General features: G+C 45.8%; 385 protein-coding genes, 6 tRNA genes, 3 rRNA genes, 1 other RNA gene and 10 pseudogenes (2 of these 405 running past the window's edge). 254 read left to right on the top strand and 151 right to left on the bottom strand.

Annotated features, from left to right (window positions below; all coding sequences use genetic code 11):
- On the top strand, positions 1 to 33 hold the final stretch of the coding sequence (gene tpx / locus HUX74_RS14720; protein ID WP_005831317.1) for a thiol peroxidase. 468 nt of this gene lie to the left of the window's left edge; the window shows 33 of its 501 coding nt (coding positions 469-501); its start codon lies beyond the left edge, outside the window; its stop codon occupies positions 31 to 33.
- Between the two features lie 90 nt (positions 34 to 123).
- Here tpx and HUX74_RS14715 read toward each other — a convergent pair whose 3' ends face one another.
- The 4 genes from HUX74_RS14715 to HUX74_RS14700 all read right to left on the bottom strand — a co-directional run bounded on the left by HUX74_RS14715 (position 124) and on the right by HUX74_RS14700 (position 4843).
- Entirely contained in the window at positions 124 to 762 is a 639-nt protein-coding gene (locus HUX74_RS14715) for a DedA family protein (RefSeq protein ID WP_174646928.1), read from the bottom strand.
- A 28-nt stretch (positions 763 to 790) separates the two neighbouring features.
- Positions 791 to 2203 (bottom strand): tetratricopeptide repeat protein, encoded by a 1413-nt coding sequence (locus HUX74_RS14710; RefSeq protein WP_117965856.1) that lies wholly within the window; start codon positions 2201 to 2203, stop codon positions 791 to 793.
- Positions 2204 to 2207: 4 nt separating this feature from the next.
- Positions 2208 to 3947 (bottom strand): glutamine--tRNA ligase/YqeY domain fusion protein, encoded by a 1740-nt coding sequence (locus tag HUX74_RS14705; RefSeq protein WP_174646927.1) that lies wholly within the window; start codon positions 3945 to 3947, stop codon positions 2208 to 2210.
- Positions 3948 to 4021: 74 nt separating this feature from the next.
- The gene (locus HUX74_RS14700) at positions 4022 to 4843 is read right to left on the bottom strand and encodes a PstS family phosphate ABC transporter substrate-binding protein (RefSeq protein WP_138346037.1); all 822 of its coding nucleotides are present in this window, start codon (positions 4841 to 4843) and stop codon (positions 4022 to 4024) included.
- Positions 4844 to 5034: 191 nt separating this feature from the next.
- Here HUX74_RS14700 and pstC point away from each other — a divergent pair, with 191 nt between their 5' ends.
- From pstC to HUX74_RS14670, 6 genes are all read left to right on the top strand, one after another.
- Positions 5035 to 6219, top strand: coding sequence for a phosphate ABC transporter permease subunit PstC (pstC, locus tag HUX74_RS14695; RefSeq protein ID WP_174646926.1), 1185 nt, complete (start codon positions 5035 to 5037; stop codon positions 6217 to 6219).
- A 12-nt stretch (positions 6220 to 6231) separates the two neighbouring features.
- The gene (pstA, locus tag HUX74_RS14690) at positions 6232 to 7092 is read left to right on the top strand and encodes a phosphate ABC transporter permease PstA (protein WP_117965847.1); all 861 of its coding nucleotides are present in this window, start codon (positions 6232 to 6234) and stop codon (positions 7090 to 7092) included.
- A gap of 17 nt (positions 7093 to 7109) precedes the next feature.
- On the top strand, positions 7110 to 7865 hold the full coding sequence (gene pstB, locus HUX74_RS14685; protein WP_055288615.1) for a phosphate ABC transporter ATP-binding protein PstB: 756 nt from the start codon (positions 7110 to 7112) through the stop codon (positions 7863 to 7865).
- A gap of 60 nt (positions 7866 to 7925) precedes the next feature.
- Positions 7926 to 8621, top strand: a complete 696-nt coding sequence (phoU, locus tag HUX74_RS14680) for a phosphate signaling complex protein PhoU (RefSeq protein ID WP_005831301.1) — start codon at positions 7926 to 7928, stop codon at positions 8619 to 8621.
- 352 nt (positions 8622 to 8973) lie between these two features.
- Positions 8974 to 9576, top strand: coding sequence for a riboflavin synthase (locus HUX74_RS14675; protein WP_138346035.1), 603 nt, complete (start codon positions 8974 to 8976; stop codon positions 9574 to 9576).
- A 12-nt stretch (positions 9577 to 9588) separates the two neighbouring features.
- Positions 9589 to 10128: a nitroreductase family protein gene (locus HUX74_RS14670; protein WP_174646925.1), complete on the top strand. Its 540-nt coding sequence runs from the start codon at positions 9589 to 9591 to the stop codon at positions 10126 to 10128.
- Between the two features lie 73 nt (positions 10129 to 10201).
- Here HUX74_RS14670 and HUX74_RS14665 read toward each other — a convergent pair whose 3' ends face one another.
- A complete protein-coding gene (locus HUX74_RS14665; RefSeq protein WP_117965840.1) occupies positions 10202 to 11521 on the bottom strand; it encodes a YihY/virulence factor BrkB family protein in 1320 nt (439 codons plus the stop codon).
- 347 nt (positions 11522 to 11868) lie between these two features.
- Between HUX74_RS14665 and HUX74_RS14660 the strand changes: the two genes are divergently transcribed.
- From HUX74_RS14660 to mobV (HUX74_RS14640), 5 genes are all read left to right on the top strand, one after another.
- Positions 11869 to 13089: a site-specific integrase gene (locus tag HUX74_RS14660; protein WP_174646924.1), complete on the top strand. Its 1221-nt coding sequence runs from the start codon at positions 11869 to 11871 to the stop codon at positions 13087 to 13089.
- 12 nt (positions 13090 to 13101) lie between these two features.
- Entirely contained in the window at positions 13102 to 13485 is a 384-nt protein-coding gene (locus HUX74_RS14655) for a hypothetical protein (protein WP_174646923.1), read from the top strand.
- A 277-nt stretch (positions 13486 to 13762) separates the two neighbouring features.
- Positions 13763 to 15004, top strand: a complete 1242-nt coding sequence (locus HUX74_RS14650; RefSeq protein WP_174646922.1) for a primase-helicase family protein — start codon at positions 13763 to 13765, stop codon at positions 15002 to 15004.
- 251 nt (positions 15005 to 15255) lie between these two features.
- Positions 15256 to 16227: a toprim domain-containing protein gene (locus HUX74_RS14645; RefSeq protein WP_174646921.1), complete on the top strand. Its 972-nt coding sequence runs from the start codon at positions 15256 to 15258 to the stop codon at positions 16225 to 16227.
- A gap of 265 nt (positions 16228 to 16492) precedes the next feature.
- Entirely contained in the window at positions 16493 to 17800 is a 1308-nt protein-coding gene (gene mobV / locus HUX74_RS14640; protein ID WP_174646920.1) for a MobV family relaxase, read from the top strand.
- A 429-nt stretch (positions 17801 to 18229) separates the two neighbouring features.
- Here mobV (HUX74_RS14640) and HUX74_RS14635 read toward each other — a convergent pair whose 3' ends face one another.
- The 3 genes from HUX74_RS14635 to HUX74_RS14625 all read right to left on the bottom strand — a co-directional run bounded on the left by HUX74_RS14635 (position 18230) and on the right by HUX74_RS14625 (position 20149).
- A complete protein-coding gene (locus tag HUX74_RS14635; protein WP_117981617.1) occupies positions 18230 to 18796 on the bottom strand; it encodes a hypothetical protein in 567 nt (188 codons plus the stop codon).
- Positions 18796 to 19131, bottom strand: coding sequence for an STAS-like domain-containing protein (locus tag HUX74_RS14630; protein WP_117981618.1), 336 nt, complete (start codon positions 19129 to 19131; stop codon positions 18796 to 18798). The genes HUX74_RS14635 and HUX74_RS14630 overlap by 1 nt, the downstream gene beginning before the upstream one ends.
- Positions 19132 to 19222: 91 nt before the next feature.
- Positions 19223 to 20149: an STAS domain-containing protein gene (locus HUX74_RS14625; RefSeq protein WP_147338186.1), complete on the bottom strand. Its 927-nt coding sequence runs from the start codon at positions 20147 to 20149 to the stop codon at positions 19223 to 19225.
- A gap of 306 nt (positions 20150 to 20455) precedes the next feature.
- Between HUX74_RS14625 and HUX74_RS14620 the strand changes: the two genes are divergently transcribed.
- From HUX74_RS14620 to HUX74_RS14595, 6 genes are all read left to right on the top strand, one after another.
- Entirely contained in the window at positions 20456 to 20662 is a 207-nt protein-coding gene (locus HUX74_RS14620) for a helix-turn-helix domain-containing protein (RefSeq protein ID WP_117981620.1), read from the top strand.
- A 67-nt stretch (positions 20663 to 20729) separates the two neighbouring features.
- The gene (locus tag HUX74_RS14615; RefSeq protein ID WP_117981621.1) at positions 20730 to 23435 is read left to right on the top strand and encodes a DEAD/DEAH box helicase family protein; all 2706 of its coding nucleotides are present in this window, start codon (positions 20730 to 20732) and stop codon (positions 23433 to 23435) included.
- A gap of 2 nt (positions 23436 to 23437) precedes the next feature.
- A complete protein-coding gene (locus HUX74_RS14610; RefSeq protein ID WP_117981622.1) occupies positions 23438 to 24094 on the top strand; it encodes a hypothetical protein in 657 nt (218 codons plus the stop codon).
- A 4-nt stretch (positions 24095 to 24098) separates the two neighbouring features.
- On the top strand, positions 24099 to 25532 hold the full coding sequence (locus tag HUX74_RS14605; protein WP_117981633.1) for a class I SAM-dependent DNA methyltransferase: 1434 nt from the start codon (positions 24099 to 24101) through the stop codon (positions 25530 to 25532).
- 4 nt (positions 25533 to 25536) lie between these two features.
- Complete coding sequence (locus HUX74_RS14600; protein WP_117981634.1) at positions 25537 to 26688, top strand: YhcG family protein; 1152 nt, start codon at positions 25537 to 25539, stop codon at positions 26686 to 26688.
- 5 nt (positions 26689 to 26693) lie between these two features.
- Positions 26694 to 28097, top strand: coding sequence for a restriction endonuclease subunit S (locus HUX74_RS14595; protein ID WP_174646919.1), 1404 nt, complete (start codon positions 26694 to 26696; stop codon positions 28095 to 28097).
- Positions 28098 to 28123: 26 nt separating this feature from the next.
- On the opposite strand, the gene HUX74_RS14590 is transcribed toward HUX74_RS14595, so the two are convergent.
- Complete coding sequence (locus tag HUX74_RS14590; RefSeq protein WP_117981635.1) at positions 28124 to 28927, bottom strand: tyrosine-type recombinase/integrase; 804 nt, start codon at positions 28925 to 28927, stop codon at positions 28124 to 28126.
- A gap of 64 nt (positions 28928 to 28991) precedes the next feature.
- Here HUX74_RS14590 and HUX74_RS14585 point away from each other — a divergent pair, with 64 nt between their 5' ends.
- Positions 28992 to 29459, top strand: a complete 468-nt coding sequence (locus HUX74_RS14585; protein WP_117981624.1) for a restriction endonuclease subunit S — start codon at positions 28992 to 28994, stop codon at positions 29457 to 29459.
- Here HUX74_RS14585 and HUX74_RS14580 read toward each other — a convergent pair.
- The 8 genes from HUX74_RS14580 to HUX74_RS14545 form a co-directional block, all read right to left on the bottom strand.
- Entirely contained in the window at positions 29454 to 30743 is a 1290-nt protein-coding gene (locus HUX74_RS14580; RefSeq protein ID WP_254592871.1) for a restriction endonuclease subunit S, read from the bottom strand. The two genes, HUX74_RS14585 and HUX74_RS14580, sit on opposite strands and share 6 nt — an antisense overlap.
- Complete coding sequence (mobV, locus tag HUX74_RS14575) at positions 30740 to 32113, bottom strand: MobV family relaxase (RefSeq protein ID WP_117981625.1); 1374 nt, start codon at positions 32111 to 32113, stop codon at positions 30740 to 30742. Before mobV (HUX74_RS14575) ends, HUX74_RS14580 begins: the two co-directional genes overlap by 4 nt.
- 201 nt (positions 32114 to 32314) lie before the next feature.
- A complete protein-coding gene (locus HUX74_RS14570; protein WP_117981626.1) occupies positions 32315 to 33385 on the bottom strand; it encodes a DUF6371 domain-containing protein in 1071 nt (356 codons plus the stop codon).
- Positions 33386 to 33519: 134 nt separating this feature from the next.
- Complete coding sequence (locus HUX74_RS14565) at positions 33520 to 34935, bottom strand: YfjI family protein (protein WP_117981627.1); 1416 nt, start codon at positions 34933 to 34935, stop codon at positions 33520 to 33522.
- Positions 34928 to 35281, bottom strand: coding sequence for a helix-turn-helix domain-containing protein (locus HUX74_RS14560; protein WP_004328966.1), 354 nt, complete (start codon positions 35279 to 35281; stop codon positions 34928 to 34930). Before HUX74_RS14560 ends, HUX74_RS14565 begins: the two co-directional genes overlap by 8 nt.
- Before the next feature lie 215 nt (positions 35282 to 35496).
- Positions 35497 to 36645 carry a DUF6043 family protein gene (locus HUX74_RS14555; protein WP_117981628.1) on the bottom strand — a complete coding sequence of 383 codons (1149 nt, stop codon included), beginning with the start codon at positions 36643 to 36645 and terminating at the stop codon, positions 35497 to 35499.
- A 55-nt stretch (positions 36646 to 36700) separates the two neighbouring features.
- On the bottom strand, positions 36701 to 38032 hold the full coding sequence (locus tag HUX74_RS14550) for a tyrosine-type recombinase/integrase (RefSeq protein ID WP_021993843.1): 1332 nt from the start codon (positions 38030 to 38032) through the stop codon (positions 36701 to 36703).
- A gap of 13 nt (positions 38033 to 38045) precedes the next feature.
- Positions 38046 to 39344 (bottom strand): site-specific integrase, encoded by a 1299-nt coding sequence (locus HUX74_RS14545; protein WP_117981629.1) that lies wholly within the window; start codon positions 39342 to 39344, stop codon positions 38046 to 38048.
- Positions 39345 to 39626: 282 nt separating this feature from the next.
- Between HUX74_RS14545 and HUX74_RS14540 the strand changes: the two genes are divergently transcribed.
- From HUX74_RS14540 to HUX74_RS14525, 4 genes are all read left to right on the top strand, one after another.
- Positions 39627 to 40205 carry a hypothetical protein gene (locus tag HUX74_RS14540; protein WP_174646918.1) on the top strand — a complete coding sequence of 193 codons (579 nt, stop codon included), beginning with the start codon at positions 39627 to 39629 and terminating at the stop codon, positions 40203 to 40205.
- A gap of 25 nt (positions 40206 to 40230) precedes the next feature.
- Positions 40231 to 40890: a hypothetical protein gene (locus HUX74_RS14535; protein WP_117693812.1), complete on the top strand. Its 660-nt coding sequence runs from the start codon at positions 40231 to 40233 to the stop codon at positions 40888 to 40890.
- 14 nt (positions 40891 to 40904) lie between these two features.
- Positions 40905 to 43520, top strand: coding sequence for a UvrD-helicase domain-containing protein (locus HUX74_RS14530; RefSeq protein WP_174646917.1), 2616 nt, complete (start codon positions 40905 to 40907; stop codon positions 43518 to 43520).
- A gap of 312 nt (positions 43521 to 43832) precedes the next feature.
- Positions 43833 to 44573 (top strand): hypothetical protein, encoded by a 741-nt coding sequence (locus tag HUX74_RS14525; protein ID WP_226791193.1) that lies wholly within the window; start codon positions 43833 to 43835, stop codon positions 44571 to 44573.
- A gap of 14 nt (positions 44574 to 44587) precedes the next feature.
- On the opposite strand, the gene rnpB is transcribed toward HUX74_RS14525, so the two are convergent.
- Positions 44588 to 44989: RNase P RNA component class A (gene rnpB, locus HUX74_RS14520), an RNA gene on the bottom strand.
- Between the two features lie 202 nt (positions 44990 to 45191).
- Here rnpB and HUX74_RS14515 point away from each other — a divergent pair.
- The 10 genes and pseudogenes from HUX74_RS14515 to HUX74_RS21065 form a co-directional block, all read left to right on the top strand.
- Positions 45192 to 46397: an NlpC/P60 family protein gene (locus tag HUX74_RS14515; protein WP_138346031.1), complete on the top strand. Its 1206-nt coding sequence runs from the start codon at positions 45192 to 45194 to the stop codon at positions 46395 to 46397.
- Between the two features lie 128 nt (positions 46398 to 46525).
- Entirely contained in the window at positions 46526 to 47698 is a 1173-nt protein-coding gene (locus HUX74_RS14510; protein ID WP_131225303.1) for a dipeptide epimerase, read from the top strand.
- Complete coding sequence (locus HUX74_RS14505; RefSeq protein ID WP_174646916.1) at positions 47695 to 49029, top strand: transglutaminase family protein; 1335 nt, start codon at positions 47695 to 47697, stop codon at positions 49027 to 49029. Before HUX74_RS14510 ends, HUX74_RS14505 begins: the two co-directional genes overlap by 4 nt.
- Positions 49030 to 49314: 285 nt before the next feature.
- Entirely contained in the window at positions 49315 to 50844 is a 1530-nt protein-coding gene (locus HUX74_RS14500; RefSeq protein WP_035458138.1) for a Do family serine endopeptidase, read from the top strand.
- A 192-nt stretch (positions 50845 to 51036) separates the two neighbouring features.
- A complete protein-coding gene (locus HUX74_RS14495; RefSeq protein WP_002561589.1) occupies positions 51037 to 51897 on the top strand; it encodes an RNA polymerase sigma factor RpoD/SigA in 861 nt (286 codons plus the stop codon).
- A gap of 120 nt (positions 51898 to 52017) precedes the next feature.
- Positions 52018 to 52416 (top strand): hypothetical protein, encoded by a 399-nt coding sequence (locus HUX74_RS14490; RefSeq protein ID WP_117601278.1) that lies wholly within the window; start codon positions 52018 to 52020, stop codon positions 52414 to 52416.
- 10 nt (positions 52417 to 52426) lie between these two features.
- Positions 52427 to 53641 (top strand): clostripain-related cysteine peptidase, encoded by a 1215-nt coding sequence (locus tag HUX74_RS14485; protein WP_117601277.1) that lies wholly within the window; start codon positions 52427 to 52429, stop codon positions 53639 to 53641.
- A gap of 179 nt (positions 53642 to 53820) precedes the next feature.
- Positions 53821 to 56301: an FAD-dependent oxidoreductase gene (locus HUX74_RS14480; protein ID WP_174646915.1), complete on the top strand. Its 2481-nt coding sequence runs from the start codon at positions 53821 to 53823 to the stop codon at positions 56299 to 56301.
- Between the two features lie 11 nt (positions 56302 to 56312).
- The gene (locus HUX74_RS14475) at positions 56313 to 56669 is read left to right on the top strand and encodes a MarR family transcriptional regulator (protein ID WP_117965820.1); all 357 of its coding nucleotides are present in this window, start codon (positions 56313 to 56315) and stop codon (positions 56667 to 56669) included.
- 280 nt (positions 56670 to 56949) lie between these two features.
- A pseudogene (locus tag HUX74_RS21065) lies at positions 56950 to 57132 on the top strand (hypothetical protein); the annotation flags it as partial.
- A gap of 26 nt (positions 57133 to 57158) precedes the next feature.
- Here the strand turns inward: HUX74_RS21065 and rlmH are convergent.
- Positions 57159 to 57632, bottom strand: a complete 474-nt coding sequence (gene rlmH, locus HUX74_RS14470; RefSeq protein ID WP_117601274.1) for a 23S rRNA (pseudouridine(1915)-N(3))-methyltransferase RlmH — start codon at positions 57630 to 57632, stop codon at positions 57159 to 57161.
- Between the two features lie 94 nt (positions 57633 to 57726).
- Between rlmH and HUX74_RS14465 the strand changes: the two genes are divergently transcribed.
- From HUX74_RS14465 to HUX74_RS14425, 9 genes are all read left to right on the top strand, one after another.
- Complete coding sequence (locus tag HUX74_RS14465) at positions 57727 to 58119, top strand: DUF4783 domain-containing protein (protein ID WP_005832276.1); 393 nt, start codon at positions 57727 to 57729, stop codon at positions 58117 to 58119.
- Positions 58112 to 58960, top strand: a complete 849-nt coding sequence (nadC, locus tag HUX74_RS14460) for a carboxylating nicotinate-nucleotide diphosphorylase (protein WP_005832274.1) — start codon at positions 58112 to 58114, stop codon at positions 58958 to 58960. Before HUX74_RS14465 ends, nadC begins: the two co-directional genes overlap by 8 nt.
- Before the next feature lie 226 nt (positions 58961 to 59186).
- Positions 59187 to 59897 carry a hypothetical protein gene (locus tag HUX74_RS14455; protein WP_005831218.1) on the top strand — a complete coding sequence of 237 codons (711 nt, stop codon included), beginning with the start codon at positions 59187 to 59189 and terminating at the stop codon, positions 59895 to 59897.
- A gap of 6 nt (positions 59898 to 59903) precedes the next feature.
- Positions 59904 to 60608, top strand: a complete 705-nt coding sequence (locus HUX74_RS14450; protein ID WP_174646914.1) for a hypothetical protein — start codon at positions 59904 to 59906, stop codon at positions 60606 to 60608.
- 50 nt (positions 60609 to 60658) lie between these two features.
- Positions 60659 to 61267: an RNA polymerase sigma factor gene (locus HUX74_RS14445; RefSeq protein ID WP_057089514.1), complete on the top strand. Its 609-nt coding sequence runs from the start codon at positions 60659 to 60661 to the stop codon at positions 61265 to 61267.
- Positions 61254 to 62354: an outer membrane beta-barrel protein gene (locus HUX74_RS14440; protein ID WP_174646913.1), complete on the top strand. Its 1101-nt coding sequence runs from the start codon at positions 61254 to 61256 to the stop codon at positions 62352 to 62354. Before HUX74_RS14445 ends, HUX74_RS14440 begins: the two co-directional genes overlap by 14 nt.
- A gap of 19 nt (positions 62355 to 62373) precedes the next feature.
- Positions 62374 to 62931 carry a DUF4943 family protein gene (locus HUX74_RS14435; protein ID WP_117601267.1) on the top strand — a complete coding sequence of 186 codons (558 nt, stop codon included), beginning with the start codon at positions 62374 to 62376 and terminating at the stop codon, positions 62929 to 62931.
- 55 nt (positions 62932 to 62986) lie between these two features.
- Positions 62987 to 63649, top strand: coding sequence for a DUF4858 domain-containing protein (locus HUX74_RS14430; protein WP_117601266.1), 663 nt, complete (start codon positions 62987 to 62989; stop codon positions 63647 to 63649).
- A 78-nt stretch (positions 63650 to 63727) separates the two neighbouring features.
- A complete protein-coding gene (locus tag HUX74_RS14425) occupies positions 63728 to 64678 on the top strand; it encodes a nitronate monooxygenase family protein (RefSeq protein ID WP_044468020.1) in 951 nt (316 codons plus the stop codon).
- A gap of 92 nt (positions 64679 to 64770) precedes the next feature.
- Here the strand turns inward: HUX74_RS14425 and gadC are convergent, their stop codons facing one another.
- The 4 genes from gadC to HUX74_RS14405 form a co-directional block, all read right to left on the bottom strand.
- A complete protein-coding gene (gene gadC / locus HUX74_RS14420; protein ID WP_005832260.1) occupies positions 64771 to 66357 on the bottom strand; it encodes a putative glutamine/gamma-aminobutyrate antiporter GadC in 1587 nt (528 codons plus the stop codon).
- Between the two features lie 103 nt (positions 66358 to 66460).
- Positions 66461 to 67204, bottom strand: a complete 744-nt coding sequence (locus tag HUX74_RS14415; RefSeq protein ID WP_117601288.1) for a potassium channel family protein — start codon at positions 67202 to 67204, stop codon at positions 66461 to 66463.
- Between the two features lie 107 nt (positions 67205 to 67311).
- Positions 67312 to 68277: a glutaminase A gene (gene glsA / locus HUX74_RS14410; RefSeq protein ID WP_138346018.1), complete on the bottom strand. Its 966-nt coding sequence runs from the start codon at positions 68275 to 68277 to the stop codon at positions 67312 to 67314.
- Positions 68278 to 68285: 8 nt separating this feature from the next.
- Positions 68286 to 69722 (bottom strand): glutamate decarboxylase, encoded by a 1437-nt coding sequence (locus tag HUX74_RS14405; protein WP_117965802.1) that lies wholly within the window; start codon positions 69720 to 69722, stop codon positions 68286 to 68288.
- 202 nt (positions 69723 to 69924) lie between these two features.
- Here HUX74_RS14405 and HUX74_RS14400 point away from each other — a divergent pair, with 202 nt between their 5' ends.
- Positions 69925 to 71148, top strand: coding sequence for an MFS transporter (locus HUX74_RS14400; RefSeq protein ID WP_138346016.1), 1224 nt, complete (start codon positions 69925 to 69927; stop codon positions 71146 to 71148).
- Between the two features lie 65 nt (positions 71149 to 71213).
- Here HUX74_RS14400 and ald read toward each other — a convergent pair whose 3' ends face one another.
- A complete protein-coding gene (gene ald / locus HUX74_RS14395) occupies positions 71214 to 72317 on the bottom strand; it encodes an alanine dehydrogenase (RefSeq protein WP_117965796.1) in 1104 nt (367 codons plus the stop codon).
- A 198-nt stretch (positions 72318 to 72515) separates the two neighbouring features.
- Between ald and HUX74_RS14390 the strand changes: the two genes are divergently transcribed.
- The 3 genes from HUX74_RS14390 to HUX74_RS14380 all read left to right on the top strand — a co-directional run bounded on the left by HUX74_RS14390 (position 72516) and on the right by HUX74_RS14380 (position 77687).
- Positions 72516 to 74183, top strand: coding sequence for a M23 family metallopeptidase (locus HUX74_RS14390; protein ID WP_226791191.1), 1668 nt, complete (start codon positions 72516 to 72518; stop codon positions 74181 to 74183).
- A gap of 36 nt (positions 74184 to 74219) precedes the next feature.
- A complete protein-coding gene (locus tag HUX74_RS14385) occupies positions 74220 to 75863 on the top strand; it encodes a C69 family dipeptidase (RefSeq protein ID WP_117965790.1) in 1644 nt (547 codons plus the stop codon).
- A gap of 81 nt (positions 75864 to 75944) precedes the next feature.
- On the top strand, positions 75945 to 77687 hold the full coding sequence (locus tag HUX74_RS14380) for a phospho-sugar mutase (RefSeq protein WP_138346014.1): 1743 nt from the start codon (positions 75945 to 75947) through the stop codon (positions 77685 to 77687).
- A gap of 289 nt (positions 77688 to 77976) precedes the next feature.
- Here the strand turns inward: HUX74_RS14380 and nudC are convergent, their stop codons facing one another.
- Together nudC and HUX74_RS14370 are read right to left on the bottom strand one after the other, a co-directional pair.
- Complete coding sequence (nudC, locus tag HUX74_RS14375; RefSeq protein ID WP_117601257.1) at positions 77977 to 78783, bottom strand: NAD(+) diphosphatase; 807 nt, start codon at positions 78781 to 78783, stop codon at positions 77977 to 77979.
- Between the two features lie 114 nt (positions 78784 to 78897).
- On the bottom strand, positions 78898 to 79536 hold the full coding sequence (locus HUX74_RS14370; RefSeq protein WP_117601256.1) for an HU family DNA-binding protein: 639 nt from the start codon (positions 79534 to 79536) through the stop codon (positions 78898 to 78900).
- Between the two features lie 529 nt (positions 79537 to 80065).
- Between HUX74_RS14370 and HUX74_RS14365 the strand changes: the two genes are divergently transcribed.
- Positions 80066 to 81619 carry an AAA family ATPase gene (locus HUX74_RS14365; protein WP_174646912.1) on the top strand — a complete coding sequence of 518 codons (1554 nt, stop codon included), beginning with the start codon at positions 80066 to 80068 and terminating at the stop codon, positions 81617 to 81619.
- 27 nt (positions 81620 to 81646) lie between these two features.
- A complete protein-coding gene (locus HUX74_RS14360; RefSeq protein ID WP_174646911.1) occupies positions 81647 to 83092 on the top strand; it encodes a hypothetical protein in 1446 nt (481 codons plus the stop codon).
- Here HUX74_RS14360 and HUX74_RS14355 read toward each other — a convergent pair.
- The 6 genes from HUX74_RS14355 to cdd form a co-directional block, all read right to left on the bottom strand.
- Positions 83089 to 84960, bottom strand: a complete 1872-nt coding sequence (locus tag HUX74_RS14355) for a TonB-dependent receptor (protein WP_370540413.1) — start codon at positions 84958 to 84960, stop codon at positions 83089 to 83091. The genes HUX74_RS14360 and HUX74_RS14355 overlap by 4 nt on opposite strands.
- A gap of 153 nt (positions 84961 to 85113) precedes the next feature.
- The gene (locus HUX74_RS14350; RefSeq protein WP_117601253.1) at positions 85114 to 86514 is read right to left on the bottom strand and encodes an aldo/keto reductase; all 1401 of its coding nucleotides are present in this window, start codon (positions 86512 to 86514) and stop codon (positions 85114 to 85116) included.
- Positions 86515 to 86562: 48 nt separating this feature from the next.
- Entirely contained in the window at positions 86563 to 88059 is a 1497-nt protein-coding gene (locus tag HUX74_RS14345; protein ID WP_174646910.1) for a 4Fe-4S binding protein, read from the bottom strand.
- Between the two features lie 20 nt (positions 88060 to 88079).
- Positions 88080 to 88619 (bottom strand): flavodoxin family protein, encoded by a 540-nt coding sequence (locus HUX74_RS14340; protein ID WP_087333058.1) that lies wholly within the window; start codon positions 88617 to 88619, stop codon positions 88080 to 88082.
- A 105-nt stretch (positions 88620 to 88724) separates the two neighbouring features.
- Positions 88725 to 90362: an ABC-F family ATP-binding cassette domain-containing protein gene (locus tag HUX74_RS14335; RefSeq protein ID WP_087333059.1), complete on the bottom strand. Its 1638-nt coding sequence runs from the start codon at positions 90360 to 90362 to the stop codon at positions 88725 to 88727.
- Between the two features lie 357 nt (positions 90363 to 90719).
- A complete protein-coding gene (gene cdd, locus HUX74_RS14330) occupies positions 90720 to 91202 on the bottom strand; it encodes a cytidine deaminase (RefSeq protein ID WP_005831168.1) in 483 nt (160 codons plus the stop codon).
- A 101-nt stretch (positions 91203 to 91303) separates the two neighbouring features.
- On the opposite strand from cdd, the gene HUX74_RS14325 reads away from it, so the two are divergent.
- The 13 genes from HUX74_RS14325 (at position 91304) to HUX74_RS14265 (ending at position 108276) form a co-directional block, all read left to right on the top strand.
- On the top strand, positions 91304 to 92227 hold the full coding sequence (locus tag HUX74_RS14325; protein ID WP_174646909.1) for a glucosaminidase domain-containing protein: 924 nt from the start codon (positions 91304 to 91306) through the stop codon (positions 92225 to 92227).
- A gap of 143 nt (positions 92228 to 92370) precedes the next feature.
- Positions 92371 to 93618: an efflux RND transporter periplasmic adaptor subunit gene (locus HUX74_RS14320; protein ID WP_117601250.1), complete on the top strand. Its 1248-nt coding sequence runs from the start codon at positions 92371 to 92373 to the stop codon at positions 93616 to 93618.
- Positions 93619 to 93879: 261 nt separating this feature from the next.
- Positions 93880 to 94545: an ABC transporter ATP-binding protein gene (locus HUX74_RS14315; RefSeq protein WP_117601249.1), complete on the top strand. Its 666-nt coding sequence runs from the start codon at positions 93880 to 93882 to the stop codon at positions 94543 to 94545.
- Between the two features lie 50 nt (positions 94546 to 94595).
- Entirely contained in the window at positions 94596 to 95870 is a 1275-nt protein-coding gene (locus HUX74_RS14310) for an ABC transporter permease (protein WP_117601248.1), read from the top strand.
- A gap of 13 nt (positions 95871 to 95883) precedes the next feature.
- Positions 95884 to 97146, top strand: a complete 1263-nt coding sequence (locus tag HUX74_RS14305; RefSeq protein ID WP_174646908.1) for an FtsX-like permease family protein — start codon at positions 95884 to 95886, stop codon at positions 97144 to 97146.
- A 144-nt stretch (positions 97147 to 97290) separates the two neighbouring features.
- On the top strand, positions 97291 to 97905 hold the full coding sequence (locus HUX74_RS14300; RefSeq protein ID WP_117601246.1) for a GIN domain-containing protein: 615 nt from the start codon (positions 97291 to 97293) through the stop codon (positions 97903 to 97905).
- A 1-nt stretch (position 97906) separates the two neighbouring features.
- Positions 97907 to 99202 (top strand): ABC transporter permease, encoded by a 1296-nt coding sequence (locus HUX74_RS14295; protein ID WP_117601245.1) that lies wholly within the window; start codon positions 97907 to 97909, stop codon positions 99200 to 99202.
- Positions 99203 to 99235: 33 nt separating this feature from the next.
- Positions 99236 to 100474 (top strand): ABC transporter permease, encoded by a 1239-nt coding sequence (locus HUX74_RS14290; RefSeq protein ID WP_119962129.1) that lies wholly within the window; start codon positions 99236 to 99238, stop codon positions 100472 to 100474.
- Positions 100475 to 100499: 25 nt separating this feature from the next.
- The gene (locus tag HUX74_RS14285; protein ID WP_119962128.1) at positions 100500 to 101780 is read left to right on the top strand and encodes an ABC transporter permease; all 1281 of its coding nucleotides are present in this window, start codon (positions 100500 to 100502) and stop codon (positions 101778 to 101780) included.
- 3 nt (positions 101781 to 101783) lie between these two features.
- Positions 101784 to 103052: an ABC transporter permease gene (locus HUX74_RS14280; protein WP_117601242.1), complete on the top strand. Its 1269-nt coding sequence runs from the start codon at positions 101784 to 101786 to the stop codon at positions 103050 to 103052.
- Positions 103053 to 103058: 6 nt separating this feature from the next.
- Positions 103059 to 104291 (top strand): ABC transporter permease, encoded by a 1233-nt coding sequence (locus HUX74_RS14275; RefSeq protein ID WP_117601241.1) that lies wholly within the window; start codon positions 103059 to 103061, stop codon positions 104289 to 104291.
- 39 nt (positions 104292 to 104330) lie between these two features.
- Positions 104331 to 105578, top strand: a complete 1248-nt coding sequence (locus HUX74_RS14270) for an ABC transporter permease (RefSeq protein ID WP_117601240.1) — start codon at positions 104331 to 104333, stop codon at positions 105576 to 105578.
- A gap of 94 nt (positions 105579 to 105672) precedes the next feature.
- The gene (locus HUX74_RS14265; protein WP_174646907.1) at positions 105673 to 108276 is read left to right on the top strand and encodes a PAS domain-containing sensor histidine kinase; all 2604 of its coding nucleotides are present in this window, start codon (positions 105673 to 105675) and stop codon (positions 108274 to 108276) included.
- Here HUX74_RS14265 and HUX74_RS14260 read toward each other — a convergent pair whose 3' ends face one another.
- A complete protein-coding gene (locus tag HUX74_RS14260; protein WP_117601238.1) occupies positions 108277 to 109512 on the bottom strand; it encodes a fucose isomerase in 1236 nt (411 codons plus the stop codon).
- A 261-nt stretch (positions 109513 to 109773) separates the two neighbouring features.
- Between HUX74_RS14260 and HUX74_RS14255 the strand changes: the two genes are divergently transcribed.
- Together HUX74_RS14255 and HUX74_RS14250 are read left to right on the top strand one after the other, a co-directional pair.
- Positions 109774 to 110973 carry a pyridoxal phosphate-dependent aminotransferase gene (locus HUX74_RS14255; RefSeq protein WP_117601237.1) on the top strand — a complete coding sequence of 400 codons (1200 nt, stop codon included), beginning with the start codon at positions 109774 to 109776 and terminating at the stop codon, positions 110971 to 110973.
- Between the two features lie 99 nt (positions 110974 to 111072).
- Positions 111073 to 112317: an ABC transporter permease gene (locus HUX74_RS14250; RefSeq protein ID WP_005837409.1), complete on the top strand. Its 1245-nt coding sequence runs from the start codon at positions 111073 to 111075 to the stop codon at positions 112315 to 112317.
- A 5-nt stretch (positions 112318 to 112322) separates the two neighbouring features.
- Here the strand turns inward: HUX74_RS14250 and HUX74_RS14245 are convergent, their stop codons facing one another.
- From HUX74_RS14245 to HUX74_RS14215, 7 genes are read right to left on the bottom strand one after another with little or no spacing between them, the layout of a single operon-like run.
- A complete protein-coding gene (locus HUX74_RS14245) occupies positions 112323 to 113495 on the bottom strand; it encodes a glycosyltransferase (protein WP_174646906.1) in 1173 nt (390 codons plus the stop codon).
- Between the two features lie 29 nt (positions 113496 to 113524).
- Positions 113525 to 114172 (bottom strand): dethiobiotin synthase, encoded by a 648-nt coding sequence (gene bioD, locus HUX74_RS14240; RefSeq protein ID WP_174646905.1) that lies wholly within the window; start codon positions 114170 to 114172, stop codon positions 113525 to 113527.
- Complete coding sequence (gene bioC, locus HUX74_RS14235) at positions 114172 to 114948, bottom strand: malonyl-ACP O-methyltransferase BioC (RefSeq protein WP_174646904.1); 777 nt, start codon at positions 114946 to 114948, stop codon at positions 114172 to 114174. The genes bioD and bioC overlap by 1 nt, the downstream gene beginning before the upstream one ends.
- Positions 114933 to 115622 carry a pimeloyl-ACP methyl esterase BioG family protein gene (locus HUX74_RS14230; protein WP_174646903.1) on the bottom strand — a complete coding sequence of 230 codons (690 nt, stop codon included), beginning with the start codon at positions 115620 to 115622 and terminating at the stop codon, positions 114933 to 114935. The genes bioC and HUX74_RS14230 overlap by 16 nt, the downstream gene beginning before the upstream one ends.
- Positions 115623 to 115628: 6 nt before the next feature.
- Positions 115629 to 116819 (bottom strand): 8-amino-7-oxononanoate synthase, encoded by a 1191-nt coding sequence (locus HUX74_RS14225; protein WP_174646902.1) that lies wholly within the window; start codon positions 116817 to 116819, stop codon positions 115629 to 115631.
- A 34-nt stretch (positions 116820 to 116853) separates the two neighbouring features.
- Positions 116854 to 119088, bottom strand: a complete 2235-nt coding sequence (gene bioA, locus HUX74_RS14220; RefSeq protein WP_174646901.1) for an adenosylmethionine--8-amino-7-oxononanoate transaminase — start codon at positions 119086 to 119088, stop codon at positions 116854 to 116856.
- The gene (locus HUX74_RS14215) at positions 119085 to 119564 is read right to left on the bottom strand and encodes a hypothetical protein (protein ID WP_117601230.1); all 480 of its coding nucleotides are present in this window, start codon (positions 119562 to 119564) and stop codon (positions 119085 to 119087) included. The genes bioA and HUX74_RS14215 overlap by 4 nt, the downstream gene beginning before the upstream one ends.
- A 480-nt stretch (positions 119565 to 120044) precedes the next feature.
- Between HUX74_RS14215 and HUX74_RS14210 the strand changes: the two genes are divergently transcribed.
- From HUX74_RS14210 to HUX74_RS14110, 21 genes and pseudogenes are all read left to right on the top strand, one after another.
- On the top strand, positions 120045 to 120476 hold the full coding sequence (locus HUX74_RS14210; protein ID WP_174646900.1) for a hypothetical protein: 432 nt from the start codon (positions 120045 to 120047) through the stop codon (positions 120474 to 120476).
- Positions 120477 to 120795: 319 nt separating this feature from the next.
- Positions 120796 to 121098 carry a DUF4248 domain-containing protein gene (locus tag HUX74_RS14205; RefSeq protein WP_005831107.1) on the top strand — a complete coding sequence of 101 codons (303 nt, stop codon included), beginning with the start codon at positions 120796 to 120798 and terminating at the stop codon, positions 121096 to 121098.
- 187 nt (positions 121099 to 121285) lie between these two features.
- Positions 121286 to 121942 (top strand): annotated as a pseudogene (locus HUX74_RS14200) (hypothetical protein).
- A complete protein-coding gene (gene dnaB, locus HUX74_RS14195) occupies positions 121932 to 123311 on the top strand; it encodes a replicative DNA helicase (protein WP_117601285.1) in 1380 nt (459 codons plus the stop codon). The pseudogene HUX74_RS14200 and the gene dnaB (HUX74_RS14195) overlap by 11 nt, the downstream one beginning before the upstream one ends.
- A gap of 252 nt (positions 123312 to 123563) precedes the next feature.
- Positions 123564 to 124076, top strand: coding sequence for an HU family DNA-binding protein (locus HUX74_RS14190; protein ID WP_005837397.1), 513 nt, complete (start codon positions 123564 to 123566; stop codon positions 124074 to 124076).
- A gap of 156 nt (positions 124077 to 124232) precedes the next feature.
- A complete protein-coding gene (locus HUX74_RS14185; protein ID WP_005837396.1) occupies positions 124233 to 124334 on the top strand; it encodes a smalltalk protein in 102 nt (33 codons plus the stop codon).
- Between the two features lie 46 nt (positions 124335 to 124380).
- The gene (locus tag HUX74_RS14180) at positions 124381 to 124854 is read left to right on the top strand and encodes an N-acetylmuramoyl-L-alanine amidase (RefSeq protein WP_035448724.1); all 474 of its coding nucleotides are present in this window, start codon (positions 124381 to 124383) and stop codon (positions 124852 to 124854) included.
- A gap of 718 nt (positions 124855 to 125572) precedes the next feature.
- Positions 125573 to 127099, top strand: a 16S ribosomal RNA gene (locus tag HUX74_RS14175).
- Between the two features lie 135 nt (positions 127100 to 127234).
- Positions 127235 to 127308 (top strand) — tRNA-Ile (locus HUX74_RS14170).
- Positions 127309 to 127364: 56 nt separating this feature from the next.
- Positions 127365 to 127438, top strand: a tRNA-Ala gene (locus HUX74_RS14165).
- A gap of 122 nt (positions 127439 to 127560) precedes the next feature.
- A 23S ribosomal RNA gene (locus HUX74_RS14160) occupies positions 127561 to 130438 on the top strand.
- Positions 130439 to 130511: 73 nt separating this feature from the next.
- A 5S ribosomal RNA gene (rrf, locus tag HUX74_RS14155) occupies positions 130512 to 130622 on the top strand.
- Together the 16S, 23S and 5S rRNA genes with 2 tRNA genes alongside form the textbook arrangement of a ribosomal RNA operon.
- Before the next feature lie 312 nt (positions 130623 to 130934).
- Positions 130935 to 131525: a hypothetical protein gene (locus HUX74_RS14150; RefSeq protein WP_117601385.1), complete on the top strand. Its 591-nt coding sequence runs from the start codon at positions 130935 to 130937 to the stop codon at positions 131523 to 131525.
- 16 nt (positions 131526 to 131541) lie between these two features.
- Complete coding sequence (locus HUX74_RS14145) at positions 131542 to 132381, top strand: DUF2764 domain-containing protein (RefSeq protein ID WP_138345988.1); 840 nt, start codon at positions 131542 to 131544, stop codon at positions 132379 to 132381.
- Positions 132382 to 132400: 19 nt separating this feature from the next.
- Positions 132401 to 134155 (top strand): V-type ATP synthase subunit A, encoded by a 1755-nt coding sequence (locus HUX74_RS14140; RefSeq protein ID WP_117601383.1) that lies wholly within the window; start codon positions 132401 to 132403, stop codon positions 134153 to 134155.
- A gap of 140 nt (positions 134156 to 134295) precedes the next feature.
- The gene (locus tag HUX74_RS14135; RefSeq protein ID WP_005827389.1) at positions 134296 to 135621 is read left to right on the top strand and encodes a V-type ATP synthase subunit B; all 1326 of its coding nucleotides are present in this window, start codon (positions 134296 to 134298) and stop codon (positions 135619 to 135621) included.
- A gap of 120 nt (positions 135622 to 135741) precedes the next feature.
- Positions 135742 to 136347, top strand: coding sequence for a V-type ATP synthase subunit D (locus HUX74_RS14130; protein WP_117601382.1), 606 nt, complete (start codon positions 135742 to 135744; stop codon positions 136345 to 136347).
- Positions 136344 to 138170, top strand: a complete 1827-nt coding sequence (locus HUX74_RS14125) for a V-type ATP synthase subunit I (protein WP_174646899.1) — start codon at positions 136344 to 136346, stop codon at positions 138168 to 138170. Before HUX74_RS14130 ends, HUX74_RS14125 begins: the two co-directional genes overlap by 4 nt.
- Positions 138171 to 138203: 33 nt before the next feature.
- Positions 138204 to 138623 carry an ATPase gene (locus HUX74_RS14120; protein ID WP_005827396.1) on the top strand — a complete coding sequence of 140 codons (420 nt, stop codon included), beginning with the start codon at positions 138204 to 138206 and terminating at the stop codon, positions 138621 to 138623.
- A 295-nt stretch (positions 138624 to 138918) separates the two neighbouring features.
- Entirely contained in the window at positions 138919 to 140580 is a 1662-nt protein-coding gene (locus tag HUX74_RS14115) for a glycogen/starch synthase (protein WP_117601379.1), read from the top strand.
- Between the two features lie 30 nt (positions 140581 to 140610).
- Positions 140611 to 143175: a glycosyltransferase family 1 protein gene (locus tag HUX74_RS14110; protein ID WP_117601378.1), complete on the top strand. Its 2565-nt coding sequence runs from the start codon at positions 140611 to 140613 to the stop codon at positions 143173 to 143175.
- 125 nt (positions 143176 to 143300) lie between these two features.
- On the opposite strand, the gene fldA is transcribed toward HUX74_RS14110, so the two are convergent.
- On the bottom strand, positions 143301 to 143807 hold the full coding sequence (gene fldA / locus HUX74_RS14105) for a flavodoxin FldA (RefSeq protein WP_119961500.1): 507 nt from the start codon (positions 143805 to 143807) through the stop codon (positions 143301 to 143303).
- A 243-nt stretch (positions 143808 to 144050) separates the two neighbouring features.
- Between fldA and HUX74_RS14100 the strand changes: the two genes are divergently transcribed.
- Together HUX74_RS14100 and gpmA are read left to right on the top strand one after the other, a co-directional pair.
- Positions 144051 to 144347, top strand: a complete 297-nt coding sequence (locus HUX74_RS14100) for a molecular chaperone DnaJ (RefSeq protein ID WP_174646898.1) — start codon at positions 144051 to 144053, stop codon at positions 144345 to 144347.
- A gap of 36 nt (positions 144348 to 144383) precedes the next feature.
- A complete protein-coding gene (gpmA, locus tag HUX74_RS14095; protein WP_174646897.1) occupies positions 144384 to 145130 on the top strand; it encodes a 2,3-diphosphoglycerate-dependent phosphoglycerate mutase in 747 nt (248 codons plus the stop codon).
- A gap of 28 nt (positions 145131 to 145158) precedes the next feature.
- Here the strand turns inward: gpmA and HUX74_RS14090 are convergent, their stop codons facing one another.
- Complete coding sequence (locus HUX74_RS14090; protein ID WP_117601375.1) at positions 145159 to 145881, bottom strand: DUF6064 family protein; 723 nt, start codon at positions 145879 to 145881, stop codon at positions 145159 to 145161.
- Positions 145882 to 145994: 113 nt separating this feature from the next.
- On the opposite strand from HUX74_RS14090, the gene HUX74_RS14085 reads away from it, so the two are divergent.
- Positions 145995 to 147341, top strand: coding sequence for a threonine/serine exporter ThrE family protein (locus tag HUX74_RS14085; protein WP_174646896.1), 1347 nt, complete (start codon positions 145995 to 145997; stop codon positions 147339 to 147341).
- Between the two features lie 50 nt (positions 147342 to 147391).
- Here the strand turns inward: HUX74_RS14085 and nrdG are convergent, their stop codons facing one another.
- Both nrdG and HUX74_RS14075 read right to left on the bottom strand, forming a co-directional pair.
- Positions 147392 to 147898 carry an anaerobic ribonucleoside-triphosphate reductase activating protein gene (nrdG, locus tag HUX74_RS14080; RefSeq protein ID WP_117601373.1) on the bottom strand — a complete coding sequence of 169 codons (507 nt, stop codon included), beginning with the start codon at positions 147896 to 147898 and terminating at the stop codon, positions 147392 to 147394.
- A 123-nt stretch (positions 147899 to 148021) separates the two neighbouring features.
- A complete protein-coding gene (locus HUX74_RS14075; protein WP_098032254.1) occupies positions 148022 to 150229 on the bottom strand; it encodes an anaerobic ribonucleoside triphosphate reductase in 2208 nt (735 codons plus the stop codon).
- A gap of 419 nt (positions 150230 to 150648) precedes the next feature.
- On the opposite strand from HUX74_RS14075, the gene HUX74_RS14070 reads away from it, so the two are divergent.
- Positions 150649 to 151620 (top strand): cobalamin biosynthesis protein, encoded by a 972-nt coding sequence (locus HUX74_RS14070; protein WP_117964508.1) that lies wholly within the window; start codon positions 150649 to 150651, stop codon positions 151618 to 151620.
- Between the two features lie 154 nt (positions 151621 to 151774).
- Here the strand turns inward: HUX74_RS14070 and HUX74_RS14065 are convergent, their stop codons facing one another.
- The 5 genes and pseudogenes from HUX74_RS14065 to HUX74_RS14045 form a co-directional block, all read right to left on the bottom strand.
- Positions 151775 to 152872: a TlpA disulfide reductase family protein gene (locus HUX74_RS14065; RefSeq protein ID WP_174646895.1), complete on the bottom strand. Its 1098-nt coding sequence runs from the start codon at positions 152870 to 152872 to the stop codon at positions 151775 to 151777.
- A 123-nt stretch (positions 152873 to 152995) separates the two neighbouring features.
- Positions 152996 to 153544 carry a 30S ribosomal protein S16 gene (locus tag HUX74_RS14060; RefSeq protein ID WP_117601370.1) on the bottom strand — a complete coding sequence of 183 codons (549 nt, stop codon included), beginning with the start codon at positions 153542 to 153544 and terminating at the stop codon, positions 152996 to 152998.
- Between the two features lie 174 nt (positions 153545 to 153718).
- Positions 153719 to 155029 carry a Na+/H+ antiporter NhaC family protein gene (locus tag HUX74_RS14055; protein WP_174646894.1) on the bottom strand — a complete coding sequence of 437 codons (1311 nt, stop codon included), beginning with the start codon at positions 155027 to 155029 and terminating at the stop codon, positions 153719 to 153721.
- 176 nt (positions 155030 to 155205) lie between these two features.
- Positions 155206 to 156716: pseudogene (locus tag HUX74_RS14050) on the bottom strand (UxaA family hydrolase).
- A 114-nt stretch (positions 156717 to 156830) separates the two neighbouring features.
- Positions 156831 to 157886 (bottom strand): LacI family DNA-binding transcriptional regulator, encoded by a 1056-nt coding sequence (locus HUX74_RS14045; protein WP_117601367.1) that lies wholly within the window; start codon positions 157884 to 157886, stop codon positions 156831 to 156833.
- A 271-nt stretch (positions 157887 to 158157) separates the two neighbouring features.
- Here HUX74_RS14045 and HUX74_RS14040 point away from each other — a divergent pair, with 271 nt between their 5' ends.
- The 11 genes from HUX74_RS14040 (at position 158158) to HUX74_RS13990 (ending at position 170611) form a co-directional block, all read left to right on the top strand.
- A complete protein-coding gene (locus tag HUX74_RS14040; protein WP_117601366.1) occupies positions 158158 to 159183 on the top strand; it encodes a sugar kinase in 1026 nt (341 codons plus the stop codon).
- A 50-nt stretch (positions 159184 to 159233) separates the two neighbouring features.
- A complete protein-coding gene (locus HUX74_RS14035; RefSeq protein ID WP_025832259.1) occupies positions 159234 to 159596 on the top strand; it encodes a four helix bundle protein in 363 nt (120 codons plus the stop codon).
- Between the two features lie 60 nt (positions 159597 to 159656).
- The gene (locus HUX74_RS14030) at positions 159657 to 160325 is read left to right on the top strand and encodes a bifunctional 4-hydroxy-2-oxoglutarate aldolase/2-dehydro-3-deoxy-phosphogluconate aldolase (RefSeq protein ID WP_022401191.1); all 669 of its coding nucleotides are present in this window, start codon (positions 159657 to 159659) and stop codon (positions 160323 to 160325) included.
- A gap of 637 nt (positions 160326 to 160962) precedes the next feature.
- Positions 160963 to 162132 (top strand): glycosyltransferase family 2 protein, encoded by a 1170-nt coding sequence (locus tag HUX74_RS14025; RefSeq protein WP_119961502.1) that lies wholly within the window; start codon positions 160963 to 160965, stop codon positions 162130 to 162132.
- Positions 162133 to 162169: 37 nt separating this feature from the next.
- Complete coding sequence (locus tag HUX74_RS14020) at positions 162170 to 164071, top strand: asparagine synthase C-terminal domain-containing protein (protein ID WP_174646893.1); 1902 nt, start codon at positions 162170 to 162172, stop codon at positions 164069 to 164071.
- Positions 164072 to 164087: 16 nt separating this feature from the next.
- Complete coding sequence (locus HUX74_RS14015) at positions 164088 to 165122, top strand: glycosyltransferase family 2 protein (protein WP_254592869.1); 1035 nt, start codon at positions 164088 to 164090, stop codon at positions 165120 to 165122.
- Positions 165123 to 165128: 6 nt separating this feature from the next.
- Positions 165129 to 166157 (top strand): glycosyltransferase family 2 protein, encoded by a 1029-nt coding sequence (locus HUX74_RS14010; protein ID WP_174646891.1) that lies wholly within the window; start codon positions 165129 to 165131, stop codon positions 166155 to 166157.
- A gap of 33 nt (positions 166158 to 166190) precedes the next feature.
- Entirely contained in the window at positions 166191 to 167237 is a 1047-nt protein-coding gene (locus HUX74_RS14005) for a glycosyltransferase family 2 protein (RefSeq protein ID WP_117601360.1), read from the top strand.
- A 26-nt stretch (positions 167238 to 167263) separates the two neighbouring features.
- The gene (locus tag HUX74_RS14000) at positions 167264 to 168169 is read left to right on the top strand and encodes a glycosyltransferase (protein ID WP_117964516.1); all 906 of its coding nucleotides are present in this window, start codon (positions 167264 to 167266) and stop codon (positions 168167 to 168169) included.
- Positions 168163 to 169692, top strand: a complete 1530-nt coding sequence (locus tag HUX74_RS13995) for a lipopolysaccharide biosynthesis protein (RefSeq protein ID WP_117964517.1) — start codon at positions 168163 to 168165, stop codon at positions 169690 to 169692. The genes HUX74_RS14000 and HUX74_RS13995 overlap by 7 nt, the downstream gene beginning before the upstream one ends.
- A gap of 145 nt (positions 169693 to 169837) precedes the next feature.
- A complete protein-coding gene (locus HUX74_RS13990) occupies positions 169838 to 170611 on the top strand; it encodes a glycosyltransferase family 32 protein (protein WP_174646890.1) in 774 nt (257 codons plus the stop codon).
- A gap of 149 nt (positions 170612 to 170760) precedes the next feature.
- Here the strand turns inward: HUX74_RS13990 and HUX74_RS13985 are convergent.
- Positions 170761 to 170946: pseudogene (locus tag HUX74_RS13985) on the bottom strand (N-acetylmuramoyl-L-alanine amidase); the annotation flags it as partial.
- Between the two features lie 871 nt (positions 170947 to 171817).
- Between HUX74_RS13985 and HUX74_RS13980 the strand changes: the two are divergent.
- Positions 171818 to 172744: a hypothetical protein gene (locus tag HUX74_RS13980; RefSeq protein ID WP_117601355.1), complete on the top strand. Its 927-nt coding sequence runs from the start codon at positions 171818 to 171820 to the stop codon at positions 172742 to 172744.
- A gap of 416 nt (positions 172745 to 173160) precedes the next feature.
- Here HUX74_RS13980 and HUX74_RS13975 read toward each other — a convergent pair whose 3' ends face one another.
- Complete coding sequence (locus tag HUX74_RS13975) at positions 173161 to 174447, bottom strand: hypothetical protein (protein WP_226791187.1); 1287 nt, start codon at positions 174445 to 174447, stop codon at positions 173161 to 173163.
- A gap of 380 nt (positions 174448 to 174827) precedes the next feature.
- Between HUX74_RS13975 and HUX74_RS13970 the strand changes: the two genes are divergently transcribed.
- Positions 174828 to 175841, top strand: a complete 1014-nt coding sequence (locus tag HUX74_RS13970) for an acyltransferase family protein (RefSeq protein WP_171030453.1) — start codon at positions 174828 to 174830, stop codon at positions 175839 to 175841.
- Here the strand turns inward: HUX74_RS13970 and HUX74_RS13965 are convergent.
- The 18 genes from HUX74_RS13965 to trpB all read right to left on the bottom strand — a co-directional run bounded on the left by HUX74_RS13965 (position 175821) and on the right by trpB (position 196913).
- Positions 175821 to 176774 (bottom strand): phosphoribosyltransferase, encoded by a 954-nt coding sequence (locus tag HUX74_RS13965; RefSeq protein WP_117964519.1) that lies wholly within the window; start codon positions 176772 to 176774, stop codon positions 175821 to 175823. The two genes, HUX74_RS13970 and HUX74_RS13965, sit on opposite strands and share 21 nt — an antisense overlap.
- On the bottom strand, positions 176771 to 177973 hold the full coding sequence (locus tag HUX74_RS13960; protein ID WP_174646889.1) for a glycosyltransferase: 1203 nt from the start codon (positions 177971 to 177973) through the stop codon (positions 176771 to 176773). Before HUX74_RS13960 ends, HUX74_RS13965 begins: the two co-directional genes overlap by 4 nt.
- Positions 177974 to 177985: 12 nt before the next feature.
- Positions 177986 to 179107: a glycosyltransferase family 1 protein gene (locus HUX74_RS13955; RefSeq protein ID WP_174646888.1), complete on the bottom strand. Its 1122-nt coding sequence runs from the start codon at positions 179105 to 179107 to the stop codon at positions 177986 to 177988.
- Positions 179104 to 180309, bottom strand: coding sequence for a glycosyltransferase family 2 protein (locus tag HUX74_RS13950; protein WP_174646887.1), 1206 nt, complete (start codon positions 180307 to 180309; stop codon positions 179104 to 179106). Before HUX74_RS13950 ends, HUX74_RS13955 begins: the two co-directional genes overlap by 4 nt.
- A 23-nt stretch (positions 180310 to 180332) precedes the next feature.
- A complete protein-coding gene (locus HUX74_RS13945; RefSeq protein ID WP_117601350.1) occupies positions 180333 to 181790 on the bottom strand; it encodes an O-antigen ligase in 1458 nt (485 codons plus the stop codon).
- Positions 181791 to 183950 carry a hypothetical protein gene (locus HUX74_RS13940; protein WP_174646886.1) on the bottom strand — a complete coding sequence of 720 codons (2160 nt, stop codon included), beginning with the start codon at positions 183948 to 183950 and terminating at the stop codon, positions 181791 to 181793.
- Between the two features lie 7 nt (positions 183951 to 183957).
- On the bottom strand, positions 183958 to 184806 hold the full coding sequence (locus HUX74_RS13935; protein WP_119961505.1) for a TolC family protein: 849 nt from the start codon (positions 184804 to 184806) through the stop codon (positions 183958 to 183960).
- Positions 184807 to 184827: 21 nt separating this feature from the next.
- Complete coding sequence (locus HUX74_RS20955; protein WP_131226401.1) at positions 184828 to 185994, bottom strand: sugar transferase; 1167 nt, start codon at positions 185992 to 185994, stop codon at positions 184828 to 184830.
- An 18-nt stretch (positions 185995 to 186012) separates the two neighbouring features.
- The gene (locus HUX74_RS13925; protein ID WP_119961506.1) at positions 186013 to 186372 is read right to left on the bottom strand and encodes a PleD family two-component system response regulator; all 360 of its coding nucleotides are present in this window, start codon (positions 186370 to 186372) and stop codon (positions 186013 to 186015) included.
- 25 nt (positions 186373 to 186397) lie between these two features.
- The gene (locus HUX74_RS13920) at positions 186398 to 188680 is read right to left on the bottom strand and encodes an LruC domain-containing protein (protein ID WP_174646885.1); all 2283 of its coding nucleotides are present in this window, start codon (positions 188678 to 188680) and stop codon (positions 186398 to 186400) included.
- A gap of 177 nt (positions 188681 to 188857) precedes the next feature.
- Positions 188858 to 189901 carry an asparaginase gene (ansA, locus tag HUX74_RS13915; protein ID WP_087333088.1) on the bottom strand — a complete coding sequence of 348 codons (1044 nt, stop codon included), beginning with the start codon at positions 189899 to 189901 and terminating at the stop codon, positions 188858 to 188860.
- 64 nt (positions 189902 to 189965) lie between these two features.
- The gene (trpA, locus tag HUX74_RS13910; protein ID WP_131225275.1) at positions 189966 to 190748 is read right to left on the bottom strand and encodes a tryptophan synthase subunit alpha; all 783 of its coding nucleotides are present in this window, start codon (positions 190746 to 190748) and stop codon (positions 189966 to 189968) included.
- A gap of 156 nt (positions 190749 to 190904) precedes the next feature.
- Positions 190905 to 191528 carry a phosphoribosylanthranilate isomerase gene (locus HUX74_RS13905; protein ID WP_174646884.1) on the bottom strand — a complete coding sequence of 208 codons (624 nt, stop codon included), beginning with the start codon at positions 191526 to 191528 and terminating at the stop codon, positions 190905 to 190907.
- 96 nt (positions 191529 to 191624) lie between these two features.
- Positions 191625 to 192452, bottom strand: a complete 828-nt coding sequence (gene trpC / locus HUX74_RS13900; RefSeq protein WP_174646883.1) for an indole-3-glycerol phosphate synthase TrpC — start codon at positions 192450 to 192452, stop codon at positions 191625 to 191627.
- A 4-nt stretch (positions 192453 to 192456) separates the two neighbouring features.
- The gene (trpD, locus tag HUX74_RS13895) at positions 192457 to 193452 is read right to left on the bottom strand and encodes an anthranilate phosphoribosyltransferase (protein ID WP_005837316.1); all 996 of its coding nucleotides are present in this window, start codon (positions 193450 to 193452) and stop codon (positions 192457 to 192459) included.
- A gap of 49 nt (positions 193453 to 193501) precedes the next feature.
- Positions 193502 to 194128, bottom strand: coding sequence for an aminodeoxychorismate/anthranilate synthase component II (locus HUX74_RS13890; RefSeq protein ID WP_174646882.1), 627 nt, complete (start codon positions 194126 to 194128; stop codon positions 193502 to 193504).
- 146 nt (positions 194129 to 194274) lie between these two features.
- The gene (locus HUX74_RS13885; RefSeq protein ID WP_119961512.1) at positions 194275 to 195675 is read right to left on the bottom strand and encodes an anthranilate synthase component I family protein; all 1401 of its coding nucleotides are present in this window, start codon (positions 195673 to 195675) and stop codon (positions 194275 to 194277) included.
- Positions 195676 to 195734: 59 nt separating this feature from the next.
- Positions 195735 to 196913: a tryptophan synthase subunit beta gene (gene trpB, locus HUX74_RS13880; RefSeq protein WP_174647333.1), complete on the bottom strand. Its 1179-nt coding sequence runs from the start codon at positions 196911 to 196913 to the stop codon at positions 195735 to 195737.
- Positions 196914 to 197541: 628 nt separating this feature from the next.
- On the opposite strand from trpB, the gene HUX74_RS13875 reads away from it, so the two are divergent.
- Positions 197542 to 198126 carry an HdeD family acid-resistance protein gene (locus HUX74_RS13875; protein ID WP_174646881.1) on the top strand — a complete coding sequence of 195 codons (585 nt, stop codon included), beginning with the start codon at positions 197542 to 197544 and terminating at the stop codon, positions 198124 to 198126.
- Between the two features lie 109 nt (positions 198127 to 198235).
- Here HUX74_RS13875 and HUX74_RS13870 read toward each other — a convergent pair whose 3' ends face one another.
- The 10 genes and pseudogenes from HUX74_RS13870 to HUX74_RS13825 all read right to left on the bottom strand — a co-directional run bounded on the left by HUX74_RS13870 (position 198236) and on the right by HUX74_RS13825 (position 208019).
- Positions 198236 to 199534, bottom strand: a complete 1299-nt coding sequence (locus HUX74_RS13870; RefSeq protein WP_174646880.1) for a S28 family serine protease — start codon at positions 199532 to 199534, stop codon at positions 198236 to 198238.
- Positions 199535 to 199707: 173 nt separating this feature from the next.
- The gene (locus HUX74_RS13865; RefSeq protein ID WP_174646879.1) at positions 199708 to 201897 is read right to left on the bottom strand and encodes a glutamine synthetase III; all 2190 of its coding nucleotides are present in this window, start codon (positions 201895 to 201897) and stop codon (positions 199708 to 199710) included.
- Positions 201898 to 201944: 47 nt separating this feature from the next.
- A pseudogene (locus HUX74_RS13860) lies at positions 201945 to 202271 on the bottom strand (hypothetical protein); the annotation flags it as partial.
- Positions 202272 to 202283: 12 nt separating this feature from the next.
- Positions 202284 to 203009, bottom strand: a complete 726-nt coding sequence (locus tag HUX74_RS13855) for a hypothetical protein (RefSeq protein ID WP_174646878.1) — start codon at positions 203007 to 203009, stop codon at positions 202284 to 202286.
- 85 nt (positions 203010 to 203094) lie between these two features.
- A complete protein-coding gene (locus HUX74_RS13850) occupies positions 203095 to 204327 on the bottom strand; it encodes an LL-diaminopimelate aminotransferase (RefSeq protein WP_174646877.1) in 1233 nt (410 codons plus the stop codon).
- A 45-nt stretch (positions 204328 to 204372) separates the two neighbouring features.
- The gene (gene dapF / locus HUX74_RS13845) at positions 204373 to 205224 is read right to left on the bottom strand and encodes a diaminopimelate epimerase (RefSeq protein WP_174646876.1); all 852 of its coding nucleotides are present in this window, start codon (positions 205222 to 205224) and stop codon (positions 204373 to 204375) included.
- Positions 205225 to 205563: 339 nt separating this feature from the next.
- Positions 205564 to 206328 carry a glycerophosphodiester phosphodiesterase family protein gene (locus tag HUX74_RS13840; protein WP_119961517.1) on the bottom strand — a complete coding sequence of 255 codons (765 nt, stop codon included), beginning with the start codon at positions 206326 to 206328 and terminating at the stop codon, positions 205564 to 205566.
- Positions 206329 to 206387: 59 nt separating this feature from the next.
- Positions 206388 to 207089, bottom strand: coding sequence for a Lin1244/Lin1753 domain-containing protein (locus HUX74_RS13835; RefSeq protein ID WP_174646875.1), 702 nt, complete (start codon positions 207087 to 207089; stop codon positions 206388 to 206390).
- A 24-nt stretch (positions 207090 to 207113) separates the two neighbouring features.
- Positions 207114 to 207479, bottom strand: coding sequence for an SH3 beta-barrel fold-containing protein (locus tag HUX74_RS13830; RefSeq protein ID WP_044468832.1), 366 nt, complete (start codon positions 207477 to 207479; stop codon positions 207114 to 207116).
- A 180-nt stretch (positions 207480 to 207659) separates the two neighbouring features.
- Positions 207660 to 208019, bottom strand: a complete 360-nt coding sequence (locus HUX74_RS13825; RefSeq protein ID WP_044468833.1) for a hypothetical protein — start codon at positions 208017 to 208019, stop codon at positions 207660 to 207662.
- A 621-nt stretch (positions 208020 to 208640) separates the two neighbouring features.
- Between HUX74_RS13825 and HUX74_RS13820 the strand changes: the two genes are divergently transcribed.
- The 4 genes and pseudogenes from HUX74_RS13820 to HUX74_RS21060 all read left to right on the top strand — a co-directional run.
- Complete coding sequence (locus HUX74_RS13820; protein ID WP_174646874.1) at positions 208641 to 209171, top strand: UpxY family transcription antiterminator; 531 nt, start codon at positions 208641 to 208643, stop codon at positions 209169 to 209171.
- A gap of 70 nt (positions 209172 to 209241) precedes the next feature.
- On the top strand, positions 209242 to 209727 hold the full coding sequence (locus HUX74_RS13815; RefSeq protein ID WP_005827574.1) for a UpxZ family transcription anti-terminator antagonist: 486 nt from the start codon (positions 209242 to 209244) through the stop codon (positions 209725 to 209727).
- Between the two features lie 73 nt (positions 209728 to 209800).
- Positions 209801 to 211357 carry an ATP-binding protein gene (locus HUX74_RS13810; protein ID WP_117719892.1) on the top strand — a complete coding sequence of 519 codons (1557 nt, stop codon included), beginning with the start codon at positions 209801 to 209803 and terminating at the stop codon, positions 211355 to 211357.
- A 253-nt stretch (positions 211358 to 211610) separates the two neighbouring features.
- A pseudogene (locus HUX74_RS21060) lies at positions 211611 to 212102 on the top strand (IS66 family transposase); the annotation flags it as partial.
- Positions 212103 to 212447: 345 nt separating this feature from the next.
- Here the strand turns inward: HUX74_RS21060 and HUX74_RS21055 are convergent.
- Positions 212448 to 212696 (bottom strand): hypothetical protein, encoded by a 249-nt coding sequence (locus HUX74_RS21055; protein WP_174646872.1) that lies wholly within the window; start codon positions 212694 to 212696, stop codon positions 212448 to 212450.
- 112 nt (positions 212697 to 212808) lie between these two features.
- Between HUX74_RS21055 and tnpB the strand changes: the two genes are divergently transcribed.
- The 19 genes and pseudogenes from tnpB to HUX74_RS13715 all read left to right on the top strand — a co-directional run bounded on the left by tnpB (position 212809) and on the right by HUX74_RS13715 (position 231346).
- Positions 212809 to 213120, top strand: coding sequence for an IS66 family insertion sequence element accessory protein TnpB (tnpB, locus tag HUX74_RS13795; RefSeq protein WP_174646871.1), 312 nt, complete (start codon positions 212809 to 212811; stop codon positions 213118 to 213120).
- A gap of 327 nt (positions 213121 to 213447) precedes the next feature.
- Positions 213448 to 214221 carry an acyltransferase family protein gene (locus HUX74_RS21050; protein WP_371808715.1) on the top strand — a complete coding sequence of 258 codons (774 nt, stop codon included), beginning with the start codon at positions 213448 to 213450 and terminating at the stop codon, positions 214219 to 214221.
- A 239-nt stretch (positions 214222 to 214460) separates the two neighbouring features.
- Complete coding sequence (locus HUX74_RS13790; protein ID WP_174646870.1) at positions 214461 to 216383, top strand: HAD-IA family hydrolase; 1923 nt, start codon at positions 214461 to 214463, stop codon at positions 216381 to 216383.
- Positions 216384 to 216396: 13 nt separating this feature from the next.
- Entirely contained in the window at positions 216397 to 217812 is a 1416-nt protein-coding gene (wzx, locus tag HUX74_RS13785) for an O-unit flippase-like protein (RefSeq protein WP_174646869.1), read from the top strand.
- Between the two features lie 178 nt (positions 217813 to 217990).
- The gene (locus tag HUX74_RS13780; RefSeq protein ID WP_174646868.1) at positions 217991 to 219184 is read left to right on the top strand and encodes a glycosyltransferase family 4 protein; all 1194 of its coding nucleotides are present in this window, start codon (positions 217991 to 217993) and stop codon (positions 219182 to 219184) included.
- Positions 219181 to 220290, top strand: a complete 1110-nt coding sequence (locus tag HUX74_RS13775; RefSeq protein WP_119979360.1) for an EpsG family protein — start codon at positions 219181 to 219183, stop codon at positions 220288 to 220290. The genes HUX74_RS13780 and HUX74_RS13775 overlap by 4 nt, the downstream gene beginning before the upstream one ends.
- A 5-nt stretch (positions 220291 to 220295) precedes the next feature.
- The gene (locus HUX74_RS13770; protein ID WP_174646867.1) at positions 220296 to 221273 is read left to right on the top strand and encodes a glycosyltransferase; all 978 of its coding nucleotides are present in this window, start codon (positions 220296 to 220298) and stop codon (positions 221271 to 221273) included.
- Positions 221270 to 221992, top strand: a complete 723-nt coding sequence (locus HUX74_RS13765) for a glycosyltransferase (RefSeq protein ID WP_119979356.1) — start codon at positions 221270 to 221272, stop codon at positions 221990 to 221992. The genes HUX74_RS13770 and HUX74_RS13765 overlap by 4 nt, the downstream gene beginning before the upstream one ends.
- A gap of 801 nt (positions 221993 to 222793) precedes the next feature.
- Entirely contained in the window at positions 222794 to 223936 is a 1143-nt protein-coding gene (locus tag HUX74_RS13760) for a glycosyltransferase family 4 protein (protein WP_174646866.1), read from the top strand.
- The gene (locus HUX74_RS13755) at positions 223923 to 224183 is read left to right on the top strand and encodes a hypothetical protein (protein WP_174646865.1); all 261 of its coding nucleotides are present in this window, start codon (positions 223923 to 223925) and stop codon (positions 224181 to 224183) included. Before HUX74_RS13760 ends, HUX74_RS13755 begins: the two co-directional genes overlap by 14 nt.
- A 271-nt stretch (positions 224184 to 224454) precedes the next feature.
- Complete coding sequence (locus HUX74_RS13750) at positions 224455 to 225075, top strand: sugar transferase (protein WP_174646864.1); 621 nt, start codon at positions 224455 to 224457, stop codon at positions 225073 to 225075.
- Positions 225076 to 225094: 19 nt separating this feature from the next.
- Entirely contained in the window at positions 225095 to 226168 is a 1074-nt protein-coding gene (locus HUX74_RS13745) for a hypothetical protein (protein WP_119979348.1), read from the top strand.
- A complete protein-coding gene (locus HUX74_RS13740) occupies positions 226168 to 226569 on the top strand; it encodes an acyltransferase family protein (protein WP_174646863.1) in 402 nt (133 codons plus the stop codon). Before HUX74_RS13745 ends, HUX74_RS13740 begins: the two co-directional genes overlap by 1 nt.
- 25 nt (positions 226570 to 226594) lie before the next feature.
- Positions 226595 to 227656, top strand: a pseudogene (locus HUX74_RS13735) (IS5 family transposase).
- Positions 227657 to 227828: 172 nt separating this feature from the next.
- Positions 227829 to 228455: a hypothetical protein gene (locus HUX74_RS13730; RefSeq protein ID WP_174646862.1), complete on the top strand. Its 627-nt coding sequence runs from the start codon at positions 227829 to 227831 to the stop codon at positions 228453 to 228455.
- 82 nt (positions 228456 to 228537) lie between these two features.
- Positions 228538 to 229821, top strand: a complete 1284-nt coding sequence (locus HUX74_RS13725) for a DegT/DnrJ/EryC1/StrS aminotransferase family protein (RefSeq protein ID WP_174646861.1) — start codon at positions 228538 to 228540, stop codon at positions 229819 to 229821.
- Positions 229822 to 230182: 361 nt separating this feature from the next.
- A pseudogene (locus tag HUX74_RS20775) lies at positions 230183 to 230549 on the top strand (KilA-N domain-containing protein); the annotation flags it as partial.
- 160 nt (positions 230550 to 230709) lie between these two features.
- A complete protein-coding gene (locus HUX74_RS13720) occupies positions 230710 to 231213 on the top strand; it encodes an HU family DNA-binding protein (RefSeq protein WP_174646860.1) in 504 nt (167 codons plus the stop codon).
- Between the two features lie 40 nt (positions 231214 to 231253).
- A complete protein-coding gene (locus tag HUX74_RS13715; RefSeq protein WP_005837261.1) occupies positions 231254 to 231346 on the top strand; it encodes a smalltalk protein in 93 nt (30 codons plus the stop codon).
- 68 nt (positions 231347 to 231414) lie between these two features.
- Here HUX74_RS13715 and asnB read toward each other — a convergent pair whose 3' ends face one another.
- The 3 genes from asnB to gltB are packed head-to-tail and all read right to left on the bottom strand — an operon-like array spanning position 231415 to position 239128.
- A complete protein-coding gene (asnB, locus tag HUX74_RS13710; protein WP_174646859.1) occupies positions 231415 to 233142 on the bottom strand; it encodes an asparagine synthase B in 1728 nt (575 codons plus the stop codon).
- Positions 233143 to 233183: 41 nt separating this feature from the next.
- A complete protein-coding gene (locus tag HUX74_RS13705; protein WP_174646858.1) occupies positions 233184 to 234542 on the bottom strand; it encodes a glutamate synthase subunit beta in 1359 nt (452 codons plus the stop codon).
- Between the two features lie 32 nt (positions 234543 to 234574).
- Positions 234575 to 239128 (bottom strand): glutamate synthase large subunit, encoded by a 4554-nt coding sequence (gltB, locus tag HUX74_RS13700; protein ID WP_174647332.1) that lies wholly within the window; start codon positions 239126 to 239128, stop codon positions 234575 to 234577.
- A 375-nt stretch (positions 239129 to 239503) separates the two neighbouring features.
- Here gltB and HUX74_RS13695 point away from each other — a divergent pair, with 375 nt between their 5' ends.
- The 5 genes from HUX74_RS13695 to carB all read left to right on the top strand — a co-directional run bounded on the left by HUX74_RS13695 (position 239504) and on the right by carB (position 249226).
- Entirely contained in the window at positions 239504 to 240565 is a 1062-nt protein-coding gene (locus HUX74_RS13695; protein ID WP_174646857.1) for an IS5-like element IS1169 family transposase, read from the top strand.
- A 247-nt stretch (positions 240566 to 240812) separates the two neighbouring features.
- A complete protein-coding gene (gene glmS / locus HUX74_RS13690) occupies positions 240813 to 242657 on the top strand; it encodes a glutamine--fructose-6-phosphate transaminase (isomerizing) (RefSeq protein ID WP_174646856.1) in 1845 nt (614 codons plus the stop codon).
- A 146-nt stretch (positions 242658 to 242803) separates the two neighbouring features.
- Positions 242804 to 244687, top strand: coding sequence for an amidophosphoribosyltransferase (locus tag HUX74_RS13685; RefSeq protein ID WP_174646855.1), 1884 nt, complete (start codon positions 242804 to 242806; stop codon positions 244685 to 244687).
- 8 nt (positions 244688 to 244695) lie between these two features.
- Positions 244696 to 245772: a glutamine-hydrolyzing carbamoyl-phosphate synthase small subunit gene (carA, locus tag HUX74_RS13680; RefSeq protein ID WP_055288633.1), complete on the top strand. Its 1077-nt coding sequence runs from the start codon at positions 244696 to 244698 to the stop codon at positions 245770 to 245772.
- A gap of 217 nt (positions 245773 to 245989) precedes the next feature.
- The gene (carB, locus tag HUX74_RS13675; protein ID WP_174646854.1) at positions 245990 to 249226 is read left to right on the top strand and encodes a carbamoyl-phosphate synthase (glutamine-hydrolyzing) large subunit; all 3237 of its coding nucleotides are present in this window, start codon (positions 245990 to 245992) and stop codon (positions 249224 to 249226) included.
- 80 nt (positions 249227 to 249306) lie between these two features.
- Here carB and HUX74_RS13670 read toward each other — a convergent pair whose 3' ends face one another.
- Together HUX74_RS13670 and HUX74_RS13665 are read right to left on the bottom strand one after the other, a co-directional pair.
- Positions 249307 to 252435 (bottom strand): efflux RND transporter permease subunit, encoded by a 3129-nt coding sequence (locus HUX74_RS13670; RefSeq protein ID WP_174646853.1) that lies wholly within the window; start codon positions 252433 to 252435, stop codon positions 249307 to 249309.
- 20 nt (positions 252436 to 252455) lie between these two features.
- Complete coding sequence (locus tag HUX74_RS13665; protein WP_174646852.1) at positions 252456 to 253526, bottom strand: efflux RND transporter periplasmic adaptor subunit; 1071 nt, start codon at positions 253524 to 253526, stop codon at positions 252456 to 252458.
- Between the two features lie 167 nt (positions 253527 to 253693).
- Between HUX74_RS13665 and HUX74_RS13660 the strand changes: the two genes are divergently transcribed.
- Positions 253694 to 254239, top strand: coding sequence for a methylated-DNA--[protein]-cysteine S-methyltransferase (locus HUX74_RS13660; RefSeq protein ID WP_174646851.1), 546 nt, complete (start codon positions 253694 to 253696; stop codon positions 254237 to 254239).
- A 2-nt stretch (positions 254240 to 254241) separates the two neighbouring features.
- On the opposite strand, the gene HUX74_RS13655 is transcribed toward HUX74_RS13660, so the two are convergent.
- Entirely contained in the window at positions 254242 to 255135 is an 894-nt protein-coding gene (locus HUX74_RS13655) for an AraC family transcriptional regulator (protein ID WP_174646850.1), read from the bottom strand.
- A 191-nt stretch (positions 255136 to 255326) separates the two neighbouring features.
- Here HUX74_RS13655 and HUX74_RS13650 point away from each other — a divergent pair, with 191 nt between their 5' ends.
- From HUX74_RS13650 to HUX74_RS13625, 6 genes are all read left to right on the top strand, one after another.
- Entirely contained in the window at positions 255327 to 256589 is a 1263-nt protein-coding gene (locus HUX74_RS13650; protein WP_174646849.1) for a TolC family protein, read from the top strand.
- A 34-nt stretch (positions 256590 to 256623) separates the two neighbouring features.
- The gene (locus HUX74_RS13645) at positions 256624 to 257514 is read left to right on the top strand and encodes an HlyD family secretion protein (protein ID WP_117600895.1); all 891 of its coding nucleotides are present in this window, start codon (positions 256624 to 256626) and stop codon (positions 257512 to 257514) included.
- Positions 257492 to 258949: an ATP-binding cassette domain-containing protein gene (locus HUX74_RS13640; protein ID WP_129643801.1), complete on the top strand. Its 1458-nt coding sequence runs from the start codon at positions 257492 to 257494 to the stop codon at positions 258947 to 258949. Before HUX74_RS13645 ends, HUX74_RS13640 begins: the two co-directional genes overlap by 23 nt.
- Before the next feature lie 47 nt (positions 258950 to 258996).
- Complete coding sequence (locus HUX74_RS13635; RefSeq protein WP_119961534.1) at positions 258997 to 260100, top strand: ABC transporter permease; 1104 nt, start codon at positions 258997 to 258999, stop codon at positions 260098 to 260100.
- A 112-nt stretch (positions 260101 to 260212) separates the two neighbouring features.
- The gene (locus HUX74_RS13630) at positions 260213 to 261328 is read left to right on the top strand and encodes an ABC transporter permease (protein ID WP_117600893.1); all 1116 of its coding nucleotides are present in this window, start codon (positions 260213 to 260215) and stop codon (positions 261326 to 261328) included.
- 301 nt (positions 261329 to 261629) lie between these two features.
- A complete protein-coding gene (locus HUX74_RS13625) occupies positions 261630 to 262766 on the top strand; it encodes an acyltransferase (RefSeq protein WP_117600892.1) in 1137 nt (378 codons plus the stop codon).
- Positions 262767 to 262846: 80 nt separating this feature from the next.
- On the opposite strand, the gene HUX74_RS13620 is transcribed toward HUX74_RS13625, so the two are convergent.
- Both HUX74_RS13620 and HUX74_RS13615 read right to left on the bottom strand, forming a co-directional pair.
- Positions 262847 to 263290: an Hsp20/alpha crystallin family protein gene (locus tag HUX74_RS13620; RefSeq protein WP_171030452.1), complete on the bottom strand. Its 444-nt coding sequence runs from the start codon at positions 263288 to 263290 to the stop codon at positions 262847 to 262849.
- Positions 263291 to 263536: 246 nt separating this feature from the next.
- Complete coding sequence (locus tag HUX74_RS13615; protein ID WP_174646848.1) at positions 263537 to 264016, bottom strand: hypothetical protein; 480 nt, start codon at positions 264014 to 264016, stop codon at positions 263537 to 263539.
- 46 nt (positions 264017 to 264062) lie between these two features.
- Here HUX74_RS13615 and HUX74_RS13610 point away from each other — a divergent pair, with 46 nt between their 5' ends.
- On the top strand, positions 264063 to 266093 hold the full coding sequence (locus HUX74_RS13610; protein ID WP_229097397.1) for a recombinase family protein: 2031 nt from the start codon (positions 264063 to 264065) through the stop codon (positions 266091 to 266093).
- Between the two features lie 97 nt (positions 266094 to 266190).
- Here the strand turns inward: HUX74_RS13610 and HUX74_RS13605 are convergent, their stop codons facing one another.
- Positions 266191 to 267570 carry a hypothetical protein gene (locus HUX74_RS13605; RefSeq protein ID WP_062694921.1) on the bottom strand — a complete coding sequence of 460 codons (1380 nt, stop codon included), beginning with the start codon at positions 267568 to 267570 and terminating at the stop codon, positions 266191 to 266193.
- A 361-nt stretch (positions 267571 to 267931) separates the two neighbouring features.
- On the bottom strand, positions 267932 to 268174 hold the full coding sequence (locus HUX74_RS13600; protein ID WP_009127284.1) for a hypothetical protein: 243 nt from the start codon (positions 268172 to 268174) through the stop codon (positions 267932 to 267934).
- Positions 268175 to 268316: 142 nt separating this feature from the next.
- Between HUX74_RS13600 and HUX74_RS13595 the strand changes: the two genes are divergently transcribed.
- Positions 268317 to 268622: a hypothetical protein gene (locus HUX74_RS13595; RefSeq protein WP_009127285.1), complete on the top strand. Its 306-nt coding sequence runs from the start codon at positions 268317 to 268319 to the stop codon at positions 268620 to 268622.
- Between the two features lie 123 nt (positions 268623 to 268745).
- Positions 268746 to 269333 carry a tyrosine-type recombinase/integrase gene (locus tag HUX74_RS13590; protein WP_004312697.1) on the top strand — a complete coding sequence of 196 codons (588 nt, stop codon included), beginning with the start codon at positions 268746 to 268748 and terminating at the stop codon, positions 269331 to 269333.
- Between the two features lie 11 nt (positions 269334 to 269344).
- On the opposite strand, the gene HUX74_RS13585 is transcribed toward HUX74_RS13590, so the two are convergent.
- The gene (locus HUX74_RS13585; protein WP_062694925.1) at positions 269345 to 271303 is read right to left on the bottom strand and encodes a patatin-like phospholipase family protein; all 1959 of its coding nucleotides are present in this window, start codon (positions 271301 to 271303) and stop codon (positions 269345 to 269347) included.
- Between the two features lie 73 nt (positions 271304 to 271376).
- Positions 271377 to 271850 (bottom strand): hypothetical protein, encoded by a 474-nt coding sequence (locus HUX74_RS13580; RefSeq protein ID WP_009127287.1) that lies wholly within the window; start codon positions 271848 to 271850, stop codon positions 271377 to 271379.
- Positions 271851 to 271972: 122 nt separating this feature from the next.
- On the opposite strand from HUX74_RS13580, the gene HUX74_RS13575 reads away from it, so the two are divergent.
- The gene (locus tag HUX74_RS13575; RefSeq protein WP_009127288.1) at positions 271973 to 272206 is read left to right on the top strand and encodes a helix-turn-helix domain-containing protein; all 234 of its coding nucleotides are present in this window, start codon (positions 271973 to 271975) and stop codon (positions 272204 to 272206) included.
- 188 nt (positions 272207 to 272394) lie between these two features.
- Positions 272395 to 274914 (top strand): DEAD/DEAH box helicase family protein, encoded by a 2520-nt coding sequence (locus HUX74_RS13570; RefSeq protein WP_070750002.1) that lies wholly within the window; start codon positions 272395 to 272397, stop codon positions 274912 to 274914.
- 482 nt (positions 274915 to 275396) lie between these two features.
- Here the strand turns inward: HUX74_RS13570 and HUX74_RS13565 are convergent, their stop codons facing one another.
- The 7 genes from HUX74_RS13565 to HUX74_RS13535 form a co-directional block, all read right to left on the bottom strand.
- Positions 275397 to 276698 carry a GNAT family N-acetyltransferase gene (locus HUX74_RS13565; protein WP_174646846.1) on the bottom strand — a complete coding sequence of 434 codons (1302 nt, stop codon included), beginning with the start codon at positions 276696 to 276698 and terminating at the stop codon, positions 275397 to 275399.
- Between the two features lie 421 nt (positions 276699 to 277119).
- Entirely contained in the window at positions 277120 to 278787 is a 1668-nt protein-coding gene (locus HUX74_RS13560) for a long-chain fatty acid--CoA ligase (protein WP_174646845.1), read from the bottom strand.
- Between the two features lie 115 nt (positions 278788 to 278902).
- Positions 278903 to 280354 (bottom strand): potassium/proton antiporter, encoded by a 1452-nt coding sequence (locus HUX74_RS13555; RefSeq protein ID WP_035448593.1) that lies wholly within the window; start codon positions 280352 to 280354, stop codon positions 278903 to 278905.
- Positions 280355 to 280448: 94 nt separating this feature from the next.
- Positions 280449 to 281756 carry a PAS domain-containing sensor histidine kinase gene (locus HUX74_RS13550; protein ID WP_174646844.1) on the bottom strand — a complete coding sequence of 436 codons (1308 nt, stop codon included), beginning with the start codon at positions 281754 to 281756 and terminating at the stop codon, positions 280449 to 280451.
- Positions 281746 to 283116 carry a sigma-54 dependent transcriptional regulator gene (locus HUX74_RS13545; protein WP_016273810.1) on the bottom strand — a complete coding sequence of 457 codons (1371 nt, stop codon included), beginning with the start codon at positions 283114 to 283116 and terminating at the stop codon, positions 281746 to 281748. Before HUX74_RS13545 ends, HUX74_RS13550 begins: the two co-directional genes overlap by 11 nt.
- A 244-nt stretch (positions 283117 to 283360) precedes the next feature.
- Positions 283361 to 284098, bottom strand: coding sequence for a hypothetical protein (locus HUX74_RS13540; RefSeq protein WP_174646843.1), 738 nt, complete (start codon positions 284096 to 284098; stop codon positions 283361 to 283363).
- Positions 284073 to 284879, bottom strand: coding sequence for a metallophosphoesterase (locus HUX74_RS13535; protein WP_174646842.1), 807 nt, complete (start codon positions 284877 to 284879; stop codon positions 284073 to 284075). The genes HUX74_RS13540 and HUX74_RS13535 overlap by 26 nt, the downstream gene beginning before the upstream one ends.
- Before the next feature lie 284 nt (positions 284880 to 285163).
- On the opposite strand from HUX74_RS13535, the gene HUX74_RS13530 reads away from it, so the two are divergent.
- From HUX74_RS13530 to HUX74_RS13515, 4 genes are read left to right on the top strand one after another with little or no spacing between them, the layout of a single operon-like run.
- Positions 285164 to 287479: an ABC transporter permease gene (locus HUX74_RS13530; protein WP_131225260.1), complete on the top strand. Its 2316-nt coding sequence runs from the start codon at positions 285164 to 285166 to the stop codon at positions 287477 to 287479.
- Between the two features lie 24 nt (positions 287480 to 287503).
- Positions 287504 to 288187 (top strand): ABC transporter ATP-binding protein, encoded by a 684-nt coding sequence (locus HUX74_RS13525; RefSeq protein ID WP_174646841.1) that lies wholly within the window; start codon positions 287504 to 287506, stop codon positions 288185 to 288187.
- A gap of 21 nt (positions 288188 to 288208) precedes the next feature.
- Positions 288209 to 290512, top strand: a complete 2304-nt coding sequence (locus HUX74_RS13520) for an ABC transporter permease (RefSeq protein WP_174646840.1) — start codon at positions 288209 to 288211, stop codon at positions 290510 to 290512.
- Between the two features lie 22 nt (positions 290513 to 290534).
- Positions 290535 to 292838 carry an ABC transporter permease gene (locus tag HUX74_RS13515; RefSeq protein WP_174647331.1) on the top strand — a complete coding sequence of 768 codons (2304 nt, stop codon included), beginning with the start codon at positions 290535 to 290537 and terminating at the stop codon, positions 292836 to 292838.
- A gap of 86 nt (positions 292839 to 292924) precedes the next feature.
- Here HUX74_RS13515 and HUX74_RS13510 read toward each other — a convergent pair whose 3' ends face one another.
- Positions 292925 to 294271, bottom strand: a complete 1347-nt coding sequence (locus tag HUX74_RS13510; protein ID WP_174646839.1) for an MATE family efflux transporter — start codon at positions 294269 to 294271, stop codon at positions 292925 to 292927.
- 118 nt (positions 294272 to 294389) lie between these two features.
- Between HUX74_RS13510 and HUX74_RS13505 the strand changes: the two genes are divergently transcribed.
- The 3 genes from HUX74_RS13505 to HUX74_RS13495 all read left to right on the top strand — a co-directional run bounded on the left by HUX74_RS13505 (position 294390) and on the right by HUX74_RS13495 (position 296886).
- Positions 294390 to 295037 (top strand): HAD family phosphatase, encoded by a 648-nt coding sequence (locus HUX74_RS13505; protein WP_174646838.1) that lies wholly within the window; start codon positions 294390 to 294392, stop codon positions 295035 to 295037.
- Between the two features lie 69 nt (positions 295038 to 295106).
- Complete coding sequence (panB, locus tag HUX74_RS13500; RefSeq protein ID WP_025832138.1) at positions 295107 to 295928, top strand: 3-methyl-2-oxobutanoate hydroxymethyltransferase; 822 nt, start codon at positions 295107 to 295109, stop codon at positions 295926 to 295928.
- Positions 295909 to 296886 carry an MFS transporter gene (locus HUX74_RS13495; RefSeq protein ID WP_174646837.1) on the top strand — a complete coding sequence of 326 codons (978 nt, stop codon included), beginning with the start codon at positions 295909 to 295911 and terminating at the stop codon, positions 296884 to 296886. The genes panB and HUX74_RS13495 overlap by 20 nt, the downstream gene beginning before the upstream one ends.
- Here HUX74_RS13495 and HUX74_RS13490 read toward each other — a convergent pair.
- Positions 296862 to 297233: a diacylglycerol kinase family protein gene (locus HUX74_RS13490; RefSeq protein ID WP_117600877.1), complete on the bottom strand. Its 372-nt coding sequence runs from the start codon at positions 297231 to 297233 to the stop codon at positions 296862 to 296864. The genes HUX74_RS13495 and HUX74_RS13490 overlap by 25 nt on opposite strands.
- Positions 297234 to 297249: 16 nt before the next feature.
- Positions 297250 to 299469, bottom strand: coding sequence for a bifunctional (p)ppGpp synthetase/guanosine-3',5'-bis(diphosphate) 3'-pyrophosphohydrolase (locus tag HUX74_RS13485; RefSeq protein WP_117600876.1), 2220 nt, complete (start codon positions 299467 to 299469; stop codon positions 297250 to 297252).
- Between the two features lie 105 nt (positions 299470 to 299574).
- Between HUX74_RS13485 and HUX74_RS13480 the strand changes: the two genes are divergently transcribed.
- On the top strand, positions 299575 to 301092 hold the full coding sequence (locus HUX74_RS13480; protein ID WP_117600875.1) for a DUF4301 family protein: 1518 nt from the start codon (positions 299575 to 299577) through the stop codon (positions 301090 to 301092).
- A 139-nt stretch (positions 301093 to 301231) separates the two neighbouring features.
- A complete protein-coding gene (purT, locus tag HUX74_RS13475) occupies positions 301232 to 302398 on the top strand; it encodes a formate-dependent phosphoribosylglycinamide formyltransferase (protein ID WP_057089426.1) in 1167 nt (388 codons plus the stop codon).
- A 69-nt stretch (positions 302399 to 302467) separates the two neighbouring features.
- Here purT and HUX74_RS13470 read toward each other — a convergent pair whose 3' ends face one another.
- The gene (locus HUX74_RS13470) at positions 302468 to 302962 is read right to left on the bottom strand and encodes a PepSY-like domain-containing protein (protein WP_174646836.1); all 495 of its coding nucleotides are present in this window, start codon (positions 302960 to 302962) and stop codon (positions 302468 to 302470) included.
- A gap of 83 nt (positions 302963 to 303045) precedes the next feature.
- Positions 303046 to 303879: a 4-(cytidine 5'-diphospho)-2-C-methyl-D-erythritol kinase gene (ispE, locus tag HUX74_RS13465; RefSeq protein WP_016273799.1), complete on the bottom strand. Its 834-nt coding sequence runs from the start codon at positions 303877 to 303879 to the stop codon at positions 303046 to 303048.
- A gap of 297 nt (positions 303880 to 304176) precedes the next feature.
- Here ispE and dnaB (HUX74_RS13460) point away from each other — a divergent pair, with 297 nt between their 5' ends.
- Positions 304177 to 305748, top strand: coding sequence for a replicative DNA helicase (gene dnaB / locus HUX74_RS13460; RefSeq protein WP_008664493.1), 1572 nt, complete (start codon positions 304177 to 304179; stop codon positions 305746 to 305748).
- Between the two features lie 157 nt (positions 305749 to 305905).
- Here dnaB (HUX74_RS13460) and HUX74_RS13455 read toward each other — a convergent pair whose 3' ends face one another.
- Positions 305906 to 310378 (bottom strand): translocation/assembly module TamB domain-containing protein, encoded by a 4473-nt coding sequence (locus HUX74_RS13455; RefSeq protein WP_174646835.1) that lies wholly within the window; start codon positions 310376 to 310378, stop codon positions 305906 to 305908.
- A gap of 204 nt (positions 310379 to 310582) precedes the next feature.
- Between HUX74_RS13455 and tsaD the strand changes: the two genes are divergently transcribed.
- The 19 genes from tsaD to HUX74_RS13360 all read left to right on the top strand — a co-directional run bounded on the left by tsaD (position 310583) and on the right by HUX74_RS13360 (position 327578).
- Positions 310583 to 311605, top strand: coding sequence for a tRNA (adenosine(37)-N6)-threonylcarbamoyltransferase complex transferase subunit TsaD (gene tsaD, locus HUX74_RS13450; RefSeq protein ID WP_174646834.1), 1023 nt, complete (start codon positions 310583 to 310585; stop codon positions 311603 to 311605).
- Positions 311606 to 311620: 15 nt separating this feature from the next.
- Positions 311621 to 312088 carry a CinA family protein gene (locus HUX74_RS13445; protein WP_117600870.1) on the top strand — a complete coding sequence of 156 codons (468 nt, stop codon included), beginning with the start codon at positions 311621 to 311623 and terminating at the stop codon, positions 312086 to 312088.
- A gap of 121 nt (positions 312089 to 312209) precedes the next feature.
- Positions 312210 to 312470, top strand: a complete 261-nt coding sequence (rpmB, locus tag HUX74_RS13440) for a 50S ribosomal protein L28 (protein ID WP_004291052.1) — start codon at positions 312210 to 312212, stop codon at positions 312468 to 312470.
- 20 nt (positions 312471 to 312490) lie between these two features.
- Complete coding sequence (gene rpmG, locus HUX74_RS13435; protein ID WP_002560155.1) at positions 312491 to 312679, top strand: 50S ribosomal protein L33; 189 nt, start codon at positions 312491 to 312493, stop codon at positions 312677 to 312679.
- Positions 312680 to 312693: 14 nt separating this feature from the next.
- Positions 312694 to 312852: a DUF4295 domain-containing protein gene (locus HUX74_RS13430; RefSeq protein WP_005827735.1), complete on the top strand. Its 159-nt coding sequence runs from the start codon at positions 312694 to 312696 to the stop codon at positions 312850 to 312852.
- A 250-nt stretch (positions 312853 to 313102) separates the two neighbouring features.
- Positions 313103 to 314062, top strand: a complete 960-nt coding sequence (ftsY, locus tag HUX74_RS13425) for a signal recognition particle-docking protein FtsY (RefSeq protein WP_005827738.1) — start codon at positions 313103 to 313105, stop codon at positions 314060 to 314062.
- Positions 314059 to 315357: a 30S ribosomal protein S12 methylthiotransferase RimO gene (rimO, locus tag HUX74_RS13420; RefSeq protein WP_117964557.1), complete on the top strand. Its 1299-nt coding sequence runs from the start codon at positions 314059 to 314061 to the stop codon at positions 315355 to 315357. The genes ftsY and rimO overlap by 4 nt, the downstream gene beginning before the upstream one ends.
- Before the next feature lie 78 nt (positions 315358 to 315435).
- Positions 315436 to 315708, top strand: a complete 273-nt coding sequence (locus tag HUX74_RS13415; protein WP_117600868.1) for an HU family DNA-binding protein — start codon at positions 315436 to 315438, stop codon at positions 315706 to 315708.
- 27 nt (positions 315709 to 315735) lie between these two features.
- Positions 315736 to 316917, top strand: coding sequence for an HU family DNA-binding protein (locus HUX74_RS13410; RefSeq protein ID WP_174646833.1), 1182 nt, complete (start codon positions 315736 to 315738; stop codon positions 316915 to 316917).
- A 194-nt stretch (positions 316918 to 317111) separates the two neighbouring features.
- Entirely contained in the window at positions 317112 to 318107 is a 996-nt protein-coding gene (locus HUX74_RS13405) for a MoxR family ATPase (RefSeq protein ID WP_057256497.1), read from the top strand.
- Positions 318108 to 318275: 168 nt separating this feature from the next.
- A complete protein-coding gene (locus HUX74_RS13400; protein ID WP_005827747.1) occupies positions 318276 to 319145 on the top strand; it encodes a DUF58 domain-containing protein in 870 nt (289 codons plus the stop codon).
- Between the two features lie 7 nt (positions 319146 to 319152).
- Positions 319153 to 320232, top strand: a complete 1080-nt coding sequence (locus tag HUX74_RS13395) for a hypothetical protein (RefSeq protein ID WP_174646832.1) — start codon at positions 319153 to 319155, stop codon at positions 320230 to 320232.
- A 95-nt stretch (positions 320233 to 320327) separates the two neighbouring features.
- Positions 320328 to 321311, top strand: a complete 984-nt coding sequence (locus HUX74_RS13390) for a VWA domain-containing protein (protein ID WP_174646831.1) — start codon at positions 320328 to 320330, stop codon at positions 321309 to 321311.
- 79 nt (positions 321312 to 321390) lie between these two features.
- The gene (locus tag HUX74_RS13385) at positions 321391 to 322419 is read left to right on the top strand and encodes a VWA domain-containing protein (RefSeq protein ID WP_005827751.1); all 1029 of its coding nucleotides are present in this window, start codon (positions 321391 to 321393) and stop codon (positions 322417 to 322419) included.
- Complete coding sequence (locus HUX74_RS13380) at positions 322416 to 323117, top strand: tetratricopeptide repeat protein (RefSeq protein ID WP_174646830.1); 702 nt, start codon at positions 322416 to 322418, stop codon at positions 323115 to 323117. Before HUX74_RS13385 ends, HUX74_RS13380 begins: the two co-directional genes overlap by 4 nt.
- A gap of 21 nt (positions 323118 to 323138) precedes the next feature.
- Entirely contained in the window at positions 323139 to 324983 is a 1845-nt protein-coding gene (locus HUX74_RS13375) for a BatD family protein (protein ID WP_174646829.1), read from the top strand.
- A 10-nt stretch (positions 324984 to 324993) separates the two neighbouring features.
- Complete coding sequence (locus HUX74_RS13370; protein ID WP_005827754.1) at positions 324994 to 325839, top strand: tetratricopeptide repeat protein; 846 nt, start codon at positions 324994 to 324996, stop codon at positions 325837 to 325839.
- Between the two features lie 249 nt (positions 325840 to 326088).
- Positions 326089 to 326364, top strand: coding sequence for a DNA-binding protein (locus tag HUX74_RS13365; protein WP_085929906.1), 276 nt, complete (start codon positions 326089 to 326091; stop codon positions 326362 to 326364).
- Between the two features lie 80 nt (positions 326365 to 326444).
- On the top strand, positions 326445 to 327578 hold the full coding sequence (locus HUX74_RS13360; protein ID WP_174646828.1) for a universal stress protein: 1134 nt from the start codon (positions 326445 to 326447) through the stop codon (positions 327576 to 327578).
- A 186-nt stretch (positions 327579 to 327764) separates the two neighbouring features.
- Here the strand turns inward: HUX74_RS13360 and HUX74_RS13355 are convergent, their stop codons facing one another.
- Both HUX74_RS13355 and gyrA read right to left on the bottom strand, forming a co-directional pair.
- Positions 327765 to 329006, bottom strand: coding sequence for a M48 family metallopeptidase (locus HUX74_RS13355; protein ID WP_117964559.1), 1242 nt, complete (start codon positions 329004 to 329006; stop codon positions 327765 to 327767).
- Positions 329007 to 329036: 30 nt separating this feature from the next.
- Positions 329037 to 331565, bottom strand: coding sequence for a DNA gyrase subunit A (gene gyrA / locus HUX74_RS13350; RefSeq protein WP_117964560.1), 2529 nt, complete (start codon positions 331563 to 331565; stop codon positions 329037 to 329039).
- 301 nt (positions 331566 to 331866) lie between these two features.
- On the opposite strand from gyrA, the gene HUX74_RS13345 reads away from it, so the two are divergent.
- The 5 genes from HUX74_RS13345 to HUX74_RS13325 all read left to right on the top strand — a co-directional run bounded on the left by HUX74_RS13345 (position 331867) and on the right by HUX74_RS13325 (position 339280).
- Complete coding sequence (locus tag HUX74_RS13345) at positions 331867 to 334395, top strand: ATP-dependent Clp protease ATP-binding subunit (protein WP_138345458.1); 2529 nt, start codon at positions 331867 to 331869, stop codon at positions 334393 to 334395.
- A gap of 111 nt (positions 334396 to 334506) precedes the next feature.
- Entirely contained in the window at positions 334507 to 336555 is a 2049-nt protein-coding gene (gene htpG, locus HUX74_RS13340; protein WP_138345456.1) for a molecular chaperone HtpG, read from the top strand.
- 180 nt (positions 336556 to 336735) lie between these two features.
- Positions 336736 to 339033, top strand: a complete 2298-nt coding sequence (locus HUX74_RS13335; RefSeq protein WP_174646827.1) for a patatin-like phospholipase family protein — start codon at positions 336736 to 336738, stop codon at positions 339031 to 339033.
- Positions 339034 to 339108: 75 nt separating this feature from the next.
- Positions 339109 to 339182 (top strand) — tRNA-Arg (locus tag HUX74_RS13330).
- Positions 339183 to 339206: 24 nt separating this feature from the next.
- A tRNA-Arg gene (locus HUX74_RS13325) sits at positions 339207 to 339280 on the top strand.
- Positions 339281 to 339774: 494 nt separating this feature from the next.
- Here HUX74_RS13325 and dapA read toward each other — a convergent pair.
- Both dapA and ligA read right to left on the bottom strand, forming a co-directional pair.
- Positions 339775 to 340668, bottom strand: a complete 894-nt coding sequence (gene dapA, locus HUX74_RS13320; RefSeq protein ID WP_087332404.1) for a 4-hydroxy-tetrahydrodipicolinate synthase — start codon at positions 340666 to 340668, stop codon at positions 339775 to 339777.
- 103 nt (positions 340669 to 340771) lie between these two features.
- Positions 340772 to 342769, bottom strand: a complete 1998-nt coding sequence (gene ligA, locus HUX74_RS13315; protein ID WP_174646826.1) for an NAD-dependent DNA ligase LigA — start codon at positions 342767 to 342769, stop codon at positions 340772 to 340774.
- Between the two features lie 89 nt (positions 342770 to 342858).
- On the opposite strand from ligA, the gene trmD reads away from it, so the two are divergent.
- On the top strand, positions 342859 to 343536 hold the full coding sequence (trmD, locus tag HUX74_RS13310; RefSeq protein WP_005837186.1) for a tRNA (guanosine(37)-N1)-methyltransferase TrmD: 678 nt from the start codon (positions 342859 to 342861) through the stop codon (positions 343534 to 343536).
- A 93-nt stretch (positions 343537 to 343629) separates the two neighbouring features.
- Here the strand turns inward: trmD and HUX74_RS13305 are convergent, their stop codons facing one another.
- From HUX74_RS13305 to HUX74_RS13285, 5 genes are all read right to left on the bottom strand, one after another.
- Positions 343630 to 344541 (bottom strand): dihydroorotate dehydrogenase, encoded by a 912-nt coding sequence (locus HUX74_RS13305; RefSeq protein ID WP_117601667.1) that lies wholly within the window; start codon positions 344539 to 344541, stop codon positions 343630 to 343632.
- A complete protein-coding gene (locus tag HUX74_RS13300; RefSeq protein ID WP_117601666.1) occupies positions 344529 to 345305 on the bottom strand; it encodes a dihydroorotate dehydrogenase electron transfer subunit in 777 nt (258 codons plus the stop codon). The genes HUX74_RS13305 and HUX74_RS13300 overlap by 13 nt, the downstream gene beginning before the upstream one ends.
- A 117-nt stretch (positions 345306 to 345422) precedes the next feature.
- Positions 345423 to 345884 (bottom strand): helix-turn-helix domain-containing protein, encoded by a 462-nt coding sequence (locus HUX74_RS13295; RefSeq protein ID WP_117601665.1) that lies wholly within the window; start codon positions 345882 to 345884, stop codon positions 345423 to 345425.
- 910 nt (positions 345885 to 346794) lie between these two features.
- Positions 346795 to 347814, bottom strand: a complete 1020-nt coding sequence (gene holA / locus HUX74_RS13290) for a DNA polymerase III subunit delta (RefSeq protein ID WP_117601664.1) — start codon at positions 347812 to 347814, stop codon at positions 346795 to 346797.
- Between the two features lie 39 nt (positions 347815 to 347853).
- Positions 347854 to 348630 carry an AMP nucleosidase gene (locus HUX74_RS13285; RefSeq protein ID WP_174646825.1) on the bottom strand — a complete coding sequence of 259 codons (777 nt, stop codon included), beginning with the start codon at positions 348628 to 348630 and terminating at the stop codon, positions 347854 to 347856.
- 64 nt (positions 348631 to 348694) lie between these two features.
- Between HUX74_RS13285 and HUX74_RS13280 the strand changes: the two genes are divergently transcribed.
- Positions 348695 to 349144, top strand: coding sequence for a type I restriction enzyme HsdR N-terminal domain-containing protein (locus tag HUX74_RS13280; protein ID WP_117601662.1), 450 nt, complete (start codon positions 348695 to 348697; stop codon positions 349142 to 349144).
- A gap of 30 nt (positions 349145 to 349174) precedes the next feature.
- Here the strand turns inward: HUX74_RS13280 and HUX74_RS13275 are convergent, their stop codons facing one another.
- From HUX74_RS13275 to HUX74_RS13230, 10 genes are all read right to left on the bottom strand, one after another.
- Positions 349175 to 350065, bottom strand: a complete 891-nt coding sequence (locus HUX74_RS13275) for a CblA family class A beta-lactamase (protein ID WP_117964564.1) — start codon at positions 350063 to 350065, stop codon at positions 349175 to 349177.
- Between the two features lie 137 nt (positions 350066 to 350202).
- On the bottom strand, positions 350203 to 353316 hold the full coding sequence (locus HUX74_RS13270; RefSeq protein ID WP_174646824.1) for an efflux RND transporter permease subunit: 3114 nt from the start codon (positions 353314 to 353316) through the stop codon (positions 350203 to 350205).
- 25 nt (positions 353317 to 353341) lie between these two features.
- A complete protein-coding gene (locus tag HUX74_RS13265; protein ID WP_117964566.1) occupies positions 353342 to 354445 on the bottom strand; it encodes an efflux RND transporter periplasmic adaptor subunit in 1104 nt (367 codons plus the stop codon).
- A gap of 25 nt (positions 354446 to 354470) precedes the next feature.
- Entirely contained in the window at positions 354471 to 355904 is a 1434-nt protein-coding gene (locus HUX74_RS13260) for an efflux transporter outer membrane subunit (protein WP_117964567.1), read from the bottom strand.
- A 94-nt stretch (positions 355905 to 355998) separates the two neighbouring features.
- Positions 355999 to 356781, bottom strand: coding sequence for a porin family protein (locus HUX74_RS13255; protein ID WP_138345446.1), 783 nt, complete (start codon positions 356779 to 356781; stop codon positions 355999 to 356001).
- A gap of 25 nt (positions 356782 to 356806) precedes the next feature.
- The gene (locus HUX74_RS13250; RefSeq protein ID WP_138345444.1) at positions 356807 to 357961 is read right to left on the bottom strand and encodes a PCMD domain-containing protein; all 1155 of its coding nucleotides are present in this window, start codon (positions 357959 to 357961) and stop codon (positions 356807 to 356809) included.
- A 145-nt stretch (positions 357962 to 358106) separates the two neighbouring features.
- A complete protein-coding gene (locus tag HUX74_RS13245) occupies positions 358107 to 358946 on the bottom strand; it encodes a zinc ribbon domain-containing protein (RefSeq protein WP_025836049.1) in 840 nt (279 codons plus the stop codon).
- Between the two features lie 5 nt (positions 358947 to 358951).
- Complete coding sequence (locus HUX74_RS13240; RefSeq protein WP_138345441.1) at positions 358952 to 360046, bottom strand: Nif3-like dinuclear metal center hexameric protein; 1095 nt, start codon at positions 360044 to 360046, stop codon at positions 358952 to 358954.
- Between the two features lie 123 nt (positions 360047 to 360169).
- Positions 360170 to 360979 carry an ABC transporter permease gene (locus tag HUX74_RS13235; protein ID WP_174646823.1) on the bottom strand — a complete coding sequence of 270 codons (810 nt, stop codon included), beginning with the start codon at positions 360977 to 360979 and terminating at the stop codon, positions 360170 to 360172.
- Positions 360980 to 360990: 11 nt separating this feature from the next.
- A complete protein-coding gene (locus tag HUX74_RS13230) occupies positions 360991 to 361614 on the bottom strand; it encodes an ATP-binding cassette domain-containing protein (RefSeq protein ID WP_174646822.1) in 624 nt (207 codons plus the stop codon).
- Positions 361615 to 361706: 92 nt separating this feature from the next.
- Between HUX74_RS13230 and HUX74_RS13225 the strand changes: the two genes are divergently transcribed.
- From HUX74_RS13225 to HUX74_RS13215, 3 genes are all read left to right on the top strand, one after another.
- Positions 361707 to 362243, top strand: a complete 537-nt coding sequence (locus HUX74_RS13225; protein ID WP_174646821.1) for a ferredoxin domain-containing protein — start codon at positions 361707 to 361709, stop codon at positions 362241 to 362243.
- 138 nt (positions 362244 to 362381) lie between these two features.
- Positions 362382 to 363497, top strand: a complete 1116-nt coding sequence (locus HUX74_RS13220; protein WP_117599715.1) for an agmatine deiminase family protein — start codon at positions 362382 to 362384, stop codon at positions 363495 to 363497.
- 38 nt (positions 363498 to 363535) lie between these two features.
- Positions 363536 to 364423, top strand: coding sequence for a carbon-nitrogen hydrolase (locus HUX74_RS13215; protein WP_117599714.1), 888 nt, complete (start codon positions 363536 to 363538; stop codon positions 364421 to 364423).
- A 26-nt stretch (positions 364424 to 364449) separates the two neighbouring features.
- Here the strand turns inward: HUX74_RS13215 and HUX74_RS13210 are convergent, their stop codons facing one another.
- The 3 genes from HUX74_RS13210 to HUX74_RS13200 all read right to left on the bottom strand — a co-directional run bounded on the left by HUX74_RS13210 (position 364450) and on the right by HUX74_RS13200 (position 367785).
- Positions 364450 to 364830, bottom strand: coding sequence for a GtrA family protein (locus HUX74_RS13210; protein ID WP_005827823.1), 381 nt, complete (start codon positions 364828 to 364830; stop codon positions 364450 to 364452).
- Between the two features lie 21 nt (positions 364831 to 364851).
- Complete coding sequence (aspS, locus tag HUX74_RS13205) at positions 364852 to 366609, bottom strand: aspartate--tRNA ligase (RefSeq protein WP_117599713.1); 1758 nt, start codon at positions 366607 to 366609, stop codon at positions 364852 to 364854.
- Between the two features lie 132 nt (positions 366610 to 366741).
- On the bottom strand, positions 366742 to 367785 hold the full coding sequence (locus tag HUX74_RS13200; protein WP_117599712.1) for a diacylglycerol kinase family protein: 1044 nt from the start codon (positions 367783 to 367785) through the stop codon (positions 366742 to 366744).
- Positions 367786 to 367993: 208 nt separating this feature from the next.
- Between HUX74_RS13200 and HUX74_RS13195 the strand changes: the two genes are divergently transcribed.
- From HUX74_RS13195 to HUX74_RS13185, 3 genes are all read left to right on the top strand, one after another.
- On the top strand, positions 367994 to 369181 hold the full coding sequence (locus HUX74_RS13195) for an aminotransferase class I/II-fold pyridoxal phosphate-dependent enzyme (RefSeq protein ID WP_022402410.1): 1188 nt from the start codon (positions 367994 to 367996) through the stop codon (positions 369179 to 369181).
- Positions 369182 to 369280: 99 nt separating this feature from the next.
- The gene (locus HUX74_RS13190; RefSeq protein ID WP_022402411.1) at positions 369281 to 370087 is read left to right on the top strand and encodes a M48 family metallopeptidase; all 807 of its coding nucleotides are present in this window, start codon (positions 369281 to 369283) and stop codon (positions 370085 to 370087) included.
- Between the two features lie 345 nt (positions 370088 to 370432).
- Complete coding sequence (locus HUX74_RS13185; RefSeq protein WP_117599711.1) at positions 370433 to 371119, top strand: hypothetical protein; 687 nt, start codon at positions 370433 to 370435, stop codon at positions 371117 to 371119.
- Here HUX74_RS13185 and HUX74_RS13180 read toward each other — a convergent pair.
- From HUX74_RS13180 to HUX74_RS13155, 6 genes are all read right to left on the bottom strand, one after another.
- Positions 371090 to 373432 carry an ABC transporter permease gene (locus HUX74_RS13180; RefSeq protein WP_174646820.1) on the bottom strand — a complete coding sequence of 781 codons (2343 nt, stop codon included), beginning with the start codon at positions 373430 to 373432 and terminating at the stop codon, positions 371090 to 371092. The genes HUX74_RS13185 and HUX74_RS13180 overlap by 30 nt on opposite strands.
- 150 nt (positions 373433 to 373582) lie before the next feature.
- Positions 373583 to 374257: an ABC transporter ATP-binding protein gene (locus HUX74_RS13175; protein ID WP_174646819.1), complete on the bottom strand. Its 675-nt coding sequence runs from the start codon at positions 374255 to 374257 to the stop codon at positions 373583 to 373585.
- Positions 374258 to 374294: 37 nt separating this feature from the next.
- Complete coding sequence (locus tag HUX74_RS13170; RefSeq protein WP_174646818.1) at positions 374295 to 376694, bottom strand: ABC transporter permease; 2400 nt, start codon at positions 376692 to 376694, stop codon at positions 374295 to 374297.
- 19 nt (positions 376695 to 376713) lie between these two features.
- Positions 376714 to 377079 (bottom strand): ABC transporter permease, encoded by a 366-nt coding sequence (locus tag HUX74_RS13165; RefSeq protein ID WP_117599707.1) that lies wholly within the window; start codon positions 377077 to 377079, stop codon positions 376714 to 376716.
- An 11-nt stretch (positions 377080 to 377090) separates the two neighbouring features.
- A complete protein-coding gene (locus HUX74_RS13160; protein ID WP_174646817.1) occupies positions 377091 to 378341 on the bottom strand; it encodes an efflux RND transporter periplasmic adaptor subunit in 1251 nt (416 codons plus the stop codon).
- A gap of 169 nt (positions 378342 to 378510) precedes the next feature.
- Positions 378511 to 379998: a TolC family protein gene (locus tag HUX74_RS13155; protein ID WP_174646816.1), complete on the bottom strand. Its 1488-nt coding sequence runs from the start codon at positions 379996 to 379998 to the stop codon at positions 378511 to 378513.
- Between the two features lie 218 nt (positions 379999 to 380216).
- Here HUX74_RS13155 and HUX74_RS13150 point away from each other — a divergent pair, with 218 nt between their 5' ends.
- Entirely contained in the window at positions 380217 to 381590 is a 1374-nt protein-coding gene (locus tag HUX74_RS13150; RefSeq protein WP_138345462.1) for a sigma-54 dependent transcriptional regulator, read from the top strand.
- A complete protein-coding gene (locus HUX74_RS13145) occupies positions 381587 to 382552 on the top strand; it encodes a PAS domain-containing sensor histidine kinase (protein WP_117599703.1) in 966 nt (321 codons plus the stop codon). The genes HUX74_RS13150 and HUX74_RS13145 overlap by 4 nt, the downstream gene beginning before the upstream one ends.
- Positions 382553 to 382708: 156 nt before the next feature.
- Here HUX74_RS13145 and HUX74_RS13140 read toward each other — a convergent pair whose 3' ends face one another.
- The 3 genes from HUX74_RS13140 to HUX74_RS20925 all read right to left on the bottom strand — a co-directional run bounded on the left by HUX74_RS13140 (position 382709) and on the right by HUX74_RS20925 (position 383832).
- Entirely contained in the window at positions 382709 to 383008 is a 300-nt protein-coding gene (locus HUX74_RS13140) for a hypothetical protein (RefSeq protein ID WP_117599702.1), read from the bottom strand.
- Positions 383008 to 383364 (bottom strand): helix-turn-helix domain-containing protein, encoded by a 357-nt coding sequence (locus HUX74_RS13135; protein WP_230391780.1) that lies wholly within the window; start codon positions 383362 to 383364, stop codon positions 383008 to 383010. The genes HUX74_RS13140 and HUX74_RS13135 overlap by 1 nt, the downstream gene beginning before the upstream one ends.
- Positions 383365 to 383709: 345 nt before the next feature.
- Positions 383710 to 383832, bottom strand: coding sequence for a hypothetical protein (locus tag HUX74_RS20925; protein ID WP_255425192.1), 123 nt, complete (start codon positions 383830 to 383832; stop codon positions 383710 to 383712).
- 90 nt (positions 383833 to 383922) lie between these two features.
- On the opposite strand from HUX74_RS20925, the gene HUX74_RS13130 reads away from it, so the two are divergent.
- The 33 genes from HUX74_RS13130 (at position 383923) to HUX74_RS12970 (ending at position 410699) form a co-directional block, all read left to right on the top strand.
- Complete coding sequence (locus HUX74_RS13130) at positions 383923 to 384486, top strand: response regulator transcription factor (RefSeq protein ID WP_119961559.1); 564 nt, start codon at positions 383923 to 383925, stop codon at positions 384484 to 384486.
- Between the two features lie 179 nt (positions 384487 to 384665).
- Positions 384666 to 384965 carry a hypothetical protein gene (locus HUX74_RS13125; protein WP_119961560.1) on the top strand — a complete coding sequence of 100 codons (300 nt, stop codon included), beginning with the start codon at positions 384666 to 384668 and terminating at the stop codon, positions 384963 to 384965.
- A gap of 12 nt (positions 384966 to 384977) precedes the next feature.
- Complete coding sequence (locus HUX74_RS13120) at positions 384978 to 385322, top strand: hypothetical protein (RefSeq protein WP_119961561.1); 345 nt, start codon at positions 384978 to 384980, stop codon at positions 385320 to 385322.
- Between the two features lie 189 nt (positions 385323 to 385511).
- Positions 385512 to 385853: a hypothetical protein gene (locus HUX74_RS13115; RefSeq protein ID WP_131225245.1), complete on the top strand. Its 342-nt coding sequence runs from the start codon at positions 385512 to 385514 to the stop codon at positions 385851 to 385853.
- A 5-nt stretch (positions 385854 to 385858) separates the two neighbouring features.
- The gene (locus HUX74_RS13110) at positions 385859 to 386092 is read left to right on the top strand and encodes a hypothetical protein (protein ID WP_131225244.1); all 234 of its coding nucleotides are present in this window, start codon (positions 385859 to 385861) and stop codon (positions 386090 to 386092) included.
- A 25-nt stretch (positions 386093 to 386117) separates the two neighbouring features.
- Complete coding sequence (locus tag HUX74_RS13105) at positions 386118 to 386477, top strand: hypothetical protein (RefSeq protein WP_174646815.1); 360 nt, start codon at positions 386118 to 386120, stop codon at positions 386475 to 386477.
- A 47-nt stretch (positions 386478 to 386524) separates the two neighbouring features.
- Complete coding sequence (locus tag HUX74_RS13100) at positions 386525 to 386797, top strand: hypothetical protein (RefSeq protein ID WP_119957877.1); 273 nt, start codon at positions 386525 to 386527, stop codon at positions 386795 to 386797.
- Positions 386769 to 387158 (top strand): hypothetical protein, encoded by a 390-nt coding sequence (locus HUX74_RS13095; RefSeq protein ID WP_044467546.1) that lies wholly within the window; start codon positions 386769 to 386771, stop codon positions 387156 to 387158. The genes HUX74_RS13100 and HUX74_RS13095 overlap by 29 nt, the downstream gene beginning before the upstream one ends.
- Positions 387155 to 391213, top strand: a complete 4059-nt coding sequence (gene dnaG, locus HUX74_RS13090; protein ID WP_174646814.1) for a DNA primase — start codon at positions 387155 to 387157, stop codon at positions 391211 to 391213. The genes HUX74_RS13095 and dnaG overlap by 4 nt, the downstream gene beginning before the upstream one ends.
- A gap of 29 nt (positions 391214 to 391242) precedes the next feature.
- Entirely contained in the window at positions 391243 to 391815 is a 573-nt protein-coding gene (locus HUX74_RS13085; protein WP_174646813.1) for a phage antirepressor N-terminal domain-containing protein, read from the top strand.
- 37 nt (positions 391816 to 391852) lie between these two features.
- Positions 391853 to 392380: a phage antirepressor N-terminal domain-containing protein gene (locus HUX74_RS13080; protein WP_131225240.1), complete on the top strand. Its 528-nt coding sequence runs from the start codon at positions 391853 to 391855 to the stop codon at positions 392378 to 392380.
- A 253-nt stretch (positions 392381 to 392633) separates the two neighbouring features.
- Positions 392634 to 393014 (top strand): hypothetical protein, encoded by a 381-nt coding sequence (locus HUX74_RS13075; RefSeq protein WP_174646812.1) that lies wholly within the window; start codon positions 392634 to 392636, stop codon positions 393012 to 393014.
- Between the two features lie 568 nt (positions 393015 to 393582).
- A complete protein-coding gene (locus tag HUX74_RS13070; RefSeq protein ID WP_119957919.1) occupies positions 393583 to 394071 on the top strand; it encodes a hypothetical protein in 489 nt (162 codons plus the stop codon).
- Between the two features lie 95 nt (positions 394072 to 394166).
- A complete protein-coding gene (locus HUX74_RS13065) occupies positions 394167 to 394511 on the top strand; it encodes a hypothetical protein (protein WP_117652841.1) in 345 nt (114 codons plus the stop codon).
- A 51-nt stretch (positions 394512 to 394562) separates the two neighbouring features.
- Positions 394563 to 395534 (top strand): S49 family peptidase, encoded by a 972-nt coding sequence (locus HUX74_RS13060; RefSeq protein ID WP_174646811.1) that lies wholly within the window; start codon positions 394563 to 394565, stop codon positions 395532 to 395534.
- Between the two features lie 17 nt (positions 395535 to 395551).
- Entirely contained in the window at positions 395552 to 397582 is a 2031-nt protein-coding gene (locus tag HUX74_RS13055) for a hypothetical protein (RefSeq protein WP_174646810.1), read from the top strand.
- A gap of 93 nt (positions 397583 to 397675) precedes the next feature.
- Positions 397676 to 398677 (top strand): hypothetical protein, encoded by a 1002-nt coding sequence (locus tag HUX74_RS13050; RefSeq protein ID WP_131225236.1) that lies wholly within the window; start codon positions 397676 to 397678, stop codon positions 398675 to 398677.
- 77 nt (positions 398678 to 398754) lie between these two features.
- A complete protein-coding gene (locus tag HUX74_RS13045) occupies positions 398755 to 399381 on the top strand; it encodes a hypothetical protein (RefSeq protein ID WP_174646809.1) in 627 nt (208 codons plus the stop codon).
- A gap of 41 nt (positions 399382 to 399422) precedes the next feature.
- Positions 399423 to 399797 carry a hypothetical protein gene (locus HUX74_RS13040; RefSeq protein ID WP_151882866.1) on the top strand — a complete coding sequence of 125 codons (375 nt, stop codon included), beginning with the start codon at positions 399423 to 399425 and terminating at the stop codon, positions 399795 to 399797.
- 1 nt (position 399798) lies between these two features.
- Positions 399799 to 401109, top strand: coding sequence for a site-specific DNA-methyltransferase (locus tag HUX74_RS13035; RefSeq protein ID WP_174646808.1), 1311 nt, complete (start codon positions 399799 to 399801; stop codon positions 401107 to 401109).
- The gene (locus HUX74_RS13030) at positions 401106 to 401456 is read left to right on the top strand and encodes a hypothetical protein (RefSeq protein WP_117652836.1); all 351 of its coding nucleotides are present in this window, start codon (positions 401106 to 401108) and stop codon (positions 401454 to 401456) included. The genes HUX74_RS13035 and HUX74_RS13030 overlap by 4 nt, the downstream gene beginning before the upstream one ends.
- Complete coding sequence (locus HUX74_RS13025; protein ID WP_131225233.1) at positions 401453 to 402094, top strand: hypothetical protein; 642 nt, start codon at positions 401453 to 401455, stop codon at positions 402092 to 402094. Before HUX74_RS13030 ends, HUX74_RS13025 begins: the two co-directional genes overlap by 4 nt.
- Position 402095: 1 nt before the next feature.
- Complete coding sequence (locus tag HUX74_RS13020; protein ID WP_131225231.1) at positions 402096 to 403850, top strand: hypothetical protein; 1755 nt, start codon at positions 402096 to 402098, stop codon at positions 403848 to 403850.
- A gap of 252 nt (positions 403851 to 404102) precedes the next feature.
- A complete protein-coding gene (locus HUX74_RS13015; RefSeq protein ID WP_174647330.1) occupies positions 404103 to 404414 on the top strand; it encodes a hypothetical protein in 312 nt (103 codons plus the stop codon).
- Positions 404411 to 405883 carry a hypothetical protein gene (locus HUX74_RS13010; RefSeq protein ID WP_174646807.1) on the top strand — a complete coding sequence of 491 codons (1473 nt, stop codon included), beginning with the start codon at positions 404411 to 404413 and terminating at the stop codon, positions 405881 to 405883. The genes HUX74_RS13015 and HUX74_RS13010 overlap by 4 nt, the downstream gene beginning before the upstream one ends.
- The gene (locus tag HUX74_RS13005) at positions 405880 to 406737 is read left to right on the top strand and encodes a hypothetical protein (protein ID WP_174646806.1); all 858 of its coding nucleotides are present in this window, start codon (positions 405880 to 405882) and stop codon (positions 406735 to 406737) included. Before HUX74_RS13010 ends, HUX74_RS13005 begins: the two co-directional genes overlap by 4 nt.
- A complete protein-coding gene (locus HUX74_RS13000) occupies positions 406731 to 407699 on the top strand; it encodes a hypothetical protein (RefSeq protein WP_119993420.1) in 969 nt (322 codons plus the stop codon). The genes HUX74_RS13005 and HUX74_RS13000 overlap by 7 nt, the downstream gene beginning before the upstream one ends.
- Complete coding sequence (locus HUX74_RS12995) at positions 407696 to 408256, top strand: hypothetical protein (RefSeq protein ID WP_174646805.1); 561 nt, start codon at positions 407696 to 407698, stop codon at positions 408254 to 408256. Before HUX74_RS13000 ends, HUX74_RS12995 begins: the two co-directional genes overlap by 4 nt.
- A gap of 254 nt (positions 408257 to 408510) precedes the next feature.
- Positions 408511 to 409446 carry an amidoligase family protein gene (locus tag HUX74_RS12990; protein ID WP_119961581.1) on the top strand — a complete coding sequence of 312 codons (936 nt, stop codon included), beginning with the start codon at positions 408511 to 408513 and terminating at the stop codon, positions 409444 to 409446.
- 1 nt (position 409447) lies between these two features.
- Positions 409448 to 409681, top strand: a complete 234-nt coding sequence (locus HUX74_RS12985) for a hypothetical protein (RefSeq protein WP_174646804.1) — start codon at positions 409448 to 409450, stop codon at positions 409679 to 409681.
- Positions 409682 to 409815: 134 nt separating this feature from the next.
- Positions 409816 to 409986, top strand: a complete 171-nt coding sequence (locus HUX74_RS12980) for a hypothetical protein (protein WP_174646803.1) — start codon at positions 409816 to 409818, stop codon at positions 409984 to 409986.
- Between the two features lie 74 nt (positions 409987 to 410060).
- The gene (locus HUX74_RS12975; RefSeq protein ID WP_174646802.1) at positions 410061 to 410489 is read left to right on the top strand and encodes a DUF5053 domain-containing protein; all 429 of its coding nucleotides are present in this window, start codon (positions 410061 to 410063) and stop codon (positions 410487 to 410489) included.
- A 21-nt stretch (positions 410490 to 410510) separates the two neighbouring features.
- Positions 410511 to 410699: a hypothetical protein gene (locus tag HUX74_RS12970; RefSeq protein WP_174646801.1), complete on the top strand. Its 189-nt coding sequence runs from the start codon at positions 410511 to 410513 to the stop codon at positions 410697 to 410699.
- A 102-nt stretch (positions 410700 to 410801) separates the two neighbouring features.
- Here HUX74_RS12970 and HUX74_RS12965 read toward each other — a convergent pair whose 3' ends face one another.
- The gene (locus tag HUX74_RS12965) at positions 410802 to 411218 is read right to left on the bottom strand and encodes a DUF5053 domain-containing protein (protein WP_174646800.1); all 417 of its coding nucleotides are present in this window, start codon (positions 411216 to 411218) and stop codon (positions 410802 to 410804) included.
- A gap of 44 nt (positions 411219 to 411262) precedes the next feature.
- Positions 411263 to 411460, bottom strand: a complete 198-nt coding sequence (locus HUX74_RS12960; protein ID WP_117599675.1) for a hypothetical protein — start codon at positions 411458 to 411460, stop codon at positions 411263 to 411265.
- Positions 411461 to 411637: 177 nt separating this feature from the next.
- On the opposite strand from HUX74_RS12960, the gene HUX74_RS12955 reads away from it, so the two are divergent.
- Positions 411638 to 412099, top strand: coding sequence for a hypothetical protein (locus HUX74_RS12955; RefSeq protein WP_174646799.1), 462 nt, complete (start codon positions 411638 to 411640; stop codon positions 412097 to 412099).
- 125 nt (positions 412100 to 412224) lie between these two features.
- Here HUX74_RS12955 and HUX74_RS12950 read toward each other — a convergent pair whose 3' ends face one another.
- Complete coding sequence (locus tag HUX74_RS12950; RefSeq protein ID WP_174646798.1) at positions 412225 to 412392, bottom strand: hypothetical protein; 168 nt, start codon at positions 412390 to 412392, stop codon at positions 412225 to 412227.
- Positions 412393 to 412715: 323 nt separating this feature from the next.
- Here HUX74_RS12950 and HUX74_RS12945 point away from each other — a divergent pair, with 323 nt between their 5' ends.
- The 14 genes from HUX74_RS12945 to HUX74_RS12875 all read left to right on the top strand — a co-directional run bounded on the left by HUX74_RS12945 (position 412716) and on the right by HUX74_RS12875 (position 427365).
- Positions 412716 to 412913 (top strand): hypothetical protein, encoded by a 198-nt coding sequence (locus tag HUX74_RS12945; RefSeq protein WP_151882860.1) that lies wholly within the window; start codon positions 412716 to 412718, stop codon positions 412911 to 412913.
- On the top strand, positions 412910 to 413173 hold the full coding sequence (locus tag HUX74_RS12940) for a hypothetical protein (protein ID WP_151882859.1): 264 nt from the start codon (positions 412910 to 412912) through the stop codon (positions 413171 to 413173). Before HUX74_RS12945 ends, HUX74_RS12940 begins: the two co-directional genes overlap by 4 nt.
- On the top strand, positions 413170 to 413382 hold the full coding sequence (locus tag HUX74_RS12935) for a hypothetical protein (protein ID WP_174646797.1): 213 nt from the start codon (positions 413170 to 413172) through the stop codon (positions 413380 to 413382). Before HUX74_RS12940 ends, HUX74_RS12935 begins: the two co-directional genes overlap by 4 nt.
- Positions 413372 to 413644 (top strand): 5-formyltetrahydrofolate cyclo-ligase, encoded by a 273-nt coding sequence (locus HUX74_RS12930; protein ID WP_117652824.1) that lies wholly within the window; start codon positions 413372 to 413374, stop codon positions 413642 to 413644. Before HUX74_RS12935 ends, HUX74_RS12930 begins: the two co-directional genes overlap by 11 nt.
- A gap of 112 nt (positions 413645 to 413756) precedes the next feature.
- The gene (locus tag HUX74_RS12925) at positions 413757 to 414176 is read left to right on the top strand and encodes a hypothetical protein (protein WP_119993412.1); all 420 of its coding nucleotides are present in this window, start codon (positions 413757 to 413759) and stop codon (positions 414174 to 414176) included.
- A gap of 4 nt (positions 414177 to 414180) precedes the next feature.
- The gene (locus tag HUX74_RS12920) at positions 414181 to 417675 is read left to right on the top strand and encodes a hypothetical protein (protein ID WP_174646796.1); all 3495 of its coding nucleotides are present in this window, start codon (positions 414181 to 414183) and stop codon (positions 417673 to 417675) included.
- Between the two features lie 9 nt (positions 417676 to 417684).
- Complete coding sequence (locus HUX74_RS12915; RefSeq protein ID WP_174646795.1) at positions 417685 to 419727, top strand: hypothetical protein; 2043 nt, start codon at positions 417685 to 417687, stop codon at positions 419725 to 419727.
- Between the two features lie 73 nt (positions 419728 to 419800).
- On the top strand, positions 419801 to 421099 hold the full coding sequence (locus HUX74_RS12910; RefSeq protein WP_174646794.1) for a hypothetical protein: 1299 nt from the start codon (positions 419801 to 419803) through the stop codon (positions 421097 to 421099).
- A 69-nt stretch (positions 421100 to 421168) separates the two neighbouring features.
- Positions 421169 to 425002, top strand: coding sequence for a hypothetical protein (locus HUX74_RS12900; RefSeq protein ID WP_254592867.1), 3834 nt, complete (start codon positions 421169 to 421171; stop codon positions 425000 to 425002).
- A 12-nt stretch (positions 425003 to 425014) separates the two neighbouring features.
- Entirely contained in the window at positions 425015 to 425458 is a 444-nt protein-coding gene (locus tag HUX74_RS12895) for a hypothetical protein (RefSeq protein WP_174646793.1), read from the top strand.
- An 88-nt stretch (positions 425459 to 425546) separates the two neighbouring features.
- Entirely contained in the window at positions 425547 to 425978 is a 432-nt protein-coding gene (locus HUX74_RS12890) for a hypothetical protein (protein ID WP_174646760.1), read from the top strand.
- Positions 425979 to 426031: 53 nt separating this feature from the next.
- Entirely contained in the window at positions 426032 to 426397 is a 366-nt protein-coding gene (locus HUX74_RS12885) for a pyocin knob domain-containing protein (RefSeq protein WP_174646792.1), read from the top strand.
- A gap of 65 nt (positions 426398 to 426462) precedes the next feature.
- Positions 426463 to 426870, top strand: coding sequence for a hypothetical protein (locus HUX74_RS12880; RefSeq protein ID WP_174646791.1), 408 nt, complete (start codon positions 426463 to 426465; stop codon positions 426868 to 426870).
- Between the two features lie 87 nt (positions 426871 to 426957).
- Positions 426958 to 427365 carry a hypothetical protein gene (locus HUX74_RS12875; RefSeq protein WP_174646790.1) on the top strand — a complete coding sequence of 136 codons (408 nt, stop codon included), beginning with the start codon at positions 426958 to 426960 and terminating at the stop codon, positions 427363 to 427365.
- A 724-nt stretch (positions 427366 to 428089) separates the two neighbouring features.
- On the opposite strand, the gene HUX74_RS12870 is transcribed toward HUX74_RS12875, so the two are convergent.
- Positions 428090 to 428452 carry a hypothetical protein gene (locus tag HUX74_RS12870; protein WP_174646789.1) on the bottom strand — a complete coding sequence of 121 codons (363 nt, stop codon included), beginning with the start codon at positions 428450 to 428452 and terminating at the stop codon, positions 428090 to 428092.
- Between the two features lie 102 nt (positions 428453 to 428554).
- On the opposite strand from HUX74_RS12870, the gene HUX74_RS12865 reads away from it, so the two are divergent.
- From HUX74_RS12865 to HUX74_RS12840, 6 genes are all read left to right on the top strand, one after another.
- A complete protein-coding gene (locus HUX74_RS12865) occupies positions 428555 to 429154 on the top strand; it encodes a recombinase family protein (RefSeq protein ID WP_131226398.1) in 600 nt (199 codons plus the stop codon).
- A 146-nt stretch (positions 429155 to 429300) separates the two neighbouring features.
- A complete protein-coding gene (locus tag HUX74_RS12860; RefSeq protein ID WP_119958097.1) occupies positions 429301 to 429642 on the top strand; it encodes a hypothetical protein in 342 nt (113 codons plus the stop codon).
- A gap of 22 nt (positions 429643 to 429664) precedes the next feature.
- The gene (locus tag HUX74_RS12855; RefSeq protein ID WP_174646788.1) at positions 429665 to 430189 is read left to right on the top strand and encodes a glycoside hydrolase family 108 protein; all 525 of its coding nucleotides are present in this window, start codon (positions 429665 to 429667) and stop codon (positions 430187 to 430189) included.
- Complete coding sequence (locus HUX74_RS12850) at positions 430186 to 430644, top strand: DUF6808 domain-containing protein (RefSeq protein WP_174646787.1); 459 nt, start codon at positions 430186 to 430188, stop codon at positions 430642 to 430644. The genes HUX74_RS12855 and HUX74_RS12850 overlap by 4 nt, the downstream gene beginning before the upstream one ends.
- A gap of 195 nt (positions 430645 to 430839) precedes the next feature.
- Positions 430840 to 431337 (top strand): hypothetical protein, encoded by a 498-nt coding sequence (locus tag HUX74_RS12845; protein WP_061411836.1) that lies wholly within the window; start codon positions 430840 to 430842, stop codon positions 431335 to 431337.
- A 115-nt stretch (positions 431338 to 431452) separates the two neighbouring features.
- Entirely contained in the window at positions 431453 to 431680 is a 228-nt protein-coding gene (locus HUX74_RS12840) for a hypothetical protein (protein WP_119958100.1), read from the top strand.
- Between the two features lie 49 nt (positions 431681 to 431729).
- Here HUX74_RS12840 and HUX74_RS12835 read toward each other — a convergent pair whose 3' ends face one another.
- The 3 genes from HUX74_RS12835 to HUX74_RS12825 all read right to left on the bottom strand — a co-directional run bounded on the left by HUX74_RS12835 (position 431730) and on the right by HUX74_RS12825 (position 433936).
- The gene (locus HUX74_RS12835; RefSeq protein ID WP_174646786.1) at positions 431730 to 432938 is read right to left on the bottom strand and encodes a site-specific integrase; all 1209 of its coding nucleotides are present in this window, start codon (positions 432936 to 432938) and stop codon (positions 431730 to 431732) included.
- A 129-nt stretch (positions 432939 to 433067) separates the two neighbouring features.
- Positions 433068 to 433142, bottom strand: a tRNA-Pro gene (locus tag HUX74_RS12830).
- A gap of 86 nt (positions 433143 to 433228) precedes the next feature.
- Positions 433229 to 433936, bottom strand: a complete 708-nt coding sequence (locus tag HUX74_RS12825) for a tRNA1(Val) (adenine(37)-N6)-methyltransferase (protein WP_117964583.1) — start codon at positions 433934 to 433936, stop codon at positions 433229 to 433231.
- Positions 433937 to 434106: 170 nt separating this feature from the next.
- Here HUX74_RS12825 and lon point away from each other — a divergent pair, with 170 nt between their 5' ends.
- The 3 genes from lon to HUX74_RS12810 are packed head-to-tail and all read left to right on the top strand — an operon-like array spanning position 434107 to position 438847.
- The gene (gene lon, locus HUX74_RS12820) at positions 434107 to 436587 is read left to right on the top strand and encodes an endopeptidase La (protein ID WP_174646785.1); all 2481 of its coding nucleotides are present in this window, start codon (positions 434107 to 434109) and stop codon (positions 436585 to 436587) included.
- Positions 436584 to 437714 (top strand): tRNA guanosine(34) transglycosylase Tgt, encoded by a 1131-nt coding sequence (tgt, locus tag HUX74_RS12815; protein ID WP_005825470.1) that lies wholly within the window; start codon positions 436584 to 436586, stop codon positions 437712 to 437714. Before lon ends, tgt begins: the two co-directional genes overlap by 4 nt.
- Positions 437711 to 438847 carry an LptF/LptG family permease gene (locus tag HUX74_RS12810; RefSeq protein WP_117964622.1) on the top strand — a complete coding sequence of 379 codons (1137 nt, stop codon included), beginning with the start codon at positions 437711 to 437713 and terminating at the stop codon, positions 438845 to 438847. The genes tgt and HUX74_RS12810 overlap by 4 nt, the downstream gene beginning before the upstream one ends.
- Before the next feature lie 273 nt (positions 438848 to 439120).
- Here the strand turns inward: HUX74_RS12810 and HUX74_RS12805 are convergent, their stop codons facing one another.
- Complete coding sequence (locus HUX74_RS12805; RefSeq protein WP_117599651.1) at positions 439121 to 439621, bottom strand: thioredoxin-like domain-containing protein; 501 nt, start codon at positions 439619 to 439621, stop codon at positions 439121 to 439123.
- 276 nt (positions 439622 to 439897) lie between these two features.
- Here HUX74_RS12805 and serB point away from each other — a divergent pair, with 276 nt between their 5' ends.
- Both serB and HUX74_RS12795 read left to right on the top strand, forming a co-directional pair.
- Complete coding sequence (gene serB, locus HUX74_RS12800) at positions 439898 to 441127, top strand: phosphoserine phosphatase SerB (protein WP_117599649.1); 1230 nt, start codon at positions 439898 to 439900, stop codon at positions 441125 to 441127.
- Positions 441128 to 441255: 128 nt separating this feature from the next.
- Positions 441256 to 442542, top strand: coding sequence for a DEAD/DEAH box helicase (locus HUX74_RS12795; RefSeq protein ID WP_117964586.1), 1287 nt, complete (start codon positions 441256 to 441258; stop codon positions 442540 to 442542).
- A gap of 41 nt (positions 442543 to 442583) precedes the next feature.
- Here HUX74_RS12795 and HUX74_RS12790 read toward each other — a convergent pair whose 3' ends face one another.
- Genes HUX74_RS12790 through HUX74_RS12775 form a run of 4 tightly spaced genes read right to left on the bottom strand, consistent with a single transcriptional unit; the run spans position 442584 to position 446710 of the window.
- Entirely contained in the window at positions 442584 to 443384 is an 801-nt protein-coding gene (locus HUX74_RS12790) for a DUF4738 domain-containing protein (protein WP_117964587.1), read from the bottom strand.
- A 37-nt stretch (positions 443385 to 443421) separates the two neighbouring features.
- Complete coding sequence (locus tag HUX74_RS12785) at positions 443422 to 444735, bottom strand: UDP-glucose/GDP-mannose dehydrogenase family protein (protein ID WP_117964588.1); 1314 nt, start codon at positions 444733 to 444735, stop codon at positions 443422 to 443424.
- Positions 444736 to 444738: 3 nt separating this feature from the next.
- Positions 444739 to 445287: a dTDP-4-dehydrorhamnose 3,5-epimerase gene (gene rfbC, locus HUX74_RS12780; RefSeq protein WP_174646784.1), complete on the bottom strand. Its 549-nt coding sequence runs from the start codon at positions 445285 to 445287 to the stop codon at positions 444739 to 444741.
- Positions 445288 to 445291: 4 nt separating this feature from the next.
- Positions 445292 to 446710 carry a capsule assembly Wzi family protein gene (locus HUX74_RS12775; RefSeq protein ID WP_117964590.1) on the bottom strand — a complete coding sequence of 473 codons (1419 nt, stop codon included), beginning with the start codon at positions 446708 to 446710 and terminating at the stop codon, positions 445292 to 445294.
- Between the two features lie 232 nt (positions 446711 to 446942).
- On the opposite strand from HUX74_RS12775, the gene HUX74_RS12770 reads away from it, so the two are divergent.
- Entirely contained in the window at positions 446943 to 448097 is a 1155-nt protein-coding gene (locus HUX74_RS12770) for an SPOR domain-containing protein (protein WP_119962315.1), read from the top strand.
- Positions 448098 to 448147: 50 nt separating this feature from the next.
- Positions 448148 to 448681 (top strand): FHA domain-containing protein, encoded by a 534-nt coding sequence (locus HUX74_RS12765; RefSeq protein ID WP_119962316.1) that lies wholly within the window; start codon positions 448148 to 448150, stop codon positions 448679 to 448681.
- 108 nt (positions 448682 to 448789) lie between these two features.
- Here the strand turns inward: HUX74_RS12765 and HUX74_RS12760 are convergent.
- Positions 448790 to 450237 (bottom strand): annotated as a pseudogene (locus HUX74_RS12760) (tagaturonate reductase).
- A 39-nt stretch (positions 450238 to 450276) separates the two neighbouring features.
- Positions 450277 to 451338 (bottom strand): LacI family DNA-binding transcriptional regulator, encoded by a 1062-nt coding sequence (locus tag HUX74_RS12755; protein ID WP_174646783.1) that lies wholly within the window; start codon positions 451336 to 451338, stop codon positions 450277 to 450279.
- A 233-nt stretch (positions 451339 to 451571) separates the two neighbouring features.
- On the opposite strand from HUX74_RS12755, the gene uxaC reads away from it, so the two are divergent.
- Positions 451572 to 452978, top strand: a complete 1407-nt coding sequence (uxaC, locus tag HUX74_RS12750) for a glucuronate isomerase (RefSeq protein WP_117599642.1) — start codon at positions 451572 to 451574, stop codon at positions 452976 to 452978.
- A 42-nt stretch (positions 452979 to 453020) separates the two neighbouring features.
- On the opposite strand, the gene HUX74_RS12745 is transcribed toward uxaC, so the two are convergent.
- Entirely contained in the window at positions 453021 to 453710 is a 690-nt protein-coding gene (locus HUX74_RS12745; protein ID WP_117599641.1) for an HAD family hydrolase, read from the bottom strand.
- 208 nt (positions 453711 to 453918) lie between these two features.
- On the opposite strand from HUX74_RS12745, the gene HUX74_RS12740 reads away from it, so the two are divergent.
- From HUX74_RS12740 to HUX74_RS12715, 6 genes and pseudogenes are all read left to right on the top strand, one after another.
- Positions 453919 to 455301, top strand: coding sequence for an MFS transporter (locus HUX74_RS12740; RefSeq protein ID WP_005825496.1), 1383 nt, complete (start codon positions 453919 to 453921; stop codon positions 455299 to 455301).
- An 82-nt stretch (positions 455302 to 455383) separates the two neighbouring features.
- The gene (locus HUX74_RS12735; protein ID WP_025835841.1) at positions 455384 to 456187 is read left to right on the top strand and encodes an MBL fold metallo-hydrolase; all 804 of its coding nucleotides are present in this window, start codon (positions 455384 to 455386) and stop codon (positions 456185 to 456187) included.
- Positions 456188 to 456280: 93 nt separating this feature from the next.
- A tRNA-Lys gene (locus HUX74_RS12730) sits at positions 456281 to 456353 on the top strand.
- Between the two features lie 320 nt (positions 456354 to 456673).
- Positions 456674 to 457231 (top strand): NAD(P)H-dependent oxidoreductase, encoded by a 558-nt coding sequence (locus HUX74_RS12725; RefSeq protein ID WP_117964602.1) that lies wholly within the window; start codon positions 456674 to 456676, stop codon positions 457229 to 457231.
- 138 nt (positions 457232 to 457369) lie between these two features.
- Positions 457370 to 459625, top strand: coding sequence for a bifunctional alpha,alpha-trehalose-phosphate synthase (UDP-forming)/trehalose-phosphatase (locus HUX74_RS12720; protein WP_174646782.1), 2256 nt, complete (start codon positions 457370 to 457372; stop codon positions 459623 to 459625).
- Between the two features lie 5 nt (positions 459626 to 459630).
- Positions 459631 to 461373, top strand: a pseudogene (locus HUX74_RS12715) (glycoside hydrolase family 15 protein) (it continues 48 nt past the right edge of the window).

The raw sequence follows: 461373 nt of genomic DNA, 5'->3' as shown, positions 1-461373 counted from the left end.
GACTATGATAAAGCTATTGCAGCCGTAAAGTAGAAAGTTTGGGTTTGGGCTAAGCAATAAAAAGCGGTGGACAGAATTTATCATGCTGTCCACCGCTTTTTTATTATCATGCCGTTTTCTTTTTTATTTCTTCTTCATTCCTTTATAGATGAAGAATGCCACGATGAGTACACCGATGCCGATAAATACATAACCTATCTCATGGCTGTATTCCGTTACTTTGGCAAGCAGCTGTTCCTCGTTCTCGATGCCGGGTACTGTGGACAAGTAATATCCGATGAAAGCCAAGATGGAATTCCAAAGGCTCGCACCCAAGGTAGTGTACAGCAAGAAAGTTCCCAGTTTCATGCGTGCCAGACCGGCAGGGATGGATATCAACTGGCGAACAGCAGGTATCAGGCGGCCGACAAAGGTTGATACGGCTCCATGCTTGTCAAAATATTCTTCCGCATGCTGCACTTTGGCTTCGTCGATGAGGCACATGTGCCCGAAACGGCTGTTGGCAAACTTGTAAATGATGGGGCGTCCCAGCCATTTTGCCAGATAGTAGTTTATCAAGGCTCCGATATTTGCCCCTATGGTTGCAAACAATACCACCAGATATATATTCATGTTGTCATTGTTGGCGGCTTTCCAAGCGGCAGGAGGGACTACAACTTCCGAAGGGAAGGGAATAAACGAACTTTCAATGGCCATCAATAAAGTGATGGTCCAGTAATTGAGGTGGTCGAGACACCATTGGATAAAGGCTACTGATTCCATTTGCTAGATTAGTGGTATATAATTACTGTTATTGTAATGCATTGAAAATATTCTTCATTACTAGGGCCAGCTCTTCCTGATTATCTTCTTGTAGTATCTGTTGCAATTTGTCCAGCTCTTCCAGCCTGAACGGATGTTCGCACAGCTGGTTGTACTTCATGAAGTTCTCTTTGTCTTTGAGCAGCATATACAGAGAGGTCAGCCTTTCGTTGATACCTTCAAAGTCCGGTTCCATCTCTTTGACATGTTCAAAGGCCAGCTTGGCATAGCTTAGTTGTCCTATCTCCATGCTACACATGCCTATTTCGTGCCAGGTATCCGCATAGGGGGCATACTCTAAGGCTTTGGCCCATTTTTTCACACCTTTCTCATACTCACCTTCTTCCATGTAGATGCGTCCCTCAATCAGGTACGGGTCTATCTCTTCGGGTGACAGGTCGTATGCTTTTTTACAATATTGGTGGGCTTTGCGCTTCTTTCCCATCTTGTGCAGGCATAGGGCCGCATTGGCATAAAGGGAGGGCAAGGCGAAGTCATGGCTGTCTTCGGCTGTTATGGCTTTTTCCAGATAGTCGTATCCTTCTTTCCACTCTCCTTTGGAGGCTTTGTTCAGGCCGATGAAGGTGTTGATGAAACCGTGGGAGACAAGATGGAATTTTTCGGCCTGCAGGTAGTTCTCCATGGCACTTTCCTCATTTCCCAATTGGAAGAAGGAATGTCCTTTCATCAGGTAGGCATCGGCAAACTCGTCATCGGCCACCGTGGCATAGTCGCATGCTTCGATTGCTTTGTCGAACATCTGCTGGTCAAAGTAGCAACGGGCCAGTCCAAACCAGTAAGGAGCTGAATACGGATTCTTGTCAATCAGCTTATTGAAGAAGAAGGTGGCTTTTTCAAACAGTCCCTGGGCGTAGTAACAATCGCCAGTGACGGCAAGGTAGGCTTCTTCTTCGGCATATTTTTCGAGTCCGCGCGTCAGCCATGTCAATGCTTTTTCCGGGAATCCCATGTCTATGTACATATAGGATACATCGACGATGTTGGCTAGGTCGTCCTTATCGTCTATACTATCGAGTATCGCTTCCGCTTCTTCTTCTTTGCCTTCGCCCAACAGTAGGTTGGCTTTCAGCACTTTCACTTCGGAAGATTCTTCGGCAATCCGTTCCAATATATCCTTGGCTTGCTCTTTATGCTGGGTGTCGAGGAACAAGTATGCCTGTTCCACCAGCAGGGCTGTATTATTCGGATGTATTCCCAAGCCATACTCTACGACCTCGGTAGCCATGGCATATTTATGATGCACGGCATACCAGTCTGCGAGGTCGGCTAAGTCGTCTGCGTCCAGATAGATGGTTCTGTTCTCTGCTTTGGCAGCTTCATATTGTTCTGCCATTTCTTGCAGTTCTTTGTCTCTTCCGGACAGCAGGTTTTTTTTACTCATATTCTTATTTATTGATTTTACCCCAAACGTCTTTCAGACCTACAGTACGGTTGAATACCATTTTTTCTGGCGTAGAATCTTTGTCAACATTAAAATAACCGATACGTTGGAACTGCAGGTAGGAGAGGGGCTGCATGCCGGCAGCGTACTTCTCGATGTAGCAGCAGGGCAGCACATTCAGGGAGTCGGGGTTGATCATTTCTTTCATGGCTGTCAGTGCGTCGCAGTTCTTCGCTTCGCGGATGGCGGCAAGCTCGTCGCGCGGGTTTTCCACTTTCCACAGACGGTCGTAGAGGCGCACTTCTGCTTCGAGGCAGTGGGCACAACTTACCCAATGGATGGTGCCTTTCACCTTACGGTTGGCTCCGGGTAGACCGCTCTTGGTATCGGGGTCGTATTCGCAATATACTTCGGTGATTTCACCGGCGTCGTTCTTCTTGCAGCCGGTGCACTTCACGATGTACGCGTTCTTCAGACGTACCTCTTGTCCCGGTGTCATGCGGAAATATTTCTTCGGAGCATCTTCCATGAAGTCGTCGCGCTCCATCCAAAGTTCGCGGCTGAATTCGATGACGTGGTTGCTTTCTTCGGGATGTTCGGGGTTGTTGACGGCTTCCATCTCTTCCACTTGTCCTTCGGGATAGTTGGTGATGATGAGCTTCACGGGGTTCAATACGGCGGATACGCGGGTGGCGCGGTCGTTCAGGTCCTCGCGCACGGCGCTTTCCAGCAGGGCGAATTCATTAAGGGCGTCGTATGTGGTATAGCCAATCTTGTCGATGAACTTATGGATGGACTCCGGAGAGTAACCGCGACGGCGAAAACCGCAGATGGTCGGCATACGGGGGTCGTCCCAACCGTTTACCAAGCCTTCCTTGACCAGCATCAGCAGGTTGCGCTTGCTCATCAGCGTATAGCTGAGGTTCAGTTTGTTGAACTCATACTGATGGGGGCGGTTATCGTCGAGGTCTTTGCCTTCCTTCACCCAGTCCACGAAGAGGTCGTAGAGCGGACGGTGGGGCACAAACTCCAGTGTGCAGAGCGAGTGTGTCACGCCTTCGAAGAAGTCGCTTTGTCCGTGGGCGAAGTCGTACATCGGATAAGCCTTCCAAGTGGTACCCGTGCGATGGTGCGGATGCTTCACTACACGGTAGATGATGGGGTCGCGGAAGTGCATGTTGGGGCTTGCCATGTCTATCTTGGCACGGAGCACCATGGCACCTTCCTCAATCTCGCCGCTGTTCATCTTCTGGAATAAATCCAGTGTCTCTTCAATGGGACGGTTGCGGTAAGGGCTTTCCACACCGGGCTGGGTGGGGGTGCCTTTCTGGGCGGCAATCTGCTCGGAAGTCTGTTCGTCGATGTATGCCTTGCCCTCTTTGATGAGGCGGATAGCGAAGTCCCACAATTGCTGGAAATAGTCGGAAGCGTAATATTCGTTACCCCATTTGTAGCCCAGCCATTGGATGTCTTCCTTAATGGCCTCTACGTATTCCACATCTTCTTTGGTGGGATTGGTGTCATCGAAACGCAGGTTGCAGACACCGCCGTGTGCGGCGGCAATACCGAAATCAAGGCAGATGGCCTTGGCGTGTCCGATGTGGAGGTAACCGTTCGGTTCGGGCGGGAAGCGTGTCTGTACTTTTCCCCCGTTTTTACCCTCTTTCAAATCGTTTTCTACTATTTGCTCAATGAAGTTCAAGCTCTTTTTTTCGCTTGTTTCTTCGCTCTTTATTTCTGCCATAATGTTACTATTTTCGTATCGTGGGGACAAAGATAGGGTAAAAAAATGAAGAATGAAGAATGAAGAATGAAGATTTATTCTTTATGTACCGGGATATATCCGCTCTCTTTGATGATTTTCTGTCCTGCGGCAGACAAGATGAAATCGAGCAGAGGGGCTACGACCGAGGCGTTTTTCCGGTTATAATAATAGTATAGCGGGCGCACTATCGGATAAGTCTTATTGGTGGCATTCTCCAGTGTGGGAGCGGCATAATGCTGCCCGTCGTATGAAACGGCGAGTGTCTTGATACGCGGCGATACATAGGCTAGGCCCACATATCCGATGGCACCGCGTGTCTGGCTGACGGATTGGATAATGGCTCCAGTGGCAGGCATGGAGAGACTGCTGCTCATGTAGTTCTTGTTTTTCAGTACGCTTTCCTTGAAAAACTCGTAGGTACCGGAGGAAGTTTCGCGGGAGTAGACTACGATTTTGCGGTCGTCTCCACCCACTTGTTGCCAGTTGGTGATTTTGCCCCGGAAGATGTCTTCCAGTTGCTGCCGGGTCAGTTGTTTCACCGGGTTGGAGGGGTGAACCACTACGGCAAGGGCGTCGTAGGCGATGGGAACTTCTGCCAAGTCTTCTCCGGCAGCTTTGACTTTCATCTTTTCGCTGAACTTGATGGCGCGTGAAGCCATGGCGATGTCCGTGGTTTGGTCCAGCAGGGCTGAAATACCGACACCTGTTCCACCACCGGTCACGGTGACGCGGGCAGACGGGTTTAGGGTCATAAAGCGTTCGGCGGTCTGCTGCGCTATGGGGAGCACGGTGTCGCTGCCTTTGATGCGTTGCGCCTGCATGCCGGTGGTGGCAGCTGCCAGGGCGAGGAGTAGGAGTAATTTTCTTGTCTTCATAAAACACATGGTGCAAATTGGGTAAACACATGATGCAAATTAAGGTAATGGATATTACAAATGTGTTACATGGAATGTGCTTTGGGCCGTTGTAACAGTTTTGTAACACCTTTGAAATATTTCTTTCAAACGTTAGTCACACTGCCTTAACATCCGGCCCGTTCCTTTGCATACAGAAATCAATAGGCAACATGAAAAAGATTTTTGAGAAGATTGTAGAAGGTATACTGGCTTGTAGCGGCTTTGTGACGAGCCTTACCATCGTACTTATCGTCGTGTTCCTCTTTTCCGAAGCGCTAGGCTTGTTCAGCAGCAAGGTGATAGAAGAAGGGTATGTATTGGCTTTGAATAAGGAGAATCGGGTGGGCGAACTGACTCCGGCACAGATAAAGGATGTCTTTGATGAAGAGCTGACAAACTGGAACGAAGTGGGAGGGGAGGACCTTCCTATCCGCCTTTTCCGTTTGGAGGACATCACACAGTATTATACGGAAGAGCAGTTGGGCGCTTCCTATGAAAATGCAGGTGCTTGCATTACGGAGCTGGTGGAGCGTACGCCCGCTATTATAGCCTTTGTACCGCAGCAGTTCATCGTTCGTCCGGACTCAGTGCATTTGCTGAAAGACAACACCATTTCGGTGAAGGACGTCTTTGCCGGTGCCGAATGGTTTCCCACGGCAACACCTGCTGCACAGTTCGGCTTTTTGCCGCTCATTACGGGGACGTTGTGGGTCAGTCTGTTTGCCATCCTTTTTGCACTGCCGTTTGGTCTGTCGGTGGCAATCTATATGTCGGAGGTAGCCAATTCCCGGGTAAGGAATCTGCTGAAACCTATCATTGAGTTGCTGAGTGGCATACCGTCGGTGGTTTACGGCTTTTTCGGTTTGATTGTCATTGTGCCTTTTTTGCAGCAGGTCTTCGACTTGCCGGTCGGCGAGAGTGGGCTGGCGGGCAGTATTGTGCTTGCCATTATGGCACTGCCCACCATCATTACGGTGACGGAAGATGCGATGAGAAACTGCCCTCGTGCCATGCGCGAAGCCAGTCTGGCACTGGGAGCGTCGCAATGGCAGACTATATATAAGGTGGTGATTCCTTACTCCATTTCGGGCATCACCTCCGGAGTGGTGTTGGGCATCGGCCGTGCGGTGGGCGAGACGATGGCTGTGCTGATGGTGACGGGCAATGCTGCCGTCATTCCCCATACCATTCTGGAGCCGTTGCGTACTATTCCGGCTACGATTGCCGCGGAGCTGGGCGAGGCACCTGCCGGCGGACCTCACTACGAAGCATTGTTCCTACTGGGTGTCGTGCTGTTCTTCATCAGTTTATTGATAAATTTCACGGTGGAAGCAGTTTCGCCAAGACGAAAATAAAAGAAGGTAGATATGGTCAATAGAAAGCATCTTTCGCAAAACGTGGCATTCGGCTTGTTCCGTCTGTTGAGTCTGAGTGTGGTGGGAATTCTTTTTGCTATCCTCGGTTTCATTATATATAAAGGTATAGGAGTCATCGATTGGGAGTTCCTCACTACGGCTCCTGCCAACGGTATGACTGCCGGCGGAATCCTTCCTGCCATTGTAGGTACGTTCTGCTTGATGGTGGGCAGTGCCTTGTTTGCTTTTCCGGTGGGAGTGATGAGTGGCATTTATATGAATGAGTATGTGCCGAAAGGCTGGGTGGTACGTTTCATACGGATGATGACGAACAATTTGAGCGGCATCCCTTCCATCGTGTTCGGTCTGTTTGGCATGGCTCTGTTCGTCAACTATATGGATTTTGGAGACAGCATCCTGGCAGGTTCGTTGACACTGGGCCTGCTGAGTCTGCCTTTGGTTATCCGCACCACGGAAGAAGCGCTGAAAGCCATTCCCGACAGCATGCGTGAGGGAAGCCGCGCGTTGGGAGCTACCAGGCTTCAGACCATCTGGCATGTCATCCTGCCGATGGGGATGCCCAATATCATCACCGGACTGATTCTGGCGTTGGGGCGTGTTTCGGGCGAGACGGCACCCATCCTTTTCACTTGTGCCGCCTACTTCTTGCCACAGCTGCCTGCAAGTATCTTCGACCAGTGCATGGCGCTTCCTTATCACCTCTACGTCATCTCTACCAGCGGCACCGATATGGAAGCGCAGCTTCCTATTGCCTACGGCACGGCACTGGTGCTGATACTCATTATCCTCCTGGTGAACCTGCTGGCGAACGCCCTGCGGAAATACTTTGAGAAGAAGATTAAGACGAATTGAAAACATATACAATAGGTATGAAGAACAAGATAGAAACCCGTGACGTGAACTTCTGGTATGGCGATTTCCATGCCCTGAAAGGCATCAGCATGGACATTGAGGAGAAGTCTGTGATAGCCTTCATCGGTCCCTCGGGCTGTGGAAAGTCTACCTTCCTGCGCCTGCTAAACCGCATGAATGATTTGATTCCCGACACCCGTCTGACCGGCGAGATACGCATTGACGGACAAGACATCTATGGAAAAGGAGTGCAAGTGGATGAACTCCGCAAGAACGTGGGCATGGTGTTCCAGCGCCCCAATCCTTTCCCAAAAAGCATCTTCGAGAACGTTGCCTACGGACTCCGTGTAAATGGCATCACCGATAACGCTTTCATCCGTCAGCGGGTGGAAGAAACCCTGAAAGGCGCCGCCCTTTGGGACGAGGTGAAGGACAAGCTGAAAGTCTCCGCCTACGCCCTCTCCGGCGGTCAGCAGCAACGTCTCTGCATAGCCCGTGCCATGGCGGTGTCTCCTTCGGTCCTGCTGATGGACGAGCCGGCATCCGCCCTCGACCCCATCTCCACTGCCAAGGTGGAAGAGCTTATCCACGAGTTGAAGAAGCAGTACACCATCGTCATCGTTACCCACAACATGCAGCAGGCAGCGCGTGTCAGTGATAATACGGCTTTCTTCTATATGGGGCGGATGGTGGAGTTTGGAGATACCCGGAAGATATTTACGAATCCCGACAAGGTGGAAACGCAGAACTACATCACGGGACGCTTCGGGTAGCGGATTGTTCCATACAAGCAAAAATAAGTTGTACAAAAGTAATCTTAAAATAGAAACATTATGGTGAAGTTTATCGAATCTGAACTCGTCTTGCTGAAAAAGGAAATAGACGAAATGTGGACCCTGGTATATAATCAGCTCGACCGTGCAGGTGATGCCGTGCTTACGCTGGACCGGGAGCTGGCTCAGCAGGTATTGGTGCGCGAACGTCGCGTCAATGCTTTCGAACTGAAAATAGACAGCGACGTGGAGGACATCATTGCCCTTTACAACCCCGTTGCCATCGACCTGCGCTTTGTGCTTGCCATGCTCAAAATCAATACGAACCTGGAGCGTCTGGGCGACTTTGCAGAAGGCATCGCCCGCTTTGCCCTCAACTGCCATGAACCGGCATTGGATACTGAGCTGGTCAAGCAACTCCGCCTTGAAGAGATGATAGCCCAGGTGCTCTCCATGCTCGAGCTTGCCAAGCAGGCACTTCAGGAGGAGAGCCAGGAATTGGCTACCGCTGTGTTTGCCAAGGACAATATGCTGGACGAAATCAATGCGGAGGCCACTGCCATTCTTGCCGACTACATCAGCCGGCATCCGGAGAGTGCACTCTCTTGTCTGAATCTGGTGAGCGTGTTCCGCAAATTGGAGCGTTCCGGCGACCACATCACGAATATTGCCGAAGAAATAGTGTTCTTTATCGACGCAAAAGTGTTAAAACATAGCGGGCAGACAGATGAACACTACTTAAATGATAAGAAATAAACAAAATTTTAGGATAATTTCAGTGTTTCATGGAAAATAGCCTTATATTTGTCCATTGAAAACGATTGCAGGTGTAGAAAAGTGCTTTGAAATGATAATAAACTTAAATGTTTTTTTCAAAAAGATGTTATAAGACATGTTTTTTAATTTGGTTAGTATCACGAAAAGCGCCTATATTTGCATCGTTATCCTGAAAACAATCTTTTTACCTTAAAAAAAAACTAATACCTATTGAAAACTGAAAAAGGAGGCTTTGTGAAAAGCTTCCTTTTTTTGTACCTATACGAAGGGCTTTTTGTATCTTTGCGCATATTAATAATAAATCATGTATAATCTAAAAGTATATAGAACCATGTTTTCCGGAATAGTAGAAGAATGTGCCACATTGGTGGCGATGGTCAAAGACCAGGAGAATGTACATTTTACTTTCAAGTGTTCATTCGTCAGTGAATTAAAAATAGACCAGAGTGTGTCTCACAACGGTGTTTGCTTGACGGTAGTCAGCTTGACAGATGATACCTATACCGTGACGGCCATGAAGGAAACGCTGGACCGTTCCAATCTTGGCTTGTTGCAGGTGGGAGATGAAGTGAATGTGGAGCGTAGTATGATGATGAACGGCCGGCTGGATGGCCATATCGTTCAAGGACATGTGGACCAGACTGCCACTTGCATCGATATAAAGGATGCGGAAGGAAGCTATTACTTTACTTTCCGGTATGCTTTTGACAAGGAGATGGCAAAGCGCGGCTACATTACGGTAGACAAAGGCTCGGTAACGGTTAACGGTGTCAGCCTGACCGTGTGTAATCCCACCGACGATACTTTCCAGGTAGCCATCATTCCTTACACCTTCGAGCATACCAATTTCCATGCTTTCAAAGTGAGCAGTGTGGTGAATTTGGAGTTCGATATCATTGGTAAGTACATCAGTCGCATGATACAATATAAATAAGGTAACGGCGCTATGAACGATTTCCTGGAATTAGTGGCATCCCGTCAGAGTGACCGTGCCTATGATATGACTCGTGCCGTGGAGCCTGAGAAGCTGGAGCGGATATTGGCAGCGGCTTGTCTGGCTCCGTCCGCCTGCAATGCACAACCGTGGAAGTTCGTGGTAGTTACGGAACCGGAGCTGTCTGCCAAGGTGGGCAAGGCTGCTGCAGGATTGGGGATGAACAAGTTTGCCAAGGATGCTCCCGTTCATATTCTGGTGGTGGAGGAGTCCATGAATGCCACTTCCTTTCTGGGGGCAAAAATCAAGGGTAAGTATTTCCCATTGATTGATATTGGTATCGCTGCCGCACATATCACGTTGGCGGCAGAAAATGAAGGGCTGGGTTCCTGCATTTTGGGCTGGTTTGATGAGAAGGAGATAAAGAAACTTGTCGGTATCCCGGCCGGTAAACGCCTTTTGCTAGATATTACGATTGGCTATCCGGTGAAGGAAAAACGGAAGAAATCGCGGAAGCCAAAAGAGAAGACAGTATCTTATAATAAGTATTAGCAGAAGAACACAGAGGTGCAGGGATTAAACCAATAGACGAAAAAAATCTCTGTGCCTCCGTGTTTAAACCAAACTACAAATCCTTTAGCAGCACCTTGCTTGCATTCTTGTAGTATTCCTCCCGTGCCTTCAGCAATGCTCCCCATTGGCTGTTAAATTCATTTTCCTTATCAATTTTGAAGTCTTCTGAGCCGTGTGTGTCCAGCTTGTCCAGCAGGAGGGCCACATTCATCTTGTTGATGTCCATGGAAGGCTGGTAAGCGATGTCTTCACTTTTTTCATCGGTCACCACTTCATGCAGGAGGTTGATTTCTTGCAATTCATAAAGGGTTTCGTGTGTCAGCCGGATGGGAATCTGGCACTCTTCGGATATCTCCTCGGCTGTATAGGGTTGGGCGTCTTGTTCAAAACGCTTGGCTATGAGGGACATTATCAGGATGGAGATAAAGTCGCGGTAGCGACGGCTGATGTTGCGCGCATCCTTGTCGAAGCTGAAGTTCCGGATATTCTGTCCGGCGTAGGTCAATTCGGCACCGAACAGGCAGATAGTCCAAGATACCTGCAACCATAGCAGAAACATCGGGAGGGCGGCGAAACTACCATAGATGGCATTGTAACGGGAAACCCACAACTGGCTGCTGATGTAGAGGAACTGGAATGCCTGATGTGCCGTACCTGCCAGAATACCGGATATGAGTGCGTGTTTTAGTTTGACTTTTGTATTCGGCATAAAGACGTACAGTACTGTAAACATGAACCAGGTCAGTACGAAGGGGATGAGGCGTACCATAAACTTGCCGACGGGTGCCAGTAGGGTAAAGTCTTCGAGGTTCTTCACCATCGTACTCATGAAGATGGAAAGACCACCGGACACTACCAGCAGAATGGGCATCAACAGAAGCATGGAGAAGTAATCCGTTATTTTGCGGTACATGCTGCGCGCCTTTTTTACCTGCCAGATGCGGTTGAAGGTGACTTCCATATTATTGATTAGGTTCAGGACTGTCCACAGCAACATAATCAACCCGATGCCGATGAATATTCCACTTTTGGTTTGTGAGAGATATGAGTTTACGAACTGTAGAATAACCTCTGTGGTTTCTGTAGGACCTCCGAACCCGTTGATAACCTGACTTTCCATCAGATTGTCGAATCCGAAACCGCGTGCGATGGCAAACAATATAGCGAGAATCGGTACAATGGCAAGCAAGGTGCTGTAAGTCAGTGCCGAGGCTTTGTTTACTATCCGGTCTTTGGTGAAGCGGTTGACACAAAGGTAGATGGTCTTGATGATATTGTATACGGAAAAAGTGGTTCGCGTAACTTCATCTTCTGTAATACGCCAGATGTCGTAAGTAAGAAACTTCCAGAAGGCTGCAATACGTCTATTCATAAAATGTCAATTAGCGTAAGTTCAAAGAGTTATCTTTAACGGATTCTCAATGATCTCTGTTTATATGAAGTGCAAAATTAGACAAAATCTCTGGAATAACCTCGAAAAACGGGAGAAATGACGCTAAATGACTTAATATCAGAGTAGTTACGGTGTCAAATGATGACAAACCGAAAAATCGGAAAACGCAAAGAAGAGCGGATTTAAGAAGAAGAATGGTTTGCAAATCATTACCCGTGAAAGAGTAAGATTTAACATATGGGAGATGCTATTGCACCGTTTGTCACCGATTTGCGTATCAAGGTCTAACTCGTTGATATTTAACTTTGCAAACAAAAAAAACGAGTATGGCAAGAAGTACATTCAAAGTGCTGTTCTACGTGAACGGCAGCAAGGAGAAAGACGGTATTGTCCCCATCATGGGACGAGTGACAATCAACGGTACTGTGGCGCAGTTCAGTTGCAAGCAGACCATCCCGAAAACCCTTTGGGATGCGAAAGGCAACCGAGCCAAAGGCAAGAGTGCCGAAGCGCGGAACATCAATCTGGCATTGGACAACATCAAGGCGCAAATCATCAAGCACTATCAGCGCATATCCGACCGAGAGGCATACGTAACGGCTGAAATGGTGCGCAATGCCTACCAAGGGGTAGGAAGCGAGTATGAGACACTGATAAAGGCTTTTGACAAGGATTGCGCCAACTTCCTGAAACGTGTCGGCAAAGACCGCAGCATCGGCACATACAAGATAATGGTGAGGGCAAGGAACTATGTCGCAGCCTTTATCAAGTCATTCTACAGACGGACGGACATGTCCATGCTGGAACTTACGCCCGACTTCATCAAGGAGTTTGCGGCTTATCTTACGGCTGAACGGGGACTGAAAAACGCCACCATCTGGCTGAACTGCATGTGGCTGAAAGGCGTGGTCATGCGTGCGCACTCTAACGGACTGATACCGAGAAATCCGTTTGCGCAGTTCCATATCAGCCCGAATGTTAAGGAACGGGAATATCTGACAGAGGACGAAATCAAAAGAATCATGGCGCACGAGTTTGACAACCCCACCCTCGCATTGGTGCGGGATCTGTTTATTTTCGCCTGTTTCACCGCCTTGTCTTTCGTGGATATGAAAGAACTCACAACGGATGAAATAGTGGAGGTGAACGGTGAGAAATGGATATTGTCGAAACGGCACAAGACAAATGTCCCGTTCCAAGTGAAGCTGCTGGATATTCCCTTGCAGATAATCGAACGGTACAAGTATCTGTCGGAAGACAAGCTGGTTTTCGGGAAAATCAACTATTGGACGATGTGCAAACAGCTGAAAAAGGTAATGGCGGAATGCGGAATAGAGAAGCAAATCTCCTACCATTGCGCTCGTCATACATTTGGAACACTGGCTCTTAGCAAGGGGATGCCCATTGAAAGCGTGAGCCGTGTTCTGGGACACACGAACATTGTCACGACTCAAATCTATGCGAAGATAACCACGCAGAAACTTGACAATGACCTGACGATGTTCGGCAACAAGCTGAACGCATCGTTCGGAAGTGTAACCCCATAACCAAGCATAGCCATGAAACGAAGCATCATAACAACGGACGGTAACGGCAACATCATCATGCCGACCGACATTAGCGCAACCGCCATGAGCGAATGGGAACTTTGCGACCTGTTCGGAGTAACCGCCCCGACATTCCGTGCAGGGCTGAAGGCTCTTTGCAAGAGCGGAGTTTTAAGGGAATACGGGATAAGGCGAAGCATACGGGTATCCGATAATTGCTGTATGGAGGTTTACAACCTTGAAGCGATAGTTACCCTCGCTTTCCATATCGGCACATTCGGAGCGGAACGGGTACGCAATGCCGTTCTTGAAAGACTGTACCTGCGAAAAGAGAAAACAAGCATCTTCTTCTCGCTGAATACCAACGGTATATCCAAATCCGAATACTTCTCGTAGCTGAATGCCTAACATAATTCACTCGGTAAGTCAGTAATTCATTAAGTCAGTACGACAGAACGACAGACGCTCTGATTTTTTCTCCCGAAAAGCGTAATCCGACATTCGCTTTTCGGGAGTTTTTCCGTTTGCACAACCCGTTTCCTGTCCCAAACCATTGAAAGTTTTTGTTTCGGGGGCTATTTGTCACCATTCTGCTGTGTTTTGCATAACAACCTATCCGATAATTGATTATATTTTTGTAGCTGGTAATTTTCAAACTTAAAACCATTTGATTATGTCAGCTATCGAACAACAGGACAGCCACAGACCGCCATCGGATGGCGGCATGGCAAAGGAAGAATTTATCCGTGTCGGAACAACGCTCTACAAGATTGTGGAGCAACCGAGACTGAACGGAGGGTATGTGAAGAAACGCATCGCATGGAACAACGAGACCCTGCGACAGGATTACGGCAAGGATTACATCGGCAGCGTTCCCAAATATGACGGCTTCTGCACCGTACCCGAACACATCGGCTACCGTTCCGTGGTAGGCAAGTTCCTTAACCTCTACGAACCGATAGACCATGTACCCCGACAAGGGGATTTCCCCTCTATCCGTTCATTGCTGCATCACATCTTCGGGGAACAATACGAGTTGGGGATGGACTATCTGCAACTGCTCTACCTGCAACCGATTCAGAAGTTGCCTATCCTGCTGTTGGTGTCGGAAGAACGCAACACGGGCAAAAGCACCTTCCTGAACTTTCTGAAAGCCCTTTTTCAGAACAATGTGACTTTCAACACCAACGAGGATTTCCGCAGCCGGTTCAATTCCGACTGGGCTGGCAAGTTGCTTATCGTGGTGGATGAGGTGCTACTCAACCGCAGGGAGGATAGCGAGCGGTTGAAGAACCTCAGCACCACACTTTCCTATAAGGTGGAAGCCAAAGGCAAAGACCGTGACGAGATTGCGTTCTTCGCCAAATTCGTGCTGTGTTCCAACAACGAGTATCTACCCGTAATCATAGACGCAGGGGAAACACGCTATTGGGTGCGCAAGATAGACCGCTTGCAGTCCGATGATACCGACTTCCTGCAAAAGCTGAAAGCGGAGATACCCGCTTTTCTTCATTTTCTGCAACACAGACAGCTATCCACCAATAAGGAAAGCCGGATGTGGTTCAACCCCACATTGCTGCATACAGAAGCCTTGCAGAAGATTATCCGCAGCAACCGTAACCGGTTGGAGATAGAGATGCACGAACTTGTCCTTGACATCATGGACAGTGTCGGCACGGATACATTCTCTTTCTGTTACAGTGACATTCTTCTTTTGCTGGTACACTCACAGGTAAAGGTGGAGAAACACCAAGTCCGAAAAGTGTTGCAGGAATGTTGGAAACTGACTCCTGCGCCAAACGGACTGACTTATACCACCTACCTGTTTAACTGCAATCGGGAGTGTCGGTATGAGCCGATAAGGAGAGTGGGACGCTTCTACACCGTCACAAGGGAGCAACTTGAATCCTTGTAACATTATCATTTTTCTGTTGAATTGTTGAATATGGGTATAAATACACTGACAATAAACGATATACATTCTCAACAAAATCTCAACAAGCCAAAAGAGAAGTTGAGAGACCACCGACACCCGTTTGTGAATTTCTCTTTTGGTGAGTGGTTTGTTGAGAAGATGTTGAGAGGTTACGAGGCTGTATATAAATATATTACATTGACAATTCATCAAATCAACAAATTTTCATCAACTTCAAAACCGTATGTAATATGACAATCCAAGATGTAAAGCAAATCAAACTGGCAGACTATCTGCAAAGTCTGGGCTATACGCCTGTAAAGCAACAAGGCAAGAACCTGTGGTATAAATCACCGCTACGGGAAGAAACGGACGCATCGTTCAAGGTAAACACTGAGCTTGAAAAATGGTATGACTTCGGCATCGGCAAAGGCGGAAACATCCTCGCATTGGCAGCGGAACTTTACTATTCGGAAGATGTAGCCTATCTGCTGAAACGCATAGAGGAGCGGACAGCATACATCCGCCCTGCATCGTTCTCTTTTGGCAGACAGCATTCCGACAATCAGCCTTATCAGGGATTAAGGGTTGGTGAGTTGTCCTCTCCTGCACTTATTGCCTATCTGCAAGAAAGGGGAATAAACATCGGACTTGCCAAAAGAGAATGCAGGGAGCTTCGGTTTATGAATGCCGACAAACCCTATTTTGCCATCGGCTTTCCGAACATGGCAGGAGGATATGAAGTGCGCAACAGATACTTCAAGGGATGTGTCGCCCCGAAAGACATCACCCATATCCGACAGCAGGACGGACAACGATGTATGTGTTACCTGTTCGAGGGGTTCATGGATTACCTCTCATTCCTTACCATCCGAGTAAGAAACAATCCGCAACACCCGCGATTGGACACACAGGACTATGTCATACTGAACTCCGTTTCCAATCTTGCGAAAGCGGAAAGCTTATTGGAAACCTACACCCAAATCGGCTGTTTCCTTGACAACGACACGGCTGGACGGAGCACCTGCAAGAAGCTGAAAGAGAAGTTCGGGGAACGGATGCTTGACAAGTCAATGTACTATCGTGATTATAAGGACTTAAACGACTATCTGTGCGGTAAGCCCTTGTCCCAATCGGCAGAGCCGATAAAGGAGAAGAAGCAAGTCCAATCCGAAAGGCGGATGATGCAGCCACCGAAAAAGAAAGGGGGATTTCATCTGTAATATGCACGTCCGCTCTCCCAAGGTATTTAGACAGAAATACCATAGCTCAATAGGGCGTTTTCTTCACGCATTACTCCGTAACGCTAAAAACGCCCTATTGAGCCAAAGGGAAATCCCTTTGGAAACCCTGTGCAAACGAGAGCAGAAGCCAAACTCGTTTGGATTATGCCGAGTGCAGTAAGGGTTCATTTGCATAATAAACCCTGTGAGCCGATGCCACAGGCAGAGAGAAGAAACATAACGATAACCGCAAAATAGAAATAAAATGGGATATTTTTCATTGGACATTAAGAAAGCAAAGGGTACATCGGACACCACGCAGTCCGACCATATAGAGAGAAAGATAATACCTAAAAATGCAGACCCGACAAGAACACATCTGAACAGGGTGCTTGTCGAATACCCTGATGGCGTTCACGGCAGGGATGAAGCGATTGCCCACAGGCTGAACACGGCAGGCATCAGACGGAAAATCACACACGACCAAGTCCGTGTCGTTCGGGTGGTCTTGTCGGGTACGCACGAGGACATGATGAACATACAGGAAAAAGGAGAACTCGATGAATGGTGCAGCGACAGCATCCAATGGCTGCAAGCCACATTCGGCAAAGACAATGTGGTTGCCGCACATCTGCACATGGACGAGAAGACTCCGCACATCCACGCAGCCGTTGTTCCCGTCGTGACGGGTGAAAGGCGCAAAGCCAAGAAAGAACAGGCTGATGGCAAGCGCAAGTACCGCAAGAAAACAAATTCCGTCCGTTTGTGTGCCGACGACCTGTTCAACCGCCAGACCTTGGTCGCCTACCACGACAATTACGCAAGGGTGATGGCGAAATACGGATTGCAGCGTGGGGTACGGGGTTCGGAAGCACGGCACACCACCACCATGCAGTATTATAGAGACTTGAAAAAGAAGAATGAAGTCCTCGAAACTGAAACCAGACTGTTGCAAGAGAAGAAGACCGAAGCGCAGGAGGAACTAAAGCAGATGAAAGCGGAAATCCGTACCGACAAGCTCAAAAGCGCAGCCGCCGATACGGCAACCGCCCTTGCAAGCAGTGTGGGTTCTCTTTTCGGAAGTGGAAAGATGAAATCGTTGGAACGCAGGAACGAGGACTTGCAAGACCGCATCCTTGAACTTGAAGACGAAGCCCGACAACGGGAACGGCAACAAGCCAAGCAGATACAGGAGATAAGAAACGCTTACGAGCAACAGCACCGCAAGCTGTCGGAGTTTGTGGATTTTGTCAGACGCTACTTTCCGTATGTGGAGAAGCTGATGCCCGTGATAAGTTTCCTGCGTGAACGTTTGGGTTTTAATGACGGGATAATCAGAAGACTGTGCGAGTTCAAGGAGGTCGGGATAAAAGGTGAACTCTATTCTTCCGAGTTTAACCGAAGTTTTGATACCCGACATTCCGTCTGCTCCATCAGACAGGATGAAAACGGTAAATTCGATTTCAAGATAGACGGGGTTTCTCACGTGAACTGGTTCAGAAAGAAGATGAATGAGTTCAGAGAAGCCATCGGAATACCGAAGCCAAGACAGAATAGAAGTATGAAACTGTAAATCAAAAAAATCCGTGATAGTAGAATGGTATATCACGGATTTTTCATACTTTTGTATTGGATTGAGGCAACTCTTTCCAAGACATACGAAAAAGAAGAAGCGGTATGCTTATCTTGTAGAACGGAAACCTGAGAAATTTCTGAATTGTGTACAAGGGTAGCATAGTGGTTCTCACGCTATAGCGTGGGCTGCTATTACTACATCTGTACACAGGGTTTTCTCAGGACCTCCGAACTAAGACGTAGCATTGCAGTGCCACGCTTGAACCGAAGTATGTTTTTTATCAATCTGATATACAGTTATAATCTATTATTTTCTTGTATATTTGATACCCAATAGTTCCCAGACGTATATTTGTTGAGAAGGACTACTAAAATTATATAGTAACAGAATACTGCTATTTCGAGGATAGTAATACATAGAATAAGTTTATGCTGATTTTGTTAATCTATGTATAACTAACCTAATGTCAGATATTGTTTTTCTAACTTTTGTTTCATGCTCTTTCAAAAATTGTTGGGATATTACAAAATTCGCTTCTTGCATGTCACCATCTGTAAGCCATTTCCAATATGACGTTGCTAAATTTTGTATTGAATTTTTATCGTTTAGAAATTTAGGAAAAGATTCTTTGATTTCTTCTAGTATCATATCAGAAATGACATCTCCTCTGTGAAATGTCATTCTAATATCGGTTTTTGCATCGTCTAGGGATATTTCACCTTTACTAAGCTGTTCTAAAATAGACATATTCCTACTATATACATCGCAAAGTTCCATTAAATCTTTGGATATTATATCGCGAGCCACATTCCTTTTATTTAGCGAATTACCTAAATATACAACAGCAATTGTTAATGCAGTTGTAATAATGAGCATTAACGCATCAATAATATTTATCTCATAGTTTATACATCCTCTAATAAAGGATAAAATTACTAGAGTTACAACTATTCCTATTGCAGCTCCACTAGCATATTTAAGTAGTTCTTTCATTACCTGTCTCTTTTGGTTGGATGTTCTATTTCCGTTATGATACGTTTTTTTCTAATTTCACTTTCATTAGAAATAAAATCAATTGTAGAAAGAACAACTTCACTTCCCATTTCTAGAGAAAGTTTACCAAAAGCCCCTGATACAAATGAAGATGGATATCCCCACACTCCATCCAAATTAATTATGAGTTTTACTTTATTTCTTACTGCTTCTTCAAATTTGGGTTTTAACAATACCTCAAAAAACTCTTCGCCAGAATGTGGTCCGTCTTTACGATATCGAGCTCCTGGAGAGTCAGAGAAATCAGCCTTTATGTCTATGATAATATCTTCCATATTACTTTTTCTATGTTCAACAATCAAACCAAATTAAATACAAAGATACCACATTTAATGGTCTAAACCGTTATTATGTTTATTAAAAATACTATATGTCTTTGTTTGTTGTATCTCCGTTTGTTAATTCCCAAAACAGCATAGTACCAGAAAAGTTGTGTTCGAGAGCTTCTGCTGTCTTATCTTTTAAGTTTATTTTCACATCATTGCTTATTATATAGGCTCGTGCAAAATATTGAGAATTGCTATTGACAGCTATTTGTGGAATCCCCTTTCCTCTAATTTTATTGTCTACTTTTTCTCGTGATTTAATTTTGCCGTCAAGAAGATCGGGCACTAAATCAGTATTATTTTCCAAGCCTATAACTCTCTTGATTTTTTTAAATACCTGTACAGGGATACTATCAAATATACCAACACCTAAATCTATAAATGTATACATCGTGTGCCCATTAGGGGCGTTATAAGTATATAACCACCATTTGAATTGATTTGCATTTGAATTATTGCTTGCGTGATTATTGGTATTTGACATTGCTTCTATTAGCATTTCATATAGATCTGGGAAAGGTTTATTACTTCCAAACACATGTTTTGTTCCTAGTATACATGCGTTTTTTGCTATATCTGATTGCACTTGATAATTGCTTTCTTGATGGAACAAATTAGTATCACTTTTGTGTGCAGATTTTAAAACCTTTGTTGCTTTTACATGATTATAAAAGCCAGACTCTGTAAATAATTTAAGAAGTTCTGGATCTGTAGGTGCATTTCCCCTAATGCGTCCTCTTTTTCCTAAAAACGACTCATCATTAGCACATGCGGCAAGTAATGCTATTGCATCTGAAGATAAAGCTGTTATATGTGACAAATCACATTGAACCTTTTCCTTATTATGCAATAACGATTTGCATTTTATGAAATATTCTAGAATTTCATTTGTATTATCTATGAATGAAAAGTTTTTAGGAACCTCTAGTTCTACATAAGCTTTACGTTCCCATTTCAGTTGTTCCACAAGTCCTCTTCGTCTATTTTCAAGACGATGCCTACGGCGCAACTTGTAACTTTTGCTTTGACGCTTCATTGTGCGCCTCATTCGTTTGAGTTGATAACGCCGTCTTTTAATCTCTTTTTTGGTTTTATAATTCACGAAATTACAATTTAACGATAATGTTATAATTTATTAAACGCTGTTCTATAAGTGCATTATTTTACCATATCCACTTTGGGGCATTTAGTTATTTATACTACAAAAGTATAAAAATAATCCGGACCATTGAATATAATTCACTATATTTGCATTATAAAATTGCATCTAAGAATGAAACTAAATAAGATAAAGGCAGTTTTGTCGGACAAAGGCATTTCTCAGACGTGGTTGGCAAAAAAACTGGATAAGAGTTTTAGTATGGTTAATGCCTATGCTTGCAACAGAATCCAACCTAACTTGGAGACACTGCAACAAATAGCAGAGATTCTTCAAGTTGACTTAAAAGATCTGATAACAGATAAGGATGAACGAGAATGATATTCTGTGGGCATGTGTTATCTTTTTGGCGTATAACTTCTGATAATGCAGAAATATAGGAACGACTATGACTCCGGAAGAAAAAGCTAGGCAAAAGATAGATCTGTGGTTTGCCGAAGCAGGTTGGAAGGTAATCAATAGAGAAGATTATGAACCGACTTGCACGGCTGTCGCAATAAGGGAAGGGTTGCTAAAAGGTAATCTTGAGGCAGATTATTTCCTTTTCATTAACGGAAAGGCTATTGGTGTGCTTGAAGCTAAAAGAGAAGAAATAGATCCTTTTTCCAACAATGTTTGCGAACAGGCTGTATTATATGCTAAAAGTGTTCCCCATATCTATCAGGCATATCAGAAGCCATTGCCGTTTATCTTTACTTCAAATGGCAAAGAACTGTTTTTCTGTGATTTTCGCGAACAAAAGCAAAGTTTTAAACAGATAATGGCTATCCCTACTCCTTATGAGTTGGTCAAGCAGTTAGGAATAAGTGATTATTTCGCAGGACTTCCCTCTTTGCAGAAAAAAGGATTACGTGATTGTCAGTATGAGGCAGTTACTGAACTGGAAAAAAGTTTCAGGAGTGGGCAGAATCGCGCCTTGATGGTTTTGGCTACAGGTGCAGGTAAAACATATACAGCATGTCTTGCTGCATATCGTCTTCTTTCATATACTCCAATGAGAAGAGTGTTATTTCTTGTGGACAGAAATAACCTCGGGAAACAGGCAGAGGGAGAATTTGGTACTTTTCGGCTAACAGAAAATGGAGATGCATTCAATACAATATTTACAGTGAATCGTCTTCGTTCCTCTTCTATACCATCTGATAGTAATGTCGTTATTTCAACAATACAGCGTCTTTTTTCTTTTCTGAGAGGAGATACTATTGAGGATAATGACAATGATGATGATAATGAGCCTACAGAAGAAGTTGTATTACCTCCTAATCCCAATTTACCACATGATTATTTTGATTTGATTATCATAGATGAGTGTCACCGCTCCATTTATGGGAATTGGCGTAAGGTATTGGAATATTTTGATACAGCCAGGCTTGTTGGATTGACAGCTACACCAATTCCTGAAACAATGGCATTCTTTAACAATAATCGCATAGTCAACTACACATTGGAGAAAAGTATCGTTGATGGTGTAAATGTAGATTGCCGTGTATATCGAATCAAAACTCAGGTTACAGAAAATGGCGGCGCTATATTAGAAGGAGAAAAAATCAAAGAAGAAACGCGATATACCGGAGATGTAAAAACCATTTCCAATAAAGAAACGAAGACATATACCAATAAAGAACTAAACAGAAGTGTCATTAACCCTGCGCAAATAAAACTTATTCTCTCCACTTATCGCGATGTCGTCTATACCGAGTTGTTCAATGATCCACAACGAGAAGCAAATTTTGACTATCTGCCAAAGACTTTGATCTTTGCTCTAAATGAGACTCATGCCAGCAATATCGTACAGATAGCTAAAGAGGTATTTGGACATACAGATGACCGTTTCGTGCAAAAAATAACTTATTCCGCGGGCGATAGTAATGAATTGATACGTCAGTTCCGGAATGATAAGGATTTCAGAATTGCCGTAACTTGCACATTGGTAGCAACTGGTACAGATGTTAAGCCTCTTGAAGTATTGATTTTCATGCGTGATGTAGAATCTTTACCGCTCTATATACAGATGAAAGGACGTGGTGTACGCACAATTGGAGATGAGCAGTTACGGAATGTTACCCCAAATGCGTTTAGTAAAGATTGTTTCTATTTGATAGATGCCGTAGGTGTTACTGAACACGAGAAAACAATACCTACGATAACTGATGAGCTGACTACAAAGATTATTACTCTTAAAGAGCTGTTGGAACAGATTACCCATGGTTACCTTCCTGACGAGCATCTGAAACGTCTTGCTGCAACACTTTCCAGAATATACAACAAAGCTGACAATTCACAGCGAACTGAGTTCATACGTTTAGCAAATGACGACATGAAAGAACTTGCTTCAAGGATTTACGAAGCATTTGAAAACAATATTCTGCCGCCATTCATAAGTACTAAAGAGCCTAATAACGAACGGAAAGGTTTAGTAGCTCCGCTTGCAAATCATGCAGATGCGCGTCGATATCTGCTTATTCTTGCTGCCGGGTTTGTCAACACACTAATGCCTGGTGAAGACACGCTTATATCTAAAGGTTTTTCAATAGAAGAAGCTAAAAGTACCACAGAAGCCTTTGAAGATTTTTGCAAAGAACATAGTGATGAAATAGAAGCTCTACGTATAATTTATAATAATGAAGGTGAGCCAATTACCTATTCAATGCTAAAAGATTTGGAAAACAAACTCAAGATGGCTAACAATCATTTTACTTCCAAGCAATTATGGAACTCATATGCCATTTTGAATCCAAATAGCGTTCGACGTTCTTCTACAAAAGAGGAGAGCGATGCTTTGACTAATATCATACAGCTTGTACGTTTTGCTTTACGCCAGATTGAGCGGTTAGATAGTGTTGTTTCCACTTCTAAACAGTATTTCAATCTATGGTTAGGACAAAACCAGCGCGAAATAACAGATAAACAACGTGAAGTTATCAGTCGTATTGTAGATTATATTGCTTCCAACGGAGCTTGTACAATCAAAGAGATTCGTGAAGATGATGCAACTCAGGCAGCACAGATGATCCGTGCCTTTGGCAATATGCAGAAAGCTAACGAAGCTTTACAGTCTCTATATACATTTGTAGTTTTAAGAAAAGCAGCATAATAATGACAACCATACAAATAATAGATAGGATAAGATTAAATCGAACTGGTTTGCAAACAAAAGATGCTGATGGGCGATGGGTCAATGTACATAAGCAACAAGGGGATTTAGATGGCGCATGTTCTATTTATTCCCTTGTGATGGCAATGCTATGCCAAGGGATGATTGAAGAGCAAGATATTCAACTATATAAATTCCCCGATAGGCGTACTCCTAAAGGCAAATTCTTATACTATTTTTTCTATGAACAAGGTTTTATTCAAAATGGTTATAACTATACAGCATTAGCACGTGAAATCAATGAACAGCCATTTGAAATTAGGGCAATACACAAAAGGCCAAGATCTAATGATGATAGGATTGAATTGATAAGGCAATTCGTAAGCCAGAATACTCCAGTTATAATCTCGACAGAATTCAATGATGGTGCACATGCTTTATTGGCTATAGGAATAGAAAGCGATGAAAATGACATCATAACTAAAATTTTCTGTCTTGACCCTGGAGCTACATCTCCAAAAGTATCCCCGTGGAATTGTTTTATTGATGTGTCAAAAGAAGGCAAATCGCAATATCCATTCTATTATGTAACTGAAATAAATACTTATAAAGTCACATTAGATGACATGCTTATAATAGAGCATAAAAATTTTGATTAAAATTATGGCAGCAAATAATACAACAGAGCAATCGCTCACCAAAAAAGTTTGGAATCTGGCAACAACCCTTGCCGGACAAGGTATCGGCTTTACTGACTATATCACACAGCTTACCTATCTTTTATTTTTGAAGATGGATGCTGAGAATGTAGAAATGTTTGGAGAAGAATCAGCAATACCATCTGGTTATCAATGGAGTGATTTAATATCTCTTGACGGTCTGGATTTAGTAAAGCAATACGAAGATACTCTGAAACAGCTGAGTGAACAGGAAAACCTTATCGGTACAATTTATACAAAAGCACAAAACAAGATTGACAAGCCAGTCTATTTAAAAAAAGTCATTACCATGATTGATGAGGAACAATGGCTGATCATGGATGGAGACGTGAAAGGTGCTATCTACGAAAGCATCCTTGAGAAGAATGGACAGGACAAGAAAAGTGGTGCCGGTCAGTATTTTACTCCACGCCCGCTCATCAAAGCAATGGTAGATTGCATAGCTCCACAAATTGGAGAAACAGTTTGTGACCCGGCCTGCGGCACCGGAGGTTTTCTCTTGACTGCATATGATTACATGAAAGAACAGTCTGCCAGTAAGGAAAAACGTGATTTCTTGCGTAACAAGGCACTGCATGGTGTAGATAACACACCATTGGTCGTAACGCTTGCTTCCATGAACCTATATTTGCATGGTGTGGGAACAGACCGAAGTCCGATTGTTTGTGAGGATTCATTGGAGAAGGAACCATCCACCCTTGTAGATGTAATACTTGCCAATCCTCCTTTCGGCACCAGACCGGCAGGTTCTGTGGATATTAACCGTCCGGATTTCTATGTAGAAACGAAGAACAATCAGTTGAACTTTCTTCAACACATGATGCTGATGCTCAAAACCGGAGGTCGTGCAGCCGTAGTATTACCAGACAATGTCCTTTTTGAAGGTGGTGCTGGAGAAACAATTCGCAAGAAGTTACTCTCAGACTTCAACTTACACACGATACTTCGTTTGCCTACAGGTATTTTCTATGCACAAGGTGTAAAAGCAAATGTATTGTTCTTTTCCAAAGGTCAACCAACAAAAGAGATTTGGTTCTATGATTATCGTACTGACATCAAACATACGCTTGCTACTAATAAATTAGAGAGACATCATTTGGATGATTTTGTCACATGCTATAATGCAGGAAACTTAAAAGGACGCAAAGAGATATATGATGCAGACAATAATCCTCAAGGGCGTTGGCGTAAATATCCTGTAGATGATATTCTCACTCGTGACAAGACAAGCCTTGATATAACCTGGATAAAACAAGGAGGAGAGTCTGATGACCGCTCCTTGGCAGAATTGATGGCTGACATAAAAGAGAAAAGTAAAACTATTAGCTCAGCAGTTGCAGAACTTGAGAAGCTGCTTGCAAACATAAATGAAGATTAAGCATATGAAGAATAATGACATCGCAAAATCAATAGAACAACAATTCGGAGAAATCATAGATATTATTCTCCAACATAAAAGTAATGCTTCAAGAGCCGTCAATGAAGAGTTGCTACTCACAGCATGGCATGTAGGTGGATATGTATCTGCTAAACTGAAGAGCGAAGAATGGGGAAGTAAGGTTGTTTCTCAATTGTCCGAATACATACGTTCGCAATATCCCGACATCAAAGGATATAGCAAAAGAAGCATATACAATATGGTAATGTTTTATGATGAGTATTCATCAGAAACGTTCATAGCAACAATAAGCCAATATTTGAATACTGAATTTGTGCAGCCAAAAACTGCACAAATTGAAGCAAGAAATCATACACAGGGAACCACTGTAATTGTGCAACCGTTGGCTGCACAATTTGTCCAGCCAGCAATTGGACAAATGCCTAAAATATTGGAGTTAACGACCTTGACTAATCATATAGAAATATTATGCCGATGTAAAAGCAACGAAGAACGGTTGTTTTATATACTCTATGCCAATAAAGAGCATTTAGTAAAACGAGAGCTCCAACGTTGCATTTCTAACCAAACTTATGCAGGATTATTAGGAAGCAAGGACAATATGTCAAAAGGATTACTGGAAAGATATCCTAATGCGCCAGTCATGTTCAAAGACACCCTGTTCGTAGATTTTCTCAACCTGCCGAAAAAGCATAGCGAATCAAAATTAAGAAACGGTTTAGTAGAACACATGAAACAGTTTATTCTTGAACTGGGAAAAGACTTTATATTCATGGATCAGGAATATCGCCTTAATATTGGTGCATCTACATTCAAGGCTGATTTACTGTTCTTTCATCGCGGCTTACAGGCATTGGTCGCTGTAGAATTAAAAAAGACAAAGTTTCATCCTCGCGACCTCGGACAGTTGGAGTTTTATCTGGAAGCACTCGACCGGGATGTAAAACGCTCCAACGAAAATCCGTCTATCGGTATTATTCTTTGCCCTGAAGCAGACCGGGTAGTAGTAGAGTACGCTATGAGCCGGAGCATGAGTCCTACGATGATTGCTGAATACAAACGCATACTCATTCCACAAGAACGCATGCAGCAGCAACTGAATGAGTTCTGCAATCTATTCTTAAACAAAGACTAACCCAAATGGATACAAAAAAATTACGTCAAAAAATATTAGACCTCGCCATTCGCGGTAAACTTGTTCCTCAAGATCCGAATGACGAACCGGCATCCGTATTACTTGAACGCATCAAAGCAGAGAAAGAACGTCTAATAAAAGAGGGGAAAATAAAGCGTAGTAAGAAAACAAATAATGCTTCTGATACTCCCCATTATGAGAACGTTCCGTTTGAGGTACCAAAGGGATGGGTATGGACAACATTGGGAAGTATTAGCAACTATGGAACAAGTATAAACGTTCAAGTTGGAGACATTGATAGTAATGAATGGATCTTAGAACTTGAAGATATAGAAAAAGATACGGCAAAGATAATTCAACATCTTAGCAAAAAAGAACGATTTCTAAATGGAACTCGCCATAAATTCCAAAAAGGGGATATTCTTTATTCAAAACTACGTACATATCTCAATAAAGTATTGGTTGCTTCTAATGGTGGATTTTGTTCAACGGAAATAATGCCTTTTGGAACTTATGGTGTATTATCAAATGAATATATATGCCATGTGTTGCGTTCTAATCATTTTCTTGATTATACATTACGATGCGGATACGGTGTAAAAATGCCGAGACTTAGTACAAACGATGCTTGTAAAGGAATGATACCACTTCCTCCTCTTGCAGAACAACAACGCATTGTAACCGAAATAGAAAAATGGTTTTCTCTGATTGACCAAATAGAGCAAGGGAAAGATGATTTGCACAGTATTGTCAAGCAAACTAAAAGCAAAATCCTCGATCTCGCCATTCACGGGGAACTCGTGCCGCAAGATCCGAACGACGAACCAGCCATTGAGTTATTGAAACGCATAAATCCTAGCTTCACACCTTGTGATAACGGGCATTATCCCGTTGGTTGGATTGATGTAATTCTAGGAGATATATTCTATCATAATACGGGAAAGGCTCTTAACTCATCAAACAAAGAAGGTGTATTGAGAAACTATCTTACAACATCCAATGTGTATTGGAATCAGTTTGACTTGTCTCTTGTTAAACAAATGCCTTTTAGGGATAATGAGTTAGAAAAATGTACTGTTCAAAAGGGTGACTTACTTGTATGTGAAGGCGGAGATGTTGGCCGTTCTGCAATATGGAATTTTGATTACAATATCTGCATTCAGAATCACATTCATAGATTGCGTCCTAAAGGAGATTTGAATGTCTCATTTTATTATTATGTTTTACGGTTCTTGAAAAAACATAATCGGATAGGAGGTAAAGGCATTGGATTGCTAGGGTTGTCGTCCAATGAATTGCATAAAATAGGAATGCCATTACCGCCACGAAAAGAACAAGATAGAATAGTGTTAAAGATTGAAGAGCTGTTTTCCGTTCTTGATAACATTCAAAATGCCTTAGAAGCGTGATAAGATGCGCTTCTAAGGCTACGTTATTACCAATTTACTACCTTATCGACAATTTTCTGCTGTTCGCTGGCGGTGCGGCGCAGGTAGATGCGAGTGGTTTCTATGCTTTCATGTCCCATAAGGTCGGCCAATAAAGCAAGGTCGTTGAAACGGTCAAGGAAATTCTTGGCGAAACGGTGACGAAAAGAATGAGGATAAACAACATCACGGTTCAATCCATATTTATCGGCAAAATGCTTTAACTGTTGGGCAATACCGCGTGTCGTTATGCGCTGCCCAAAACGGTTGAGAAAGAGATAGCCGCTCGTGATACCTTTTCTTTTCAGCCATAATGAAGCTTCACTCCGCAAGTTTTTGGGAATGTATAAACGGCGCACTTTGCCACCTTTGCTGTAAAGGTCGAGATAACCCAGTTTCACGTGTTCAACCTTTATGTGCAACAACTCGCTTACCCGTGCACCTGTCGCCGCCATGAACCATACTACGAAATACCAATCCTCGTAACCGTCAGCCTTCAACTGAGCTTTCAGAAACTTGTAATCGGCATCGCTGATGACATTCTCTAAGAAGTTCTTTTGTTGCACTTTGACAAACTTCACTTTCAGCCTGTCGTGCTTGGTAAACTCCAGATACTTGTTGATGCCTTGCAAACGGAGATTGACGGTCTGCGGTTTGAAGTTTTCCACCAGATAGCCCTTATAGGTCAACAGGTTTTTCTTGTTCACTTCTCCATAGTGACTGAGAAAGTAGTTCACCGTCCACACATACGATGCTACGGTGTTCTTTGCCAAATTCGTTTTGGCAAGATAGTCTTTGAATCTTGTTATCATATACATTTATTTTTGATGAATACGATAACAATATAAAGCGCAACCTAACGGGCATTATCCGCAGTTGCCTGACGGGTGGTGCAAATGCCGATTAGAGGACATAGTTGAATACGAACAACCACAAGCCTATATAGTCAATTCAACTGATTATGACGACAGATATTTAACCCCTGTTTTAACGGCAGGGAAGTCTTTTGTAATAGGATATACCAACGAAACAGAAGGCATTTATCAGAATACGCCCTGTATCATTTTTGATGACTTCACCACAGATTCTAAACTCGTTGATTTTCCATTCAAGGTGAAATCATCTGCTATGAAAATCTTAAAAGTAGCAGATGATATAGAAATTGAATATGTTGCTATGTTTATGAACATAACACGGCTCATTGGTGACACTCATAAGCGTTATTGGATTTCAGAATACTCTAAACTTTGCATACCAATACCACCAAAAGAAGAACAAAAGCGTATAATCAATGCAGCAAACGCAATGTTTGAAAAACTTGATGCAATAATTGAGAGTTTATAAATTCTCCATTATTGCATCCAATTTACTATGCATTGAATTTATCACAGTTACAATTCTTACTTGTTCATCATAAGGTGGTACGGGTACTTCTATTGCCTTAAATAGCTTCTTATCCAGATGAGGTATTGCCGAACCTACTTTGTTTTCACGCAATGCTTTACGATGCAGGTTTATAACGTGTAAGATGTACTCTGCAAGCATATTTTCATTGATATGTAGTTGCTTGAATGTGCTGCCTTGATAACCTTCAATCGGCGTTCTGAACACTTCACCAGAGTTTTCTCCATCAACCAAAATCAATAGGCTATTGGCTGCTACATATCGCCCATTTGTCAGTGTCTTAAAGTCACGTTCTCCTCTTAGATATTTTACATCAAGATTTGGCATTCCCTTACCGTCAAGTTTCTCTCCATCCGTCAAAGAACATAGCATTTGCATGGGAACTATTGTCCAACTATCAGGCAACTGCGGATAATGCCCGTTATCACAAGGTGTGAAGCTAGGATTTATGCGTTTCAATAACTCAATGGCTGGTTCGTCGTTCGGATCTTGCGGCACGAGTTCCCCGTGAATGGCGAGATCGAGGATTTTGCTTTTAGTTTGCTTGACAATACTGTGCAAATCATCTTTCCCTTGCTCTATTTGGTCAATCAGAGAAAACCATTTTTCTATTTCGGTTACAATGCGTTGTTGTTCTGCAAGAGGAGGAAGTGGAAATGATAAATCCGACAAAACTCCGATATATAATTCTTTTTGATTGGTACTTCCCGCAAGATTATCTTCCAAGTACTCTTGTATAAGTTTAGATGAGATATAAGCAAAAACAAATTCAGATTTAATCTCGCTAGCTGTCCTTATAACAGAAACATGAGAATCAGGCACAACAAAAGGATAATGTTTCAAATAACTTTCGTGAAAAAGTCGAGTTCGCCCAACTGTCCCTGTTCCTGTTGAATTAACAAGCACATCTCCGGTTTTTAGTTTGTATTCCTCACTCCATTTACAAATTGTAGATGGATCTAAGAAACGTGCTTGTTCTAAAGATATACCACCTTCTTTTAGATTACATTTTTGAGCAAATACAGGATAAGTTTTATCTGAATCTGAATACTTTGGTGATTTACCTCTAGATAAGAATAAACATATTTCTCCAAGAGTTGTCCACGCCCAATTATCTGGCACCTCAAACGGAACGTTCTCATAATGGGGAGTATGTACAGATAATTCTGTTAAAGAGTGTGTTAAAACTATTACCATAACACACTTCGAATGAGCTATCATCATCTTCTATGCTTATTTTTCTGTTCACCCCACGGAAGGTCAGACGATGAGCCACCAGATCCAGTTCCAATGTGAACCTCCGCCGGTCCTCCGGCGGCAAGGGTAAAAGCTGTACCCAATAGCTCAGTCTGTTTTCCATTTACCTGCTCCTGCGGATCGAATACAGCATTGACAAACTCCTCGTCCGTGATCTGGCCGTTGAAATGTCTTTGGGCCACATCATAGTCTATCTGGAATTTGATGTTATCAAAAAGTTCATCACCGACCCGTGTCCAGATGTGAAGCGACGGATTCCGATAGTTTGAGACATTGACACGTACAAGCTCGGCACCGGACGAGAGGCTGTAACGCTGGGGATTGGCCTTGCGGTCGAGCAAACTTATCTGTTTCCTCTGTCTATCTATGATTGCATCCTTCTCCTTGAATTGCCGTTCTGCTGCTTCCGCCTGATGAATGGCCTTGTCTATTTCTTTTTGATAGCCGTTTCGTAACTTTCCGATTTCTGATTTATGTTGTTCCTGCAACCGTGCCTTTTCTGCCTGAAGTTCCTTAATCTGTTTATTGAGTTCGGCAATCAGTCCATCTTTGTCAGCCAGTTCCTTTTTCGCCTTGGAAAGGTCCCCCTTGCCGAACCACGCGAGGATGGTGTTCCTGCCTTCTTGCGCCTTCTCCACATCGGCCTGTAACTTGGCTATATCCTCTTCATATTGTATTACCTGCTGCCTGTAATATTCCGAGTTCGCCTGATGCTTGGCGGTAGATCCGACAATCCCACGCTGCAACCCGAACGGTTTCATGGCCTTAGCATAGTTGTTCTGGTATTCATGTAATTTGGTACGACGCATCACATCGTCTGCCGACAGGCGGGGTCCGGACTTCGTTTCATATTTCTTTTCGCCTTCCCGCTTCCTGCGGATACGCTCACCGGTTACAATGGGTACGACTGTGGCGTGCAGGTGTGGGGTCTTCTCGTCCATATGCAGCACGCAGGACACAAGGTTGTCATCACCAAAGGTTTCCTTTAGCCATTTGAGATTGGCATCGATCCAACTGTCCAGTTTGCCGCCATTGGTAATTTCCATCATCTGCTCATGCGTTCCGGTCAGCATTACACGTATTGCCTTTGTCTGGTTCTTGCTGACTTTGCGGCGCAGCCCGGCAGTCTCGATACGGTGCTGTATCGCCTCGGTGCGATTGGACACGCCATCGGGAAATCTGACCAACTCACGGTTGAGATGTGTCCGGTCCGCATCGGCATTAACCGGCACATAAATCTTTCCCTTGGCATCCTTTCTTTCTATATGGCATGACATTCCACTGTCATTGCCGCTGCCACGCTGCAGGTGGCAGACAGCGTATTGTGTATTACTCATATCTGTTCGTTATTTTATTGTTATTCTTGTTGTAAAATCCCGTCAGACTGCCGGAGGCATACCCGCGAGCCTGAGGAGTGCCCCGGCTTATGGGCTTTTTGACTGCCGGACGCGAAGCGGAGACGGTGAAAATGCCCTAATAAGCTACGGGATTTTACAACCCCATTTTCACGGGACAGCAAGCTGTCCATTGCTCCTCTTTCATTCCGTTTTTTCTGCATCCACCAGTTCGAGTCCGAAGGTGTCGATGAAGGTCTGCAACGCTGGATTGCGTTGTATCATCCTCGCGAGAATCATCTGTGGCGTATCCTCCATCAGCAGAAAGTCGGCGATGTCTAGTCCCCGACTACGCTGTTCATCGGTCGCCATCTTTTCCAGCAGGTCGGAACAGGTGACACGCCTGCAGATAGTCTCCAGCATCGGCAGCCGTTGCCGCCATTCTTCGGTTGCCTTGAGATCTGGGAAAAGAATCACTTCGCGTTCTTTCAACACCTGCATGGCCTCACTGTTGAAACAGCCGTGCATTCCCCCGGTGGCAAGCCATACAAAATCAGGGATGAACATGGCGGCAACCAGTGCCGTCTTCTCGCTTTCGACAATGGCTACAGGCTTGGCTGACATGGCAGCGGAAGTGTCCGAAAGCAGATGCTCACCGAACAGGCACTGCTTCATGTGGAAGTCCGGCACTTTTCTTACAGAATGGACCCAGTTGACTTGATTGAAAGGTTCTTTAATCCGGTGCCCGGTTACGGCATCGTAGCCCATAATCTTGCCTGCACGCACGTTACCCCTGACATCTATCTGCCAAAACACGGTCGAACCGTTCCACATCCTTGACGTGCCGACTTTGTAAACATGGAACAACCTGCCGGCTTCCTCCTTTCCCGCCACTTTGGTGAAGTAACGGTACAAAGGGTTGATGCCGTACCCGCGCATGGATTGCTCCACCCAATCATAGGGAAGATAAGAAATCTCCGGTTCTTGTTCTGTTGGCGGTTGTTTGGTAGCATACCTTACTGCCGTAAATGCTCTGCTGTTCATTTTATGGCCAGCCGATGTTTCCCTTGCTGACGGATTGTCCCGGAAGTATTCTTTCGGGGAATAGTGATAGCCACAACTGTTGATGTGGTCACATTTACCCACGTACCCTGGGAAAGAAATCTCTCCCACCTCGTCGATATAACGGGTAAAGCAGGACTTCCTTCCGCACCCCGGACAGACGGTCTTGCTGCCCGGTTTGTATTTCTGTAGATGGAATCTATATTCGTTCATAATGTTGTCGGTTATGTGTTTCTGCAAATGAATACCACCATTTGCAGTTTGCAGTTCTTGCAGTCCTGCAGGAATTTCCCCTTTTCAGTCCTCGAAACTGCAAAACTGCAAAGACTGCAGGCTGCAACAAGAGATCATCCGTTGCAGTTTCGTGGGGATGATTCATTATTGCTTTCATTGGATTTGTCAGATTTATCATACATGATTTTCTCGTAATGCCCGGCTTTTGATTTCCGGAGAAGCCTGCTGCGGCATAACTCCTTCAGGTAATTCATGACAGTTCGCTCACTGACGCACTGCCGTTCCTTTCCAACGGTTATTGCTGTTTTTGTATCAAAGGTATCAGGTAACATCGACAGTAACATCTTTGGAGGATCTTCACAGGTGTCATTCGCCACGAAAGAACGGATACGCATGTATGATTCCTCAAAATAGTCGTTCAGCCGTATGGCGGCTTTCACCGATGATACATCTATAAACTGCAGGTGACTTTCACCGGACGCGTGGCGCAAAACCTGAATTATCAATGCCAGACGGGCTACATGGGCCGGATGTTTCATTTCCCGGCTGTCCACCTCGGCATCATCCTCTATCCGGTTGATACGCTCCACCTTCCTGTTCCACCAGGAGAAGAAGTATTCCCTGGCCTCCCTGTCCATGGACAGCACGTGGGGTATTTTTTCTTCCGCTTCGGTGTCATAGTCCAACGCAAGGACCTTGTTCAATATATTCTCCCAACGGACTGCAGCGAGGGATGTCCTTTCCCCATCGTCGTCCCGGTTTTTCCAGGATGAAAGCTTGGGGGATTTGGGCATCACGAACAGGATACGGTCAAGCAGCCCGTTTTCCTCGAAACCTTTTTTCAGAAGCTCGTGTACACGCTTAGTTTGCGTGGTTCCGATGATGTTTATGCATGGATGCTCGATGTGTACAGGAACAGGGGAGTTTACCCTGGTAACATCCAAAGCCCCGCCACTCCATGCAGTCAGAAGCTGTTCTATGAGCTGCCCGTTCGTGTAACGGTTGGCGGAATTGAACATGCCCATGATCTCGTCCACCAGAATGACCACGCTTCTCGGGTTATTGTGGTGGGTCAGTAAAAGCGACTCGGGAGTGAAATCCGAGACTACAGTGCGTTTCAGGACAGGTTTCTTCCCGTTTTCTCCCGCGGCTTTCCATGCCTCCATTTCTGTCTCGTACACCTTGAAAAGGGCATAGTCACGTTTTCGGATCGGGCGATATGCGGCCTCCAGCGGTGGGGTCTTGCCCAGTCCGGGTCTGCCTACCAGAATGACGTACAACGCTCCGCTGCTCTGCCAGTCTCCTTTGATGCGGATACGGTATGCGCCTCCCAGGGCCGCGGATACAGCCGACAACATGGCCGTAGCGATAAACTCGATCTTGTAGTTCTCGTATGTGGCCATATCGAGTATGACAGACTGCACGGCCTGGGGCAGGACCTCCAGCGGGAATCCCGTTCTTTCAATATCCTCCGCCTCCATGCGGATTCTGTTACACAGTTCTAGCCTGCCGGTTGCCATATCACACATTTTTTCTCTTGCAATAGGATGTTACACTCTCGGACTTGTTGCCTGTCTGTACCCGGCGTACATCAGATTTGGCATACATGTTCTTGTTACCGACCTTGACCGGTACGAGATAGCCTCGTTTCGCCCACAGGTTGAGCGTGCCCTCGCACACGTTCAGCAACTCACGGACCTGTTTTGTATTGAGATAAGTCTCCTCCGCTTCACGCAGTATCGCGGCTCTCTGTTCTTCCTGTTGCGCCATGATGGTACGCTGCACGATGGATTCAGCGAACATTTTAAGGTCAGCGGGAGTAACTTCCAGTTTCACGTTCGCTCCTTGCTCGACCAGACTCTCTATGGTAATCATAAATATCAGTTTTGAAGTTTGTGATGACCATCTTCAAAAGTTCCCTGGTGCCCCGCTTCCGATGGCTTATAAAAGAGAAGCACCGCCAGCCCTCGGGAAAGGATTGACGGTGCAAATGTATGTGTAAATTAAAAGTGGTTGATATATAATGATTTGTCTTAAATTGTCATGACAATATAAGTCCGTGTGACAACGTGAAAAGGTTATAATTAGCCTTATTTCTCTGCAATGGCCATCGTGCCTGTACCTGGGATATTACTGATAGCCTGTGCCAATTTCTGGAACAGTTCCCGGTTCTCGTCACTCTCTATCAGGGGTGCCATCTGGTCTTTGCCGTCCTTGATCACATGTTTTGCCGTTCTCAGGAACCCGACCGACTGCCGTATGGCGCTCTCGCTTTTCAATGACGGCAAATCCGTGAACTGCAATGTCAGCCCCATGCTGTACTCCTTGGCTGTATGCATACCGGCAACCAGACCGAGCTCCTTCAATACATAGAACGGTAATGCCTGATGAATGGCACTTGTATTGACGGAAATAAAGTCGCGGATATGATGTAATACAACTTTCTTGTTCTCGTGATCAAGATAATCGGCGAGTGGCCGTTCCTGGATTTTTTTCTTTCCGGCCACGCGTTGTACAACAGGCCCCCTGACGCTGTCTTCGGTCCGGGTTGTAATCGTATCCCTGCTTTCTTCATCGGTTTCCATGTCAGCCGTGATGGCCTGCAAGGCCCATTCGCCGACATGGCCTTTTTCAATGGCGTTGTTCATGGCAAAATACCTGTCCCAGTCTGCCCGGGTTCGGAAACCGTTCTTGATGGATACGTTTATTATCTGCTTGACTACAAGGGAACAGCCCAGCCTGTCAGCATTGTCAGCTTTCGGATTCTTCATCTGTTTCTCTATCATGGAAACCATCGCTTCGAAGCTCTTTCCATAATACAGCCAGCTCAACACGAGCGGTGCCGAAAGGGTGACACCCGGCTTGGAAGATTTGCCGCTAAAAAAGGACTTTATCCTGCCCCATAATGTGACCGGTGGAATGTTGTCGGGCAGAGGATTGTTTTCCTCCCTCTGTTTCGTGTACAGCTCCACGATCTGCCCGGGTACCGCGTTCTCCGCGAACTGCATGTTTATATTTGCAAGGCCATCCGTGCTGTCATCGTTCCAGGACAATTCCCATTCCCGCCTGATACTGGGAAGTTGCCTGAATATGGCTTTGCAGATGGCAAGATACTGCCTCTCGTCACCGTTTGTCATCAGGCGCGAGAAGCGGTTGTATTCTTCACGGTGCGTGTTCTTCCACTGGAGAATATCCTCCTTGAATTGTTCGTATGTCAACTTCTGCTCGTCCATATTCATATTGCATTATCGGTGGATATAAAAGGATAAAAGGATAGATGGAAAATAGAAACGGTCAATCCAGAAGGTTTACCAGCTCCTTCTTCATTTCATCGTCTATCTTACGGTACCGGGCAAAGGCACGGCTACCCTCAGAGTGCCCGGACATGGAGGCAATCAGGTTCGGGTCCTTGACCTGCTTGTACAGGTTCCCGATGAAAGTCTTCCTCGCCGTGTGGGTGGTGGCCACCTCGTACAATGGTCTTGCCACATCCTCGCGCGTCTTCGGGTCGAGCACCCTGACCATACGGTCGATTCCCACGTATTTGAGAATCTCCTTTATTTTCTTGTTGTAGCCGAAATGCGAGAATCTCGGAAGCAGCGCTTCTTCCAGGTCTTTGTACCTTTCCAGTATATCCAAGGCCTTTTGGTTAAGCGGGACCCGTACCGTGCCCGCATGTTCCAGCTTGGTCTTTTGGGGAATGTACTCCACGCAACCGTCCACGATATTCGCCTTGGTCAGCCGGTTCAAGTCACTGACACGGCAACCGATCAGGCACTGGAACATGAAGATGTCACGATAGACCGGATAGTTGGCACCCATGCCGTTTAAGTCGGCATAGTACACCTTGTCCCGTTCTTCAAGCGTCAGGTAGAACGGGTCACCGTACATGGGCTGCGCGATCTGGTACTGGTCGAAAGGATTATTTCGTGTAAGGCCACGTTTGATGCACCATTTGATGACGGTGCGAATGCGGTACAGGCTTCCTGACATGCTGTTCTCGGAACGTACCTGCTCGACATTGCGGCGGACCTCGTTCTGGTAAAACACGGGATACATGTCAACATACTTGTGCTCCTCCTGCAACCAGAATTTGAAATCTCTTATGTCATCTGCCGTGATGGAGTCAATGCAAAGATGGAAGCCCCTCTGGTGCATGACCTCATGGCGGAAACGCTCGTAACGGAGTACCTTGTTGAGATTGTCAAGATGATGTTTCCGGCTCTCGAACGCGAGCGGGGTCTCGTCAACATATTTTTGTATCTGGTATGACAACAGGTATTCCTCTACCTTGTTGCCGCCCCTTGCATTGATGTTGGGGTGATGGTATTCTTCTATCAGCCCCTTGAGCCAGTTCCCGTCAACTCCACGGCTGTATTCCCTGGTGATCAGGTGGGTGATTTGCTGGATATCCCTGTCGAAAGCGTTCTTCTTCTCTTCCGAGACAAGAGCCACACGTGGTTTGTAGCCTTGCCTCTCCGGACTCCAATGGTTCGGGTTGATGGACAGCTCGCTCGCGGCCTTTATGTCCACACCACCGATATCCCGGACACGGAAATAGACCCGGGCAAGATCTGTCACGTTGTTTTTCGCCGATGTCTTTCTGATAAATGCTGTTACTTTCATGTATATATCCTCCTTAGTTTATCATTTCAACAAGTTTTCGTTTCATGTCATCATCTATCGTCCGGTAACGCCGGAAGGCCCTGCTGCCTTCCACGTGGCCTGACATGGAGGCTATCAGGTTGGGGTCCGGAACCTGCCGGTACAGGTTACCTACAAAGGTCTTGCGTGCCGTGTGGCTGCTGGCCACCTCGTACAAGGGCTTCTGTACGGTGTTGTAGCCGTGCGTGTCAAGAATAGTGACCATGCGGTCAATGCCACAATGTTTCAGCAGTTCCCGTATACCCAGATTGTAAGTGTTGATGGGCTTGAAGGGAAGCAGCTTGCCGGTATTCCCGCTATAGCGTTCCAGTATTCTGACTGCCTTTTCATGCAATGGGACCCTGATGGTTTTCGCCTGACACTTCTTGGTCTTTTGAGGCATATACTCCAGAAAACCGTCCTTGATGTTCTCCTTGGTCATCCTGTAGAGATCACCGACACGGCAACCGACATAGCAGTGGAACACGAAAATGTCCCGGATGACAGCCAGTTTCGGGCAGTCGCTCAGGTCCGCGTCGTACAGGACATTCCTCTCTTCCGATGTGAGGTAGAACGGGTCGCCGTAGGTCGGCTCCTTGCATCCATAGACAGCATAGACTTCGTTGTCGGAATACTTCATTCTCTTGCACCAGTGCAGGAACGTGCAGAAAAGGTTCATGATATTGATGACGGTCGTGTTGGAGAGAGGCTTGGGCTTGTGGTTGATGAGCATACGGGGAATATAAAAGTCAGGATACTCCTGGCGGAGCAAGTACTCGTTGGCGACGTACTCCCTGAAGTCGTTCATCTGCCCCAGGGTGACAGTTTCAACGAAAAGAGTGAAGTCTGTATCGCTCAATAATTCACGCCGGTACTCGTGATACCTGGTCATCGTTCGCTCGAAGCGGACGATGTGCTCCTTGGTTCTTTCCGCACCGTCATATTTTTCCAGGTACTCGTGGATGCGGTGGAGCAGGTTCGGGTGATCACGCTCAAAAGCCCGCGTGGGATGCAGGACATCCTCGATGACCTGTTTCATCCATTTGCCGTCAGCCTTCTCCGAGAAGGTCTTTTCCGCTCTCTCGATGATGGCGGCGATCTGTTCGGGCACCCGCTTCTGTTCAATGGCCGTCACGGCAGTCGTTCGCCTGTAACATAAGGTATCGGCATCCCAATACTTGTCATGGACCACGATGGGTGAAACCACTTTGATATCCACGTTCTTCTCCCGTACCCGGAAGCAGATGTTTGAAGTGGTCGCGGAACATTTTTTCAGATAGACGGAAATTTTCATTTGCTATACCTTTTTGATTACATGGCAAAGGTAAATAAATTCCCGAATATGTTCCCATATATCCCGAGGAAACTTGCAACGAATTAAGACAAATTAAAAAGTCATTCCCGAATATGATACCACATAAAGTATTGAATATTAGATGTTATATTTGCACTTATTTAGCTCTTTTTTTCATTTTCGTCTTTATTCGACTTCTCGAATATCAGATATTGCAGTTCCACGCTTTCTTCGTTGGTTGGATTATGTTAGTAATAAACGATTTAAATAATACAACAGATTATGAGAAAACTTATTGTATCGTTCGTATTTATGGTAATTACTTTGACATCGTATGCTCAAAGCAGTTCGGAACATCTTACGTTTAAAGGAATTCCCATTGAGGGAAGTATGACTGAATTCTGTCAAAAGTTAAAAAGCAAAGGATTTACATCTATTGGCAGTGAAAACAATCTTGCTTTGTTTATGGGAGATTTTACTGGTCGTAATGCTACTATAGGCGTAACAGCCACTGATGATGGTAAAAGTGTGTTTGCTGTAGCCGTATTATTTGACCCAAGTGGTGAATGGAATACACTTGTTAATACTTACGATTATTATAAGGATTTATATACTCGCAAATATGGTAACCCAACTATTTCAAAAGAAAAGAATCCTGCTCACTCAGATTCTAATACCGCTTTAATGGCAGAAGTCCATCAAGGGACAGTTGTGTGGGGCAGTGCATGGGAAGTAACAGGTGGAGATATAGACTTATCAATAGAAAAGACTTCTGGTGTCTATGAGGGTATGGTCGTAATTCGTTATCGTGATACTCAAAATGTAGAAACAAAAATCCAAAAGGATTTAGAGGATATTTAATTTTCAATAAACGGAACTATTGATTATGAGAAAACTTATTGCATTACTTGTTTTTATGGTTATCGCTGCTACATCATATGCTCAAATATATAAGGTGTATAAGACTCAGAACTACCATAATCAACTTCGTTTAAATACGATGACAGGTGAAGTTCAACAAATTCAAGATGATGGTCAGTCTTGGGAAATTTGTAGTGCAAGAGAAATTTTAGGAGATAGAGAAGGTAGATTTCGCCTTTATGAGACACAGAATATGTGGACTTTCATAATGCTTGATACATATACAGGTAAGAATTGGCAAGTTCAGTTTAGTGTCAAGGGGGAAGACTATATGTTTGCTGCACCTATCAATATGTTTTCTCTTGCATATCCTGAAAAATCTTCAAATTGGACTAATAGATTCCAGATGTTTGCTACTCAAAATATGTGGACATTTATATTGTTAGACTCATATAATGGGCGACTATGGCAAGTTCAATATAGTACACAAGATTTAGACAACCTATTTTGTATTCCTATCAATAAAAACGAATTAGTAGAAAATAACGAAAGGTGTGTATTCTCTATTCAGCCACTAACAAGTATGTATCAATACTATCTTATAAACGATAACACAGGCGATATGTGGAAATTTCAGTGGAGTACCAAAGGGGATGATTATAGATGGATTGAAAGATTCAGATAAATATTACTTCTAATATGCAGCCATTGTTTATTATGATGATTTGTATAATTGCGATTTCGGTTATCGTGATGGCAATGGTACGAATACGCCTAAAAAAACAAGTCAATGTACTTTCAGAAAAGTTCAGTCAGATATCTTCATATAGCGAGAAATCAAACTATAAGCAAGCAAAAGATAGATTATCTACTCTCAATGAGAAAGAGTTTATAGATATTCCTACCGACTTGAACAATGGCTTTTATGGCAAGATAATCTCTGCAACGCAAGAACAAGATTTTATAAATCATTACAAATCACATTTTCAAGAGGCATATTCTCTTTTGAAGAAACTTGAAGCCTTTAAAATCACTCCATCTGAAACCATTTCCAAATTCATCAATGATTTTGGAGCCATCAATAAACTTGTAAAACAGCATAATGAGGGCGTTATTACATTTTTGCTTGACACTCATAAAGATTTTTTCGACCATTGTCTAAAATATCCATTGGACATGCAACAAAGACGTTCAATCGTTTCAGAGGAAGATAATTGCTTGGTCGTTAGTAGTGCAGGTAGCGGAAAGACCTCTTCTATTGTGGGAAAAGTCAAATACTTGACGGAAGTAAAAGGCATTGCACCTCATAAAATATTACTAATCAGTTACACGAACAAAGCAGCAGCTGAACTTACTGAAAGAATGGCTACTAACGGCTTGAAAGGTTATACTTTTCATAAATTAGCCATTGATATTATTGGAAGAGCAACAGGCACAAAACCATCTATTTGCGATAATACTGATTCTTTATTCGTAGATATTTATCACACTTTATTAGGGAATAAGGATTTTAAGAATAGTATAGTAGAATATTTTATTGATTATCAATCCAATGAAGCAGATTGGGAACAATGCAAGAATGAAAGGCGAGAAAAGTTATCGGAACAAAAAAATGTTCAGTTAAAAGCAATGTTTCCCGATATGGATGGTCGAACCATATATGTGAGAAGTGAGCAAGAGCAAAAGATATGCTTTGTCTTGTCATCACTTGGAGTAAGATTCAGATATGAAGAGGCATACGAGCATCAATTAGCAGATGAAATGCACTCTCAATATCGCCCCGATTTTTCCATATATTTCGAGCAAAATGGAGTAACCAAACGAATCTATCTGGAGCATTTCGGGATTGATGAACATGGTCTTGTTCCAGCTTGGTTTGCAAAGGATAAAAATATAACATACGAAGAAGCCAATCAAAAATATAATGATGGTATAACTTGGAAGAAAGCTGCTCATGAGAAATTTGGCACTCAACTTTTAGTAACATCAAGTGCTGATTTCCATTATTCTGATATTAGAGATAAACTCCGTAAACTATTAGATGATGCAGGTGTACCAATTCAAGAGAAAACGGATGAAGAGTTATATGATTTAGTTTTACCCAAAGGAAGTAAGCAGGAAAAGGCATTTATACGACTCGTTGTTACTTTTGTGACATTAGTGAAATCAAGTTGTAAATCAGTTGAGAAGGTTCTTAAACAAGCAAAGAATGCTGGGGATGAACGGAGTGCTTTTATTATCAAGAATATATTCCAGCCTGTATATGAATGCTATATAAGCGCATTAAGAGATAATAACCAAATTGATTTTACTGATGCGATTCTTCAAGCCACAGAAATATGTCATGTTTCACGTCCTGTTGAGTATGATTATATCATCGTGGACGAGTTTCAAGACATATCTGTTGACCGTTATAACTTTTTGAAAGTGTTGCGTGAGGGAAATCCACCTGCGAAGTTGTATTGCGTAGGCGATGACTGGCAGTCCATATATCGTTTTTCGGGAAGTGATATGGCTCTTTTCAATCAATTTTCCGAATACTTTGGAGCAACAGAAATAAATAAGATTGAAACCACATACAGATTTGGAGAACCTTTGGTTTCGTTGTCCTCTCACTTCATACAACGCAATAAATCCCAAATTCAGAAAGATATACACTCGTTCAGTACTGAAATGAAAACAGAATTGGAGTTTCATTCTTATGACAGACGTGATTATTGCAATACGATAGGGAAACTTGTAGCTTCTATTCCATCAGATAAATCAATATTTTTGTTGGGACGTTATTCCTTTGACGATTATTATCTCTCTTTTATGTACCAATCCATCAAAGAGGGCAATAGGTTCTTTTATATGATAGGAGGACGAAAAATCGAGTTTTTAACTGTACATAAATCGAAAGGGCTTGAAGCAGATTACGTAATACTCTTGCAATGTAATAAAGATACCTATGGCTTTCCTTCTCTTGTGAGTGACGACCCAGTGCTTAACTATGTACTAACTAAAAGCGACCAATTTCCATATGGAGAAGAACGTAGATTGTTTTATGTGGCAATAACGAGGGCAAAGATGAAAACTCTTGTGCTATACGATAAGCGTTTCCCTTCTGTATTTGTGGATGAATTCTTGCACCCCGAAAAGGTGTCAGAAGAAAGCTATGTAAAGCACCCTAACGCCAATAAAAGATGGACAAGAAGTGCAGACCAATTTTTATTGAAACTGCACAATGAAGGTAAGAGTGTCAAATATATTGCAAACAAAATGGGTAGAAGTCAAACTTCGATTGTAATGCGATTAAACAAACTAAACAAATAGTCGAACTTTTTCTTTGATGTACCTTGTGTGCATCGGACTATTCTATTATTTTTGTACACAGAAACGAGTTACTTGAAAGCAATTCAAGGCAGAACGCAGCATACGGCACAGTTGCCAAGTCATTACCTCAAAATCGGGTAATTCTTCCAAAGTCCTTTGTATAAGGCACAAACGAAAGTTTTCCAGAATTATATAAAATTTCTGGAATAAACGAATAAAAAGGTAGAAATGGAGTGGAGGTTTTGTTTAAGAATATTCTTTTTATGTATTTTGCGGGAAAGAAAGTTTATTAGAGATAAAAAGACTGAAAATATGCGCAAAAAGAGAATTCTGGTAGTTTTGTTGGCTGTATTGTTAGCATGGGTGGGGAGTAATTTAGTTATAGGAGCCCTACTTATGAATGATTATCCCGAAAAGATATGGCTGCATCGATGTAATTCGATAGAAAAACTTTATGAGCAAGGTGACGAGTATCCTAACGTGGAAGTTGATGTCGTTTTTCGGAAAAACCGGAAGTTTGATGTGACGCATGATGTGGATACAAGTTTTAATCTGGTTCTGGAGCCTTATTTCTCTTATATGAATGAGACTGATGGTAAAATTTGGTTGGATATTAAGAACTTGAAGGCAGGCAACAAGACGGAAATACTCGCTGAATTGAATAAGTTGGTTGAAACTTATCGTATGGAGAAAGATGAGTTGATTATTGAAAGTTCCAATTGGGAAGCATTGAGGCTTTTTACAGAAAACGGATATTATACATCTTATTATGTAGCTTTTGATAAACCTAATGATTTGAGCGATAGGGAACTGGATGCTTGCATTGCTGAATTGCAGAAGATTGTTGATGGAGGTGCTGTTCGTGCATTGTCTTTTCCGGGCTGGTGGTATTCTGTCATAAAAGAGGAACTGAACCGTCCCATTGACTTGCTGACTTGGAGACACCGGACTACCCAACTTGCATTGTTGGCTTCACATAAGGGACGGCAGATGTTGAAAGACCCCCAACTGAAGGTCATACTGATTAAAGATAAAGGGGATTATCACAGATAGGAGAAAAGAAATAAAAAAGCAGTCGGTCTGTAAGCCGGGTTCTGTTCTTCTGTTCCTGAAAAAGTCTAATTAGGAATTATCCATTCTTCATTAAAAGAAGTGTCTGTCATTTATCTGAGCCGCATGTCACCATACAAGCTTTAGCGGTCTACCCTCCGACATGGAGCGAGCAACTCTCATAACGTCGGTTTACATGACCTTACAACTCCCAAGACGCACAGCCCTTGTGTCGCCACAAGACTGGTAGGCTCTTACCCCACCTTCTCACCCTTACCATAGCCCGAGGGCGACGGCGGTTATTTTCTTCTACGTTACTCTACCCTCACGGACAGCTTTCTGTTAGGAAGTGGGACGCTCTGTGTTGCCCGGACTTTCCTCATACGCACGAAGGCGCAAGCGACAGACCGACCAACTGCTTTTATAGGGGTACAAAGATACGGAATATTAATGAAGAATGAAGAATGAAGGATGAAGAATTTGTTGTGCAGTGTGCGGATGCAGTACGGATGAATCCTTCATTCTTCATTCTTTACCCTTAATTATCTTAAAAACATGTATCTATTTCGGAATAAATTCGTAGCTTTGCTATTAGTAATAACCCCCAAATCCTTTTGACCAATGAAAAAGTTATCCTCTCTTTTTCCTTTATTTCTGTTAATCCCGCTTTTTGCTGTCGCTTCGGAAGTGGGTGACCGTACCATCCCTGCAGAGGTGGCGCAACTCGCTGACAGTTTGAAACAAAAGTTTGCACCGGACAAGCGCGTAGCTTTGTTCGATGTAGATTACTCTTTCTCCGGAAAGAATGTGATGTTGCGTGGTGTCACCACTTCGGCAGAAGCAAAGACGGCTTTGCTGGATGGTTTGGCAAAGAAAGGATATGCGGTGATGGATTGTCTGCAAGTGCTTCCGGATGAGACCGGACTTGAAGGCAAGACGTATGGCATTGTCAATGTGTCTGTGTGCAATCTTCGGGTAGACCCGGATTTCTCTTCAGAAATGATGACGCAAGGCTTGATGGGGATGCCGGTGCGGGTGTTGCAGCGCGACGGCTGGTACCGTATCCAGACACCGGACAACTACATTGCATGGGTACACCGGGTAGGCATACATCCCGTCACGCGGGAAGAGCTGACCGCTTGGAACAATGCGGAGAAAATAGTGGTGACTTCGCATTACGGCTTTGTCTACTCACAGCCCAGCCAGGTATCGCAGACCGTCTCTGATGTTGCTGCCGGAAACCGCCTGAAGTGGGAGGGGACAAAAGGTGCCTTTTATAAGGTGGCTTATCCCGACGGCCGCCAGGGATATATCTCCAAATCCATCTCTATGCCTGAAAAAAAATGGCGGGCAGCCTTGAAGCAGGACGCAGCCAGCATTATAGCTACGGCGCATAGCATGATGGGCATCCCTTATCTTTGGGCTGGCACTTCCTCCAAAGGGGTGGATTGTAGCGGCTTCATGCGCACCGTTCTTTTCATGCACGACATCATCATTCCGCGGGATGCTTCCCAGCAGGCATACGTGGGCAAGCATATCGATATCGTTCCTGATTTCAGTAACCTCCAGCCGGGCGATTTGATTTTCTTCGGGCGTAAGGCGACGCCGGAACGCAAGGAACGTGTGGTACATGTCGGCATGTATATCGGCAACAAGCGTTTCATCCATTCGCAAGGCGATGTGCGCGTCAATAGCTTCAGCCCCGACGACGAGCTGTTCGATGAATACAATCTCGGTAGACTGTTGTTCGCTACGCGCGTGTTACCTTATATAAATAAGGAGGCGTCGCTCAATACAACGGAAACGAATCCATTTTATTCAATGTAATAATGTGCTAATGTGCCAATATGCCAATGACCTCGGCGTGACGGTGCAAACATGACGTAGTATATATAGTGCAGCCCATTGGCATATTAGTACATTAGCATATTGGCACATTTAATACACACACAATTATGTCAAACAGAAGAGATTTCCTGAAAACCGCCGCTTTTGCCGCACTCGGCTCAGGCATGGCAATCAATCATGTATTTGCCGGAGGAAATGACGCTCCTTCCTTGTTCAACGTGAACAGTAGGGCAGGTGTAACCCCAAAAATGAAACTGCGTTTCTTCCCCTATGAACTGAAATTGCGCCATGTCTTTACAGTGGCCACCTACTCGCGTACTACCACTCCCGACGTTCAGGTCGAGATAGAATATGATGGCATTATCGGTTATGGTGAAGCCTCCATGCCCCCGTACCTGCAACACGAACTAGGTACGATGGACAGTGTATTAGCTTTTTTGAAGAAGGTGCAGGATGTCATCGGCCAATTCTCAGACCCCTTTCAGCTGGAAGATATACTGGCTTATATAGACAGCCTCTCGGCAGGGGATTCCGCTGCTAAAACTGCTGTGGACATCGCCTTGCACGACCTTGTGGGCAAACTGTTGCAAGCCCCTTGGTATAAGATATGGGGGTTGGACAAGGAGAAGACTCCCTTTACAACTTTCACCATCGGTATTGATACGGCCGACGTGGTGCGTGAAAAGACGAAAGAGTGTGCCGACCGGTTCAATATCCTTAAAGTAAAGCTGGGGCGGGAGAACGACAAAGAAATGATAGAGACCATCCGTTCGGTGACGGACCTTCCGATTGCCATTGATGCCAACCAGGGCTGGAAAGACAAACATCATGCGCTCGATATGATACATTGGCTGCACGAAAAAGGAATTGTCATGATAGAGCAACCGATGCCCAAGGAACAATTGGACGATATCGCATGGGTCGCTCAGCAAAGCCCGTTACCCATATTTGCCGATGAGTCCATCCAGCGTCTGAAGGATGTGGCAGGCTTGAAGGGCGCCTTTACGGGCATCAACATCAAGCTGATGAAGTGTACCGGCATGCGCGAAGCCTGGAAGATGGTGACTTTGGCACGTGCATTGGACATGAAAGTGATGGTAGGCTGTATGACCGAGACCTCTTGTGCCATTACCGCTGCCTCCCAATTCTCTCCGGCAGTGGACTTTGCTGACTTGGACGGTAGTCTGTTGATTGCGAATGACCGTTTCAAGGGTATGGAGGTTGTGAAAGGTAAGATAACGTTGCCCGAATTGCCGGGTATTGGAGTGGTGAAGTTATGAGAAAGCTATTGTATACCGTCGCTCTGTTTGTGATGGCTTCTGCATGCAGCACGAAGCCCGAGAGCAAGCCCTACAATTGGGAGGACGACCTGCACCAACGTCTGCTTACGGACTTCTGTATGACGGAATCCCAGGTGAAGGACTATATCCGCAAGTATATTCCCGACGTGACCGATGAGCAGATGCGCCAGTGGGAAGCCTCCAAAGCTTTGGAGTGCATGATGCTGGATGGAGAGAAACGCTATTTCCGCAATGCCGGACCTAATCTGTTTCGTGTGGACTCCACTTGCTATGACATCAAGATAGCCAAGGAAGGTACTTCGCCGAGTGGCAGCGAGAAAGTGAATATGGAGAACCTGCCCGAAATCATTTCTGCTGTGAAGAAGGAGGGCAAGGCCATTGTTGAGCCGAAGCGCATGCGCGTCACCTACACGTTGACCGTGGATACCAATGCCGTACCTGCCGGGAAAATCATCCGTTGCTGGTTGCCCTATCCCCGTCAGGACCAGGCCCGGCAGCAGGATGTCAAGTTCATTTCGGCCAGTGAACCGCAATACACCTTTTCGTCGCCCGAGTGCCGTCACAGTACATTGTACATGGAGAAACGTGCTGTCGAAGGCGAACCTACCGTATTCTCCGAAACCTTTGAGTTTACCGCCAACGGCGAATGGCATAATCTGAAGCCGGAAGACGTGCAGCCCTATGATACGACGACCGCTCTTTATAAGGAATATACTGCCGAGCGTGAGAAGCATATCGTCTTTTCCCCGCGCTTGCGCGAACTTGCTGCCAAATTGACAGCCGGTGAAACCAACCCCTACTTGAAAGCCAAACGTATCTTCCGTTGGGTGAATGACAACTTCCCGTGGGCTTCTGCACGCGAATATTCCACCATTGAGAATATCCCGGAATATGTGTTGGACAACCGTCACGGAGACTGTGGCCAAGTCAGCCTGCTGTTCATTACGCTTTGCCGCATCAGTGGAATTCCCGCACATTTCCAGAGCGGCTTCATGATGCATCCCCGTGCATGGAATCTGCACGATTGGGCAGAAGTCTACTTCGAGGGTGTGGGTTGGGTGCCTGTCGACCAGTCATTCGGCATTCCTGCCTTTGCCCGCAATGCCGACGAAGAATATTTCTTCCTGGGTGGTATAGACTCTTGGCGCATGATTGTGAACACTGATTACGGCATGCCGCTACAGCCCGAAAAGCAGTATCCCCGCAGCGAGACCGTCGACTTCCAGCGTGGCGAGGTGGAGTGGGAGGGAGGTAACCTCTACTTCCCGCAGTGGGACTACCACATGGACATTGATTACTTGAATTATTAAGGTACTATCTGCCCTCTAAAAACAGATGCATCATCCGTTTCGGCCGCAACGGGTGATGCGTCTTTTTATGCTCTATCTGTCAGTTCTTTAACAGTCAGCAATCGTACATAAATGCTAATTTGTCAGTCTTTGCCGTTAACCGCTGTTAAGCCCTAAATATCCTCTGTTAAAAGAGAACAAAAAAGAGTGACAAGCGGAATAACTGAACGTTTTTTGTCGTTATTTTAACGTCGTAATGTTAAACGAAACTTGAATATTAACAATTTAAAGAATAGGAAGAATAGTATGAAACAGACAACAAAAAACATCCTTGGAGTTGCGGCTATCGTGCTCTTGAGCTCTGGAGTGGCTGGATTGACCACTTATAAGATGCTGAATAAGGAAAAGCCTGCCGCATTCAGCGAGTTGTTCCAACAGAACCCGAATAATCTGCTGCCGGCAGCTTTCCATGCAACGGATGCCCAGCCTGTGGATTTGACACAAGCAGCGGAGAGTTCGCTCCATGCTGTAGTGCATATACGTGCCACTCAGTTGAGTAAGACTCAGACGGTGCAAGAACAACCGGATATTTTTGACTTCTTCTTTGGAGACGGTCGTGGACGCCAGCGCCAGATACAGACCCAGCCGCGTGTAGGTTTCGGTTCGGGTGTCATCATCTCCAAAGACGGATATATTGTGACGAACAATCACGTGGTGGAAGGTGCTGATGAAATCACCGTGAAACTGAATGACGACCGTGAGCTGAAAGGACGCATCATCGGTACTGACCCCAGCACGGACTTGGCATTGATTAAGATTGAAGGGGATGACTTCCCGACAATTCCGGTTGGTGACTCCGACCAGTTGAAGGTGGGAGAATGGGTATTGGCAGTAGGTAATCCGTTCAACCTGAACTCTACCGTAACAGCTGGTATCGTCAGTGCAAAAGCCCGTTCCATTGGCTCTTCTGCCTCCAATGGACAAGCTGCAAACATCCAGTCTTTCATTCAGACGGATGCTGCCATCAACCAAGGTAATAGTGGTGGTGCGTTGGTGAATGCCAAAGGCGAGCTGGTTGGTATCAATGCCATGCTTTACTCACCCACGGGTGCTTATTCCGGCTATGGTTTTGCCATCCCTACCAGCATTATGACAAAGGTGGTAGCCGACTTGAAACAGTTTGGTACCGTGCAGCGCGCGCTCCTTGGCATCAAGGGTAGTGATTTGAGCACAGACCTGCAGATGGACGAACGCTGGACTGAAGAGCTGAAGAAGAAGGCCGACGAACTTGGTGTGAAAGAGGGTATCTATGTGGCCGAAGTTGTTGAAGGTGGTTCCGCTGCCGGCGTCTTGAAGGAAAACGATGTAATCATAGCATTGAACGGCAAGAAGATTCACAAGTTCTCGGATTTGCAGGAAATGCTGGCAAAACACCGTCCGGGCGACAAAGTGAAGGTAACGGTGGTTCGTGACAAGAAGGAAAAGGAATTCGAAATCACGCTGAAGAATGAGCAAGGCACTACGAAGGTAGTGAAGGATGCCGGAATGGAAATCTTGGGTGCAGCCTTCAAGCCCGTATCTTCCGAGCTGAAGAAGCAGTTGAACCTGGGGTACGGTCTGGAAGTTACCGGGGTTACCAATGGTAAGATGGCCGATGCAGGTATCCGCAAGGGCTTCATCATTCTGAAAGCCAATGGAGTGCCGATGAAGACGGTAGACGATTTGGAAAAGGCGATGAAAGAGGCAAGAAAGTCTCCTGAGCAAGGTTTGTTCATCACCGGTATGTTCCCGTCAGGAAAACGTGCAATGTATGCCGTTGATTTGACTCAAGAATAAAAAATAAGGATAGTTAGGTAAGAAGATTGTAATATTAGCTAACAATAGCGAAAAGGGGGTGTCGGTACAATACATACCGGCATCCTTTTTGTTATATAGGATAAGATATAAATAAGGTGAAAAAGTTAGGATGAGATTATTGTAACAAAATAATTTGTCGTACCTTTGCAACCCAAATCTGTATTAGTAAGAATGAGACAACTTAAAATTACAAAAAGTATCACTAACAGAGAGAGCGCTTCTCTTGACAAGTATTTGCAGGAAATCGGTCGCGAAGACCTCATTACTGTTGAAGAGGAAGTGGAGCTCGCTCAGCGCATCCGCAAGGGTGACCGTGTTGCACTGGAGAAATTGACACGTGCCAATCTGCGTTTCGTTGTATCTGTGGCCAAGCAGTACCAAAACCAAGGTTTGAGTTTGCCCGACTTGATTAACGAGGGTAATTTAGGACTGATCAAGGCTGCCGAAAAATTCGATGAAACACGTGGTTTCAAGTTCATCAGTTATGCAGTATGGTGGATACGTCAGTCCATTCTGCAGGCTTTGGCAGAGCAGTCGCGTATTGTACGTCTTCCGTTGAACCAGGTGGGTTCGCTGAATAAAATCAGCAAGGCCTTTTCCAAGTTCGAGCAGGAAAACGAACGTCGTCCGTCTCCCGAAGAGCTTGCCGATGAACTGGAAATCCCTGTTGACAAAATCTCTGATACGCTGAAGGTGTCAGGCCGTCATATCTCGGTAGACGCACCTTTCGTAGAGGGAGAGGACAACAGCTTGCTCGATGTGTTGGTCAACGATGACTCCCCTATGGCTGACCGCTCTTTGGTGAACGAGTCTCTTGCGAGGGAAATTGATAGAGCTCTTTCTACGTTAACCGATAGGGAAAAAGAAATCATACAGATGTTTTTCGGTATCGGACAGCAGGAAATGACATTAGAGGAAATCGGCGACAAATTCGGCTTGACCCGTGAGCGTGTGCGTCAGATTAAGGAAAAAGCAATCAGAAGATTAAGACAAAGTAATCGTAGTAAATTGCTCAAATCTTATTTGGGATAAATAAGAAATATCAGTTTCCGACAAATAGAAGGAATTAAAAACCGTACGTCTTTAGTAGGCGTGCGGTTTTTTTTATATCTTTGCCCCATTGATAATTCATAACTTATAACTCATAACTCAATGAAATACGTTCGTATACTTTGTGCCGTAGCTTTGGTTTTTGCGTTGTGTTCGGCTTTTACAATGAAAGATAAGGAAAAGGCTGTATATGCTTTTGGGGTGGCGGCTTCTTTCAATGACTCCATCGTATATTATACAGACATCCAGGTATTGGACAGCGTAGAGCTGGATAAGAATGGATTCTTGCCCAAGCGTGATTTATACACTTACCAGCTTAAGAACTATCTGGAGTACAATCTGAAGAAACCTGATTATACTTGCATGATTTATTTCGCTGAAAACAAGAAAAAGTTGGAAAAAGAGGCTGTAAAGGTAAAAGGCAAGTATAAAAAGAGTAAGAATATGGTTTTGCAGGTGGTGAAGCCTGAGGCTTTCACGTTTACAAAACCGCAGGAATAAGATTTCAAGTATGAAAACACAACTATATCTTCTTTTTTTCTTTGTTTTCCCCTTGTTCATGTCGGCGTGCCGTGGTGACGACCCGATACCTGATCCTCCGGTTGATGGGAAACGTACTGTGCTGGTATATATGGCAGCGGATAATAGTATAAATCCATTGGCTAGCTTTACGGATGGGGATTTGGAGGAATTGAAAGCTGGGATGGCTTCAATTGATAATACATCTGATATGCATTTATTGGTGTATATAGATACGGGATCTCCTCGTTTGATTGAAATTGAAAATAAAGGTGGTACTGTTGTTGAAACAATAGTCAAAGAATATGAAGATAGAAATTCGTGTGGAGTCGCTGAGACGCAGGAGGTATTCAATGATGTGTTTGGGAATTCTTTATATAAAGCGGAAAGTTATGGTTTGATTTATTGGTCGCATGGGGAAGGATGGATACCTACTCCATTGCCTTCTACTCGCTGGATAGGAAATGATAAGACTGGAGGAGGACATTATATGAATATTGAGGACTTGAAGTCAGTATTACAGAAGGCTCCTCATTTTGATTTTATTATGTTTGATGCTTGCTTTATGCAGTCGGTGGAAGTCGCGTATGAGTTGCGTGATTATTGCGATTACTATATTGGTTTCCCTGCTGAGAATCCAGGTCCTGGTGCTGCCTATGATAGAATGTTTCCATTTATATTTCAGAAAGGTGCAGCGGTAGAAATGGCTATTGGGACTTTTGCTGCTTATGATGAAATTTATACTGGAAAAATAGGGAGTAATAGCAATTGGACGATGGGCACTGCTATAGATGTGCTGAAATCTTCTGAGCTTGAGAACTTAGCTGCTGCTACAGCAAATGTTTTGTCGGGAGTGACAGCAGATAGAGAAGTTCTTCGGTCATCGGTCTTTAATTATGATCAGCGTAAAGTAGGATCGTCTTATTATGTAGGCTATTATGATTTCGTAGAAATGATGGAAAAACTCGTTGTGGATGAAGTTGCCTTGGATGAATGGAAGCAAGCATATGATGCAGCTTCTGTCTGTTGGAAAAAAACGCCAATGATTTATTCGATGTCTGTTGGTATGTTCTCCATAAAACGGGCAAATGGGGTTAGCCATTATATACCTTCCACTGCCACTTCTTCTGCTGCCCAAGCTGCTAATGCTGCTTATCGTTCTACTTCATGGTATAGTGCTGCCGGTCTTGCCCGACTTGGTTGGTAGCTTATAGAAAATTTGTATACAGAACGGATTATTATAGGTGTAACAACTTGTAATAATCCGTTTTTTTATGTCCGTTCTCATTAAAAATAAGTCTCTTAATGATATTTTCCTCTGGAAATTATGTTTTATCGAAAATAACTCTTTTCTTTGCATCGTCAAACTTAAAAAAACAAAGAATTATGAAATATGTAATCATTGGCGGTGTAGCGGGTGGAGCCACGGCAGCCGCCCGACTGAGAAGAGTGGACGAAATGGCTGACATCCTTTTGTTGGAGAAAGGCCCTTACATCTCGTATGCTAATTGTGGTTTACCTTATTATATAGGCGGAGTGATAGCAGAGCGTGAGAAGCTGCTGGTACAGACACCCGAATCTTTCAGCAAGCGCTTCCGCATTGATGTGCGTGTGCAGAATGAAGTAATCGCCATCCATCCCAAAAACAAGACTGTTACCATACGCAACGCGGAAGGCAAGGAGTACGACGAAAGCTATGACAAACTTTTGCTTTCTCCCGGTGCCAACCCCGTGAAGCCCCCCTTGGAAGGCATCAATTCCGAAGGCATCTTCACGTTGCGCAATGTAGAAGATACCGACCATATCAAGGCTTATATCTCAGACAAGCAGGTGAAGCGCGCCGTGGTGGTAGGTGCCGGTTTCATCGGATTGGAGATGGCAGAGAACCTGCATCATGCAGGTGTCCATGTGTCCGTAGTCGAAATGGGTAATCAGGTAATGGCGCCTATCGATTTCTCCATGGCGGCACCCATCCATCAGCATTTGTTACAGAAAGGCGTCTCCCTCTATCTGGAAGAAGGCGTGACCCATTTCAAGCGTACGGACAACGGAATCACTGTATTCCTGAAAAGCGGAAAGACCATTCCTGCCGATATGGTGTTGCTCTCCATCGGTGTGCGTCCTGCCACTGTATTGGCGCAACAAGCCGGCTTGAAGTTGGGCGAGATGGGCGGTATCTGGGTAGACGAACACTTGGAGACTTCCGAAAAAGACATCTATGCCGTGGGCGATGCCATCGAATATCCTCATCCGCTGACCGGAAAGCCGTGGCTCAATTACCTGGCAAACCCTGCCAACCGCCAGGGACGTATCGTTGCCGATAATATGGTGTTTGGCAATACCGTCTCCTACGAAGGAGCTATCGGCACCTCCATTGCCAAAGTATTCGACATGACGGTAGCTTCTACGGGTCTTGCAGCCAAACGCTTGAAGCAGTGGGGCATGGAATACCAAAGCTCGGTGACGCACTCGGCATCTCACGCCGGTTACTATCCGGATGCCCTGCCTTTGACTTTGAAACTGACTTTCCATCCTAAAACCGGTAAACTCTATGGCGCGCAATGTATCGGTTACGAGGGGGTGGACAAGCGAATCGACCAGATTGCCGGACTCATCAAGCAGGGTGGCACAGTCTACGATTTGATGGAGACGGAGCATACGTATGCACCTCCTTTCTCCTCAGCCAAAGACCCCATCGCCATTGGCGGATATGTGGCATCGAATATTATTAGCGGTGCTATGCCCGTCATCTCTTGGCGCGAGTTGGTGGAAGAGAAGGATAAAGTGATGCTGATAGATACCCGTACGCCCGAGGAGTTCTCTTTCGGCACCATTCCGGGAGCTGTTAATATTCCGTTGGATGAAATGCGCGAGCATTTGGCAGAGATACCTACGGACAAGCCGGTAGTGCTTTTCTGTGCTGTGGGTTTGCGTGGTTATCTGTCCCTGCGCATCCTGATGGGACGCGGTTATCGCAATGTGCGCAATCTGATAGGTGGTTATAAGACCTATTCCATGGCAACAGCGCCTCTGCCGTCTCCATCTGCTCCGGCAGGAGGTGACTCTTCTTCTGCTTCTTCGGCTGCCTCTGCTGACAACGACGATGTTCCTGCGGCGGCATCTGTCTCCAAAAAGGAACCGTTGAAGATAAACGCTTGCGGCTTGCAATGTCCGGGACCTATCATGCAGGTGAAGAAGGCGATGGATAGCATTGCTGTGGGCGAGCGTGTGGAGATTGTGGCTACCGATGCCGGTTTTGCCCGCGACGCCTCTGCCTGGTGCGATACAACGGGAAATAAATTGATAGAGAAGCATGACGAGAAAGGACGCTATACGGTAGTCATCGAAAAAGGCGCTCCGGCTTGTACATCCGCTTCCAACACTCCCGTAGCCGGGGGGAGGGGAAAGACGCTGATTCTGTTCAGTGACGACCTGGACAAAGCGCTGGCAACCTTCGTTTTGGCAAACGGAGCAGCGGCAACGGGACAGAAAGTAACCATTTTCTTCACCTTCTGGGGACTGAACGTCTTGAAGAAAGTGCAGAAACCCAGCGTGCAGAAAGATTTCTTCGGCAAGATGTTCGGCATGATGCTGCCGTCCAGTTCTTTGAAACTGAAGTTGTCGCAGATGAATATGTTTGGCATGGGCAGTCGCATGATGCGCTTCCTGATGAAGCGCAAGGGTGTGGATTCTCTGGAGTCGTTGCGCTCGCAAGCATTGGCGCAAGGAGTGGAATTCATCGCTTGCCAGATGTCTATGGATATGATGGGCATCCGGCACGAAGAACTTCTGGATGAAGTAACCATCGGTGGCGTGGCTACCTATATGGAACGTGCGGACAAAGCAAATGTGAACTTATTTATATAGGAGAAAAAGATATGGAGACTTTATGTAAAATTCGTGATATTTATCGGGCTATTGCCGAATTCGAGGTGCAGTTTACGCAGATGTACGATTTGTCACTGAATGAAGGAATGCTGTTGTGCACGCTGCTCAATACTCCTAAGCTTACCTCCAGTGAGATAGCTGAGGCACTGGGTTTGTCTGCCTCCAACACTTCAAAGGTCATTCGTTCCGTAGAGGAAAAGAAACTCATTACCCGTCTGATAGGTAAGGAAGATAAGCGTCAGATGCGTTTTTTTCTTACGACAGAAGGCAAGAACCGGATTTCGGATATCAAGAATGCTACTTTTGAATTGCCGGGGCTGTTGCAGCAGGTGGTCAGCCTCGTATAGCTTTGTATAAAAGCAAATTAATATCGTGTTTGCAGGAGGTTAATATCCTGCAAACACGATATTTGTTTTTTGTATGACACGTTGTTAACTTCTTGCACGACATGTTGTTAGTATCGTGTATTGCACGCTATTAATTGTTTGTATTTGTTCATGTGTATTTCCATCTTTTATTACTGAGAAATTTACTAAGAATCCTTAATAATATTTTTTCGACAATTCTTAACTCTTAATCAATTCTTTTCTCTGTTTTAAATAACGAACTTGATTGGAAAAGCCATTCCAAATAGTATGGGGGACATAGCTCCGTACGTATGGATATGGTGGGAGGATGGACGAACACTCTGCCTTACTCCTTGTTTACCTGTGAGAATGTGGTGAGTATTGCTATTGAGCTGAACGGGCAGCACCTTTACAAGTGTACATCAAACCTTGCGTAGAACACCGCATAGTGTTGCGCTCTATTGTACGCTGGCTGCCCGAGCATTTTAATTATTCATGATGATACGGCCCCCCATTTAGTATGTTCATTGCCCTGTAGAGTTGTTCCACAAAGATGAGGCGTACCATCTGATGGGAAAAGGTCATGCGTGAGAGGGACATCTTCTCGTGTGCCGCTTCGTATACTTTTTGAGAGAATCCGTAAGGGCCTCCGATAATAAATACCAGCCGTTTGTTTACGGTATTCATCTTGCGCTTCATATAGTCTGCAAACTCTATGGAACGCATCTCTTTTCCACCTTCGTCCAGCAGTACGACCACATCTCCCGGCTGGAGAGCTTTCAGTATCAGTTCCCCTTCTTTTTCCTTCTGAACTTCCATAGAGAGGCTTTTGGTGTTTTTCAGTTCGGGGATGACTTCCATCTCGAATGAGAGATAGCGCTTGGTGCGTTGCACATAGTCGTTGATGGCTGTTATAAAGTGTTGTTCTACAGTCCGTCCTACGACGAGCAGAGTAGTTTTCATACTGGTTCTGTTTTGATTAGCGCACAAATTTAGCATTTTTTTATTGTATTTTGAGACAAATGCTTACCTTTGCCTATCATAAATACTTGTGAAAATGAAAAAACGGGTAATCTTTTTGTTGACCGGTCTCTTCATTTGGACGTCTGTGCTGCTGGCCCAGAATGTTCCCGAGGGAGTGATTGGAGCCTTCAAGGAAGGAAACTCTCAGGAGCTCAACAAGTATCTGGGTGACAAGGTCGATTTAATCATTCAGAATAAGTCGACCCACGCCGATAAGCGGACGGCAGAGGGCACAATGGCTGCTTTCTTCTCCAACCACAAGGTCGGCAGTTTTAATGTGAACCATCAGGGGAAGCGCGATGAGTCCGGTTTCGTCATCGGTACCTTGATGACCGCAAATGGAAACTTTCGGGTGAATTGTTTCTTCAGAAAAGTACAGAACAAATATGTCATACATCAAATAAGGATAGATAAAACAGATGAATAAGGAAGAAGAATTGATTGACAGGCTGATAGACCTGGCTTTCGCCGAAGATATAGGCGATGGAGACCATACAACCCTTTCGTGCATTCCTGCTACGGCAATGGGCAAATCCAAACTGTTGATAAAAGAACCGGGCATCCTGGCCGGTATCGAGATAGCAAAGGAGGTGTTCCGCCGTTTCGATCCTACCATGAAGGTGGAAGTGTTCATTAATGACGGTACAGCCGTAAAGCCGGGTGATGTGGCCATGATTGTGGAAGGCAAGATACAGTCTTTGTTGCAAACGGAGCGTCTGATGCTGAACATCATGCAGCGCATGAGTGGCATTGCCACCATGACACATAGGTATGCCGAGCAACTGAAAGGTACGAATACCCGTGTACTCGATACCCGCAAGACTACTCCGGGCATGCGTATCCTCGAGAAAATGGCAGTGAAAATCGGTGGCGGTGTAAACCACCGTATCGGCTTGTTCGATATGATTTTGCTGAAAGACAACCATGTGGACTTTGCCGGAGGAATCGACAAGGCTATCAACCGTGCGAAGGAATATTGCAAGGAAAAAGGCAAGGACCTCAAGATAGAAATAGAAGTGCGCAACTTCGACGAATTGCAGCAGGTGCTCGACCTGGGCGGTGTAGACCGTATCATGTTCGACAACTTTACGCCGGCAATGACAAAGAAGGCCGTAGAGATGGTAGGCGGCCGCTATGAAACGGAATCTTCCGGCGGCATCACGTTTGATACGCTCCGCGACTATGCCGAATGCGGTGTAGACTTTATCTCAGTCGGTGCGCTGACCCATTCTGTGAAGGGATTGGATATGAGTTTTAAAGCATGTTGACAAAGGCGGAACGCGTTATTGCAGAATAATAAGGAAAGCCTCTCATAAAGAATGCTGCATTAAGGCAGATTTATGAGAGGCTTTCTCTTGATAACCGGTAGAGTAATGGCACCCGGAAAAACAGATGGTGTATTTGGGAGAAACAGATGGTCTGTTTGGGGCAGATAGATGATGCGTTTGGCTGTAACGGATGATGTGTTTCAATGGATAAATAGCGTAGGAAGGTATGAAAAACATAACATGGAATAAAGTAAAAACAACTGTCAAAGGTTGGCAAGTGGGAGACTACATCCGGCAGACTTCCATTGTGGTGATTGGTGTACTGATTACCTTTGCCGGTAGTGAGTTGGTTACTCAAAACTCCGAGAAGAAAGATATTCAAGCCACCATGTCGCTGATTAGGGATGAACTGAAAAGCAACCGGGAGAATTATGAGAGTATCGTTTCAGAGTTTAGAGAGGATGAACGTCTTTCCAGCTTATTGGTGGAGTATGACTTAAAGCATCGGACGATACCGGAAGATTCATTGATACAGTTCCGCTTTCTTATGGGGCATATCCGCAGTTTTTATTATAGTCAGAATGCATTGGATATACTTAAAAACTCCATGTTGATGCAGAAGATTTCAGATAAAGAGCTACTGTTGCAGTTGACCGGAATCTATGAGGTATTGGATGGATTTAGGGCGACTATGAATGGCTATTACGATATGAAGGACGAAATTATGGTTCCTTTCCATTTGGCATTGACTGACGAACAGACGGACCAGATAAATCGTGGAGGATATGAGGCGTGGGATATTTACTTGTCGGACAGGTCGGTACGGAACTTTGTCAGGGTAGCGCGGAACTATTTTACGCCGGACTATGTAGAACGTGTGGGAAAACGTATAGACGAGGCAATACAAGCGCTTGAGAAAAAGTATCATTTAGAATGAAAAGATATGGGAAAGACAAGCTTTAACAGGTTGAACCATAAGATAAAAAGCTGGCGCATAGGTGATTATTTCCGTCAGTTCAGTATTGTGGCTGCGGGCATCATTGTCACTTTCTGGGGAAACGACCGGATTACCGAGAACGCCCGCCAAAAGGAAGTGCGTGCTACGATGCAGCTGATAACGGAAGAGTTGGAATATAATAAGCAGGAGCTCCGTAATATAAAGCACTTGTTGGATATTGACATACACATGAGTCTGCTGTTGAAGGAACATGATATGGATGTATCCAAGATACCGACAGATACTCTGTGGAAGTATGGCAAGCTTTTCAATAATATGGATGAATTCTCTTATAGGACAGATGCGCTGGATGTGCTGAAAGGTTCTTCATTGATGCAGTATATACCGGACAAACGTATGTTGCAGGATGTATTGCAGACTTATTTTGAGTTGGGCAGGAAACAAAAGGATGTCAGTGATTACTATGCAACGAAAACAGATGCTCTTATGAGTGCTGCCATGTCCAGGGAGTTGGCGCATGTTTTTGATGGTGACGACAGTCTTCGGGACCAGGCCTTGTTTCTTGTGCAGTATAAGAAATTTATCAATTACGTCAACATGGTTCCCGGTTTTCTGTATTGGCATGAATTTGATGAATTGGATGAGATGCTGGACAAGCAAATACAGGCTTTGAGAGCCAAATATAAATAATCTCCGTTCTTTAACATCTTTTTATATTTAATTCAGCAGCATTTTCAAAAATGCTGCGTCTAACTAACAAACGACGCGAAGAGGCGTCCGTAAAACGAGCACTGACATTGGAAAATGAGATAGAACTGATTGAGGGCTGCCGGGCAGGAAAGGATTCCGCCCGAAAGGAATTATACACCCTCTACTCCAAGCAGATGCTGGCGGTATGTTACCGCTATACGGGCGATGTCGATGCGGCCCATGACGTATTGCACGATGGCTTCATCAAAATTTTCACCCACTTCACCTTCCGTGGCGAATGTGCATTGAGTACCTGGGTGACAAGGGTAATGGTGACGCAGGCGATAGACTACCTGCGGAAACAGCAACGTTTCAGCCAACTGGTGGTGAATGAGGAACAGTTGCCCGACATTCCGGATGAAGCGAGCATTGTCGAAACTGGAGGCCGTATTTCCGAAGAAATGCTGATGGCGTTCGTGGCGGAACTTCCCGATGGATGCCGTACTGTATTCAACTTATACGTCTTTGAGGAGAAATCGCACAAGGAAATAGCCGAAATTCTCCACATCAAAGAGCATTCGTCTACCTCGCAGTTGCATCGTGCTAAGTGTTTGTTGATAAAAAGAATTAAAGAATATACTGAATATGAGAGAAAATGATGAAATAACCGGTTTGTTCCGCAGTCGTCTTGCCGGCGCAGAGATGACAGTGCGGGAGGACTTCTGGGAAGGGTTGCAACGTGACTTGCCGTCACCGGTTGCCGCAAAAGGCAGGAGGCCGCTTTTTCTTTCTCCGAGGTTTCACCGCGTAGCCGCAGCCGCCTCTGTTGTATTTGTACTGGGAGCTGCTTCTGCCGCTTTCTGGTATTTCTCTCCGAAAGAGGAAATCAAGGAGGCCTTTACACAAGTGGCGGCCATGACGCCGGAAGGTAACTTGAACGGGGATGTGGTGCAGGAAAGTTTTCCCTCTATCCATCAGGCCAACCCCATGGCACAAAAGCCCGGTACACAGCATCCCGCCAACGGCATTCCGGCAGGATTGACGGCGCAGGCCGATGAGGATGAATCCATGTCTGTCCATGTTTCCATCCGGATTACCCAACGGGTGTACGGAAACCAGCAGCAGCCGGGAAACGGTTATTACAGTAACGGAACTCCGGCCGGAAACGGGAACTACCATTCAAATCCTGGCCATAAGGATGCTGATATAGATAGAATGCTGCCATCTTCTGAGGAAGAACCGGCAAAGTCTGTGGCTGTATCGCCATCTAAGCCCCGTAATTGGGCATTGAAAGCAGGCATCGGCATTTCCCTGCCGAAAGGGAATTTTCATATGCCGTTCACGGCCGGGGTAAGCGTGGAACGTCGTTTGAACAAGCATTTCTCCTTGGAAGCTGGTCTTCAGTATAATTGCTTGGATGGTGACCATACGTTGCATACGCTGGAAGTTCCGGTAAGGCTGAACATGATGCTGGCCAGTACGCCGAAAGTGGATTTCTATGCTATGGTAGGCGGAGCAGCCGAGAAATGCATTGCAGGTGCTCCGGACAATGGTTTCGGCGCAGAGCCGGTACAGTTGTCGGTTGCTGCCGGAGTAGGGGTACGCTATAAAATGAACGACCGTTTTGCCTTGTTTGCAGAGCCGTCTGTATCCCATCATTTCGATACGGACTCGCAGACAAGAACCTTGCGTACGGAACGGCCCACCAATCTGAATCTGTTGTGCGGCGTGCGCATGACTTATTAATCTTAAATACCATACAAATATGAAGACTCTATACAATAAATTACATATATTCGGGCAGACTATGCTGCTCATATTCTTTACTCTTTCTGTTCTCTCTTTGGGCTCTTGCAGCAAAGAAACGTTGGACTACAACCATCCGGATGTAGACTTGTTTGTCAAGCAGTTGAAGGCTGGTAAATATTCTACCCAAAGTCCGGATGGATTGAGTAATATGCCCAAGTTCACTTCCGAAGATATAGAGGAATTGCTGAAGTATGCCGAGGACTTGACGGTTATTCCCTCTTTCCCCTTGGCTCCGGTATCCTATTCGGCAGGTGGTAAGTTGCGTTTGGGCGAATGCATCTTGTGGACGGTAGAGACTATCCGTCTCGGGAACAACGCTTCAATGGGATGCAAGATGGTGCATACGGATGCGGAGAATTATGAAGGTATTTACTTCCTTTCGGACGAAGAGGTGCTGGATGCCGCCTCGCGCTACCGCCGTTGGTGGGAAACCCGTAAGTATCCACGGACTATGTGGACGATTGATCCCTGCTATGACGAACCACTTTGTGGCAGTGGATATATGTGGTGGTGAAATGTTTTTAGGGATTAGGGATTAAGGATTAGGTATTAAGTAATCAAACTGTCAAGTGAAGAGATTTATACTTGTAATGGGGTTGCTCTGTGCAGTAGCCTTCCCTTTTTATGCCCAAAATTGGACTTCTCAAGACTCGTTGAGGCTGAACCGGTTGCTGAAGGGAGAAGGGGAGGTGAAGCTGAATCCGGAGGTATTGAAGGAACTTGAAATGAACAGTTCCTTAGGTACTCCGAAAGCGGTGACGGACAAGTCATGGATGGATTTTGATAATTCGCTGCCCGTCATACCGAAAGTGCCCGAGAAAAAGGTTGTGCTTACCCTACGCCCTTATACGGCCAATACTAAATATAATTGGGACCCCATTTACCAGAAAAAGATTAAGGTGGACAAAGATACTTGGCGGGGAGACGAATTTTATGCACTTAAGATTCTGATGATTCCTACGAACTGGGCTAAACATCCGTTTGATGCTGGTCCGCGTGAGACGGTGGAGCAGATTGAAGCAACCGGTTTGCGTTACCGGGTGACGGAGCGGGCCAATAATATGGCTGTGGGCGGTTGGCAGGGTACCAGTGGCGGTGGAATTTCCGGTTTAGACCTGATGGCGCCTTTTACCCGTGAGTTTTGGAATTTCAAAGGTCGCAAGCGCCGTGCCCGTACGCTGGAAGTATTGAAGGCGTATGGAGATTCGATAACTGTTTTGGAACAACAGTAATTTATCACTTTTTGTCAAATTTTGAACTTTCTTTCTCCCCTTCTTGTTTTCATTAGTAAACCTTTAAAAAAAGTAATAATGAACAGAGTGACTTCTCTATTCGGAATAAGATATCCGATAATTCAAGGTGGTATGGTGTGGTGTAGCGGCTGGAGACTTGCTGCTGCTGTAAGCAATGCGGGAGGGCTGGGCTTGCTCGGCGCAGGTTCGATGCATCCCGAAACGTTGCGGGAGCATATCAGGAAATGCCGTGAGGCTACGCATCATGCTTTTGGTGTGAACATTCCCTTGATGTATCCCCAGATAGAAGAGATAATGCAGATTGTGGCCGACGAGGGAGTGAAGATTGTATTTACATCTGCCGGCAGCCCGAAGAAATGGACCGGTTGGTTGCACGAGCGTGGCATCACGGTGGTGCATGTTGTTTCGTCCTCGCGTTTTGCCGTGAAGGCTGAAGAGGCGGGTGTTGATGCAGTAGTTGCCGAAGGCTTCGAAGCCGGTGGGCACAATGGGAGGGAGGAGACTACCACCCTGTGCCTGATACCAGCTGTACGTGCAGTTACTACACTTCCGCTGATTGCCGCCGGTGGCATTGCAACGGGTGAGGCCATGCTAGCTGCCCGGGTGCTGGGTGCGGAAGGTGTGCAGATTGGTACACGCTTTGCCTTGACGGCAGAGAGTTCTGCAAACGAGGTATTTAAGGATTACTGCTTGCATTTGGAAGAAGGGGATACCCGTCTGCTTTTGAAGAAATTGGCTCCGGTGCGTCTGGTGCGCAATAACTTTCGCAGCGCCGTAGAGGCTGCTGAGGCTGTGGGAGCTTCAGAGGAAGAACTTCGTATCCTTTTAGGGCGTGGCCGTGCCAAACGTGGTATTTTTGAAGGTGACTTGGAAGAAGGGGAACTGGAAATAGGGCAGGTATCTGCCTTGCTGCATGGAAAGGGAGTGCAGTCTGTGGCGTCGGTCATGCAAGAGTTGGTGGAGGAGAGCAGAAGGGCGTGGGAGAGAATGCAGGAATTGGATTTCTGAATATTCCCTCTTCTGGTATCATATAACAATAAAAAAGGAATATTCCCGGTGATTTCGGGGATATTCCTTTTTTAGTTTCAACTTATAACCTTTTATCCTTTGGGGATATTGGTTGTGTCTTTTGCCGTATTTCCACTTGTGGCGGAATTACTTGTGCCATTGCTGCTGGCAGTGGCGCTACCGGTAGCCATATTTGTTGCACTTTTACCGGCTGTCTGCACAGCAGGTTGCTCTTCCCAATGGAACGGTTCAAAGCTACTGTTCGGGTCAACCCAGGACGGTTTCTTGGAAGCATAAATAATGAATGGGGCAATGACTACAATCAGCGCACCGATGATGAGCACGGAGAACCATACAGTGTTGCTGCCTGTTGAAATCTGGCTGGGTGGGATAAAGCTCAATACGAATGCCAGCAATGACCCGCAGAAACCAAGACCACCGATGAGCCACATCAATCCGTTGCCATTCTTGCCGATACGGAACGGACGGTTCAGCTTCTTCATCTTATAACGCAGCACGATGGCTCCGGAGAACATCAGCATATACATGATAAGATAGAGGACTACGGTCAACTGTGACAGAATCTGGTAGAAACTCTGTACGGAAGGCATGACTACGAACAGAAGGCTCAATACGGTTACTGCACCGCCTTGTACATAAAGGATGTTCTTCTGTACACCTAGCTTGTTTGTCTTTTGGAAGAACGGAGGCATGTAGCCTGCTTTTCCTACGGCAAAGATACCTTTGGACGGACCGGCAACCCATGTCAATACACCTGCCAGTACGCCGAATGCCAAAGCGATGGCAATAATCGGTGACAGCCAGGAAGCACGGATGTAATGGAAGTAGTTGTCGAAGCCTACAAGCAGACTCTGTGTCAGACTGATGTCTTTGGCCGGGATGATGATACCCAGTGAGAAAGTACCGAGTACGAAGATGATAACCGTAATGGCCGCACCGATGAACACTGCCTTCGGATAATTCTTGGAGGGATTGTTCACGTCTTTTACGTGAATACCGCCCATTTCCATACCGGCATAGAAGAGGAAGATACTGGCAGCAAGCACCACGTTGTCGAAGTTCGTCAAGTCGGGGAAGAAGCTGCTGTGGAAATCCAGGTTGGAGTGTCCGCCGGTGGCAAGGTAGATGATACCTAGGATAATCAGCAGTGCGGCAGGAATAATGGTCCCGACCAGGCCGCCGACTTTTGCCACTTTACCTACCCAGCTCATACCCTTCATGGAGATGAATGTGGCTAGCCAGTAGATGATGAGGACAACGACGAGCGAGTAATATTTGTTGTTGGCCAGTGACATGTCGTGTACGTCGTTCATGCCGATGAAAGCAATGGATACGGCACCGAATGTCAATACGGTAGGATACCAGATTGTACTTTCAATCCATTGTACCCAGATGGCAAGGAAGCCCAGCTTTTTTCCGTAGGCTTCGCCTACCCAGCGGAACACACCGCCTTGCTTGTCTTGAAACATGGCAGCCAGTTCCGCGGCGACAAGTGACGTCGGAATCAGAAAAACAATGGCTGCAAATAAGTAGTAGAAGGCCGAACTCATTCCGTACACGGCCTCGGCAGGAAGTCCACGTAGGGATACTACTGCCGTCACATTCATGATTGCCAGGGTAAATACCCCCAGCTTCACTGTTTGTTTAATATTTGCCATAAGTTAAGGTTTTAGATGAAAAATATATTCAAAATCAGCGTCTATAACAACACTTGGGAAGAGTTGTTCCCAACGGATAAGTGAAAATTCCGGTTTTAACTATTCAGGAAGCATCAGCTTTAGGCGCGGGCTTCTGTGCCGCTTTCTTGTAGAACTCTTCTTTTTCCTTATTGCGCCGTTCGACCAGGCTCGTTACATACACTGTAAAGATAGGGAACATCATCATGCCCAGCGCAGCCAGCAGTACAGACAGTACCCGTCCGGTGGGAGTGACTGCTATGATATTGGAACCTACCGTCGTCACATCCATAAATGCCCACCACAAAGCATCTCCATATCCTTTGACCAGAGGATTGGGACCATGCTCCATGACATAAAAGGCCAGGCTGGAAAAATAGACGGTGGCCAGCAGCATGGTAAGATAGGAAACGAACAGTCCCGATGCACGGTTGTACGTCAGCCAACCCACTACGATAGCCATGGCATATCCACCCCGTACTAATGGGATAAAGCGCAACATATAGGTTATTTCCGGTGAGAAAGTCCATCCCATATAGGCAATGATATTTTGGTAAGGTATGGCTACCAGTAGGAAAATGAAATGTGTGGCTACATAGTGCCCCTTCTTCTCTGCCAGAAACCATTCCAACACAAAATCAGCCAGGAACAGAGCGCATATCCACAGCTGTACTTTCATGTAGACTGACTGTTCGTAAAAGGGAATCCCCTTGAACGTGTCGACAGAGATACTGATGACTAAAAATAACGAAAGTATCAGTATGATGACATGTAATATGCCGTAAATACCTTTTTCCCGCAATACAAATTCTGATAGAGCCATTTTCATGATGAAGTCCATTATGAAGTTATGAGTTATTAGTTATAAGTTATTTGCTAATTACGATGCATATACCAACAAATAACTCATCACTTATAACTCATAACTAAAAAATCTTATTCTGTAATTGTCACGTTATCACCGTTGAACACACCCAGACCGAGCTTGTTCATGATGAACTTAATTGCCGATTGGGCCTTTACGGAATTTCCCGCTTCGTCCAGGGGAGGAGCGAAGGCCGATACCCCCATGACACCGGGCAATACGGCCATTACGCCGCCGCCCACACCGCTTTTGGCCGGTATGCCGGCGGTGTACATCCAGTCGCCTGAATGTTCGTAGAAGCCTACGGTAGAAATCATCGACGTGATTTTCGGTGCCAGGCTGGCTTCGAACACCGTTTGTTTGGTGACTGGGTTCACACCGTTATTGGCGATGGTTCCTGCGGCAATGCCCAGTTGCTGGGCCGTGATGCCGAGAGAACACTGGCGGGTATAGAGGTCGAGTGCCATATCCGGATCATCGTAGATGCGGTTGTAGTTTTTCAGCAACCAGGCAATGGAGCGGTTGTTGAAATTGGTAGCCGTTTCCGATTTGTACAGTTCGTCGATGAGTTGCGGGGCAGAGCCGCATAGCTCGGTAATGTTCTGTACAATGGCATCCCATTTCTTGTCGGAGTTTCCTACTGGCTGCACCATGGAACAGGCTGAAATGGCACCGGCATTTACTAACGGAGTGGAAGGGTGGTCGTTTTCCAGCAAAATGGCGATGATGGAGTTGAACGGTAGTCCCGTGGCATCGGCACCTATCATGTCCAGCACTTTCTGTGCGCCGTATTGGCGCAGGATAAGGATGGCTGTGTGTACCTTCGAGACGGACTCTATACCGAAACGATAGTCTGTATCGCCTATATTGATGGTCTGCCCGTTCATCAGGCAGATGCTGAGTCCGAACAGTTTGGTGTCTATGTTGGCAAGGTAGGGGATATAATCCGCATTCTTGCCTCCCGTACTGCCCTTCACCTCGTTGTAGGCTTCTTGGGCAACCTCCTTTATTTGTGAAATTGATATTTTCTTTTCCATATTAGCTGTTACTTTTTATGTGTACGGCATCCGTGATTGAATATTTTGGCTTCCACCGGCAGGTTCTTTTCCTGCGCCATACGGGTGGGAGTCGGGTAGTCCAGTTTCTCCAGCTCCGTGATGGCATTCTTGATGTCACCCAGCAGCATGTCTGCCATGTCGCGGCTGAATCCTTGGCGAACAACGACACGCATTACGACATAGTCTTCCAGCTTTGAAGGCAGAGTATAGGCGGGTACCATCCAACCGTGTTGTGACAGCTTGTCCTGCAGGTCATAGAGAGTCCATTTGGCAGCTTTTGCATATTCCGGTTTCAAGTACCAGATGAACAGCGGGTTCACAACTTCGTCGGAATAGTTTACGAACGGAGCCATCTTGCCGATTTCGTCATGGATATACTTGGCGATGGTCAGGGAGTTGTACTGTACTTCCTTGTAACCCTGGAATCCCAAACGGATGAACTGGTAATATTGACCCAGAATCTGTGCGGCAGGACGGGAGAAGTTCAGGCCTACCTGAGTAATGTTGGCACCGAGGTAGTTTACGCTGAATGACATTTCTTCGGGCAGATATTCCTTGCCTTTCCAGCAAACCCAACCCAGCCCCGGATAAACCAGGCCGAATTTATGTCCGCTGACGCTGATGGAGAGTACCCACTTCAGACGGAAGTCCCACTTCTTTTCGGGATAGAGGAACGGGAGGATGAAACCGCCGCTGGCGGCATCCACGTGGATAGGAATGTCGTAGCCGGTCTTTGCATTGTAGGCATCGAGGGCTTTGTCGAGGGCTTCGACGTCATCGTTCAGTCCTGTCCATGTAACACCTTGGATAGGCACGATACAGATGGTGTTCTCATCACACATCTTCAAGGCTTCTTCGGGGTCGAGCGTGGTCTTGTCGAGTGTCAAAGGCACTTCACGCATTTCAATCTGCCACAATTGGGCGAATTTTTCCCATACCACCTGGAAACCGGTTGAAATAACGAAGTTGGGTTTGTCGAACGGTTTGCCTTGTGCTTGACGTTTCTTGCGCCAGCGCAACCAGGCTGCCACACCACCCAGCATACATGCCTCCGAGGAACCGATAGCAAGTGCGCCGGTTTTCCAGGTTTCTTTTTCAGGAGAGTTCCAGAGGTTGGCCACGATGTTGATACATTTACCGTTCATTACGGCGATGCGCGGATATTCGGTCTCGTCGATGTAGTTGATGTTGATGGCTTCGTTCATCAGCTTGGTGGCATATTCGTCCATATAGGTAGTGACGAATGTAGCCAGATTCAAGCGAGGCTGCGTTTGGGCGAAGGTCTCGTCTTTCACCATCTGATAGGCGATTTCCGGGGTAGTAGGTCCGTCGGGAATCTTTTCTACGGGTGAGGGTTGTAACATACGGTTTGAGCCGAATACTTCAGTTTTTGCATCTCCTTTTCTGAAATTCAAATCTTCCATATTAATAAGTTTTTTAAAGGTTTAGGCGGCGGGGCTTTTCCCCGTCGAATATCCCACAACAACGGGGTTTGCGGATGAAAGTTCCGGGGTTTTGCATTATTTGGCGTTTATTAAAGGGCAGCGTAGTAAAATCTTAAAAAACGAACATTCTGAAGGTGGGTTTGTTGTTCCCACATTATTCATTTAATTAATATACTACTATATGAAAATCAATACCGGAAGGGGTACAATCCCCCTAATCACGCTTGTCGGCATTTGGTCTGTCTCTGCATTGACTTCCTTGCCGGGGTTGGCCGTGTCACCTATTTTGGGACAGCTTACCACCATTTTTCCACATGCCACGGAATTGGATATACAGATGCTTACCTCCCTGCCTTCGCTGCTGATAATTCCTTTTGTGCTGTTGGCGGGCAAGCTGGCCGAGAAACGTGACTTTGTGCGTCTGCTGAAAGCGGGACTTTGGATGTTTGCCGCCAGTGGGGTACTTTATCTTTTTTCGGACAAAATGTGGCAGTTGATGGTGGTCAGCGCTTTGCTTGGCATCGGTTCGGGGGTGATTATTCCGTTGTCCACCGGTCTGGTTTCACGCTATTTCACGGGGGAATATCGGGTGAAGCAGTTTGGTTACAGTTCTGCCATCACCAATGTGACGCTGGTTGTGGCAACGGCGGTGACTGGGTATCTGGCAGAGGTAAACTGGCACTTGCCTTTCGTGGTATATCTGCTTCCGTTGGTTTCTCTGCTGCTTGTCGGATATTTGAAGGGGGATACCGGTCAGCCGCAGATAGCAGAAGATACGGCTGCCGTTGTTCCGGAGGAATCCAAGCGTGCGGTTCCCGGTAAATACGGCATCCATATCCGCCATCTGCTACAGTTGATGCTGTTTTATGGCGTCACTACGTATATAGTGCTGGCGGTTACTTTTGACTTGCCTTTTTTGATGGAGGCCCATCACTTCTCCAGCGGAAATTCCGGATTGATGATCTCCTTATTCTTCCTTGCCATTATGGCTCCGGGTTTCTTCCTGGGGCATATCGTGAAGTGGATGGGGAAACACACAAAGTTCTACAGCCTTTTGTCCATTGCAGTGGGTTTGCTCTTGATATGGATTTCGCCTAAAGAATGGCTGATAATATCGGGATGTATGTTGGTTGGTTTGGGATATGGTGTCATTCAACCGCTGATTTATGACGAGACAGTAGATACGGCCATACCGGAAAAAACAACTTTGGCACTGGCTTTTGTAATGGTGATGAATTATCTGGCGATTCTATTGTCCCCGTTCATTACAGATTTCTTTCAGACCTTGTTCCACACTAATTCCAGGGAATTTCCGTTTATTTTCAACCTCTGCATCACACTGCTCGCTATGTGGTGGGAGTATGCGAGGAAGAAGGATTCTTTGTTGGGGAGGAGTTATGAGTGATTTGTTGGTAATTGTGCTGCGCTATCATGCTGAAAGAAAAACACCAACAAATCACTCATCACTTATCACTCAATGGCTTCATATTTCAGCCCGAAGACGTCGGCTACAGCTTTGTATGTTACTTTGCCTTCCACTACGTTCAATCCCTGCGCCAGAGCCGGGTCGTCCTTGCAGGCTTGTCTCCAGCCTTTGCATGCCAGGGCTACGGTGTAGGGCAGGGTGGCATTTGTCAGTGCCATGGTGGAGGTGAAGGGTACGGCGCCGGGGATATTGGCAACGGCGTAGTGTACAATTCCGTCCACAATGTAGGTAGGGTCGCTGTGCGTGGTGGGGTGGGAGGTTTCGAAACAACCGCCCTGGTCGATGGCTACGTCTACGAGTACCGTACCGGGTTTCATCATCTTCAGCATTTCGCTGGTGATGAGGTGTGGGGCCTTGTCACCGGGGATGAGGACGGAACCGATTACCAAGTCGATGTTCGGCAATTCCATCTTGATGTTATGGGTGGAAGAATAGAGTGTCTTTACGTTTTTCGGCATCACTTCACTCAGGTAGCGCAGGCGGGGAAGGTTGATGTCGGCAATCAGTACCTCGGCACCCATTCCGGCAGCTATCTGTGCGGCATTGGTGCCCACGATACCACCTCCAAGGATAAGTACGCGTGCGGGACGTACGCCCGTTACTCCGCCCATCAGTTTTCCCTTGCCGCCTTGTGGCTTTTCAAGGAAGCGGGCTCCTACTTGTGTAGCCATGCGTCCTGCCACCTCACTCATAGGAGTAAGTAGCGGAAGTGAGTGGTCTTCTTTTTCCACGGTTTCGTAGGCAATGCAGACGGCACCGCTTTCAATCATGGCTTCGGTTAGTAATTTATCGGCTGCAAAGTGGAAATAGGTGAATACCACTTGTCCCTTTTTAATCAGTTTGTACTCCGGTGCAATAGGTTCCTTTACCTTGACAATCATGTCGGCTGCGGCATACGTGTCTTCAATGGTCGGTAAAGTCTTTGCACCTACGGCGATGTAGTCATCGTCGGAGAAACCGCTGTTTACGCCTGCTGTGGCCTGCACATACACCGTATGACCTTTTTTCACCAATTCGGCTACTCCGGCAGGGGTCATTCCCACGCGGTTCTCGTTGTTCTTGATTTCTTTAGGTACTCCGATAATCATAACCTTAAAGTTTTAATTGGGGGGTTAAACATGGCGCAATATAGCGATTTCCCGGCTTGGGTGTTATCGGTGCATCTATGTTCTTCAACAGAATTTTTATGCATGTTTTAATCAATGATAATTGTAGCTTTCTGTAGGTAGAGAGAACTATTCTTTTTATATTTGCATGCATTTAAAATAATATTGACTGTACAAAATATGAAATATTCTATATTTTTCTCTCTTTTGTTCTTTATTGGTAGTGTGCAAAGCGGCTATGCCCAAGAAACCGATACAGACAAGCCTTCCTTCATCCCGCCTTTTGATTTTCCCATCACTTTCTCCGGTAACTTCGGCGAGATACGTGCCAACCATTTTCATGGCGGACTGGATTTCAAGACAGGTGGCACCATAGGCAAGCCGGTACGCGCTCTGGCAGACGGATATATTTCGCGTATCCGCGTCACCCACGGCTCAGGTTATGTGCTCGATGTAACTTATGACAACGGCTATTCGACGATAAACCGCCATTTGAGTGCTTTTGTGGGTGACATTGCCCGTCGGATAGAAGATTTACAATATGAAAAAGAAAGCTGGGAGGTGGAAATAACTCCCGACCCCGATGAATATCCCGTGAAGGCCGGTCAGATAATAGCTTTAAGCGGAAACACCGGTTACTCTTTCGGTCCGCACCTGCATCTGGATATGATAGAGACGGCTACGGACGAATATATAGACCCGTTGCCTTTCTTCATGAACAAGGTGAAAGACAAGACTGCCCCGCGTGCCGAAGGTATCATGCTGTTTCCACAGCCGGGAAAAGGAGTGGTGGAGGGCAAGCAGACGCGACGGGCTTTTCCGGCACATCCAACAAAACCCATTACCGCCTGGGGACTGATTGGTGCAGGTATCCGTGCCTACGACTATATGGACGGAGTGCAGAATAAATATGGCGTGAAGGCGGTGATTCTCGAAGTGGACGGCGAGGAAGTCTTCCGCAGTACGGTAGATCGCTTTGCCTATGAGGAGAACCGCTATATCAATTCGTGGACACACGGCCAGTACATGAAGTCTTTCATAGAGCCGGGCAACCACTTGCGCATGCTACAGGCATCCAACGGCAATCGCGGACTGGTGGACATCAACGAAGAACACCCTTACCGGTTTGTCTATACGCTGAGAGATGCGCTGGGAAATATCTCCAAGGTCCGCTTCACAGTGCAGGGACAGAAGACGATAATTGCTCCGGTGGAACATCGTGAGAAATACGCCCTCAAATGGGATAAGGTGAACTATCTGCAGGAGCCGGGGCTGGAGTTGGTTATCCCGAAAGGAATGCTCTACGATGACGTCTTGCTGAACTACTCCGTGCGGGCTGATAGTGGCGACATCGCTTTCACCTATCAATTGAACGATACCCGTATTCCTATGCACGGTGCCTGCGATTTGCGTATCGGCTTGCGCCGGCGTCCGGTAGAGGATATGACCAAATATTATGTGGCGGGCGTAACGGCGCGCGGTGGAAAATACCGCATCGGCGGTAAGTATGAGGATGGTGTCATGAAAGTGCGTATACGGGATTTGGGGACTTATACCGTAGCGGTGGATACGGTTCCGCCGGTGATAACTCCCGTAAACCAAGCCCAATGGGGACGTACGGGAAAAATCATCTTCAAGGCCAAGGACAAGGAAACCGGCATCAATACCTATCGGGGTACGATTGACGGGAAGTATGCCTTGTTTGGAAAGCCCAATTCCATCAGCGGTAACCTGGTGTGCGAGCTCGACCCGAAACATGTGGAGAAAGGCGGCAAGCACGTGGTGGAGATGACGGTGACGGATGGCTGTGGCAACCGTACCACCGAACAGTTTGATTTTGTATGGTAAAGACTGAAATATTTAGTAACATTATAATTTAGAAGTATGAAAAGTAAAAGACTGACTCTTTCCGTCTTGTTTGTTGTGGCAGCCGTGGCGAATGCGCTGGCCTGCACCAATCTTATCGTGGGCAAGAACGCTTCTGCGGATGGTTCTACCATTGTTTCCTATTCTGCCGATTCTTATGGTTTGTTCGGCGAGTTGTATCATTATTCTGCCGGTATGCACAAGAAAGGTACGCTGATTGACATACACGAGTGGGACACCGGCAAATACCTTGGGCAGATAGAGCAGGCGCGTCAGACGTACAATGTCATCGGCAATATGAACGAATTCCAGCTCACTATCGGTGAAACGACATTCGGCGGACGCCCCGAACTGGTAGACACTACCGGTATTATCGACTACGGTAGCTTGATTTATCTCGGACTGCAACGTTCACGCACTGCTCGCGAGGCTATCAAGGTGATGACGGAATTGGTGCAGGAATATGGCTATTACAGTAGTGGAGAATCCTTCACCATTGCCGACCCCAACGAGATATGGATTATGGAGATGATTGGCAAGGGACCCGGTGTGCGCGGTGCCGTATGGGTAGCTGTCCGCGTGCCCGATGATTGTATCTCCGCACATGCCAATCAGAGCCGCATTCATCAGTTCAATATGAATGACAAGGAAAACTGCATGTACTCTGCCGACGTCATCTCTTTTGCACGCGAGAAGGGCTATTTTGACGGTGTGAACAAGGATTTCAGCTTTGCCGATGCCTACGCTCCGCTCGATTTCGGTGCCCGTCGCTATTGCGAGGCACGCGTATGGAGCTATTTTAATATGTTTACCGACCGCGGCAACGAGTTCCTGCCTTATATATTGGGTGAGACGGACACTCCGATGCCTCTGTTTGTGAAGCCCAACCGCAAGGTTTCCGTGCAGGATGTGAAGAACGCCATGCGCGACCATTATGAAGGTACTCCTCTCGACATCAGCAAAGATTTCGGCGCAGGCCCGTATCATACCCCGTACCGCCTTTCTCCACTCTCTTTCAAGGTGGGTGACCAGGAATACTTCAATGAGCGTCCCATCTCCACCCAGCAGAGCGGTTTCGTATTCGTGGCACAGATGCGTTCCGAGTTGCCCGACCCTATCGGTGGAGTATTGTGGTTCGGCACGGATGATGCCAATATGACGGTATTTACACCTGTATACTGCTGTACGGACAAGGTTCCCGTATGCTACACCCGTGTGGACGGCGCCGATTACATCACTTTCTCCTGGAACTCCGCTTTCTGGATTTTCAACTGGGTGGCCAATATGGTTTATCCCCGTTATGACTTGATGATGGGCGACGTGCGTGCCACTCAGACAGAGTTGGAGACAACCTTCAACGAAGCGCAGGAAGGCGTTGAGGCTGCTGCTGCCAAACTGCTGGAAAAAGATCCTGCCAAAGCAAAGGCATTTCTTACCAACTATACGAACATGACCGCTCAAAGTACCTTCGATACTTGGAAACGTCTTGGCGAGTTTCTTGTCGTAAAGTATAATGACGGCGTTGTCAAACGTATGAAAAACGGTCAATTCGAACGTAATTCCATTGGCCAGCCGGCAGGCGTAATCCGCCCGGGATACCCGAAGGAGTTCCTTGAAGAGTATGTTAAGCAGACGGGAGACAGATATAAAATGCCTGAATAAAATTAGGATATTTGAACTTATTCTTCTACATTTGTGTCTTACAAAAAAGTTTATATTAACCCTTAAAATAATAACAGTCTTATGGAAAATCAGGAACTGATTAAGCAGGTGACTGAGAAAGCCGAAAAATGGCTTACCCCGGCATATGATGCCGAAACTCAGGCAGAAGTGAAACGCATGTTGGAAAATCCAGATAAAACCGAATTGATAGACAGTTTTTACAAAGACCTGGAGTTTGGAACGGGTGGTCTGCGTGGCATCATGGGTGCCGGTACAAACCGCATGAACATCTACACCGTAGGTGCCGCAACGCAGGGCTTGTCCAACTATCTGAACAAATGTTTTGCCGGAAAGAAGGATATTTCCGTTGTTGTGGGGCACGACTGCCGCAACAATAGCGACAAGTTCGCAAAGATTTCTGCCGACATCTTCTCTGCAAACGGCATCAAGGTATATCTTTTTGATGACCTTCGTCCTACGCCCGAAGTTTCATTTGCCATTCGCCACTTCGGTTGCCAGAGCGGTATCAACATTACAGCCAGCCACAACCCCAGAGAATACAACGGCTACAAGGCTTATTGGGATGACGGTGCGCAGGTGCTCGCTCCGCACGATACAGCCATCATAGACGAGGTGAATAAGGTGACGGTGACCGACATCAAGTTCAACGGCAACAAGGACTTGATTCAGATTATCGGCAAGGAAGTGGATAAGGTTTATCTGGACATGGTTCACTCCATCTCCATTGACCCCGAAGTCATCCGTCGCCAGAAAGACCTCAGCATTGTGTATACTCCGCTTCATGGCGCAGGCCGCGTGCTCATTCCGGACTCATTGAAGGAGTGGGGATTTGAGAATATCAACTGCGTGCCCGAACAGATGGTGAAGGACGGCAATTTCCCGACGGTGGTTTCTCCGAATCCCGAAAATGCCGAAGCCCTTTCCATGGCCATTGCGCTGGCCAAGAAGATTGACGCTGACATCGTGATGGCAAGTGACCCGGATGCCGACCGTGTCGGTATGGCCTGCAAGGACGATAAGGGCGAGTGGGTGCTTATTAATGGTAACCAGACTTGTCTCATTTTCTTGTACTACATCATCAAGAACCGTATTGCAATGGGCAAGATGCAGCCGAATGACTTCATCGTGAAGACCATCGTGACCACTGAACTCATCAAGGCTGTGGCAGATAAGAACAAGATTGAAATGCGCGATTGCTATACCGGCTTCAAGTGGATTGCCCGCGAAATCCGTCTGAGCGAAGGCAAGCAGCAGTATATCGGTGGTGGTGAAGAAAGCTATGGCTTCCTGGCCGAAGACTTTGTCCGTGATAAAGATGCGGTTTCTGCCTGCTCCTTGCTGGCCGAAATCTGTGCTTGGGCCAAAGACCAGGGCAAGACACTCTATGACGTATTGATGGAAATCTATGTAGAATACGGATTCTCAAAGGAAACCACCGTGAACGTGGTGAAACCCGGTAAGAGCGGTGCCGAAGAAATCAAGGCGATGATGGATAACTTCCGCGCCAATCCTCCGAAGGAAATCGGCGGTTCGGCTGTCAGCCTGATTAAGGATTACAAGACATTGGAGGCTACCGATGTCCGGGGTAATGTAAGCAAGCTGGATATGCCAGAGACTTCCAATGTACTTCAATATTTCACTGTAGACGGCACGAAGATTTCTGTCCGTCCTTCCGGTACGGAACCGAAGATTAAGTTCTATATCGAGGTGAAGGGCGAGATGGGTTGTCCGAAATGCTATGCCGGCGCTGATGCCGAAGCTGAAAAGAAAGTGGAGGCAGTGCGCAAGTCACTCGGCATTTGATAGGAAAGAGGAAAAAATGTGTATATAGTGTTTGGAGAGGCGTAACCCGTGAGGGCTGCGCCTTTTCTTTTTGCTTCTGTGTTGAAAGAAAACTTAAATAAAGACTTAAAGCCGATGGTTGATGAACAAAACGTTTGCAGGGAAGTTTAGTATATGCAGATTGCGGTTACACACCGATTGGTTGATGTGAATGAGAGTCGTTTCATTCGTAGTTGTTCGTTTGTGAGTGTGTGTTTTCCGCAATTTGCTTTTTTAAATTTCTTCCCCCCTCTTTTTAATTCTTTAATTTTTAATTGTTCTCCATCCACCAGTCTATCAGCCTTCTTGCGATACTCAGCTTTCGTGGTATTTCGGGCAGGTTGTCTTTGGAATAGAAGGCGGCAGCGGTCAGCTCATCTTCCTGCAGTTTTATCTCTCCGCTTTCGTAGTCGGCAATGAAACCCACCATCAATCCGCTGGGGTAGGGCCAGGGCTGGTTGCTGAAGTAGGTGATGTTCTTTACCTTCAGCCCCGTTTCCTCAAAAACTTCCCGTTCCACACATTCTTCCAGTGTTTCGCCGGCTTCGAGGAAACCTGCCACCAGTCCGTAGAAGGTCCCGCGGAAATTGCGTGCATGCACCAGCAGGATTTCGTTTCCTTTGCGTATTAGTACGATGATGGCGGTGGAAACGGGAGGGTACATCTCATTGCCGCAGTTGGGACACTTCTTCATGATGGGGGTCTGGTGCTCCATGGCGGTGCCACACACGGGGCAGAAGCGGCTGTGCTCGTCCCAATAGAGTATCTGGAAGGCCTTTCCTGCGGAACGGTATTCGTCCGGGGTGATGTAGTCGTACGATGCGCGCAGGCCTATCATTACCCATTCGTCGCTCTCGGTCACAGGCTGTTTCAGGGCAAATGCACGTACTTGCTTGCCGTTGGGGGGGAACACTTCGTGTATATTACTTCCGGCTTCCGGTGTCAGAGGAGGCTCTATACTGACGGGTACGCTGTATTTTATTTCTCCTTTGTCTGTATATCCTTTTTTCAGTAGCAGTTGGTCTTTGAAGAAGACGAACCACTGCGTGGAGGGTTGGGGTTCTGTTGATTTTTCCATTGTTTGTTGTTTTATTATTTGGGGGGATGAACACGAAAATACCAAGGCACAGAGATTCTTTTCAAAGAGATAAAGCATTAATTTCTATGTCTTTGTGTCTCTGTGTTCGCCCCCCTAAATTTCGTTTGCTGTGTCTTTTTCTTGCCGCACATAGACCGTTGACCTTCCCATTCCGCGGCGGCGCAGGAACCCTTGCCGGATGAATTTGTTCAGCTCGTCTATGGCGGCATGTCTGGTTAGTCCGCTCAATTGGATGTATTCGTTCTTGTTGATACATACATTCTGCTTGAGGAACAGTTTCAGTTCGGCTTTTCTTGTTTCTTCGGTGGTCTCTACTACTTTTTTCGATTTCTTGGTAGTGGAGTGTACACGTTCCAACGTCATTTTCTTCTTGATGTTGTTGCGGAACGTGCTGCTGATGCGCAGGTGTACGTTTTGGAATTGGACGGATTCGGAGCGGATTTTCTTTTTCTCGTCGTCGGTCTCGCGCAAGCATTTCAGTGAAGTGCTGAAGAATCCGAGTTCTCCCAGCTCCACGATGTTTCCGTTGGCCAGCAAATCGCACAACTCGTCAATGCAGGCATCCAATGCTGCCCCTATCACATTCTTGGGCAGATGTTGGAAAGTTGCGATATGTTCCACAAACTCCTTTTGGGTATAAGTCCTTTTCGGGCAGATACGTGCATGGAGTGATTTCTTGTCTTCTTTCCCGTCGGGCGAAGGCGTTTCGTAAAGGTCGTAATACGCGCTCATAAGATATTTATTTTTGTTTATAGCGATAAACAGTTCTCGTCGCTTCGGGGAATTATTTTTGTCGCTAAGCGGATAATTTTCTTCTTCCTAAAAACTAATCGTCCGACAACTGTTGCATTATCGTCCAACAGTTGTTTAATTATCGTCCGACAGCTGTCGGACGAAACAGAAATGGGTATGGGACGATTATTTCTTAGTGAACAAAGGTATAAAATATTGTGATACGAAGGGTAGTGTTTGGGGAGGAAAGTTTTAGTTTTCGGCAAAAGAGGGGGGATTGTTAAATCCCCAATAATAGGGACTGACCCGATGAAGGACTGGTCACTTACCTGGGGACAATTTGTCTCCAGGTAGAAATGGTAATAGATATAGGAAATGAAAGCAAATCACAACGTGTGTATGCGTGTCTGTGTGTATTTGTTTTCCAAAGATAGTGAATCTTAATAAGACTCTCTCTGATTTCCCTACTATTTTGTATCTTTACACACTTTTCTTTATACATGAGTACTGACTATAAATAAATCATATTGTGGAAATAACCCAACGCATTCGTCTCCTCCTTTCCGAAATGAACCGGGGAGTATACGAAAAAGAAACTGAAATAAACCTCTCCCTGCTGGCAGCTCTGGCAGGCGAGAGCATCCTGCTCCTGGGACCTCCGGGAGTAGCCAAGTCAATGGTAGCCAGGCGGCTAAAGTCGGCTTTTACAGATGCCCGTGCCTTCGAATACCTGATGTCCCGCTTCTCTACGCCCGACGAGATTTTCGGTCCTGTCAGCATTAGCCGACTGAAAGAATCCGACAAGTATGAACGTGCCATCGACGGCTATCTGCCCACAGCCGATGTCGTGTTTCTGGACGAAATATGGAAAGCAGGCCCTGCCATACAGAACACTCTGCTGACCGTCATCAACGAGAAACTTTTCCGCAATGGCGACAAGGAACTGCATCTCCCCCTCAAACTGCTCGTAGCTGCCAGCAACGAACTGCCCGCTCAAGGCGAGGGACTGGAAGCCCTATGGGACCGTTTCCTCATCCGCATTCTCTGCACCTGTGTCAAGCAGGAAGAATCTTTCTACAAAATGCTGCTGGACGATTCTGCCGACCATCCGGAAACGACTGCCTGCGAATGGCAAATCTCCGACCGCGAGTATGCCGAATGGCAAGCTGAGATACGCCGCGTAACCTTGCCTCTCGATGTTCTTTCCTGCATCACAGCCATTCGCCACGGACTGACAAGCGTAGAGATGCAAGACTCCGACCTGCGCCGCAATGTCTACGTCAGCGACCGTCGCTGGAAGAACATCGTGAAGCTGCTCAAGGCCTCCGCCTTCGTCCACGGCCGCACGGAAGTCTCCATGACCGACCTGCTTCCCGTCTACCACTGCCTATGGAGTGAGCCTGATGAGAGCGTTGCCATCCGTGGCATCGTTATCCGTGCCTTATTCGTGTCCCACACAAAACAGATTGCCGGTATCGCCTCCTCGCTGAAATCCGATTTGAAAGTCAGCCGTGTGCGCGAAGCCATCGACAAAGCCCGCCTTGCCGGCGACCGTAGGGACGATGACCTGCTGATAACGGAACACTTCTACTACCAGGTGGAGAAACATGGTACGGGCAACACCTACATCTTTATCGTGGACTACAAAAATCTGAAGGAGTACAGCGCCAAAGATGCCCCCACCTTGGGCGTAATGTATGCCGACCCCATCAATCCCAAGCGTACCATCATCCGCGCCTTTGCCGACACCAGTGCCGTGAAAGAGGAAGGCACCGAACGCGTCACCCTCTACCGCGACGACAAGCATCTCTATATCAACGGTGTGCGCTTCCCTATGCGGCGCCTGCAACGGGGTGAGGAGCAACAGCTCTGGCTGGGGAACCTCTCCATTACCGACCGCGACTATGAGACGGAACTGGACACTGCTGCCACGAATATAGACCGTCTGGTAAGAGACTTGTCCGACAATATCTTCGTTTCCGAAGAGGACAAAAAGAGTGTGGCTCAATACGTATCCACCATCCGCAAGGAGATAGCCTGGGCGCGTGTGGATATGCGGAAATTGAGGTATGGAGACGAATAATCTCCGGTAACAAATAGGATGACAGCCATGAATACCACCCGATATGACACCGCTTTCTATGTGCAGGCACTGGACCGTTTCGTAGCCACCGGAGAGTGTGCGGAGACGGACACCGAGCCCTTGTATGCCTATCTGCTCTCCGTGATGAACGACTCCATGGTCAAGGTGCAGGTGCTGGGCAATGAGGTCTGTGCACGTATCTTTTACGACACCATGATTCAGTTTATCCACTTGAATTTGGAGAAGGAGAGGTACAACCTCCGGAAAAGCCAGTCGGAACGGAATGAGATGAAACTCGTGCTGGAGTGGTCCATGGCAAAGCGGAAAGACGGCTGGCAAGCCTTGCTTCAGCAGATTTCCGACAAATACCGGGAGTACGGCTTCGACTCCCGCTTCTATCGCAGCCACTTCGGTACCGAAGGAGGATATGCGGACGATGAAGTCTGGGAGAAAATGGTGGACGACTGGGAAGACGCCTTCCAGCTGAAGATGCACGAAGAAAAGGAGAAAGAGATTGCTTTCCGCAAAGATGTCCTCGAGCGCAGGCTCCGTTCCAATCTGAAAGACATCCCCGAGTACATCCGCCAGAACCCCGTGGATAAGGACGAATTCTTCCAGACCTGGGGCATGATGAGCGGCTTGTGGAATACCGTCGACTTTGAGCGTATACGGAAAATCGTGCGCATCCAGCGCTCCTGCCCCGAGATAGTGAAAGTGGCCCACAAGATGGGGCGTATGGCAGACAACGAAGGACGTGAGCAAATCCGCGTTGCCGAGGGAAACGTCTACAAAATGGAGCACTCCTCCAAATGTGACATCCTGGGCATCAGCACCGGCAACGACCTCAATGCTCTGCTTCCCATTGAGCTTGCCCATTCCGCCGACAGTGAACTGGAAGATTTGTTCGTCTACAAATACCTTACTCGCAAGCTCCAGACCTTCCGTTATAAATCGGAAATCATGCAGCCTGCCCGGCGTATCGAAACCAAGCCCGCCCGTCCCAAAGGTCCGATGATTGTCTGTCTGGACACCTCGGGAAGCATGGCTGGCAAGCCGGAGAAGATTGCTCACTCTCTGCTGATAAAGCTCCTGGAGATAGCCGACCGTCAACGGCGGAACTGCTTTCTGATAGCCTTTTCCGTCTCCATTCATCCGATTGACGTAAGGAAAGAGCGGGCAAGGCTGCTCGAATTCTTCTCAAAGACAGCTTGCGGGGATACAGATGCCACCCGCATGTTGGAAGCCACGTTCCGCCTGCTCAAAGAAGGCAAGGAGTATATGAATGCCGATGTGCTTTGGGTCAGCGACTTCAAGATTCCTCATTCTTCACCTGCCTTTATGGAGGAGATTCGCCGTTGTCGGGAAGCCGGTACACACTTCTACGGTCTGCAGATTGGCATCACGGACAATGAGTGGGCACCATTCTTCGACCATATCTATCGGGCGGAGTATACTCCTTCGCGACAGTATTAAAAGTTGATATTTACGCCTCCCATCACCGTGGCTTTCGGCATGGGGAAGCCTGCATTGATTTCATAGCGTTGTGCCAGCAGGTTTTCGCCCTTGACGAAGACGTCGGCAAAACTGCACAGACGGTAGTTGGCACGCAGGTTCCAGAGTACGAAGCTTTCCTGCTTCTCCTTGCCCGGGGTGACTGAGGTATGAAGCCCCTTCACGTATTGTATACCGGTAGACAGGCCCCAACGTCCTTGCGTAAAGTCCGCACCGGCATAAAGTTTGTGCTCGGGAGCAGCCAGTACCGGATTCTCCATGTGCAGCCAGCTGTAGTTGGTGTTTATCTGCCAGTGGCGGTTGATGTGGTAGCCGAGGTTGGTTTCCACGCCCCAGTTCTCTATCTCTCCGGAGTTGACGTTCTTGCGCAGGGCAGGGTCTGTCATGATGATGTTGTCCCCATTGATGTAGTAGAGGTTCACCCCATAGGACATGGCCCCTCCCAAAAGCTGCCCCGTAAAGGAGAGTTCATAGTTCATCAGGCTCTCCGCTTTCAAATCGGGGTTCTGTGGAGGGAACATGTACATCTCCCGGATGGTGGGGTTACGGAATCCTTTGCTCACCATTGCTTTCAGTTCTGCCTGCCGCGGCAGATGGAAAGCCAGTCCCCCTTGGGGAATCCATTCCGTGCCTACGTGCGAATGGTGGTCTATGCGGACACCGGCGTCCAGTGAAAGCCAGCTGTTGATGTCCTGCCTGAAATCCACATAGCCTGCAAATTCATCCATCTGCTTGTCCACACCGGGGATACGGTCGCCAATCTGCTGTCCGGGTTTTGCCTCGTCGATGGCGACAACCTTGTTCCAGGACTCTCCGCCGAAGTGCTGGTAATCGAAACCTACGGTCAGGCGGTTGCCGGTGAAGAACGTGGCGCTTTGATACCACGATATGCCCAGCATCCGGTCTTTGGAGTTGAAGTGCGACTTCTGGGGCTCTCCTCCGGGGTGGTAGCCGTCATTAATCTTGTGCCGGCCCCAGTTGTAGAAGAAGCTCACGGCGCCGGAAGTGCGGTCGTAACGATTTTCCAGTGCGAAGGAGGTCATGCCGCGTGTGATGCGCGAGTCGTTGTCTATATACGGATTGTCGGCTTCGCCGGGATTGGAGGCGTTGAAGCGGGTGATGTTCACGTCGCCCCACAGCTTCCAGGTGTTGCTGAAGTCGTATCCCAATTTGGCATAGCCGCCATACTGCTCAAACTCCATGTCGTCACGGTGTCCGTCGGTACGGTTGTACGAGCCGGTCACCACGCTGCTGAAACGCCCTTTTCTTACGCGGTTGGAGACTTCCGTCTGCAGGGTGTTGTAGGAACCGTATCCTATCTGCGCATTGGTTTTCACCCCGTCCTCCTGCATCTTGCGGGTGACGATGTTGATAACCCCGCCCATTGCATTGGACCCGTAGAGGACGGAGGCGGGACCGCGCAGCACTTCCACCCGTTCGGTCATCATGCTCTGGTAGGCGTCGGCGATGGGATGTCCCATCAAGCCCATGTATTGCGGGTGTCCGTCTATCAGCACCAGCAGGCTGGTTGTAGGTCCTCCGGCTGCATTTACCCCGGCGCCTATACCGCGCAGGCTCATGCCTCCTGCGGCTCCCGTGGATACGCCGTAGCCCATGATGCCGCGGCTTGTGGTGAAAAGTCCGGGCACCTGCTCGGTCAGTGTAGGCAGGATGGAGGGCTGGTAGGTCTGTTCCAGTTGCCGACGACCCACTACGGAGATGGTCATTGGCAGGTGGCGGATGTCTGTTTCATTTCTTGTCCCGGTCACCACGACTTCATCAAGCTTGTAGCTTTTCAGCCGGAGGCTGTCGGCAGGTGCGGACAGCATACTACCCGGAAGGGCGATACTTATTAAAATTGCGATTAAAATCTTTTTATTCATCGTTTATCTATGGTTCTTTTTGCAAAGTTATACAAAAAGAAGAATCTGTATATGATTGGTAATCCTTAAAATGGACAACCAGGGTTGAAGGTAAGTCCGTTAAAGGGTTTCCTGCTTCAGCGCTTCCACAAATCGGTCTATCTCCTGCAGTTTCGCCGGGATGTCGATGCCTTGCGGACAGTGCGGGTTGCATTGGCCGCAACCGGTGCAGCGGTTGGCTTGGCGGAGACGGGGAACACTGCGGTCATAGCCTATCAGGAAGGCGCGGCGTGCCTCGCGGTAATTCTCGTCTTGGCTGTTCTGCGGCACGTTGCCCTCGTTGATGCAGCGGTTGTAGTGCAGCAGGATGGCTGGAATATCCAGCCCATAGGGGCACGGCATACAGTATTTGCAGTCGTTGCACGGCACGGTGGGGTATTGCAGCATTCGCTGGGCGGTATCTTCCAGCAGGGTAAACTCCTCTTCCGTACATGGAACAAGCGGGGAGAAGGTACGCAGGTTGTCTTGCAGATGCTCCATGTACGTCATTCCGCTCAGTACGGTCAGCACATCGGGGAAAGTACCTGCAAATCGGAAGGCCCAGGAAGCCACGCTCTCCTGCGGGCGGCGTTGTTTCAGACGTGCCATCAAGTGGTCGTTCAGGCGGGATAGGCGTCCGCCCAGCAGCGGCTCCATGATGACGGCCGGGATGTTTCGCTTCACCAGTTCGGCGTACAGATATTCGGCGTCCGTGTTGCGGGTATTCACTTCTTTGGCATGCCGCCAGTCTACGTAGTTCAGCTGGATTTGTACGAAGTCCCATTTCAGTTCGTCGTGGCGGGAGAGCAGGTAGTCGAAGACTTCGATGTCTCCATGATAGGAGAATCCGAGGTTGCGGATGCGTCCGGCTTCGCGCTCTTTCAGCAGGAAGTCCAGCATGCCGTTGTCCAGATAGCGGGAACGGAGGGCTTCCATGCCGCCCATGCCGATGCCGTGCAGCAGGAGGTAGTCGATGTAGTCCACTTGCAGGTCGCGGAAGGAGCGGTGATACATGGCAAGGGACTCTTCGCGGCTGTGCGTGCTGGGACTGAAGTTGGACAGCTTTGTGGCAAGGAAGAATTTCTCCCGTGGATGGCGTTTCAAGGCAATGCCCGTGGCGCGCTCCGACAGACCTTGCACATAGGCGGGGGAGGTGTCGAAATAGTTCACTCCGTGGGCAATGGCATAGTCTATCAGGTCGTTCACGGCTTCCTGGTCTATTTCGTCTCCATTCCCGTCGGTGCGTTTGCGGGTGGGCCATCGCATGCATCCGTATCCTAGCAGGGAAACCCGGTCGCCCGTGTTGGGATTGGTACGGTAGGTCATCTTGTCGGTTGGTATCTCGCCCAGCGCGGCCGATTCGCTCTCCCCGTTGTTCTTGTTGCCCGAACAGCCGTACAGGGCTGCTGCCGAGGCAAGCGTTCCTGCACCGGCGAGCTTGAAGAAATCGCGGCGGTTTATCTTGTTCTTGTCTTCTTTCATTGTGATAGGACTGAAATTATAAATGGATATTTGGGTGATAAAGCTGCTTTAGACAGTTCTGTGCATCACATGGCCTTCCACATAAATGGCACTGAACGGACGCGACGGACAAAGGTTCTCGCATGCTCCGCATCCGGTGCAGCGTTCGGCGTTGACTACCGGTATCTTGATGGAGGCTTCGTCTTCCGGGTCTGAAGGAACCATCTGTATGGCACCGGCCGGACAATGGCGGGCACAGTTCCCACATTCCATCTTGTCTGTGATGCAGATGCAATTCTCCTTAATCCATACGGCATGACCGATTTGGACGGCCGATTTCTCGGCGAGGCTCGTCAGATGGATGGCATCGGTAGGACACACCTCCGCACACTTGGCGCATTCGGGGCGGCAGTAACCGCGTTCGTAAGACATTTCCGGCTGCATCAGTTTTGTCAAGTCCGAAGAAGGACGGAGCACTTGGTTGGGGCATACCGATACGCAGAGCTGGCAGGCTGTGCAGTGTTGTGCAAAGTGGCGGGCGCTCAGTGAGCCCGGGGGAGTGATGGGAGTGGCGCGCTCGGGGATTTTTTTGTCCTCGATGACAGCCAGTCCACCGTCCACTTTCTTTTCTTGTGCCTTGAGGGCTGCCGTAGCAGCAAACACGGCGGTTGTAGAGAGAAATGCGCGGCGGGCGTCGTTTACCTGCTCCGGTGCCACGGAGGTTTCCTGAGAGACTGCAGCGGAGGCCGGCTTGCGGCGTGTGTAAGTGATGGCACCTTTCCTGCACTTGCTGATACAGTCCATACATGCCACGCAACGGCTGTAATCTATTTCGTGTGCCTTGATGTTGATGCACGATGCCTTGCAGTTACGGGCACAAAGTCCACAACTGTTGCACTTCTTTGTGTCAATTACCGGTTTCAGCAAGGAATACTTCGAGAGGAAGCCAAGCACTGTACCTACCGGACAGATGGTGTTACAATAGGTACGTCCGCCTCGCCATGCCAGCACGATGAGGACCACCAGAGTGACCGTGGCAATCAGCAGGGTAGGGAGACTCTTCATCCATACATCCGTTTCATAGAAGGCATAGCTGTCAGCACGTTCGGCCAGGTAGGCCAGTCCGTTGTTTGCCCATTGGTAGAGCGGGGAGAAAAGGCTGGAAACGATGCGCCCGTATGAGCTGTAAGGGGCCAGTAGCACGACAAAAGAGTTCAGTCCGCCGATAATGGCAAGTACGAATACTCCCAGCACACCGTAGCGTAGCCATTTCAGTACAGGCGAATAGCGGAAACGGTTCTTCTTCCGTTTGGCGGAGAGCCAGGAAACAATATCCTGGAATACTCCTAACGGGCAGATGACGGAGCAGTAGATGCGTCCGAATACCAAGGTCAGCACTGCAAGAAACAGTACTACACCGATGTTCAGTGCCAGCACGGCCGGCAGGAATTGTATTTTCGCCATCCATCCGAACCAGGCATGCAGTGTTCCCGTGAAGTCGAGGAACAACAGCGTGATGAATGCAAAGAAGATGACGGCAAGGGTCAGTCTGATGGTACGTAGCATAAATGTTTAGTATTCGTTCTTTATACTTTTTTCCCCATCTCGTAGGCTTCGTGCATGGAAGGCTTGTCGTTTATCTCGCCTACCTTCCAGGCACCCACGCCATAAATGGTGCCGCATTCTTTGGGCTCTTCCAGGCAGTCGAGGAAGCCACGGAAACCATCAATGGTACGTTCCATCATGGGGACACTTTCTTCGGCGGCGGCGATGATGAAGTAGAACTCCTTGTTCTTTATTTCAAGGTAGCGTGCACAACAACGGTCAATCAGTGTCTTCATCTGCGCGCTCATGGTGTAGAAGTATACGGGAGTTGCCATGACGATGACGTCGGCGGCAATCATCTTTTCCACCACTTCGGCGGCATCGTCCTTTTGCGGGCAGGGTTTGCCGTACATGCTGCATACGCTGCATCCCGTGCAGTAGTTGATGTGCTTGTCTTTCAGGAAAATCTTTTCTACTTGATGTCCGGCTTCTGCGGCACCGCGCATGAATTCGTTGCACAAGAGGTCGGAGTTTCCATTCCTGCGGGGACTGGAGGAGAGGATTAATACTTTTTTGCTCATATTCGTTGTTCGTTAGTTAGTAAATGATTACGTGCTACAAAAATAGGCCGGTTTTATGAGAACGGCAGTATACAAATTACGGTTGTTGTTACCTAAATTACTGATTCATTCCAAAAGTATCTCCCGTTCGATGCCGGTGTCTTTCAGAAATTCCCGGTCGTGGCTGATGGCAATTACGGTGCCGGCGTAGTTGCGTATCGTTGCCGTTATTATTTCTATGCTCTCGATGTCCAGATTGTTGGTGGGTTCGTCCAAAATGAACATGTCCGGGGTGTTGTCGGCAATCATCAGGCAGCAGAAGGAAAGACGCATCTTTTCGCCGCCACTCAGTTTGCTGCACGGCTTGTTCCACACGTCGCGGGGAAAGAGATAGCGGTTGAGGATGGTTTTCACTTCATGTTCCGGCAGGTGGCGGTGGTTGAAGGCTTCTGCTTGTTGGAGTACGCTGCGCTCATTACGGACGAGGGAGTATTCCTGGTCCAGATAGACGGAGGTGAAGCCGGCACGCTCCATCACTCCGTCGGTGGGGTGCAATTCGCCCATGATGAGTTTCAGCAGGGTTGTTTTTCCACTGCCGTTTTTTCCTTTCAAGCTGAGGCGGTCGCCGCTTCTTAGCTGGAAGGTGAGAGGAGAAGCCCAGAGGCTCTTTGCAGTCGTCTCCGTGTGGGGTGTTTCTGCGGGGGAGGCTGTATGGTTGGGATAATGGAAGTTGACGTCCCTTGCCGTAACCAGAATCTTGCCCGTATGCAGATGGGAGGCGTTGAAGTCTGTTTTCAGCTTGTCCGTCTGCGACAGTGAACTTTTGATACCTGCCATTTCCGTCTGCAGCTTTTCCGCTTTCTCCGCATGTATGCTGCTGAGTCTGCTACTACTGTTTTCCGCATTGTTTTTCAGTCCTCCCATTAGGATGCGGGGAATCCCTTTTTTGATGGAGGCTTTTTCTCCCCGCACATTCTGTTTGGCTTTGCGCTCTTCTACTTCGCGTGCCACTTTGCGGGCAAGGCGCAGGGCTTTCTGTTTCTCTTCCAGTTGTTGGGTAAGGGCGTTCTGTTGCAGGGTCTTTTGTTCTTTGTAGAAGTCGTAGTTTCCGCTGTAATACGTCAAACCCTGGGAGGAGAGTTCGCAGATGGCAGGCAGCAGATTCAGTAGCGTGCGGTCGTGGCTGATGACGAGTACGGTGGCCGATGTTCGTCGTAGCAGGTTATGCAGACGTTCCCGTCCGTCCGCGTCCAGATGGTTGGTCGGTTCGTCCAGCAGGATGGCTGTCGGGTTGTGCAGCTCCATGCCTGCCAGGAAGATGCGGGTCTTTTCGCCGCCGCTTAGTCCTTCCATCGGGCGGGAAAGCGGGATGCCGCCCAGTCCCCAACTGTCGAGGGCGGCTTGGGCGCGCTCTTCCACGGTCCAGTCATCGTTGAGCGTATTGAAATGTGCTTCGGCAGCGTCACCGCTCAGGATGGCATGTAGGGCGGACAGCTTGTGGCTGATTCCCAAAGCTTGTGCTATCGTTTGCCGGTCGTATTGTCCGAAGTGCTGGGGCACGTAGTACAGATGTTCGGGGCGTAGCACCGTTCCCGAACTTGGTGACAAGTCTCCTGCCAAAATACGCATGAGGGTAGACTTGCCGCAACCGTTATTTCCGGTCAGGGCTATTTTATCTCCGGAGTTGATACTCAAGTGGATGTGTGAAAACAAGATTTCTTTATCCGTATGGATATAGCTAAGGTCTTTAATGATAAAGCTCATAAGTTTCTACTGTGTTTTTAGAAGTAAGAATGATAGGGGAGATGCAAGCATTCCCCGAAATTGAAATTCTCGAAGGGGAGAGGTACAGACAAACACAGTATTGGCTAAACATCTATATAGGTGATGCTCAGCGTTCAGTCTGAAAAAGCATGTTGATAGTGATGTTTACCGAAATGTGTTGTCTTTAGTCGGATATTCTCATCGGTGGAATTAATTGGTTAGTGGGTGCAAAGGTAATGATTTCCACTGAATAACAAAGGTTTTTGCGATATTAATATCGTGTCGTCAAGAAGTTAATATCGTGTTTGCAAGAAATTAATTTCCTGCAGACACGATGTTAATACTTTATTGGTTCTGTTACTTCATGGCCGAAGCATCGAACGAGAGTGGCAGTAATTCTCCCACATTCTTCAGCTCGTAGATTCCCTTTTTGCCATATAGCAACACCCTCATGGGATGCTTGAAGCGCTTCTCCGTTTCGAGCATCACTTGCCGGCAGGCGCCGCAGGGAGGGATGGGAGACTCCAGGAACTCGTTGTGCTCGTTGCGTGCGGCAATGGCGAGGGTGGTTACCGCCTGGTCGGGATGTTGGGAGTTGGCATAGAATAGGGTGGTGCGTTCTGCACACAGCCCGGAAGGGTAGGCGGCGTTTTCCTGGTTGGTGCCGGTCACTACAATACCGTTTGCCAGTCTGGCTGCAGCTCCTACCGAGAAGTGGGAGTAAGGGGCATAGCTGCGGTTGGTAGCCTCGCGGGCGGCATCCATCAGTTCGCGGTCGGCGGCATCCAGTTCTTCATAGTCGTATATCTTGACGGCGATTTCGATATTTAATTCTTTCATAAGGTAAAGGGTTATATTGTAATTAATGTTACAAAGATAGGAAAGAGATTGGTTATTTCAATTCTTTTACGGACTTTTGTGCAGAACTCAACATTTTAAGCATGAAACGGATTTTCAGACTGACTGCTATCATAGCATTTCTTTTAATTTCCATTACAACAGTGCAGGCACAACGCCGGAATGCTCGCTACAATGAGTATATCAAACAGTATGCCCCCCTTGCCGTGGAGCAGATGCAGCGTCATAAGATACCTGCCAGCATCACGCTGGCCCAAGGGCTGTTGGAGAGCGGTGCCGGATACAGCGCGCTGGCGCGCAAAAGCAACAACCACTTCGGCATCAAGTGCGGAGGTAACTGGCGCGGACGGACAGTGAGGCATGATGACGATGCTCGCAATGAATGTTTCCGCGCTTATCGCAATCCGAAAGACTCTTATGAAGACCATTCCGATTTCCTGAAACGGGGAGCACGTTATGCCTTTCTTTTCAAGCTGAAGATTACGGACTATAAGGGGTGGGCGCGCGGCTTGAAGAAAGCCGGCTACGCTACCGACCCGTCGTATGCCAACCGCCTGATAACCATCATCGAGGATTATGAACTGTATAAGTACGACAGTCGTGGCATGAGCAAGCGCGATGCCCGCAATTGGGAGAAGGAACTGAAAAAGAAGCCCTGGCTGGCCAATCCGCATCAGGTATACATTGCCAACGATATAGCTTATGTTGTGGCACGTGATGGAGACACCTTCAAGATCTTGGGCAAGGAGTTTGACATCAGCTGGAAGAAACTGGTGAAATACAACGACCTCCATAAAGAATACACACTGGAGGCGGGAGACATCATCTACTTGAAAGAAAAGCGTAAGAAAGCCGCTAAACCCCATACTGTCTACATTGTGAAGGATGGTGATTCCATGCACTCCATTTCCCAAAAGTACGGCATTCGTCTGAAGAACCTTTATAAGATGAATCGCAAGGATGCGGAATACGTGCCGGAGATTGGCGACCGTTTGAGATTAAGATAAAGAATCTATCCGAAAATGTACAGGGTGTCCGAAAACGGACACCCTTCTTTTTTGTCTTTTCGCTTACTTTCAGTGGGTTATGATTTTGGCATGAATTTAGTATATATTAAGCGTTATGTTCGCAAACAATAAAATTTAAAGATATGGATAGAGAAATTCCAAAAGAAGTGCGTAATAAAGAACGCAATAAGAAAATTATCCGCTACGGTGCTATCGGCGTGGCAGGTATCGTAGTGGTCAGTGTACTCATTTCATTGATGCGTGCGGGAGTGAAAGAGAAAGATCTTGTGTTCTCCAAAGTAGGCAAGGGCACGATTGAAGTCAGTGTCAGCGCCTCCGGCAAGGTGGTTCCGGCATTCGAGGAAATTATCAACTCGCCCATCAATACCCGCATTTTGGAGGTGTACAGAAAAGGTGGCGATAGTGTGGATGTCGGTACTCCTATCCTGAAACTGGACTTACAGAGTGCCGAAACCGACTACAAGAAGATGCTGGACGAAGAGCAGATGCGCAGCTACAAGCTAAAGCAGCTGAAACTTGACAATCAAACCAAGCTGACCGACCTTCAGATGAAAATCAAAGTCTCCGCCATGAAGCTTGACCGCATGAAGGTGGAGCTGCGCAACGAGCAGTACCTCGATAGCCTCGGTTCCGGCACCACCGACAAAGTGCGCCAAGCCGAACTGAGCTACAACGTTGCACAACTGGAATACGAGCAATTACAGCAGCAGTATGCCAACGAGAAGGAAGTGTTGGCTGCGGAATACCAAGTGCAGGAATTGGATTTCAGCATGTTCCAGAAGACACTGGCCGAAACCAAACGTACGCTCGATGACGCGCAGGTGCGTTCGCCCCGGAAGGCCATCCTTACTTATATCAACAATCAGATTGGAGCTCAGGTTCCTGAAGGGACCCAGATTGCCGTCATCTCCGACTTGAGCCACTTCAAGGTGGAAGGCGAGATTGCCGATACTTACGGTGACCGTGTGGCTGCCGGCGGCAAGGCCATTGTGAAGATTGGCAGCGAAAAGTTGGAAGGTTCCGTAAGCAGTGTTACTCCGCTTTCAAAGAATGGTGTAATATCCTTTACCGTGCAGTTGAATGAAGATAATAACCGCCGTCTCCGTTCCGGTCTGAAGACAGATGTGTACGTGATGAATGCGGTGAAGGAAGACGTGATGCGCATAGCCAATGCCAGCTATTATGTGGGACGTGGAGAGTATGAACTTTTTGTACGCAATTCCGATAAGGAAATCGTAAAGCGCAAGGTGCAGTTGGGCGATTCCAACTTTGAGTTTGTAGAAGTGGTCAGTGGCTTGCAACCGGGTGATGAAGTGGTGGTGAGTGATATGAGTAACTATAAGAACAAGAATAAGTTGAAACTGAAATGATAAAGTCTTACTTAAATAAGTCTGGGAACTGTTGAAGCAGAACAAACTGTGGCGCGCAGTATCAGTCGCATTCCACCTACGGAAGCCCTGCGTGACGGATAGATGAAAACGGACAAGGTGTTCATTTTCGGACACCTTACTGCATGTATAAATAGCAGATAATCAATAATAAACGATTTTGGTACAACTTTTGACCTCTTGAAGCAGAAATTGTGCGGAATAGAAACAGAACAGAATAATAACAATTAAATACTTACCATTATGATTAAGTTAACTGGCATCAACAAGATTTATCGTACAAACGAGATTGAAACCGTGGCATTGGAAAATGTAAACCTCGAAGTGAACAAGGGAGAATTTCTCAGTATCATGGGACCTTCCGGTTGCGGAAAATCTACGTTGCTGAACATTATGGGTTTACTGGATGCACCCACCAGCGGTACCATCGAAATAGCCGGTACGAAAGTGGACGGCATGAAGGACAAGGAGCTGGCTGCTTTCCGTAACCAGAAGCTGGGTTTTGTGTTTCAGTCTTTCCATCTGATTAACTCGCTGAATGTATTGGATAATGTGGAGCTGCCTTTGCTGTATAGAAAGGTGTCTGCCAAAGAACGCCGTCGTCTGGCGGAAGAGGTGTTGAAGAAGGTCGGTTTGAGCCACCGCATGCGCCACATGCCTACACAGCTCTCCGGTGGACAGTGCCAGCGTGTAGCCATTGCCCGCGCCATCATCGGCAATCCGGAGATAATCCTCGCCGATGAGCCTACCGGTAATTTGGACTCCAAAATGGGTGCCGAAGTCATGGAGCTGTTGCATCAGCTGAACAAGGAAGACGGACGTACCATTGTGATGGTGACTCACAATGAAGAGCAGGCCAAACAGACCTCGCGTACCATCCGCTTCTTCGACGGACGTCAGGTGGAATAATTACTGCTTAGAAACTATCAACTATTAATTATCAACTATCAATAAATGAAATGCAAACCGTAAGACAAGCTTTTACTATCTTGAAGCAGAATCCGCTGCTGAGTACAATTTCCATACTGGGTACGGCGTTTGCCATTACCATGATTATGGCTATTGTGATTATTTGGCAAACGAAGTATGCCGATTTGGAACCGGAAGTGAACCGTAGCCGGTGCCTTTACTTTTCTGCCATGCATATAAGCAGCAAGACAGAGGAGGGGGTACAAAACTATAATACTCCTTCACCGGCATTTATGAAAGAATGTATACAGCCGTTATCCGAAGTGGAAGCTTGTACTGCTTTTGTTCCGGCCAGTGCCGCTTTGGTGTCTCTTACAGATGGTAGCAACCGGGTAAAGGTGGATGCTATGCAGACCGATCAGGGCTTTTGGAAGGTATTCAGCCTGCAGTTCATGGCAGGACACGGTTTTGGCGAAGAGGATCGTGCAGGAGGTACAAAGGCTGTTGTGGTTTGTGCTTCTGTGGCACGGAAACTGTTTGGTACGACAGATGCGGTGGGACAGCAGTTATTGTTGAACCGCGAACCGGCGCGTGTGATAGGAGTGGTAAAGGATGTTTCTGTCACCGCAAAGGATGCTTACGCACAAGTATGGAGTATGTATCCGGCCGATAAGTTGGAAGTGACTTCGGTATGGAGTTATGGTGGTAGTGTTCATATTGCTGTGCTGGCACGTACATCCGACGATTTTCCGGCTATCAGTCAAGGTATTGCCAAACGGATAGAGGCTGTCAATGCAGGATTGGGAGATATGCAGATAGACATCATGGAGCAACCGGATGACATCGTGGCGCATGTGAACCATGTATGGGCTAACGTAGGACCGGATGTGACGATGCTATACCTGCAATATGCCATTGCATTGTTCATCATTCTGTTGGTGCCGTCGCTCAATTTGTGCGGGCTGAGTAACAGCCGGATGCAGCAGCGTACCTCGGAGCTTGGGGTACGTAAGGCCTTCGGAGGAACGCGCGGTGTACTGATACGCCAAATTCTGAATGAGAACCTGGTACTGACACTGCTTGGTGGTGTGGTAGGATTATTGTTCAGCTACGTAGCTGTATGGGGAATGCGTACCTGGCTTTTTACCAATAGCCAGAATGTCGGTACAGCCGGTGACTTTAGCTTGAGCATGGAGGCATTGTTCAGTCCCTGGGTATTTCTGCTGGCTTTTGCTTTCTGCGTGGTCATCAATACGCTTAGTGCCGGACTGCCTGCATGGATGGCAGCAAGACGGACAATTGTAGATTCACTGAACGATAAATAAAACAAGAAGTATTATGAAATTCATTTTACACAACTTACGCATGATATGGGCACGCCTGAGCAATAGTGGGTGGGTCTTGGCCGAACTTTTTTTGGTATTCATCGTGATGTGGTTTCTTTGCGACTCTCTGGGATGTATGAAATATACTTTCTATCGTCCGTTGGGATATGATATCGACCATGTTTATCGTCTTACTACGGTTCAGGGAGGCGAGAGTCGTGATACTGCATTGCTCGATGCCGACAAGTATCTGAATATCCTGAAAAGGCTGGAACAAGAACCGACTGTAGAGGCCGCTTCATTGAGTTATTGGAGTTTGCCTATGAGTGGCGCAAATAGTTATAACTCGCTGGCTGTACAAGATACCATCGGGCAGAACGGGCGTATGATTTATGCTACCGGTGGATATACCCGGGTTTTCCATATGCAGGAGGAACAAGGACGGACTTTTGCCGCTTTGCCTATCGGCATCAATAATGTGATGTTGAGTCAGGCTATTGCCGATGCCTTCAAGGAACGGCTACCGGAATTTTCACTCAACACACCGATGAAATGGCGTGGAGATACTGCGAATACTGTTACTCAAGGTGGCATTGTCGGCAGTTTCCGCGATTACCGCTATGGTAATGACGCTCATTGGATTTTTATGCGCCTGGGCGAGCAACTTATGCGTGAGGAATTCGGCAGTCAGCAGGCACAGATAGTTTTCCGTGTAAAGCCTGCAGCCGACGGACCGGACTATCGGGAACAATTTCTCCGCGAGATAGCACCGAGGCTGGATACGGACAATATATTTGTTGCCGATGCGGAACCTTACACGCAAATGCAGGCACAGTTTGAAGTGATGTATGGAGATACGGACAAAGTGAATAGTCAGACAATAGTGGTATTGTTCCTTTTGGGTAATGTCTTTTTGGGGCTGATAGGCACTTTCTGGGTTCGTACGCGCCGTCGTCGCTCGGAAATAGCCTTACGGTTGGCGATGGGTAGTACCAAGCATCAGGTTTTTTCCCTTCTTATGGGGGAGGGGTTACTGCTGTTGGCATTGGTTACTTTGCCTGCTATGCTGGTATGTTACAACGTAGGTGTCGGCGAATTCACCATTGGACGTACTGCATTGATTGCGACCTGGCCGGTAGAGTGGAGCATGATACGTTTCCTGATAGGCTCATTAGGTGCTTGGCTGTTGATAGCACTGATGGTGATGATGGGTATTTGGTATCCGGCCCGGCAAGCCATGAAGATAGAGCCGGCAGAGGCGTTACATGAAGAATAAGAAAATAATATCAACGATAAAAAAGAACGTATCATCTGTTTGTATCGAACACATCACTTGTTTGGGGCAAATATATCATCCGTTCGTACTAAATATATTATCTGTTTTTTGAGTAAGTAATCATCGTAATAAATAAGCAAGAATATGAAGACAAATATTATAGGTGTTATCATCGCATTGGCATTGGCATTTGCAGGCGTAATTTGTGCATGGGGACAAGATAACAAAGTGAGTGAAGTACGTAAGGTGGAGGCATTCTCATCCATCAGGATAACTTCTGTGGGTACGGTTTATTTCACACAGAGCGACAGTTACTCCCTACAGATTGAAGGACGGGAGAAGTACGTGAAGAATACGGAGAGCACAGTGAAGGATGGTCATCTCACCATCGGCTTCAAGGATAAGAAGGTGCGCAACCAAAATGACGGTGTTACCATCCGTCTCTCGGCTCCGGACTTAAAGATGGTGGAATTTATCGGTGTGGGTGAATTCAACTGTGAGGAACCCTTGAAGCTGGATAAGCTGGAGTTTGAAGTGAAAGGCGTGGGTGATGTACATGTGAAGGATTTGACTTGCCGTGACCTGAGGGTGGCTTTACGTGGTGTGGGCAGTGCCGACATCCATGTAGTTTGCGATTATCTCTCTGCCAAAGTAGGTGGAGTCGGTGAAATTACTTTGAGTGGAACTGCCGGGCATGCTGACATTTCTAAAGGAGGCATAGGCGAGGTAAATACTGATAATTTGAAAATAGGCCGTTGAGATGATAAAGCAATTTTTCACACAAGCTTGGGCACAGTTGCGGCAGCAACCGATGATTAGTGCCGTCACCATAGCCGGTACGGCACTTGCCATCTTCCTCATCATGCTGGTGGTGATGATGCAGCAGGTGAAGGTGGCCCCGTTTGCCCCTGAAAGTAACCGTGACCGCTTTCTGCACGCCCATTATATGAGCATTACCAACAAGAGTTGGGGCGATGGAACCAGCAACGGACCGATGGGTATAAAGACGGCGCTCGAGTGCTTTAAATCGCTGAAGACACCGGAAGCGGTAACGATTTATACCTGCATGGTGGTTTCTACCCCCGTGAATCTGCCGGGACAACCTGCAACGGGTATCGATTTGTTGCAGACAGATGATACCTTTTGGCATGTATTCGATTTTTCGTTTGTTGCAGGAAAGGCCTATGACCGGGCTACGTTCGACGCCGGACTGCCCGTGGCAGTGATTACGGAAAGTGTGGCGCGCCGGCTATTCCAGACAACGGAGGCCGTGGGCCGTGAATTCCTCTTGAACCATGCTCCTTATACAGTGGCCGGCGTAGTGAAGGATGTTTCTACTTTAGCCAACACAGCTTACGCGCAGGTATGGGTACCCTATACCTCTACTGAGATAACGAAGGATACCTGGAGCGACGAACACATGGGGATGATGAGCGTCACCATCCTGGCAAAAAGCCGCGAAGATTTTCCAGCCATCCGCGAGGAAACGGAGCGCCGCCGTCAGGAGTACAACACGATAATCGGTGAGAACGGTTATTCGTTGATTTACCGCAACCGTCCCTACGACCAGGAGAAGAGTGCCGCGGGCATGGCTGCCAACATCGAACCGGACGTGGACCAGGCGCGCAGACAGCGCCTCATTATCTTCATCATCCTACTGATTGTTCCTGCCATCAACCTCAGCTCGATGACACAGAGCCGTTTGCGCCAGCGTGTGGCTGAGATCGGTGTACGCCGGGCATTCGGTTCAACAAGACTGGAACTGATGAGGCAAATCATTGCAGAGAATTTGGTGGTGACACTGTTGGCAGGGATTCTGGGATTGTTACTGAGCGTCGTGTTTGCTTATTTGGGAAATACCCTGCTGTTTGCCCAGGAATTCAGCCAGACGCTGAGCCCTCCCGCCGTGGATGCAAGTATATTGCTGCATGGCTCTACTTTTGGCTGGGCACTGCTGTTCTGCTTTGTGCTGAACTTATTGAGTTCCGGTATTCCCGCATGGCGTGCATCGAGGGTAGGCATTGTAAATGCATTGGGTGGACGCTTGCATAAATAATCCCGTGTCACTAAACATTAATCGCTGAAGAAAATGACTAAGAAACTTCTTATACAGATAAAGAATGAATGGCTCTCAAACCTATGGTTGGTGCTGGAGCTGCTGGTGGTGAGCGTAGTGATGTGGTACGTGGTGGACTATCTCTATACTCGCGCCGCTACCTACCTGGAGCCGAAAGGCTTTGATATCGAGCATTGTTACCTCATCGAGTTGGGTGAACTGACACCCAAAAGCCCCGACTACATAGCCGGGCATACCTCTCAGCAGACCCACGATGACATAGCCAAGTTGCTGGAGCGTCTGCGCCACCGGCCAGAGATAGAGGCGGTGAGCCTTTCACAGAATTCGTACCCTTACAATGGAAGCAATTCAAGCGCTGAAGTGAGCTACGATACGTTGCGTTCTCCCGGTTGGACTATCCGGAGGTTGGTGACACCGGATTTTCCCCGTGTATTTCGCTATCGGGGCACGCGTGGCGAGACACCCGAACAATTGGCTGAAATGTTGGAACGCGGGGATTTCATGGCTTCGGACAACCTTTTTAGTAAGTATGACCGTAGGATGACCGACTTTGTGGGCCAGCGGTTCCATCTCTTTGGGGACACAACGAAGACCTACCGGCTGGGTGCCGCATTGCAAGATGTACGCTATCACGATTACGACCAGGCACGAAGCTCATATTCCATGATGGTGAAGCAGAATTTCTACTATGTCGGTCTCGAACTTTGTGTCCGTGTCCGTGAAGGGCAGGACAATGACTTCATTGAGAGGTTGAAGGCAGACAGTGAGAGCCAGTTTCGCGTAGGTAACATCTTCATTTCGGAGATACGTTCTTTCAAGGACATCCGCCGCAACTTCCAGCAGGCATGGACCAATGATATCCGTAACTATGTGATGGGTATGGGATTCCTGCTGCTGAACATCTTCCTCGGCTTGCTCGGAACATTCTGGTTCCGTACGCAGCAACGCCGTTCGGAAATAGCGCTGCACAAAGCGCATGGAGCGACAGACCGTGCCATCTTCAGCCGGCTGCTTAGTGAAGGGATATTATTGTTGGCAATTGTCACTCCTGTTGCATTGCTCATCGACTATAATCTGGCGAATCTGGAATTGAACTCCTGGAGGAACGGTACGACATTGGAGTGGGGCCGTCTGCTGCTCTGTGCCGCGATCAGCTTTGTGTTGATAGCCCTCATGATTATTATCGGCATCGGCATCCCCGCCCGCAAGGCGATGAAGGTACAGCCCGCCGAAGCTCTGCACGACGAATAATTTAATTTTCAATTTTTAATTATTTATGATACGTCTCTACTTTCAGCAAGCCTTCTACCATTTGCGGGAGAATCCCATTATCACTTGGGTGTCCGTGATAGGTACCGCTCTTGCCATTTGCATGATTATGGTGCTTGTCATCACCCTGCAAGTACGTATGGTAGATTGTGAGCCGGAGATAAACCGCTCGCGTTCGCTTTATGTTTCTACCATGGCAGTAAGGTATAAAGGAACTGACCATGGGGCATATGGGCACATGTCTGTACAGACGGGTAAGGGATGTTTTAAACAGCTTTCTACGGCAGAGGCCGTCACGCTTATATCTTTACCGGAAAAAGTGCGTGTGTCGTTGCCCGCTGGAGCAAAGCTGACAGCGGATATGGTGCAGACGGACGAACAGTTCTGGCACATCTTCCGTTTCCGTTTTTTGAGTGGTAAAGGTTTCAGCAAGGCAGACAGCGATGCCGGAATACCTTGTGCCGTTATCTCGGCTACCGTGGCGCGTCGGTTGTTCGGCACTACGGAGGCAACGGGGCAGACATTGCAACTGAATCATGTGGATTACCGGGTTTCAGGTGTCGTGGCCGATGTTTCCATGCTTGCCACTTCAGCATACGGGCAAGTGTGGGTACCTTATAATTCGACCGATGCTGCCGGTTTTGCCTGGTGGGAAAATACGATGGGGCAGATGAAGGCTGTGATATTAGCACATTCGTCGGCCGATTTTCCGGCTATTCGTGAAGAGGCGGAGAGATTGCGCCTTGCGTATAACGCCGGTCTATCCGAAGCGGAAACCTTTTATCGTGACCAACCCGATGGGGTGTTTGCCAATCTGTATCGTAAATGGGACCATTTGCCGGATATGAAGGGGATTGTTTTGCGTTACGCGCTTGTCATCACCATCTTGCTACTGGTGCCTGCCATCAACCTTTCTTCCATGACCCTCTCGCGGATGCGGAAGCGTATGAGTGAAATCGGGGTACGCAAAGCTTTCGGCGCTACGGGTAGTGAACTGGTAAGACAGGTGTTTTTCGAAAACCTGCTGCTCTCTCTGTTGGCGGGTATGCTGGGGCTGGCTTTGAGTTACGGTGCTACTTTTTTATTGAACGGCTTCCTCTTTGGCAATAGCGCCAATGCCTATTTAAATGGAGACACTTCACTGACACCTGGCATGTTACTTTCTCCATGGGCTTTTCTGTCGGCTTTCGGTTTCTGTTTGCTGATGAATTTGCTTTCAGCCGGTATCCCGGCATGGAGGGCTTCGAGGATGAATATAGTGGATGCAATCAATCAGAGGGGGGAATGACATATGAAGAATATATTGGTTCAGATTAAGAATGAATGGCGTTCCAGCCTTTTCCTTTTTACGGAACTGCTGCTGGTCTTTGTGGTGCTTTGGTACATTGTGGACTGGACACTGGTTACTCTTCGTGTTTACAATGCCCCGATGGGTTTTGATACGGAACATTGCTATAATATTGCAGTCAGTAAGCTTACTCTCAAGTCTACTGCTTATAATTTCGATTTGACCAAGGACGATGATATGCGGCATCTTGTGGAACTTGCCGAACGTTTGAGGCATCGTCCAGGTGTGGAAGCTGTGGCACTTTCTCAGAATTGCTTTCCTTATAATGACGGTAGCAACGGTCTCAATTTGGGGCTGGATACTATATCGGAGAATGTTCATCTGCTTTGGGTGGAACCTGATTTTTTCCGTGTGTTCCGTTATGGTAGCTCGGATGAGGAGATGTTGACCCACATGGCCGCTGCCATACGGGATGACCATATGGTCGTTTCTTCCAATCTTTTTGCAGCCTATCCTGAATTGCACCTGAACAATGCAGCTTCTTTACAAGACCGTGAACTTACACTGTTGAATTTCGGTAGTGATGAACGGTGCCGCGTAGGGGCTGTCGGCACACCCGTACGTTGGTCGCACTTCTATACTTCTTCAGAGTGGGGAGGTACTTATGCAGCTTTGCATCTTAACCTTGACAGACTGAAAGAATATGGAAATCCACGATACATCACTCTCAGTCTTCGTGTCCGTCCTGATGCCGATTCCGGCTTTATGGAGAAGCTTATGGAGGATGCTGACCGCCTCTATCAAGTAGGGAATCTCTATCTGCTCGATGTAACTTCTTTCAAGGATTTGCGCGAGATATGCGAACGTGAGGACATGAATGAAGCCAAAACCCAGCTTTGTGTGCTCGGCTTTCTGTTGATGAATATTTTTCTGGGCGTTATCGGCACTTTCTGGTTCCGTACACAGCAGCGTCGCCGTGAAGTGGCACTCCGTATGGCTATGGGAAGTTCGCGTCAAGGTGTCTTCCTCCGTCTGATGTCGGAGGGTATATTGCTGCTTACCCTTGCAGCCGTTCCTGCCGTCATTATTGCCTTCAATGTGGGAATGGCGGAGTTGGTGGATGTTGAGAAACTTCCTTTCGGCGGAGGGCGTTTTCTGGCAGCTGTTGTGGCAACCTGGTCGCTTATGGCTGTCATGATTGTTGCAGGTATTTGGTATCCGGCAAGAGGTGCCATGAAGGTGCAGCCTGCCGAAGCATTACATGATGAATAGAAAGTTATGAAACAAATTTTAGCTCTTATCCGCCAGAATCCCTTTTTCAGTGCTGTTTCCGTCATCGGTACGGCAGTGAGCATCACCTTTGTCATGGTCATTTACATGGTGTATGACATCCAGACGGCTGACTTGGCTCCCGAGTCGCACCGCAGTAGTATGGTATATTCTTCTTATGGATATTCTTACCGTAAGTCCGACCGCAGCAATTCCAATACGGGTATGTCTTATCGGGCTGTCAACGCTATTTTTAAGGAACTTCCGGGAGCAGAACTTGTCACCTATCTGGGACCTACCTATCTTAGATACTGTGGGGAGTCGCCAGCGCGGGGAATGCGCCGCACGGTTCGTCAGGTGGATTTGAACTATTGGCGTGTCTACGACATCCCTCTTGTGGCAGGTCGTCTTTTCAGTACCGAAGAGTTCGATGCTTGCCGGGATGTTGTGGTTATAGGTGAACAGCTTGCCCGCGAAGCTTTCGGGTCTGCCGAAGCAGCCATTGGCAAGAATTATTTTGTTAACTTTCGCCCTAAACGCATTGTGGGGGTCACCAAAGATGTGAGCTCTCTGTTCACATTTGCCTATGGAGAGTTGTGGATGCCTTATTCCACCCGGAATTCCGATTTGGGCAGTGAAGGGCTACGGGGAGATTTCGAGGCTGTGGCCCTTGTCAGGCCCGGTGTCGGTAGAGAGGAGCTCAAGCGGCAGATAGAACAGTCGCTTGCCCGCTTCAACGAGACACTGACTGAGTATAAACTGGAACTTCCCGATCTCAGCACTTATACGGAACGGCAGTTCTTCCGTAATGATACGATGAGCCCTGCCGTAACCTGCATAATTCTGGGTCTGATATTACTGATTGTACCTGCTATCAATGTCAGCGGACTTATATCTTCGCAAATGTCCCGTCGCATGGCTGAGCTTGCGGTAAGGAAAGCATACGGTGCCAGCCGTTCTACTTTAATGGTGCAGTTGCTCCGTGAGAATCTGGCTTTGGCATTTGCCGGCGCATTGCTCGGTTTTCTCTTTTCATGCATATTCCTATGGCTGGGTAAGGATTGGATGCTTGGCTATGGCGCTCCCGGAACGAATTTTGATGTAAGTGTCTGGCTTTTCTTCCGTCCCACGGTTTTCGTGGCTGTATTGGTGGTGTGCCTGTTGTTCAACCTGCTTTCTGTGTTTATTCCGGCCTGGCATGCCACCCGCCGTCCCATAGCCGAGGTTCTTGGTGGAGAATGAACGGATAAACGAATCCCAATTAAAAAAACAGTAACGAGTATGATACATTCTATTTTACATCAGATATGGAACCAGCGCCGCAGTAATGGCTGGCTGTTTGCCGAGCTGTTGATTGTATTTACATTGATGTGGTATTGTGTGGATGTGCTCTATGGCTTTACCCATGCAGAACGGCAGCCTAAGGGGTATGATTTGGAGCATGTCTATAAGATAAGGATTTCCTGCAACCCCACACAGATAGTACCGTGCACGTCGGAAGACAGTCTGCAGACCTTCTGGTTCAAACCGATGGAGGAGGTGCTCCGGCGTATCAGGCAATATCCTGCTGTGGAGAGTGCGGCCATGTGGTTGGGTACCGATACCTATACCCGCGGGCGTGTTTACCAGGGGTATACGACGGACAGCGTACATGTTGTCGAGACTACAGTACGCTATGTGTCTCCAGAATATTTCGACGTCATGCGCATTCCGTTGTTGCAGGGGAATGTCGTAGACTGGAATTCCACTGCTAGTCCTTTGCCTGCCGTGGTGACCTGTGATCTGGCAGACAGCCTTTTTCAGACAAGTACTGGGGCGGTGGGCCGCGAGTTCCTGGATTATTACAGCGGAGGTCTCCGTTACCGTGTCTCTGCAGTCTGTGCCTTGCAGAAGACGGATGATTACGCCCGTTACGGACCTTTTGTTCTGACTCCTTTCCCTGGTTGGTTCTATGAGGCCCAGTACCTTCCGTTCATCTCCCTACGGATACGTCCGGAGGCAGATACGGATAATTTTGCAGCCTGTTTCTATCAGGATATGACGTCGCAGCTGCAGGTCGCTCCATTCTATCTTTTCGACATACAGAGCTATAAGGACCAGAAGATAGAACGGGATGCTGCCGAAGGAATCACCCCATATATCCGTAGTGCAAGGCTCATTGTGATATTCTTCGTTTTCAATGTATTCATTGGGCTGATGGGAACTTTCTGGTTCCGTACCCGCCATCGTCGCAGCGAGATTGCCTTGCGCATGGCCATGGGCAGCAGTCGTGGAAGGATACGTTGGCAATTGCTGGGTGAAGGGTTGCTGCTGTTGGCGCTTGCTTCTATCCCGGCTTTGATAATATGTATTAACATGGTTATGGCAGATGTCACTTTTACAGAAGCCACGGATGCCACTTGGGGGAGATTTGTCATATGCGTTTCTATTGTCTGGGTATTGATGGCACTAATGGTGATTGCAGGAATCTGGTATCCGGCTTCACGGGCCATGGAGGTGCAGCCTGCCGAAGCATTGCATGATGAATGAGTTTTTTTTGAGTAATCTGTACTCATTCTCAATATAACTTGTATATTTGCGTGACGAATAAGAGTTTTTGCGTTGAGTATACAAAATCTATATTATGATGAAACGCCTTTTCTTTCCATTGCTTGCAGGCTTGTTGTGGTTGATGTCGGGAACACTTTCGGCTGCGGAACGTACGTACAATGTACTTTTCATACAGTCTTATACAAAAAATACTCCTTGGCACAGCCTCCTGACAGAAAATCTGGAGAACGGACTGAAAAAGGGGGGAGTTAGAGCCAATATCATTACCGAATATCTGAATGCCGATTACTGGTCTTTCGCTTCCGAATGTTTCATCATGCGCCGCATTTGCCAGCGTGCCAGGCAACGGAAAACGGACTTGATTGTGACTTCCAGCGATGAGGCTTTCTTCACATTGACCCATTGCGGTGATTCCCTGCCTTATCAGATACCGGTGGTGGTTTCGGGCATCAAATACCCGGATGAGAGGGTCTTTGAAAGAATGCCCAACGTCTCTGGCTATGTTTCGAAAACGGATTTCGATGTCTTGCTGGATGCGGCTGTCCGTATGTTCCCTTCCCGCAGGGAGTTGGTTTGTCTGTCCGACAGCAGTTTCCTGAGCCTTAAAGGGGTCAGGGCTGTGGAAGACTCTTGGGAACGCATAAAAAGCAACTATCCGGAGCATGAGTTGAAAGTGCTGAACGTGCAGGCCAAGTCCTTGAACTCTATCATCACTTCCATTTGCTATGACTACAATGCCTACAAGCATATTGTTATAGCTCCCAAATGGATTCCTTTTCTTTCCTTGAAGTTGAAGGCTCCCGTGTTTACCAGCCAGAACCTGGCTATGACGAACGGTGTGCTGTGTGTGTATGATGCCGTTCCCGGAGAGGATGCCTTTGCTGCCGGCCGGCAGGCTGCAAGTATTTTGAAGGGCAAGTCACCCGCCTCATTGGGAGTAAAGGACTTTGGGGGCAAGTTGCTGTTCGATTACAAACAGTTGCAGTTTTTCCGTGTGGACACGAACCGTGCGGAGAGCAAGGGCATCATTTTGAATATACCGTTGATGGAGCGTTACCGTGTCTGGTTCATTCTGTTCTATTCGCTGATTGTCGGGGCATTGGTGCTGCTGGTTGCCTGGCTTTTCCGTGCCAACCGCAGGGAGTCGCGTAAGCGCATACATGCCCAGACCCGCTTGTTGATACAGCACCGCCTGGTGGAGCAGCGCGACGAGTTCGACAATATCTTCTGTTCCATTCGCGACGGCTTGATTACGTATGATACCGACCTGCGCATCCATTTTGTCAACCGTCCGTTGTTACAGATGCTGGGACTTTCTTCCAAAACCTATACGTCCCGTTTCTATGAAGGGCAGATGGCCGGCTCCATTTTCAGGATTTACATGAATGGAGAAAACATCTTGCAGGACTTGTTGAAGAAAGTACGTACCGGAAAGAGACCTATTTCTATTCCGGAGAAAGCCTTCATGCAGGAAAACCATCAGGGAACGTATTTCCCCGTTTCCGGCGAGGTAGTACCTATCTTTGCCAATGAAAAGATGACGGGAATGGCGATTGTATGCCGCAATATCTCCGAAGAAGAGATGCAGAGACGCTTCTTCAATATGGCGGTGGAGGAAAGCTCCATTTATCCGTGGCAGTACAACATGCATATGAACCGTTTCCATTTCCCGGGTGGATTGCTGCGCCGTTTCGGGTATACCGGTGATACGGACTTGCTGGCACGTGATGAGATGGACACCCTTATACATCCGGAAGACTTGCTGCATACGCGCAGGAATTTTGATGCCATTCTGTTGGGCAATGAAATCAATTCACGGATGAGTTTCCGGTTGAAGAGTGCGGATGGGAGCTATGAATGGTGGGAGTTCCGCAGTACCGCTTATGACGGACTGACGGTTGATACCCCATACATGGTATTGGGAGTATGCCAGAGCATCCAGCGTTACAAGGATACGGAAGAGGCCTTGATTGCCGCACGTGACCGTGCCTTGCAGGCCGACAAGCTCAAATCTGCGTTTCTTGCCAATATGAGCCATGAGATACGCACCCCTTTGAATGCCATTGTCGGCTTCTCGGATTTGTTGAAGGATTTGGACGCTTTTTCTCCGGAAGAGGTAAAGCAGTTCGTCGAAACAATCAACATCAACTGTACATTGCTGTTGGCGTTGATAAACGATATTCTGGACCTCTCGCGCATAGAATCGGGCACGATGGACTTTAAGTTCGGAGCATTCAATCTGGCGTTCATCATGCAGGAAGTCCATGAATCCCAGCGTCTGAGTATGCCTCGGGATGTAGAGCTACGTATAAAGATTCCGGAAGGGGAAGACAAATTGGTCATCACCGATTCCGTCCGCTTGAAGCAGGTCGTGAACAACCTGATAAACAATGCCAAGAAATTCACGGTAACGGGCAGCATCACCTTCGGCTACGTCACGAACCGGGAAGGATATACCACCATCTTTGTCGAAGACACGGGAAGCGGTATCTCCGAAGACGCCCAGAAACATATCTTCGAACGCTTCTACAAAGAAGACAGCTTTACGCAGGGTGCCGGTTTGGGGCTGAGCATTTGCCAGACCATCGTAGACCGCTTGCATGGTTCTATCTCGGTCTCCTCAGAGTTGGGAAAAGGAACGCGTTTCGAGGTGGTGATACCGGATGCGAACGAATAATCATTCAATCCGTTTGCAGGCATTGGCTTGCAGAAACTCCTCCAATATATCCTCGTAATTGCCGTGTAACATGATGTGGTGGTTGCCCAGCGGTGTCTTGAGGAAATAGTCGGCAGGGGAGTTCATTTTTATCCGTACTTGGGTGCGGCACATATTGATGTAGTTTGTATTCTCAACAAGCGTGCCGGTGCTCAGGTAATATTCGTCCAGACTTTCGTTCCCGCATTTCACGATGGTTACATCTCCTGTCGGCAGGATTCCCTGAATACCGATGCCGATTTCCGTCTCAAAATGGTTGCGTATGATGAACTGCTCCGTTTGTGCGATACCGATGGTACAATGTGCCAATATGATTTCATTGGTACGGGCATTTATCATGGAAGGATTGGCCATGAAAGAGTTCTTCCCTGTCAGCACTTTTACGGCCAGCATGGTGAAGACGGATTGCAAATCGCCTTCACATCCGGCAATGATTCCTTCGTCGTTCAGCAAGGCAAGGGCAAGGCAGCCGGTGGTTCCCGTTTGGTCTATCAGACGGAAGCAGCTGAGGGTAATGGCGCTCAGTCGCTCTTCCTCTACAATCCTCTTGATGGCTCGATACAGCCGCATGGCCTTTATCATGTCTTCGGGGCTTGCCTCTCGGCAGGCAAGCGCTTTTCCTGCCAGTCCGGCGCATGCTTCGCCCACCTCGTCGTCCGTTATCTGTCCGTAGTATTCATAAATGCGGTCCAATGAGACGTCTGTGTACTCGATACCCCAGCGGCGTTTGGCAAGCAGATAATCCACATTGCTGGCAATGAGCCAACTGGACGGAGTGCCCATTACGCCGATGCGCATGCCGAAAAGGCTGCGTTGTGCCATGAAATTGCTGTGCAGGACAAAAATACGCTTGATGGTTTCGGGGAGCTCTCCGTGAAGAATCTCGCTTTTCATTCCCCGGCCGCGCAGCCAGGAAGATATTTCGAGAGCGGCGGCCAGTGAGTTCTGCATGCCGTCTGCCAGGAGGATGGCGGGGCGGGGAAGGGATTCGAAATGCTGGATTACCAGCCGTTCCACACCTCCGGTGGCAATGAATATAATACTGAAGTCATCGGGTGATAACTTGTCTATATCTTTGTAATCAATGAAGTTGACGGTAAAGTATTTTTCCAATTCAGTCAATATCACTTCGTGGGAGCTACGGACTGATGCTTGTTTATGCAGTATGGAAGCAAAAGTTATAAGGTTGATGACCATGGTGTTATTTACAATTTGACTATTTACTATTTACAATTGAGCCAGCTTGGTTCGTTTGCTTTTTCAAAGATACAAGTTTCCGTTTACATATCATAGAGTTTTTACGATAGATAAGTTTTTTAAAGTTTTTATGGTCTTGCCTTCCTTTTGGTTTCAAATAATTCGCTACATTTGCAACTTTAATGATAAAGTGATAGCAATATCACTTATAAATAGTCTATTAAATAGTAAATTGTAAATTGTCAAATAGTAAATAACCTCATGCCAACAATATCTATTCGCGGAATGGAGATGCCCGCATCTCCTATCAGAAAACTGGCTCCTTTGGCAGATGCTGCCAAGCAGAGGGGCATACATGTATTCCACCTGAACATCGGACAACCCGACCTGCCTACTCCGGAAGTCGCGATTGAAGCGATACGGAACATCGACCGGAAAGTTCTGGAATACAGTCCCAGTGCGGGGTATCGCAGTTACCGCGAGAAGTTGGTGGGTTACTATGCGAAGTACAATATCAATCTGACTGCAGACGACATCATCATCACTTCCGGCGGCTCGGAGGCGGTCTTGTTTTCTTTCCTGGCTTGCCTCAATCCGGGTGATGAAATCATTGTTCCCGAGCCGGCCTATGCCAATTATATGGCGTTTGCCATCTCTGCCGGAGCTAAGATACGCACCATTGCCACGACCATCGAAGAGGGTTTCTCGTTGCCCAAGGTAGAGAAGTTCGAAGAGCTGATTAACGAGCGCACGCGTGCCATTTTGATTTGCAATCCCAACAATCCTACGGGTTACCTCTATACACGCCGTGAAATGAACCAGATTCGCGACCTTGTGAAGAAGTACGATTTGTTCCTCTTCTCGGACGAGGTGTACCGTGAATTTATTTATACGGGTTCTCCCTATATCTCTGCCTGCCATCTGGAAGGCATTGAGAACAATGTGGTGCTGATTGATTCCGTGTCCAAGCGCTATTCGGAGTGCGGTATCCGCATCGGTGCCCTGATAACGAAGAACAAGGAAATCCGGGATGCTGTCATGAAGTTCTGCCAGGCGCGTCTCAGTCCTCCATTGATTGGCCAGATCGCCGCAGAAGCATCTCTGGATGCCGATGAGGATTATCTGCGCGACACATACGATGAATATGTAGAACGCCGTAAATGCCTGATTGACGGATTGAACCGCATACCGGGCGTATATTCGCCCATTCCGATGGGAGCGTTCTATACGGTGGCAAAGCTGCCGGTAGATGATTCGGACAAGTTCTGTGCCTGGTGCCTGTCGGAGTTTGAATACGAGGGACAGACGGTATTCATGGCGCCTGCGTCCGGCTTCTATACTACGCCGGGTTCTGGTCGCAACGAAGTGCGTATCGCATACGTACTGAAGAAAGATGACTTGAACCGCGCCTTGTTTATCCTGCAAAAAGCATTGGAAGCCTATCCGGGGCGAACCGAATAAAATGAAATAATTCATTAGGCGCGGATTATACGGAAAACTTAAGATAAAGACGTTTGTTTCAAATCTTCCGTGTAATCTGCGCCTAAAAAATAATGGCCCATGAATCTATCTCGCTTTATAGCGTTGCGCATTTATCGCAACTCGGAGCCGGGCAAGCAAGTTTCCCGTCCGGCTGTCCTTATTGCCATGGTGGGCATTGCCCTCGGACTGGCGGTGATGATTATTGCCGTGTCCGTCATTGTCGGCTTCAAGAGCGAGGTAAGGGATAAAATCGTGGGTTTCGGTGCCCATATCCAGATAGGCAACCTGGATGCTGCACGCTCATACGAGACGCGTCCGGTGGTGGTGGGCGACAGCATGATGGCTGCGCTTTCCGATTATCCCGAAGTGAAGCATGTACAACGCTACTCCACCAAGCCGGGGATGATAAAGACCGCCGATGCCTTTCAGGGAATGGTGCTGAAAGGTGTGGGGCAGGAGTATGATAGCACCTTCTTCCACCGCCATTTGCTGGAGGGGGAGTTTCCGCAATTCAGCGATTCTGCTTCGTCCAACCGCGTAGTCATCTCAAAGTCTCTTGCCAACAAGCTGCAATTGAAACTCGGTGACAAGATAGACACCTACTTCATCCAGGACGATGTGCGTGCCCGCCGCCTGAAGATTGCAGGTATCTACCAAACCAACTTCTCTGAATACGACAACCTATTCCTGCTTACCGACCTCTACCTGGTGAATCGCCTGAACAACTGGGAGCCAGACCAGGTGAGTGGCGTGGAGCTGGAAATACGCGATTATGACAAGCTGGAAGAAACCACCTATGAGGTAGCTGCCGATACGGACGGGAATCCCGACCGTTATGGCGCCGAGTATTGCGTCCGCAATGTAGAGCAGCTCAATCCTCAAATCTTTGCCTGGCTGGGCATCTTGGATGTCAACATCTGGGTCATTCTCATTCTGATGATTGGAGTGGCGGGGTTCACCATGGTATCCGGCCTGCTGATTATCATCATAGAGCGTACCTCCATGATAGGTGTGCTGAAGTCTTTGGGAGCCAACAACTTTACTATTCGTAAAGTTTTCCTTTGGTTTTCGGTCTTCCTCATCGGGAAAGGCATGCTCTGGGGGAACATAATCGGCCTTGCATTCTATTTTGTGCAGCGCTGGTCCGGCTTGTTCAAGCTCGACCCTGAGACCTATTATATGGCTACTGTTCCGGTATCTTTCAATATCTGGCTGTTCCTGCTACTGAATGCCGGTACATTGCTGGCTTCAGTCCTGATGTTGTTGGGCCCTTCATTTCTGATTACACGCATCCATCCGGCAACTTCCATCCGTTACGAATAAGAGAATCACTTTCTCAGAAAATCGCTTTTCTTGCGGAACAGACAGTACCATTTCCAACGTAAAGACTGTATCGGCTGCAATAAGTCGAAAGCCGGTAGTGTGAAGTAATATCTACGTTGTTCTTCCAGGTCGCGGGCGGTCTTGTTGACAATGACGGCCTGCAGGGTGAAACGGAACAGGAACAAAAGACAAGCGACGCCTGCTGCCAGCCAGTGGAAGTGCAGAATGCCGATGACCATCGCGGCTATCCAGGATGCGTGGAATACCAGGCGGGTCAGGGTCTCAAAACCGGCCAGCCAGCGTTGCATCCCATGATACAGCCGTGCTGTGGAGGCGTAACCTATTTTCTCTTCTTTCCAGTCCTTGGCACGCAGAAGCGGTTGCATGCGTACAATGGCATTGGCATCCGTTTCTACCCGCGTGTTCTCCGGGGTAGCCACGTGGTTGATGAACAAATCGTCGTCTCCCCGTTGCAGGTTGAGGTGTGCGGAGAATCCTTTCTGTTGGTAGAAGAGTTCCTTCCGGTAGGCCAGGTTACGCCCGATGCCCATGTAGGGGCTGCCTGCCAGGGCAAATCCCAGATAGCGCATGGAAGTGAACAGATTGTCGAATGCCACCCGTTTGTGCAGCCAGCCTTTGCCGCGTTCGTAGCCGCTGTATCCCAGCACCACTTGGGTACGTGATGTGAAGTTGCGTGCCATCAGTCGCAGCCATTGGTTGCTTTGGGGCATGCAGTTGGCATTGGTAAACACCAGCCATTCATATTTGCTGGCCTTGATTCCAAGCGTCACAGCCAGCTTCTTACGGCTGATGTAGCGGGAGGAATCGGGCACGAAGCTGTGGTAGAGATGGGGGTATTTCTCCTCGAGGATGGTCAGGTAATCTTCGCTCTCATCAGTGTTGCCGTCGTTAATGACGATGACTTCAAATAGGGGATAGTCCTGCTCCAGCACGGCGCCCAGGTTGCGGCGCAGATTTTCGGATTCCTCGCGGGCGCAGATGATGACGGATATGGGGGGCAGTTCCTGGGTGAAGTGCATGTTTCCCTGCTTCACGGCACGGCGGCGTGCATGAATACGGTTGTAGAGACAGAGGTAGTAGATAATTTGAATAAGGAACAGACCACCCGCTACGGCGAGTACGATAATTTCAGTTGAATCTAATGTAAATGCTTCCATGTGCAGTAGGACGTTTATGTGCTGCAAATTTACGCAATTTCCGGCACTGCCTCAAACTTTGTTCCGGGAAAGTGCTTGAACAAATACTGCTTGATGTATTTCATCGTGTCTTCCTGGATAGTCTTGTCCTCTACCGTGGGATAGAGGTTGTAGAGTACCGTATCGAGTGCGATGCCCCGGTTCTTGATGGCTTCGAAGCTCAGCAGGGTGTGGTTGATGCTGCCCAGCTTTCCGGAGGTGACAAAGATAAGCGGGTACTGCTTCTCCGCAATGTAGTCTATCGTCAGGAAATCTTCGGTGAGGGGAACCATCAGACCTCCGGCTCCTTCTACGAGCACGGTATCATAGCGGTGGGAAAGTTCCCTGGTGGCACGCTCTATTTTCACGAAGTCTATCGGGCGCTTGTCTATGCGGGCGGCGAGGTGGGGGGAGCAGGGGTAGGAGAATATCTCGGGCATGGTCAGCCCCTCTTTGTCTTCCGGCAGGTAGCCGGTTCCGGTGAGGTGGCGGTGCAGGTCGATGTCCTCGGAATGGCCGGTGTTGCCGGTCTGGATGAACTTTTGGGTGATGACGCGCAGGCCGCGTTGCATAAGCTCACGGGCATACCAGGCGGTGCAATAGCTTTTTCCGGCATCTGTATCAATGCCGCTGATGAAGTAGATGTTTTTTGTTTCCATTATTTTGTCTTTTTTCGTGCGATGATATAAATAGGGTGATAGGTTAGGCTTACGTTGCCTGCGGCATCACTGAACCGGGTTGTGTATTCTTCGCAGAAGGATTGCAGGCGGCCACGCGTCCACATCCTTTTTTCCGTACCCGTGACTCCGGTTTGCTTCAGATGCTTCAGCACTGCCTGGGGAGTGGGGAAGGGCAGGGATATCACCTCTTCTTCGGCATGGAGAATATCGAAGCCGGGAGACAGCAGGGCTTGCAGCTCCTTAATGGAGGGATAGTCCAGCCCGTGCCCAGTCAGTTGGCGTATTTCGTGCATGTTTGTGGCGCCGAAGGTGCTGAAGGCAAGCAGGCCGTCTGCCACCAGTGCTTGGTGGCAGCGGGTGAAGAAAGCACCTGGGTCGTTGAACCATTGTAGGGTGGAGCACGAGGTTATCAGGTCGGTTTCTCCGGGGAAGTCGATGGCTTCGGCATCACCGGGGACGAACTGCACGGTAGTGCCGTCGCAAAGTTCCTTGACGCACTCTTCCATTTCCCGGCACAAGTCGTTCAGCAGCAGGGTTTCCGGTTGCAAGGTGTGGAGGAGGATACGCGAGTAGCTTCCCGTTCCGCAGCCAAACTCTACGACACGGCGGAAACGTGTGTATGGTTCCTTTATGAGCTGCATCATCTTCTCGGCGACTTGTTGCTGCACGCGGGCCTCCCGGGTATAGGTATTCCGGGCTTTGGCAAAGCGGGAGGCTATCAGTTGTTTGTCCATCGGGTTCAGTGGCTTGTCCATAGGTCTTGCAGGTAATGTCTGAATAACTCTTCCTGATAGTGGGCATCCTCCGTTTGCAGTACGGGGGTGCCGAGTGTTTCCCAGGCTTGCAGCTGGTTGGCTGGCGGAATGATGCGGTCGTTGCCTCCCGTTACTGCCTGCTGCCAGTGGAAGGTGGCAGCAGGCAGTGTGTGGTACATCTTCTCAATCTCCGTCAACTCATCTCTCAACTCTTCCAGCGGACGGCGGGGAGTGATTTCCAGGAAAGTTTTGAAGGCTGCTCCGTTGGCGCACATGCGGCGGAGGAATTTGTGCAGTGAAGCCCCGGTCAGTCCGTCCAATGTCCCGTGGTAGATGGCGGGTGGAATACCCATATGCTGGTCTATGGGGTAGGGTGTTCCGTTGATGGCGATGCTGTTTGCCATATGGATACCTTCGCCGGACGTACCTGGCGATGAGAGCTGTGGCATGGTCTGCGAAGCCGCCCATACCCCCATAGACCAGCCGATGAGGTTGATTTCGCGATATTTTTCCAGTCCGGAGGCGTCAAAATCCAGTGTGCGGTAATCATAGCACACCATGAAGTCGCTGGCTGCCGGACGATACATTTTGAAAGGAGTCTCATCGGCTCCCCAGCCGGCAAAGAACAGCAATAGCCGGGGATGATGTTCGTGTATAATGTAACTTTGTTTCATCTGTTTTTAGAATCGTATAGCGTTAGTGTTCTTCTCTTCCTTTAGGGGAATAAGGGGGATCAGTTCTCCAATCTCATCTTCCCGTATGTTCGCTGTCAATGAGAAGCGGATGCGTGATGTTCCTTCGGGCACCGTGGGCGGGCGTACCGGCAGTGCATAGAACCCATGCCTCTGCAGCAACTCTGCGCACAGCACAGTGTCGGCACTGGGGCCGATAATCAGAGGGACGATATGGCTTGCGCTGGGGCATCCGTACCCTTTGGCTTGTAATGCTTCGCGCAGCGTCCGGCCGATTCTTGCCAGATGCTCGCGGCGGTCCTGCATTCCGGCAAGTTTCCGCACGATAAACAGTGTCCAGGCAATACTTGTCGGAGGTAATGCCGTGGTGAAGATGAGGGTTCGCATCCGGTTGACGAGATACTCGCGTATCGTCCGGCAGCAGGCGATGTATGCGCCGGCAGACGCCGCTGCCTTGCCGAAGGTACCCACGAGGAAATCTATATCCCGGATGCATCCGGTTTCTTCGGCGCAGCCCAGGCCGCGCGGTCCCCTTACGCCGAATGCATGGGCTTCGTCCACATAGAGCAGTACGTTGGAGTATCTTTTTTTCAAATGCACCAATGCCGTGAGGTCGGCTTGGTCACCGTCCATGCTGAAGATGCTTTCTGTGACGATAATCAATTGCCGGAATGTTGCATGGTGTTGTTCCAGCAGGCGTTCCAGTTGTACCAGGTCGTTGTGGCGGAAGCGGATGCAGCGTGCGGTGGATAGGCGGATGCCGTCGATGATGCTGGCATGCACCAGCTTGTCTGCCAGTATCAGGGTTTGTGCATCGCTCACGGCGGGTAGAATCCCCATATTGGCATGATAGCCGCTATTGAGCACCAGTGCTGTCTCTGTGCCGAAAAGTGTGGCGAGTTCCGTCTCCAATTCTTCGTAAATTTTGAAGTTCCCCGTCAGCAGGCGGGAGGAGGAGGAAGTCGGCAGGAAGGTGTCCGGTGTCAGTGTCTGCAGGAATTCTTCCTTCAGCTGGCGGTCGGCAGCCAGACCCAGATAGTCGTTGGACGAAAGGTTCAGCATATGCCGGCCATCGGCTACAACCGTGCGTCCCTCGTGTGTCAGTTGCGGCAGGCGGCGCAGGTTGCTGTGTTCTTTCAATGTTTGCAGCTCTTGCTGCATATAGTTAGTTACGTTCATAAATTCTTGATATAATAATTTTCCCTTTATCCTCTCAATTCATTTCCTGTATAATTTTCATCAACCCTCCCGTCAGCTTCCTCAACTGTTCCGGCTCTATAATGAACGGAGGCATCAGGTATACCAATCTTCCGAACGGGCGTACCCAGATTCCCTCCTCAACGAAGCGTTTTTGCATCCACGCCATGTCTACGGGTTCTTTTGTCTCAATCACCCCGATGGCTCCCAGCACACGTACATCCATCACTTGCGGCAATCGGCGTGCCGGTTCAAGCTCTTCTTGCAGTTGCCGGCTGATGCGAGTCACCTTGCCTTGCCAGTCGTATTCGGGCGAGGTCAGCAGCTTCACCGAAGCGCACGCCACGGCGCATGCCAGTGGATTCCCCATAAAGGTGGGTCCGTGCATAAACACCTCCGGTGTATGGTTGGAGATGGTATCCGCCACTTCATTCGTCGTCAGTACGGCAGACAGCGTCATGTATCCGCCCGTTATGGCCTTTCCTATGCACATGATGTCCGGTTCTACACCCGCGTGCTCCCAGGCAAAGAGTTTTCCCGTCCGTCCGAAGCCCGTGGCTATCTCATCGAATATCAGCAGCAGGCCATGTTCCTTGCATATCTGTGCCGCTTCGCGCAGGTACTGGGGGTGGTAGAACCACATGCCGCCAGCGCCCTGCACCACAGGTTCGAGGATAAGCGCTGCCAGTTCCTCGTGATGCTCCTCTACCAGTTTCCGCAGTTCCACCGTATCCCGTTCATCCCATTCGCCGTGGAAGCGCGAGCGCGGCTGCGGCACGAAATAGCGCACCGGCAATGATGCCCCGAACAGCGAATGCATGCCCGTCACCGGGTCGCAGACAGACATGGCATTCCATGTATCCCCGTGATAACCCGAACGGATAGTCACAAAATTGTTCTTCTTCGCCTTTCCCTTGCCATACCAGTACTGCACGGCCATTTTCAAGGCCACCTCTACTGCCACCGAGCCCGAGTCGGCATAGAATATCTTCTGCATGGACGGCGGGACGAGCGGTAGCAGCAACTGGCCCAGTTCAATGGCAGGGTCGTGTGTCAGCCCTCCGAACATCACATGCGACATCTTGCCCAGCTGTTTCTCTGCCGCCCGGTTCAGTGTAGGGTGGTTGTACCCGTGGACGGCGCACCACCACGACGACATTCCCTCTACGAGTGTTTCTCCGCTTTCCAGGGTGATGGTGGCGCCTTCGGCATGCTTCACCTTATACACCGGTAGCGGGTTGGTGGTGGAGGTATAGGGGTGCCATAGGTGCTCTCTGTCGAACTGCGAGCCGCAGAACCGGTATCCGGCATCTTCTATCAGTACCTTGTCTTCCGACACTTTCGAGCCGAGCGTTGTCAGCAGGTCGCCCACGATGGCGGAGTTGATGCCGATGTGTAGCGCTTGCTTTACGGCCTCCTTGCTCAGTTGCGAGCGTCCTCCGGCAAAGCGGAGGAAAGCTGTCGGGTTGATGAAGCGGAAGAGGGCGATGGTGGTCAGTATTTCCTCCTCGCTGAGTGGTGCCTGCCGTTCCAGCGGTGTGCCGGGGATGGGGCTCAGGAGGTTGATGGGGATGGACTGTACTTCCAGCTCGCGCAGTGTGAAGGCGAATTCGATGCGTTGCTCCATGCTCTCGCCCATGCCGATGATGCCGCCGCTGCAGATGTCCATGCCTACGTTGCGGGCAGCTTGCAGGGTGCGCAGCTTCTCTTCCTGCGTGTGCGTGCTGCACAGTTGGGGAAAGTAGGAGGGGGCTGTCTCCAGGTTGCAGTGATAGCGGGTGATGCCTGCGTCGTGCAGTGCCCGCATTTCGTCTTCGTTGAGCAGTCCCAGTGATGCGCACAACTGGATGGACGAGTGCCGGCGCATGTGCCGGGCGGCTTCGCACAGTTTCTCCATGTTTTTGGAGGAGGGCTTCCGTCCACTGGTCACCAGCGAGAAACGTGCCACGCCCTGGGCTTCATTATGCAGGGCATGCCGCAGGCATTCTTCTTTATTCACCAGGTCGTACACGTCTGCCTGGGTTTTGTAGTGCGACGACTGTGCACACCACTTGCAGTTTTCCGGGCATCGTCCGGACTTGGCATTAATGATGGAGCACATGTCGAACTCCTCCGAGGCTCGGGCCCGGGTTATCTCGTGGGCAGCTTCGTATAGCGCTTCCTTGTCTGGTTGCACAGCCAGCCATTCGGCTTCTTCCTTACTGATGTGGCTGCCGCGCAGCACTTGTTCCTTTAATTTCTGTAGGGTCATATCTTTCTTGGGTTATGTTCATGGATAAAGACAGAGGTACGGATTGCCGGGGCGGTGCAGCTCGTCATTCTGCTGCATGGCTTCCAGTAATCCGTACCTCTTATTCTCTTTTGTTTCAGGCTATGTGTGTCTTGTCCGCCCGTATTTCCGCAGGGGCGGATGACTTGTGTTTCAAAAAGAATGTGTCGGTTCGTTCCAAGCTCCGTGAGGATACTTGTCAGGGCGCTGCTGCTACCCAGCGGAATGCCGATGTCGCTTTTCCTTCCTTCCGTTTTACCCCTCCAGGCACTCTCTTCCCTGCATCCGGCATGTCCGGCAGTTCCAGCAGCTTTCTGTTTGGAGAGAGAACTGTCTGCCACGTTTTTGCGCAGGCAACCGATGGTGACACACCGCCCTATGCTGGCAAATGCAGCGTAGGCTTTTCTGCTCCAGCGGCGGAAGCGGATGGTAGGTGCGGCGGGTGATGTATTCCTCATGTTTTTTCTGCCTGATGCGGTTTTGTTTCCTTTTAGCAGATGCAAATGTAGAAAAAATAATTTCATAACGGTAATGATCATGCATGAAAAAAACGCGCAAATTGGACTTAAGAATACTTTAGTGGGTTGGAAGGTTGTATAAAGTGAAATTGAGGCTAATTGGATGAATTGAATGGTATGGGCATAAAAAAAGGCTATCTATCCCAGACAGCCAATCTTTTGTTAACCTTAAATCTAATACTATGAAAAACACATTGCAAAGGTACGTGTTTTCTTATAATCTCCAAATTTGCAGTAGATAATATCATGTTTTATAACAAGACTTAATGGTCATTAAGAACTTTATCTGCAATATTCATCGTACATTTGCTCCTGATATATCATCCGTTTGCCTTTTATGCATTATGCATTCGGTGCAGACGGATGATGTGTTTTCGTGAACTTATATACAGACAAACAACTATAAAACATACATTTATAATGAAATCAATCCAGAACAAAGGAATAAACCTCACCGCAGAAGACCTCAAAAATCGAATCGCTGACAGAAAAGAACGATATGCCAAGCAGCAGGTACGACGCGAGAAATTGGAACAAACCATGGAGAACACCCGCAATGACATCGAGCAACTGGAGTATACCCTTGCACAGATGGAACGTACCGCCAAGCGCTCCCGCAATGCTGCCGCACAGCCTTCCCGTTTTGTCCCCCGCGAGCGTATCGCTAGCTTCTTTGCCCGTGTTTCCCGTTTTTTCGACCACCTTCAGCACCGCTTGCACCGTAGCTTGAACTATACTTGGTTCTGCCTTGTGCTATGCTCCCGATATACTTTTCAGAGCCGCCTGAAAAGCGTGGAACGCTGCTGTCTTACACCGGCCACGGTGCTGGGGTACTTCAAGAGGGAGATGTAACCAGTGACTTCGCTCTTATGGTAGAAGCAGCCTTAGGGATTAGTGCGGAACTCCTCGTTAATAGGCAGGCGAGATATAATATGGCTGTCTCTCTTAAAAAAAATCGCTGACCGATAAGTTGCATGAAATACACAAAATGTGTGCTTCCCTATTATAGTATGAAAGTGTTGCTTTTATCAATAAGACAGTGAGGGTGTGTCATCAACCGTTTTGACACATTCATTTTTCTTGAGCAAGTTTTCTTATTGCCACTCGAACTTTCCCAGTTTTCCCTCCCATTCTAACTTTGCAACATGTTTTATTAATAAATATATGCAAAATGATAAAAGAACAAAGTTTTGAATGGCTGCTCGAGGGATGCCATCGCATTGCAGATGTAGCAGTGGCCTATTACCCAAACTACGCGTATGCCTGCTCGGCCGTAAAGGCCCTGCGCCGTTCCATTGCGGAACACGCTTGCCTGCTGAAGGACCTGACGGACCAGGGCTATACCGCCAGGACTGCCCACCTCACCCCCGTACAGATAGGCATCCTCCTGAGCTACTGGGGGATGCCCGACCACGTGAAGGATATGACCGTGAAAAATCCGTATCTTCTGGTCTCTAAAAAATATGCGAAATAGAGAATGTATTTCTAATACATTCTGATTATTTTAGTATATTATTATATAGGGTGGTGGAGGATGAGGTGAAACCCTCTCTCGCCACCTTATGTATTTCATTAATTTTTAGCCGATTCTAACTGCTTATTTGTATCCCCCTGGCTGGTCTCTTACCTTTGTCGCATTATCGAATTAAGAATAGACAAAAATGGAAAAAGAAATGAGACCCATGACAACGGAGATGCTGAAGAAAGGCTATCTCCTCTTCCCCAAAGCCTTGTTTGAGGAACAAATGAATATGAAAACCGGAGAGAAAGCCGCCGATGCCTTCGAAGCCTTTGTCTTTGTGCTGACACACGTCAACTACAGCACGGTGACCTGCAACGTCAGGGGACACCTTTTTGACTGTGTACGTGGCGAGTCCGTACTTTCCCTGGCCCGTTGGATGGAGATATTGGGGTGGCCCCGCAACCGTACGCGCTACTTCTTCAACAAGATGTTCGACGCCGGCATCGTGGAGCGGGTGGCCAACCCCTACGTGATGCACATCCGTATCCCCGATTATGATTTCCTTACCGGCAATGCCCGTCCTAAAGCAGCTCCGCGGAAGAAGAAGGCAGCGCCGGTGGCTGGGGCGGGAGAGGACTTCTGCATCTTCTAGGAAAAGTTTCATGACATCACCGAGCATCCCAAGGTAAACATCGGCCGGGCCCGTCGCGAATGGAAAAAATTGACGGCAGGCGAGAAACAGCGGGCACTGGACAACATCGACGAATATTACGACCATCTGAACAACCAAAAATATTGTAAACAAGCCGCCACCTATCTGGCGGACAAATCTTTTGAAAATGAATATGATGACTGAAACTACTTTTTCCCACGACAGTGACCTCGAAGAAGCTGTCATCGGTGCCTGCATGATAGAGCGCGCTGCCATGCCTCTGGTGGCGGACAAACTGCGTCCCGAGATGTTCTACGAGGAGAAGAATCTGGAAATTTTTGCCGCCCTGCAATCGATGTATCGCAGCGCGAAGTCCATAGATACCATCACGTTGAAGAACGAACTGGCAGCCCGTGGCAAACTCGATGCCGTGGGCGGGCCTTACGAACTGTTACGCATCAGCTCGAAGGTCAGCTCCAGTGCTCATCTGGAGTATCATGCGCTCATCCTTAGGCAATTGCACACGCGGCGTATCATGCGTACGGGATTCCAGCAACTGCTGGCGTTCAGTGCCGACGAGTCGATGGATATTGACGACATCCTGGTGGAAGCCCATCGACTGCTGGAGGGGCTGGAGGACGAGAGCGGCGTAGCCGACCACCTTCGCTCCATAGACCGGCTGATGGACGACACGCTGGCCGAGGTGGAGCAGCGTATGGAGCACGGATGCAACGGCATTACGGGTATCCCTACGGGTTTTGACGCTCTGGACCACGTTACGGCGGGCTGGCAGCGCGGCGACTTGAACATCCTTGCTGCCCGTCCGTCGGTGGGGAAGACGGCCTTTGCCCTCCACCTGGCCCGTGCCGCTGCCATGGCGGGGCGTCATGTGGTGGTCTTCAGCCTCGAAATGCAAGGCGAGCGCCTGGGCGACCGCTGGCTGCTTGCAGCTACGGAGGGGGTAGACCCGCAACACCTGCGCAGCGGCCAGCTCACCCCCGGCGAGGTGAGGCAGGTGCATGAGGCATCTGCCGAGTTGTCGCGGTTGCCCATACTGATAGACGACCATCCGATGACGAGCATGGACCGCGTGCGTTCTTCCGCCCGCCTGCTGAAGAGCAAGAATCGCTGTGACATGGTGATTGTGGACTATCTGCAACTATGTGACATGAGGAGTGACCAGAAAAACCGTAACCGCGAGCAGGAAGTGGCGCAGGCAAGCCGCAAGGCAAAGCTGCTGGCCAAGGAGCTGGATATCCCCGTACTGCTGCTGAGCCAGCTGAACCGGGCGAGCGACGGTACCATAGACCATCGCCCCACCCTGAGCAACCTGCGCGAGAGCGGCGCCATAGAGCAGGATGCGGATATGGTAATGCTGCTTTGCCGCCCTGCCCTCTACGGCAAGACCGTCGATAAGAAGAGTACTTATCCCACCGATGGCTTGGGCATCGTCATCATAGCCAAGCACCGTAATGGCAAAACCGGTGAAGTCTATTTCCACCATAACCAAAGCATGACAAAACTGGTGGACTACATACCACCATTGGAGTGGCTGACGAGGAATGCAAAGTGATGGATGGAAATTTATAGAATGCAGAGACACAAAGACACGGAGATTTTTCTTATTGCTTGAAAAACTCTGTGTCTCCGTGTTTTTTGTAGTAAAAAAAATGGCAAAACACTTGACTTCCGCTTCTTAATGTTGTATCTTTGTAATGTGCTTAAGAAAAGGAATAATCATTGATTTGGGCGCCCTATCCCTTCCCTTACCCACTTCTCTCTTATAACTCATTTTTCTTAACTTAAACCTTAACTTTTCAAATTTATGGATGTAATTGTAGAGCGCTTCCAGCGCCGTAAAATCGTAAGCAACCCGGCTTCGCCCATGTTGTACTATCTCCGTCAGAAACCCAAGACCTGCGGCACCGTGGACATCGATGTCCTTGCCGCCTCCATTCAGAAAAACTGTGCCATGACGAAGGGCGACGTGAAGCACGTCATCGAAGCCCTGGTGGAGGAGATTCAAGGCAACCTTGCCAACGGCGACAAGGTGAAGCTGAACCAGCTGGGCACTTTCCACATGACGTTCCGCTGTCCCGGCATGGAGGCCTCGGACAAATGTACGGTGCGCAATATCTCGAAGGTGAATATCCGCTTTATCCCCGACAAGGAGTTGAAGCTGGTGAACGGCAGTACCGCCGTGACCCGTAGCCCGGCGAATGTGGGCTTTGTGCTCGACAAGCCCGAGGAGGGCGGCTCCGGCGGCGGCAATCAAGGCGGTGGTTCCGGAGGCGGCTCCGGCGACGACGGCGACCAGGGCGAAAATCCGCTGGGATAAAAAAGGAATGATTAATGGTTAGTGATTAAGGGTTAATGAACACAAGCAAATCGTTTATCGCTAATCAATCCCTAATGATTAACCATTAATCATTAGCCATTAATCCTTAATCACTAATCCTTAACCATTAATTCTTAACCATTAATCCTTAATTTTATGAGTACAAAATCATCCGTTTGGGATAAGATTCTGAAAGTGATAATCGCTGTAGCCTCCGCGCTTATTGGTGCCCTGAGCGCCCATGCCATGACAGTGTAGCGGGTTTCCTTCACTTTTAATTTTTAATTTCTAATTTTTAATTCTCATGAGATTCATCAATCTTATCGTCGTCCATTGTTCCGCCACCCGCTGCGACCGCTGCTATACGGAGCACGACTTGACGACAGACCACCTGCGCCGGGGCTTCTCCGGCGCAGGTTATCATTTTTATATCCGCAAGAACGGTGACATCAAGTCCCTGCGTCCCTTGTCCCTGCCTGGTGCCCATGTCCGGGGGTGGAATGCAGGTAGCATCGGTGTCTGCTACGAAGGCGGTCTTGACGAGTGCGGTCGCCCTGCCGATACACGCACCCTTTTCCAAAAGCACTCCCTGCGTGTGCTTGTGTTGCTGCTGCTGAAGGATTATCCCGGTTCCCGGCTTTGCGGTCACCGCGACCTGAGCCCCGACCTGAACCATAACGGGGAGATAGAGCCGGAAGAGTGGGTGAAACAATGTCCCTGCTTTGATGCGGCGACTATACTGACAGAACCGCCACCACCCAATCCGGCATGCTTATAAAATGTTTTTATTCTCTTTCTTTGTGCTTTTCTCGCGCACGTATATATATAATGTATAGTTATTTTCTCTCTTTTTCCTTTCTTCAAAATTGTTCATGCGAAATGCTTTTATGAATCAGTAAGTTACAAAAAAGTTTCATTTTTATTAAAAGAAAATGATAGATATGTTTGGCTTGTATTGTTAAATCCTATACCTTTGCACTCGCTTTCCAAGAGAAGGAAAGTGGTAAGATTGAAATACTGAGACAGAAGTGTGGAAGGTGACACAGAGAAATAAAGAGAGATAAAAATATTTTTCGAAAAATATTTGGAGCTTATTAATAATTCTCTTTATCTTTGCAGTCCGATTCGCAAAGAAAAAGAATTTTTCTTGTTTTACTTTTCTTATCCTTGTTTAAAGGATTTGAAAATACAGAAAAGAAAAAAAACTTCCGAAAATATTTGGAGGATATACTTAAAAGTTCTTACCTTTGCATCCGCTTTCTGAAAAGAACAGCAATCGTGAAACGAGCGATCTTTGAACAGATTTACATAAACAATACAAGTAGTACAAGAGCAAGGCTTTTCCTTATCAATGGGGAATTGCCTTGGGTAAAACAAGAGAACCGTCAATACTTATTTTATATAGGTAAAGATAAACTTTTGAATTCGAGCGTCCTGAACAGATAATAAGCTGTCGCACATTAATTTTTTTTAATTTGCGCAGTCACGATACTTTTACAATGAAGAGTTTGATCCTGGCTCAGGATGAACGCTAGCTACAGGCTTAACACATGCAAGTCGAGGGGCATCAGGAAGAAAGCTTGCTTTCTTTGCTGGCGACCGGCGCACGGGTGAGTAACACGTATCCAACCTGCCGATGACTCGGGGATAGCCTTTCGAAAGAAAGATTAATACCCGATGGTATATCTGAAAGGCATCTTTCAGCTATTAAAGAATTTCGGTCATTGATGGGGATGCGTTCCATTAGGTTGTTGGCGGGGTAACGGCCCACCAAGCCATCGATGGATAGGGGTTCTGAGAGGAAGGTCCCCCACATTGGAACTGAGACACGGTCCAAACTCCTACGGGAGGCAGCAGTGAGGAATATTGGTCAATGGACGAGAGTCTGAACCAGCCAAGTAGCGTGAAGGATGACTGCCCTATGGGTTGTAAACTTCTTTTATACGGGAATAAAGTTGGGCACGTGTGCCTTTTTGTATGTACCGTATGAATAAGGATCGGCTAACTCCGTGCCAGCAGCCGCGGTAATACGGAGGATCCGAGCGTTATCCGGATTTATTGGGTTTAAAGGGAGCGTAGGCGGATGCTTAAGTCAGTTGTGAAAGTTTGCGGCTCAACCGTAAAATTGCAGTTGATACTGGGTGTCTTGAGTACAGTAGAGGCAGGCGGAATTCGTGGTGTAGCGGTGAAATGCTTAGATATCACGAAGAACTCCGATTGCGAAGGCAGCTTGCTGGACTGTAACTGACGCTGATGCTCGAAAGTGTGGGTATCAAACAGGATTAGATACCCTGGTAGTCCACACAGTAAACGATGAATACTCGCTGTTTGCGATATACAGTAAGCGGCCAAGCGAAAGCGTTAAGTATTCCACCTGGGGAGTACGCCGGCAACGGTGAAACTCAAAGGAATTGACGGGGGCCCGCACAAGCGGAGGAACATGTGGTTTAATTCGATGATACGCGAGGAACCTTACCCGGGCTTAAATTGCAAATGAATGTTCTGGAAACAGATCAGCCGCAAGGCATTTGTGAAGGTGCTGCATGGTTGTCGTCAGCTCGTGCCGTGAGGTGTCGGCTTAAGTGCCATAACGAGCGCAACCCTTATCGATAGTTACCATCAGGTTATGCTGGGGACTCTGTCGAGACTGCCGTCGTAAGATGTGAGGAAGGTGGGGATGACGTCAAATCAGCACGGCCCTTACGTCCGGGGCTACACACGTGTTACAATGGGGGGTACAGAAGGCAGCTACACGGTGACGTGATGCTAATCCCTAAAACCTCTCTCAGTTCGGATTGGAGTCTGCAACCCGACTCCATGAAGCTGGATTCGCTAGTAATCGCGCATCAGCCACGGCGCGGTGAATACGTTCCCGGGCCTTGTACACACCGCCCGTCAAGCCATGAAAGCCGGGGGTACCTGAAGTGCGTAACCGCGAGGAGCGCCCTAGGGTAAAACTGGTGATTGGGGCTAAGTCGTAACAAGGTAGCCGTACCGGAAGGTGCGGCTGGAACACCTCCTTTCTGGAGTGACGTCTCGACTCGATCGTTGGTTCTTGAAGTTATGCTTCCATAGGAACCTCTTGTACTGCGCGTACTTGTTTATTAAAATATACGAGAAAAGTAGAAGCCGAGCCGTAAGGCGAGGGTTTGACTGACAGTCCTATAGCTCAGTTGGTTAGAGCGCTACACTGATAATGTAGAGGTCGGCAGTTCAACTCTGCCTGGGACTACTTCTCAGTTGGTGACCGACCGGTTACGATTTAGCGGGTCTTTCATCAATGGTGAAGGGGGATTAGCTCAGCTGGCTAGAGCACCTGCTTTGCACGCAGGGGGTCAACGGTTCGAATCCGTTATTCTCCACTTCTCAAGATTAGGAATTATCTTTAATCCTTAATCCTTGACAACGATCTTTGACATGATGTGACCAAAAAAAGTAAAGTTGAAAGCTGAAAGTATATATCGACCATACGTGATCGGTAAGACAAAAAGTAAGTAAGGGCACATGGCGGATGCCTTGGCTCTCGGAGGCGATGAAGGACGTGATAAGCTGCGATAAGCCGCGGGTAGGTGCAAATGACCTTTGATCCGCGGATTTCCGAATGGGACAACCCGATATCCTGAAGGGATATCATCCCGCAATGCGGGAGGCTAACGCAGGGAACTGAAACATCTTAGTACCTGCAGGAAAAGAAAATAAATAATGATTCCCCCAGTAGTGGCGAGCGAACGGGGAACAGCCCAAACCATCCATGTTACGGCATGTGTGGGGTTGTAGGACCACGTTGTGGCAAGAAAGTTGGTGAGCAGAATGTTCTGGAAAGTACAGCCATAGAGCATGATAGCTGCGTATGCGAAGCCAACCGAAGCCTAGTGGTATCCTGAGTAGCGCGGAGCACGAGGAATTCTGCGTGAATCTGCCGGGACCATCCGGTAAGGCTAAATACTCCCGAGAGACCGATAGTGAACCAGTACTGTGAAGGAAAGGTGAAAAGCACTTCGAACAGAAGAGTGAAATAGTTCCTGAAACCATGTGCCTACAAGCGGTCGGAGCACTTTTAGTGTGACGGCGTGCCTTTTGCATAATGAACCTACGAGTTACTTTTTCCGGCGAGGTTAAGGATCTCAGATCCGCAGCCGAAGCGAAAGCGAGTCTGAACAGGGCGTATAGTCGGAAGGAGTAGACGCGAAACCAAGTGATCTACCCTTGGGCAGGTTGAAGGATGGGTAACACCATCTGGAGGACCGAACCAATAAGCGTTGAAAAGCTTCTGGATGACCTGAGGGTGGGGGTGAAAGGCTAATCAAACTTGGAGATAGCTCGTACTCCCCGAAATGCATTTAGGTGCAGCCTTGACTTATACTGACATGAGGTAGAGCGACTGATAAGATGCGAGGGCTTCACCGCCTATCAAGTCTTGACAAACTCCGAATGCGTGTCAGTTCTATGTCAGGAGTGAGGGCATGGGTGCTAAGGTCCATGTCCTAAAGGAGAACAATCCGGACCAACAGCTAAGGTCCCGAAATGAATACTAAGTTGAACTAACGAAGTCAGATTGCTAAGACAGCTAGGATGTTGGCTTGGAAGCAGCCATTCATTTAAAGAGTGCGTAACAGCTCACTAGTCGAGGAGTTTGGCGTGGATAATAATCGGGCATAAGTATTCTACCGAAGCTTTGGGATGAGAAATCATCGGTAGGGGAGCATTCCACTCTGCGTCGAAGGTAAGGCGTGAGCCTTGCTGGAGCGTGTGGAAAAGCAAATGTAGGTATAAGTAACGATAAAGGGGGTGAGAAACCCCCTCGCCGAAAGACTAAGGTTTCCTGATCAACGCTAATCGGATCAGGGTAAGTCGGGTCCTAAGGCTCAGCCGAACGGCGAGGCCGATGGCAGAACCGGTTAATATTCCGGTACTACCTTAAGGAGTGACGTGGAGACGGAGTCGTGACAGCGCCGCGGACTGACGGAATAGTCCGTTGAAGGGTGTAGATGTTGATTGTTCCAGGCAAATCCGGAACGAGAGTCGAACCTGACAGTATGGAGCGTCCTTCTGGACAATCCAATAGTGCGTGTAATCATACTTCCAAGAAAATCCGCTAAACTTAATCCTTACGGTACCCGTACCGCAAACGGACACACGTAGTCGGGTTGAATATACTAAGGCGCTTGAGTGATTCACGGTTAAGGAACTAGGCAAACTGACCCTGTAACTTCGGGATAAAGGGTCCTCAAGCAATTGAGGCGCAGAGAATAGGTCCAGGCAACTGTTTAACAAAAACACAGGGCTGTGCAAAATTGAAAGATGAAGTATACAGCCTGACACCTGCCCGGTGCTGGAAGGTTAAGAGGAGACGTCATCGCAAGAGAAGCGTTGAATTGAAGCCCCAGTAAACGGCGGCCGTAACTATAACGGTCCTAAGGTAGCGAAATTCCTTGTCGGGTAAGTTCCGACCTGCACGAATGGTGTAATGATCTGGACGCTGTCTCAACCGTGAGCTCAGTGAAATTGTAGTATCGGTGAAGATGCCGATTACCCGCGATGGGACGAAAAGACCCCGTGAACCTTTACTATAGCTTAACATTGAATTTGGGTAATTGATGTGTAGGATAGGCCGGAGGCTTTGAAGCGGGCACGCCAGTGTTCGTGGAGCCGCTGTTGAAATACGGCCCTCTGATTATTTGAGTTCTAACCCGCTGTTGCGGGGACACTGTTTGGTGGGTAGTTTGACTGGGGTGGTCGCCTCCAAAAGCGTAACGGAGGCTTCTAAAGGTGCCCTCACGACGATTGGTAACCGTCGGCAGAGTGTAATGGCATAAGGGCGCTTGACTGGGAGACTCACAAGTCGATCAGGTAGGAAACTAGAGCATAGTGATCCGGTGTTTCTGTATGGAAAGGACATCGCTCAAAGGATAAAAGGTACTCCGGGGATAACAGGCTGATCCCTCCCAAGAGCTCATATCGACGGAGGGGTTTGGCACCTCGATGTCGGCTCGTCACATCCTGGGGCTGGAGAAGGTCCCAAGGGTTGGGCTGTTCGCCCATTAAAGTGGCACGCGAGCTGGGTTCAGAACGTCGTGAGACAGTTCGGTCTCTATCTATCGTGGGCGCATGAAATTTGCGTGGCTCTGACACTAGTACGAGAGGACCGTGTTGGACTGACCTCTGGTTTACCGGTTGTGCCGCCAGGTGCATTGCCGGGTATCTAAGTCGGGATTGGATAAGTGCTGAAAGCATCTAAGTACGAAGCCAGCCACAAGATTAGATTTCTCAGGGTCGTTGTAGACTACAACGTTGATAGGACGCAGGTGTACAGGCAGCGATGTCATAGCCGAGCGTTACTAATTGCCCGTTCACTTTTTGCCTTGCCTTGTATGGAGGTATATACGTTCAGCCATAAATGAATGCTTTGCTTTTTTCGCATCATGTCTACCTTATTCAGGTGACTACAGCACCGGGGTTCCACCTCTTCCCATTCCGAACAGAGAAGTTAAGCCCGGTCACGCCGATGGTACTGCGTAACAGTGGGAGAGTAGGTAGTCGCCGTTTTTCAGAAGAAGCCTCCGTGTCTGATAAGGATACGGAGGCTTCGTTCGTTTTAGATACCTCCGGAACTGCTCCCCTTAATCCTTGCCATGCGTTGTTGTAGACGTATTTTCTGCTTCTTTTGTCATTCTTTTGTTATCATTACAGAACAAAGTTGGTGTAAAACGAGTTTTTTTTGGAAGAGCAAGAACTTTTCTTCCTTTCTTTCTATTCAATATCAAATGGATTTTTGTAAATTTGGCGTGAATCTAATAGGAAGGGAAAAAATCACGCAATTAATATTGTAATATAAATCATATAATAACTCCTGCAAATATGGAAAACAAGATTCAAGAGCTGACCGATAAGATCTACCGCGAAGGCGTAGAGAAAGGAAATGAAGAGGCACAGAAACTTATCGCAAAAGCTCAGGAAGAAGCCAAGAGAATTATAGAGGATGCACGTAAGGAAGCGGATTCTATCGTGGCTACCGCCCATAAGTCTGCCGATGAACTGGCAGAGAATACAAAATCTGAATTAAAGTTGTTTGCCGGTCAGGCTGTGAATGCTCTGAAGTCCGAAATCGCTACGTTGGTGACGGACAACATTGTGAATGCCGATGTAAAGGCATTTGCTGCAAACAAGAATTATCTTAATGCCTTCATCGTTGCATTGGCGTCCAAATGGAGTGTGAACGAACCAATCGTTATCTCTACTGCGGATGCGGAAGGCTTGACGAAATATTTCGCAGCGAAGGCGAAAGACCTGCTGGACAAGGGTGTGAAGATTGAGCAAGTGAATGGCATCAAAACCTTGTTCTCCGTATCGCCTGCCGATGGTTCGTACAAGGTGAACTTCGGCGAAGAAGAATTTATGAATTACTTCAAGGAATTCCTGCGTCCGCAATTAGTGGAAATGCTGTTCTAAAAACTCCCACAGGATTATGAGTAAATACTATTACTTGGTAGCCGGTTTGCCTGAACTTACTCTGGAAGACAGTAAACTGAGCTATACAGTAGCCGATTTCAGGACGGAACTATATCCTGCCTTGTCGGAAGATGATAAAAAGTTGATAGATTTGTTTTATCTGAAATTCGACAATGCGAATGTCTTGAAACTATTGAAGGATAAGGATGCTGCCATCGACCCGCGCGGAAACTATTCGTCGGAGGAACTGGCGGAATATATCTCACGACTGAAGGATGGCGACGAAGTCTCTGACAGTGTATTCCCATCTTATCTCTCCACGTTCATTTCCGAATACTTCAGCCTGCCTGCCGAGGACGGTTTCTTGTATGAAGACCGCCTGGCAGCGCTCTATTACGCCTATGCCATGGAATGTAAGAATCAGTTTGTGTCTTCCTGGTTTGGTTTCAACCTCACTCTCAATAATATATTGGTGGCGCTCACAGCACGTAAGTTCAAGCTGGACATTGCTCCGCTGATTGTGGGTGATACGGAAGTGTGCGAGGCTCTGCGTACTTCCAATGCCCGTGACTTCGGTCTGGGTACTGAGGTGGATTATCTGGAGCAGCTGGTGAAAATCAGTGAGACGGAGGAACTGGTGGACCGGGAAAAGAAGCTGGACCAGCTTCGCTGGGACTGGATGGAGGAGGCCACATTCTTCGATTACTTTACCGTGGAACGTCTGTTTGTCTTCCTGCTACAGCTGGAGATGATAGAACGGTGGATTTCGTTGGATAAAGAGAAGGGTAACCAACTGTTCCGCAGCATTATCGCTGCCTTGAAAGACGATGTGCAGATACCCGCAGAATTCAGATAAAATAAACAACTAAAAATATATGGCAACAAAAGGAACTGTTAGTGGCGTAATAGCCAACATGGTGACCCTCGTCGTCGACGGACCGGTAGCGCAGAATGAGATTTGTTATATCTCGACCGGAGGAGACAAGTTGATGGCGGAGGTGATTAAGGTAGTAGGTACCCAGGTCTACGTGCAGGTATTTGAGAGTACCCGCGGACTGAAAGTGGGGGCCGAAGCCGAGTTTACCGGACATATGCTCGAAGTGACACTGGGGCCCGGTATGCTTTCGAAGAACTACGACGGTCTGCAAAACGACCTCGACAAGATGGATGGCGTTTTCCTGAAACGCGGGCAATATACCTATCCGCTGGATAAAGGAAGCAAATGGCATTTTGTGCCTTTGGCAAAGGTGGGCGACCAAGTGGAAGCTGCTGCCTGGCTGGGACAAGTGGACGAGAACTTCCAGCCTCTGAAAATCATGGTGCCTTTTGAACAGAAAGGTGTGTGCACCGTGAAATCCATCGCAAAGGAAGGTGATTACAGCATTGAGGATACCATTGCAGTGCTGACGGATGGCGAAGGCAATGACATCCGGGTGAACATGATACAGAAATGGCCCGTGAAGCGTGCCATGACCAACTATAAGGAAAAACCGCGTCCTTTCAAACTGCTGGAAACCGGTGTGCGCGTAATCGATACCGTGAACCCGATTGTGGAAGGTGGTACGGGCTTTATCCCCGGTCCGTTCGGTACAGGAAAGACGGTACTACAGCATGCCATTTCAAAACAGGCGGAAGCGGACATCGTAATCATCGCTGCCTGCGGTGAGCGTGCCAACGAGGTTGTGGAAATCTTTACAGAATTCCCCGAATTGGTTGACCCGCATACGGGACGGAAGCTGATGGAACGTACGATTATCATCGCCAATACTTCGAACATGCCGGTGGCTGCCCGTGAGGCATCTGTCTACACGGCAATGACGATTGCGGAATACTACCGGAGCATGGGATTGAAGGTGCTGCTGATGGCGGACTCCACCTCACGTTGGGCGCAGGCATTGCGCGAGATGTCCAACCGTATGGAGGAGTTGCCCGGTCCCGATGCCTTCCCGATGGACTTGTCCTCCATCATCTCCAACTTCTATGGCCGTGCGGGTTATGTGAAGCTGAACAACGGCGAGTCCGGTTCCATTACTTTCATCGGTACGGTATCGCCTGCGGGCGGTAACCTGAAGGAGCCGGTAACCGAGAATACGAAGAAGGTGGCTCGCTGCTTCTATGCCCTTGAGCAGGACCGTGCCGACAAGAAGCGTTATCCTGCCGTAAATCCGATTGACTCGTATTCCAAATACATTGAATACCCTGAATTCGAGGAGTATATCACCAAGCACATCAACGGTGATTGGATTGGCAAGGTGAATGAAATCAAGACCCGTTTGCAGCGTGGTAAGGAGATTGCCGAGCAAATCAACATCCTGGGTGACGACGGCGTGCCCGTAGAATATCACGTGACTTTCTGGAAATCGGAACTGATTGACTTCGTTATCCTGCAGCAGGATGCCTTTGACGAAGTTGATGCCGTGACTCCGATGGAGCGTCAGGAGGAGATTCTGAATATGGTAATAGAAATCTGTCATACCGAATTTGAGTTCGACAACTTCAACGAAGTAATGGATTACTTCAAGAAGATGATTAACATCTGTAAGCAGATGAACTACTCGAAGTTTAAGTCGGAAGAATACGAGAAGTTCCATAAGCAGTTGCAGGAACTGGTTGAGGAACGTAAAGCCTAAGGATGTACTATGTGACTGTTTACAATTTACTATTTGCCTTGCGGATGCAGGTGTACGGAGGTTGTAGATAGGAAAATAGTAGAATAGGATGGCAGAGATTTAAATAGTAAATAGTAAATTGCTAAATTGTAAATAAATAGATGGCAACAAAAGCATTTCAAAAGATATATACCAAGATTACTCAGATTACGAAAGCTACGTGTTCGCTGAAGGCAACCGGAGTGGGGTATGACGAGTTGGCGACCGTAAACGGCAAACTTGCCCAGGTGGTGAAGATTGCCGGCGACGAAGTGACTTTGCAGGTGTTCGAGGGTACGGAAGGTATTCCCACCAATGCAGAGGTAGTATTCTTGGGCAAGGCTCCTACAATCAAAGTGAGCGAGCAGCTTGCCGGACGGTTCTTCAACGCCTTTGGCGACCCCATCGACGGTGGTCCGGCCATTGAAGGCGAGGAGGTGGAAATTGGCGGTCCGTCCGTGAATCCGGTGCGCCGTAAGCAGCCTTCGGAACTGATTGCAACCGGTATTGCAGGCATCGACCTGAACAATACGCTGGTGTCCGGACAGAAGATTCCGTTCTTTGCCGACCCCGACCAGCCCTTCAACCAGGTGATGGCGAATGTGGCTCTGCGTGCGGAGACTGACAAGATTATCCTTGGCGGTATGGGTATGACGAACGATGACTACCTCTACTTCAAGAACGTATTCTCCAATGCCGGTGCGCTCGACCGTATCGTCAGCTTTATGAATACCACCGAGAATCCTCCGGTAGAGCGTCTGCTGATTCCGGATATGGCACTGACGGCAGCCGAGTATTTCGCTGTGAACAATAATGAAAAGGTGCTGGTGCTGCTTACGGATATGACTTCCTACGCCGATGCGCTCGCCATCGTGTCCAACCGTATGGACCAGATTCCTTCGAAGGACTCCATGCCGGGTTCCCTTTATTCGGACTTGGCGAAAATATACGAAAAGGCGGTGCAATTCCCAAGCGGCGGTTCCATCACGATTATTGCGGTGACGACTCTGTCCGGTGGCGACATTACGCATGCCGTGCCCGACAATACGGGTTATATCACGGAAGGCCAGTTGTTCCTCCGTCGTGACAGCGACATCGGTAAGGTTATCGTTGACCCGTTCCGTTCCTTGTCCCGTCTGAAGCAGCTTGTTACGGGCAAAAAGACACGTAAGGACCATCCGCAGGTGATGAATGCCGCCGTACGTCTGTACGCCGATGCCGCCAACGCCAAAACCAAGCTTGAAAACGGTTTCGACCTGACGAACTACGACGAACGTACCCTTGCCTTTGCCAAGGACTACTCCAACCAGCTGCTGGCCATCGATGTCAACCTCGATACCACAGAGATGCTCGATGTGGCATGGAGTCTGTTCGGCAAGTATTTCCGTCCGGAAGAGGTGAATATCAAGAAAGAGCTTGTGGACCAGTTCTGGCCGAAAGCAAACTAAATAAATGTACGATTAGACGATTTACGGTTTACGATTGATATTACTGAAATTGTAAATCTGTAAATTGAGAAATTGAGTAGCTTCAGTCGTCTAATCGTAAATCGTTAAATCGTAAATAAAATGGCTATTAAGTTTCAATATAACAAAACCTCCCTCCAGCAGTTGGAAAAGCAACTGAAGGTGCGCGTGCGTACACTCCCCATCATCAAGAACAAGGAGAGTGCCCTGCGTATGGAAGTGAAGCGTTGCAAGGGCGATGCTGCCGCGCTGGATGCGAGGTTGGAAAAGGAAATCCAAGCTTACGAAGCCATGTTCGCCCTTTGGAATGAGTTCGACGCTTCATTGATAAAGGTCAGCGATGTTCATCTCGGTGTGAAGAAGATTGCCGGTGTACGGGTGCCATTGCTCGAGAATGTAGATTTCGAGATACGTCCCTACAGCTTGTTCAATGCGCCCAAATGGTATGCGGACGGGTTGCATCTGCTCAAGTCGCTGGCACATACTGCCATCGAACGTGAATTTATCGTTGCCAAGTTGAATTTGTTGGAACATGCGCGTAAAAAGACCACCCAGAAGGTGAATCTTTTTGAGAAAGTACAGATTCCGGGCTATCAGGATGCTCTGCGCAAAATCAAGCGGTTTATGGAAGACGAGGAGAACCTCTCCAAGTCATCGCAGAAAATCATGAAGTCCCATCAGGAGAAAAGGAAGGAGGCAGAGGCATGATTACGAAAATGAAGAAGCTCACGTTCCTTGTGTATCATAAGGAGTACGAAGCGTTTCTGGCACAGATCCGGGAACTGGGCGTGGTGCACGTTGTGGAAAGGCAGTGCGGCGAGATGGACGACACCTTGCAGCGATTCATGCAGAAGCGTACGCTCTACAAGAATATGCTTCAGAGCATGTACACCCTGGCGGACAAACAGCCGGAAGAAAAGGTGCATAAAGAGTTGTCTGCCGATGCTTTGGTGAAATCCTATGAGGATTTGCAGGCACGTATACAAGACTTGAACCAGCAGATTCCCGCCATTGACAAGGACGTGGCACAGATGGAGGCTTGGGGTGATTTCGATTGGGAATCCATCCGCCGGCTGGAAGATGCCGGCTGGTTCGTGCAGTTCTACACCTGCCCGGAGAAAGACTATAACGAAGCGTGGGCAGAGGACTACAATGCCATCGTGGTGAAAGAGAACGGCGGACATCTTTATTTTGTGACCGTCACTCCCCAGCCGGTAGGGCTGGATGTGGAACCGCTCCGTCTGCCTTCACTCAGCCTCTCCGAGCTGAGCCGGAAGAAAGCCGGTACGGAAGAAGCCCTTGTGCAGGCACATGCCGGGCTGAAAGACTTCTGCAAGGCGAATTACTGTACGTTGGAGAAATACAACCTCCAGCTTCAAGGAGAAATAGACCTGCTGAAAGTCAAGCTGAACAGCGAGCAGATGGCGGAAGGAGCCGTAGTGCTGATGGAAGGCTGGATTCCCGAAGACTGCGAGGCGGATGTGAGGAAACTTCTCGATGAAAACGGCACTTATTATGAGATAAGGGCGGCCAGACGCGAGGACAACGCTCCCATCAAGTTGAAAAACAACGCCTATACACGCATGTACGAAGTGCTTACAAAAATGTACGGCATGCCCGACTATGCAGAGTTCGACCCGACGCCAATACTTGCGCCGTTCTTCTCGCTCTTCTTTGCCTTCTGTATGGGAGACGCGGGCTACGGCTTGGTGCTGATAGCACTCGGGTTCATCCTGAAAAAGAAGATGTCCGAGTCCATGAAAGGCATGATGAATCTGGTGATTACGCTGGGTATATTCACGGCCGTCATCGGTGCCATACTGGGAACATTCTTCGGTGTAAGCCTCTTCGACCTGGAGATACCCGCCAAACTGAAGGAATTCATGATTGTGGGCAAGATAGGCGAGACCACCTATGACAAACAAATGCTGCTGGCGCTGATTATCGGTGCGGTGCATATCTGCATTGCCATGACGGTGAAGGCAGTGGGGCAGACCGTGCGCTTCGGCTTCAAGGAGTCGCTCAGTGCCTGGGGATGGCTGTTGCTGGTAGTGGGATTTATCTGTACCGGCGGACTTTCCTTCTTCAAGATAATTTCGGAAGATGTGTCTACATGGGCATTCATCGTGATTGGCGGTGTTTCCGCCATTGGCATCTACCTGCTGAACAACATCCACCGGAATGTATTTGTCAACATCGGTGCCGGGGTATGGGACACCTATAACATGGCAACCGGACTGATGGGCGATATACTTTCCTACATCCGTCTCTATGCCCTCGGTCTGGCAGGCGGTATGCTTGGCGGCGTGTTCAATCAGCTTGCCTTCATGGTGAACGATGCGGCAGGACCTGCCCTGGGCTGGCTGTTCTGCGGACTGATACTGATATTCGGGCATACGCTGAATATCGCCATGTCTTGCCTGAGCGCTTTCGTCCATCCTCTCCGTCTGACATTCGTGGAATACTTCAAGAATTCCGGTTACGAAGGCAAGGGCGAAGCCTACAAACCTTTTACAGTAGTAAAGAAATAAACAAATTAAAAAACAAATAAAAATAGAAACATTATGAATGAAATTTTAGGTTATCTCGGTCTGGGCCTGATGTTGGCCCTTGCAGGAATTGGCAGTTGCTTCGGTACAACAATCGCCGGTAGTGCGGCAGAAGGAGCTTTGAAGAAAGACCCTTCCAAGTCAGCAAGTTATATGATTTTGTCGGCTCTTCCGGCTACGCAGGGACTTTACGGCTTCGTGGCTTTCCTGATGTCTATGGGCAGGGATTTTGCTACGGACGGCCCTTTGATGCTGGGTATCGGACTGGGTGTCGGGCTGGTATGTCTGTTCTCCGCTATCCGTCAGGGACAGATTTGTGCCAGCGGTATCGTGGGTATCTCACAAGGACACGACGTACAGACCAATACAATGATTTACGCCGCACTTCCTGAATTCTACGCTATTTTGGCGCTGGTAGCTGCATTGATGGTATAATCCGGATTATAAGAAAATAAGCTCCAGGGATTTACAACTGAAATCTCTGGAGCTTTTTGTTTAAATCCTTGGGGATTCAACTGAAAGCTCCAGGGATTCTCCGTATAAACTTCGGGAATTTTAGACGAAAAATGCAGGGATGGGCGAACCCATGAGGCTTTTGTGGCTAAACTATGATATTCCGTAAACGATTGTTTATGCATATTTAATCAGTTTTTTCGATTAAAAGGCTATTTTTCAAAGAATAATACGTACTTTTGCAGCCGTAATTAAGATAAAGAGATTATAACATAATATGACTAAAGAACTACTTACCCCCGATTACATCTTCGAAGCGAGCTGGGAAGTGTGTAATAAAGTAGGCGGTATCTATACGGTTTTGTCTACAAGGGCAAATACTTTACAGACTAAATTTCGCGATAGATTATTCTTTATAGGGCCGGATTTCTGGCAGGGAAAAGAGAACCCTTTGTTCATTGAGTCTGATAACCTTTGCGCAGCGTGGAAAAAATATGCTGCGTTGAAAGACAATCTCTCTGTTCGTGTAGGACGCTGGAACATTCCGGGGGAACCTATTGTTATATTGGTTGATTTCCAACCGTTCTTTGCAGAAAAAAATGAGATTTATACAGAGATGTGGAACCGCTATCAAGTGGATTCGCTGCATGGATATGGCGATTATGACGAAGCATCCATGTTTGCTTTCGCTACCGGAAAGGTGATAGAGAGTTTCTACCGCTATAATCTGACGGAAACAGACAAAGTGGTGTTCCAGGCACACGAGTGGATGACCGGTATGGCCGCCCTCTATCTTCAGTCTGCCGTTCCCGAGATAGGGACTATCTTCACCACACATGCCACGTCCATCGGCCGTTCCATAGCAGGCAACAATAAGCCGCTCTACGATTATCTCTTCGCTTACAACGGCGACCAGATGGCGGAGGAGTTGAATATGCAGTCTAAGCATTCCATAGAAAAGCAGACGGCTCATTATGTGGACTGCTTCACTACCGTGAGCGAAATCACAAACAACGAATGCAAGGAGTTGCTTGACAAGCCTGCGGACGTTGTGCTGATGAACGGTTTTGAAGATGATTTTGTACCGAAAGGCGCCACTTTCACGGGCAAGCGCAAACGTGCCCGTTCCACCATGTTGCGTGTGGCAAACTGCCTGCTGGGTGAGGACTTGGGTGATGATACGCTGATTATCGGTACCAGCGGACGCTATGAGTTCAAGAATAAGGGCATTGATGTGTTCCTGGAATCATTGAATAGGCTGAACCGGGATAAGGATTTGAAAAAGAAAGTATTGGCGTTTGTCAACGTGCCTAGTTGGGTGGGAGACCCCCGCGAGGATTTGCAGAAACGCCTTAAGAGCAAGGATAAGTTTACCGAGCCGTTACAGTGCCCTTTCATCACTCACTGGCTGCACAATATGACGCACGACCAGGTGCTGGATATGCTGAAATACCTCGGTATGGGCAATCGTCCCGAAGATAAGGTGAAAGTGATTTTTGTACCCTGCTATCAGGATGGCCACGACGGTATTCTCAACAAGCATTATTATGACTTGATTTTAGGCGAAGATCTTAGTGTTTATCCGTCTTATTACGAACCATGGGGATATACCCCGCTGGAAAGCGTGGCTTTCCGCGTGCCCACTATCACCACCGACCTTGCCGGTTTTGGACTTTGGGTGAACAGTCTGAAGAATCAGCATGGCATTGACGACGGAGTGGAGGTGCTGCACCGTTCGGATTACAATTATTCCGAAGTGGCAGACGGCATAAAGGATACCGTAGCCTTGTTCTCGACCAAGACAGAAGCCGAAATCAAGGAAATCCGTAAACGTGCAGGTCAGGTGGCAGAGCAGGCCTTATGGAAGCATTTTATAAAGTATTACTATGAGGCTTATGATATTGCGCTGTGCAACGCCATGAAGCGTCAATTAAGATAAAAGAATTATTAATCAATTAGTTATCATACAATGAAGATTAAAGTTAGTAATGTAAACACTCCTAACTGGAAAGACGTGAATGTGAAATCGCACATTCCTGCCGAACTGGAGAAACTGTCTGAACTGGCACGTAACATTTGGTGGTCATGGAATTATGAAGCCACCGAACTCTTCAGAGATCTTGAACCTGCCCTTTGGAAAGAAGTGGGACAGAACCCCGTACTTCTGCTGGAGCGTATGAGTTATGCCAAACTTGAAGCGCTTGCCAACGATAAGGTTATTCTGCGCAGAATGGAAGATGTATATTCAAAATTCCGTACATACATGGATGTGACGCCTGACAGTAAGCGCCCGTCTGTTGCCTATTTCAGCATGGAGTATGGTTTGAACCACGTACTTAAGATATATTCCGGTGGTCTGGGCGTACTTGCCGGTGACTATTTGAAAGAGGCTTCCGACAGTAACGTTGACTTGTGTGCAGTCGGTTTCTTGTATCGCTATGGTTACTTTACCCAAACCTTGTCTATGGACGGTCAGCAGATCGCCAACTACGAGGCGCAAAACTTCGGACAGTTACCCATCGATCGTGTATTGGACGAGAATGGACAACAAGTGGTGGTGGATGTTCCTTATCTGGATTACTACGTGCATGCTTATGTGTGGAGAGTAAATGTAGGACGCATCTCCCTCTATCTGCTTGATACAGACAATGAAATGAACAGTGAGTTCGACCGTTCCATCACTCACCAACTGTATGGCGGTGACTGGGAAAACCGTCTGAAGCAGGAGATTTTGTTGGGTATCGGCGGTATTCTGACGCTGAAGAAGCTGGGCATCAAGAAAGATATTTATCACTGCAACGAAGGACATGCTGCTTTGATCAACGTACAGCGCATCTGTGACTACGTGGCCGAAGGTCTGACTTACGACCAGGCTATCGAGTTGGTACGTGCTTCCTCTCTCTATACTGTACATACTCCGGTTCCTGCCGGTCACGACTACTTCGACGAAGGTCTTTTCGGCAAGTACATGGGCGGCTATCCTTCAAGAATGGGTATCAGCTGGGATGACCTGATGGACCTCGGACGTAACAATCCGGGCGACAAGGGCGAGCGTTTCTGTATGTCTGTATTCGCTTGCAACACTTCTCAAGAGGTGAACGGTGTGAGCTGGTTGCACGGGAAGGTTTCCCAGGAGATGTTCGCTTCCATCTGGAAGGGCTACTTCCCCGAAGAAAGTCATGTGGGCTACGTTACCAACGGTGTACACTTCCCCACTTGGAGCGCTACGGAGTGGAAACATCTCTATGCTGCGCATTTTGATGAAAACTTCCTCTACGACCAGTCCAACCCCAAGATTTGGGAGGCTATCTATAACGTGTCCGACGAAGAAATCTGGAAGACGCGCATGGTGATGAAGAACAAACTGATTGACTATGTCCGCAAGCAATACCGTGAAACTTGGTTGAAGAATCAAGGTGATCCCTCACGCATCGTTTCCCTGCTGGACAAAATCAATCCGAATGCCCTGCTGATAGGTTTCGGACGCCGTTTCGCCACCTACAAGCGTGCACACTTACTGTTCACCGACCTCGATCGTCTGTCCAAGATCGTGAATAACCCTGACTATCCGGTACAGTTCCTTTTCACTGGCAAGGCTCACCCGCACGATGGTGCAGGTCAGGGCTTGATTAAGAGAATCATCGAGATTTCCCGCCGTCCGGAGTTCCTGGGTAAGATTATCTTCCTGGAAAATTATGATATGCAGTTGGCACGTCGCCTCGTTTCAGGTGTGGATATCTGGCTGAACACTCCGACACGTCCGCTCGAAGCATCCGGTACTTCCGGCGAGAAGGCGTTGATGAACGGTGTTGTAAACTTCTCCGTACTCGACGGCTGGTGGCTGGAGGGCTATCGCGAAGGTGCCGGTTGGGCATTGACCGAAAAGCGTACTTACCAGAATCAGGAACATCAGGACCAACTCGATGCCGCTACTATCTACAGCATTCTTGAGCAGGAAATTCTGCCGTTGTTCTATGCACGTAACAAGAAGGGATATTCGGAAGGTTGGGTGAAGACTATCAAGAACTCCATCGCACAGATTGCTCCCCACTATACAATGAAGCGCCAGTTGGATGACTATTACGATAAGTTCTACATCAAGGAAGCCAAACGTTTCAAGATGCTGGCTGCCGACGGTTATGCCAAGGCTAAGGAAATAGCTGCCTGGAAGGAAGAAGTTGCCGAAAAATGGGACAGCATTGAAGTGGTGTCTTGCGAAAAGACTGAAGACCTGGTGAAAGGCTCCATCGAGAGCGGTAAGGAATACACCATTACTTACGTTATCGACGAGAAGGGCTTGAACGATGCTATCGGTCTGGAACTGGTGACTACTTATACGGCTCAGGATGGCAAACAGCACGTTTACTCCGTAGAACCGTTCAATGTAGTGAAGAAAGAAGGTAACCTTTATACTTTCCAAGCTAAGCACAAGATGGAAAATGCGGGTAGCTTCAAGGTTTCTTACCGTATGTTCCCGAAGAATGCAGACCTGCCTCACCGTCAAGACTTCTGCTACGTTCGCTGGTTCGTATAAGAGCATAAAAAACAGATAATGTGTTTGCGATATGGCAGAACACATTGTCTGTTCAGATGAAAGATATCATCTGCATGATGCAGGCAGACCATCCGTTTACTTTAAACGGATGGTCTGTTTCTTTTCTAGAGCTTGCTTTTTATTTCGGCTGTCCAGGCGTCAATGCGTTCGGCGGTTTTGTCACTCTCGTTCACTTCGTCGAGGGGAAGTCCTACGAATGCATCGTCTACCACGGCGATGGAAGAGGAGAAGGAATACCCGTCCGTGCTGACTTTGTTGCCCAAGAAGGTACACCCGCTATCCTTCAAGTCCTCGTAGAGTACTCCGATGCCGTCGCAGAATGTGTCGCAGTAGGATTCGGAGTCGCCGCAACCGAATAGGGCTACGAGCTTCATGGAAAGGTCGGTGCTCTTCAGTACTTTTACGCCGTCATACCAGTCGTCCTGCAGTTCGCCGTCTCCCCAAGTGGAGGTACCTAGAACCAGCACTTCATATTCCTTGATTTTATCGGCGGTCATCTTGTCAACACTATGTACGTCGGTGGAGGAAACTCCCAACTTTTTGGCTATCTGGTTAGCCAACTCTTCGCAGGTTCCGGTACTGGAACCATAAAAAACACCAGTCTTTTTCATTGTAAATAAAGTGATTAAATTGTTTGCTGCAAAGTAAAGGCTTTGCCGGAGAACGTGAAATACCTACATGTAGGGCTTTTAGTGTTGTGCCGCTCCCCATTTCGGGTTAGCTTGTGGCGTGGTTTATAGAGGTCGTGGCTACCTACTAATTGGGATGGCAGACTCTCTTTTTGATGAAAAGTAGGTATTGCCGGATTGTTAAAAATGAAGGACATTTGTACCGGTAATAATAGACAAGTGTTTATGGTTAGATTCGTACATTCCACTCATTCGCAATTCCATCCTTCCGTGGCTGGTAAGTGGCTGGTGTGGGGGACTTTGATGATGCTTCTTGCGGGGGTGGCTATCATTGTTTTTTCGGTATTCTCGCATGATGCACTCGATGCGTGCTGTAATTGCATAATCTGTACTTTCAACCGTGTCCCGAAGGAAGGGGAATATTTGTATAACCGCTACCTGCCGGCCATCAGCATGGTGTGGGTGGCGTTTCTGATACTTTTGGTATATGTGGTCCGCTATTGCATGAACAAGAGGAGGTAGCCGGGTGTTCTATAGGTAAAACTGAAAGGAGACTATATGAAAAAGATTGTTTTGCTTCGCCACGGCGAGAGTGCATGGAATAAGGAAAACCGCTTCACGGGGTGGACGGATGTTGATTTGACAGAGAAAGGCGTTGCTGAAGCTGTAAGGGCGGGTGAGCTGCTGGCAGAAAAGGGATTCCGCTTCAAGAAGGCGTATACTTCCTATCTGAAGCGTGCCGTGAAGACACTGGATTGTGTGCTGGACCGCCTCGACCAGGACTGGATTCCGGTGGAGAAATCGTGGAGGTTGAATGAGAAACACTACGGCCAGTTGCAAGGGCTGAACAAGGCAGAGACGGCTGCCAAGTACGGTGACGAGCAGGTGTTGGTATGGCGCCGGAGCTTTGATGTGGCTCCGCATGCATTGGCCGAGGATGACCCGCGTAATCCGCGTTTTGAGGACCGTTATCAAGAAGTGCCCGATGCCGAACTGCCCCGTACGGAGTCGTTGAAAGATACGATTGAGCGTATCATGCCTTACTGGAAGTGTATCATCTTCCCGAATCTGAAGACGGCCGACGAATTGCTGGTAGTGGCTCATGGCAATAGCCTGCGGGGTATTATCAAGCATCTGAAGCATATTTCGGACGATGAAATTGTGCATCTGAACCTGCCTACGGCGGTGCCCTACGTTTTTGAGTTTGATGATGAGCTGAACTTGACGGAAGACTATTTCTTGGGTAACCCTGAGGAGATAAAGAAATTAATGGAGGCTGTGGCCAATCAAGGAAAGAAGAAATGATTTTGGTGCGCGGAAGCGCTCTATTTCTTTATCCTTTCATTCCATGAAGCAGCGTCATGCTGAGCAGTACCCCGACCACTATGCAGATGAGGATAAGGAAACAGTTCATGAGCCGTGCGCCCAGCTTGGTTTCCTTGTGTAAGTTCTGTTCAAAGTAGTTCTTGAAGAACAGATAGATGGCAGGTACGGTGGCGCTTGCCAGCAGGAGGTCTTCGGGAATCTTGTAGATGTAGACTTTGGAAAAGGCGATGAGCGCCCAGTGGCAAAGGAACAGAATGACGAGCAGGTTGACCCTGCGCGAGAAAGCCAGCAGTAGCCCGATGGTGAAAACTGCTACCGAGCAGGGCATCACGGTGGTGGTCATCATGGGAAATTCCATTCCGCGTGCCCACGAAAGGAGCGGGTAGAGGAAAGGCATTGCATAGAGTACCCCCACCAGTACTTTGTATTTCGGGTTGCGCTCGAACGGAGTGTAGTCGGTAAACAAATCCCATAGCCACAATAGTGCAATCACTCCCCAGAAGATGGCGAGTATATAGTGGTGTCCGCGCGCTCCGCAATACATCATGTAGTACACGACGGATATCCACCCGTTCAGAAATACCATGTAGATTTTCATGGAGCGTTTTGCCCATAAGGTCGGTTTCCGGTAGAGCTGCGTGGTGAGCAGGATACCTGCTGCGGTGATGAGGAGCTGTGTCCACCAGGTGGCCTCGTTGTATTGTGCGATAGTATTCCAGAATATTTCCATTTGTGTCCATTAAAAAAACGGCTGCAAAGGTAGAGTTTTCTGCCGAAAGAATGAAATCGTTTTCTACATTTTGCCTATCTTTGTGCCTCCAAAAAAAATAGGTAAAAAGATTCATGGATAAGACTTTGACTGAACAAGAGATTGCCCTGCTGCGCAGGAAACTCGATTTATTGCTTCGTACCGGACAGCTGCTGGTGGAGAGTGCGGCTGATACAAACCGTGTTGTTCGTAACCTGAACCGTGTTGCCGCCTATCTGGGGCTGCCGGAAGAAAAGCTCCACATCGACGTAAGTTATACCATGCTGGTGGTGAATGTGAGCGACGGCCTGCATTCGTTCTCCAAATTCCAGAAGTGCGAGAAGCATGGCATCAACATGACGGCCATTTCCGAAATCAGCAAACTGTCCTGGCGGGCCATTGAGAATGACTACTCCCTCGACCAGTATGAGGAGGAACTAGAAAGAATCAAAAACAAGAAGCGGAATTATGTGCCATACGTTGTTGCCATCGGTGCTGGCTTTGCCTGCGGAGGTTTCTGCAAGCTGTTCGGTGGTGACTGGATGGCGTTTCTGTTTACCTCCATCTGCGCTTTTGCCGGTTTTCGCGTCCGTGTCCGTTGTATGGAGTTCGGCATCAATCACTATATGAGTATTGCCATTGCCGCATTGATTTCGACCTGCTTGGCCTATGTGTCTTCTTTTTCCGGACTCTCGGAAACTCCCTATCATCCGTTGTTGGCGTGTGCACTGTTCATTGTTCCGGGTGTGCCGTTGATAAACTTTGTGGATGATATGATTGATAATTATATCCAGGTGGGCATTGTCCGGGCTGTGAATACGGTGCTGATGGTCTGTGCAATGGCCTTCGGCATTGTGATAGCCATGCGTCTGCTGACGGTGGAGGATGTTGTGATTGACAAGAAGTTTAGCGAATTGAGTATGGTGCCTCATGATAGTTATCTGGTGTATGCCATTGCGGCGGCGATAGCTGCCATGGGATTTTCCATGATATTCAATATACAGCGGCGCTTGTTGTGGGTTGTTGCGGTGGGCGGTATCATCGCCGTTTGTACGCGTAACTTTGTCAATTTCGAGCTGGGTTACGGACCGGTGATAGGTTCGTTCATGGGCAGCATGGTTGTCAGCCTGATAGCCGTGAAGGCAGTGCATTGGTTCCATGTTCCCAATCACGTCTTGACGATTCCTTCCGTCATCCCGATGATTCCGGGAGTGTTGATGTATCGTTCGCTTTTCGGGCTTATCAATATGCACGGTGTGGTAGGCGAGGTGACGGCGGTTGTTTCCAACGGCATCACGGCTTCACTGATTATTCTCTGCATAGCGCTGGGGGGAGCGGTGCCCAATATTTTTGCCCGCCGGTATATCGCCAAGGATAGGCAGCGCTTTCTTCAGGAGGAGCTGCAGAAGCGCAGGGAAAGAGGGAAATTTATAGAATGGTGATGTAGGTATCCCGTCATTCGGAGCGAAGCGAAGAATGACGGGATACTTTTTTAAATGCCCTTTTGGGGATTATAGTGGTAAATTACGGTTTCCCCCTTTTGCAGGGATGTCTGTACGTCAATCAGACGCTGGTTGCGGCTTCCCCGGAAATAGAGTTCCTCATCCCTCAGTTCTTTCTTGAATTTGCCGTCCACCAGTACGTCGATGTACTTCAGCAGTTGGGCTTGGCGCGGGTTGCGCAGTAGTTTTTCGAAAGTATAACCCGTATAGCACCAGATGTTTTTCCGGCTCCGCTCCTTGATGGCATGTGCCAGTTGGGTGAATCCTTCCGGCTGGAACATCGGGTCTCCACCACTGAAGGTGACGTCTGCAAAGTTGTCGGCAAGGACTTTTTCCAGAATCTCTTCCGTACTCATCCAGTGCCCGCGGTTGATGTCCCACGACTCCGGATTGTGGCAACCGGGACAACCGTTGGGGCATCCGGCAGCATAAATGGCAGTCCGGAAGCCCGGACCGTCTACTGTGGTATCTTCTAAAATGTCGAGAATAGAAAGCATGAGTAGGGAATTAAAAATTAAAAATTAAACATCGCAGGTAGAAAGCTGAACATTAATCATTAAAAATTAAACGTCAACCATTAAAAATGAAGCTCCGCTTTGCACTGCGCAGCCCTTTAATTTTTAATTATGAACGACCCTGTCGTTCAACTCTGCCAGCTTGGCATTGTTCCAGCGGTCGGTTGTCCCCACCAGGTAGCCGGTGATGCGTTGCAGCTTGTCGATATGCTTGCTGCCGCACTTCGGGCATTCTTCCAGGTTTGGGGTGGAGTTTTCGTGGCCGCACTCCAGACAGCGGTTACGGTTGTGGTTTACCGAACCGTAGCCGATGTTGTATTGGTCCATCATGTCCACTACACGCATAATGACTTCCGGATTGTGGGTGGCGTCACCGTCTATCTCCACATAGAAGATGTGTCCGCCGCGGGTCAGCTCATGATAAGGAGCCTCCACTTCCGCTTTGTGGCGGGCGCTGCATTTGTAGTATACGGGCACGTGGTTGGAGTTGGTGTAGTAGTCACGGTCCGTAATGCCCGGCAGCGTGCCGAACTTCTTACGGTCGATGCGGGTGAACTTGCCCGACAGCCCTTCGGCAGGAGTGGCAAGCACGCTGTAGTTGTGCTGGTATTGCTCCGAGAACTGGTTGGCACGGTCGCGCATATAGGTCACGATTTTCAGTCCCAGCTCCTGGGCTTCGCCAGATTCGCCGTGATGTTTTCCGAGCAATGCCACGAGACATTCTGCCAATCCGATGAAACCGATTCCCAGTGTTCCCTGGTTGATGACGGAAGCAATCGTATCGTTCGGTTTCAGCTTCTCGCTGCCTATCCACAAGGCAGACATCAGTAGCGGGAACTGCTTGGCGAAGGCGGTCTTTTGAAACTCCATGCGCTCGTGCAGCTGGCGTGCGGTCACTTCGAGCATACTATCCAGCTTGGCAAAGAACCGGGCGATGCGCTGTTCCTTGTCTTCGATGTTCATGCACTCAATGCCCAGACGGACGATGTTGATGGTAGAGAAAGAGATGTTGCCGCGTCCGATGGAGGTCTTCGGTCCGAAACGGTTTTCGAATACACGGGTACGGCATCCCATGGTAGCAACTTCATGCTGGTAGCGTTTCGGGTCATCGGCTTTCCAGTCCTCGCTTTGGTTGAAGGTGGCGTCCAGGTTCAGGAAGTTCGGGAAGAAACGCCGTGCCGTCACCTTGCAGGCCAGTTGGTAGAGGTCGTAGTTGCGGTCTTCAGGCAGGTAGCTCACACCCCGTTTCTTTTTCCATATCTGGATGGGGAAGATGGCGGTTTCTCCGTTTCCTACCCCCTGATAGGTGCTTTTCAGCAGCTCGCGGATGATGCAGCGCCCCTCGGCAGAGGTGTCTGTGCCGTAGTTGATGGAGCTGAACACCACTTGGTTGCCGCCGCGTGAGTGGATGGTGTTCATGTTATGGATAAACGCCTCCATGGACTGGTGCACGCGCGATACGGTCTTGTTGACAGCATGCTGCACGATGCGGTCCTCGTCCGTCAGTCCGTCCAACGGCTGTAGCAGATAGTCGGCCAGTTCCTTCTGATAGAGATGGGAATAGTCTTTTCCATTCAGTTCTTCCAGGTTCTTGACTTCCTCGATGAAGCTGTTGCGCACGTAGGGGGCAAGGTAGAAATCGAATGCAGGGATGGCTTGTCCGCCGTGCATCTCGTTCTGGGCTGTTTCCAGCGAGATACATCCCAGGATACTGGCAGTCTCGATGCGTTTGGCCGGGCGCGATTCGCCGTGTCCGGCAGAGAAGCCGTATTTCAGAATATGGTCCAGCGGATGTTGCACGCATGTCAGGCTCTTGGTGGGATAATAATCCTTGTCATGGATGTGCAGATAGTTCTGGGTGACGGCATCCAGAACTTCTTCACTCAGCAGATAGTCGTCCACGAAAGGCTTGGTGGTTTCGCTGGCAAATTTCATCATCATGCCTGCCGGGGTATCAGCATTCATATTGGCATTTTCGCGTGTGATGTCGTTGGACTTGATGTTGATAATCTCCAGGAACATGTCGCGCGTCTTTGCCTTGCGGGCAATGCTTCGCTGGTTGCGGTAGGCGATGTATTTTTGGGCAACGTCCTTACGGCTGCTCTTCATCAGCTCCACTTCCACCAAATCCTGGATGGCTTCCACCGTCATCTGCGAATCCCCCTTGAAAGAGATGCGGTCCGTAATCTGGTGTATCAGTTGCAGGTCTTCACCTTTATCTGTATGCAACATGGCTTTCCGGATGGCGGTGGCTATTTTTTCTTCGTTGAATCCGACGACGCGCCCGTCGCGCTTGAGTACTGTCTGTATCATAACCTTTTATACTTAAATGTGACTATCTATTTAGTTTAAATGCGGAAACAAAGGTATTATAGTTATTGATAGGTTTTACTTTTTGGGAAACTTTTTGTGATTTAAAAAGTGTTAATCGTTTGATAATTAGTGGTATTTTATTTGTAAATGGAAAACTTTGAATAAAAATTACTTTTTAAAGTTGTTCGTTATAGGCTGTTGTTGTATACTTGAGCATTCTCTGAATTTTCAAGTGTCAAATGAAGATAAATCTTTGGAGCGGATTGTGGATTTTCGGATTCTTTAGTTATATTTGTAACGAATTGGTTTATTTAAGGTTCTCAATCCTTGATAATGTCTCTTGTTACCGTTCAATTGTATTGCTTTATTGCCCGTGGCATAGGGGCTGAAGTATCATTATTTTAATAATCAAAGAAAGGATGAATATGGCAAATGTATTTCCTCCGTTTAAAATAGACATCGCTGGAGCTTTTTGCGTACCTCGTGCATTGAAGGATGCCCGCGAGCAATATCAGAACGGACAAGTGAGCCGGCAGGCTTTGCAGGCGGTTGAAGATGCGTCAGTGCGCAATCTTGTGGAACGGCTGGAACAGGGAGGCATGAAGGTGGTTTCCGACGGTGGTTTCCGAAGTCGTGATTTTTTGGAAAGCTGGGAGGGTATCCGTTCCAAAGACGGCCAGTTTTTCTCCGAAGGTTCTCCTTTGGAGGTTACGGAACGGCTCGGCTTGCTCCGGCATCCGGTTCTGGAAGAATTTGCATTTCTTGATTCCATTGCGGGTGGGGAGGTGATGAAGAAACAGCATATCCCCTCGCCGGCAGAACTCTTGACCCAGATTATTCAACGCGTGGAGCGGACTCAGATAGAAACCGTTTATTCCGACATTCGGCTTTTGACGGATGATATTGCTTCCTGCTACAAACTTTTGCTTACCCAACTCTATGATGCCGGTTGTCGCTACGTCCAGTTCGACGGGGTGCATTCGGTGATAATGGAAGATACCGTTCGGCTGAATAACCGTGTTTTGCGCGAGCGTCCTGCAGGGATGTATGTTGCATTCCATGCACCTACGGATATGTTGGTGCAGCTGCATGGGGCCGATGCCTATTTCTTGAATTACGACTGTGGCGCGTGCGACCGCAACCGTCTGCTCTGGTTTATACACGAGAAAGAGGCGGTATTCGGTTTCGTGCTGTCCCATTATCCCCAGGAAGACGAACTGGATGAATTGCAGGCGAAGACCGAGAGCGTGTTGAACTATATCCCCTTGAAACGTTTCACTTTGTGCCTGCCGGATGCGAATGCGCTTCTTTCCCCTTCGGAGGCCGATGAGGAAAAGCAGTGGGAAACCGTACGGTTGGGTATGGAAATGGCGGCACGCATCTTCTCTTGAAAATGCCGCACTTCATCATCCCGAATGCCGCACTTCATTGACCGAAATGCCACATTTTATCAATTGAAATGCCACACTTCGCAAGGCGCAATCAATAGCATTTGCCTTTGCGAAGTGTGGCATTCTTCTTTAGCTTCCGGTGTGTCCGGCTTTATTATTTAACAGCTTCAGCTATCTTTTCCTGAAGTTCGTCACCGTGCAATCCGCGTGCAAGGATAGTTCCTTCACCGTCAATCAACACAGTGTGGGGGATGCTGCTTACGGCATAAAGCTGTGCGCCTTCGCAGTTCCAGTATTTCAGGTCGGACATTTGCGGCCAAGTGATGTTCAGCTTCTTGATGGCTTCTTTCCATGCGTCAGCACTCTGGTCCAGGGATACGCCTACAATCTCGAAGTTCTTGTTCTTGTATTTGGCGTAAGCTTCCACCAGGTTGGGCATCTCGCGACGGCAGGGGCCGCACCAGCTTGCCCAGAAGTCAACAAGGACAACTTTGCCCTTGCCTACGTAGTCGGATAGTTTTACCGTTTTTCCTTCCGGCGTCTGCATCTCGAAGTCTGTGAACTTCTGGCCTACGGCAGTGGCTTTCATTTTCTCAACGTTGTTCTTTATCTTGACGATGGCTTCGTCGTTGTCGTAAGCTGCGGGGATTTGGGGCATCAGCGGGTTGAGGTCTGCCACATCCATGTAGTAATAGTTCTGCTTCAGCAGGAGTACACCCACCGGGTTGGTGATGTTCTTTTTGATGCCGACTTTGATGGCAGATATCATGCTGTTTTCCAGATTTTCCATCTCTTTGCCTTTGGTTTCACGCTGTTCGTCGGTCAGTGTGGTGTCCGACATGGATTCGTAGATGCTCATCATCTGTTTGTTCAGACCGTTGATTTGGGCTCTGATTTCCTGGTAGGCATCATTGTTGGCAGTACCGGTGGCAGAGTTGTTTTCCTGCGACAAGTTGATTATAATCTTGCCGTTTTCCAGGAAGAAGTCGATGGCTGCGCCGTCTTTTCCTTCGGCTTTGTAAGAGATGTAGCGGTTGACAGCAGTATCTTGTGTGCCCTTGAAGGTAAATGTTCCACCTTTGATGACAGCAGAATCCAATTTGACGAATTGGCGTCCTTCCACGGTTTCCAGATATACGGTGTCGCCGTCGGCTGCACCCTCTACAGTTCCGGTTACGGTGTAACCGTTGTTTCCACTGTTACAAGCCGTAAACACAGCGGCTACAGCGAGCAGATAAGTAAACTTTTTCATTGCTTGTTTTTTTAATGAATGATTATAGCTGCAAATATAGTAATAAAAAATCCCCTCCGATATGAACCGGAGAGGATTTTTATAGTTTTAATCCCATTTTTAGCGATAATGCTGTGCTTACTATTATTCGGCAGCAGTTTCTTCAGCAGCAGGGGTTTCTTCTGCAGGAGCCTCTTCAGCCGATGCTTCAGCAGCAGCTTTTGCGGCAGCTTCAGCAGCTTTCTTTTCTGCCAATGCTTTTGCTTTTTCTTCGTTTACTTTCTTTTCTGCTTCCAGACGTGCCTTTGCTTCAGCTTTCTTAGCTTCGTCTTCCTTAGCCTTCAGAGCAGCCAAACCGCTTTGTTTGTTGTTCTTCCAAGCTTCGAACTTAGCGTCAGCTTCCGCTTCGCCAAATGCGCCTTTTGCTACACCGCCCAGCAAGTGCTTCTTCATGTAAACACCTTCGCGAGAGAGGATGTTACGAACTGTGTCAGTAGGTTGTGCACCCTTCAACACCCAGTCAAGTGCGCGGTCGAACTTCAAATCTACTGTGGCAGGATTGGTGTTAGGATTGTAAGTACCAATCTTCTCAATAAATTTACCATCACGTGGTGCTCTTACGTCTGCAATAACGATAGAGTAAAAAGCGTAGCTCTTACGTCCATGTCTTTGCAATCTGATTTTTGTTGCCATTTAATTAAAATATTTTTAGTTAATGATTTGAATTATGCTACTATCTCGTAATAGCGGGTGCAAAGGTAAGAAAAGATTTTGAGTTATGAGTTATGAGTTATGAGTTATTTGTTGGCATGAGGGTGTTTTTTTTAAATGTTCACACAACACCACTCATCACTCATCACTTATCACTCATCCTTCTCCCGAGTATTTCCTGGGGTATCTCAGGAGAATGGCGAGTATGGCGCAGGCTCCCATGCAGAAGGGGTAGTATAGGTTTCCGATGATGCTGATGGGGGAGATGCCGGCAAGTCCGGCGGCTATCAGCATTTGTGCTCCGTAGGGGATGATACCTTGCACAAGGCATGAGAAGGTGTCCAGTATGCTGGCTGTTTTCCGGCGGTCCAGGTGGAAGCGGATGGTGATGTCCTTGGCTATGGGGCCGGTGGTGATGATGGCAATGGTGTTGTTGGCGGTGCAGAGATTGGCGATGCTGACCAGGGCGGCGATGCTGAATTCGGCTCCCCGCTTGCCGCTGACGTGGCGGGTCAGCCGGGAGATGATGAAGTCGATGCCGCCGTTGTAGCGGATGGTTTCGAGCATGCCTCCGGCCAGCAGGGTGATGATGATGAGCTCGCCCATGCCGGTGATGCCCGTTCCCATGGCTCCGAACCAGTCGAAGAAGGCGGTGCCGGTATAGATACCGATAATTCCGGTAGAGAGGATGCCCAGCAGCAGTACCAGCATGACGTTGACGCCTGCTACGGCCGTACCCAGTACGATGAGGTAGGGGATTACCTTTATCCACTCGATGGTCTGTACTTGTGGTGGGGCAGAGACGGACAGTCCTTGAAAGATATAGATGCCCAGTATGATAAGTGCTGCCGGTACCACAATCATAAAGTTGACACGGAACTTGTCCCTCATCACGCAGTCCTGCGTCTTGGTCGATGCAATGGTGGTGTCGGATATGAAGGAAAGATTGTCTCCGAAGAACGAGCCTCCCACCACGATGGCAACCATGTAGGGCAGGTCGATGCCCGTCTTTTCCGCCAGCCCCACGGCTACGGGAGTCAGTGCGACGATAGTTCCTACGCTTGTTCCTATCGAGAGGGAGATGAAGCAGGCGGCGATGAAGATGCCCGCCAGCAGCAGGTTGTCCGGCAGTATATGCAGGGTCAGATTTACGGTCGCATCAATGGCGCCCATCTGCTTGGCGCTTTGGGCGAATGCTCCTGCAAGGATGAATATCCATACCATCAGCATGATGTTCTTGTTACTGGCGCCCACGGAAAACTGGTAGATGCGCTGTTCCAGATTCAGGCCGCGCGTGATGGCGATGGCATAGCAGGACGAGGCGAGGAAGGCTACCGTGATGGGGACTTTATAGAAGTCGTTCACCAGGAGCGAAGTCACCAGATAGAGGCAAAGGAACACCGCCAACGGGCTGAGTGCCCACCAGCCGCTTTGGGTTTTAGGGGTTGTATCGGTTGTTGCTGACATAGTTGTATTGTTTGGTTGAGATTAATGGTTCACCACAGATTTCTACCTTTCAATCAATTCCATGTTAATCGGGGTAATCTGTGGTGAAATCAATTCCGCCGCAAAGGTAACAAAAACAAAGGGCGGCACAAAATGGTTTTGTCCCGCCCTCCATCTATCAGTCTTTAATTTTCAATTTACAAAGTTACTCCGGTCTTGAAGATGGCTATTTCCTTGTAGCCTTTCTTTTCGTTGTTCACGAATTCACCGCTTGCTACTTTGATGATATACTCGATGAAGCGTTCGCAGGTTTGCTTCATCGGTTCGTTCTCGACGATAACTCCGGCGTTGAAGTCTATCCAGCCCGGTTTGTTCTTTGCTAAAGTGGAGTTGGTGGAAATCTTCATGGTCGGCACATAGGTTCCGAAGGGTGTTCCGCGTCCTGTGGTGAACAGCACCATGTGGCATCCGCAAGAGGCAAGGGCAGTGGCGGCTACAAGGTCGTTTCCCGGAGCAGACAGCAGGTTCAGTCCCTTTACTTTCAGGCGTTCGCCATATGGAAGTACCCCTTCCACGTAGCTTGTGCCGCATTTCTGGGTGCATCCCAAGGCCTTGTCCTCCAATGTAGAGATGCCACCTGCCTTATTTCCCGGAGACGGGTTTTCGCCTACCGGTTCACCGTGTGAGAGGAAATATTCCTTGAAGTCATTAATCAGCTTCACCGTGTCCTCAAACAACTCTTTGGTGCGGCAGCGGTTCATCAGAATGGTTTCTGCACCGAACATTTCCGGTACTTCCGTCAGTACGCTGGTGCCGCCTTGTGCTACCAGGAAGTCGGAGAACATGCCCAGTAGCGGATTGGCGGTGATGCCGGAGAAACCGTCCGAACCGCCACACTTCAAGCCTACGCGCAATTCACTTAAGGGAATATCCTCGCGCTGGTCCTGGATGACTTTGGCATAAAGTTCGCGCAGCAGCTCCATGCCTTCTTCGTATTCATCACCCACTTTCTGGGTCACCATAAACTTTACGCGATCCCGGTCATAGTCTCCCAGAAACTCGCAGAATACATCCGGCTGGTTATTCTCACATCCCAGGCCTACCACGAGTACGGCTCCCGCATTGGGATGCAGCACTATGTCGCGGAGGATTTTCTTTGTATTCTCGTGGTCGTCACCCAACTGGGAGCAGCCGTAATTATGGGGATAAGCCATGATAGCATCCACGCCCTTTCCGCCCGTTTCGCGGCGCAGGCCTTCGGCAAGTTGGTTGATGATTCCGTTCACGCAGCCCACTGTCGGAATAATCCATATCTATTGCGCACGCCTACATCTCCGTTTTTGCGTTTGTACCCTCTAAAGGTCAGGTTTGGCGCGCCAGTATTGAGGTTTAGGACCGTAGTATTGAGGTCTACATTGATGGGGTTGTATGTGTATTCCAGCAACCCGGACAAGTTGGTCTTGATATTGTTTTCATTCATCCAGTCTCCCTGCTTCTGCGCTTTCCGGGCATGGCCGATGGGGTATCCGTATTTAATGACGTTTTCGCCTTCCTCAAAGTCTTTCAGTGCAAATTTGTGTCCGGCAGGAACATCCTCATTCAAGGTGATTTCCTTTCCGTCCACCGTGAGTTTTTCACCAGCCGGAAGTGCTGTGATAGCCACTGCAATATTGTCGGAAGGGTTGATTTTCAGGTACTTTGCCTCCATCTTTTAAATTCCCCATTTACCATCTACAATGTACAATTTGGCTGCGCTGCGCTAGTATTAGTCCCCTTCCGCATGCCCGAATTGTACATTGTAGATGGTACATTGTACATGCAACTATTTATTGTAATAAAACTCTATATTCTCCTTCGTTAGCAAGTCAATTGGCATGAAGTTTTCCCTTGTGATTTCCTTCTTCAGAATCAGGTATTCGCACAAGGCCTTGATGCCGTCGAATCCTTGCAGGGTGGGCTGTTGTGCTATGAGGAAGAAGATGCTTCCTTGTTTCAGACAGTCTACATTGCGTTGCAGCAGGTCATAGCCCATCAGGTTGAAGTTTTTTTTCTGCTTCTTCAGCAGGTATTCCCCGATGATGTATGCTTTGGAGTTGAAGGTGATTCCGTTCTTTACGGTAGGATGCTCTTGGAAGAACTCGTCTAGCATCAGTGTGTCCTCGCTGTCGCGCTTGGCATGCAGGTCCAGTTCCCAGATGCGGCAGGCGGGATGATGCTTCTGCATGTATTCGCGGAAACCTATTTCGCGGCGTTCCTGCTGGTTCGACCCAACGATGCCTTCGTTTATTTTGCGGAAGATGACGATTTCCTGCGCGTCTTCTCCGGCAAGCAGCATCAGCATGCGGGCGGCAAAATATCCGCTTTGGTGCGAGTTCTGCCCGTAGAAGGATAGGGCGGGCTCTTCCTTTATATTGGAGTCTATATATATATAAGGTATATTATGTTGCGTCAACTCATCCGTAAAGGGCTTGGTGTATTGCGGAACGGTGGGGGCAAACATCACTCCGTCCGGCTCCAGTGACAGAATCTGTCTGGAGGCTTCCGCGAATGAATGATAGTCATACGGGTCATAGTAGGAGAGGTGCACGGCGACGTTAAAGTCAGAATAAGTCTCTACGGCGTTGTGTATGCCTGTCTCTACGTCTGTCCAGTATTCGCCTTTCTCGTGCAGTGGCAGCAGGCAGGCAAATGTGTACTTCTTGTTCGAAGCCAGTGCACTGGCATACATATTTGGTTGGTAATCCAGCTGTTTCAGGATTTCTTCCACCCGTTTCCGGCTGGATTCGGACACACCGCTGCGTCCGTGAATCACACGGTCGACGGTTCCCACTGATACGTCTGCCATCTTGGCAATATCTTTTATTCTGACTCTTTCCATCTATATTTATAATTTACAATGTACCAAGTAGAGTATATGTCTTGTGCTCGTGCACAATAATAATCTTGATATTTCCGCTACAAATATATGATAATTTTTTGTATTTCAAAAATTGTTGTATCTTTGTGTCCGCACACGAAGGTTGTGAAGAACGAATGTTGTTTTGATTTACTATTCACAGTTTCAAGTGTTTAAGTTCTTTTTATACCTCGTAATGATAAATTGAAAGGAAATAAATTAATTTCATATTAAAATAAAATATAGAAAGATTATGGGAAAGAAAGTAGTTACATTAGGTGAAATAATGCTGAGACTGTCTACTCCGGGAAATACCCGTTTTGTGCAGTCCGACTCTTTTGATGTGGTATATGGCGGTGGTGAGGCCAACGTAGCTGTCAGCTGTGCCAACTACGGGCATGATGCTTATTTTGTAACCAAGTTGCCGAAACATGAAATAGGCCAGTCGGCTGTCAACGCATTGCGCAAGTATGGCGTAAAGACAGATTTCATTGCGCGTGGTGGTGATCGTGTAGGTATCTACTATCTTGAAACTGGTGCTTCCATGCGTCCCAGTAAGGTAATCTATGACCGTGCACACTCTGCCATTGCCGAGGCAGATGCGGCAGACTTTGATTTTGATGCCATCATGGAAGGTGCAGACTGGTTCCATTGGTCAGGTATCACTCCCGCCATCTCCGACAAGGCTGCGGAACTGACTCGCTTGGCTTGCGAAGCTGCCAAGCGTCACGGCGTTATGGTGTCGGTAGACCTCAATTTCCGTAAAAAACTCTGGACCAAAGAAAAAGCCCAGTCCATCATGAAGCCTTTGATGCAGTATGTGGATGTCTGCATCGGCAATGAAGAGGATGCTGAACTCTGTCTGGGCTTCAAGCCCGATGCAGACGTGGAAGGCGGCAAGACGGACGCTGAAGGCTACAAGGGAATCTTCAAGGCGATGGCGAAGGAATTCGGCTTCAAATATGTCATCTCTACGTTGCGCGAGTCTTTCTCTGCCACCCACAACGGCTGGAAGGCAATGATTTACAACGGTGAGGAATTCTACGAATCAAAGCGTTACGACATCAATCCTATCATCGACCGCGTAGGTGGTGGCGACTCTTTCTCAGGCGGTATCATCCACGGCCTGCTGACAAAACCTAACCAGGGTGCCGCCCTCGAATTTGCAGTAGCGGCTTCTGCCTTGAAGCATACTATCAACGGTGACTTCAACCTTGTTTCTACAGAAGAGGTAGAAGCGCTGGCAGGGGGGGATGCAAGCGGACGAGTACAGAGATAAATTTATTTACTATTAGACTATTTACGATTTACTATTTGATACTCTTGTTGATGACGACAGAAGAACTGAAGAATAGGTTGAAGGTATTTGCGGTAAGGGTTGTCAAATTGGTAGACAAGTTGCCTAATACATCAGCTGGTAGAGCGATTGGTAATCAGATTGTTCGTTCCGGAACATCTCCTGCAGCCAATTATCGAGCTGCTTGTTTGGGAAAATCAGATAAGGATTTCTTGAATAAATTGAAGATGGTGGAAGAAGAACTCGATGAAACTTTGTATTGGATAGAGCTTCTTGGTGATACCGCTTTAATAAAATCGGAATTACTTACTGATTTGTATAAAGAAAACGAAGAACTTCTGAAAATAATAGTCAGTTCAATAACGACCATGAAGGTAAGAATGAATAGTAAATAGTTTAATAGTAATGAATAGCAGAACATTTAAATAGTAAATAGTCAAATAGTAAATAAAAAGATGAGTAAATTTGATAAAATCGCAGTATTGAATAAGATTGGTTCTACCGGAATGGTGCCCGTCTTTTATCATAAGGATGCAGAAGTTGCAAAGAAAGTTGTAAAGGCTTGTTACGATGGAGGTGTTCGTGCGTTCGAGTTCACGAACCGTGGTGACTTTGCCCACGAGGTGTTTGCGGAAGTTGTGAAGTTTGCGGCAAAAGAGTGCCCGGAGATGGCGATGGGTGTAGGTTCCATCGTCGACCCTGCTACTGCGGCGCTGTATTTGCAGTTGGGGGCATGTTTCGTTGTAGGCCCGTTGTTCAACCCGGAGATTGCTAAGATTTGTAACCGTCGTCTGGTAGCTTATACTCCGGGGTGCGGCAGCGTTTCAGAAGTAGGTTTCGCGCAAGAAGCAGGTTGCGATCTCTGCAAGATATTCCCGGGCGATGTGCTTGGTGCCAAACTTGTGAAAGGTTTGCTGGCTCCGATGCCCTGGTCCAAGCTGATGGTGACCGGTGGAGTGGAGCCGACCCAGGAAAACCTGACCTCTTGGATTAAGGCGGGTGTGTTCTGCGTAGGTATGGGTTCCAAACTCTTCCCGAAGGATAAGGTCGCTGCTGAAGACTGGACTTATGTTACGGAAAAATGTAAAGAAGCTTTGGGCTATATTGCTGAAGCGAGGAAATAAATAAGAAATTCATTTTGTTTAAAGGTGTTTAAAGGGGACAGTCATCGAAGCGTTTCGGCGTTTCGGTGGCTTGTTTTTTACTGGAAAGTATGCTCCCGATGAACAACAAATTGTTTATAAGTGTAAACTATACCCTTAAACTCTAAAACAATGTTATAAAACGCGCGAAAAATGTGTCGGCATTTTGTGCGCGCGGATAAAACACTTACCTTTGCAGTGCAGTTGGGAAACTGCATTTGGATTTGATAAATAATAAAACAGTTTTCAATAAAGGATATTAGTTATTAGGTAAAAGGATTGAAAATAGATTTTTTTCATAAGCTAAATGTTTTGAATAAATAGGTAAATTAGGTAAAGGTAAAATTGGATTTTGAAGTTTTCAGAATAGGTAATTGAAGTTTTATTTTTTAGGTAAAGAGAAAGATTGATGTTTAGGTAACATTGATGTAGTTTAAAAGAAAAGCCTTTAAGGCTTTTCTTATAGGGGCGAGGGGTTCGTGAGAGCTTGCTCGTTTTTTTATTCCTATATTCTTCGCATTTTTTGTATATTTTATCAAACTCTACTTCTTTTTTGTATCTTTGTGTCGGATACCCATTAAAAACAAGCAGCAGCTCTAAAGCTTAAATAGCCCTGAATTTGGAACATATATTGAATATACTTGATTGGCTTTTGTACATATTGTTTGCAATAAACATACTGTATCTATTGGTTTACAGTCTGGCGTCACGCCGACGTGACCTGCCTCTACCCCCTCCAGCCAAGGAACACAAACGTTTTGCCATATTGATTCCTGCCTATCGCGAAGATGCCGTGATACACGAGTGTGTTCATTCATGCCTGGAGCAGGATTATCCCGCCGACTGTTTTGATACGGTTGTCATTTCGGACCGTATGCAGCCCGAAACCAACGCTTCCCTCGCTATGCTTCCTGTCCGCCTGGTTGAAGTGCATTTTGAGAAAAGTACCAAGTCCAAATCTCTGAATGCCGCCATGACTGCCATCGGTAATAATTATGACATCGCTTTGGTGCTCGATGCGGACAATGTCATCCCTTACGATTATCTGAGTGATATTAACGACCTCTTCGCCAATCCGGAAGTCGAGATTGTGCAGACCCACCGGAGTGCAAAGAACCTGAACAATGACATGGCCTTGCTCGATGCCATCAGTGAGGAAATCAATAACACCATTTTCCGTTTGGGGCATGCCAAGCTGGGCTTGTCGGCCGCCCTTATCGGTTCCGGCATGGCGTTCCGTTATGACTTGTTCCGTGATACGATGGCTGACATCAAGGCTGTAGGCGGTTTCGACCGTGAATTGGAGCTGACCCTGCTCTATCGCGGCAAGCGCTTTTATTATCTGCCCGAAACCTTTGTATTTGATGAGAAGATACAGAACACCGGTGATTTCTCCCGTCAGCGCCGCCGCTGGCTGTCGGCACAATGGCACTACTGCCAGACTTTCGCCAAGTTTCTGTGGAAGGCGCTTGTTGCGCGTAACTGGGACTTCTGCGACAAGCTTTTCCAGCAGCTTTCCATTCCTCGCCTGCTGTTGGTGGGCTTCACGTTCCTCTTCTCCGTGTTGTTCACGGTTTATCGCTGGACATGGGGGCTGAAGTGGTGGCTGCTCTTGGTGTTGCTCGCTGTCGCACTGCTCGTTGCCGTTCCCAAAAGGTTCTGCACCAGCCGCCTGGCAATGGCCCTGCAAAAGATACCCTATACATTCCTGCTGATGGCAGGAAACATCTTCAAGCTGAGGGGAGCAAACAAGACCTTTATACATACCAGGCATGGGGTGGTGGAATAGAAAGGGATACACAATAAACAAGTCTATAAGCAAACAAATGATATACGGAAAAATCACTTTAGAAGATTGGCGTACAGCCTGTGTAGAGGGAGAAGAGCCGGAATCTTCTTTTGAAAGTTATAATCTGAGACTTTTCTTTTTCGGAACTTTGTATAATCGGGACACCTTGCAGGCAACTCCGGATGATACCAATGCCAAGCTTGCTGCCGATGCGTTTCTATCCGATCCGGCATATGGCTTTTCACGTCTGGACGGTTCGTTCACCATAGTATATTATTCAGAAAATGAATGCGGAGTGGTGCGCGACCATCATGGCACGCATTATCCCGTCTATTGTCACATTGATGGTAATTTTGCCACTTCCTGGCAATTTTTAGAGGACCAACTGGAAGAAAATTTCGAGCCTAATCTGGTTTCATTGAGTACATTCCTTCAGCGTGGCATTTTGAAGAAGAATAATTTCGCCCTATTCGATGTTCATTCTTTAGGTGCCGGCGAAAAGTTCTACATGTTGACAGAGCTTGGTTATCTGATGCCGGTTTGGGCTTCTGTAAAGTTAGAGACACAAGCGAACGTACATTCCATGTTTGATTCGCTGAAGGAAAGAAATCCCGGCTTATATGAGAAGGTGGCAGATGACATTTATTGTCTGAAGCGCGACAGCGTTTTTGAGCATGAACCCAAGGTGGCGACTGAACGGAATCCGGATGTCGAGGCCTATTCCCGCCGTTATGGAGAATTGCATGCGCAAGCCATCCGTCGGCGTATCGGAGACAGCCGCAAGGTAGGCATCCTGCTGAGTGGCGGCTATGATTCCGGGTCCAACCTTGCTGCGCTGCGCAGCATTTACGACGGCCAGATTGACTCCTATTCCGTGGGCTTTAAAGGAGATGCCTGGACGGAGCTGCCCATGGCCCGTCTGATGTCCGAAACCTTCGGCACGCGCCATCATGAGTACGAGATTGACGGTACGGAAACCAGTGCCTTGCTCGACATTGTCCGTTTTCTGGGTGAGCCTTTTATGGAAGGCGGGCTGATGGTAAACTATTGTGCCATGCGCATGATAGGCGATGACAAGCCCGACGTGATTCTGGGAGGTGACGGCAGTGACCAGTATTTCGGTACTTCCGGTCGCGAAGTGGCGTTGCATTATCTAGCCGCCCGCATAGGATTGCGTCCCTTGCTGCGTGGCATCAGCCGTCTGCTGGAGCATGAAACCTTTGATACCGGCGGAGAGCTTTCCCGCATTAATTTCCATTTGGATAAGATACTTCATATTCTGGAAGGGGAGCGTTTCGGCTTTTCCGACTCTGCCTTGTGTGCCCTTCTGCAAAATCCGGAAGAAGATTTTGAGCCGGTAAAATCACTACGGCCCGATATCCATAGTTTCGAGCATCTTTACGCGCAGCATGCCATTCTTTCCGATTTGGAGACTGTAATCAACCGTATCATTCTTTTCAAGGCTTCCAGCATGGCACGCATGTTCGGTAACAATCTGACGTATCCTTTTATGGACCTGGAGCTTTTCCATTTCCTGCAGGAGCTACCGGTAGGGTTGAAGTGCAGGGGCAGCAGTATACTGGACATTGCGCGGGGTCGTTCCGTTTCTAAATATCTGTTAAAGCACCATTATAAACCTTTACTTCCCGAGGCCATTACCTTGAAGAAGAAGCAGGGCGGTTTTGCACCTATGCCACTGTTCTTCCGTGATAGGGCCCGACGTGCTCTCTTTAAGGAATTCATTCTTGCTTCCGGCATTATGGACAACTATCTGCGTCGTGATGCAGTGAAGAAGTTTCTTACAGATTATGAACAAGTTGCAGAGAAGGAGGGCGGTTGGTTCTGGCATAGGCAGAACAAGGCTTTGCAATATTTCAATCTGTTGACGCTTGTTGTGTGGTGGGAAGAGTTTGTGGAAGGCCATGAGGTGAAATTCTGAAAATATGATTGAAAGTATGAAAGTTTCCATTATTGTTCCGGTTTATAATGTTGCCAAGTACATAGAACGGTGTCTGCTGTCTGTGTTGAACCAGACCTGGCCGGATTTGGAAGTTATTCTTGTGAATGACTGCACTCCGGATAACTCTATGGAGATAGTCAGACGGGTGGTGGCTTCGCATCCGCGCGGAGCGGTGGTGAGATGTCTGGAACATGAAGAGAACAGAGGGCTTTCTGCTGCAAGAAACACCGGTATTTTAGCGTCTGTTGGCGATTATCTGTACTTCTTGGATAGCGACGACTATATTTCTGCGAATGCAATAGAGCTTTTGGCAGATGCAGCGGTGCAGAAGCGACCGGATTTTGTGATAGGCAATTACGAGGTGACCGGTGCCAGACGTTGGGCTCCTCCTTTATCATTAGGCACCGGGTTTTATGAAGGGAATGCTCTTGTACTTTCCACTTATGTGCAGGGAAAATGGTATGTCATGGCATGGAACAAACTGGTGAGTCGTCCCCTCGTTTTGCAGCATAAACTCTACTTCCAGGAGGGAATTGTACACGAGGATGATTTATGGTCATTTAAGTTGGCATGTATGGCTCAAAGTATGTATGTCGTCGGTGAGATCACTTACTATTATTCTATGCAGCCAGACTCCATCATGCGGGCGCCGTCTATGCGTAATTTGGAATGTCGTGTGCTGGTGCTGGGTTATATCTACGATTTTATCCGGTCTTCTCGGTGTTTGCAGGATAACCGGGATATATATATTTTTTTTGAGACTCTGAAGGCAAAATATTTTGACCGTATTCTGTATTTCACGAAAGACACATCCTTTCATTATCAGAGTTATTTGGTATTCAGGAACAAAAAGTATGCGTCTTTGTTGGAGATGACGGGCCTGCGTCCCGAATGGAAGCTGATGTTGCAGAACATCCATTATGTGCTTCCTACGTATGCCGGCTATTTGTATTTTAAGGCTTTTGTAAAGTCAGCCTACTATTTGTTGGTGTTGTCTATAAAAATGAAGGCAATGTTGCATACAAAATGAGCGAATATGAATCATGTCCCGGAAATATCCGTTATAGTACCCGTTTATAAGGTGGAAGAGTACTTGCCCAAGTGCATTGACAGTATTCTTGCACAGACCTTTACGAATTTTGAGTTGTTGCTGGTAGATGACGGGAGCCCAGACCGTTGCGGGGAGATTTGTGAAGAGTATGCCGGGAAGGATACGAGGATACGGGTGTTCCATCAACAGAACAGTGGCGTTAGCGCTGCACGTAATATAGGATTGCAGCATGCTAAGGGTACATATATTGTTTTTGTGGATTCAGATGATTGGGTTTCCACGGATTATTTGTTGCATTTATATAAGAGCCTGCCCGATACGGGTATTGGTTTGGTGATGGGAGGAGCTTTAAAATATTCAATTGATGGTAAGTTAATAGGAAAGATTACACTTCCAGAAATATTCATAGGAAGTAATATAGGTGAAGGTTTCGCGGAGTATGGCCTTGACCGTTTTGGATTTTCTTGTTCAAAACTATATAGTGCAGAATTGATTCGTGAAAATAAATTATGTTTTGATTGTAATGTCCATTGCATGGAAGATTTGATTTTTATGATAGATTACATATTGCTTTCGGATTATATCCGTCTTTGCAATTTCATGGACTATAATTATAGGATAGCCTATTCTGCAGAAACGCTTTCTTCCCGTATGAATATATACAGCGATGAGTACAATATTTTTTCAGCTTATAGAAGCAGAATGGAAAGATTTGAGGACGTTTGTTGCCTGTCGGATGAACTTACCTGCTATTTGAGGCACTCCGTAAGTCTGGTTTTTCAGCGTGTACTGCTATCCCTCCATACTAATGGCTACCCATTCAGGCAGCGGGTGGCTTGTCTGGACGATTTATTGTCCAAGGAAAAGGAATGGATAGAAGAAAGATTCATGCCAGATTATAAAGCAGATTGCATAGCGAAATATCTTCTTTGCCACATGGGAGGCGGTTTCTTTGATTGCTGGATTTCTTTGTTACGTTTTCTCCGGTTCAAAAAAAGTTTCGGGATGCATTGACTATAAATATGATAATATAGATAGAAATTCAAGATGAAAGAAGAACCTATTATATCCGTTATTGTTCCTATTTATAAAGTGGAACAATATTTGTCGCGCTGTGTTTCCAGTATTCTTTCGCAGACATTTGCAGATTTTGAACTATTGCTGATTGATGATGGTAGTCCCGATCGTTGTGGAGAAATTTGTGACGAATGGGCATCTAAGGATTATCGTGTCAGAGTATTTCATCAGGAGAACTCTGGAGTCAGTGTTGCACGAAACCGAGGGCTGGATCACGCCACCGGGAAGTATGTGGTTTTTGTAGATCCGGATGACTGGATACTGCCTGATTATTGCTTGGGGCTTTATAATTTGCAGGCAGCCTATTCAGGAAGAGGATTAGTGATTCAAGGGATGTTGTGTAGGAGAACTGATGGTACCTCTTTGCCTTCTTTATCTTTGCCGGACCGTTATTTGCCTTTCTCCAGTATAGGTAAATCTTTTGCAGAGAATAATATTTGTGAAATGGGATATGCTGTGTCAAAAATTTATGCAAGGAGTATAATAGAAGAATTTTCAATTCGCTTTGATGAGAATATACATTGTCTTGAAGATTTGTTGTTTATGTATCAGTACTTGTTGCATTGTGATTATCTTGTATTGAACCATATGCAGAATTATGTGTACGTGAAACATTCCTTTTCACTATCCCACCGTATTCATTCATTTGAATCTGAATACTGTTGTTTCGTGAAATATCAACAGCTTCTGGCAGAAATGATGAAAGTATGGAAAATACCAGCGGGAGATATGGTAGTTACAGTTAATTCTATGCTGGTTCCATTCCGAAGAGCTTTGAAAAGTGATTATCAGCCGGATAGGACTATCCCGCGTGAGATGAGGGTAAAGCATCTGAAGAGGATGATTTCAGAAAGTAGGGATGTTTTTTTGAAATATTATCATCCGGTATTTAAGACAGATAAATTGGGAAAGGTTCTTTTAGGATTCAACTGCTATATATTATATGATTTCTATATTCGTCTTTTGTTCCGTTTGAATATAGGGCCGGTGTTTTATGGGCCTAAACATATGTATTAACTGATTTGTTGTCAAAAGTAAGGAGTATGGATTATACTTATACTATTATTATACCTCATAAGAATGCTCCGTTGTTGTTGCAGCGCTGTTTGGATTCTATTCCTTTCCGTGATGACATCCAAATTATTGTGGTTGATGATGACAGTTCTTCTGATGTCGTGGATTTTATGGACTTTCCGGGAAGTAGTCGGGAAGATGTAGAAATCATTTTCACCAAAGAAGGGAAGGGAGCTGGATATGCCCGTAATTGTGGCCTGCTTCATGCTCGAGGCAAGTGGCTGCTGTTTGCTGATGCTGATGATTTTTTTCTGCCCGGTTTTTTAGAGGTACTGGATTGTTATTGTGCTACGGACTACGATTTGATAACATTCAGAGCTACAAGTGCAGATTCGGAAACTTTAGTTCCTATGCGTTCACGTCAATCTGATTTTTTAGGTTTTGATGTGACTGAAAGCATAGATGCGGAGAGACTAAAATATCGGAATGATGTACCCTGGGCAAAAATGGTTTCCAGAAATATAGTTCAGAAGCATTCCATCCAATTTGATGAGACATTGGCTGGAAATGATGTAATGTTCTCTTATTATTTGGATTATTACGCTCGGAATGTGGCAATATGCTCTGTAGCCATTTATTGTGCTACAATACGTGAGGGTTCTTTACAATATAGTGTTTTGCTCGACAATTTGTTGGCACGGGTTTGGGTAGCATGTCGCTGTAACCGGTTTCTGAGAAAAATAAATCGGGAAGATAGACTTGTGAGCAGCTATTACCGTGTGATGCAATGCAGAAAGTATTTCGGAAGGCGGGGATATTACAAAGCCTTGTGGATTTTTATATGCAATGAACAATGGAATATCGTGTATGGTACCTTTAGGGGTGTTTTTATGGATAAAATGAAAAATATTTGCGAAAAGTTGAAATTATGGTAGAGTCTCGTCTCAAAAAAAGCTATTTGAATGCCCGGGTAAATGTGCTTTTTTATTTTATTACCCTATTCATCTCTTTTTTTTCTCGCAAGATATTCTTGGATATGTTGGGAGCAGATTTTGTGGGTCTAATGGGGACATTACAAAATTTATTGGGTTTCTTGAATTTGGCCGAATTAGGAATTGGGGCATCTATTGGTTTTGTACTTTATAAACCTTTATTTAATGATGACAAGGACAAGATACGAGATATTATTTCTGTATTGGGGTATCTTTATCGCAACGTCGGATTGATAATTATAGGGGTAGGGCTCATATTGGCTTGTTTTCTTCCTTTGATATTTGCAAATATCAGTATTGATTTAGGTGTAGTCTATTTTGCCTATTTTGCTTTTTTGTCTTCTGCCCTCATCAGTTACTTTATTAATTATCGGCAAACTTTGTTAGGAGCCGATCAACGTAATTATGTTGTAACGGCCTATTTCCAGACTGCAAATATTATAAAGATATTGGTACAGATGATGCTTGTTTGCTACATAGGTAGTTTTTATCTATGGATTGCCATTGAATTACTTTTTGGCATCTTATATTCATATATACTTAACTGGAAGATAAATAGGGTATATCCATGGCTGAAGTGTAGTATTGCTGAAGGTCGTCGAAAATATCCGGAGAATAAGATAATCGTACGCAAGGCACGCCAAATGTTTGTACATCAATTGGCAGGAATGGGGCGGTCTCAATTACTTCCTTTTTTGGTTTACGCGTTTACTTCCTTAAAATTGGTAGCCTATTATAGCAATTACATGTTGCTGTTGACGAAATTGAACCAGCTCGTTAATAATTTCTTAGGAAGTACGGGAGCAGGAGTGGGTAATTTGATTGCCGAAGGTGACTCAAAGCGCATACAACAAGTATTTTGGGAACTCAGCTCTTTACGTTTTATGGTAGCTTCCTTTTTAACATTTGCTCTCTATCATTTGATGGATTCTTTTATTATTGTATGGTTAGGAGCAGAGTATGTGCTGCCTCATTCTGTATTGATAGTGATTCTTGCCAACTTTTTTATTAGTCAGTTCCGTGGCACGAATGATCAGTTTATTTATGGTTATGGGCTTTTTCAAGATACTTGGGCGCCTATTGCTACACTTGGAATTACGATATTGGTAGCATTGGTTGGCGGGTATTATTGGGGGTTGCCGGGAGTGTTACTGGGGGATGTTGCCAGTTCCATAACTGTCATAAGCATTTGGAAACCTTATTTCTTATATCGTGACGGTTTTAAAATGAACGTTAGTGTTTATTGGAAGAATATCTTGTTGTATTTATGTCTGTGTGCTTTGTCTTGGCTATTAGCGGATGTCATTCTTTCATTATTACCTTTATCAGAACCTATGGAAGGCTACTTGGAATGGATTTTCTATGCTTTGATTTCTTCACTGTTATTTTTGGTGATTTTAACCATTTTCTTTTATTGCTTTTCAAAGGGTATTCGAACGTTGTTGGGACGTTTTATTCATTTGTAATTTTCAAGGTGTATGATGCGTTATATTGGAAAGCTGTGTGTATGGATAGAGGACGATTATTTCGTTATTCTTATGCTGATTCTTAGAATTTTATTTTATCTTTGTGTGGTAGGCTTTTTGCAAAATAATCTAAAGATGACTTGAAATGATACCCAAAACGATTCATTATTGCTGGTTCAATGATACGCCGATACCTTATAGTTTACAGGTGTGTATGGATTCATGGAAGAAAAATCTCCCTGACTATAAATGGAAATTATGGAGTTTAAAGGATTTTGATGTAAATTCTTTGTCATGGACCAAAGAGGCCTTTAGTGTAGGTGCTTTAGCTTTTGTGACAGATTATGTGCGTTTACATGCATTATATACCGAAGGAGGAATATATATGGATACCGATGTCATGGTGAAAAAATCTTTTGATCCACTATTATCCAATGGCTTTTTTACTGCTATAGAATATCATCCGGAAATGATAGAGGGAGATGAGATGGCAGGTAAACGTCTTGGACCGGATGGAACAAATCGTTTCCCTGGTGTACGTGTACCAGGCTTAGGTTTGTTATCAGCCATATTAGGAGCTGAAAGGGGACATCCTTATTTAGTGGAAGCTATGAAATTCTATGAAGGTCGCCATTTTATACAAGAAGACGGTAGTTGGTATACAAAGGAGATAGCACCAGATGTGCTGGCGTTGGCTGCTGAAAAATTCGGATTAAAGTATAATAATGAAATAGAACAACAATTAGAAGAAAGAATGCTCATTCTTCCTTCTCGTATATTAGGAGCTGCTTGGAAACAAGTCACAGATGATACTATTGCCGTTCATTTAAGTAAAGGAAGTTGGCGTAAGCGTACATGGTTACGGAGCATTCTCACAAAACTTAATTTTTATCGAAAGATTTTCAGGGCTCAGAAGTAATCATTGGAGGTAGTAAAAGATTTACTCTCTCATTTATATTATACGGCTAAACTTTGTTGGATGCGCATTTTGCTTAATTAGAACAGATGTATGAATAAAAAATGAGGTGACAAAGCTTTTGTCATGCTTTGCCATCTCCATTTTCTTAGTTACCACTTCTCTTTTTTCACCTCAAAACACGGGCATTGTTTCGTCCATTCCATCGGTTCCACTTCTCCGTTGTTGTTATGGTCGGGACTGAGGTTGTGATGTCCCGCTACTTTTGCTCCCGGATAGTCCATCAGCAAAGCACGTACCAATACGCGGAGCGAGTGGTGTTGCCATTCCGTGCGTGTGGTCAGGATTTATCTGTCACGTTTAAATTGATTTTTTTCCATGATTGCCATTGTTTTTTCGTTTGTACTTAAAAAATGGTGCGAAGGTATGAAAAAATAAGAAGAGGATGAAGTTTTATAGGAATAATACAGCACCATTGGAATAAGGTGGAGATTCCTTATTCTATGGATCGCATTGTAAAAACTTACTTCTTATTTCTATTCAGAAAATACATCAGTACAAAATACATGACAGCGGATAAAGAGATTTCAATTATATGAACTTCTTCTGTAAAAAGGAAATCGAGACAAAGATAAGTGGCAAAGAAACCAAACGTTTGAATGAATAGAATTTTCTTTTTCATGATTTAAACACTAAAAGTATTTGGCGGGAATAATAAGTTTAACCTATACTGCAAAGGTATTGAATATTATTTTATATCCTATATTTAGAATTGATAAAAGCATGTGTGCTGATGTCTTTTCTGCAATGGCTTTGATACAATAAGAGAAGAATGTAGTTTGTATCACTAATGAAGGAACCAGGATAGTGATGTTCTTGAAGCTGGCATTCCACTTATTGTTTTTTTAAGTCCAAATCCATGACTGCATGATTTTGGGGCATTTTTTAGACAATATATAAATATCATGCTTTTTGATTGTTTTTATTATTAAATTTGCGTAAACTTTTAGAATTTCGGTTTAATAGTGATTTCTACAATGAATAGCATGAAATACTCGGAACTCATAAAAAATAATAGTTGTAACAATTACTGTCGTTGTTATTCTCATCATTTTTTGAATCTTAATAAGTGTATGTGTCCGGAACTCTGTTAGAATTGTACCCGAAGGAGAACGGTATTTGAAATCAGAATTTAAAAAACATTAGGTTATGTGTAAAAAATTATTTGGAATATTGGCATTGTTTTCTTTCCTTCCATATTTTTCAGTTTGCCAAAATAAATTTCGGGAAAATGGTTGGTATCATATTTTATCCGGACAAACAGATAGTATCTCCCGAGAACCTATCGTGACGATAAAAGATTTTATTTCACTTAGATTGGAAACGGACTATTTTGGGAAAAATGTGATTAGTGGGCAAATCAGTAAATACAAATTGAACAAATGGGCTAAAGAAACGGAAAAGGCAATAGGCAGGCAGATCGCTTTTGTATTCAACGACTCTATCATAACCAATCCACGTGTTAATTGTAGAATAGAAAGTGGGGCTTTCCAGATAACTTCCATTCTTGATAAAGAATTACCGGATATATATGAACGGCTGAAGCAAGAGAAGATCAATTCTATTGAAGCTCTTTTTGAAGGCTGGGAAAAAGACTCCTTGTTTTACGCGATGTCTCCGGAACAAAGAGATTCCATAAGAATGGTAACCGATTATTGGGAAGCCAGTGCATGGGTGGATCTAATAACTAAACCTGATGAACATTATTGGTACAGTATAACGGACTCTACTGAGTATAAAAAACTGGAAGAGGCATTAAAAGAAGAGCTTGGTAAACTCAATTTCAGCAGCAGGGTTTCAGACTATATGAAGTCTAAAGCATATCAGGCATATAAAACGTATATATGCAATAATCCTATATATATCAACCTTATGTTCAAAAGTTTCCTTTTCAAGCAATTCAAGGGGCTGAACGGCTATCTGATAGATGATATTATCCGGGCCAAATATCCTTCCGCCCCAAGTATAAGAACATATGTGGAAAAGACTGACGACTCCGATGATGAGAGATTTGCAGTGTATGAATGGCAGCGAAAAATCTGGTTTTTGATGAATAAGGAAAAAAAGAATCTATAGTTTTTTACTTCATGAAAGAAAATCTTTAATATGTATTTTTTGATAAAAGTAAGGACTTTGGCGTTAAAAATATTCGCCTGCTACCTGATTTATAATGCAAAAAAATCAATCGGACAATTGAACAACTGAATAAATCTTGGGGTGCTCGGTCTGAGGTCAGTGATCATTTCGTCGTGAATGAATACCAGAATGGAGAAATTACCACTCTTGGAAACATAAAAAATAACCGGAGTCGGATTATGATTTCCTTCTCCGGTTCGTAATTCCGGGCAACTCTGTATCAACAATCTTCTCAGCCAGCTTCGGATCCATTTCTGACCTGGGTATCGGAACGATAAGAAACCTCCTGAAATACCCATTGGACTTGTTGTTGGTTCTTGTAAGCTCCTTTAGACAGAAAAGGTTTTTGCATGCCCTTATTTTTCTAGCCAACGATTCAAGTGATTACCAGGAGCAACGATGACAAACTTATAGAACTTCGATTCTGGCAAAGCTTGTAGATCGACTGTGTAACTTCTCTTTCCGGCCGGTAGCGTCACCAATTTGATCCATTCGTCTTCATCTCCCTCTTTGAATTTATTTGTGACGGCAACATAAACGGTCACTGGAACATTCTCCGAATAACATTTCCAGGATAAACCGACCGTATTATCATAAGGCATTGTCTGCAAATCGTAAATGTCAGCATCCCCGACAAAGGACATGCCATCTTGTTCCCACAAGACAGATTGTGGAACCTCAAAGTCCATGAACCGGCAGATGGAAGGTGCAATATCGGTGATTGCCAAATTGCCGGATGTGAAATGACTGTTTACCGGTACATTCGTTGAAACCCAGGTCGTACGTTCACGCCAGGACTGTCCCCCGTGGTCGTGTCCATTCTCTCCGCGTCCATGATCGGTGGTAATAACGACCATCCATTCTTCATCAAAATTGGCCTCCCTATATTTCACGGCTTCCCAAATGCGGGCAACCTGCTCGTCTGCTTTACGCACATATTCATCGAAAAATGCTCCGTTACCGGCAATATGCCCTGCATCGTCAGTGTACCATAAATACACCCAACTCAGATCGGGCGCATCTGTGCGGATACCTTCAGCTGCATCTTTCGAAATTTGTTCGTCTATATCGAAAATATGCAAATCCTTCTCTTTTTTCGGAAAACGGATGCTGTCCAAATCGTAACCGTCTTTTACATAATCAATCTTGAGATAGTTTGTTTCCTTTTTCCCCTCCCCAATCAAAACTGTCCGGTTATTCGTCCAACTGGAATAGATAGCCGTTTTATATTTTTTGGGTTGCTCTTTGGCAATCCGAAAGATCGTCCAGTAATTGTAATTCGGTTTCAGGTCGGAATTGCCTCCTACGTTATGCTTATTAAACCAAGTTGCTGTCAGCAGATTGGTATAGCCAATAGCTGAGATTGTCGCCGTCTGTGAATATCCACCAATTTCTCCTCCGGTATATGCCCGACTGTAAGCGCCTTTTGAAGCAATATCGAATATAGCCGGTGTATGAAGCCTTTCAATCTGGTCGGCAGGAATTCCGTCAACAATTACATATACTGCCTTCTTTGCCTTAGCAAACGTCTGTGCAGACAATAACCAAGGATATAACGCAAGTATAACCACCCAAAGAATTTTAAAAAAACGTTTGCTATCTGAATTCCGCAAACCGGCTTTTAAAAAAACATTTGTCCCCATTATAAAAAAAGTTTTAGAAAATTATTAACTGATGCAATCTAAATTTGCAATCATAATTTAAATTGATATTGTTTGACGATTTAAATCTATAACTTTTTTTTTAATTCATTGTTGTTTTAACAATTAATTATATTTAGTAAAACAGACACTTACTCTTGTGTGTACATCTCTTGTTTTCCTCATACTCTATGCTTGAATTTATAATGGAAGATAGTTAATATGCTCACGTGTTATCCCAAATCTCAGCTTTCGGTAAACGGAAATTACTTTTGTATTATTCTGCAAGACCTTTAAGAGATACATAAGGCGGTTCTTTAAATCCGTTCTTTTTTCACGTTCTTTAATTCTGTTCTTTCGAACAAATGCACTATATTTGTTTCATGGTGAATCAGGAAAAAAACTTATCTATTGAAACTTTGCGTGGTATCGCTATTTTATTGGTAGTGGTGGGGCATGTCATCGGTTCCGGACCTGGTGGGGGCATGAAAATTGATTTTCCACATCCATTGCGTTATCTTTACGTATGGATAGATTATATTCAGATGCCGTTGTTTACGGCTATTGCCGGCTGGGTTTATGCGTTGAAGCCTTTCTCTGCATCTTCCGGTTTTGGAAGTTTTGTCCGGAAGAAAGCTTTGCGTCTGCTGGTGCCGATGGCGGCGGTGGGCACGTTGTATTTTCTGGTACAGTATCTGATGCCGGGCACTAATAATAAAGGGGAGCTTAGCCAAATGTGGCGCATTTATGTATTCCCTTATACCATATATTGGTATCTGCCGTCGTTGTTCTTGATTTTTGTAGTGCAATGGTGGATGGACAGCCGGAAGTGGATGGACACTCCGGGCAAGTGGGCTGTTTGTTGCATTGTGGCGCTGATTTTCAGTAGGATAAATGATGTATGGATTCTGCATGAGGTTCCCGACCTGTTCAGTTTCAAGGGCGCTTTGGGACAGTTGCCCTATTTCTTTGTCGGCGTGGCTGCCTGCCGTTTTGCTGTGTCGCTCTACAGTCGTCTGGCTGTCAGGCGTGTCTTGCTTGCCGTGGCGCTATGGGGGATTGTCTTGATACAGATAGTGTGGTTCTATCCCGGTAAATACGCCTCTTTGAGCATGTTGCTTTATCCCGTGACGTTGATTCCCACCTTGTTCCTGCTGCTGGCATTGAAGTGGCACAACCGTTTTTTTGTCTGGATAGGCGGCTATGCGTACAGTATTTATCTTTTTCATGGTTTCGGTACTTCCGGTGGGCGGATTATACTGAAAATGATGGGGATTGATGCGATTGTCCCCATATTGCTGTCTGCAACTTTTATTGCAACAATCGGGCCGGTATTAGTAGACAAACTGTTTAACTGTTCCAAAATGCTGCGAATGCTATTTCTTGGAAGGAGATAATGCTCTCAGTCTGTTGCGCACCCTTATCATAAAACGCCGTAGCCACGGGAATGTTTCTCCCGACTTCAGATTATAGTATAGTGATTTGGATTCATAAATCATCTGGAAAGTTTCTGTACAAAGCACCGGTTTCTTGGTCAGGCGGTTGATTTCCGCAGCCTGCGGCATAGAGCTTTCTACAAACAGCATGTAGTCGGTGGATGAACCGTATTCTTTGGCTTTGAAGGAGGCGTGGCAATTCGCCCGTTGGCGTGCAGCCATATCCGGCAGGTCCAGCATGACGAGCTTATTGTATTTCACATGGTTCTTCTGGAGCCAGGCTTCCGTCTCCGGACGGTATTTCTCCAAGCGTGAAGTGACCAGTGTGCCAATGGTGACTTTGGGAATGAATAGCGGAAGAGCGTTCAGCAGGAAATGACGGTACTTCTCGCCGTCATCGTTCTCTTCCGGAGTGGGGTCTGCGCAAAGCACACCGTCGATGTCCATGCACGTTTTTTGCAGAATAGAGTGGTTCATGATGTTCCATTGGAAGAAACGGGGATAATCGACTATTTCGAAAAAATAATCAACAGAATGAGTGTGTAGTGGAACTGCATAAATGGCACAGTATTTGATGTTGTATAAATGTTCTATGTCCTTCAGGAGCTCGCGGCATTTCTTCACAGCTTTTCCCGTGGCTATGCTGTCGTCCACAACCAGTACTTTGTGTATGTGGGTCATGTTGAAAGTTTTCCCCCGTTCTCCGGTCTGATAAATATGCCCGTTGCGGAAAGAATCAATGTCCGTGACGGGCAGGTTCAGATAGAGTGCCAGCAGGTTGGCGGGAAACATGCCACTGCGGGGTACACCGACAATGAGGTCGAAATCCCGTGGCAGAATGCTGAGATGTTGCAGGATGCAATGGTTCAAGTCGTCTATGTTACGATAGTTCATGTAGTTTTCTTCTTTAGGAATGAGTCGATTATTTCATAGATTTTCTTCACGCTATGCCCCCAACTGTGGGTCTCGGCAAAGGCTATGCGCTGTTTGGCCAGTTCTTTGTCGTCAGCTTCGGTCACAGCACGGTCTATGGCCGCAAGCCATTCCTCCGGGTTGATGGCCAGGTGCGTGTGACCTGTGAATATGTTGCGCATGGTGTGGGTACTGGTTGCGACAGTGGGTTTACCCATAGCCAGATATTCGTCTATTTTCAACGGATAGTTGCCGTTGGTAATCTTGTTCACCATTTGCGGATTGATGCAGACATCGTAGGCAGCTATGTAGGCCGGTAATTCGTCCACTTTTTTTTGTCCGGTGAAATAGGCATTTTTCAAACTATGGATACGGTCCCGACGGAAAATGTCATCTTCCGGGCCGGTGAACACAAAACTATAATCGGGACGCTGACTTATTATCTGATAAAGCAGTTCTCCGTCAAGGCGGGTACTGTTTATCGTACCCATATATCCGATGATAGGATGTGGAATATTTTGTACATCATCGGGTGTTCCGTACTCTTTGGCGGGGTCGTATAGCGTCAGGTTTACTCCGGTTTCGATGGGGTAGGTATGGGGATTGTAGGCTTGCAACTCTGCGGCAAAACGGGTGGAGTTTGCCAGAACAATGTCTGCAGAGGCTGCTAATTCCGGCTCAAGACGGGTGCCGTGCCTGCGCCAGTAAGCTTCGCCTATGACGTAGTCGCGCCGATAATAGATGCTGACAGCCGGATGGATATACTCCTTCAGATAGCGGCTGCGGTAAATGTCTGTATCAATGAGGTGAATGTAATTCTTGAAGCCGAGCGCGGTGGCCTGCTCTACAATCCATCGGGCTATGCGGGCATTGTTTTTTCTGTTGACGATATTGAAAAGCGATGCGGGCAGGAAATTGGCCGAGAGCACGGTGAAAGGACAGTCCAGTACCCACATGTTGGCGTTGATTTGCCGGAGTGGTGAAGCCTCTCCTTTGATGACAGCCATACGCCGGATGTAGGATGGAGATTGTTTGTTCCCTCTCAGCCGGATGGAAATGTCCATCGGAGTGTTTATGTAGAGCACCCGGTTCTGCTTTGAAATTTCCAATGCAGTATTCTTGATGGTACTACCTATTTCGATGTCCCATGTTTGCAGGCTGGTGATGATGAAGTCTCTCATGATGTTTGCCGATTACTGGTGAATACTGTGATATATCTTTACATATTCTTCTGCTGTGTGTTTCCAGGAGAACAGTTTTACACGTTCCAGACTGTAATTTACTTGTTGCCGATAGAATGTTGCATCATTCTCCAGACGTAGCAAGGCATCTGCTATTTTTTGCGGTTCTTGAGGGTCGACTAAAATGGCACCTTTACCGGCAACTTCGGGCATTGCCGAAACGTTGCTCGTCACTACAGGAGTGCCGCAAGCCATAGCCTCCAGCATAGGAATTCCGAAACTTTCACGCAAGGAAGGATAGAGGAATGCAAATGCTGCATTATAAAGGGTTACTAAATCTTTGTTGCTGATATATCCCGGATAATACAGGTGTTTTTTTATCCCGGTGATTCCTTCTTGCTGAAGAAGCTGGTCGATATATTCTTCTTTTAAATCGGCAATGAGAAGGGGGCGTTTCGTTTGGGATGCTTGCAGATATAACGCGTATGCTTTCAGGGTACGCGCCGCATTCTTTTTGGGGTCTGTATTTCCAAGAAAGAAAAGAAAGTCCGGGTGCGGTATGTATTTCTGCACAATACTCTCATCGGGTGTTTCCTGCATCGTAAAGTAAGCGCTGTAGCCGTTGTACACGGCTTTAATGACTTCTTTGGGAAGCTGCAAAGCTTCCCGTATGCGGGTACACTCGAACTGCGAAACTGTAATAATCTTTCTTGCTTTCTTCAGGATGCGGGGAACAATCAGGCGGCGGTAATGCCATCCCATTTCCTGATAGAAGGAAGGACTGCGATGCTGACGCGGCTCCAGATAGATAATGTCATGAAGCGTCAGCACCAAAGGGATGGGACACCATAGCGGGGCTGTGTTCGATGTACAATGCAGCAAGTCCGCTTTCAGCTTCCTGGCGGCCCGGGGCAATGCTATCTGCTCCCACAGTGGATAAGTAGGGCAGCGAAGCTCAATGATATGGAGATTCTCCGATTCTTCCAGGCACCGGTCCTCTCCCGGGGCAACGAATACGTAATATTCATTACCGTCTTTCCGCTTTTGCAGTTCTTTCAGTGTTTCCAAGATGACAAAGTCCATGCCATGCTTGTCTTTGCGGAAAATGCGTTGGGCTTCGATGGCGATTTTCATTTTGCTGCCTTTCTTTTCTTTTTTCGTTTAAAGATTCTTGTGATGTGGCTCATGGAAGAGGTGACTACCAATATGGGCAGAGACCAGAAAGCGCTCCGGAACTTGCGGCTGATTTCCCCTTCGGGCATAGCCATCAAAAAAGTGATGAATAAAACGGCTAAAAGTGCATACCATTTTGTAGCAAGCGGCCACTCCAGGAATGTCATTGCCACGGCACATATCGTGATATATAAGATGAGCAGAAAACGGGATGGAAGTAGCCATTGGAATAATTTTTCGCATAAATCCCACTTTCCCTGTAAAAAGGTTATCGGAAATTGTTGCAATGCCAGTATGGAACTGCGATACTGTGAGCCCAGCCAGCGCTGGCGTTCTTTGCTGTACCCCGATGTATCATCCGTCTTTTTGCAATAGCAGACTATTTCTTCCATGTATTCGGTATATATGTTTTCCTTCAAGAGTTCCATTTCTGTAGCTTTGGCCAAATCGCTTCCTGATAATCTGGGAGCGATTTCCTGGAACATTTCAAAATCAAACATCATGCCCGAACCGATGAGGGCGGAGGAGAATCCCAGTGCCGTATGTGCCTTGCGGAAGAGGTGGTTGTTGATTTCTTCGCTGGTGGCGTTTAATACGGCGATGTTGGTATTCAGGTTTTCCGTCATGCGGTGGGCTTGGATGGCATCGCATCCGGAGTAGTAGGCGTTGTTGAAAAGCTCCAATGCGTTAGGAACAACTTTGTTGTCTGAATTGAATATGGTGATGGCATCGTACTCATGAGGAGAATAACGCTCCATAACCTGCTGTATGGCATATATCTTTGTGCAATGCTCTTTATCGGGCACGACAATATTGACCGGCATCTGGAGCAGCGTAACTAAGTCTTCTTCGGACAGTTGTGTGGCAGCTACTGCGATGTCGTATTTTTCTCTCGGATACATCTGCGTATCAAGGAAATGATTGATGGACTCTATCACTTCCTTGCCGTTTTTCAACACAACAAAGAGGACCAGGAAATGATGTTGCTTGGGGGACGGTGGATAGGGATTCTTGTATTTCCGCAAGGAGGCCAATGCATAGATAAACAAGTAGGCTACGGGGATGGCCAGCAATAAGAAAAGAACCGCGTCTGTCATTTGCAAGGCATTGTTGTTCTCGTCCATCCACCAGTCGGGATTGAATATGGAAAAAATGTCGTTCATATATGTTTTCTATTTAATATTTTCTATTTCTTTTTCATTTTTTGTTGGGTCAGCAGTTGGTCGATATGCTCCCCATTAATCAGGACTGACAAAAATAAAATAACCATGAATCCTGTAGGGAATTGGAAGAAAAAAGCATTTCCATAGGCGCTTATCATTAGTCCGAAAATGCCGCAAGCAATGGCCGTGAGTATTCCACGTAGCTCGTTATTCTTAATCCGAAACATGATAAGATAGCAACCTCTTAACAATGTACTGACATATATGGTAAGAAAAAGCACTAATCCTACAATACCGGTTTCCATCCATATCTTGACATAAAAAGAATCATGGGGAATGAGTGTTGTGAGACGGGAACCATATTTTCTGGCTTCTACCCCTCCCAAACCGAGTCCTTCTCCGAAAGGTTTGTATTTTAGATATTCAGCCAATCTTTTTTGGTTTTCTTTGCGGACAGTGTATGAGGCATCTTCTGTAGGTCTGAAAGCTGTGCGCATGCGTCTGATTGAAGAGTTACTTTCACCGATATAGGTATGGGCGAAAAAGATATAAAAAAATAAGCCGAATATGACTGTAGCTCCCATGAGCTTGATATTTTTACTGAGGAAAGTAAACAATATGCTTCCTCCGATGGGGACAAACAGTGCACCGCGAGTTCCGGAAATGAACAAGGCATATATGGAACAAAGGGCAATAATTATATAATAGAGTCTTATGAAACGTTCTTTCACGAAGATAGCCGAGATACCGAACAGAATGGCAGCAAAACCCATGTTGGAACCGAAATTTCCAGCATCTGTGAAAAAGGAAAAATATCGGGTGACATCGGATAAAAGGTGTGTCTTGTACATTTCCGTTTCAATCAGCATGGTTGTTTCTGTCTCATCAAAACCTACATATTTCTGGTAAACAGTTTTGGCTACGGCTGTCAATGTGAATATGGACAGAAAAAGCATAATGATGCGCAATCGCTTATAGGAGGTCATTGTTAAAACGCCAATTAATGACATGACAAGGGTGCTGTATATGATTCCACGAGAGTAAATCCAAGCTTCCGTGAGAGCTGTTGGGTTTATGATTTCAGCCGCAGTATATATGGCCCATATGCAACCTCCAAACGTCAGAATATTTTTGGTGTATTTCCATGCAATCTTACCTTGTTGATGATAGGAATATATCAAAAGTGTTATAAGCAGGGTGACGGTTGCAACATCATACCAGACACTCAACCCACTACCTTGCGTGTATCTGTACCAGGGAATGAAAAAGTAATTGAATGTGAATAGGAAACATACACCGGCAAAAGGGTTTCTTAATGCTTGTATTGCTATTATCAAGAAGAAAGGGGAAAGGCAAACGTATGCAATGATATCCCAAGTACTGAATAATATGCTATAGATGAGTGCACCCAGTCCGATGATGAACACTAATAATGTTACCGCCAAGGGAGATATGCTATGTCCTTTGATATCCGTTTGCATTTATTTGACAGCTGCTGATTTTGATGTTAAACCTAATTGTGCCAACCGGCTGAAGAAACTGTGGACCGGAGTATGAGGAGGTAATTCTCCGGTAAAGCTTTCAACCACTTCGCGGTCTGCATTGTTGAGATACATAAATAGAGGAGTTCCTTCCAATTCTTCCTTTAACGGTTTCAATCGGGTGTCGTCATCTCTGCCCCACAATCGGGCAGCGTTGGCTATCAGCAAATTGAAATCTGCTTTTTTCAATACCGACATAGGTAAAGTGGCGGTACTGACAGCAGGATATTCCACTAAAATAATGTCCGGTATTTCTTCTGCTTCATTTAAAGCCCAGAAGTCAGACAATTCTTGAGCTTGTACATATCCCTTGTTTTGGGTGTCGAAATCGTGGTCGTATTTTACAAGGCGCACTTTCATACCCTCAGTTTCCCAGTAATCGATGAAATATTTGGCAAGGAATGATTTCCCTTCACGTTTCTCCATGCTGAGCAGGTTTATGACGGTGGGACGATCCGGATGTAAGTAGTTGTTGAATTGTCGGCAACTGTAGGCTGCGGCAAGCCGGTTGCAAGCCTTGAGGAATCCACGGAATTTTAAGTTGCTTACACCGTTGAATGCTGCAATGACAGATAGTCCGGTCAGACGTTTGCTGCGGTCAGGGTCTCGGAGAGTGCGGTCTAACAATTCAATCAGCAGGAAGTAACCGCTTATGAATATTAAACTGCCGAAGAATGCCGCAAGGACGTAGATAATTCTTTTTCTGCCATTGTCTGTCAGCGGATACTCGGGTGATGCTATGACCTGCAGGTTGGCAGTTGTCATCTTGATATTCTGCAAACGGAGGTGTGCTTCAGCAAGGCCTCCTATTTGTCGGCGGTAATTGTCTTCGGCAATGCCTACGGCACGTTCTTTTCGCTTGATTTGAGTGCCTACGGGTGAGAATTCCCGGTATTGGCCGATAATGTCCCGTTGGCGGTCAACCAATACTTTCACTTCAGCTTTGGCTTTCGCCTCATTGATGCATGCCGTCAGCCATTCTGTCACCATTTCTCGAATGCCTACACCCTCCTTGGAGAAACCATACTCGTTTAAATTATCGGAGAGATGGCTTATTTTTTCTTCTGCCTTTTGCAGAGCATCTTTTTCTCTTTGAAGTTTATCACTTTTCTTCTGACTTTGTTCTGTGGTAAAAATTTCTTGTTCGAGAATGCTTTGGTTCAAGGTGCTGACTTTTTCCAACTCTTGTAATAAATTCGTATTTGTGCGTATAATCTTGGCCCGTATGTCCATTTTATTCTCTAACATTTGGTGCAAGGCTACTGCACTTCCATAATTTCGTTGCACTGCTTCCATACGGTCGTCTGTCGCATATTTGGTCAAAGCCAATGCCTTGGATTGTTCGTCGTAGTTGATGACTTGTTTTTGAACACTATAGTCTGTCAAATCATCTTCTTCTGCAGTAAGTGCTTTTTTGGCTATTCGCACTTGTTCTTCAAAATAGGCGATAGCACTGTTTGTGGCACTGAACCGGAGTTGCTCATAAGCCTTTAACAGTTCATCTTCCAATATCTTGAGGGTGTTTTGCGTAATACCGGGATCGGAGGAGGTATATACCAATTCTATCAGGTCACTGGTACCCAATCGTTTAATGGTGATTGAATTTAATGCGTTATAGCTATAAAACGGATAAGGGCGGTTGAATATGGAATAGACAAAATTGCTACTGTTCTCCTTTCTGTAATTCATTAAATTAGTTACGGTTTTATCCAAAGAGGAACGGTCTACCAAAGCCAATACTTCTTTTGGAAGGATTTGGACAAGTTGTCTGTAATGTTTGGCTTGAATGTACATATTGTCTTTCCATTCATCACCGTGTACAAGATTGGTTGCAAGCAGTCGAACGGAAACCTTTGCCAAAGTGTTTTTGGACTTGCCAATATTAATGATATTGTCGAAAGTACTGTTGATGTTGATAAGCTGGCTTCCATCCAAATTGGTACTATTGGTTACGCCTGCATATAAACTACTGTTTACCGTATAACTGTATGGTAAAAATTGGGTAAAGTATATGACCAATGCCGTAACAAGAAGACTTCCCCACAATAACCAATAACGGATGCGGTAAAAGAAGCTTGCCAAAAATTGTACTATATTCATAATTAGTTTACTTGTCTGTTATAACTTTTACATTAGTCAACATTTCCAATAATACAATTGAATTGTGTAAAGCTACACGACTCTGCTCATACGTGGTCACGGCACCGGTGCGGCGCGCACGCTCTAAAGAAAGTGCAATGATGTCGATGGCTCCTTGTATGAAATTGTTTTCAGATATTTTCATTTGTGCATTATACAAGGCAGCCGTTTCTGCTTTGGCTTTGATGGTGGCTAATTGTTCGGTAACTGCATTGTAGGCTTCCAAGACCTTTAGTCTCCGTTCTTCCATGACATCTTCTTGTACATATTGCAATTGTTCTATCTGGTAGCGATAATCTTTCAGTTTCAACGGACGGTTGAATAGATCACCCAGGCTGACACCGACGCTGGCCCCGACATTGAAGTTGTGCTGGGCACTTGACATCGTTGTCTGGTACATAGGGGTGAACTCGTCACTGGCATTGCCTATGATGTTGTAGCGTCCGTAAGAATAGTTACCGTTCAGCCTGAAGTAGTTCCACCAATTCCTTTTTTCCAGGCGATATTGGTTCTTGACTTGCTCTACTTGGGATTGGGCTCTTTTTACTGACGCATTCTCTGTTACTGCATCAAGAAAGACGGATAGAGGAGGCAACTCTAAATTCTCAATATCTATTGATGTCTTCGAACTGATTAAACCCAATGTGTTGACTTCTATTTTTTTGTCCTCCATTTTGAGCTGTTCCAATATCTTGATGCGCTCCTCCCGTGTCAACTCCTGCTGCGCAGCCACAGACAAAGACACCCCCAACAATCCTAAGAGGATTACACTGTAAATGATGGAACTGATATATCTTTTTATTGTCTCTAAAGCCATATAATTCCTGTTATCTTTATTTTATACATTCTCTTTTTGTACAAATGCCGTCAGCGTTTTGCACAGTATCTTCATGTCCAGCCAGAATGAGAATTCTTTGGCGTATTTAATGTCCAGTTGTTTGCGTTCTTCGGCCGACATCTTCCCGGCGCCACCTCGTTTCTCCACTTGCCACAGTCCTGTCAGTCCGGCAGGGGCCATGAAGCGTTCGATATATGCGTCGCTGGTCAGCAGCTCGGCTTCGTAGAGGGGGAGCGGGCGGTTGCCCACGATGCTCATGTCCCCTTTGAGGACGTTGAACAGCTGCGGCAGTTCGTCAATGCTGTACTTGCGGATGAAACGGCCTACGCGGGTGACACGGGGATCGTTCTCTATCTTGACAAACGTATTCTGTTTTTCTTGGGCCTTCTTTTTAAGGAAATCTTCTTCGGAGATGACAAAATCGTCCGAAATCAGCAGGGTAGCCTCCTCTTCGGAAGTGCCGGTCAGGTCGTCGAAGCGGATATCGGGCTGCTCGTCCGTAAGCTCTTCCTCTATCTTATATTGGTTGAGGGCATTCAGTTCTTTCAGGCGCTTGTCTGCATTGGTGTACATGGAGCGGAACTTCAAGAAGTTGAATATCTGGTAGTTGCTGCCTACACGCTGGGATTTGTAAATCACTTTGCCTTTACTCTCCATGCGGATGGCTATGGCTGTGGCAATGAGTAGCGGAGAAAGCACAACGAGCACTGCACACGCAAACAGTATATCGAAGATACGTTTCCACATAGGCAGGTGGAAGGTGTTGAATATCTTACGGTGTGACTGGCTGAATTCCTGCAGTTTGTGCTCCTTGCGCAACCGGAGGAATTTCGTCATTTGCTGGAGGCTCTCTTCGCTGGCCATAGGGGAAAGGGTGTTGTTGACACCTGCCTGCAGATAGAGCTTGCGGTGTTCCTTCTGCAACCCTTCGGTGATGAGGATGATGTAGACACGGGGGAAGCGCTTGTGCAGGAAAGTGATGTCCTGGCTGTCCTTTTGAGGGGTACTTTCTTCGTAAAGAATGGATGTGTTGTACCGTTCGCGGATACCGTCGATGACTTTCGCCGCTTTGTTGCAGGATGAAACAGCCATGAACATGCCTCCCGCAATTTTGCTCAAGTGGCCGATGGTGACGCGGTTGCTACCTATGTAGATATAATATAACATATCCATTGATTTTGTTGTTTAGAGAAATTTCTTGATGCGGGCCTTCAGCTCCATAGGATTGAAAGGTTTCAGTATGAAATCCTCGGCTCCTGCTTCGAGCAGGTTGATGCGCTCGGTGGTACTTTCCTCACTGGAAAGCATCACAACCGGAATGTCCTTGAACAGTGAATTGCCTTTCAGATATGCCAGAAATTCACCTCCGGTCATTTTGGGCATGCGTATGTCCGAAATGATGAGAGCGGGCTCGTTCCCCTCATTCAGCCATTCTATGGCTCTGACGGGATCTTCGAAATAGACCAGCTCATTTTCTTTTCCTAAATAGACCGAGAGTACCTTGCCTATGGCAGGTTTGTCATCTACAAATAATATTTGTTTCATTGCTTATGATAATTGTTTGCTATATTTATCTATATACATTTTCTTCTACCGGGTGTTCGTACCATTCCGTATACTGGGTTCTGTCTTGGGCCCAATAGATGAATTCCGGATATGCGCTTGCTTCGGGGATATCAGTGCGTGAAATATTGATGGTTTCCTTGGGATAGCGGAAGCCATACGGCACGCAGATTGCCCATGTGTTGTTGCCTGCTAAGTCAAGATTCTCTTGCTGTATGGTTCCGGCGGCAGTGGCGCCATATCCCCAAAATTCGTAAAGATGAACTTCCATGCGTTGTTCCATGCTTTTATATTGATAACAGATGAAGAAGTCCAGATTGTCTTTTGAGAATAGGGGTTCTGTCCGGTTTTGGTCTGCCAGTTCAATAATGACTTTATAAGTATACTCTTTGGCGGTCACTCCAATGCCGGTATTTACCATCTTACCCGATTCAACTCCAAATACATTGTGTACTTCGCCTGCGATGGGGATTATGACATTCGGATCGGAATCTTCCATATAAGTAGCGTTATTGTACCTGAATTTGTTGTACGAGCTGTTGAATGACTCCTGGAAACGCGAATCGTCGCCTCCGGTCTTGATTTCCCGGATATCGGATTTATTGATTCCGGTAATCCGGAGCCCTACGCCCAACGGCTTGCTTGCTCCTGCCGCAGCAAGGGTCACGTCGAGCTGTATGCGCTTGATGTGGTTCGTCTTTTTCTCGCGGTGATAGTAGGTCTCCACGTCCAAGACCACGTCGTTGAAGTCATAGTCGCCTACCAACGGGAAGTTGTCTTCGAATACGTACGTATAGGAGACTGGGTCTGTAGGGGGCTCTGAGCCGGACTCGTTCGGAGTATTGCCTTCGCCCGTGCAGTCTCCGGCGGGAATGGTGATGGGGGATTCTCCCCATTTGGATATGGTTCCTTCGGTGTTCTTGATGGCATCAAGGAATTTGGCTTCCCACCAGATGTCCTCAGTGATATCATCGTCAATTTCTTTCACTTCATAATGAATGTTTCCCTGGCTGGAAAAATTCCCTATATCTTCAATTTTATTGATTTTTACCAGTGCATATTCATTGTTTGAGCCCATAAATTGTGCTTGTGACAATTCTGCTTCATCAAGTACGGTTATCATGGAGTTGTCACCCATTGTGATTCTGGTGTTGTAATTGTTGCTATGGTCCCCGAAATCCTCTATCTCTGCAGAAGAGGTGTCTCCCATGTTCAGTGTGCCTACAAATTCTTCCGTATATAGATAGCATCCGTTGTCTATAGTGATGTTGCTGTGGGTTTTCCCGATGTAGGCTTTGCCCTGGTTGATGAATTTGCATCCGCTGTCGAAATTCATTTCATCGACACGTACGGTACCGCAATTATAGAATACTCCTCCCTGGCTGACATGGAAATCATCTATTTCTATGGTGCCGGCATTGTAGTTGTAGCTGCCTCCGGATGCATTGGTCAATTCGATGTCGTTCCCTTTGATGGTTCCACCCGCGTAGACGATAAACCGGCTGGATTGCACTAAAGTGAAGGTGTGCTCGTCCGGTATCACGATTTCCCCTCCGTCAATCACATAGAATTCGAAGCCTCGTTCAACGGTCATGTTGTTTCCATTGGGTTCCCAGCTGCCTTCAATGATGATGATGGCCGGATTGTCACTTCCCATGCCGTCCTTGCTGATTTTATTCCTATATATATTGTCTTTGGAGATTTTGTAGGCTTTTCCGTTTTGAAAATCGGTATTCGGCCTTATTTCTTCGGCGCTTGATAGCATTGCGGTGATTTCCGCCTCAGACTTTTCCGGTGAATAGGTCTCGATGCTGACACTGCGCGTCCATGCGGTACGTGTAGTTGCAAGGGAATTGCCGAAAGCGGCATGGAGCTGACCGTTTTGGATGGATACATATTTTACTATGTTGCGGCTGTGTGTATCGGTGCGGCACACAAAAGCGCTCGTCAGTACAGAAGGGCAGTCCATGACGGTAGTAAATACTGTTGTATTATTGGCGGTGCCTTCTGCCAGCAGTTTGGCAGATGACCGGCTGATTAAGGGGTTCTTGTCGTAAATACGTATGGTATAGTCGATGCCGGTATCTTCGGATACAGAAACATTGACCCGGACCTGCTGAGTCATTTTCCAATCCATAGCCGGGTCTATGTTCTTGACCGGAAACCTGTCTTGATAGGCTGCTTTCACTTTTTCGGGGTTAAAAACATCGTCTTTACAACCCTGCAGCAGTATGCCTACTGTAAGAATAACAAGTGGCAGAAAGCGTTTGTATAGGGTATTTTCTCCCATATTTTACATTTGTTTTGCTTGATTGTAAGCAAAAGTACGTTTATTTAAACTAATAAGCTTTATTAATGGGGGATAAAAGCATGGTGATTAACCCTTTTTAACGCTTTTGTGCGAATAGATAAAACAAGTTTATTTTGAAAATTGTCAATATAACTATATACCCTCTGTGTTGCTGCTTTACTGAATCTTGGTGATTTCTCCTGCCAGGTCGGAATTCATGCGGTGGCGGATTTCGGCTTGGTCCAGTCCGTGTCCCAGGAGGAACATGAGTTTGGTGACGGCACATTCGGGGGTACTGTCATAGCCGCTGATGACACCTGCCTGGAGAAGTTGCAGACCGGTTTCGTAACGTCCCATCTCGACGGCGCCACTTTGGCATTGGGTGATGTTGACGATGACAATGCCACGTTCGCTGGCTTCTTTCAGCTGGCGGATGAACCATTCTTTCTGGGGGGCATTGCCGGAACCGAAGGTCTTGAGGACAACAGCTTTCAGGCCGGGAACATGAAGCACGGAGTTGATGATGCTTTCCTGGATGCCGGGAAAGAGGGTGAGCACTACGACATTGGTGTCGAAAAGGTAGTGCGGCTTCATGGGGCGTGACGGGTCGGGACGGTGGATGAGGTGCTCGTTATAACGGATATGGATGCCTGCCTTTGCCAGTGCGGGATAGTTGAAGGAGCGGAAAGCATTGAAATTCTCGGCATTGATTTTGGTGGTACGGTTGCCCCGCATCAGCTCGTTCTCGAAGAAGATGCACACTTCGGGGACGATAGGAGTACCGTCCGGATGCTTGGCGGCGGCTATTTCAATGGCGGTGATGAGGTTCTCTTTCCCGTCGGTGCGCAGGGTGCCGATGGGAAGCTGGGAACCGGTGAGGATGACCGGCTTGGAAAGGTTCTCGAGCATGAAGCTGAGTGCGGAGGCTGTATAGGCCATCGTATCGGTACCGTGCAGGATGACGAAGCCGTCGAAATTGTCGTAGTTGTAGTTGATGATTTTTACAATCTTTGCCCAGAGGGAAGGTTCCATATCGGAAGAGTCGATAGGCGGGTCGAACTGATAGGAAGAGATGCGGTAGTTGAAGCGCTTCAGTTCGGGGACATGCTGCAGCAGTTGGTCGAAGTTGAAGTTCTCAAGCGCACCGGTCTCGGGATTTTCTATCATTCCGATAGTTCCACCAGTGTAAATCAATAGTACGGAAGGGCAATCGACTTTCATAAATTTCGTATTTGGGTTCTTTTTGGGGTACAAAGATAGCGAAAAAAGTCATGAGTGATATCACTCATAACTTTCTTACCTCTTCTTTCAACTGCCTGATAGCTTTTTCCGCATCTCCTTCCTTCTCGTTGAGCAGCGTGACGAAGCGGCTGCCGATGATGGCACCGGATGAATGGGTGCAGGCGGCATCGAATGTCTGCTTGTTGCTGATGCCGAAGCCTACCATGCGTGGATTGCGCAGGTTCATATCTTTTATCTTCTTAAAGTAGGCTTGCTTCCGGGTGTCGAAGTCTTTCTGGGCACCGGTGGTGGCGGCACTGGACACCAGATAGATGAAGCCGTCGGTGTGGGCGTCTATTTCGCGGACGCGGGCTTCGCTGGTTTCGGGGGTGATGAGCATGATGACACGGATGTCATACTTCGAGGCGATGGCTTTGTAACTCTTTTCGTAATCGCGGAAAGGGAGGTCGGGAATGATGACGCCGTCGATGCCGCATTCCACGCACTTCTGGCAGAAGGCTTCGAAGCCGAACTGCATGATGGGATTGAGGTATCCCATAAGGACAAGCGGGATGCGGACATCGCGACGGATGTCGCGCAATTGTTCGAAAAGCAGACGGAGGGACATGCCGTTGTGCAGGGCGCGGGTGGCGGCATTCTGGATGACAATGCCGTCGGCCATGGGGTCACTGAACGGAATTCCGATTTCAATCATGCTGACTCCGTTTCTTTCGAGGGCACGGATAACGTCGGCAGTACCGTCGAGGTTGGGACAGCCTGCACAAAAGTAAATGGACAGCAGATTCTTGGGGCTGTCCTGGAAAAGTTGGTTAATGCGGTTCAACATACTATTTACAATTTTACAATTTACTATTTACTATTTGGCTGCGCAATATATGCTGCATGTTACGATTTACAATTTTACAATTTACAATTTACTATTTGGCTGCGCAATGTACGCCGCATGGCAAATTGTACATTGTACATGGTAAATCGTAAATCGTCAAATAGTAAACCCATCGAGTTCTTTCAGGAAGTTTGAGATGCGTTCCACATCCTTTATTCCCGGTGTCGTCTCGAAACGGCTGTTGATATCGATACCTGCGAAATAGGGGTGGCGGAACTCCCGCAGGGCTTTTACGCTGTAGGGGTTGATGCCGCCGCTGAGCAGGAACGAGGTGGGACCGTTGTAGCGGTGCAGGAGGTTCCAGTCGAACTGGTTGCCAGAACCGCCGTACTGCGGGGTCTTGGTGTCGAAGAGGTAATAGTCGCACAGACCATTGTAGGCAGATACGGAAAGCAGGTCCTTGGGCAGCAAGATAGAGAAAGCCTTGATGAGGTGCAGGCCTGCATTGCGCAGGGAACGGCAGTACTCGGGAGCTTCATTGCCATGCAGCTGGATGTAGTCAAGGCCGAAACGGTCGGTATACATCAGGATGTTTTCCTTACTTTCGTTGACAAAGACACCGACGCGCTTGGCGCAGGCTGGCAGATACCCGGGCATCTGGCACAGACAACGGGGAGATTTGGGGTAGAAGATAAAACCAATCATATCTACACCTTGCAGTTCTACATTGCGGATGTTTTCTGCTTCGGTCATTCCGCATACTTTGATGAGAGGAGACATTTTATTTACTATTTACTATTTACTATTTACAATTTGGCTGCGCGATGTAACGCTGTATGAGAGACTTTTGTATTTACAATTATCAACTTTCAACTTTCAATTATTAATTAAGAGACTGTCTTGGATGAACTTTTTCAGGGTTTCGCCCGGGTTGGCTGTTTTCATGAAGGTTTCGCCGATGAGGAAACCGCGGAAGCCGGTGGCACGCAGGCGGCAGATGGTTTCGGGGTCGGAGATGCCGCTTTCGGAAACAAGGAGCGGGGATGCCGGTCCGTGGGTGGCTTCGCGCAGTTGCCGGGCTATCCGGAAGGAGTTTTCCACATCGGTGACGAAAGAGCCGAGGTTGCGGTTGTTGACACCCACCATGTCGACCTCCTTATTTATATAGGAGAGTTCCGAAGGGCTGTGGATTTCGAGCAATACCTCCAGCCCGAGTTCGTGGGCTTGGGCGGTGAGGGTGTTGCACTGCTCCGGACTGAGGCAGGCGGCAATGAGCAGTACGGCGTCGGCACCTACGATGCAGGCTTGCAGAAGCTGGTACTCGTCGATGATGAAGTCCTTGCGCAGAATGGGGATGCGGACGAGCGGACGGACCGTGCGGATGTCGCGCAGCGTACCGCCGAAGAACTTCTCATCCGTCAGGATGGAGAGGGCGGCGGCGCCGGCGGCTTCGTAGGAGGCGGGTATTTCCTCTGCTTGGGCAGCCTCGTTTATCCAGCCTTTGGAGGGTGAACAGCGTTTGAACTCGGAGATGATTCCTGTAGAAGAAGCGGCAAGGGCCTGCTTCATGCTGCGGCGGTGGACCGCATTCTCCCGGATGATGACTTCGGCTTGCTCCTGCAACTGCTTCGGAGAGACGGTTTGCTTCTGCAGTTCAATCTCTGTTTGCTTATGGGCGATGATTTCGGACAGTATATCTTTCATTGCTTCATTTATTAATCTCGATAAATTTTTTCAGTGTAGCCAGCGCCCGTCCGCTATCCAGTGATTCGCGTGCGATGGCGATGCACTCTTCAATCTCTTTCTGCGGCTCCATCACCTGGATGGCAAAGGCGGCGTTGACAATGACGCATTGCGTTTGTGCAGGTGTGGCATGCCCCGTAAGGATATTGTCGAAGATGCGGGCGGCATCTTCCTTGCATGCGCCACCGAAGAGTTCTTCGGGACGGGCATCTTTGAAGCCGAGGGCCTGCGGACGGTAGATGCGCTCGTAATTGCGGGTCATCACCTTGAACTCGTCCGTCAGGGAGATTTCGTCGTAGCTGTCGAGGCTGTTGACTACGGCAAAGTCAATGCCGAGCTTATAGAATACGTTGGTGTATAGGCGCATCTGCGAGAGGTCTGCCACACCGAGCAGCTGGTATGCCGGGCAGCATGGATTCACCAGTGGGCCGAGCAGATTGAACAAGGTGCGTACTCCCAGCGTCTTGCGTACGGGACCGACAAACTTCATCGCCGGGTTGAAAAGTTGGGCATGAAGGTAGGCGATGTTGCACTCCTCCATGCTGCGTTTCAGCGTGTCGGGGTTGTTGGTGAAGCGTACGCCGTGCTGCTCGATGACATTGCTGGCTCCGCTCACGGAAGTGGCTCCGTAGTTGCCGTGCTTGGCAACCTTGTAGCCGGCTCCCGCCACTACGAAGCAAGCGCAGGTGGAGATGTTGAAGGTGTTCTTTCCGTCACCGCCCGTACCTACAATGTCGATGGGGCGATAGGGGGCGAAGTCGATGGGAAGGCGTGTCTCCATCAGTGCTTCGCGGAAACCGATAAGCTCGTCCACAGTGATGCTCCGCATCTGGAAGGCAGTGAGCAAGGCTGCTATCTGCGCCTCAGGATACATTTCCTTGGTGATGTTGAGGAGGATTTGTTTGGTTTCCTCCGACGTGAGCTCTTCGTGATTGAAGAGACGGGTGAGTATTGCTTTCATCTATTTATTTACGATTTGACGATTGAATTTACTCTTTTTCTGAAGTGCCTCATTTGAAAAGCCAGTTTTTTACGATTGTTTTTCCGTCGGGTGTCAGTACCGATTCAGGATGGAACTGGATGCCGTGTATGTCATACTCCCGATGTTTCAGCGCCATGATTTGTCCTTCGGGGCTGATGGCGGTAATGGCAAGTTCGTCGGGAAGCTCCTTCGTATCCACTACCCAGGAGTGGTATCGTCCGACGGGAATCCTATTGGGTAAACCGCAGAAGATATAGTCTTCTTCGAGAGAAATACCTTTATAATCCTTTCCCCCTAATCCTTCATCCCTTGTCCCTAGTCTTTCCTCCTTCCTCCTTATCTCCGTCTGTACCCCATGGAGCACCTCTTCCAGATTGACCAGCTTTCCACCGAACGCTTGTCCGATGGCTTGTTCGCCCAGACAGACACCGAGTATGGGTTTCCGTCCGGCATAGGTGCGGATGACATCCAGCAACAGTCCGGCTTCCTCGGGGACACCGGGGCCGGGTGAGAGGATGATTTTATCGTATGGCTCCAATTCTTCGAGCCGGAATTTATCGTTGCGCAGCACATCCACTTCTGCGCCAAGCTCTTTCACCAGATGGGCAAGGTTGTAGGTGAAGGAGTCGTAATTGTCTATGATAACTGTTTTCATCTTTTGTATTTACAATCTATTTTATTTACTATTTGACGATTTACGATGTACGATTGAAGTTACTTTATTTACGATGTACGATTTGGCTGCGCAATGTACGCCGCATGGCAAATCGTACATCGTAAATCGTCAAATAGTACATGAACTCACATTTTTTCCGCCATCTCAATCGCCTTTTTCAGTGCGCCGAGCTTGTTGTTCACCTCTTGCAGTTCGTACTCGTCGTTGCTCTTGGCTACGATGCCGCCGCCTGCCTGGAACCAGAGGACACCATTGCGGCTGACAAAAGTACGAATCGTAATCGCCTGGTTCAGCGAGCCGTTCAGTCCGATGAAACCGATGCAGCCTCCGTAGGCTCCACGGTTGTGCGGTTCCAGCTGGCTGATGAGCTGCATGGCGCGTACTTTCGGGGCGCCGCTCAGGGTACCGGCAGGGAAGGTGTCGATGAAGGCCTTGACGGGGTCGGCCTCTTCGCGGAGCGTTCCGCTGACACGGCTGACGAGGTGGATAACATGGCTGTAATACTGCATCTCCTTATAGAAGTCCACCTTTACATCGTGGCAGTTGCGGGAGAGGTCGTTGCGGGCAAGGTCCACCAGCATCACGTGTTCGGCGTTCTCTTTGGGGTCGTCGTGCAGGTACCGGGCATTGAGGGCGTCCTGCTCTGCATCGCCGGTGCGCTTCGTGGTTCCGGCAATGGGGTCAATATAGGCATGGCGGCCTTCGATGCGGCAATGGGTTTCGGGAGACGAGCCGAAAATGCGGAAGCCCCCGAAGTCGAAATAGAACAGATAGGGAGAAGGGTTGATGCTGCGCAGGGCACGGTAGAGCTTGAAGTCATCGCCCGTGAAACGCTGCTCGAACCGGCGGGAGAGGACTATCTGGAAAACGTCGCCGCGCAGACAGTGGGCGATGCCCCGGCGGATATTCGCCTTGTGCTCCTCGTCCGTAAGCGGAGAGGTGGTGGGGCCGATGGCGCGGAAATCGTAGGCGGTGTAGTTGCGGTTATGGATGGCCTTCTGCACCTGGTCCAGTTCGCTGGTCTCGCCGGGCGCCAGCATCTCGAGGAGCAGCATCTCATTCTTGAAGTCGTTGAAGACGATGAGGTACTTATATAATATGTACAGCATGTCCGGCGCATCGTTGGTAGCTTCGCGGCTGTCCTTCACAGGGATATTCTCGAAGTAGCGGACCGCATTGAAGGAGGTGTATCCGTAGAGTCCGCAGTAATTGCTGTATTCGCCCTCCACGCGGAAGTGGGCAAGGAAATCGTTCAAGGCATTCTCTACCCGGTATGCATCGGTTATGGGATGCTCTTCGCGGCTGTCGTCCGGCAGGCGGAAGATAGCCGTGCCGTGGTCTATGCTGACACTTGCCAGCGGACACAGAGCGATGAACGAGCGGTTGTTCTCACTGCCGTGATAGTCGGAACTCTCCATAAGTGCGCTCTGCGGAAAGATGTCGCGCACCTTCAGATACGTGCTCACCGGCGTATGCAAGTCACCGAGCATGGTGCGGCTGACTGTTTTATAATCATATTGTTTCATTGTATCTTGTATTTTATTTCATTGTATCTCGTATTTTCAAATAGCTCATCACTTATCACTTATAACTCATCACTCAAATACGTCTCTATATCCTTATCCCCCCGTCCCGACACCGTCAGCACCACCACGTCCGTCGGCTTGAACCTCATCTTCTCCAGCGCACCCAGTGCGTGGGCACTTTCCAATGCGGGGATGATGCCTTCGAGCCGGGTCAGTTCGTAGGCGGCGCGGATGGCTTCGTCGTCGTTGACGGCGAGGACGATGGCACGCTTCTGCTTGGCAAGGTTGGCGTGCATGGGGCCGATGCCCGGATAGTCCAGTCCGGCAGAGATGGAATAGGGCTCTTCTATCTGTCCGTCCTCGTTCTGGATGACGTAGGTGCGCGAGCCGTGGATGATGCCCATCTTGCCGAGGGCGATGGTGGCGGCTGTCATTCCCGTTTCAATGCCTTTTCCTCCGGCTTCGGCGAGGACGATTTGCACGTGCGGGTCGTTGACGTAGTGATAGATGGTGCCGGCTGCATTGCTTCCTCCACCTACGCAGGCGATGAGGTAATCGGGGCAGCTACGTCCTTCATGCTCAAGAAGTTGTTTCCTGATTTCTTTGCTGATGACAGACTGCAGGCGTGCCACCATGTCGGGGTAGGGATGCGGGCCGACGGTGGAACCTATCACGTAGTAGGTGTCCGACGGATGGCAGCACCAGTCGCGGATGGCTTCGTTGGTGGCGTCCTTCAACGTCATATTGCCGCTGGTGACGGGAACGACGGTGGCGCCGAGCATCTTCATCTTCTCCACATTGACGCGCTGGCGCTCTACGTCGGTCTTACCCATGTAGACGATGCATTCCATATTCATCAGGGCGCAGACGGTGGCTGTGGCAACGCCGTGCTGTCCGGCTCCGGTTTCGGCGATGATGCGGCGCTTGCCCATGCGGCGTGCCAGCAATACCTGCCCGATGCTGTTGTTGATTTTGTGGGCACCGGTGTGGTTCAGGTCTTCACGCTTGAGGTAAATCCGGCAGCCGTACTTCTCGGACAAGCGGTGCGCCAGGTAGAGTGGGGAAGGGCGTCCCACATAGTCGCGCAGCAACTGGTCGTATTCACGCTTGAAGTCCTCACTTTGCAGCACCTTGAGGTAGGTGTTCTGCAACTCTTCTACACATTTGTGGAGGATTTCGGGAACGTATGCCCCGCCGAACTCTCCGTAATAACCTTCTTTGTCAACTAAGAAATTCATCATGTTATTTACTATTTGACGATTTACTATTTACTATTTCAGAAATCAAAACGCATTATTGCTTAAACGAAAAAAGCCCCGTCGCTTGGTGCGACAGGGCTCTTTTTGTTTTTTACTATATATTACATATATACATACGAGCGCTGCTCCCTTACGACTGTCGGAGTTGTAACGGGTGCCACCACCAATATGTATTTACGAACATTGTTTTCATTGACTTTTTTTGTTTTATCAGCGGCAAAGACAGTGCAAACCGAATGTATAATAAAATGAACTTGTTCATTTTTTATGCTGAGGTGCAGCCTGTCTTCGTTTTCGCGACAAATATAAGCACTTTGTTTTAACTGCCAAAATAAATATGACTTTTTTCCCGGATTAAAACATTTTTCTTGAAATATTGTTCTTATAGGTGTAGTAAAAACGAATATTCATTCAAAAAAAGAAAGGAACAGACTATGAATAGAAAACATTTAGTTGCCATAGGCGTGGTTATTGCTGTACTATTGTTATTATACTGGCTCTTTGTGGCCGAAGATATGAATGCCTGGCTGAATGTAAACTGATTTTTCGGGATTTTCATGTGGAGTTATTCGGATAAAGATGTATCTTCGCAAAAAAACATAGACTCATGAAAGGATTAAGTTACTCATTTTTGCGTGCAATATGTGCACTGGTTATCGGTTTGGTGCTGGTGATGTTTCCCGACCAAGCCGGTGATTATTTTGTGATTACGATAGGTGTCATCTTCCTGGTGCCTTCGCTCATCAGCATCATAGGCTACTTTGCACAGAGCACGGAGATGCGCCGCCGCTTCCCTATCGAGGGAGTAGGCAGCCTGCTGTTTGGCTTGTGGCTGATTATTATGCCCGGTTTCTTTGCCGATTTGCTGACATTTGTATTGGGATTTATCTTGGTGATGGGAGGAGTGCAACAGATTGCTTCGCTTTCCGCTGCCCGTCGCTGGATGCCGGTACCGGGAGGTTTTTATGTGGTTCCGGTATTGATTCTGCTTGCCGGCTTGGTTGCGCTGTTTAATCCTACGGGAGTACGTTCCACGGCATTTATCATTATCGGTATCAGCAGTCTGGTCTATGCGGCTTCGGAACTGCTGAACTGGTTCAAGTTTACGCGTCGCCGTCCCAAAGCACCGGGTACAAAGGACTCCTCTTCAAGAGAAATCAATAACATTGAAGATGCTGAAATCGTAGAATAAAAAACAGACCATGCGTTGGTTGTAAACAGATGGTCTGTTTGCCCTGAACGCATGGTCTGTTTGCATTGAATAGATGGCCTGTTTCAATCAAGCGGACCATCTGTTCTTTTTATTCTTGCAGCCACTTGTTTATCAGTGAAATGGCTTCTTGCTTTTGAACGTCGGGCAGTGTGCCGATGCGTGCCCGATGGCTTCCGCCGGGCTCTACGAATACATGGATGTTCTTCTTCCCTTTCAGCCAGGTCACTCCGGCAGCCGTCCACGGGTCGTTCTGTCCGTAGATGAATATCATTTTCGGGTCATTCTCTTTCAGGAACTTCGTGATTTTCTTGCTTAGGGTCTTGTCGAAGGGCATGTCTTTCAGCTCTTCGGGAAGCATCAGGCGATGCAGGTAACCCTTGCTCGATTGGATGGAAAGATACTTCTTGAAAGGTTTCGTATCGTAGCCATAATAGCCCAGCTCGCGGGCGGCCTGTACGAAGAACGAGGCTGTGGGACTGTCGGCAATGAAGTAGTCGGGATTACTGATGTCGAGCAGATGGGCAAATATCTCATCGTCCGAGGCCGTGGTTGCGGGAATGCTGCTGACGGGAGTTCCCCACTGCCAAAGGGCAAAAGAATACTCCAGCACGCAATAGTCGTATATCTCTTCAACGGGCGCACGGAACTTGAGTCCTTTTTCATCGCAATATTTCTCAAAGCGGGGGAGCAGTGCGGCTTTCCGTTTCAACACTTCCAACTGGAAGTCCTCAATCCGTTTGCGGTCCTCCGGAGTAGACACTTTCCTGAGGAAAGGCTCGTGGCGTCCGTCTTCCACCCCGTAGCAGAGCGGAGCTACATAAGGCACGGAAATATCCACGTCGTCCGGATAGAACGTGCGGTAGAGCAGGGTAGTCTGTCCGCCCTTGCTGATGCCGGTCGCAATCCATTTGCCGGGATAGATGCTTTTAAAGGCGTTGCGGACGGCGTGCAGGTCGTCGGCAGAATTCTCGGCGGTGAGGTATTGCCAGTCTTTAGGCTCAGGGGTGGATTCCAGGAAATAACGGTATTCCACAAAAATCATGTTGGCATCGAGCAGCTCTGAAAGTTCCTCGCGATACTTGGGATTGAGGGCATAGGCGGCTCCATAGCCTTCGGTTACAATCACCGTGGGACGGTCGAAGCCGACGTGGGAGACAATCACGCGCTGGCGGAAACTGCCCTTTTCGGGACAACGGTGGTCCAACGGCTGGGTAAAATAGGTTACATACTTCTCGGAGAACCGGGTGGACTCCAACGGACGGGTTTCCGTAATGGCGGAAATCCGACCCAGTTTTTGCTGCAGATCGGTTTGTGCCGGGGCAGCAGCCGAAACGAACAGCAAGGCAAACAGCAGGAACGCTGCATAGCAGTTACGTAAATTCTTCATGATGACAGGATTGTTTTATCTGACGGGCAAAGATAGGTTATTTCCCGCTTACCGCCAACAGTTGGCATGGACGAAAAAAGAGAGAGAACTGCCTCGCGGCACCTCTCCCCCCTGCAAACTTAAAACAACCAACAAAAGAATGAGATAGGGATTAAGGATTCATCCTTCATTTTTCATCTTATAAACAGTAACTCGCGATATTTGGGCAACGTCCACATCTGATTGTCGACGATGAGTTCCAGCTTGTCGATGTGGTAACGGATTTCCTCCATCATCGGTACGATGTTGTCGTGGTAGGCGATGGCTTTTTCACGTTCACTCTCAATTTTGTTGGCCACTTTGCGCGCCTCGATCATGGCATCCACATGCTCCTTGATGAAGGCGGTACGGTCGGCAATCTCTTCGATGAGTTCCAGATTCTTGGCAGACAGTTTTGCAGCCTTCTCTGCGAGGAACAGGTCTTTCATCTTGTAGACGTTGTCAATCAAATCCGACTGATACTGTGTAGCTACGGGGATAATGTGGTTCATGGCCAAATCTCCGAGCACGCGGGCTTCAATCTGTATTTTCTTGGTGTACATTTCCCATTTCACCTCGTTGCGGGCTTCCAGTTCCTTCTTCGTCATGACACCGATGGACTCGAACATCCGGATGCTCTCCGGTTTCAGGTAGTTGTCGAAGATGACGGGAACACTTGTCTCGCAGTCCAGACCGCGGCGGGCTGCTTCGGCTTTCCATTCATCGCTGTAACCGTTGCCGTCAAAGTGGATGGGTTTGCAGACTTTGATGTACCGGCGGATGACTTCGAGGATGGCGGAGATTTTCGGCTCACCCTTTTCAATCAGTTCGTCCACATCTTTCTTGAATTCCACCAACTGCTCGGCAAGGGCGGAGTTCAGCGCAATCATGGCACTGGCGCAGTTGGCCTCGGAACCCACGGCGCGGAACTCGAAGCGGTTGCCGGTGAAGGCGAACGGGCTGGTGCGGTTGCGGTCGGTATTGTCTATCATCAGTTCCGGAATCTGCGGGATGTCCAGTTTCATGCCTTGCTTGCCGCTGAGGCTGACGAGATCGTCCTTGGTGCTCTCTTCGATGTGTTCCAGCACCTGGCTCAACTGCTTGCCCAGGAAGGAAGAGATGATGGCCGGAGGCGCTTCGTTGGCACCCAGCCGGTGGGCGTTCGTCGCACTGGAGATGGAGGCTTTCAGCAATCCGTTGTGACGGTATACGGCCATCAGCGTATTCACTACGAAGGTGATGAAACGCAGGTTCTCTTCGGGCAGTTTGCCGGGTGCGTGGAGCAGGATACCGGTATCCGTACCCAGCGACCAGTTATTATGCTTGCCGCTACCGTTGACACCCTTGAAGGGCTTTTCGTGCAGCAGTACGCGGAAACCGTGGTTACGTGCCACTTTACGCATCAAGGCCATGATGAGCATGTTGTGGTCTACCGCCAGGTTGCATTCCTCGAAGACGGGAGCCAGCTCGAACTGGTTGGGAGCCACTTCGTTGTGACGGGTCTTGACAGGGATGCCGAGTTTCAGCGATTCGATTTCCAGCTCCTTCATGAAAGCGGCCACACGGCTGGGAATAGCTCCGAAGTAGTGGTCTTCCAACTGCTGGTTCTTGGCGCTGTCATGGCCCATCAGCGTGCGTCCGGTCATCAGCAGGTCGGGGCGTGCGGCGTACAACCCTTCGTCAACCAGAAAATATTCCTGCTCCCAGCCCAGATAGGCAACCACTTTCTTTACTTCCGGATTGAAATAGTGGCATACGTCGACGGCAGCCTTGTCTACGGCACGCAGGGCTTTCAGCAACGGTGCCTTGTAGTCCAGAGACTCACCGGTATAGGCGATGAAAATAGTCGGGATGCAGAGCGTGTCGTCTACGATGAATGCCGGGGAGGAGGGGTCCCATGCCGAGTAGCCACGTGCCTCGAACGTATTGCGGATACCGCCGTTCGGGAAACTGGAAGCGTCCGGTTCCTGCTGCACGAGCAGTTTGCCGGTGAATTCCTCCATCACGCCGCCTTTGCCGTCGTGTTCCACAAAAGCATCGTGCTTTTCGGCAGTACCTTCGGTCAGCGGATGAAACCAGTGCGTATAGTGGGTCGCCCCCATTTCAACCGCCCATTTCTTCATACCTGCGGCAACCTCGTCGGCTATGCTGCGGTCCAGCGGAGCTCCGTTGTCAATCACATCCGTCAGTTTGGCATAGACCTTGCTCGGCAGATAGCGGAACATCTTCTCCTTGTTGAATACATACTTGGCAAAATACTCTGACGGACGTTCCGCCGGAACTGCCACTGCAACGGGTTTCTTCTTAAACGCCGTTTCTACTACTCTGAATCTCAATTTTGACATAATACCTTAGAGTTGTAATTGTTGGTTTAATAAAACATAAAATCATTAGCGTAGAATACAGTCTGGAATACCAGGAAACCTTCCGTGGGAAGCCCGCCTCCGTCGTAGAACGAGAGGTCGAAGAAATGGGGCATTCCTATGAATCCGCCTGCACCGAACATCAGTCCGAAACCGATGAACCAGTGGAGCAGACAGCCAAACATGAAGTCAACGAAGTTCTTCATCTGGATATTGGCCGTATTTTTTACTCTTGCAAAACCGGCTTCGACCAGTGTAAAGCCCGGCTGCATGAAGAATACCAGCGATATGGCAAGGGCCATACGCAGTCTGTAGAGACTGTATTTACTATTTGCCTTTCGGCGTGTGTAAATCATAGTTCTTTGCTTTTAGAAGCTTAGTCCGACTACAAAGTATGCACCTTCAGACCTTGGATTCCAGGTTGCTTTGGCAAACAACGGGAGGGAGAAGGAATCGGTGATTTTGATGTCTTTTGATACTCCCAGGCTGACGTCGCATACGGCAAATCCGTTGGCTCCATAGAAGTCCGTGGCCCAAGGGGTAGCGCCTATCTCGGCCGTCCAGTCCAGTCCGCCCAGTGTGAAGGGAGCTGCTACGGAGATGTAGGATGAATAAGCACGGTCACCGTCTTTGTCAACACCGTCGTCGCCTGCAAAGTTGGTGTACCAGTTTACGGCTACGGGGCCGAAATCATAGCCGATTTGCGCTTCGAACAGATGTGAGTTGGCAGCATTGTGTGCGCCGTACTGGAAGTATTTGGCTGTCACCCCATCTCCGGTCACATTGTACCAGTAGTCCGTCACTGATACGCTGAAGCCTCCGATTGAATATCCCAGTATGAGGTCGAACTCTTTCGTGTCCGAACTCTCGATGCCTACGGAGCCCCAAGCTCCCAGAGAGAAACCTTTGTAGGCGATGGATGCGCTCGGCTGGAGGCTTACCCCTCCCAAATCCTGGCCACGCCACACGTAACCGCTTACGAGGTCGACGCCTACCGACGCTTCCACTTTATCCTGAGCCTTTGCCGTGAAAGGCATTGCCATTGATAATAGCGCCATTGCCATTATTACCCATTTTACACTTCTTGTTTTCATACCTTTTTACCTTTAAGTTTAGAAAAATTCCGGATGATCAGTCCGACTCGATTATAACAAGTACCTCGCTAATTCAATTGTTTTTTTATTTCAGCCACTTCCGGATGCGCTTCATGGCTTCCACGCAATCTTCATGTTTGCCGAAGGCCGTCAGCCGGATATATCCTTCACCGCTGGGGCCGAAACCTACACCCGGTGTGCCCACTACATTGGCTTCGTACAGCATTTGTTCGAAGAACCGCCAGGAGCTTGTTCCGTCGGGTGTTTTCAGCCAGATGTAAGGAGCGTTCACACCACCGTAGACTTTCAGCCCGGCCGTTTCAAGGCCCTGCTTCATGGTCCGGGCATTGTCCATATAATAATCTATCGTTTCCTTTATCTGCCGCTGTCCCTCCGGTGTGTAGATGGCTTCCGCCGCCCGCTGGGTGATGTAGCTGGTACCGTTGAACTTGGTAGATTGGCGGCGGTTCCAGAGCTTGTTCAGTGGGATGCGTTCGCCTTCCAGCGTGGCGGCAGTGAGTTCTTTCGGCACAACGGTGTAGCCACAGCGTACTCCCGTGAATCCGGCAGTCTTCGAGAAGCTGCGGAACTCGATGGCGCATTTCTTCGCTCCCTTTATCTCATAGATGGAGTGGGGCACGTCGTCTTCGCGGATGAAGGCTTCGTAGGCGGCATCGAACAGAATCAGCGTGTCGTTGGCGAGCGCATAGTCCACCCATTTCTTCAGCTCGAGCTTGGTCAGGGTGGTGCCCGTGGGGTTGTTGGGGTAGCAGAGGTAGACGATGTCGATGCGCTTGTCCGGAATCTCCGGGATGAAGTCGTTCTCGGCGGTACAAGGCATGTAGGTGACGTTGCTCCACTGGCAGTTTTCCTCCAGTACTCCGGCACGTCCGCACATCACGTTGCTGTCTATATAGACCGGATAAATAGGGTCGGTCACTCCCACGCTGTTGTCGTGGCGGAGAATGTCGCCGATGTTTCCCGTGTCGCTCTTTGCTCCGTCGTTCACGAAGATTTCCGTAGGACCGAAGTGGATGCCTCGCGGAAGGTAATCGTGCTTGAGGATGGCTTCTATCAGGAAGTCGTATCCCTGCTCGGGACCATATCCACGGAATGTCCGTGCGTCAGCCATCTCCTCCACTGCCTTGTGCATCGCTTCGATGCAGACTGGTGGCAGTGGCCGGGTAACGTCTCCGATACCCAGACGGATGACCTCTTGCTTGGGATGTGTTATCCTGAAAGTATTTACCTTCTTGGCTATGTCTGAAAACAGATAACTACCCGGTAGCTTTAAAAAATGTTCGTTAACTAATGCCATACTCTTATTTTTAATGGATAGTGGATAATTCTTCATTTTCCATTATCAATTCTCAATTAATTCAATTTCTCCGTCGAATACTTTGGTGGCTTCCCCCGTCATCAGGACATGTCTGGTGGCGATGTCCCATCGGATGTTGAGTGAGCCTCCGTCCATGATGACGGTAGAATCTCTCCCTGCGCGTCCGGTGAGGAAGGCTGCCACGGCGGTGGCACAAGCTCCGGTTCCGCAGGCTTGGGTAATGCCCGAGCCTCGTTCCCAGACACGCATCCTTATTTTTCCTTCTCCCAATATCTGGGCAAATTCCACATTGATGCGTCCGGGGAAGAGAGGGTGATTCTCCAGTTTGGGACCGATGACTGTAAGGTCGATGGCTTCAATATCATTGACAAAGATTACCAGATGTGGGTTTCCCATGGATACGGTGGTCCCTACATATCGTTCTCCGTCCACTTCGATGGGCTGTTCTTTCATCGGTTTGGCTCCTTTGCCGTCGTAGTCTGCCGGTTCGTCGGCAGGTATGCCCATGTCTACGGTTACAGAGTTGACCTTTCCGTCTGCCAAGTGCAGGTTTAGCATCCTTATACCTGACAGTGTATCGAGTGCGATTTCTGTTTTGGAGGTCAGTCCGTAGTCAAAAAGATATTTTCCGATGCAGCGGCTTGCATTGCCGCACATCCGGGCCTCCGAGCCGTCTGCATTGAATATCCGCATGCTGAAATCGGCCTTGTTCGAAGAACCTATAAGTACCAGACCGTCACTTCCAATTCCCGTATGCGGTGCACTCCATGCCCTCGCAAGCTCTTCCGGATGGCTGATAGGATATTGGGTTGTATCTACATAAATGTAGTCGTTTCCGGCACCGTGCATCTTGGTGAATTTTATAGCTCTTGTCATTTTGTCCTTTATCGGTCTGTTGATATATCCTTTTGTTTTATTTTAATGCAAATATACGACGTTTTGTTTTGTGATTAACTGTAAAGCATATCTATTTTCTATTATTTTTAGCGAAACTTTCATTCAATGAGAATATCTACTGTCATGCTTTCAATTTAAAAGCATATGGCTTTGTTTTTATATAAATTGTAATCCATGTGAAAGTTTAGTTTGATTCAAAATAAGAAAAAAGATTTTTTATAGGACTAATTGCTATCTTTTTTGAAATAATAAACCGCTCCATTGTGGACATAATGAAGCGGTTTGTTTGGTTTTTGTTTTTAAATGTATAAGGAACGGCTATTTTTTCTTTAAAATTTCTTCCAGCACTACCGGTTCATTGGTTGTGATGAAATCTACTCCTTGGCTGATAAGCCATTCCATGTCTTTGGCTTCGTTTACGGTCCAGGCGTTTACTTTCATGCCGAGGTCGTGGCATTCCTTTATCCATTCAGGATGTTTTTGGAAGACACTGAAGTGATAGTCGGGACCGGCACAACCCCATGCTTTCAGCTCCTTGGGGGTAAGGTCACCCTCCAGATAGTAAACGGGCGTACCTTTGGGTGCCAGACGGATAAATTCCTTGGTGGCATGTTTGGAGAAGGTAATATATTCCGTACGGTCCTCCAGTCCTTTGTTCTTTATCATTTTTACGATACCCTCTACGGCTCGTGTTTCCTGTTCGGGAGTCTTGTGGGCTTTCAGTTCGAGGATAAGGCGGGTTTTCAGGCTTTTTGCCTTGTCCAGATACTGTTGCAGGGTAGGGAGTTGTTCGCCGTTGTCCAGTTGTACGGCGGTGCATACCTTGGCTGTGGCATCTTGCATAGTTACGCCTTTAAAGGTGGCGTCATGATTGACAACCAGCTGATTGTCTGTGGTGAGCCAAACGTCGAACTCGGAGCCGTAGCAGTGGATAGAATCAGCCTTTACAAGTGCGGCAAGGGAGTTCTGGGCCGAGCCGTCCGTAGTCCAGAAACCACGGTGGGCAATGACTTCCTGGGCCTGGATAGTGCCGCATGCAGCAAAGAGCAGGGCGGAAGCAAAAAATAGTTTTTTCAGATTCATAATGATTAGGGTGTTTTGTTATGGACACAAAGATAAGTATTATATTTCTTTTATTAAATCTAACCTCTGAGTAATTTCAGTATGTACTTTCCGGGTATCACGATGCGGGCTTTCAGTTGGGGTGAGCTGTTCAACTCGTATAGGATTTTCCAGATTTTCCCTCCCAGTTTTCCAAAATCCGTCAGTCTCAGGATGGCATTCAGATCGTGTATGTCGGTTACTTTCTGCCTTGCCAGCTCTTCCATCAGGCCTTGGTAATTATGCGTCTGTCTGTTGAGCGTGTACTCCGGTGGAGTCAGAAGAATCTCCTCCTTCCTTCTTCCCGTCTCCCCTTGGGGAGATAGAGAGGGGTTTTCTTTATTCTCTTTATTTAGTTTATTTGCTAAAGCGCTGCTTGTCTTGGCATCCCTGATTCTCTGCTGGTTAACCAGTCCACCGCGACGTCCGGCCTCTTTTTTAGCTTCTTGTTGGGCGTCCCATGGCTCCATGCGGCGGCTTAGTCCGGGGGATGAGAAGCTTGTCTCGTTCACTTCGAACAGCGCATAGTCATAGATGATTCGCTTCAGTGTGGCGGTTGTCACCCTTGCTTTTTGTGCCAGTATGGGAATCACTTTCAGGCTGGCTTTATATTCGTTCTGCAATCTGAGGAATTCGAGCACTGTCCAGTAAATACCATATCCTTTCATACCTTCTTCTTGTATCATGATCATTAATTTTAAGTTGCTGCCGGCATTGGCATCATGTAGTAAATAAGCCTCCATAGCTTTTGATATTGGTGTTTTTTATTAGTTTACTATCGGTCTCCACTCCATAAAATTCTCAATCAGAAAAGTCCGCCAGCCTTGTTGTTCCGCGTCCCAATAGGCTACGTGAGCTTTAATGCTTGTCACGTCATGTTTCTTTTTGAAGTCGTTTTCGTAGGAAACAAGGGTTCCTTTTCCCATGTAGAAGCTACCGTCCTGCTTTCGGTAGGCTATCAATGCATATCCGTATTGCATGTATTCCAGTAGGGAATTTATGCGCTGTGCCATCCATTGTACAGACTCCATGCTCAATGTCGTGTTTTCCGTAATCCGTTTTTCCCATAGTTTTTTTGTTTTTTCTGTTTTGGATACAAATTGCTCCTCAAATTCAGTTTTCTCTTTTCCCATTTTTTATGTTTTTAGGGTTATTAAATGTATGATAATCAGCAATGAAAAAGGGCTACTCCTTTCAGTACGGATGGCTACGCCCTTGCCTTGTTGAGGCTACACCATCCGACGAGAAAGGTGTAGCCCTTCTGTCCGGTTGCTGACGGGGGCAAAATTACTGCCTTTCCAGGTACTGAACTATCAGTGATTTATCCTTACATCATATCCGTATGGGTCAATCAGTGTGGTATCTTCCCGTTTTATGATGGCCCATACCTTTTCCAATTCGGTAATTATCGTACTGTAAGTCAAAGGCTTTTGCTCTCCTCTGGTTCTCTTTGTGAAGTTTTCGGAAGCAACGAATAGTTTGGCTATATCTGTAATTTTCTTGATATTTGTTCCTTCAAAATAGCCTGATTTAAAGGCTCTTAAGTAACCTACATAAACATGGGTCTGGTCTCCGTAGTAAACCCGTTCTGCCAATAGCTTTTCGTCCACTATGGAGCTGTGTTCCTTTACTTTCGTTGTTCTTAGCTTCTGTGTATCAGATTGATACGACATGCTTCTCTGCTCGTTACTGTTGAGATGCTTCTTTTTTTGAGTTCTTTCATTTGTGTAATTCTTCGTTCGTTTAACTGTTTTTTACTCTGGTTAAAAAATGCGAAAGTATAAAAAGTGAGGGAGAAATAAGGGAATTTTGGAGGGAAATGTGAAGGGTGAGTTGTAAATGGTTGATATATAAGATGATATGCTGTTTAAAAAACGTACGTTTAATGAACGCAAAGATAGAGACGTTTTTTGTAATGGCAAAATGTTTGATAGAAAAATGTTCCTAATAATAAATAATGATAAGTATATTGCATTGAATTTCAGTAGTATATACAATATATGTAATCAGTTAAAATCTTCTTATTTTTAGCTCTTTGAGTATGTCTTGTATAAGTTCGAAATAGCTGTTTTTTAAACGTACGATTAAAAAACGCTTTTTTGTTTCTAATGCGTTCGTTTATAGTATCTTACCAAAAGGTAATGAACAACCGCAGAGAATTTGTTGACAAGAAGAGCATAGTGCTTGTCAAACTTCCCATAAAATGCTCGCAAGTGATTGAACTACAGTCCTGTAATGGTAGTTCAAAGCCCCCAAGGAATGCCTTTTTCTAAGTAAAATCAGCAAGAATATAAATGGATAAAGAGACCGAAGTTTGGTTTGCCATGCGTGCCACATACCGCAGGGAGCTTGAAGCTATGCATCTTCTCGAAAAGGCAAATCTTGGCTGTTTCATTCCCATGCAATATAAGATAAGTATCTGTAGGGGCAGGAAAGTCCGTGCTTTGGTTCCCGTCATCCGTAATCTGGTTTTTGTCCACGCACGTCCTTCCGAAGTGCAGCGATTTAAGTCTCAAATTACTTATTTGCAATATATTACTGATACCCGTAGCGGTCAGAAAATAATCATTCCCGACCATGATATGCAGCGTTTCATAGCCGTCGCCGATACCTACAATGACCATCTTCTCTATTTCCAACCCGAAGAACTGAATCTCTCCAAAGGTACGAAAGTTCGTATCACCGGTGGCGACTTCGAGGGTCAAGAAGGTGTTTTTCTAAAGGTAAAAGGTGCCCGTGATCGTCGTGTAGTGATTGCTATACAAGGTATTATCGCTGTTGCCATTGCGACCATCCATCCAGACCTCATCGAAGTAATCAAATAATCGTCGATAATCAATGATTAGTCATTGGTGATAGATAAATCATAACTCTGAAATCATAAATCAAAATAGCATGTCTCTTTTAGAAGAAGCACTCCTCCTTCAGCGTGCCGCGCACGATCTGATGTATTTGGGTATGGACGGCAGTCCTATCTATAGCGATGACTTGTCTCGTCGTAACAGCGAAGTCTATCGCTTGACCACAACTTTGTATAATTCCGGCACTTGGGGCACCACGGTGGAGGAGCAGGCAAATGTATGTCTTGCGCTCTTGAAGGGGTATAGTGCCTCGTTCATTGACCATGGTGAAAAACAACAGCATGTGCAGGAGGTATTGAGGCGTTGCTGGGATACCCTTGATTCCCTTCCTTCCTCTTTGTTGAAACTCCGTTTGCTTACGGCTTGTTATGGAGAGGTTTTCGATGAGCCTTTGGCCGACGAGGGCCGTTCTATCATTGCTTCCTGGAGTGTTGCATCACTGACTGCCGAGCAGCAGGAAGCAGTTGATGAGTTTCAGAATGTGGTGGATAATCCTTATCCATGGGAGGAAATGGAATAAAAATGTATAAATAGAATTTCTCTTTGAAGAAAAAACGTATATTTGCATATAGCTTCTAAAAAAGAGAAATGAGATGGAACAGATGCGTAAACTGCCGATTGGTATACAGACTTTTGAAAAGCTGCGTGAAGAAAATTATCTTTATGTAGACAAAACAGCAATGGTCTATAAGATAGCATCCAATTCCACTCCCTATTTTTTGAGCCGTCCTCGCCGTTTCGGTAAGAGTTTGCTTATATCTACCTTCGAAGCTTACTTTCAAGGACGTAAAGATTTGTTTCACGGACTTGCCATCGAAAAACTGGAAACCCGGTGGGAGGAATATCCTGTATTGCATCTGGACTTGAATGCCCGTAAATATGAAACAGCCGGAGATTTGGTAGCCATGCTTAATCAATATCTGGAAAAGTGGGAATTGAAATATGGTGCGGAAAAGCAGGAGCGTAGTCCCGAAGAGCGCTTTGCCTATGTGATAGAGCAGGCGTATGCCCAGACGGGTAAGCAAGTGGTAGTGTTGATTGATGAATATGATAAGCCTTTGCTTCAAGCTCTTTCGGATGAAAAGCTAACGGAAGAATATCGTCGGATATTGAAAGCCTTTTATGGGGTACTGAAAAGTGCCGATCGTTATCTCCGCTTTGTTTTTTTGACGGGTGTGACGAAGTTTGCGCAGATTAGCGTGTTCAGTGATTTAAATCAGTTGCAGGACATCAGTACATGGCCCGACTATTCTTCTTTATGTGGTATTACTAAGGAAGAACTGCTCACAACGTTTACTCCGGAGATAGAACGTTTGGGTGTTTCCAATGGGATGGACTTCGATACAACTTTGGAGCGGATGACGAAGCTGTATGACGGTTATCATTTTTACCCTCATTGTGAAGGGGTTTTTAATCCTTTCAGTGTGTTGAATGCATGCAAGTCGAAGATTTTGGATAATTTCTGGTTTCAGACCGGTACTCCTACCTATTTGGTAAATTTATTGAAAGAGAGTGATTATGATTTGCGCCTTCTGATTGAGGGAGTTGAAGTGACGGCTTCCGCCTTTTTTGAGTATCGTGCGGAAGTAAAGAATCCGCTTCCCATGATTTATCAAAGTGGTTATCTGACCATCAAAGACTACGATAGGGATGTTTTATTGTACACTTTGGGTTTTCCCAATGATGAGGTACGCTATGGTTTCTTGAATTTCTTGGTTCCTTATTATACAGGAGTGACTGATGATGAAACCGGTTTCCACATAGCCAAGTTTATGCGTGAACTCCGTTCCGGTGATGTGGATGCATTCATGGAACGCTTGAAAGTATTCTTTGCAGGCATTCCCTACGAACTGAGCAACAATACCGAACGCCACTATCAGGCCATCTTTTATGTCGTCTTCACTTTGCTGGGTCAATTCGTACAGGCGGAAGTGCGCAGTGCGCGTGGTCGTGCCGATGCCGTGGTGCAGACAAAAGATGCCGTTTACGTCTTTGAGTTCAAGCTGAACGGCAGTGCCGAAGATGCCTTGAAGCAAATTGATGAGAGAGGTTATCTGATTCCTTATGTGCTGGATGGCAGGCGGCTGGTGAAAGTGGGGGTGAACTTCAGCAAGGAGACACGGAATGTGGAGAGGTATATTGTGGAATAACTCTTTAGCACTCATGCCTTGGCAAACTTCTTTTCCTATGAACAATAGGAATCCAAACTAATAATACTTAAAACTCAAGCCCTTTTTTGATATTCTTTATGTAAGTAGTCAAAAATGGCTATTGATTGAAAACTCTATCTTCGCTGCGAACAAAAATCTTAGGATTTATGTATAGCAGTGAAGATCTTGAAAAGTTTTACTTTCAATACCAGACCGAGGTTTTGCCTCATGGAGAATCTCTCCAATCATTTGGTTATCGGAAGAGCATAAGCTTCGCAAATCGGCTGAACGTAAGATTAAGTCACTTCAAGAAAAACTTGATTGTGCCAATCAGGAACGTTTTGGTGATAGACGTCAAAGGATAAAATCTAAAGCTAAAACGGTTGATTCAGACCGTAACAAGGAGAAGGATGATTATGACGGAACCGATGATACGCTTCGCACGGATTCGGTTGATCATGTTCCATCTCAAGAGTTAAAAGAGCCTTCCAAGAAAGACCGTGATTTATCGAATCGTCCTGACGGGTATAAAACGATGGGAGTAGCCGGAGAGGCGATAGAGCATCCTTCTGATTTGACAAAGGTTCCCGGTCGCATCATTGAAAGAAGAATGGTACGGGCGTTCAGTTTCCGTACTTTCCTTACGGAAGAATGTTTTGAGACGGTTCATTATGTAGAACCGGGTAAAAAGCCGAAGTGGGGCTATTTCCCTTCTGAAGGTCATCCGGAGGTAGTAACCAATTATAATGTCGGATAATACAAATATATCTGTTGACATTGAGAAAGAAGGAATAGGATTGGTTTATAGGGCAGGCGATGAGAGAGACCTTTCTGATAAGATATTATATATGGTAAATCATCCACAGTTCTGTAAATCTTGTGGTGAAAAAGCTCGTCAATATGCCATAAAACATGATTATAAGGCTTATTGTAGACAGTTGTATTCATTTTTAGTCAAGTAGTATTTAATTGACGAATAGTAAATTAAATAATAGCCCATTTTTATAACATAAATATCTTGTAAGCGTCCAAAAATGACGTCTTCCCCTAAAGAATAAAAATCTCGACCTTTGCTGCTGTAATCAAAAATTCAGTAATAATGTATAGCAGCAGCGATTTTGAGCATTTGTTCATCCGTTACAAAGCGGAGGCAATGCCGCAAGGGGAGTCCATCCAGGACTTTTGTTTTAAAAACAAAGTTACCTACAATCTGTTTCAGAAATGGTACAAGGATACCCGACATCACATGTTCCGGTATAGGTAGAAGGGCAAGAAGCGGAGCAAGAACCGGAAAAGGGTCTTTCAGCTTCCGTCCCGTCCATGGGAACAGTCTTGCCATCCCCTGTGGTGAGATTCATGATAGATATCCGTATGACTGGTGGCATGCACATACAGCAACGAAACTTAAGCTACGCGGGTTTGAAAAACCTGGTAGAGAAGCTGGAGGGACTATGCTGAATATTACTGGTATGAGCCGCTTCTATTATCTGCGTAACTTCCATGACATGCGTTGCAAATATGAACGTGTGCTTTCGGTGATCCACCGGCAATTGAACCGTGAACCGGAAGAAGATGAGGTCTTCATCGTGATGTCCAAGGATCGTCGTAAGGTCAGGTTGTTTACCTACGACCGCCGTTCTTTCAGTCTGTATGAGAAGCGTTCGCTACGGGCTATAAGTTCATGCAAGTATGCAGGCAGGGTGAAGAGACGGTGTACAGCATACAATGGAGAGACATGCTTGTGTTGTTACAGAATCCTGTAATCAATTCACTGAATATCAGATGAATAGTCCTGAAATGATTTGTTTATGTCACTATTTTTCAGTACCTTTAAAAATCAAGTCCGGTTTTTGAAAACTTTAAGAAGAAAGCTACCCAAAGCGGTTTTCCCTATGGGGTATGTCAAAATTGGACGCTTACTGTTTGAATGTATTCTTCATGGGAAGGACTGTAACAAGAAGAATCTTCTGCCATGTTTTTATAAATTTTAATGTTAAAACTAAATTGTTTTCTTGCACACATTTTTTTATCGGCTGATCGACTGCCGATAAAACGAGGAGGCAGAAAATAGAATGGTTACAATATAGACTATGGATAAAAGAAATACTAATATTGAGTTGCTGAGAATGGGGCTAATGCTTGCTATCTTCATATATCATATTGTACTCCATGGACTTGATTATAAGCATGTTGGATTATCAAATTTTTCGGGGGGGGAGCTCTTAAAAATATTGATAACTACTATGTTTGCTCCATCTACCTACTGTTTTATGTTTATTTCTGGTTATTATGGTATTAAGTTTACAATACGTAGATTCTTTACATTAGAACTTTGGTTAATAAGTGCTAGTCTGATTGTTTGTTTACTGAAGTTAATCTTACACTTTGATTTGCCGATATATGAGGTGTTTTATTCTTTATTACCTATAGGAACATTTAAGTGGTGGTTTATGACGTACTATATGTTAATTATGATAATATCTCCTCTGATTAATCAAGGCCTCAAGATGCTTAGCGAAAAACAAGTGTGTGTCATTTTATTATTGTTGATGGGGTATAATATTATGTCGTTTTTCCAATTTCGAGAAGATAACGGATGTACATTCTTGGGGCTATTTGCTATATACTTGTTAGGCCGGTATTGCAGTAGTTTCAAAATAGAGATTAGTCAAAGTACAGCTTTAATTGTTTGGGGGTCTTGCTTTTTTTTACAATTGGTATTGATGCTTTTGTGTAGCATGATGCATAGAGTATGGATTTTTCGAGTTCTAAATTATAACTTGCCCTTCATAATGGGAATGTCAGTATCAATATTCTACATAGTGAAGAATATAAAGAGTTTTTACTTCTTCAAAGTTAAATAATCTATTACGACCAACACTCTTCATTTACCTTATTACAGATGGTTTGTATGAGCCATTCTACAAATGGATTGTAGAATTATTAAATGACAAACTGCAATATGGAATTGCAGCGTCTATCTTTGCTATCGTGTTTAGTTTATGTATTGGTCATGTTATAATAATGACAACGGAAACTTTTATAATCAAATATGAAAAGAAACTTAATAATAAATCTCTAAAAATCCTTAGACGAGTTATATATGCAAAAAAACGATATTTCTAAATATGAGTATGTATCATTTGATGTATTTGATACATTGATATTTAGATCTGTAGCAACTCCCGAAGATATTTTTATTATAGTTCAAGAGCTATATATAAAGAAGACAGGATGCACGATATCCTCATTCTACAGAGACAGAATAAAAGCTGAAAGGATAGCTCGTAGTCAGCACATCGGACAAGATATAACATTAGATGAAATATATTCTCAATTAAAATATAAGGCTGATACTCTCAAATTGCTAAAAGAAATTGAGATATACGTTGAACTTGAAAATTGTATTCCTAATGCTCCGATGGTAGAGTTTGTTAATTATTGTCGTGGTATTGGGAAAAAAATAGTCATAACTACGGATATGTATTTGCCTCGTAGCTTTTTTGAACAGTTGTTTAATAAACTCGGTATTAAGGCAGATTTTTTGTTCATTTCATCTGAAGAAAGAGAAACAAAGCGTTCTGGAAAACTTTTTCAAATATTGCTGAAGAAATTGAACGTTCCTGCAGCGCAAGTATTACACATTGGAGATGATGATAACAACGATATCTATCAGGCAATGAATAATGGAATAGATTCTTTGGAACGGTGGTATGATTGGAATGCTTTGCAGAACGTAGTTACATCTAGCTATATTGAAAATCATATAGATTCACTATCTTGTTTGTATAATAGGATTGAATTCGACCAATCAGCTTATAATATTGGCTTTTCTATCTTGGGTCCATTGATATATGACTTCTGTAATTGGTTGCACGAGGAAAGATTGAAACAAAATATTGACAAACTATTGTTTGTTGCTAGAGAAGGCTATTTGTTGGAGAAATGTTATAAGTGTTTATATCCTGAAGAAGCGGATGTAGGATACATTTTCTTAAACAAGAATTTGCTAAGGCTTCCTTTAACATATGAACAGAAAACTTTGACGATATATAAAGATAGCTTACTTCAAAGGTCAGTTTATTCATGGAATCAAATTTATGATACTTTTCTCATAGCAAAAGATGAAACGCAGAGACGATTGATTTCAGATAGGTTGAAAATTTCGATTAGTTCTACCATAACAAGAGAAGATTTATACAATGGTATTTATGATGATAAGTTGAATCAATTAATAGAATTATGTACTGGGACGATGTCTAAACAGTCTTGCTTTTTAATGAATTATTTGGTGCAAAATGGCATCTTTGATGGCAAGATAGGACTTGTAAATAATAGTATAAATGGAAATGGCCAATTGATGTTGGAATCGTATCTTCATAATAAAGGAATTGACGCAAATATCTATGGCTTACAATTTCATGATTCTATCAAATGTAAAACAAATGTTGGTAACAGATATTCTGCATATTTTGATTCGATAAAAATATCTTCTTATCAAAAAAGTGAGTTTGACAGGAATTGTTTGATTTTTGAGCATCTTTTATTTGAACCATCAGGTACAAGTCTTCATTTTTTTGAAGAAAATGGTACTGTCGTTGTCGCAAAAAACAAACAAACAAGAGAAACTTTAAATTATCCTTATGTTGATGAAGTACAGAAATATACGTTGTTATTTATAAACGCTTACAAGAATCATATACCGTTGACATGTTCCGGTTTAGGTATAAATCGCTTATTGAATTTTTTTCATTATCCTCAAGTGGACAATGCTGAGCCAATTTGTCAATTATGGGATGAGGATGCTGATGGTAGCAACAAGATTGCGGATAGTAAAATAGCCCTAAAATGGAACTATAAGATTTTTAAGAATGTGCCAAAGTCCATTATATGGATTGAAGGATATCTTTCACTGAAGGGGGTGAAGCCTTTTTGGCTGAAATTGATACAACTTAAACTGAAACTTCTATATTATAAAACTCACAAAAAAGAATTTGTTATAGACTTATTATTGAAATTGTTCTAAATAAAGAGGGTTTATGTCAAATATAGATATTTCAAAAGGGGACATTATTTGGAGCTACGTTTCGCAATTTTTTAATATTACATCAGGACTTATTACTCTGCCTCTCATACTCCACTTGTTAAGTACAGAAGAGATTGCAATGAATTATCTGATGTTGACAGTTACAACGCTGGTAACCTTAATGGATTTTGGCTTTACTCCACAGATTAGTAGACAGGTTTCATATGTATATAGTGGGGCGACTAAATTACTAAAAGAGGGAATTGTTGAGGGAAGTACTGGGACGGTAAATTATCAGCTATTGGCGTGCCTTTTGAGCGTGACGCGTAGAATTTTCCGTATCATAAGTGCTATTGTACTTGTTTTGTTGATGACTTTGGGTACATGGTATATGTATTTTGTAACGGAAGGGTTCTCCAACGTTGATAACTCGTTTGCTATCTGGTTGGTATTTTGCACTTCATCATTCTTTTCAATTTATTTCAAATATTATGACTCGTTGCTTGTAGGTAGAGGATTGGTTAAAGAGTCAAAACAATGTATTCTTGCTAGTAAGGTCTTGCAGATTGTCTTAGTTTATGTACTGCTTCTTGCTAGTGTTGGTCTAATGGGAGTTTGCATTGCTAATCTCATCTCTCCTTTTCTAGGCAGATATTTAGCTCATCATTTTTTTTATGATAATGGTACTATTTCAAAACTATATGGTCAAGCCTTTTCAGATGAACTTAAAAGTGAAATTTTCCAAGCTATATGGTATAATGCGAAAAAAGTTGGAATTAACTTTATTGGCACTTATTGTACACGGCAATTTGGTATGTTCCTTATTGGTTTGTATCTCGCGTCAGACGTAGTTGCTTCCTATGGCTTGATGATGCAATTTGTTACGATTGTAACAAGTATTAGTGTAACATTTTTTGGAACATTACAGCCGCAAATTATATCATACAGAATACAAGGAGATAGAGTTATGACAATCCGGCGTTTCTCATACTCTATCATTGTATATTATTTGCTATGTATTTGTGGTTTGGCTGTAGTGGTTTTTCTTGGTTCTTGGGCTCTAAATTTAATTGGCTCTAATGCTCAGCTTCCTACTCTTAATATTTTACTTTTGTATTCTTTGGTCTGTTTCCTCGAGGAGAACCACTCAAATTTTGCAATATTTATCAGTTCAGGAAATCAAGTACCATTTGTGCCGGCAGCCCTTATTTCTGGATTTTTAATTTGTATAGGCGACTTTGTTGTTTTACAATTTACGAGTCTTGGGTTGCTTGGTATAATACTCATTCAAGGGGGAGTACAGTTGGCATACAACAATTGGTACTGGCCTCGTTGGGTTTTTAAAGAATATCGGATTTCATTCCGAGAATTCTTAAAAAGTGGACTCTGCGAGTTATATGGTATGTTAAAGAAGATAATGCAAACATAACAGTTGATATTGGAGAAGAAAACATAAAGTAAAAGATGAAGGTGATATGAAAAAATAAATCAGAAGGATTATACCTTCTGAAACAGATTTTAATCTTATGCATCAATTGCATACAATAGGCAAATAAGCACGACAATGTACAATATTGCAGGCTGTTATATTACGAATTAACTAAAAAATGAAAAAAAGAATTGCATTAATCACAAAAGGATTTACTGGGAGTACTTTCCCGTTGGCGAAGCAGTTCCTTGAAATGGGATATGCAGTAGATATTTATCTTTTTTATTATATATCGTTTTCAGAACTAGAAGCTTTCAATTGTTCGTATAAGTCAAGCAAGTATGGAGTTGAGGAGATTGCAGTGAATAATTGGATTGAGATGTTCTCTTACCTTGACGAATCAGATTCGGTTAGACTTTTCTCATTGAAGATGCCAAGACCATATGAGAATATCCCCATTGTACGGAATATTATTGGATGGTATTCTGATTACTATGCCATTAAATCTTCTTCATTTATCAATGATCAGAACTACAAAATTGTCAATATCATAGGTGGCTACTATTCTCATGAGTATCTGTCATTTTTGAAGAAACTGAATTGCAAGATAGTCGTTTCGTTGCATGAAGTATGCAACCATTTTCACCCTGATTTTAGCAAACCCTCGCCATTGCTAAAATTTCTTTTCCAAAACTCTATTGATATAATCATTTATTCAGACAATTCATTACATGATATTCTCAATTATAAAGATGTTAAGAGAGAAAAGATTCATCGTTTGAACTTTGGATTATTTGAAACTTTTAAAACAATACCAGTAAAGAATGCTTTGTCTTTGCCTAAGAAATATTTCTTGTTCTTTGGAAGTATTTTGCCATATAAAGGATTACCAATTTTGAATGAAGCGATGAAGTTGTTGACAGATTATTGTTTTTATTATAAACTTGTAGTTGCTGGCAAAGGAAATGATCCATGCCTTGAAGATTTAAGTAATAATCCAAACGTGTTATTAATCAATAAGCGTCTTTCTAATGCTGAATTGTGTGAAGTAATTGGTCAATCGTTGTTTGTGATTTGTCCATATTTCACTATGTCGCAGAGTGGAATACCTCAGACTGTTTATACATTTGGTAAGCCAATCATCGCTTCTGATCTTGATGGATTTAGGGAAATATTGACACATAAGAAAAATGGTTTGCTCTTTGCTAATAACGAGCCTATTGAATTAGCAGAATGCATTAAAACATATTTGAACAATGAAAAGCTATTAGCATATTGCTCTAGTCAAGTTATGTCTTTTGAAAAAGATTATCCTGAGTTTTCTTGGTCAAACATTGCGCGAAAATTTGTTATGAAATTTGTTCAAGAATGATATATTACGTTGTCTTTTCATTGTTGGCATTTCTTACTTTAGTAGCTGTTGGAGTAAAAGGGAAAAAGCAAATATTCATAGAAATTCTTGCAGTTGTTATTGTAGTACTATTTCAGGGATTGCGTTGGGAGAATGGTACAGACTGGGATTCTTATTATGGAATGTTTATGTATCCTTCTGAGCCTGTATATTACAACGAATATGGCTGGTGGCTTCTCAATGATATTGTACGACGATTTTCAGGCGAATCCTACACAGCAATGCTGATAGTTCAATCTGCTCTAATCGTATTCTTGAACATCAGATTTGCTAAATATGCGGGGTTGAATAATATTACAAGTATAATATTCAGTTGTTTTGTTGGTAGTATCTTTCCTGTACGTTTTGCTTTAGCGTCCATAATTATTATTTTGGGCTTCAGGCATATTGTAGATCGAAATTTCAAGAAGTTTTTTCTTTATGTTATTGTTGCATCTACAATTCACATTGCAACTCTTTTGATTATTCCTTTTTATTTTGTGCCACGCAAAAGATTTAGTTTGGCGATGATGTTATTTATGTATCTTGCCAGTATAATGATAGGATTTGCGTCTTCTTCAGTTGTTTCTTTTCTTGATTCAATTAATTCACTATTGGCAATAGGTTCTTTTGATGGAGATATTCAAGAAAAGATTGACGGCTATATGTATGGGGGAATCGCTGAGTATTCTATTCGTTCAGTTTTGAGTATTATACTATCATTTTGTAGTGGAGCTTTTTTCATTTGGTTGTATCATTACTTTGGCAATCACTATTTTTCTAAAGCATCTTCAGTGCAAGAAGAATACCGAAACAATATGTATCATACACTTTTGAACCTTTATATTTTTGGAATGTATTTTAATCGTACTATAGCCTTTGCCATACCATATCTTTCGCGAATAGGAATATTGGCATCTGGTGGTGTCGCAATGTTATTACTATTAGGTATAGAAAAAAAGTTCAGAAATAAGTTACAATTGAGATTGGTATTTATTGTATATATTATTTATAGATTCATTTTATTTAATCAGATACTCCATGGTCAGTATGAGTCTCTTTTCATACCGTATCATAGTGCAATTTAGTAACAATGAAAAAAATATTATATGTTGGCTATCGTGACAATAGTCATTCTTCGGCAGGTGGATACGATTCGATTATAGGTAATCCAGAAGCAGATTGTTTAATGGGGGAGAATGTTCCTTTTGGGTTCATTCCTGTTAGCACAAGAGGAAAGATACTTAATGTAACTTTTCTTGATATTATTTCTCGCTTTAAGCGACTGAAATATGCAATTACTCATTACTTCTATGGTGACACATTGGTTGTGCCATTTCTCCGTTTAAATAGACATAAAATAGTGGTTACAATACATCTTAATATTGAGGAAGAGAGAAGGTGTAAATCTTCATTTATTAAAGTTTTGAGAAGTGTGGATGGTATCGTCGTATTAAGTACTAATCAAAAAAAAATGCTGAAAGAAAAATACAACCTTGATTCTGTATTTATTCCTCATGGTTTTAACAGACCAGAATTTGAGAAGGTTGAAAGTATATTAAACAAAAATAAAATCAATGTATGTGTTTTGGGCCAAAACTATCGAGATTATGATACAATGGAAGCTATCATAAAGTTTTGTTTGGAACGAAGAAGTGATATTTGTTTTCACTTGATAGGACAACCTCAACGAATTAAAGAACAATTCTATAATTATTGTAATGTTGTAGTATATCCGAGAATTCCCGACGACAAGTATTTTTCTGTGGTTAATGATTGTGATTACTCATTTCTTCCTTTGACATTTGCAACAGCAAATAATGCTTTATTAGAGGCAGGATTCTTAGGTACTGCCTCTATACTTCCTCAGATTCCAGGAGTGGAAGACTATGGTGCTCCATCGCCACTCAATCTATACTACTCAAATATGGCAGAAGCAAAAAAACTATTTGTTAGTCTTAAGAAAAGAAATAAATCACTAGATCTGATTCGTTTTTGCGAGGAAAACTTCCTGTGGGATAGTGTGTACTATAAGTTGAATGACTATTACAAAACATTGATGGTTAAATGATATCAGTATGTATAGCTACGCATAATGGCGAGAAATATATTAAAGAACAGATTGATAGTATTCTAAGCCAGCTGGAGCCGGGAGACGAGATTGTGATATCTGATGATGGTTCCACAGACAATACATTAGCAATATTAGAGGCTTACCATGATTTTCGTATAAAGCTACATGCTTATAAGCACTCACGTAAGTATCACTATAACTTCGATTATGCTACTCATAACTTTGAGAATGCTCTTCGTCAGGCAAAGGGTGACATTATTTTCCTTGCTGACCAAGATGATGTATGGATGCCTAACAAGGTAGAGCGTGTCATGGCAAATATGAATGATTGCGACATTCTGCTTCACGGGCGAAAAGTTGTAGATGGTAATTTGCAGGTAATTCAAGAATTTGCAATGCCTCATCCTGAATTTTGGCGTAACATAAAGTCTTGCACAACAACTGGATGTTGTACTACTTTTAGGCGGGAGATTTTGGATAAAGTACTGCCTTTTCCAGAATCTGGCGTAGGTCACGATTTTTGGATAGGTGTTTATGGAGGTTTTTTCTACAAGCGTAAATTTCTTAAAGAATCATTGATGTTATTCCGCCGTCATGGAAACAATGTAACTCCAAGTAATGCAAGAAGTAATAATTCAACTTTAATGAGATTACGATACAGAGCTATTATGCTTTGGGAGATTGCTAAAGGTTACTTGAAAAATGTTGTTGGATAATGTACTTATAGATTAGCGAAATACCATTTGTATGAAGTACGATAAAAAGTGGATGGTGAACTATGAGGCTCTGAAAATCTACACTGAGGAGGATTTTTGTCTTCTTATTTAATTCGCTGATAAGTACTCAAATGGATCAAAAGCATCCAATATCTTTGTACTTGAATTTTAAACGTATAAGGTAATGTATAATAGCGAGGATTTGGAAAGATTTTATTTCTAGTACCAAATGGAGGCAATTCTTTATGGCATTTCTGTAGAACAGTTCTGTTCTTGCAACAAAATACCTTATAACATATTCTACAATATCTTATTTCTATAACGTAATGAAACCTTTTTTATTCTCAAATAAATTGGGTCGTATCCTTCTTTCTTGGATTCAACATTATGATCATAAAAGTATTGGGAATGTCGTTTGTGACTAATCCTAATGATAAAACATATTTGTTATTAAAGCTTTATTTTAAATGTACAGATGCTTATTATAATTGCTCTTTTGGAACAAATTTGAATTCTGGTACTTATTTTGTAACGCCTCCCCATCTCTTTCATGGACCTAATGGCATTATGGTGGACATGATGTAATCGTTGGAATGAATAGTATTATATATTAACAGATTATAAGTTGGCATAGGGTGAAAATATCAGATAATATGATGGTAGGAACTGGAGCAAAGATATCGACAATACTTCGATAGGTAATAATGTAAAAGTAGGTGCAAATTGTGTGGTGGTAGAAGATGTGTTAGATGAGACAACAATGGTATTACCAAAATCAAGAATTATAATAAAAGGAAAAGAATGAGGAAAAAGTTTATTGTTATAACGACAATTCCCGCTTCTCTTCGTTTTTTTGAAGGACAATTGAGCTTCTTAAATCAAACATTCGAGGTGATAGCTGTATCTTCAGATAAAAAAGTTTTAGAGGAAGTTGGGCGAAGAGAAGGTATTTCGGTTCATTGTATTCCAATGGAAAGACCTATTTCTTTGTGTAAAGATATAATTAGCTTTTATCGTTTTATTGTGTTTTTTCTGAAGTCTAAACCTTACATTGTGCATGGGAATACTCCAAAAGGCGGTTTCTTATCAATGCTTTCAGCAAAAATAGCGAATGTTCCTATACGCATTTATATGTGTCATGGGCTTCGTTATCAGGGATATGGTGGGCTAATGAGAAAATTACTTCAAATGATGGAACGGATTTCATGTATGTGTGCAACCGAAGTGATATGTGTTTCTGTAGGAGTGAAGCAGACATTGTTGTCAGACCATATATGTAAAGAGCAAAAACTGAAAGTTATAGCTTATGGTAGTGCAAATGGTATTAATCTAAATAGATTTGATAAACAAAAAATTGATACAATAATTCTTCCTCAAATATCGAAAGGAAGTTTTATCTTTTGTTTTGTTGGGCGTATTGTTAAGGATAAAGGGGTAAATGAATTGATTACTGCTTTTGACCGGTTATCAGCTGAAAATGAGGATGTACATTTGGTTATGGTAGGTTCAATAGAGAATGAACAAAACCCAATAGCTGAAATTACAAAAAATACGATGCAGGTAAATTCTCATGTCCATGCTGTTGGTTTTCAATCAGATGTGAGACCATATATGAATCAATCAGATACTTTTGTTTTGCCTTCTTATCGTGAGGGGTTTGGTTTGGTTCTTATGGAGGCAGGAGCATTGGGTGTTCCGTGTATAACTACTGATATAATAGGTTGTAATGAAATAATCCAAGATGGAATTAATGGCAGAATCATTCCTCCACGTGACGAAGATGCTTTATACCATGCGATGAAATGGTTTTATGAGCATCGTAATGATGAAGTGAAAGAAATGGCAAGGCGTGCTCGCCCTATGATTGTGGAACGTTACGAACAACATAAGGTTTGGGAAGCGTTATTAGAAGAATATCGTTCTTTGGAAAATGAAGGAGCGTAAATTGCAGGCTGTTAAGCTTAAATTCACATACAAAAAACATTTCGGTGCGGTGACTACTCAAATAGATCCAGATAAATCAGACTATATAGAGATAAGGATAATTTTGATGGTACAGCATCTGAAAGAGGGTTCCTTTGAGAAGGATTCTATCGTGAATTGTGACGAGATTTGGTGCAAACTCTGTAAGTGCGATCACTATAGGAAATATGGCGACGACTTGTTACAGATGCATGTGGATACAGATTGATTCGTGATACCATTATATGAAGAGGACTTTTCTAATATCGTAATGGAAACTGGAACAATGGGGTTGCCAAGTAATGTAACGTATATCAATGGTTCACGAGAAATTATCATCGAGGGTAAGAATAGTTTGATTGTTTCTCCTCATACTGTTTTCTCTACAAGACAAGATGGCTGACGATGCTCGCAGATTGATAGACTCAAGATCTGAGAAGGGTTTTGTATAGGGTTGCTTGATAAATTTTTACAACGAAATACTTAAATAACAATACTGAATGTATAAGAACATTTTTAAGCGTGTGATTGATTTCTTTATTGTATTAATTCTACTTTCGATTATTTGGCCTATTCTGCTGATTATCACTATTGGGTTACATTTCGCTAACAAGGGTACGGGTGTGTTCTTCTTTCAGGAACGTCCGGGTAAGGATGAGAAGATTTTTAAGGTTATCAAATTCAAGAGCATGACGGATGAGTGCGATGCTAACGGAAATTTGCTTCCTGATCGAAAGCGTTTGACAAAAGTAGGTAAGTTCATCCGTGCTACAAGTTTGGACGAATTGCCTCAGTTGATTAATGTGCTCAAGGGAGATATGGCTTTGATAGGCCCTCGTCCGTTACTATCTCGCTATCTGCCGTATTATACTGAGCGTGAGAGATTGCGTCATACTGTTCGCCCTGGAATTTCAGGCTGGGCTCAGGTGAATGGGCGTAACAACATCACGTGGGACAATAAACTGGAATGTGATGTCTATTATGCTGAGCATGTGAGTTTTTGGTTTGATATTAAAATTCTGTGGTTGACTTTCTACAAGGTTATCAAACGCGAGGGCGCTGTGGCTGACAAGAAAGAAAATTATTTGGATGTAGAACGCAAAGATAGAAAACTTAGATAATATTAGAAATCACAAAAATATGAAAATCGTTGTGACTGGTGCATGTGCTGTTTCTGCACGCAATGTACTTCGCTCACTGAAGATGAGCGAGAAGTTTAAGGATGCTGAATTCGTAGGATGGGATATGTGCAGCATTCTATACGGAGTTTACTCGAAGGACTTTGATCGTCTGTATAAGGTGCCAGGAGTGAATGAGCTGAATTATCGTGAGGTGGTTCAGGGCATTTTGGACAAGGAGCAGCCTGATGCTGTAATGGTGCTGCCTGAGCTGGAGGTGCTCTATTGGGCAAAGAATCCATTTGAGGGCGTGAACTACATCACTCCTTCGGCTGAGTTTTGCGAGTTGGCTATCAGCAAGCGCAAGCTTTTCAATCTGCTGAAGGGCACTGGTCTGGTGCCTGTTAGCGAGGATTTGAACCGTGAGGATGTTTTTGATGATAGCTACAAACTGCCATTGGAGTTTCCTATGTGGGTGCGTGATGCAAGTGCAGGTACTGCTTCGGGTAAGGGTTCGTTTAAGGCTAACAATCTGATTGAACTTCGTGCTTGGGTGATGATTAACACTGGCATTGACAATTTCCAGATTTCGGAGTTCTGCTCAGGTGGTAACTATGGGGTACTTTGCCTCTTCGAAAATGGCAAACTGCTGAAGTGTGCTATCGCTGAGCGCTTAGAGTACATTATGGCTAAGGTGTCTGTGAGTGGTATCACAGGTAACACTAGCAAGGGACGCTTTCTGAACGATGAGCATATCAAAGCTCAAGCACTGGATGCCATCGATCGTGTTTGCAAGGCTACCAATAGTGTGATGAATGGCGTTGTGGTGGTGGACATGAAAGCTGATGCTAATGGTGTGGCTAAGGTTACGGAGATTAACATCCGCTATGTGGCTTACAACAGTCTGTTGGCTAATGCTGGCTTCAACCTTGCTGAATATCATGTGTTGACTACTCTTGGCCGCAGCAACGAGCTGACTCCTGAGGTGGAGATTCAGTTTCAGAAGAACAATATGTGGCTTCGTGATGTGGATGCTGTTCCTATATATGTGGAGGATCATATTGATTTGAAGATTGGTGATTGCATAGGGAAGTAATGGTAGAGGCAGTTACAATAAAGAAACGTGATATAGCGGTTGACTTTGTGAAGGTCATCGCTACACTGCTTGTGCTCAATTCACACATGGGCATCTGCTATGGCTCGCATTCGGCTTTGGCTACGGGCGGAGGCATTGGTGATGCGTTGTTCTTCTTCATCTCGGGCTTCACTCTCTTTATGGGAAGGAAGATGGATTTCGTGAATTGGTACAAGCATCGTATAGGAAGAATCTATCCTACGGTTTTGGCTTTGGGTTTGGTAGTTTGCCTTGTGTTTGGACGTGAGTGTGGCTTTATGGAGATGATGACTGCTGAAAAGTATTGGTTTTTACAATGTATAGAGGAGTTCTATAAATTAAAATATTGTAGTACAGTTGTTTATATGGTTCCAAGAGCGTAAATTTGCAGAAAATAAGAATTTTATAATGAACAAGTTATCCCGATACCGTAAGCTTCGTTATAATCAACTATTTGAGTCAGAGAATCGTGAATTGCGTTTGAATGAAATGGGCAATCCTCTTGAAGTGTTGTCTCAGTATGTTGATTTTGAGATCTTTCGTCCTACTCTTGAATCAGCCCTTTTTACCGGAGAGCGCAAAAGTAATGCCGGTCGTCCGCCGATAGACTGTGTGCTGATGTTCAAGGTCTTGTTTCTTCAGCGTTATTATGGTTTGAGTGACCATCAGATAGAGTATCAGATAGTTGACCGTACGAGTTTCCGCAAGTTTCTTGGTATTGAATGTGTTGACGATGTTCCTGACGAGAAGACGGTGTGGAAGTATCGCGAACTCCTGACAAATACAGGCGTTTATGACAAGCTTTTTTCGGAATTTCATAGTTTCATGGAAAGTAAGGGTCTGCAATTCAATGAGGGTCGCATCATTGATGCCAGTTTTGTTATTGCCCCTCGCCAACGTAACACCCGTTATGAAAATGAGCAGATAAAACAGGGATCTGGTAATAAGTTGTGGAATTACAATCCCCACTAGAAGTGCCACAAGGATGTAGATGCCCGCTGGACAAAGAAGCGTGATGAGACTTTTTACGGCTACAAGCAGCATACTAAAGTTGAGAAACGCAATAAGATCATACTTTCTTATGATACCACGTCGGCAGAAGTGCATGATTCCAAAGGCTTTGAAGGACTGCTGGATGAAAAAGACGAAGGCAAGGACTTGTATTTGGACGCCGGTTATGTCGGACAAGAGGAGATTGTAAAACAGCATAAGATGAATCCGATAATTTGCGAAAAGGGCTACCGTAACCGTCCGCTTACCAAGGAGCAGAAATCAGACAATAGGAAAAAATCCAAGACACGTTGCCTTGTCGAGCATGTATTCGGGTTTGAGGAACAAACCATGCGTGGACTTGTGGTGCGTACAGTAGGGCTTATTCGTGCTAAAGCCAATGTAGCACTCACCAGTCTTGTGTATAACATCAGTCGTTACACGCAAATAATCAGGCTGAAACCTGAGTTGTTGGGGTGAATTATGCCTGCACATCCAATTTTTACAACAAACACAAGTTAATTATTGTAAAAATTGGGGGGGGTAGAAAATATTCGCTAAATTTGAAAGACTAAAGCTCACAAATTGGGCAGTTAAAGAGTTCTGCTGTCTGATACAAGAGGATAAATTGAATTGATAGAACTCACCTATATTGGTGTGCTATCTGGTACTTTATCCCGTTATCCGTTATGATTGGAAGTTGAGTATTTGCATTTCGATTTCTATAGCGGTGGTGTTGCTGGCCTTCTTCGCAGTATATGACTTTGAAGGTCAGATGTTCTATGGTGTAGATAACTATTTTAGGTGGATTTTTTATTTCTCTATTATGCTAATCGGTGGTAGCATTTATTTGCATTCCGATAAGATACATTATTCATGGTGGCATATTCCTATTGTGCTTGTATGCATTGTGGCTTGGTATGGAGTAAACGGTGTATCGAATGGCGGAGGTTTTGCCATCCTTTCGATGATACCTCTTGTGTGTATCTGCTATTTGGTGTATGCTATCGGCAAAGCTCCCTGGATGGAGCGATTGTTCGAGCGCAAGCTATCAGGCAATATTCTCTTCATTATCGGTAATCTCTGTTTGGAGAGCTACTTGATTCAGAAGTATATCTTCACTGATGCGCTGAACTACCTTTTCCCGCTGAACATTCCGCTCATTATGTCAGCAGTCTTGGGCTCGGCTTATCTTCTGCACATCCTTTCGGAGGTGATTAAACAGATATTCGATAGCAAGTCTTTCGACTGGAAAGAGCTGCTACTGTATAAGAAGTAATGGATAAGCAGACGCACAGGTAGAACTATATAGCTTATGGTTCGATACCATTGTCTGTTGCAGTCTTTTAAATATAAAAAATATGGAAGAACGTAAAACTATTTATCTCTGCTTAGCTCACATGAGCGAGGAGGGATGGGAACAGAAGTATGTAAAAGAAGCTTTCGATACGAATTGGGTAGTACCTATGGGACCAAATGTTAACGTATTTGAGCAGAACTTGGCAGATTTTGTGAATGCTTGTTCGAATGGTCCGAAGTTGAACTGTAAAGTAGTGTGTTTAAGTGCTGGTACTGCTGCTCTTCATTTAGCGTTGATTGCTTGTGGCGTTAAACCAGAGGATGAGGTACTGGTACAATCATTCACATTCTGTGCCTCTTCGCATCCTATCACTTATTTGGGAGCCAAGCCTATCTTTGTGGGTTCTGAATCGGAGACTTGGAATATGGACCCGGTGTTACTGGAGGAAGCAATTAAAGACCGCATGAAAAAGACGGGAAAGAAACCGAAAGCGATTGTGCCAGTGGCACTATATGGTATGCCTTACGACTGTGAACGGATTATGGAGATTGCTGACCGTTATGGCATACCGGTAGTGGAGGATGCGGCCGAAGGCTTTGGCTCGAAGTTCGATGGACGGATATTGGGTACTTTGGGTAGATTTGGCGTATTGAGTTTCAATGGTAACAAGATGATTACGACTTCTGGCGGTGGTGCTTTGATTTGTCAAAATGCAGAAGATAAGAATACCATCATGTGGTACGCCACGCAGGCACGTGACGCTTATCCTTATTACCAACATTCCGCTATCGGTTACAACTATCGCATGAGCAATATATGTGCAGGCATAGGTCGCGGTCAAATGACGGTGGCACAAGAACATATTAATCATCATAAACACGTACAGGCAGTATATGAAGAACTGCTAAAAGATGTGGAGGAGGTACATGTTCATCAACAACCTGCTGACTCGCGTTATGATTCCAACTTTTGGCTTTGCACGGCTATGCTGGACGCAGACGTGAAAATTCAAGGTCAGGAGAATGCTTATAAGGAGGTGGTCAAGACTGCTGTGGGCGGTGCCGCGGGAGTAATTAAGGCTGTAGATAGTGCTACGACTGATTGCCAGCCCAATGAAAACGTGGAGGCTCTGCGTGTATTTATGTTGACAAATGGAATTGAAATTCGCCCGGTGTGGAAACCTATGCACAAGCAACCGGTGTATGCGGATGCTCCAACTTATACCAATGGCGTGGAGGAGGAAATATTCAAAATGGGGTTTTGTCTGCCTGCTGGTCCGTGGGTGACGGATGATGATGTAAAATACATTGTTGAAAAGATAAAGGAAGCGATTGTTATTACATAAAACGCATCAATTGATCTTTAGAGTGACTTTAAAATCATTATTTATACAGCTTAAAAGGGTTTCTAAAGTCCTTTCTTTCCTTTTTATTCCTTATTATGTGAAAAAGCAGAGGCATTATAATAAACACAATATAGTGCATCTGTTGTAAGCACTCAAATTAGGGCTCAAGAATGTCTCTTCGGTCATTCTGTTCAAAGAATAACGTCCCTTCCAACATTTTTCATAAATGGTACAAGGCTATCCGCAGAAAAATAGTGGAAGTTCAGGTGGACGGTGTTCCACCTGCAAGGCTTTACGGACTTTTGTGAGGCAACCCATTCTGGTGCCTTATAAAAAGGATATGCTCTAAATTGAGTATTAATGGCTGCGTAACCGGAATAAAATAGAATATTCCGGTATTTGGGGGAGTTTGTACAACCCCAATTTTAAACCCATCGGATTCGAGAGGTTTAAAAAGGAAGCCGGGCTGAACGCCTTTACCTTATTTGAACTGTATATAATAAGAAGGATGCAATCAAGCAAAACCTTATTTCGGCAGAGATTACACCGGCACAGGCAAGTATCGTCTATGCCAATGAAGCTGTGCCCATGTTTCGTATGACGGCAAAGCAATGACGAAAGGCGAACTCGGACTTGAAAGGGACATCCGAAACTATGCCACAATCAATGAACTTATCTGCCTATCGAACGTGGAAAGTTTAAATGTTGTGTTCATTGAGCAAGGCATACTCAATTATCATAAAACTAAGACTTTATCACTTTTCTCAGAAAAACTACTCCCAAGCACCTTTTTTCTTTGGCTACATAGTTTTTAATCCTCACCTTTGCATCATTGATCAACGAAACGTGTGAATAGGAAAACGAATTTAAATCTCTAAAGAAAAAAGTATGAGTGTAATTTTCAGGACGGTGGAGAGACCGTCGGACCCCAGGGTTGAAAACTCTCCCAAGAAGTATTATCCGCAGTTGGTGACATTGGGGCAAAGCGTGGATTTGGCATTTATTGCACAGAAGATGCAGGACCGCTCTTCTCTGTCTATCGGTGACATCAAGAGTACGATGCAGAACTTTGTGGAAAAGCTGAAAGAGCAGTTGCTGGAAGGAAAGACGGTTAATATAGCCGGGCTGGGTGTCTTTATACTGGCAGCCAAATCGAAAGGTGAGGAAAAGGCTGATGACGTGACAGCCAAGAGTGTGGAGAGCGTCCGTATCTGTTTTCAGGCGAATAGGGAACTGAAGATATCGAAGGCTGCTACCCGTGCTGGAGAAAGGCTGGATTTGGTGAGTTTGGATGATTATCTTAAGGGGAAGATTTCTACAGATGGCGGCTCCGGTTCGGAAGGAGGAGGCTCGGATTCGGATGGAGACCAAGGTGAGAATCCACTGGGATAACAGTAGCTATGAATTATTAATCAGATAATGGATAATCTTTATGAAGAAAACGTGGAATGTGATTTTGAAACTTATTATTGCCGTAGCGAGTGCTGTGGCAGGTGTGATTGGCGGACAGACAATGATGTTTTAGTCCGATAGGATTTGATAAATAAAAAATGAGAAGAGCTGCTGGCAGGAAATCTGTCGGCAGCTCTTTTTTTAATCCTTGTATGCTTCTTCGTGTACCCCCGCTACTGCCCGTCCGCTGGGGTCGTTCTTTCCTTGGAAAGAGGCGTCCCATGCCAGCGCTTCGGCGGTGGAGCATGCCACACTGGGCACGCTGGGAACGCTCCGGGCCGCGCTTTCACTGGGGAAATGCTCTTCGAAGATGGTACGGTAGTAATACTCTTCCTTGTTTTGCGGGGTATGTATCGGGAAACGTTCGGCTGCACGTGCCATCTGTTCGTCGCTGACGGCGGCGGCAGTGACGGCTTTCAGCGTATCAATCCAACTGTAGCCCACACCGTCGGAGAACTGTTCTTTCTGCCGCCAGGCAACGCTCTGCGGGAGCATGTCGGCAAAGGCTTCACGGACTACTTTCTTTTCTATCTCCTTGCCGGGGCACATCTTGACTGCCGGATTGATGCGCATGGCAACATCCAGGAATTCTTTGTCGAGGAAGGGGACACGTCCTTCCACTCCCCAGGCTGCAAGGCTTTTGTTGGCACGGAGGCAGTCGTACAGATGTAGTTTGGAGAGCTTGCGCACGGTTTCTTCGTGAAAGGCTTGCGGGGTGGGCGCCTTGTGGAAGTAAAGATAACCGCCGAACACCTCGTCTGCACCTTCGCCGCTGAGTACCATCTTGATGCCCATGCTTTTGATGACACGCGCCAGCAGATACATGGGGGTGGAGGCGCGGACAGTGGTTATGTCGTAAGTCTCAATGAAATAGATGACGTCGCGGACAGCATCGAGGCCTTCTTGAACGGTATAGTTTATCTCGTGATGCACGGTACCGATATGACGGGCCACTTCGCGGGCTTTAATCAAGTCGGGAGCACCCTTCAAGCCGACGGCGAAGGAATGGAGCTGTGGCCACCAGGCATCTGCCTTGTTGTCTGTCTCGATGCGTTTGGCGGCATATTTCTTGGCGATGGCAGAGATGACGGAAGAATCGAGTCCGCCACTGAGCAGGACACCGTAGGGGACGTCGGACATCAACTGGCGCTGTACGGCGGCTTCAAGGGTATCGTGCACAGCCGTGACTTGTGTGCTGTAGGCTGTCCGGCCTATCGAAGCCGGCGCGGCATTGCGTTCGGCGGCAGGAGTGTAGTTGTCCTTCACAGCGGCATAGTCCATCCAGTCGCGGGTGTACCAGCGGTGCATCTTGCCCTCGCGCCCACGGTAGTAGTGGCCGGGAAGGAAAGGCTCATACTCGTCGCAGAAACCCTCAAGGGCTTTCAGCTCACTGCCGAAGTAGATGTGTCCATCCTTGTTGCGTCCTATATAAAGGGGGATTACGCCGATGGGGTCGCGAGCGATGAGGTAATCGTCCGTTTCTTCATCATAGAGGGCGAAGGCGAAGATGCCGTTCAGCTCTTCGAGGAAGCGGATGCCTTTGTCTTTGTAAAGGGCAAGGATGACTTCGCAGTCGGAACCTGTCTGGAAGGCGTATTTTCCGGCATAGCGGGCACGGATGTCGCGATGGTTGTAAATCTCGCCATTGACGGCAAGCACCTGTTTGCGGTCGGGTGAATATAAGGGTTGTCCACCGGATTCCGGGTCGACAATGGAGAGGCGTTCGTGGGCGAGGATGGCGGAGCCGCCTACGTAGATACCACTCCAGTCCGGTCCGCGATGACGGATTTTCTGCGCCATCCGTAGCGCTTTGTTTCTCAACTTAGGAGTTTGAGACTGTATGTTGAAGATTCCTGCTATTCCACACATGAGAATTAAAAATTAAAGGTTAAAAATTAAAGAAAGGAAAATCATTTCTTGTTTTCTTTTAGAGGTTCGAGGTAACGGTCTATCTCTGTTGCCACTCGTCGTCCGTCGGCCAAGGCACGTACCACGAGGCTGGCGCCGTGGGCGGCATCGCCTGCCACGAATACGTTCTCTGCAAACTTCGGTTGCTCGGGCTTGAGGAAACCCATGGCAAGAAGCACCATATCGGCTTCGATGACCTCTTTCTTGCCCGTAGGTTTCATGGTGGGACGGCCACCGTCTGTTGTCGGAAGCCACTCCACTTCTTCCACTTCCACACCGCATACCTTGCCATTCTTCCCGATGAACCGGGTAGAGGCGAGGGACCATCGACGGGTACAGCCTTCTTCGTGGCTGCTGGTGGTTTTCAGTACGACGGGCCATTGCGGCCAGGGAGTATCCGGGTTGTGTCCTATGGGCGGTTGGGGCATAATTTCAATCTGGGTTACGCTGACGGCTCCCTGGCGGATGCTGGTGCCTATACAGTCGGACCCGGTATCGCCACCGCCGATGACGAGTACCCGTTTGCCGCGGGCGTTGACGAGTTGGTCTTTCGGGAAGGTGTCTCCATCCAGAATATGGTTCTGCTGTGCCAGCATGTCGAGGGCAAAGTAGATGCCTTTCAGCTCCCGGCCCGGAATGGAGAGGTCGCGGGCGGTGGGCGTACCGGTACAAATGGCGTAAGCATCGAATCCGGCGGGCAGTTTCTGCACATTGACATGGACTCCCATCTTGAACAAGATTCCTTCGGCCTCGAGGATTTTCATGCGGCGGTCGATGACGGCTTTGTCCAGTTTGAAGTTGGGGATGCCGTAACGCAACAGTCCTCCCGGCATCGGTTTGCTGTCGAATAGGGTAACTTCGTAACCTTTGGCGTTCAGCCGTACGGCGACACTCAATCCGGCAGGGCCGGCGCCGATGACGGCTACCTTCTTTCCGTTACGTTCGGGCTTGCACGGTGTGATGTAACCCTCGCGAAAGGCAGCTTCGGCAATGGCGGCTTCATTTTCGCGGATAGTGACCGGCTCGTTGCACGAGAGTTTCAGTACGCATGACTTCTCGCAGAGGGCGGGGCAGATGCGTCCCGTAAATTCGGGAAAGTCGTTCGTGCCGGACAGTATCCGGTAAGCTTCGCGCCATTTGCCCCGGTAGAGTGCGTCTTGGAATTCCGGATCTTTATTGCCCAGCGGACATGCCCAGTGGCAGAAAGGTACGCCACAGTCCATGCAGCGTGAGGCCTGGAGCTTGCGGTCGTGGCTGTTCAGTGTCTGTTCCACTTGGCTGAAGTCTGTGATACGTTCGTATATCGGACGGTAACCCGCCTCCTGGCGGGGGATATTGAGGAATGCTTTAGGGTCTCCCATATTGAAATTTACAATTTAGCAATTTACAATCTTTAATAGTTTCTCTGCATCTCTGCAATCTTCTGTTGCAGTTTCCGCATCTGCTCTTCCTGCAGCACCTTCTTGTATTCGATAGGGACTACCTGGATGAACTGGTCGGCATAGCGTGGCCAGTCATCGAGCATGGTGCGTGCCAGTTTGGAACCGGTGTACAGGTAGTGCTGGCGGATGAGCTCGTGCAGTTCCTTGCGGTAGGAGGCCTCTTCGATGAGGCTCAGCTCCACCATTTCCATATTGCAGAAATAGTCGAAGTTGCCGTCCCGGTTCCATACGTAGGCCACACCGCCGGACATGCCTGCGGCAAAGTTGCGTCCCGTCTGTCCGAGTACTACCACGCGCCCGCCGGTCATATACTCGCAGCAGTGGTCGCCTACACCCTCCACTACGGCTGTGGCACCGGAGTTGCGGACGGCAAAGCGCTCACCTGCACGGCCGTTGATGTAAACCTCGCCGCTTGTGGCGCCATAAAGCAGGGTGTTGCCTGCAATCGTGTTCTTCTCTGCCTCGAAGTTGCTCCGTACCGGGGGCAGGACGGCGATGCGTCCGCCACTCAGACCTTTGCCCAGATAATCGTTGGCTTCACCCTCAAGCTTGAAGTTGACACCCGGGACAAGGAATGCCCCGAAGCTCTGTCCGGCAGAGCCTTTGAACTTCACGTTCAGCGTATGTTCGGGCAGCCCTTTTTCTCCGTACTTTGCGGCAATGACACCGGAGAGCATGGCGCCGCAGGCACGGTCGGTATTGGCGATGGTGTATTCCAGCGAGACTTCCTTTCGGCTCTCTACGGCTTGGGCGGCGGCATGCAGTATCTCCACATCTTTCACATGGTCGATGCCGTGCTGCTGGTCGGTGACGTGGCGGATAGCGGCTTCATTATCCACGCGTGCCAGTAGTTTGTCAAAGCTTATCAACTGATGTTTCCTGATTCCATCATCCGGCTTGCGGACGATAAGGTCTGTGCGTCCAATGATGTCGTCCAGGCGTTCCACACCGATTTCCGCCAGGTATTCGCGTACTTCCTGCGCCAGGAACGTGAAGAAGTTCACCAGATACTCGCTGCGTCCGCGGAAGCGCTTGCGCAGTTCTTTGTTCTGTGTCGCCACCCCTACGGGGCAGGTGTTCTGGTGGCATTTGCGCATCATTACGCAACCCAGTACAATCAGGGCGCTGGTGGCGAAACCGAATTCCTCGGCTCCGAGCATTGCCATCAGTATGATGTCGCGGCCTGTTTTGAGTTGTCCGTCCACTTGCAACATCACTTGCCCGCGCAGGCCGTTCAGCACCAGTGTCTGCTGCGTTTCGCTCAAACCGAGTTCGGGCGAGATACCTGCATAGCGGATGGATGATGCAGGAGAAGCTCCCGTACCGCCTTCTGCACCCGAGATGACTATCAAATCGGCCTTTGCCTTTGCCACACCGGCGGCAATGGTGCCCACACCGCTTTCTGCCACCAGCTTCACGCTGATTTTTGCCCGTGGGTTCACGTTCTTCAGGTCGAAGATGAGCTGTGCCAGGTCTTCGATGGAGTAAATGTCGTGGTGGGGCGGGGGGGAAATCAGAGAGATGCCCGGAATGGAGTGGCGTGTCTTGGCAATCACTTCATCTACTTTGAAGCCCGGCAGCTGCCCACCTTCGCCTGGCTTGGCGCCTTGGGCAATCTTTATCTGTATTTCGTCCGCATTCACCAGATATTCTGCGGTGACACCGAAACGTCCTGAGGCCACCTGCTTGATGGCGCTGCGCAGACTGGTGCCGTCTTCGCGCGGCATGAAGCGTGCCCGGTCTTCGCCTCCTTCGCCCGTATTGCTCCGGCCATGCAGCTTGTTCATGGCAATAGCCATGGCTTCGTGGGCTTCGCGGCTGATGGAACCGTAGGACATGGCGCCGGTGACAAAGCGCTGTACGATGCTTTCTACCGGTTCCACCCGGTCTATGCTGATAGGAGCGCGGCGGAAGTCGAGGAAATCGCGCAGGAAGATGGGAGCTTCCTTACTGTCTACCATGGCAGTGAACTCCTTGAATTTCTTATAACTTCCCAGGCGTGTGGCAAGTTGCAGTGTGCTGATGGTTTCCGGGTTCCAGGCGTGCTTCTCACCATCCTTGCGGAAGGCATACAGTCCACGGTTCGGCAATAGCTCCGCTTCCCCCTTCTTTTTAATAATCTCCATCCCTTCCTTATGGAAGGCGATGGCGTCACGTGCCACTTCATCCAGGCGTATGCCTCCGATGCGTGAACTCAGGCCGCCGAAGTAGGCATTGCTCAACTCCTCGCTCAGTCCTACGGCCTCGAAAATCTTCGCGCCCCGGTAAGAACGGATGGTGCTGATGCCCATCTTGCTCATAATCTTGAACAAGCCTTTGCAGACGGACTTGATATATTTTTTTTCGGCAGTGGCGTAGTCAAGCTGTATTTCCTTTTCGTTCACCAGTTTGTCGATGACGGCAAAAGCCATATACGGATTCAGTGCGCTGGCTCCGAAGCCCAGCAGCAGTGCGGCGTGCATCACTTCGCGGATTTCGCCGCTTTCTACAATCAGTGCCGTCTGCACCCGTTTGCCCACGGAGATAAGATGGTGGTGTACCGCCGACACGGCAAGCAGTGACGGAATGGCGGCATGGTCGGCGTCTACGTCGCGGTCGGAAAGCACAATGTAGTTCACCCCTTCGTTGACGGATTCTTCTGCCTGCTTGCAGAGGGTTGCCAATGCTTCCTGCAATCCCTGGCACCCTTTTGCCACTTCGAAGAGCAGGGGCAGTTTCACGGTCTTGAAGCCTTTGTACCGGATGTTGCAGAGAATATCCAGCTGGGCGTTATTCAGGATGGGATGGTTCAACCTCACCATCTTGCAATGGTTTTCGCTGGGTGTCAGTATGTTCATGCCTACGGCTCCGATGTACTCGGTCAGCGACATTACCAGTTCTTCGCGTATCGGGTCGATAGGAGGGTTGGTGACTTGGGCAAACTGCTGGCGGAAATAGTTGTACAGTAGTTGCGGCTTGTCCGAGAGTACTGCCAGCGGGGTGTCATTGCCCATGGAGTTGATGGGTTCGGCACCGGTGGTACACATCGGGACAATCAGCCGTTCCATGTCTTCTTTGGAGTAGCCGAAGATGCGCAGCATGCTGTCGTAGTTCTCCACGCTATGGGAGACTTTGCGGCCGCTTTTCAGTTCGTCCAGCTCGATGCGGTTGCCGGCCAGCCAAGTGCGGTATGGTTTGGCTTCGGCAAGTTGTTTCTTCAGTTCGCCGTCATAATATATTTCGCCTTTCTCGGTGTCTATAAGCAGTATCTTGCCCGGTTGCAGGCGTCCTTTTTCCTTGATGTCTCCCGGCTCGAAATCCATCACGCCGATTTCGCTGGCCACTACCATCATGCCGCCTTGCGTAATCAGGTAGCGTGCAGGGCGCAGTCCGTTCCTGTCGAGCATGCCGCCTGCATAGCGCCCGTCGCTGAAAAGCAGTGCCGCCGGTCCGTCCCACGGCTCCATCAGGATGGAGTGGTATTCATAGAAAGCTTTTAAATCTTCGCTGATGGGATTCTTTTCGTTGAAAGATTCCGGCACGAGCATGGCCATGGCGTGCGGCAGGCTCAGGCCTGACATGATGAGAAACTCGAGCACATTGTCCAGCGAGGCACTGTCGCTCATGCCCGGTTGCACGATGGGGCGTATCTCCCGGATGTCTCCCAGGGCGGGAGAGGAGAGTACACTCTCACGGGCTTCCATCCAGCCGCGGTTGCCGCGGATGGTATTGATTTCGCCGTTGTGTGCCAGCAGGCGGAAAGGCTGTGCCAGTCCCCAGGTGGGGAAAGTGTTGGTGCTGAAACGGGAGTGCACCAATGCCAGTCCGCTGGTGAAGTAGCTGTTGGTGAGGTCGGGGAAGTAGTTGCGCAACTGCAAGGAAGAGAGCATGCCTTTGTAGACGATGTTCTTCGTAGAGAGCGAGACGATGTAGAAATCCTCGCGGGTGGGGATGTCCGACTTGCGTATTCTGTTCTCTATCCTTTTCCTTATTATATAGAGTCGGCGGTCAGCGGTTTCGCTTTCCGTAAATCCGGTGATGAAGATTTGCTTGATGTCCGGTTCGTTGGCAAGAGCCGCTTCTCCCAATATTTCGGGGCAAGTGGGCACATTGCGCAGATGCATCAGGGTCAATCCATCCTTTTCAATCTCTTCGATAATGACGCTCAAGATGGCAGCCTGGTCTTTTCCGTCTTTGGGAAGGAAAAGCAGGCCGGTGCCGTATTTTCCCTTCTCGGGAACGGGAATGCCCTGCAACAGAATGAATTCGTGCGGTATCTGCAGCATGATGCCGGCGCCGTCTCCGGTTTTGTTGTCCGCCCCTTCCGCTCCACGGTGGCGCATGTTTTCCAGTACCTTCAATGCCGATTCTACCAGTTCATGTGATTTTCCTCCCTGGATATTGACCAGCATGCCTACTCCGCAGGCATCGTGCTCGTGGGATGCCTCATACAAGCCCAACTGTTTGGGCTGTCGTTGGTAATCCTCTACTTTTGCTTTGCTGTTAAAAAGTTCTTGTTTCATGATTATAAGCTTTCTTTATTGCTGTATAATATTGTTTGTTGTTTCAAAATGTTCGGCAAATATATGGTATTAATTGCAAAATGTTAATATGTATTCCTGCCTTCTTTCTTGCAAAATTCCTGCGATAGAAGATGAAGTTATGAATTGATAGAAAACACCCTCTGTTTTCTTTTAATCCTAAATCAAAATCAGACGGTTTGATTTGGATTTATAAATTAAGCCTTTTGCTTTCAAAATAATACTTTCTTTAACTTTTTGATATAAAAACAACTTTTTTCTATTCTTTTGATAAAGAGGAGTTCTATAAATTAAAATATTGTAGTACAGTTGTTTATATGGTTCCAAGAGCGTAAATTTGCAGAAAATAAGAATTTTATAATGAACAAGTTATCCCGATACCGTAAGCTTCGTTATAATCAACTATTTGAGTCAGAGAATCGTGAATTGCGTTTGAATGAAATGGGCAATCCTCTTGAAGTGTTGTCTCAGTATGTTGATTTTGAGATCTTTCGTCCTACTCTTGAATCAGCCCTTTTTACCGGAGAGCGCAAAAGTAATGCCGGTCGTCCGCCGATAGACTGTGTGCTGATGTTCAAGGTCTTGTTTCTTCAGCGTTATTATGGTTTGAGTGACCATCAGATAGAGTATCAGATAATTGACCGTACGAGTTTCCGCAAGTTTCTTGGTATTGAATGTGTTGACGATGTTCCTGACGAGAAGACGGTGTGGAAGTATCGCGAACTCCTGACAAATACAGGCGTTTATGACAAGCTTTTTTCGGAATTTCATAGTTTCATGGAAAGTAAGGGTCTGCAATTCAATGAGGGTCGCATCATTGATGCCAGTTTTGTTATTGCCCCTCGCCAACGTAACACCCGTGATGAAAATGAGCAGATAAAACAGGGAGCGGGTAATAAGTTGTGGAATGACAATCCCCACAAGAAGAGCCACAAGGATGTAGATGCCCGCTGGACAAAGAAGCGTGATGAGACTTTTTACGGCTACAAGCAGCATACTAAAGTTGAGAAACGCAATAAGATCATACTTTCTTATGATACCACGTCGGCAGAAGTGCATGATTCCAAAGGCTTTGAAGGACTGCTGGATGAAAAAGACGAAGGCAAGGACTTGTATTTGGACGCCGGTTATGTCGGACAAGAGGAGATTGTAAAACAGCATAAGATGAATCCGATAATTTGCGAAAAGGGCTACCGTAACCGTCCGCTTACCAAGGAGCAGAAATCAGACAATAGGAAAAAATCCAAGACACGTTGCCTTGTCGAGCATGTATTCGGGTTTGAGGAACAAACCATGCGTGGACTTGTGGTGCGTACAGTAGGGCTTATTCGTGCTAAAGCCAATGTAGCACTCACCAGTCTTGTGTATAACATCAGTCGTTACACGCAAATAATCAGGCTGAAACCTGAGTTGTTGGGGTGAATTATGCCTGCACATCCAATTTTTACAACAAACACAAGTTAATTATTGTAAAAATTGGGGGGGGTAGAAAATATTCGCTAAATTTGAAAGACTAAAGCTCACAAATTGGGCAGTTAAAGAGTTCTGCTGTCTGATACAAGAGGATAAATTGAATTGATAGAACTCACCTAAATAAATACTGGAAAGATTAACTTTATGTTCTTAAGAATATGTATATTTGCAGCGCAAAATCAAATACTGATACATTATGTGTGGAATAGTAGGCTATATAGGTCAAAGGAAAGCCTACCCCATTCTTATCAAGGGTCTGAAACGGTTGGAGTACCGTGGATATGATAGTGCGGGGGTAGCATTAATCAGTGATAACCGACAGTTGAACGTGTACAAAGCGAAAGGTAAGGTTTCGGAACTTGAAACTTTCGTTGCTCAAAAAGATATTTCCGGTAGCATTGGCATTGCACATACACGTTGGGCCACTCATGGAGAACCTTGTTCCGTCAATGCCCATCCCCATTATTCCTCTTCCGAACGTCTCGCCCTCATCCATAACGGCATTATTGAAAACTACGCCGTCCTTAAAGAAAAACTTCAAGCCAAAGGTTATGTATTTAAAAGCAGCACTGATACCGAGGTGCTTGTACAGCTCATTGAATACATTCAGGTGACAAACCATATTGACTTACTGACGGCGGTGCAACTTGCCTTGCAGGAAGTGATTGGGGCGTATGCCATTGCGGTGCTCGACAAGGACAATCCGGATGGGATAATCGCTGCACGCAAGAGCAGTCCGCTGGTGGTGGGCATCGGTGAAGGAGAGTTTTTCCTGGCTTCGGATGCCACGCCGATTGTGGAATACACAGATAAGGTGGTGTATCTGGAAGACGAAGAGATTGCCCTCATCTGCCGGGGAGAGAAGTTGAAGGTTGTTAACCTGAAGAATGTGGAATGCCCGCACGAGGTAAAGACGGTAGCGCTCAATCTCGGCCAGCTGGAGAAGGGAGGCTATCCGCACTTCATGCTGAAGGAAATCTTCGAACAGCCCGGCTGCATTCACGACTGCATGCGCGGGCGTATCAATGTGGAGGGTACGAACGTGGTTCTTTCTGCAGTGATTGATTATAAGAAACGTCTGCTGGCGGCCAAACGCTTCGTCATCGTGGCATGCGGTACGTCATGGCATGCCGCCCTCATCGGCAAGCATTTGATTGAAAGCTTCTGCCGTATTCCGGTAGAGGTGGAGTATGCCAGTGAGTTCCGTTACCGCGACCCGGTGATTGACAGCAACGATGTGGTGATTGCCATCTCGCAAAGCGGAGAAACGGCCGATACGCTGGCCGCCGTGGAGCTTGCCAAAAGCTGTGGGGCATTTATATACGGCATCTGCAATGCCGTCGGTTCCAGCATTCCCCGTGCCACGCACACGGGTTCCTATATCCACGTGGGACCGGAAATAGGGGTGGCATCCACCAAAGCCTTCACGGGGCAGGTAACGGTGCTTACCATGCTGGCCCTGACACTTGCCAAAGAGAAAAAGACGATGGACGAAGGGCAATACCTGGCAATTGTCAAGGAGCTGGGGCATATTCCCGACAAGATGGAAGAGGTCTTGAAATTGAACGACCGCATAGCGGAACTTTCCAAGATATTCACCTATGCACACAACTTTATCTATCTGGGACGCGGATACAGTTATCCCGTAGCCTTGGAAGGCGCCTTGAAGTTGAAGGAGATTTCGTATATCCATGCCGAAGGCTATCCTGCCGCCGAAATGAAGCACGGCCCCATTGCTCTGGTGGATGCCGAAATGCCGGTAGTGGTCATTGCCACCCGGAATGGGCTTTATGAAAAGGTGCTGAGCAATATCCAGGAAATAAAGGCGCGTAAAGGCAGGGTTATCGCCATTGTGACAAAGGGAGATACGGTCATCAGTAAAATAGCCGACACTTGTATCGAGCTTCCCGAAACAATGGAGTGCCTTGATCCGTTAATAACTACGGTACCTTTGCAACTGCTTGCCTATCACATTGCCGTGTGCAAGGGAATGGATGTGGACCAGCCGAGGAACCTTGCTAAGTCGGTGACTGTAGAATGAGGACATGTACAATTTACCATTTACAATGTACAATGGGGCTGCGCTTGGGAGGGGTAAATGTAAATGGTAATTGTATGCTATAATAAGGAAAAGAAAATTGCACACTTAAAATTGTACATTGTAAATGGTAAATAGTAAATAAATAGATGGAACAACTGAAGCATGAATGCGGCGTCGCCATGATACGCCTGCTGAAACCTTTGGAGTACTATGAAGAGAAGTACGGAACATGGATGTACGGACTCAACAAGCTCTATCTCCTGATGGAGAAACAACACAACCGTGGGCAGGAAGGTGCCGGACTGGCCTGCGTGAAACTGGAAGCCAATCCCGGTGAGGAATATATGTTCCGTGAACGTGCGCTCGGTTCGGGCGCCATTACCGAAATTTTCGGTACGGTGCAGGGCAACTTCAAGGACTTGACCAAGGAACAGCTGCACGATGCGGAATATGCCAAGCGTGTGCTGCCCTTTGCAGGGGAGGTCTATATGGGACACCTGCGTTACTCCACTACCGGAAAGTCCGGCCTCTCGTACGTGCACCCATTCCTCCGGAGAAACAACTGGCGTGCCAAGAACCTTGCTCTCTGCGGCAACTTCAACATGACGAATGTGGATGAAATCTTTGCACGCATTACCGCCATCGGTCAGCATCCGCGCAAATATGCCGATACCTACATCATGCTGGAGCAGTTGGGACACCGCCTTGATCGCGAAGTGGAGCGCCTCTTCAACCTTGCCGAAGCGGAAGGGCTGGCAGGTATGGACATCACCCATTATATAGAAGACCACATCGACCTTGCCAACGTGCTACGCACTTCGAGTAAGGAGTGGGACGGGGGATACGTGATGTGCGGACTTACCGGAAGCGGAGAGACTTTTGCCGTACGCGACCCGTGGGGCATCCGTACAGCCTTCTGGTATCAAGACGACGAAATAGCGGTGCTTGCCAGTGAACGTCCCGTGATACAGACAGCCCTTAATGTCCCTGCCGGCTCCATCAGGGAGCTGCAACCCGGACAAGCCATGTTTATCAACAAGGCCGGCAAGGTGCGCACCGTGCAAATCAATAAGCCGCGCGAGGTGAAGCCTTGTTCCTTCGAGCGCATCTATTTTAGCCGGGGCAGTGATGTGGACATTTACCGGGAACGTAAACTGCTGGGTGAGAAACTTGTACCCAACATATTGAAAGCCATTGACAACGATGTGGACCATACTGTCTTCTCCTTCATACCCAATACGGCGGAAGTCGCCTTCTACGGCATGTTGCAGGGACTGGACGACTACCTCAACGAGGAGAAGGTGCAGCAGATTGCCGCCTTGGGGCATAGTCCCAGCCACGACGAGCTGGAGCATATCTTGTCGCGGCGCATACGGAGCGAGAAAGTGGCAATCAAGGACATCAAGCTGCGTACCTTCATTGCCGAAGGAAACAGCCGGAACGACCTTGCCGCCCATGTGTACGACATCACTTACGGAAGCCTTGTTCCGGGAGTGGATAATCTGGTCATCATCGACGACTCGATAGTGCGCGGAACCACCCTGAAGCAGAGCATCATTGGTATCCTCGACCGTCTGGGGCCGAAGAAGATAGTCATTGTAAGCTCTTCACCGCAGGTGCGCTATCCCGACTACTATGGCATCGATATGGCTAAGATGAGTGAATTCATCGCCTTCAAAGCTGCTGTGGAACTGCTGAAGGAGCGTGAGATGCGGGATGTAATTGCCGCCGCCTACCGCAAGTCCAAGGAGCAGGTAGGCCTGCCCAAAGAACAGATGGTGAATTACGTGAAGGAGATTTATGCTCCTTTCACTGACGAGGAAATCTCTGCCAAGATGGTGGAGCTTCTCACTCCGAAAGGAACGAAAGCCAAAGTGCAGATCGTCTACCAGCCTCTCGAGGGGCTGCATGAGGCCTGCCCCAAGCATCCGGGTGACTGGTACTTCAGCGGCGATTATCCTACGCCGGGCGGTGTGAAGCTGCTGAATAAGGCATTTATTGATTATATAGAACAAGTTTATCAATTTTAATTGAATCAATGAGAAATGTAACTCTAATCCTCGACGACGGGAGCCGCTTCCACGGCAAGTCGTTCGGCTTTGAAAAACCGGTAGCGGGAGAGGTGGTCTTCAATACAGCCATGACGGGTTATCCCGAAAGTCTGACCGACCCTTCGTATGCCGGACAGCTGATGACGCTCACCTATCCGTTGGTGGGCAATTACGGTGTGCCGCCTTTTACTCTCGAACCGAATGGGCTTGCCACTTTTATGGAGAGCGAGCATATCCATGCCGAAGCCATTATTGTAAGCGATTATAGCGAAAATTATAGCCATTGGAATGCGGTGGAAAGTCTCGGTGACTGGCTGAAACGCGAACAGATTCCGGGCATCACGGGCATCGATACCCGCGAACTGACAAAGGTGCTTCGCGAGCATGGGGTGATGATGGGACGTATCGCCTTTGATGATGAATCGGATGAAATGCCTGAGGCCTCTTATGCCGATGTGAATTATGTGGATAAAGTCAGCTGCAAGGAGGTTATCCGTTACAACGAAGGAACCGGTAAGAAGAAAGTGCTCCTTGTGGATTGCGGCGTCAAGCATAACATCATCCGCTGCCTGCTGAAACGTGATGTGGAAGTGATTCGCGTTCCCTGGGACTATGATTATACCGGGATGGAGTTCGACGGGCTGTTCATCTCCAACGGCCCCGGCGACCCTGATACCTGCGATGCTGCCGTACAGAATATCCGCAAGGCAATGCAGAACGAGAAACTGCCCATCTTCGGCATCTGTATGGGAAACCAGTTGCTTTCCAAAGCTGGGGGCGCCAAGATATACAAATTGAAATACGGCCACCGCAGCCATAACCAACCGGTGCGTATGGTGGGTACGGAACGTTGCTTCATCACCTCACAGAATCATGGGTATGCTGTAGACAACAACACGCTGACAGAAGACTGGGAACCGCTTTTCATCAATATGAACGATGGTTCTAATGAAGGAATCCGCCACAAATGCAATCCCTGGTTCTCTGCACAGTTTCATCCCGAAGCTGCCAGCGGGCCGACGGATACGGAGTTTCTTTTTGATGACTTTGTGAAGTTGCTTTAGTAAGAGAATTTTATCAAGAATGGTTGTGTTCGTAATCTCTTGATAATCAGTATGTAAAAGACGGTGTAATGAGTCCCATACTGAATGTCATTCAGTCCCAGAGTGAATACCTTTCAGTCCTATACTGAATGTCATTCAATTAGTGACTGATTGTGTAAGGTAAGAGAAAGATAAGGTTTTATTACTACTATTACATTTTTAATAAACAGATATGCAAATGAAAGAAAACAATATAAAGAAAGTCCTGCTGCTTGGCTCCGGTGCACTGAAAATCGGTGAGGCAGGAGAGTTTGACTACTCCGGTTCGCAGGCGCTCAAGGCATTGAAGGAGGAAGGTATCTACACGGTTCTCATCAATCCGAACATTGCCACGGTACAGACCTCGGAGGGCGTTGCCGACCAGATTTACTTCCTGCCCGTCACTCCTTACTTCGTGGAGAAGGTGATAGAGAAGGAGCGCCCAGACGGAATCATGCTTGCTTTTGGCGGACAGACGGCACTGAACTGCGGTGTTTCCCTCTACAAGGACAAGATTTTCGAGAAGTACGGCGTGACGGTTCTCGGCACTCCCGTACAGGCTATCATTGACACGGAGGACCGTGAAATCTTTGTGCAGAAACTGAATGAGATTGATGTAAAGACCATCAAGAGCGAAGCTGTGGAGAATGCGGCAGATGCCCGTCGCGCAGCCCGGGAACTGGGATATCCGGTCATTGTCCGTGCCGCATACGCGCTTGGCGGACTGGGTTCGGGCTTCTGCGACAATGAAGAAGAGCTGAATGTGCTGGTAGAGAAAGCCTTCTCCTTCTCCCCGCAGGTGTTGGTGGAAAAATCGCTGAAGGGATGGAAGGAAGTGGAATACGAGGTGGTGCGCGACCGCTTCGACAACTGCATCACGGTCTGTAACATGGAGAACTTCGACCCCCTGGGCATCCATACGGGCGAGTCCATCGTTATTGCCCCGTCACAGACGTTGAGCAATACGGACTATCATAAATTGCGTGAACTCGCTATCCGCATTATCCGTCACATCGGTATTGTGGGAGAGTGTAACGTGCAGTATGCCTATGACCCGATGAGCGAGGACTACCGGGTAATCGAGGTGAATGCACGCTTGAGCCGTTCGTCTGCATTGGCCTCTAAAGCAACGGGTTATCCGCTTGCCTTTGTAGCGGCAAAACTCGGCTTGGGCTATGGCTTGTTCGACTTGAACAACTCTGTAACGAAGACCACAAGCGCTTTCTTCGAACCCGCCCTGGACTATGTGGTCTGCAAGATACCGCGTTGGGATTTGGGCAAGTTCCATGGAGTGGACAAAGAGCTGGGTTCGAGCATGAAGTCGGTAGGAGAGGTGATGGCTATCGGCCGTACTTTCGAAGAAGCCATCCAGAAGGGGCTTCGCATGATAGGCCAGGGCATGCACGGCTTTGTGGAGAACAAGGAACTGGTGATTGCCGATTTGGACAAGGCTCTGCGCGAACCTACCGACAAACGTATCTTTGTCATCTCCAAAGCCTTCCGTGCCGGGTATACGGTGGATCAGGTGCACGCATTGACCAAGATAGACCGTTGGTTCCTGGAGAAGCTGATGAACATCATGGATACCAGCAGGGAACTGCACTCTTTTATGGCTGATGGAGAGTTGCCAATGATTCCCGTGGACTTATTGCGTAAAGCTAAAGTACAAGGCTTCTCTGATTTTCAGATAGCCCGTGCCCTCGGCTTGGAACAAGCAATGGACGGCGAAGAAGCCATTCTTGCCGTCCGCAATTTCCGCAAGAGTGCAGGCATTCTGCCCGTAGTGAAACAGATAGATACCCTTGCCGCCGAATATCCCGCACAGACCAACTATCTCTACCTGACGTATAGCGGCACGGCAAATGATGTCCGTTACCTCGGCGACCGCAAGTCCATCGTCGTATTGGGCTCCGGCGCCTACCGCATCGGTTCTTCCGTAGAGTTCGACTGGTGCGGCGTGCAGGCCCTGAACACCATCCGCCGGGAAGGCTACCGCAGTGTCATGATAAACTACAATCCCGAAACCGTGTCTACGGACTATGACATGTGCGACCGTCTTTACTTCGACGAACTTACCTTCGAGCGCGTGATGGATATTTTCGAACTAGAGAATCCCCACGGGGTGATTGTCTCTACCGGTGGCCAGATACCGAATAACCTTGCCCTGCGCCTCGATGCGCAGAAGGTACCTATTCTCGGCACAAGCGCCAAGAGCATCGACAATGCCGAAGACCGTGACAAGTTCTCCGCCATGCTCGACCGCATTGGTGTAGACCAGCCCGAATGGCGGGCGCTGACCTCCCTGGAGGACATCAACGCCTTTGTGGATAAGGTGGGCTTCCCGGTATTGGTCCGTCCTTCCTACGTGTTGTCCGGCGCTGCGATGAATGTCTGCTCCAACCGGGAGGAGCTGGAACGCTTCCTGAAGCTGGCAGCAAATGTCAGCAAGAAACATCCCGTGGTGGTGAGCCAGTTCATCGAGCATGCCAAGGAGGTGGAGATGGATGCCGTGGCGCAGGACGGTGAGATTATCGCATATGCCATCAGCGAGCATATTGAGTTTGCCGGAGTGCATTCCGGTGACGCCACTATCCAGTTCCCGCCACAAAAGTTGTATGTGGAGACGGTGCGCCGCATCAAGCGCATCAGCCGCGAGATTGCCCGTGAGCTGAACATCTCCGGTCCGTTCAATATCCAGTATCTGGCACGCGAGAACGACATTAAGGTGATTGAGTGCAACCTCCGCGCCAGCCGTTCGTTTCCGTTTGTCAGCAAGGTGCTGAAGATAAACCTTATTGAACTTGCCACGAAGGTGATGCTCGGCATTCCGGTACAGAAGCCGGACAAGAATCTGTTCGATTTGGATTATGTAGGCATCAAGGCGAGCCAGTTCTCCTTCAACCGTCTGCAGAAGGCCGACCCGGTACTGGGTGTGGATATGGCAAGCACGGGCGAGGTGGGTTGCATCGGCAGCGATACTTCCTGCGCCATTCTCAAGGCGATGCTCTCCGTGGGCTACCGCATTCCGGAGAAGAACATCCTGCTTTCTACCGGTACTCCGAAGCAGAAAGTGGACATGCTTTCTGCCGCGCGTATGCTTCAGAAGAAGGGGTATAAGATATTTGCCACGGGTGGTTCCAGCAACTTCCTTACGGAGAACGGTGTGGAGAATACGCGCGTCTACTGGCCCAGCGAACCCGAACGCCAGCCGCAGGCACTTGACATGCTGCACCGCAAGGAGATAGACATGGTGGTCAATATTCCGAAGAACCTCACCGCAGGCGAGTTGGATAACGGCTACAAGATACGCCGTGCCGCCATCGACCTCAATATTCCTTTGATAACGAATGCCCGTCTGGCAAGTGCGTTCATCAATGCATTCTGCACGATGACGCCGGATGATTTGGCCATCAAGTCGTGGGCGGAATATAAATGATAAATATTTTTCGGACAAAAAACAGAAGGACAAGGGAGAGAAGAAAAAATGTGCCGTCTTTCTTTTCCCTTGTCTCCTTGTCAGTCTTGTGTATTAATATGGAAAAACAACGCATACAGTACCGGTATGAACAGCAACGTTATCAGTGTGCCGAATGTCAGCCCGCCCATAATGGAAGCTGCCAGCGAGCCGAACATGGCATCGGGCAGTAACGGTATCATGCCCAGAATTGTAGTCAGCGCCGCCATAGATACCGGGCGCAAACGACTCTGTGAACTGTCTATCAAGGCTTTCATCGGTTCCACTCCCTGATTAATCTGCAAGGTTATTTCATCCATCAGTACGATGCCGTTCTTGATGAGCATCCCTATCAATCCCAGTGTCCCTACGATTGCCACGAAATTGAATGTCTTTCCTGTAAGCAGCATCACTGCTACCACGCCTACCACAACCATCGGAATGCAGCAGAAGATGATAAGCGGTTTACGGTAATCCTTGAACAGCATGATCAGAATGGCAATCATTAGGATGATGGCCAGTGGGAAGTTCTTGAACAGATACTTCATGGACTGGTCACTGGCGCTTTTCTCACCCTGCCACTGCAGTGTGTATCCCTCGGGAAGCTCTATCCTTTCAATCTGCCGTGCGATGGCCTGCCTTGCCTTTTCCGTCTCTATGCCCGGTGTGGGAGAGCATTGCACGCGTTGGCTCCGTTGTCCGTTGTAGCGCGGCACTACCGGGTCTTCCCAGCGTATGTCGATACTTTTGCTGATTTGTTTCAGTGGAGTGCTGCCCATCAGACTTTCCACCAGCTCTTCTTTGGAGAGGGTACCGGCTTTCAGCTTTACCATTGTTTCTTCGTTCAGCAGTCCGTTCAGCGATGGCAGCGAGGAGAACACTTGCGTATTGGAGAGGTCCTCTATCGGTTTTCCTTCCTCGTCCAGGCATTTCAGGTAGATATTGTCCCGGTGGATGCCTTCGTAGAAGAATCCGATGGGGATACCTCCATTGGCCGAGAGCAGTGACAAGCTTACGTCATTGCGGCTCAACCCCAAAGTACGGGCGGCGGCTTGGTCGTACTCGATGGAGAGTACCGGAACCTGCGGTTCCCAATCGGTGGTGATGAGGCATATCTCCGGTGTGTTCTCCATGATACTGCGGGCGCTGTCTGCCAACCGGTGCAGTACGGAAGGGTCCGGTCCCATGAACTGGACTTCGATAGGATATTTTTTGAACATCAGGTTGTAGCGCTTCATCTTGACGTAGGCATTGGGATAATGATGCGTCAGGTAACTTTGTATCTCGTCCATGTTGTCTACCAGCTCTTCGGGAGAAGTGAAATCTATAATCAGTTCGCCGTATGCCAAAGACGGGTTGGCGATGCTCCTTACCAGATTGTAGCGTCCCGGTGTACCGCCTATGGAAGTGGTGACGTGCGTCACTTCCTTGCGTGTTTTCAGGTATGTTTCTATCTCCCGGAGGTCTTGAACCACTTGTGTGGAGTTATTGCCTTCGGGCAGTTTATATTCCATATATAGTTGGTCGTAAACCATGTCGGGGAAGAATCCCTGGCGCATGTACTGGTAGCCGAAGGCAGACAGTCCGAGCAGGACGAGCATTGTCAACACAAAGCTCCAGCGGTGTGCCAGTCCCATCCGCAGGGCGGCGCGCAAGACAGCATAAGTGCGTCCTTTGTATTCTCTCGCTCCTGTGGCGTTGGTTTCGACGGCAGGATGCAGATACCGATTGGCCATCAGTGGTACATGAACCAACGCCAGTACCCAGCTTAACAGCAAAGACACTGCCAGGACGATGAAAAGGTCACGTGTGTAGACCCCTGCCGTGTCGGGCGACATGAAGATGGGCAGAAAAGCTATGATGGCTATCAGCGTAGCTCCCAGCAGCGGCATGGCTGTCTGTCTCCCTATGGCTGTCATGGCTTCCATCCGTTTTTTTCCGGCTTTCAGGTCTACCAGTATGCCGTCAATGATGACGATGGCATTGTCTACCAACATACCCATTGCGAGGACAAATGCGGCCAGTGATACACGCTGCATTGTTCCGCCTGCCGTATATAGAAACATAAATGAACCGAAGACGGTGACCACCAGACTGATTCCGATAATGACCCCACTTTTGAATCCCATAGCCACCATCAGAATGAGCACTACGATGATGACAGACTCTATCAGGTTGATGATGAATGTCCCCAATGAAGCGCCGACGCGTTCCGGCTGGTAGAAAACCTTATGGCAGTCTACGCCTGCAGGCAGACGGGTTTCTTTGAGCTGTGCTAACCTCTTTTCTACTTCAGCGCCTACTTTCACAATGTCTGTTCCGCTGGAGGCGGCAATCAGGATACCTTGTGCCCGTTCGCTGTCGAAGAACATTTCGTTGCGGGTAGGCTCTTCGTATCCTTTTTCTATCTGTGCGATGTCGCGCATGCGGAGCTGGTCGTCGTCGTGTCCTTGTATAAGCATGTTGCCGATGTCCTCCACAGTCTTGAATTTGTCGCTTACAGTTACACGGATGCGGTGGTCACCATTGTCGTAATAGCCGCTGTAAGTGGTCTTGTTCTGCCCGTTCAGGGTGGCAAGCACCTCAGCTGGTTTCACACCCAAATTTGCCATGCGGTCTTGCAGCAGGGAGATGTTGATGCACTCGGAGCGTTTTCCGTAGAGTTCCACCCGGTCAATTCCTTCCATGTCGCTGATTTCCCGCTTCACGAGTTCCGCATAGTCGGACAATTGCCGGTCGGACAAGCCGTCGCCGGTCAGTGCGTAGAACATACCATATACATTCCCGAAATCATCTTTGACGATAGGTGTACCGGCCCCGTCGGGCAGTGAGGCACGGGCATCGTTCACTTTGCGGCGTAGCATGTCCCAGCATTGTTCCACCTCATCGTCTCGGGTGGTTGTTGTCAACTCTATCTGTATCAGTGAAAGGTCGTTGTAGGAGTAACTTTCCACATTGTCTATGTGGCCCATGCTGCGGATGCTCTTTTCCAGTACATCCGTCACTTCCAGTTCCACTTGATGAGCCGAGGCTCCCGGATAGGGTGTCACTACCATGGCGAGTTTCACCTTTATTTCCGGATCTTCCAGTTTGCTCATCTCATAGCTGGAATAAGCTCCTCCCAGCAGCAGGACAGCTACTAGGAAGTATATCAGATTACGGTTCTGAAATGCCCATTTACTTATATCCATAGTTTTTTAGGGATTAGTGGTTACAATAGTCCTCCAATATTTGTTCCGCTGGTTCCGGCGAGCGGTTTTACGGTTTCTCCGTCTTTGATGTGGTGGACTCCGGAAGACACGACCAGTTCGCCCGGTTTCAGATGGTTGGAGCTGATGAGGCTGCGACCATTGCTTGTCAGGCGAAGGAGGGTCACTTCGCGGGCGGTAATCCGGTTGTCGGACGGGTTGTAGACAAATACCTGCGCTTTTCCGTCTATTTGCAGTACGGCGCCGCTCGGAACGGACAGTTGGCATGAATTCTCTTCGTCGTACTGGATGGTAACCATCGTATTCATTCCCGGAGAGGGTACGGGCTGCTGCTTGTCGGCAAGCAGTTGCAGGCGTACGGTATAGAGCTGGTTGGCATTGGCTTTGGGAGTGATGCTTATCAGTTTCAGCCGGTAGGTCTTGCCTGGATAGACATCGAATGAACAGTAATAGCTGTGGAACTGTCCGCGCCGGATGTATTCCGCTGCCGGAAGATTGATTTCCACTTCGGGCATACTGCTGCTGATTATGGAGAGAACAGGCATACCGGCGCCTATCGTTTCGTGCGCCTCAAAAAGACGTTTCTGTACAAAGCCGTTGAAGGGGGCGTAGAGCTTGGTGTAGTTGAGCTGGTCCTTGTGGTGCCGGTATTTGGCTGCAATCTGCTTTAATCCATATACCGCCTTGTCGTTGGCGCTGGAAGTAGTGACGGAGTCTTTGTAAAGTGACATCACCCGTTTGGCATCCGCCTTTATCTGTTTATATTCGGCTTCTGTGGCATCCAACTGCACCTGATAGTCTGTCGGGTCGAGTTCGGCGAGCAGTTGTCCCTGATTTACGCGTGCACCGTTCTCCACATATATTTTCTGGATGGTTCCGCTGACTCTGAAAGCAAGGCTGATATCCTGTGCTGCTTTCACTTTGCCTGGATATTGCAGATAGGTCTGTTCGTCTGCTGAAATAACTGTATCTATTTTCACTGTCTGGCAGTCTCTTGCCATCTTGACCTTTCCCTTGCAGGAAGCCAGTGAGAGTAGGGAAATGCCTACTATAAGCCAATAGAACTGTTTCATTGTATATTATTTAATCATATGTTTTTATATATTTACAAATATACCCCGATATTGTCAAATGGAAAAGGTCGGAATGTATTATAATATGTTCTATCTTGTACATCCGGATATAAATATCTATTTTTGTCGGAAGCATCGGAAGTGCAAATATAACTAAAAGCAAGTTTATGGAAACAATTCGGATTCAGTATTATCGGTCTCCTTATGGCGAGTTGATGCTCGGCTCTTTAGGAGACAAACTTTGTCTGTGCGACTGGGTAAGCGAAAAGCGCAAGGAGAAAATCGGCAGGCGGATGTGGAATACGCTGCATGCCGTTTATGAGGAGGGCACTTCGGAAGTTATTTCAACGGCAATCATTCAGTTGGATGAATATTTTGCCCGTAAGCGGACGGCGTTCGACATGCCGTTACTGTTGGCAGGGACGGATTTCCAGAAAACGGTATGGCAGGAGTTGCTGAATATTCCTTACGGGAAAACGGTGTCCTACGGCGAGCTGTCCCGAAAGTTGGGCAACCCGAAGGCCGTACGGGCTGTAGCGGCTGCCAATGGGGCGAATGCCCTCTCCATATTCATTCCCTGCCATCGTGTGGTGGGCAGCAACCGTCAACTGATAGGCTATGCCGGTGGACTGGCAGCAAAACAAGGGCTGCTGGCATTGGAAGCAGACTCCTGCGATGGATTGCCGAATTCTCGTGTAGTACAATTGTTCTAAGGTCAGGTTTGTTTCTGGTATTCCGCCGGTGTCATCCCCGTCATACGTTTGAAGAACTTCGAGAAGAACGACGGATTGGGAAAGTTCAGTTCGTCTGATATTTGAAACACCAGCAGATTACTGTGTTTCAGCAATACTTTGGCTTCGAGGATAACTGCTTGATTAATCCATTGCATCACGGTTTGCCCGCTTGTTTCACGTATCACCGAACTCAGATAGTGCGGTGTCAGGCATAGCTTGTCGGCATAGAAGTTGACGCTGCGTTCGTGCTTACTGTGTTGGTTCACCAAAGCGATGAAGCGGCGGAATAGCTCTTCCTGGCGTGAAAGACGTGCCGGAGTTGACTTGCATGTGTGCTCGTGGATATACTTAAGGTTATAGAGAAGTGAGACAATCAAGTGCTGTACGGTTTCGCGGCGGTAAGGCGAACAATGAAGTATGTCCCATAATAAAGAGAAAAAGTGGCTGATGCGTGTCCATTCCGTGTTGTTGCATGAAAAGAGAATCCCGTTTCGTGTGTAAGCTTCCGTAAGAATGGAATTCTGTATCACAGGCAGAAAATGGGCGGTAGGCATGAGGACTTGGAATTCATAGTCGGGACTGATTTCCAGTATCTCTATCAGCGAGTTGTCGGGAATGATAATAATATCATGGGCTGTGGCTTCGTATTCGATAAGATTGATAGATATCCGGCCACTGCCCTGCATGATACGTATAATCCTCCCTTCTTTGGCACGGTAAGGTTGCCCGGTACGGAATAGTCTAGAGCCCATGGCAAAGAAACTGATAACCATTCCCAAATCATCATTTATAAATCTGTATTCAGAATGTTCTATAAAATCCGGATTGTTGCGGATGTCCTCGAATGCGACGCTTATCGGTTTGTTCTTTTCCATATCTTTCCCGTTATGAATAATGTATATTTCCACCGCAAAGATAATAAAGTGTTCCTATTATTTGCCTTTTCCTACGAAATGTCGTACTATTAGAACATCTTTGCGCACAAATGGATTGTAAGGGTATAGGATTATGCCTTTATCTTTGCATGTGTATAGAACAAAACCATGTAGAATAAACAAGAAACAGAATGGATATGAAACGAACCGTTTTCTTTTTTACCCTTTCTCTTGCCGCCATGCTGGCACATGCCCAGCTCACGTTGGAGGAGTGTCAGCGCCGGGCGCAGGACAATTATCCGTTGGTCAGGCAATATGGACTGATAGAAAAGGCACGCGAGTACGACCTCTCTAATGCCGGAAAAGGTTACTTGCCCCAGTTCTCCCTATCCGGCAAGGCCACGTACCAGAGTGACATCACCTGGCTACCGGTCGAAATCCCTAATCTCGACATCAAGACTGCTCCGAAAGACCAGTACCAGGTGATGCTCGAAGTGCAGCAGACCCTCTGGGATGGTGGGGATATACGTTCCAGAAAACGATTGACGCGTGCCGCCTCGGAAGTGGAACTGGAAAAACAGCATGTAGACATGTATGCCTTGACTGACCGGGTGAACCAGCTCTTTTTCGGCATCCTGCTGCTGGACGAACAGCTGAAACAGAACAGCCTCTTGCAAGAAGATTTGGGCAGAACCCACAAGCAGGTAGCCGACTATATAGCCAATGGCATCGCCACCCCGAGCGACCTGGATGCAGTCAGCGTAGAGCAACTGAACACCAGGCAGCACCGTGTGGAATTGGAGACCACCCGTCGTGCATACCTCAGCATGCTTGCTGCCTTTACGGGCAAGGATCTCTCTTCCGAAACGGTTTTATTGAAACCGGCTGCCGAAGAAAACATAGACCGGCAGATGAACAACCGTCCCGAACTTCGTTGGTACGATGCGCAGGGAGAGCAACTCCGCCAGCAGGAGGCAGCCTTGAACACCCGGTTGATGCCGCGTTTCGGCCTTTTTGTACAAGGGGCATACGGCAATCCGGGGTTGAATATGCTGAAAGATGAATTCAACGCCTATTACATGGCGGGGGTGCGCATGTCCTGGAATTTCGGCAGTCTGTATACGTTGAAGAACGACCGCCGCAGGATAGACAATACCCGCCAACAGATAGAGACCGGCCGGGATGTGTTCCTTTTCAACATTCGCCTGCAGGCTACGCAGCAGGATGCGGGCATTGTATCCATGCGCCGCCAGATGGTGGATGATGACGAGATTATCCGTCTGCGTGGGAATATCCGCCGTGCAGCCGAGGCCAAGGTACAGAACGGGACAATGACCGTGACCGATATGCTGCGGGAGATTACCAACGAAAGTATGGCACGACAGACTAAGGCATTGCATGAGGTGCAGTTGCTGATGAACATCTGGCAGCTGAAATATACGCTGAACAATTAGTGACTATAATCCGTAATTTATAACTTGAAATAGTATGAAATCATTGAAATTATTTCCTTTTTTATTTCTCCTTGCCGCCTGCACCGGCGGTGCTCCGAAATATGATGCGACGGGAACGTTCGAGGCTACCGAAGTCATCGTTTCTGCCGAGGCGTCCGGAAGACTGCTGAGTTTCGACATCGAGGAAGGCACGACACTGAAAGACGGGCAGGAAGTAGGCATTATAGATACCGTCCAACTCTATCTGAAGAAACTCCAGTTGGAGGCCAGTGTCAAGTCCGTGGAAGGCCAGCGGCCCGATATCCTGAAACAAGTAGCCGCCACTCAGGAACAGATTGTGCAGGCACGGCGCGAACGCGATCGTGTGTCCAACCTGCTCCGTGTGGGTGCCGCCAACCAGAAGCAGCTCGATGATGCCGAGTCCCTTCTCGAAGTCCTCCGCAAGCAGCTCGACGCCCAGAACTCCACCCTGCGCAACAGCGACCGCAGCCTCACTTGGCAAAGTTCCTCCGTCGGCATCCAGGTGGCGCAGATAGAAGACCAGCTGCGCAAATGCCACATCACCTCTCCGCTGACGGGAACCGTCCTTGCCAAATATGCCGAAGCCGGAGAGCTGGCTGCTCCCGGTACCCCTCTTTTCAAAGTGGCGGATATGGAGCAGATTTACCTCCGTGCCTACATCACCTCCGAACAGCTTGCCGAAATCAAGCTGGGGCAGCAAGTGAAGGTTTATGCGGATTATGGCAAGGATGTGCGCCAAGAATATCCTGGCGTTGTCACCTGGATTTCCGATACCTCCGAATTTACTCCAAAAACTATCTTGACGAAAGACGAGCGCGCCAATCTGGTCTATGCCGTAAAGATTGCCGTGAAGAATGACGGGATGCTGAAAATAGGAATGTATGGAGGCTGTAACTTTAACTAATATCTCCAAACGTTACGGCAGCGTGGAAGCCCTGCGGGGTGTCTCTCTGTCAGTAGCTCCCGGTGAGCTTTTCGGCATCATCGGGCCGGACGGTGCGGGCAAGACATCGCTTTTCCGCATCCTCACCACCTTGCTGCTTGCCGACGGAGGCTCGGCTTCGGTCTGCGGCCTGGATGTGGTGAAGGACTACAAAGCCATCCGCAGGCGGGTGGGGTATATGCCCGGACGCTTCTCCCTCTATCCGGACTTGACGGTAGAGGAGAATCTCAATTTCTTCGCCACCGTTTTCCACACCGCCATCGAGGAGAATTATGATTTGGTGCGCGACATTTACCGGCAGATAGAACCTTTCCGCAAGCGCCGCGCCGGAGCGTTGTCCGGCGGCATGAAGCAGAAACTCGCCCTTAGCTGTGCTCTTATCCATAAACCGGATGTCCTCTTCCTGGACGAACCCACTACGGGCGTCGACCCCGTGTCCCGCAAGGAATTCTGGGGAATGCTCTGCCGGCTGAAGGAGCAGGGTATCACCATCATTGCTTCCACCCCCATCATCGACGAAGCGCGCCAATGCGACCGCATCGCCTTCATCAACGAAGGGGAGATAAAAGGCGTCGATACCCCTGACCGCATCCTGACACGTTTTGCGGGCATCCTCTGCCCTCCGGGCTTGCAGCACGAACGGGTGGAAAACCACGAAAACAATGTGATTGAAGTGGAAGGGTTGACCAAGCGTTTCGGCAATTTTACCGCCGTAGACCACATCTCCTTCCAAGTCCATCGGGGCGAGATTTTCGGTTTCCTGGGAGCCAACGGGGCAGGCAAGACCACCGCCATGCGCATGCTTACGGGGCTTAGTCGTCCCACCGGCGGCAAGGCGTGCGTGGCAGGCTTCGATGTGGCTTCCCAACCCGAAGAAGTGAAGAAGAACATCGGCTACATGAGCCAGAAATTTTCCCTTTACGAAGACCTCAAGGTGTGGGAGAATATCCGCCTCTTTGCCGGTATCTACGGCATCCCCGAAGCGGAGATTGCTCCTAAAACGGAGGAGCTGCTCCTCCGCCTCGGGTTGGAAAAGGAACGTGACACACTGGTGAAAAGCCTTCCACTGGGCTGGAAGCAGAAGCTGGCCTTCTCCGTCTCCATCTTCCACCGTCCCAAGATTGTCTTTCTGGATGAGCCTACGGGTGGGGTAGACCCCGCCACGCGCCGCCAGTTCTGGGAACTGATTTACCAGGCTGCCGACGAGGGCATCACCGTCTTTGTCACCACCCACTTTATGGACGAGGCAGAGTATTGCGACCGCATCTCCATCATGGTAGATGGCGTCATCCGTGCACTCGACACTCCCGGGGAGCTGAAACGGCAGTTCAATGCCACTACAATGGACGATGTATTCCAACAACTGGCTCGCCAAGCCGTGCGAACCGCCGACTGAGAATCCGTGAAATCCGCGTTATCCGAGCCTAAATATAAATATAGACAATGAAACAATTCATATCTTTCATCCGAAAAGAGTTCTTCCATATCTTCCGCGACCGGCGCACGATGCTGATTCTGCTGGGCATGCCCATCGTGCAGATAATCCTTTTCGGTTTTGCCATCACCACCGAGGTGAAGAACGTGCGTGTGGCGGTGCTCGACCCGTCGAATGACGTAGTTACCCGCCGTATCATCGACCGCATGGATGCAAGCGAATACTTCACCGTCATCTGCCGCCTGTATTCTCCCGCCGATATGGAGGCTTCTTTCGGAAGAGGGGAGATTGACATGGCGCTTGTTTTCAGCGAGCGTTTCTCGGACAAGCTTTATACCGGCGAGGCGCGCGTGCAGCTTGTCTCCGACGCCACAGACCCCAATATGGCGACTATGCAGGCAGGCTATGCCGCAAACATCATTTCCTCTGCCGGGCAGGAGATGCTTCCGCCGGGAGTGCATGCCGCTGCCATCGTACCCCAGCTCAAGCTGCTGTACAATCCGCAGATGAAGAGTGCCTACAACTTCGTGCCGGGTGTCATGGGGCTTATTCTGATGCTGATTTGCGCCATGATGACCTCCATCTCCATTGTGCGCGAGAAGGAGACGGGGACGATGGAGGTCCTGCTGGTTTCTCCCGTCAAACCGCTTTTCATCATTCTGGCAAAGGCGGTGCCCTATTTTGTGCTGTCGTTTGTCAACTTGACCACCATTCTTCTGCTTTCGGTCTATGTGTTCGATGTTCCCGTGGCGGGCAGCTTGTTCTGGCTGGTGGTGGTGTCGCTGCTATTCATCTTTGTCTCCCTGGCGCTGGGGCTGCTGATTTCCACGGTCACCCGGACGCAGGTTGCCGCTATGCTGGTGTCCGGACTGATGCTGATGATGCCCACCATGTTGCTTTCGGGCATGATATTCCCCATTGAGAGTATGCCCGTTATCTTGCAGGCCATTTCAGCTGTGCTTCCTGCACGCTGGTATATCCAGGCGGTGCGTAAGCTGATGATTGAGGGAGTGGATGTTTCGCTTGTGCTGATGGAGGTCGGCATACTTGCCACGATGGCGGTATTGCTGATAACGGTGAGTTTCAAGAAATTCAAGCATCGGCTTGAGTAAAGAGCGGATATGAATTTTATATTAATTATTCAGGCAGAAGAACATAAGGACAAAAGGATACGGGAAATCTGTTCTTTTGTTCTTATGTCTAAAATCTTTAAAATATCGTCTTATGATAAAGTTTCTCATTGAAAAGGAATTCAAGCAGTTGTTCCGCAACTCCTTCCTGCCCAAGCTGATTTTCATTTTCCCGTGCATGATTATGATACTGATGCCCTGGGCCGCCAATCTGGAGATAAAGAACATCAATCTGAATATAGTGGACAATGACCACAGCGTCTTGTCCCGCCGTCTGGTAGATAAAATCGGCGTATCCACTTATTTCCGCCTGACAGCGCTTTCCGATACATACGATGAGGCTTTGCTCGCCATTGAAGCCGGTTCGGCGGATGTCGTGCTGGAGATTCCCCGCGATTTCGAAAAGGATTGGGTGAAGGGAGAGGCGCCCCGTCTGCTGGTGGCGGCCAATGCCGTGAACGGTACGAAGGGCAGTCTGGGAGGTTCCTACTTGTCTTCCATCATCAGTGACTATACCCGTGAACTGGGTTCGGAGTCGTCTTCGCAAGGGCTTGCCGGGAAGTCGCTTCCCCGGGTGGATATCGCTACACAAAACCTTTACAATCCCACTCTGAACTATAAGCTTTTCATGGTTCCCGCCCTTATGGTGATGCTGCTGACCATGATTTGCGGTTTTCTCCCCGCCCTCAATGTGGTGGGCGAGAAGGAGGCGGGCACCATCGAGCAGATAAATGTCACTCCCGTCCGCAAGTTCACCTTCATTGCCGCCAAGCTGATACCTTACTGGCTGATAGGCCTGGTGGTGCTCACCATCTGTTTCGTGCTGGCATGGCTGCTTTACGGCATTCTGCCGGCGGGGCATTTCCTCACTATCTATGGCATGGCTCTGGTGTTTCTGCCGGTGGTGTCGGGGTTCGGGCTGGTCATATCCAATCATTCGGCAACGTTGCAGCAGGCCATGTTCGTCATGTGGTTCTTCATGCTTATCCTTATCCTGATGAGCGGTCTTTTCACTCCCATCCACAGTATGCCCGAATGGGCGCAATGGATTACCCGCATCAATCCGCTGCGCTATTTTGTGGAGGTGATGCGTACCATCTATCTCCGTGGCGGCGGATTTGCCGAACTGTTTCCGCAGTTGGGAGCCTTGTTGGTCTTTGCATTGGTCTTCAATCTGTGGGCGGTAAAAAGTTATAGGAAAAGCAGTTAACTGATTTTTCTATATTAGCATCCCATTTGGCTTTTTTTCTTGAAGAAAGGCTACACCATTTGCCTTGGATAGCTACACCCTTTTGTGTTTAAGGCTACACCATGAGGAGGAAAAGGTGTAGCCCTTTTATTATGGATAATGAAAGCTGTTTTTTGTGTGGAAAGGGGGGCTAGTAGTGATATATATCTAATAGCTGTTATACTTGTTAATTAATTGATAGAGTTTATATGATATTTATCAGTTCCCTTATTGGAAAAAACTCTTATCTTTGCGCGCAAATTAATAAATATCTTATACCAAAATGAATACACAGACTACTTATCTTGCCTCGAAACCGCATTATGAGATTCTTGACGGACTGCGCGGCGTGGCGGCTGTCATGGTTATTATCTTCCATCTTTTTGAAGCACATGCAGGCGGCAGTCATCTTACTCAAATTATCAATCATGGCTATCTGGCAGTGGATTTCTTTTTCATGCTCTCCGGTTTTGTTATCGGTTATGCTTATGATGACCGTTGGAACCGGATGACCGTGGGCACTTTCTTCAAACGCCGTATCATTCGCCTGCATCCTATGGTGATTATGGGAAGCATTGTGGGCGCTGCCTTTTTCTATTTTCAAGAGTCGCCTTGTTTTCCACCTATCGAGAATACGTCTGTTGGAACCATGCTGCTGGTAATGTTACTAGGCTGTACTTTGCTTCCCCTTCCGCTGAAGTTCGACATTCGTGGCTGGACGGAAATGCATCCGTTGAATGGTCCGGCATGGTCGCTCTATTATGAATATATCGGTAATATTCTGTATGCGTTGTTTGTACGCAAGTTCAATAAGGTGGCCTTATCGGTGCTGGTATTTGTGGCAGGGTGTTTTACGGTGTACCGTTGTCTGACTGCTCCTGCTGGTGATATTGTGGGTGGTTGGGCCTTGAACTGGGAACAGCAGTATGTGGGCATGGTCCGGCTGATGTATCCGTTTTTCGGCGGATTGCTTCTGTCACGCCTCGGCTGGCTGATACGGCTTGAAAAGCGTGCTTTCTGGTGGTGTAGCCTGCTGATTGTGGTGGTTCTTTCCATTCCCCGTATCGGAGGTGAGGACGGCTACTGGATGAACGGGCTTTACGAGGCTTTCTGTATTATCTGCATCTTCCCGGTCATTGTTTCGATGGGAGCCGGCGGCAAGGTGACCGGTAAGCGCTCTACTGCCGTATGCAAGTTCCTGGGAGATATTTCCTATCCGATTTATATCACCCATTATCCATTGGTATATACTTATACGGCTTGGGTATGCAACAATAACGCTACAATGGTGGAAGGCATCCCTTATATGATGCTTACTTTCGTTGGAGCTTTTGTTCTTGCTTATGCTTGTTTGAAACTGTACGACGAACCGGTGCGCAAGTGGCTGACAGATCGTTTTCTGAAAGGGAAAAAGAAATAGTTCCGCATAGCTATGGATATAAAAAATCTCCCGTTGCATTATCTTGTGCAGCGGGAGATTTTCTTTTTAATGGCCGGGCGTTATTTTACGTCGATGAATTTCTTGGCCTTTTCTTTTTCTGCTTCTGTAAACTTAGGCAATGTAATGTTCAACACGCCGTTTTCTACATGGGCGCCAATCTTTTCCTTGTCTACATCGTCCGGAAGAATCATGGTTTGCTGGAACTTGGTGTATGAGAATTCGCGACGCAAGTAGCGGCCTTCCTTCTTTTCGTCCTTGCTGTTCTCTTCCTTGCTTTCTGTTTTCTTTTCCATGCTGATGACCAGATTGTTTTCTTCGTCGATGTGAACGTTGAAGTCTTCTTTTGTCATACCGGGAGCAGCCAATTCAACTTTGTACTCTTTTGCTGTTTCGAATACGTTGATGGCAGGGGCGGTGGCATTTGCTTTTACCATCCAATCATTGTCAAAGAAATCATTAAAAATACTCGGTAACCAATTTTGGTTTCTTCTTACAGGCATCATAGTTATAGTCTCCTATTGTTTAAGTTAAACATGCTATTTAGTTTTGAACTCCGGTTCTTTGTCTTCGGGTGCCTGCCTTTTGGGTTTTTCACCGTCCGTTTCTTGAACCGTCGTTCGCTAACTATATTGCAAACCTTATGCCAACCGGTCTTTGCTGACTCTATTGACTATTTGTCATTGAAAAACTGACTTATTTGCTTGTTTAATGCCATTTTGCTATCTTATTTATTTAAAATTGATAGATTTTCAGACTAATTTAAAACGCATTCTCCAACGCTTGGCTTCTTCGTCCCAATCGTGACTGATGATTTTGAAGGTTCCGATTTCTGATGTATTCTCCACATGTACTCCGATGCAGAGGCATTCGTCGTAATCGCCTACTTTCACGACACGTACCGTTTCCGAAGCACCATCGGGCAGGCGTTCCAAGTCGAAACGTCCTTGCGCTTCCTCTTGCGTAATGAATTCTGTTGTGACGGGCAGCTGTCGGGCGATTACCTCGTTTACGGCCTCTTCCAGCTTCTCTATTTCTTCTTCCGTGGGGCAGGCGGCAAGACGGTAGTCCAGCTTGCTTTTCTTCCGTTCTATGTGTGCTGATATGGAGCGGCTGCAACCGAATAACCTTATCATAGTCTGGTTGATGATGTGCTCCGTTGTATGCATAGGTGCGATTGACACATCCTGAAACTTGGGACTTGGTTTATTTATTTCTATATTTGTTTCCATATTAATTGATATTGATGTAATTAACAGCGCAAAGATAATGAATAATATGGATAAGAAGGTACTAATCTATTGTCGTGTTAGTACGCAACAACAGACAACTGATAGACAAAAAGAGGAATTGTTGAAGTTTGCAGCAGAAAACCATTGGAACGTTGAAGAAGAGGATATTTTCATAGATGTTATTAGTGGTTTTAAAAAGGGAGAGTTCCGTCCTGAATATGTGAAGATGCTTGAAAGAGTCGAATATGGGGATATTGATATAATTTTATTCTCTGAATTTTCTCGTCTTGCAAGAAATGCTACGGAGTTATTAGAACAAATCAAATTGTTTATAGATAAAGGTATTAACTTGTATTTTGATAAACAAAAATTGTGGGTAAGAGATAGTAATAAAGATGTAGGTAGTATTATTTTATTGCATGTGCTTGCTGTTATGTCAAGCTATGAGATAGAATTGTTTGTTGAACGTTCATTAAGTGGCAAGATAACAAAAGTTCAAGCAGGTCATGGAGGTGGGGATGAACGTGCGTATGGTTATATGCACAATGAAAATAAACAGATTGTTATAAATCCTATCGAAAGTAAGATTGTTGCCCGTATTTTTGAAATGTATGTTGGTGGATATTCTTCAATTCAAATATCAGAGATATTGAATGCTGAGAAAGTACCTGCTCCATACGTAAGGAAATTGAATGAGTACAAGAAGAATAGAGAAGCAAAAGGATTGGAGGTGAAAGAGTACAAATTTGATACAGATAATTTAAAATGGCGTATTTCTACAATAAACAGACTTATGCACAATGAGTTATATAAAGGAAATCGTAGAATAACATTTTATAAACCAGACCCTACCAATCCACTTCCGTTATCCGAAAGGCAAGATAGAGAGATTGTTTATGAATATTCGGAACATGTGGAAAGTCTGCGAATTGTATCAGACGAGTTGTTTCAGCAAGCCCAAGATAAACTTTCCAAAGCGCATTATAATAAGAATAATGCAGTCAGGCATGAGAATTTATTGAAACATTTAATGGTATGTGGCGAATGCGGTGCTAATTTTTCTGTAGGGAAATCAAATGAAACATCTAAAAATTATATCAGTGGTGGACGTACTTACAAATGTTATGGTAGAGTGAATCGTAAAGATAAACCACGAACATGCACGAATGGGGCAGAACTTCGACAATGGAAATTGGATGGACTTGTTTTACAGTTGTCAATTCAAATGTTTGCTGAGATTAATATTCAGCAGACCAATATTTTAAAGATAGAAAATTTAGGGAAAGAAATCGAAGAGTTGGTTCAAATAAAATCATCAAAGAATACAGAATTGGTTGAAGCGGAGAATCTTTATAAAAAGACACTTAAACGTCTTATTGCGATTGAAGACGATGAGGTTGCAAAGAATTTGATTTCAGATGCAAAACATAAATATGATGAAACTAAAAACGTGTTGAACAAAACTATGGATAAATTGTCACGAGAAATCACAACAAAGAGAATTACTATTGATAATTTGAAGCGTTTGAATGCCAATCCTTTGTTGATTAATAAAATGGATGAGATTAGGAAAAATAGGGATTTGGTAAAGACTATGGTTGATGAATATATTGATAAAATTACTATATTTCGTTTACATGAACTTTGGTTATTGGTCGTAGTATCTTATAAAGGAGGTGAGGAGATGTGGGGAACAATTAAATGCGCTCGTTATAAAAAGGAGGAGATGTTTTATGATGAATTGCATTGTCATTATGGTGTTGAATTTCAGGGGTGGTTACTTAATAATACGGAACATTGTTTTTCGTATGATAAAAGTACACGTATTATTACTTATCATGGTGGAAGTAAAATATATGTGGAGTTTAAATCAGGTGAGTATGATTATGATACATTTAATCAAATGATACAAGCAACAGGATGGATGGGATGTTTCCCTTTTTATGCTTATGAAGATAGTGGTAAAGATTTAAGCGTACCTTCTAATGAAGATTTTGGAAAATCTTTACAAGAAAACAGAACTGATTGGAAAGCACACAATGACAAGGTCTTGGAACGTTTATTATCCAAGTCATAAATAATAATATTCCTACCACCGTAACCCCTCACTCAGGGGGAGGATTTTGTAGTCCCCCCCTTATAGTTTGTAACGGGTGGATTTCTATAGTGGAATCCTATCCTGCTATTGCCGAAATAGGGTTATACAGATATAAGCCAACAGTATTTTTAGTTGATTGATTATTTTTTATATTGGTTGGAATGTTGTTTTCTTTACACCATTCATATAATTTACTTTTTCCTACTTTTAAATTCAGTTCTTTAAAAGTTGATAGATTTTCTTTTAGGGATTTGGAACAATCATAATATAAGCCAATTAATTCATTATTGATTTTCCCTTTTACCATATTTCGTACAGTCTTAGCTGAAAGATTGTATTTAATGCAATATTGAGGGTTTATTATCCATTTTCTTTTTTCTGTCTGCTGTTGTTTAATTATTGTTGAGTATTTGTCAATGTTTTCATTGTATACATTTTCTGCGATATCATATAATTCTTGTTTGCTTATTGGGTCCTTGCTGTTGTTGATGTAGTAGTATAGTTCGTTGGCTAAACAGTGCAGTAAATGTTCAAATTCAATTTGTGGGTACATATATTTGCGTACTATAGCATTTAAAAAGAGTTTTTTTCTACGCCCGTTCCCGTCTTTAATTTTACATACTCTGTTGGAGTAAACACAATTACCATTATCAAGTTTTGTTTTTTCCTTGAACCAATATCTTTTGATACAGCAATAGTTTTCAGGTATTGTAATATATGGAATATCTTCATTGGCTTCTTCCAAATTATTTTCAAAGAATGGATATTTTTCTCTGTATTTTTCTATTAAGTCTTTATGGGAAAGGTTCCAAAAATTGGTAATATATTCATGGTCCTTTATTTCAACAACAACTTTATCTCTCTTTTCCATTTGTAACTGTATATTGTATGGTGTTGGCTTTTCTTTTATACTGTTAGAAATGGAAATGTCATCATAACTATAAATGATAAGATTGTTTATAAGTTTACAATTTGCGTAGCTCCCTAAATAAAATTGGTAGATTGCTCTATTATGATTATCTAATTCTATATTTGTTATAATATTATCATATAGTATCTGATATTGATTTTGATTTAGTGGTGTATTGAAAATGTATAGAAGTCTATATCTGTTTCCTTTAGTAATATGTGAAAATGTGGTATACGCAATGCTTGGCTGATATTTCAATGTTACTAATAATTCATTGAATGATAATAATGTATTATCAATATCGAATACTATTATGTTAGTATGTAAAGCCCTTTCTTTCTTCTTATAACCAAAGAGGGATTTTATTTCCTTGTCGATATATGTGCAAGAGAATATATATCCTTGTTTTATAAATTGCTCCAATTCAGAAATAGTAACTTCCTTTTCTTCAAAGGATATTTTGTTGTAGTCTTTACTGGTAGGTTTTTCTGTGTAACCATTGACGGAAATCATCAGTTTAAAAGAGAATTTTTCATTTTTGTACATGTTAAGGTTGATATTATTGTGTGACTTGTACGTGTCACTTATTTAGGATGTTAAGGTTTGATAGTTGAACAAAGGAAGCAATGCAACCTTAACAAACCATTACTTCCAAGTATGCCTACTTTCAACTATATAATATAAGTATATTTTGTTTATGCAAATATACGACTTTCTAATATCTATTACCACCTTTTAATAAGAAATTTTGCCTGAAAAGCCCTCAAAAAGTACAAGTATGGTATAAAGTGTCTTATTATTATCTGATTTTTGCGAGGTATTATCAATTTATTGTAATACAATGTGTTATATGAAATATAAGTGACTGGATATATATCCGAATGTTAGGTAGCACACTGTTTGCTATTTATTTTTTGCCCCTATTCCCCGATTTAGACAAAAGGGTTCCTTTTCGAATGATGCACTTTGAGTTTTGAAAAGTTTTTTCGTTGGATAATCCGTAATTTCGTAAAGAACCGTAGGAAATCCCAAGTATATCAGGCGAAAAATATTCAAAAACATTGGCTATGCTTCCGAAATAGTGGTGGGTGTCGTTCTCTTTTATATAAAGATGAATTACTGTCCGTTCTTTCTTCTCTTTTTCTTCCATAATGCAATAGTTTTTTTGCAAAAATAGTAATTGTGTGACATAAAATGAATAAATGTCATATTTTTAACTATTTCTAGTGTAAATAAATTGCATGTATTAAATATATGTCATATCTTTGCGCTGTGATTAAAACGAAGACGATATGAAACGGTATAATAAAAGACAAGTGATGAAAGATGCTCATAGACTTTACAATAACGATTTTCAACGCAGGGGACGTTCTTGGTCGGAGTGTCTTAGAGCAGCTTGGAGTTGGGAACGGGATGCAGTCAAAGTTTTCGAAGAAAAAGCAGCAAGGCTTGATGCAATGATAGCCGCAAGTTGGAAAGCGCACAACGAAAGAAAAGAAGCCAAGACAAATGAGAATTGGTATAAAGGAATTGATTCAGAAACTCTTTCTTATGCAATGGGATATGGAAGAGGTAACAATTTCTATTGTGGTGACTAATTAAAAGAGTTTTTTAATATTCACTAATATAACTTTTGAATATAAGTTGATTGTCAATGCTTTAATAATAAATGGGTTCGTGTTAGATTCAAAAACAATAGATTTCAATTAAAAAAGAATATTATGAGCTTAAAAAATAGTTATGTTACTTCTGACTATATGGAATGGGATTCAATGTTATCGCTAGTTCACAAACTATATAGGGATAAGGAATATCGTTTGTCATTGTTAATAGGCTGTGGTAGCTTCTTTGGGTTACGTATATCAGACATTCTCGCTCTTACATGGTCTATGTTATTAGATGATGAAAAGTTTGTTATCATTGAAAAGAAGACAGGTAAGAGACGGGAAATAAAAGTCAATTCCAATTTCCAAAAGCATATTGCAGACTGTTTCAAGGCTTTGGATATAGTAGATAAAGATGAAAAATGTTTTGTTAGTCGAAAAAAAACAGTGTATAGTACGCAACGAATTAATGTGTTATTTAAATCAATAAAAATTAAATATGGATTGAAGATAGAACATTTTTCCACCCACTCGATGAGAAAAACATTTGGTAGGAAGGTTGTAGAGACCGCTGGGGAAAACTCGGAATTTGCTCTTATCAAACTATCGGAATTATTTAATCATGCCGATATTCAAACGACAAGGCGTTATTTAGGATTAAGAACAGAAGAGTTGTTAGAAACGTATGATATGCTCAGTTTTTAAATCTGTATTTTTTAAAATCCAAATCCGATATTAAGATAAAATCCCAGTTTGTTAGTCCTATTGGAGTAACATATAAATCCCTCTATAGGTCCCAATGGACTATCGTAGCCATATCCAATACTTGTCCCATATATTTTTTTGCCTTGAAGGAAATTGGAAAACTGATTTTGATGGATGGCATAATTTCCTGATAAGGTAAGGTATTGCTTTTCGTGAAATTTATGTCTTACTTGGATTTGTGCATTTCCCAATAATTTTAGGGTGGATTCTGTATGAGTCAGCCCTGAAAAAGGTATTTGTTGCTCGTAATGTGGATTATATCCTTCTCCACCGATAACATTGCTGTACATAAACGGAATACCATCATTGAAAATAAATCTTCCGTATATTGTCGGTATAATAAATGTATTTAGTGTGATTGGAAATATCTTGGTGACTTGGGCAGCAAGTGATGAGTATGCAGTGTTAGTATGCAAATTGGTATATATTGTATAAGAAATATTAGTTTTCAAACCTTTAGTAGGAAAATATCTTTTGTCTAAAGTTTCATATTTCAATTTTGTATGATAATTAAGAAATAAATTCTTTCGTTTCATTAGTGTTGCATCTTCACTTACCAATGTTCTATAATACCGATGGTAATCTAATGAAGCTCCAACTTCCATTTGAAGATTTCTTGAAGGTATAATAGAGTAAATCAGACTGCTAGTATTCCGTATAAAGGTTGGATTAGATATTTTGTGTCCATGACTGTATAAAAATATATCATTGTAACCAATTTGATTTGAAAGTGTTATCCATTGTGGTTTTGATATAGGAAGATGATATTGGGTTCTGAGAAAAGATTGTTTTCCTCCTCTTGCCACTATTTCGGCTTTCCCGATTTTCTGTTTATTCAAATTGATATTAAGAATCACTGCTGCAATATCCTCGCTATCGAATCTTAGTCCAATTCTTAGTTGATTATCATTGCTTGGAGCATATTGCGGATAAAACAAGGGGAATTTGGTTTTATTGTTTTTTTTATTATTTACTATGCCTACCCTATTCTTGATTGATAATAATGTGTTGTAATTGGCTTTTGCGGCATTTTCTCCTCTTATAATGAGAGTGTCTATTGCGGCTTTTGTAAAACTTGCAGCATTATAGTTTTCTACATCAACTTTTATATAAGCATCTATATCCTTAGTACTTTCATCAAGCGATGATTGACAAATCATTAACATAAGCTGATTGGCTATCCCTGCAATGGAATGCAAGTTATCCGCATCTGATAATTCAGATTGTACATCAATGCCAATAATAATATCTGCTCCCATAGCTTTGACAACATCAATTGGTAGATTGTCTTTAAATCCTCCGTCAATTAAAACTTTTTGTCCTGAATATATCGGTGAAAAAACAACGGGAACAGCCATACTTGCACGCATTGCCTCTGAAAGTTTGCCAAAGCGGATGACCTCTTTTTGATTTTTTACCATATCTGTGGCAATACATGCAAAAGGAATTGGAAGGCTATCGAAATTAGTTACATTTTGATAGCCTTCTGTAAGTTGATGTAATAACTGTGATATGTTCTTCCCTTTTATTATACCTCCATTCTTTCCACTATTGTTGATAGGAAATGATATAAGGTATTTACTGTCATCGGATTTAAACGGAAAAGGAATTTCTTTGCGTGAAACTTTATCGGTAAGTAGGTCTATCCAGTCTGTTTGTTTCACTATTGTTTCTAATTGTTCGGATGTATAACCTATAGAATATAATCCGCCAATAATAGCTCCGATGCTTGTTCCTGCAATATAATCAATAGGTATATTTAATTCTTCAAGAGCCTTTATTACTCCAATATGCGCAACCCCTTTAGCACCACCACCACTTAAAACGATACCTACCTTTTTTCGTGGTGATGTGTAGACTAAAGAGAATGGTAATATTAATAAAATAAGTGCAAGTGCAATTTTATTCATAGGAATAATGAAGCCGCATTTAATAGTTATACTTGTGTGTAACTACTCAATTTAAAGTTGTTTATTCTATTGATTAAATATTTATGGATGTTGGAAAGGTAACACTACCGTTCAAAACAATACTCTTTGAACCCGATTTGCATTTATAATCCTTAAATACAAGTGTAACTCTGAAATTTTCCAAATCCCATTTTTCAATTGTAACAGTACCAGAAACATACTCTTTTTCAGAGGAATACCATTCTTCAAGTTTTACTAAAGCAATTGACATTTTGCAACCCTTGGTTACATCTTTCCCCGTTGTTAGCTCTTCACGATAGTCAATGTTACCTTGAATATAAAAATCGGATGTTGCATCATTTACCCAAAATTCAAACATACTATTCGCTATTGCTTTACCTTCGAGATTTGTAATCTTGACAGCACTTCCATTTACTGTTAGTGTTGATGTGAATTCTGTTTTTTCATTATCATCATCGCTTGAACAGCTTGTTACGAAAATTGCCATTAATAAAATGGTCAATAAAAAAATGGTTTTCTTTTTCATTTTTCTTTTTTTTAGTTAAACACTTCTTGTATAATTGAGACTGCAAAGATAATACACGTACATGTACGCTCAAAATATTTCTGCAATAATCTTTCCTTTACAAATTTAAATAATTAGCATATATGACTAATATAGAAGAATTTGTAATACAAAAGGTAAAGGCAATGAGGATGGAAAGAAAGTGGTCACAAGTAGAATTGGCAGATTACATGAATCTTTCCCCTAGTTTTATTGCAGATATTGAAAACCCCAAACGAAGGGCAAAATACAATCTCAATCATTTGAATGTATTGGCTAAAGTGTTTAGTTGTTCTCCGAAAGACTTTTTACCCAATGCTCCATTGAATGACGAGTAATAAATGCTAGTACAATCTTATGCTTATATTCACAAATCTTGATAGTGAATTTTGTTGGATTACATTTGATATCTGATATGATTTAGGGTATATTTCTTTGAGAAGCAAAAAATCTCTTCAGAAAAGAAAATTATTGATTGGGAATGATTAGTTTTGCATATTGTTTTTGATTATAAAAAAATATGCATATGATTGATTTTAGAAAGAAAATAGCAGTCGGTACTGCAATTGTCAAAACTAACCCTATTGAAATATATGATACTCTTGACCGTGCAAGTGATAAGAATGCATTGCGGCCAGCGCAATTAGCTGTATTAGAAGACTGGTGGAATAATTATAAAGATAAAAAAGATGTTATATTAAAATTACATACAGGACAAGGGAAAACATTGCTTGGGTTGCTTATTTTGCAGTCTAAGTTAAACTTAAACCAAGGACCAGTTCTTTACTTATGTCCAACGTATAATTTGGTAACACAAACATGTGAACAAGCTACACAATTTGGTATCAAATATTGTACTATTGGAGCAGATAAAAATATTCCAATGGATTTTTATGATTCAAAATCTATTTTAATAACTTCAGTGCACAAATTATTTAATGGATTAACAAAATTTGGCTTACGTAATCGCTCTGAATCGGTAGGTAGTATTGTTCTAGATGATTCTCATGCATGTATTGATGCTATTCAAAAGGCTTTTACGATTATTATAAAAAAAGATGAAGATGGTTATGAAAAAGTTCTTTCTATTTTTGAAAACGAGCTAGAGAAACAAGGATTAGGGACTTTGGAAGATATTAGGTTAGGAAATCATGATTCTTTTTTGTTGGTTCCCTATTGGGCTTGGCAAGAGAAAGTAGGTGAGATGGTTAGGCTTTTAGCTGGTTTACAAGAGAATTTGAATGTGAAATTTGCTTGGAATCTTATCAAAGATATAGTAAAAGATTGCCAATGTTACATTTCAGGAAGCCATATCGAAATATCTCCTTATTGTAATCCAATAGAACAATTTGGAACATTTTCAAGAGCTGCTCATCGGGTATTAATGTCTGCTACTACTAATGATGATTCCTTTTTTATTAAAGGATTAGGACTTGATAAAGATGCGATAAAAGCTCCACTGCAATACCATAAGGAAGCATGGTCTGGTGAAAAAATGATATTAATTCCTTCGATGTTTGATGAATCCTTAACTCGTTCTAGAATAATAGAAGAGTTTGCACGACCTTTGAAAAATAGAAAGTATGGTGTCATATCTTTAGTTCCAAGTTTTGCACATTCAGAATCTTGGAAAGCTCATAATGCGAGAATATCTACAGCGCTGACTATAGATGAAGATATAAGTGTTTTGAAAAGTGGAAATTATGACTTTACAAATGTATTAGTTAATAGATATGATGGGATTGATTTAGCTGATAATAATTGTCGTATTTTGATTATTGATTCAAAGCCATATGCAGAAAGTCTTTCTGACAGATATCAAGAGATGACACGTGTTGATAGTGAAGCTATTCTTATTAAAATTGCACAAAAAATAGAACAAGGATTGGGAAGAGGAGTAAGAGGAGAAAGGGATTATTGTGTCATTATCCTTACTGGTGCAGAGCTAATTAACATTATTCAAAACAAGCGAACTAGGAGTTTCTTTTCATCCCAAACCCAAACTCAGATTCAAATAGGATTGGATATAACAAAGTACTCTAAAGAAGATGCTTCATTAGATGATAAAATGAAACTGTTGAACAGCTTAATAATGCAATGTATAAATAGAGATGAAGGTTGGAAGTATTTTTATATAAGTAGAATGAATGATGCACCAGTTGTATCTAAAGAAGAAAGAGTTTTGAATATACTACAATTAGAGAAGGAAGCTGAGTTACAGTATAAGTATGGAGAGTGTCAAAAGGCTGTTGATATAATTCAAAGACTTATAGACACATATATTAACGATAATAGCGAAAAAGGATGGTATATGCAAGAAATGGCACGCTATTTATATTCAAAAAACAAAGTAGATTCAAACAAGAAGCAGATTATTGCTCACAAGTTGAATAATTATTTGTTGAAGCCGCGTGAGGGGATGGATTTAGTTAACATTAGCTTTGTGAATCAGAATCGAATAAATAATATTATTTCTTGGGTAAGGCAGTTTGATAATCATGATTTATTGATGATACAATTAGAGGAGACTCTCGGAAATCTCCAATTTGGAATTAAAGCGGACACTTTTGAAAGGTCTTTGAATGAATTAGGGCACATTCTTGGTTTTATAGTAGAGAGACCTGATAAACAACGTGGTGAGGGACCTGATAACTTATGGTGTGTGAGGGATAATGATTATATACTTTTTGAATGTAAAAATGAAGTTAAAGAACAAAGGGGGGAAATTAATAAAACTGAGATGGGGCAAATAAATAATTCTTGCTTATGGTTTGAAAGAGTATATCATGCAGAATATATTCCTATATTAATTGCCCCCACAAATAAAGTGACTTCGGCAGGCGGATTTCATAAAGCCCAATTAGCTATTATGAAAAAGAAGCAATTGCATAGTCTGATAGATAATACAAGACTGTTTTTTAAAGGGATACGAGAATTAGACATTAACGGTTTATCTCATGTGGAAATTCAAAAGTTATTAGATGCGAATCATTTATCTATTGATGATTTAAAAAGCACTTACGCGGAAAAGCCTATTCAAAAATAGAAAACTATTTTTTTTAGGTTATTAGCCATCAAAGTAATGAATGTGATTTGTATATCAATATTCACAAAGAATAGAAATGAATATTAAGAATGTATGCAGATTGCTGATTATTAGTTGTTTATAGGGGCTCTGTGTGAAAACGTAATTTGCAGGCATTCACTTTTATAGTATATTGTATATTTGTGAATATTAACTTCCTAATAGGTGTTGATAATACTGACCTTATTTCCTTTATTGGCTTATATTTTCTAAGCGAGTTGCGTAAAACAAGTGCGTAAAAGAGTGCGTAAATTGATTTGCGTAAGATAAGTGCGCAATTATGATTTTTTAGTATATGATTTAATGCTCTGTATTATAGTTGATTAATTAAGGATGTGTTCATTTCGACTATATGCATAGGAGGGTACTCCTGCTTGTTGTGGTCATTGAGATGAGGTTGTTGTTCCATGTATAATTTCAATAGTTGATATATATTTGATATTTTATTGTTTGAGGTTGGCCAGCACTTCTTCTTTCAAGATGCTGTATATATGTATATCTGTATATTCTCCAGAAGCCAGCAGTTCTCCGCAACGTTCTGTTCCCTCATGGATGAAACCGAGGCGAACCGGTACTGCGTTGCTGGCTGCATTGCCCACGGCACAGCGAATTTGTATCCGCTTTATCTCTTTTTCTTGTACGGCCCACAGACACAGCTTGCGGACACTTTCAGTAATGATGCCCCGGTGCTGGTATTCCGGCAGTAGCCAATAGCCGAGTTCTGTACGGTGGTTGTCGAAATCGGAGAAATGGAAACCTATCAGTCCGCAGATTTCATGCTGCTGGTTCCAAATACCGAATATAGGTTCATTTCGTTCGGCAGGAGCAGATAGTACCTGACGTAAAAAAGCTTCTTCATCAGCTGTTGTGCGCATATTATCCACAAATGGCAGCCATGTTCTTAAGTAATCTCGGTGTGTGTCGATGGCATAGTAGATGGCTGCGGCATCTTCCATTCTGATTTCCTGCAGATAAATGTCCGGAAGGATGGGGAAGGAGATGGGAGAGGGGAGGATATGTACGTCTCTTGATTGGGAAAGCTGTATCCTTTCCTTGATTTTTCCCCAGGCATGTGTATCGAACAGACAGCTTTCACGCATGGTGTGATACATCTCCTTGAACCGGGACATGGGGATAGTGAAGCTCAATAAGTCCGCTTCGAAGTATGGGCGGACGGAGGGGTCGAAGAATCCCAGGAAAGTGCGTTTCCCTTGTTTCTGGTTTTCAATGATGGTTTGGGTAATGACGGAGCAACAGCCGGAGCCGAATGGGGTTGCCACGGCATCCAATGCATTGTTGTCGAAGAAGGTCCATGTCACCAGTCCGGATAGAATGTCAGGAGTTGGCAGGAACAGCACGCCTTCCACCTCGTCAAAGGAAGGTATCTTGTCTATGCGGGCAAAATGCAGATAGGCTTTGTCCGCTTTGGGAATCTGTAGCTCATTGACAAAATCTACCACCATTTCGGGAGTCCTCTTGTATTTCTCTTTCAAGGAGACAAAACCCGGGACGCGCTCGGGCATTTCTGTAAATCCGGTATAGAACTTGCCTCCTCCGCAGGTGATTGTTTCGTTGCTGAGACTGACGGTTTTGCCGTCTCTGACTTGTTTCATGCATTTGAAGAGACAACCGGTTACTTTCTCTGTAGATGGCTCCATTCGGTCTGAATACCAAAAGGCGATGGGGAGTTCGGCATGTTGGCCGAAAGCTTCCTGATAATTGACAATAAATGTGTGTATATCCATGATGCTCGGATGATATATGTTTTTCTGTTTCTTGCAAATATAATGGAAAATGGTGACATTTTATTCTTTTTGACGGAAAGTACGGGCATAAAAAAAGGAGTACCGCTGTACTCCAACCTTTGTTAACCTTAAATCTAATACTATGAAAAACACATTGCAAAGATACGGACTTCTGATAAATCTGCAAATTATCCAACTAAAAAAGTATGTTTTATAACACTTATTAGCTGTTTATTCCTTTGCTTCTATTTTTGTTAACAAAAAGGATGCGAATGTGTCAAAAGCACATGAAGACTTTTATAATGTTATAATATTAGGCGCGGATTACGCGGAATAACGCAGATTCAATAAACTGAATCCGTAAAATCTGCGTTATCCGCACCTAAAATAAAGCGTTAAAGAAGGTTTTGATACATTCCCCTTACCCTTTTGCTTCCTGATACATAAATCTTTTAATGCTCTTCTTTGCTGTTTTCTCGAACTCCTCGAAGTGTATCTTGACTTTTGTAATCTGGCTGTAGGCCGGTAATTGCAGATTCAATTCATTCCGATTGTTCTCCATAACCTTTTCGATGTCCGATTGTTCCATACCGTGGGCGAATGCATCGTCAAAGTCCGGATAGATAAGAGCCACGAGCTTGTCGTTCTGCAATACGATCAGTGATTCGGACACATAGGGCATGTTATTCAGTTTGCTTTCAATCTCTTCGGGATAGATGTTCTGGCCACTGGCTGTGAGCAACATGTTCTTGCTGCGTCCGCGGACAGTGACATATCCTTCGGTATCCATCGTTGCAAGGTCGCCGGTGTGCAGCCAGCCGTTTACATCGATGATTTGGGAAGTCGCTTCGGCATTTTTGTAATAGCCCAGCATCAGATTGGCACCTTTACAGATTATTTCTCCTGCCACATTCTGAGGGTCGGGAGAGTCTATCTTTACTTCCATGCGGGTGGTTGCCTTGCCACAAGAGGCCAGTTTCAATGTTTCCCAGCGGCTGGAACAAATGATGGGGCCGCATTCCGTCATTCCGTATGCAATGGTATAGGGGAAGCCTATCTGCTTCAGGAAGCGTTCCACTTCGGCATTGAACGGTGCTCCTCCGATGATTATTTCATCGAAATTACTGCCGAATACTTCCATTGCCTTTTTGCGCATGTCAGCCTTGATTTTATCGTTGACAATGGGCATTCGCAATAGCAGCTTGCCTATTTTATTGTCTATCCGGGGCAGGATATCCTTCTTGATAATCTTTTCTACGATAAGCGGTACACACGAAATGACCCGTGGCCTGATTTCGGAGAATGATTGTGCAATAATCTTGGGAGACGGCATACGGGTAAGGAAATACAGATGGGCGCCTGCGGAAAAACCGTATAGAAAATCGTACACCATACCAAAGACATGTCCCAGAGGCAGCATGGATACAATATGGTCGCCCGGACGTACGGGAAGCATCTCATGGCAATATGCAACATTGGACCAAAGGCTGCGATAGGGAAGCATGACCCCTTTGGAATATCCCGTCGTGCCCGAAGTATAGTTGATGACAGCCAGTTCTTCGGGGGATTCCTCCTTGCGGTAACTGATATGCTCGGGGCGGAAATTCTTGGGGAAACGTGTGCCATAGAGGACGTTGCGATGTTCGAAAGCCTCCATCAACTGCTCGTTGCGGCAAACCACCGGAGTGAAGTCCGTCAGCAGTACGATACCCATCAGCAGGGGCATTGCCTCTTCATTGAGGTTTTCCCATGCCCGGTCGCCGACAAACAGCAGCTTGGCTTCGGAATGGTTGACGATGTTGTGGATATTGTCGGCTTTGAACTCATGCAGAATGGGAACGATGACAGCTCCATAGGTAACCGTCGCCAGAAAAGCGACTGCCCAGTGTGCACTGTTACGTCCGCAAACGGCAATCTTGTCACCGGGCCTGATGCCGGCGCTTTCCAATACGATATGGAATTTGGCTATTTTCCGTGCTACATCTTTGTATTGTAGTGTAATTCCTTTGTAGTCTGTCAGGGCGTTGCGATCCCAGTTTTTAATAATGCTTTGTTCTATATAATCGATGAACCCTTGTTCTTGTTCCATTCAGCTGCTGCACACTTTAGTTAAAACTGCGCAAAGATAGGTCTTATAGTGATGCAAAGCAAATAGTTTCCACTTTTTTCTTGCCCTGAAACGGATAGAAACTTATCTGTAATTCTTATTCCTTGCTATTTTCCGAAATAAGAAGCAGCTTGTCACCGGCATGAAGTTTTAATGTTCCGTTCGGAATGAGGTACTCATCGCCACGTTTTACAATCATCACCAGTGTGCCTTTGGGCAGGTTCATGTCTTTCAGGGTGTCTGCCTGCTCCAGCATTTCTTGTGTAATGGTCATGTCGTGCAGGTTGGAGTCAATCTCTTCGGGCAGTTCAACTCCGAAATCATTTCCGGTCTTTTCCAGCGGGGTGGAGAGGCCAAGCAGCCGGGCTACCCAGGAGACTGTGGTACCCTGGATGACCAGTGAGACGATGGTTATGAAAAATACGATGTTGAAGATGACATGGGCACCGGGCACGTCAGCCACCACGGGATAGGTGGCAAAGATAATGGGTACTGCGCCACGTAATCCTACCCACGATACGAATAGCCGTGACTTGAGGGTGATTCTCTTGCCAAAAGGCAGCAGGCAGAGAAAAACGCTGAGAGGACGTCCCACGACAATCATGAATACGCCGATGAGCAATGCCACGACTGCAACTTCCAGCATCTCATGGGGGTTGACAAGCAGACCGAGGCAGAGGAACATGATGATTTGGAAAAGCCAGGTCAGTCCATCCATAAAAGTATAAATCTCTTTCCGGTGCATGATTTTGTTATTGCCTACCATCATTCCGGCGATATACACGGCCAGGTAACCGTTGCCTTTCAGCAGGTCGGTGATGGAGAAGGTGAAGAATACAAAGGACAGCAACAGGATAGGATAGAGTGCCTGGTTGTCTATATTCAGCCGGTTCAGCATAAGGATGGCCAGCTTTCCGAGGAAATAACCGGTTGCGGCACCGACAATGAACTGTATGGCAAAAGAGCCCAATATCTGGGGAACTCCCATTCCGGAGGACTGGATGAATTGAATCAGCACGATTGTCAGCATATATGCCATCGGGTCGTTACTACCGCTTTCCAGTTCCAGCATGGGGCGCAGATTATGCTTCAGGTTCATTTTTTGTGAACGCAGAATGGCGAATACAGAGGCTGAGTCGGTAGATGACATGGTGGATGCAAGCAAAAGGGAGGTTATCAACGGCAGGTGGATGTTGGTCCAGCTCATGCCGGACAGCCACCAGATAAATAATCCGGTAAAGAGGGCCGTGAGCAGCACTCCTGCAGTTGACAAAACAATGCCGGGAGTCAATATGGGCTTTATCTCCGTAAACTTGGTGTCCATGCCACCGGAGAACAGAATGATGCTGAGTGCAACCATGCCGATGAACTGTGCTTCCTTGGCGTTGTGGAACTGCAATCCCAATCCGTCACTGCCGAACAGCATACCGACGACAAGGAAAAGCAATAACGCAGGTACTCCGAAACGGTAGCCGGTCTTGCCGACAATGATGCTGACGAAAAGTAATATGGAACCTATAAGTAGTATGTTTCCTGCTGTAAATATCATAAATTCTATGCTATATAGTTTGAAATGTGATGTTTCTTATGTCTAATAGTACAAAGATATGCATTGTGTTTAACAAATACAAATCTAAAATAGTTCAATTGAACTTTAAAATAAAGGTGGTTTCTTTACCAGGCAATAAGGATAAATTTCCGCCGGAAAGCCTCATTATTTGCCGGGAAATACTCAATCCAATACCGCTTCCGCCCTCTTTGGTCGTAAAGAAGGGGATAAATATGTGTTCGGCAATGTCATTGGGAATGGCAGGTCCGTTGTTGGAAATTTCTATCAGTATGGCTTCCGCTTCGTTGCAGTAGGCACGTATGTTGATATGTCCTTCTTTATCTGTATCTTTATCCGATTCGATGGCTTGCATGGCATTTTTCAGTAGGTTGATGACCACTTGTGATACCAGGTTTTCATCGGCATATAGAATAAGGTCGCTTGGCGCGATGTCCGTATGAAAGGTGACCCGGACATCGGGGTGCTGGTGACGGGCGAGTTCGACCATCCGCTCGATAAAGCTTTTTACGTAGAACAAGGATGGTTCGGGGGTGGGAATACGGGTGAATTTCCGGTATGATTCCACAAAAGAGAGCAGGCCCTTGCCTGTACTGCTGATAGTCTGCAGGCCGTTTCTGATTTCTTCTTTGGAGGCTTGTGCCTCGGTCAGTCCCAGCAGTGTATCGCTCAGGGAGGTTATGGGAGTGACGGCGTTCATTATTTCGTGCGTCAGTACGCGGGTAAGCCTAATCCAGGAATCTATTTCCTTTTCATCCAGCTCGTTGTTGATGTCGTTCAAGGCGAGGATGCGAAGATGCTCTTTACGGACTGTAATGTCGCTGACGCGGACAGACATGTTTACAGTGCCTCGTTCGTTGTTGAAAGGCATTTGCAATTTGTCTCCCGGGCGGCAATTGGCAAGAAGGGACGAAAGACGCGGGTCTACGCGGTTCAGCTGGCTGACGTGGGTAAAGACATTGAGGCCCAGCAAACGGAGGGCTTCACTGTTTTTTTGATATACGGCACCATTGTCGTTCAGGACAAGGATACCGGTATTCACGCAGTCCAGAATGAGTTCGTAGTACTTTTCTTGCTGGGCTGTTTCACTTTTCACATTATAAAGTATATGGGCAACCCGGTTCAATGCACGGTTTACGAGGCGTGCGTCGGCAGTGTTTTCCGTTTCGGAGAAGTGGATGGCATTGTCGTTGTTTTCGATGGCGTCGAGCATGAAAAGCACCTTCCGCACATGATGGCGGTATAACTTCTGCTGCCAGTACAAGGCTATGGGAAACAGCGCGGTACAGAGCGCGCCCCAAAATACGTCTACAGTCCACATCACCCCTGCAAGGAGTGCTACTGCCAGACTGACGGCAACGCGGAATGAATAATTAAAGGCCATACTTCTTCATTTTGTTGTACAACGTCTGGCGGGTGATACCCAGTTGTGCGGCGACGGCAGAGAGATTTCCGCTACATTTGTCGAGCGTCTTCCGTATCATCTGCATTTCCATTTCTTCGAGCGTGGATGCGGCTGCTTCGGGAGTGCCGGTTCGCCGTGCCAGCTGGAACAGTTCTGCAGGAAGGGTTTCGTTGTCACAGATGATAATGGCTTTTTCGATGGCATGTTCCAGTTCGCGGATATTGCCGTACCAGGGGTGGAGCGTAAGCTTCTCGCAGGCGCCGTCCGTCAGCTTGACGGGGGGCTTGTCATATTGCTTGCAGAAGCGGGCGATGAAAAGTTCTGCAAGGGGGATGATGTCTTCGGGCCGCTCGCGCAACGAGGGTATCTCGAGGTGTATCGTATTGATGCGGTACAGCAAGTCCTCGCGGAATTCGCCTTTTGCCACCATCTCGGGCAGATTGCGGTTTGTGGCGCAAATCAGCCGTATGTCTACGGGAATGGGAGTGTTGCTGCCTACACGGACAATGCTGCGGCGTTGGATGGCGGTCAGCAGTTTGGCTTGCAGATGGTAGGGGAGATTGCCTATTTCATCGAGAAAGAGGGTGCTGCGGCTGGCTGCTTCGAACTTGCCGGCACGGTCGGCATGGGCATCGGTGAAAGAGCCTTTTACGTGGCCGAACAGTTCGCTTTCGAAAAGGCTTTCGGTGACTGCACCCATATCCACACTTACCATCTCCTGCCGGTTGCGCGGTGAAAGGGAGTGAATTTCGCGTGCCAGCATCTCTTTACCGGTACCGTTCTCGCCCGTAATAAGGATATTGGCATCGGTAGAGGCCACTTTTTCCACCAAAAGGCGGAGCTGCTGCATGGCTGGGCTGTTTCCCCAATACATGTTGCGGGTATCCGCAAACGGGTGGCTGCTTTCTGCCGTACGCCTGGCATTTGGGCCGTTGGCCGGAGATTTTGTTTCAGAAGCCGATACGGCATTCAGCAAGGTTTCCACCAGTTTCTGGTTGTTCCAGGGTTTCACGACGAAGTCTGTGGCTCCTTCCTTGATTCCCCGTACGGCAAGGTCAATGTCGGCATAAGCGGTGAACAGCACTACGGGCAGGGTGGGACATTGCTTCTTTATTTCATGGAGCCAGTATAGTCCCTCGTTGCCGGTATTGATGCCCGAGGTGAAGTTCATGTCAAGAAGAACCACTTGCCATGACCTTTCCCGCAATACGCTGGGCAGGGTTACGGGAGAGGGAAGTGTGATTATCCCTTCAAAATATGGCTTCAACAAAAGCTGCAAGGCGGTAAGTACGCCTCGGTTATCATCGACAATCAGGATGTTTCCGTTTTTTTTTGCCATAAACTATTTCTGTTTTCTGCAGGCAAAGTTAATGATTTATCTGTATTATATGCTTTATTCTATATTTTTGCTTACTAAGAATTAATCGTCCGACAGCTGTTGAATTATCGTCCAACAGTTATCGGACGATAATTCAACAGCTGTCGGACGATAATATAACGATTGTGGGACGAATAGATTTAAGTAAAACAGAAATTAGTTTGCAGCAACTTCAGTAAGAGCTCATGGCGATACTGAAAAAAAATTATAGCAGTTGCAGTTTGATGCCAAACGACAAGCTCAGATAATCCTTGGGTTTCAGATACTTGTTGGTGAAGGCGCTGACTACATATAGGTCACATGTACTTATTTCATAGAAGAAAGTGATTTCTTTGGCCGTGAACCGTCGTTGCGGGTCGATGTCGTAAGTGATGCGCTGTCCTAAGAATACATGGATGCGTACCTTGGAGGAGAAACCATAATATCCTTTAGGGTAGCGTTCCGGCTCATTGACCCAGAACTCATCGCCGAATACCGTGTTCAGATACATGCCGCAAGCCAGCGGTTCTACAGAAAAACGGCTTTGCTTGATTTGCAGGCTCCAGGGAAGGTAGTTCTGCTTGACGGTGAATGTCAGCTTGGTACGTTTGGAGTCATATTTGGGCAATACTCCGAAGAATACGTCTGTTTCCCATTGGTTTCTTCTGCCGTAATCCCATCCGGTACCGAATGACAGCAACCCCATATTGCCGGCAAACTGAATTTTGGTGTGCGTCGGAATCAAGGCCTCCCAATGCCTGCGGTAGCGGTGTACGCGGCGGTCATAACGGTTCTCCCTGGTTCGGCTTTCAATGACGGCATTCGGTTGCGGGTCCATCCATACAGTATCGTGTTCTATGATGAAGATGGTATCTCTCTCTTGTGAAAAAGCAGAAAAAGAGCATACTGACAAGAAGACGACGGCACATGCCAGGTGATTAATAATATGCCACTTCGCGTTCATATCCGTCGGGAGTTATGGTGAATATATAGTAATTGCGGTTCTTCATGCAGTCGCTCATGTAATACATTATCCCGTCTTCAAAGAGGTCTTTCTCAAAGCGATGGTGTTCGTGTGCGGATGTACAGAACTGCAGTCCGGGAAATTCCTTGATGTAACGTTGGAATACGTGTGCCACATTATTGTTGAACTCGTTGCAGAACGGGCGTATGTGCATGGACACAACGGTTTTATCGAATTCCTCTTCACGGTCGCTTATCTGTGCGGCAAGAAATTCAAAGTCGGGAATGGGGCGGGAGTAGTCAAATTCGATGGCGTTGGTATTCAGGCAGACAAACTTTACCCGTCCTGCAATGAAGGAGAAATTGGGGTCTCCGAATATTACGCGATAAGTCTCTTCGCCCGTACCCAGGCAGTCGTGGTTGCCGAGAAGTACCACATAGGGTATCTTGAGTTTGTTCATAATGTCCCGTTGCCAAAGGAACTCGTTTGTTACACCGAAGTCACTGACGTCTCCGCCATGAATGACGAAATCTATGTCGTTCCGCTTGTTGAGGTGGCTTACAAAGTCGTCGGTCTCGTCATACCAGCGCTGGGAGTCACCCATTGTTACGAACCGGATTGTTGTCTTGTTTTGGCAGTTCTGCTCTATTTGGGCAATGTTGTGGGCATTGACATCGGTTTCACCGCTGATGTGTACATCGTAAGGGTGATAATCTATCATGTCGCAGCCGGCCATGAGCAGGCATAGGAATGAAGGATATAAGAGTTTGGGGAATTTCATGTGCAGGTGCTTCATATTACGTTTATACTCTATCTATAGAAAACGGTGTACAAAGGTAAAGTTTTCATTCTTATGGATTCTTTTCTAATTTCCTTTTTTTTTGTTCTATGAGGCTGAACAGAGATTCGGCCTCTGTCTAATTTTTAGACGGGAGTGTCTAAAAATTAGACACTTTTTTCTTCTTTAATTATGAGATGTATGCTGATAATCAGGTTTGTGCATTCTTTGGCACGCTTTCTGCAATATAGAAAGCAAGAAAATATATCTAATAAACGATAAACGGAATGAAACAAATCTATTATGTAATTCAGACTTTGCTGCGGGGACGTGGTTCGAATATCATCAAGGTCATTTCTTTGGGATTGGGATTGACGATGAGTATTCTGCTTTTCTCCCGCGTGGCATATGAACAGAGTTTTGACACTTGCTTCAAGGATTATGATAACTTGTATCAGGTATGGTCGATATTCTCGGTGAAAGGAGAGAAGTTTGAGCCTCAGGAGTGGAATTGCGGTCCCGTGGCAGGGGCCATTTTGGAGAACTTCCCCAAAGAGGTGGAGTCGGCAGTAAGTTTGAGCACGTCTATGGTATCTGCTCCTCTTTACAATGGAAGCGTGCGTCTTGATGACAGGAAGATTGCAGCCGATTCGCTGTTCTTCCGTACTATGGGCATCGACGTCCTGAACGGCAATCCCGAAAAGGACTTGGTGCAGAAGGATATTATTTTCTTGAGTGAACGCTTTGCAAGGAAAGTGTTCGGTGAGGAGAATCCCATAGGGAAAACGCTTAATTATGACCATCAGTTTGACCTGACGGTGAAGGGAATCTATGCCAATTTGCCTGAGAACGCCACAATCAATCCGGAAGCGGTTATCTCGATGCCTACCTTGTGGAGCCGCAACTGGAATAACTACTCGTGGAGCGGGGGAGACAGTTGGGTAGAGTTTATCCGTTTTCGTCCCGGTGCCGACAAATCTGTTGTCAATGCGCGTATTGATGCCATGATAGACAAATATCGCCCGGCAGAAGATAAGAAAGAGTACGGTTACACGGCTTTTGTGCAGCCCATCCGTGATACATACCGCAATTATGATGATGTGCAGCGGATGCGTGTCATCATGAGCATTCTTGGTTTTGCCATTCTTTTCATTGCGGCGTTGAACTATGTGCTGATTTCCATTTCCTCTTTGAGCTACCGCGCCAAGTCGGTAGGCGTACATAAATGCAGCGGTGCGAGCGGTGGCACGGTTTTCAGCATGTTTTTGCTGGAAACGGGTATCATCATTGTGGCGGCATTGCTGCTGATGGCGTTGATAATGCTCAACTTCCGCGATTTTGTGGAAGACACGGTCGTTGTAAAGCTCTCCACCTTGTTGGCTCCGGAGCGTATCTGGGTACCGTTGTCGGTAGTGCTTCTGCTGTTTATAGTGGGAGGAGTGTTGCCGGGTCGGCTCTTTGCGCGTATTCCCGTATCGCAGGTGTTCCGCCGCTATACCGAGGGGAAGAAGGGCTGGAAGCGTCCGTTGCTGTTTGTCCAGTTTGCAGGCGTGGCATTCATCAGTGGATTGATGTGTGTGGTGATGTCGCAATATCAGTATGTACTGAAAAAGGATATGGGGTATAATCCCAAGCAGATAGCCATAGGCAATGCCTACTGGGATAATGAAGCGACGCGTGACGCGGCTTATCAGTTCTTCAAAGGATTGCCCTACGTGGAAGCGGTGTCCAGTGCCAACAGCACACCCATTAGCGGATATAGCGGTTCGATGATTCATAGTGAGAGCGGGCAGGCACTGTTCTCTTGCCGCTCTTCTTATTTCATGCGCGAGGACTTTCCTGCCTTGATGGGCATGACTATGAAGACGGGACGTATGGCGCGCGATAAAGAGGAAGTCGTGGTGAACGAGACCTTTGCCGAGATGATGCGTTGGGGAGACGACGTCGTAGGCCGTACGGTATATACCGAAGGGAATACATTCAAGGTCGTAGGGCAGTTGAAGGATTTCCAGATAGAGAGTTTCAGAACCGAGAAGATGCCTTTCATAGCCCGTGGGAACAAGAATTTTTATGGAACGGTACATGTTCGTTTGAAAGAACCCTTTACCGAAAATCTGCAGAAGTTGAACCACGATGTAGCCGAGGCTTTCCATGACCAGACCATTGACTTTACCGGTTATGAGAAAAGGATAGAGAACAGCTATAATTCTGTCCGTGTATTCCGCAATGCCACTTTGATGGCGGCAGTGACCATGTTCTTCATCATGCTGATGGGGCTGATTGGGTATACCACCGACGAGGTGCGCCGCCGCAGTAAGGAGATTGCCATCCGTAAAGTGAACGGGGCAGAGGCTTCCGGTATCTTGGAAATGCTGTCGAGGGATATACTTGTGGTGGCGGCTCCGGCAGTTGTCATCGGTACGGTATTGGCATGGTATGTCAACGGAATGTGGATGGAACAGTTTGCGGAGCGTATTCCCATCAGTTGGGCAGTATACGTACTGGTAGTGATGGTCAATTTGGTGATTATCGTAGCCTGCGTACTTTGGAAGTCCTGGCGGATAGCGAACGAGAATCCGGTGAATAGTATTAAGAGCGAATAAAACAATATTAAAACATTAAATATCATGATTGAGATTAACAACATCAGCAAAGTATTCCGTACTTCGGAAGTAGAGACGGTAGCATTGAATCACGTAAACCTCGATGTAAAGGAGGGAGAGTTTGTAGCCATTATGGGGCCGTCCGGTTGCGGCAAATCCACCTTGCTGAATATTCTGGGACTACTGGACAATCCTACTGAGGGCAGTTACAAGATACTCGGCCAGGAAGTGGCAGACTTGAAAGAAAAGGAACGTACACGCGTACGTAAGGGGAAACTGGGATTCGTGTTCCAGAGCTTCAACCTGATAGACGAACTGAACGTCTACGAGAATGTGGAACTTCCCCTTACGTATCTTGGCGTAAAGGCGGGTGAACGTAAGCGTATGGTAGAGGATATACTGAAAAGAATGAACATCAGCCACCGTGCCAAACACTTCCCGCAACAGCTTTCCGGCGGTCAGCAGCAACGTGTGGCGATAGCCCGTGCGGTCGTAACCAATCCCAAGCTGATACTCGCCGATGAGCCTACCGGTAACTTGGACTCCAAGAACGGAGCTGAGGTGATGAATCTGTTGACAGAGTTGAATAAAGAGGGTACTACGATTATTATGGTGACCCACAGCCAGCACGACGCCTCGTTTGCACACCGCACGATACATCTTTTCGACGGTAGTGTGGTGGCAAGTGTGGCAGCGCAGGATTTGTAACGGACTTTTAAAACAACTTCCATGAGACAACTATATTACACTCTCCAGACATTGATACGAGGAAAAGGCTCCAACCTCATCAAGATTGTTTCTCTGGGACTGGGGTTGGCAGTCAGTATCCTCATTTTTTCCCGTCAGGCATTCGAGCTCAATTATGATACCTGCTACAAGGACCATGAACGTTTGTGTCTTGTCAAAACAGTATGGTATTACAACAACGAGTATCATCCTTCGCACATAACTCTTGGACCGGTGGCTGGTACTATTGCAGAAAACCTGCCTGACGAGGTGGAGAGTGTTACCGTCACTCAGCAATGGTGGAGCAATTCGGCTTGGTTTGCCAATGAACGCCGTTTCCAGACCAATGCCATGACGGCCGATTCTTGTTTCTTTGCCACTATGGGCATTGATGTTGTCAGTGGAGACCCTCGCGAGCTGAATAATCCGGAGGTAGTCTTCATCAGCAGGGAGCTGGCCGGCAGCATGTTTGCCGATAAGAATCCCATCGGGCAGACGGTGGTCTATAACAAACAGATGCCAATGACCGTGAAGGGCATTTTTGAGGATTTTCCCGAAAACTCCAGTTTCTATGGAAGTGGTGTCGTGATGTCTTTGGCTACCTCCTTCAAGCATCATTGGGGATACTGGGGATGGGGAGGTGGAGACAGCTATATGTCCTTTGTCCGTCTGCGCCCGGGGGTGCAACTGGACGATGTGAACACCCGAATAGAGAAACTTGCCGAGCAGGTGCGCAAGAGCGATGATGTATTTATCAGTCTGGTTCCGATAAGGGACTACCGTATGGAATTTGGTATCAGTACCATGCGTATGGTATGGATTCTGTTGACGCTGGGAACCGCCATACTTTTTATTGTGGCGATGAATTATGTGCTTATTTCCATCTCAGCCATGAACCGTCGTGCCAAAGCTATAGGCGTACATAAATGTAGTGGGGCAAATACGGGGACTATTTTCGGTATGTTCTTATGGGAGACCGGAGTCATCATGCTTTTTTCCTTGCTGCTTGTAGCGCTGCTTCTATTTAATTTCCGTGAGCCGTTGGAGGACATGCTCGACGTTAGTCTTGCCGGTCTTTTCTCTTGGGAAAACATTTGGGCACCGCTTTCAGTGATAGTCATTTTGTTTATGATAGGCGGCATGTTGCCCGGGCAGCTTTTTGCCCGCATTCCGGTGACGCAGGTTTTCCGCCGGTACACCGAAGGCAAGAAAGGCTGGAAACGTCCGCTCTTGTTTGTGCAGTTTGCCGGTACCTCCTTTATTTTCGGCTTGTTGGGGCTGGTGCTTATGCAGAGCCATTACATCACCAATAAAGAACGTGGATTCGATTACCACCGGGTGGCTTATGCTTCGGGCGTATCCTTTGACTCGAATGCGGAAAGCGATGCCAATCGTAGTGTGATGCTTTCTTTGCCTTATGTGGAAGATGGAGCTTGTAGCAGTAATCTTCTTACAGACGGATTGAGCGGAGAAGGGGTTACGACTGATAACGGGCAGTGGATGAGCATGCGTTGGGTGGAATTTGGCAAGGACTATGCCCCGTTTATGAAGTTGGAATTTGCGGAAGGCAAGAATATGGATGCTCCTGGGCAGATATTGGTCAATGAAACATTTTTGAAAATGATGCATTGGGAAGATAAACCGATAGGCAGGCAAGTGCGCAACGGCGATCGCATAGCGGGCAATATTGTAGGTGTACTGAAAGACTTTGCCACATCCAATGCCGCTTATGTGGCGGTGCAACCTATGTATGCAACTTATCTTGACCGATTTTCCGGAAACATCCAATTACGTCTGAAAGAGCCTTTTGACGATAACCTCAAGCGTTTGAATGAAGACATGGAAAAGCTGTTTCCCACCCGTGACATTGTATTTTCCTCGTTCCAAAAGGTCATTGACGACCAGAACAGTACCGTCACGGATTTCCGTAATGCAGCTTTACTGGCTGCCATAACCATCCTTTTTGTTACGTTAATGGGGTTGATTGGCTACATCAATGACGAGATACAACGCCGCAGCAAGGAAATTGCCATCCGTAAAGTGAATGGTGCGGAAGCGTCATCCATTCTCCGGCTTTTCTCGAAGGATATATTCTGGATATCCTTGCCGGCCGTTTTTCTTGGAGGGCTGGGAGCCTGGTATATAGGCGGTGTCTGGATAGAGCAGTTTGTGGAGGGAGTGGATTTTGGTATCTGCGGATTCTTGCTTATTGCATGCATTGTACTATTGCTCATCATCGGTTGTGTAGTATTCAAGGCATGGCAGATTGCCAATGAGAATCCGGTAGACAGTATCAAGAGTGAATAAAGAATAACTTCAGGAAATTATGATGAGTAGTCACATTTATTATACATTGCAAAGTTTATTGCATAGACAGGGGACCAATGCCATTAAAATCGTATCGTTAGCATTGGGACTGTTGATGTCCGTATTCCTATTTGCGCGGATTGCATTCGAGTTGAATTTTGATAGCTTTTATCATGATCCGGATAACCTTTATATTGTGAAGACGGGTTGGATGAAGAATGGTGTATTGGAAGGAGGAGAGAGTTTCTACACCATTATTCCGATTCCTGGCATTATAGCTGAAGAATTTTCAGATAAGGTGCAAGGGGCTACGGTCAGTTGTTCACTATTCGATGACGATTATAAGTTGGGTAACCGTCCGTTGGAATTGAAGACAGTGATTGCTGATACGCTCTATTTTTCTGTTCTCGGTTTGGATGTAGTAAAAGGAAATCCGCAGGATTTAGCGAATCCAGATGTAGTTTTCCTTTCAGAAACGGCAGTACGGCAGGTATTTGGTGATGAAAATCCCATAGGTAAGACTGTGTCATACGATTTCTGGGGGCATGAAGCTACTTTGCTTGTTAAAGGTATTTTTCGGGATGTTCCTTTGAATACTTCTTTGTATAAGCGTCCCGAAGCAGTTGTGTCTTTCTCGAATATAGAGAAGTACACGCAGTGGGGAATGGGATGGCAGAGTGGTGGGAATTATGACGGTTTCGTTCGGTTACGCAGTCCGCAAGATGCCGATTGGTTGAACGAACGGATATCAGCGGCTGTCGCACGGCACTTGCCATCGGATAGCGGGCTGGAACTGTCGGTCCATATTGTACCTATCCGCAGTGTGCATCTGGGTGAAGCGCAAGTCCGCAAAATGGTTTGGATTATGTTTTTCTTGGGTGCTGTGTTACTTTTCACCACGACGTTGAATTATGTATTGATTTCCATTTCTTCGTTGACACAACGTGCCAAAGCGATAGGCGTACATAAATGTAGTGGTGCATCAGGTGGCAGTATCTTCTGTATGTTTCTGGTGGAAACGGCGATAGTAATAAGTGCGGCATTGTTGGTAGTCGGAATATTGGTTTATGTCTTCCATGAGCGGATGGAGGAGTTGGCGGCAGTCCCTCTTGCCGTATTGTTCGATTGGCAGCATTTATATGCGCCTTTGGCGGTAGTGGCGGTCTTGTTTGTTTTTGGAGGATGCTTACCTGCCATGCTCTTTGCCCGTATTCCCGTGACGCAAGTATTCAGGCGTTACACTTCCGGCCGCAGGGGATGGAAGCGGGTATTGCTCTTCGTACAGTTTATGGGTGCAGCATTCATTATAGGTATGATGCTGATGGTGTTCTTGCAATACCGCTATATGGTAGGGCGCGACCGTGGTTGGCGACCGGAACGTGTAGTGTCTATCTTCCAGAGAAAAGTGAATGCTGATCTGTTACGTACACAACTTCGTAACTTGCCCTATGTAGAGGCGGTTGCCTCGGCCGAACGCTCTATAACGGGCTTTGGAGCCAATCGCCCGATACTTGACGCTCAAGGCAACGAGATGTTCTATCCGCGTAATTCGTGGTTCGATAGTGACTACTTGCCTTTTATCGGTTTGAAATTGAAAGAGGGACATAACCTCACAGGAAAACACCAACTGCTGGTCAACAGCACGTTCTGTGAGAAAATGCATTGGACGGACAGCCCCATTGGCAAGCAGGTGAATGATTATGGTACGGTGGTAGGTTTGTTGGATAGTTTTGCATTTGTCGGCTGTACCAACGACAGTGAAGCCGTTATGATAGAATGGTTTGAAGGTACCGCATTTTGTCTGGAAGCCCGTCTTAAAGAACCGTTTGATGACAACCTGCGCCGACTGAATGAGGAAATGAGCCGTCTATATCCACAAGATGACCTTGTGTTCTGTTCTATGGAGCAAATGTTGGGCAATTATGCCGAATCTGTACGTGTCTTCCGCGATGTCACTTTATGGGCATCTGTCACCATTCTTTTTATCATTTTAATGGGGCTGGTGGGATATGTGGATGATGAAATACGTTTACGTTCCAAAGAGATTGCCATTCGTAAGGTGAATGGAGCGGAAACATCCGGTATATTGCGATTGCTGTCGCGTGATGTGCTTTGGATTGCCATACCGTCTGTAGTGCTTGGAACACTTGGAGCTTATGAGGTAGGGCAAATCTGGATCAGTCAGTTTAGTGATGTGGTACTACTGCCTATCGTCGGATATATCAGTATCGGCTTTTTGTTGCTTGCATTTATCGTGGGATGTGTAGTGATGAAATCATGGCATGTTGCCAACGAAAATCCGGTAAAGAGCATCAAGAGTGAATAAGATACTTTCCCACTTGGATGGCCTGCTCAAGGTAAACACATCATGCGTTTGGGGTGTATGGATGATGTGTTTTCCGGGATCCACCGTTAATCTTTCGTAAATCTAGATAATCGGGTATTATATATCCATAAAGCTATAACAGCCGTTACAAAAGCAAAGAAGTCCGATACCGGCATACATATCCAGATGCCGTCCAGCCCAAAGTAATGCGGGAATATCAGTAGTCCCGGCAACAGATACAGTAATTGGCGTGTCAGCGATAAGAAGATACTGATTTTCGCTTTCCCGATGCTTTGGAAGAAATTGCCGATGACAATCTGTGCGCCTACCAGCGGGAATATGGCTACGGCAATGCGCACGCCTCTGGAAGCAATATCTATCAACTCTTCATCACTGGTAAAGATGGCAGATATGGCATGGGGGAACAATTCGCAGATAAGGAAACCTGTACTGGTGATACATACTCCGGCAATGATGGTCAGACGCAGGGTAGCCTTCACACGGTCGTGTTTTTGCGCACCGAAGTTATAGCCTACAATCGGTTGCATTCCCATCGTCAACCCCAATACAATCATTACATAGAGTACCAGCAGCCGGTTGATAATGCCATATGCCCCGATGGCCATATCGCCTCCGTACTGTTGGAGGCTGTTGTTTACGATAATCACAATGACACATGCCGTAACATTCATTAGGAACGGTGACATACCGATGGATAATATACTGCTGATGATGCGTTTTTTCATCTTCCAGAACCCCCGTTGCAGACGTACCACACTTGTCTTTTGCAGGAAATGGCTTACTACCCACACCATGCCGATGAACTGCGAGATGACCGTTGCCGTTGCAGCTCCCCGTATTCCCCAGTCAAATTGGAAGATGAAAATGGGAGCGAGGATTATGTTACAGACTACCGTTACCATAGACGTAAGCATCGCTTTCTTGGGATATCCCGTGGCACGCATGATATTGTTCAGGCCAATCATGGTATAAGTGACGGGGGTACCCAGTAATATCACCTGCATGAAGTCGCGGGCATATGGCAACGTATCATTGCTGGCACCGAAGAAGCGCAGAATATCATCCAGGAATATGAATGAGATGCCGCCGAATATGAATGCATTGACCAGGCAGAACATCAGTGTGTTTCCCAGGACTTCGGTAGCTCCGTCCAGGTCTTTCTGTCCCAGCCGGATGGATGAAATGGTAGAGCCGCCTGCCGATACCATCGTACAGAAAGCTACGACCAGATTCATCAGAGGGAAGGTGATGGCAAGTCCGGCAATGCCCATGGGACCTACGCCATGGCCAATGAAAATGCTGTCGATGATGTTGTACAACGAAGTAATCGTCATGCCTATAATGGCCGGAATGGAATACTGCACAAGCAGTTTGCCAATGCGCTCGGTTCCTAATATATGCGGGTTGTTCATTTGATATGAGTCAATTAAGGAGTGCAAAGATAAGAAATATTTGTTTGGTTCGCAGATTATTCTCACCTTTGTGCACTATAGTGTTTTGGTATAAAAAGATTTAGGAAAAAGAAAGTTTATGGACACAACAAAAGCAACCGCCGTACTTTTTGATTTCGACGGCGTGGTGGTAGACACGGAGACACAGTACAGTCACTTCTGGCATGAAATGGGAAAGCAGTATTTGGGTATGGATGATATTGAAGGTAAAGTGAAGGGCCAGACGCTGGTCTATATTTATGACACCTTTTTTCCGGGCATGGTGAAGGAGCAGGCTGAAATTACAGAACGGTTGAACCGCTTTGAACAGGAAATGTCATTCGACTTTATTCCCGGAGTGCTTGACTTCATTGCCGACCTACACCGGAATGAGGTGAAGACTGCCGTAGTGACCAGCTCCAACGAAGCGAAGATGGCAGCTGTCTATCGGGTTCATCCCGAAATAAAGACTCTTTTCGACCGTATCCTTACGGCCGAGATGTTTACGGCTTCCAAGCCTGCACCGGATTGTTTTCTGTTGGGTATGGAGGTTTTCGGCACAACTCCCGACACCACATATGTATTCGAGGATTCCTTCAACGGGCTGAAAGCCGGCATGGCTTCAGGAGCTACCGTTATAGGGTTGGCAACCACCAATTCCCGTGAAGACATAGCCTCGTTGTGTCATTATGTATTGGATGACTTTCAGGGTTTCACTTACGATAAATTAACTCAATTGTACAAGTAATCAGAAAAAGGATTACCTTTGCGCCGAAAATTAAATTGAGTAATTGTAAATTGCCAAATTGTAAATACTATCATGGGTTATATTTCAGACGACACTCGTAAAGTGACTACACATCGCCTTGTTGAAATGAAGCAAAGAGGCGAAAAGATATCAATGTTGACATCTTATGACTATACTATGGCGCAGATTGTAGACGGTGCCGGTGTAGACGTGATTCTGGTGGGAGATTCCGCTTCCAATGTAATGGCAGGCAATGTCACCACGCTTCCCATCACGCTCGACCAGATGATTTATCATGGCAAATCCGTGGTTCGCGGTGTGAAGCGTGCTATGGTCATCGTCGACATGCCTTTCGGCTCTTATCAGGGCAACGAACTGGAGGGATTGGCTTCCGCTATCCGTATTATGAAAGAAAGCCATGCCGACGCCCTCAAACTGGAGGGAGGCGAGGAAATCATCGGTACGGTGAAACGTATCCTTAGCGCCGGTATTCCTATCATGGGACATCTCGGACTGATGCCCCAATCCATCAATAAGTATGGAACATATACTGTCCGTGCCAAGGATGATGCTGAAGCTGAGAAACTGGTACGCGATGCGCATTTGTTGGAAGAAGCCGGATGCTTCGGACTGGTATTGGAGAAGATTCCCGCCGCATTGGCTGCCCGAGTGGCCAGTGAGTTGACTATACCCGTTATCGGCATCGGTGCCGGTGGCGATGTGGACGGCCAGGTGTTGGTGGTTCAGGATATGCTGGGTATGAATAACGGTTTCCGTCCTCGTTTCTTGCGTCGCTATGCTGACCTGCATACAGTGATGACGGATGCCATCAGCCGTTATGTATCTGATGTGAAGAACTTAGATTTCCCGAATGAGAAAGAACAGTACTAACAAACTTATGACACTCAATTTTTGGCGGATGTGTACGGCAAATCTGTTGCTGTACATATCCGTCTATATGCTTCTTCCTTTGCTCCCTTTTGTGATGGGAGAGCAGTTGGGTGTTTCCGTCGGACAGGCGGGCAGCATGTTTCTGGTTTTTGCGGTGGCCATGTTTGCTGTCGGTCCTTTTCATGCCTATCTGGTCGATGAATATAAAAGGAAGCACGTGCTCCTTTACTCCACACTCATTATGCTGGCGGCTGTTCTGGGATATGCCTTTGTGGATGGTTATACGAAATTTCTGCTGCTTGCCGCTGTGCAGGGAGTATGTTTCGGGCTGGCAACCACAGCGGGCATTACGGTGGCCATCGACATAACGACTTCCACACGCCGCAGTGCAGGAAACATGGTATATGCATGGGCTGCATGCTTGGGCATGCTGGTGGGTGTTATGTTGGGCATTGGAATGTATAAGATGTATGGTTTCCGTATGGTGACCTATCTGTCCGTAGCGGCCGGACTGGCCAGCATATTTTTCGCATCGAGGGTATATGTGGCTTTCCGTGCTCCGATAGGCGTGTCGCTGTGCAATATGGACCGTTTCTTATTGCCGCGTGCATGGGTACCTGCCATCAATATGCTGCTGATTGCTTTTGTACCGGGAGCATTGCTACCGCTGATGTTTGTGGGCGATTATTGGTCATTGGCGGCATTGGCTGTACTGGTGTTCATTACAGTCCCGTTCATGAAGATGTTTGTCAAATTGTCGCACCACTGCCAGCGTGGAACGGCAAACACCACTTGCCATTTGTTTATGGAAGCAGGGCTGCTGGTGGGCATGGCTGTGGCTTGCCACCTGATGGACAGAGTACAGATATACCATGTGGCATCTGTTGCTGCTATGCTTGCCGTATTTTTCTTTGTGCTGCTGACCTATCCTTATTATAAGAAGAAGCGGGTGAGGTAAGGGATAAATACAATCAATCCTATAATGGCCGCCGTTGCAGCACATACCAATACTGCTCCGGCGGCTATGTCTTTTACTTGCCCTGCAATGGGATGTCGTTCCGGAGAAACCAGGTCGACCAGCTTTTCAATGGCGCTATTGAACAGTTCAGCTGCTATCACCACTCCGATGCAAAGAATAACAATCATCCAATCGATCCGGGTAATCTCCAATAAGAATCCGGCAATCACCGTAACCACTGTGGCAATCAGATGGAAGCTCAGGTTCTGTTCTTTTCCTATGCAGCACCGGATACCTTTCCAGGCATATCCGAAACTGCGCAACTGCTTTTTAAAGTCGTACTTCATGGATTATAGTTGTCATTTAATTCCTTGAAACTTGTTTCACTCCCTTTACCGTCCTTAGTTTTTTGACAAGTGCTTCCAAATGTCCCGTGTCGCTTACCATGATGGTCAGCGTTCCGGAAAACAGCCCGTCATGCGAGTCAATACCGATGCTTCTCAAGGTAATACCCGTTTCTTTGGAAATGATGGAAGTGATGTTGGTCACGATGCCGATGTCATCGTGTCCCACTACGCGCAGGGTGATGGGGTACTGTGTACCTTGTGACTTTCCGGCCCAGCGTGCTTTCACGATACGGTAGCCGAAACGTGAGTGCAAATCACTGGCATTGGGACAATCGCAACGGTGTATCTTGATACCTCCCGTTACACTGACAAAGCCGAATACATCATCTCCATAGATGGGATTGCAGCAGCGTGCCAACTTGAAATCTAATCCTTTCAGATTTTGGTCAATGACCAGTACATCTTCTTTAGTACCTATCTCTTCCGGTATGCCTTGTTGAAGGTTATAGCCTTCAGCACTGCGGTAGACAATATCGTCACGTGTGTCGTTTTCCCGTTTTTGCTGTTCAAGATATTTGTCTATAATCTCGTTGACATCCAGCACTTCATCGGCAATAGCCTGGTAGAAGTCTGTCACTACCTTGAAGCCGAGGCGCTTGATGAGGCGCATCATGGTTCCTTCATCATACTCTATTTTCCGGTTCTTGAACTTGCGTTCCAGGGTTTCCTTGGCGAAGGCGTGCTGGCGTGCAGCCATTTCCTTCAACGCCTGGCGTATTTTGGTACGCGCCTTAGAGGTGGTTACGATGTTCAGCCAGTCCTGCTTGGGTGTCTGCGTATTCGATGTCATTATCTCTACTTGGTCACCGCTATGCAGCATTTGCTTCAACTGTACATTTTTGCCGTTCACTTTGGCACCGATGCATTTGCAACCTAGTTTGCTGTGAATATGAAAAGCAAAATCGAGCACGGTGGAGCCTTTAGCAAGTTTGAACAAATCGCCTTTCGGGGTAAATACAAATACCTCGTCTTCGTACAAATCCAGTTTGAACTGGTCCATCGTTTCCAGTCCGTTGCTGTCCGAGCTCTCTAAGGCTTCGCGTACGGAAGTCAGCCATTCGTCAAGACCAGATTCACCTTTCACTCCTTTGTATCGCCAATGGGCGGCCAGGCCTCGTTCGGCAATATCATCCATGCGTTCGGTACGTATTTGTACTTCCACCCATTTGCCTTCGGGACCCATCACGGTGATGTGCAGTGACTCATATCCGTTGCTTTTAGGTACGGACAGCCAGTCGCGTAGCCGTTTCGGGTTAGGCTGGTACATATCTGTTACGATGGAGTAGGCCTGCCAACATTCCAGTTTCTCCTTGTCCAGGCAAGAGTCCAGAATGATGCGGATGGCAAACAAGTCATACACGCCTTCGAAGGGGCATTTCTGCTTCTTCATTTTTTGGTAGATGGAGTGGATGGACTTGGTGCGTCCTTTAATGTGGAACTTTAGTCCGGCGTCTTCCAGTTTCTTTTGTACCGGTGCAATGAAAGAGGCGATGTACTTGTCGCGTGATGCCTTTGTCTCGTTCAGCTTGTCCTTGATATGATAGTAAACCTCTTTTTCGGTATATTTCAGCGAGAGGTCTTCCAGTTCCGACTTCAATTTATACAGACCCAGCTTATGGGCAAGGGGCGCATAGAGATAGGCCGCTTCGTTGGCTACCTGCCGGCGGGCTTCATCGTTCTTGCAATCTTTTATCTGCCGCATGATGTTTACGCGGTCGGCAATCATAATGAGAATGACACGCATGTCCTCGGCGAAAGTCAGCAACAAGTTGCGGAAATTCTCGGACTCGATGGTAGGGCTTTTGGAATAAAGTTCGTTTACACGTATCAATCCCCGGATGATGCCTGCCACGTCCTCGCCATAAATTTGCTCTACTTCTTGGGCGGTGCAAGTACCGCAGCGCACGGAGTCGTGCAGCATGAGTCCCAGAATGGAGGCGCGCTTCATGCCAATTTCTTCCGCTACGATGACAGCCGTTTGCATATCTTTGATGACGGGATTCAAACCGAATATATCACGCTGGATACGGTTGTTCTGTATAGTGTTGACAAGATGTGTTTTCAGCTTTTTGCAGTCCCCCTTCTGGAGGGTTTCTCCGGAAAGTTGCAACAGTTTGCGGTAGAGCGAGAAGAGTAAATCTTTCTCTTTAGTAGTGAAAAATTCATCAGTTTCCATAATCGTCCGTATTTTATGCTTCAAAGGTAAGTTTTTTCTTCATTTTCTTGACGGCAGTTCTGCTTTTTTTGTATTTTTGGGCATGAATTAATAAAACAAGATATTATGATAACACCGCAAGACAAAGAGTTGCTCGAAAATAAAGGCATCTCCGAAGAACAAATAGCCGAACAGTTGGCTTGTTTTGAAAAGGGTTTTCCATACTTGAAACTGTCTGCCGCTGCTTCTGTAGAGAAGGGGATATTGGCTCCGGATACGGATGAACAGAAGAAATACCTGGACGCTTGGGAGGCATATACACAGACCGATAAGGTGGTAGTGAAGTTTGTACCGGCTTCGGGTGCTGCTAGCCGTATGTTCAAAAACTTGTTTGAGTTTCTTGGAGCAGATTATGATGCCCCCCAGACAGGCTTTGAAAAGACTTTCTTTGAGAAGATAGAGAAGTTTGCCTTCTATGACGACCTGAATATCGCTTGCCGGAGAACTGCCGGAAAGGATATATCGGCTCTGCTTGCTGCCGGAAACTACAAGGCGGTTGTTGCAGCCTTGCTCGAAGGGGCCGGACTGAATTATGGTGCGCTGCCCAAAGGACTGCTGAAGTTCCATAAGTATGAAGACGGTAGCCGTACGCCGTTGGAAGAACATTTGGTAGAAGGGGCCTTGTATGCTGTCAATAAAAATGGTAAAGTGAATGTACATTTCACGGTTTCGCCCGAACACCGTGCCTTATTCAAGGCTTTGGTGGACGAAAAGGCTGCCGCTTATGCTAAGAAGTACGGGGTGGATTATAACATCACCTTTTCGGAACAGAAACCGAGTACTGATACCATTGCTGCCGATATGGAAAACAAACCGTTCCGTGACAATGGCAAACTTTTGTTCCGTCCGGGCGGTCATGGTGCATTAATTGAAAACTTGAACGACCTTGATGCGGATATTATCTTCATAAAGAATATCGACAATGTGGTACCCGACAAACTGAAGGGTGACACCGTATTATATAAAAAGCTGATTGCCGGTGTACTGGTAGCTTTGCAGCAGAAGGTATTTGCCTATTTGCAGTTGCTTGAAAGCGGGAAATATACACACGAACAAATTCTTGAAATCCTGCAATTCCTGCAGAAGCAACTCTATTGCAAGAACCCGGAGACGAAGAATCTGGAAGATGCCGAACTGGTGATATACCTGAAAGAAAAACTGAACCGTCCGATGCGCGTCTGCGGTATGGTGAAGAACGTAGGCGAACCAGGTGGAGGTCCGTTCTTGGCATACAACAGTGACGGCACTATCTCTCTGCAGATTCTGGAAAGTTCGCAGATTGATATGGACGATCCGGAAAAGAAGGAAATGTTTGAAAAGGGTACCCATTTCAATCCGGTGGATTTGGTTTGCGCTGTACGTGACTATAAAGGACATAAGTTCAATCTTGTGAAGTATGTGGATAAAGCCACGGGGTTCATCTCCTATAAGTCCAAGAACGGCAAGGACCTGAAGGCGCTTGAACTTCCCGGTTTGTGGAACGGCGCCATGAGTGATTGGAATACTGTATTTGTAGAAGTGCCTCTGACTACATTCAATCCAGTAAAGACGGTGAATGATTTGTTGAGAGAACAGCACCAATAAAGGAATTTACTATTAGACGATTTACTATTTACTATTGGCTGTGCTGTAATCGGGTAGCGGATGGTGAATAGTAAATCGTCTGATTGTATAGTGTTGAATAGTAAATTGAAAATTGTCAAATAGTAAATAAATAGATAGGATGAAAAAGATTTTATTGTTGGGTTCTGGTGAACTGGGCAAGGAGTTTGTAATTTCCGCCCAACGCAAAGGTCAGTATATTATCGCCTGCGATTCGTATGCCGGAGCGCCTGCCATGCAAGTGGCAGATGAATGTGAAGTATTCAGCATGCTTGATGGAGATGCTTTGGAACGCGTGGTACGCAAACACCAGCCGGATATCATTGTTCCGGAAATCGAGGCTATCCGTACGGAACGTCTGTACGATTTCGAGAAAGAAGGCATTCAAGTGGTGCCCAGTGCACGCGCTGTGAACTTTACTATGAACCGTAAGGCTATACGCGACCTTGCAGCTAAAGAGTTGGGACTGAAAACAGCTAAATATTTTTATGCCAAATCTCTGGATGAACTGAAAATTGCAGCTGAAAAGATAGGTTTCCCATGCGTGGTGAAACCGCTGATGTCCTCTTCCGGCAAAGGCCAGTCTCTCGTAAAGAGTGCCGACGAATTGGAGCATGCTTGGGAATATGGCTGTAATGGTAGCCGTGGAGACATAAAAGAACTTATCATTGAGGAATTCATCAAGTTCGACAGTGAGATAACATTGCTCACCGTAACGCAGAAGAATGGCCCGACCTTGTTCTGCCCGCCTATCGGCCATGTACAGAAGGGTGGGGACTATCGTGAAAGCTTCCAGCCTGCCCATATTGACCCTGCCCATCTAAGGGAGGCGCAGGATATGGCAGAGAAAGTGACCCGTGCCTTGACCGGTGCCGGATTGTGGGGAGTGGAATTCTTTCTCAGCCATGAGAACGGTGTCTATTTCTCCGAACTTTCTCCACGTCCGCACGATACGGGTATGGTAACCCTGGCCGGAACCCAGAATCTGAATGAGTTTGAATTGCACTGTCGTGCGGTGCTTGGTCTGCCTATCCCTGGCATCAAGCAGGAGCGTATAGGAGCCAGTGCTGTCATCCTCTCTCCGATAGCCAGTCAGGAACGTCCCAATTATCGTGGCATGGAAGAGGTTACAAAAGAAGAGGATACTTATCTGCGTATTTTTGGCAAGCCTACTACCCGCGTAAACCGCCGTATGGGTGTAGTGCTGTGTTATGCACCTCTTGACAGTGATCTTGACACGTTGCGCGACAAAGCGAAGCGTATTGCTGATAGGGTAGAGGTATATTAATGATTGGTGATGAATGATTGGTGATTTGTTGATGAATGGATACCATCGACAAATCACCAATCGTCAGTATTAATCATTGAAAAAGAGTCCGGGATAGATCTCTCCTCCAAGTTCTGTTACATCGAGGCTTTGTAATAGTTTTCCATCCGGAGCATAGAACAGTTGGAATTCTTCATCGGAATTGTATTGTTCCACCTCAATTATAATCACTGTGGGATGTTTGGGAAAGGTGATGATTCTTACGTCCCTTAACTTCATGCCGGTCATTGTACTGCTCATGAATGCTTCTGCCACGGGAGCTGGCACTTTTTCCAGTGACTCTACATCCGTTTCAGTCATAACCCACTCCGCTTGTTTATTGAACCAGACATCAATTTCCTGACCATCTGCAATAAATTCTGCTACGTAGCAACCGGCCATTTGCTCCCATTCCACATCCGTTGCTTGAGGATAGAGCGTTTGAAAAGCTGTTTGTATATTTGCAGGAAGACGTCCTTCCGCAAAAGCGGACACCGACAGCAAGGCAAGTAGTCCTGCCAGAATACAGAATTTGAACTTTTTCATAATCAAGGTTGTTTTGAGTTTTCTGTAAGAACAACCTTGTTGTATTTTTGTTTCCGGAAATCAGTATATTGGTTGATGCATTTTTAAATATCAGTGAACTGGCCTTTGTATACAAAAGTTTTTTCTCCGAAATCCACTTCCGGTAATACGGCATCTTCCTTGAATAATCCGTAAACAGATGACCCCGAACCACTCATGGAGGCATATACAGCTCCTTGCCGGTACATCTCTTCCTTGATTTCTCCAATAGCCGGGAATTGGGGGAATACGCTTTCTTCAAAGTCATTGACCATTCGTCCGTTCCATTCTTCTACGGGAAGTTGGGCAATTTCTTTCAGGGACATTTCCGGATGATGCGGTTTTATTTTTGCAAAGGCATCCCGTGTAGAGACGAAAATGTCCGGCTTCACCAACCATATCCGATATCCTTTCAGTGAGAGGGGAAGGGGAGAAAATATGTTTCCGATACCTTCTGCGTAAGTCGGACGGTTTTTGATGAAGAAGGCACAATCGGCACCCAGCTTGGCGGCATACTCTTCCAGAGTGTCATCCGGCAGTCCGAGTTCAAACTTATTATTCAGAAGCTTCAGCATGAAGGCTGCATCGGCCGAACCGCCACCCAGTCCGGCTCCCGAGGGAATATGCTTGAAGAGATGAATATCTACCGGAGGAAGGTTGAACCGGTCATCCAGTAACTTGTAGGCTTTCACTACCAGGTTACTCTCTGCTTCTCCCTCAATTTCCAGACCTGCTTGATGCAGACGGAACTTTCCGTTTCCTTCGTTCAAGATATTGATTTCCAAAGCATCTTCTATGGGAACCGGATAGAAAATGGTTTCCAGATTATGGTATCCGTCCGGACGCTTTTCTGTGATATTCAGTCCCAGGTTTATTTTGGCATTTGGAAAAGTCAGCATGGCGTTGAAAATTAAGAATTAATAATTTAAAATTAAAAGGAGAAGCTATTGGAGTGCAGCTTCCGAAGACAAAGTTAGTGATTTCTGTTCATAGTAGATTGAAAACTTAACAATGATTTATTTACTGCTTATAAATAAATTCGCTTATCTTTGCCATACGAGCGAAGATAGGCTGCACCTCAACATAACTTTTTCATGCAAGCATGAAAGTTATGTATTCGGTTTGCACTATCTTTGCTTTCCCTTTCTAAAAGGGAAATTCATTTAATTTTTAATTTTCAATTTTTAATTCTTAAAGTGGCAGAACAAAGAAGAACATCCCGTACTCCGAAAGGAAAGGCACCACAGCCCGTAACAGACTACGGACGTATCCAGCCGCAAGCGCCGGAGCTGGAAGAAGCTGTCTTGGGAGCCTTGATGATTGAGAAGGACGCTTATTCGCTGGTAAGTGAAATTCTTCGTCCGGAGTCATTCTATGAGCATAGACATCAGTTGATATATTCCGCTATTACCGATTTGGCCGTGAATCAGAAGCCGGTCGATATCCTCACCGTGAAGGAGCAACTTTCCAAGCGGGGAGAACTGGAGGAAGTGGGCGGACCGTTCTATATTACCCAACTCAGCAGTAAGGTGGCATCTTCTGCGCACATCGAATATCATGCCCGTATCATTGCACAGAAAGCATTGGCACGTGAACTGATAACTTTTACCAGCAATATCCAGAGCAAGGCTTTCGACGAGACGCTGGACGTGGACGATTTGATGCAGGAGGCCGAAGGAAAGCTGTTCGAGATTTCCCAGCAGAACATGAAGAAGGATTATACGCAGATTAATCCTGTCATTGCCGAAGCCTATGATTTGATTCAGAAAGCTGCTGCCCGTACCGATGGTTTGAGTGGTTTGGAAAGTGGTTATACCAAGCTGGACAAGATGACTTCCGGATGGCAGAAGTCCGACCTCATCATTATTGCAGCCCGTCCTGCCATGGGTAAAACGGCATTCGTGCTTTCCATGGCGAAGAACATTGCCGTGAATTTCCGTAATCCCGTAGCGCTGTTCTCGCTTGAAATGAGTAACGTGCAGCTGGTGAACCGTCTGATTTCCAATGTGTGCGAGATTCCGAGTGAGAAAATCAAGAGTGGCCAGTTGGCGGACTATGAATGGCAGCAGTTGGATTACAAACTGCGTGACTTGCTGGATGCTCCGCTTTATGTGGATGATACGCCTTCTTTGTCGGTATTCGAACTCCGTACGAAGGCACGGCGTCTGGTACGTGAGCACGGAGTGAAGATTATCATCATCGACTACCTTCAGCTGATGAATGCAAGCGGAATGTCTTTCGGTAGCCGTCAGGAAGAAGTTAGTACCATTTCGCGTTCATTGAAAGGTTTGGCCAAGGAGCTGAACATTCCTATCATCGCTCTGTCGCAGTTGAACCGTGGTGTGGAGAACCGTGAAGGCGAGGAAGGCAAGCGTCCCCAGTTGAGTGACCTTCGTGAATCCGGTGCCATCGAGCAGGATGCCGATATGGTGTGCTTCATTCACCGTCCCGAATATTACAAGATTTATACTTCTGCCGATGGCAGTGACTTGCGCGGTATGGCGGAAATCATCATAGCAAAGCACCGTAACGGTGCCGTGGGGGATGTGCGTCTGAGGTTTATCGGACAGTACACCCGTTTCCAGAATCCCGAGGATGATATGGTTATTCCACCTCCGACGGAGGGTGGAGGAGCTACATTCGGTTCACGTATGAATGCGCCTATCGGAAGTACGGCAACACCGCCACCTCCATCGGCTGCTGATTTTCCGCCACAGACGGACAACCCGTTTGGAGGTGTGGGGTCGGACGGGCCATTGCCTTTCTGATGTATTTTTATGGCTACACCCTTTGCCTTGAATGCCTATACCATCGTAGAGTGATGGCTACACCTTTAGGTGCAAAGGGTGTAGCCATGTTAAATACTGTATTTGAGCCTATTTACTTATTCTAAAACCTTCAATGTGGACAGTGAGGACGTCAATCTTATTTTTGCTCCCTTTTCCGTTTTGATTGTGCCTCGGGCATCTGCTGTTCTGTGTTTATTTTATCAGAGGATAGAGTATCTTGTTTTATTTCTTGTTCCTTTCTCAGCCGGTTGAGTTTCCATCTGTTCCAGAAAAGGAGCTCACTCCATTTGTTGAAATCCTTTTTGAAGATAATGCCAATACCTTGTGTTGTCAGATTTGTCCGGGTGTAGTAGCGGTCGTTCGTTTCGTTGTACGCTTTCAGGCGGATGTCTCCGGAACGGTTGACGAGCCATTCCGCTTCAAAGTCTCCCACAAAATTGGTATTTGCCATCGGATTGTCACGATAGCCAAAATTACCATTGATAAGTAGTCGGTTATTCAATAATTGTCCCGAAAGCATGGTCTCGAACTCCATGTCTGTCCAGCCTCTTTCACCGGTACTGAAATTGGTGCCGAAGTTCCAGTTATTGACATCGAGAATGTTCGATAAAGCGTTATTCAACTGTCCGGAAAGGGTGGATGAAACAACACTGGACATCATATTCGAATTCTGGGTGGCTCCTAAGTTTTCCGGGGTATAGAACTTGCCGATAGCCAACAGATAGAGTATCTGCATGTTCATTTGCTCGTCGGTAGGAATATAGTTACGGACAATGGCCTGCACTTCATCGCGTTCGTTGGGCAGTTCGATGTCGAATTTTACATCAGGTGAGGTCAATTGTCCGGTAAGGTCCATCATACAGTTCACTTTTACATTTGTCTGGCTGATGTAGCCGGAGGTTGCCTCGTTGGGCATTAGGTCATTTAAGGATGCTGAGTTGACCGTATAACCTGCTTTTATGTCCAGAGTGGCATCCAGTGGCGAGCCGTTGAATGTAATGGAACTTCCATCCCTGATAATAAAGTCCTTTCGGATAACCTCTTGCAGACTGAATTTATAGACTCCCTGGCTTATCCGGTAACTGCCAAACATCTTTACATCTCCTTTATTGAAGAACTCAGTACGGATATTTCCAGTTCCCCGTCCACTGATATAGTCGCCAGCGATAGGGTCCATGATAATCTTCATGGTAGCGTCGGGAGTGGCGTCTATCAAGAGATTCAGCCGGATATCAGTGTCGCTCTCTCTTTCTTCCTCGATTTCCTTTTGGGCAATTTCGTAGTCGGAAAGGCGGATAGAGTCTTGTACGGCACGGCGTGGTGTCTTGTCCACAAACTTGATGAACTGGTTGCTGACTGCTGTAGATACGTTATCTTTTATATAGGTAAAGGTAGTGTTGCGATTGGTAGTCATTGCAACATCAATGTTAACGCCATCTTGGGCATTACCGGCAATAGTGGCATTTCCCGTACCGTAGACGGTGCCGTAGAAGGGATAGTCCGGTGATTCTTTGGTATTCATCACCAGCATGTCGTTGACATTGAAATTGAAACGGTACTCCAGGTTCTTAAAATGCTGATAGTGCAGATAGCCGCTCATACTTCCTTGATGCCCTTGCGTGTCGAAAATGCGGTTGTTGCGGAAGGTCAACCCGCCGGGCTCGATGTAAATGCTGTCTTTGACGGAGAAAGTGGTGTTGAGCACGTCTACCTTCATAGAAGCATCGCCGAATACACGCCCTTCCATGGTGAGAGCCTTGAATTTGCCATAGAAATGTACATGGCCGGTAGCACGTCCGTTGAATTCGGGCGTGATGCTACTCATATAATGATGTATAAACTTCAAGTTGGTACCGTCCGCTTCAATTTGGAGATCCAATGAACTAGTGGGCTTCAAAGGATAGATATAGCCATACACATGGCTTTTGGCAATATCTTTCTCCCGGATATGGGCATCCAGATAGATGCCCTTCACGTCGTGGTGCCATTCTCCGTGTATGTTGGCATCACCCAGCAAGCCTTCGTTCAATCCGAGGTTGCGGATAAACAAGTCGGTGCTCATGACGGGGTTTTCCAATACTCCGCTGGCGAAAGCCGGACCAGTAGCTTCTCCTTTGAAATTGACTCCGAGGTCTGCAATGTCGAACACATAACCGATGTTGATTTCCTTCAAATCCAGACGTACTGTATCTTCGGGTTGTGGTGAAACGATACCATTGATACGCAAGTGCCGGTCTTTATGGCTGAAGTAGAAATCATTGACATACACTTTGCCGGAGTCGAGTACTACTTGGGAAGGATGTATATCCCACAGTGTATCGTTCAGTATCACGTTGGTGGGCTGGACATCAATGACGGTTTTTAAGGGGGGAAGTTTCCTCTTGCTTTCATTCGCTTCGTTCTGTTCACGGATGAAGTGGGCGACGGCGGCGAGTTTCCCGCTGTAGGTTACAGTGCTACTGTTACCCCAATTCAGCGTGGTCTGTATGTTATTGTTCCGGGCTTGCGCTTCTAAAGCTATATTGACAGCGCCGTTTGATTTACGGTTGCTGAAGCGTAGGCGTGTATGGAACTGGTCACCGGGATTCTCGCAAAGGAACATTCCGGATTCGATGAATTTGTTTCCATAACGGAGACGGGGAAAATAGCCTTCTACGCGGAGCCGCTGTGCCTTGTCATTGAAGTATCCCTTAATGGTGGAATGGGTATATACTTTTACCGGAATCTGAAAGACGGTGGAGAACAGTTCCGTATTGTAAATGTGCATGTCAAAATGGAAATTGTTCTCTGTCTCTATGGGTTTCTTGTCTGGCAGAATCAAGGCGGGGATATAACGTCGCATGATATTCAGTACACTGGCAGGCAGGGTACGATAAGAGTAGTCACCTTCTATGCTACCTTGGAGAAAGTTGGATTGGATGGTCAGCCGTTTCTGGCCTTCGCTTTCTCTTATGGCAGATATCTTCAGATTGTCCAGGAAGTATTGTGTTTCCGGAGCTGCGAATAGTAAGCTGTCAACGTTGATTTCACCGTTCATCTCGTCAATGGAACCGCCGGTGAAGTCTGCCTTGACTTTGACTGATATTTCCGTATCTTCATAGTTGGGTGTAAGATGTAGGGCATGAGGACGAAATTTGTCGATGCTTGCCTGAAAGTTGAAAGTCGGTACTCGACTGGCGGTATTGATGGTGCCGTTCAAAATAACAGAACCATTGGTGTCATCCAAGGCGACTTTTCCCGTGAAGCCTCCCTGCTTGTATTCTCCATCTAGGGTGATATTTTCGTAATTGTAGTCGCTGTAATCAATGGAGGCAACCAGCCCTTTTAGCAGTACGGACGGGTATTGGTTTTCGTAATGGTTGCTGTTGACATCTAGATTGAAAGTTACTTTACCCAGTTTCTTGTTGCCCAGCATCTTGCCCAGCTCAAACTCTTTGGTTTTCACTGCACCGGAATAGGCAAAATAACCTTTATCTTTGTTAGAACTTAGTTTTACGTCAGTTTGGATGGTTCCGATGTCAGTGCGTACTTGTCCGTAAGTTACGAGGTCTGTGAAGTAGCCCGAGACTTCTCCACGGAAGGAAACCGTTCCTAAGTGTTGCAGGACGGGAGGTACTCCATTGTAGTTCTTGCTGAAATTCCGGACAAAGAAGGCAATTCCTTCCGGGTCTGCGTACAAATTGGACAAATTACCGAATACATAAGCATTTTCCGGATGGGAAAGGTCTTGTAGAGATACGTCTCCCCTCAGATAAAAATGATTTCCGACAGAGACGGAAAGGTGCGGGCAATTCAGTTGATTGATGGTGCCGTCCGTCTGTACCTCTACTTGCAATTTTTCCTTGAAAGAACCAAAAGCCGGAACAAAAGCCGATAAATCCTGCAAGGCGATTTGAGAGGGCAGCAAATGGAATGAGAAACGGACATCTTGGGCAAGATTGTCAAACGCCCCCAGACTGTCATAATCCATGTGTATAGTATCCATTGCCAAAGAGGTGTTGGGGAGGTCGATAGCGAAATTTTCGATTTTCATCCGTTGGTCATTGCCGATAACCTTTAGACTTAGTTTCTTCAATTCAAATCCGGAATGTTCTTCTTCGATGCTCAGACGCTTGATGGCGGCATTGATAGAATCATTTTGTAATGCTTTTAGGGAGATGTTTGCAATAATGTTACGTAAACGGAGATGCTGTGGATTGAATTTTCCCGGAGTCTCTTTCTCGGACAGCACATCATACGAAACCTTTCCGCGGCGTATCAGTAAGGAATTGATACGGAGATCCAGGTTGTTTTTCTTTTGAACTGTATCTTTGGATGCGAATGCGTCGAGTACAAACTGAAAATTAGGTTTATCCTTGGGAGTCTGCTTGCTTAGATTGATGTTAAAGCCGAACAATTGTATGTTACTAATAGATATTTTGCCGCTGAATAGGGGGAGAATATCGAATTTGGCAGAAAGACGGGTCACTTTCAGCATTTCCTTGCCGGATTGGTCGTTCAGGAGCAGGTCGTCGATGATGATGCGGTTCAACAATCCTATGTTTATTCGCCCGATGGAAATCTTGCTGTCCAGTATGGAAGCCAGTTCATTGGCAACAAATACAGACATTTGTCGCTGAACAGATGGAATGTTCAGCAACAATATGGTACCAATGTACAATCCCAATACAATACCGAGTACCCAGCGTACTGTTTTTTTTAGCTTTCTGATAGGCGGTTAATTTTTATAATCAGCCAACAAAAATATGAAATAATACGTTATGAATCGTACTTTTATCACTACTTTTGCAGCGTTTAAACGTAAATAAACATTATGAGTACAATAATCTTGGGAATAGAATCTTCTTGTGATGACACTTCTGCAGCTGTCATCAAAGATGGTTATCTGCTTTCGAATGTGGTGGCCAGCCAAGCTGTGCATGAAGCATACGGTGGGGTAGTGCCTGAACTGGCTTCCCGCGCGCACCAACAAAATATAGTTCCGGTAGTGCATGAGGCATTGAAACGCGCCGGAGTAACCAAAGAGGAATTGAGTGCTGTGGCCTTTACGCGTGGACCGGGATTGATGGGATCATTGTTGGTGGGGGTATCTTTCGCCAAAGGGTTCGCCCGTTCATTAGGCATTCCAATGATTGATGTTAATCATTTGACTGGTCATGTGTTAGCTCATTTTATTAAAGCAGAAGGTGAAGATAATGTGCAGCCGGGATTTCCTTTCCTCTGCTTGCTGGTTTCCGGTGGAAACTCACAGATTATCTTGGTGAAAGCCTATAACGATATGGAAATTTTGGGGCAGACTATTGATGATGCCGCCGGTGAAGCCATTGACAAATGCTCAAAGGTGATGGGATTAGGATATCCGGGTGGTCCAATTATTGACAAGCTGGCTCGGCAAGGTAATCCTAAAGCCTTCTCGTTCAGCAAACCGCATATTCCAGGGTTGGATTATAGTTTTAGCGGACTTAAGACCTCGTTCCTTTACTCTCTGCGCGACTGGATGAAGGACGACCCTGATTTCATCGAACATCACAAGACGGATTTGGCGGCATCGCTGGAAGCTACCGTCGTAGATATCTTGATGGATAAGTTGTGCAAAGCCGCCAAGCAATATAAAATAAAGGAAGTGGCTGTTGCCGGAGGTGTTTCTGCCAATAATGGATTGCGTAATGCTTTCCGTGAGCATGCCGGGAAGTATGGTTGGAAAATATTTATTCCGAAGTTCAGCTACACAACGGATAACGCTGCCATGATTGCCATTACCGGATATTTCAAGTATATGGATAAAGATTTTTGTCCGATGGAAGCACCTGCTTATTCACGGGTAACTTTAAGATAATATATATAATAAGGTATGAAGCTGGAAGAAAAGGTAGGAGAGCTGCTGAAAGCAAAGAAATTGTCCCTTTCCACCGCAGAAAGTTGTACGGGTGGAGGAATTGCCGCTCTGATAACTTCCGTTCCTGGCAGTTCGGAATACTTTAATGGTAGTATAGTGGCGTATTCCAATGAAATAAAGATGTCTTTGTTGCATGTATCTGCCGAAACATTGGAAAAATATGGAGCAGTAAGTCGTGAAACTGTTACAGAAATGGTGAAAGGTGCGATGAAAACGCTGAAAACAGATTGTGCAGTGGCTACTTCCGGTATTGCAGGTCCTGGAGGTGGGACTTCGGAAAAACCGGTGGGTACGGTGTGGATAGCTGTTGCCTATAAAAATGAAATCGTTACCATGAAGCAGGAGGGAGACGAGGGAAGAAAGGGAAATGTGGAAAAAACAATTCAAAATGCCCTTTTGTTGCTTTATGAGAAGCTGAAATGAGGAAAAAATGCTATCATACAGTGAATTATTTTAAGAAAAACTTGTTTGGTAACGATAAAAGTGCTTACTTTGCGCTCTGTTTGAAATAGGCAAAAAAGAAAACTATAAAATTAAGATAGAAATGTCAAAGATTTGTCAAATTACCGGAAAGAAGGCCATGATTGGCAACAATGTTTCACACTCAAAGAGAAGAACGAAGAGAACCTTTGATTTGAACTTGTTTAACAAGAAGTTCTACTATGTAGAGCAAGATTGCTGGATCAGCCTTAGCATTTGCGCTAATGGTTTGCGCATTATTAATAAGAAAGGACTGGACGCTGCTTTGAAAGATGCGGTAGCTAAAGGTTATTGTGATTGGAAAAGCATTAAAGTTATTGGCTAAAGTAGAGGAGAATACTGATTATGGCAAAGAAAGCAAAAGGTAACAGAGTACAGGTGATTCTGGAATGCACAGAACACAAGGATAGCGGTATGCCGGGTACTTCTCGTTATATTACGACGAAGAACAGAAAGAATACCACAGAGAGATTGGAGTTGAAGAAATACAACCCGATTCTGAAGAGAGTGACAGTACATAAAGAAATTAAATAATAAATCTATAACTTATGGCAAAGAAAGCGGTAGCAACCTTGCACGAAGGAAGCAAAGAAGGACGTTCTTATACAAAGGTTATCAAAATGGTGAAGTCTCCTAAGACTGGTGCTTACATCTTTGATGAACAGATGGTCCGTAATGAAGATGTTCAGAACTTCTTTAAGAAATAAGATAAATACAGTGGCTGTAAAGCGCTAATGACTTATAAAGATCCCCTTGTCGGTATTTCCGGTAAGGGGATTTCTTTTTAAAAAGAGGACGAAGTTTTTAATATTCGTCAGTTTTGTTATATCTTTGCTGAAAATGCGAAGATAGGCTGCACCTCAGCATAAAAAATGAACGGGTTCATTTTATTCTGCATCCGGTTTGCACTATCTTTGCAGGGAATGCGAAAACAGGTTGCATAAAAATAATTAGTGTATGGGATTTTTTAGTTTTTTCTCCAAGGAAAAAAAGGAAACATTAGATAAAGGATTATCTAAGACCAAAGAAAGTGTATTTGGCAAGATTGCGCGTGCCGTGGCAGGAAAGTCAAAAGTTGATGATGAAGTATTGGATAACCTGGAAGAGGTGTTGATAACTTCGGATGTGGGCGTGGAAACGACACTGAAAATTATTGAACGTATCGAAAAGCGTGCAGCAGCCGACAAATATATGAATGCCACTGAGCTGAATCATATTTTACGTGATGAAATCGCAGCGTTGCTTACAGAGAATAATTCGGAGGATGTGGATGACTTTGAAGCACCGATTGCGAAGAAACCATACGTCATTATGGTAGTGGGCGTCAATGGTGTAGGGAAGACTACTACGATTGGTAAACTGGCTTATCAGTTCAAGAAAGCAGGAAAGTCTGTTTATCTGGGTGCTGCCGATACTTTCCGTGCTGCTGCTGTGGAGCAGTTGGTGATATGGGGTGAACGGGTAGGTGTGCCTGTTGTGAAGCAGAAAATGGGTGCTGACCCGGCTTCTGTCGCTTTTGACACACTGAGTTCCGCAACTGCTAATAATGCCGATGTGGTAATTATAGATACGGCAGGACGCCTTCATAATAAAGTCGGTTTGATGAATGAACTGACGAAAATCAAGAATGTGATGAAGAAGGTTGTCCCTGATGCTCCGAATGAGGTGTTGCTTGTGTTGGATGGCTCAACCGGGCAGAATGCATTCGAGCAAGCCAAGCAGTTCACTCTGGCAACGGAGGTTACGGCAATGGCTGTTACAAAGTTGGACGGAACAGCCAAGGGTGGCGTAGTCATCGGCATTTCAGACCAGTTTAAAATTCCGGTTAAATATATTGGATTGGGTGAAGGCATGGAAGATTTGCAGGTGTTCCGTAAAAAGGAATTTGTTGATTCACTGTTCGGGGAGAATGCATGAAACGGAAGACTATAGATATCATTACTTTAGGATGTTCTAAAAACCTGGTGGATTCGGAACATTTGATGCGCCAGTTGGAGGAAGTGGGATTCCATGTGACACATGATGCGGAAAGGCCGAAAGGGCAGATTGCCGTGATCAATACTTGCGGTTTCATTGGTGACGCCAAGGAGGAATCCATTAATATGATTCTGGAATTTGCGCAGGCCAAGGAGGAAGGAAGCTTGGAGAAGCTTTATGTAATGGGCTGCCTTTCGGAACGTTATCTGAAGGAATTGGCCGTTGAAATTCCCCAGGTGGATAAATTCTATGGTAAATTCAATTGGAGAGAGTTATTGCAGGATTTGGGAAAGGCCTATCATGACGAGTTGCACATAGAGCGTACATTGACCACTCCAAAGCATTATGCCTATTTGAAGATATCCGAAGGATGTGACCGTAAATGTTCTTATTGCGCTATCCCTATCATTACGGGGCGGCATGTGTCGCGCCCGATGGAGGAGATACTTGACGAGGTGAAGTATCTGGTTGCACGGGGTGTAAAGGAATTCCAGGTTATAGCCCAGGAGTTGACCTATTACGGAGTAGATTTATATAAGAAGCAAATGTTGCCCGAGCTTGTTGAGCGGATTTCGGATATTCCCGGAGTGGAGTGGATACGCTTGCATTATGCTTATCCGGCACATTTTCCGACTGATTTATTCCGTGTGATGCGTGAGCGTGACAATGTATGCAAATATATGGATATTGCCTTGCAGCATATCAGCGATAATATGCTGCAAAAGATGCGCCGTCATGTGACGAAGGGTGAGACATATAAGTTGATAGAGCAATTCCGTGAAGAGGTTCCCGGTATCCATCTCCGTACTACACTGATGGTGGGGCATCCGGGAGAAACTGAAGCCGATTTTGAGGAGCTGAAAGAGTTTGTCCGTAAAGTGCGTTTCGATAGAATGGGGGCTTTTGCGTATTCGGAAGAAGAAGGAACGTATGCCGCTGCTGAATATGAGGATTCTATTCCCCAGGAAGTGAAACAAGCCCGCCTGGATGAGTTAATGTCTATTCAGCAAGGCATTTCAGGGGAGTTGAGTGCGGAGAAAGTAGGCAGGCAGATGAAAGTAATCATTGACCGGCTGGAAGGCGAATATTATATTGGACGTACAGAATTTGATTCTCCCGAAGTGGATCCGGAGGTTTTGATTGAGCGTGGAGACAAAGCGTTGCATATAGGTAACTTTTACCACGTAGAGATAGTAAATTCCGATGATTTCGACCTTTTTGGGCGAATAATTTAAAGATTTTTCCTTATCTTCTTGCTTATGTGAAGAAGATTTGCTAATATAGCACCGTAGTTCAATTTAAAGGCTTACATTTTGAATAACAAAGAGTTTACTTCTGAATTATCGCGGAGGTTAGGATACACATTGAAAGATACTTCTGAGCTGGTTGCTTCATTGCTGTCGGATATGGCACGGCAGTTGGAGGAGGGGAATATTATCTCTATACAAGGGTTCGGTACATTCGAAGTGAAAAAGAAGGCAGAACGTATATCTGTGAATCCGACTACAAAGCAGCGTATGCTGGTACCTCCTAAATTGGTGTTGACTTATAAGCCGAGTACATTATTAAAGGATAAGTTTAAGTAACCGGCTTTTAAAAAAATCTCCCGTATTATGAATGAGAAACTGAACATACAAGACTTGATTGACACGCTGGCTGAAAGGCATGGCATGAGCAAGAAGAATGCGGATAGTTTTGTGAAAGAATTCTTTCAGCTGATTGAGGAGTCATTGGAGAAGGATAAGTATGTGAAGATACGAGGTTTGGGGACTTTCAAACTGATAGATGTCGGGAGTCGTGAAAGCGTTAATGTGAATACGGGGGAAAGGTTTGAGATACAAGGGCATACAAAAGTGTCGTTTACACCGGAACCGTCCTTGAAAGATATTATCAATAGACCATTTTCGCATTTTGAAACTGTAGTTTTGAATGACGCTACGGTACTTGAGGATACCCTGCAGGAAAATGACAGTGAAGATGATGAAGATACTGAAATCAAAACTCTGGAACAAGAGGTGGAGGAGAAGGTTACCTTAGTGGAAGAAGCTACGATAGAAGAACCTTTGGTGGAAACTGTAATAGAAGAGCCGTTAATTGAGCCCGAACCGGCAGTTGAAGAGGAGAAACCGGAAAAAACGGAACCTGAAGCAATGCCTGAAAATATAGTTGCTGTTGAGCCGGAACCGTCTGAGCCAGTGATAAAAGATATGGCAGATTCTTCGACTATGAAATATTTTATAGGCATCGTTGTTTTTGTAGTGTTGCTGTGTGGTGGTGCCGTAGCTTTCATGTATTATCCGGACTTGCTTGACGCACTTACTGCAAAGCCTCTTGTAGAAGAAGTTGCAGACTCGGATGTGAGGGAATCTGTTACTGAAAAGGTGGAGGTTCCTGCCGGTCAAGACAATATTGCCTTGACAGACAGTATTGTTTCAAAAGATGTTGTAGCTCCTGCCCGGATAGATACTGTGGCAGAAACTGTTGCTGCAACAACTCCTACGCTTAAAAAAACTCCAAAGGAAAATGTACAAGTACAGTCTCCCACTCCTAAAAAAGAGCAAAAAAAGACAGTTGTACCGTTTGAACCGGATTCTGTGGGGTATACGATTGTGGGAACAGAAACCACTTATACCATCAAGGAAGGGGAAACGCTGACTAGGGTAGCACTTCGTTTTTATGGAACAAAAGCTCTTTGGCCTTATATCGTGAAGCATAATCCCGGTGTAATCAAGAATCCGGATAATGTGCCTTATGGTACTACTATCAAGATACCAAAATTGGCCAAGAAGCAGTAAAAAATTACTGCTTCTTTTTTTGTTAAATACTAAACTCTATGAAAGTAGTTTAATCTAAAGGTTTCGCATAGTTTTTTAATAAAAATTAGTTGGTATGGTTAATTTATTCCCGTACTTTTGGGAGCGAAAAAAATAATTACCGGTTCAAAACCGGATAAATGAGGAAATTAAACATTAAAAAAATAGAATGATTTATGGCTGAAACAATTGACATCCGCGAACTGAATGAGCGGATTGAAAGACAAAGTGCTTTCGTTACCAATCTTACCACAGGTATGGACCAGGTCATTGTAGGACAAAAGCATCTGGTAGAGTCGTTGTTAATTGGTTTGTTGTCCGATGGACACGTGTTGTTGGAAGGTGTGCCCGGTTTGGCAAAGACTTTAGCTATCAAGACGCTTGCTTCGTTGATTGATGCGCAATACAGCCGCATTCAGTTTACGCCTGACTTGTTGCCTGCCGACGTAATAGGTACAATGGTTTACAGCCAGAAGGATGAAACGTTCCAAGTAAAAAAAGGTCCGGTCTTCGCAAATTTTGTTTTGGCTGATGAAATCAACCGTGCTCCCGCCAAAGTACAGAGTGCTTTGCTGGAAGCCATGCAGGAACGTCAAGTTACTATCGGCAATGAAACTTTCGGGTTGCCCAAACCATTTTTGGTGCTTGCCACGCAGAATCCTATTGAGCAGGAAGGTACTTATCCGCTGCCCGAAGCGCAAGTGGACCGTTTCATGCTGAAAGTTGTAATTGACTATCCGAAGCAGGAAGAGGAGAAACTGATTATTCGCCAGAATATCAATGGAGAGAAGTTCAACGTGAAGCCAATCTTGAAGGCTGACGAGATTATCGAAGCCCGCAAGGTGGTTCGCCAGGTATATCTGGATGAGAAAATCGAAAAATATATTGTCGATATTGTATTTGCTACTCGTTATCCGGAAAAATACGATTTGAAAGAGCTGAAAGACATGATTGGTTTCGGCGGTTCGCCCCGTGCCTCCATCAACTTGGCCCTGGCTGCCCGTAGCTACGCGTTCATCAAGCGTCGCGGTTATGTCATTCCGGAGGATGTGCGCGCTGTGGCACACGACGTACTTCGCCACCGTATCGGCTTGACTTACGAGGCGGAAGCCAGCAATATGACATCTGATGAAATCGTCAGCAAGATACTGAACAAGGTTGAAGTGCCCTAACGCATAATAGAGGTTTTCGTAAACTTGAGGTTTACAATCCAATACCTGAGGTTTAGCGTCGTAAACCTTAGGGTTGAGTACCGAAAACTTCACCCCTTTTCATAGGGAAGTTTCTGTTATAAACTAAATTGCGCTTGTGTGCTTAAATGAGATTATTAAAATAAATCAATGGAAACAACAGAACTTTTGAAGAAAGTCCGTCAGATTGAGATAAAGACGCGCGGACTGTCCAACAATATCTTTGCCGGGCAGTATCACTCTGCCTTCAAGGGTAGAGGTATGGCATTCTCCGAAGTGCGCGAGTATCAGTTTGGCGACGACATACGCGACATTGACTGGAATGTGACCGCCCGCTTCAACAAGCCTTACGTCAAGGTGTTTGAGGAGGAGCGCGAATTGACAGTGATGTTGTTGGTAGATGTTTCCGGTAGTTTGGAATTCGGTACGGTAAAGCAGATGAAGAAGGATATGGTGACGGAAATTGCCGCCACACTGGCATTCTCTGCCATTCAGAATAATGACAAGATTGGTGTCATCTTCTTTTCGGACCGGATTGAGAAGTTTATTCCGCCCAAGAAGGGACGTAAGCATATACTTTACATCATCCGCGAACTGATAGATTTTCATGCGGAAAGCCGGAGGACGAACATTCGTCTGGGCTTGGAGTATCTGACAAACGTAATGAAACGCCGTTGCACGGCATTTGTCTTGTCCGACTTCATCGACCAGGAAAGTTTCAAGAACGCCATGACCATTGCCAATCGTAAGCATGACCTGGTTGCCGTTCAGGTGTACGACCGTCGCGTGGAAGAATTGCCACCCGTGGGACTGATGAAGATTAGGGATGCCGAGACGGGACATGAGCAGTGGATTGACACCTCCTCGCGTGCCGTGCGTCGTGCCCATCATGATTGGTGGGTGAACAAGCAGGCGGAGTTGAATGAAACGTTTACCAAGAGTAATGTCGACAATGTGTCGGTACGTACCGACCAGGATTATGTCAAGGCATTGATGAATTTGTTTGCGAAACGAAATTAATCGGAAAATGAAAAGATATTTATTTCTGATAGCGTTATTAATAGCATGGTCGGGAAGGGTAGTAGCCCAGTCGGTAACGGTAGATGCTACGATTGACTCTTTGCAGATTCTTATTGGAGAGCAGGCAAAGATAAAACTTCAAGTATCTCTAGATGCCGATAAGCGTGCCATATTCCCGGTATATACCGATACGCTGGTGAATGGGGTTGAAATTATTGATGTGGCCAAACCGGATACGCAATTGCTGAATGATGGCCGGCGTGCATTGATAACTCAAGAGTATACAGTTACCTCTTTTGATTCGGCTCTTTATTATCTGCCGCCTATGGAAGTGACGGTGGATAATGAGAAGTATCGCTCCAAAGCGTTGGCATTGAAAGTATATTCGGTGAATGTCCCGTTAGATCTGGAGAATCCGGAACAGTTTTTCGGTCCCAAAACAGTGATGCAAGCGCCTTTTGCTTGGGAAGACTGGTATGGTCTTATGGCTTGTGGTGCGCTGATTATCCCGATAGGGATATTGCTTGTCTATCTGATAATGCGTTTCTTCGACAATAAGCCTATTATCCGTAAGGTGAAGGTAGAACCTAAGTTGCCTCCCCATCAGTTGGCTATGCAGGAGATAGAACGTATCAAGAATGAGAAGGTATGGCAGAAAGGGGAGCCGAAGGAATATTATACGGAATTGACTGATGCTCTTCGTACATATATAAAAGACCGTTTTGGTTTCAATGCTTTGGAAATGACTTCTACGGAAATCATAGATAAGTTGCTGGAAATGAAAGATAAGGAAGCTCTATCAGATTTGCGTGAATTGTTCCAGACTGCTGATTTGGTGAAATTTGCCAAGCATAATCCATTGGTGAACGAAAATGACGCTAACCTGATTAATGCCATTGACTTTATTAATGAAACCAAGGAGAAAGAAGAGGAGAATGCTAAACCGCAGCCTACGGAGATTACCATTATCGAGAAACGTTCTTTGCGTACCAAGATTTTGCTGGGAGCGGGTATTGTAGTGTTGGCTGTAGCCCTTGTCAGTTCCTTGATATATATTGGATTGGAGTTGTATAATTATTTTGCTTAATACTGAAAAAGTGACTTCAATCGGATATACATGAGTGAAAAATGAGGGATGTTTGGAGCGAAGCTGAATTGTAAATCGTTAAATCGTACATAAATATGGTTTTTGCCAATATTGAATATTTATTTTTGCTGCTGTTGCTTATACCTTATATAGTATGGTATATTATGAAGCGGAAGAATAGTGAAGCTACGCTTCAGATTTCGGATGCCCGTGTGTATGCCCATACCCCTAAAAGCTATAAGAACTACTTGCTGCATGTACCGTTTGTATTGCGGATAATTGCCTTGATACTGATTATTCTTGTTTTGGCACGTCCGCAAACCACCGATAGCTGGCAGAACAGTGAGATTGAGGGTATTGATATCATGCTTGCCATGGACGTTTCTACCAGTATGCTGGCCGAAGACCTGAAACCTAACCGGTTGGAAGCGGCGAAGGATGTAGCGGCAGAGTTTATTAACGGACGTCCGAATGATAATATAGGTATAACTTTGTTTGCTGGAGAAAGCTTTACGCAATGTCCATTGACAGTAGACCATGCCGTATTGTTGAACTTGCTTAAAGATATGAAGTGCGGGCTGATTGAAGACGGAACGGCAATCGGTATGGGGATTGCCAATGCCGTTACCCGTTTGAAGGATAGCAAGGCAAAGTCGAAAGTCATTATTCTGCTGACGGACGGTGTCAATAATAAAGGTGATATTTCTCCTTTGACAGCTGCTGAAATAGCCAAGAGCTTTGGCATTCGCGTTTATACTATTGGGGTAGGAACCAATGGTATGGCTCCTTATCCTTATCCGGTAGGTGGAACAGTGCAATATGTCAATATGCCCGTCGAAATTGATGAAAAGACTTTGACACAGATTGCTGGAACAACGGAAGGTAACTATTTCCGTGCCACCAGCAACTCGAAGTTGAAGGAAGTGTATGAGGAGATAGACAAGCTGGAGAAAACAAAATTGAATGTAAAAGAATACAGCAAGTGCCAGGAAGAGTACCGCTGGTTTGCGTTGGCTGCTTTCTTGTGCGTATTACTGGAGGTACTGTTACGCAACTCTATATTGAAGAAGATACCGTAAAAAGGAGAATGTCTTTTAGTGTATCAGTCATTGCGTAGCCAAATTGTAAATTGTAAATTGCTAAATTGTAAATAAAAAGATGTTTCGATTTGAAGAACCTGCATATTTGTACTTGTTGCTGTTGCTGCCTTTATTGGCGGCCTTCTACTTGTACTCCAATTATCGGAGGAGGAAAGCCATTCGTAAGTTTGGTGACCCTATACTGATGGCACAGCTAATGCCGGATGTTTCCAAATACCGTCCGGATGTGAAGTTTTGGTTGGTTTTTGCGGCTATTGGGTTGTTCACGGTACTGTTGGCACGTCCGCAGTTTGGTTCCAAACTGGAGACGGTAAAACGTCAGGGAGTGGAAGTGATGATTGCGTTGGATATATCCAATTCCATGCTGGCACAAGACGTACAGCCAAGCCGCTTGCAGAAGGCAAAACGGCTGGTGGCACAGTTGGTAGATAAGATGCAGAATGACAAGGTCGGTATGATTGTTTTTGCGGGTGACGCATTTACCCAGTTGCCTATTACGAGTGATTATATTTCCGCCAAGATGTTTTTGGAGTCCATCGACCCTTCGCTGATTTCCAAGCAGGGTACGGCAATTGGAGCTGCAATAAATCTGGCTGCCCGGAGTTTTACACCTCAAGAAGGGGTGGGACGTACTGTTATTGTCATCACCGACGGTGAAAACCATGAAGGTGGTGCCGTAGAAGCTGCTAAGGCTGCTGCAGAGAAAGGTATCCAGGTCAATGTATTAGGGGTAGGTATGCCCGAGGGTGCCCCCATTCCAATAGAGGGTACTAATGATTATCGTCGTGACCGTGAAGGTAATGTAATCGTTACTCGCTTGAATGAGCAGATGTGTCAGGAAATTGCTCAGGCGGGAAATGGTATTTATGTGCGCGTAGACAATACCAATGGTGCACAGAAAGCGATTAGTCAGGAAATCAATAAGATGGCAAAGGCAGATGTGGAAACACAGGTGTACACGGAATTCAATGAACAGTTTCAGGCAGTGGCATGGATTATTCTGCTGTTGTTACTAGCTGAGATGTTGATATTGGAGCGCAAGAATCCTTTGTTCCGCAACATTCATTTATTTTCTAATAAGAAATGATGCGTATGTTACAGAGAAAATATATTGGAATAGTTTTGCTGCTGTTAGTGGCAGTTTCAGCTTCTGCACAGAAGGCGGAACGCGATTATATCCGTAAGGGAAACCGTTTTTTTAAGGATAGCGTATATGTGGATGCAGAAGTGAACTATCGGAAGGCTTTGGAGGTAAACCCGAAGTCAACGGTTTCCATGTTCAACTTGGGAAATACATTGACCCAGCAGAACAAACTGCAGGAAGCGATGGAGCAATATGTGGGAGCTACCAAGATAGAAAAGGACAAATCGAACTTGGCACAGATTTATCATAATATGGGAGTCATCTTTCATTCTCAGAAGGATTATGCAAAGGCGGTAGAAGCCTATAAGGAGTCGTTACGCAATAATCCGAAAGATGATGAAACGCGCTATAACCTTGCTTTGGCACAGAAACAGTTGCAAGACCAGCAGCAGAACCAGGATCAGGATAAACAGGACCAACAGAAGGAGCAGGATAAACAGCAGGATCAGCAGAAAGACCAGCAACAGAATCAAGACCAGCAACAACAACAACCTTCTCAGCCGGAAAAGAAAGATAATGAGATGTCTAAGGAAAATGCCGAACAGCTGTTGAACTCTGTCATGCAAGACGAGAAGGATGTGCAGGATAAAGTGAAAAAGCAGCAGGTACTTCAAGGAGGTCGTCTGGAAAAAGATTGGTAACAAACATAATAGGAATAATATATGAGAAAAATAGTTTTCTTATGGATAGCACTGATTGCAGCCAGTATGAATGCCTTTGCCGATGGCAAGGTATCGTTTACTGCGTCTGCTCCTGACGCTGTGGCGGTAGGAGACCAGTTCAGACTGTCGTATACGGTGACTACACAAAAGGTGAGGGATTTTCGTGCTCCTTCTATTAAGGGATTTGATGTGTTGATGGGGCCCAGCCGCTCGCAACAGAGTAGCGTGCAGATGATTAATGGGCAGACGACTTCAACCAGCAGTATTACATTCACTTATATTTTAATGGCGACTGCAGAAGGTGATTTTACCATTCCAGGAGCCACTATCACTGCTGATGGTAACCAAATGGTTTCGAATTCTGTACGAGTAAGGGTTCTTCCGGCAGATCAGGCTGCTAATGGAGTTTCTGGAAATAGTGGCAAACAGAGTGAGGGCACTGCCAGCCGCGCTTCTTCCGGGACATCTGTATCGAATAGTGATTTGTTTATTACAGCTACTGCCAGTAAGACGACGGTGTATGAACAAGAAGCATTCCTATTGACATACAAGATATATACCTTGGTGGACTTGCGTATGTTTGACAATGTGAAGTTGCCCGACTTCAAAGGATTCCATTCTCAGGAAGTAGAATTACCTAATGACAGAAGATGGGGATTGGAGCATTATAAAGGTAGAAATTATCAGTCTACAATCTATCGTCAGTTTGTGTTGTTCCCGCAACAAGCCGGTAAACTGACAATTGATGCAGCACGTTTTGACGCTTCTATAGCCAAGGCTACACAAGTATCCGATCCGTTCGAGGCGTTTTTCAATGGAGGAAGCAATTACGTAGAGGTGAAAAAGACTATTTTGACTCCGCAACTGACAATTGACGTAAAGCCCTTGCCGGCAGGTAAGCCAGCCGATTTTTCGGGAGGAGTGGGAGAGTTCAATATAACTTCTTCTATCAATAGTACAAATGTCAAGACCAATGATGCTGTTACTGTCAAACTTGTCATTTCTGGTACCGGTAATCTGAAATTGCTCTCTAATCCGGAAGTTAAATTCCCCGAGGATTTTGAAGTATATGATCCGAAGGTGGACAATAAATTCCGTCTGACAAATTCGGGCCTCTCCGGTAGCAAGGTCATTGAGTATCTGGCAATTCCTCGTAATGCTGGAACTTATAAGATTCCTGCCGTAAAGTTCAGTTATTTTGATATTAATTCCCGTTCGTATAAAACGTTGACTACGGAAGAGTATGAATTGCATGTGGAAAAGGGAGCAGGCAATGCTGCTCAGACTATTGCAAACTTTACAAGCAAGGAAGAACTGAAAGTATTGAACGAGGATATTCGTTTTATCAAGCAGAATAACGTAACTCTGTCTCCCAAAGGTGATTTCTTCTTCGGTTCGTTGACGTATTGGTTACTTTATTTGATACCGGGTATTGCATTCATTACATTCTTTATCATCTATCGTAAGCAAATAGCAGCCAATGCAAATGTAGCAAAGATGCGTACCAAGAAAGCCAATAAAGTGGCGGTGAAACGTATGAAGCAAGCTGGTAAATTATTGGCTGAGAATAAGAAAGATGCGTTTTATGATGAGGTTTTGAAGGCTCTTTGGGGGTATATCAGTGATAAACTGAACATTCCGGTATCCCGTTTGTCTAAGGATAATATCGAAGAGGAACTTCGTAATTATGGTGTGAATGATGCGTTGATAAAGGAATTCCTCGATGCATTGAATAACTGTGAGTTTGCCCGCTTTGCTCCGGGTGATGATAACCAGGCTATGGATAAGGTATATTCAGCTTCTTTGGAAGTTATCAGTAAAATGGAAAACTCGATAAAACATTAATCAGGAGGAAATGGTAATGAATAAAATATTGTTTTTTACTCTTAGTCTAGTGATGGCAATTACTGCCTATGGGCAGAATTCTGCATCTGTAGATACATTACAGACTGCTAGTGACTCTACATCCGTCGGTTCACATGCGGAATTCTCTGCTGCAAGGCAAGAAAGCAATGTGACAAAGGCTGAAGGTGACAGCGCTTATATACGGAATGATTATGCTTCTGCCATTCAAATATATGAGAATCTGTTAAAGAAGGGAGAGGCTGCAGAGGTCTATTATAATCTTGGCAACAGTTATTATAAGGCAGATGATATAGCAAGAGCTATATTGAATTATGAGCGTGCCTTGTTGTTGGAACCTGGTAATGCTGATATTCGTGCAAATTTGGAGATAGCACGTTCTAAGACAATCGATAAGGTAATCCCAGTTCCTGAGGTTTTCTTTGTATCTTGGACTAAATCGTTGATTAATTGTCTTAGCGTAGACGCATGGGCTAAGTTGGGGATTGTGTTCTTTGTACTATTACTCGTTTCGTTCTATCTCTTTTTCTTTTCAAAACAGATTACGGGAAAGAAAGTGGGATTTATTGCAGGAATAGTATTCCTGGTTCTTGTTATATTGAGTAATGTGTTTGCTGCTCAGCAAAAAGGCGAACTGATGGAACGTAACGAAGCTATAGTGTTGGCACCTAGTGTCACAGTGCGTAGTACTCCCAGTGAAAGTGGTACAAGTCTGTTCATTCTTCATGAGGGACGTAAAGTTGAGATAAAAGACAACTCTATGCGTGAATGGAAAGAAATTCGTTTGGAAGATGGTAAAGTAGGGTGGGTTCCAGCTTCTGCCATAGAAGGTATTTAAATTTTCCCTGTATTCTAAAAACAGCTCGTATAAACCCGATAATTCTGCTTTATACGAGCTGTTTCTGTCTATTTTTAGGAGCTTTTTCTCTGTACTTATAATTCTGCATACTTGAAAATGATTATTTTTTGGAGAGGCAATATTCTTTTTGAAAAAAGATAAAGAAATAGTTTGTTTTATCCTTTTTTTTCCTTAAGTTTATAGCGTGATAATAAAAAGTACAGAGTATTAACCATTAAATTTATGAATATGAGAACAATAACATTTAATGAATTACGTAAGATTAAAGACTCATTGCCTAGTGGTAGTATGCATAGAATAGCCGATGAACTTGGACTGAATGTTGACACTGTAAGAAATTTTTTCGGTGGACACAATTTTAAGGAGGGGAAAAGTGTTGGGATTCACTTGGAACCTGGACCAGATGGTGGATTGGTTATGATTGATGATACTACTGTTTTAGAGCGAGCTTTAAAAATTTTAGATGAAATGGCAGGTAAGACTGAAGAAGCTGTTCGAGCTTAAGAAGAGAAAGTTAGATAGAATCCCAATTGCTGACAACAATTGGGATTTCTTGTTTGTTTTAATCTCAAAATCAATGATATATGGAAGATAAATTAGTTACTTTGGCAATCTTAACGTACGCGAAAGCTCAAATATTGAAAAATGTTCTTGAAAATGAAGGTATTGAGACTTATATTCACAATGTAAACCAGATACAACCGGTTGTTTCTTCTGGCGTACGTGTACGTATTAAGGAGAGTGACTTACCTCATGCTCTGAAAATTACTGAAAGCTCTGCGTGGTTATCTGAAGAGGTAGTGGGGGGGAAGTCACCTAAACTGGAGAAGGTTAGTAATAAAGTGCTGATTCCAGTGGATTTTTCCAATTATTCTTTGAAGGCTTGCGAGTTCGGTTTCAATTTCGCTCAGAATATAGGTGCAGAAGTTGTTTTGCTACATGTTTATTTTACTCCTATATATGCAACTTCTTTGCCATACGGAGACGTATTTAACTATCAGCTAAGTGATGAGGAGAATGTAAGGAGTATCTTACAAAAAGTTCATGCTGATTTGAATGCATTATCTGATAAAGTAAAAGAGAAGGTAGCTTCCGGCGAGTTTCCAGATATTAAATATACTTGTGTTTTGCGTGAAGGTATTCCTGAAGAAGAGGTACTCCGCTATACCAAGGAATATCGGCCACGCATTATCATAATGGGAACTCGTGGTAAAAGTCAGAAGGATATTGATTTGATCGGCAGTGTAACGGCTGAAGTGATTGAACGTAGCCGTGTACCGGTATTGGCCATTCCTGAAAATACTCCATTCAAGCAATTTTCTGAAGCTAAGCGTATTGCATTCATTACTAATTTTGATCAACGTGATTTAATAGCTTTTGATTCGCTAATAAATAATCTGAAATCATTTAAGTTTTCAGTGTCTCTGATACATCTTTCAGATGTTCAGAATACATGGAATGAAATAAAACTGGCTGGTATTAAGGAATATTTTCAAAAACAATATCCACAATTGGAAATATACTATGATGTGGTAAAGAACGATAATCTGCTTAGTAGTTTAGACAGTTATATCAAAAGTAATCATATTGATATTATGACATTAACTTCTTATAAAAGAAATATATTTTCGCGCTTATTTAATCCTGGTATTGCCAGAAAGATGATTTTCCATTCTGATACACCATTGTTGGTAATTTACGGAAGACCGAATACGTAGGTGTTGAATTGGATATATATGGTTTGATCAATATCAGGATTATGTTTAATATAATGCCGGGATAATTTAATCTAATTTTAGTTCTTCTTCTCTCTCACTTAAGAAATAATATTCTTTACTTTCTTTCAGAATAATAAAAGCCTAATTAAATTATTAATTAGGCTTTTATTATTCTGAAAGAAAGTATTACATCAACTTTTCAATTTCTTCGAATTCAGGGCCCATCTGCAAATTATAATACACTCTATATAGACCATTTAACCATAAATCTTTTTGATCAGGTTTCAGTTCTCTTGCCTTTTCATAATAAGGTTTTGCCTTTTCATAGAAAGTCTTCAGAGTAGCTTGGTCTTCTTTATACTTAGGATCATTAATATCTGTAGTTGCTTTTTCTGAGAAATCTTGTGCTTGTAAGCAGTAAATTAAACCTAAATTAGAGTATGCTTCTGCATAATTAGGATCTACTTCTATAGTTTTCTTATAGAATTCAATAGCTTTATCATAGTCCTTCATATTGTGATAAAGGTAGCCTTTTACATACAAATAGAATGTATTGTTAGGATCTTTAGCCAACATATCATCAGCAAACTGCATAGCCTCGTCATATTTGTTGTTATTGCTATAATAATCAATCAAATGACCGAAGAAGAATGAATGTTCAGGATATTTCTGGATACCTTCTTTCAAAGAAGCAATCCATTTAACAGTATCACCTTCGGCTTTCAATGCAGTAGAGATAAATTCCATAGCGTATTTCCCAACTTCTTTATCGTCTTGCGCATAAGGAGCATACTTCAAAATACTAGGATAATCTTCCATCTTAGCAGCTGCTAAACTTGCATAATATGCTATTTGAGGTAATACAGTATCTGTTTGTAACAGATTTTCCTTTTCAAACATCGGGTTGATAGCAATATCAATGTAGGTTGCAAAGAAATCCAACGCTTTTTTATTGCCTTCCTTGGCTGCATCGCCTTCTTTTTGTGAGGCCAAATTAAAGAATTGGATGCCGCCATTGATCAGATTGCCGCGTTCTGCTAAAATTGTAGCAGAATTAGATTTTCTATATTTATTCTTGATTTTGCCCTTTTCATTGGGAATTTGTGCTAATTCGTCACATTTGAAGTAGAATTTACACATGTTTAATGCACTATTATATACCTGAAGAGTGTCATAAGGTTTTCTCAGATAGGCATTTTCCATTTCTTTCTCACTTCTTTTTCTTTGGATAAGACCTGCTACATCCCACGTTTCGGCATTGTCCTTTGTTTCGGGATTAGTTAAAGCTTGATTTATCAGTTCCTCTGCTTTGGCAAAGTCAGGATTTACTCCGTTAGCAATACTTTTAGCCTCTTTTACGTTCTTTTCTTGGGCGAAAGTAAAACTTGCGGCAAGTAGTAAAACCATTGAAAATAATACTCTTTTCATGATTGTAGAAAATTTAAATTAATATTATGTCTATTCTTCATTTTCACTGTTTACCTCGTTCTGAGGGCTTTCAAGGGTATTTTCTTCCCCCTCCTCTATAAGTTCCTCTTCATTTTCTGAAGTGACTTTGCATACAGAGCCAATTTCGTCATTACGTTTCTCAAGGTTGATTAGGCGTACACCTTGTGTAGCACGTCCCATGATACGAACATCGGCAACTTTCAGACGGATGGTAATACCGGATTTATTAATAATCATCAAGTCATTTTCATCTGTAACAGACTTGATCGTTACTAATTTACCCGTTTTATCGGTGATATTCATTGTTTTCACACCTTTACCTCCACGATTGGTTTTGCGATAATCTTCAATATCCGAACGTTTGCCATATCCTTGTTCTGATACAACCATAATTGTTTCCGCCTCAGGATCTTTGATGCATATCATACCTACTACTTCGTCTTGACCGTCCTCATCCAATGTCATGCCACGTACACCGGTGGCAGTACGTCCCATAACACGCACAGCACTTTCATGGAAACGAATGGCACGTCCGTTACGGTTGGCAATGATGATTTCATTGTCGCCGTTTGTCATACGCACTTCGATTACACGGTCGTCTTCACGGATAGTGATAGCATTTACACCATTTTGGCGAGGGCGTGAATACTGCTCAAGCAATGTTTTCTTAATGACACCATTTTTGGTACAGAACAATACATAATGGCTGTTGATAAACTCTTGGTCGTTCAGGTTCTTCACGCGCAAATAGGCGTTTACAGCATCGTCAGAGTCGATATTCAACAAATTCTGGATGGCGCGACCTTTCGAATTCTTAGTACCTTCAGGGATTTCGTATACCTTCAGCCAGTAACATTTACCTTTCTGTGTAAAGAACATCATGGTATTATGCATGGTTGCAGGATAAATATGCTCTACAAAGTCTGCATCGCGGGTTTCGGTACCTTTGGAGCCTACCCCACCACGGTTTTGCGCACGGAATTCGCTCAGCGGTGTACGCTTGATGTATCCCATGTGTGAGATGGTGATAATCATTTCATCATCTGCATAGAAGTCTTCCGGATTGAATTCTTCTGATGAGTAGACGATTTCTGAGCGACGTTCGTCACCATACTTCTCTTTTACTTCAATCAGTTCATCTTTAATGACTTTGCGGCAGAGTTCGTCATTGACAAGAATCTCTTCCAAATAAGCAATCTGCTTCTGAATTTCCTCATATTCGGCGTGCAGTTGGTCTTGCATCAGGCCTGTGAGCTGGCGCAAACGCATTTCAACAATAGCACGTGACTGAATTTCACTGAGTTGGAATCGCTCCATCAAACCAGATATCGCATCATTCGGTGTTTTAGCAGCACGGATAATCTTAATTACTTCGTCGATATTATCAGATGCAATGATTAATCCTTCCAGAATATGTGCACGTTCTTTGGCCTTGCGCAAATCGTACTGAGTACGGCGGATGACTACGTCGTGTCTGTGCTCAACGAAGTATTTTATCAAATCTTTTAGATTCAACAGACGTGGACGGCCATGTACCAATGCAACATTGTTCACACCAAAAGATGTCTGCAGCATTGTCATCTTGTAGAGCTTGTTGAGTACAACGCTGGCATTTGCATCACGTTTTACATCAATAACGATACGCATACCTTCACGGTCGGATTCGTCATTAGCATTGGCAATACCTTCAATTTTCTTTTCGTTGGCCAAATCGGCTATATTCTTAATCAATTCAGCTTTGTTGACGCCATAAGGAATTTCTGTCACAACGATTTTATCGTGCGTCGAACCAGTCTCAATTTCGGCTCTAGCACGCATTATGACACGTCCGCGTCCTGTGAGATAGGCTTCGCGAACACCGTTCATACCGTATATATAGCCTCCGGTCGGGAAGTCGGGAGCTTTAACATACGTCATCAACTCTTCTATATCGATGTCATTATTTTCGATGTATGCAATACAAGCGTCAATAACCTCAGATAGATTATGAGTCGGCATATTGGTAGCCATACCTACAGCAATACCAGATGCACCATTTACCAAAAGATTTGGAATACGGGCCGGCATGACGGTAGGCTCTTGCAGAGAGTCATCGAAATTGTTCTGCATGTCAACAGTCTCTTTTTCAAGGTCTGTCATCATGTCTTCACCAATTTTTCGCAAACGACACTCGGTATAACGCATGGCAGCAGCGCTGTCACCGTCTACTGAACCGTAGTTACCTTGTCCGTCTACCAACATGTAACGCATTGCCCAAGGCTGAGCCATACGTACAAGAGCTCCGTAAACGGACGAGTCGCCATGAGGGTGATATTTACCTAATACTTCACCTACAACTCTGGCTGATTTTTTATAAGGTTTGTCGGAGGTATTTCCCAATCCCATCATTCCGAAAAGAATTCTTCGGTGAACGGGTTTAAAACCATCTCTAACATCCGGAAGGGCACGTGAGACAATGACCGACATAGAGTAGTCAATGTACGATGACTTCATTTCCTCCTCGATGTTAATCTTTATAATTCTGTCTTGTTCAAGCATTTAAAAAGATTATTAATTATACATTTTCGGGTTCGTGAAAAACCACGCTAAAGTACTGCTTTTTTACGATATACAAAAGTTTTCCTCCATAAACTTTGTTGCCTGCGGCATAAATATAGAAGTACTCCCTCCTTTCCTCCCCAAGTTGCCATTAATATATAAGGTATAAAATGGAAAAACAGATTTGAAATTTGTGGCACGGGATTTGTATACTATTAAATCAGTTAAATATGATACGTTGAATTAATAAATGCGTATCTTTGTCGTGGATAACCTTTTTAATTGAGGAGAATTATAAAATATGAACAATCAATTTTCACAAAGAGTTTCAGACATAATTACTTATAGCAAGGAAGAAGCCAATCGATTGAGAAATCGTTATATTGGTCCGGAACACCTTCTGCTCGGCATGTTGCGTGATGGCGGAGGAAAAGCTATTGAAATATTGTTGAAACTTGATATAGATTTAAAACGAGTAAAAAGTCGCCTGGAGGGTTTCCTGAAAGATGCCGAGGACGATACTCTCTTGCCGGACGCTGAAGTGCCCTTGTCCCCGATGACGGCTAAGATATTGAAGATGTGTATGCTTGAAGCGCGTTTGCTGAAAAGTGCAACTGCCGATACGGAACATGTATTGCTGGCTATCTTGAAAGACGGAGACAATCTTGCTGCAACTGTTTTGGAAGAACACCGGGTGGATTATCAGGCTGTATTTGAACAGCTTTCGATGAAATCGACCAATCCGAATGCGGGAATGGGATTCGCTGAGGATGATGAAGAGGATGAAGAAGACATGAGTATGTCTCGCTCCTCCCGTACTGGAGGGGCTGGTTCGGCTTCGGCTGCACAGACTGCATCTAGAAAGCCGTCCAATGATACCCCCGTGCTGGACAATTTCGGCGTAGACATGACCCGGGCTGCCGAAGAAGGCAAGCTGGACCCGGTTGTGGGTCGCGAACGCGAGATTGAACGTCTGGCGCAAATCTTGAGCCGCCGCAAGAAGAACAATCCGGTGCTTATCGGTGAACCAGGAGTCGGAAAATCTGCCATTGTAGAGGGTTTGGCATTGCGTATTGTGCAAAAGAAAGTTTCGCGCATTTTGTTTGAAAAGCGCGTGGTGATGCTTGATATGGCCTCTGTGGTGGCGGGAACAAAATATCGTGGTCAGTTTGAGGAACGTATCCGCTCTATTATCAACGAGTTGCAGAAAAATCCGAATGTCATCCTTTTCATCGATGAAATCCATACGATTGTAGGTGCCGGTGCTGCTGCCGGTTCCATGGATGCTGCCAATATGCTGAAACCGGCTTTAGCGCGTGGTGAAATCCAGTGTATTGGAGCTACCACTCTCGATGAATACAGAAAGAATATTGAGAAAGACGGTGCTTTGGAACGTCGTTTCCAAAAGGTGATTGTAGAGCCTACCACAGCTGAAGAAACGCTTCAGATATTGAAGAATATCAAGGAGAAGTATGAAGACCATCATAACGTGAGCTACACGGATGAAGCCTTGGAAGCATGTGTCAAGTTGTCAGCACGCTATATAACCGACCGCAACTTCCCGGATAAAGCTATTGATGCTTTGGACGAGGCGGGGTCGCGTGTGCATTTGACGAATATTAATGTTCCGAAAGAAATTGAGGAGCAGGAAAAGCTGATTGAAGAGGCACGTGGCTTGAAGGCTGAAGCTGTAAAATCACAGAATTTTGAGCTGGCTGCTAGCTACCGTGACCGTGAGAAGGAACTTTCTGTCCGCTTGGAGGAGATGAAGGTCGAGTGGGAAGCCCGTTTGAAGGATGACCGCCAAACGGTAGGCGAAGAGGAAATAGCCAATGTTATTTCGATGATGTCCGGTGTACCCGTACAGCGCATGGCGCAGGCAGAAGGACTTAAACTGGCCGGAATGAAGGAAGAACTACAGGCGAAGGTGATAGCTCAAGATGCTGCGATAGAGAAACTTACCAAAGCAATCTTGCGTAGCCGTGTAGGGTTGAAAGACCCGAACCATCCCATCGGAACCTTTATGTTCCTTGGCCCTACTGGTGTGGGTAAGACGCATTTGGCAAAGCAATTGGCAAAATATATGTTTGGCTCTGCCGATGCCTTGATACGTATCGATATGAGCGAGTATATGGAGAAATACACCGTATCTCGTATGATTGGTGCCGCTCCGGGATATGTGGGCTATGAGGAAGGCGGCCAGTTGACCGAAAAGGTTCGTCGCAAGCCGTATTCCATTGTCTTGCTGGATGAGATTGAGAAAGCTCATCCGGATGTGTTCAACATCTTGCTTCAGGTACTGGATGAAGGTCGTTTGACTGACAATTATGGCAGAACCATTGATTTCAAGAATACGGTTATCATTATGACCTCCAATATCGGTACGCGACAGTTGAAGGAATTTGGCCGTGGCGTAGGTTTTACGGCGCAAAACCGCACGGATGGCAATGAACATTCGCGCAGCGTGATACAAAAGGCTCTGAACAAGACCTTTGCTCCCGAATTCTTGAATCGTTTGGATGAAATCATTACTTTCGACCAGCTCTCCTTGGAGGCCATCACAAAGATTGTGGACATTGAGCTGAAAGGCTTGTACGAACGGGTTGAAGCAATTGGTTACAAGCTGGTTGTGGAGGATGATGCAAAGACATTCCTTGCTTCGAAAGGGTACGATGTACAGTTTGGTGCGCGTCCATTGAAGCGTGCTATTCAGAACCACTTGGAGGATGGACTTTCCGAGCTGATAGTGGCGGCGGAGTTACAGCCGGGTGATACGGTAAACGTATCAGTAGACAAAGAAAAAGACGAGTTGAGCATCAAGAAGGCATAAGCTGTTCTTTATAAAAACCGTCAAAATGTCAGTCCTTATGGGCTGGCATTTTTTTTGTGCTATATCTGCCGGAATAATTAAAAATATAAATCTAAAAAATATAAATGTAGTATGCAAAAAGGTAATATTGGGGTAACTACTGAGAATATCTTCCCCGTCATTAAAAAGTTCTTGTATAGTGATCATGAAATTTTTCTCCGTGAGTTGGTTTCTAATGCGGTTGATGCTACACAGAAGCTGAGAACGCTCTCCTCTATCGGTGAGTTCAAGGGTGAAGTTGGCGATTTAACCGTACATGTTTCGCTGGGAAAAGATACCATTACGGTGTCCGACCATGGTATAGGTCTTACGGCTGAAGAAATAGACAAGTATATTAACCAGATAGCTTTCTCTGGCGCCAATGACTTCCTTGAGAAATATAAAAACGATGCCAACGCCATCATCGGCCATTTCGGATTGGGTTTCTATTCGGCTTTTATGGTTGCCAAGAAAGTCGAAATCATCACTAAATCCTATCGGGAAGGCACCCAGGCTGTAAAGTGGACATGCGATGGCAGTCCGGAGTTTACGATTGAAGACACTGATAAGGCAGAACGTGGTACGGATATCGTTCTTTACATAGACGATGACTGCAAGGAATTCCTTGAAGAAGCACGCATCTCCTCTTTGTTGAAGAAGTATTGCAGTTTCCTCCCTATTCCGGTTGCATTCGGCAAGAAGAAAGAATGGAAAGACGGCAAGCAGGTTGAAACTGCCGAGGATAATATCATCAATGATTCCAACCCGTTGTGGACGCTGAAACCCAGCGAATTGAAAGATGAAGATTATAAGAAGTTCTACCGTGACCTTTATCCTATGTCCGACGAACCTTTATTCTGGATTCATCTGAATGTGGATTATCCGTTCCACCTTACCGGTATTCTGTACTTCCCTAAAGTGAAAAGCAACATTGAGTTGAACAAGAATAAGATTCAGCTCTACTGTAACCAGGTATATGTAACGGATTCGGTGGAAGGTATTGTTCCTGATTTCTTGACCCTGCTGCATGGTGTGCTCGATTCACCGGACATTCCATTGAACGTTTCCCGTTCTTATCTGCAGAGCGATGCCAACGTGAAGAAGATTTCTACATATATCACGAAGAAGGTGTCAGACCGTTTGCAGTCTATCTTCAAGAATGACCGTAAACAGTTTGAGGAAAAGTGGAATGACTTGAAAATCTTCATCAACTACGGAATGCTTACGCAGGAAGATTTCTATGATAGAGCCAAGGATTTTGCCCTTTTCACCGATACAGACAGCAAATATTATACTTTCGAAGAGTATAAGACGTTGATTAAAGATAACCAGACGGATAAGGATGGAAATCTGATTTATCTGTATGCCAACAATAAAGATGAACAATACAGCTACATAGAGGCCGCTACGAATAAAGGATACAATGTGCTGTTGATGGATGGACAGCTGGACATTGCGGTGGTGAGCATGTTGGAACAGAAGTTCGAAAAGGTTCGCTTCACTCGTGTAGACAGCGATATTATTGATAATCTGATTGTCAAGGAAGACAAGAAGAATGAAGCGTTGGAAGCCGGCAAGCAGGAAGTTCTTTCTTCCATCTTCAAGAGCCAGTTGCCCAAGATGGATAAGACGGAGTTCAACATCACGGCGCAGGCTTTGGGCGAAAACGCCACTCCTATCATGATAACTCAGAGCGAGTACATGCGCCGTATGAAGGAAATGGCCAATATTCAGGCTGGAATGAGCTTCTATGGCGAAATGCCGGATATGTTTAACCTAGTATTGAATTCAGACCATAAGCTGGTGAAGGAAGTGCTGGCAGATGAGGACAAGGAATGTGCTGCTGCCGTTGCTCCAGTTCAGGCAGAGATGGATGAAGTGAACAAGCAACGTAATGAGTTGAAAAAGAAGCAGGAAGGAAAGAAAGATGAGGATATACCGACTGCCGAAAAAGATAAGGTAAGTGAGCTGGATAAGAAGTGGAATGAACTGAAAACGCAGAAAGAAGGTGTCTTTGCCGATTATGCAGCCAAGAATAAGGTTGTCCGTCAGCTGATAGATTTGGCACTGTTGCAGAATGGTATGTTGAAAGGTGAAGCTTTGAACAACTTTGTCAAGAGAAGCATTGACCTGATAAAATAAGTCCCTTTAAATTTGCATTTAATATATGCAAGGGTATTGTGATTCTTCAGAGTCGCAATACCCTTTTTTATTCATTTTCACCAATTATAAAGTGATTTTCTCCGTTGAATACGGCATTTTTAGAAACTATTGTTTATATTTGGGGCAATGAACATTTATCTTACTCGGAATCGCATAGTTATGAAAAGAGTTTTATTGTTTTTGTCGTTTCTTCTATGTACCTTTGTTTTACAAGCTCAGAAAGTGGGGCTTGTATTGAGTGGCGGTGGAGCAAAAGGCATGACTCATATTGGCATTATCCGGGCTTTGGAAGAGAATAATATCCCCATTGATTATATAACCGGAACCTCTATGGGAGCTATCATCGGTTCGCTGTATGCTATGGGGTATTCTCCGGACGATATGGAGGCGCTGTTGCGCTCTCCCGACTTTAAGCGTTGGTATTCGGGTAAAGTGGAGCCCAAATACGAGTATTATTTTAAAAAGAATCGTCCTTCACCGGAATTTTTCAATATCCGTTTCGCTTTTAGGGACTCGCTGCATATAAAGCCCCAGATACTTCCTACAAGCATGGTCAACCCTATACAGATGAATTTGGTATTTGTGGAATTGTTTGCACGCGCTACAGCTGCATGTGGCGGTAATTTCAACAATCTGTTTGTCCCTTTTCGCTGTATAGCATCCGATGTGTACAATAAAAAGCCATTGGTATTGGGTAAAGGGGATTTGGGAGATGCGGTACGTGCTTCCATGAGCTTTCCATTTGTCTTTAAACCGATAGAAATAGACAGTACACTTGCTTATGATGGCGGTATTTATAATAATTTCCCTACGGATGTGATGCGGGAAGATTTTCATCCGGATGTCATTATTGGCAGTGTGGTGGCGGCAAATCCCGGTAAGCCGAAGGAGAATGACCTGATGAGCCAATTGGAGAATATGATTATGCAGAAGACCGATTATTCCATTCCGGACTCATTGGGTATAGTCATGACCTTCAAGTACGATGATGTCAACCTGCTGGATTTTGACCGTCTGCAGGAATTGCACGATATAGGCTACAACCGTACTCTTAATATGATGGATTCCATCAAAAGCCGTGTTCACCGTAGGGTGAATGCTGATAATGTGCGTTTGAGGCGCCTTGTCTTCCGGAGTAACCTACCTCAATTCCGTTTCCGGGATATTATTATTGAAGGGGCGAATGCCCAACAGCAAGCCTACATCAAAAAAGAATTCCATGATGAGGAGCATGAAGTCTTTACTTATGAAGACTTGAAGCGCGGGTATTTCCGTTTGCTGGCAGATAATATGATTTCGGAAATAGTTCCTCACGCAGTGTATGATTCGGAAGCCGATTTATATCAGCTGCATTTGAAGGTGAAGATGGAGGATAATTTTTCCGTGCGTCTGGGGGGCAGTGTCTCTACCACGAGCTCAAACCAAATCTATTTGGGAGTAGGATATCAGAACTTGAATTATTATTCCAAGGAAATAACTTTTGACGGTCAGTTGGGTAAGATTTATAATAATGCACAGTTGATGGGTAAGATTGATTTGCCTACCCGCATACCTACATCCTTTCGTTTTATTGCTTCAATCAGTACCTTCGATTACTACAAGAAGGATAAGTTGTTTTCCAAGAATGACAAGCCTTCATTCAATTCAAAAGATGAGCGCTTTGTGAAGTTGATGGTTGCCTTGCCGTTTCTGGCCAATAAGCGTGCGGAGTTCAGTCTGGGGTATGGCCAACTGGAAGATAACTATTTTCAATCCAGCGTAATAGATTTCGATAAGGACCGTTCGGACAGAAGTACATACAAACTTTTGGGAGGTTCCATCGGTTTCTATGGGAGTACCCTAAATACGCGGCAATACGCGACAAAAGGTTATTTGGAGAAGTTGATAGCCCAGGTCTTTACCGGGAGGGAAAGATTTGAACCTGGGAATCCGCAAGAAGGGTACAGTCCTTCTCCGCAAGAACGGCAATCATGGTTGCAAATTTCTTATATGAAGGAGGCATATCACACAATGGGACCGAAGTTCACCTTGGGATGGATGGCAGAAGCACTGTATTCGTCGAAAAATTTTTCTGAGAATTATACGGCAACTATGATGCAGGCAGGAGAATTTGCACCGACTCCACATAGTAAACTGATGTACAATGAAGCTTTTCGTGCCAACCAATATGTGGCTGCCGGCATCAAACCGATATATGTTTTGAATGATATGTTCCAGTTTCGGACAGAATTTTATGGCTTTACGCCGATTTTTCCGATAAAAAAGAATGCATTGAATAAAGCGTATTATGGAAAAGCATTCTCCCGCTTTGAGTATATGGGAGAAGTTTCTGTTATTTGTCATTTGCCCTTCGGAGCCATCTCTGCTTATGTAAATCATTATAGCTCACCGAGAAGGGAGTGGAATGTGGGGATGACAATCGGCTGGCAGTTGTTTAATTATCGCTTTGTCGAATAAATTTCTTCAAAAAAAGTTTGTATATTGTTTGCTAATTCGGAAAAAGTACGTATCTTTGCACCCGTTAAACAAAGAGGCCGCGTAGCTCAACTGAATAGAGTAGCTGACTACGGATCAGCCGGTTACAGGTTTGAATCCTGTCGCGGTCACAAGTTTTCATAATTTTTTTTAAGGGTCGCGTAGCTCAACTGAATAGAGTAGCTGACTACGGATCAGCCGGTTACAGGTTTGAATCCTGTCGCGATCACAAAGGATCTCCGCAAGAAAACTTGCGGAGATCCTTTGTTTTTACAGCTATGGGATATAGTTGATGTTCTCCCCTTGTATGGCACTGGCGCGTGTTTTGCTAAGTAAAACAAACTGTTTCCCTTAACTAAACACTTTGTTTCATTATGGAGAACACTTTGTTTCCCTTGACAGAACACTTTGTTCCATCATATAAAAACAAAGTGTTTTTCTCTGCTGAAACAAAGTGTTCAGTATTGTGAACTAATAGATTAGCTGAAATAATAGTCTTGTCTTGATTGAGCTAGAGACGTCTTTTTCTCGATTTAACCAGATGTCTTTTTGCTTTATAACGTAATCAGTAGACTGTTTTGGGATTATTGTACTGATAAATATAGTCACATAGGAAAAAAAGAAGGAGTTAATTCCGTGTTTCCACAAAATTAACTCCTTGCATAGCTGATATTAATATGTTGTATACTGGAAATTAATATCCTATAGGGGCGGTATAAGACCTTAGCATTTGATGTTCAATTCATCCAGAATCTTGCGCATGGCTTCGAAGGTGGTGATTCTGGTCGGTACCAATGGCAGGCGGAGCTTGTTCTCAATCATTCCCATTGCGTTCAGCATGGCTTTTACTCCGGCAGGGTTGCCGTCTACAAACAGAAGCTTGAATAATTCGGCAAATTTGTGGTGAATGGTCAATGCATTGGCATAGTCCCCTTGCAGTGCCAGACGTACCATACGGCTGAACTCACGCGGGAACGCGTTTCCAATGACCGAGATGATGCCGACGGCCCCCAAAGTAATCAGAGGGAAGGTGATGCCGTCATCGCCCGAAATAACGTCGAAATTGGCCGGTTTGTTTTTGATGATGTCGTCCATCTGCGTGATGTCGCCCGAAGCTTCTTTGACGGCTATCACATTCTTGAAATCACGTGCAATGCGCAGGGTTGTTTCCGCCTTCATGTTCACGCCGGTACGACCGGGGACATTATAAAGCACAATCGGTAAATCCGTTGCTTCAGAAATGGCCTTATAATGCTGATATATACCTTCTTGCGATGGCTTGTTGTAATATGGAACGACGGATAGAATGGCATCTACTCCGGTGAAATCGTCATTTTTCAGTGTTTCCACTATGGCCCGGGTGTTGTTTCCACCTACGCCCAGCAGGATAGGAATTCTTCCGTTCACTCGCTCGATGACCATTTTCTTGATTTTCTTTTTCTCTTCTTCAGTCAGAGTCGGAGTTTCTGCTGTGGTGCCGAGCACACATAAAAAGTCGGTATTGTTTTGAAGTTGATAGTCTACCAAACGCATCAACGCATCGTAATCAACGCTTTCATCCTCTTTAAATGGAGTAATCAGCGCTACCCCCATTCCTTTCAATCTTGTCTGTATCATGAGTATTATAAAGTAATCTCTAATTAAATGACTCGCAAAAGTACGAATTTTTTCGATTTACCCTACAAATATAAGCCATAAAAAAGCTTTTTGTGGAAATTTGTTAGGATAGCAATGCCAAAAACTCATCTTCGCTCATAATCTTTACTCCCAGTTTCTGCGCTTTCTCCAGTTTGGCAGGTCCCATATTTTCTCCGGCCAGGATAAAGCTGGTTTTGGAGGAGATACTTCCGACGTTTTTTCCACCGTTCTTTTCAATCATCTCTTTGTATTCGTCCCGTGAGTGGTGGGTGAATACGCCGCTGATGACGATGGACTGGCCCGCCAGTTTGTCGGTGTATCCGCTGAGGTCTTCTTCTGTCCGGTGGAGTTGCAGACCGTTCGATTTCAGCCGTTCCACCAGCTCTCTGTTGGTAGGATTGGAGAAGTAAGTTATAATGCTCTGCGCTATTTTTTCACCGATTTCATCGATGTTTTTCAGCTTTTCGAGGTCTGCGTTTTCCAGCTCTTCGATGTCCATAAAGGACTTGGCTATTTTCTTGGCAACCGTTTCTCCCACGAAGCGTATGCCCAGTGCAAAGAGCACTCTTTCGAATGGCACTTCTTTACTTGCCGCAATACCGTTGACTATGTTTTCTGCCGATTTTTCGCCCATCCGTTCCAGGTTCTTGATGTCGTCGGTTTTGAGCCGGTATAAATCTGCAGTATCTTTTATCAGTCCCAATCGGTAGAACATATCTACAGTTTCAGGTCCCAGTCCGTCTATATTCATGGCTTTGCGGCTGATGAAATGCTCTATCTTCCCTTTAATCTGCGGAGGGCAAGCGGTTTCATTGGGGCAATAGTGGGCTGCTTCTCCTTCAAAACGTATCAGTTTGCTGCCGCATTCGGGACAATGGGTGATGAATTTCACTTTTTCACCGATAAGCATACTGCGGGCATCCTTATCGACACCGGTTATTTTGGGGATGATTTCACCGCCTTTTTCCACATACACCATGTCGCCTATATGCAGATCCAACCCCTCGATAATATCTGCATTGTGCAGGGAGGCACGTTTCACAATGGTGCCGGATAGTTGTACGGGGTCCAGGTTGGCGACCGGAGTCACTGCACCGGTGCGTCCTACCTGGTAGGTAACCTTGTTCAATCGTGTTAGTGCCCGTTCTGCCTGGAATTTATATGCGATGGCCCATCGGGGAGACTTGGCTGTGAATCCTAAATTCTTCTGCTGCCTCAAGCTGTTGACTTTTAGTACAATACCATCAGTAGCCACCGGAAGGTTCTTACGCTCCGTGTTCCAATAATTGATGTACTCGAAGACTTCCTCCAGGCTGTGGGCTTTTCTGGCGTGCTCTGATGTTTTAAATCCCCAGCTGGCGGCAGCTTGCAGGTTTTCGTAATGGCCGTCGCAGGGCAATTCTTCTCCCAATAGATAGTAGAGATAAGCATCCAGCTTTCTGGATGCTACGATGGCGGAATTCTGCAACTTCAAGGTACCGGAAGCAGCGTTGCGCGGATTGGCGAAAAGCGGTTCCTCACGTGCTTCCTTTTCCCGGTTCAGTTCTTCGAAAATCACCCAGGGCATCAGGATTTCCCCTCTGATTTCGAATGACTTAGGATAATTCCCGTGGAGGACCAGCGGAATCGTCCGGATTGTCTTTACATTGTCCGTCACATCATCGCCCTTTTCGCCGTCGCCACGGGTGACGGCACGCACCAGTTTGCCATCCTCGTAAGTCAGCGAGATGGAAGTACCGTCATACTTCAGCTCGCAGCAGATTTCAAACTCCTCGTTCAACGCTTTTTTTACCCGTTCGTAAAAGTCGGTCACTTCGTTTTCGGAATAGGTGTTTCCCAATGAAAGCATGGGATATTTGTGTGCCACTTGTGTGAAGTTCTTATTTAAATCACTTCCTACACGCATCGTGGGCGAATTATCATCTTGGTATTCAGGATGTTCTTTCTCTAAATCTTGTAGCTCGCGCATCAGGTCGTCAAACTCCTTGTCGGATATTTCAGGAGCATTCAGCACATAATAATTGTAGTTGTGCTGGTGTAATTCCGCACGGAGCTGGTCTATTTTTTCTTTTACAGTCATAGGGTTTTCGGATTGTTTGAACGCAAAAATACGGGTTTCTCCCCGAATATTTGTACTTTTGCAGCTTGAAATAGCTAAAATAAAGTTATATGCGCATTGACATTATCACAGTTTTACCGGAGATGATTGAGGGATTCTTCAACTGCTCCATCATGAAACGTGCTCAAAATAAAGGGCTTGCAGAGATACATATCCATAATCTTCGTGATTATACGGAAGATAAGTACCGTCGTGTAGACGATTATCCGTTTGGTGGCTTTGCCGGAATGGTCATGAAAATAGAGCCGATAGAGCGGTGTATCAACGCTTTGAAGGCTGAGCGGGATTACGACGAGGTTATCTTTACCACCCCCGATGGTGAGCAGTTCAATCAGCCGATGGCAAATACTCTTTCCCTTGCCCAGAATCTCATCATTCTCTGCGGGCATTTCAAAGGGATAGATTACCGGATTCGCGAGCATCTCATCACCAAGGAAATCAGTATCGGTGACTATGTGTTGACTGGCGGAGAACTGGCGGCTGCTGTCATGGCAGATGCCATCGTCCGTATCATTCCGGGAGTGATTTCCGATGAGCAGTCTGCACTTTCAGATTCCTTTCAGGACAATCTGCTGGCTGCACCGGTCTATACGCGTCCCGCTGATTACAATGGATGGAAGGTTCCGGATATTTTACTTTCTGGACACGAGGCCAAGATTAAGGAATGGGAGCTGCAACAGTCATTAGAAAGAACCCGTAGACTGCGCCCAGATTTGTTGGGAGAGTAAGTTTACTGATGTAAATAAAAAGAAAAAGGACATTCGTCAATGAATGTCCTTTTTTGTGAATATATATTGCGAATGGCAATCTCTTGTTATTCTTTATACCTCAAGTGCACCGATAATGTCCTTTACAGACTGATAACCGTGTCTGTCGAGATAGTCATTTATTCCTTCTACCACTTTCACCGTAACCGCCGGATCAATGAAGTTTGCCGTACCAATCTGGATGGCGGAGGCACCTGCAAGCATGAATTCCACAGCATCTTTCCAGTTCATGATACCTCCCAAGCCTATGACGGGGATTTTTACCGCCTTGGCCACTTGCCATACCATACGTAAGGCAATGGGTTTCACAGCTGCACCAGACATACCACCGGTTACAGTGGAGAGTATCGGACGCCTGCGTTCCGCGTCTATAGCCATTCCTAGCAGGGTATTGATAAGGGAAACGCTGTCTGCACCGCCATTTTCGGCTGCGCGGGCTATTTCGGTGATGTCGGTAACGTTCGGTGAGAGCTTTACGATAAGTGTCTTTTTGTAAACTGAGCGCACGGCTTTCACCACTTCTTCTGCTCCTTTGGCGGTAACACCGAATGCCATTCCTCCTTGCTTCACATTGGGGCAAGAGATGTTCAACTCTATGGCAGGAATTTTGTCAAGTTCATTAATGATTGCGGCTGTTTCGGCATAGTCTTCGATGGCAGAACCCGAAACATTTACAATCATGTTGGTCTGAATGTCCTTGATGCGGGGATAGATGTGTTCAACAAAGTAATGTACACCCTTATTTTGCAGTCCCACAGCGTTTAACATTCCCGAAGGAGTCTCTGCCATGCGCGGATATGGATTGCCTTCACGTTTGTGAAGGGTAGTTCCCTTTACAATTATACCACCTATTCGCGATAGTTCGATGAAATCGGCGAATTCTTCACCATATCCGAATGTTCCGGACGCAGTCATCACCGGATTATTCATTTGTAATTCACCGATATTTACATTTAAATCTGCCATAATAGTTTGTTTATATTAAAAACCGGACCTTCTTTACATACACACAAATGGCCTTCCGTGGTATTTTCCACACAGCATAGACAAGCGCCTATGCCACACGCCATCATATTCTCCAGAGATACTTCGCAACTGATGCCTTTACTTTTGGCATACTTTGCTACTGCCATCATCATCGGTTTGGGGCCGCAAGTATATATCTGCTCAAAGCACACCTTATTTAATATGGAGTGTTGCGTTACGTATCCCTTCTCTCCGTGGCTGCCATCTTCGGTGGTGGTATACACCTCGCCATAGGCGGCAAACTGTTCCAATTGAAGCAAATCTTTGTCACTTCTGGCACCCAGCAGGAAGGTTGGCTTGCAACCTCTCTTGGCGAGCTGTTCGCCTAAATATAACATAGGAGCTGTACCTACACCTCCACCTACCAATAAGAGCTTGTCTGAGGGCTTTTCAGGCATTGTGAAGCAGTTTCCCAGCGGAAGCACTACATTGATTATGTCGCCTGCTTTTGCTTCGCCTAATCGCTTGGTTCCGTCACCTACGAGTTGGATTAAGAACCATACTTCGTTCCGTTGTCTATCTACATAATTGATGGAGATGGGGCGGCGCAAAAAAGTGGCAGGCGAACCGTCCACACGAATCTCTGCAAATTGTCCCGGAAGCATTTCCGGAAGTGGGGACGGAGAAGTCAGCTTCAACAACACATAGTTGGCATGCAAGCGGAGGTTCTCTGTCACTGTCAGATCTAAAATATACTTTTTCATATCTATAAAGAGGGATGTTTTTCTTTCGGGTGCAAAGATAGTGTAAACCGAGTGCAGAATAAAACGAACCCGTTTCTTTTTTATGCCGGGGCGTTAGTCTATTTCCATTCTCATTCCTTAATTTTCCGGTTTGAAAGTCTCGTAGGTATTGTCATCAAAGAAAATTCTTATTTCAGTGATTTTTCTGGGAGGTCTTTCTTTGTAGATAATCTCTTGTCTTACAATCTCTTTAGGTGCTTTTAGAGATGTTTCTAATGCAATTTCCTTGCGATTTTCAGTTTCATCCGGCCCTTTGGTCAGGTTTTCCGGATTCTCAGCGAATAAAGGATAGTCGAATCCATCGTTTTCGGGTGAATCCGGATTATTACTCATATTACCTTTTCCGGTAAGCAGCCACTCCAAGTTTATATCATTGTAGCGTTGATGTAATCGGAGAATAACTTCCGTACTTGGATATTTGTTACGCGGACCCAAGATGTGGGAAATGGTGGCTTGGGCCACGCCAATACTCTCGGCAAAAGCTCCTGCTGTCAGTTTCTCCCGGTCCATAACCATTTTGAACCTATCTTTTATACTCATGGTTTATGTGTTATTACAATTGTACATGCTATTTATTGGATTACAAAAGTAAAAAAATGACATCACAAAAGCAAATTAAAAATGTGATATTTTGTGATTTACAAATGAAATGTTATTATTACAATATTCATCATTACAAATGCTATAATACAAATCATGGGTAAAATAGGTATTTATTTTAAGTTTAATAAAATGGTGTATTTATCTAATTATTAGTGTATTATATTGGTGATTTCTGATAATAAATACTATATTACATTTGTTTGTCGTTTATTTTATATAAAATATAATCTAATAATTTGATTAATCATTGTATATAATTTATATACATCTATTTATTGCTTGTAACTACATGGGTTAACCCCTACTCTATCATTTTTGTAAACTAATAGTTTACGATGTTGAATGTCGCTTATTACATTTGTTTTTTTAGATGTAATATTACATGTGTTATAATACACTCGTCATATAGATATATATGTAATGTGTTGAATTCACAATAGTCAATTATCCTAGTTGTGTATTACAACTATTGTACTCTTGAAAAGTGTAGCAGATTTCTTATATGACGATTTAAAGCTGAATTGCTCCATCTCTTCTTTTTTACTAAAGGAGAAAAAATGTGACATAAATAAGAGAATAAGATGCTTTATTTATTTTCTAGTCTTCAAGACTTAAATCCTTGCTTTATTTCTGTATAATTGGTCGATTCGTTATAAAAACGCGATTCTCAGAGCTTATAAATGGACGTAATTTGCTGTAAATATGAGTATTATCTTCTATTTTATAGTCTATGCTAAGGAGTAAAATAGAAAAAAGGGGGATAAATCCCCCTAAAAATGACATAATGATATCAAATCAGTCTGTTTTATGCTTTTTCCCTTTTATGGAAAAGTATACTGTATGGAAGTTAATGTAGAATCTTAAAGACCAATTCCCGGAGGATATCTCCATCGCTTAGGGAGGAATTTCCTACTCCTTTGGATTTGGCATCTGCATATCGAATCTCCCCGATTATCTGCATGGTCTTTACTCCGCTGTAACGACGCATGGCACTTAGGTATTCGCGCGACTGCCAGGGAGTCTTTAATCCTATGAAACTGGCAATACCCTGCTCCGTCTTTTCGGGCGCATAGTAAGCCAACATTAAGTTGGAGAAGAAGCCGAAAAGTAAAGATAAAGTCATCTGGATAGGATTCGTTTTCGGATTTTCTTCAAAATATTTTATTATTTTATTGGCCTTTAGTATGTCTTTTTCTACGATGGCACTGCGAAGTTCAAAGTTATTATAATCTTTGCTGATTCCGATGTTGCGTTCTATCTGTTCGGGGGTGACGCGTGTCTGACCTTTTGGAAGAGTTATAATCAGTTTTTCCAGTTCTCCCGTAAGGCGGCTGAGGTCCGTACCTACGAAATCGGCAAGCATGGAGGTAGCTTTGGGATCCAAATCTACACCTTTGCGCTTCATGTATGAGGTGATGAATGCCGGTAACTGGGCATCCTTTACCTTCTTGGATTCAAATAGAACCCCCACCTTCTCTATTTCGGCCACCAGCTTTTTTCTTCTGTCCAGCACCCCATGTTTGTGGCATAGAACAAGAATGGTGGAGTTCAACGGCTTTTGCAGGTAGTATGAAAGCTCTTCCATGTTGCGGATGGCCTGCGCTTCCTTTACGACTACGACCTGGCGTTCGGACATCATCGGATAGCGCTTGGCCGCATTGATGACAGTGGCTATATCCACATCTGCACCGTAGACTACGGTCAGGTTAAATTCCTTTTCGGTGTCAGTGAGAACATTGTCTACAATATAGTCGGAGATGAGGTCTATGTAATACGATTCCTCGCCCATGAGATAGTAGACGGGGCGGTATTGTTTGGCTCTCAACTCTTTTAGAATATCATCACAGGTCGTTTCTTGTTTTGCCATATAAAGTATGTGTTACGAGGGTATGTCCCGTAAAGAGGATTACCAGTCGAACTTCAAGTGTTTTACGGTTTTCTTCTCATCAATAATCATGCGCAGGGATGCAATTCCGATTTCAACATGCTCATTTACATAGTTCTGGGTAACCATGTTGTCGCTCTTGTCGGTTTTTACACCTTCCGGAATCATCGGTTGGTCCGAAACCAGCAGAAGGGCTCCCGTAGGAATATGATTGGCAAAACCACAACTGAATAAGGTTGCCGTTTCCATATCGACAGCCATGGCACGGGTTTTCTTCAGATATTCCTTGAACCCCTCGTCATGTTCCCAAATGCGGCGGTTGGTGGTGTATACGGTACCGGTCCAGTAGTCGCGGGCATAGTCGCGGATGGCGGAAGAAACGGCGCGTTGCAGCATAAATGCCGGGAGTGACGGGACTTCGGGCGGGAAGTAGTCGTTGGAAGTACCTTCGCCGCGGATGGCGGCTATGGGGAGGATGAGGTCCCCTATTCTATTTTTCTTGTCTATGCCGCCACACTTGCCTAGGAACAGACATGCCTTGGGCTTGATGGCGCTCAGCAAGTCCATGATAATGGCGGCATTAGGGCTTCCCATACCGAAATTAATGATGGTCATTCCTTCTGCGCTGGCAGATGTCATATTGGCATCTTTACCGAGAATGGGAACATTGAACTTTTTTGCGAAAATCTCTACATACTTGTTGAAGTTGGTTAACAGAATGTACTCTCCAAAATCCTCCAGGTTACGCTTTGTGTAACGGGGCAGCCAATTGGCTACGATTTCTTCTTTTGTTTTCATAAGATTTCATTAAATTTGTGTTCCCGAAAGACGGGAACCATTATTTAACTTACAAATGTAGTAAATGTTATCGTTAAACCTACCAGCATTCGATGCTAAAATTGCCGCAAGGAATGGAAAAAATGTTATTTTCGATGTAATCCGTCGTCGTTATGTTGCTTTGACGCCCGAAGAATGGGTGCGGCAGCACTTCGTCCACTTTCTTCTTGCTCACAAGGGGTATCCTCAGGCGCTTATGGCAAATGAAGTGCAGGTACAGCTGAATGGTACAAAGAAACGCTGTGATACGGTGCTTTATCGGCGTGACCTCACCGCCCGGATGATTGTGGAATACAAGGCGCCCGAAATAGAAATCACCCAAAAGGTTTTCGACCAGATTACCCGCTACAACATGGTGCTGAAAGTGGATTATCTGATTGTCAGCAACGGGCTTCAGCATTATTGTTGCCGCATAGATTACGAGCATAACAGCTATACTTTTCTGCAGGATATACCTGAGTATCAAGATTTATAGGAGGAGCTACCGATAGCCTTCTTGCCTTTCTCATCTCATCGCATCATATACCATGCGTGATATGCGGGCGATGATGTCTGCATTGTCCTCATCCGTCTCGTATGAGTCCATGATGAAGGTGGCAATGTAGTATTTCCGACCGTCGGGAAGAATAACGAGCCCGGCATCATTATCTGCAGTTTTCATACCGTCGGCATTGCGGTCGGAAGAACCGGTCTTGTGTCCTACCACGGTTTGGGCTGGCAACATACCTTTCAATTTGTTGGCGCCGGTTTCAGTATCTATCATGGTCTGCCACAAGAAGTCTTTCAGTTCCTTGTTGGAGAACAACTCTTTTTCATCGGCCGTTCTCAGTAGCTGGGCCATAGCGGAAGGAGTACTCCAGTTGCGGTATACAGCCTCGAAGCTGGAGTGCATGTCGTCTTCTGTTTCCGAGAGGTTGAAGGAGTCTATACCCAACCGGCGGATATAGTCATTGATATGTTTGATACCTCCTGCATATTCTATCAAGATGTCGCAGGCATTGTTGTCGCTTTGGGAAATGCTGTATTGCATCAGCTCCCTAAGCGTAATCGTGAAATCCTGGTCGGGAAACTTCTTCCGCAGGGGGCTGTAGGTATTGGGCAGCATTTGGGATGCCTTTATGGAAACAATGCTGTCCAGGCTGATGCTTTGCTTATCCATCTTGTCCAGTACGGCCAGTGCCACATGGAATTTGAATACACTGAGCAAGGGGAAGTGTACATGGTCGTTATACCGGAGCATGTCTCCTTTGTCTGTCCATACGGCTATACCAACGGTGGCTTTCTTGCCATTGAGAAGACTGTCAATCCGGTTTTCAAGTTCAGACATTTGCTGCGTCCGGACGACGGTAGCTATACAAGTGAATAAGGTAAGTATGGCGATGAAATATGCTTTCATAACTTCAATTTCTTTAAGAGGCAATTCGCACGCAAAGATACAACTTTTAGCAGCAAGTTGCTAAAATGAGTTATGGATTATGGGTTATAAGTGTGATAGCTTATAACCCATAATCCATAACTTGTAGCTCATCCTCCCTATTGTTTCTTACTGAACTTCTCCTGCAACTTCTGCATCAATTCGTAAAAATTAGGAATATAGACCGTGGCAAGCAAGGTATTCAGTGCCATACCAAACACTACAGCGGCTCCCAGTGCAACACGGCTTCCCGCCCCTGCTCCGGTTGCAAAAAGCAATGGCATAACCCCGAATACAAATGCAAGTGATGTCATCAGAATAGGCCGCAGACGGATATGCCCTGCCTGAAATGCCGCATCGCGGATTGAATTGCCTTGTGCACGAAAGTCACGTGCAAACTCCACAATCAGAATACCGTTTTTGGCAGACAAGGCAACCAGTAGGATGATACCGATTTGTGTGTAGATGCTGACCGGAGTTCCCATGACATAGCATCCCAGCATGGCACCGAGCAGCGCCACCGGAAGTCCCATTACGGCAGCTACCGGACTGGTCCAGCTTTCGTATTGTGCGGCAAGCACAAGGAAGGCAACCAACAGTGCCATGACGAATACGACGGTTGTAGTGGTTCCCGCCTGCGTCTCCTGATAGGCCACCGAAGTCCATTCATATCCGAACTCGTCTCCGAGATGCTCCTTGATTAGACTTTCCATTTGCCGGATGCCCTCTCCCGAACTGCTGCCCGGAGCCACATTGCAGGTCACGGCTGCTGTGGAGTACATGTTGTAGCGGTTTATCTGGTCCATGCCAAGCTGTTCTTCCACTCGGGTGAAGGAGGAGAAAGGTACCATTTCGCCCGATGCATTGGGAACGCTCAGTTTCAGGACATCGTCGATGACACGCTGGGCATGGTCACCTGCTCCCAGCTTCACTTGGTAGATGTGGCCGAACTGCACATAATCATTGACGTAGGCCTCTCCCATATAGTAGCCCAGGGCAGTGAATACGCTGTTCAGCGGAATGCCCATCAGTTGCACCTTGTCGCGGTCGATATTCAGGAAATATTGCGGGACATTGGCTTGGTACTGGCTGCTGACCGATGCCAATGCCGGATAATTGTGGTAGTGCTCCATCAAGGTCTCTACGGCACGTTGCATCTCGGTGGCACCGAGGTTGTGGCGGTCTTCCAATTGGAGTTGCAGGCCTCCGGTGGCTCCCAGCCCGGGGATGGCAGGCGGAACCATGGCAAATATCTCTGCTTCCTGGATGCCATACACTTCCATATTGAAGCGTTGCACTACGGCTTCAGCCGTATGTTCCTTTCCCTTGCGTTCATTCCAGTTCTGCAGTACGATGAAGTAGGTGGCCGCATTGCTCTGTTCCCCTCCTCCCATCACGGAGAAGCCGGATATGCCGATGTAGTCCTTTACTTCGGGGTAAGAATCGAGAATCTTATTTATTTGTTTCCCTACGGCTTGGGTACGCTCCAGACTCGATGCAGGGGGAAGTTGTACGACTGCGAGGAAATAGCCGTCATCTTCTTCCGGAACAAACATGGACGGCCATTTGACAAACAGCAGGACGGCAATCAGTGTGAACACCGCATACGAAACGATGGAAGCGCCGGGACGCCGGAGCAGATACTCCACTATCCGGTCGTAGACTCCTTGTGTCTTGTCGTACAGACGATTGAATCCTCGATACAAGGGATTCTTGGAAGGCCGGGTAGGTTGCAGCATCAAGGCACAGAGCGCCGGAGTAAGGGTCAGTGAGTTGAATCCGCTTAGTACGGTGCTGGCTGCAATGGTCAGGGCGAACTGTTTGTACAGTTGCCCCGAAATGCCACTGACGAGCGTTGTCGGGATAAATACGGCAAGCAGCACCAGCACTACCCCGACAATAGGTCCGGTAATCTCTCCCATCGCTTCGGTCACAGCCTGGCGGGAGGTGTAGCGCCCCGTGTCCAGCAGACGCGTGGAGTTCTCCACCACCACGATGGCATCATCCACCACGATGGCCACGGCAAGTATCAGCCCGAACAGCGTCAGCGTATTGATGGAGAAGCCGAACAAGGACATGACGGCCAGTGTGCCGATGAGTGATACCGGAATAGTGATACAAGGAATGACGACCGCCCGCCAGTTCTGCAGGAACAGGAAGATGACGAGGACTACCAGCAGGGTCGTTTCAAGGAACGTCACCATCACTTCGTCTATGGAGGCATGAATGACATCCGTAGTGTCCAGGGTTACATTGTATTGTATGCCTGCAGGGAAATTTTGCGAGAGTTCCTGCATTTTTGCCTTTACTCCTTTGGAAACGTCCAGCGAGTTGCTGCCAGGTTGCTGATAGATAGCGATGGCAGCGGTGGGTTTCCCGTCCAGTTGGGATACTACGCTGTAAGAGGCCGAGCCTAGGTCGATGTGCGCCACGTCGCGCAGACGGAGTATCTTCCCTCCGGCTTCGGTACGCAGGATGATGTTGCCGAACTCTTCGGGCGAGGTAAGGCGCCCTTTTACGGTCAGGCTGTATTGATAGGCATTTTTATTGTCTGTGCCGATGGGTTGCCCTACGTTACCTGCGCTGACCTCCACATTCTGTGATTGGATAGCTTGGTATACATCGGCCGGAGAAAGATAGCGGATGCGCATGGCGGCAGGGTCGAGCCAGATACGCATGGAGTAGTCCCCTGCTCCCATCACATTGACGGCGCCTACACCGGGCACGCGTGTTAACTGGTCTACGAGATTCAGCTTGGCATAGTTGCTGAGGTAAAGTCCGTCGTAGTCTTTGCTGTCCGACGTCATCGTGAGGAACATCACGATGTTCGATGACTGTTTCTGCACCGTGACACCTTGTACCACAACGGGAGTAGGCAGTGACGACTGGGCTACGCTGACCCGGTTCTGAACTTGTACGGTAGCCATATCAATGTCCGTGCCTACGGCAAAAGTAATGGTAAGCGAGTAAGCGCCCGATGAGCTGGAGTTGGAGGACATATAAAGCATTCCGTCCACTCCGTTGACTTGCTGCTCGATGGGAATGCCGACGGTTTGTGCCACCGTCTGCGCATTGGCTCCGGGATATACGGCACTGACCTGCACAGTGGGTGGTGTGATGTCCGGATATTGGGCAATGGGCAGGATGCCCAGTGTGACCAGTCCTGCTACGACGATGAGCAGCGCCAATACGGTAGCAAAGATAGGACGGTCTATGAAGAATTTTGAAAACATAGGCTTTGGTATTAATCAATTCATATTAGTTGTCAATGGGATGTACTTTCATTCCATCCCTTACCTTCATCAGTGCTTTGGTGACGTAGCGCTCCCGGGGAGTGATGCCTGCCCTTATCTGGCGCAGGCTGTCCCCTATCAGTTGTCCGGTTTCTATATGGCGGTAGCGCACTATATTCGAATCGTTGACTACGTATATGTATTTCCCCAACTGGTCGGTACCGATGGAGGCGTCCGGCAGCAGGATGGCCTGCTGTTGCTCTCCGTAGGGCAAGGTGATGCTGACGTAGAGGCCGCTTTTCAGAAGTCCTTTAGGATTGTCGAGACGGGCGCGGATGTTCAGAGTTCCGGTGTTCAAGTCTACGTTGGGCGAAAGATAATCCAGTTGTGCAGGATAAGTGAGAAGCCCGTCTTTGCCCAGGCTGACGGTTACTTGCCGGGGAATGCTGTCCCCTTGCTGCATCAGCATGGAGAGCCATTGGTTGTCTGCCACGTTGAAGTAGGTGTACAGATGGTCGTCCTTGTAGATGGTTGCCAGTGTGACGGGCTGCACGCTGCCGCCTACATAGCTTCCGGCATCCACCAGGTTACGGCTTACAGTGCCGTCGAAGGGGGCACGGACGGTGCAGTAGCTCAGATTGGTGCGTGCCGTGTTCAGGGCTGCTTCCGCATTGCTCACTGCAGCCTGCGAGGTTGCCACGTTGGATTGTGCTTGCAGCACTTGTATACGGCTTACGGCATCGCTTTTCACGGCCTCCTGCATACGTGTGTAGTTGTTTTGGGCGTATTCCAGGTTGGCGCGGGCAGTGTTGAGTTCTGCTTCTGCCTGCCGCACATTGTCTTGATAGACTGTCGGTTCGATGACAAAAAGCACTTGTCCCTGGCGTACCCGGCTGCCGGGAGCGTAAGAGATGGTCTGTAAGGTTCCGCTGACTCTGCCTACCAGGTCTACGGTCTTTTCAGAAGTCAGGTAGCCCGGATATTCTTTTGTCAGCGTGATGTTCTGCACTGTCGGACGGGCCACGCTTATCTCGGGAATGGGCATCGTTTGTGCCGTTTCTTTCCTTCCCCCGCATCCCGTTGCCAGCAATGGCAGGATGAGCAGGGTGATGTACATTTGATTTTTCATATACGGTTCGGTTTAGTTTATATTCTTATTTCTGATTCATTTCATATCCGCCTCCCAATGCCTGGTATAAGGCTATCAGATGCAGCAAGGAGCTGCCTTGTGCCTGCACCAGTTGATTTTCGTATGTCAGGAGTGAGCGTAGTGCGTCCAGTACGTTCTGGAAGGGAGTAAGCCCTTGTTTGTACAAATCGAGGGAGAGCTTTAGCGTTTCTTCTCCCTGGTTGCATACTTCGCGCATGGCAACAATCTGTTGGATGGAGTTGCGGTAGGAGTTCATGGCATTATCTGTTTCCTGCACGGCGGTAAGCACTGTCTGGTTGAACTGGTGAATGGATTCATCGAGCTGGGCACGTGCCAGACGGGTGGCGTTCACCAGTTTGGTACCGCTGAATAAGGTCCAGCTGATGCTTGGAGCAATTTCAAATGTCATACTGTTCCGTTTAGTCAAGTCCTTCAAGTCATGGGAGGAATAGCCGATGGAACCTTTCAGGAACACTTGCGGCAGCCAGTCTCTTTGGGATGCGCCAAGCATTGCCGCTTGTGCGTTGACTTGGCGTTCGGCTTGCCGTATATCGGGGCGGCGGAGCAGCAGGTCGGCAGGAATGCCGATGCCTATAGGTTCCATGTAGTCGGGCAGTTTACCCGGTTTTTCCAGTATGGGGCGGATATGTTGGGGATAAGTACCGAGTAAGATTGCGAGTGTCGTGATGTATTGGTTGATGCCTGCCTCCAGTTGCGGGATGGAGGCTTTGGTACTGTAATATACGGATTTGGCTTGTGAAACGTCCAGTTTGGACACCAGTCCGGTTTTGTAGCGTACTTCGGTGATGTTAAGTACGGCTGCCTGGGTATGGCAATTGTGGGTCACTACACTTAGTTCTTGCTGCAGTTCGCGGAGTCCGATGTAGGCGGAAGCTATCTGGGCACAGAGGGATACCATGACGGAGGTATATTCCTCCTTGCTTGCCATGAAGGTTTCCCGCTGTGCCTTTACCCGTTGGCGGATACTTCCGAATACGTCCAGCTCCCAACTGGCGTTGAGCGAGGCGCTGTATGCACCGGTAATGGATTGCGGAAGTGCGTTGACATTGCCGCTGCTTTGCTGCCGTGCCCATCCTCCGTCCAATGAGATGGAAGGAAAAAAGCCGCCGCGTTCTATCCGCAGGTTGGCTTTGGCCATATCCATACGGTCCATGGCAGAAAGTACGGAATAGTTTTGAGTGGAGGCTACCGTAATCAATGAATCCAGCATCGGGTCATCGAATGCTTTCCACCACTTGTCGTCAACGGGTGGTATCTGTCCGCTGAACAGATTGTCATCTCCGGGAATGGCATGGGAGACGTCCCTTCCCCAGCCTTGTGGGAGTGGCTTCTCAAGATAGCGGTTGGCTTTCTGTGCCATAGCCGCAGGACATAGGCATAATATGAGCAACGCAGTGCTCCAAGCTTTTATATTCATAAATAAAGGTTTAGGTGGTTATCTTTTTATGGGATTGATAACAACCTAAACCTTTATTTGTTTATGAGTATCTTATCAGGTGTACTGAGTATTATCAGAAAGCATACCCGAATCCTACATTCAAGTAGATGGGATACATGGCAAAGGTAATGGTATTGAAATCTTTCTTAAAAATATCATTCAATCCCCATGTAAGGTCGGCAAATACACTCAGATGTTTGAAGGCACGCCAGTCTACACCAGCTTGCACGCCCCAGGCAAACTTGCGCAAGTCATCCGAAAAGTCGTAAGTGGCAATGGCACCGTCGGAGAAGTTCACCTTTTCTCCGGTGGAGTCTCCTTCACGCAAATAGCCTTCATATACATGTCCGGAGAATTCCTCATCCATCAGATATGAGACATATATACCTGCTTTGGCCCGCAATCGTGAGTTGATTTTATATGCACCCAGCACGGGGACGGTGATGTAGGCATTGCGTACTTTAGTTTTTACTCCCCCAGTCCAGTTGCCTTTTAAACGGTTACCGTCATTTCCTATGATTTCCATGCCATAGTTCTTTACTGTCGCTTTGGTAATCATATTTTTGGTTTCCAGTCTTACACCGGTTATTACACCCCATTTTTTTGTTGTGCCCAACCATTTAATGGCATTTCCTTCCAGCATAAAGGCTAAAGTAGGATTATAGGCATCAATACTTCGTATTTCTACGGGTAATGGAAGCGGAGAAGTGCCGCCGATACTGACACCGGCCCTTATCTCATATTCCCAACCGTGTAGAGCGGCGTTTATAAGCGTACGGTTCTGGTTTTCTTGAGCGTATAAGGCAGTCTGCATGCATCCCACCAGTACGATAAATGCTAATATTTTCTTTATCATGTTGTATTCCAATTCTATATGATTCTTATTCGTAAATCAGTTCCACTTCGTCTATAAGTAAGGTGCTTCCTGGAGCACCCTCAAAAGTGGCACCGTCCTTGCTTGAGGCAAATATGATGCTTATCTTATATTCTCCTTTAGTCAGTCTGGCTTCGTCAATCTTCTTTCCGTAGCGTTGGTAGTCGAAAGGTATATCAAAGAATTTCCATTCGTCTCCTTCTGTTTCTTGCGGATTGGAAACTAAAGCAAGAGCCACCATGCTGGGGTGTTCGTAGTTTTGATTCGGCAGATTTCCATCCAGTGTTACATCTGTCCCCTTTCCTGCACTGTCATATTTTACTCCATCATAAAATATTGCATAGATATTGAATATATCTTTTCGGGAGGTATATTCGCCATTTTCATAAAATTGTTCTCCGGCCTTGTACTTATAGTATCCAGTCAGTCGTAGAGGTTTATTGTAGAAAGGAGTACCGAAGCGCGTAGCACTAAGCGGATTGGTAATAGCATTCAGCATGTCAAAACTGCCGATAAACAGATTACCGGCGGCGATGGGCATACCTACCATGTTACCTAAGTCGCCAGTGAGGCGTGTTTCCAATTTCACACATTTTCCAGTTTTGCCATTGTCTATTTGGGTAGTAGGATAATCTTCTGTTGCGGCTCCACTCATAGCCCATTTGAATCCCTTATTACCACTTGCCCATGTCAATTCGTTACCGGAATCTTGCTCTTCGTAGAATTCCTGCCATACATTTTGCATGATTCTTACCTTTTCAAAGTGGTATGTGGTCGGAATGTTACTTGCCTTTTGTTCTCTGGCAGTAATGGCGTAGACACGATGCCAGGCCTTGTCTTCCGAAGTGACTGTATATCGTACTGGAGTCGTGAAGTCCTGAACACTCCCACTGGCAGGACTGATGGTAGCCCCCGGAGTCAATTCAAATATGGGGGCCAGACTTGTCATGTCCGTACCTTCTTTCACACTGATTCGTATTGGGTAGGCGTTCTGGCTTTCGTCGTACGACGGGTTCAGATCAATGTATGAATTTGCCAGTACATCTTCTTCAAAAGAGATGCCTGTTATATCAGCTTCAGCATTGGGTGCTTCATCTTTTATGCACGATGCCATCAATATTCCGAAAAGTGAATAGAGTATGAATAATTTGTTTAGTCTCATGCTTTTTAATTTAATTCTATTAATTTTTTCAAGCAGCAAAACTACTTCTTTTTTCTCTAATAGCAGGTTTTTATGAGCTTATTTAACAAAAAAACGGCAATAGGTGCTTGACTATTGCCGTTTTATATATAAAAATGTTCTATTTTTAATTATCTGAGCCGATATGTACGATTTTTCTTTTGGCTCTTACTGGCTTTTCCTTTACAACTTCCACTTTCTGTTCGGGAGTTATACCTGCCAGTTCCGGGTCAATCATGATACGGCCACAATATTCGCAAACGATGATTTTCTTGCGTGAGCGGATGTCCAATTGTCTCTGAGGCGGAATCTTGTTGAAGCAACCACCGCAAGCATCACGCTGTACGTATACGATACCCAGTCCATTGCGTGAATTCTTACGGATACGTTTGAAGGACTGAAGCAGACGGGGTTCAATCTTTGTTTCCAGTTCTTTGGCCTTGTCTCTCAGCTTCTCTTCCTCTTGTTTGGTCTCGGAGATGATTTCGTCCAGTTCGCTCTTCTTTACGTCGAGGTCTTTTTGTCTTTCTTCCAGCGCAGCAGTGCTTTCTGCTACTTCCTGAGATTTTTCTTCCTCTTGTGCGGCAAATTCCTTGATACGCTTTTCGCAGAGTTCGATTTCCAATGTCTGGAATTCGATTTCCTTGCTCAAGAAGTCATATTCGCGGTTGTTGCGTACGTTGTCCTGCTGGTCTTTATATTTAGCTACAGAAGCCTTTGCGGTTTCAATTTCAACTTTCTTTCCTGCGATGGAGGATTTCAACTCGGATACTTCTGCCTTGATTCTGTCTATACGGGTACTCAGACCGGCTATTTCGTCTTCCAAGTCTTGCACTTCCAGTGGAAGTTCACCTCTCAACGTCTTGATTTCATCGATTTTGGACAGCATTGTCTGCAATTGGAACAAAGCTTTCAACTTCTGTTCTACGGTTAATTCCTGAGGATCTTTTTTTGCTTCTTTAGCCATTTTACTTACATGTATTTTATGGGGTTTGTATTCACCTTGGTCATCTGGACCTCAAAATGAGGAAACAAATCCCGGATTATTGTATAAAATATTTCTTTCGTATATTGCTCACTTTCATAATGCCCTATTTCAGCCAATAATATATCGGTATCATGTCCGAAATAGTCATGGTATTTTATCTCGCCGGTGATAAAGACATCTGCACGGTTGCGGATGGCAAGCGGCATTAGGAAAGCGCCGGCGCCGCCACATAATGCAACAGTCTGTATTTCCCGTCCGAGGAGTTTGTTATGTCTGAGACACCCTACTTCGAAGGTTTTCTTTATCCGTTTCAGGAATTCAAGTTCTGTCTCCGGTACTTCCAGTTCACCAATGACACCGGCTCCGGCTTGTACCCATGAGTTTTGCAAGGGATAAATATCATAGGCCGGTTCTTCATACGGGTGTGCCGCAAGCAGTGCCTTGACAGCCTCCGCTTTTTTGTAGGCGGGTATGATTGTCTCAATACGTACTTCACACTCGGTATGCAGCTCCCCTATCGCTCCACAGTATGGATTGGCGCCTTCTCGGGCTCGGAATGTCCCCTCGCCTTCCAGATTATAACTGCACGAATCATAGTTGCCGATATTGCCGCATCCGGCGTCGAACAAGGCTTTTCTCACGTCTTCCGCTTGGGCGGTCGGTACAAATGCGGTCAGCTTCACCAGCGCATTTTCTTTGGCTTCCAGAATACGGACATTCTTCAAACCGATTTTCTCGGCAATCTTGAAGTTCACTCCTCCCGGCGCATTATCAAGGTTAGTGTGCGCAGCATAAACAACGATGTCATTCTTGATGGCTTTCAAGATACAACGTTCCACATAATCCCTGCCCGTGATGGACTTATACCCTTTGAAAATGAGAGGGTGATGTGATATAACCACATTATATCCCAATGCAATGGCTTCATCCAGTACGGCTTCAGTAACGTCAAGACACAACAAAGCCCCTGTTGCTTCCGCATCTGTCAATCCGATTTGCAGGCCGGCATTATCAAATCCGTCTTGCAATGGCAGAGGCGCGAACCGTTCAAGGGCGCTTACTAATTCCTTAATTTTCATTGTGAACAGAAAATTTGGTTGCAAATATAGTAAAAAGCAGTGGATTAAAAAGAATTCCAGTTTAAAAAAGTCTTGTAGACTGTATATTTATATGCAATTGAACTCTTTGCGGGTATGATATGGTTATTTTTGCTCCTTTTTTCCCTTCTTCTCCACCATCACCGGCAGTAGTTTGCCGTAGGCGTCGAATGACTTGCAGGAAGCCAGAGAGATTGTAATCATCAGTGACAGCATGGAGGCGGTAAAGGTGATGACCATAATCATCATCTGATATTTGATGGCTACATTCGGGCTGCTGCCACCCAATATCTGGCCAATCATGGTTCCCGGAAAAGCAACCAGCCCCATCACGGATATATTGGCAATCAGCGGACTGAAGGATTTGATGATGGCTTGGCGGATGAAAGGTGTCTGTGCTTCTGCTCTTGTAGCACCATTGCCGAGAAGATATCGGTAAAGCTGTTGTTCTCGTTTCAATCCGCTATAATAGGTATTGAGGGCTATGACGTTACTGGATAGCATGTTGCCCATCAGTATGCCGAAAATAGGGATGAAATACCGGGCGCTGAATACGTTTTCCACTCTCAGTACTATTCCGATAAAGTACAAGCCTACACATACTACACTGCATAAGAAACCTGCGGATATGGGCAGGAACAGAATCTTCCTCTTCAATTGCGTTCGTGCCAATGCCGTCTGCGATGCTACGAATATCATGACAATTACCCATAGAAAGTTTATCCACGGGTTATCCCATAAGAAGAGGTAGTTCAAGTATATGCCGATGAAGAACAACTGGACAATCATGCGTGCCGTACCTATCACAGTAGCGCGCAACAGTCCGGTCTTGAACTTCCATATGTAAAACAACGGTATTAATAATAGCAATAATCCGATGCCCAGGCTGAGGTATGATATATCTATGGTTCCCAATAGTGTGTATGTTATTTCATGATTATATGTCGGTCGCATCCGTCGGCAAATCTTTTGTCATGGGATACGGTCAGTATGGTATTTCCCTTTTCTGTCTGCCTGCGGAAGAAAGAAAGTACTTTTTCCGCGGAACTGGAGTCGAGAGCGGAAGTCGGCTCATCGACAATGGTCAGTGGCTTGCCAATCATTGAGGCTACGGCTATCATCATCCGTTGGCGTTGGCCTCCGGATATTTCGTTTACCCGTTTGTAATATAACTCCCGCTCCAGACCCAAATCCTCGAAACATGCAAATAAGCGGGTTTCAGAAAAAGGCGTGCCCCGGTTTGCCTTTAGACCGAAGGGCAACTGTACCATGTCCTTTACCCACTCCAGCGGCAATGCCAGTTCTTGTGGAATCCATGCAGTCTGCTTACGGACAACGTCGACGTTTCCTTTATCCAGCGGAATGCCGTCTAATACGATACGTCCTTCTTTTAACGGGATAAACCCGAGTATGGCATTCAGCAGTGACGACTTTCCGCATCCCGAAGGGCCGGAGATACTGGCTATCTCTCCCCTTTCCAATTGCAGGTTGAAACCCGAGAAAAGTATATCGTTGCCGTAGGCGATACTGGCATTTTCTATTTGCAGCATGGTGTTCCTTTAATCTTTCTGTATCGCAAAGATAGTGCAAAAAAATATTTGTGCTATCTTTGACGCACTAATTAATTCAGGAAAGAAAGACTATGATACAGAATGAACGGGATTGCCGCCACGAACATGTGCTTGATGTGGCAAGGCAAATGCTGACTGCTGCGCGCACGGCACCGAAAGGAAAAGGTATTGATGTGATTGAAGCTGCGCTGGTTACGGGTGAAGACATTAAGAAGCTGTCTGAAAAGATGGTCGCTATGGTTGAAGAGCATGGTATGAAGTTCTTTCTCCGTGATGCGGACAACATTTTGCAGGCTGAATGTGTAATTATAATAGGTACGCGCGAGCAGGCGCAAGGTTTGAATTGCGGACACTGCGGTTTTCCCACTTGTGCCGGCCGTCCGGAGGGAGTGCCTTGTGCCTTGAATACGGTGGATGTAGGGATAGCCATAGGCTCGGTTTGTGCCATGGCTGCCGATTTGAGGGTGGATACCCGTGTCATGTTTTCTGCCGGACTTGCCGCCCAGCGTTTGGATTGGCTGAAAGGATGCAAGACTGTTTTTGCCATTCCGGTGAGTGCATCCTCCAAGAATCCGTTCTTCGACCGGAAACCGAAGGAAGATAAGTGATAATTGACGAGTAGAGGTTTGTAATCATAGAGTAGAGGTTTAGAAGTCTGAAGTAGAGGTTTGGCAATTCTAAACCTAAGGTTTATTCTCCCTCTCTCTGCTAACTTAAAAAGTAACGAATTAGAAAAGATAAATAATATGGGATATTTTGTAGGACTTCCGTTGGGGGGTGCCGCAGAGAAGGACTGTCAGGTGCGTTTTGGCAAGAATATGATTTTTCAGGTAGAGACACGTGCTCCCCACTTGCCTGCCGAATGGGCTTTGCAAAGCGGCATACAGCTTACATGGCCCCATGCAGATACAGACTGGGCCTATATGTTGGACGAAGTGCAGGAATGTTTTGTAGCCATTGCCCGCGAAATAGCCGCGAGGGAGTCATTGCTGATTGTAACTCCGGAACCGGATGAGGTGAAGAAACAGATTTTCGGCAGGGTGAATATGGAAAATGTCCGTTTCCTGAAGTGCGAAACGAATGATACTTGGGCACGCGACCATGGAGCCATCACCCTATTGGATGCTGACGGTGTATCTCTGCTCGACTTTAAGTTCAACGGATGGGGATTGAAGTTTGCATCCGATAAGGATAATTTGATTACGCGTCGTGCTGTGGAGGCGGAAGTGATGAAAGGAAAGTATGTAAATCGCTTGGGGTTTGTCCTTGAAGGCGGTTCTATCGAAAGTGACGGTATGGGTACGCTGCTTACCACTTCTGAATGCCTGCTTTCTCCTAACCGTAACGGGCAGATGAACCGAGTGGAAATTGAGGAATATCTTCGTTCCGTCTTTCACTTGCAACGTGTCCTTTGGCTGGATCACGGTTATTTGGCAGGTGACGATACAGACAGCCATATAGACACGCTGGCCCGTTTCTGCCCTGCCGACACGATAGCCTATGTGCAATGCAAGGATGCGGATGATGAGCATTACGAAGAACTGCATCGCATGGAGGAGCAACTAAAGACTTTCCGTACGTTAAAGGGGGAACCTTACCGTTTGCTGGCTCTGCCCATGGCCGATAAGATAGAAGAGGAAGGGGAACGGCTTCCTGCCACTTACGCTAATTTCTTGATTCTGAATGATGCAGTGCTTTACCCCACCTATCGCCAGCCGGAGAATGATGCCCGTGCGGGGAAAGTGTTGCAGGAGGCTTTTCCCGGTTATGAAATTATCGGGATAGATTGCTGTGCTTTGATTAAGCAACACGGTTCTTTGCATTGTGTTACCATGCAATATCCAGTAGGGGTGTTGAAGTAATGTTGATTACATAGTAAAACAATAAATTATAGAATAAGATGACAAAGAAAATAAAAGTAGGTATTATCCAGCAGGCCAATACCAAGGACCTCAGGACTAATTTAATGAATTTGGCCAAAAGCATAGAGGCATGTGCGGCGCATGGAGCCCAATTGGTCGTTTTGCAGGAACTGCATAACTCTCTGTATTTCTGTCAGACGGAAAACACGCAGTTGTTCGACTTGGCAGAACCGATTCCCGGTCCTTCTACGGGGTTCTATTCCGAATTGGCTGCTGCCAACGATATTGTACTGGTCACTTCTCTGTTCGAGAAACGCGCTCCCGGATTGTATCATAACACAGCGGTTGTTTTTGAACGTGACGGCAGCATTGCCGGGAAATACCGGAAGATGCATATTCCTGATGATCCCGCCTATTATGAGAAATTCTATTTTACTCCCGGTGATATAGGCTTCGAACCTATTCAGACATCTTTGGGTAAGTTGGGGGTATTGGTATGCTGGGACCAGTGGTATCCGGAAGCAGCACGTCTGATGGCACTGAAGGGAGCTGAAATACTGATATATCCTACGGCTATCGGTTGGGAAAGCAGTGATACGGATGATGAAAAGGCGCGTCAGCTCAATGCTTGGATTATCTCCCAGCGTGGACATGCTGTAGCCAACGGTTTGCCGGTGGTTTCAGTGAACCGCGTGGGACACGAGCCGGACCCTTCCATGCAGACCAATGGTATCTTGTTTTGGGGAAATAGTTTTGTGGCCGGACCGCAAGGTGAATTCTTGGCCCAAGCAGGGAACGAACGACCGGAAAATATTGTTGTAGAGGTGGACTTGGAACGTTCGGAGAATGTACGCCGTTGGTGGCCTTTCCTGCGCGACCGCAGAATTGATGCCTATGCCGGATTGACAAAACGATTTCTTGACTGATAACGACGGGGATTTCTGGGGGAGAACTAACGGAATGTCACCCGTTTGTTCATCAGGAAATTGACACTTCCGTAGATGAATAATCCCAGGAACTGGGCAAGGTACTCGTTGCAGTCCAGTCCTTCTACCAATCCGATGAGGAAAAGGAATTGTGCTCCATAAGCCATTCCGAAAGCTATGGAAAAGAGCAGCACTTGTCGCCAAGTGTTGCTCTTTTTTTCTGTAGGGAATATCCAGTACTTGCACCAGATGAAGTTGTGTATCTGTGCAAGTATATATGCGGTTACATTGGAGAGCATATAGTTGATGTCCAGTTCGTCCATCATTACCCAAACGGTAACAGCCATAATCAAGGCATTCAGCGTGCCGATTACCGCAAAACGAAAAATGCGTGCAGACTCTTTCACTCTCCTACTCTGTACCTGCTTTTACTCTTTCACTTCAACAATCAGATTCAGTTCGTCCAGCTGCTTCTGGTCAATAACTGAAGGTGCATCCAGCATTACATCGCGTCCACTGTTGTTTTTGGGGAATGCAATGCAGTCGCGGATACTGTCGAGACCTGCGAAGATGCTGACCCAACGGTCCAGACCGTATGCCAGACCACCGTGAGGAGGTGCACCGTATTTGAAGGCATTCATCAGGAAGCCGAACTGCTCCTGAGCCTTCTCCGGAGTGAATCCGAGAATCTCGAACATTTTGGCCTGCAACTGTGCATCGTGGATACGGATGGAACCTCCACCCACTTCAATACCGTTGCACACCATATCGTATGCATCTGCACGGACAGCTGCCGGGTCTGTATCCAGCAAAGGAATATCTTCGTCTTTCGGATGAGTGAACGGGTGGTGCATAGCCATCAGGCGGCCTTCTTCATCGCTCCACTCAAACATCGGGAAGTCAACCACCCAAAGGCAGACGAACTTGTTCTTGTCGCGTAATCCCAGTTGGTTACCCATTTCAAGGCGCAACTCGTTCAGTTGCTTGCGGGTCTTCATGGCATCGTCACCGCTCAGAATCAGAATCAGGTCACCCGGCTTGGCGTTGAAAGCAGCCTTCATTTCCTGCAATACTTCCTGCGTATAGAACTTGTCGACACTTGATTTTACGTTACCATCTGCCTCCACACGCGCGTATACCATACCTTTGGCACCGATTTGCGGTCTTTTCACGAATTCGGTCAGTGCATCCAGCTGTTTGCGTGTATAGTGTGCAGCGCCTTCTGCGCAGATACCGCCGATGTAAGCTGCATTGTCGAATACCGGGAATCCGTGTCCCTTCATGATGTCCATCAGTTCCACGAACTTCATGCCGAAACGGAGGTCGGGCTTGTCACTGCCGTAGTACTTCATGGCGTCTGCCCATGGCATGCGCATGAACGGCTCGTTCATTTCTACGCCACGGATTTCCTTGAACAGATATTTAGCCATGCCTTCGAAGAGGTTGATGACGTCATCCTGCTCCACAAAAGACATTTCGCAGTCAATCTGTGTGAATTCCGGCTGGCGGTCGGCACGCAGGTCTTCGTCACGGAAGCATTTGGCTATCTGGAAGTAACGGTCGAAACCGGAAACCATCAACAACTGTTTCAGTGTCTGCGGGCTTTGAGGCAAGGCATAGAATTGTCCCGGGTTCATGCGTGAAGGAACGACGAAATCGCGTGCACCTTCGGGTGTGGAGCCTACCAGAATCGGAGTTTCCACTTCGATGAATCCCTGGCTGTCCAGGTATTTGCGTACTTCAATTGTCATTTTATGACGAAGCTCCAGATTGCTGCGTACGTTGGCACGGCGCAGGTCCAGATAACGGTACTTCATGCGGATATCGTCGCCACCGTCCGTATTTTCCTCGATGGTGAAGGGAGGGGTCAGCGATGAGTTCAGAACATCCAGTTCCGATACGATGATTTCAATATCTCCCGTCGGGATATGTTGGTTTTTGCTGAAACGTTCGTTGACGGTACCTTTAACCTGGATTACGAATTCACGGCCCAAGCGGTTGGCACGCTCGCAAAGTTCGGCATTCACCTCTTCGTTGAACACTAATTGGGTAATTCCGTAACGGTCGCGGAGGTCAATGAAAGTCATGCCTCCCATCTTACGGCTGCGCTGTACCCAACCTGCCAGCGTCACTTGCTTGTTAACATCGGAGATACGGAGTTCTCCGCAGGTGTGTGATCTATACATCTTTTTATTTACTGTTTGACGATTTTACTTATTTACTATTTTGAACATGCAAAAATACATAAAACATATTATATGGCGCATCAAAAGGGGAAAGTTATTTTCAGAAACTCCTTATACAGCCTTTTTACAACATCACATTTTCGTCAGTTTCTTGAATTGCCTTTTGCCTTTATCCAGTATCATTTTGTTTTTATGGGCGATGTCTTCCACAAAAGCATCATTAATCTGTTTCAGTCCGTTGATGTAGTCTTGTGCTCGCTGCAAGACGTTCGAAGTGTCTTTTTCCGCATCCCGGGGGACAATGACCTGCAGTCCTTTCTTCATAATCTTTACATCTACATTCTCTCCCATCATCATCGGGTCGCCGTCAAAGTGGACTACTCCCGGTTTAGAACGGTGAATGCGGAGTGCTTGGCAGCGGAACGTCTTAATCCGGCTGTTCTGGTCGATGGTCTTGTTGAAGAGCTGGAAAGAGAGGGACGGTACATCGAGTACGGTGAACGGTTCAAGTATGGTGACGTCCAGCAGTCCGTCGTTCAATGTGGCTTGTGGGGCAATATACGCATTGTTCCCATACTGCGATGCGTTTCCGCAGGCTATCAGGAACGCTTTGTATCGCAGGGTACTGCCGTCCATTTCCAGTTCATAGGTTTCCGGACGGTACTTTAGGCTTTCGAGCAGGGTCTTTTCCAGATAAGTGAGCGGCCCTCTCCTTCCCGCCTTGGAGAATTGCAGGCTTACAAATGCGTCGAATCCCACGCCGCAGGTACAGAAGAAGGGCACATCGTTGATTTTTCCGTAGTCAATGATGTCTATCAGTCCGTCATTGATGATGTCGATGGCCTTTTTCGGCTCCATCGGAATCTGCAGGTGGCGGGCAAGTCCGTTGCCGGAACCGCAGGGAATGATGCCCAAAGCGGTTTTTGTATGTACCAGTGAGCGGGCTATCTCATTGATGGTACCGTCTCCTCCTATAGCGATGACGGCATGTGCGTTTTCTTGTGCTTTCTGTGCCGCTATCTCTACGGCATGGCCTGCCCGTTCGGTATAAATCACTTCTTGTGCATACCTTTCCTTATCCAGCTTTTCATCGAGCCATTTCAGTATCTGCTCCTTACTTTGAGTGCCGGATATGGGGTTTATGATAAATGCTATTTTCTTCTTGTTTTCGTTCATGCAAAGGTTGTTGCTATGCAGGTTTTCCAACTGGCAAAAGTAATATAAATATCTGAAAAATTAACCACATAATTCTTTTTAAAATAAGTATAAGTAGTTTTTTTAATGTAAATAGAACATATACCGACATATTTTGCTATCTTTGCCCCCTGTTTTTTTAAGACTTGCATTTAATAGAATTAAATATTCATTATATAAAAGATATTTCATGGGTTTACTACAAGACAAATTTGCGAAATACGACCTGCCGCAACAGTTCATGGCAAAAGGCGTATATCCTTATTTCCGCACAATTAACAGCCATCAGGATACAGAGGTAATGATGGATGGTAAAAAGGTTCTGATGTTCGGCTCTAATGCATATATGGGACTGACATATGACAAGCGTATCATTGATGCCTCGATAGCTGCCACAGAAAAATATGGCACCGGTTGTGCAGGTTCCCGCTTTCTGAACGGAACACTCGATATACATGTTGAACTGGAGAAGGAATTGGCTGAATTCGTAGGAAAAGATGAAGCACTCTGTTTTTCTACCGGATTTACTGTAAACGAAGGTATTATTCCTGCCGTTGTAGGCCGTGGGGATTATATTATTTGTGATGACCGTGACCACGCTTCCATTGTAGATGGCCGTCGTCTTGCATTTGCCACTCAGTTGAAGTACAAGCATAACGATATGGAGGCTTTGGAAAAAGAACTCCAGAAATGCGAACCGGATGCTGTGAAGCTGATTGTTGTGGATGGAGTATTTTCCATGGAAGGTGACTTGGCCAATCTGCCTGAGATTGTCCGCCTGAAGAAGAAATACAATGCCAGCATTTACGTGGACGAAGCTCACGGCTTGGGAGTATTCGGAAAACAAGGCCGTGGCGTTTGCGATCATTTCGGTGTTACCGAAGATGTAGACCTGATTATGGGTACATTCAGCAAGTCGTTGGCTTCTATCGGCGGTTTTGTGGCCGGAGACAAGGCGGTAATCAATTGGCTGCGCCACAATGCCCGTTCCTATATATTCCAGGCAAGTAGCACACCTGCTGCTACGGCTGCAGCTCGCGAGGCGCTTCACATCATCAAGTCCGAACCTGAACGCATCCAACGTCTGTGGGACATCACTAACTATGCCTTGAAGAAGTTCCGCGATGCAGGCTTCGAAATCGGTGAGACAGAATCTCCTATCATTCCTCTCTATGTGCGTGATACAGAGAAGACATTTATAGTAACGAAGCTGGCTTTTGACGAAGGTATCTTCATCAACCCGGTTATTCCGCCCGCGTGTGCCCCACAAGATACGCTGGTGCGCGTAGCGTTGATGGCTACCCACACCGTAGAACAAGTGGATTACGCTGTAGAGAAGTTGACCAAATGCTTCAAGGCACTGGATATTATCAAGTAAACTGATTCAAACAGATATTAGGAAAGCCGTTTAATAATGATTAGGCGGCTTTTTGTTTAATACGAAACGGAATAGGGCTAAGATTAAATCGTAAAGTATATGAAAAAGAACTTCTTCATCATTGCTGCTGTAGTATGCGGAATGAGTTGTACCACCACTGCCTATGCGCAGTTCAAAATTGGTGGAAAGAAAATCAATGTGACCAAAGTTGTCCAAGCCGGTACAGATGCCGTCAAGGCCATTTCATTGTCCGATGCTGACATTGCAGCGATGAGCAAGGAATATATGGAATGGATGGATACACACAATCCGCTGACAAAGCCCGATACGGATTACGGCAAGCGTCTGGAGAAGCTGACTGGAAATATCAAGGAAGTGGACGGCTTGAAGGTGAACTTCGGTGTTTACGAGGTAATAGATGTGAATGCCTTTGCGTGTGGTGATGGCAGTGTACGCATCTGCGCCGGACTGATGGACATCATGACGGATGATGAAGTGATGGCAGTTGTCGGTCATGAGATAGGTCACGTCATCCATACGGATTCCAAAGATGCGATGAAGAATGCTTACCTCCGTTCGGCTGTGAAGAATGCTGCCGGTGCGGCAAGTTCTACAGTATCCAAATTGAGTGATTCTGAACTGGGTGCCATGGCCGAGGCATTGGCAGGTGCTCAATACTCCCAGAAGCAGGAGACAGAAGCGGATGATTATGGCTTTGAATTCTGCATCAAGAATAATCTCGATCCGTATGCCATGTACAATGCTTTGAACAAATTGCTTGAACTTTCAGCGGAAGCACCGAAGGAATCTAAGTTCCAGAAGATGTTCTCTTCTCATCCGGATACAGCCAAGCGCGTGGCACGTGCCAAGGAGAAAGCGGATGAATATATGAAAGATAAGAAATAACTATCCGTTGCTTACTATGATGAAGTGGGATCAGAGGTTTCTCTGAATCCCACTTTTTTTGTGCCGAGACTATGATATAGGCTTCTGGGGAAGCTGATAGGGATAATTCGTTAGTTCACAGTGCTGAACACTTTGTTTTAGCTACAGAAAACAAAGTGTTTTTATATGATGAAACGAAATGTTCTTTTAAGGGAAACAAAGTGTTCCCTTTAATGAAACAGACTGTTCGGTTAAGGGAAACACTTTGTTCTGTTTGGCAAAACACCTTTTATTTGCTTATTTGCTTTTAAATTAGAATAATTTTAGTATGTTTGCCACATTATTTATGAAAAACATGACTTTTGTATGAAAAAGCAAGACTTCCTCTTTATTTTTGTTCTGGTGATAATATTCCTGCCATTCTTTGTGAGTGAACCCGTTTACGATTGGTATAAGTCTTTCAACGCTGCACATGGAATGGTAATGAGTTTCATTAAATTCGGAATTCTTGCTACACTGGGTGAGATGCTGGGGCTTCGTATCAGTGCCGGAGTCTATAACCGAAAAGGATTTGGTGTACTGCCGCGTGCCGTAGTGTGGGGACTGTTGGGAATGGGAATCAACGCGGCCATGATTATCTTCTCCAAAGGTGTACCGCAATTTATGGAATATATGGGAATGGCAAATGCCGCTGCTATCATAAACGGGGAGTTTTGCTTTGATAAATTATGGATAGCTTTTGCTATTTCAGTTGCCATGAACACTATATTTGCTCCGGTATTCATGACATTCCATAAGATTACGGATACACATATTCTGGATTGGGGCGGCTCTCTTCGCAGCCTCCTCACCCCTATCCCGATGACCCGCATCATTACGCATCTGAATTGGGATGCACAATGGAATTTTGTCTTCAAGAAAACAATTCCCTTTTTCTGGTATCCGGCACACACCATTACATTCCTCCTGCCAGGAGAAATGCGGGTGCTGTTTGCTGCGATATTGGGTGTGGTGCTTGGGGTATTACTGGCTATTGCGGCGCGGATGAAATGAGGTGACAGCTACCCGATATCCATTCAGGCATATCGTAAAGCAGGTGATGCCTATAGTAAAAAGCAAGGGTAGCAGAAAGTGAAAGGCGTTTGGAGTGGCATGGTATGCAAATTGCTGTAGCCAATATGTCATAAAGAGATAAATGACAGGGACGGCTACGACGAATGCGATGCCTACATAGCTAAGGAACGGATAATTGATAAGCCATAGAATCTGACGGGCGGATGCACCGTGAATTTTACGGATGCTTATTTCACGTTTACGCTGTGAGACGGCATAATGTGTGATGCCAAATAATCCGAAAAGAGTAAGGAATATACTGACACAGGCGTACATGAATAAGATATGCGAGAAGTGTGTTATGTCCTGATTGTAGGACATAAATTTCTGATACATATCATCATATTTCAAAGGAATGCCTGGATTTTTCTTTTCGTATGATTCTCTTAGGCAATTAATGACTTTATCTTTATATCCGGCTTTTACCTTTATAACTAGAGTTGAGAAATTATCTTGTGGAGTATCATAAAGGAGTATTCGTAAGGGAGCCACTTGGTCTGTCATGGAGTACTTTTTGAAATCCTTTACTATACCGATAATTGTACCTTTTGTAAGTTCTTCTCTTTCGTGTACATACTTGGAAATGGGCTGTCCGATAGGATTTTCTCCTTCGGGCACCAATAAATCCACGAATGTTTCATTGATTAGTGCAGGTTGTGGAGTACGGGACATTAGATGGAATATTTGCAGGGAGTCTTGCAGTTCAATATGATGCATTGTTAGGAATTCCGGACAATCCTCGTATAATTCCAACATGAGCAGATTGTCACCGGAATCATCCTTGCCCGGGATTCCTAAACTCATCGGATATATTCCGGTATTGGAGGTTATTACCGCTTCTACCCCTTCTATATTCTTCACCTCATCTATCCGGGTCTTTAGCGTCGGTTGTGCATTGGCATCTGTATATACATTAATAATATTCTCATAGTGCTTTTCTTCCTGCTTAATCAGATACATCTGTGAACGGATAATCATGAATGTACTCATCAAGCCAATGGAGATGATGAATTGTATGGTTACCAATAAGGCCACAATGAAACGTTTTTTGCGTCCGGTAAAGAAATGACGGTAATTAGTTTCGGATATGGAATGCAACCTATGACCCATATAACTTGCCGGTATGACAGACAATATTATGATAAACAACAAGATAAGAGGGAACACTTGCCATGAGAACAAATATTCCATTGTCAGTTTGGCAGAAACCATATGATTAAATGCAGGCAATAAGTCATTCATCAACAATAAAGATAAAAGGAAAGCGACAAGAACCATCAGAAAAGTATCCAAGAACAGTTGTTGGCGCATTTGTGATCTTGTGGCTCCCATTATGGATTCAATGTGAAGCATGTGCACTTGACGCAACAAACGGGAGAAACTCAGATTTATAAAGTTGAAACAACCGATGAATAGAATCAGTAATGCGGACAACAGCCCTACACCCAATAAGGTGCTCTGCTGATGTTTGATAACTTGATTACTGTCTTTTACCGTAGCGTCGAAATAAGATTCTTGCAATGTTTGGGTACGAAGATGTCCGTTTCCCAACAAAGTGGGCAGTTCTGTTTCTCCGAAACGTTGGCGGAATTTCTTTATATCCGTACCTTCTTTCAGCAATAGCATACAATCAGAGCTTTCGGTAGCTTCCAATGGTAGGAGTATGTCTGTCTGCATCATGCTTTGCTCCGGTTGGCCGAATACGGCAACGATGCGTCTGATACCTATTTCGTTCAATAGTATATCTACATTTTTTCCTATACAATCTGTTGTACCGAAACATTTCTTGGCAAACAGTTCACTTACAGCTATGTCTCCTGGTTTCAGTAATGCGTCTTGAACATCCCCTACTATATTATGGAAAGGGAAAAAAGCCGTTAATGTTGAATCTGCTGCTACCAAGCTCCAGCTTTGAAATTCTTGTCCTTCAATCTTTACCCTTACATTCTTGAATGTTTGCGTACGTAAGCAAGACTCTATTTCCGGAAACTGGGATACTATTTGAGGAACAGTTCCACCGTATATGAATGTACCTTCCACTGCCTGTTGGGCAAAAGGTAGAGTCTGGACTAAACGCAGAATACGATTTTTGTTGGGATTATTGTTCTCAACGTTATATTCGTGTATCACAAATGCCATCAACAAAGTGGTGCAGGCAATACCGACGACCAGACTGACAAGGGAAATGGCAACAAACAGTTTATTGCGTTTCCAGCTTCTTATGACTAATTTTAAGGAAAGGTAAGAATTCATATCATGTATATAAAAGGTTCGGGAAATCTATAGGTTGACGTTGTACGACCGAAATTTGTATTGCCAAACGCCCGCTTGCTGACAGGCACTTAGTAAATTCAAAAGTGGCATCAATCGTACATTGTCAACTCATAAATGAAACAGGGGCTATCACAAATTGGCTTCTGTCACCACTTGTCCGTCAAACAGATTGATGATGCGTCCGGCAAAACCGGCATCATGCTGTGAGTGTGTCACCATAACAATTGTGGTACCTTCTTTATTCAGCTCACTCAGCAGTTCCATCACTTCTTTTCCATTCTTTGAATCGAGGTTACCGGTAGGCTCATCGGCAAGTATCAGCTTAGGATTTGATACAACTGCACGTGCGATAGCGACACGCTGTTGTTGTCCGCCGGACAACTGTTGTGGAAAATGCTTACTGCGGTGCATGATTGCCATACGTTCCATGGCGGTTTTTACCCGGCGCTTGCGTTCGGCAGCAGGAATGCCCATGTAGAGTAGCGGCAGTTCGATGTTCTCGTATACATTCAGCTCATCAATCAGGTTGAAGCTTTGGAATACAAAACCGATGACTCCTTTCCGCAAGTTGGTACGTTGGGCTTCTGTATATTTGGATACTTCTGTCCCATTCAAATAATATTCTCCGGATGTAGGATTGTCCAACAGACCGAGGATATTTAGTAAGGTGGATTTTCCGCAGCCCGAAGGTCCCATGATAGCGACAAACTCCCCTTCTTTCACTTCCATGTTTACGTCGTTCAAAGCCAGAGTCTGTACTTCCTCGGTCTTGAAAATCTTTTGTAGATTTACTGTCTTAATCATAATGCTTGGTTTTTATGGTTTATAAATATTTCATTTCTTATTCGTTTTTAATGACTTCTGCCGGATTTGTCCTTGCTATTTTCAGAATGCGGAAAATAATAGTCAGAGTAGTAATGACAGCTACGATTATGAAGATTGAAATCCAAAATAGCGGGCCGTCATTAAAGAATACGATATACATGTTTTTCCATAACTGCAGTATGGCATAACATAAAGGAAATGCTAGCGCTGCCGAGAGTACAAGCTGATAAATATATGTACGGGCAAACAATATGATAATCTGTTTCAATCCCGCACCATTTACTTTACGGATTGCCACTTCCTTTTGTCTGCGTTCCGTATCCAGTGTGATTGCCGAATAAACACCTAATAAAGTGATTATAAGGCTGACAAATGAGAAGAATAAGATTATCCCTTTCATGTTGTTCTCGATGGCTTGTGCTTGGTGAATGTCTTCCAGTAAGGTCGAAATGTGTAATTGTATACTCGGTGGAAGATTCTCTTCCAGCATTTTCTTAACGTAAGTCTTTATTTCTTCTGCTTTTCCGGGTACACACTTCAAATAGCAATGACCTACATAATATTTGAAATCACAAGGCAGAAAGACGAAGCCCTGGCTCTGATTGTAAGTGTCGGCTACAAAATCGGAGCAAATGCCGCATACCGTGTAGCTGTCTTGATAATTGTACAAGGTGGTTCCCAGTAAATCCTTCTTCATACGTTCTGCCAATTTACGGTCTGCTACCATGTCACTATTTGTCTTCAGGGCATGCCCGGAGAGAATAGGGATATTCATAAATTCGAAAAAGTTATTAGGAACATTCATTATATTGACTTCAAGGCTACTTTCTCGGTTATCTTTTTCTGTCTGCATGCTTGTTCCCGAAATACCTTTCAGATAATTAATTTCTGTCAGTATTTTATCTTTTATATCCGGATGTTGACTGATGCGCTCTATGAGAGCAAGCTTTTCGTCATTTTTTAGAAAACGGTAATCCATAGGAATACTGATGATTTCGGACTTTTCTTTTTCTGTCAGTGTGTTGAACAGTGTGGAACCGGTCTTGTTAGCCTGCAAATATAAAGCGACTGTAAAGACTATGAATAACCAACAGATGAAAAACTGGATACCCAAAAGACAATTTCGTATCTTCTGTTTGTGGCGTTTGGATTTGTTCTTGTAAATACTTGACTGGATGGAGGCATGCTTCATCCTCCATACGGTAAACAAGCAGAGTAATAAGCATAGTAAAATAATGCCTGCCATATATTCTGTTGTCTGTATCAATAATAGGTCCCGTTCAATGACTAATGTGAAATCAAATAAAGAGAATGAAAGGTAGGGGTTAAATATTTCTATCAGACAGAAAGTCAATAAGAAGGTTATGAACGAAATGATAATGGCTTGGGTAAAAAGTAACCAAAATAGTTGGTTGCCATTACTTCCATTCACTTTACGAATGCCGAACTCGTGCGAACGGTTCAGATAACTCCCCGTCAAAAAATGAAAAAAGTTGAGTAGACCAGTCAATAGAATCAAAAGGCCGACAATGAATGTGATTCCGGCAAAGTAAGGGGCAACGGATTTCTCCCGAAAAAGTTTTCCGAAATTCGAGGCTGATACGGTATTTTTCTCATTGAATATTGTGTGCTTCAAGTCCATTGCACGGAAACTTGCTTCAAGTTGCGCGGATGTTTTGCCCGGACGAAGAAGAGCAAAAGTAAGTCCACCGGTCATACTGTCTCGTCCATCGAATTGTATAAGTCCTTCGCTGTCGTTCAAGATTAACATATCAATCTTTTGGAGAAAGCTAAGGCTGGTATTCAATGGAATATCTTCTATTATCGCTTGTATGGTATAGATGGTACCTCCTGTTCGTGGTGTGGTATCAGGTGAAGAGAAAAGCCGTTGTGCTAAGGTCATTCGCTTTCCTATCGGATTCTCTCCGAGACCAAATATTTTGTGTGCCAGAGAGCGGGTCAGTATCACGGCATTGGGAGTTTGCGATGCTACAGTCCATGAACCTTGTAATACTTCCGGGGTGAACACGCTATGGTAGGTTGTATCTACTTCCATAGCATATAAATCTTCGTAAGGCAGTTCTTCCTTGTCGATAGTTTCCACATTGTAGCTACGTGGGCGGGGATAGGCAACAAAAGTAAATGCTTCTACTTCTTGGAATTGCAATTGGCGCAGACTCTCAAACAACGTAGCGGGAGTTCCGGAATAAAGTTCTTCTGCTGGAGTGTATAGGTTTATGTCTGCAATGCGTTCCCAGTGGGTAAAGCACTTGTCGGTAGAATTTATATAGCGGCTGCAATATAGGCAGATACTGAAACAAAGTATGCCTACCGACAGTCCGATGATAGAGATGATATTCTGTGCCTTGTACTTTAATAGGTTTCTGAATGCTGTTTTAATATAATGTCTTATCATAATAGTATTTATTATTGTATTATTCGCTTTTGATTACTTCCGCCGGATTCTGCCGTGCTGCCTGAACGACTTGCTGCAATATCGTGAAGAGCACCATGATTATAACAATTCCCAACCAAACAATGAATAAATCCATGCCAATAGATATGTGGTAGGCATATTGTTCCAGCCAATGATGCATCACCGCGTATGTGCAAGGAAAGGCCACAATCGCTGCGATGTAGGCCATCCATAAATATTCGCGGAAGAACATGCCGATTATTTTATTGACATTAGCTCCCATAATCTTGCGTACTGCTATCTCCTTCCTTCTTTGCCGGATGGTGGAAGAAGATATGGAGAAGATGCCGAACAAAGAAATGACGGCTAAGATTATTTGTCTCATAGTGCGTCGTTTTATTTCATTATCAATTCTTCCGCCTCGCCAAAGGTATCATATCCCGTTGTAATTACCCAATCTCCGGGCTGCAAACCTTCCGTAATCTCGTATTGTTGCGGATTTTGGCGACCGATGCCAAGCGGCACGCGCACGGCTTTTGTCTTTGCGGCGTTCAGTTTGTAAATCCATTGTCCTCCGGTACTCTGGTAGAAGTTGCCGCGCGGAATGACGAGCGCCTCCTCCGGCTGGCCGAGTTCTATCTGTACCCGGAAGCTTTTGCCTACACGTACGTTGTCGGGCATGTCACCGGTGAAGACGAGGTCTACGTCGAACGTGCGGTCTTTGACTTCGGGAACCACTTTCGTGATGCGCAACGGGTATTTTCTTCCCTGATAATTGATGGTGGCAGGCAATCCGGTGATAATGCGGTCGATGTAGTATTCGCTCAGGGAAGTATGCACTTTATATTGGTCCAGCACCTTGATTTCCGCAATGCTTTCGCCGGAAGCGACCTGCTGTCCCGGAGTCACCTTGACAAAACTGAGCTGGCCGGCGACGGGAGCTTTCACCACCAGGTTGCCGAGCCGTTCGCAGGCGCGTTCATACTTCTTCCGTTCCCGTTCACGGTCGTTCCTGATGAGGTCTTTGCGGATGACGGTGACGGCAGAGTCATGACGGAGGCTTTCCCTTTGAAGATGGGCATTTTTCACTTTATAGTTGTATTCGTCCTCGGAAACTTCGAGCTGCGCCTTGCTCTTGATGCCCATGCGGTACTCCTCCTTGTCAAGGGCAAAACTCTTGCGCAGGCGGTTGAGGTCATAATCGGTCTGCAGGGCTTGTTGTTGCAGGTTCAGGCTTTTCTGCTCCATTTCAATTTCTTTTTCGCGGTAGGTGATAAGCTGCTTTTCCCAGTCGTCGCGCTGGTCTTCGATACTGCGCAGCAGGTCGGGGTTTTCCATGACGAGGATGGTATCTCCTTGCCGGAGCAGGCTCCCCTCCTCTCCTATGATGCGTTCCACGCTTCCGGCTTCACGTGCATTGACCTTGATGGTAAGGATGGGCTGAATCACTCCCTCCACATCTACATATTCCATAAATTTACCGTTCTTGACTTCGGCCATCTGGATGTTGTCTTGCTCGATGCGCAGTTTGCTGGGACCCAGCGAAAGGGTGACTACATAAATCAGGAAGGCAAGGAAGGCAACGCCTCCCGCCAGATAGTAGCGGTAACGGATGTACCAGGGTTTCTTTTCAAGTTTTATATCCATAATGCAATATTTTATATACTCTTTTTTTACTTTTCAGATACCCCCTTCAGAAGTACTTCTGAATAAGGGTTCCGAGTTTTACTAAAACTTTACCGGAGATTTAGTAAATCGTCACCGGAGTTTTAGTAAATCTCCGGCCAGCTTTTACTAAAACTATTCCACGATTCTATTACTGTATAGATTCTTCATTAGTAACTCTTTCCAAGTCTTCTGCCAGTGGCCTCTCTTTTTCAAAGTCATATAGCGTGATGCTTCTCAGTGCATAGTACAAACTCCAATAGTTGTACAAAGCCGTTATATAGCTTCTCCGGGCCGTATCTTTTTCCGTGATGGATGCATTGAGGTCGAGTACCGAGGACTTGCCGAGCAGATAGAGTTTTCGGGCTACTTCGGCGCGTCGTTGGGCTGTATGGTCCGTGCGGGCGGCTATGTTTACCCGTTGCGCCTGCAGGTTGAATTGCTTTACGAGTTTCCGTACGTTCAAGTCGAAATCCGTCTTGTCTTGCTCTACCTGCGTGTAGACAAGGTCTCGGTTGGAACGGGCCACGCGTACTTGTCCCCTTCCGCGCCCCCAGTCCAGGATTGGGAGGGTAATGCCCAAGCTGACGTACTGCTGGTCCAGTGGATTCCGGTAGGCATCTTTCAGCTTGTCGGCAGTTTGTGTCAAGCCGAAGCGCAGGTAGATGTCTGCCTTCAGTCCGGCATTGGCCTTGGCGCGCGACACGGCATTCTCGCTTTCCACCTTGCGGCGTAGCATGTTCTGTATCTCCGGACTGTTTTCGTTGGCAAGCATCAGCGCGGCATCCAGGTCGATGTGCAGGTCGGGCACGCGGTTGTCTATTCTCACCTTTATAAGGAGGTCTTCTTGGATGCCGAGGTAGGAACGGAGTTCCTGCATGCAGTTCTCCACTTCGATACGGGCATTCATGCAGTTGGTTTCTTCGGTCAGTTTGTTGAGTTCGAGCTGCAACATTTCGTTTTCGCTGATGGTGCCGATGTTATATCGTCCTTGCGCATATATATATAAGGTGTCGGCATTGGCGTAGTTGGCGTTGGCTATTTCGTAGTTGCTTTGTGCTTTGGCCAGGTTGAAGAACTTCTCTGTGGCATTGGCGGCAACAAGCTCAAGGGTTTCTACGTAGGTTTTCTTGGCTTCGCGATAACGGATAGGTTCGATGCGCCGGTCCCACTTCAGGCTGTTGTAGCCAAACAAGGACTGGCTGTATCCGATGTTGACGGGTGAAGTCTGCCAGGAATAGGTGTCACTGCTGAAAAGGTCGAGGCGCTGCGCAGCCGTTTCAATGAAAAAGGTTCCTCCGGTCCACGGCACGTTTTGTGTCAGGCTCAGTGTCAGGTCAGTGCTCAGCAGGTTCTGCTCTATGAACTTGACGTTGCCATCGCTTTGGGTCACTTTGTTGATAGCACGGTCCAGATAGGGATTGGAAGTAAGCTTGAGCGTCGGCAGGTAGTTGGCACAGTAGTATTTGTAGTTCCAATAAGCGGAACGGAAGCTATGGCGGGCATTTTGGGCGTCGGGCGACTGCTGGCGGGCCTGCTCGATGGTTTCTTCCAAAGTCAGCTCCAGCGTGTGCTCTTGAGCAACGGCACTCGACATCAGACTGAATGTAATAAGCAATAAAAATATATTCCGGTGCATAGTTGTTTTCTTTACTCTATAAAGTTCAAATTCTATGCCATAAGTATAAGTTGTTGTATTATAAGTGTTTGTTGTGGTTCGAAGCTTCCCAAACGTGTGCAGTTGCGCACAAAAATAGTGCGATAATGCACGCACAACACATGGATATTATACTTATCTTTGCCCATACAAGAGATGTGGGATTGTGTAAGCCTTGCCTGCACGAAAAGAAAACAGATATGGAGCAGTTTGGTAAAATATTGATTGTAGATGATAACGAGGATGTCCTTTTTGCACTGAACCTTCTTCTCGAACCCTACGCCGAGAAGATAAAAGTGGCAGTGACTCCCGACCGCATCGAGCATTTTATGACCACTTTCCGTCCGGACATTATTCTGCTGGATATGAATTTCAGCCGTGATGCCATCAGTGGTCAGGAAGGTTTCGACAGCTTGAAGCAGATTCTGAGTATCGACCCGCAAGCAGTGGTCATCTTCATGACTGCCTACGCGGATACGGACAAGGCGGTGCGTGCCATCAAAGCGGGGGCTACGGATTTCATTCCCAAGCCGTGGGAGAAGGAGAAGTTGCTGGCCACCCTTTCTTCGGGCATGAAGCTGCGTCGTTCGCGGACTGAGATAAATTTGCTGAAAGAGCAGGTGGAAGTTCTGAGCAATGTCACAGCAGGAGGCTCCGAAGAGATTATTATAGGTGATTCTCCTGTCATGCAGCAAGTCTTCTCTACTGTGGAGAAGTTGCGCGATACGGATGCCAACATACTTATATTGGGTGAGAATGGAACCGGAAAGGATGTGATTGCCCGTATGCTTTACCGCAATTCTCCCCGCTATGGAAAGCCGTTTGTCACGATAGACCTCGGCAGTATTCCCGAACAGTTGTTCGAAAGCGAGTTGTTCGGCTACGAGAAAGGCGCCTTCACCGATGCACGGAAAGCGAAAGCTGGACGTATGGAAGTGGCAACCGGCGGTACGCTTTTTCTGGACGAGATAGGTAACCTTTCCCTGCCCATGCAGGCCAAATTGCTGACTGCCATCGAAAAGCGTTGTATCAGTCGTTTGGGAAGTACGCAGGCTACGCCCATTGATGTGCGGCTCATCTGCGCCACCAATGCAGACATCCGTCGGCTGGTGGACGAAGGAGACTTCCGCCAAGACCTGCTGTATCGCATCAACACCATCGAACTCCATATCCCCCCTCTGCGGGAACGCGGAAACGACATCCTCTTGCTGGCAGAGTATTTTCTGCAACGGTATGCCCGCAAATATCAGAAAGAGATGCGCGGGCTGACCCGCGAGGCGAAGAACAAGTTGCTGAAATATGCCTGGCCGGGTAATGTACGTGAGTTGCAGCATACCATGGAACGTGCCGTGATACTGGGAGACGGCTCTTTGCTTCGTCCGGAAAACTTCATGTTCCAAGCTTCGGCTTCCCGCCAGAAGAAGGAAGAAGAAGTCCTCAACCTGGAACAATTGGAACGGCAGGCGGTGGAACGTGCCATGCGGCTCAGCGAGGGAAATGTGACCCGTGCCGCCGAATACTTGGGCATTACCCGCTTCGCCTTGTACCGGAAACTTGAAAAATTAGGCTTATGAAACGATATTCATTGATTGTGGTACTGCACATCATCGGCATAGCCTTCCTTTCGGTCGGCGTTTATCTGCTGGTGGATGCCGGACTGTGGTTCAGTACGCTGATGGCTTTTTTGATATTGCTGGCGATTGCCGTTCATCTTTACCGCCTGCAGATGATGCAAGTGCGTATGATGCGCCATCTGGCAGAGAGCCTGCGCTATGACGACATGATGCTGTCGTTCCGTTCTCCCTACAAGAACCGGTCTATGGAGGATATGGTGGATGAGCTTTCAGAAGCGATGAGGAATTTCCGTACCCGCGTGCTGGAACGCAATGAGATGGAAGCGTGGCAAAAGCTGATACGTGTGCTGACGCACGAAATAATGAATTCGATTACTCCTATCATCTCCCTCTCCGAGACCTTGAGCGAACGGGAAGTGTCGGAAAAGAACTACCCCGTCATGCGGCAGGGAATGCAAACTATCCACCGCCGTAGCAAGGGTTTGCTGGAGTTTGTGGAGAATTACCGGAAGCTGACAAGACTTCCCGCCCCCGTTCGTCGTCCGGTTGCTGTCCACGAATTGCTGCAGGATTTGCAGAAGCTGTTTTCGGAAGAGTATATCCGGATAGAGCTTCCGGAGACCGACCGCATACTCCAGATAGACCGGACACAGATAGAACAAGTACTGATTAATCTGATTAAAAACGCCAAAGAAGCATGTAGCAGGAAGGAACATCCCCTGATAGAAGTGAAGATGCTACCCGCCCTCTCGTGGCAATGCCTTATTACTGTCAGCGACAATGGCGAAGGTATCTTACCGGAAGTGCAGGATAAGATTTTTGTACCGTTCTTCACCACCAAGCCTTCCGGCTCGGGCATCGGGCTCAGTTTATGTAAACAAGTGATGAATCGGCATGGCGGCAATATTACGGTGCAGTCTGCTGTGGGAAAAGGGAGTTGCTTTACGTTGCTATTTGGATAAATGGAAAAGAGGGTATATACAAAAATAAGCTACTGAAAAAATCAGTAGCTTATTTAATTTCTGTCGGGGTAGCGGGAATTTCACTACTGACAATAAGATGCTGACAATCCGTTGCGTATAAAACTGTATAACTGTATATTCTTCTATTATTGTCTATTAGTGTATATCATCATTATTTTCTTTTTCTATTTTTCGCAATTCATGTTCAAGCTCTTCTGGCTGAAGTATTTTCTGGGGATTGCATTCCTTTATCCAACCTTCTATGAACCCTTTATGTGCTCCATGTATAGCTTCAAAAGGAAATCTCATAGTTTTATTAGTATCATATTTAAATAGTACATAACAATTAGAGGTTGGTTCATCCACCTTCTGAATAGATAAAGTTGGGAATGCCTTACGCCATTTCTTTATGAAACTATCAATTTTGTAAACAGAAAATATTTCTATTGTTCTCATTACTTATTTAGTATTTCTAAGTTGTTATCACCAAAAACCAATTTAAGCACTTGGTCTTTCCGATCTTTTTTTAATTTTATCTGAAGAATAGCTTCTACATCTTCGGATGTCTTTCCGTCAGAGGTGTACTTCTGTGGATAAGTGAAAACATCTACTATATCCATATTCAAGGCACTTGCAAATTTTGAAAGTTGCCATAAACTCAACTGCACCTCACCGCTTAATATTTTACTGAATTGAGAAGCAGACGTACCTGCATATTCAGCAGCAGCACCTTGTGTTAAACCTCTATCTGATATGATTTTACGTATCTTATCTATGACTGGGTGTATTGGAAATTCACTTTTCTTTTTCATATCTCAAATATATCTATTGATTATCAATATGTTATAACTTATTTTGAAACAAAATTTCAAAATATTCAATTATAAATTTCATATATTGAAAATTCATTTCTATATTTGCATTATAAATTTCAGAATAAGAATTGTAATATTTAAGATTATGAACGAAAAAACATCAAAAATGGTACCTAAGAACCATTACGACCAAATGGAAAAAGCCACAAGACTGAAGCTCCGTAACGAGTTCCTAAAAAGAAGCGGTATGTCATTGATTACATTCTATGACAAATTAAGAAAAGACTCCTTCAAACCTTTGGAAAGAGAACTATATGAGAACATTTTCATAATTCAACAAAATTAAAAATCCAAGCAAATGATTTCTGCACATGAGAAGATGATGGAAACGATACCCAAAGAGTTCAAACGTATAATGTCTGGAGTAGAGGCGGCGGTACGCAGCGGAAAAACAAGATACCTCATAAGTAGCAGACATTTAAAACCTGAATATGAAAGAGCTTTGTTAGGTGTTGGGTATGAAATTAGAAAAGGACGTGTAGCAACTCAAATTATATGGTAGCATTTATCTCCAATATTGAATTCTACAACACCCCTGAAGGTGATGTGATGATGAAAGAGTTCGGGCAGCCGGCTGTTGTTCTCAAGGAGGCTGACCGCCCGACTATCGAACACATGCTTGCTGTCATCAGGGACAGATATCCGAAAGCACATGCCCGGCTGATGCAGCTCTATTCAGCCAGCACGATGAATCGTTGGCATTATGAATTCCGGGTAGTTCATCGTTTCATCCGATGCAATTTCGGAGAGTATGACCAGTACAATCTTGACATTAACAAGGATGGACAGTTTGTATTCGAGGAGGTCAAATGCCCGTTACGGGGTGAATGTGAACATGAAGGGGTGATATGCAGACCGGAGCTTGATACAGCACTGACCGATCGCGAGATGGATGTATTCCGGCTCATTGCCTCCAACTGCCAAACTGATGAAATTGCGGCAGAGCTACATATCTCGCCTTGTACGGTTAACCGCCATCGGGAGAATATCAAGGCAAAAATCAAGGTTCGCAATGTGGGTGAGATGATTTCCTACTGGCATCGGAATCAAATGAAATAAGCCCACCGTGAGGTGTGCCATCTGTGTTTAATGTGTATTCTATGGCTGTGGCGGTCTGCGAAGATAGTCCGGCCCCTCATACTGCATTCAAATGGTAGCGGTATACTTAAGATTTGCCGCGACTGGGGTTCGATTCCCCTATATGAGACGATGATTTACTAACTTAATAAACAGAATATATGAATAATAACAAAGGTTTTTCCTCCATTTCCACTCCTGACGGACAGTTCAGGATATGGATTCCACGTCCGACGGCTTCGGGCAGAGTAATATGCAACTGTGGCTTTGCACTCAAGAGCCATCTTCCTTTCGTCGATGCCGTTGATGCGCTGGACTACCTGCAGGTAGACGAAGTTCGGCAGATAGACCAGGACCTTAGTATCCTTGTTATTTCATTTCTCGATGCACCGCATGAGTGCATGCTGAAGATGATAGAAGATATCCCCGAACTTATGGAGCAATACTTGGTAAATACATAAGATCTGAATGCTATGAGATACTTTATAGACAACATCAAGACTTATGCCAGTGTCAACAAAAAAGGCAGGGCATTACAGATATACGTGCAACAGTTTGACCGACATCTGATTGCTGACGAATGTTCTTTGGATGCACTGAAGTGTGACATCGAGCACCAGATTAAGGTTATGAATGAGAAATACCCACGCAGCCGTCCGGTTCGGCTCGAGGTATATGAGAATGCCAAGGGTGGACAGTGGACTATTCTTGTGGAGCATGACAGCGACAGCATTGTCTGCATCATATCCTATGAAAAGGTGATGGGCTATTATACCTTGGCAGATAAGATAGATCAATTTGCAAAAATAGGACAGTGATGAGTAATGTGATTGTTTTTTTGTGGATATCACTAATTGTGATAGTGGCAGTCTTGATACTATGTGTCTGGGCAATGCGGAAAGCATCCGGATCTTACCGAATTCTCTTTCTCTTTGATATTATCGTCTTGATGATAAATATTGGGATAATAGGATTTGCAATTGGTTGTTTATCTAATATGCGGTAATATGAGAGATTTGAAAATGACAGATTTCCCGACATATCTTTGGGAGACCCTTGACGTGTATCAGGACAACAGTTACTGTTACAATATCCGCCCTGGCCAACATGTCGTTGGAGATTTATTCGACAGTTCCAGAACGAAGCTGGTATCATACAACAGAAAATCACATGTGCAGATAATCTGTGTATGCGACCCCTACAAGCCGCCTTTCTATGCGCGTGAATGTATGTATGGTGTATATTCGGCGTGGAAAGAAATCGGAGAGGACATCTTTAACCTGGAGCTGATGGGGTATTCTACCAAGCAACAATTCCCACCCCTATGTACATCACACCATTATTTTTGAATATTATGGAAAATGAATCATTTGAAAGGGCCAAAGCCATTAAGGAAGAGATTGAAAAGTGTAATTCTCTTCTTGAGTCAATTCTAAAAAGCAGCAGGGAATGTTGTGTGTATCGCGATGCCGATAGGGGTACTCGTGACATTATTGCCATCCCCCTTCCCAAGTATTGTACCCAGTACATTATTGATGGACTTTACGTAAGAAAGTGCCGGATGGAGCAGGAATTTAAAGAGTTATAACAATCTAATAACAAGAATCAGGTCAATGAAGAAAGGTCAGAAGGTACGCATCCTGCGTACCAATCAAGTAGCGACAATCGTCGAAGTGGAGTTAATTCGTAAAGGTGGCAAGGTACATCGGTACTGCCATCTGAAGACAGATGAAAAGTTATATTTGTGGTTGGATGCCTCAGAACTGGGGAGTGTGGTGGAGGAAGTGAAGGTCTCGGTAGTTGATGACCGGAACCGGGAGCTGCACTTGGCTATATGCCATGACTACTCCAAGGATAATATGAAGGTGCATCTTACCGGCAAGAATCCGGATAATCTGAAGGAAGCTTCCGGACTATATGCGAGACTGATGAACTTGTTCATTGGGAGCCTGAAGGAAACGCGGGAACTGTAGGAGCGGATAACGTCCTTGATGATATGGAAAGCCTATTGAAATATAGAATGGAAAATCTTGATTGGATAGACCGTTTCTTGGAGAAGCTTGGCGTCGACGCTTTTCTTGAGTTTGAGACGAGGGTATATAGTGCCCTCGACAAGCTCAAGGTCATGCATTACTATGATATCGGGGGCTCGGTCATACCGGAGCAGCAGGAACTATTTATCAAATTCTGTTGCTGCTATATTACCGGGCACTCTGAATACGAATTCAATGAAGACTATACACAGATATGGAGGAAAGAAAGCTATGAACAATGGAAGATGGCAACCCGATGAGGACAGATACGTCCGGGAAAATGTCAATAAGAAGACATTGGAACAAATGGCGGAGCATTTGGGAAGATCCGCATTGGCTGTACAGTTATATATGCACCGGAAGCATATTGTAGTGGGACAAACAGTCAAGCGGAATCTGGTGCAGGAGATTCTCCGACTGAAATTCCGGCATCCGGAAAATTTCATGCCCAACCGTGCCTTCTACCAGGAGGTAGGCATCAACCAGATGCGCTGGTGGGATATTTTCTATGGCCGAAAAAATATAAACCAAGAAGAATATATCGCGTTGTCGAAGTATTTCGGCATAACACTGGAGGAGGCATTCGCAGCGCGTCAACTTTGCATATTTGAAGAACAATGATTGATGACGAATTAAAACAGAGAATAAAGGATGCCAACGAGATTACGGACGTGATTGGCCAGTTTGTATCTCTTCACAAGAGAGGTATCAATTATATAGGGATCTGCCCGTTTCATCCAGACCGGCATCCGTCGATGACCGTCAGTCCGTCAAGACAGACATACAGGTGTTTCGTCTGCGGCAAGGGAGGGGATGTCATCCAGTTTGTCCAGGATCATGAGAACATGTCATTCAACGAGGCTGTCACCTGGCTGGCTGGCCGTGCGGGAATCTCTCTCCCTGAACGGGTGATGTCCGACGAGGAAACGGCCAGGGTAAAAGAACGTGAAGCGCAGCGTATAGCGATGAAAGGCGCCGCATTCTTTTTCGAGAAGCATCTTCCGGAGGCGCAACTTTATCTGCATGACAGAGGGTTCAGCCTGGATGACAAAGTCTTGAAGGATTTCAGAATTGGATATGCCCCGGCAGGCAACCTGGCTAAAAAGGAGATGCTTGCAGCCGGATTTTCCGAACAGAAGCTGCTTGAGACGGACATCCTGAAGAGAAGCGAGAAGAACTTCACCTTCGACACTTTCAAGGACCGCATCATGTTTCCCTATTTTGACATCAAGGGCAACATAAACGGATATACCGGACGCTGGCTGACCCTGCAGGAAAACACCGGCAAGTACGTCAATACCGGGGACACGCCGTTGTTCAAGAAAGGCACTCACCTTTTCGGTCTGTACCAGGCACGTACTGCCATTGCAAGGTATGATTGTGCGTATATAGTCGAAGGCCAGTTCGATGCCATGTCCATGCACAAGTTCGGTGTCTGCAATACCGTTGCCACCAGCGGAACTGCACTGACTCCGGAACAGATACAGCTGCTTGGCCGGTTCACCCATCGCGTGATACTTGTATATGATGCGGATGCAGCCGGGCTGAAAGCGTCACTGGCCAACTGTGAGGCTTTCCTGCGTGCGGGTTTCCAGGTCAGTGCAGTTCCGCTTCCTGAAGGGAAAGATCCTGATAATATTGCCCAGGAGCAGAAACTTGAAACCGGAAAATGGCTTGCAAACCGGGAACAGAATTTCCTTCAATATTTTGCCATCTCCTTACGAGGCAAGAATCCCGGAACCGACCCAAACAGAGAGGAAGAGGCAATGCAACGGCTTTCAACCCTCATATCTGTCATCCCTTCGGAAACGCTTCTTCTCAAGTGCATAGAGATAATGGCCGGGATTTTCGGCAGCAACACGGAAGTCATCCAGCGGAAAGTGAATTCCATCTTGCGGCAGCGGAAGACAGCTTCCATCAAGGAGAAAGACAAGATGGCTCCCGGTATATATGGTATCGATATGATTGCGGAGGCACGTAGCGGGAATGAGCCTTGCATCCTGACATCGAATTATCAGGAGTTCCTCACCTTGTATGGAGATGCCCCCATAGCATACGTCCATGGCATTCCTGGAATGAACGACATACAGCAGTTGCGTCAGGCAAGCCAGATGTTCACCTCTGACAGCGATGGCCTTACCATTGCAAAGGACGGTACGGAATCCGGTTACCTTGCCGGATTATCCGCCATTTTCCGTGCCGGGCTCTCCAATATCACCATAACGGTCGAACGGGATGTCCAGGATGATAATGATGAGGAAGGAAGTGACGACGAGGAAAATATGGACGGGGAGGCAAACGATATCATCGAGACTTTCAATTTCGCGAAATTCTATGTATTCCTGCACAAATCTTTTTTTAAGACCTATAATGGCGAGCGTGCTCCCTATATCGAACGTTGTGCCGAAATAATCAGCTACGCGGAAGATTCGGTACGCATCATCAACTTTACCTACTTTCAGAATTGCCTGGGTCTGACCAAGCAAGCCCTGAATGAAATACTCAAGCCCTATCTGGCCAAACGCAAGTCACGCATGGCCATCAATGCACAACGGACGGACGATGACTATACTGAAGAGAATTATGACCCGGACGAACTTCCCCGTTATGTCCAGGACAATCCGGAATATCTGCAGATGTTCCAGCAATGCAATTACTATCCGAAGTTAAACAAGCAGGGGGAACCGGTATGCTACCTTTTCAAGAATGAGAAGTCCGGCCATACCATGGTAGGTGATTTCTATATGATTCCACTTTTGCATATTTACTCGGACAACGACGAGGAAAACAAGCGTGTCCTTAGAATAAACCGCCGTTATTACAAGACACCGCTTTACATTGAGGTGAATTCCAAAATCCTGGCCAAGAAAAGCACTATTGAGGAGAAGCTGATTATGCTGGAAGCAGTCAACTTCACCAATGGTGAAGAGAAACATTGGACTAAAATACGTGAATATATGAGCAGACATTATGTTACTTGCACAGAGGTTTCCACATACGGGAACCAGCAAGAAGACGGTTTTTCCCGACGGGAAGACCAGCAGTTTTTTGCCTTCGCCAACGGCATCTTCCATGTTGTTGACGGAATACCGAGATTTGATGCGGTAAATGAGCTTGGAGTGGTCACTCACAATGGCCGGAATTATTATCTGCCGGCATTCTCCACCATATATGCCGGTTCCGGCAAGCAGTCCGACAAGTACGAACTTATTTCACAGCTTGTCTATAAGGAAATCCCTATAGACAAACGTTGCACTTTCGACGAATGGGCCTCACTGATGGACCGTGTATATAAAATCAACGACAACGGGAAATGGGCCATTCTCTTTGCCATCATGTGCGCTTTCCGAAGCAATATACACTGCATAGACCGTTTGTTTACAGCGCCATTCTTTATGGGACCGATGTCATCCGGAAAAACACAGATTGCGATATCCATCCGTTCCCTATTCATATCTCCCAAGATACCGATTTTCAACCTGAACATCGGTACCGATGCCGCCATGTCCACATTGATGAGCACTTTCCGGGATGTTCCGGTTGTCCTTGATGAATACAACAATAAGGATATATCAGATATAAAGTTCCAGGCACTTAAAGGAATAGTATATGATGGCGATGGAAGACAGAAGCGTAAAGGCACATCCGGCAAGGAGATAGAAAACGACAAGGTGTACGCGCCGGTTGTCATTTGCGGCCAGGAAACTCCCCAACGTGATGACAATGCACTCATGTCACGTATTATAGTCTGCGAAGTCCCCAAACCGAAAAACCGAACCCAAGAGGAAGTGGAGCTTTTCAACAAACTCAAGGATATAGAGGATCCGGCCAAAATCGGGTTGTCGAATGTCCTCTTTGAAGTCCTTCAGCTGCGTTCGCTGGTAATGCAGCATTTCCGGGCACTGAAGCAGAAATCCTATGATGAATTGAAGCAGGCGCTGATAAATGCCGGTGAGATTGACCGCCTCATGAAGACTGCATCATTGTTTCTGGCGACATGCAGACTGATTGAGGATTATACAGAATTGAAATTACCGTTCACCTATGAGGAGTTTTTTAAAATAGCCTGCGATAAAATCAAATTTCAGGTGGAACTGATTTCCAAGACGGATAAGCTGGCCACATTCTTCAAGGCTATGGATGTGATGATTGATACCAAGGCTATCAGAGAAGGCAGGGACTTCGCCATTGATACACCGGAACGAATCACCATCAAGCTGCCCGGAGGAGAAAAAAAGGAGGTTCCTATTCCTGCAGGAACCCGTGTGTTATTCCTACGCGTCAGTACCATCTATACGCAGTACGCACGTTCTTCTTATAATCAGGAAGACTCAACGCAGTCGACCATCGAGCAGAACCTCCGCTCCCATCCCAGTTACCTGGGCTTTGTCCATGCACGCCGGTTCAACTGGTATGAAGTCGTGGAGGTACCACGCGGCGGTTTCGAGGAAGATACTCCCAATGAAACCGGAATTCCGGTAAAGCTCAACAATGACATGGTGCGTAAAGTTGAGAAGAAGTGTACCAATTCCAGTTGCATAGCTATCAACTACGAAATTTTCAGAGAATTATATAGCATTGATTTGCAACGCGGTTCGGAAGAATCCCGTGTTGACGCTAATCCCGACAATGATCCTATTGGAGCAATCGGTGCCCCCCAAGAGCTGAAGTTCTGATTTTTATTATAAACTTTAAAAAACGAGTTATGGAAACAAAAATTATTACGAGAGTGAACAATGTGGACATCGTCTCTACGAGTGACGAACAACTGGTGCCCATCCGACCGATATGCGAGGCACTGGGCATTGATGCAAACGGCCAAAAACAACGCATCGAACGGAATGAAATACTCGGTCCAGTTGCGTGTATGATACACGCAACTGGAAAGGATGGAAAGACGTATGATATGTATGCCATTCCCTACATGTACATCTTTGGCTGGCTCTTCTCCATCGACACGTTCAAAGTCAGCGAAAATGCCAGAGAGGCCGTCCTGCGTTATCAGACGGAGTGCTACAAAGCATTGTTCGAGCACTTCACCGAGCCGCAAACCTTCCTCAAACAGAAACAGGAGGTCATGGAGAAGAAAGTGACCGAGTACCAGGAGTGCCAGCGCCGCTTCAAGGATGCACAGAAACTGATGAATGAGGCAAAGTCTGAACTGAATCAGGTGATGAAGCTCACCATCGAGGACTGGAGGGCGAACAACCGCCAGTTGAATCTACCGTTCACAGCTGAAGAAATGACCAGGGAAACGGAAAAGGTCACCGGAGAATAAGAACCAAAAGATTGCCAACTTTTAAAACGAACAGATTATGGAAACAAAGATTATTGCAAGAGTGAACAATGTAGATATAGTATCTACGAGTGACGAACAAATGGTACCCATCCGCCCTATCTGCGAGGCGTTGGGCATTGCTTACGAGAGACAGACGACCAAGATAAAAGAACATCCGATTCTCTCTTCAACTGTTACCCTGAGGGTAATGGTTGCCGCCGATGGAAAACAGCGAGAAATGTTGTGCCTTCCATTGGAATTTATCTTCGGTTGGCTTTTTACAATAAATCCGGCCAATGTAAACGAAGATGCAAAACCTACGTTAATAAAATACCAGCACGAATGTTATCATGCCCTGTTCCTGCATTTCACCGCCCGTGCCCAATTTGTAGAACAAAAGCAAATTGAGATAGACCGCCAACTTTCGATTGTAGATGATGCCAAAGAACACTTTCGCACTGCAAAGAATATACTTTCGGAGGCCGAGGCCAAACTAAAACAATTGCGTTCATTGACAATGAATGATTACGATATTGAGAGTAGGCAATTGAAAATAGATTTCTAAAAAATAATCCGGGCAGAATGCCGCACAATTCAAAAATAATCGCTATGTTTGCAATGCTTATCATACATAATCCAACAAATGCGGGCAGCGAGCTTGCATTTTCGGTGCAGGCATTTTTTATGCCCGGACATATTGTGTACCATATATGGTATCCGTGTACCCCCGTGTGGAGCGTTAATGCGCCCACAGCATTTGTTGGATGTGATAAGCAGCGGGAAGGGCACGGATACTTTCATTTTAAAAACTTATTGTTATGCTTGACAATGCAAAAGTTTCCACCGCTGCCAACAACAGCTTTAGAACGTCCGCCCACGAAACGGGTATCAACATCTCCACACTCACCCCTTACGAGTATTTCCACAGTATGGGAATTGATTTGCAAGGTTTCTCCATCCGTATTCTTGGCAAGCGCCGTAAGAACGGTGTTGCCATCACCGGTGTGTTCAATATCAGTGGCATCTACTATACGGTCGGTGCTGAAGACTATGAGCACTTGCTGGTCGATTTGCTGGAACGATACCGGGAGAAACGTGCTTACCATAAGAGGTGCCGGGAACGGAAACGTGAGCGGAACATGCTTTCGTTCATCAACCGTTATCCGGATGCCATGGTACTTCCGGCATACTTTTCTTGACTTGCACCTTTCACATCAACTTTATGCTTTATTCCCGGTGGCCGCCCCATCGGGAATAAATGCTTTTTTATATTCCGATTTACGGACATTTCGTTCGGTTTCATCCTCCTGGTATCTTATGATACTTCCCTACTCCATCCCCCGGACCCCCTGGAATAAAAAGATAAGCAATATAGAGGGAGTTTTGAAAGGAAAATATTTCAAAAGAGGCGTCCAACAGTCCAACAGTCCAACAAGAGAAAGAATTTTAAAATGTAACTCTCTGTTGTATAGTAGTATATATTTTCTATTTAATCATATATATATACTACAATGGCGTTGTCTTGTTGGACGCTGTTGGACGTGTTGGATTGCCATTTTTCAACCATCCAACTGGCTCCGTCCAACAAAAACGGCAAAAAATGCGGCTTGTTGGACGTGTTGGACGTCCTCCAACAGTATTTTCTTTATAGTAAATTTGTATAACTAAATAATAATCAGTAACTTTAATAATGCTGTTGGACTGTAGGACAGTTGGAAGCAAAAATAAACAAAAACGGTTTCAAAAAAATTTTTTAAGGAAATGAGCATGATTACGACGAGTATTTCAATTACACCTTACCTGGCTGAATATCTGCGTGGAAAGTACAACAACGGTGCGGATGAACCTTTCCGTATTCCTGACAATACGGACTTGTACCATGTGATATGGACGCTGATGTCGCGGCGTCATCAGAACCAGTCTCCCATAGATGACGGTAATCTGACTATCATACTTCCGGAGAGGCGTATCGGTAAGGATCCGGAAATATACAACTATCTGTCTCCACGGTCGGCCAAAATCATAGAAACGGAAATACGCAGGATGTTCAACCGGGAACTTCATACGGCAATGGACGAGAACGACTTGAACGGGCATGAGTTGAACAATCTCGATATCGTTCACAATTTCCTATGTGCGTATTGCATAGACAGCATCAGTGAGGATGCGTTGCTGAAGAACTTCTATCGGTGGCGGGAGAACATCCGCAAGCGGAAAAAACGCCGCGAATATAAAAAGAAGTTAAAAAACGGCTAAAAAATCACCGACCGAACTATGCGTTTTGTCCCAAAATGGCGGACAAAATGTCCTATGTATGGCGAACTTGTTGAATTACAAATAAATATCCTAATATGAAAGAACTTTCCATTCAGATTAAAGTCTATCCGGTGAGTAACATGCGCCAGGATGTCTATCGGTTCATGGCCGATGAGTTTGAGTTTACTCCGGTACCGGAATCTTCAGAGGCGGGCCGCTGTTTCAATTGCAATAAAGATATAAGCATAAGCCTTCCTCCATCCGGAGTGATGAAAGACTTCCTGGCTGGCAGGTTCTGCATTGTCGAGTTCACTGACACCAGGCACCGGAGTTTCCGGATCGGGGACAAAAAAATACCCGCCATTGTCTCGATATCCCCCAATCTGAATTCGGCAACTCTGAAAATTGAATGCAAAATGCTCAGTTCCCCGCTATTGTAGCGTCCTTCACCCCTTTCTGCAGGCTGCCTATCTTCGCTGAAAAGATACGCAATGAACAGAACTTATCTACGCCAGCTTCTTACTTTAAATATACACCGGCTTCTTATCACGGCAGAGGGCTTGTCTTCTGCCATGATAGAGGCTTTTCCATTGGTGCCCGCTGACAGTCTGCAGCCGACATCCTTTTTCTTCAATGAAAATCCTCCCACATATAAAGAGACATCGAAAAAGGCCCTTTCACTTCTTCAGCAGGAAATGAAGGCCCGTTCAGAACTCCAGGGGATAACCGTCACCGATGACTTCTCTTCTGACGAACTTCCTGAAGGCAGTATCGCCTATCACCGTATCTGGGGATTCATCACCTCAGATTGTCAGTGGTATTTCTCCTCCAAGCAGTTCGAACGGGACCTGCTTGCGGCAGAAGCCAATCCGGCCATAACCTGCCATTTCCTGCATGTGAACTCTCCGGGAGGGGAAGCATGGTATATGGACAGACTCAGTGAGACGATGCGCTCACTCGGCAAGCCCGTCATGACATTGGTGGAGCAGTGCAACTGTTCGGCCAGCTATTATATAACCTGCCATTCCAGTTTCATTGCCGCACTCACGGCCTATGATACCATCGGCTGCATAGGAACCATGATTTCCACTTGTAACTATGACGGATGGTTCGAAAAGATGGGTCTCAAACTCATCCAGGCCAAAGCCACGAAATCAGACCTGAAGAATAAAAAGACGGATGACTTGCTCAGAGGGAATCCGGAACAGTATATCAAAGAAGAACTGGATCCACCCAATGAACAGTTCCTTGCCGCCGTTCTTGCGTCCAGACCGCAACTGGGCAGCCTGCCGGAAGACGACCCGGTATTCCGTGGTGAAACGTTCGATACTCCGCATGCCATCGATAAAGGGCTGGTTGACGCCTCCATGACTTTTCCCGAAGCTGTGGTCAAGGCTGTAGAGCTCGGTCGCAGCTATATGGAGATTGAGAATATAAAAAGAAGTGCTCTCAACTATTTATAACTTAACTTTTGTTTATCATGAATTTAAAGGAAAGAATTCAGACCGTCCTGCAGAAACTGAATCTGCTGGACAAAGCGAAAGCCAATCAACTGACCCAGGAAGAATGGGGACAGATAGTCAACTCCTATAATCAGGAGTACCAGTCTATCCTTCAGGATGACTTGGCTGCAGACCAGGCGGCGCAACGGCAAACGGTTGCCGTCACCCAGGAACAGATTGACCAGGTACAGTCCATTCTTGGAAGTATCGTCAATCCGGTACAAACCAATTCAACAGCCACGGAAGAGGAAAATAGTGGGAATGGACCGGTGCAGACCATTTCACAGCCAGCCAACGGTGAAGGCCTGGTGCAACTGGCCACCGCTGTGCAGAGCCTGGTTGACAATATGAACAACCGCGCGGAGGATGATATCCCTTCCCGGACAGTGACAGCCGCTTCCATCATGTTCACGGGACCGGCAGACCGTTCCCGGTATCTTTTCGGTATCGAAAACCAGATGTTCTCCATGTCCGAACGTTGGAACAAAATTGCTGTCAATCCGGCCTCCGCTTCTTCTTACGGTCCATGGAATGAAGAGATTGAAGGGGCCGCTTTCCGTCGCCAGGCCGTTACTTTCTCCCGTTCACTGCAGCAGCGTTACGATTATCTGCACAGAAACGGAATGCTTGACGCCAAACGTCTGGCAGCCGGAGAATTCAGTACGAACTACGAAGGGGTGGATACAGCCGGTGTGGGCAACCAGTATGTGGTTCTGCGTCAGGACTATTTGATTGCCCGTGTACTCTCAGTCCGCGACCTCACGCAGTATTTTCCCGTCCGCTATGGAATTCAAGACCATGACCTCGTGTTCAATGCCTTCTTCTCCGAAGTTTCCCAAGCTTACCAGCAGGGTGAAATCTGGAAGGGTGACATGAAGCTTGAGAACGAGATGGGTCATGTGGATGATGCGATGATCAAGCTCAAGTTCGGTCCGATGAAAGAACTGGAGCGCATGTACATCGCTTATCTGAACAAGGAAGGCTCCGATCCTATCAAGTGGACCATGATCGAGTTCTGCATCCTAAACTCATTGGAAACTGCGCAGGTGGAGCAGAATAAACGCCGTATGCGGGGTATCTATGTCAAGCCGGAAACGGGTGTCGCAGGCAGTTACTTGAACGCATCGACCGGAATCATATACACACTGGTCCGCTACATGCATGAGTTTAAGATTCTTCCCCATGACGATGAGTCCTATCGCAGCTACACGGCTTCCAACATGTTGGATTCCGTTCAGGAGTTTGTCGGCGATGTGGTGGCATCCTGCACAGAAGACATGGATCTTGACCGCCACGTCCTCTATCTGAATAAGACCCATCTTCCCTGGTGGATTAAGAATGTCCGCGCCAAATATGGAAAGGACATTGATTTTTCCGGTCCGGACAGTTACCGCAATGTGGTACCTGACACAAATATGCGTATCATCTGGTTGCCTTACCTCGGTCAGCTTCCCCTCATGTTCATGGATGTTCCGGGCAACCTCCAGTTCCTGGAATTCGTACCGGGCGAGATGCTCTCTATCAAGGTGAAAGAGGACATGGAACTGGTAAAGGCATGGTCCACCTGGAAAGAAGGCACCGCCGCTTCGTTCACCGGCCGCCGTTTTGACAGCCTGGAAAAACTGAAGGCCAACAATTACGAATGGCAGCAGATCTTCATAAACAAACCTACCGTCGATATGGCAGCGGACGCGACCACTGTCGATGCTTCAAAGGGATTCTGGCAGATAACAGCGGCCAACACTGGAACCAAAGCGATTACGGATATTACGAATGCCAAAGCCGGTGTAGCCTACATTATTGAATGTGGTAGTACCGAGAATGCCACTACCATCGCCAAGTCGGACAAGTTTGCCGACATTACGGAAGCTTATACTCCGACCAAAGAGGGTGACTATATCATGGTAATCCTGAACAGTAAGGGTAACTTCCTGGAACTGGAACGTCAGGTAGGCGGTGTACGCAAGGTGAACGCTGCACTCCAGCCCAACATTCCTGGAGTCAGATAATTGGTTGTCTATAAGAACAGATTGTTTTCAGGTAGCGCGGGGCGGGTCCACTTAAGCCCGCTCCGTTTTTTATAACTTAAAAATTAAAATTGTATGAAAGCAAAAAGAATTTCAAATCCTTTCCGTAAAGGGAACCAGGCCGCCCGTAAGATGCAGGTCCGTTTTTTCCTTTCGCTGATGGTGCTTCTGGCACTCGTGTTTATTCTTGACATGGTCATGTCTCCCGGTTCTGTGCTGGGAATTTACGGATTTTCCGGTACCACACTGGCCGCCATGATGGTCATCGGTGACGTGGACGATGTATCCGACCGTAAGACGCACGGCTCGAATATAGCCTACAAGATTTACCTGGTGGATGTCGACCAGATAAATTCCGATGTACCCTTTCCGCTTCCAAACCAGCAGCGTGAGATAAGCACCATCCCGATGAAAGCCGGACAATACATGAAGTACTTTGCGGCGCACGATATTCCCACCTACACTTCAACCGGTGAGAAAGGTGACATTACCACCAGCGGTACCAACACTTTTGTTGCCGTCATGGGCGGCATGCGTGACCAGCTGCTCGATTTCATTGAACAGCATGCCGGAGGCAAGTTCATCATCCTTTTCAAGGAAGTGGGCGATGCGCAGTGGTACATTCTCGGCAACTATGACCGTCCGATGGTACTCTCCTCCTTCGAGTCCAAAAATGACAAGGACGGGCGTTATGTAACCTATACCTTCACACGTACAAGCATTGACCAGTACTACAAGTATACGGGCGATATTGTCCGTGCTCCGGCAGCGGCTCACACGGCTGGCGCAACGGCACTTGCCATTAAATCCACCAACAACCGTTATACAATCCCCGATGGTAGTGAAGGCACATACGCCATTTCCACCGTCAGCGGATTGACAGCCAATGATAAGGGACGTTACATCACACTTGAGGGTACCGGTACCGACAAGGCGGCCACCATTGCCGACGGCAACAGCTTTGTACTGGAGGACGGCGCCACCTGGACAGCCAAGGCAGGTTCTTCCATCACCTTCATGGTGCTTGATGCCTCTACACTTGTCGAGGTATCCGGCAGCCGAGTGCAGACAGCTTAGTAAAAACAACTTCTTACAAGCCTGCATAATTCCTTTATAGGCAGCGTGTTGGCTTGTAAGACTTAAATCTGTATGTTATGTATAGTTTCAAAGAAAAGAAGACACATTTCGTGGCTCTCCGGAATCCGGATGTGGCACAATATGACCTTGAGTTACTGGCTAAAGAAATTCCTGGATTTCCGCAGCTTGCCACATTCTCACGCAATCCCAAACGTTATGCCGATGATATCCTTTATGCACTGTTAGATTGTGCCACACGTGAGAAAATACGTGAGTATCGCCGGGCTATGATTGCAAAAAAGGCAAAAGAGGCTGAAGATGCCGGAGAAAGGAAAACAGAAAGTTCTGCTACGAAAAAGACGGCCGAAAAAAAACAGCAAATACCCAAAGGGGAAACAACACATACTGAAGAGACCAGTCCACATGATGACGTGGAAAAGCCTGAAACAACTCCGGCTGACAACTCGGCAGAAGAGTTGAAACAAGCGCTTGAGGAAGCGGAAGCCCGTGCTGAAGAAGCCGAACAGCGTGCCGATGAAGCGGAGGAAGCCAGGGATGAAGCGGAAGCCCGTGCCCAGGAGACTGAGCAGGCGCTGGAAGAAGAGAAAAAAAAAGAGCCGGCCAAGGTTCCGGTAAAGTCCAAAAGCAAGAGGAATACCCGCAAATCGACTGGGACAACCTCTTCGACCCGCAAGTCCAAATAGCCACACTCATCTACAACGACCGTGTGGTCACTTGGAAACAGATGAAGCAGCTCGACGAAAGTCTGGAAAGAAAACCGCAGAAGCGTGACATCATGGACATGGTGGAACTGCGTATCCGTAATCTCCAGGCATTCGATGAGCTGCAATCGTTCAACGACACTGGGAAGTTCCTCTACATTCATCCGCTCATAGCCCACCAGTCAGAGAGAGCACAACTGGAGAAGCTGCTGCGGACGGACCCGCAGGAGTTCCTGCGCCTGCATAAGAATGTGACGGACAATATCCGCAGATACGAATGTTACCTGAAACGCGCTGACAGGCAAAACAAGCGCACCCAAGACAAGGAAAATCTCCGACGTCACCGTGAACGGGAATCACTGTTCAAAGCAATATTGCAAAAATTCAATTCGAAGTAAAATGGAAAAGCTGATAGAAGTATTTAATTTGGGTGGTTTGCCTACTGCCCCGCTGGATTCGTTCTTGGAGCTTCAGGAAGACTTCAAGAAGTCTGATCCTGACAAATTATCGAAACTGCAGATGCTTATCATCACCCGTGGTTTCAAGTATGCATTCAAAGCCTGGCAGGATCCGGATGGAAAGCTCTGGATTATCGATGCCCATCAGAGACGGAAGGCACTGCTTGCATTGCGCAAGTCCGGGTTTACAATACCGGAAATACCTTATGAACCCATTTTTGCGGCAGACAAGAAAGAAGCGGTAGAGGAAATCGCAGCCTATAATTCCGAGTTTGCCACCAGGAATCCGGATACCCTGCTGTTCAAAAAATATAATATAGATTCTGACACCCTGCAGCGCTTCAACCTGGGTTATGAGGTCAAGACCACTGATTTCGGGCAGGTTTCCCCCCTTTTTGCCCAAGAACATGAGTCGGAAAGTGTGCAGGAAGATGCCATTGATTTTAATGTTCCTGCATCTGAAGATACTGTAATTGCCAGACCCGGCGATATATGGTTGCTCGGTAACCATCGTCTGATGTGTGGTGATTGCCGTTCCAAATCGGACATCACGGCGCTGATGGACGGACAGCATGCGGACTTGTGCGTCACAGACCCACCGTACAACGTGAACTATGAAGGCGGTACAGAGGAGGAACTCACCATCCAGAACGATTCCATGGAAAACGACTTGTTCGCCACCTTTCTCAGGCAGGTGTTCTCTGTCATGTTTGCCGTACTCAAGCCGGGAGGATCCTACTATATATTCCATGCGGACAGTGAAGGCGAGAATTTCCGGGCTTCTCTCAGGAAAGTGGGATTCAAGATTGCACAATGCTGCATCTGGGTAAAGAATACTATGGTGATGGGACGCCAGGATTATCAATGGCAGCATGAACCTTGTCTCTATGGCTGGAAACCGGGTGCCGGACATCAATGGAACTCCGACCGTAAGCAGACTACTGTCTGGAATTTCGACAAGCCGCAGCGCAATGCCATACATCCGACAATGAAGCCCATAGCCCTTATGGCATATCCAATATCCAACTCCAGCACTCCCGGTCAGATAGTCCTCGACATCTTCTCCGGATCCGGTTCTACACTCATGGCATGCCAGCAGATAGACCGTATCTGTCATGCTATGGAGATAGACCCGAAATATGTTACAGCCACCATTCACCGGTACCGCGCCATGTTCCCTGAACAGCCCGTCCAGTTAATCCGGAATGGAGAAATTCTTTCTGTTACAGATACCCAATCCTTGTTGAAATGAAAAAGGAACTCACTCTAACTTCAGACACTGATAAAGCCGTCCTAATAGGCGATGAATATGTATCCCAAGTGCGTACTTTCGGTGCTTTGGGATACACTCCCCACCGTATATGTACGCTTCTCGGCCTGCGTGGAAAGGAAAGGACGGCACTGACAGTCCGCTTGTTGATGCCCGGAGATGTATATTACGACGCCTACCGTAACGGTTGTGCCCTGGGAGAATACAATATCGATGCCGAACTTGCCAAGAAAGCCGAGACCGGTGATGTGTCGGCCATTGAGACCTTGGAAACACGTAAGCAGGAACGGACAGTCAAAGACTTAAGAAACCAACTCTTTGGAATATGACCAGACTCGACACCCTTGATAAGATACATCCGGACTTGATATCCGCATTCCTCACCACCGGGAAGTGTGATGGCATTCCTGCCGATGTGCAGTTATTCCTCAAGCAGCTGCAATGGGCGGCGGAGATTTACGAATACGAGCGTAACATCACCCGTGCCGCCAAGCAGCTGCGCCAGCGCATCAATGCCCAGCAGCAGATAAATGTGGATGAACGTACATGTAAGGCACGCATTTATGCGGCCATCAATTACTTCAATATTGACAACAATGTGTCCATCAAGGTGTGGGAGTCCAACTATGCCGACAAGTACGAGGATCTTGCCAAACTATGTGCGGCTGCCGGTGACTACAAGACCCAGGGCAAGTGCTATGCCGCCGCCCTGGAGTGCCGTCGCCGTGCCGCCGAGATTGCCGAAGCCGACCGTAACCTGGGGATCGTCTTCCTAATATCTCCCGAACTTACTCCGGAAGACCTGGGATATAGCAAGGCCTCCCTGAAGGAGATTGCCTCCAAGCACAATCAAGGCTTCTATCTGAACTTGATAGAGAACCTTCCCATCGAGAAAGCCGAGAAGAAGCGTCTGCTGCGCGATGCGGATATTGAGGAAGCTGAATACGAAGAACTTAATGAAGAGTAAGATGGAAACTGATATTGAAACCACTTCCCAGTTTGAGGAATACTACATGAACCAGATGCAGATACTGGTCAATGTCATCGATGCCAACAACATATTTGCCGAAGTGGCGCGTGCAGGTGGCAAGACGGAAGGTATCACCGGCCCACGTATCATCCGTGTGGCCAATGACATGCCAGGCGAGCTGTCGTTTCTGGTACATAAGACCTACGTTGCCCTGATGACGAACGTATGGCCCAACCTTCAGGCTTATTTCTCCAGGGAAGTCACCGTAGGTGGGAAGGTACGTTCCATGCTGGAGTATGGCATCGATTATGTGGTGGGCGAAAATAAGCTCCCTTCTCATTTCCGCAAGCCCCGATATCCCATATCCTACCCCAAACACAGTGTCGTTTTCCGGGACGGCCATCACATCCAGTTGGTAAGCTCGGACCAGCCGGAGTCCGTTGCCGGACGCTCTGCCGTCCACGCCATCATTGAAGAGATGAAACACAACAAAGGGGAGAAATTGAAAACCCGCTTGTTCCCTTCCCTCCGTGGTGCCAGTGCCGAAATACGCCGGTCACCTTATTACCAAGGAATCACGGGCGTATCCGATACCGCGCGTGTGGACCTCGGCGAAGATGACTGGTTCGAGGAATATGAGAAAAATATGGATACGAAACTGATGGAGGAAATATCTACAGTTGCGCTTCATGTAAATGCAGCTATCTATCAGAAATACAAACTTATAAATTCCCAACGGGAAACTACAAATCCCGTTACCCTTGAACGTATCCGTCTTGAAATCATCAGGCAGGATCGCATCATATCCTTATGGCAGCCCCGCCTGGCGGACATGCGCCGTAACGCCACGTTGTACGTCCGTGCCAGTTCCTTCTGCAACAAGGATATTCTCGGTCCGAAGTTCTTCAAGACGCAGCTTGAGACCTTGGATATGGACGAATTCCTCACTTCCATCTGCGCTATCCGCCATAAGGAGGTTATCAATAAGTTCTTCGCCAACTACAACAAGGAGAAACATCAGTATGCAGACAGCTATATTTATGAATCCATTCTACGACTTGACCTGCGGGAACATTTTCTACTCACAGCCCGCTATTTGAAGCACTACAACAAGCGTGACGAGCTACTGGTAGGATATGACCCCGGCCACTTTTCCAGCCTTGTTGTCGGGCAGGAAAAGGAATACGGCCGTCAGCTCCGTATTATAAAGGAACTCTATTGCTGTTACCCGGATGAACAGCCCGAACTCGCCCGTCAGTTCTATGAGTTTTTCGGTGCTGATTCCCAGAATAAGCGTATCATTCTCTACCCTGACCGTGCCGGGAACAAACGCCGTGAGGAACTGGAACAGATAACCACCGACAGCCGTGCCCTGAAACGTGAGCTGGAAAGTTATGGCTTTGAGGTGGAACTGATGAACGAAGGGCAGGCCACCGTATATCATTGGCAACAGTTCAAGTTATTGCTTCTTATGTTTGGAGGCCGGAGCAATGCCTTGCCGGAAATTTTGATAGACGAGAACGAGTGCAGGAACCTTTGCAGTGCCATTATGCTGTCACCGTTGAAAAAAACGGAAGGTCGCATCGAGCTGGACAAATCATCGGAAAAGAAAGTGCCTCTCAAGAACCAGGCCGGACTGACAACGCAGCTTCCCAGTGCCCTGATTTATCTTCTTTTCGGGCGTTATGGAAACAAAGTGTTGAGTGAATTATCGTCCATGCCGGACAATTTACCTGATAATTTGGCTATATAACGGCTGTTTTTCACTATAAAAATAGTCAGTATAGATACAATAATGGTATCGTTTGACATTAAAACAAACGCTTTTTGTTTGGAAACCAAACTTTTATGCTTTTGAAAAAGGAAAGCGTTTTCTTCGTGAGGCGCTGTTCAGCACGCACCGCTGAGTCTTGGAGTTGCAAGGCATGCTCCTGCATTCTCTGGAAATATGACGGAGGGTGCTTCCCGTCCTTTTTCCCGCAGTAGAAACCTGCTACTTTCGGGCATGGAAATGACAATGACCGGTATTCAAGCGATGCAATGGGCCAAGGAGATATCAAAACTGCCTGACGGCTGTTTTACCATTGCCTTCTTCCCGTGTTCCAGGCATAAGGGGGAGGCATCAACCACATTGACAGTTAAAGAAGGATGCAGATGGCGTACTCAACTGCCTGAAGAAAGATTCAGTATAGACAGTGACAACTTCTTTCTGTTTACAGACGCAGACGGGGTCCCCAAGATGTGCTACCGTATTCTCATCAGGTACATGGGCTTTCCTCAAGATGGTTTCAAACTTCATAAAATAGATTGGTTATGAGTAAAAGCAATCTCAAAATGGTAGGCAACTTCGGTTGCTATCTTGACGATGACAATGTAATATCCTTCCAGATTGGAGACAGGCCAATGGCTTCAGTCCTGGAACCGGACCCGATGTTCCCCCTGAGTGGAGGAAGTCTTCCGGATACGCAGTGGCAGAGCATCCAGGGATTCCAGGTGTGCAGCCGTGGCTTCAACAACATGAAATGCGAGGAAGTCGCGTCCGACATAAAGAAGAACCGGCTTCTGCCGAGATTGATTACCAAGCAGGTCAACATGCTGTATGGTCATGGGCTTGCCGTGTACAAGCCGGCAATCGTGGACGGGAAACTTCAGAAACAGTGGGTTGACTGTCCGGAAATCATGGACTGGCTCAACAGTTGGGAACAGCGCGGTCTTGAATCGGGTTATAAGGAAGTGGCCAAGTCAATCATCAAGAACTACTACTATTTCAGGGACTGTTTCGTAAAGTGGCGCTTCACAAAGGGAAAAGCAAGAGGGACGATGCCCGTTGCCGGCCTTGAATCCATGGAGAACAGACATTGCCGGCTGGCCACCACCAAGAAGGATGTGGCGACAGATGTTGTCTACTACCGGGATTTCCGCTACATTGCCGTAGGGCGTTGGGGGTATGGCACCTCCACTTTCCGCATCTATCCGAAGTTTTCCTTTTCGGAGCTTGCCAATTACAGATTTGCGGCCATTTCCCATCACCGGGAAAAATCCGTGGATGAGTTCTACGGTGTGAACGAAACCCATGCCGGTACCAGGTCCTACATCAAGGGTTCCAACGATACGGCTGATTATATCAACTCCTTTTTACGTAATTCGCTTGCCGCCAAGATACACATTGTCATCCCCAATGCCTGGCTTGAGTCCAAGAGGATCCAGATAACCAAACTCTGCGACGAGAATAAACGGCGCAAGAAGAACAATGAGGAAGAACTGATGTACAATGGCATCGTGATTGGTTCGGAATTCAAGGAATCCACCCTGATAAAGTATCTGCAGTCTGAACTACGTAAGATATCCCGCTATCTGTCCGGTGCAGACAACCAGGGTAAGGCATATGCGACAATCAGCTTCAAGAACAGCCAGGGCGAAGAGGAACGCTGGAAGATAGAGACGGTTGATTTGAAATACAAGGAATATATCGATGCCTTGATATCCTATGACAAACGTGCCGATGAGGTGCTGCTGTCAAGCGTGGGACTTGACTCCTCCATATCCAGTGTCAGCAAGGACGGAGTCATATCCAAATCAGGAGCCGATGCGTATTACAACTATCTGATATACATAATGTCACTGACATCGGAAGACGAAATCTGCTCCGAACCGTTCAATATGGCCATACAGATAAACTTTCCCCATTTGTACAGCCAGGGGTACCGTCTTGGATTCTATCGCGAAGTCCCGGCACGCCAGGAAGATGTTTCACCTCAAAACAGACTAAATCAGCAACAGTCATGAGAATATTGGAAGAACTGTTTACCACCATTTCGGAATTCCGGAAGTATGCTCCCTATGCAGAGAGCAATGTCACTTTCGACCAGCTCAATTCGTCTGCCATTTCTGCAAAAAAGCAGATGGTTATCATCCTTACCAAAGATGTCTACACCGATCTGACGGCAAACGAGGGCGAACTGAAGGAGGCCCTGCGTCTTGCTATGGCCAATCTTACCATGGCCAAACAGCTCATTTTTGATGTTGTATCCAAGCGTAAGGATGATGTCGATATATACAAGCATGAGCAGGAAAGCATGCGCAGGTCGTATATCGAGAATTATTATAATGCCATGGATACTGTCATCCAGTTGCTTGACAACAGTCAGACCGTGCCCTCCTGGAAAGAAACGAGATACAAGAAGATGCTTGATGTTCTTAAAATAAAGAGTACGGAGGAGTTCGACATGCTGTATACGATAGACATGTCCTATCTGTTCTTTTTCCGGACCATACCGATCCAGAGCGAAGCGCTGGATGACGGGATATCGGCCTATTTTGAACGGGCAGAGAAAAAGGAGGAGGTATTGCGCCCGCTCAAACGATGCCTCGCCAAGCAGACCATAGCCATTGCCCTGCGGAGATTTGACATTATAGAGTTTCCACCGACAATAAGAAGTCTGTTTGACGAGTCTAAGGCAAGCAGGTCTGGGAAGGATGAGCAGGCCCGCATGCTTGAGTTGTCCGCTTCTCTGCTTGAAGAGGTGAAGCGGGAACTGGCCAATATAGATCTGCTTTTGTCAACGGACAGTTCCGGCTCTGTAGATACGAACACATCCTTTAACCGTCCGGACGACATAATAATGCTGATGCCATGTTGACAATAGATTTTATAGCAAAAGGAATGCAATACAGCATCCCCAATTCCTGGGATGGATTAACTCCTTATCACTTCCAAGCACTCATGCGTGATATACAAAAGTTTGCGGATGGAAAAATATCCGTCGGCATGGTCCGTGCGAATTATGTTTGCCGGATTATGGGATGGAATCTTCAAAAAATAAGGAATACGGATGGATGGGCAAATGTGGCCTGGCTTGCAGAGCAGGTGACATTTCCGTTCACGATTGTCTATCCGGATAATGATGCAGCACTCCAGGAATTGGATTCTGAAACATACAGACTCTGTAAGAAGATACCACCACACCGGTTGCATGGAATAACCATATCCAGGTATCTGGACAGACTGGACTACAAATATGCAGTCGACTCATGTTTCTGCAAACAACTGGTTCCGGCGATACATCTTGAGGATGAAACTTTTTTTGCCTATAATATAGAAACCATGTTCAACCGTCTTACTTGCTCGCTTACGGCACTCCAGTTCATTGAGGCACGTGGTCTCCTTGGATGTCCGAAAGAGCAGCTTCCGTTATTGGCCGCTATCCTTTACTATCCGGACCGGTATTCATCTGCCGGAGCGCATAAGTTGGCACAGAAGTTCACTGGGCTGCCGATGGATGAGCTTATTCCCATAGCCTTCAATTTTCAGGCCTTCATCAATTATCTGTTTACCAAAACTGAGTTCAAGTTGCTTACAGAACTTGAGGAGACCAAAGTTTCTGCCATTTCCACGGGTGCACTTGAGTCTCTGTACAACTTGAGTTCAGACGGGTTTGGGGATATTGAAACCATCGAACACATGAATGTCATCCAGTATTTGACCATCCTCCGGAAAAAAATTATTGATACGGTGCGCAGCCTGCATGCGGCCAAAATGGATAAAGCGGATATTGCGAGAGAAACCAGACTTCCAATTCACATAATAAATGAAATCCTATGATACTTGATTTGCTCAGATATTTTGCCCGTTTTCCCAAAAAGGAAGGGGTTGTCTCCATGTTCGCCAACGGCTCAAGTGACTTTATCCAATATGCGGAACTGCTTGGGTATGTCAAGAAACTCCCGGAACCGATAATGCCCGAACTTGAGAATCTTGTTTTCGGGCAGTCATACGATTACGTAAAGAAGCGCGTCGATAATATTACCGGCAACTATCTGTTCGTGGATTTCGGAGAATTCACATCAAGCCGTGACACACACAACTCCATTCTTGACAGCCAGAAACTTGCCGCCACCATAGCCATGAAAGTTTCGGATTCCGCAGACATGGTTGAGACGGCCATTGCCTCGGAAATGACCTTGTCTCTCCTTGCGGAACTCAGAAAAAGGCTTATTTTTGATTCACGGTCTGAGGATTTGCCATGGCTTGATAAGATATCGGAGAATCATGACATTATCCCTTTTGTCTCATCCGAATTCAAATCCATAGGCTGGACACTCATGTTCAGTTCTGCAGCAACCGATTTGTTCAATGTCAAACCATCCCTTAGTGAGTAGCAAATATCGGGCCATTAAATGGTTCAGAAACTTTTTGTTCATGTTGTTTATTTCCATCCTGGCTGTGGGCTGTCGAAGTTCGCGGTCAGGAGCTACTCCTGATTACTCTTTTCCGTCATCCCTACCACGAAAAATAATCATTTTTTTTACTCAAGCTAAACAAAGCTAATACACTGATAATAAACAAGATATTACTACGTTATGCGCGTTAATAGTGTTACCTTAGCTGTACGAAAAATAAAGGATAAAACATTATGAACGAACAAGTTACAAACATTCTTAACCAGAGCATAACAAAGACGGCAAAGATACAGCAGCTCCTTCTTTTAGGTCTGACCCGCCGCCAGGTAGCCGATTTGGTAACAAACGGAAATTACGGTTTCGTGCAGAACGTATATAAGAAAATGCTGGAAGCCGGAAGATTCGGCCAGCAACCGGCCATCGCAGCCTGCCCCGAATTGGACTATACTTTCAACAGACGTTTCGGCATCGAGATAGAGGCATATAACTGCGAAAAGGGAGTTCTTGCCCGTGAACTTCGTGAGGCCGGAATTGCAGTTGCAGTGGAAGGTTACAACCATAACACCCGCGACCATTGGAAGCTGGTTACAGACAGAAGTCTTAGAGGGAACGATACTTTCGAGCTGGTAAGCCCGATACTTGAAGGGGAAGCCGGATTGCAGGAACTTCAGAAGGTATGCTGGGTGCTCGATTATTGCAATGTGAAGGTGAACGACAGCTGCGGCCTTCATATACACATGGACGCTGCAGACTTTACCATTGAAACCTGGCGCAACCTTGCAATAACTTACCGCCGCCTCGAACCGGTAATCGACTCCTTTATGCCGGGTACCCGCCGGAACAACAGATATTGCAAATGCCTTACCGGAATTTCAGAACGCAGCATAACGGAGGCAGAGAACATCATGCAGCTACGTTCAGCCTTTGGAAACGACCGCTACCACAAATTGAACCTTGAGGCTTACGCACGCCACCGCACAGTTGAATTTCGCCAGCATTCGGGTACCACCAATTTCACAAAGATGGAAAATTGGATACGGTTTGCCGCCAACATGATTACCTTTGCAAAACATGGCATGGTGAATTCGGGATGCCCGCTTTCAAATATCCCCTTTCTGACAGCCGACCAAAAAGTATTTTTCAAATTGAGAACCAAAAAATTAGCATAATATGATGACAACTTACACTTTGCAGGATGGCGGTATAATTGCCGCCTCCTGCCCTACAGACTTTGTAACCAAACTCCGTGAAAGCAGCCGTTTCGACAGTGAATGTACTGACCAGGAGTATATGTACCATTTCGCCGACCGTTTCCATGACCAGACGGGGCATGCAGTCCGAGCTGATACCCCGGAGCATTTTTTGGAGGATTTAATCCGATATAAGTATTTGAGTATCGGATGAAATTCATTCTGCGTCCGTACAGACAATCTATATTATATAAATTTGCACTTTGATAATAAAATTGTTATCAAAGCATTTTGCAGGTGATAATAATTTCTTTATCTTTGTACTGTCAATCAAAAAGAGCTCTTTGAATGACTGATGAAGAAGCGCTAAAGGCGCGGGTAGATGAGTTGATTGAGAATCTCAACTACTACCTCCGAAATTATCACCGGCTCATCGGGCTGGGATACAGAAAGTCGGTACTGGATGCTGAAATTGAATTCCTTAAATTGGAAATTCAACGTCTTTCCGCTTTCCGGTAGAAAGGGGAAGTCGCCAGGCCAGGCGGCTTCCTTATCTTCATTCATTAATATGTATCACCTAAAATTTAAGAGCTATGGGAGTAAAAGAAAAGTTTTTCAGGCTAAAAGAGGCTTGTGTTAAAAGCAAAGGAGCAGATCGGATAAAAGCGGATCAGGAAATGGAAGCGTTCTTCAACTCCATACGTCCGGAAGATGAAGCGGAACTTCAGGCTGCAGTCTCAGAAGACTTTGCCAGGATTCACGAGGACATTGAAGAAGCAAAGATTTTAAGACAACGGATAGAAGTACGCAAAATCTTATTTGAAATATTGCCATTCATTTCTGTATCAGAATTCTCAAAAACTTATTTTGGAAAATCAGCTTCATGGCTGCATCAGCGTATTAACGGGAATGAAGTGCATGGCAAAACTGCTACGTTCACTTCCGGTGAGCTGCATCAACTGGCTGATGCTCTGAATGATGTGGCAGATAAATTGAAAAAAGCTGCAACCGCTTTTGTATAAGGCAGATTTGTGAATACCAATATGAAAATTAGAACAGAAGAGGAATTTCATGCTTTCCGGGTAGAGATGGAAAAACTCGTTGCAAAAGGTACTGCTTTGGGAGATATGGAACTATTGAACAAAGAAGAAAAATCAAGGTATGTCATACTTTCTCAAGCTATTAATAAGTGGGAAGTTACTTATGGGAAGTTCCTGCTTCATAAAAACTAATAGCAAGGAAAGCCTTCTTTGGTTTATACTGTTTGTGGTCGATAGAACGAAAAATCCCCGTAGCGGTTCATACTACGGGGATAAGTTGTCATAAAACGTCTCTCAAGATATGGAGAGTGAACCTAATTGTTTGCTTATATCCTGGAGAGCAAAGTTGAATGTCTCCAAATCCTTTTTGCTGAGCGTATAAACTTTACCCCTAACTTTGCTGCCATTGATACGTTGGCTAAGCCATGCGGTACTTTTACCGAAATATTTCTTGGCAATGTATCCCAATGGAATGATTTCCGCATAGGGAGCTATTTGCTGCTTCAATGTGATATAGTTGTTCAATTCTTCAGCTTCTGATGAAACCTCCTTGTAGCCATTGATTAGGAAATCGGCTATTGCATCAACATCTTTCTGATCTGTGTATTTACTGGTTATTTCATCAGAGAGAGCAACATATTTCTCCATAGCATCCGGTGTGCCGGAGTGAGCGATTTCATGCAATTTCTTCAAATCATCTTTAAGTGCCATAAGCTTATTGTTTTGTGCTCCCCTTATGGGGAGCTTGTTTAACTTCATTTTTCCAATTCTTTCAAAACCTTTTCTAAAAGTGCTATCTGTTTGTCTGTTTCCAGTTTTGCATCTAAGAGTTCATCCATCTTCTGCCTACTCATTTGGTTTCCTGCATTCTTGAAAGTGTGTTCATACATTTTAGATAACAATTTTAACTGGGTAAGTTTTGCAACCAGTTGCATTTTTGTTTCTTTTTCCATATCTCTTTGTTTTAATGGCAATGCAAATATACATAAATATTTGTTTATGTACAAATTCCATAAAGAAAATTTTATGTATTTCTTCTTTATTGAACAAAAATGCATTTTCTGCACATGTTAAAATTCTCATGTGCAGAAAATTATTATATTTGCACACATAGTCAAATAGTTATTAATATGGAAAACTCGGATATACGTACATTCCAAGACGATGACTTACAAGATATTGTCTTGCAAGCATTATACCGTATCCCCGATTATTTATCCATAGAAAATAATATTCTGATTCCATTGCATATTAATAGTGAGCAAGGTCGTATACTAATAATACGTAAACGACTTGTAGTTGAGGGATTAATCGAAGAAAAGGAACCTGATTCTCCATCATCGTTAGTCAAAATAACTCCGAAAGGATACCAAATAATAGATGATTTTGGTATCTACAAGAACTATAAAAAGGAACATCGGAAGATATCTCAGAGTCAGCGTGCTATACAGCAATTAGAAGAAAAGAATCTACGACTTAAGAACTTGAATATCATTGTTGGACTTATATCTTTCCTTATAGGAAGCTTATCAGGATTCCTATTATCAGACCCGATAAAAAACATACTAAGACGATGGTTGGAAGCCAACTGACAGATTCTTTCAATAAGTTGAAATCCGTACATACTTTATTGATTCTATTCTCCAACTGAATTAATTTGTATTCGTCTTGCATAACTTCTTTTTTTGCTACAAAAACAACTTTCTTTGCTGCTATTTCAAATAAAACTCCCAAGAGAACCTTGTAAAATAAATCGGTAGATAAATTCAGCTTCTTCGTGAGGACTATAGCCGGTTCCTCTGTAGGCTTCTGTAGCATATTTCACGCAGCGTTCACGTAACTTGCGTTCGTATCTTTTCTTAAAGTACTGGATAATGATTTTCATAATGACTTTCTTTTGCTACAAAAATAACCTTTTTCTTTTGCCATTCCAAAAACTTTCACCATATTTGCAGTGACTTCCATTTGATGTAGGCGACGAGTAGTTCGCCAACCGATTGCCGTTGGCATTTTTTATGCCCATCGGTTATCTATATAGTTCCGACCCCCGTGTGGAGTGTTAATGCACCCACTGCCTGCATCAGGTGGAAGTCAACGGGAAAGCGGAACTTTCTTTTTTGAAGCATGTTTTTCTTATTTTTTTGGTATTGAAAGTCTGCTTTCCCGTCATTTATTAACCATATTGTTTCATTTAAATTGACTTCCAAAATGAAAAAACAATCTCAAAGCGCCCGCGGACGCTATGTATCCGCTGAGAAGGTCCAGACCTTATTTGCCCAACTGGGCATTGAATTGTGTTCCGGTCGCAAGCGTATCCGTGCTGCGCGTAGTGAAAAATCCATTATCATCTATGCCAATGGCGGCACTGTGAATATTTCCTTTAATGAGAAAGGAGGTACGAAATGAGCAGAAAGAGAAGAAAAAATCCGCGTCACATGTTCGTTTCAGAAGAATATGTGCACTACATGGGTGGAACGGTAGCAGAACCGTGCTATACCATCCATCTGGGCGAGTTCGGCATCCTTGAGGACTTGACCCTTACGGAACTGTTCTGCCTACGGCAGATACTCAACGAGACGTACGAACACGAGCGTATCCAGCACTTCCTTTGGAAGGAACACTATGAAGAAAAAAGGAAACGGGCGAAGGAAGGAGGTGCCAAATGAGCCGTATCAAGTCTATAACACAGAAAGACATTTATGTTCAAGCCGAACGTCTTTGCACAGGAACTGAAACAAGTGAGTATAAATATTGCCTTGCTTATTATGGCAACTATGTGATGTGCGACATCTCTGCGGAGGATGCCCGTGAAATCATTGCCTGCCTGCAGCATGCGCTTGATGTTAATGAGAAAGGAGGACAAAATGAAAAATAAAGAGCAAGAACAGAAAATTACCGATATCAGTATCCATATAGCATCCTTGTCCGCATCGTTTAAACCTGCCCCGGATGCACGCCATGCCACTCATTGGTTCACTACGGATGAAGTCTACGATGCCATTCGCCGTATTGACCCTGGAGCGCAAATTAGTAAGGAGCAGGTTCATCAAGCCATGCTTGATGCCGGTTATAAATACCAGAACCGTCCTGGTTCATCAGGACTGGACTTCCGGTGGATGCTCCAAGCGAAAAACTAAATACTACTGTCATATAGGGGGTAATTGTTCGTGATGAATAGTTGCCCCTTCGTTTTTATGTCCTTTCCGTACCGCCTCCCCTATTCTATCTTCGCTGGAAATAACAGTGAATATGATTACAGACCAGCTTGTCAGAGAACGTTTTGTCCATGATATAATGTCTCAAGGCATCAACCTTATTTATGAGACACAAGAAAAAGTTGTGCGTACATATCTCAACTCACGATCCGGGGACCTGGTGGCACATCTTCAGAAACGTCCGTTCATTGCCCAGGAATCAGATACGAAACAAGCCTATTATCTGCGTATATTCCCATATCTCCGCTTTCTTGACATCTATTATCGTCGTGGAGCCAGTGACCGTATTTCCCGTCATATTCGCCGTAATCTTGCTCTTTATAACCGGGTGGTCTGGGGAGTGCTGTATCATGAGACATTCCCGGAAATAAAGTACGGTTTCACGGAAGAAGTTCGTACCAATATTCGCAAGGAACTGGAGCAGGCCCTTCAATATGAAAACTCAAACTGGTAACATTATGGCAAAAAAGCATTTATCCGAAGACGAAATCAAACTCATAATCTCAGGTGACAGTTCCAAGCTTCAGGAAGAGCTGCATACACTGACCAAGGAAACCAAGGCTTTGAAAAAGGAAGAGGCCGAACGCCGCAAGGCTATGGTGGAGCTCGAAGCCCAAGGCAAAAAGAACACGAAAGACTATCAGAACCTTGCGAAAGAGTGCAAAGACTATACTGCCAAAATTTCCAAAAACAATGAGAAAATAAGTCTGCTGACCCGTAACTTGAAAGTCAACGATCTCACCATGAGACAGCTCAAGAAAGAAGCTAAGGAGCTTTCCGCTGCTTTGGATGATATGACTGAATCTGCGAATCCGGAAGAATATGCCAAGCTCAATACCCGTCTCAGAGAAGTCCGTGCCCGTATGAGCGAGTTACGCAGCGCAGGTAACAACATGAACAATGAGTTCGGCAACAGCGTGAATTGGATGTCCAAGTTAAAAATGGCAGCCAAGGCTTTCATTGCCGTTAAGGTTGTCGGATGGCTTAAGGATGTCCATAGCCAGGCATACGAGACACGCAAGGAATTCGCCAAATACGAGGCAGTCCTTCGGAATACTTTCCAGTCGCAGAAGAAGGCCAATGATGCCATGAAGATGCTTCAGCAATTGGCAGCAGACACCCCATCGTCCTTGCAGGAATGGACTGAAGCATATATCAAGCTTGTTAATCGTGGGGTCAAGCCTACCAGCCAGGAGCTTGTCAACATGGGAGACCTTGCCGCTTCCCAAGGAAAGTCCGTCGATCAGCTCATTGAGGCTATACTTGATGCGATGACCGGGGAGAACGAACGTCTGAAGGAGTTCGGTATCAAGGCTTCCAAATCCGGGGAGACTACAAAGTTCTCTTTCCGGGGAGTGACTACCGAAGTGCGCAATTCTGAGGATGCCATCAAGGATTATCTTCTTTCTCTCGGTCGTGTCGACGGCATTGCCGGTTCCATGGCCGTGCAGATGCAGGAACTTGAAGGAATCCAGTCCAACCTTGGAGACACAATGGATGCCTTTTTCAATAAAGTGGGGAAAAAGCTGGAGCCGTTCTGGAAATCCATGTTGAAGTATGCCAATGGATTCTTCATTAAACTTGGGGAAATGTTCACCACTTATACGGAAACCTACGAGAACCATTTCGACAAGATGGTGCAGCTTGAGAGCGCATTGCCGGGACTGTTGAACCGGTACGAGGAACTGACCGGCAAGTCCTCCCGTTCCGCTGAGGAACAGAAAGAGTTGGCCAATGTCATAGCCCAGATAAGGAACATGGTACCTGGCGCAGCGACAGCATTCGACCAGTACGGGAATGCCATCGAAATTTCAGGCGAAAAGGTGGAGGAATTCCTTAAGAAACAAAGGGCGCTGCTAAAGTTTGAGAATCAGAAAGCCATCCGGGAAACAACAGAGCAATTGGAAGAATACCGCCAGGCATATAAGAATCTGTTGGAACAGCAGAAACAAGGTGGAAGGACTGTTTTCCAGAGCAACGGTATGTTTGCCGCACCGACAGCATACATCAATACGGAAGCTCTTCCGCAAATAGAGCAGGATATAAAAAAGTATGGTGACCTCATTCTGGGTGCCGAAGAGAAATTGAAACAACTGAACGGCCAGACTATTGAAGAAACCGTCAAGAACCAGCAGAAGCTTGCAGAAGTACGCCAGAACTTCAACAAGATGGAGAAGGTTCAGTTGCAAGCCTGGATAAAGAACAATAAGGATGCAGCCGGTGAGTATGTAGAAATAGCCCAGGAAATATACAACAAACGTTTCCCGGCAGAGGACTCTGACGCGACCAGGAAGAAGGCTGAAAAGGCTGCCAAAGAAGCAAAGTCGGCTGCTGAAAAAGAGCAGAAAGCAAAAGTCTCTACGGAGCAGGAAGCCGCCAAGTCTCTTGAAGCATTAAGGGAGGAAGAACTGCAATCCCAACAGAAATGGTATAATGAATCGTTTGCCGCTCTTTCAGCTTTTCTGGCATCAGGAAAAATGAGTAAGGAACAAAATGAAATGCTGGTACTCGAACTTGAAAAATCGTATGCGGAAAATAGGCTCATCATAGAACAGTCTTATTATGAGGACGCCATATCCATGGCCATTTCCAATGCAGAAACCAAGGAAAATCTCGTCCGGAAGTCCAATCAACGTGTCATTGATGCGGAGAAGGCGGCGAATGCCAAGCGTGCTTCACTGCAGGAAAAGCTGAATACACTTGTCAAGGACTTCAAATCAGAGTTCAAGGTTACTACAGTTGATGAAGACTATGCCGCGCAACTCAAGGTTCTTGAGGCATCCTACCAGGCGCGTAAGGAAATGGCTGAGAAAAACAATCTTGATACGACAGAATTGGACAGTGCCTACCTTAGAGCTAAGGAACAACTTGAATCCGAACATCAACAACGCATCCAGTCCATTCGTGACCAGTATAGCTTATCTACACAGCAGGAACGGTTCAATGCGGAACTGGAACAGCTCAGGCTCGCACGTGAACAGCAGTTTCTGACTGAGGAACAATATGAGCAAGCCGTCCAGAACCTCAAACGGGACAGTTATAAAAAGCAGTTTGACTATTATTCCAGTCTGTTTTCCGGAGCCATTCAAGCATTGCAGCAAGCGGAAATGGACCAGGTCGATGCAAAATATGATGCGGAAATTGAGGCAGCCCAAGGTAATACGGAAGAAGTGGAACGTCTGGAAAACGAAAAGGCCCAGAAAAAGCTTGATATACAGAAAAAATATGCGGACGTGAATTTTGCAATCAAGGCATCACAAATCATCGCAGACACAGCTGTGTCAATCATGAAAGCATATGCAGATTTGGGACCGATTGCGGGTTCAATCGCAGCAGCCCTTATGGGCGTGACCGGAGCCGCACAATTGGCCAGTGCCAAAGCTGAACGGGATAAAATCAAAAATATGACTCTTTCCGGCAGTAATTCCGGCAGTTCCGGTACCGGCGCACGCGTTGCCACCGGTCGCCAGTCCGGAGGCAAGATTGATGTCCGGCGCGCCCAGGATGGAAAGCTCTTTCCCGATGCCGACTACGACCCTGATGCACGGGGATTCATTGACCGTCCTACTGTCATAGTAGGTGAAGGGCCTTCCGGACAATCCAAAGAATGGGTGGCCAGCAATGCAGCTGTAAGCAACCCTACCGTCGCACCGATACTTGACATACTGGACAAGTCCCAGCAGGCCGGTACCATAAGGACACTTGATCTTAACCAGGCAATCCGTGCTCGAATGGCCGGTTATTCATCCGGTGGCTCCATTGATGCCCAGAAATCTGCAGTGCCGGTACCGCCTGCGCCATCAGGAACCTCTCTGCCTCCAAGACTGATGGAACGCCTGGCCAATGCAATCATCCGTATTGATGAAGAAGGCATCCCAGCATCCGTCACTCTATCTGAACTTGAACGCAAGCAGGAATTGCGGAACCGTTCGCGTAAAATAGGAAGCAAATAACATTTCATCATGAAAATAGTACATTCTTCAGGAAAAGCCTATCAACTGGCACCTGACACGCAAATTGAAATCGAACGTCCGAATCTGTTCTTCAATGATTATGGTGAGCAGTCACTTCCGGTGGATCTCCCGGATACAAACCTGAACCGGGAACTGACCGGTTACCCCGATATGGTGGCCAACCGTAAAAAGCCGCAGACAGACATCACATGCAGCATCCGAGACGGTGACTACTGTGTGACCGCCCGGCAAGCCATACTCGGTGCCAAGCGGAAAGAGAAGATAACGACGACATTCTACATGAACGAGGGCAGTTTCCTTTCGCGCATCGAGAAAGTTGCCGTACCGGCCGTTTTCGGCAGCGAGACCGTACCCGGAGTGGAAACCGTAGAGCAGGGTATCAACTGGTGCCGTTCGTTGCTCGACAACACCAATCCGCATTTCACCCTCTTCCCCGTCATCATCGAGCTGAACGGGGAAAAACGCGGAGTGAACGTCACCTGCGTAATGGACGAGAATGGAAGGCCGATGCAGGTCCGTCCCAGAGTCACAAGGAAACAAGGCTTATACAACTCATATGCCCGTACAGAGAAGGTGGACAGCCGTATAATCACACTTGATCCCGGTTACTACATTACGCCCTTCATCCGTGCCACCTACCTACTGGAACGTATCTTCTCCTATTTCGGCTATACCTTGCAACCGAATTTTTTCACCGAGACCGAGCCTTTCAAAAGCATGGTGTTCATCAACAATACTGCCGATGCGCTGGTGAACGGCACCATCCTGCTGGCCCACCTGGTGCCCGACTGCCTATGCTCCACCCTGCTCGAAGTCTTCCGCAAGAAGTTCTGTTGCGAGTTTGTTCCAGACGAAGTGGCCAAGACCGTCCGCATAGAGTTTTTCAAAGACATGATAGCCGCACGCAACCCGACAGACTTGACGGCTTGTCTGGCCGGACAACCGGAAATCAATTACGAGACAGCCCGTCAGCTGAAGCTATCGTCAAAGAGCTCCCTCAGCAATGGAAGCACTCTTGACAGCACCACCGAGCTGGAGCGCAAATACCCCACGGCCTACTATGACATGGCATCCGGCAGATACGTAAGGATGGGCTATGGCAGGGAGGGCGTTATCAGGGTAGTGTCCGACGGAAACCTGCCGTTCTATGCCGGAGAAGAAGGACTGGATGACTATGAAGTGGAGGTGCCCGACAGTCAGTTCTGTTTCGACAGCCTAATGTTCTTCGTGCAGGGCACTATCAACGGAAGAGAATACGGGAATTCCGTAACTGCCCCCTATATCGGAGAAGGAAGGATGCTCAACAGTACTATCCGGGTAGCGGACGAAAGTACGAAAAGTGAGGAAAGTGAGGAAACGACAAGCGATCCCTACCTGACCGAAACCTCCCATGACCAGAATCCCATGCTGGCTTTCGCCTTGAGTAACAGTACCGGACTGCCCGTCGGGGCAAACCACGATGCCGCGCGTGGCTACTCCCTTCTGTACAACGGCCCTATCGGTATCTATGAAAAATTCTGGCGAGACTTCGACACCTTGCTGCGCAATGCCCTGCACAAGGTAACAGTTCCGCTACTGATGACGAACACAATGAAGCAAGCCCTCCCCGTCTACCGGAAAGTGGCACTGGGCGGTTCGGAATACCTCATCGACGTGCTGAAGTACACTCTCGGAGGCAACAATATGCCAATGGATACAACGTTGCTCACTACGCAGCTCCAGGAGCCCGTAACCATGGCCATGGACGAGAGCGAACGGATGAAGATGCCTGCCTACAAGTGGAAGGTAAACTGTACGCTATCCGAAATGACGGAAGACGAATGGACAGCAGCAGGCTTCGAGGCGGGCGCGTTGGTGGACATGACCATCGTTTATCTTGCACCGCCCACCGAGAAACAGTATGCCGCAGGCGGACAGTACCACAAGCGGACGGACTACTACAGCTATATGTATTATCCGCGCCGGGGAGAAGGTGAAATCTGTTATAGAAGAGTGTCCGTTTACATGACTCCCCAATTGATTACAGATTAAGGCGGTTGATGATGCGTTGTCCTTTCTGCATGCAATCAATCCACATAAATTCGCACCAAAAACAGAAAGTATAATGAATATCATCCAACAGCCCGACATGCTGTCGCTCTCGATGAACCTGAAGAATTTCATCATCGGCTCTTCCCGACAGACGACATTCACTCTGAAGGCCGGCGACAAAGAACTGGTGTCTCAGGTATATGCTCCTGACGAAAACGGAGTGATGGAGATAGATATACATGAAATTGTACACTCGTTTCTGTCATACAGCTTGAAAGACATCGGAGAGGTATATCAGCAAACCAACCTGGTTGCCGATTTCACAGCAGTCATCGACTCCACTGAAATCACCTTTCGCGTTATCCGCTCTGGAGTGGACCGCTTGACTGACTCCGCCACCAATTTCCTGACACAGAATTTCCTCACCTGGCAGCCGAATGTAAAGCCGGTCACTTATTATTCTCTGGAGTTCCTGACCTACTATGCTGTGGTTGCCGGTACAGTCAAACTCCGCGCATACTTTACTGATGAGTCTGGAACTGTTAAATCTCAGACTGATTATACTGTTACAGAATTGATGCCAGGTATAGCTTATACCATGCCTCTACAATACTCTGTCGTTGCGGGATGGCTGGAACATAAATTACCTGCATATTATGATGTATGGGTCGAGAACACCTCCGGCCAGCGTCTTACATATATACAGCGTTACTATGCTGAGGATATGCGCTCCGAGCAGGAACAGTGGATATTATTTGAAAACTCTTTGGGAGGTGTCGATACATTCCGGGCATATGGTAACACTGTATTCAATGGCGAACACACGCATAATATTGCTGAAATTGACGAAATTTTTTCAGAATACCGTGTAGACACAGAGAGGAAGTTTCAAAAAAACACTGGTTACCTGAATGGAGATGAGCGCAAATGGCTGCTTGATTTCTTCCCGTCAAATGGCAAGTATCTGTACGCCGGTAATTATTTGCGCCGGATAGTCGTAACAGACAGCAATGTCAGCTATACAGACCGCGAACTTCCAAGCAATTATACGTTCACATTCAAGTATGCCGACGCTCGTCCATTACTAAATCTTCCCCGAACCGATGTCCCTACAGACGTTCTCAACATTACCGTACCTGAAGTCGGTTCTTTTACAGTGCCCCCTCGGCTTGCTGAATTTCCCCGCTTACCACTTTCCGAGGGGGCCTTATTTCCCATACAAAATCCATACTCAGAGGAATGGTCAACTACTAATGTAGCTGCAATCGGGTATTACCTCGCAGACTTTTTTTCTCGCATATTTGGTTCTGGCGGTGGTGTCGGTCATAAACATCGTAACTATGATTTGCTTGAATTGCTTTCATATATTTAAGGTTATCTGCTGGTAAATGGTCAAAAGATAAAAGCTGGTTATGCGGATAAAGCTGGTTCTGTTGAGGGAATGGAGGATATTTTTCTTCACAAAAACAAGGCTGATGGTACTCCTTTTCCGATTACCTTCGGAGATTGTGCCAAGTTCGGCGAATTCCTCACCGGCATTTCCGGAGGGTGCATCGATAGGAACGGCAATCTGGAGATGGAGGAAGGCATATTCCGCAAACGTGTGTTTGTCCCAGAGATTGCCTACAACCGTGTGACCTATTTCAAAGGCAGAATGTGTGCCTCTCCCGGAGGTGGATGTACGGTTAAGGAATGGACGGACAACGGTGACGGCAGCTATACGATAACACCCGATTTGACGGATGCCGACGGGCTGAGCCAGTTTGTCGATGATATACTTACTACTTACTTCGTCACCAAGAACGCCGAAGGCAAGTTGCAGGGTTTCGAGGAGATGAAGTTCCGGGTGACTTCTGCCGATTACACTGCCAAGACATTCGTCATGACGCCGAAGCCGGGTACTGACTGGAAGCCGGGGGAATCTATGGTACTCGCCCAGACGGGTAACTTCACAGATGAGGATAGGCAGACGTACATCCTGATTGATACGGTGGGCGGCAACAACTGCATTACTTTCTTTGACCACGCCAATACCTGGGATGTCGAGCCTGCACAAGAGATGTCGTGGATTGGCAAAAAGAAAGGTCGTACCGTGCATGGCATTCCTGCTGACAACTACTCGGCTGTTTTTCGCCACGTCATCATGTCCGGCAAGATATTCCAGGTGGATGACATCACCGGCGAGGCTTTCCGGGTACCGCTATTTAAAGGTACGTGGAAGAAGAGTGAGAAGTATGCCTATTACGATGAGGTGACGCATAACGGCAGCTCCTGGATATGTGTAAACGAGAAAGGCACGTCTACAGAACCGGCAGACGGTAATGCTGATTGGTTGAAATATGCGGCCAAGGGAGAAAGCGGCAAGGGTATCAAGTCTACCGATGTGGAATACGCGATATCGGTGTCGAATGTCATTGCCCCGGTGGACGGTTGGCAGACTACCTCTCCTGAATGGAAAAACGGCAAATACATATGGTCCCGGACAAAGATAGTCTATTCTGATGGCGAAGTCAAGTACACCCAAGCGGCTTGTATCAGTGGTGGGCAGGGATCCGACGGTAAGGGCATCAAGTCCATTACCGAAGAATACTACCTATCCTCTTCATCGGCCACCACAACCGGAGGCGAGTGGCAGACTACCTCTCCAGCATGGAAAAACGGATGGTATATCTGGACCCGGACAAAGATAGTCTTTACTGACGATACTTCCACCACAACGAACGCCATCTGTGTGACTGGCAGCAAGGGTGCAGACGGTACAAGCATCACCAATTGCGGTGACTGGCAGACCGGAAAGCATATACCTTACATGGGTATTACCAAGATGGCCGGACGTGTCTTTTTATGTGTCGCTCCTGATGGTACCGACAATCCTCCGATGTGGACTCAGACGACCAATGAGGGGCGCCGCATCCTGCAGACGCAGAACGGCGGCAAGTCCTACGGTTATACCATTACCGGGGACCTTAATACTGCTGAGTATGAGCTGCTGGTGGAGAACGGCCAGGATGGTAAGGATGGAAAAGGCTATGAGTGGATATTCAAGCATACGACAGAGAATGTGACGCCTCCTACGCCAGCCACCTCGCAGGTAGATGACTATGTGCCGTCCGGCTGGCATGATGACCCGATTGGGGTGAGCGAGAGCCTGCCATACGAGTGGGCTTGTTGCCGCACGAAGAAGGACGGTGTATGGAGCACGTTCAGCCCGGCCGCCATCTGGGCCAAGTGGGGCTTTGACGGCGAGTCGGCCATTGTAGCTGATTTCGACAATGAGATGGAAAGCATTGCCTTGACATATGAGGGGAAAACCGTTGCGCAGTCCGTGCTCAAAACGACCGTCGGCATGTGGTATGGTACGAAGAAGCTACAGCTCAAGTCCATCTCATGCGTGACCCCTGCCGGTGTTACCGAGAGCTACAATGTCAATACGGGTGTGATAGCGTTTACCGTGGCTTCCGGCATTTCAATGCCTGCACGTTCAGAGGTCAGGATAACCGTTACGGCTACTGTACAGGATACGGATATAAGCCGTGAACTGGTATTCACTGTTACCGGGGTGCGTGCCGGTAATCCAGGCAGTGATGCGGTACTCTATAGGCTGGTGCCTTCCGTTTCTTCAGTCAGCAAACGGAAGGATGGCACTTATAGTGTAGCAAGCGTGTCATGTACACGCACCAAGTCTGTAGGCGGTAGCACTTCCATCACGACGGATGGTGTGCTGAAATACAGTAAGGACGGTGGTTCGGAGGTCGAGATACAGAACGGCACGGCCATTTCCCCAAAGAACTTCACGACGCAGCTGCAGTTCGTGTTCTACGTGGGTGGGCAGGTCGTGGACCGGGAAACTATTCCTATGGTTGTGGACGGTACCGACGGTAATCCTGGAAAACCAGGCGGTGACGGCGAATCCGTCAAGGCTGGCGGTGAGTGGCGCACAGCTAATACTCCATATAAAAAGCTCACCATCTGTACGATGGGTGGCCGCTCCTGGCTCTCAAAGGTTGATACATCGAATCCACCTCTATGGACTCAGACAACTCATGACGGGAGGCGAATCACTCAGACCCAGAACGGTGGAAAGAGTTACGGCTATATCATTACGGAAGAAGTGAACACCGACGAATGGGAGCAGCTGACCCAGGATGGCGGCATGGTCTATCTCATCAGTACATGCAGCAATATACGGGTGAGCAGTGCCGGGTCTTTGGTGCCTTCGGCTTTCCGCGTCTATGCCAAGCGGACGCTCGGCAGCGCTACATTGACTTATCCGGACGGATATTTGGCAGCGAGAGGCTACAGTAACGGGATATGGAGCGCCATCGCAGGGCCTTCGAGGGCTTCCGAGATTACGGTCAACGCTTCGGCTGGATATTCCACTTTCTCGGTTCGCTGTTATCAGAGCCAGGCGGACGCTTCGGCATGGCATGACAGTTTTATTGCGGAGATATCAGTGGGTGTCAGCTATGACGGAGCAAGCGGACGAGACGCCAGCGAGCCGCGTCCGAGAGGTTTTTTCGCCAAAGGCAACACATATGTCTGGAATGAAGATTACCATGACATCGTACTGGCCACATTCAACAATCGAACCATTCCGTTTCGGGTACGGGCTTACGGTACGTCGGTCACTGTCGCACCTACCTCGATAGACGGTGATGCTAATTGGGAGGCGGCACAGCAGTATATGTTTGTGGCTATGGATATGGCTTTAGCGAGAAAGATACGTGCCGATGAAATCCTTGTGGATGATTTGGTGGTGCAGAACGTATTGGCAAGGGATAAAACCGGTAAAGTCATGTGCCAGATTGACGGGGAGAATGGTGGCATTGGGTTCCTGGCCGGAGGCAATATCCGATGGGATGCCAATGGTAATGTGTTCCAGGACGCCTCAATCTTCCGAAAACTGAAACTTCTGGAGTCGAAATCCGATTCGTATGAATACTACCTGGATTTCAATACCGGGTTGAACTTTGAAATATCCCGGATATTCTCACTTCCAACGCAAGAGGAAACAATATACCTGCCGAATGCGGCAGAATATGAAGGTGGAGAGTGCATGCTGTATAACGGGGCCGTCTATACCCGTCTCGGGGGACCTGCAAGCATAAAAGTCGCAGGTGGAGGCAGCTTTATCATAGACGGAGAATACTATTCTAAAATAGTTGTCCCGTCGCTTTCCATTGCTCAATTCAAGGCCGTAGCGACATACTCTGATAGCGTAAAGGATGAGGTGAAATGGGTTCTAATATCAGGAAAAGCGGAATCGAAAACTTAAAATATCAGTTTTATGAAAGTGTTTTATGAAAGCAAGTTAGCGAAATGGCTGCTGTGGCAGGGCTACAGCACCATCACATTGGGATGCTTTGTATTCACCACGAAAAGCAAGGAGGAGATGAAGCAGAGTACACTTAACCATGAGGCGATTCATGTAAGGCAGTGGGAAGAATGCCTGATTGCTTCGGCAGTCCTGCTGACGGTAATCATGCTGTTTACCGGGTTCAGTATCTGGGTATATCTACTTTGCCCGTTGTGGTTCTACCTTCAGTATGGGTTGGAGTACGCAATATCCTACATGTATCACTTATGCCGTAACCGGTGTTGGGTGAATGTAGGTGATAAGGCTTACGGAAATTCAGCATTCGAGATGGAGGCAGAAGCCAACGAAGAGGTAGACGGTTATCTTGATGTGAGAACTCCTTTTGAGTTCTTCAAATATTACGGAAAAATTTGATTTATAATTTACAAAACGAGTTAATTATTAAAATGTTAAATCGGGTAATATTTCCGTCCGGAAATTATGCCCCTTAAACGTACAAGGTATGGCAGAAGATATTAAAGAGAATGCAATGGCTGGGGGGACTCCGGCACGGCTGCGTGGACTGGCGGCAAACGGCAACAGTATATCACCAACATTGGAAGAGGTGGCAAGCGCAATGCCAGTAGCAACTATGGAAGAGAAAGGGATGGCAAGCGCTGGACAAGGAATAGTCGAATATAGTATTGTAGGGGAAGGCAGTGTAGATATTCCTCTTCCTTATTATGGAATATTTCTATTTGTCAGCGAGGAACTTGTAGGCTCCAGTCTCCTATTCCATTTATCTTATTATAAAAAAGATTTTAAAGCTGTTATTGATTCGTCCAACATCGTAGGGAATTTATTTAATATAGAGCAACTAAAAGACGGCAGTAAAACCATAAGAGTTACAAATTTAAGAAGTAGTGTTCAAAGATTTTCCATAAATAGATTATAGCCAACCAGCATTATGTTTCTCTGCCGAATCCTTTGCCCCTTAAATGTAAGAATATGGCAGAACAAGATATTAAGGAAAATGAGATGGCTTCAGTCGGTAGCGTGGATTACGTTAGAGGGTTGAAAGGGAAAGATAGTGTATTAATCACTCCTGATAATTTACTATCATTAGTAATGAAGCATAGAGGAACTATCGACTATATTAATCCTGATGAGATTAATAATATTAAGGCAACTGGAATCTATGCGCACTGGGGAAGTATATCAGGAAGTGTTGGCACTTATGGAGTTCTTCTCGTTTTTAATGCGGATTTCTATATTGTACATTTAGACCTTTCATTCAATTCTAAAATTATTATGCGCCGAAGTACTGACAAAGGTTCTACTTGGAGCGAATGGAAGTCAATTACGCTTACCTAATCTGGCGACGTAATTTGCTCCTTCCATTTCTTACCCTATCTTCTGCCCCTTAAATGTACAGAAGTATGGCAGATGATATTAGAGAGAATGCAATGGGTGGCGGTACTCCGAAACGGTTGCGTGGGTTGGATGCAAATGGCAACAGTATATCACCAACATTGGAAGAAGTAATAAGTGCAATGGGAATACACACCCATAGCTTTACATTAGCAGCAGGTGAGGAAAAAGACCTTGGCAACCTTGGATATGGATTATACTTAGTTACATCACCCAATATTGCAATATCTGCTATATTTATCTGTGGTGCCCTTTCGAGTAGCTTTGTATCAGATGGAGGTTATAATGCTTACTGTGATTATGTAGATGGGGCTAAGAGTGTTGTTTTTGGACGAAAGGAATCAAATGGGAACTTCTTCATCAAAAATAATAGAAAAGACGCAATAGCCCTAAGAATAAAAGGAATTAGTGTATAAAGAGTAAACATTATTGATAGGTTCTTGCATAAACTTTATTTTATTTTTTCCTATTCGTATCTTCTGCCCCTTAAATGTGAGAATATTATGGCAGATGATATTAGAGAAGACCAAATGACTGTAGTCAGTAGCGTAGACTATGTAAGAGGGATGAATGGTAAGAATAGCGTGCTGATAAAGAGGGATGATTTGGTGCATATCAGTCCCAAATTGGGTTTTAATGGAGATTTTAAAGACCCAGCAAATTTCCCCAAAGCAGGGCTTTACATCTACGAAGTTAATACAAGTAATTCAGGGACTTTAAATGGCCCTTATGGAACTACTACTTTTTATGGTACTGTTGAGATAACATCTCGTATTGATGGGAATAGCAATGGGCTGAATGTAGTGACAATAAAAGCTTATAGTCATAGTATGACTGGTTTCATGCTAATGGGTAAGAAAAGTACGGGAGAAATTACGTATGATTGGGGAGAATGGAAACAAATATATTGATATACTTAAAATCCGTCCTATCCTCACGGACAAGACGGAAGGTCTGTATTAACTAATTGATTAAGATAAGTTCTATAAATTCTGACTCTTTAGATTTTATAGAACAAGAACTACTTACTATGCCTAAAAGACATGTGGTAAAATTAATAAAAATCAACCAGAATGCCAAATAAAAACCCGCTCAAACCATCTCGGTCTGAACGGGCAGAATACTTCTTGTCAATGCAGTCCACTCATGGGGTAGACTGCATAAAACCTAAACACTTAACTGGAATAATTGGCGGCATTACCCACCAAAAGCATCCGATCTTCACAGACTGAGAATACTTTCATTATTCCATAGCACAAAATAGTATTAGTTAAGTAGTATATTGGCTAACTATACAAAGTTACAGTATTTAGTCGGAAACAGCAACCATCTAAGTAAAAACATCCCGATACTTCACAGACCGGGATGCAATGCCAAACAAAGAGAGTTTCCGAATGAAAATCAATATGAACAAAATGTCTTTAAACCTTAATGCAACTAATACCTATTGTCTAACCATAACAACTACAAGTTACTGATAACTTTTAAGACATAAACCATAATACAAAATTGATGCCAGAATGATTGCACAACAATATTGCATTCATTTTCATTAATATAAGGTAAAATCCTCTTTTAACAATACTGTGGAATATTGTAGAGTGCTCCACGGTATTGTAGAATAATTCCACAGTTTTAAGTAAGCGTAATTGACGCCCATTCACCCCAAGTAGAACCTGAATCTGGAGAAAAACGAAGTAGAATTTTTTTGTTAGAACACACATCTAATTGAGCAACATAATTAAAAGCTACTACAACCATAAGTATACCATAGGAGCCTATTGTTCCAACAATTTTACTCCCATGAAAATACGTACCAGGAGTTGTTAGATTGTCCAACCCTTCTGCATCTGTATATGCTAATGTACCTTTGCACATCAATACTTCTGATAACAATTCTTTTAGAGCAATCAATACACTATCTTTCCCTTTCAACCCTCGCACATAGTCCACACTGCTGACTGAGGTCATTTCATTTTCCTTAATATCTTCTGCCATACTTAATACATTTAAGGGGCAAATCTTCCGGATTATGAAAACCTATTATCTCATATTTTATTTTTTCGTAGATATTTTATTACTTTCTCGCAAAAAACAGCTATGAATTACGGTTACATAAGGGTTAGCAGCGAAAAACAGACCGTTGAAAATCAGCGGTATGAGATTATGCAATATTGCAAGCGTAAGGGGCTTGTTATTGATAGATGGATTGAAGAGAGTGTGAGCGGTGCCAGGCATCCTAATGTGCGAAAGTTAGGTAAGATATTGCATAAAATAAATAAGGGAGATATTATATATGTTACAGAGTTATCAAGACTTGGACGCTGTGCATATATGGTTATAGCTATTATATCTCATTGCCTCATGGCCAATGCCAGTATTATTGAAATACGGGATGATAAGTTGGTAAAGGATGACTCAGATTCTGTTCAGGATACATTCTTCAAGGTTCTATTCGCCCAAAAAGAGCGGGAAGACATATCTCGTCGAACCAAAGCAGGGCTTGCTCGTCGTGTGGCTGAAGGCCTGAAATTAGGCCGGCCATCTGGTGGAAAGAATTCGCATTACAAGCTTACAGGAAAGGAACCTCTCATTAGAACTATGCTCGAATATGGTTATTCAAAGGCAGCCATCTGTCGTAAGCTTAAATGCAATCCTAAAACATTGGATGACCATTTGCGGAGAATGTCAAAAAAATAATGTCCTTTTTGAAGGCTACATCCATATCTATCTTTGCATTGACATTCTGTGTCAGTGGAAAATCCCGAATTGGCAGCATGTTTGACATAGGCTTACTTACTTTTGTGGTTGTCTGACAATTTGATGGTTATAAATAAAGTAATAAAATGGGTATGAATGATTGGGTTATGCTGGTGACCGCACTCGGTGGCATCGAGGGCATCAAGCAGCTTATTAAGTGGTGGATGTCGCGCAAAACCAATGCGCGTATTGAGGACGCACATGCTGATGTAGAGGAGTTCAAGGCATTACGGGAGTACAACGAGTTCCTGCAGAAGCAGCTTTCGGAGAAGGAACAGCGGTTTGTGGAGCAGACAGACCGGCTCCGTAAGGCACAGGATGAGCTGTTTACACTGAAGGAGACTAATTCTGACCTGAAACTGGAACTGGCACTGAAACGGTGTGAGAGAAAGAAGTGCGGTGATAGAGAACCTCAAAATGGGTATTAATTGAATAAGGAGGAAAATTGAAATGGCGAATGTGAATCAACTTGCACCGTTTATCCTAAAATGGGAAGGCGGTTTCGTGAATGACCCAGCAGACCTTGGAGGTGCTACAAATATGGGTGTGACTATCGGTACGTGGAAGTCATGCGGCTATGACAAGGACGGCGACGGTGATATAGACGTGGATGACCTGCATCTGCTTACCCGTGAGGATGTCGTTAAACGGGTGCTCAAGCCGCATTATTGGGACAGATGGAAGGCAGATTTGATAACGAGCCAGTCTGTGGCGAATATCCTTGTCGATTGGGTGTGGGCATCCGGTGCACACGGAATAAAGATTCCTCAACGTTTGCTTGGTGTTACTGTGGATGGAATAGTAGGTTCTAAGACACTTGCTGCGGTGAATGCCAGGAACCCGCGTGAGTTGTTCGACATGATTAAGATTGCACGGTTCGATTTCATCGAGGATATATGCAAAAAACGTCCGGCGAACAATAAATTTAAGAGAGGTTGGATGAATCGGATTAATGATTTGAGATTCGAGGAATGAAAAAGTTACCGTGGATATTAATTGTACTGCTGGCAATTGCTTGTGTGGCGGCTTGGTTTCGTTTGCATGAGCCTCCGGCAGAAGTTCGTGTAAAGACGAAGATTAAGACGGTTGTCAGGGTAGATACGATGCTTATCTCTGCACCGATGGCTGTGTTCTGGCGTTTCGTGCCGGATGATACGACACGGATAGGCGATACGCTGCTTCATCGTAAGCAAGTGGTATATAGAGACAGCTTGTATCGGGCTGTGGTAAGTGGATATGTAGACCCTCGGCTGGATAGTATGGTGGTGTATCCGAAGACTGTGTATCAGACGGTGACGAATGATATCTATCATCCGGTGGTTGTCAAGCCGAAAAGGAAGCGCTGGGGATTAGGGTTGCAGGTAGGATATGGCTATCCGGGTGGTTTTTATGTCGGTGGTGGGGTGAGTTATAATTTGTTTATGTGGTAGAAAAAACATACCTTTGTTGCTGTAGTAGTTTTACTTATCATTCATTTGATAAGTGGCCCCGGCTTCCGTCGGGGCTTTTTATACAAGAAATGATTAGTTAAAAGTATTCCAGTGCCTACTTTCTTTTATATCTAAGTTGATATAAGCTCAGATATGATTATCTGAAAGTAAGAACAAATAATAATAGTATTAGATATGAAACAGAGAAGAAATAGGTCTGAGTCCAACTATAAACGTGCAAAGATTAATTCGTGGTGCAGGCTTTTAGAAAAGGATTTTGATTGGGATTATACGTTTTTATTGGAAATAGAGCGCAAGAAAATAATAGAAATGTATGAATACTTTAAAAAGTGTACGCGTTCGGATAAAATGCCTATAGTGGCAAGAGACTTGCAACTTTGCATTGGCCTATTGGATATTGTGCTCGAAAAAGATAATTTGCAGTTGGAATTTTCAGGAATGAAGACTATGCGTAGAGATGACGGTATGTATGAAATGGTAGAAAGTCCGCATATAATAGCTTGTAGGAATCTATACATTAACACTAAAAATGCATCAAGGTTCTGCCTATTTAATTTCCCGACAGATGATTATGATATTGAAATTATTCATAAAGAGGAATTGAGAAGATATAAGGCGTGGTATCTATATAATAAAATCAGAACTTACAAGTTGTTTTCTTGGTGGGATTAGGTAATAGGCATCCATCATTCTTACATCGTAAGGTTTTGATAGGTAAAGCAGTCCAATAAGCGACCTTTTTTCTTTGGCTTCTCTCTGCTATGATTTATCTTTGCAACAAAAAAATATGGCATACAATTATGACGAAGAAAGCGTGAATGCCTTAATGAAATGGGCTGAGAACGCACTATTACCCAAAGAGGTGACATTAAGTGAGGCAGAACATATTTTTGATACCTCCATGTACGTCCACGCCAACATCTGCGACATAAACCAGCACTATCCGGACCCGTTCTACAATCCGGCGATTGACAGGTTGTATCGGTTGAAAAAATATATGGAAGATAATATGTAGGACTGTAGGAGTGTAGGAGACCAATATTAGCCTCCTACATTATTTATATCTACATATCGGGAAAATCCTCTTGTATCAAGGAGCTTTTTACCCCGAATCTTTTTTGCAAGTATCTCTCTGTAGTAGTAATTGATTTATGCCTGAAGTGCTTTTGGATTTCCCATGTATTAACTCCTGCATTGACCAGTTTTACTCCACCGGTATGTTTGAAGCTGTAAAGCTTGTATCTTTTGCTTAATCCCAGTTTATCCCTGATTCTGTCAAATCTATATCTGAAGGTGTTTTTTCCAAGCTTGTATTTTCCTGGCTGGCCGTCTCGAGAGAAAAGATACCAGTCTTCCGGATAGTTGCCTATCTTCAGCAGGTCATCAAGAGCTTCATAAAGCTGCCTTGGCATGTTGACTGTTTCTGTCAGTCCGTTCTTGCTGATATCCTGACGGATGGTAATGGATGCTGTCTCCAGATTGATGTCACGTATCTGCAGATACAAGCATTCTTTCGGACGGATTGCACAATAGTATTCAAGCTGACATAATAGCAGGAGTTGCGGGTCGTGCTCTCTCATATAGTCAATCAATATATTTCGGATCTTGTCTGGAATTGGGCTTGCCGCTTCGTCTCTTTTCTCACCAAGATTAGGTATATTGGTGACTGGATTGGCTACAACAAGCTTTTTGTGTAGTAAGTAATCGAAAAAAGTATGCAATAACTGCTTGTATTTCAATACTGTCCTGCGACTGACATGTCCAGTTTCGACTATGTGATAAAAAAACTTGTGTATATGTTCTTCTGATATTACATGCACGTTCTTGTTTGCCAAGCACCCTGCTTCCACCCATTCACAGAAGATCCTCAGTTTGGAACAGTAAGTCTGATAGGAGGAATGCGCAAGTTCGGCTTTTTTCAGTTGGAGGAATTCTGAAATGTGCACTCTGATACTGACGGCACCCCTGCTGTCATTGCCCCATCTGTTGACCATGGCCTGATACATGAGCTCGTCTTGATAGGTAACATGGTTTTCTGCGAACGGATCCTCTCCACTGTTGAGTTTGTTTTTGATTGTAGAAATCACTTTCTCGGCATGGGCACGCCTGGCACTTTCCGTTGCCAGTTCCGCAAAGCCTTCATAATGCCGGAACCGCTTCATCTCCCCGGTTTGTGGATCCCTCAAGGAATATTCCACATACCATTTTTTTGTTAGATCTCCGCCACAATCCTTTAGCTTGGGCAGGATAAATACTGATTTCTTTCTTGCCATTTTTGCTGTTTTTTGAATTAAGGGTGATGATTTACTAACTCAATAGACAGTTAAATAGACAGTTATTCTTGTTGGACGCTTCCATATACAAAAATAAGTTGTTGAAAATCAACAACTTATTTATTTAAGTCGGGGTAGCGGGATTCGAACCCACGACCCCCTGCTCCCAAAGCAGGTGCGCTAACCGGACTGCGCTACACCCCGAATGCTTTACTTCTGAGAAGCGAGTGCAAAGGTAAAAACAATTCTGATACCAACCAAATATTTAGGCAAGTTTTATGCAATTAAAATTACATTTTCAGATAGAAATCTTTCGTTAAAGCTACATATTCAGGGGTAAACTCATTGTGATTCATCTCAATACAAAGTTTCTCTTCTCTACACTCTTTTGCTTCAAAACCAAAGTTCAGCAATACCCGTCTGCACGGTTTTCCGGGTTTGGTGAAGACTTGCACACGATGCAATGGAAACAACTTATGGTTCCAAGCTGTATCCACAACCGTTTTTTCAGCTTCCGCTGGAATAATGATGCTTACGACTCCTTGCTCTTCAAGCAAAGATGCCGAACGACGAAATAGTAAATCGTAATTCAAATTGCCCGCATGCCGTGCTGTGCACCTTTGTTCGTCAGGACATTTCAACGCATCTATAAAATAGGGAGGATTGGAAATGATGAGGTCAAATCTGTTTTCCGGCTGATAATCTCGGAAATCATGACATATGACCTCTACTCTACCGGCCCATGGAGAGTGAGATACATTTTCTGTGGCTTGTCCGGCTGCAGCTGCATCTATTTCGATTGCAGTAATCCGGGCATGCGGATTCCTTTGCGCTAACTGTAAGGCTATTAATCCGGTACCGGTTCCAACGTCCAGTATACGCTTCGCTTTGTCTGCCGGGGCCCATGCCCCAAGTAGTACACCATCTGTGCCGACCTTCATGGCGCATTTATCATGAAATATGGTAAATTGTTTAAACTTAAAAGATGATTTCGGCATGTTTATCTTCTTTAATTGGGTTCAAAAATAATCAAAACCTGCATATTTGTCATAAAATTGGCACTGTTTTTGTCTTTTTAAAGGATGAGAATGTCTATTTATGAAGAAATAGCTTAACTTTGCAAGCGCTTTATTGGCCTGCCAATATGACATAAACTAAAAAGAAAGAAATGAAGAAAAGAAATTACCTGAGTGATGTCGAAGATAGAAGCGGAAACGCTTTCTCTGTAATTGCTGATTTTGAGGGGAATGAGGAACAATTGATGGACATTGAGGTAGAAGAGGTTTTACCGATATTGCCTCTTCGAAATATGGTATTGTTCCCTGGGGTGTTTATGCCGGTATCTGTAGGAAGGAAATCTTCCCTCAAATTGGTGCGTGAAGCAGAAAAGAAAAATTCTTATATAGCTGTTGTATGCCAAAAGGTGGCTGAAACAGAGACACCTCTGCTTGAGGATTTACATACCATCGGTACAGTTGCCAAGATAGTACGTGTGCTTGAAATGCCAGACCAGACAACTACCGTCATTCTGCAAGGCTCCAAACGTATGGAACTGAAGGAGATTACGGATACGACTCCTTATCTGAAGGGACGGATAGTTACGCTGAATGAAGAACTTCCGGAGAAGAATGACAAGGAATTCCATGCATTGGTAGAGGCGTGTAAAGACTTGACAGTACGCTACATCAAGTCATCCGATATGTTTCCGCAGGATTCGGCATTTGCCATCAAGAACATTACCAATCCAATGTTTTTGGTAGACTTTATCTGTACGAACCTGCCACTCAAGAAAGACGAAAAGATAGAACTGCTCCGTATCGACTCTTTGCGGGCGCGTACTTACCGCCTGCTCGAAATTCTGAATCGTGAAGTGCAGCTTGCCGAAATCAAAGAATCTATCCAGATGCGTGCACGCGAGGATATAGACCAGCAGCAGCGTGAGTATTTCCTGCAGCAGCAGATTAAAACCATTCAGGATGAGCTGGGTGGCGGCGGTCAAGAGCAGGAAATAGAGGAAATGCGTAAGAAGGCGGAGACCATCAAATGGAATGATGAGGTGAAGGCTACGTTCCTAAAAGAGGTGGATAAGTTGGAACGCACCCATCCCCAGTCTCCCGACTATAGCGTGCAGCTGAACTATCTGCAGACGATGCTTAGTTTGCCGTGGGGCATTTATACGACGGATAATCTGAGCCTTGTCAATGCAGAAAAGACATTGAACAAAGACCATTATGGTTTGGAGAAGGTGAAAGAACGTATTTTGGAACATCTTGCCGTATTGAAGCTGAAGGGCGATATGAAATCCCCCATCATCTGTCTGTATGGCCCTCCGGGTGTGGGAAAAACCTCTTTGGGACGTTCCATTGCGGCTGCCTTGAAGCGTAAGTATATCCGTATGTCGCTGGGTGGCGTGCATGATGAAGCCGAGATTCGCGGTCACCGCAAGACATATATCGGTGCCATGCCGGGACGGATTATCAAGAATCTGATAAAGGCAGGTTCCTCCAATCCGGTATTTATTCTGGATGAAATAGATAAGGTGAGTGCCGACCGCCAAGGAGACCCCTCCTCTGCCCTCCTCGAAGTGCTCGACCCGGAACAGAATACTACATTCCATGATAACTTTCTGGATGTGGACTATGATTTGTCTAAAGTGATGTTCATCGCTACTGCCAATAATCTGAATACCATCCCCGGACCGTTGTTGGACCGTATGGAGCTGATTGAGGTAAGCGGCTATATCACGGAAGAAAAGATTGAAATTGCTCGCCGCCATCTGGTTCCGAAGGAATTGGAGGCAAACGGTATGAAAAAGAATGATATCAAGATTCCGAAGAACACGCTGGAAGCCATTATAGAGAATTATACTCGTGAGAGCGGTGTGCGCGAACTGGAAAAGAAAATCGGAAAGATACTCCGTAAATCTGCACGCCAATATGCTACGGACGGTTATTTTGCGAAGACCGAAATAAAACCGGGAGACTTGTATGAATTTCTGGGGGCACCCGAATATACCCGGGACAAGTATCAGGGTAATGAGTACGCAGGAGTAGTGACCGGTCTGGCGTGGACTGCCGTAGGTGGTGAAATACTTTTCGTGGAAACCAGCCTGAGCCGTGGCAAGGGCGGACGTTTGACATTGACCGGCAATTTGGGTGATGTAATGAAAGAGTCGGCCATGCTGGCATTGGAATACATCAAGGCGCATGCCTCCCTGCTGAATCTTGACGAAGAGATTTTTGATAACTGGAACATCCATGTCCATGTGCCCGAAGGCGCCATTCCGAAAGACGGTCCGTCTGCCGGTATCACGATGGCTACCTCCCTCGCTTCTGCCCTCACCCAGAAAAAGGTGAAGGCTAATCTTGCTATGACGGGAGAGATAACACTTCGCGGTAAGGTACTTCCGGTAGGAGGCATCAAGGAGAAGATACTGGCTGCCAAGCGTGCCGGTATCAAGGAGATTATCTTGAGCGATGAGAACCGCAAGAATATAGAAGAGATACAGGATATATATCTGAAAGGACTGACTTTCCACTATGTGAAAGATATTAAGGAGGTGTTTGCCATTGCGCTGACTGATGAAAAAGTTGCCGATGCCATCGACTTGTTCGTAAAGAAAGAAAAGACTGAAAAGAAAGAGGAATGACATTCGAGTTACAATATACAGACAGCAAGACCAATGCACGTGCCGGACTGATTACTACTGACCACGGGCAGATTGAGACACCTATCTTTATGCCGGTAGGTACAGTGGGAACAGTGAAAGGCGTGCATCTGCCCGAATTGAAAGAGGACATAAAGGCGCAGATAATATTGGGTAATACCTATCATCTTTATCTGCGTCCGGGACTGGAAGTGATAGAGAAAGCCGGTGGACTGCATAAGTTCAACGGCTTTGACCGTCCTATGCTGACAGATAGTGGCGGCTTCCAGGTATTTTCGTTGTCCGGTATCCGCAAGTTGCGCGAAGAAGGTGCGGAATTCCGTTCACACATCGATGGTAGCAAGCATATCTTTACACCGGAGAAGGTGATGGATATAGAACGGACTATCGGTGCAGACATTATGATGGCCTTTGATGAATGTCCTCCGGGGGATTCGGACTACGAATATGCCAAAAAATCACTGGGATTGACACATCGCTGGCTGGACCGCTGTATCAAGCGTTTCAACGAAACAGAACCGAAGTACGGTTATCAGCAATCCTTATTTCCCATTGTGCAGGGGTGCGTCTATCGCGACCTCCGCGAGCAGTCAGCAGAGTTTGTTGCCTCTAAAGGTGCTGACGGTAATGCCATTGGTGGTCTGGCTGTGGGCGAGCCTGTAGACAAGATGTACGAGATGATTGAGTTGGTGAACGGGATTCTTCCCAAAGACAAGCCTCGCTATCTGATGGGAGTCGGGACTCCGGTAAATATCCTGGAAGGCATTGAACGCGGTGTCGATATGTTCGATTGCGTGATGCCTACCCGAAACGGACGCAATGGCATGCTGTTTACCAAGGACGGCATCATGAACATGCGCAACAAAAAATGGGAAATGGATTTCTCTCCCATTGAAGCGGATGGCGCCTCTTACGTGGATACCATGTACAGCAAGGCATACTTGCGCCATCTGTTCCACGCACAGGAGCTGCTTGCCATGCAGATAGCATCTATCCACAACTTGGCTTTCTACTTGTGGCTGGCGGGCGAAGCACGTAAGCATATCATTGCAGGCGACTTTGCAACTTGGAAACCGATGATGGTGAAACGCGTATCGACAAGATTATGAGAAAAATGGACTGGAGGATATGGAAGAATATAAAGCTGCCGAGAGGTAAATTCTTGAAGCGGCTGGACTGGTACATCATTAAGAAGTTCTTAGGTACGTATGTCTTTGCCATTGCATTGATTATCTCCATTGCAGTGGTGTTCGACTTCAACGAGAAGATGGACCGCTTCATGTCTCATGAAGCGCCGTGGAATGCGATTGTCTTTGATTATTATCTGAACTTCATCCCCTACTTTGCCAATCTGTTCAGTCCGCTGTTTGTGTTTATCGCTGTAATCTTCTTTACTTCCAAACTGGCAGAGAACTCGGAAATCATCGCCATGTTCTCTACGGGAATGAGTTTCAAGCGTATGCTGCGTCCTTACATGGTGTCTGCGGCAATCATTGCGGTAGTGACGTTCTGCCTCGGATCTTATGTCATCCCCAAAGGTAGTGTGACACGTATTAATTTTGAGGACAAGTACTACAAACCTCGTAAGGCGAATACGGCACGGAACATCCAGCTGGAAGTGGATTCGGGGGTAATTGCCTATATCGAACGTTTTGAAGACTACAGCAAGACCGGTTATCGCTTTTCTTTGGACAAGTTCAATGACAAGCAACTGGTTTCCCACCTTACAGCCCGTTCCATTACCTACGACACGACGGCCGTGCATAAGTGGAAAATCAAGGATTATATGATTCGTCAGATGGATGGCATGAAGGAGAGTATTATAAAAGGAGGTCGCATAGATACCACTCTGTTCATGGAGCCTGCCGACTTTCTGATTATGAAGAATCAGCAGGAGATGCTGACCAGCCCTCAATTGAGCGAGTACATCAGCAGGCAGCGGCAACGCGGCTTTGCCAATATTAAGGAATTTGAGATAGAGTATCACAAACGCATTGCCATGTCGTTCGCCTCCTTTATCCTGACGTTGATAGGAGTGTCTTTGTCTTCCAAGAAAACGAAAGGCGGAATGGGATTGCATTTGGGTATCGGCTTGGCATTGAGTTTCTCTTATATTCTGTTTCAGACCATTGCTTCCACATTTGCCGTAAACGGCAACATGCCTCCAGTCATAGCTGTGTGGATACCGAATATAATGTATGCCTTCATTGCATTTTATTTATATAGGAAAGCGCCGAAATAAGCATCCTAAACCTCTACTTCAGTCTGCTCAAGTTGAGGTTTGGCGTACTAAAGTAGAGGTTTAGGATGCTTGTCTCCGGAAGTCTATTAAAATAAGAAACCCCTCCCACTCTTGCGTTCTACAAGTGTGGGAGGGGCTTTTTGTTGTATTCATTTTCCTCTTTTGTTTTGTTCCCTTTTTTGCCGGAAAGAGACGCCGGTTTCCAGGGAACACCCTCACTTTCGTCTTACTGGTTCTTTAAGTTGCTGTTGTATGCACCGGGCATCAGCAAGCTTAATTCAAGTAAGCGGAAAGTTCTGCAGCAGAGATGTTTTTGGCAATAATTACACCATTATCATCCAGTAAATAGTTAGTGAATCCGCGGCCCAAGCGATACTTTTTAAAGAGGCCGGAATATTCGCCTTTAGTTTCCACGAAACAAGTGGGCGTAACTATTTGGTCCTTACGGATGGTTTCTTCAAAGATTGACTGATACTCATCGAATGAAACTGAAACCATCTTCACATTGTTGTGGGCAGTAGAGCGAAGCGCATTGCTCAAACTTGCGTTCTGCATCCGGGACTGCGCGTCGTAACTTGCCCAAAAGCTGAGCAACACATACTTTCCTTTCAAATCGGAAAGGTCGGTTTGGGATTGCTCTGCTGACATGGATTGGATTTTGAAATCCGGGGCCATGTCACCCACATTCAAACCTCCGGTAGGTTTGTCTTTTTCTACAAAAGAAGTCAAGGAACTTATTAGTAATACAACAAAAATCCATTTTGCATATTTCATGCGGCACGGTTTTGGTTAATACTATCCGGGACTGTCCTTCAACAGTGATTTCTTCCCGGAACATCGTCTTCTCAGAGCTTGAAATGAGTAGAAACTCATTGATATTCAAAGCTTTTAATTCTGAAATCGGCTGCAAAGGTAAGTAATTCTTAAACAAACTTCCAAATAAACAAGCATTTTTCTCACTTTTTAGAGTCATATTTTTATGTTATTTAGCATAAATAGCGGGAATTTTCCTTACTTTTGTAGCCTATTATTCTATCAAAAAGATGATTTATGCAACCATTGAACACTGAACTCATCCTGATACGTATTACGGGTGAAGACCGTCCGGGACTGACAGCTTCCGTGACGGAAATTCTGGCCAAATATGATGCTACTATTCTTGATATTGGTCAAGCAGACATTCATAATACTCTTTCATTGGGCATTTTATGCAAGACGGAAGAACAACATTCGGGGTTCATTATGAAGGAACTGCTTTTCAAGGCTTCCTCCCTGGGAGTGACTGTCCGTTTTTACCCTATTACTGCCAAAGAGTACGAGGATTGGGTGAATATGCAGGGAAAGAACCGCTATATTCTTACTTTATTGGGGCGCAAGTTGTCTGCCCGTCAAATATCTGCTGTGACCCGTATTCTTGCAGAGCAAGGCATGAATATCGATGCCATCAAGCGCCTTACAGGACGTATTCCGCTGGACGAATGTGAATCGCGTACACGCGCCTGCATCGAATTTTCCGTTCGGGGCACTCCGAAAGACCGCATTGCCATGCAAGAACAGTTGATGAAACTGGCAACCGAACTGGAAATGGATTTCTCTTTCCAGTTGGACAATATGTACCGCCGGATGCGTCGCCTCATTTGCTTCGATATGGACTCTACTCTGATTGAAACGGAAGTGATTGATGAATTGGCCATACGTGCAGGTGTGGGCGACCAGGTAAAGGCTATTACTGAGCGTGCCATGCGTGGTGAGATAGATTTCATTGAGAGCTTTCGCGAACGAGTGGCTTTGTTGAAAGGATTGGATGAGTCCGTGATGCAGGAAATTGCAGAGAATCTTCCCATTACGGAAGGTGTGGATCGCCTGATGTATGTTTTGAAGAAATACGGTTACAAGATAGCTATTCTTTCGGGAGGGTTTACCTACTTCGGGCAGTACCTCCAGAAGAAGTACGGTATAGACTATGTGTATGCCAATGAGCTGGAAATAGAGGATGGCAAACTGACCGGTCGCTATCTCGGTGATGTAGTTGACGGTAAGCGTAAGGCGGAGTTGCTGCGTTTGATAGCTCAGGTGGAAAAAGTGGATATTGCGCAGACTATTGCTGTGGGCGACGGTGCCAACGACCTGCCCATGCTGGGAATTGCCGGCCTTGGAATCGCTTTTCATGCAAAGCCCAAAGTTGTTGCCAATGCTAAGCAATCCATCAACACCATCGGCTTAGATGGCGTACTTTACTTTCTGGGATTTAAGGATTCATACATTGATATTCCCCGTTGAAGGCAGATGCTTGAAACAAATTTGCAAGTCCTTGAGATAATTATTGTCCCAAGGGCTTATTTTTTTACTGTAAGAGTCTATTTTATAAGTCTTTTTCCTATCTTTGTACGCAAATTTAAAAGAGATACATGAAGTTTTCAGAACTACATTTAAATGGCAATGTGCTGGAGGCACTGGATGCCATGCGCTTTGAAGAGTGCACCCCCATACAAGAAAAATCAATTCCCGTCATACTCGAAGGTCGAGATTTAATAGCAGTGGCACAAACCGGAACGGGAAAAACTGCCGCATATTTGTTGCCTATATTGAACAAGCTCTCAGAAGGCGGACACCCTGCCGATGCCATCAATTGCATTGTCATGGCTCCTACCCGCGAGTTGGCGCAACAGATAGACCAACAGATGGAAGGTTTCTCTTATTTCATGCCGGTTTCCAGCGTGGCCGTGTATGGTGGTAATGACGGAATACTGTTCGAGCAGCAGAAAAGAGGGTTGACACTGGGTGCTGATGTCGTTATTGCTACCCCGGGGCGTTTGATAGCCCATCTTAGCCTTGGTTATGTAGATCTTTCCCGTGTCTCTTATTTTATTTTGGATGAAGCAGACCGGATGCTGGATATGGGATTTTATGACGATATTATGCAAATTGTCAAATTCCTTCCTAAAGAGCGGCAGACAATCATGTTCTCTGCCACCATGCCTGCTAAGATACAACAGTTGGCTGGTAACATTCTGAACAATCCTGCCGAGGTGAAGCTGGCTGTTTCCAAACCGGCAGAAAAGATTGTGCAGGCAGCCTACGTTTGCTACGAGAATCAGAAGCTGGGCATCATCCGTAGCCTCTTTGCAGAGGAGACACCGGAACGCGTTATCATCTTTGCTTCTTCCAAACTGAAAGTGAAGGAAGTGACCAAAGCTTTGAAGCAGATGAAACTGAACGTCGGTGAAATGCATTCCGACTTGGAGCAGGCACAGCGCGAAGAAGTGATGTATGAGTTCAAGGCAGGACGTATCAATATCCTGGTAGCCACAGATATCGTTGCGAGAGGTATTGATATCGATGACATCCGTCTGGTGATAAACTACGACGTTCCCCACGACAGTGAAGATTATGTGCACCGCATCGGACGTACGGCGCGTGCTAATAATGACGGCGTAGCCATCACCTTCGTTTCCGAAAAGGAGCAGGGTAACTTTAAGAATATCGAAAAATTCCTAGATAGGGATATCTATAAGATATCGGTTCCCGAAGAGCTGGGTGAAGCACCAGAATACAAGCCGAGAGCATTTGACGGAGGAAGACGGGGCGGCCATGGAAACGGACGTAGGCCAGGAGGAAATAAGAATGGCCGTAACAACAATAAAGGCGGAAAGCCCAGTGCCAAACGGCCACAGAATGGCGGTGAGAAGAAATAAACACTGTGGTGTGGTGAAGAAAAGACATAGAAAAAGCGGATTTATTCCGCTTTTTCTATGCTCATTGTACAGTCAAAACCAATAATCATATTTACCAGACTGTATACGGAGCTTTCGGGTATGCCAAGGGTTGCCTGGTAATGGTATCCCTTACTGTCCACACCCATGAAGTTCATATCGGCAAGAATGGCCTGATTCAGTATTTCGGCAGGGAATATATCCGCAAACATCTTTTTGGTGATGTCCTGGCCGTAAAGCATCTTCTTCCCTTCGTATACACAGATATGGATTACATTATCATAATACACATTGTCCACACTGATTCCATTTTCAGAATAGGAAGTCTTGAAAACCTTCATCTTTGAGGGGTTGATATATACATATCCCCTATACCTTGTATTCTTGTATATTACGATACTGTCTTTCTTTATCACTTCTGGAGTAGTGGAAATGACTTCTACTTCCCGGCTGGTGAAAACCAAAGAATCTTCTGCATTCTCTGATTTATGCAGTTTAATTACTTCGTCGGCCAGCGAGTGGAACCAGAAGCTGTATTCCGTTTGACGGTCTATCTTATAGGCCACCGGTTCATTGCTGTATATGTAGATTGTATCGTGAACGACCTTGAAAGATACGGGAGCGCTTTGCGGGTTGGCATAATATACCGTATCCCCTTCGATGCGCATCAACGGCATTTCTGTTTCATCGTTCACCCAGATGCCTTGTAACAGTTGCTTTGCAATGAGATCTTCCTTTACGGAAACCTCTCCTGTTTGTCTGTTGCTGCATGAGGCTAATGAGACAACAAGTACAATGAGAATCGCACTTCCTTTTATTGTCATAACGTCCCTGTTTATTTCTTTTCTTCTTTCTGCGACTTTATTTTCCGATGCAATGATATGTGAAACCTTGTTCTTCCATATCTTTCTTGTCGTAAATATTACGTCCGTCCAATACCAACGGCTGCTCCATGGTCTTCTTGATGACTGCCCATGAAGGCAGGCGGAATTCTTTCCATTCGGTCACCAGCATCAGTGCATCTGCGTCCAGTGCGGCATCATACATATCTGTCGCATAATAAATACTTTCTCCTATGCGGCGTCGGCATTCGTTCATGGCAGCCGGGTCGTAGGCACGTACTTTACAGCCGGCTTTCAGCAGCTTGTCAATCAATATCAGGGCCGGAGCTTCACGCATGTCGTCTGTTTCGGGTTTAAAGGCCAGTCCCCAAATGGCGATGACCTTTCCCTCCAAATCATTATTGAAATGCTTCTGCAACTTTTCGAATAAGATACTCTTCTGTTTCTCGTTCACCTCCTCTACTGCATGGAGTACACGCATCTTGTAGCCGTTCAGTTCAGCTGTCTTAATCAGTGCCTTTACATCCTTAGGGAAGCATGAGCCGCCGTAGCCTATCCCCGGATAGAGGAACTTACGTCCGATACGGGTATCCGAACCGATACCGCTGCGCACCATGTTTACATCCGCTCCCACCAATTCGCATAAATTGGCAATGTCGTTCATGAAGCTGATGCGGGTGGCAAGCATGGAGTTAGCCGCATACTTTGTCATTTCTGCAGAAGGGATGTCCATAAAGATGACACGGAAGTTGTTCAGCAGGAATGGTTTGTAGAGCTTGCTCATTATCTTCTTGGCTCGTTCGGACTCTACTCCCACCACTACACGGTCGGGACTCATAAAATCGTTGATGGCATTACCTTCTTTCAGAAACTCGGGATTCGAAGCGACATCAAAGTCAATGTTCACCCCTCTCTTATCAAGTTCTTCTTGAATGGCAGTCCGCACTTTTTGGGCAGTACCTACGGGAACGGTACTTTTGGTTACCACCAACACGTATTTCTGCATATTGCGTCCAATGGTGCGGGCAACTTCCAGCACATAGCTCAAGTCGGCACTTCCATCCTCATCGGGTGGTGTACCTACGGCACTGAATACCACTTCCACCTCATTCAGACAACTCTCCAGGGATGTGGTGAATTGCAGGCGTCCTGCTTTCACATTCCGGCTAACCATTTCTTCCAGTCCGTTTTCATAGATAGGAATAACGCCCTTTTTCAGTGACTCTATCTTTTCACTGTTCGTGTCTACGCAAATAACGTTGACACCGATTTCCGCAAAGCAGGTTCCGGTTACCAAACCGACGTATCCTGTACCGACAATGGCTATTTTCATATTTTATTCATAATAGACCGCATCCTTGAACGATACGGCATGTCCGTCTTTATCTGATAATAGAAGCTGTTCCGTAGCAACAGGCCATTCAATACCGATGGTTTCGTCGTCAAAACGGATGGATGCCTCGGACTGTGGTGCGTATGCGTTGTCTACCTTGTATGTAAAGACAGCTTCATCGCTCAGCACCAGAAAACCGTGAGCAAAACCGCGCGGAATGAAGAATTGTCTCTTGTTCTCCTCGCTTAGCTCCACACTGACATACTTTCCGAAAGTGGGAGAAGATTTTCTTAAGTCGACAGCCACGTCCAGCACTTTTCCTTTAATGACACGTACCAGTTTAGCCTGGCTGCAATCGCCCTTCTGGTAGTGAAGACCACGTAATACACCGAAAGAGGATTTGGACTCATTGTCCTGGATGAAGTGAACGTCTCCGACATGTGCACGGAACTCTTCTTCCTTAAATGCTTCCATAAAGTATCCGCGGACATCATGGAATACTTTCGGCTCAATCAGCCATACGCCGTCAATCTCTGTTTGTATGTAGTTCATTTTCTTAAAATATTTTATGTACTTTTAGTTGGACTCCAAAATTGTCTCCATATATCTCTCCCATATCCAATGCAAGGGACGCGTTGAAGCACCAGCCCTTCCATTTACGGGGAGTATAGTAAAACGATGCAAAAGTAGAAAAATTTTCTAATATATCGGGTATTGGACGATGAGGAGTTCCCCAAGTTCTGTTGTGAGACAATTTTGCTACATATCTCCACTCACTGCTGATGTCACCGCTCCATCCCAGATGCAGGGCCTTAACACGATTGTACTTGAAACTCATATCGCCATCCTTATTATAGATAGGCGATGCTATCAACGGATTGGCTATCGCCATGCCCCAATGTGCCCATCCTGGGTAGTAACCGTTGTTGTAGTAGTTGTCGGCTCCTCCGGTCTTACCTACTACAGAATTTTGCAAACCGTGCAGAGGACCGCTCATATTGGTAGTCTGGAGATATTCGATAACGATTCCGTTGATGGCTTGTTTATGGTTGGATTTATATTCCACACCCCATAAGCCATCCCAACCGTTGAGTTTGGCCATGGCGGAGAAGTCATCAAAATGATTGTCCAGATAGGCGCTGATAGAGAAATCTTCCTTAGGACGATAAGTCATTTTGATATATTCGCTGCCCAGAAAATTGCCTTGGAAAGCCAGATGTTCACCTACCGGTCCGTCCTCACTCCCGTGGCCGGGGAAGAATACGCGTATATAATCCTTCCATCCGTTTCCCAAGTCCCCCGATTCGGAACCTCCAATTTTATATCCACCAAATTGGGTGTCGAGGGTCACCCCGAGTTCTAGTTGCCATTTTCCTTTGGGTATACCGATACGCAGAAACCCTTCTTTATGATGGTATTTGATGCTCTTGGTATACCAGTATTTTTCTCCGACTTGTTCCCGTTGGTATTTGTTGTCTGTAAACCATCCGTACGAGATTTCTCCTTTCAGACCTAAACGGGGCAGCAACTGTACATATTCGGGTATGCCTATCTGTACTTGTGGGATGGGACGCGCATTGCCCGACCAAGTCATGCCGCCACTGCTTAGCTCTTGATTCAGCAATGGAGAATTCTGTTCCCGGCTTCCAGCGAAGAATCCGAACCACTTGTAGCGGATGTCTACGTAAGCCTGCTGTACAATGAAAGAGGTAGTACTGAATCCGGCTGCTGCAACCAAATCCACAACTTCTTCAAACTTCCATTTTCCGAGTTGGTGTCTGTAGGATATTCCTCCACGTATGTAAGTATTGTTGTCAAGCGAAGTGAGTCCTTGCTGGTTGCTGACCTGCCAAAGAGGGGTGTTGTCACCGGTATGCAGGGTTGTTCCATATTCTACGAATGAGGACAGTTGTTGTGCCAGCATCGTGTTTTTTCCTATGAACAAGAAAACCATCAGACAGAAGATAATGCGCATAATAGTCTTTTGTTAAGTGTTTAGGTTTGTATACTCTTGCGAGGTCAATTGTCCTTCTATTATTGACAAGCATAGCTAAACGGTACAAAAGTAGAAAATTTTCCGGTAAAAATCCTTTCTCTTGCCCAAAAACCTTTTTTAATGCATTTTCAATGTGCAGTGTTCATAATTTGTTGATAAGAAAAAAGCTCTGAAACTAGCGTATATCCGATATTTCCGCTACTTTTGTGGCATGATTGAATTAGCACAGCACATAGAAGTATTGTTATTGGAGAACGATTGTGTCATTGTTCCCGGTTTGGGAGGATTTGTAGCCCATTATACTCCGGCAATGAGAGTAGCAGAAGAGAATGTTTTTCTGCCCCCTACTCGTATTATCGGTTTCAATCCTCAACTGAAGATGAATGACGGCTTACTTGTACAATCTTATATGGCTGTCTATGATACTGATTTTTCTGATGCTACGCGGATTGTAGAAAAAGAAGTGGCATATATATTCACTGCTCTCCATGAAGAAGGTAAGGTGGATTTGCCCAACATTGGCGAATTGCGTTACTCCATTCATGGTACTTATGACTTTGCTCCCTATGACCACAAGATAACCACTCCTTACTTATATGGGCTGGATAGTTTTGAAATGCAGGAACTGGCGGAACTGAAGAAACCGTACATGGAAAAGACCATCCGTTATTCTGTTCCAGTTGTGCCGGAAGACAAAAAGCGAAGGGTTGAGATTAAATTCAACCGTTCCTATTTGTCGAATGCGGTTGCCATGATTGCAGTGGTTGCCTTGTTTTTCTTTTTGTCTACACCGATAGAGAATACGGAAGTGGTTGAAGGAAATTATGCGCAATTACTTCCGAATGAACTTTTTGAGATGATAGAAAAGGAATCCCTTGCCATTAATCCGATTGTTGTTAGCCGGAAGGCCGACACTCCGAAAGCGTCGGCTCAAAAAAACACGGGGCAGAAGGCAAAGAAAAAGGTGGTTCCGGTTGCTGTAAGAGAGGTTAAGGTAGGCCAAGCTAACGCGCAGAATGCTCCGGTTGTTTCTCAGCCTAAGCAGCAGGCGGCAGAAGTGTCCTCTTCAGCATCTGCAACAATAAAGAGCGAAGTTCAAAAGACAACGGCAGGGACTGTTGCTCCGTCACTTGTCTCTGCAAAGAAATACCACATCATCATTGCCAGTGTAGGTACTGAGAAGGATGCCGAAGCAATGGCAAAGCAACTGATTGAAAAAGGTTATCCTCATGCAAAAGCAATCGTTGGAGATGGTAAAATGCGTGTCAGCATTGAGTCTTGTGGCACAGAAACAGAAGCATATCAGGCATTGAACAGAGTTCGCCAAAATGAAACGTATAAGAACGCTTGGGTATTAAAGAAGTAGAAAGTAATCTACCCTTGCTTTATTTTTTAATTCTTTAATTTTTAACTATCATGAAGCGTATCCGTTGCCCCAAATGTGAGAATTACTTAACATTCGATGAAACCAAGTATACCGAAGGCCAATCACTGGTCTTTGTATGTGACCAGTGTAAGAAGCAGTTCAGTATCCGTTTAGGCAAATCAAAGATGAAAGCCCCTCAAAAGGAAGAATGTCCGGATGAAGCGGAGTTTAAAGAGGCTTTTGGCAGCATCACGGTCATTGAGAACGTGTTTGGTTTTAAGCAGGTACTTCCATTGCAAGAAGGTGACAATATCATAGGCCGGCGTTGCGTGGGGAATGTTATCGATGTGCCGATTGAGACTTCGGATATGAGTATGGACCGGCGTCACTGTATCATTAATGTAAAGCGTAATAAGCAGGGAGTGTTGATTTATACCTTACGCGATGCTCCCAGCCTGACGGGAACTTTCCTTAATAATGAAATTTTGGGTGACAAAGACCGTATTCGCATTGAGGATGGAGCCATTGTAACTATTGGTGCCACTACTTTTATATTGCGGGCAGCAGAGCAGGAAAGCCTTTAGACAAAAAAGAAAACTGTGGCTTAATTATTTCCCATCAAATGTGGTATAAATAAAGCAGACCGTATAAAAACTCCTTTTGTACGGTCTGCTTGTTTAAAATCATAGGAATTAAAGAATACCTTTTACTGTTTCCTGCATGCCTTTTTCTTGGATGGATTTTAAGAAGCAGGTAATCATGTCTGTCAATCTTGGAACGGTATTCAAGTCTCCGTGTTCCCCCCAGATAAGGTCTTTGGCTGCCAATACGCCTTCTGACACTTTGCGGGTATCCCCCGTTGCCCAAAGGTCTTTCAATAACTGCATGATTTCGGGAGCATCATTCGGGATGATTTCTGTGCCGTCTGCGCGGGTACCTCCTTTGTAGTACGTGATGATGGCAGCCAGTCCCAATACCAGACCTTTCGGCAGTTCTCCTTTACGTTTCAAGTAGGTTTTTAGGCCAGGAAGGTCACGGGTTTGGTATTTAGGGAAAGAGTTCAGCATAATACTGGTTACGGCATGGTCAACAAACGGATTGTTGAAGCGCTCCAATACATCTTCTGCAAACTTTTTCAATTCGTTTTTTGGCAGGTTCAACGTTTCCATCAGCTCGTCAAACATCACTTTATGGATGTATTGTCCGATTATAGGATGCTGGCAGGCATCGCGTACAATATTTACCTCCGACAGATAGGCTACTGGAGACAATACGGTATGAGGTCCATTCAGCAAAGTTACTTTTCTTTCGTGGTAAGGTTCTTCAGAAGGAACAAACAATACATTCAGTCCGGCTTGTCGGCAGGGAATTCTTTGGCGACTTCTTGCGGAGCCTCGATGACCCATAAATGGAAAATTTCAGCCTGCACTACCAGATTGTCATTGTACTGTATCTTTTCTTTTATAGCGGCAATGTCTTTGCGGGGGAATCCTGGAACGATACGGTCCACCAGTGTTGCATACACACCGCAGGCTTCCTCAAACCAAGCTCTGAACTCATCACCCAATTGCCATAATTCAATGTATTGATAGATTGTCTCCTTCAACTTGTGGCCATTCAGGAAGATGAGTTCGCAGGGGAAGATAATCAGTCCTTTGCTCTTGTCGCCGTTGAATGTCTTGAAGCGGTGATACAACAGCTGTGTCAGTTTGCCCGGATAAGAAGACGCCGGTGCATCTGTCAGCTTACAAGCAGGGTCAAAGGCTATACCAGCTTCCGTCGTGTTGGAAATGACAAAACGCATTTCCGGTTGTTCGGCCAGTTTCATGAACTCGTCGTTTTGAGTATAGGGGTTTAAGGCACGGCTGATTACATCTATCATAGTCAGACTGTTGATGGTTTCTCCTTTATCCAGACCTTGCAGATTTACATGATAAAGGTCATCCTGGGCATTCAGCATGCCAACCATACCTTTATCAATGGGTTGGACCACTACCACATTGCTGTTGAAATCGGTCTTTTGATTCATGTTATAAATAATCCAATCCACAAATGCACGAAGGAAATTACCTTCGCCAAACTGGATAATGCGTTCCGGGCGTTGTGCTTTGGGAGCAGTTTCTTTGTTTAATGCTTTCATTTAAAAAATGATTTAAATGGTTGATATGTAATTTTTTGATTATTCAAACTCAAAGTAAAAGTCTATGTTTTCCTTCATCAATATGTCGATGGGCATGTATTTCACTGCAGTGACCGGTCTTTTAAATATCACGTGGTCGCATAAAGTCTTCACGCCACAATAGCCTTGCAGGCCTGGGCGTTGACCGATGAGAAAGGTTACTTCACCGGTTTTCAGGAACTCTGTATTTTTGTGTAAAAGGTCATATCCCACAAGTCCTGCCAACTTCTGCCCCTTTTCGTGTAGATAACTTGCCACCTGATAAATACGGGAGTTAAAAACAGCTCCCAGTACGGCTTGGGGATGTTCTTTAAAAAAAGCATCCAACATCCGTCTGTTGCCGTCAGTATCTTCCTTGCACAACACAATGTCATGGATAGTCAAATCCTTATGTTCCTCGGAAAGGTATTGCATGAACCCCTCGAGGCGGCGTTGCATCTGGATTTCTGCCGGATTGTTTTTCTGATTGTTCAGGAATAACACAAGCTCCTGCCCTTTTTCATAGCTACGCATCAGAATCTTGGCAGCAATGTATCCGCTGGTTTTGGAATCTTGTCCGATATAACATAAGGCATGCGTCTGTTCAATATTGAAGTCTATGAATGCATAGGGAATATCCGCTTCCTCCAAATAAGTAGTGAGTTCTATAGTCTCCTCTCGGAAATTTGGGGCAACAAGTACGGCGTCGGCATTTTCCTCCCGGAGCACAGCACATGCTTCTTTATAGGAGGATTTGTCCGCATGTCGATAGTAGAGATAGCTAACTCCAACATTGAACGGCCGTAATTCTTGTGCGGCACGGTCAATTCCCGCTGCTACAGCATGCCAATAATCATGTTCTATATAATAAGGTATAATGCAGACAATATGATAGCGCTTTTTAGCCGCCAGCCCGATGGCAAACATATTGGGATGATAATCTATCTCGTCGAGTACTTTCTGGACTTTTTCTCTACTGGAAACGGATACGTCTCCGCGGTTGTGCAGTACGCGGTCTACAGTGCCGGCAGAGACGCCGGCCATGCGTGTGATGTCTTTAATGGTATAGTTCTTGTTTTCCATCTTGAGGTATGCTGCCTAAGGCGGTAAAGGTGAGACATCTGAAGCTTAAATATTATAAATATTCGCCGCAAAGATACGAATTATTTTGTTCCTCCAAGTAAAATTTCTACTTTTGTGTTCGATAACGGTTAATAAAACTAAAAATAGATATATCACCTATTAGCTTTACAATCAATACTATATAGGTATAATAGACGAAAAGTAATATTTTTATACACTTAAAACACAAGAAGATGAAGAACTTTATGGACGGGAACTTCCTGCTGCAAACGGAAACAGCACAGAGGTTGTACCACGAGCATGCGGCGAAGATGCCGATTATCGACTATCACTGTCACCTGATTCCCCAAATGGTGGCAGAAGATTACCAGTTTAAGTCGTTGACTGAGATTTGGTTGGGAGGTGACCACTACAAGTGGCGTGCGATGCGTACCAATGGTGTGGACGAACGTTTCTGTACCGGTAAGGATACTACAGATTGGGAAAAGTTTGAGAAGTGGGCCGAAACGGTACCTTATACTTTCCGTAATCCGTTGTACCACTGGACCCACCTTGAATTGAAGACCGCTTTTGGAATCGATAAAATTCTGAATCCTCATACGGCCCGTGAAATTTATGATGAATGTAATGAGAAGCTGAAACAGCCTGGATATTCCGCCCGTGGCATGATGCGCCGTTATCATGTGGAAGTGGTTTGTACTACAGATGATCCTATTGATTCCTTGGAATACCATATCAAGACACGTGAGAGCGGCTTTGAAATCAAGATGTTGCCTACTTGGCGTCCGGATAAGGCAATGGCGGTGGAAATTCCTGCCGATTTTCGCGCATATATAGAAAAGTTAGCCGAAGTGAGCGATGTGGCTATTTCCAGCTTTGACGATATGGTTGCTGCCTTGCGTAAGCGTCACGATTTTTTCGCGGAACAAGGATGTAAACTGTCTGACCACGGAATTGAAGAATTCTATGCCGAGGATTACACGGAAGCTGAAATCAAGGCCATCTTTAATAAGGTATATGGCGGTGCAGAACTGACGAAGGAGGAAATTCTGAAGTTCAAGTCAGCCATGCTGGTTATATTTGGCGAAATGGATTGGGAGAAAGGTTGGACACAACAGTTCCATTATGGTGCTATTCGCAACAACAATAGTAAGATGTTCAAACTGTTAGGTCCTGATACCGGTTTTGATTCCATTGGCGAATTTACTACAGCAAAAGCTATGGCTAAATTTCTCGATCGCTTAAACTCCAATGGTAAGCTGACCAAGACTATTCTTTATAATTTGAATCCATGCGCCAACGAAGTCATTGCTACTATGCTGGGCAACTTCCAGGATGGTACGGTTGCCGGTAAGATTCAATTCGGTTCCGGTTGGTGGTTCCTTGACCAGAAGGATGGTATGGAAAAACAGATGAATGCCCTTTCTGTACTGGGCTTATTGAGTCGATTTGTTGGTATGCTGACCGATTCCCGTTCTTTCCTCTCCTATCCGCGTCATGAATATTTCCGCCGTACATTGTGTAATCTTGTAGGCCGTGATGTAGAAAATGGTGAAATTCCTATTTCCGAGATGGAACGCGTAAACCAGATGATTGAAGATATCAGCTATTATAACGCTAAGAATTTCTTCCAATTCTAAAAAGCAATAGTAAGCTATAAGTTATGCAGTTTCACCCATAACTTATAGCTTATCTAATATTCCTTTGATACTATCCAATCGTATAAAATTGGGATGTCGTATTTCCCCTTCATGTTGCTCGTATGCCCAAGTCACGTGGTATGGTATATGGGCAGCGTATCCCCCAAGTTCCAATACCGGAAGTATGTCTGATTTTACAGAATTACCTACCATCAGGAGTTTTTCAGGCGGACAGCCCAATGTATCAATCAGCCTCTGGTAATCATCGATTTTCTTGTCACTCATAATTTCGATATGATGGAAATATTCTCGCAGTCCGGAAGCTTCTATTTTTCTTTTCTGGTCGAACAAGTCCCCCTTAGTGGCCAACACCAATTTATATTTCCCATGAAGTGACGATATAGTCTCCTTTACGCCTTCCAGCAGTGTGACCGGTTTCTGCAGAAGCTCTTGTCCCCATCCTATTACTTCTTCTATAAGACGTATACTCCCGTTTCCGTCTGTCACTTTGCAGATGGTTTCAGTCATACTGAGCATTATGCTCTTCAGCCCATAGCCATACATATGGAGATTCTTCATTTCTGTTTCAAAAAACCTTTGTGATATGGATGAAGCAGGTAGATATTGTCTTAAAAGGTTACAGAATTTGTGCTCGAACTCCTGAATATAAAGTTCGCTTTCCCACAGTGTGTCATCAGCATCAAAAGCTATGAATTCGATTTTATCTTTCATGAATGGTCGTTTTTATAAAAGCGCCCAAAGATACGGAGTATTCTATATAAATGAAAATATAAATAGTGATAAATGGGAAGTTAATATCTTGTCTGCAACTTATTAATATTGTGTTTGCAGAAAATTAATATCTTGCAAACACGATATTAATTCCGTATTTTTGCACTTATTTTTTCATTTAATACATAAATTTTAATCGTACAAAAGGATGATGACATCACCCCAACCCGCTTCCAAAGGCTTCAGCAGAGCTTTTTGGGTAAGCAGTACAGTAGAACTGTTCGAACGCATGGCATATTATGCTGTATTTATAGTTCTTACCATTTATCTTTCCAATATTTTAGGTTTCAATGATTTTGAGTCAAGCATGATTTCCGGTCTGTTTTCGGGAGGGCTCTATTTGTTGCCCATCTTTACGGGCGCATATGCCGATAAGATAGGTTTCCGAAAGTCGATGATTATTGCTTTTTCACTGCTTTCCATCGGGTATTTGGGCTTGGGATTGCTTCCCACCCTACTGGAAGCAGCCGGTCTGGTGGAGTATGGTGAGACAACCCGTTTTTCCGGATTGCCGGATAGTAATGACCGTTGGATGATTATCCCCGTATTGTTTGTTATCATGGTAGGAGGCTCGTTCATCAAGTCTATCATATCGGGATCGGTGGCTAAGGAAACAACAGAGGCTACCCGTGCTCGCGGCTATTCCATCTTCTATATGATGGTGAATATAGGAGCTTTTACCGGAAAAACGGTGGTCGATCCTCTACGGAATGTTATCGGTGAGCAGGCTTATATTTATATTAATTACTTCTCGGCTGCCATGACGGTGCTTGCATTATTGGCTGTCGTCTTATTGTATAAATCGGCACATACAGCAGGTGAAGGGAAAAGCATGCGTGAAATTGGGCAAGGTTTTCTGCGTATTATCACTAATTGGCGTTTGTTGATTCTTATCCTCATCGTAACCGGCTTTTGGATGGTGCAGCAACAGCTCTATGCAACTATGCCCAAATATGTCATCCGTATGGCGGGTGAAACAGCCAAACCGGGGTGGATAGCCAATGTAAACCCGTTTGTAGTGGTTTGCTGCGTAAGTTTTATCACCCGGTGGATGGCAAAGCGCACAGCTATTACTTCTATGAATATAGGCATGTTTCTTATTCCGGTATCGGCATTGCTGATGGCATGCGGTAATTTGCTGGGCAACGATATTATTTCCGGCATGAGCAATATTACTTTAATGATGGTGCTTGGTATTGTTGTGCAAGCTTTGGCAGAATGTTTTATCTCACCGCGTTATCTGGAGTACTTTTCTTTGCAGGCCCCCAAAGGTGAAGAAGGTATGTACCTCGGTTTCAGTCATCTTCATTCATTCCTCTCTTCTATTTTCGGGTTTGGTATTGCGGGGGTGCTTCTGACAAAATATTGTCCTGATCCAGTCTTGTTTGAAACCCGCGAAGCGTGGGAAGCAGCCAGTGTCAATGCACATTATATCTGGTATTATTTCGCTGCTATAGGATTGGTTGCAGCAATAGCATTATTCGTTTTTGCCAAAACTACCGAATTCATCGACAAAAAGAAGAAGGCATAAGGTTTATATATTGCATACTTTTTGTATATTTGCCGTCACTTTTTTTTAAAGCGACGGCTTTTTTGTAATTAAGGAGATTAGGATGAAAGTAAAATTTATAAGCCTTGCCAGTGGAAGCAGCGGCAACTGTTATTATATAGGCACAGAAAAATATGGAATACTCATCGACGCCGGCATTGCAGTACGGACGATAAAAAAAGGACTGAAAGAAGCAGGTATCAGCATGGAAATGATACGTGCGGTATTTGTTACGCATGATCATGCAGATCATATTAAAGCGGTAGGCGGATTGGGTGAGAAACAGAATATTCCTATTTATACAACTGCCCGGATTCATGAGGGTATCAACCGGAGCTATTGCATGACAGAAAAGTTATATTCGTCTGTCCGTTACCTGGAAAAGCAGCAACCTATGCAGTTGGAAGATTTTCATATCGAATCTTTCGAGGTACCTCATGACGGTACGGACAATGTGGGCTATTGTATTGAGATAGACGGAAAAGTGTTTGCTTTTCTTACAGACCTTGGTGAAATCACTCCTACGGCCGCAGAATATATCAGAAAGGCCAATTATCTGATATTGGAAGCCAACTACGATGAGGAAATGTTACGCATGGGTACTTACCCACAATACCTAAAAGAACGGATTACCAGCCGCACCGGACACATGAGTAATATTGCTACTGCTGAATTTCTTTCGGAAAATATGACGGAACATTTACAGTATATTTGGCTTTGCCATTTGAGCAAGGACAACAATCATCCTGAATTGGCATATAAAACAGTGGAATGGAAATTAAGGGAAAAAGGAATTATCGTAGGAAAGGATGTACAGTTGTGTGCTTTGAAGCGTACTACTCCTTCTGATTTATACGAGTTTGAATAAAAAATCCCATTTCATCGCAAAAAATACCCCGTTTTGTTTGCACGAATAAAATAAAAGGACTACTTTTGCACCCGCAAACAAGAAATAAGGAATGCACTCTTAGCTCAGTTGGTAGAGCAACTGACTCTTAATCAGTGGGTCCAGGGTTCGAATCCCTGAGGGTGTACTTAAAAAGGAACAATATGTTCCTTTTTTTATTTATCTTAACAAGAACAAGCTTTGATGGGTGTAAGCTCCTTATACGGGATCACTAGTAAATCTATATGGGGATGATACATTATTTTTCGTTAGTCCGCATAATAAATTTTTCAGAAGTTTGTTTTTTTATACCTTTGCCCTCACCCGCTTGCCGCCTCTTTCGTCACATTCGAAAATATATGTCAGAAAATGAAAGTAGGAAGAAAACTTTTATTTCCTCCTACTCGTATATCTATATTTTGTATATTTGTACACACATCAATGATTTTAAACTAAAAGAAAAACAATATGGATAAAGATTCAAAGCAAGTAGTGGTTCTTCTGACACATCCCAATATAAAAGAGTCGCGAGCTAACAAGGCATTGATGGATGCTATTAGTGACATGGAAGAGGTGGCCATATACAATTTATATGAGATGCATGTGGAAGATGCTTTTAATGCAGAGATATGGAGCACTATCATATCGCATGCATCTGCGCTTGTATTTCAGTTTCCGTTCTATTGGATGTCGGCTCCTTCTTTATTGAAGAAATGGTTGGATGAAGTATTTACATATCTGGCAAAAACTCCTGCTGTGGCTGGTAAGACATTGATGGTGGTCACTACTGCCGGCTCTGAACATGATGCTTATAGAAGCGGAGGAAGAAATCGTTTTACGGTGGATGAGTTGTTAAGACCTTATCAAGCAAGTGCTGTACATGCCGGAATGGTATGGCAAACTCCTCTTGTAGTCTATGGAATGGGGACCTCGGAAGCTAGTAAAAATATAGCAGAAGGGATAAATTGCTATAAGCAAAGAATTGAAGCATTGGTGAAGAAAGACATTTCCAGTGATAATTGGTAATAGTAGGACCATATCGAAATGGAACATCTTTTTCATTTTTGAATGTTTGTTTTTCTCTTCATATTTTTCTAAAATCCTGATTTTAAGCAATAAATAAAATATTGTATGAGTTGGCATATTTCTTGTGTTAACTCATACATGAAACTTTATATTATATCAAACAGATTACCCGTTAAGGTTACCAAAGAGGATGAAACGTTCGTGTTTTCACGAAGTGAAGGCGGACTGGCTACCGGTTTGGACTCACTTCAGATTTCCTACGAAAAACATTGGATTGGATGGCCTGGAATATGCGTTGACAACGAAGATAGTAAAGAGGAAATCACTTCTAGATTGGAAGGAATAAATTTCCACCCAGTATTCTTGTCTGAAACACAGATAAAGAATTATTATGAAGGCTATAGTAATAGTACTATCTGGCCATTATGTCACTACTTTTTTGTTTATACGCTGTATCGGAACTCTTTCTGGCAATCGTATCAGGAAGTGAACCAGTTGTTCTGCGATGCCATTTGCCGCGTGATACGTCCAGGTGATAAGGTGTGGATTCAAGACTATCAGTTAATGCTGCTTCCCGGAATGCTTCGGAAGGTTTACCCGGATTTGAATATCGGATATTTCCATCATATCCCTTTTCCTTCCTATGAACTTTTCCGGATATTACCGGAACGTGCAGAAATCCTGAAAGAATTATTGGGTGCTGACTTTATAGCTTTCCATACTCATGACTATATGCGGCATTTTATCAGTGCTGTCGAACGGGTATTGCGTATTGACTTTAAACTGGACGAAGCACAACTCGGGAATAGAGTAGTTAGGACCGATGCTCTTCCTATGGGAATCAACTACGGACTGTATCACAATGCTTCTTCCAGACCGGAAGTACGGCGGGCGATAGACCGTACACGGAAATTTTTCGGAAATCATAAGTTGATTCTTTCTGTAGACCGCTTGGATTATAGCAAAGGCATTCTGCACCGTTTATGGGGATTTGCTGCCTTTTTAGAATGTCATCCTGAATATTGTGGAAAAGTTACATTGGCAATGGTCATTGTTCCATCACGTGACCATGTAGATAGTTATGCTGAGCTAAAAACCAAGATTGACGAAGAAATAGGTTCTATAAACGGACAGTATTCTACGATGGACTGGACTCCGGTTTGCTATTTCTATCACGGTTTTTCATTTGAAGAACTGGTGGCAATGTACTATATAGCTGATGTAGCTTTGGTAACTCCACTTCGTGATGGCATGAATTTGGTTGCCAAGGAATATGTAGCCTCGAAAAATAATAATCCGGGTGTTTTGATTTTGAGTGAAATGGCAGGTGCAGCTATTGAGATGACGGATGCATTGTTGATTAACCCCAATGACACTGAGGAGATAAAGCTGGCCATTTGTCGGGCTTTGGAGATGCCCGAACAGGAACAACTGAAACGCTTGCAACACATGCAGAAAATTATTTCCGTACAAACGGTTAATAAGTGGGCGGCAGACTTTGTAAGTGAATGGAGCGATACGTGCCGTAAGAATGAACAGCTTCGTAAGAAAAGGATATCCGCCGGTATTATTGGTGCCATCAAAATGAAATATAACCAGGCTAAGCAACGGCTTATCTTGCTGGATTATGACGGAACGTTGGCGTCGCTCAAGACACGACCGGAAAATGCTAAGCCCACCCCTGAACTCATTGCCACATTGCAGAAGCTGGTTTCCGACCCGGCCAACCATGTTGTTGTGAATAGTGGTCGCGACCATTTTACTTTAGAAAAATGGTTGGGAAATTTATCTATTGCAATGGCTGCGGAACATGGTGCTTTCTATAAGGAAAATGGCATCTGGCACAAAAACATAAACAAAGCGGAATGGAGTTCCGGATTGGTGTCCATCTTGAAGCTTTTTGTCGAAAAGACGCCTCGTTCCCACCTTGAAGTCAAGGAAACGACTTTGGCATGGCATTACCGGGAAAGTGATGCATGGTTAGGAGCTTTGCGGGCACAGCAACTTATCAATGTGCTGGTTAACATCTGTATACAGCAAAAGCTGCAAATCATACAAGGAGATAAAGTGGTGGAGATTAAGTCTCCCGATTATAATAAAGGTTCCGAAGTGAGACGCCAGTTGGAAAAGAAACATTATGACTTTATCATAGCTATGGGAGATGATACTACGGATGAAGATATGTTCAAAGCTTTGCCGGTGAATGCAGTGACAATCAAGGTGGGATATGTGTCGGAGGCAGCAAGCTATAATATGCCATCACAAACGGAAGTCCTGCCTTTTCTTCAAATTCTGGCGAACAAGAAAGACATGAAACAACCCATTGGCGAGAATGTCAAAACGAGCTTGAAAGGGGTATTCGATTTTTTCAGAGACTTGTTAAAAACAAAATAGTAAAAATGAGTAATTTAAATTATGGGGTAGTAGGCAATTGTCGGACTGCCGCACTTATATCCGAAAAAGGCAGCATAGACTGGTTGTGTTTTCCCGATTTTGATTCTCCGTCTATCTTTGCATCACTACTTGATCGGGAAAGAGGAGGAAGTTTTGGATTTGACGTTACAGAAGACTATCATATCTCACAATCTTACGTTCCTCACACTAACATATTGTCTACTTCTTTTTCTTCGAAAGAGGGAGAATTTGTCGTACTTGATTACATGCCTTATTACCGTTCCTGCGAAAATGCCCATTATCTTCCGGCAGAATTGTATCGATATGTGAGGTGGATAAAAGGTAAGCCCCGTTTCAAAGTAAACTATGTCCCTGCTCCCAATTATGCGCAAGGTAAAGTGATTCATAATGTCACTTCTGAATTTATAGAAAGCTATTGTTCTTCTGATAATAAAGATAGACAATATTTGTATTCTTCCCTTCCTTTGTAGAACATCGAACAGAAAAAAGAAATTATATTGGAAAAAGATGAGTTCTTTCTTTTGTCATACAATGAAAAGGTCATTCCGGTGGATATTGAACGGGAAAAAATTGAATATTGCCGTACTTTGGTTTATTGGCTTAATTGGACCAACCGTACTAAGAAATATTCTCTCTATAATGATGTGATAGAAAGAAGCATGCTGGTTTTGAAACTGATGTCTTACTATAACGGAGCCGTACTGGCCGCCCTTACTACCAGTTTGCCTGAATCCGTCGGCGAAGTACGTAATTGGGATTATCGGTTCTGTTGGTTAAGGGATGCCTCCATGTCTATCGAAACTTTGTTCCAGATAGGCCATATAGGAGCAGCAAGACGTTTTATGAAGTTCATACAGTCCACTTTCGTATCCAAGCACGAATCCTATCAGATAATGTACGGCATTCGGGGAGAAAGGCAGCTGACCGAGATTATTCTGGAGCATTTGTCCGGATATAAGAATTCCAAACCAGTACGGATAGGTAATGATGCTTACCATCAAAAGCAGAATGACTCGTTCGGTTATCTGATGGATTTGATTTACCAGTACTATCGGCTGATGCCCGGTACATTAGACGAAATAGAGGATATGTGGGAAATGGTAAAGAGCATTCTTTCCACGGTAATGGAAGATTGGAAGAAACCAGATAAGGGGATATGGGAAATCAGAGGAGAAAGCCGCCATTTTGTTTCATCCAAAGTGATGTGTTGGGTGGCTTTGGACCGTGGTGCAAAGATAGCTTCCATGCTCAATAAATACGGTTATAGTGAACGTTGGCAAAAGGAAGCTGACAAGGTATGGCAGGATGTAATGACATATGGATGGAAGGAAGAACTTCAAAGTTTCTCGCAGACTTATGATAATATGGCAATGGATTCCTCTTTGCTGTTGATGGAACCTTACGGTTTTATTGCAGCAGACGATATCCGATACCATAAGACAGTGAAGGCTGTGAAAAAAGCTCTTTTGCATAAGGGATTGATGTACCGGTATAACAGCGAAGATGATTTCGGGCTTCCTTCTTCGGCTTTTACCATTTGCACTTTTTGGCTGATACGTGCACTTTTTGTTATCGGAGAAAAGGAAGAAGCCCGTTGTTTGTTTGATGATGTTCTGACATATTCCAATCATTTGGGGTTATTCAGTGAGGATATTGATTTTAATACGAAGGAACAACTGGGGAATTTTCCACAAGCTTATTCGCATTTAGCATTAGTCAATACGGCT

It is taken from the genome of Bacteroides sp. Marseille-P8574, from assembly GCF_902825465.1.
Lineage (GTDB): Bacteria > Bacteroidota > Bacteroidia > Bacteroidales > Bacteroidaceae > Bacteroides > Bacteroides uniformis.
This window is presented reverse-complemented; position numbering and strand designations above follow the sequence as displayed.

Bases quoted from the DNA above. Each gene is read 5' to 3' on its own strand.
- HUX74_RS13005 (WP_174646806.1), top strand. From the start codon at position 405,880: ATGAGAATATTGGAAGAACTGTTTACCACCATTTCGGAATTCCGGAAG.
- nrdG (WP_117601373.1), bottom strand. From the start codon at position 147,898: ATGCTTTCTATTCTCGACATTTTAGAAGATACCACAGTAGACGGTCCG.
- HUX74_RS13530 (WP_131225260.1), top strand. From the start codon at position 285,164: ATGAAACAAATCTATTATGTAATTCAGACTTTGCTGCGGGGACGTGGT.
- HUX74_RS13840 (WP_119961517.1), bottom strand. From the start codon at position 206,328: ATGAATCTGAAAAAACTATTTTTTGCTTCCGCCCTGCTCTTTGCTGCA.
- HUX74_RS13095 (WP_044467546.1), top strand. From the start codon at position 386,769: ATGAACAATGGAAGATGGCAACCCGATGAGGACAGATACGTCCGGGAA.
- lon (WP_174646785.1), top strand. From the start codon at position 434,107: ATGAAGAAAAGAAATTACCTGAGTGATGTCGAAGATAGAAGCGGAAAC.
- HUX74_RS13660 (WP_174646851.1), top strand. From the start codon at position 253,694: ATGGAAACAATTCGGATTCAGTATTATCGGTCTCCTTATGGCGAGTTG.
- HUX74_RS13960 (WP_174646889.1), bottom strand. From the start codon at position 177,973: ATGAGAGACTTCATCATCACCAGCCTGCAAACATGGGACATCGAAATA.
- HUX74_RS13020 (WP_131225231.1), top strand. From the start codon at position 402,096: ATGGAAACTGATATTGAAACCACTTCCCAGTTTGAGGAATACTACATG.
- HUX74_RS14490 (WP_117601278.1), top strand. From the start codon at position 52,018: ATGAAATACGTTCGTATACTTTGTGCCGTAGCTTTGGTTTTTGCGTTG.
- HUX74_RS13045 (WP_174646809.1), top strand. From the start codon at position 398,755: ATGTATAGTTTCAAAGAAAAGAAGACACATTTCGTGGCTCTCCGGAAT.
- HUX74_RS12950 (WP_174646798.1), bottom strand. From the start codon at position 412,392: ATGAAAATCATTATCCAGTACTTTAAGAAAAGATACGAACGCAAGTTA.
- HUX74_RS14500 (WP_035458138.1), top strand. From the start codon at position 49,315: ATGAAACAGACAACAAAAAACATCCTTGGAGTTGCGGCTATCGTGCTC.
- HUX74_RS14380 (WP_138346014.1), top strand. From the start codon at position 75,945: ATGGAAAATCAGGAACTGATTAAGCAGGTGACTGAGAAAGCCGAAAAA.
- HUX74_RS14645 (WP_174646921.1), top strand. From the start codon at position 15,256: ATGACAATCCAAGATGTAAAGCAAATCAAACTGGCAGACTATCTGCAA.
- carA (WP_055288633.1), top strand. From the start codon at position 244,696: ATGAGAAATGTAACTCTAATCCTCGACGACGGGAGCCGCTTCCACGGC.
- HUX74_RS14630 (WP_117981618.1), bottom strand. From the start codon at position 19,131: ATGGAAGATATTATCATAGACATAAAGGCTGATTTCTCTGACTCTCCA.
- HUX74_RS14000 (WP_117964516.1), top strand. From the start codon at position 167,264: ATGGATTATACTTATACTATTATTATACCTCATAAGAATGCTCCGTTG.
- HUX74_RS14190 (WP_005837397.1), top strand. From the start codon at position 123,564: ATGGATGTAATTGTAGAGCGCTTCCAGCGCCGTAAAATCGTAAGCAAC.
- HUX74_RS14180 (WP_035448724.1), top strand. From the start codon at position 124,381: ATGAGATTCATCAATCTTATCGTCGTCCATTGTTCCGCCACCCGCTGC.
- HUX74_RS13505 (WP_174646838.1), top strand. From the start codon at position 294,390: ATGGACACAACAAAAGCAACCGCCGTACTTTTTGATTTCGACGGCGTG.
- HUX74_RS12745 (WP_117599641.1), bottom strand. From the start codon at position 453,710: ATGAAAGATAAAATCGAATTCATAGCTTTTGATGCTGATGACACACTG.
- HUX74_RS13820 (WP_174646874.1), top strand. From the start codon at position 208,641: ATGGATAAAGAGACCGAAGTTTGGTTTGCCATGCGTGCCACATACCGC.
- rlmH (WP_117601274.1), bottom strand. From the start codon at position 57,632: ATGAAAACTACTCTGCTCGTCGTAGGACGGACTGTAGAACAACACTTT.
- HUX74_RS12875 (WP_174646790.1), top strand. From the start codon at position 426,958: ATGGCAGATGATATTAGAGAAGACCAAATGACTGTAGTCAGTAGCGTA.
- HUX74_RS13405 (WP_057256497.1), top strand. From the start codon at position 317,112: ATGGCTGAAACAATTGACATCCGCGAACTGAATGAGCGGATTGAAAGA.
- HUX74_RS14560 (WP_004328966.1), bottom strand. From the start codon at position 35,281: ATGATTACCATAGAGAGTCTGGTCGAGCAAGGAGCGAACGTGAAACTG.
- HUX74_RS14345 (WP_174646910.1), bottom strand. From the start codon at position 88,059: ATGCTACGTACCATCAGACTGACCCTTGCCGTCATCTTCTTTGCATTC.
- HUX74_RS13300 (WP_117601666.1), bottom strand. From the start codon at position 345,305: ATGAAAAAGTATATTTTAGATCTGACAGTGACAGAGAACCTCCGCTTG.
- HUX74_RS12900 (WP_254592867.1), top strand. From the start codon at position 421,169: ATGGAGGATATTTTTCTTCACAAAAACAAGGCTGATGGTACTCCTTTT.
- HUX74_RS13920 (WP_174646885.1), bottom strand. From the start codon at position 188,680: ATGGGAGAAAATACCCTATACAAACGCTTTCTGCCACTTGTTATTCTT.
- HUX74_RS13480 (WP_117600875.1), top strand. From the start codon at position 299,575: ATGATAACACCGCAAGACAAAGAGTTGCTCGAAAATAAAGGCATCTCC.
- HUX74_RS12995 (WP_174646805.1), top strand. From the start codon at position 407,696: ATGATACTTGATTTGCTCAGATATTTTGCCCGTTTTCCCAAAAAGGAA.
- HUX74_RS14615 (WP_117981621.1), top strand. From the start codon at position 20,730: ATGACTCCGGAAGAAAAAGCTAGGCAAAAGATAGATCTGTGGTTTGCC.
- HUX74_RS12835 (WP_174646786.1), bottom strand. From the start codon at position 432,938: ATGGCAAGAAAGAAATCAGTATTTATCCTGCCCAAGCTAAAGGATTGT.
- HUX74_RS13055 (WP_174646810.1), top strand. From the start codon at position 395,552: ATGAATTTAAAGGAAAGAATTCAGACCGTCCTGCAGAAACTGAATCTG.
- HUX74_RS13000 (WP_119993420.1), top strand. From the start codon at position 406,731: ATGTTGACAATAGATTTTATAGCAAAAGGAATGCAATACAGCATCCCC.
- HUX74_RS14385 (WP_117965790.1), top strand. From the start codon at position 74,220: ATGAAAAGTAAAAGACTGACTCTTTCCGTCTTGTTTGTTGTGGCAGCC.
- HUX74_RS13145 (WP_117599703.1), top strand. From the start codon at position 381,587: ATGAAACGATATTCATTGATTGTGGTACTGCACATCATCGGCATAGCC.
- HUX74_RS12725 (WP_117964602.1), top strand. From the start codon at position 456,674: ATGGATAAAGATTCAAAGCAAGTAGTGGTTCTTCTGACACATCCCAAT.
- dapA (WP_087332404.1), bottom strand. From the start codon at position 340,668: ATGATACAGACAAGATTGAAAGGAATGGGGGTAGCGCTGATTACTCCA.
- HUX74_RS13175 (WP_174646819.1), bottom strand. From the start codon at position 374,257: ATGATTAAGACAGTAAATCTACAAAAGATTTTCAAGACCGAGGAAGTA.
- HUX74_RS14030 (WP_022401191.1), top strand. From the start codon at position 159,657: ATGAGTAAATTTGATAAAATCGCAGTATTGAATAAGATTGGTTCTACC.
- HUX74_RS13225 (WP_174646821.1), top strand. From the start codon at position 361,707: ATGATACAGAATGAACGGGATTGCCGCCACGAACATGTGCTTGATGTG.
- wzx (WP_174646869.1), top strand. From the start codon at position 216,397: ATGTCAAATATAGATATTTCAAAAGGGGACATTATTTGGAGCTACGTT.
- HUX74_RS13295 (WP_117601665.1), bottom strand. From the start codon at position 345,884: ATGAGTATAAAAGATAGGTTCAAAATGGTTATGGACCGGGAGAAACTG.
- HUX74_RS14655 (WP_174646923.1), top strand. From the start codon at position 13,102: ATGAAACGAAGCATCATAACAACGGACGGTAACGGCAACATCATCATG.
- HUX74_RS14205 (WP_005831107.1), top strand. From the start codon at position 120,796: ATGATAAAAGAACAAAGTTTTGAATGGCTGCTCGAGGGATGCCATCGC.
- HUX74_RS13080 (WP_131225240.1), top strand. From the start codon at position 391,853: ATGGAAACAAAGATTATTGCAAGAGTGAACAATGTAGATATAGTATCT.
- HUX74_RS13375 (WP_174646829.1), top strand. From the start codon at position 323,139: ATGAGAAAAATAGTTTTCTTATGGATAGCACTGATTGCAGCCAGTATG.
- HUX74_RS12845 (WP_061411836.1), top strand. From the start codon at position 430,840: ATGAAACAGAGAAGAAATAGGTCTGAGTCCAACTATAAACGTGCAAAG.
- HUX74_RS14310 (WP_117601248.1), top strand. From the start codon at position 94,596: ATGCAAACCGTAAGACAAGCTTTTACTATCTTGAAGCAGAATCCGCTG.
- HUX74_RS13625 (WP_117600892.1), top strand. From the start codon at position 261,630: ATGAATACACAGACTACTTATCTTGCCTCGAAACCGCATTATGAGATT.
- HUX74_RS12990 (WP_119961581.1), top strand. From the start codon at position 408,511: ATGAACGAACAAGTTACAAACATTCTTAACCAGAGCATAACAAAGACG.
- HUX74_RS13540 (WP_174646843.1), bottom strand. From the start codon at position 284,098: ATGAACGCGAAGTGGCATATTATTAATCACCTGGCATGTGCCGTCGTC.
- HUX74_RS13535 (WP_174646842.1), bottom strand. From the start codon at position 284,879: ATGAAATTCCCCAAACTCTTATATCCTTCATTCCTATGCCTGCTCATG.
- HUX74_RS13580 (WP_009127287.1), bottom strand. From the start codon at position 271,850: ATGAAAAAGAAAACCATTTTTTTATTGACCATTTTATTAATGGCAATT.
- HUX74_RS14135 (WP_005827389.1), top strand. From the start codon at position 134,296: ATGGCAACAAAAGCATTTCAAAAGATATATACCAAGATTACTCAGATT.
- HUX74_RS14335 (WP_087333059.1), bottom strand. From the start codon at position 90,362: ATGAGCTTTATCATTAAAGACCTTAGCTATATCCATACGGATAAAGAA.
- HUX74_RS14295 (WP_117601245.1), top strand. From the start codon at position 97,907: ATGATAAAGCAATTTTTCACACAAGCTTGGGCACAGTTGCGGCAGCAA.
- ansA (WP_087333088.1), bottom strand. From the start codon at position 189,901: ATGAAAGTCGATTGCCCTTCCGTACTATTGATTTACACTGGTGGAACT.
- HUX74_RS14505 (WP_174646916.1), top strand. From the start codon at position 47,695: ATGAGAAAGCTATTGTATACCGTCGCTCTGTTTGTGATGGCTTCTGCA.
- HUX74_RS13140 (WP_117599702.1), bottom strand. From the start codon at position 383,008: ATGAGAACAATAGAAATATTTTCTGTTTACAAAATTGATAGTTTCATA.
- HUX74_RS13685 (WP_174646855.1), top strand. From the start codon at position 242,804: ATGGAACAACTGAAGCATGAATGCGGCGTCGCCATGATACGCCTGCTG.
- HUX74_RS14590 (WP_117981635.1), bottom strand. From the start codon at position 28,927: ATGATAACAAGATTCAAAGACTATCTTGCCAAAACGAATTTGGCAAAG.
- HUX74_RS13725 (WP_174646861.1), top strand. From the start codon at position 228,538: ATGGAAGAACGTAAAACTATTTATCTCTGCTTAGCTCACATGAGCGAG.
- HUX74_RS12825 (WP_117964583.1), bottom strand. From the start codon at position 433,936: ATGCCGAAATCATCTTTTAAGTTTAAACAATTTACCATATTTCATGAT.
- HUX74_RS14360 (WP_174646911.1), top strand. From the start codon at position 81,647: ATGAATACCACCCGATATGACACCGCTTTCTATGTGCAGGCACTGGAC.
- HUX74_RS12775 (WP_117964590.1), bottom strand. From the start codon at position 446,710: ATGCGCATTATCTTCTGTCTGATGGTTTTCTTGTTCATAGGAAAAAAC.
- HUX74_RS12915 (WP_174646795.1), top strand. From the start codon at position 417,685: ATGAAAATAGTACATTCTTCAGGAAAAGCCTATCAACTGGCACCTGAC.
- HUX74_RS13720 (WP_174646860.1), top strand. From the start codon at position 230,710: ATGAGTGTAATTTTCAGGACGGTGGAGAGACCGTCGGACCCCAGGGTT.
- HUX74_RS13390 (WP_174646831.1), top strand. From the start codon at position 320,328: ATGGTTTTTGCCAATATTGAATATTTATTTTTGCTGCTGTTGCTTATA.
- ftsY (WP_005827738.1), top strand. From the start codon at position 313,103: ATGGGATTTTTTAGTTTTTTCTCCAAGGAAAAAAAGGAAACATTAGAT.
- HUX74_RS12925 (WP_119993412.1), top strand. From the start codon at position 413,757: ATGATTACAGACCAGCTTGTCAGAGAACGTTTTGTCCATGATATAATG.
- HUX74_RS14070 (WP_117964508.1), top strand. From the start codon at position 150,649: ATGAATATGGCAAATGTATTTCCTCCGTTTAAAATAGACATCGCTGGA.
- HUX74_RS14635 (WP_117981617.1), bottom strand. From the start codon at position 18,796: ATGAAAGAACTACTTAAATATGCTAGTGGAGCTGCAATAGGAATAGTT.
- HUX74_RS13955 (WP_174646888.1), bottom strand. From the start codon at position 179,107: ATGAAAATCGCCATCGAAGCCCAACGCATTTTCCGCAAAGACAAGCAT.
- HUX74_RS12850 (WP_174646787.1), top strand. From the start codon at position 430,186: ATGAAAAAGTTACCGTGGATATTAATTGTACTGCTGGCAATTGCTTGT.
- HUX74_RS21050 (WP_371808715.1), top strand. From the start codon at position 213,448: ATGGATAAAAGAAATACTAATATTGAGTTGCTGAGAATGGGGCTAATG.
- HUX74_RS14485 (WP_117601277.1), top strand. From the start codon at position 52,427: ATGAAAACACAACTATATCTTCTTTTTTTCTTTGTTTTCCCCTTGTTC.
- HUX74_RS14700 (WP_138346037.1), bottom strand. From the start codon at position 4,843: ATGAAGACAAGAAAATTACTCCTACTCCTCGCCCTGGCAGCTGCCACC.
- HUX74_RS13370 (WP_005827754.1), top strand. From the start codon at position 324,994: ATGGTAATGAATAAAATATTGTTTTTTACTCTTAGTCTAGTGATGGCA.
- HUX74_RS13855 (WP_174646878.1), bottom strand. From the start codon at position 203,009: ATGAAAACAAGAAGTGTAAAATGGGTAATAATGGCAATGGCGCTATTA.
- HUX74_RS13245 (WP_025836049.1), bottom strand. From the start codon at position 358,946: ATGGCTAAAGAAGCAAAAAAAGATCCTCAGGAATTAACCGTAGAACAG.
- trmD (WP_005837186.1), top strand. From the start codon at position 342,859: ATGCGCATTGACATTATCACAGTTTTACCGGAGATGATTGAGGGATTC.
- HUX74_RS12885 (WP_174646792.1), top strand. From the start codon at position 426,032: ATGGCAGAACAAGATATTAAGGAAAATGAGATGGCTTCAGTCGGTAGC.
- HUX74_RS13670 (WP_174646853.1), bottom strand. From the start codon at position 252,435: ATGGATATAAGTAAATGGGCATTTCAGAACCGTAATCTGATATACTTC.
- HUX74_RS13695 (WP_174646857.1), top strand. From the start codon at position 239,504: ATGAACAAGTTATCCCGATACCGTAAGCTTCGTTATAATCAACTATTT.
- HUX74_RS14010 (WP_174646891.1), top strand. From the start codon at position 165,129: ATGAATCATGTCCCGGAAATATCCGTTATAGTACCCGTTTATAAGGTG.
- HUX74_RS14015 (WP_254592869.1), top strand. From the start codon at position 164,088: ATGAAAGTTTCCATTATTGTTCCGGTTTATAATGTTGCCAAGTACATA.
- HUX74_RS12970 (WP_174646801.1), top strand. From the start codon at position 410,511: ATGAAAATTAGAACAGAAGAGGAATTTCATGCTTTCCGGGTAGAGATG.
- HUX74_RS12865 (WP_131226398.1), top strand. From the start codon at position 428,555: ATGAATTACGGTTACATAAGGGTTAGCAGCGAAAAACAGACCGTTGAA.
- HUX74_RS14145 (WP_138345988.1), top strand. From the start codon at position 131,542: ATGAGTAAATACTATTACTTGGTAGCCGGTTTGCCTGAACTTACTCTG.
- HUX74_RS12930 (WP_117652824.1), top strand. From the start codon at position 413,372: ATGAAAAATAAAGAGCAAGAACAGAAAATTACCGATATCAGTATCCAT.
- HUX74_RS12790 (WP_117964587.1), bottom strand. From the start codon at position 443,384: ATGACAATAAAAGGAAGTGCGATTCTCATTGTACTTGTTGTCTCATTA.
- HUX74_RS13160 (WP_174646817.1), bottom strand. From the start codon at position 378,341: ATGGATATAAAACTTGAAAAGAAACCCTGGTACATCCGTTACCGCTAC.
- HUX74_RS13015 (WP_174647330.1), top strand. From the start codon at position 404,103: ATGGAAATGACAATGACCGGTATTCAAGCGATGCAATGGGCCAAGGAG.
- HUX74_RS13950 (WP_174646887.1), bottom strand. From the start codon at position 180,309: ATGAACGACATTTTTTCCATATTCAATCCCGACTGGTGGATGGACGAG.
- HUX74_RS13490 (WP_117600877.1), bottom strand. From the start codon at position 297,233: ATGAAGTACGACTTTAAAAAGCAGTTGCGCAGTTTCGGATATGCCTGG.
- glsA (WP_138346018.1), bottom strand. From the start codon at position 68,277: ATGGAAAAGAAAATATCAATTTCACAAATAAAGGAGGTTGCCCAAGAA.
- HUX74_RS13545 (WP_016273810.1), bottom strand. From the start codon at position 283,116: ATGGCAAAAAAAAACGGAAACATCCTGATTGTCGATGATAACCGAGGC.
- HUX74_RS14300 (WP_117601246.1), top strand. From the start codon at position 97,291: ATGAAGACAAATATTATAGGTGTTATCATCGCATTGGCATTGGCATTT.
- HUX74_RS13605 (WP_062694921.1), bottom strand. From the start codon at position 267,570: ATGTACAAAAATGAAAAATTCTCTTTTAAACTGATGATTTCCGTCAAT.
- HUX74_RS13780 (WP_174646868.1), top strand. From the start codon at position 217,991: ATGAAAAAAAGAATTGCATTAATCACAAAAGGATTTACTGGGAGTACT.
- HUX74_RS14340 (WP_087333058.1), bottom strand. From the start codon at position 88,619: ATGAGCAAAAAAGTATTAATCCTCTCCTCCAGTCCCCGCAGGAATGGA.
- ispE (WP_016273799.1), bottom strand. From the start codon at position 303,879: ATGCTGACTTTTCCAAATGCCAAAATAAACCTGGGACTGAATATCACA.
- HUX74_RS12735 (WP_025835841.1), top strand. From the start codon at position 455,384: ATGAAAGTAAAATTTATAAGCCTTGCCAGTGGAAGCAGCGGCAACTGT.
- HUX74_RS14545 (WP_117981629.1), bottom strand. From the start codon at position 39,344: ATGAAAATTTCCGTCTATCTGAAAAAATGTTCCGCGACCACTTCAAAC.
- HUX74_RS13050 (WP_131225236.1), top strand. From the start codon at position 397,676: ATGAAAGCAAAAAGAATTTCAAATCCTTTCCGTAAAGGGAACCAGGCC.
- HUX74_RS12980 (WP_174646803.1), top strand. From the start codon at position 409,816: ATGACTGATGAAGAAGCGCTAAAGGCGCGGGTAGATGAGTTGATTGAG.
- HUX74_RS13705 (WP_174646858.1), bottom strand. From the start codon at position 234,542: ATGGGAGACCCTAAAGCATTCCTCAATATCCCCCGCCAGGAGGCGGGT.
- HUX74_RS14210 (WP_174646900.1), top strand. From the start codon at position 120,045: ATGAAATCAATCCAGAACAAAGGAATAAACCTCACCGCAGAAGACCTC.
- HUX74_RS13150 (WP_138345462.1), top strand. From the start codon at position 380,217: ATGGAGCAGTTTGGTAAAATATTGATTGTAGATGATAACGAGGATGTC.
- HUX74_RS14325 (WP_174646909.1), top strand. From the start codon at position 91,304: ATGAAACGGATTTTCAGACTGACTGCTATCATAGCATTTCTTTTAATT.
- HUX74_RS13470 (WP_174646836.1), bottom strand. From the start codon at position 302,962: ATGAAAAAGTTCAAATTCTGTATTCTGGCAGGACTACTTGCCTTGCTG.
- HUX74_RS13250 (WP_138345444.1), bottom strand. From the start codon at position 357,961: ATGAGACTAAACAAATTATTCATACTCTATTCACTTTTCGGAATATTG.
- HUX74_RS14350 (WP_117601253.1), bottom strand. From the start codon at position 86,514: ATGAAAGAAGACAAGAACAAGATAAACCGCCGCGATTTCTTCAAGCTC.
- HUX74_RS14185 (WP_005837396.1), top strand. From the start codon at position 124,233: ATGAGTACAAAATCATCCGTTTGGGATAAGATTCTGAAAGTGATAATC.
- HUX74_RS13940 (WP_174646886.1), bottom strand. From the start codon at position 183,950: ATGAATATAGTACAATTTTTGGCAAGCTTCTTTTACCGCATCCGTTAT.
- HUX74_RS12770 (WP_119962315.1), top strand. From the start codon at position 446,943: ATGATTGAATTAGCACAGCACATAGAAGTATTGTTATTGGAGAACGAT.
- HUX74_RS12860 (WP_119958097.1), top strand. From the start codon at position 429,301: ATGGGTATGAATGATTGGGTTATGCTGGTGACCGCACTCGGTGGCATC.
- HUX74_RS12880 (WP_174646791.1), top strand. From the start codon at position 426,463: ATGGCAGATGATATTAGAGAGAATGCAATGGGTGGCGGTACTCCGAAA.
- HUX74_RS13285 (WP_174646825.1), bottom strand. From the start codon at position 348,630: ATGAAAACAAAAGAAGAAATCGTAGCCAATTGGCTGCCCCGTTACACA.
- phoU (WP_005831301.1), top strand. From the start codon at position 7,926: ATGGTGAAGTTTATCGAATCTGAACTCGTCTTGCTGAAAAAGGAAATA.
- HUX74_RS14650 (WP_174646922.1), top strand. From the start codon at position 13,763: ATGTCAGCTATCGAACAACAGGACAGCCACAGACCGCCATCGGATGGC.
- HUX74_RS13890 (WP_174646882.1), bottom strand. From the start codon at position 194,128: ATGAAAACAGTTATCATAGACAATTACGACTCCTTCACCTACAACCTT.
- HUX74_RS14215 (WP_117601230.1), bottom strand. From the start codon at position 119,564: ATGAGGAATACATCACCCGCCGCACCTACCATCCGCTTCCGCCGCTGG.
- trpA (WP_131225275.1), bottom strand. From the start codon at position 190,748: ATGTTGAACCGCATTAACCAACTTTTCCAGGACAGCCCCAAGAATCTG.
- HUX74_RS14085 (WP_174646896.1), top strand. From the start codon at position 145,995: ATGGATAAGACTTTGACTGAACAAGAGATTGCCCTGCTGCGCAGGAAA.
- HUX74_RS13970 (WP_171030453.1), top strand. From the start codon at position 174,828: ATGGTGAATCAGGAAAAAAACTTATCTATTGAAACTTTGCGTGGTATC.
- HUX74_RS13215 (WP_117599714.1), top strand. From the start codon at position 363,536: ATGACAAAGAAAATAAAAGTAGGTATTATCCAGCAGGCCAATACCAAG.
- HUX74_RS14715 (WP_174646928.1), bottom strand. From the start codon at position 762: ATGGAATCAGTAGCCTTTATCCAATGGTGTCTCGACCACCTCAATTAC.
- HUX74_RS12960 (WP_117599675.1), bottom strand. From the start codon at position 411,460: ATGGAAAAAGAAACAAAAATGCAACTGGTTGCAAAACTTACCCAGTTA.
- HUX74_RS13220 (WP_117599715.1), top strand. From the start codon at position 362,382: ATGGGATATTTTGTAGGACTTCCGTTGGGGGGTGCCGCAGAGAAGGAC.
- HUX74_RS14305 (WP_174646908.1), top strand. From the start codon at position 95,884: ATGAAATTCATTTTACACAACTTACGCATGATATGGGCACGCCTGAGC.
- HUX74_RS14665 (WP_117965840.1), bottom strand. From the start codon at position 11,521: ATGAATAGACGTATTGCAGCCTTCTGGAAGTTTCTTACTTACGACATC.
- HUX74_RS14610 (WP_117981622.1), top strand. From the start codon at position 23,438: ATGACAACCATACAAATAATAGATAGGATAAGATTAAATCGAACTGGT.
- HUX74_RS13835 (WP_174646875.1), bottom strand. From the start codon at position 207,089: ATGGAGGCTTATTTACTACATGATGCCAATGCCGGCAGCAACTTAAAA.
- cdd (WP_005831168.1), bottom strand. From the start codon at position 91,202: ATGAAAGAATTAAATATCGAAATCGCCGTCAAGATATACGACTATGAA.
- glmS (WP_174646856.1), top strand. From the start codon at position 240,813: ATGTGTGGAATAGTAGGCTATATAGGTCAAAGGAAAGCCTACCCCATT.
- HUX74_RS13260 (WP_117964567.1), bottom strand. From the start codon at position 355,904: ATGAATATAAAAGCTTGGAGCACTGCGTTGCTCATATTATGCCTATGT.
- HUX74_RS12910 (WP_174646794.1), top strand. From the start codon at position 419,801: ATGAATATCATCCAACAGCCCGACATGCTGTCGCTCTCGATGAACCTG.
- HUX74_RS12965 (WP_174646800.1), bottom strand. From the start codon at position 411,218: ATGGCACTTAAAGATGATTTGAAGAAATTGCATGAAATCGCTCACTCC.
- HUX74_RS14435 (WP_117601267.1), top strand. From the start codon at position 62,374: ATGAAGACTCTATACAATAAATTACATATATTCGGGCAGACTATGCTG.
- HUX74_RS13925 (WP_119961506.1), bottom strand. From the start codon at position 186,372: ATGAAACAAATATTATTTGTAGATGACAAACCTGCCATAGGCAAGGTA.
- HUX74_RS14540 (WP_174646918.1), top strand. From the start codon at position 39,627: ATGAGAAAACTTATTGTATCGTTCGTATTTATGGTAATTACTTTGACA.
- HUX74_RS14425 (WP_044468020.1), top strand. From the start codon at position 63,728: ATGAACAGAGTGACTTCTCTATTCGGAATAAGATATCCGATAATTCAA.
- HUX74_RS13615 (WP_174646848.1), bottom strand. From the start codon at position 264,016: ATGGAAACAAATATAGAAATAAATAAACCAAGTCCCAAGTTTCAGGAT.
- HUX74_RS13010 (WP_174646807.1), top strand. From the start codon at position 404,411: ATGAGTAAAAGCAATCTCAAAATGGTAGGCAACTTCGGTTGCTATCTT.
- HUX74_RS14605 (WP_117981633.1), top strand. From the start codon at position 24,099: ATGGCAGCAAATAATACAACAGAGCAATCGCTCACCAAAAAAGTTTGG.
- mobV (WP_174646920.1), top strand. From the start codon at position 16,493: ATGGGATATTTTTCATTGGACATTAAGAAAGCAAAGGGTACATCGGAC.
- HUX74_RS13555 (WP_035448593.1), bottom strand. From the start codon at position 280,354: ATGATATTTACAGCAGGAAACATACTACTTATAGGTTCCATATTACTT.
- HUX74_RS14390 (WP_226791191.1), top strand. From the start codon at position 72,516: ATGAAATATTCTATATTTTTCTCTCTTTTGTTCTTTATTGGTAGTGTG.
- HUX74_RS13125 (WP_119961560.1), top strand. From the start codon at position 384,666: ATGAATAATAACAAAGGTTTTTCCTCCATTTCCACTCCTGACGGACAG.
- HUX74_RS13665 (WP_174646852.1), bottom strand. From the start codon at position 253,526: ATGAAACAGTTCTATTGGCTTATAGTAGGCATTTCCCTACTCTCACTG.
- HUX74_RS13830 (WP_044468832.1), bottom strand. From the start codon at position 207,479: ATGGGAAAAGAGAAAACTGAATTTGAGGAGCAATTTGTATCCAAAACA.
- HUX74_RS14110 (WP_117601378.1), top strand. From the start codon at position 140,611: ATGAAGATTAAAGTTAGTAATGTAAACACTCCTAACTGGAAAGACGTG.
- asnB (WP_174646859.1), bottom strand. From the start codon at position 233,142: ATGTGTGGAATAGCAGGAATCTTCAACATACAGTCTCAAACTCCTAAG.
- HUX74_RS13035 (WP_174646808.1), top strand. From the start codon at position 399,799: ATGGAAAAGCTGATAGAAGTATTTAATTTGGGTGGTTTGCCTACTGCC.
- HUX74_RS14510 (WP_131225303.1), top strand. From the start codon at position 46,526: ATGTCAAACAGAAGAGATTTCCTGAAAACCGCCGCTTTTGCCGCACTC.
- HUX74_RS12765 (WP_119962316.1), top strand. From the start codon at position 448,148: ATGAAGCGTATCCGTTGCCCCAAATGTGAGAATTACTTAACATTCGAT.
- HUX74_RS13400 (WP_005827747.1), top strand. From the start codon at position 318,276: ATGGAAACAACAGAACTTTTGAAGAAAGTCCGTCAGATTGAGATAAAG.
- HUX74_RS13965 (WP_117964519.1), bottom strand. From the start codon at position 176,774: ATGAACTATCGTAACATAGACGACTTGAACCATTGCATCCTGCAACAT.
- HUX74_RS13790 (WP_174646870.1), top strand. From the start codon at position 214,461: ATGCAAAAAAACGATATTTCTAAATATGAGTATGTATCATTTGATGTA.
- HUX74_RS13105 (WP_174646815.1), top strand. From the start codon at position 386,118: ATGAAGAAAGGTCAGAAGGTACGCATCCTGCGTACCAATCAAGTAGCG.
- HUX74_RS13455 (WP_174646835.1), bottom strand. From the start codon at position 310,378: ATGTCTGTATTTGTTGCCAATGAACTGGCTTCCATACTGGACAGCAAG.
- HUX74_RS13885 (WP_119961512.1), bottom strand. From the start codon at position 195,675: ATGAAACAATATGATTATAAAACAGTCAGCCGCACCATGCTCGGTGAC.
- HUX74_RS13025 (WP_131225233.1), top strand. From the start codon at position 401,453: ATGACCAGACTCGACACCCTTGATAAGATACATCCGGACTTGATATCC.
- HUX74_RS13120 (WP_119961561.1), top strand. From the start codon at position 384,978: ATGAGATACTTTATAGACAACATCAAGACTTATGCCAGTGTCAACAAA.
- HUX74_RS13655 (WP_174646850.1), bottom strand. From the start codon at position 255,135: ATGGAAAAGAACAAACCGATAAGCGTCGCATTCGAGGACATCCGCAAC.
- HUX74_RS12890 (WP_174646760.1), top strand. From the start codon at position 425,547: ATGGCAGAAGATATTAAAGAGAATGCAATGGCTGGGGGGACTCCGGCA.
- fldA (WP_119961500.1), bottom strand. From the start codon at position 143,807: ATGAAAAAGACTGGTGTTTTTTATGGTTCCAGTACCGGAACCTGCGAA.
- HUX74_RS14245 (WP_174646906.1), bottom strand. From the start codon at position 113,495: ATGGAAGCATTTACATTAGATTCAACTGAAATTATCGTACTCGCCGTA.
- HUX74_RS13525 (WP_174646841.1), top strand. From the start codon at position 287,504: ATGATTGAGATTAACAACATCAGCAAAGTATTCCGTACTTCGGAAGTA.
- HUX74_RS14250 (WP_005837409.1), top strand. From the start codon at position 111,073: ATGAATCTATCTCGCTTTATAGCGTTGCGCATTTATCGCAACTCGGAG.
- HUX74_RS13770 (WP_174646867.1), top strand. From the start codon at position 220,296: ATGAAAAAAATATTATATGTTGGCTATCGTGACAATAGTCATTCTTCG.
- HUX74_RS14415 (WP_117601288.1), bottom strand. From the start codon at position 67,204: ATGAAAATGGCTCTATCAGAATTTGTATTGCGGGAAAAAGGTATTTAC.
- gpmA (WP_174646897.1), top strand. From the start codon at position 144,384: ATGAAAAAGATTGTTTTGCTTCGCCACGGCGAGAGTGCATGGAATAAG.
- trpB (WP_174647333.1), bottom strand. From the start codon at position 196,913: ATGAATTTCTTAGTTGACAAAGAAGGTTATTACGGAGAGTTCGGCGGG.
- HUX74_RS14495 (WP_002561589.1), top strand. From the start codon at position 51,037: ATGAGACAACTTAAAATTACAAAAAGTATCACTAACAGAGAGAGCGCT.
- htpG (WP_138345456.1), top strand. From the start codon at position 334,507: ATGCAAAAAGGTAATATTGGGGTAACTACTGAGAATATCTTCCCCGTC.
- HUX74_RS13875 (WP_174646881.1), top strand. From the start codon at position 197,542: ATGAAAGGATTAAGTTACTCATTTTTGCGTGCAATATGTGCACTGGTT.
- HUX74_RS14285 (WP_119962128.1), top strand. From the start codon at position 100,500: ATGATACGTCTCTACTTTCAGCAAGCCTTCTACCATTTGCGGGAGAAT.
- HUX74_RS12855 (WP_174646788.1), top strand. From the start codon at position 429,665: ATGGCGAATGTGAATCAACTTGCACCGTTTATCCTAAAATGGGAAGGC.
- HUX74_RS20925 (WP_255425192.1), bottom strand. From the start codon at position 383,832: ATGAGGTATCTTGTTTTTCCGCTGCGTACCGCCGCCTCTACTCCAGAC.
- ald (WP_117965796.1), bottom strand. From the start codon at position 72,317: ATGATTATCGGAGTACCTAAAGAAATCAAGAACAACGAGAACCGCGTG.
- HUX74_RS13595 (WP_009127285.1), top strand. From the start codon at position 268,317: ATGAAACGGTATAATAAAAGACAAGTGATGAAAGATGCTCATAGACTT.
- HUX74_RS13395 (WP_174646832.1), top strand. From the start codon at position 319,153: ATGAAAAGATATTTATTTCTGATAGCGTTATTAATAGCATGGTCGGGA.
- gyrA (WP_117964560.1), bottom strand. From the start codon at position 331,565: ATGCTTGAACAAGACAGAATTATAAAGATTAACATCGAGGAGGAAATG.
- HUX74_RS13600 (WP_009127284.1), bottom strand. From the start codon at position 268,174: ATGGAAGAAAAAGAGAAGAAAGAACGGACAGTAATTCATCTTTATATA.
- bioC (WP_174646904.1), bottom strand. From the start codon at position 114,948: ATGGACAAGCCACTGAACCCGATGGACAAACAACTGATAGCCTCCCGC.
- HUX74_RS13995 (WP_117964517.1), top strand. From the start codon at position 168,163: ATGGTAGAGTCTCGTCTCAAAAAAAGCTATTTGAATGCCCGGGTAAAT.
- HUX74_RS13815 (WP_005827574.1), top strand. From the start codon at position 209,242: ATGTCTCTTTTAGAAGAAGCACTCCTCCTTCAGCGTGCCGCGCACGAT.
- uxaC (WP_117599642.1), top strand. From the start codon at position 451,572: ATGAAGAACTTTATGGACGGGAACTTCCTGCTGCAAACGGAAACAGCA.
- HUX74_RS13155 (WP_174646816.1), bottom strand. From the start codon at position 379,998: ATGCACCGGAATATATTTTTATTGCTTATTACATTCAGTCTGATGTCG.
- HUX74_RS14705 (WP_174646927.1), bottom strand. From the start codon at position 3,947: ATGGCAGAAATAAAGAGCGAAGAAACAAGCGAAAAAAAGAGCTTGAAC.
- HUX74_RS13200 (WP_117599712.1), bottom strand. From the start codon at position 367,785: ATGAACGAAAACAAGAAGAAAATAGCATTTATCATAAACCCCATATCC.
- HUX74_RS13165 (WP_117599707.1), bottom strand. From the start codon at position 377,079: ATGAGACAAATAATCTTAGCCGTCATTTCTTTGTTCGGCATCTTCTCC.
- HUX74_RS13775 (WP_119979360.1), top strand. From the start codon at position 219,181: ATGATATATTACGTTGTCTTTTCATTGTTGGCATTTCTTACTTTAGTA.
- HUX74_RS12795 (WP_117964586.1), top strand. From the start codon at position 441,256: ATGAAGTTTTCAGAACTACATTTAAATGGCAATGTGCTGGAGGCACTG.
- HUX74_RS13560 (WP_174646845.1), bottom strand. From the start codon at position 278,787: ATGGAACAAGAACAAGGGTTCATCGATTATATAGAACAAAGCATTATT.
- HUX74_RS13765 (WP_119979356.1), top strand. From the start codon at position 221,270: ATGATATCAGTATGTATAGCTACGCATAATGGCGAGAAATATATTAAA.
- HUX74_RS13760 (WP_174646866.1), top strand. From the start codon at position 222,794: ATGAGGAAAAAGTTTATTGTTATAACGACAATTCCCGCTTCTCTTCGT.
- HUX74_RS13520 (WP_174646840.1), top strand. From the start codon at position 288,209: ATGAGACAACTATATTACACTCTCCAGACATTGATACGAGGAAAAGGC.
- HUX74_RS14260 (WP_117601238.1), bottom strand. From the start codon at position 109,512: ATGGTCATCAACCTTATAACTTTTGCTTCCATACTGCATAAACAAGCA.
- dapF (WP_174646876.1), bottom strand. From the start codon at position 205,224: ATGACAAGAGCTATAAAATTCACCAAGATGCACGGTGCCGGAAACGAC.
- HUX74_RS14255 (WP_117601237.1), top strand. From the start codon at position 109,774: ATGCCAACAATATCTATTCGCGGAATGGAGATGCCCGCATCTCCTATC.
- holA (WP_117601664.1), bottom strand. From the start codon at position 347,814: ATGGCAAAACAAGAAACGACCTGTGATGATATTCTAAAAGAGTTGAGA.
- nadC (WP_005832274.1), top strand. From the start codon at position 58,112: ATGAATAAGGAAGAAGAATTGATTGACAGGCTGATAGACCTGGCTTTC.
- HUX74_RS13575 (WP_009127288.1), top strand. From the start codon at position 271,973: ATGACTAATATAGAAGAATTTGTAATACAAAAGGTAAAGGCAATGAGG.
- HUX74_RS14550 (WP_021993843.1), bottom strand. From the start codon at position 38,032: ATGAAAGTAACAGCATTTATCAGAAAGACATCGGCGAAAAACAACGTG.
- rpmG (WP_002560155.1), top strand. From the start codon at position 312,491: ATGGCAAAGAAAGCAAAAGGTAACAGAGTACAGGTGATTCTGGAATGC.
- HUX74_RS14565 (WP_117981627.1), bottom strand. From the start codon at position 34,935: ATGTGTGATATGGCAACCGGCAGGCTAGAACTGTGTAACAGAATCCGC.
- HUX74_RS13630 (WP_117600893.1), top strand. From the start codon at position 260,213: ATGATAAAGTTTCTCATTGAAAAGGAATTCAAGCAGTTGTTCCGCAAC.
- rimO (WP_117964557.1), top strand. From the start codon at position 314,059: ATGAAACGGAAGACTATAGATATCATTACTTTAGGATGTTCTAAAAAC.
- HUX74_RS13865 (WP_174646879.1), bottom strand. From the start codon at position 201,897: ATGTCAAAATTGAGATTCAGAGTAGTAGAAACGGCGTTTAAGAAGAAA.
- HUX74_RS13410 (WP_174646833.1), top strand. From the start codon at position 315,736: ATGAATGAGAAACTGAACATACAAGACTTGATTGACACGCTGGCTGAA.
- HUX74_RS13065 (WP_117652841.1), top strand. From the start codon at position 394,167: ATGAAAGAACTTTCCATTCAGATTAAAGTCTATCCGGTGAGTAACATG.
- HUX74_RS13100 (WP_119957877.1), top strand. From the start codon at position 386,525: ATGGAAAATCTTGATTGGATAGACCGTTTCTTGGAGAAGCTTGGCGTC.
- rpmB (WP_004291052.1), top strand. From the start codon at position 312,210: ATGTCAAAGATTTGTCAAATTACCGGAAAGAAGGCCATGATTGGCAAC.
- dnaB (WP_117601285.1), top strand. From the start codon at position 121,932: ATGATGACTGAAACTACTTTTTCCCACGACAGTGACCTCGAAGAAGCT.
- HUX74_RS14315 (WP_117601249.1), top strand. From the start codon at position 93,880: ATGATTAAGTTAACTGGCATCAACAAGATTTATCGTACAAACGAGATT.
- HUX74_RS14120 (WP_005827396.1), top strand. From the start codon at position 138,204: ATGAATGAAATTTTAGGTTATCTCGGTCTGGGCCTGATGTTGGCCCTT.
- HUX74_RS13495 (WP_174646837.1), top strand. From the start codon at position 295,909: ATGAGAAAGAACAGTACTAACAAACTTATGACACTCAATTTTTGGCGG.
- HUX74_RS12895 (WP_174646793.1), top strand. From the start codon at position 425,015: ATGAAAGTGTTTTATGAAAGCAAGTTAGCGAAATGGCTGCTGTGGCAG.
- HUX74_RS13385 (WP_005827751.1), top strand. From the start codon at position 321,391: ATGTTTCGATTTGAAGAACCTGCATATTTGTACTTGTTGCTGTTGCTG.
- HUX74_RS13980 (WP_117601355.1), top strand. From the start codon at position 171,818: ATGTGTAAAAAATTATTTGGAATATTGGCATTGTTTTCTTTCCTTCCA.
- HUX74_RS12840 (WP_119958100.1), top strand. From the start codon at position 431,453: ATGGCATACAATTATGACGAAGAAAGCGTGAATGCCTTAATGAAATGG.
- HUX74_RS14525 (WP_226791193.1), top strand. From the start codon at position 43,833: ATGCGCAAAAAGAGAATTCTGGTAGTTTTGTTGGCTGTATTGTTAGCA.
- HUX74_RS14710 (WP_117965856.1), bottom strand. From the start codon at position 2,203: ATGAGTAAAAAAAACCTGCTGTCCGGAAGAGACAAAGAACTGCAAGAA.
- HUX74_RS14115 (WP_117601379.1), top strand. From the start codon at position 138,919: ATGACTAAAGAACTACTTACCCCCGATTACATCTTCGAAGCGAGCTGG.
- HUX74_RS13745 (WP_119979348.1), top strand. From the start codon at position 225,095: ATGAAAATCGTTGTGACTGGTGCATGTGCTGTTTCTGCACGCAATGTA.
- HUX74_RS12920 (WP_174646796.1), top strand. From the start codon at position 414,181: ATGGCAAAAAAGCATTTATCCGAAGACGAAATCAAACTCATAATCTCA.
- HUX74_RS21055 (WP_174646872.1), bottom strand. From the start codon at position 212,696: ATGGCAAGACTGTTCCCATGGACGGGACGGAAGCTGAAAGACCCTTTT.
- HUX74_RS13265 (WP_117964566.1), bottom strand. From the start codon at position 354,445: ATGAAAAATCAAATGTACATCACCCTGCTCATCCTGCCATTGCTGGCA.
- HUX74_RS14060 (WP_117601370.1), bottom strand. From the start codon at position 153,544: ATGGCAACAAAAATCAGATTGCAAAGACATGGACGTAAGAGCTACGCT.
- HUX74_RS12740 (WP_005825496.1), top strand. From the start codon at position 453,919: ATGATGACATCACCCCAACCCGCTTCCAAAGGCTTCAGCAGAGCTTTT.
- HUX74_RS14020 (WP_174646893.1), top strand. From the start codon at position 162,170: ATGATATACGGAAAAATCACTTTAGAAGATTGGCGTACAGCCTGTGTA.
- HUX74_RS14225 (WP_174646902.1), bottom strand. From the start codon at position 116,819: ATGAACGTAACTAACTATATGCAGCAAGAGCTGCAAACATTGAAAGAA.
- HUX74_RS13275 (WP_117964564.1), bottom strand. From the start codon at position 350,065: ATGAAAGCATATTTCATCGCCATACTTACCTTATTCACTTGTATAGCT.
- aspS (WP_117599713.1), bottom strand. From the start codon at position 366,609: ATGTATAGATCACACACCTGCGGAGAACTCCGTATCTCCGATGTTAAC.
- HUX74_RS12975 (WP_174646802.1), top strand. From the start codon at position 410,061: ATGGGAGTAAAAGAAAAGTTTTTCAGGCTAAAAGAGGCTTGTGTTAAA.
- HUX74_RS14450 (WP_174646914.1), top strand. From the start codon at position 59,904: ATGGGAAAGACAAGCTTTAACAGGTTGAACCATAAGATAAAAAGCTGG.
- HUX74_RS13870 (WP_174646880.1), bottom strand. From the start codon at position 199,534: ATGAAGAATTTACGTAACTGCTATGCAGCGTTCCTGCTGTTTGCCTTG.
- HUX74_RS14670 (WP_174646925.1), top strand. From the start codon at position 9,589: ATGAACGATTTCCTGGAATTAGTGGCATCCCGTCAGAGTGACCGTGCC.
- tsaD (WP_174646834.1), top strand. From the start codon at position 310,583: ATGAGTACAATAATCTTGGGAATAGAATCTTCTTGTGATGACACTTCT.
- pstB (WP_055288615.1), top strand. From the start codon at position 7,110: ATGAAGAACAAGATAGAAACCCGTGACGTGAACTTCTGGTATGGCGAT.
- HUX74_RS13810 (WP_117719892.1), top strand. From the start codon at position 209,801: ATGGAACAGATGCGTAAACTGCCGATTGGTATACAGACTTTTGAAAAG.
- HUX74_RS14595 (WP_174646919.1), top strand. From the start codon at position 26,694: ATGGATACAAAAAAATTACGTCAAAAAATATTAGACCTCGCCATTCGC.
- HUX74_RS14270 (WP_117601240.1), top strand. From the start codon at position 104,331: ATGATACATTCTATTTTACATCAGATATGGAACCAGCGCCGCAGTAAT.
- HUX74_RS14055 (WP_174646894.1), bottom strand. From the start codon at position 155,029: ATGTCAGCAACAACCGATACAACCCCTAAAACCCAAAGCGGCTGGTGG.
- HUX74_RS14125 (WP_174646899.1), top strand. From the start codon at position 136,344: ATGATTACGAAAATGAAGAAGCTCACGTTCCTTGTGTATCATAAGGAG.
- HUX74_RS12810 (WP_117964622.1), top strand. From the start codon at position 437,711: ATGAGAAAAATGGACTGGAGGATATGGAAGAATATAAAGCTGCCGAGA.
- HUX74_RS14515 (WP_138346031.1), top strand. From the start codon at position 45,192: ATGAAAAAGTTATCCTCTCTTTTTCCTTTATTTCTGTTAATCCCGCTT.
- HUX74_RS14265 (WP_174646907.1), top strand. From the start codon at position 105,673: ATGATGAAACGCCTTTTCTTTCCATTGCTTGCAGGCTTGTTGTGGTTG.
- HUX74_RS13935 (WP_119961505.1), bottom strand. From the start codon at position 184,806: ATGGCTTTAGAGACAATAAAAAGATATATCAGTTCCATCATTTACAGT.
- HUX74_RS14535 (WP_117693812.1), top strand. From the start codon at position 40,231: ATGAGAAAACTTATTGCATTACTTGTTTTTATGGTTATCGCTGCTACA.
- HUX74_RS12755 (WP_174646783.1), bottom strand. From the start codon at position 451,338: ATGGAAAACAAGAACTATACCATTAAAGACATCACACGCATGGCCGGC.
- HUX74_RS13645 (WP_117600895.1), top strand. From the start codon at position 256,624: ATGAAATCATTGAAATTATTTCCTTTTTTATTTCTCCTTGCCGCCTGC.
- HUX74_RS13170 (WP_174646818.1), bottom strand. From the start codon at position 376,694: ATGATAAGACATTATATTAAAACAGCATTCAGAAACCTATTAAAGTAC.
- HUX74_RS14620 (WP_117981620.1), top strand. From the start codon at position 20,456: ATGAAACTAAATAAGATAAAGGCAGTTTTGTCGGACAAAGGCATTTCT.
- HUX74_RS14580 (WP_254592871.1), bottom strand. From the start codon at position 30,743: ATGATGATAGCTCATTCGAAGTGTGTTATGGTAATAGTTTTAACACAC.
- HUX74_RS14140 (WP_117601383.1), top strand. From the start codon at position 132,401: ATGGCAACAAAAGGAACTGTTAGTGGCGTAATAGCCAACATGGTGACC.
- HUX74_RS13510 (WP_174646839.1), bottom strand. From the start codon at position 294,271: ATGAACAACCCGCATATATTAGGAACCGAGCGCATTGGCAAACTGCTT.
- HUX74_RS14320 (WP_117601250.1), top strand. From the start codon at position 92,371: ATGGATAGAGAAATTCCAAAAGAAGTGCGTAATAAAGAACGCAATAAG.
- HUX74_RS13640 (WP_129643801.1), top strand. From the start codon at position 257,492: ATGGAGGCTGTAACTTTAACTAATATCTCCAAACGTTACGGCAGCGTG.
- HUX74_RS14475 (WP_117965820.1), top strand. From the start codon at position 56,313: ATGGAGACTTTATGTAAAATTCGTGATATTTATCGGGCTATTGCCGAA.
- HUX74_RS13945 (WP_117601350.1), bottom strand. From the start codon at position 181,790: ATGCAAACGGATATCAAAGGACATAGCATATCTCCCTTGGCGGTAACA.
- pstC (WP_174646926.1), top strand. From the start codon at position 5,035: ATGAAAAAGATTTTTGAGAAGATTGTAGAAGGTATACTGGCTTGTAGC.
- HUX74_RS13740 (WP_174646863.1), top strand. From the start codon at position 226,168: ATGGTAGAGGCAGTTACAATAAAGAAACGTGATATAGCGGTTGACTTT.
- HUX74_RS14600 (WP_117981634.1), top strand. From the start codon at position 25,537: ATGAAGAATAATGACATCGCAAAATCAATAGAACAACAATTCGGAGAA.
- purT (WP_057089426.1), top strand. From the start codon at position 301,232: ATGAAAAAGATTTTATTGTTGGGTTCTGGTGAACTGGGCAAGGAGTTT.
- dnaG (WP_174646814.1), top strand. From the start codon at position 387,155: ATGATTGATGACGAATTAAAACAGAGAATAAAGGATGCCAACGAGATT.
- HUX74_RS13430 (WP_005827735.1), top strand. From the start codon at position 312,694: ATGGCAAAGAAAGCGGTAGCAACCTTGCACGAAGGAAGCAAAGAAGGA.
- HUX74_RS13345 (WP_138345458.1), top strand. From the start codon at position 331,867: ATGAACAATCAATTTTCACAAAGAGTTTCAGACATAATTACTTATAGC.
- HUX74_RS13565 (WP_174646846.1), bottom strand. From the start codon at position 276,698: ATGGATATACACACATTTATTGTCAATTATCAGGAAGCTTTCGGCCAA.
- HUX74_RS14370 (WP_117601256.1), bottom strand. From the start codon at position 79,536: ATGAGCGCGTATTACGACCTTTACGAAACGCCTTCGCCCGACGGGAAA.
- HUX74_RS14530 (WP_174646917.1), top strand. From the start codon at position 40,905: ATGCAGCCATTGTTTATTATGATGATTTGTATAATTGCGATTTCGGTT.
- HUX74_RS13365 (WP_085929906.1), top strand. From the start codon at position 326,089: ATGAGAACAATAACATTTAATGAATTACGTAAGATTAAAGACTCATTG.
- tgt (WP_005825470.1), top strand. From the start codon at position 436,584: ATGACATTCGAGTTACAATATACAGACAGCAAGACCAATGCACGTGCC.
- HUX74_RS14290 (WP_119962129.1), top strand. From the start codon at position 99,236: ATGACTAAGAAACTTCTTATACAGATAAAGAATGAATGGCTCTCAAAC.
- HUX74_RS13060 (WP_174646811.1), top strand. From the start codon at position 394,563: ATGAACAGAACTTATCTACGCCAGCTTCTTACTTTAAATATACACCGG.
- HUX74_RS13040 (WP_151882866.1), top strand. From the start codon at position 399,423: ATGAAGCAGCTCGACGAAAGTCTGGAAAGAAAACCGCAGAAGCGTGAC.
- HUX74_RS14130 (WP_117601382.1), top strand. From the start codon at position 135,742: ATGGCTATTAAGTTTCAATATAACAAAACCTCCCTCCAGCAGTTGGAA.
- HUX74_RS20955 (WP_131226401.1), bottom strand. From the start codon at position 185,994: ATGTTATATTATATCTACATAGGTAGCAACCGCGTCACCATCGGCCAC.
- HUX74_RS13360 (WP_174646828.1), top strand. From the start codon at position 326,445: ATGGAAGATAAATTAGTTACTTTGGCAATCTTAACGTACGCGAAAGCT.
- HUX74_RS14230 (WP_174646903.1), bottom strand. From the start codon at position 115,622: ATGAAACAAAGTTACATTATACACGAACATCATCCCCGGCTATTGCTG.
- HUX74_RS13380 (WP_174646830.1), top strand. From the start codon at position 322,416: ATGATGCGTATGTTACAGAGAAAATATATTGGAATAGTTTTGCTGCTG.
- rfbC (WP_174646784.1), bottom strand. From the start codon at position 445,287: ATGAACTACATACAAACAGAGATTGACGGCGTATGGCTGATTGAGCCG.
- HUX74_RS13195 (WP_022402410.1), top strand. From the start codon at position 367,994: ATGGGTTTACTACAAGACAAATTTGCGAAATACGACCTGCCGCAACAG.
- mobV (WP_117981625.1), bottom strand. From the start codon at position 32,113: ATGAGTAATACACAATACGCTGTCTGCCACCTGCAGCGTGGCAGCGGC.
- HUX74_RS13270 (WP_174646824.1), bottom strand. From the start codon at position 353,316: ATGTTTTCAAAATTCTTCATAGACCGTCCTATCTTTGCTACCGTATTG.
- HUX74_RS14150 (WP_117601385.1), top strand. From the start codon at position 130,935: ATGGAAAACAAGATTCAAGAGCTGACCGATAAGATCTACCGCGAAGGC.
- HUX74_RS13610 (WP_229097397.1), top strand. From the start codon at position 264,063: ATGGATAAGAAGGTACTAATCTATTGTCGTGTTAGTACGCAACAACAG.
- HUX74_RS14280 (WP_117601242.1), top strand. From the start codon at position 101,784: ATGAAGAATATATTGGTTCAGATTAAGAATGAATGGCGTTCCAGCCTT.
- HUX74_RS14065 (WP_174646895.1), bottom strand. From the start codon at position 152,872: ATGAAAAAGTTTACTTATCTGCTCGCTGTAGCCGCTGTGTTTACGGCT.
- HUX74_RS14045 (WP_117601367.1), bottom strand. From the start codon at position 157,886: ATGGAAAGAGTCAGAATAAAAGATATTGCCAAGATGGCAGACGTATCA.
- HUX74_RS12870 (WP_174646789.1), bottom strand. From the start codon at position 428,452: ATGGCAGAAGATATTAAGGAAAATGAAATGACCTCAGTCAGCAGTGTG.
- HUX74_RS13135 (WP_230391780.1), bottom strand. From the start codon at position 383,364: ATGAAAAAGAAAAGTGAATTTCCAATACACCCAGTCATAGATAAGATA.
- HUX74_RS13650 (WP_174646849.1), top strand. From the start codon at position 255,327: ATGGATATGAAACGAACCGTTTTCTTTTTTACCCTTTCTCTTGCCGCC.
- HUX74_RS13070 (WP_119957919.1), top strand. From the start codon at position 393,583: ATGATTACGACGAGTATTTCAATTACACCTTACCTGGCTGAATATCTG.
- HUX74_RS14275 (WP_117601241.1), top strand. From the start codon at position 103,059: ATGAAACAAATTTTAGCTCTTATCCGCCAGAATCCCTTTTTCAGTGCT.
- HUX74_RS13305 (WP_117601667.1), bottom strand. From the start codon at position 344,541: ATGGCAGATTTAAATGTAAATATCGGTGAATTACAAATGAATAATCCG.
- HUX74_RS13355 (WP_117964559.1), bottom strand. From the start codon at position 329,006: ATGAAAAGAGTATTATTTTCAATGGTTTTACTACTTGCCGCAAGTTTT.
- HUX74_RS13515 (WP_174647331.1), top strand. From the start codon at position 290,535: ATGAGTAGTCACATTTATTATACATTGCAAAGTTTATTGCATAGACAG.
- HUX74_RS13445 (WP_117600870.1), top strand. From the start codon at position 311,621: ATGAAGCTGGAAGAAAAGGTAGGAGAGCTGCTGAAAGCAAAGAAATTG.
- HUX74_RS12785 (WP_117964588.1), bottom strand. From the start codon at position 444,735: ATGAAAATAGCCATTGTCGGTACAGGATACGTCGGTTTGGTAACCGGA.
- HUX74_RS13590 (WP_004312697.1), top strand. From the start codon at position 268,746: ATGAGCTTAAAAAATAGTTATGTTACTTCTGACTATATGGAATGGGAT.
- HUX74_RS13485 (WP_117600876.1), bottom strand. From the start codon at position 299,469: ATGGAAACTGATGAATTTTTCACTACTAAAGAGAAAGATTTACTCTTC.
- HUX74_RS12720 (WP_174646782.1), top strand. From the start codon at position 457,370: ATGAAACTTTATATTATATCAAACAGATTACCCGTTAAGGTTACCAAA.
- tnpB (WP_174646871.1), top strand. From the start codon at position 212,809: ATGCTGAATATTACTGGTATGAGCCGCTTCTATTATCTGCGTAACTTC.
- HUX74_RS14100 (WP_174646898.1), top strand. From the start codon at position 144,051: ATGGTTAGATTCGTACATTCCACTCATTCGCAATTCCATCCTTCCGTG.
- HUX74_RS14555 (WP_117981628.1), bottom strand. From the start codon at position 36,645: ATGAATATGGACGAGCAGAAGTTGACATACGAACAATTCAAGGAGGAT.
- trpC (WP_174646883.1), bottom strand. From the start codon at position 192,452: ATGAAAGATATACTGTCCGAAATCATCGCCCATAAGCAAACAGAGATT.
- HUX74_RS13240 (WP_138345441.1), bottom strand. From the start codon at position 360,046: ATGAAAATTAAGGAATTAGTAAGCGCCCTTGAACGGTTCGCGCCTCTG.
- HUX74_RS14400 (WP_138346016.1), top strand. From the start codon at position 69,925: ATGAAAATCAATACCGGAAGGGGTACAATCCCCCTAATCACGCTTGTC.
- HUX74_RS14675 (WP_138346035.1), top strand. From the start codon at position 8,974: ATGTTTTCCGGAATAGTAGAAGAATGTGCCACATTGGTGGCGATGGTC.
- HUX74_RS14035 (WP_025832259.1), top strand. From the start codon at position 159,234: ATGACGACAGAAGAACTGAAGAATAGGTTGAAGGTATTTGCGGTAAGG.
- pstA (WP_117965847.1), top strand. From the start codon at position 6,232: ATGGTCAATAGAAAGCATCTTTCGCAAAACGTGGCATTCGGCTTGTTC.
- HUX74_RS13585 (WP_062694925.1), bottom strand. From the start codon at position 271,303: ATGAATAAAATTGCACTTGCACTTATTTTATTAATATTACCATTCTCT.
- HUX74_RS13635 (WP_119961534.1), top strand. From the start codon at position 258,997: ATGAAACAATTCATATCTTTCATCCGAAAAGAGTTCTTCCATATCTTC.
- HUX74_RS13715 (WP_005837261.1), top strand. From the start codon at position 231,254: ATGAAGAAAACGTGGAATGTGATTTTGAAACTTATTATTGCCGTAGCG.
- HUX74_RS13620 (WP_171030452.1), bottom strand. From the start codon at position 263,290: ATGATGCCTGTAAGAAGAAACCAAAATTGGTTACCGAGTATTTTTAAT.
- nudC (WP_117601257.1), bottom strand. From the start codon at position 78,783: ATGGAAAAATCAACAGAACCCCAACCCTCCACGCAGTGGTTCGTCTTC.
- HUX74_RS14660 (WP_174646924.1), top strand. From the start codon at position 11,869: ATGGCAAGAAGTACATTCAAAGTGCTGTTCTACGTGAACGGCAGCAAG.
- trpD (WP_005837316.1), bottom strand. From the start codon at position 193,452: ATGAAAGCAATACTCACCCGTCTCTTCAATCACGAAGAGCTCACGTCG.
- HUX74_RS14440 (WP_174646913.1), top strand. From the start codon at position 61,254: ATGAGAGAAAATGATGAAATAACCGGTTTGTTCCGCAGTCGTCTTGCC.
- HUX74_RS14040 (WP_117601366.1), top strand. From the start codon at position 158,158: ATGGGAAAGAAAGTAGTTACATTAGGTGAAATAATGCTGAGACTGTCT.
- HUX74_RS14405 (WP_117965802.1), bottom strand. From the start codon at position 69,722: ATGGAAGATTTGAATTTCAGAAAAGGAGATGCAAAAACTGAAGTATTC.
- HUX74_RS13825 (WP_044468833.1), bottom strand. From the start codon at position 208,019: ATGTCGTATCAATCTGATACACAGAAGCTAAGAACAACGAAAGTAAAG.
- HUX74_RS14570 (WP_117981626.1), bottom strand. From the start codon at position 33,385: ATGAACGAATATAGATTCCATCTACAGAAATACAAACCGGGCAGCAAG.
- bioA (WP_174646901.1), bottom strand. From the start codon at position 119,088: ATGACCCTACAGAAATTAAAGGAACAAGTGCTGCGCGGCAGCCACATC.
- HUX74_RS14005 (WP_117601360.1), top strand. From the start codon at position 166,191: ATGAAAGAAGAACCTATTATATCCGTTATTGTTCCTATTTATAAAGTG.
- HUX74_RS13030 (WP_117652836.1), top strand. From the start codon at position 401,106: ATGAAAAAGGAACTCACTCTAACTTCAGACACTGATAAAGCCGTCCTA.
- bioD (WP_174646905.1), bottom strand. From the start codon at position 114,172: ATGGAAACAAAAAACATCTACTTCATCAGCGGCATTGATACAGATGCC.
- gadC (WP_005832260.1), bottom strand. From the start codon at position 66,357: ATGGCAAATATTAAACAAACAGTGAAGCTGGGGGTATTTACCCTGGCA.
- HUX74_RS13115 (WP_131225245.1), top strand. From the start codon at position 385,512: ATGAGAGATTTGAAAATGACAGATTTCCCGACATATCTTTGGGAGACC.
- HUX74_RS14480 (WP_174646915.1), top strand. From the start codon at position 53,821: ATGAAATATGTAATCATTGGCGGTGTAGCGGGTGGAGCCACGGCAGCC.
- HUX74_RS13085 (WP_174646813.1), top strand. From the start codon at position 391,243: ATGGAAACAAAAATTATTACGAGAGTGAACAATGTGGACATCGTCTCT.
- HUX74_RS12985 (WP_174646804.1), top strand. From the start codon at position 409,448: ATGATGACAACTTACACTTTGCAGGATGGCGGTATAATTGCCGCCTCC.
- HUX74_RS13075 (WP_174646812.1), top strand. From the start codon at position 392,634: ATGCTTGACAATGCAAAAGTTTCCACCGCTGCCAACAACAGCTTTAGA.
- HUX74_RS13335 (WP_174646827.1), top strand. From the start codon at position 336,736: ATGAAAAGAGTTTTATTGTTTTTGTCGTTTCTTCTATGTACCTTTGTT.
- HUX74_RS12955 (WP_174646799.1), top strand. From the start codon at position 411,638: ATGGAAAACTCGGATATACGTACATTCCAAGACGATGACTTACAAGAT.
- HUX74_RS13550 (WP_174646844.1), bottom strand. From the start codon at position 281,756: ATGGCCTTTAATTATTCATTCCGCGTTGCCGTCAGTCTGGCAGTAGCA.
- HUX74_RS14455 (WP_005831218.1), top strand. From the start codon at position 59,187: ATGAAAAACATAACATGGAATAAAGTAAAAACAACTGTCAAAGGTTGG.
- HUX74_RS12945 (WP_151882860.1), top strand. From the start codon at position 412,716: ATGAAAAAACAATCTCAAAGCGCCCGCGGACGCTATGTATCCGCTGAG.
- HUX74_RS13850 (WP_174646877.1), bottom strand. From the start codon at position 204,327: ATGGCATTAGTTAACGAACATTTTTTAAAGCTACCGGGTAGTTATCTG.
- HUX74_RS13110 (WP_131225244.1), top strand. From the start codon at position 385,859: ATGGAAAATGAATCATTTGAAAGGGCCAAAGCCATTAAGGAAGAGATT.
- HUX74_RS13230 (WP_174646822.1), bottom strand. From the start codon at position 361,614: ATGCTGCAAATAGAAAATGCCAGTATCGCCTACGGCAACGATATACTT.
- HUX74_RS14090 (WP_117601375.1), bottom strand. From the start codon at position 145,881: ATGGAAATATTCTGGAATACTATCGCACAATACAACGAGGCCACCTGG.
- HUX74_RS12935 (WP_174646797.1), top strand. From the start codon at position 413,170: ATGAGCCGTATCAAGTCTATAACACAGAAAGACATTTATGTTCAAGCC.
- HUX74_RS13905 (WP_174646884.1), bottom strand. From the start codon at position 191,528: ATGTCTCCTCTCATCAAAGTATGCGGAATGACCGAAGCAGAAAACATC.
- HUX74_RS13190 (WP_022402411.1), top strand. From the start codon at position 369,281: ATGAAAAAGAACTTCTTCATCATTGCTGCTGTAGTATGCGGAATGAGT.
- carB (WP_174646854.1), top strand. From the start codon at position 245,990: ATGAAAGAAAACAATATAAAGAAAGTCCTGCTGCTTGGCTCCGGTGCA.
- HUX74_RS13280 (WP_117601662.1), top strand. From the start codon at position 348,695: ATGTTATCGTTAAACCTACCAGCATTCGATGCTAAAATTGCCGCAAGG.
- HUX74_RS13255 (WP_138345446.1), bottom strand. From the start codon at position 356,781: ATGATAAAGAAAATATTAGCATTTATCGTACTGGTGGGATGCATGCAG.
- HUX74_RS13180 (WP_174646820.1), bottom strand. From the start codon at position 373,432: ATGAATTCTTACCTTTCCTTAAAATTAGTCATAAGAAGCTGGAAACGC.
- HUX74_RS14445 (WP_057089514.1), top strand. From the start codon at position 60,659: ATGCTGCGTCTAACTAACAAACGACGCGAAGAGGCGTCCGTAAAACGA.
- HUX74_RS13975 (WP_226791187.1), bottom strand. From the start codon at position 174,447: ATGGGGACAAATGTTTTTTTAAAAGCCGGTTTGCGGAATTCAGATAGC.
- HUX74_RS14355 (WP_370540413.1), bottom strand. From the start codon at position 84,960: ATGCTGTCCGCACCTGCCGACAGCCTCCGGCTGAAAAGCTACAAGCTT.
- HUX74_RS13990 (WP_174646890.1), top strand. From the start codon at position 169,838: ATGATACCCAAAACGATTCATTATTGCTGGTTCAATGATACGCCGATA.
- serB (WP_117599649.1), top strand. From the start codon at position 439,898: ATGCAACCATTGAACACTGAACTCATCCTGATACGTATTACGGGTGAA.
- HUX74_RS13130 (WP_119961559.1), top strand. From the start codon at position 383,923: ATGGTAGCATTTATCTCCAATATTGAATTCTACAACACCCCTGAAGGT.
- HUX74_RS13755 (WP_174646865.1), top strand. From the start codon at position 223,923: ATGAAGGAGCGTAAATTGCAGGCTGTTAAGCTTAAATTCACATACAAA.
- HUX74_RS13750 (WP_174646864.1), top strand. From the start codon at position 224,455: ATGTATAAGAACATTTTTAAGCGTGTGATTGATTTCTTTATTGTATTA.
- ligA (WP_174646826.1), bottom strand. From the start codon at position 342,769: ATGACTGTAAAAGAAAAAATAGACCAGCTCCGTGCGGAATTACACCAG.
- HUX74_RS13570 (WP_070750002.1), top strand. From the start codon at position 272,395: ATGATTGATTTTAGAAAGAAAATAGCAGTCGGTACTGCAATTGTCAAA.
- HUX74_RS12805 (WP_117599651.1), bottom strand. From the start codon at position 439,621: ATGAAATATGCAAAATGGATTTTTGTTGTATTACTAATAAGTTCCTTG.
- HUX74_RS14465 (WP_005832276.1), top strand. From the start codon at position 57,727: ATGAAAAAACGGGTAATCTTTTTGTTGACCGGTCTCTTCATTTGGACG.
- HUX74_RS13185 (WP_117599711.1), top strand. From the start codon at position 370,433: ATGAAAAAGCAAGACTTCCTCTTTATTTTTGTTCTGGTGATAATATTC.
- HUX74_RS14075 (WP_098032254.1), bottom strand. From the start codon at position 150,229: ATGATACAGACAGTACTCAAGCGCGACGGGCGCGTCGTCGGATTCAAC.
- HUX74_RS12940 (WP_151882859.1), top strand. From the start codon at position 412,910: ATGAGCAGAAAGAGAAGAAAAAATCCGCGTCACATGTTCGTTTCAGAA.